Raw genomic sequence first — 455387 nt, forward strand, 5'->3', positions numbered from 1 at the left:
TGGGGGAGCGCCCCTCGAGGCGGGGCACGGCCTCGTCCGGGCCGAGCGCCTCGATCAGCTTGCGGGCCTTCTCGGCCGACTTCGCGTCGACGTACGTGAGGCTGGACTGCCTGCCACCCTGCCGGAACAGCACCCGGTGCACGGTCCGCCCGTCGGCATACTTCCGCCGCTGCACGCTCGCCACGGCCCCAGTCTGCCCCGTCGGCGTTGACCAGATGTTGACCCGGAACGGCGAAACCCCCGGCCAGCGGGGCTGACCAGGGGTTTCGATGGGGTGAGTGACGGGACTTGAACCCGCGACATCCAGGATCACAACCTGGCGCTCTACCAGCTGAGCTACACCCACCATCGGCCCGCCGCGAGGCGGGCCGTCGAGAAGAGTACCGGAGACCTCAGCCCGGCTGCTGCGGGGTCAGCAGAGCGGCGTACGTGTCGGTGGCCGCGGCCGCCGCGGCCTGTGCCTGGTCGGTGGTCGGGCCGGGCGCGGGCACGAAGACCGCGCCCCGGTAGTAGGCCAGCTCGCGGATGGACTCGAGGATGTCGGCCAGCGCGCGGTGGGCCAGGCCCTTGGGCGGCTGGTTGAAGTACACCCGGGGGAACCAGCGCCGGGCCAGCTCCTTCACCGAGGAGACGTCGACCATGCGGTAGTGCAGGTGGTCGTCGAGGGTCGGCATGTCGCGGGCGATGAACCCGCGGTCGGTGCCGATCGAGTTGCCGCACAGCGGCGCGGTGCGGCGCTCGGGGGCGAACCGCTTCACGTAGGCGAGCACCTGCTCCTCGGCCTCGGCGACGGTCACGGCCGAGGCGCGCACCGCCTCGGTCAGCCCCGACTTCGCGTGCATGGCGACGACGACGTCGTCCATGCCGGCCAGCGCGTCGTCGTCGGCGTGGATGATCACGTCGAGACCCGGGTCGAGGACGTTGAGCTCGGAGTCGGTGACCACCACCGCGATCTCGACGAGCTTGTCCTTGGTCAAGTCCAGCCCGGTCATCTCGCAGTCGATCCAGACCAGGTTGTGCGCTCCGTTGCCTGCCACGGCTCGCGACAGTACGCACCACGCCGACGACGACACGCTCCTTACGGGATAAGTGCCCACCGCGCCACTCGAAGGTGCTGACCCTGACCCTCCGCGCCGATACGCTGCAGTCTCGCCTCACGCCAGGAGCCGTTCCATGACTCTGGACACCCGCACCGCCCCCGCCCGGCCGGCCCCGACCTCGGTGCGCGCTGCGCTGCGCCACCCGGTGGCCGCCACCCGGTGGCTCTGGTCCTACGCGATGACGCCGGGTGCCCCCGGGCGCCCGACCACCGAGACCGAGCTGCGCTGGCTCTACGGCGGCTGGCTGCTGGCCTTCGCACTGAAGATGCTCGGCTCGTCCTGGGACGTCTCGTGGCACTTCAAGTGGTTGCGCGACGACCTGGCCCCGCCGCACCTCATGAACTCCGCCGGCACCGTGCTGGTGGTGGCGCTGGTCGTGGTGCACACCTACAGCGGTCGCGGGGTCGACCGGCGGGCGCTGCGCTGGATGCAGTGGGGGACGGCGACCTTCCTGGTCGCGGTGCCGGTCGACATCATCAACCACCGCGTCAACGGCCTGGACATCACGAGCTGGAGCCCCAGCCACATGCTCCTGTACGTCGGCACCGCGATCATGCTGGCCGGGGCGATCCGTGGCTGGTGGCTGTACGCGGCACCGGGCCGGGTGCGCACCGGGGTGCTGCTCGGGCTGTGGCTGTTCTTCGTGGAGAACATGCTGTTCCCCAACCAGCACCAGGAGTACGGGGTGCTGTCGCTGGCCGCCTACCGCGACGGGCACACCACCGCCGAGCCCCAGCTGCTGGACTTCGCCGCGGCCCAGGGGTCCTCGCCGACCAGCTTCATGCTCCCCGTGCCGCCCTGGGTCCACCCGGCGTGGCTGATCTGCGCCGGCCTGCTCTCCCTCGTCGTGGCCCGCAGGGTGGTCGGCAAGCGGTGGACGGCGACCGTGCTGGTGGGCACCTACCTGGCCTACCGGGCCGTCGTCTGGGGGTTCCTCGTGGCCACCGGCTTCCCGCCCTCCGTGCTGCCGGTGATGCTGCTGGTCGGGGCCGTGCTGGTCGACTGCGCCGTCACCTGGCGGGTGCCGGGCTGGCTGGCCGGCGTCCCCGTGGCGGGCGCGGTCTTCCTCGCCGCCTTCGTGCAGGAGTTCCTGGCCGTCATCCCACCGTGGCAGTGGCAGGTCGCCCCGGCCGTGTGCCTGGGCTTCGCCGTGCTGTGGGCGGTCGTCGACCGGGTCGGGTCGTCGGCCCGGTGGGCGCGGTGGTGCGCCCCGCTGGAGGCCGCTCCGCCGGCGGGTCACGGCGCGTCCGCACGGTGAGCCACCGCCGGGTCGCCGTCATGTCGTAACGTCGACGCGATGACCCGGGAGGCGACGCGGTGCTGATCCTCACGCCCTCGGGGCTGGAGACCGGGGCCGAACGCGCCTTCTTCGCCGAGCTCGGCAGCTGGGACACCGGCGGCTCCGTGCGCGGCGCCCTGGTCGCCTCGCTCGCGCTGTCCGACGGCCCCATGGACCGCCGGATCAGCGACGCCGTCGTGCTGGTGCCCGAGGGCGTCGCCGTGGTGCGGGTGGTCGAGGTCGTCCGCCAGTCCGGCGTGGTCACGGTGCTGCCCGAGGGCTCCTGGACGATCGGTCCCGGGGCCGGCCCTGGCGACGTCCTGCGGCTGGCCGGTGGCGGGTCGACCCCCCTCGACGGCCTCATGCGCGCCGGCATGGAGGTCGCCGTCCGGCTGCGCCGGGCCGGCCTCGAGCCCGGACGCATCGCCCGGCTCACCGTCCTGCACGGCGACCTGCGCGGCCTCGTGCCGGCCGACGGCGACCTCGGCGAGGGCGACCAGGTGTCCCTGCTGGAGTCCCGGTCACTGCTGCTGGGCATCGCCCGCGCCAGCCGGTACGCCGGCACCGACAACCCGCGGCTGTGGACGACGGCCGACGTCCGGGCCGCCCTCGAGGCGCTCGGCGTCGGCGGGCGCAGCCCCGCGGTCGAGGAGCTCAACGGCGAGGGCTTCCCGTACTCGCCCTACGTCCTGCGCCGGCGCGAGCTGCTGGCCCCCGCCACGCTGGCCAACCAGCCGGCCGTGCGCTCCGCGGGGCCGACGGCGACCGACCCGGGGCGGCTGGATCCGGTGCCGGGCCACGACCCCGGGTACGGCCACCGCGGTCAGACCGGTGGCCCCCTGGTCGACCCGGCCGCCGCCGCCGCGCTGGCGGCCGCAGCGGCGGCCGAGCAGCAGGCGCACCCCGAGGTGCCCGCGCAGCTGCGCACGGCCGGCGGCGACACCGTCGCCCTCCCCGGGCCGGGCGCCCCGCAGACCGCTGCAGCGCCCGACCAGCCGCCCCAGCAGGCCCCGGGGTGGCAGTCGACCCAGCAGATCCGGCCGGTGTCCCCCGGACCCGCCCCCGCGCCGGAGCCCGCACCCCCCGCCGCCGACGGCCCGGAGGAGACCGGCGGCATCGGCGGCATCTTCGGCGCCCGCGACGAGCCCCCGGCGCACCGGGCCCCGGCGGCCCCGGCGGCACCGGCCTGGTCGGCGCAGAGCTGGGTGGCCGAGCCGCAGTCCGAGCCGCCGTCCGAGCCGGAGGTCGCCCCGCCGGGTCGGCGCAGACGCTCGGTGGTGCTGGTCGCCGCGGCGGTGGCCCTGCTGCTGGTCGTCCTCGGCGGGGTCCTGGTCGCCCAGGGCCTGGGCGGGGACGACGACGGCGGCACCCAGGCCGCACCGACCTCCACCAGTGCCCCCACGACGTCCAGCGGCCCGACCACGCCGTCGGCGCTGCCCGTGGGCACCGTGCAGCAGGGCGGCGACACCGACTACACGCTGCAGGTCGTCTCCTACGACAGCAGCTGCCGCGAGCACTCCTACGGGGCGGTGACCAGCTTCTTCGCCACCACCGACTGCCTGGGGCTCTCGCGCTCGCTGTGGTCGGCCGAGGTCGGCGGCCAGCCGGCCGTGGTGTCGGTGTCCCGGGTGACCATGCCCGACCCCGCCCGCGTGCAGGCCCTGCTCTCGCTCACCGACGTGTCGGGCACCGGCAACGTCAGCGACCTGCTGCGCGAGGGCTCGCGCTACGAGGGCGGCCCCGAGGCGCTGTCGGGCGCGGAGTACGCCAGCGAAGCCGTCGACGACGTCGCCGTCGTCGTGGAGACCTCGTGGGTGGGCGAGCCCGGCGAGGCCGGCGCCCTGCAGCAGCTGGCCGACGACGCCGTGGAGCTCGACCCCACCCGCTGAGCGGTCAGCCGGTGGCCGCCGAGGTGGCCATGGTCACCAGCAGCGCCCGCATGGCCGGGCGGGACAACCGGCCCGCGCTGTGCGGGGTGGAGTTGATCAACCCGAAGAGGGCGTGCGCCCGGGCCCGGCACGCGGCCGTCGTGGCATCGGGGTCCAGTGCGGTCAGGACGGCGACCCACTGCTCGACGTAGCGCCGCTGCAGTCGGCGCACCTGCCGGGCGTCGTCCTCGGACAGCGCGCCCAGGTCACGGTCCTGCACGGTGATGAGGGCGGGGTTGTCCAGGGCGAAGTCGACCTGGAAGGCGACCAGGGCGTCGAGCTGGGCGCGGGGGTCGTCGCCGGCGGCGAGCACCACGCGCTCCGCGCCGGCCTGCAGCCGCTCGCTGATCCGCAGCAGCATCTCGGCGAGCATGGCGTCCTTGCCGGTGAAGTGCCGGTAGATCGCCGGCCCGGTCACGCCGACCGCTGCGCCGATGTCGTCGACGCCAACGCTGCGTGCGCCGCGCTCGGCGAACAGTCGGGCCGCCGCCTGCAGGATCTGCTCGCGCCGCGAGGGGCGTGCCGCGTCGGCGTGCAGCGCGCTGTCGGGCTCGGCGGTCACGCCCACCAGGTTAGGACCGCACCGGAGTACCTGTGTGCACGCGTCGCAGTGGACCCCCGACGTGAACCGTGGTTAACATCCCGGCGTGGACGCACCGGTGCTCAGCAGTGCCCCGCCGGCCGACCCCGACGCCGCGGCCCGGTGGGCCGAGCGGCACCGGGAACTCGCCGCCGACCTCGCCGACCAGCTCCGGCAGGTGGCGCTGGGGGGCGGTGAGCGCGCCCGCACCCGGCACACCGACCGCGGCAAGCTGCTGCCCCGCGAGCGGGTCGACGCCCTGCTCGACCCCGGCGCCCCGTTCCTGGAGCTCTCGCCGTTGGCCGCGCACGGCCTGTACGACGGCGACGCCCCGGCCGCCGGGATCATCACCGGCGTCGGGCGGGTGGCCGGCCGCGAGGTGGTCGTCGTCGCCAACGACGCCACCGTCAAGGGTGGCACCTACTACCCGATGACGGTGAAGAAGCACCTGCGGGCGCAGGAGGTCGCGCTGCAGAACCGGCTGCCGTGCATCTACCTGGTCGACTCCGGCGGTGCCTTCCTGCCGCTGCAGGACGAGGTGTTCCCCGACCGCGAGCACTTCGGCCGCATCTTCTACAACCAGGCCACGATGTCCCGGCAGGGCATCCCGCAGATCGCCGCGGTGATGGGCTCGTGCACCGCCGGCGGCGCCTACGTGCCGGCCATGAGCGACGAGGCCGTCATCGTCCGCGACCAGGGCACGATCTTCCTGGGCGGCCCGCCGCTGGTGAAGGCGGCCACCGGCGAGGTGGTCACCGCCGAGGAGCTGGGCGGGGGAGACCTGCACAGCCGCACCAGCGGGGTCACCGACCACCTGGCCGAGGACGACGCCCACGCGCTGCAGATCGTCCGGCAGATCGTCGGCACGCTGGCCCCGGTCGAGCCCACCCCGTGGGGTGTCGAGCCGACCGAGGAGCCGGTGCACCCGCCCGAGTCGCTCTACGACGTCGTGCCGCCCGACAGCCGCACCCCCTACGACGTCCGCGAGGTCATCGCCCGGCTGGTCGACGGCAGCCGCTTCCACGAGTTCAAGGCCCTGTACGGGCAGACCCTGGTCACCGGCTTCGCCCGCATCCACGGCCACCCGGTGGGCATCGTGGCCAACAACGGCATCCTGTTCGGGGAGTCGGCCGTCAAGGGCGCGCACTTCGTCGAGCTGTGCGACAAGCGCAAGGTGCCGCTGCTGTTCCTGCAGAACATCAGCGGGTTCATGGTCGGGCGCGACTACGAGGCCGGCGGCATCGCCAAGCACGGCGCCAAGATGGTCACCGCGGTCGCGTGCGCCCGGGTGCCCAAGTTGACCGTGGTCATCGGTGGTTCCTTCGGTGCCGGCAACTACTCGATGTGCGGCCGGGCCTACTCGCCCCGCTTCCTGTGGACCTGGCCCAACGCCCGCATCTCGGTCATGGGCGGCGAGCAGGCCGCCGGCGTGCTGGCCACCGTGCGCCGCGACGGCCTGGAGGCCCGCGGGCAGGAGTGGTCGGCCGAGGACGAGGAGGCCTTCAAGGCCCCCGTCCGTGAGCAGTACGAGCGGCAGGGCCACCCGTACTACGCGACCGCCCGGCTCTGGGACGACGGGGTCATCGCCCCCGCCGACACCAGGACCGTGCTGGGCCTCGCGCTGTCCGCCGTCGCGCACGCCCCCCTGGAGGAGGTCGGCTATGGCGTCTTCCGGATGTGACTCAGACGCCCGCGACGCGCGGCGCGGTGGGGTCGACGCCCTCGCCGGCGGCGGCCTCGCGCTGCACGTAGTCCTCGATCTGCTCGACGTCGTGCGCGCTGCGCTTGGCGACGGCCAGCAGGTCGCTCATCTTGCTGACCTCCTCGACCTGCTCCTTGATGAACCACTGCATGAACTGGTCGGAGGCGAAGTCGTTCTCGCGGCGGGCGATGGCGGTGAGCTCGTTGATCTGCTCGGTGACGCGCTTCTCCTGCTCCAGGGCCAGCGCGACCGGGGCCACGACGTCGGAGAAGTCGCAGATCGGGGCCGGCAGAGCCGGGATGCGCACCTCGGCGTCGGCGTCGAGCAGGTAGCGCACCATCATCATCGCGTGGCTGCGCTCCTCGGCGGCCTGGTCGAAGAACAGCTGCGCGGTCTGCTGCATCGTCTGCTGGTCGTAGTAGACCGCGCAGGCGACGTACTGCTGGTGCGCGGCGAACTCGTTGCCGATCTGCACGTTGAGCTGGGCGATGAAGGCTTCGGCGGCCACGGTGTGTCTCCTTCGGGGCTGGACGTCGCAGAGACCGTACCGGCTGTCCCTGGCCACCCCTTCCGCACGGAGACAGGTATGGCTAACCTCACCGCATGGCCAAGCAGCGCATGCCGAAGAAGAAGTGCTGCGTCGACAAACCGCGCTGCGGGCGGTGCCCGCTGCGCGCACTCGCCGAGGGCACGCTCCCGCCGGGCTACACGGTCAAGAAGCGCCGCCTGGTCAAGGTGGGCAAGGCCGACAAGGTCCTGGGGCGCGCAGCCTGAGCTGATCGCGCCGGCCCGGTCGGCGGTGGACGCCTGATGTTCACCACCGTCCTGGTCGCCAACCGCGGCGAGATCGCGGTGCGGGTCATCCGCACCCTGCGCTCGATGGGCATCCGCTCGGTCGCGGTCTTCAGCGAGGCCGACGCCGGCGCGCTGCACACCCGGGTCGCCGACCTCGCCGTCCCCATCGGGCCGGCGCCGGCCGCGCAGAGCTACCTGTCGATCGAGCGCATCGTCGCCGCCTGCCGGGCCACCGGAGCGCAGGCGGTGCACCCCGGCTACGGCTTCCTGTCCGAGAACGTCGAGTTCGCCCGGGCGCTGGAGGCCGCCGGCATCACCTTCATCGGGCCGCCCGTGGCCGCCATCGAGGCAATGGGCGACAAGATCCGGGCCAAGGCCACCGTGCGGGCCGCGGGCGTGCCCGTCGTCCCGGGCTCCTCCGAGCCCGGCATGGACGACGCCGCGGTGGCCGCGGCCGCCGTCGAGGCGGGGTTCCCGGTGCTGCTCAAGCCCTCGGCCGGCGGTGGCGGCAAGGGCATGCGGGTGGTGCGCGAGGAGTCCGAGCTCGCCGAGCAGATCGCCGGCGCCCGGCGCGAGGCCCGGTCCTCCTTCGGCGACGACACGCTGCTCGTCGAGCGGTACGTGGGCAACAGCCGGCACATCGAGGTGCAGGTCATGGCCGACACCCACGGCACCGTGCTGCACCTGGGCGAGCGCGAGTGCTCGCTGCAGCGCCGGCACCAGAAGGTCGTCGAGGAGGCCCCCTCGCCGCTGCTGTCGGCCCGCATGCGCGCCACGATGGGGCAGGCGGCCGTCGACGCCGCGGCCGCGGTCGGCTACACCGGTGCGGGCACGGTCGAGTTCATCGTCGACGCCGACAACCCGCGCGACTTCTTCTTCCTGGAGATGAACACCCGGCTGCAGGTCGAGCACCCGGTGACCGAGGCCGTCACCGGCCTGGACCTGGTCGAGCTGCAGGTGCGGGTGGCGGCGGGGGAGCAGCTGCCCCTGGAGCAGGCCGACGTCTCGCTCGACGGGCACGCGATCGAGGCCCGGGTCTACGCCGAGGACCCCGCCCGCGGGTTCCTGCCCCAGGCCGGCACCGTGGTCTCGCTGACCGAGCCGGTCGGTGAGGGTGTGCGGGTCGACAGCTCGCTGGTCGAGGGCGGCGTGGTCGGCACCGACTACGACCCCATGCTGGCCAAGGTCATCGCCTGGGGCCCGACCCGCGAGACCGCCCGGGGCCGGCTGGTCGCCGCGCTCGGTCGCACCGCCGTCCTCGGGGTGTCGACCAACGTGCCGTTCCTGCGGGCGCTGCTCTCCGACCCCGACGTCGTCGCGGGCGACCTCGACACCGGGTTGATCGAGCGGCGCGGCGAGCAGCTGACCCGGGCCGAGGACCCGCCGCCGTCGGCCTACGCGGCGGTGGCCCTGGCCCTGCTGCTGGAGGACGAGCCCGCTGGAACCCGGGTCGACCCCTGGTCGGTGCCCGGCGGGTGGCGGGTCGGCGAGCACGCCTGGACCCCGCGCACGCTCGTGGTGCCCGGCGGCGAGCCCGTCGTCGTGCGCACCCGCGGCCGGGCGTCCGAGGCGCAGGTGCGCGTGGGCGAGGGCGAGCCGCTGCCGGCCCGGGCGTGGCGGCAGGGCGACCGGCTGGCCGTGACCGTCGGCGACGTGACCACCTGGTACGTGACCGCCCGCGACGGCGGCACGGTCTGGTTGGGCATCGAGGGGTTCGCGCTGCCCTTCCGGCTGGTCGAGCGGTCGGCCGGCGCAGGTGCCGCGGCTGCGGCCGACGGGGTGGTGACCGCGCCGATGCCGGGCACGGTCACCGTCGTCCGGGCCGCGGTCGGCGACGAGGTGGTGGCGGGGACCCCGCTGCTGGTCGTCGAGGCGATGAAGATGGAGCACGTGCTGACCGCGCCGGTCGACGGCGTCGTCACCGAGCTCCCCGTGACCGCCGGCCACCAGGTCCGGCTGGACGAGCAGGTGGCCGTGGTGACCCCACGGGTGCCCGAAGGGGACTGAGCAATGGTGCTGGACTACCGGCTGGACACCGAGACCGAAGCGCTGCGGACGATGGTCCGCGAGTTCGCGAACGAGGTGGTGCGCCCGCAGATCGGGGCGTTCTACGAGGCCGACGAGTTCCCGACGGCCATCGTGCGCCAGATGGGCGAGCTGGGTCTGTTCGGGCTGCCCTTCCCCGAGGAGTACGGCGGCTCGGGCGGTGACTACTTCACCCTCTGCGTCGCGCTCGAGGAGCTCGCCCGGGTCGACTCGTCGATCGCCATCACCCTCGAGGCCGGCGTCTCGCTGGGGGCGATGCCGATCTTCCGCTTCGGCACCGAGGAGCAGAAGAAGGAGTGGCTGCCGCGGCTGTGCGCCGGGGAGGCCCTGGGTGCCTTCGGGCTGACCGAGGCCGGCGGCGGCTCCGACGCCGGTTCGACCCGGACGACGGCGAAGCTCGAGGACGGCCACTGGGTCATCAACGGGTCCAAGGCGTTCATCACCAACTCCGGCACCGATCTCACCGAGCTGGTCACCGTCACCGCGGTCACCGGCACCAAGCCCGACGGCGGCAAGGAGATCTCGGCGATCATCGTGCCGTCGGGCACGCCGGGCTTCGTCGTCGGCCAGCGGTACTCCAAGGTCGGCTGGAACGCCTCCGACACCCGCGAGCTGTCGTTCACCGACGTGCGCGTGCCCGAGGAGAACCTGGTGGGGGAGCGGGGCCGGGGCTACGCCCAGTTCCTGTCGATCCTCGACGAGGGCCGCATCGCGATCGCGGCGCTGGCCGTCGGGCTGTGCCAGGGCTGCGTCGACGAGAGCGTGAAGTACGCCGCCGAGCGCGAGGCGTTCGGCCAGGCGATCGGCCGCAACCAGGCCGTGGCCTTCATGATCGCCGACATGGAGGTGCGCGCCTCGACCGCGCGGCTGGCCTACTACCGGGCGGCGGAGAAGATGCTGCGCGGTGAGCCGTTCAAGCGCGAGGCCGCGATCGCCAAGCTCTACAGCTCGGAGATGGCGATGGAGAACGCCCGCTACGCCACGCAGGTGCACGGCGGCTACGGCTTCATGAACGAGTTCCCGGTGGGCCGGTTCTACCGCGACGCCAAGATCCTGGAGATCGGCGAGGGCACCAGCGAGGTGCAGCGCATGCTCATCGCCCGCTCCCTGGGCGTCGGCGCCTGAGCGTCCCCCGCAGCGTCGACCAGGGGGGTGCACGGAACTCCGTCCTCCTCCACCGGATCCGGTGGAGGACGACGGACCTCCGTGGAGGAGGACGCCGCCCGAGGCGCCCCTGCGGACCCGCCTCGCGCCCGCGTCAGGCGGTCACGTCGACCAGCACCTTCCCGACGACGGCGTCCTGCACGGCCTGGTGCGCCGCGGCGGTCTCGGCCAGCGGGTACCGGTGCAGCGGAAGCCCGGCGTCCTCGCCGACCCGGATCGCCCCCGCCGCCAGGGCGGTCGAGATGTCCGCGACGGCCTGGGTCTTGGCCTCGGCCGGCGCGGTGTAGACCAGCACGAACTGGAACCGGGTGTTCAGCGCCATGAACGCCCGGGTGGGGGCGCTGAACTCGGGCCCGCCGTCGTCGGCGTAGATCGCGAGCGACGCGTGCTGGGCGACCAGCTTCGTGTCGACCTCGGCATTGGCCCGGATGTTGACCTCGACGACGGCCTGGACGCCGTCGGGCGCGATCTCCCGCACCCGGGCGGCGACGTCCTCGCGCCGGTAGTCCACGACGTGGTGGGCGCCGGCGGCCCGGGCGAGCTCGGCCTTCTCCGGTGAGCTGACGGTGGTGATGACCGTGGCGCCGGCCCAGCGGGCCAGCTGGATCGCGGCGTTGCCCACCGCGCCGGCGCCGCCCTGCACGAGCACGGGGACGCCGTCCAGCGACCCGGGCGCCAGGTGGCGGGGGAGGTGCTCGGCGACGGTGAGGCAGCGGTGCGCGGTCATGAACGGGATGCCGAGCGCCGCGCCGAGCTCGAAGGGGTGCTCGCCCAGCGGCACGGCCTGCTCGGCGCGGACGACGGTGTGCTCGGCCGCCGTCCCGGTCGGGCGCTGCCAGGCGGCCTCCCAGACCCACACCCGCTCGCCGACCCGGCCCGGGTCCACGCCTTCGCCGACCGCGTCGACGGTGCCGGCGCCGTCCTGGTTCGGGGTCTTGCCGCCGTCGCCGGGGTCGGCGGTGCTGCGGGACTTCCAGTCGGTCGGGTTGACCCCGGAGAGGGCGAGCCGCACCCGCACCTCGCCGGGCCCCGGCTCGGGGGTCGGGCGGTCGGTGAGCTGCAGGACGTCGGGGCCACCGGTCTCGGTGTAGGTGATCGCACGCACCCCACCTGCCTACCCGGTCGCGGATGCCGGCGCATCCGCGACCGGGTGAGGATCAGACCTGGAAGCCCCGCTGCCGGCGGACGAGCTTCTTGATCATGAACAGCGTCTGCAGGACGGTCAGCAGGTACAGCACCGGCCAGCCGATGGACAGGATCGCCGACTGCAGCTGCACGCTCTGCTGGCTCCAGGCGAAGATCAGGACGGCGAACGTGGCGACCGCGCAGACCAGCGGCATGACGTAGGCCGACCCGCGGCCACGCTCGGCGGCGGCCTGGGCGGCCCAGTTGTCCTTGTCCGAGCGGGCGAAGAACTGCGTCCACGCGGTCAGGAAGTGCCCCATGCGCAACCACATGTACAGCTCGGCCGGGGCGATGAGCAGCGCGTAGAAGATGTCCGAGGCGCTCTTGTCGTGCATCGAGGCCGCGATGCGCAGGTTGAGCATCGTCGCGACCGCCGGCGGGATGAGCCAGACCGGGTTGAAGACGAAGGCGTCGATGCTGAGCGCCGCCGCGAGCAGCAGCAGGAAGGCCATGCGGCTGACGATGTTCAGCACCATCGAGATGTTCTCGTACCAGCGCAGCCGCAGGTTCGGGTGCATGGGCTGGCCCTTGGTGTCCCCGCGCTGACCGGGCCACAGCAGGTCGATGCCGCCGTAGTTCCACTTCACCTGCTGGCCGTGCAGCGAGCGCAGGGTGGTCATCGGGCCCACGTTCGCGCGCGAGCGGGCGCTGATCTTGGTGCTGAAGCCGGCGTCCTTGATCTGCAGCGAGAGCTTGGAGTCCTCGACCTCCGAGTCGCGCACCCACGGCGCGGCCTGGTGGTTGAGGTACATGACCTGCTCCAGCGCACGGACGCTGAACAGCGAGCACTGGCCGCCCAGCACGGCCATGTTCCGGCCACGCACCAGGTTGTCCATGTTGAACCCGGCGAACTGCGCGCGCTGCCCGGCGACCAGGAACTTGGCCATCGGGCCCTTCACCGTCGACTTGTCGAAGGAGTAGATGGCCGACAGGCCACCGATGCGCTGGTCGGTCACCATCTCCTTCTCCATCCACTCGACGCAGAAGCGGTCGAGGGTGGTGTCGCCGTCCACACCGAGGATGTAGTCGTGCCCGCGGCTGACGTAGTAGCCGAAGTTCAGCGCGCCGACCTTCTTGTCCGGGTTGACCCCGATGTCGTGCACGTGCACGACGGTCGAGTACTTCTGGCCCTTGACGACCCGCTCGTGCTCGCCGGCGAAGCCCTGGGCGATCTCGCCGGTGTCGTCGTCGGTGTTGTTGATGACGACGTGGATGGTGTCCGGCGGCCGGGTCTGGGACAGGATCGAGGTGAGGACGGCGGCGATCGTGCCCTCCTCGTTGTAGGCGGGGATGACGCAGGCGATGGTGGCGTGCCGGCGCGTGGTGGAGGTGTTCCAGTCCGCGAACTGCTCGGGGACCAGCGTGCTCACGTCGGGGATCTCGTCCCCGGAGCGGGCGAGCAGGGTGATCCGGTCGGTGGACCGGCGCATGCCGCGCGTGGTGGTCCCGGGGACGGCGATCTCGGTCATTCGGACTCCTGCGCGGCGGTGAAGGGCAGCACGAGGCTGTCCAGGACGGTCTGTCGGAAGTAGCGCTGCGACCCGGGCTCGGTCTCGACCAGCAGGTCGAACTGCAGCGAGACGGTCGCCGAGGTGGCGCCGGGTGCCGAGGCGGGGAGGGTCAACGCCGTCCCGTAGGTGTAGGGGGCCTGCAGGGCGAACTCGCCCCGGTCGTCGGACAGCGAGGTGCGGCTGGTGCCGTCGTCGAGCACCGCGCTGAAGCGGGTGACGAGGACCTCGATGCGCGAATCGTCGCCGCCCTCGAGGTGGGCCGACAACTGGACGGTCTTCTCCTCGGCCGCGGTCCAGGTGGTGGGGGAGCCGGTGGTCCACCAGTCGACGACCAGCTGGCGGTCCCCGGCGGCGACTGCGTGGGTGACCGAGCCCGGGTCCAGCTCGCCGGCCGGGCGCGGCGCGACGGTGGGGGTGGTCGCGGTCGGCGTGCTGACGGCCTGCACCGCCTCGACCTCGGCGGTGGGGGACGGGCTCGCGGCCCGGGTGGTCGTCGCGGCGGTGGTGGCGGTGTCGGCCGCCGACGGGCTCATGCTCACGTCGGGCAGCTGGCAGGCGCTCAGGGCAGCCGTGCCGGTCAGCACCGCCCCGATGAGCAGTGCCCGGGTCCGTCGGGATCGGGGGGCGGGGGCGGGTGGCCTCACGTCGGGGTCTCCTGGGTGGCGACACGGGTCGCGCATCGAGATGGGTGCACCGGGTCGCCGTCGTCCCGGGCTGTCAGTGACGACGATGTGACCGGACGTGAGGGGGGTCAAGGGTTGCCGTGCCACGCCGGACCCGTTGGGGTGGTTTCCGTCGCGGGTCCACCCGATCGGGCTAGCGACCGGGCGGTGCCCGCCGCGGAGTGACCTCGTGGGACGACGACGGGGCCCACGGTCGATGACCGTGGGCCCCGTCGGGGTGGGTGGGCTGCGTCAGACGGTGAAGCCCCGCTGCCGGCGGACGAGCTCCTTGATCATGAACAGCGTCTGCAGCACGGTGATGAGGTAGAGCACCGGCCACCCGACCGACAGGATCGCCGACTGGATGCCGCGGTTTCCGCGGAGTAGTTCAATGCTCACGCACAGTCGATGCAACAACCGGGCGATGACGTTCCGTGGTGGTGCGGCGACCGATCAGGCCGGGGTGATCTGCAGGGTGAGGGCGCGGCGGCCGGCGTCGGAGCGGGCCGTGGCCAGGCGCTCGGCCGTCGGCGTCCCGTAGTCGGTGGTGCGCTGCCGGGCGGGACGACCGATGGCGGCGGCCATGGCCTCGAGCTCGGCGATGGTCTTCAGCGAGCCGTTCTCGCTGCCGGCCATGCGGCTGATGGTCTCCTCCATGAGCGTGCCGCCCAGGTCGTTCGCACCGCCGGTCAGGACGGTCCGGGTGCCGGCGTCGCCGAGCTTGACCCACGAGGTCTGGACGTTGTCGATGCGGCCGTGCAGCAGCAGCCGGGCCACCGCGTGCACCGCGCGGTTCTCCCGGTTGGTCGGCCCGGGGCGGGCCACGCCGGCCAGGTAGATCGGCGAGCTGTGGTGCACGAAGGGCAGCAGCACGAACTCGCTGAAGCCGCCGGTGCGGTCCTGCTGCGCGGCGATGGTGCGCAGGTGGGCGACCCAGTGGTGCGGGGCGTCGACGTGGCCGTACATCATCGTCGAGGTCGAGGGCAGCCCGACCTCGTGCGCGGTGCCGACGACCTCCAGCCAGGTGGCGGTGGGCAGCTTCCCCTTCGTCAGCACCCACCGCACGTCGTCGTCGAGGATCTCCGCGGCCGTGCCGGGGACCGAGTCCAACCCGGCCTCCTTGGCGGCGGTCAGGAACTCGCGGAACGACAGGCCGGTGCGGGCGGCGCCGTTCACGACCTCCATCGGCGAGTAGGCGTGCAGGTGGATGCCCGGCTGCCGGCGCTTCACCTCCCGCGCCAGGTCGAGGTAGGCGGTGCCGGGCAGGTCGGGGTGGATGCCGCCCTGCATGCAGATCTCGGTGGCGCCGCCGGCCCAGGCCTCGTCGACCCGGTCGCCGACCTGCTCGATCGACAGGGTGTAGGCGTCGGCGTCGGTGCGCCGCTGGGCGAACGCGCAGAACCGGCAGCCGGTGTAGCAGACGTTGGTGAAGTTGATGTTCCGGTTGACGACGTAGGTGACGTCGTCGCCCACGGTGTCCCGGCGGACGGCGTCGGCCAGGCCGGTCAGCGCGTCGAGGTCGGGGCCGTCGGCGCCGAGCAGGGCCAGGTACTGCGCGTCGGTGAGGCCGGCCGGGTCGGCCTCGGCCCGGGCCAGCGCGGCGTGCACCTCCGGGTCGCCGGTCGCCAGGGCGGTGCTGCCGGCGTCCCGGGCGGCCGTGGTGCGCTCGCGCAGCTCGGACCAGTCGCCGTAGACGGCGTCGAAGTCGCCGCGCCGGTCCTCGGTGCGGCCCACGGTGTCGATCTCGGTGTGCAGGTCGACCCGGCCGCTCGCGCCCCAGGTCTCGTCGGGTTCCTGCCACGGCAGACCCACCGGACGACGCCCCGGGACCGCCAGGCCGTCGGGACCGGCCAGCGCGGTGACGTGCGGGCGCAGCCGGGGATCCAGCCACGGCTCGGGGGACTGCACGTAGCCGGGCTGGGCGGCCAGCCGCTCGCGGAGGGTGAACCCGGCCCGTGCGCTCAGCTCGGCGAGCGTGTCGACGTTCGGCCAGGGCCGTTCGGGGTTGACGTGGTCGGGCGTCAGCGGTGAGACCCCGCCCCAGTCGTCGACCCCGGCGCGCAGCAGCAGCCCGAGCTCGGCCGGGTCGGTCAGGTTCGGCGGGGCCTGCACCCGGTGCTTGGGCCCCAGCAGCAACCGGGTCACCGCCACCGCGGCCAGGTACTCCTGCAGGGCCAGGTCGTCGGTGGCGGCCATCGCGGTGCGCGGCTTGGCCCGGAAGTTCTGCACGATGGTCTCCTGCACGTGCCCGTGCCGCTGCGCCGACTCCCGGATCCGCAGCACGGCGTCGACCCGCTCGGCGGGGGTCTCACCGATGCCCAGCAGCACGCCGGTGGTGAAGGGGACGGCGGAGCGGCCGGCGTCCTCCAGCACCCGCAGCCGCACGGACGGGTCCTTGTCCGGGGAGCCGAAGTGCGGGCCGCCGCGCTCGGTGAACAGCCGGGTCGCGGTGGTCTCGAGCATCATGCCCATCGACGCCGACACCGGCTTGAGGCGCTGGATCTCCTCCCACGACAGCACCCCGGGGTTGAGGTGGGGCAGCAGCCCGGTCTCCTCGAGCACCCGGATCGCCACCGCCCGGAGGTAGCCCAGGGTGGAGTCGTAGCCCGCGGCCTCCAGCCACTCCGCGGCGACCGGCCACCTGTCCTCCGGGCGGTCGCCCAGGGTGAACAGCGCCTCCTTGCAGCCCAGCGCGGCGCCGTCCCGGGCGATCTGGACGACCTCGTCGGGCGAGAGGAACGGCGCCCGGCCCTCCGCACGCAACTGGCCGGGCGTGGTCACGAACGTGCAGTAGTGGCAGCGGTCCCGGCACAGCCGGGTGAGCGGGATGAACACCTTGCGGCTGTAGGTGACCACACCCGGCCGCCCTGCCGATGCCAGACCGGCGTCGCGCACCCGGCCGGCGGCGGTCAGCAGCCGGTCCAGCGGCTCGCCGTCGCCCAGGCCGCGGGCCGACAGCAGGGTCTCGGCCTCGACGGCGTCCAGCGCGACCCCGCGCTCGGCCCGCACCAGCGCTCGACGGACGGCGGACTCGGAGAACGGTGCGTCGGTCATCGAGGAAGAACGCTAGTCCCGGTGCGCCACCCCGGTCGGGCGGAGCCCCGTGGCCGGTCACCGCACGCGGATCGTCGCCCGGGGCAGCGGTGCGGCCCGGGGCCACCCGGCGCACTCCGGTGCGGGGCCACCCGCGGCGGGGTCAGGAGCGGCGGAAGGTGCGGCCGGAGCCGTCGGTCCAGCGGCCGCGCAGGCGCAGCAGGGGCTCGGCGCGCTCGTCCAGCACCGGGACGGCGAGCACCTCCAGCAGCACGACGGTGTGGTCGCCGGCCTCGACCGTGCTGTGCACCCGGCAGTCCAGCCCGGCCACCCCGCCGCTGAGCACGATGCCGCCGCTGTGCTCACCCCGCTGCCACGGCACGCCCTCCAGCAGGTGCCGGGCGCTGGGCCGGCCCGCCGACGCGAACCGGCTGGCCAGGATCTCGTGCTCGGCGGCGAGCAACGTGAGCGCACCCGAGCCGACGGTCTCCAGCACCTCCAGCGGGTAGCCGCCGGTGGTCAGCGCGAGGCCCACCAGCGGCGGGTCGACCGAGACGCTCATGAGCGAGGTGACCGTCGTCCCGACGTCGTCGATGTCGTCCTGCACAGCCAGCAGCGCGACCCCCGCGGCGTACTGGCGCAGGGCGGAGGCGAGCTCGACCGGCATGCGGTCAGTCGACCACAGCCCGAGACTGGGTGCCGTGAGTGCTGAGCAGACGTTCGACGTCGTCGTGATCGGGGCCGGCTCGACCGGCGAGAACGTGGCCGACACCGTGGTGCGGGGTGGCCTGTCCGCTGCGCTGGTGGAGAGCGAGCTCGTCGGTGGCGAGTGCTCGTACTGGGCGTGCATGCCCAGCAAGGCGCTGCTGCGCGGCACCGAGGTGCTGGAGGAGGCCCGCGCTGTCTCCGGCGCCGCCGCCGCGGTCACCGGCGACCAGGACGTGCGGGCCACCCTCGAGCGGCGCAACTCCTTCACCAGCAACTGGGACGACTCCGGCCAGGCGCAGTGGGTCGACGGGGCCGGCATCACGCTGGTGCGCGGCGAGGGTCGGCTCGACGGCGAGAAGCGCGTCGTCGTCCGGGCGGCCGACGGCACCGAGACCGTGCTGACGGCCAACCATGCCGTCGTCCTGTGCACCGGGTCCGCGGCCGCCGTCCCGCCGCTGGACGGCATCGAGGACGTCGACGTCTGGACCGCCCGGGAGGCGACCAGCGCGCAGGAGGCCCCCGGCCGGCTGGTCATCCTCGGCGGCGGCGTGGTCGGCGTCGAGATGGCCACCGCGTGGTCGGCGCTGGGCTCGCAGGTCACCCTGCTGCAGCGCGGTGACCGGTTGCTGGCCGGCCAGGAGCCCGAGGCCGGCGAGGCGGTGGCCGAGTCGCTGCGTGGGCGCGGGGTCGACGTCCGGCTGGGCACCTCGGTCTCGGCGGTGCGCCGGGACGGCGACGACGTCGTGGTGACCACCAGCGCCGGCGAGGTGCGCGCCGACCGGTTCCTCGTCGCCGCCGGACGGAGGGCGCGCACCGAGGGCATCGGCGTCGAGACCGTTGGGCTGACCGCGGGGGAGTACCTCGACGTCGACGACTCGCTGCGGGTGCGCGGGGTCGACTGGCTCTACGGCATCGGCGACGTCAACGGCCGCGCGCTGCTCACCCACATGGGCAAGTACCAGGCCCGGCAGGGCGGCGCGGCGATCGTCGCGCGGGCCACCGGCGAGCAGGTGTCGATGGCCGACTGGTCGCCGTTCGTGGCCACCGCCGACGCCGCGGCCGTGCCGCAGGTGACCTTCTCGATCCCGCAGGTCGCCTCGGTGGGCATCACCGCCGCGCAGGCCGAGGAGAAGGGTCTGCCGCACACCGTCGTCCGGTACGAGCTGGGGAACGTGGCCGGGTCCGCGCTGTTCGCCGACGACTACAGCGGCAAGGCCGTGGCCGTGGTCGACACCGAGCGGCACGTGCTGCTCGGCGTCACCTTCGTCGGGCCCGGGGTCTCGGAGATGCTGCAGGCGGCCACGATCGCCGTGGTCGGCGAGGTGCCGATCAGCCGGCTCTGGCACGCCGTCCCGGCCTACCCGACGATGAACGAGGTCTGGCTCCGCCTCCTGGAGACCCTTCGGGGCTAGGGCAGGGGGAAGGGCACGGGGGAGGGGGCGGGGAGGTCGCCGTCCACGGTGGCGGTGACCGACATGCGGCCCAGGGTCGCCCGGCCGCCGAACAGCGACAGGAACGCGGTGTCGGCGGCGTCGCGGCCGTGGCAGATGCGCACCAGCGACGACGTCGGCGCCAACCGGGTGGGGTCGACGGTCCGCCAGACGCCGTCGACGTCGGCCTCGACCACGGCGTGGAAGTCCATCGGCGAGAGGCCGGGGGCGTAGACGGCCACCAGGCGGGCCGGCACCTCCAGGGCGCGCAGCAGCATCACGGTCAGGTGGGTGTAGTCGCGGCACACCCCCGAGCCGGCCAGCAGCGTGTCGATGGCGGTGTCGACCGGTCGGCTGGCGCCGGCGACGTAGACCAGCCGGTCGGTGACCCACTGGGCGACCTGCTGCACCAGCGCGCCCCGCTCGACGTCTTGGTCGAACTCCCGCGCGGCGTAGCCCTCGACCTGGTCCGACGGGCAGTAGCGGGAGGGGCGCACGTACTCGGCGCGGTCGGCCGCGGTCACCGCGCGCGGGTCACCGCCGGACTCCACGGACGCCGAGTAGGCGATGGTGGTCTCGCCGGCCGCGAGCTGCAGTTCGTGCACCCGGGCGCCGTGCACCTGGGTCTCGACCGCGGTGCGCGGGGTGCCGGCGGAGACGACGGTCAGCTCCTCCGTGGTGGGCGCGGCGACGGCCACCTGCAGCAGGGCCCGGGTCGAGACCGGGGTGGAGACGGTCAGGGTGCAGGCGACGTCGGTGCGCATGGGCGGACATGATCCGGCAGCGGTGGCCGTGACGTGCACCGCGTCCTGCGTGTCGGAGCAGGGCGGGGAAGATGTCCCGGTGGCATGGCAGCGGTACGTGGCGATCGGCGACTCCTTCACCGAGGGCGTGGGTGACCCTGCCCCCGACGGCTCGCTCGTCGGCTGGGCCGACCGGCTGGCCACCCACCTGTCCGCCGCGCAGGGCGAGGTCGAGTACGCCAACCTCGCGGTCCGGGGGCGGCTGCTGGGCCAGGTCGTCGACGAGCAGGTGCCGGCCGCCCTCGCGCTGGCGCCGGACCTGGTGAGCATCGTGGCCGGCGGCAACGACCTGCTGCGCCCCGGTGCTGACCCCGACGCGCTGGCCGCGGTGATGGAGGACGCGGTGCTGCGGCTGCGGGCGGCCGGGGCCGACGTCCTGCTGGCCACCGGGGTGGACCCGCGGGCGACGCCGATCATCGGCCGCACCCGTGGCCGGTCGGCCACCTACAACGCCCACCTGTGGTCGATCGCGGCCCGGCACGGCGCCTACGTGCTCGACCAGTGGGGCGCCGCGTGGGTGCAGGACGCCCGCATGTGGGACGTCGACCGCCTGCACCTGGCACCCGAGGGGCACCGGCGCACCGCGCTCGCCGCGGCCGCCGTCCTCGGGCTGGACGTCGAGCCGGGCTGGTCGACCCCGCTGGACCCCGCGCCCGAGCTGCCCCGTCGCGAGCGGCTCGCCGGCGAGCTGGCCTGGGTGCGCTCGTTCGTGGTGCCGTGGGTCGGCCGCCGGGTGCGCGGCCGCTCCTCCGGGGACGGCCGGACGGCGAAGCGTCCGGTGCCGACCCCGGCCTGACGTCAGGCGGGGGCCGCCACCGCGGGCTCGGCCGGGAGCGGGGCGGGCCGGCCGAAGGCGTAGCCCTGGGCCATCGTGCAGCCGTGCTCGCGCAGCCAGGTGGCCTGCTCGGCGTCCTCGATGCCCTCGGCGATGACCTCCAGGCCCATGCCCTGGCCCAGCTGCAGCAGCCCCTGCACGAGGGCGGCGGTGGAGGGCTCGGTGACGACGTCGGCCACGAAGCTGCGGTCGATCTTCACCGTGTGGATGGGCAGGCGGTGCAGCGCGGTGATGGCCGAGTAGCCGGTGCCGAAGTCGTCCAGCGCCAGGGTGACGCCGGTGGCCGTGACCTCCGAGACCGAGCGCAGCGTGGCCTCGGCGGCGAACAGCGCGGTCGACTCGGTGATCTCCAGCTCCAGGCGGCCGGACTCCAGCCCCGACTCCTCGAGCGCGGCCGCGACCAGCTCGGAGAAGCCGGGCTCGGCCAGGTGGCGCGCGGAGATGTTCACGTGCACGCGCAGCCCCGGGTCCCAGCCGGCCGCGTCGGAGCAGGCCTGGCGCAGCACCCACGCACCCAGCTTGGAGGTCAGCCGGTTGTTCTCGGCCGCCTCCAGGAAGGCGCCGGGTGGTAGCAGCCCGCGGGTGGGGTGCTGCCAGCGGATGAGCGCCTCGTAGCCCAGCAGCGTCTCGTCCGACAGCGCCACGATCGGTTGGTAGAACAGCCGCAGCTCACCGGCGTCCACCGCGTGCCGCAGGTCGCTCTCCAGCTGCAGCTGGTCGACGTCCCCGTCGCTGAGCGCCTCGTCGTGCACCTCGATGCGGCCGCGTCCGCCGCCTGCCTTGGCGCGGATGAGGGCGCCGTGGGCCTGCTTGAGCAGCGCGTCGGGGGCGGCGTCCAGGCCCAGGGTCAGGCCCATGCTGGCCGAGAGCACGATCTCGCGGTCGTTGACGTGGAACGGGTCGTCGAGCACCCGCATGAGGCGGTCGGCCAGCGTGCGCAGGCCGTCGATGTCGACGACCTCCTCGGCCAGCACGAGGAACTCGTCGGCGCCCAGCCGCACGGCGGTGTCCTCGACCCGGGTCGACCAGCGCAGCCGGTCGGCGACCTGGCACAGCAACTGGTCGCCGGCCTCGTGGCCGAGTGAGTCGTTGACCGCCTTGAACCGGTCGAGGTCCAGGTAGACCAGGCCGACGGGGCTGTCGCGGCGGCGCGAGACGTTGAGCGCGTGCTGCAGCCGGTCGGTGAGCGAGCGGCGGTTGGGCAGCCCGGTCAGCGGGTCGGTCAGCGCCCGGCGCACGAGGTCCTCCTCGGCGCGCCGGCGGTCGGTCACGTCGACCAGGCTGAGGACGACGAAGTGCGGGTCGCCGTTGGTGCGGTGCACCAGCTCACGGGCCTGCTGCACCCACAGCGTGGTGCCGTCGGCGCGCTGCAGCCGGCGCTCGCCCAGCACCTCCAGGTGCGGGTCCAGCGGGGTGGCGCCGGGGACCGCGGTGCCGAGCTGGTCCTCGACGGGGGTGTCGTCGGGGTGGGCGAGCAGGTCGACGTGCCGGCCGATCAGCTCCTCGGCGGTGCGGCCGGTGAGTGTGCACAGGGCCGGGTTGACGACCAGCAGGCGACCGTCGGTGCCCACGACGGCCTTGCCGATCGGGGCCGACAGGAACAGCGCACGGAACAGCTGGCCGCGGTCGGCCAGCAGCGTGTCCACCGCCCGGGGCCCGCTGGGTTCACCGGGGACGCCCGGCGGGGTCGGCGGGACGGAGACGCTCACTCGCACACTGTCGCCCATGAGAGGCGCCGCATCGCGCAATTCCGGTGGGTGCGTCGCGCCCGCGTCGGCAGGTTCCGTCACATCGTGGGGATCCTGTTGTCAGGTGCGCCCATCGAGGTTCGTGGGACGGGTGTGGTCGGAGTCGCACTGCGCCGGCGGAATCGACCGCGGCCCCCGACCGCTGCGCCCTGCATGGATCTGTTCTCGCCCGTGCAGCTCGGTGACCTCGAGCTCGCCAACCGTGTCGTCATGGCCCCGCTGACCCGTACCCGCTCCGGTGACTCCGGTGTCCCCGGGGACCTCGTCGTCGAGCACTACGCGCAGCGTGCCGGACTCGGCCTGATCGTCACCGAGGGCACCTACCCCAGCCACGAGTCCCGCTCCTACCCCGGCCAGCCCGGCATCGTCACCGACGAGCAGGCGTCCGGTTGGGCGCGCGTCGCCGAGGCCGTGCACGCCCGCGGCGGCCGGATCGTCATGCAGGTGATGAACGGCGGCCGGGTCTCCCACCCCGCGATCACCGGCACCGACCGCATCGTGGCGCCGTCGGCGATCGCCGTCCCCGGCGAGGTGCGCACGCCGCAGGGCAAGCTGCCCTACCCGGTGCCGCACGCGCTGACCACCGAGGAGGCCGTCGCGGTCAAGGCCGAGTTCGTGGCCGCCGCCCGCCGCGCGGTCGACGCCGGCCTCGACGGCGTCGAGGTGCACGGGGCCAACGGCTACCTGCTGCACGAGTTCCTCGGCGCGGACTCCAACACCCGCACCGACGTCTACGGCGGCAGCCCCGAGTCCCGCGCCCGGTTCGTGGCCGAGGTCGTCACCGAGGTCGCCGCGGAGATCGGCGCCGGCCGGGTGGGCCTGCGCATCTCGCCGCAGCACGGTGTGCAGGGCGTGGTCGAGCCCGATGCCGACGACGTCGCCGCCACCTACGCCTCGCTCGTCGACGCCATCGCCCCGCTGGGCCTGGCCTACCTGTCGGTGCTGCACAAGGAGCCCGCCGGCGAGCTGGTGCAGGACCTCCGCCGCCGCTTCGGCGGCAAGTTCATGATCAACACAGGGTTCGCGGAGCCCACCGAGCGCGACGAGGCGATCAGCTACGTCGCCGACGAGCTGGCCGACGTCGTGGCCGTGGGCCGTGCGGTCATCGCCAACCCCGACCTCGTCGAGCGATGGGTCGGTGGCCACCCGGAGAACGCGCCGGACCCCTCGACCTTCTACGGCGACGGAGCGAAGGGCTACACCGACTACCCGACGCTCGCCCAGGTCTGACCTGCCGCCCCCGGGGCCCGATCGCACACGGTGCGGTCGGGCCCCGGTGCTGTACGGGAACACGTGCAGATGGTTGAGTGTTCAATTGGTCGATCGAGGAGGTCACACCATGGACAAGAAGATCGGTTTCCTGAGCTTCGGGAACTGGAACCCCGGCCGGGGCTCGCAGGTGCGCACGGGTCGTGACGCGCTGGTGCAGAGCGTCGAGCTGGCCGTTGCCGCCGAGGAGCTGGGCCTGGACGGCGCGTACTTCCGGGTGCACCACTTCGCGCCCCAGCTGGCCGCCCCCTTCCCGCTGCTCGCCGCCGTCGCCGCCCGCACCTCGCGGATCGAGATCGGCACCGGGGTCATCGACATGCGGTACGAGAACCCGCTGTACATGGCCGAGGAGGCCGCGATCACCGACCTGCTCGCCGATGCCCGGCTGCAGCTCGGGATCAGCCGGGGATCACCGGAGACCGCGCTGCGCGGCGCGACCGCCTTCGGGTACGAGTTCGACGACGACGGCGGCGACCTGGCCCGGGCGCACACCGAGCTGTTCCGGGCCGCGATCGCCGGCGCCGGGGTGGCCGAGGCGGACCCGCGGATGACCGGCGGGGTCCGGGGCGCCCTCGGCATCCAGCCGCAGTCGCCGGGCCTGGCCGACCGCATCTGGTGGGGTTCGGGCACCCGCGGCACCGCCGAGTGGACCGGCCGGCAGGGCATGAACCTCATGAGCTCGACCCTGCTCACCGAGGACACCGGCATCCCGTTCGACGAGCTGCAGGCCGAGCAGATCGAGCGCTACCGCGCCGCGTTCGCCGACGCCGGCCACGGGCGCGAGCCGCGGGTGTCGGTCAGCCGCAGCGTCATGCCGGTGACCACCGACGAGGACCGCATGTACTTCGGCGACCGGTCGGGGGAGGACCAGGTCGGCATCCTCGACGGCATGCGGTCGCGGTTCGGCAAGACCTATGCCGGCCCGCCGGACCAGCTGGCCGAGGAGCTGGCCAAGGACGCCGCCGTGCGCGAGGCCGACACCCTGCTGCTGACGGTGCCGAACATGCTGGGCGTCGCCTACAACACCCGGCTGCTGGAGACCGTCGTCCGCGAGGTCGCCCCGGCGATCGGCTGGACCCCGAAGAACTGAGCCCGACGCCGACGGCCCCGCACCCCACCGGGGGTGCGGGGCCGTCGTGCGTTCAGGACTGCTCGCGGATGCCGAACTGCAGGCGGCCCTCGTCGTCGGCGGCGGCGTCGAGGGTCTTGTCGGCGAGCACGGCGGCGGCCTGGTCGTCGAGGAACACCCGGGCGCCGTGGCCCTCGGTGCCGGTCGCCTCGACGACCTGGTCGGTGGCCTCGGGGCCGCCGGTGATGGCCAGCTCCAGCGCGGGGCCGGTGGGGTCGTCGCTGATGCGCAGACCGGCGTCGGCAGGCGCCTGGGCGCCCTCGACCAGGGTGCGGATGGCGGTGGCGGCGTTCTCGGTCAGGGTGAGCACGGAGAAGTCCTCTCGTCGTCCGGTGGTCGTGCGGGAAGCCGTCGACCATGCCAGACGCCGCCCGCGCGGGGGGCCGGCGGGGGAGGGGTGAGCGCGCCCGGCAGGAATCGAACCTGCGACCAAGGGATTAGAAGGCCCCTGCTCTATCCGCTGAGCTACGGGCGCCCGGCGGCGCCGATCATCCCATCCGCCCTACACGCTGCGGGCGTGCCGTGCTGGCCGTCGTCCACATCCGGGGTGCCCGTCCACAGATCGCGGCCGACGCCGCCACCGGGGCCTGCGGGCGACGACGGTGACCGGTGTCCGGCGACGACCGCCGGCCCATCCCCTGGAGGAGCATCGTGAGCAGCAACCAGATCACCGTCGTCGGCAACGTCGTCGACTCGCCCGTCCGTCGCCGCGCCGGCAGCGGCGAGGTGACCAAGTTCCGCATGGCGTCCACCGACCGCTGGTTCGACAGCGGGTCGGGGCAGTGGGTCGACGGCGACACGTTCTACGTCGACGTCGACTGCTGGAACACCCTGGGCGCCCACGTCTCCGGCTGCGTGGTCAAGGGCGACCCCGTGGTCGTCGTCGGCCGCATCGCCACCTCGGAGTACGAGGTCGACGGCGCCAAGCGCAGCAGGCCGGTCATCCGGGCCGCGCAGGTCGGCCACGACCTCAGCCGGGGCTCGGCGGTCTTCAAGCGCACGCCCCGGGCCGTCGTGGCCGGCGCCGAGGGAGCGCCCGCGGAGTCCGCGGACCCCGCCGACGTCCCCGCCGACGCGACCGAGGAGCAGCTGGCGTCCGCGGGCGCCCCGTTCTGATCGACCGCCGGGGCCGGGGGCGTCGTCCCCGGTCCCGGCACCGACGGGGTTGCCGGGGGCTGGGAGACTGGACGACGGCGTGCCGCGTCGACCCCGCCGGGTCGCCCGCGCCGACTCCGACCAGCACGAACCCATCACGACGGAAGGCTCCCGTGGCCCAGTACATCTACTCCATGGTGCGTGCCCGCAAGGCGCACGGCGACAAGGTCATCCTCGACGACGTCACGCTGGCGTTCCTGCCCGGCGCCAAGATCGGCGTCGTCGGCCCCAACGGCGCCGGCAAGTCCACGGTCCTCAAGATCATGGCCGGGCTCGAGCACGCCTCCAACGGCGACACCGTGCTGGCCCCCGACGCCACCGTCGGCATGCTCCAGCAGGAGCCGCCGCTCAACGAGGACCTCGACGTGCGCGGCAACGTCGAGGAGGCCGTGAAGGACCTCCGCGCGGCGCTGACCCGCTTCGAGGAGGTCAGCGCGGCGATGGGCGAGCCCGACGCCGACTTCGACGCGCTGCTGACCGAGCAGGGCGAGCTCATGGAGGTCATCGAGAACGGTGACGGCTGGGAGCTCGACAACCGCATCGAGCAGGCCATGGACGCGCTGCGCTGCCCGCCCGGCGACGCCGACGTGAAGGTGCTCTCCGGTGGTGAGCGCCGCCGCGTGGCGCTGTGCAAGCTGCTGCTCGAGGCGCCGGACCTGCTGCTGCTCGACGAGCCCACCAACCACCTGGACGCCGAGTCGGTGGCCTGGCTCGAGGCGCACCTGGAGAAGTACGCCGGCACCGTCGTCGCCGTGACCCACGACCGGTACTTCCTGGACAACGTGGCGCAGTGGATCCTGGAGCTCGACCGCGGCCGGGCCTACCCCTACGAGGGCAACTACTCCACCTACCTGGAGACCAAGGCCAACCGGCTCAAGGTCGAGGGGGCCAAGGACGCCAAGCGCGCCAAGCGCCTGAAGGACGAGCTGGAGTGGGTGCGCTCGGGCGCCAAGGCCCGCCAGGCCAAGAGCAAGGCCCGGCTGGCCCGCTACGAGGAGATGGCCGCGGAGGCCGACAAGTTCCGCAAGCTCGACTTCGAGGAGATCCAGATCCCGCCGGGCCCGCGGCTGGGCAGCGTGGTCATCGAGACCGACAAGCTGGTCAAGGGCTTCGGCGACCGCATCCTCATCGACGGCCTGAGCTTCTCGCTGCCGCGCAACGGCATCGTCGGCATCGTCGGCCCCAACGGCGTCGGCAAGACCACGCTGTTCAAGATGCTGGTCGACCAGGAGACCCCCGACGCCGGCGACATCAAGGTCGGCGAGACCGTGAAGATCGCCTACGTCGAGCAGAACCGCAGCGGCATCGACCCGAACAAGAGCCTGTGGGAGGTCGTCTCCGACGGCCTGGACCACATCAAGGTCGGCAACGTCGAGATGCCCTCGCGCGCCTACGTGTCGGCGTTCGGGTTCAAGGGCCCCGACCAGCAGAAGAAGGCCGGGGTGCTCTCCGGCGGTGAGCGCAACCGGCTGAACCTGGCGCTGACCCTGAAGCAGGGCGGCAACCTGCTGCTGCTCGACGAGCCCACCAACGACCTCGACACCGAGACGCTCACCAGCCTCGAGAGCGCGCTGCTGGAGTTCCCCGGCTGCGCCGTGGTGGTCAGCCACGACCGCTGGTTCCTCGACCGGGTGGCCACGCACATCCTGGCCTACGAGGGCGACTCGAAGTGGTTCTGGTTCGAGGGCAACTTCGAGGACTACGAGAAGAACAAGATCGAGCGGCTGGGCGCCGACGCGGCCCGCCCGCACCGGGCGACCTACCGCAAGCTCACCCGCGACTGAACCGCGCCGGGTGACACCTGGCTGAGGTTCCCGAGCCCCGAGGACCACAGCCAGGTGTCACCCCGCGGGGAACCGCCGCACGAAGCGCTGCTGCGACCAGGTCTCGACGGCGCGCGGGCGGTAGCGGGCACGCACCCACGCGACGGCCTTGTCGGACGGCACGCCGTCCAGCACCGCCAGGCAGGCCAGTGCCGTCCCCGTGCGGCCGGTGCCGCCCCAGCAGGCGAGCTCGACCCGCTCGTCGGCGCACCGCTCCAGCACCTCGCCCAGCTCCCGGCGCAGCTGCGCCGGGTCGCCCGGCAGCCGGAAGTCCGACCAGCGCACCCAGTGCTCCGCCCACCCGACGGGCTCGGGGCGGCGGCCCAGCAGGTACACCCCGAGCTGGGGGAGCGGCCCGGGCGGCAGCGGCGCACGGCGTCCCCGACCGCGCACCAGCCGGCCCGAGGGCAGCGTCACGATCCCGAGGTCGCCCGTGCTCCAGGTCACCGGACCACCGTAGGGCCGACCCGGTACGGCAAGGTGTGCTCCCGTGAGGTTCTCGGTGCAGGTGCCCATGCGCTGGGCGGACATGGACGCCTACCAGCACATCAACAACGTGGCGTTCCTCGGCTACTTCGAGTCCGCCCGCGTCGCGCTGTTCTTCGACCAGCCCACCCACGACGCGGAGACCGGCATGCGCCGCGGGCTGGTCGTGCACTCCCACGAGATCCAGTACCGGCGGCCGGTGGTCTACGACGCCGAGCCGCTCACCGTGCAGATCTGGGTGTCCACCGTCCGCGCCGCTGCGCTCACCTGCCACTACGAGCTCTTCGACCACGGCGTGCTGGCGGTCACCGGCAGCACCGTGCTCGTGCCCTTCGACTTCGCGCTGCAGCGCCCCCGACGCATCACCCCGGAGGAGAAGACCTGGCTGCAGCAGTGGCTGGACGAACCGGCGCAGGGGTGACCCCACCCGTCGACGTGCTGGCCGCCGGCGACCCGGTGGCGGCCGTGCTCGCCGCGCACCGGGACGGCCGCCGCATCGCCGTCCGGACGTCGGGCACCACCTCGCGGCCCCGGGCGGTCGTGCGCAGCACCGCGTCGTGGTGGGACTCCTTCCCGGCGGTCACCGAGCTCAGCGGCGTCGACGCCGGCGCGCGGCTCTGGCTGCCCGGCCCGCTGCACTCCTCCATGAACCTGTTCGCGGCGGTGCACGCCCACGTCGTCGGTGCCCATCTCGTCGCCGACCCCGCCGCGGCCACCCACGGCTGCCTCACCCCGGCCGCGCTGGCCGCCGTCCTCGCCGACGGCACCCCGGTGCGCGGCCTGCGGCTGGTCGTCGCCGGCGACCGGCTGCCCCGCGCGCTCGCCGACCGGGCGGTCGCCGCCGGGGCGCGGGTCGAGCACTACTACGGCGCCGCCGAGCTCTCCTTCCTCGCCTGGGGCAGTGCGGACGACGACCTGCGCCCGTTCCCCGACGTCCGGCTGCAGGTGCGCGACGGCGTCGTGTGGGCGCGGTCGCCGTACTTGTCCGAGGGCTACGTCGAGGACCCCGGCCACCCCGACGACGGGGCCGCCGTCCCCGGGGGAGCCGGCGCACCGTTCGCCGTCGACCGCGGGGGGTGGGCCACGGTGGGCGACCGGGGTGTGCTGACCGATGAGGGGCACCTGGCCGTCGTCGGCCGGGGGGACCTCGCCGTGCTGACCGGCGGCGCCACGGTGCTCGTGGCCGACGTCGAGGCGGTGCTGCGGGCCGCGGGTGCCGGCGACTCCGTGGTGGTCGGCCTGCCGCACCCGCGGCTGGGTCAGCTCGTCGCCGCGGTCGGCACCGACGCGGCAGCCCTCGCCGCTGCCCGCGCCACCGGACTGCCCGAGCTCTCGACCGCCCAGCGCCCGCGGCGGTGGTTCCACCTCGACCGCTGGCCGGTCACCGCCACGGGCAAGGTCGACCGCTCCGCCGTGGCGACCAGTGCCGCCGAGGGCCGCCTCACCCGCCTGACCGGAGCCGTTCGGTGACGCTCACGGCCCAGGTCGGCGCTGGAGTGGTCGGGGGCCGTCGCACGACGCAGAGGGCCCGGTCCGACGCCGGAGCGGGCGCCAGCCGTCACCGGACGCCCATGGCCCGGTCCCGGGCTGCGGTGGGCACGAGCCGTCACCCGGTGCCCGTGGGCGGGACGGAGTGGCGGCCGTGAGCGACGCGCCGGTCGTCGTCGCGGCGCTGCGCTCGGCCATCGGGACGGCGGGGCACGCGCTCGCCGCCGTCCCCGCCGCCGAGCTGGCCGCACCCGTGCTCGCCGCGGTGGCGGCCGCCGTCCCCGTGGTCCCGGCCGAGGTGCTGCTGGGCAACTGCACCGGGCCCGGCGGCGACCTCGCGCGGGTCGCTGCGCTGACCGCCGGCCTGCCGGTGGAGGTACCGGCCCTGACGGTCGACCGGCAGTGCGCCAGCGGGCTCGCGGCCGTGGCGCTGGCCGCCCGGGCAGTGCGCACCGAGCCCGGTCTCGTGCTGGCCGGTGGGGTGGAGTCGGCGTCCACGTCGACCCGGCCCGGTCGCGCCCCGTTCGCCCCGGCTGCGCTGGGGGACCCCGACATGGGCCCCGCCGCCGACGCCCTGGCGGCCCGGTTCGGCGTCACGCGGGCCCAGCAGGACGCCTACGCCGCCCGCTCGCACGCCCGGGCCGCCGCTGCCCAGCAGGCCGGCCGGTTCGACGCCGAGGTCGTCCCGGTCGCCGGGGTGGCACGCGACGAGCGGCCCCGGCCCGGCCTCACCGAACAGCGGCTGGCCCGGCTGCGCCCGGCATGGGGCGGCACCGGCACGGCCGGGAACGCGTGCGGCGTCAACGACGGCGCGGCAGTCGTGGCCGTCGTCGACGCGGCCACCCACGCCACCCTCGGCGTCCCCGGGCTGCGGGTGCTCGCCACGGCCACCACCGGCTCCGACCCCGCCCTGCCCGGGCTCTCGCTGGTGCCGGCCGCCCGGCTCGCCCTGCAGCGCGCCGGTCTGGGGCTGGCCGACCTCGACGTCGTCGAGCTGAACGAGGCCTTCGCCGGGCAGGTGCTGGCCTGCTGCCGGGCGCTGGAGCTGGACCCCGAGCGGGTGTGCCCGGAGGGCGGGGCGCTGGCGCTGGGCCACCCGTGGGGTGCGTCGGGTGCGGTGCTCGTCGTCCGCCTGTTCAGCCAGCTCGTGCGCGCCGGCCGTGGCCGCTACGGGCTGGCGGCGATCGCCGCGGGCGGCGGCCAGGGCGTGGCCGTCGTGGTGGAGGCCGTGCGCTGAGGCGCGGGGTGGCTCAGGCCGTGTCGGCGCCGCGGGCGTCCAGCGCCTCGCCGACCGTGTGCGCCAGCTGCAGCACCGAGACCAGCAGCGGGACCACGAGCAGCACCAGCGCCCGCGGACCGCGCACCCGGCCGCCCCGCGCGGCCTGCGCCTCGCGGATGCGGTCGGCCCGCTCGGCCACCAGCGGGATGAACCGCAGCGCCATGGCCACCGCCAGACCGATGCGGGCCGGCCGCACCCCGACCAGCCGCAGCGGCGCGCAGACCTTCTCCACCACGGCCACCAGTGCCGTCACCCGGGTGGTCGCGGTGACCACTGCGGCGGCGAGCACGAGCGCCAGCAGCCGGACGCCGGTCGTGACCCCGGTCAGCACGTCGGTGGCCACGGCGTGGAAGGCCACGATGGCCACCACCCACACCGCCACGGCCCGCGCCTGCCGCACCAGCACCGCCGCCGGCAACCGCCCGGCCAGCAGCCCCAGGAGCACGACCCCGGCCAGCGCCCCGGCGGCCACCGGCAAGGTCGGGACGGTGAACACCACGGCGCCCAGGACGACGAGGACCAGCAGCTTCACCCCCGCCGGCGTCCGGTGCAGGAGGCTGGCCCGCGGGACGTACAGCGCGAGCATCACCGGTCGGCCATCAGTGCCCGGTAGGCGGCCACGGCGGGCGCCGGGCGGTCGTCGGCCACCACCCGGCCGCCGTCCACCACGAGCACGCGGTCGAAGCCGGCCAGCAGGTCCAGGTGGTGGGTGACCACCACGACCGACTGGTCGAGCCCGGCGACCAGCTCGGCGATGCGCCGGGTGTTGACCAGGTCGAGCAGCGTGGTGGGTTCGTCGAGCACGATGCGCGCCGGGCGCATCACCAGCACCCCGGCGACGGCCAGCAACTGCTTCTGCCCGCCCGAGAGCAGGTGGGCCGGGTGGTCGGCGTGCTCGGCCAGCCCGTAGCGGGCCAGCACCTCGGCCACGCGCTCGGCACGCTCGTCGGCCGGCACGCCCTGGTTCTCCAGCCCGTAGCCGACGTCCTCGGCGACCGTGGGGTGGACGATCTGCGCGTCGGGGTCCTGGAAGACGAAGCCGACCCGGCGGCGCACCTCGCGGGCGTGCGTGGCGGTGTCCAGGCCGTCGACCAGCACCCGCCCCGAGGTGGGCACGACGAGGCCGTTCAGCAGCCGCGCGAAGGTCGACTTGCCCGAGCCGTTGGCCCCGACCACGCCGACGCGGTGCTCGGTCAGCTGCAGGTCGACGTCGCGCAGCACGGTGCGCTCGCCGTAGACGTGGCCGACGCCGCGCAGCTCGATGCCCTGCGTCGGGTCGGGCTCGGGGGCCGGCGCCGACGCGCGCCGGCGCCTCACGGTCGGGTGGCCTCCTGCCGGGGCCGTTCGATGACCGGGTAGGCCCTGCGCACCGCGACGGCCAGCACCGCCGCGATGACCGCCTTGACCAGGTCCCCGGGCACGAACACCAGCGACCCGGTGGCCGCGGCGGACAGCGGGGCGTCGGAGTACAGGCTGATAAACGGGATGCCGACCGCGTAGACCACGCCGATGCCGCCGACCACCGTGGCGACCAGCGCGGTCACCAGGTTCAGCCGCCGCCAGAGGAGCTCGACCAGCAGACCGGTGACCAGGGCGCCGAGCGGCCAGGAGTACAGGAACCCGGCACTGGGGCCGACGAAGACCGACAGGCCGCCGCGGCCCCCGGCCAGCACCGGCAGACCCACCGCGACCAGCACCAGGAACAGCAGCAGGGCGAGGAAGCCGCGCTTGGCGCCGAGCACGGCGCCGGCCAGCATGACGCCCAGCGTCTGCGCCGTGATCGGCACGGGCAGCGCCGAGACCGGGATGGCGGGCAGCAGCCCCAGCACCGCGGTCAGGGCGGCGAACAGCGCCACGTAGGCGAGGTCGCGGGTCTTCATGGGTCCTCCGGTCAGCGCGGGGGTGTCGACCGCGGAAGGTAGCCGGTGGTCGGTGGTGCGCGATCCACCGGGCTGACCTGGGGGTTACCGAGCCCGATTGCACGGGTGCGCAGCGTGAGGTTGTCTGGGGTCCACGGGGTCCGCGACGAACGGCGAAGAGGGAATGGCGTCCGCATGGTGGTCCTCGTGGTGGCAGCGCGTGGTGTCGGCACCGACCGTCGGCGAACGCCCGGCCCGGGCCCACCCGCCCGCTCCTGAGCCCGCGGTCGCCCCGCCCGCAGAGCGACCCGCTGCGCGACCCCCGGACGTCGCCGTCCCGCGACGTCCTCACCCCGAGACGACAGGAGCCCCACCCATGGCACAGCTCGACACCGTCATCGCCTCCCTCCTCGAGATCGAGGGCGCCAACGGCGCCGCGATCGTCGACGCCGACAGCGGCATGGCCCTCGCCGCCGGCGGGAGCCCCGGCTTCGACCTCAACGTGGCCGCGGCCGGCAACTCCAACGTGGTGCGCGCCAAGCTGCGCACCATCGCCGACCTCGAGCTCGACGACCAGATCGAGGACATCCTCATCACGCTGAAGGGCCAGTACCACCTGATCAACGTGCTCCAGGGCGCCGGCAACGCCGGCCTGTTCATCTACCTGGTGCTCAACCGCTCCACCGCCAACCTGGCCCTGGCCCGGCACAAGCTGCGCAGCGTCGCCGGCACCGTCAGCGTCTGACGGCCCACCCCCGCCTGGGCGCCCGGGGCGCTCAGGCGGGGGTGGCGACGGCGCCGAGGATGCGCGCCCGGACGTCGGGCAGCGTCATCTCGTGGGTGTCCAGCCACTCCTCGACCCGGCCGTCGGCCACCACCCCGATGCGGTCGCACACGTCGGTCAGCTCGTCGGGGTCGACCGAGACCACCACGACCGAGCGGCCGTGCGCGGTGACGTCGTCCAGCAGCCGGCGCACCTCGCGCCGCGAGCGCAGGTCCAGGCCGCGGGTGGGCTCGTGCACCACCACCACGTCGCCCTCGGTCGCGGCCATCCAGCGGGCCAGGGCGAGCTTGTGCTGGTCGCCGCCGGACAGCGCGCCGAACACCGTGCGGATGCTGGTGGTGCGCACGTTCATGCGGTGCACCGTGTCGATGACCCCGCGCAGGGTGGCGATCTCGCTGCGCAGGTCCTCCGGGCGGCCCCACTCCTGGCTGGTGAGGGTGCGGGCGATGGTCTCGCCGGGGTCCATGCCGTAGGCGTCGTCGTCGGGCCGGTAGGCGGCCAGCCGCAGCGGCGCCGAGCCCGGCTGCGCGGGGACCGGCCGCTCCTGGCCCCGCACGGCGACGCCGTCGCACTGGGCCGGCAGCTCGCCGGTGAGCGCGCCGGCGATCTCCTGCAGCCCCGAGCGGCGTCGTCCGGTCAGCCCGAGCACCTCGCCGCGGCGCAACCGCAGGTCGATCCCGGCGCTGCTGCCCGGCACGCGCAGGTTGCGGACCTCCAGGGCGACGTCCGAGGACGGTTCGGGCCGGGTCGTGGTTGCCGGGACGACGACGGCGGGGGAGTCCTCGGGCGCGGGGCGCGCCTGCGGGATGACGACCGGCGCCGCGCTGCTGGTGCCCCAGGGGAGGGACTGCGGGCGGGCGGCCGGCACCGCGCCGTCGAGGGTGGCCACGGCCAGGCCGGCGGGTTCCAGCGAGGCCGCCGGGGCGTCGAGGGCGATGCGGCCCTCGCGCAGCACCAGGACCCGGTCGACCACCGCGAGCATCTCGGGCAGCCGGTGGCTGATGTAGAGCACCCCGCGGCCCTGCGACCGCAGCCGGCGGGCGATGGCGTGCAGGCCCTCCACCTCGCTGGGGGTCAGCGCCGCCGAGACCTCGTCCATGACGACCAGGCGGGTGTCCTCGGCCAGCACCCTCGCGGCCTCGACGAGGCCGTGCACGAACCGGGGGACGTCGGCCACCAGCTGGTCGGGGTCCAGGTCCAGCCCGACGTCGGCGAGCACCGCCCGGGCCCGGGCCCGCACCCGGGAGTCCGGCGCGCCGGCCAGCTCGGTGTCGCGGCAGACGGCGCGGGCGACGGTGAGCTCGGGGTCCAGCCGCACGAGCTGCTCGACCGCGCCCACGCCCAGGTGCCGGGCGTCGGCGGCCGAGAGCGGCGCGTAGGGGTGCCCGAGCACGGTCATGCGGCCGGCGTCGGGGGCGTACCGACCGGCCACCACGTCGCCCAGCGTCGACTTGCCGGCCCCGTTGGCGCCGACGAGCCCGACGACCTCGCCGGCGGCCACCGAGAAGCTGACGTCCTGCAGCACGCGCCGGGAGCCGTAGGCCTTGGCGAGACCGTCCACCTGCAGCAGGTCCATCGGTGCACAGCCTCCTGGCAGGACCCGGCGAGCCGGCTCCGACGTCGTCCCCCGTGACGTTGAGTGTTCGTCCGGATGCTACCCGCGGCGGGCGGGGGCGACCCGGTCAGAGCCGCCCCCGCAGGTCAGGCCTGCACCCAGACCGCGGCGTCGTGGGGGAGGTGCCCGTCGGCCACCCCGGCGCTGGCCAGCAGCACCCGGCCCCCGGGCAGCGGCACCGGTGCCCCGGACAGGTTGAGCAGCACCGAGAGCCCGCTGCCGCGGCCGAACGCCAGGCAGCCCTCGGGGGCGGGCAGCCAGGTCAGGTCACCCGAGGCACCGCGGCGCAGCCGCAGTGCCGTCCGGTACAGCGACAGCATCGAGTCGGGGTCCGCGGCCTGGGCCTGTGCGGTCAGCCCCGCCCAGCCGGTGGGCATGGGCAGCCAGGTCGAGTCGCCGGTGGTGAACCCGTACGGCGGCTCGGTGCCGCTCCACGGCACCGGGATCCGGCACGCGTCGCGCCCGCGCTCGGTGCCGCCCGACCGCGTCCAGACCGGGTCGGTGAGGGCCTCGTCGGGCAGGTCGACGTCGGGCATCCCCAGTTCATCGCCGTTGTAGACGAAGGCCATGCCCGGCAGGGCGAGCTGCAGCAGGGCCGCGGCCCGGGCGCGACGGGTGCCCAGCTCGCCGTCGCCGTAGCGCGTGACGTGCCGCGGGCGGTCGTGGTTGGACAGCACCCAGCAGGCGGGCGCGGGGGTGGCGGCCACGGCGTCGAGGGAGTCGACGACGGCGGCCCGCAGCGACTCGAGCTCCCAGTCGGCGGTGAGCAGCCGGAAGTTGAAGGCCGAGTGCAGCTCGTCGGGGCGCAGGTAGCGGGCCAGCCGCTCCTCGCTGGAGACCCAGACCTCGCCGACGGTCATGGTCGCGGGGTAGGCGTCCATGACCCGCCGCACCAGGCGGTGGATGTCGTGCACGCCGTCCTGGTCCAGCCTCGGGTCGTCGGGGCCGTGGTCGTCGAACAGGCCCGTCTCCTCGTCGAAGTCGACGTCGGGGAGCCCGGGTGCCTTCGCCATGCCGTGCGCGACGTCGATGCGGAACCCGTCGACACCGCGGTCCAGCCAGAAGCGCAGGGTCTCCTCGAGGTCGGCCAGCACCTCGGGGTGGGTGAAGTCCAGGTCGGGCTGCTCGGGGGCGAACAGGTGCAGGTACCACTGGCCGTCGGGCACCCGGGTCCACGCCGGCCCGCCGAAGATCGAGGGCCAGTTGTTCGGCGGCTCGGCGCCGTCGGGCCCCTTCCCGTCGCGGAAGACGTAGCGGGCCCGCTCGGGCGACCCGGGGCCGGCGGCCAGGGCGGCGACGAACCAGTCGCGCTGGTCGGACGTGTGGTTGGGCACCAGGTCGATCGTCACCTTGATCCCCAGCGCGTGCGCCTCGGCCAGCACGGCGTCGAACGCGGCGAGGTCGCCGAAGACCGGCTCGACGTCGCGGGGGTCGGCGACGTCGTAGCCGTGGTCGGCCATCGGGGAGGGGAAGAACGGGTTGATCCAGAGCGCGTCGACGCCGAGCTCGGCCAGCTCCGGCAGCCGTGCCCGCAGGCCGGCCAGGTCGCCCACGCCGTCGTCGCCGCCGTCGGCGAACGAGCGGATGTAGACCTGGTAGAACACCGCGTCCCGCCACCAGTCGGTGGGCGCGGGCGCGGTCGGGGTGCTGGTCACGGGGTGCTCCAGGGGATCGGGGAGGGGCACGCCGACGACGCTGTCAGCGAGGGGTCAGGGGGTGGGGCCGTCGGGCCGGTTCTGCATGCTGTGGGCGGCCATGGTCAGGTAGCCCCAGAGGGTGGCGTCCTGCTCGGGGGTCAGGCCCAGCGAGTCGACGGCGGCGCGCATGTGGTGCAGCCAGGCGTCGCGCTCGGCCGCGCCGATGGCGAAGGGCGCGTGCCGCATGCGCAGGCGGGGGTGGCCGCGGTTCTCCGAGTACGTGGTGGGCCCGCCCCAGTACTGCTCGAGGAACCCGCGCAGCCGCTCCTCGGCGCCGTCCCAGTCGTCCTGCGGGTACAGCGGGGCCAGCACGGGGTCGGTGCGCACCCCGGCGTAGAAGTGCGCGACCAGGGCGTGGAAGGTGGGGGCGCCCCCGACCTCGGCGTAGAACGTGCGTGCCGAGGGCAGGGGGCGGCTCGACTCGCTCATGTCCCCGATGGTCCCGCAAGCGCCGGGACGGCGGGCGGTCGGGTGCGCAGCAGTGCCATGAGCGGGACGACGACCAGCGGCAGCCCGACCAGTCCGGTGAGCGCGACGACGTCGGTCGGCGTCAGCAGCACGGCACCCGCACCGGCGGCGAGGGCCCCCAGGCCCTGGACGGCGGACAGCCCGGCGATCGCCACGCCGAAGGCCCGGCCGCGCACCGCGGGCGGCACCGCCTGCACGAAGGCCACGTTGAGCGGGATCATCCAGGCGCTGCCGACCCCGCAGACGGCCAGCAGCACCACGAACACGGGCGCGGCGGCCGGCTCGGGCAGCAGCCGCACGGCCAGCCCGGCCAGGGCCAGTGCGCCGACCGACAGCACCACGAGCGGACCGACGAGGCGTTCGCGCAGCCGCGGCGGGCAGAACCGCCCGACCACCACACCGCCCAGCACCGCCCCGGCCGGCTGAGCGGCCAGCACCACCCCGACCAGGGTCTGGTCACCGGCGAGCTGGTCGGACAGCGCGGGCGCGATGCCCTCGTGCGCGTTGACCACCAGCATCCCCACCCACAGCAGGCCCACGATGGCCAGCAGGCGGGGGCGGGTCAGCACCAGCCGCACCCCGGCGAGGACGTCGGCCCACGCCGAGCCGGCTCCCTCGTCGTCCCGGTCGGGCACCGGTTCGGGGTCGAGCCCGAGCACCAGCCACAGCCCCGCGAGGGCGAAGGTGGTCGCGTTCAGCAGCAGCCCCAGCGACGGCGAGAGCGCGGTGACCAGCACCCCGCCCAGCAGGAAGCCGACCACCTGGGCCAGCTGCTGGACGATCCCGGCCAGGGAGGTGGCCACGGCGTAGCGGTCGCCGTCGAGCACGTCGGCGGTCAACGCCGAGCGGGCGGCCTCGTACGGCGGCCCGGCGACCGACACCAGCAGGAGCAGCACCAGCAGCGCGGGCAGCGGCATGCCGGGCACCGCCATCGTGGCGACCAGCGCCGCCCGGGCCAGGTCGCCGACGACCATCACGCGTTGGCGGGGGAAGCGGTCGGCCAGCGTGGCCAGCAGCGGGCCGCCGACCACCCAGGGCAGGTAGCTGACGGCGAAGGTGAGCGCGCTCAGCAGCGGCGACCCGGTGCGCTCGTAGACGAGCACGGTGAGGGCGAGCTTGGCCAGCATGTCGCCGACCGAGGTCAGCACGTAGGAGCCGAACAGCGGCCGGAAGCCCGCCACCGCGAACACCGAGCGGTAGGTCGCCGGGCGGTCGGCGCGGACCTCCTCCGGCGCGCGGTGGCTCAGGTCGGACCCGCCGTGGTGGGGGCCAGGGTCACCGGGATCCGGATGCCCTCGGCGGCGAATCGCTCCTGCAGGCGCAGCCGCAGCTCGCGGCCCACCCGCCACTGGTCGGCGTTGGTGGTGCGCACCTGCAGGCGCATGACGATGGCCTGCGGGGTGATCGACTCCACGCCCAGCGACTCGGGCTCGCCCAGGATGACCTCGGCCCACTCCTGCTCGGCGTAGACGGCGTCCCCGACCTCCTGCATGACCTCGCGGCAGCGCTCGAGATCGGTGTCGTGGGTGACCGGCATGTCGATGACCACCTGGGCGTAGCCCTGGCTCTTGTTGCCCACGCGCAGCACCTCGCCGTTGCGGGCGTACCAGACCACGCCGTTGACGTCGCGCAGCCGTGTGATGCGCAGCCCGACGGCCTCCACGGTGCCGCTGGCCTCGCCCAGGTCGACGACGTCGCCGACCCCGTACTGGTCCTCGAGGATGATGCCGATCCCGGCGATGAAGTCCTTGATCAGGTTCTGCGCGCCGAAGCCCAGCGCCACGCCGACCACCCCGGCCGAGGCGACGATCGGGGCCAGGTTGATGCCCAGCTCGCCGAGCACCATCACCACGGCGATGAAGAAGACGACGATCGAGGCGAAGCTGCGCAGCACCGACCCGATGGCCTCGGCCCGCTGGGTGCGCCGGGCGGCCACCTGCTCGACCACCTGCTGGTGGTCCACGCCCTTGGCCCGGCGCGGCTTGAGGATGGTGGGCACCTGGCCGGTGGCCGTGCGCTCGGTCAACCGGCGGATGCCCCGGTTGATCACCGCCCGGGCAAGGACGGCGATGACCACGATCAGCAGGATCCGCAGCGGGGTCGCGATCAGCGCCTGGGCGTTGGCGGCCAGCCAGTCCAGGCCGAACCAGCGGTAGACCTGTGCGCACAGGGACGACGGGTCGTCGGTCACGCAGTCGGGCACCACGGCGTCGGACGCCGCGGCGGTGACGGACAGTGCAGTGCTCATCACGGTGGGAGTCTCCCAGGTGGCTCGAGAGCGGGGGGCAGGGCCGCCGACGGGCGCCGCTCAGCCGGCGGGTGTCTCGACGGACAACCCGGTGGCGGCGGCCAGGAAGGCCAGCTGGTCGGCGGCCAGCTCCACCGTACGGCTCACCGCCCGGGCGCCGTGGCCCACCGCCACCTCCCGCCGCAGCACCACCGGGGCGCCCGAGGACGTCGCGTGCTGCAGGGCCGCGGCCAGCTTGCGGGCGTGCAGCGGGTCGACCCGGGTGTCGGACTCGAAGGTCGTGAACAGCACCGCCGGGTAGGCCGTGCCCTCGACCACGTGGTGGTAGGGCGAGTAGCCCAGCAGCCAGCCCAGCTCCTCGGGGTCGGCGGCCGTGCCGTACTCGTCGTTCCACGTGCGGCCCAGGCCGAACAGCTCGTACCGGACCATGTCCAGCAGCGGCGCGCTGCAGACCACCGCGGCGGCGAGGTCGGGGCGCTGGGTGGTCGTCGTCCCCACCAGCAGGCCGCCGTTGGATCCCCCGAACACCCCGAGCTGGTCGTGCGTCGTCCAGCCCTGGGCCACGAGGTGCTCACCGGCTGCGGCGAAGTCGTCGAACACGTTCTGCTTGCGCTCGCGCATGCCGGCGCGGTGCCACTCCTCGCCGTGCTCGGAACCACCGCGCAGGTTCGCCACGGCCCACACGCCGCCCGCGGCCACCCAGGCCAGCGTCTGCGCGCTGTAGGCGGGCGTCAGGGAGACGTTGAACCCGCCGTAGCCGTAGAGCACGGCCGGCCGCGGCCGGTCGGGCGCACCGGCCTGCGCGACGACGAACAGGTGCACGGGGGTGCCGTCGGCGGAGGTCGCGTGCGTCTCGGTGACCACGACGTCGGGGACGTCGCCGGCCACCGGGGCCCGCTCGGCGTCGACCAGGACGGCGGGGTCGGTGGCGTCCCAGCGCAGCACCGAGGGCGGGGTCGCGTGGTCGGTGAACCCGACCCAGGCGGTCGTGCCGCCCTCGGGCGGGGCGCTGACCCCGGCGATCGACCCCGGTGGGACGGCGACGTCGGTGCGCCGGCCCGTGCCGTCGGCGGCCCACAGCGACAGCCGGTCGGTGGCGTCCACGGCGTGCACGGCGAGCACCTGCAGGGTCCCGTCGGCACCGTCGACCAGCGCGACGTCGGAGAGCACCGCGGCCCCGGCTTCGGGCACCACCTCGGTCCAGGCGGCCGGCTCCCAGGTCGTCGGGTCGGTCGGGTCGGCGACGGCCAGGCGCCCGCGCGGGGCGTCCCGGTCGGTGAACAGCCACAGGCGGCCGTCGCGGGCCACCCACGCCGAGGTCTGCGCGTCGACGCCGGTCTGCAGCGGGCGCAGCACGCCGTCGCCGTGCAGGTCGGCCAGCCACACGTCGTCCCGGGGGGCGGTGCCGGCCGAGGCCGACACGACCAGCCAGCGACCGTCCGACGACGTCCGGACGCCGTAGTAGTTGGTGGGGTCCAGCCCCTCGCCGTGCACCAGGACGTCGGACGACGGGTCGGCGCCCACCCGGTGGCGGTAGACCCGGCGGTGGAACTGCTCCTCGCCGGCCGGCACCTGGTCCGGGGCCAACCGGCGCACGTAGAACAGCTCCTCGCCACCGGGCAGCCAGGCGACGGGGGAGTAGCGGCAACGGTCGACCGGGCCGTCGAGCAGCTCACCGGTGGCGACGTCGAGCACGTGCAGCAGCGACTCCTCGTCACCGCCGACGGACACCTGGTAGGCCAGCCGGGTGCCCTCCCAGGACGGGGACCACGCGTCGAGGGTCGTGGTGCCGGCCGCGTCCAGGGCCATCGGGTCGACCAGCACGCGCTGGGTGCCCACCGCCTCGCGCACCCGCAGCACCGCGTGCTCCTGGCCGGGGTCGCGCCGGGTGGAGAACGCCCGGCCGGCCCGCCACACCGGGATGCCCACCGCGCCCGAGCGGACCAGCCCGCGCAGCCGCGCCGCGAACGCCTCCCGGGCCGGGAGCCCGGACAGCACCTGGGTCGCGTGGGCGTCCTGCGTCGCCACCCACGCCTGCGTGCGCGGGTCGGCGACGTCCTCCAGCCAGCGGTAGGGGTCCGCGACGCGGTGGCCGTGCAGGTCCTCGACGAGGTCGAGGCGCGGGGCGAGGGCGGGATCGGGGCGCAGGGCCGTGTCGCCGGCGGGATCGGGGCGCAGGGCCGTGTGGCCGGCGGGATCGGGGGCGCTGCTGGGGGCGGTGCTCACCACCGGACCGTAACGGGGAGGAAGGAAAGCGTTTGCCCACAGCCCGCCGATCGGGGGCAGTATGGGGGTGCCCGTGGGTCGCAGCACCCCGGCGGTCCGGGGCGCTACGGAGGTGCCCCGTGCCGCTCACCGCACTCGGGTCGACCGCCGCGGGCCCGCCGGGCCGGCCGCGCGACCCCCGCCCCGATCCGCGCCGTGCCCCGGCGATGCCCGCCGCCACCATCGCGGCCACCCTGCTGCTCAATGCGACGTACGAGCCGCTGGGCGTGGTGTCCAGCCGGCGGGCCATCGTGCTGGTGCTCGCCGGCAAGGCCGAACCGGTCGACGTGTCCGACGCGCTGTGCCGGGCCGAGCTGGTGGCGCTGCCGGTCCCGGTGGTCGTGCGGCTGACCCGCTACGTCCGGGTGCCCTACCCGGCGCAGGTCCCGCTCTCGCGGCGGGCGGTGTTCACCCGCGACGGCTCCACGTGCGTGTACTGCGGGGCGCCGGCCACGAGCATCGACCACGTGTGGCCGCGCAGCCGGGGCGGCACCCACACCTGGGACAACGTGGTGGCCGCCTGCCGGCGGTGCAACCACACCAAGGCCGACCGTTCGCTCGCCGAGCTGGGCTGGACGCTTCCCCAGCCGCCGCGGGCGCCGTCCGGGTCGGCCTGGCGGATGCTCGGTCACCGCGCCGTCGACCCCCGCTGGCGCACCTGGCTCGGCCTCCCCGACGCCGCCTGACGTCCGGGAGCGTCCGCGGCCTCACCCGCGCCGGCGCGCACCCAGGTGCCGGTGCGCCGTCGTGCGTCGCGGGACCCTCCGACGGGGCCGTCAGGTCACGCGCGAGCGCGTGGCGGAGTAGGGGAGGTGGGCGTCGCTGGCGAGGACGTCGGCCAGGCGGTCGACGGCGTCCCACACGTCGACGAACCGGGTGTACAGCGGTGCCGGGCCGAAGCGGATCCGGTCCGGGGTGCGGAAGTCGGGCACCACACCGCGGTCGACCAGCGCCTGGGTGAGCTGCCACGCCTGCGGGTGCTCGACGCTGACGTGCGCCCCACGCCGGTCGGACTCCCGCGGCGAGGCCAGCCGCAGCTGGGGCAACCGCTCGTCGACCAGCGTCACCAGCAGATCGGTGAGCGCCCGGCCCTTGGCCGCGATCGCCGGCATCCCGGCCTCGGCGGAGATGCGCGCACCGACCTCGACCGCCGCGGTGGCGAGGACCGGCGGCGTGCCCACGGCGAAGCGCTCCACGCCGTCGGTCGGCTCGTAGGCCGGCCCCATCGCGAACTGGTCGCGCTGGCCGAACCAGCCCTGGATCGGTTGGCGCAGCGAGCCCTGCAGCTCGCGCCGCACGTACAGGAAGGCGGGTGCCCCGGGACCGCCGTTGAGGTGCTTGTAGGTGCAGCCCACCGCGAGGTCGGCCGCGGACAGGTCGACCTCGACCGACCCCACCGCGTGGCTGAGGTCCCACAGCACGAGCGCGCCCGACGCGCGCGCCAGCTCGGTCACCGCGGCCAGGTCGACCATCGCGCCCGAGCGGTAGGCCACCAGCGACAGCACCACGACGGCCACCCGGTCGTCGAGGACCGCCGTGATGTCGTCGAGGGTCAGCCCGGTGTCGACGTCGGCGGCGACCTCGCGCACCGTCATCCCGTGCTGCTCAGCCACGCCCGCCACGACGTACCGGTCGGTGGGGAAGTCGTCGGCGCAGCACACCAGCACGTCGCGCCCCGGCCGGGCACCCACCCCGGCCTGCAGCAGCTTGTAGAGGTTCACCGACGTCGAGTCGGCGACCAGCACCTCACCGGGCCGGGCGCCGAGCACCCCGGCGGCCAGCACGTCGCCCACCCGCGTCGCCTGGCCGACCCAGTGCGCCCAGGACCCGACCAGCCCGCGGCCCCACTCCTCCTCGACCACCCGGGCCACCGCCGCCGGGGTGGCCCGGGGCAGCCGGCCCAGCGAGTTGCCGTCCAGGTAGATGCGGCGGCCGGGACCGTCGTCCCACGCGCCACCGGGCCCGTCGCCGGTGAACCGTTCGCGGAACCCGGCGAGGGGGTCGGCGTCGTCGAGTCCTCGTGCGTCCTCCCGCGTGGTCACGCCGCCATCGTGCCCCGCCGGGCTGCCGAGCCGGGCACGGGGACCCCCGGTAGATTCGCAGGTGTGACCGTCGTCGAGACCTTGCTCGTGTTCGTGGTGGCCCCCCTCGCGGTGGTGCTGCTCGCCTACGGGCTGGTGCTGCTGCCCGGCCTGAAGAACCGTGACCGGTACAAGCCCGGCACCCCCTGGGGCCACGACGCGGTCTGGTACGAGCCGCACCCGGTCGGCGGCGCGCACGCCGGGGGCCACGACGCCCACGACGAGCACGGCACCGGCGACCAGGTCGCCGCGCTGACCATCGGCGAGACCGCCGGTGCCCCGCGCCGCACCGCCGCCGGCGGCGCCCGCGGCACCTGGTGACCGCGACCCGGCGACGGCGATCCGGTGACCGCGACCCGATGACGGCGACCTGGTGACCGCGCACTCCGCACTCCCCGTCGCGCACCCCGCGACGACCCTCGTGATGCAGCGACAGAGAGGCACCCACTGATGGCCACCGAGCTCGAGGACACCCGCGAGCCGATCGTCGACGACCAGGAGGGCCCGAAGGCCTCGCCGTTCAGCCCCGCCGAGCTGCTCCGGCTCGACGAGGCGCTGACGATGTCGTCGCGGGAGACCGGTCTGCGGTTCACCCTCTACATCGGTGAGCTGCCCGCCGACACCCGGGCCGGCGCCGAGGAGCTGCACGCCCGCTCCGTCGGCGACACCAGCCAGTCGGTGCTCATCGCCGTGGCCCCCGACCAGCGGGTGCTGGAGATCGTCACCGGTTCCGCGGCGGCCCGCCGCCTGCCCGACCGGGCCTGCGCCCTGGCGGTGCTCACCATGACCGGCCGGTTCGGCGCCGGCGACCTGGTCGGCGGCATCGTCAACGGGCTGCGCCAGCTGTCCGACCAGGCCGGCCACCCCGCCGCCCACCGCCCCCGCTACTGAGGTCGAACCCCTCGTCCCCGGCGAGGGACGCCTCCTACCGCGCGGACGCAGAAGGGGCCCCCACCGACTCGGTGGGGGCCCCTTCTGCTCGTCTCAGCTGCCGGCGGCCTGGCGGTCGCGCTCCTGCGCACGCAACGAGCGGACGACGCCGTCGCGCCCCTCGCTGACCAGCCGGCGCAGCGGCGCCGGGTGTGCCGGGTCGGCCAGCCAGGCGTCGGCGGCCTGCACGGTCGCCGGCGAGACCTGCTTGGGGAACAGGTACTCGACCGCGTTCTTCGCGATCTCACCGGGCCGGCGCTCCCACAGCGGCGCGACGTCGACGAAGTAGCGCTCGACGTAGGGCGCGGTGAGCTCGCGCTGGGCCGGGTGCCAGAAGCCGGCGACCATCGCCTCGTGGATCGAGTTGGCGATGGACTCGTCGTGGAAGGCCCGCTGCCAGGTGTCGGCCTTGGATGCCTCGGTCGGGCGCAGTGCCCGGGCGGTGGCCACCCGGCGCGCGCCGGTGGCGGTGGCGTCGCGCTCGGCCTCGGCGTCGATCTCGGCGTCGCCTGCCGCGCCCACGGCGACCAGCCCGTGCAGGAACGCCCAGCGGGCCTCGGCGTCGACCTGGAGCCCGGGCACCTCGAGCGAGCCGTCGAGCAGACCGCGCAGGGCGGCCACGTGCTCGTCGGTGCGCACCGCGGCGGCCAGGGTGCGGGACCACTGCAGCTGGGCGTCCGAGCCCGGTTCGGCCGAGTGCAGCGAGGCCAGGGCCTTGTCGCCCAGGGCGGTCCAGCCCGTCCCGGCCCACTCGGGGTCGGCGTAGTTGCCCAGCGCGGCCTGCACCCGGGCCAGCAGCGACTGAACCACCGAGATCTCGCTCTCGGCGTCGACGCCGGCCAGCACGAGGGCCACCCAGTCGCGGGCGGCCAGCTCGCCGTCGCGGGTCATGTCCCAGGCCGCCGACCAGCACAGCGCGCGGGGCAGGGGCTCGGCGAGGTCGCCGATGCGCGCCCGCAGCGTGGCCAGCGACCGCTCGTCGAGGCGGATCTTGGCGTAGGTCAGGTCGTCGTCGTTGACCAGCACGAGGTCGGCGGCGGGGTGGCCGGCCAGCTCGGACACCTCGGTGCGGGCCCCGCTGACGTCGAGCTCGACCCGGTGCGTGCGGGTCAGGCCCCCGGGCCCGGCGCTGTAGAGGCCCACTGCCAACCGGTGGTCGCGCAGCACGGGGTGCTCGGGCACCGCGGTCTGCTCGATGGCGAAGCTGCGGTAGCGGCCGTCGTCGTCGACCTCGAAGACCGGCCGCAGCGTGTTGACCTGGCTGGTCTGCAGCCACTGCTGCGCCCAGGCCGACAGATCGCGACCGGTGGCCTCGGACAGCGGGCCGAGGAGGTCGGCGAGCGTGGTGTTGCCGTACTCGTGGGTGCGGAAGTAGCGGCGCACCCCGGCGAGGAAGGCGTCCTGCCCGACGTAGGCCACCAGCTGCTTGAGCACCGAGGCGCCCTTGGCGTAGGTGATGCCGTCGAAGTTCACCTCGACCGCGGCGACGTCGACCATGTCGGCGGCGATCGGGTGCGTCGAGGGCAGCTGGTCCTGGGCGTAGGCCCAGCTCTTCTCGGTGTTGGCGAACGTCGTCCAGGCCGTCGTGTACTCGGTGGCCTCGGCCTGGCACAGCGTGGAGATGTAGGTGGCGAAGGACTCGTTGAGCCACAGGTCGTCCCACCAGCGCATGGTCACGAGGTCGCCGAACCACATGTGCGCCAGCTCGTGCAGGATCGTCTCGGCCCGGCGCTCGTAGCGCGCCCGGCTGGTGCGCGAGCGGAAGACGTAGTCCTCCAGGAACGTCACGCAGCCGGCGTTCTCCATGGCCCCGGCGTTGAACTCGGGCACGAAGAGCTGGTCGTACTTGTCGAACGGGTAGGGGTAGTCGAACACCCGGTGGTAGAAGTCGAAGCCCTGCTTGGTGACCTCGAAGATCGCGTCGGCGTCGAGGTGCTGGGCCAGCGAGGCGCGGCAGTAGATGCCCAGCGGCAGGCCCTCGTGCGAGTCGGTGACCTTGGCGTAGGGGCCGGCCACCAGGGCCACCAGGTAGGTGGAGATGCGCTTGGTGGGCTCGAAGTGCACCAGCTGCGAGCCGGCCTCGCCGGCCTCGATGGTGCGCCCGCCGGTGTTGGAGACGACCTGCCAGTCGAACGGGGCGGTCACGTGCACCGCGAAGGTGGCCTTGAGGTCGGGCTGGTCGAAGCAGGCGAACATGCGCTTGGCCTCGGCCGGCTCGAAGTGCGAGTACAGGTAGACCGCGCCGTCCTCGGGGTCGAGGAAGCGGTGCAGGCCCTCGCCGGTGCGCGAGTACCGGCAGTCGGCGTCGACGACCAGCTCGTTCTGCGCGGCCAGGCCCGGCAGCGGCAGCCCGTGCTCCTCGGTGTAGCCGGTGACGTCGAGCGGGGTGCCGTTCAGGGTGGCGGAGTGGACCCGCTCGGCGACCAGGTCGATGAACGAGTCGCTGCCCGGCGTGGCGGCGTCGAAGCGGACCGTCGTGGTCGACCGGAACGTCTCGGCGCCGGGGCGACCCGCGCCGTCGGTGACGTCGAGCTGCAGGTCGTACTCGTGGACGGTGAGGAGCTGGGCGCGCGCGGCGGCGGCGTCGCGGGTCAGGTTGGGAACAGCCACGCCGGGCAGCTTCCCACGAGCCACCGACACGGGCACCCGGCCGGGGCGTGTGCGTGGACACCGGGCGGACGGGGAACAACGGGGCCGCCGACCCTCTTGCAGGGCGGCGAGCACCCGCGAACTGAGGAGATGGCATGACCGAGGCCGTGCAGACCGCCCCCACCGCCGCCCGCGTCGACGTGTGGGTCGACCCGCTGTGCCCGTGGGCCTGGCTGACCAGCCGGTGGGTGATCGAGGCGGCGAAGGTGCGCGACCTCGACGTCCACTGGCACGTGATGAGCCTGGCCGTGCTCAACGAGGGCCGGGACCTCCCGGAGCAGTACGTCGAGATGATGAAGCAGGCCTGGGGCCCGGTGCGGGTGCTCGTCGCCGCCCAGCAGCAGCACGGCGACGAGGTCGTGGGTGACCTCTACACCGCGATGGGCACCCTGCGGCACCAGGAGGGCCAGGAGCTCTCCGACGTCATCGCCCCTGCGCTGGAGAAGGTCGGCCTGCCCGCCTCCCTCGCCGACGCCGCGACCTCCACGGAGTACGACGAGGCGCTGAAGAAGAGCCACCACGAGGGCATGGACCCAGTCGGGGAGGACGTCGGCACCCCCGTGCTGCACGTCGACGGCGTCGCCTTCTTCGGCCCCGTGATCAGCCGGGTGCCCACCGGCGAGGAGGCCGGCAAGGCCTTCGACGGCGCCGTTCTCCTGGCCAACCTGCCCGGCTTCTGGGAGCTCAAGCGCACCCGCACGGAGGAGCCGGACTTCTCCACCGTCCCGGCCTCCGCGCTCGAGATCGGCAAGCGGAGCTGACGGCCGGGTGCGGCATGCTCGCGGGCATGCCGCACACCCGCCGCCAGCGCATCGTCATCACCGGGGCCAGCTCCGGCCTCGGCGAGGGCATGGCCCGCCGCTGGGCCGCCGCCGGCCACGACCTCGCCCTGCTGGCCCGCCGCACCGACCGGCTCGAGCGGCTGCGCGACGAGCTGGCCGTCCATGGCCGCACCGTCGTCGTCGCCCCGCTGGACGTCGACGACCCCGACGCGGTCGCCGAGACCGTGCCGCGCGTGGTCGGCGAGCTCGGCGGGGTGGACCGCTTCGTGGCCAACGCCGGGCTGGGCAAGGGCGTGCCGGTGGGCACCGGGGGAGCACGGCCGAACCGGGCGGTGCTGACCACCAACGTGCTGGGCACGCACGCCACCTGCGAGGCCGCCGTCGCGCTGTTCCGGGCGCAGGGCCACGGCCACCTGGTCGTCATCAGCTCGGTGGCCGGGGTGCGCGGCATGGGCGGCACCCGCACGGCCTACGCCACCTCCAAGGCCGCCGACGCGGTCCTGGCCGAGGGCATCCGGGCCGACCTGCTGTCCTCGCGCGACACCCGCCGCATCAAGATCAGCACCATCCACCCCGGCTTCATCGAGACCGACATCAACACCGGCCGTCGGGGCCCCTTCACCGTCGACCTGGACACCGGCGTCGACGCCCTGGTCGCCGCGGTCGACCGCGAGCCGGTGCGCGCCTACGTGCCCGAGTGGCCGTGGCGCGCCGTCGCGGGCCTGCTGCGCGTGCTGCCCCTGCCGGTGGCCGCCCGGCTGTCCTGAGAGACTGCGGGCATGCGCGTCTTCCTGGGTACCGACCACGCCGGGCTCGAGCTCAAGGCCCACCTGATGGGGGCCGTCGCCGAGGCCGGGTACGAGCCGGTCGACTGCGGTGCCTTCGACTTCGACCCCCTCGACGACTACCCGCCCTTCTGCATCGAGGTCGGCGAGCGCGTCGTCGTCGAGCCGGGCTCGCTCGGTGTCGTGATCGGCGGGTCGGGCAACGGAGAGCAGATCGCGGCCAACAAGGTCCCCGGCGTCCGGGCCGCGCTGGTCTGGAACACCTCCACCGCCGAGCTCGCCCGCCAGCACAACGACGCCAACGTCGTCGCGGTCGGCGGTCGCCAGCACACCGTGGAGGAGGCCACCGAGCTGGTGCTCACCTTCCTGCGCACCCCGTTCAGCGGCGACGAGCGGCACGCCCGCCGCATCGGGCTGATCGCCGAGTACGAGCAGGAGCGCCACCACCCCGCCGGAGGCGGGCCGGCCGACCGCGACCGGTGAGCCGGGTGGCCGACGGCGCCGCGGCAGTGGCCCCGGTGCCGGTGGCTGACGTGACCGGGGACGACGTCCGCGCTGCGGTCGACGAGGCCGTGGCGCTGCTGGCGCGCGTCCCCGACCCGACGGCGGCCGTGCCGGTCATGGGCACCGACGTCGCCGGGGTCGTCTGGCACACCGGGGAGTGCCTGCACTGGTACGGCCACGACCTGCTGATGGGCCGGGTCGACCTCACCGCCGGGCGGTACGAGCGCGACCCCGCGGCCGGCTACGGGCGGTTGGTGACCGGGCTGTCCACCTGGGGCGAGGTGCTGGCCCGCGTGCTCGACGCCGCCGACCCGGGTGAGCGCGGCTTCCACCCCTGGGGTGCGCCCGACCCGGCCGGGTTCGCCGCCATGGCCTGCGCCGAGGTGCTGGTGCACACCGGGGACGTCGCCGAGGTGGTGGGCGCCCGGTGGGCCCCGCCGTCCGACGTCGTCGAGGCCGTCCTGGCCCGGCTGTTCCCGCAGGCGCCGACCGACGCCGACCCGGCCACCACCCTGCGCTGGGCGACGGGCCGGGCCGACCTGCCCGGCCGGCCGCGGCCGACGTCGTGGAGCTACGCCGCGGCCGCCTGAGTCAGAACGCGTCCGGGCTCTGCGGGGCGACCGGCCAGGAGAACGACGTCGAGGCCAGGGCCACCGCGCCGGGGCTCACCTCGGTGACGCGGCCGGCCCGGTGCAGGGTGCCCAGCGACACCCCGCCCAGGTAGACCGCGGCCAGCTCCTCGACGCCGAGCACGAGGTCGGGGTCGCGGTCGGTGCGCGCGCAGTGCCCGCCGGCCGGGTGACCGGTCAGCCGCCAGCGGCCGTCGTTCCAGGGGCAGAAGGGGTCGCGCACCTCCAGGACCAGGTCGATCGGCGCGGGGTAGCGCCGGGCGGCGAGGGCGCGGTCGACGTCCACCAGCCGCACCCACATCGCGTCCGAGGGCGACAGGGGCACCGAGCGCGGGTCAGCCACCATCGACCGGATCGGGTCCTCGGCGCCCAGCGCCCACGAGGAGACCTCCCGCACCAGGTCGTGGCCCAGCACGAAGCGCCACAGGGCGACCCGCACCGCCGGGGTGGCCGCGACCAGGTCGACCAGCTGCAGCTTGCCCTGCGGCTCGTCGCGGGGCGACCACTGCTCCTTCTGCCGGTAGCTCACGTACCCGGTGACGGCGCCGTCGGACTCGGTGTGCAGCGCGTACCGGCGTGAGGTCCAGCCGTCGCGGTCGTCCTTGTCGTCGCGCAGCCGGCGGTCCCACCACCGCTCGTCCCGGGCCAGGTGCCCGGGCACGTCACGGCGCAGTCGCTCGTACAGCGGGACGGCGGCCGCACGGTAGGCGTCGAGCTCCACCATCGAGATGCGGCCGTCGGTGGTCGGCAGGTCGGCGCGCAGCCGGGTGCGGGCGGGGTCGAGCGTGATCCCGCCCCGCCACACCGCGGGGGCGTAGCCGAACCGGCCGTAGATGCTGCCCTCGGCCGCCCACAGCGCGGCCAGCGGCTCGCGCCCGGCGGCGTGCACGTCGTCGAGCTGGCGCCGCATGATCGCCGTCAGCACCCCACGACGCCGGTGGGTGGGGGAGACGGTCACCCAGGTGACCCCGGCGGCCGGGACGACGCCGCCGGGCACGGTGAGGTCGTGGCTGTAGATGCCGGCCGTCGCCGCGACGAAGCCGTCGTCGAGCAGGGCGAGCGACCGGTCGAGCTCGGCGGTCGGGCGGGGTTCGTCGAGGTACGGGCCGGTCGCGTCCTCACCGAACACCCGGGTCATGGCGGTGGTGAAGGCGGGCCACTCCTCGACCGTGATCGGACGGAGCTGGTCGACGAGGGCGGGGTCGGCGGCGGGGACGGCGTCGGGTGTCACCATCCCTGCCTACCGGGTGCCGGGCCGGAGTGCGACCGGATTCCCTGCCGGTGTGCTTGGCGAGGGTTAGGGTCGAACGCGGTCGTCGCCCCGCCCGCAGGCGGCCCCGACGAGAGAAGGCCCATGCGTCCTGCCCCCGTGACCGCCGTCCTCCTGGCCGCGCTGCTCGCGCTGTCGGCCTGCTCGGGGTCCGACGGAGCCGACGCCTCCGGGGGCGGCGCGGATCCCGGCCAGCCGGTCACCACGGTGCCCGCGGCCACCACGCTGGTGGCCGACACCGACGCGGTGGCCGCGGCGCTGTCCACCAGCCGGGCCCTCTTCACGTCGTCCCCGGTCGCGGTCGTGGCCGCCGCCGACCAGCCGCCGTCCGGGGACGCCGTCGACGCGGCCGAGCAGCTCGGCGTCCCGCTGCTGCTGGTGGGGGAGGACCCGGCCCCCGTCGTCGACGAGCTGGACCGGTTGGGCGTGGAGCAGGTCCTCCTGGCCGACGAGGCCGAGACCGCCGAGGCCGACCTCGGCGACCGCGTCGTCACCGGCACCGGCGACGACCTGCCCGCGGTCGAGCCGGCCGAGCCGCTGTCCGACGTCGTCGTCCTGGACAGCGGGGCACCGGCCACCGCGGCGGGCGCGGTCACCGCACGGGCGGCGGGCGCCGTCGTCGTCGACACGGCCGGGCAGACCGACCCGCGGGCCTCGGCCGAGGTCGTCGACGCCCTCGCCGGCACCCAGCCGGCGGCCGTCGTGGCGCTGGGCGCCGACTTCACCGGGGTGCAGGGCCTGGACTGGAAGACCGCGACCGCCGCCTCGGGCACCCAGCTGCCCGGTGGTGGCCAGCTGCTGTTCCCCGAGCACTTCCTCGTCGCCATGTACGGGTCGCCGGAGGGTCCGGCGCTGGGCGTGCTGGGGGAGCAAGGGCTCGACGAGTCGATCGGCCGGGCCGACGAGTTCGCTGCGCCGTACGCCGCGCTGCTGCCCGACCGCACCGTCGTCCCGACGTTCGAGGTCATCGTGACGGTGGCCTCGGCGTCGGCCGGACCCGACGGCAACTACTCCTCCGAGGCCGACCCGGCCGCCCTGCGGCCCTACGTGGAGGCCGCGGGGGCCGCGGGCCTGTACGTCGTGCTGGACCTGCAGCCCGGCCGCACCGACTTCCTCACCCAGGCGCAGCAGTACCAGTCGCTGCTGGAGCTGCCCTACGTCGGGTTGGCGCTGGACCCGGAGTGGCGGCTGCAGCCCGACGAGGTGCACCTGCAGCAGATCGGGTCGGTGGGCGTCGACGAGGTGAACCAGGTGGTCACCTGGCTGGCCGACCTCACCCGGGCCAACGCGCTGCCCCAGAAGCTGCTGGTGCTGCACCAGTTCCGGTCGAGCATGATCACCGATCGGGAACGGCTGGACACCTCCCGCGACGAGTTGGCCGTGATGGTGCACGTCGACGGTCAGGGCAGCCAGCCGGCCAAGCAGGGCACGTGGAACGCCCTTCACCAAGGGGCACCTTCTCCGCTGTACTGGGGGTGGAAGAACTTCATCGACGAGGACGAGCCGATGCTCACCCCGGCCGAGACCGTGGCCCAGGCGCAGCCGCTGCCCGAGCTCGTCACCTACCAGTGAGGACGCCATGACCGAGGTGCTGGAGACCCGCGGGGACCTCGAGGCGCGCATCGCCACGCACCGCCGCGAGCTGACCGGTTACTGCTACCGCATGCTCGGGTCCTCCTTCGACGCCGAGGACGCGGTGCAGGAGACGATGGTCCGGGCCTGGCGGTCGCTGGACAAGCTGCAGGGCCCGGGGGCACTGCGCTCGTGGCTGTACCGCATCGCCACCAACGTCTGCCTGGACTCCCTGGACGGGCGCAAGCGCCGAGCGCTTCCGGTGGACATGTCCGACGAGCCCTACGCCCCGGTCGAGGCGTCCCTGGCGCAGACGCTGCCCGACGGCGCATGGGTGGAGCCGGCGCTCACCTCGTCGGTGCTCGGTGGCGACCCGGCCGACCTGGTGGCCCAGCGCGACTCGGTGCGGCTGGCCTTCGTGGCGGCGCTCCAGGTGCTGCCGCCCCGCCAGCGCGCGGTGCTCGTGCTGCGCGAGGTGCTGCGCTGGCGGGCAGAGGAGGTCGCCGGGCTGCTGGACACCACGGTCGCGGCGGTCAACAGCGCCCTGCAGCGGGCCCGCGCCACGCTGGCCGGGTACGACGGCAAGGCCCGGCCGGGGGAGGTGGACGCCGACCAGGCGCAGCTGCTGGCCGCCTACGTCGACGCCTTCCAGCGCTACGACATGGCCGCGTTCGTGAAGCTGCTGCACGACGACGCCGTGCAGGACATGCCGCCGTTCGCCATGTGGCTGCGCTCGGCCCCCGACGTCGTCGCCTGGATGGAGGGGCCGGGGTCGGGGTGCCGCGGCTCGGCGCTGCTGCCGGTCGACCTCAACGGTTCGACGGCGTTCGCGCAGTGGAAGCCCGACGGGGCCGGCGGGTGGACGCGCTTCGCCTTCCAGGCCCTCGAGGTGCACGACGGGCGGATCAGCCGGATCACGTCGTTCCTGGACACCCGGTTGTTCGACCTGTTCGGTCTGCCGGCCAGCCCGCCGCCGGAGGCCCTGCCCCGGTGAGGGCCGGTGTGGCGACCGGTGCGTTGAGCGGGTGACCGGGATCGAACCGGCATGGCCAGCTTGGAAGGCTCACCCCGGATCGTGACGTTCCGGACGTTGGTGCAGGTCAGAGGGGCGTGGCTGCCGTCTCGGACGTGTCGGCGGCCGTACGTGTCACTCGCGTGTCACTAGCTGGCGATGATCTTGGACGGTCGGAGCTGCTGCACGGGGGCGAGACGAGCTCGTTCGGACACCAGCTCGGCCAGCTCTGCCTGTCGGGCGGGGCTGCTCTGCGTGTACCTGATGGCCATCGCGTCCGACCTGTGCCCGAGCAAGCGCTTGATGTCAGCCACCGAGCCACCCACCACGGCCATCGTGGTCGCTGCGTGGTGCCGGAAGTCGTGACCGTGGAGCCCGGTGTCGCCGAGGCCGGCGGTCACCAGGGCTGCTCGCCACGGCCCGTCGGCGGCCGTGAAGTTGTTCGACCGCAGGGGCCCACCTCGGGGGCCGACGAACATCAAGCCCTCGGGGTCGGAGGCGGCGTAGGTCGCGAGGTGGTGCGCCAGGTCGTCGGCGATGTGCGACGGGACGGCGACGACGCGATGGGTGCCGTTCTTCGTCGTCTCCCGGATGACCCGGCCCTGGCCCTTGACCTTGCCGGCCGTGCGGCGGACGTGGATGACGCCGCGCATCAGGTCGACGTCCCGGCGGCGTAGGGCGGCCAGCTCGCCGAACCGGAGCCCGCAGAACCCCGCGACCAAGACCATGGCCCTCCACCGTTCGGCGATGGCGTCGGCGATGGCCTGGACGTGCTCCAGCTCGACGTCCGGGCGGGGGTTGACCGGCTCGGATCCGGCGCCCTTGATCGTGCAGGGGTTGGCCCGGATCTCGCCGTCCTCGACGGCCGTCGTGAGGATGGACTTGAGCAGCTTGTAGCACTTGGGGGCCCCGGTCGGTCCCGCGCCGGTGACCAGGTCGGTCAGCATGCCGTGCCATGCCCGCACCCGGGCAGGGGTGATCTTGCCCAGCTCGACGCGGCCGAAGGTGGGCAGAATCCACCGGTCGAGCTGTCCTCGGTACAGGTCACGCGTGGTCGGTGCCAACGGCCTGCCCTGCACCTTCCGGGCGGCCAGCCACGCGTCCGCGTAGTCGACGAACCGGGTGAGCCCGGCACCGGGAGTCGGGTGGTTGCTGTCCTCGATCGCCACCTGCGCGCGGCGCATGTGTGCCTCGGCCGTCTTGCGGGCTCGGGCGGTCCGTTGGGCGTCGGTGCCGGCACCCTCGCGCGGGAACGTCATGGTCACCGTCTTGCCGTCGACCCGGTAGCGCAGTCGCACACTGCCGCTGGGCAGCTCGGTGACAGAGCCGGAGCCCTGGCGGCGCCGGGTCTCGGTGGGGGCCTTGCTGGTCATGGGACGTCCTCACGGGATCGGCGGAAGCTGGCCATCCCCTCTACCGACTCGGGTAGGTCAGAGACAACCTGCGTGTGGCCGGGGGACTGTCCAACTGCGTGCTGACCAGCGCAAGGGCTTGACCGGCCGTGTCAACCAGTCGGGCTTACGTGGCGATGAGGGCCCGAGATGACGTGGTTGGGCCGGGTCGACGTGACACGAGCGCTACGTGGCGGCTCAGACTCTGCCTGGGGTGTCCTTGGCCGATCCCGTTTCGTGGCTGCTGCCGAGGCAGGCGTCGATCGTCCGACCCACAGCGTTGTAGATGTCGCCCAGCTGGAAGTACGGAACGGTGCGGCCGGCGTGGTCGGTGAAGTGCACGACCAGGGGCCAGTTGATGTACACGACCCACTCGCTGGGCATCGCGCTCACGAACCGGTAGCGGGTCTGCTCGGCCCCGAACACGAGCGGCTCGAACGGCGGGCGGGTCCAGATGATCTCGACCTCGGCCGTCGGCGGCTCGACCCGGAGTACCTCCTGGTCGACCGGCGCCGAGGTCACGGCGGCGGTGTGCAACATCGCGTGCTTGTCGGCGTTGTTGACCCGACTTAAGACGGCCAGCAGGTTGTCGGCGGGGACCCCGCCGGGGACGTCCTGGAAGGGCTGGAGCGACTCGATCGTGTCGTAGGCGGCCTGGCTCACGTGAGCCAGCGGACCGCGTTCCTTCGGGTAGCGCTTGCCGACGCTGTCGGCCCACTTGTCGGGGTCGTCGTAAATGGGAAAGGCGTTGTCTCGGATCGGCTGGCGGCCGTTCTGGAGGACCAGGACCGTGATCAGGTTGTCTAGCGCCGACCGAGCGCAGTGCGCGAAGTCCCCAAGCATGAGGCCCATCTCGGGATAGGGCTCCTCGGCCGGTTGATACAGCGCGGAGAAAGTGCCGTCGCAGTTGTTTCGCGGCGGGGACATGCTGCCGGCCTCCAGCACCCTGCTGATCTCCGCGAGCAGGACATCGAGGACATCCCGGGCGTGAGACAGCTTCAACCAGACGCCGGCGAGAACACTGTCCGGGGTGATGGGGTCCACCGGTCCATCGTGGCCCGGGGCACCGACAGTGCGAGTGGCGGTAGCCCCGGCGCGCCGCCGGGCTTCTGTTCGGGTGCTCAGGCCCCAGATGCTGTCCGGGCCGACCTCGATCGAGTTGTCGCCCAGGTCACAGGTGAGAGCGGACGCATCGTTCTCGCATGAGACGATGCTTCATCATCGACGAGCGGAGCACGGGGGTCTTCGTGGCGAAGGACAAGTTGCCGCCCATCTGGGAGCAGGAGCCGCACACGGCGGCCAAGCACGCCATCCTCAGGGGGTACCTGGGTGCGTGGTTCGCCATCATGGGCCGGTACAACGGCCGGGTGCTGATGCTGGACGGGTTCGCCGGTCCGAACATCTACGAAGGCGGCCAGCTGGGGTCCCCGAGCTTGACCCTGGAGACGCTCACCCAGCACAAGTACGACGTGGCGAAGTACGGCTGCGAGTTCCTTCTGTTCTTCAACGAGGCCGATCCGGAGCGATACCCGCACCTGGAGCGGTCGATCGCTGAGATCGAGGCCGCCGGCCTGCCCGAGCACGTCAAGATTGCGCTGTTCAACCAGAACTTCCAGCACCTGGCTACTGACCTCCTGGAGACGCTGGAGGCATCCGACCGCCGCCTTGCGCCCACGTTCGCCTTCCTCGACCCCTTCGGGTACCAGGACGTCCCGATGAACCTCATTCGGCGACTGCTGGCGTTCGACAAGTGCGAGTTGTTGATCTACTTCGACGCGAACAGTTCCATCAGATTCGCGAACAAGCCGGGCAAGGTCGAGCCCCACTTCGATGCCTGGTTCGGAACCGACGAGTACCTACAGGCACCGCCGGCAGGCACCCCGGGGCGCAAGGAGTGGCTGAGGGATCTGTACGCCCGGCAGCTCCGTGAGGTGTGCGGTTTCGACTACGTCCGATGGTTCGAGATGCGCGACAAGAAGAACAAGACCATCAACTACCTGTTCTTCTGCACTCGCCACGTGACGGGCCTGTCCCGCATGAAGGACGTGATGTGGAAAGTCGCACCCAACGGGGACTTCGTCTTCTCGGACTACCTGAACGACAAGTTGGTCTTGTTCACCCCCGACCCGGACATCGCCCCGCTCCGACAGGCGATTCTCGATCACTTCGGGGGGCTTAGAGGGGTCACCATCGAGCAGGTCATGGAGTTCGTGGTGGTTGAGACGCCGTTCATCGAGGCGCACGTCAAGAAGCCCACGTTGAAGCCAATGCAGCTGGACGGGCTGTTCACGTCCCCAAACCAGGGAAGGTTCGGCACCTACCCAAGCGGCACCATCCTGGACTTCAGCTAGCCGCGAGGGCTGGCATCTCATCCCAGAGGCGGCCGTCCAGCTCGCGGCCGTTTGCCTTCGGGGTGCGGCCACCCCACTGCTTGAAGAAGAAGGGGACGTTGGCGTCGACGCATTGGTCGCGGATCTCCGTCACCCAGTTGGCCTGGACGGGCCGCGCGCCGTGGCCGGACTCGCCACCGACGATGACCCAGCCGATGCCATCCAGCTCCAGGTGTCCGAGCGGTCCGATCAACGGTTCGCAGGACAAAAACCGTACGGCCGCCGGCACCTTGCGCAGCGCGGCGATCCGGTCGCGCACCTTGGCCTCCTCGACCGAGACCCCCAGCCACAGGTTCGCAGGCCAATCGAGCTGGTCGGCCAGCTTGAGCACCCGGCTAGGACGCTTGGTCAGTACCTGGTAAGTGTGCTGTGGGGTGTCTGCGATGACCTTGAAGACGTCGGCGATGAAGTCGATCGGCACGCGGGCATGGAACAGATCGCTCATCGAGTTAACGAAAACAGTGCGGGGCGCTCGCCACGTGTAGGGCTGGCGCAGCGCGCGTGGGTGAGTCGTTACACCGAAGCCCGGCCCGGATGTGACCGGGTTGCCGTCGTTCTGGTACTTTGCTGCACCCATTGCCTTGAGCCGCTTGCTCAGCGTGAGCGCGTAGCAGTTGTCGCAACCCGCCGAAATGCGGTCGCAGCCCGTCACCGGGTTCCAAGTGACCTCGGTCCACTCGATCTTGCTGCCACTGGCCACCGTGGTTCGCCTCCCAGAAATGGGGTCGGCTGTCATCCTCATGAACTATTCGAACACGCGTTCGAACACGCGTCAAGCCGCCCGCTCTCACCCTAGGCCGACGTGCGTCGGTGAGACCTTGCTCGGACGTGTCACTCTTGCCGACGGGCCTGGTGGGGCTGGTGGTGCGCTCAGGCCCTGCGTGCTGCGGCGTAGGCGTCCAGCTCGGCCGTGGTGAGCACCTGCTTGACCGTGGAGGCGTGCCAGACCGGCCGGCCGGTGCTGGTGAGGATGCCGTCGGCCATCAGACCCTCCCCGATGGCGACCAGACCCCGTCCGGCGGCGCGCTCGGCGACGATCCGGTCCACGACCACGGCAGGCACCTTGCTCTTGCGCCCGTACCGGGTACCGGTCTGGATCTTGGCTTGCATCGCGTCTGCGGTGCGCTCGGCGATGACCTCGGCCTCCCACTCGGCCACGTTCGCCATGATGCCGGCGACGAGACGGCCGTTGCTCGTGCTCAAGTCGAGACCGATCTCAGAGACGGCGAGCGTCCAGCCCTCGCGCTTGGCGTCAGCGGCCAGGCGGGAGAAGTCGGCCACCGACCGGGCGAGCCTGTCGATCTTGGTGACAACGATGCCGTCTGCCTGCCCGCTGTGGACCAGCTCCAGGGCCCGGGCGAGCGCATCGCGCCCGTCAGTGCTGGTGCCAGAGACTCCACCGTCCACCTCGATGCCGACCAGCTCGACGCCCCGGGCAGTAGCGAAGGAACGGATCTTGGCCTCCTGGTCGTCCAGCCCCCCACCGCTGGCCACCTGTCGACCGGTAGAGACCCGGCAGTAGCCGACCCACCGCTGAGGGCCGGCGGGCTGGGTGCGCCTGGAGCGACGGAGCGTGGTCACGGACGCAGATTACAGGAAATGTGGAGATTCTGTAATCAGGTGTTGCCGGCGAGCCCTTCCAGGGCGACGGCAGCACCTTCCAGCCTGTCGCGCTCGGTCTGGGTCGACGTGATCTCGCCCCGGTCGACAGCGTCGAGCACCCGGCGCAAGATCGCAGCGGCCTCAGTCGGTTCGGCGGCGTCGTCCTCGTGGTCGGCCATGCTGACGATCTTCCCTCGGTCGGCTTCGTGGGTCCTGGGGGAGTTGGGTGCCCTACGCGCGCGACGACGGGCCATTGGGCCCACCGAGTGCGGGTCGCAGGGGCAGGGCCTCGGCGGCGCTGACGATCCCCATGCGTGCTCCCGGTCGGCGGGCGAGCCCTGGGCCGTCGCTGGTCTGCTCCAGGATCAGCCTGCCGAAGTCGCGCCGTTGGGCGGCGGCGCTGAGGGCGACGGCGGCGACTGCGACGTGGGGGCCATCGACCAGGCTGACAACGTCGCCGGTGCGAACGTAGGTCTCGCCGACGGTGGCGGGCTCGTGGACCAGGTAGTCGCAGGCGACGGCGGGCAACGTGCTCGTGGTCGCGTGTGGCTTGCTGGGGAACGCGGTCACGGCGCGATGCCCTCGATGGGCTCGACGTCGATCTGCACGTAGCCGTGGGTGGCGCGCTGTTCCTCGGGGCGGAGCCAGTGCAACCGCGCGGCCAGCTCTGCGGGCATGGTCAGCGTCTGACCGGCGGGCAGGTAGCCAGAGCCCTGGAAGGGGGCATCCGTGCGTGCCACCATGCGCACCAACGTGGCCCCCGGGCGGGCTCGCTCGATCTCCACCACCCAGAGCATCCGGCGGCCCCAGCGGGCGCACTGAGCGTCGTCGGAGAGGTCGGATACCCATGACCGGCCGAAGTCGTCGCGCTGTGTGGCGGCAACCTCGGGCGTGATCTTGTAGAGCCGGTCTTCGCGCAGCACCAGCCCGACTGCGCTCAGCGCCGTCCCCGGCAGCGGCACCACGTGGATCGTGCTCATCGACCGGTGCCCTGCGTGGTGATCTCCCGGAGCCTGGACGTCCGGCTGATCGTCAGGTGGGAGTAGTGCCCGGCCCGCATCTGGTCGACCATCCGGGTCAGCGCCTCGGGGTCGTACTCGGTCATCGTGGGCCCTTTCGGTGCCTGGTCGGGGTCGGGGCTCACCGGCCGGTGCCCTGCGTATCGCCGGTGGTGGTGAACCACTCCGCGTTGTCGGCGACGACGCGGTCGATCTCGGCCTGCTCGGCCCGGCTGGGGGTTGCGGGCTGACGGCGGGCGGTGTCGCTGCCCAGCGCAGCGGCGAGCCGGACGTTGCGGTCGCGGATCTCCTCCAACCGGGAGACCGAGATCAACTCGGGGTCGTAGCGGCGGCTGCCGGACCTGAGCTGGTGGGCCATCGCGGCGAGCGCTGCGGCGCGGTTGGTGTCGGACATCGTGTCGTCCTCGGGGTCGTGGGGGGTCTTCGGTGGCGTCCGGCGCTCAGCGCGGTGACGGCGGGGCCGAGGGTGCCCACCTCGGAGACCGGCCGTCGTCTGGGCTGGAGAACGGCTGGCCTGTGGTCCTCGTCGTCACCGCGCTCAACGTCGGTGTCGTGCTGGGGGAGGGCTCGTGCTGGACGCCCAACGGGGCGGAGAGGACCCACTCGTCCAGCACGAGCCCTGTGCACCGCTCACCCGTCGCCGAACCAATGAGCGGGCCTGTACGGCGACGTCGGGGTGAAGAGGCCACGCCCTGGAGCCGCCGTGCAGGTAGTGCCCTCGCGGCGCCCGGTCGTGTGACGGAGCGCGTGGCGCCGCGAGGAGTCAGCGGTACTCGCGCAGCGTGGTCGAGTGCATCTGGAGCGGTTCGCGAGCCGTCTTGCCGGTGGCCATGTAGATCGCGTGGGCGACGTAGCGCTCGACTTCGGCGGCAGCCCGGCGGGGGTTGCCGGAGCCGAGCGCCTCTGCGAGCCGCTGTGCGGGGCTGGTGTTCGGTGCGGTCATCGTGGTGCCTCCTGGTTGGGGTCGGGGACGAGCTGGAGGGCCGGGCGTTGGGCGCGCTCGGTCAAGGCGTCAGCCAAGTCGGTGAGGTCGTGGCCGGTGGTCTGCGCGCGCAGGACGCCGGCCACGACGAGCGCGGCATGGGGGTCGGTGTCGGCGACCGTCACGAGCGCGCTGACGAGTGCGTCAAGCTCGCGCACCGTCGTGCGGGTGCCGTCGTCGGCGACACCGAGACGGTCGGCGAGGTAGGCCAGCGCTTCGCGTTCTTCGCGGGAGGCCATGAGAGCTAGGCGCCCGTCGCCGGCCGTCATCGCGTGGTCTCGGACGTCGGCGGCGTCGCTGACCTGCGTGAGCACCCGGTCAACCAGGTCGGCGAGCCGCACGTCCTCGCGCCGACGGGCGATCCCGACGGTGACCTCGGCCAGCGCGGCGGCCAGGTGCTCATCACGGTGTCGGGCCAGGCTGCGGGGGCTCAGGCCGTAGCGCCGGGCCAACGTCTCCAGCGGTACCCGGCGAGATCCACCGGCGCCGATGATGGCGGCGTCGATGTCCTCGTGGTCGTCATGGGCGCAGATCGTGCAGGGGCGAGCCATCAGCGCATCGCCCCCGGCAGCCCGTCGCGTAGCAGCGCGGCGAACGTCGACAGGGACATGACCACGTAGTGCTGAGCGTCGTCGGCCATGCGGCGCTTCTGCACCACGACGGGGTACACGCGGCCCAGGCGCTCGGCGACGGCTCCTGCGTCGTCGGCAGCGTCGGCCAGGTCCAGACGACGGACAGAGCGCGGTCGGATGGCCCACGACGTCGTCATCGTGGCGTTGGCGGGATCGGGCTCGATCGTGCCGGTGGTGGCGTCGAAGGTGGCCCGGGGAAGGCCGGCGTCACGCAGCGCGAGTGCCACGGCGTGGGCGTGCGCCCGGTGCGCGGCGATGGTGGCCAGCTCGCCGGTGGGCGCCGTGGTCGTCGTCATCGCGAGGTCTCCCCGCCGCTGTCGTTGGTCACGACATCTCCTTCGGCTTCCAGTGGCGCTGACCCCGGTACGACGACCAGGTCGGCGAAGCTCTTGCCGGTGGTGAGTCGTCCTGGCGGCGGTGCCGGCGTCGTGGTGGGGGCTCGGTAGTCGGCCAGCTCTGCGAGCGTGAGCCGCTGCGTCGTCGGTGCTTCTTCGTGGTCGGGGGATGAGGTCTGAGCGTCGGAAGCTGCGCTAGGAACAGCACCCGACCCGAGCCCGACCCGACCCGGCGTCACCCCTGGTGACCCTTGATCTGTACTTAGTTCAGATCCAGGTACGTACCTGGGTTCTGCGCGACTCGGGTTCTGAGCTGCGCTTTGCCTCCTGCGCGGCTGTCCACGGCGGGGCTCTGGCAAGAGGGTCATGCCAGCCTGATCGGGGGTGCGCCTGGCCTTCTTGCTGTTGCACGACCTGCACGAGGTCACGCAGTTGTCGACGCTGCTGGGGCCGGTGGGGTCGACGTGGTCGTAGGTCAGCCCGGTCGGGCCTCGGCGATCCGTGTGGTTGCCCTTGATCCCGCAGTACCTGCACCGGTCGCCATCGCGCTTCTTGATCGCGGCCACCAGGCCCGGGATGCGCTTCATCTGCTGGCGCTTGTTGTTGGCCTCACGGTCGGCGAGGACGTCCGCTCTCAGGGGCTGGTCGGGTGCCCACGGGGTGAACTGCCAGCCGGTCTCGTCGTTCTCGGCGTCGGTCGTCTCGATCCAGAGGCCGGCGGTCACCAGTCTGGCCGCCATCTCCGCTGTCGCGCCGAGCGACGCGGGCACCCACTCGGGAACGAAGCCGTCGGTGAGCTGGTCGGATGCCCAAGCGCCGGCCAGGGCCCACAGGCCCATCGCGGCGACACCGGCGCGACGGGCGCGCCGGTCGCCGTGGAGCTTGTCGTCCACCTTGAACCAGACCATCACGTGCTCCCGAGGTGCTGGACGGGCCGACGCGCTCCCGGCTGCCGGACGTCGGCTGCCTCTTCCTCTTCGGCCTCCAGCGCTGCTGACCCCGGAACGAGACGGGATGACACCCTCTGCGGGCCTACGTGGCCGGCGACGTGCGCCCCGGGGCGATTGGTCTCGCAGGTGGCCGTCAGTCGGCTACGTGGCGGCTGGTGAGCTGCGTGGGGCTGGCGGTGGGGTAGTCCGTTCACTGGTCCGTCGAACGCTCGGCCTCGTGGCGCTCGACGTCAGCCAGACGCACGCGGATGGCCCGACGACGGGGGTCGGGGTGCGGGCCGACGCGCACCACAGGGATCTCACCGGTGGCGAGTGTGGCTCGGACCGTGTTCTCGGCGAGCATCCAGCGCTCGGCGAGGTCGGCGACGGTCAGGAACGTGGTCGGGGCAGACTTCTTCGCTCGTGGCATGACTCCTCTACCGGTTGAGAGGTGCTCGACGCCACCCGTTGGTGCCCGATGGTCTCGGCAAGGCCGGGACAGATGAGGGGCCCCGGCCGCCGTCGGCGCCGGCTGGTTCGCCCGTGCCACTCGCGTGTCACTAGCCGTTGGGACCGGGTGGGATCCGATGGGTCCGAACGCAGATCGGGCCTGGCCGCCGCGTGTGCGGTCTGACCAGGCCCGATGCGTGTTCGTGCAGGTGGTGAGCGTGGAGCGGGTGACCGGGATCGAACCGGCATGGCCAGCTTGGAAGGCTGGGGCTCTACCATTGAGCTACACCCGCGAGGTGCTGCCCGACCAGGGTAGCGGTAGGTCCTGTCCAGGTGGTGCGGCCTAGACTCGGCCCTCGCCACGGGGTGTGGCGCAGCTTGGTAGCGCACCTGCTTTGGGAGCAGGGGGCCGCAGGTTCAAATCCTGTCACCCCGACACGACGCCCGCCGGTCTCTGGGAGACTGACGGGCATCCCGGCCTGACCTTGCCCGATCCGGCACGGCCTCGCCGTTCCCCCTGCTGTCTGCACCGAGGAGCACTGCACTGTGAAGAGCACCATCGAGAACCTGGGCCCGACCCGGGTCCGGCTCGCCATCGAGGTGCCGTGGGGCGACCTGGACCACGCCTTCGGTGAGGTCTACAAGGAGCTCGGCCGCCAGGTCCGGGTCCCCGGCTTCCGTCCGGGCAAGGTCCCCAACCGCATCCTCGACCAGCGCATCGGCCGGGCCGCCGTCCTGGAGCAGGTCGTCCAGCACGCCGTCCCCGAGGTGTACTCGGAGGCCATCCGCGAGAACCAGGTGCGGGTGCTCACCCAGCCCGACGTCGAGGTCACCCGGCTCGACGACGGCGACACCCTCGCCTTCACCGCCGAGGTCGACGTCGCCCCCACCCTCGAGCTGCCCGAGCTCGACTCCCTGGCCGTGACCGTCGACGACGTCGAGGTCACCGACGAGGAGATCGACACGCAGGTCTCGACCATGCGTGAGCGCTTCGCCGTCCTGACCGGTGTCGACCGCGCGGCCGCGGACGGCGACTACGTCTCCATCGACCTCGAGGCCACGCTCGACGGCGAGGTGCTGGAGGACGGCACCACCAGCGGCATGTCCTACGAGGTCGGCACCGGCACCCTCATGGAGGGTCTCGACGAGGCCGTGCGCGGCCTGTCGACCGACGAGTCGGCCACCTTCACCACCAAGCTCCTCTCGGGCGACGCCGCCGGCCGCGACGCCGAGGTCACCGTCACCGTCCGCTCGGTCAAGGCCAAGGAGCTCCCCGAGCTCGACGACGACTTCGCCTCCACCGCCAGCGAGTTCGACACCCTCGCCGAGCTGCGCGACGACGTCCGCACCCGGCTGGGCCGCGTCAAGGTCATGCAGCAGGGCAGCCAGGCCCGCGACAAGCTGGTCGAGCACCTGCTCGAGGTCGTCGAGGTCCCGATCCCCGAGACCCTCGTCGAGCGCGAGCTGCAGTGGCGCAGCCAGTCGATGGAGCGCGAGCTCCAGCAGGCCGGCATGGACTGGGACGCCTACTTCGAGATGGCCGGCATCGAGGGCCGCGAGGCCTACGACGCCGACATGCGCGAGAACGTCGAGAACGCCGTGCGCACCCAGTTCGTGCTCGACGCGATCGCCGACGCCCGCGAGGTCACCGTCGACAACGACGACCTCTCGGCCCAGATCATGGCCCAGGCCCAGCGCAACCGCGTGAGCCCTGAGCAGTACGCCCAGCAGCTGCAGCAGGGCAACAACATCGCCGACTTCGTCGCCGACGTCCGCCGCACCAAGGCGCTGGCCCAGCTGCTGGAGTCCACGACCATCACCGACGCCTCCGGCAACGAGGTCGACCTCGAGGCACTGCGCCCGCGCACGACCACCGCCGACGGCGACGAGGCCGCGGAGGCCCCGAAGAAGAAGGCCGCCGCCAAGAAGGCCCCCGCCAAGAAGGCGCCGGCCAAGAAGGCAGCAGCCGCCGAGGCCGACGCCGACGAGGCCACCGACGAGGCCGCGGAGGCCCCGAAGAAGAAGGCCGCCGCCAAGAAGGCCCCCGCCAAGAAGGCGCCGGCGAAGAAGGCAGCGGCCGAGGTCGAGGACGCCGACGAGTCCTGATGCACCGCTGATCAGCACGGCGCCGACGCCCGCCCCACCGCACCGCGGTGGGGCGGGCGTCGTCGTCCGCGGGGCGGGCGCATGTGCGCCCTCGGCGAACACCGGCCGTCGCGGGAGTGGCCTGTCGGACGTGCGCGTTAGGGTCGACGTGACACCGAGAAGGGGCCCGCCCGCACCGGGCGCGACCCGCCCCCGGCGGCCCACCAGCTCCACCGCACCACCATCCAGAGACCGCCTGCTCGACAGTCCAACGGAGGTCACCGCACACGTGAGCACCACACACCCGACCGCGCCGGTGATGCGCGGCGCCGGGAACATGATGAACCTCGGCGACTCGGTCTACGAGCGCCTCCTGCGCGAGCGCATCATCTTCCTGGGCACCCAGGTCGACGACACGATCGCCAACCAGCTCGCCGCCCAGATGCTGCTGCTGTCCGCCGAGGACCCCAAGCGCGACATCCACCTGTACATCAACTCGCCCGGCGGTTCGGTCACGGCCGGCATGGCGATCTACGACACGATGCAGTTCATCGACTGCGACGTCGCCACCTACGGCATGGGACTGGCGGCCTCGATGGGACAGTTCCTGCTGACCGCCGGTGCTCCGGGCAAGCGCTACGCCCTGCCCCACGCCCGGATCATGATGCACCAGCCCTCGGCCGGCGTCGGCGGCACCGCGTCGGACATCGCCATCCAGGCCGCCGTGTTCCGCCGCACCAAGCAGGAGCTCAACGAGCTGCAGTCGCGGCACACCGGCCAGACCATCGAGCAGATCGAGATCGACTCCGACCGCGACCGCTGGTTCACCGCGGCCGAGGCGTTGGAGTACGGCTTCGTCGACCACGTGGTCACGAAGGCCTCCGCGACCACCGAGACCGACAACCCGGTCACCGAGAACTGACGGTCGGAGGACCTGACATGAGCTTCGAGATGCCGCAGAGCCGGTACATCCTGCCCTCCTTCACCGAGCGCACCAGCTACGGGATGAAGGAGTCCAACCCCTACAACAAGCTCTTCGAGGAGCGCATCATCTTCCTCGGGGTGCAGGTCGACGACGCCAGCGCCAACGACGTCATGGCCCAGCTGATCACGCTGGAGTCCACCGACCCCGACCGCGACATCACGATGTACATCAACTCGCCCGGTGGATCGTTCACCGCGCTGATGGCCATCTACGACACGATGCAGTTCGTGCGGCCCGACATCCAGACCGTCTGCATGGGGCAGGCCGCCTCCGCGGCTGCCGTCCTGCTCGCGGCCGGGACCAAGGGCAAGCGGCTCGCGCTGCCCTACTCGCGGGTGCTCATCCACCAGCCCTCGGGCGAGGCCGGCGGCCAGGTCACCGACCTGGAGATCCACGCCGCCGAGATCGAGCGCGTGCGCACGCAGATGGAGCACATCCTGGCCCGGCACACCGGTCGGACCCAGGAGCAGGTCCGCAAGGACATCGACCGCGACAAGATCCTCACGGCCGCCGAGGCCAAGGAGTACGGGATCGTCGACGAGGTCATCCAGAGCCGCAAGCTCAACGCCCTCCCGGCGTGACCCGCACGGCTCCGGGGTCTCTCCTGAGGCTCCGGAGCCGCGCGGTCGCAGGCGGGCGCCGGGGGTCCCCGGGGCTCGTGCGACTCGGGGTGGACGACAGCTGACAACCCGGGTGCGTCACTGCCCGGGAACGTCGGAGAGGGCCGGTACGGTCGGCGGACACCCGATCCCCGGCACCCGCCGGCTCGTGCACGAGGCCCGCCGCCGGCGGGGTGATCAGGGATGACGAACAGGGTCCTGCGCTTCCCCGCAGGCCCGTTGTGACACGGAGGTCAGCCAGGTGGCACGTATCGGTGAGAGCGGCGACCTGCTCAAGTGCTCCTTCTGCGGGAAGAGCCAGAAGCAGGTCAAGAAGCTCATCGCTGGCCCCGGGGTCTACATCTGCGACGAGTGCATCGAGCTGTGCAACGAGATCATCGAGGAGGAGCTCAGCGAGTCCTCGGACCTCAAGTTCGACGAGCTCCCCAAGCCCAAGGAGATCCACGACTTCCTCGAGCAGTACGTGATCGGCCAGGACAAGGCCAAGCGCACGCTCGCCGTCGCGGTCTACAACCACTACAAGCGGGTCCAGGCCGGCGGTGAGCGCGGCTCCCGCGACGAGAACGTCGAGCTGGCCAAGTCCAACATCCTGCTGATGGGCCCCACCGGGTGCGGCAAGACCCACCTGGCGCAGACCCTGGCCCGCATGCTCAACGTGCCCTTCGCGATCGCCGACGCCACGGCGCTCACCGAGGCCGGCTACGTCGGCGAGGACGTCGAGAACATCCTGCTGAAGCTGATCCAGGCCGCCGACTACGACGTCAAGCGCGCCGAGACCGGCATCATCTACATCGACGAGGTCGACAAGATCGCCCGCAAGAGCGAGAACCCGTCGATCACCCGCGACGTGTCCGGCGAGGGCGTGCAGCAGGCGCTGCTGAAGATCCTCGAGGGCACCACCGCCTCGGTGCCGCCGCAGGGCGGGCGCAAGCACCCGCACCAGGAGTTCATCCAGATCGACACCACCAACGTGCTGTTCATCGTGGGTGGCGCCTTCGCCGGTCTCGAGGAGGTCATCGAGGCGCGCACCGGCAAGCAGGGCATCGGCTTCGGGTCGGCCGTGCGCGGCAAGGCCGAGATCGAGGAGGCCAACGCGATCGCACAGGTGCTCCCCGAGGACCTGCTGAAGTTCGGCATGATCCCGGAGTTCATCGGCCGTCTGCCGGTCATCACCACGGTGCAGAAGCTCGACCGCACCGCGCTGATCAACATCCTCACCGAGCCGAAGAACGCGCTGGTGCGCCAGTACCGCAAGCTCTTCGAGCTCGACGGCGTGGAGCTCGAGTTCACCGACGACGCCCTCGAGGCCATCGCCGACCAGGCGCTGCTGCGCGGCACCGGTGCCCGCGGGCTGCGTGCCATCCTGGAGGAGGTGCTGCAGTCGGTGATGTACGACATCCCCAGCCGCGACGACGTCGCCACCGTGGTCATCACCGGCGAGGTCGTCCTCGACCGGGTCAACCCGACCATCGTGCCCCGCAAGCCCGTCCGCGAGCGCCGCGAGAAGTCCGCCTGACCCTCCCGGCGGCCGCCGCGCCGCCCCTGTAGGTGCACGAGCTCTGAACGCCGATGGCCCAGAACCCACCCGGTTCTGGGCCATCGACGTTCGCGGCCCGGGTACTGACCACCCTGGCCGAGTCGTCAGGCAGCCAGTTCGTGGGCGCGACGGCGGAGGACGAGCTCGATCTCCCGGCGGCACCCCTCGGGGTCGGTCGTCAGCCGCGCGTGGCTGAACCGGAGCACCACCCAGCCCGCCGCAGCGAGGGCGGTGTCCCGGCGCATGTCCCGCTCGCGGTCGGCCCGGCTGCTGTGGAAGCGGTGCCCGTCGAGCTCGACGGCCACGCGAAGGTGGGGCCAGGCGGCGTCCAGGCGAGCCCGCACGCCCGGCAGTGCGACCTCGTGCTGATGCACGCACCGGGGCAGATCGGGGATGCGCAGCACGTGCAGGAGGCCGAACACCTCGAGCTCGCTCTGGCACCCCGCCTCGATCAACCCGAGCAGCTGCTCGAGCGTGCGGCGTCCGGCGTGCGTCCGTTGTACGGCGGACTCCGCCCGCACGGCCGCGACCTCGACCTGCCCGTCCCGCACCGCGCCGATCAGCGCATGCCGGACGGTGGTCATGTCGATCGCTGCTCTCGGGTTGAGCCTGGTGCAGCTCGCCCACGCCCACGCATCGACCAGGCTGCGGGCCAGACCGAGCACGGGCAGTGCCTCGGGGCGGCCGGACGTCGGGGGTTCGCGGTCTGCCGCGGGTGATCCCGCGAGGCGCGCGGACACAGACGGCGACCGCCCCTGGCCGGCGGCCGGCCCCCGGTGGTGCAGGACCGCCATGGGGAGCGTCGTGCGGTGGGCGAGGACGTCGTCGGACCCGCGGGGCCAGCGGTCGGCGGGCACGGTGACGTGGATCGGACCGGTGTCGCGGGGGAGCAGCCCGAGGTGGACCAGAGCCGACTGGTGGCTGAGCGGTCCATGGGCCCACAGCGTGGCGGCTCGGGCGCGGACGTCCCACTCGCGGATGCGGCCGGGCAGCGCCAGCACGCCGGGGTGGGGGAGGACGAGGTCGCCGTCGGCTAGCCATCGGGTGACGCTGCTCGAGCTGGCGGCGAGCGTGACCTCGTCGCGGCGGGCGGCACCGTGCGGCAGCAGGGACGAGAGCGCGTGCATGCCGGCACCCTGACCGATCGGGCGCCGTCCCCGCTCGGCCCCTGTGGACAACGCGGACGTCGAACCCCGACGGCCCGGATCGAGGGCCACGGACCCGCACGGGGTGCAGTGGCGCCCTGTCCGCACGTGGAGTGCGCTGCTGGCGCACCCGCACCCGCACCCGCACCCGCACCCGCACCCCCACCCGCAGCGGAGCGAGCGCGGCCGGCGTTCACCGGCCCCGGGCAGGGATCTGTGAACCCCGGGGGCCCAGAACAAGGTGCGTTCTGGGCCGCCGGAGTTCAACGCTTCGCTGAGCGCGCAGCGCTGAGCGCCGGCGCGGGCTACTCCGCGGCGGGGACCTCGGCGAGCACCACGTCGACGCTCAGTGGGCCCTGGGCGGGCTCCACCGTCAGCGTGGTGATGATCCCGGCGGCCACCAGGTCGCGGCGCACGGCCTCGACCAGCGCCACCGACGCCTCCGGGGCGCGCACGACGGCGGACTCGACCGGCGCGCGCATCGACACCTTGGCCTCGCTCTTCGCCTTCCGGATCGCGGCGAGCGCCTCGGCGGCCACCCCGACCAGTGCCGGGTCGCCGCCCGCGGGCAGCTCGTCGGTGGTCGGCCACGCGGCGCGGTGCACCGACCCGCTCTGCCACCACGACCAGACCTCCTCGGCGGCGAAGGGCAGCACCGGGGCCAGCAACCGGTTGAGCACCGACAGCGTGGTCGCCAGGCCCGCCTTGGCCGACGCGGCACCCTCGGCGGGGCCGCCGTCCTCGCCGTAGGCCCGGGTCTTCACCAGCTCGACGTGGTCGTCGCAGAACTGCCAGAAGAAGGTCTCGGTGACCTCCAGCGCCCGGGTGTAGTTGTAGGCCTCCATCGCCGCGGTGGCCTCCTCGACCACCGTGCGCAGCCGGGCCAGCAGTGCGGCGTCCACCGGCTCGGTGACGTCGGCGCCCACCAGGTCGGCGGTGGCGCCGAGGCTGCCGAGCACGAACTTGCCGACGTTGAGCAGCTTGATGGCCAGCCGGCGGCCGACCTTCATCTGCACCTCGTCGAACGGCGAGTCGGCCCCCGGACGGGCCCCGGCGGCGCGCCAGCGCACGGCGTCGGTGCCGTACTTCTCCAGCACGTCGATGGGCGTGGTGGCGTTGCCCTTGGACTTGCTCATCTTCTTGCGGTCGGGGTCGACGACGAAGCCGGAGATGGCCGCGTGCGTCCAGGGCACCTGGCCCTGCTCGTAGTGCGCGCGCACCACCGTGGAGAACAGCCAGGTGCGGATGATGTCGTGCGCCTGCGGGCGCAGGTCCATCGGGAAGACGTGCGCGAACAGCTCGGGGTCGGTGTCCCAGCCCGAGGCGACCTGCGGCGACAGCGACGACGTGGCCCAGGTGTCCATGACGTCGGGGTCGGCCATGAACCCGCCAGGCACCCCGCGCTGGTCCTCGGTGAAGCCCTCGGGCACGTCGGAGGACGGGTCGACCGGCAGGGCCGACTCGGGGGCCAGCAGCGGCTCGTCGAACACGGGCTCGCCGGCCTCGTCGAGGCGGTACCAGATCGGGAAGGGGACGCCGAAGAAGCGCTGCCGGCTGATCAGCCAGTCGCCGTTGAGGCCCTCGACCCAGTTCTCGTAGCGGTGCCGCATGTGCTCGGGCACCCACTGGATCTCGCGGCCCCGGGCCACCAGCGCAGCGCGCAGGTCGGCGTCGCGGCCGCCGTTTCGGATGTACCACTGGCGGGTGGTGACGATCTCGAGGGGCCGCTCGCCCTTCTCGAAGAACTTCACCGGGTGGTTGATCGGCCGCGGGTCGCCCTCGAGGTCGCGGGACTCGCGCAGCAGCTCCACGACCCGCTGCTGGGCGCTGAACACGGTCTTGCCGGCCAGCTCGGCGTACACCTCGGCGGGCACGCCGTCGGGGGCGTCGGGCAGCAGCCGGCCGTCCCACCCGATGATCGCGCGGGTGGGCAGCTGCAGCTCGCGCCACCAGATGACGTCGGTGAGGTCACCGAAGGTGCAGATCATCGCGATGCCCGAGCCCTTGTCCTTCTCGGCCAGGCGGTGGGCGACCACGGGGACCTCCACGCCGAACAGCGGCGTGCGCACGGTCTGCCCGAACAGCGGCTGGTACCGCTCGTCGTCGGGGTGGGCCACCAGCGCGACGCACGCGGGCAGCAGCTCGGGGCGGGTGGTCTCGATGTGCACCGGGCCGTCGGGGCCGGCGAAGGCGACCCGGTGGTAGGCGCCGGGACGCTCGCGGTCCTCGAGCTCGGCCTGCGCCACGGCGGTGCGGAAGGTGACGTCCCAGAGGGTCGGCGCCTCCTGCGCGTAGGCCTCGCCGCGGGCCAGGTTGTGCAGGAACGCCCGCTGCGCGGTGGCCCGCGAGGACTCGGAGATGGTGCGGTAGACGTTGCCCCAGTCGACCGACAGGCCGACCTGGCGCCACAGCTTCTCGAACTCGGCCTCGTCGACGGCGGTGAGCTGCTCGCACAGCTCGACGAAGTTGCGCCGGCTGATCGGCACCTGGTCCTTCCCCGCCTTCTCCGGCGGGGTGAACGAGGCGTCGTAGGGCAGCGAGGGGTCGCAGCGCACGCCGTAGTAGTTCTGCACCCGGCGTTCGGTGGGCAGGCCGTTGTCGTCCCAGCCCATGGGGTAGAAGACGTGCTTGCCGGTCATGCGGTGGTAGCGGGCCACGATGTCGGTGTGCGTGTAGCTGAACACGTGCCCGACGTGCAGCGACCCGCTCGCGGTCGGCGGCGGGGTGTCGATGGCGAAGGTCTGCGAGCGGGGCGCGGCGAGCGCGGCCTCGCGGTCGAAGCCGTAGACGTCGTCGCGCGCCCACGCGGCTACCCACTTGGCCTCGAGGCCGTCGAGGGTGGGCTTGTCGGGCACGGTGCCCGGGGCGGTGACGTCTGTGGACATGCCCTCATCCTAGGAAGGGCCGCGACTGGCATCCTGGGCGGAGTGACCACCTCCCGTGACGAGGCCCGGGTCGAGGCCGAGCTGCTCGCCCGCTGGCCCGAGAGCCGGCTGGAACCCAGCCTCACCCGCATCTCGGCCGTGCTCGACCTCCTCGGCTCCCCGCACAAGGCCTTCCCGGTCATCCAGGTCACCGGCACCAACGGCAAGACCTCGACCGCGCGCATGGTCGACGAGCTGCTGCGCGGGTTCGGCCTGCGCGTGGGCCGGTTCACCAGTCCGCACCTGGAGTCGGTGCGCGAGCGCATCGTCGTCGACGGGCGGCCCATCCACGCCGAGCGCTTCGTCGAGGTGCACGACGACATCGCGCCCTACGTGCAGATGGTCGACGGCTCCTCCGACGTCCCGATGTCCTTCTTCGAGGTCATGGTCGCCATGGCCTACGCCGCCTTCGCCGAGACCCCGGTCGACGTCGCGGTGGTCGAGGTGGGCATGGGCGGCACCTGGGACGCCACCAACGTGGTCGACGCGCGCGTCGCCGTCGTCACCCCGGTCTCCATGGACCACGCCGAGTACCTCGGCCCGGACGTCGCCACGATCGCGGCCGAGAAGGCCGGCATCATCAAGCCCGCGCCGCCGACCGAGGACGGCGTGCCCGGTCCCGACGTCGTCGCGGTGCTGGCGCACCAGCCGGCCGGCGCGCTCGAGGCGCTGGTCCGCCGGGCCGTCGAGGTCGACGCCACCGTGGCCCGCGAGGGCACCGAGTTCGGGTTGCTCGAGCGCCGGGTCGCCGTCGGGGGTCAGCAGATCCGCATCCAGGGGCTGGGCGGGGAGTACCCCGAGGTCTACCTGCCGCTCTTCGGTGCCCACCAGGCGCAGAACGCCACCGTCGCCCTCGCCGCCGTCGAGGCGTTCCTGGGCGCCGGTGCGGCCAGCGGGCCGGTGGACCCCGAGGTGGTGCGCGAGGCGTTCGCCGCCGTCCGGTCGCCGGGGCGGCTCGAGCGGGTGCGCAGCTCGCCGTCGGTCCTCGTCGACGCCGCGCACAACCCGGCGGGCATGCGGGCCACCGTCGAGGCGGTGCGCGAGTCCTTCGACTTCACCCGCCTGGTCGGCGTCGTGGGCTGCGTGCGCGGCAAGGACGTCGCCGGCATGCTCGCCGAGCTCGAACCGCTGTGCGCCGAGCTGGTGGTCACCCAGAACACCTCGCCTCGGGCCATGCCGGCCGACGAGCTGGGCGCCCTGGCCGTCGACGTGTTCGGCGCCGACCGGGTCAGCGTGCACCCCCAGCTGTTCGACGCCCTCGAGGCCGCCATCGAGCTGGCCGAGGCCGGCCGCGACCACGCGCTGGGTGGCTCCGGCGTGCTGGTCACCGGCAGCGTCGTGACCGCGGGGGAGGCCCGCACCCTCATGGGCGGGAAGAAGAAGTGACCGCTCCGCGCGCGGCCGACCCGGCCCGGGCGGCCAAGGCGCTCTCCGGGGCAGCCGCGGCCGTGCTGCTGCTGGAGGGCATCGCGGTGCTGTTCGTGCCGCGCGGGATCGTGCAGTCCGACGGCCTCGGCTGGGTGCGGCTCACCGTGCTGCTCGCGCTCTCGGTGGTGCTCATCCTGTCCAGCGGGCTGCAGCGGCGTCCGCAGGGTTTGCTGATCGGTACGGTGCTTCAGGTCCCCCTGCTGCTCACCGGGCTCTACTCGAACGCGATGTGGTTCGTGGGCGGGATCTTCCTGCTGGTGTGGCTGTACCTGCTGCAGATCCGCAAGGACCTGGTCGGGTCGCCGTTCGGGCCGGTGCCCGACCCGCCCGGGGCACCTGACCCCAGGTAGTCCACCTCAGGCGGCGCGGGCCCCGGTGAGGTCCGCCCGCACCGCCCGGGGGTCCACGCCCTGGTCGGCCAGCACCGCGGCCACGACCGCGTCGCGGACCTCGAGGACGCCCAGGAGCACCGAGCCGTCGTCCAGCCGGCGGCGACCCTGGCCCACCTCGGCCCGCAGGGCCTCCCGCAGCACGCGCTTGGCCGACCCGCCGAACCGCAGGTGCCCGCGGCGCGAGCGGGGGTCCAGGGCGCCGGCGCCGAAGGTCTGCTCCGCCCGTGCGCGGACCAGGTCGAGGTCGACGCCCAGCGCGGACAGGGCCACGTCGTCGGCGGCGGTGGCGGCCGTGCGGGCGCGCACGGCGTCGAGGCCCGCCGCGCGCAGGGCGGCGGCGCCACGACCCTCGCCGACGGCGACGGCGAGCAGCAGGTGCACCGGCTCGATGCGGTCGGCGCCGGTCGAGCGGGCGACGTCCTGGGCCCGGACGACGGTGGCGCGGGCCTCGTCGGTGAAGCGTTCGAACACCTCAGGGCTCCTTCCGGGAGCGGGCGTGCTTCTTGTGGACTGCTTGCCGGCTGACGCCGAGGGCCTCGGCGACCTCCTGCCAGGACCACCCGCGCTCGCGGGCTGCCTGGACCTGGAGCACCTCGAGGCGGTCGGCGAGCTCGCGCAGCGCCCGCACGCCGCGCAACCCGGTGGCGGGGTCGTCGGCAGCCGCCGCGGTGGCCACGGCATCGGTGGGGGAGGCCATGGCGTCAACCTAGGTTGACGAAGTGGACTGTGTCAACCTCGGTTGACGCCGGGTCCGGACCGGGCCGCGGGGCGCCGATGGTGGAGGAGGGACGACCGGGCCCGTGGGAGCGTGTGGCGTGCGAGGAACAGTGCGAGGACGACGTCGGGCCGCGGTCCTGGGTCTGGCGGCGGTGCTGCTGGCGGGGTGCGGGTCGGAGGCGGCCGCCCCGGCGGCGGCCCCGACGAGCACCGAGGCGGCGCCCGCGACGACCGCGGCGCCGGTCGCGACACCCGCGCCCCAGCCGGTCGCTCCGCTCACCGGGCTCCCGGTGGCCGCGGTGGACCCGCGCCCCGCGCTGGCGGTGAAGATCGAGAACCCGCCGATCGCCCGCCCGCAGGCCGGGCTGACCGAGGCCGACATCGTCTGGGAGCAGGTCGTCGAGGGCGGCACCAGCCGCTTCGTCGCGGTCTACCAGTCGCGGCTGCCGGCCTCCATCGGCCCGGTGCGCTCGACCCGGCCGATGGACCCCGCCATCGCCGCCCCGCTGCGCGGGCTGTTCGCGACCTCGGGTGGACAGGGGCAGTACCTGTCGGCCGTCTCGGCGTCCGGGCTGCAGCTGTTCAGCTTCGACGCCGGGGACGACGGCTTCGCGCGCCAGGGGCCACGGCAGGCACCGCACAACGTCTACCTCGACCCGGCTGCGCTCTACGCCGCCGCCGACGCCGAGCACCAGGCCCCGCCGGCCGCCCAGTTCGGCTACGCCCCCACCGCGGGAACCCAGACCACCATCGCCCAGGGCAGCGCAGCCTCCGGTCTGGACCTGCAGCTCTCGCCCGACGCCACGCCGTCCTGGACCTGGGACCCGGTGGCCCGCAGCTGGGCCCGCGCGGAGGCCGGCACGCCGGCGACCGCCGCCGACGGGGTGCGCGTGAGCGCCACCAACGTCGTCGTCCTGCGGGTCGAGGTCGTGGCCACCGACGCCGTCGACCCGGCCGGCAACCCCGTCCCCGAGACGCTGCTCGCCGGGCGCACCGGCGAGGGCCTGGTCGCCACCGCGGGGCGCACCGTGCCGATCACCTGGACCAAGGGTGGCGATGGTGACCCCGTGACGCTCGCCGCCCCCGACGGCAGCCCCGTGCTGCTGGCGCCGGGCACCACCTGGGTCGAGCTCGTGCCCACCGGCAGCGGAGCGGTCACGGTCGTTCCGTAGGCTGCGCAGCCGTGACTGAGCGCACCCTGATCCTGGTCAAGCCCGACGGCGTCGCCCGCGGCCTCGTCGGCGAGGTCGTCGGCCGGCTGGAGGCCAAGGGCCTGCGGCTGGTGGCCGCCGAGCTGCGCACCCTGCCCCGCGAGACCGCCGAGCAGCACTACGCCGAGCACAGCGAGAAGCCGTTCTTCGGCTCGCTGGTCGACTTCATCACCGGTGGGCCGTTGCTGGCCCTGGTCGCCGAGGGCCCCCGGGCCATCGAGGCCTTCCGCGCCCTGGCCGGTGCCACCGACCCCGTGAAGGCCGCCCCGGGCACCATCCGCGGCGACTTCGCCCTCGAGGTGCAGAACAACATCGTCCACGGCTCGGACTCGCCCGAGTCCGCCGCGCGCGAGATCGGCCTGTTCTTCCCCTCGCTGTAGCCCCGACTGTGCAGTTGCGGTCGCCCGCCACGGCGTGTCCGCCCGCGTTGCCGACCGCAACTGCACAGTCGACCCCGTCTGGACCTCGGCGAGCGGCGACTACCCTCGACAGCGCTATGACTGTCGAGAGCCTGTACCCCCGACTCGAGCCGCTGCTGGCGCAGGTGCAGAAGCCGATCCAGTACGTCGGCGGTGAGCTGAACGCCCAGACCAAGCCGTGGGACGCCGTCCGCGTGCACTGGGCGCTCATGTACCCCGACGCCTACGAGGTCGGCCTGCCCAACCAGGGCCTGATGATCCTGTACGAGGTGCTCAACGAGCGCCCCGACGCCCTGGCCGAGCGCACCTACGCGGTCTGGCCCGACCTCGCCGGGCTGATGCGCGCGAACGACGTCGGCCAGTTCACGCTGGAGAACCACCGCCCGGTGCGGGCCTTCGACTTCCTCGGCGTCAGCTTCGCCACCGAGCTGGGCTACACCAACCTGCTCGACGCGCTCGACCTCGCCGGGGTCCCGCTGCACGCGGTCGACCGCGACGAGACCCACCCGGTCGTCGTCGCCGGCGGGCACGCCGCCTTCAACCCCGAGCCGGTCGCCGACTTCGTCGACTGCGCGGTGCTCGGCGACGGCGAGCAGGTCGTCGGCGACATGACCGACGTGCACAGCGCCTGGACGGCGGAGGGCCGGCCCGGTGGCCGCACCGAGCTGCTCGCCCGGCTCGCCCGGGTCGAGGGCGTGTACGTGCCGCAGTTCTACGTGCCCAGCTACGCCGCCGACGGCACCATCGCGGCGTTCACCCGCACCCGCGACGACGTCCCGGTCACGATCGCCAAGCGCACCGTCATGGACCTCGACGAGTGGCCCTACCCCAAGCAGCCGCTGGTGCCGCTCGCCGAGAGCGTGCACGAGCGCATGAGCGTCGAGATCTTCCGTGGCTGCACCCGCGGCTGCCGGTTCTGCCAGGCCGGGATGATCACCCGCCCCGTGCGCGAGCGCACCATCACCGGCATCGGCTCGATGGTCGACGCCGGCCTCAAGGCCACCGGCTACGAGGAGGTGGGCCTGCTCTCGCTGAGCTCGGCCGACCACTCCGAGATCGGGCAGCTGGCCAAGGAGCTCGCCGACCGCTACGAGGGCACCAACACCGGTCTGTCGCTGCCCAGCACCCGGGTCGACGCCTTCAACGTCACCCTGGCCAACGAGCTCTCCCGCAACGGCCGGCGCTCGGGGCTCACGTTCGCCCCGGAGGGCGGCAGCGAGCGCATCCGGCGGGTGATCAACAAGACCGTGTCCAAGGAGGACCTGGTCCGCACCGTCACCACCGCGTACGCCAACGGCTGGCGCCAGGTGAAGCTGTACTTCATGTGCGGTCTGCCGACCGAGACCGACGAGGACGTCCTGGAGATCGCCGAGCTGGCGGTCGAGGTCATCCGCGCCGGCCGCGAGGCCAGCGGCTCCAAGGACATCCGCTGCACCGTGTCGATCGGCGGTTTCGTCCCCAAGCCGCACACGCCGTTCCAGTGGGCGTCGCAGGCCTCGGCCGAGACCATCGACCACCGGCTGCGGGTCCTGCGCGACGCCATCAACGCCGACCGCCGCATCGGGCGCTCGATCGGCCTGCGCTACCACGACGGCAAGCCCGGCGTGATCGAGGGCCTGCTGTCCCGCGGCGACCGCCGCGTGGGCCGGGTCATCGAGCGGGTGTGGCGCGACGGCGGGCACTTCGACGGCTGGAGCGAGCACTTCTCCTACGACCGCTGGGTGAACGCGGCCACCGAGGAGCTCGCGCCCTTCGGCGTCGACCTCGACTGGTACACCACCCGCGAGCGCGGCGAGCACGAGGTGCTGCCCTGGGACCACCTCGAGTCCGGCCTGGACAAGGAGTGGCTCTGGGACGACTGGCAGGAGGCGCTGAACGAGGACGAGGTCGCCGACTGCCGCTGGACCCCCTGCTACGACTGCGGCGTCTGCCCGACCATGGGCACCGAGATCCAGATCGGCCCCACCGGCCGCTCCCTGATCCCGCTCACCCCGGTCGGCGCCGGGCCCCGGCCGCAGGTGCGCGCCGACGTCGACGTCGACGTCGAGGCGTCGGTGCCCGACCCGGTGCACACGCACTGATGGCCCGCCAGCCCAGCGGCCCGCCCCCACCGCCCACCGTGCAGAAGCTGCGGCTGCGCTACACCAAGCGCGGCCCGCTGCGCTTCGCCAGCCACCGCGACCTCGCCCGGGCCCTCGAGCGGGCGCTGCGCCGGGCCCAGGTGCCCATGGCGTTCTCCGCCGGCTTCAGCCCGCACCCCAAGATCAGCTACATGGGCGCGGCGCCGACGGGGGCGGCCTCGGAGGCCGAGTACGTCGAGATCGGGCTGTCCGCGCGGTGCGACCCCGAGGCGGTGCGCGCCGCCGTCGACGCCTCGCTGCCCCCGGGCATAGACGTCCTGGAGTGCGTCGAGGCCGCCGAGGGCACCGGTGGTCTGGCCGAGCGGCTCGACGCCACCCGCTGGCGCATCGACCTGGCCGGCGTCGACCCGGCCGAGCTCGCCGACGCCGTCTCCACGCTGCTGGCAGCCGAGACCGTGACCGTCTCCAAGCGCACCAAGAACGGCCCGCGGGACATCGACGCCCGAGCCGCCGTCGTCTCGGCTGCGGCGTCGGGGGAGGCAGGTCGTGCCATACTGCACGTGGTCGTACGGCAGGTGACGCCGACCGTACGACCGGACGACGTGTTGGCCGCACTGGCTGCCGTCGCCGACCTGCACCCGCCGTTGCCCCCCCGGGCCGTGCGTGAGGCGCAGGGCCGGCTCGACGACACCGGTGAGGTGGCCGACCCGCTCGGACCGGACCGCGAGGCCGGCTCCCGCTGCCAGGGGGAGCCCCAGCCGGTCTGACCCGGAGGGTTGCGCCGCTCGGGCCGACGGCGACGCCGCCCGCACCGCGAACTGCCAGCCGCGGCGCACCCCAGCCTTCTGCACCACCTGCAGTCCCCGCACGACCGCACCACAGCCTTGAGCACCACAGCCTTCGCACCACAGCTCCACCCGCCAGCACTGCGCACAGCACCACCGGGACCCGATCACGTGGCCGGGTCCTGGCACAGACTTCATGCGGGCCGCGGCGCGCCGCACGGCGCACCGCTCCCGCCCGACCCCGCGCCCCTGCGCGGCCGCCAGTCGTCGACGACGATCGGCGCCCGGGGGTGCACCAGGAGGCGAGCCCCTCGTGGCCGACACCGACGACACGACGACCGAACCGACCAGCACGGGGGAGACCGACTCACCCCAGCAGGACCTCACCCCGCCCGACACCGCCGCCGGCGACCCCCGCCCCGAGCACGTCCCGGCCGAGCCGATCGACGCCGAGGACGCCGCCGAGGACGACGCCGCCGACGAGCCGGTCGCCGACGACGTCCACGACGCGGCCCCCGATGCGGCGGGAGCCCCCACGGAGGGCGACACCGGCGAACTGCGGCTGCGGGCCGACGCCGAGACCCTCGAGGCCGCGGCGATCCCGCCCTCGCGGGTGGTCGCCGAGCCCGTCGAGACCCGGTTCGGCGCCCAGTTCAGCTCGCCGGACAGCAGCACCGTCACCGCACGCCCCCGCCGTCGGGCCACCCGACCCGCGCTGGCCGCCGACCCCGCGTCGGTCGAGCCCGCCGCGCCCACGCCGCCCACCGTGCCGGCCTTCGTCGCGTTCCAGGCCCCCTCCGCCGACGCCGAGCCCGCCGCCCCGGCCCCGCGCCGGCGCAGCCGCCGTCCGCAGGCCGAGACGCCCGCCGAGCCGGTCGAGGAGCAGGAGGCCGTCGCGCCCGAGGCCGACGAGGACCAGGAGCAGAAGCCCCGGCGCAGCCGGTCCCGTCGTCGCACCGCCGAGGTCGAGCGCCCCGCCGAGGACGACGAGGCCGTCGTCCTCCCGACCCCCGACACCGAGGACGACACCGAGGACGGCGACGACGCCGACGACGCGCAGGACCGCGACGACAACGGCTCGGGCAGCCGGCGCCGCCGCCGGGGTCGCCGCGGACGTGGCCGGGGTCGCTCCGGCGAGGACGACGACGACCGCGAGGAGGCCGAGAGCGGCACCGAGGACACCGGCGCGGACAGCTCCGGCGACTCCGCCGACGAGGAATCCTCCGACGACGACGCCGAGGACGCAGACGGCGAGGGCTCCGGTTCGAGCACCCGTCGCCGTCGTCGCCGCCGCCGCCGCGGGGGCGAGAGCTCCGGGGACACCAGCGACAGCAGCGACGACGACCGGCCTGAGCGCGCCGGCCGCAACGGCCGCGACTCCAGCGACGACGCCGTGCGCGGTGTCGCCGGCTCCACCCGGCTGGAGGCCAAGCGCCAGCGCCGTCGCGACGGCCGCGACACCGGCCGCCGCCGCGCCCCGATCCTGAGCGAGTCGGAGTTCCTGGCCCGCCGCGAGGCCGTCGACCGCGCGATGGTCATCCGCCAGCAGGGCGAGCGCACCCAGATCGCCGTCCTCGAGGACGACGTGCTGGTCGAGCACTACGTGACCCAGGCGCAGTCGACGTCCTTCGCCGGCAACGTCTACCTCGGCCGCGTGCAGAACGTGCTGCCCTCGATGGAGGCCGCGTTCGTCGACATCGGCAAGGGCCGCAACGCCGTGCTCTACGCCGGTGAGGTCAACTGGGAGACCGCGGGCCTGTCGGGCAAGTCGCGCTCGATCGAGCAGGCGCTCAAGTCCGGCGACAAGGTGCTGGTGCAGGTCACCAAGGACCCGATCGGCCACAAGGGCGCCCGGCTGACCCAGCAGATCAACCTGCCCGGCCGTTTCCTGGTCTACGTGCCCGGCGGCACGATGACCGGCATCAGCCGCAAGCTGCCCGACAACGAGCGGCAGCGGCTCAAGGACATCCTGAAGAAGATCGTCCCCGACGACGCCGGCGTGATCATCCGCACCGCCGCCGAGGGCGCCTCGGAGGAGGAGCTCACCCGCGACGTCGCCCGGCTGCAGGCGCAGTGGGAGGTCATCCAGACCAAGTCCCAGACCGTCACCAACGCGCCCACGCTGCTGTACGGCGAGCCCGACCTCGCGATCCGGGTCATCCGCGACGTGTTCAACGAGGACTTCAAGCGGCTGGTCGTGCAGGGCGACGACGCCTGGGACACCGTCGAGGCCTACGTCGCGCACGTCTCGCCCGAGCTGTCCGAGCGCCTCGAGCGCTACGTCGGCAACGGCGACGTCTTCCGCGACCTGCGGGTCGACGAGCAGCTGCTCAAGGCCCTCGACCGCAAGGTGTGGCTGCCCTCGGGCGGCTCGCTGGTCATCGACCGCACCGAGGCGATGACCGTCGTCGACGTCAACACCGGCAAGTTCGTCGGGTCCGGCGGCAACCTCGAGCAGACGGTCACCCGCAACAACCTCGAGGCGGCCGAGGAGATCGTCCGCCAGCTGCGGCTGCGCGACGTCGGCGGCATGATCGTCATCGACTTCATCGACATGGTGCTCGAGAGCAACCGCGACCTCGTGCTGCGCCGGCTCACCGAGTGCCTGGGTCGCGACCGCACCAAGCACCAGGTCGCCGAGGTCACCTCGCTCGGCCTGGTGCAGATGACCCGCAAGCGGGTCGGCCAGGGCCTGCTCGAGGTGTTCAGCGAGAACTGCGAGCACTGCCGCGGGCGCGGCGTCGTGGTGCACCTCGACCCGGTCGACGAGAAGAAGCGCTCGGGTTCGGGCGGTGCGGGGAACGGCGGCAACGGCGCCTCGGGCAACTCCGGGTCGGGCAACTCCGGGTCGGGCAACTCCGGCTCGGGCGCCGGTGGCTCCGGCAACGGGGGCGGCCGCAACCGCGACGGCGGGCGTGGCCACGACCGCGGTGCCGACCGGGCGCCCGAGGCGCCCGCCGAGGCCGACGCGGTGCCGAGCACCGGCCCCGATGCCGGTGACGACGCCCCGCAGGAGTCGACCGGCCGATCGGGCCGGCGCAACCGGGGGCGCCGCAACCGCGGGCGCAGCGGCGAGGAGCAGGTGGCCGAGGACGCCGCCGCGGTCGCCGCCGGCCACGGTGCCGACGCCGACGCCGACGCCGCAGAGGCCGTGGGCGACCCCGATGTCCCCGACACGGGGGCCGTCGAGCCGACCTCGGACACCGATGTCCCCGACACCGGGGCGGGCCCGTCGGAGAAGGCCGGGGCCGTCGAGCCCGACGAGGTCGTCGCCGCCGTCACGGCCGCCGAGGACGTCGCGCCGGATGCCGACGTCGCCGAGGACGCCGCGCCGGATGCCGACGTCGCCGAGGACGTCGCGCCGGATGCCGACGCCGCCGAGGACGTGGCGCCGGCTGTCGGCGCCGCTCCCGAGCTGCCCGAGGCCGCGGACGCGGTGACCGGGCAGACCCCGGCGACCGCCACGGACGGCGACGCCGCCCCCGAGCCCACCGCCGCCCCCGAGCCCACCGCCCCTGCCGAGCCCGTCGCCGCTCCCGAGCCGACCGCGACCCCCGTGGCTCAGGCCGAGGACGGGGCCCAGGACGAGGCCCGGGACGAGGGGCAGCCCGCTCCCGCACCGGCCGTCGCGGAGGCGCCGGTCGCCCGCCCGCGCCGCCGCCGGGCCGCCAGCCGGCCCGCCGGACCGCCCCAGGAGTGACCCGCTCCGGTGCCGGGGGAGGCCTGACCACCCCCGGCGCCGGAGCGCGGACGCGACGTCGGGCACACGGGTTCGACCTCCGTCGGTCGGCTCGGGTACGCTTGCCGGGTTGCTCCGTCCGGAGTGGCTGCTGCCCCGCGCCTCGTGCGTGGAGGTCGGTGGCCCCGGTTCGAGCAGCCCGTCCCGCACACCGGTCCACACCGGGGTGCGCCCAGGACAACGAAGACCTATCGAGGAGTCAGTGGTGTACGCAGTCGTCAAGGCCGGTGGGAAGCAGCACAAGGTGGCTGTCGGTGACCGGTTCACCGTCAACCGTCTCGAGGGGTCGGCCGGCGACACCGTCACCCTGCCCGTCGTGCTGCTGGTCGACGGCGACACCGTCACCAGCGACGCCGACGCGCTGGCGAAGGTCACCGCGACCGGCGAGATCGTCGAGCACGGCAAGGGCCCGAAGATCAAGATCCACAAGTTCAAGAACAAGACCGGCTACCACAAGCGCCAGGGGCACCGTCAGCCGCTGAGCGAGGTCGTGGTGACCGCCATCGGTTCCGAGAAGAAGGGCTGACGCCGCCATGGCTCACAAGAAGGGCGCATCGTCGTCCCGCAACGGTCGTGACTCGAACGCGCAGCGCCTGGGCGTGAAGCGCTTCGGCGGCCAGATCGTCAAGGCCGGCGAGATCATCGTCCGCCAGCGCGGCACCCACTTCCACCCGGGCCTCGGCGTCGGCCGCGGCAAGGACGACACCCTCTTCGCCCTCACCCCCGGTGCGGTCGAGTTCGGTCGTCGTGGCGGCCGTCGCGTCGTCAACGTGCAGCTCGTCGAGCCGGCTCTCGAGCCGGCCGTCTGACACCGCGACCCCGGTACGGGGTCGCACGACACGGGCCCGGCGGGATCACCCGCCGGGCCCGGTCCTGTTCTGAAGCCGGGTAGACCGGCACCACCCACGACGGCCGACAGCGCAGAGAGGCGGCGACCATGGCCGCTTTCATCGATCGCGTGACCGTGCACGTGTCCGCAGGCAACGGCGGGCACGGGGTCAGCTCCGTGCACCGCGAGAAGTTCAAGCCCCTCGGCGGTCCCGACGGCGGCAACGGCGGGGACGGCGGCGACGTCGTCCTCGAGGTCGACGCCAGCGTGCACACGCTGCTCGACTTCCACCACCACCCGCACCAGAAGGCGCCCAACGGCAAGCCCGGTGCCGGTGGCAACCGCAGCGGCGCCCGCGGCGAGGACGCCGTCCTGCGCGTCCCCGAGGGCACAGTCGTCAGCGTCGGCGGCGAGGTCGTCGCCGACCTCATGGGCGTGGGCACCCGCATGGTGCTGGCCGCCGGCGGCAAGGGCGGGCTGGGCAACGCCGCGCTGGCCAACGCCCGCCGCAAGGCCCCCGGCTTCGCGCTGCTGGGCGAGCCCGGCGAGGACGTCGACGCCGTGCTGGAGCTCAAGAGCGTCGCCGACGTCGGCCTGGTCGGGTTCCCCTCGGCCGGCAAGTCCTCGCTGGTCGCATCCATGAGCGCCGCCAAGCCGAAGATCGCCGACTACCCGTTCACCACCCTGGTGCCCAACCTCGGGGTCATCCGCTCCGGCGACGTCACCTACACGATGGCCGACGTCCCCGGCCTGATCCCGGGCGCCTCCACCGGCAAGGGCCTGGGCCTGCAGTTCCTCCGGCACGTCGAGCGCTGCGCCGTGCTGGTGCACGTGGTCGACATGGCGACGATGGAGCCCGGCCGCGACCCCGAGAACGACATCGTGGCCCTCGAGCACGAGCTGCACGAGTACGACGAGGAGCTCGACCTCGTCGGCCGGCTGCGCATCGCCGTCCTGAACAAGATCGACGTGCCCGACGGGCGCGAGCTGGTCGACCTGGTGCGCACCACCCTCGAGGCCCGCGGCCTCGAGGTCTTCCCGATCAGTGCCGTCACCGGTGAGGGCCTGACCGAGTTCGGCTACGCCCTGGCCCGCGAGGTGCAGGCGCACCGCGCCTCGCTGCCCGCGCCCGAGGCCACCCGGATCACCATCAACCCCCGGGCGGTCGACGACACCGGCTTCACCGTGCAGCCCGACCCGCGCACCGACGGCTGGGTCGTGCTGGGCGTCAAGCCCGAGCGCTGGGTCCGCCAAACCGACTTCTCCAACGACGAGGCCGTGGGCTACCTGGCCGACCGGCTCAACCGGCTGGGTGTCGAGATCGAGCTGGCCAAGGCCGGCGCCCGGCCCGGTGACGCGATCACCGTCGGCGACGTCACCTTCGACTGGGAGCCCACGCTGCCCGCGGGCACCCTCACCGTCGAGGAGACCGCCGGGCTGGGCGGGCGCGGCACCGACGTCCGGCTGGAGACCAACGCGCGGCCCCGGGCCGACGAGCGGCTGGCCGCCAAGCGCCGTCGCCGCACGCCCTACGAGCTGCTGGAGCCGGAGGACGACGACCCGAGCTGGGACGACGAGTGACCCGCGAGGTCGTCGCCCGCGCCCACCGGGTGGTCGTCAAGGTGGGGTCCTCCAGCCTCACGTCGCTCGAGGAGGGCCTGGACGTCGCCCGCCTGCATGCGCTGGTCGACGTGCTGGCCGCGCTCCGGGCGGCGGGCCGCGAGGTCGTGCTGGTGTCGTCGGGGGCCATCGGCACCGGGCTGGCCCCGCTCGGCATCGGCGGTCGCCCGCGTGACCTGGCCACCGCGCAGGCCGCGGCCAGCGTCGGACAGCTGCTGCTGATGCGCGCCTACGCCGACGCCTTCGCCGGGCACGGGGTCACCGTCGGCCAGGTGCTGCTCACCGCCGACGACCTCACCCGGCGCGGGCACTACCGCAACGCCCGGCAGACCGTCGAGCGGCTGCTGGCCCTCGGTGTGCTGCCGATCGTCAACGAGAACGACACGGTGGCCACCGAGGAGATCCGGTTCGGCGACAACGACCGGCTCGCCGCCCTCGTCGCGCACCTCTCGGTGGCCGACGCGCTGGTGCTGCTGTCCGACATCGACGCCGTCTACGACGGCGACCCCCGTGTGGGTGCGGCCTCCCGCATCGACACGGTGCGCTCGGCCGCCGACCTCGAGGCGGTGGTGCTGGGCTCGGCGGCTCGCAACGGTGTGGGCACCGGGGGCATGGCGACCAAGGTCGAGGCCGCGTTCATCGCCTCGCAGGCCGGGGTGCCGGTGCTGGTGACCTCCACCCCGCAGGCGGCGGCGGCGCTGGCCGGGGAGCCGGTGGGCACGCTGTTCGCCGCGCACGGACGCCGTCCCTCGGCCCGGCAGTTCTGGCTGCGGTACGCCTCGCGGCCCCGGGGCCAGGTGCTGCTCGACGCGGGGGCGGTGGCCGCGGTGCGCGAGCGAGGTGCCTCGTTGCTGGCCGCCGGCGTCACCGGGGCGGTGGGGGAGTTCCTGGCCGACGACCCGGTCGAGCTGGTCGGCCCCGACGGCGCCGTCGTCGCCCGGGGCCTGGCCTCCTACGACGCCCGTGAGCTGCCTGCACTGCTCGGGCGGTCCACCGCCGACCTGGAGCCCGACCACCGGCGGCCCGTGGTGCACCGCGACGAGCTCGTGCTCGTGGGCACCTGAGAGGATCCACGACCGTGGCTGTCCGTCCCATCCGTGAACTCGGCGACCCGGTGCTGCGCACCCCCTGCGACCCGGTGCGCGCCTTCGACGACAAGCTGGCTGCGCTGGTGCGCGACCTCGAGGAGACCGTCGACCACCCCGGTCGTGCAGGTCTGGCGGCCAACCAGATCGGCGTCTCGCTGCGCGCGTTCAGCTACAACATCGACGGCGAGATCGGGCACCTGGTGAACCCGGTGATCGTCGAGCGCTCCGAGGAGACCCAGGACGGCGACGAGGGCTGCCTCTCGGTGCCCGGTCTCTACGCGCCGACCGTGCGGGCGATGTGGTGCGCGGCCGAGGGGGTCGACGTCGACGGGAAGCCGCTGCGGCTGGAGGGCGAGGGGCTGATGGCCCGCTGCCTGCAGCACGAGGTCGACCACCTCGACGGCAAGGTCTTCCTCGACCGCCTCACCGGCGATGCCCGCAAGGCCGCCTTCCGCGCCCTCCGCGGCTGAGGCACCGCGGCGCGCGCCACCTCACCCGGCCAGGGTGTCCGTGGTCCCCCGCGGGTGGTCGGCCATCGCGATGACCGGGGACCCCGAGGGATCAGTGGACACCCCGCCACGAGCCCGCCACTCCTCGGCCAGCAAGCTGCCGATCCAGGCGTCGTGCCGCACGCCTCTGGCCACGCTCAGCCCCCGGGCGGTGCCCTCCATGGTGAACCCGCACTTCTCGGCCACCCGGCGCGAGGCCTCGTTGCCGACGAAGGCCTCCCACCGCACCCCGGCCAGCCTGCCCGTGGTGAAGCCCCACTCGAGGGCCAGGGCGTCGGCCGTGGACATCACCCCGCGGCTGCGGGCCCAGGCGGCCAGGCCGTAGCCGACCGACGCCCAGCCCTCGCCGAAGCGCAGGTCGACGGTGCCGGCGAAGCGCTGCTCGACCTCGATGGCCCACGCGGCGCCGGATCCCGTCGCCCACACCCGGGCCACGGCGTCGAGGAAGGCGGTGGCGTCGACGTCTGCGTAGGGGACCGGGACGGTGGTGAACCGCTGCATCTCCGGGTCGCGGGCCTGCTCGGCGACGGCCGGGGCGTCCTCGGCCCGGTGGGCGCGCAGGAGGACGTCACCGTGCTGCAGGAGGGGCACCTGGGTCATGCCGGGACCCTGGGCGGCCCGGGCCGTCGTCCTCACGTGGTTTCCGTCCACGGTCAGGACTGACGGTTGCGTATCGTCTAGCCCGTGCCCGAGGTCGAGCTGCCCCTGATCGGCGACGCCGCGCGTCGCGCCCGTGCCGCCGCCCGGGTGCTGCGCACGCTGCCGACCGCCACCAAGGACGCCGCCCTGCTGGCGATGGCCGATGCGCTGGTCGCGCACACCGACGACGTCCTGGCCGCCAACGCCGCCGACGTGGAGGCCGCCCGCGCCGGGGGCACCCCCGACGCGATGCTCGACCGCCTGCGGCTGGACGCCGACCGGGTGGCCGGCGTGGCCGAGGCGCTGCGCCAGCTCGTGGCGCTGCCCGACCCGGTGGGCGACGTCGTGCGCGGGTCGACGCTGGAGAACGGCCTTCAGCTGCGCCAGGTGCGCGTCCCGCTCGGGGTCATCGGCATCGTCTACGAGGCCCGGCCCAACGTCACCGTCGACGCCGCCGGGCTGTGCCTGAAGAGCGGCAACGCCGCACTGCTGCGCGGGTCGGCGTCGGCGTACCGCACCAACGTCGTCCTCGTGCAGGTGCTCGCCGAGGCCGCGGCCAAGGCCGGGCTGCCCGCCGACAGCGTGCAGCTGCTCCCCGCCGAGCGGGCCAGCGTGGGCGAACTGCTGAACGCCCGTGGCCTCGTGGACGTCGTCATCCCGCGCGGGGGGGCCGAGCTGATCCAGCGGGTGGTGCGGGAGTCCACCGTGCCGGTGATCGAGACCGGGGTGGGCAACTGCCACGTCTACGTCGACGCCTCCGCCGACGCCGAGATGGCCGAGGCGATCGTGCTCAACGCCAAGACCCACCGGGTCAGCGTCTGCAACTCCGCCGAGACCCTGCTGGTGCACCGCGACTCACCCCTGCTGGGCCGGTTGCTCACGGCGCTGGTCGACGCCGGGGTCACCCTCCACGGCGACGACGCGGCCCGGGCCGCGCACGACGCCGTCGTCCCCGCCACCGACGAGGACTGGGCGGCCGAGTACCTGTCGATGGACATGGCCGTGCGGGTCGTCGACGACCTGCCCCACGCCCTGGACCACATCGCCGAGTGGGGGAGCGGGCACAGCGAGGCGATCGTGGCCGACTCCGCGAGCGCGATCGGTGCCTTCGTGGCCGGGGTCGACGCCGCGGCCGTGCTGGTGAACGCCTCGACCCGGTTCACCGACGGCGGCGAGTTCGGGTTCGGCGCCGAGATCGGCATCTCCACCCAGAAGCTGCACGCCCGGGGGCCGCTCGGCCTGCCGGAGCTGACCTCCACCACCTACGTCGTGACCGGCACCGGTCACACCCGTTAGGAGCCCCGTGCCCCCGCAGCAGCCCCACCACTTCGCCGACGTCGCCGACGTCACCGCCCGGCTGTCGGCCGCGGGGTACCTGCCCGACCCGCAGATCGCCACGACGGTGTTCCTGGCCGACCGGCTGGGCAAGCCGCTGCTGGTCGAGGGGCCCGCCGGCACCGGCAAGACCGAGCTGGCCAAGGCGCTGGCCACCGCGACGTCCTCGGAGCTGATCCGGCTGCAGTGCTACGAGGGCCTCGACGAGGCGCGAGCGCTGTACGAGTGGAACTACAAGAAGCAGCTGCTGCGCATCCAGGCCTCGCAGAGCTCCGCGGACGGTGCCGACTGGGGCGACCTGCACGACGACGTGTTCGGCGAGGAGTTCCTGCTCTCCCGCCCGCTGCTGACCGCGATCCGCCGCACCGACCCCACGGTGCTGCTCATCGACGAGACCGACAAGGCCGACGTCGAGGTCGAGGGCCTGCTGCTCGAGGTGCTCAGCGACTTCCAGGTGACGATCCCCGAGATCGGCACGATCGTGGCCACCCGCCGGCCGATGGTGGTGCTCACCTCCAACGCCACCCGCGAGCTCTCCGAGGCGCTCAAGCGGCGCTGCCTGTACCTGGCGCTGGACTACCCCAGCGCCGAGCGCGAGCGAGAGATCGTGCTCTCGCGGGTGCCCGAGCTGGCCCCGGCGCTGGCCGAGCAGCTGGTGCGCACCGTGCGGGCGCTGCGGGCGATGGAGCTGAAGAAGTCGCCGTCGATCTCCGAGACCCTCGACTGGGCGCAGACGCTGCTGGCCCTCGGCCTGGACACCCTGGGCAACGACGAGGTGCGCGAGACCCTCGGCGTGGTGCTCAAGCACGCCAGCGACCAGACCCGCGCCGCCGCCGAGCTGCGGCTGAACTGATGGTCGACGGCGGCCTCCCGGCCCACCTCGACGGCTTCGTGCGCGCGGTGCGCGAGGCCGGCATCCCGGTGGGCATCTCCGCCGCCGTCGACGCGGCGTCCGTGCTCACCGCCGTCGACCTGCTCGACCGCGAGCAGCTTCGGCACGGGCTGGCCGCCGTCCTGCTGCAGCGGGCCGCCCAGCGGCAGACCTACGACGTCCTGTTCGACCTGTGGTGGCCGTTGACGGACCGCCCCGCCGACCCTGCCGAGGTCGACGAGGGCGCGCCGGCCGCCGACGACGGCATCCCGGACGCCGACCGCCAGGCCGCGCTGGCCGCCGAGCTGCGCGCCGAGCTGCTGCGCCGGCTGCTGGACGGCGACGAGGAGGCGCTCCGGCGCTTCGCCCGCATGGCCGTCGACCAGCTCGGGCAGGGGCAGCCGTCGCCGTCGGGTCAGTCGTTCTTCTCCTACCGGGTGCTGCGCGCGCTGTCCCCGGACACCCTGGTCTCCCAGCTGCTCGACGGTCTGCTGGGCGGCGCCGACCGCGGTGGGCTGGCCGAGCAGGTGGCTCGGCAGACCGTCCGGGAACGGCTCGCCGCCTTCCGCGCCGCGGTCGAGGCCGAGGTGCGCCGCCGCTCGGCCGCCGAGCGAGGCCGCGACCGGGTCGCCCGGACGGCGGTCAAGCCGCTGGCCGACCAGGTGGACTTCCTGCGCGCCCAGTCCGCCGACCTGGCCGAGCTGCGCCGCTCGGTGGCCCCGCTGGCCCGGCGACTGGCCGCCCGGCTGTCGGCCAAGCGCCGGCTCGGCCGGGAGGGCCGGCTGGACTTCCGCAAGACGGTGCGGGCCTCGCTGGCCACCGGCGGTGTGCCCGTGGTGACCCACCACAAGCCGCGCGCGGTGCACAAGCCCGAGCTGGTGGTGCTGTGCGACATCAGCGGCTCGGTCGCCGGCTTCAGCCACTTCACGCTGATGCTCACGCAGGCGCTGCGCGAGCACTTCTCCGGGGTGCGGGCCTTCGCGTTCGTCGACTCCACCGACGAGGTGACGCGGTTCTTCGCCCCCGGCGCCGACGTGGCCGACGCGGTGCAGCGGATCGGCCGCGAGGCCGAGGTGGTGACCTTCGACGGTCACAGCGACTACGGCAACGCCTTCGGGGTGTTCGCCGAGAAGTGGGCCACCGCGGTGGGGCCGAAGACGTCGCTGCTCGTGCTGGGCGACGGCCGGACGAACTACCGGCAGCCCGGCCTCCCGGTGCTGGCCGACCTGGTGCGCCGGTCGCGGTCGGCCTACTGGCTCAACCCCGAGCCCGCGCGCCTCTGGGGGAGCGGGGACTCCGCGGCCGACAAGTACGGCCAGGTCATCCCCATGATCGAGGTGCGCAACGCCGCGCAGCTGGCGGAGTTCGTCACCACGCTCTGATCTTGCTGGTGCGCGACCGGATCGGGCCAGAGCATGTTTTCCGGATTCGCCCGTAACCGAGCCGGTTCGGTGCCGTTGAACCGTGTGGAGGCTGCACCACCGCCTCTGCTCGAGGGCCGGGACATCCCGGTCCCGGCCGGCGACACGGGGGCGCCGGCCGCACGGGCCGGCTGTCGCGGCGCTCCACGGGGACGCCGGGGACGGCCGGCCCGTTCGAGCGCCCCGCACCCGTCGGGGCCGTCGATCCCGGCGGTGACCAGCGGGGTCCGGGCTACAGTCGTGCGGTGGCAGGCAGTCGACTGGGCGTGATGGGTGGGACCTTCGACCCGATCCACCACGGCCACCTCGTGGCGGCCAGCGAGGTCGCCAGCCTGTTCGGCCTCGACGAGGTCGTGTTCGTCCCGACCGGCGAGCCGTGGCAGAAGGCCGACCGGCAGGTCAGCCACGCCGAGGACCGCTACCTGATGACGGTCATCGCGACCGCCTCCAACCCCCGGTTCTCGGTCAGCCGGGTCGACGTCGACCGCGGCACCACGACCTACACCATCGACACCCTCACCGACCTGCACCGGCAGCGCCCCGACGCCGAGCTGTTCTTCATCACCGGCGCCGACGCGCTGGCCCAGATCGTCGGCTGGCGCGACACCGAGCGGCTGTTCGACCTCGCGCACTTCGTCGGGGTCACCCGGCCCGGCTACCAGCTGACCGGCGCCGACCTGCCCGCCCACGCGGTGACGCAGGTCGAGATCCCGGCACTGGCCATCAGCTCGACCGACTGCCGCGACCGGGTGCGGCGCGGGATGCCGGTCTGGTACCTCGTGCCCGACGGCGTGGTGCAGTACATCGAGAAGCGTGGCCTCTACCGCGACGGCCAGCCACCGACCCCGCCGGGCCAGCTGCTGCCGGGCACCGCGGTGCGCCACGCGGGGGCGCCGCTGGCCGCCGTCCACGCCACCGTGCCACGGACCGACACCCCCCGCACCGACACCCCCCGCACCGATACCTCCCGCACCGGGACCTCCGGTGCGACCCACGCCTCCCCGCCGGGGCCGACCGACGGCCCCGGCACCCCCGAGCTCCAGGAGATGCCCCGATGACCGCCTCGACAGAGGCCCGCGAGACCGCGTTGCTGGCCGCCCAGGCCGCCGCCGACAAGCTCGCCACCGACGTGTCCATCGTCGACGTGAGCGAGCGGTTGGCCATCACCGACGCCTTCGTCCTGGCCTCGGCCCCCAGCGAGCGCCAGGTGCAGTCGATCGTCGACGAGGTGGAGGACCGGCTGCGCGCCGCCGGGATCAAGGCGGTGCGCCGCGAGGGCGTCGCCGAGTCCCGCTGGGTGCTGCTGGACTTCGTCGACGTCGTGGTGCACGTGCAGCACGCCGAGGAGCGCGCCTACTACTCGCTCGAGCGGCTCTGGAAGGACTGCCCGACCATCCCCTTCACCGACAGCGCGCTCCCGCCCGCCGCGGCCCCGGCGCAGCGGGCCGACGCGTCGGCCGAGGCGCCCGTCGCGACCGGGCAGGACGCCGACGCGGTGTCCGGCGGGGTCTCCGGCGACGGCGACGAGGCTCCCGGGGCACTGGACCCCGCCACCTCCCAGCCGCCGCAGGCGGACCCCTCCCGGTGAGCGACGGCCCCGCACATCTCGAGGGCCCGCCCGTCGAACGGGTGCTGGTGTGGCGGCACGGTCGCACCTCCTGGAACGCCACCGGGCGGTTCCAGGGACAGCTCGACCCGCCGCTGGACGACACCGGGCGGGGGCAGGCCGACCACGCCGCGCAGGCGTTGGCGGCCGAGCTCCCGGCCGGCACGCTCGTGGTGACCAGCGACCTCGTGCGCGCACGGGACACCGCGCAGGCCCTGGCCACCGCACTCGGGGTCGACCTGCGCGTCGACCCCCGGTTGCGCGAGCACAGCCTGGGCAGCTGGGAAGGCCTCACCCGTGAGGACGTCGCCCGCGACCTGCCCGAGCAGTACGCCGACTGGACGGCGGGGCGACCGGTGCGCGGGCGTGGTGGCGAGGACCCGGCCGAGGTGGCCCGCCGGGCGACCGCGGCCCTGACCGACCTGCCGCCCGCTCCGGTGGCGGTGGTCGTCACCCACGGCGGCACGGGCGGCCGGCTCATCGAGGCACTGCTGGGGCTGGGTCCCGAGCACCGGCGGGTCCTCGGTCCGCTGGGCAACTGCCACTGGACCGAGCTCATCCACCAGGGCAGCCGCTGGCGGGTGCTGCGGCACAACGCATCGGCCACCGGCGGATCGCCGGGGGTGCCACGGCGATCGGGCGCCGAGACCGGTCCCGACATCGCCGAGGCGGCCGGGGTGGGCAGCGCCACCCCGGACGACGCCCCGCCCACCCCGACCGACGCCGACGCCGCTCCCTGAGCAGGCCCGCCCGACCCGTGCCGGCCGGACGTCCTGACCAGCCGGTTCCCGGCAGAGCGGTGGCGGGCGCCGGATAACCTCGCGCCCATGTCCGTCGCGGTGGTCACCGACTCCACGGCCTACCTCCCGACGGGGCTCGTGGCCGACCTCGACATCGAGGTGGTGCCGCTCTACGTCGTGCTCACCGGCCGGTCGGGTCGCGAGGGCCTCGACGTGGGGTCGGCCGAGGTGGCCCGCACCCTGGCGGTGCGGGGCCAGCAGGTGACCACCTCGCGGCCCACACCGGGGGACTTCGTCGCGGCCTACCGGCGCAGGCTCGACGCGGGCGCCGACCGCATCGTGTCGATCCACCTGTCCGGTGAGCTGTCGGGCACCTGGGACGCGGCCCGGTCGGCGGCGGCGCAGGTGGGCGACCACGTGGTGACCGTCGTCGACGGGCGCACCGCCGCGATGGGCACGGGCTTCGCCGTCCTCGCCGCGGCCCGGGCTGCTGCCGCCGGCGCCCGGGCCGACGAGGTGGCCGACGTGGCCCGCCGCACGGCCGCGGCCAGCAGCACCCTGTTCGTGGTCGACACGCTCGAGCACCTGAGGCGCGGCGGTCGGATCGGGTCGGCGGCCGCGGTGCTCGGCACTGCCCTGTCGGTGCGGCCCGTGCTGCACGTGCAGGACGGCCGCATCGTGCTGCTGGAGAAGGTGCGCACGACCTCGCGCGCCGTGGCCCGGCTGGTCCAGCGGGTGGTCGACCTCTGCGGGGACGGCCCGGTGTCGCTGGCCGTGCACCACCTGGCCGCCGCACCCCGCGCCGACGCCCTGGCCCAGCAGCTGCGCGAGCGCGTGCCGATGCTGCGCGAGCTGCACGTCAGCGAGCTCGGGGCGGCGATCGGCGCGCACGTCGGTCCGGGCGCCCTGGGCGTGGTGGTCGACCCCACCGCAACCCCGGCGTCGCCCGACGCGCAACCGGAGCCCTCCGTGCCGGCCGACCCCGGACCCGCGGCCCCCGCCACCGCCGGTCCGGTCGCCGATCCCGCCGCCGACCCCGGTGCCGAGTCGAGCGCCGAGCCGGTCACCGCGCCGGGCACGGACCGCCAGTCGGGGCCGACCGGCGAGCCCTGACCCCACGCATGCGGGTGACGCGGGCGGCGATCACCGGCCGCCGCCCGCTCCGCAGCGACCGTGCAGGTGGGGTCAGCAGTGCCCCGACGGCCACCACGAACTGGTCACCGTGACCGCGCCGGCGGCCGAGGCCTCGACGACCACCGTGCCCGGCGTCGGGCCGGGCGACAGGCAGCCCTCACCCACGAGCGTCAGGCGCTCGTCCCAGAACATCGACAGGGTGACCTCGCCGGGGTCGGTGACCACCAGGGTCAACTCCCGCCGTCCGCTGGTGGTCAGCTCGGCCGGGCCGTCCAGCACCACCCCGGGTCCGTCGACCGCGTAGAGGGTCCAGGTGCCGTCGGACCAGATGCGCTGCAGCCCGGGCACCCCGTCGCGCACCAGCGTCGCCTCGTCGCGCCCGGCCCAGTCGGGTCGGGAGTCGGAGAGTGCGACGAACGAGACGCCGCGTGCGCGCAACCAGTCGAGGTAGGAGCCGGCGTCGAGGGAGCCGTCGTAGAAGAGGGGGTTGCGGGCGACGTCCAGCTGGCGGGTCCACCCGCGGGCGAGCGGCACCTGCTGACCCAGCGTCGCGTCGGAGTGGTCGGCCATCGGCACCACCTCCACCCGGCCCACCGGACCGCGCCGGTCCAGCTCCGCCAGCAGGGGCGCCGCCGTCCTCGCCTGCACCGCCGGGTCGCGGACCACGAGGTCGTCGGGCACCAGGGGCGGGAGCAGCCAGGTGACCAGGGCCGTGGCCAGCCCCACCAGGGCCGTCGACCGCCCCGGCGCCGCCATCAGCACCGGTGCGGCGAACAGGAGCACCATCCGGGTGGAGTTCGACCCCATCGGGTCCGGGAGCACCCAGGTCGCCAGGAGCAGCAGAGCCGTCAGGGTCGCCCCGGCCCGCACCACGGGCAGACCCGGCCCGGCCACCGCGAGCACGACCAGGGCTGCCGTGGTCGCAGCCAGCATCTGGTGCGTGCTGCCGGTCATCGGTCCCCCGGCGGCGTGCAGCAGCAGCATCCCCGCCAGCGGCAGACCTGCTCCCACCAGCAGCGCCACCACGTCCCACCCGCGCCGTGACCTCCGTGCGCCGCCCCACCACCACGCCACGGCAGCGAGGCCGAGCAGCACGGCGGCCACCGGGCTGAGCGCTCCGGAGACCGCTGCGAGCATCCCCGCCCCGACCCTGCGGACCCGGCTCCCCGGGCGGGCCCCCACCAGGACCAGCGCCAGCAGGGCCACCGCCGTGCCCATCGCGAACGTCAACCGGCCCGACAGCTGGTTCGCCAGGTTCGCGAGGGCTGCGGCCACCGCGACGAGAGGCAGCCGGACCGCTCCCGCCCGGGCCAGCAGCACGGTCGTCGCCCAGGCGCCGGTCGCCGTGCTGAGGACCCCGGCCACCGCCGTGCCCACCGAGGCCAGCACCCAGGGGGCCACCAGGCTGTAGGAGACGGCGGGCGAGCCGGCGTACCAGGCCAGGTCGACCGGCTGCCCAGCGGCCGAGGCGGCCCACGACATCCACCAGCGCTGCGCGACGAGGTCGCCGCCCACCCGCGGCAGCATCTCGACGACGAGCCCGCCGACCAGGCCGACGACCGCGGCCACGGCGGCGGGCGTGGTCAGGGCGGCGCCGTGGTGTCGAGGCGCGGACGGGGGACACCGCGGCAGGCTCTCCCGGACCGGCACGGTCGTGCATGCTGCCATCCACAGCTGGGGGTGCTGTCCACAGATCCGCTGCACCCGGTCCTGGGCGGTGCGATCGGCCCTACGTTCCGGCCCGTGCTGTTCTCCTCCCGACGGTCCGACGACGCCGACGTGATCCGCGCCCGTCTGCGGGCGCTGCTGGCCGACGGTGCCGACCGTCGTGGCTGGCTGCCCGACGACGAGCCCGACGACGAGTTCGGACACGGGCACGGACACGGGTACGGCCACGGGCTCGGTGACGAGGCCGACGACGAGCCCGGAGAGGCGCCGCGGGGCCGACCCGGCCCCGATCCGTCGGCTCGCCCCGGCCGGGCCCCGAACGGCGGCCGTGGTCTCCAGCACGCCGCCGACCCTGCCGGCGGCGGCCTCGACACCGACGTCGACGGCGACAGCTGGACCGTCGACCTCGCCTACCGCCGTGACCTCGCCGACCGCCGTGACCTCGCCGACCGCCGTGACCCTGCCGACCGCCGTGACCCTGCCGACCGGGCCCGGGACGACGACCCCGACCGTGCGCCGTCCCGACCGAAGCGCGACCGGGCACCGACGGCAGCGGCGGACACGGCGGAGTCGGCGGAGTCGGAGGCCCCTCGGGGGAGCGGGCGGCACCGGGCCGCTGGGCCCTCGACCCGCGTGGACCCGGGGCCGCACGGCGCCCGGACCCTCTGGCTCGTCGCGGTGCTCGCCGCCCTGGCCGTGGCCGGGTGGAGCTGGGTCACCCGCCCCGAGGTGTCCCCGGCGCCGGCAGCCGACACCGTGGAGGCCGTGGACTCCGTCGCCCCGGCGGTGCCCGCGGCCAGCACGGGCCAGCCGACGGGGTCACCCGACGCGGCCCCGGCCGAGATCGTGGTGTCGGTGGTCGGCCAGGTGGTGAGCCCGGGGCTGGTCACCCTGCCGGCCGGGTCGCGGGTGGCCGACGCGCTCGCGGCGGCCGGTGGTCTGCTGCCCGAGGCGGACCCGGCAGGGGTCAACGCCGCCGCGGTGCTCGCCGACGGCCAGCAGGTCGCGGTCGGGGTGCCGGGCGCGTCCTCGGGGGCTGCGGGGACGACGCCGGTGGGTGGCACGGGTGCCGGCGGGCCGGTCGACCTCAACACGGCGGGGCTGGCCGACCTCGACGCCCTGCCCGGCATCGGGCCGGTGCTGGCCCAACGCATCCTCGACCACCGCACCGAGCACGGACCGTTCACCTCGGTCGAGCAGCTCGACGACGTCAGCGGCATCGGGCCCGCCCTGTACGCCGAGGTCGCCCCCCTGGTGACCGTCTGAGCGCAGCTCGTGTGGGATGGCGGGCATGGATGCCGGCCTGTACGAGACGATCCACCGCCGCCGGGACGTACGGCGGGAGTTCACCGGTGCGCCGGTCGACCCGGCGGCCCTGGAACGGGTGCTCCGCGCCGCGCACGCGGCGCCCAGCGTGGGGATGACCCAGCCCTGGGACTTCGTGCTCGTCCGCGACGGTGACCTGCGGGCGCGGTTCCAGGCCCACGTAGCCGCCGAGCGTGCGGTCTTCGATGCCGGCCTGGACGCCGAGCGGGCCGAGGTGTTCGCCCGCATCTCGGTGGAGGGTGTGCTGCAGTCCAGCCTCGGCGTCGTGGTCACGCACGACCAGTCCCGCGGCGGTCCCGTGGTGCTCGGCCGGCACGCGATCGCCGACACGGGCCTGTTCTCCACCTGCCTGGCCGTGCAGAACCTCTGGCTGGCGGCCACCGCCGAGGGCTGGGGCGTCGGCTGGGTGTCCTTCTACCGCGAGCCGTTCCTGCGGGAGCTGCTCGGCATCCCCGAGCACGTGCGGCCGCTGGCGTGGCTCTGCGTCGGACCGGTCGCCGCGCTGCAGGAGGTCCCCGACCTCGAGCGGCACGGGTGGCGTCCTCGGCGGCCGCTGGCCGAGGCGGTGCACGCCGACCGTTGGGGGCGCCGGGCCGACCTGCTCTAGCAGACCGGGCGCCGTCGTGCCGGCCGTCGTCCACATCCGGGGTGCCTGTCCCCAGGGGGCGCCGAGGCCCCTCGGACCGGGTGCGGTGTCCCTAGCGTCGCCGGGGTGCGGGTGCAGCGACGGCGGGTACCGCAGCGGTGGTCCTGGACCGACCTGCGGCTGGTCCCGCCCGCGCTGGGGCTGTGGGCCACCACGCTGCTCGTGCCGTGGCTGCCCCCGCTGGGGGCGGCGGCCCTCGCCGTGCTGTGCGCGGCTGTCGGGTGGGGACTGACGCGCGGCCGACCCGGCACGGTCCTCAGGGTCGTGGTGGCCGTGCTGGCCGGGGTGTCGGTGGCCGCGGCTGCCGGCGCGGTGCGCTCGGCGGAGCGGGGCGGGTCACCGCTGGTCGAGCTCGCCGACCGGGGCAGCACGGTCACCGTCGTGATGACCGTGGACGAGGACCCGCGAGTGCTCCCCGGCGGCCTGGGTCCGGCCCGGGTGCTCGTCGCCGGCACGGTGACGGCCCTCGAGGGCGCCGACGTGCGCGGGGTCCCCGTGCTCCTGTTCGGCCCGGCCGAGGAGTGGGCCGGCTCACTGCCCGGCACGACGGTGACCGTGCGGGCGACCGTGCGGCCGGCCGAACGGGGCGACGACGTCGTCGCGGTGCTCAGCGCCCGCGGGCCGCCGACGACGGTGCAGGGTGCCGGGGCGGCCCAGGAGGTCGCCGGTGACCTGCGGGCAGGTCTCGTGGCCTCGGCGCAGAGGGTGCTGCCGGACGACCCCGCGGGGCTGCTGCCCGGTCTCGTCGTCGGGGACACGTCGGCCATGCAGCCGGGCGTGACCGCCGACTTCCGGCGTGCTGGGCTGGGTCACCTCACCGCGGTGTCGGGCGCCAACGTGGCGATCGTGCTGGCACTGCTGCTGTGGCCGCTCCGCCGCCGGGCGGTCGACCGGCGCTGGCAGGCGCTGGCCGGGCTCGTCGGGCTGGTCGGGTTCGTGCTGCTGGCCCGCCCGAGCCCGAGCGTCGTGCGGGCCGCGGCGATGGGCGCGGTGACGTTGCTGGCCCTGGCGTCCGGGCGGTCGAGGGTCGCCGTCCCCGCCCTGGCCGCCTCGGTGTGCGTCCTGCTGCTGGTCGACCCGGCACTGGCCGCGGACGGCGGCTTCGCGCTCTCGGTGGCGGCGACGGCGGGCATCGTGCTGCTGGCGCCCGGCTGGTCGCGGTCGTGGCGCAGGTCGGGGCTCCCCGGCCCGCTCGCGGATGCCCTCGCGGTCAGCGCGGCGGCCGGGCTCGTGACCGCCCCGTTGGTGGCGGGGCTCTCGGGACTGGTCAGCGTCGTGTCGCTGCCGGCGAACCTGCTGGCCGCACCGGCGGTCGCACCGGCGACCGTGCTGGGGCTGCTGGCCGTGCTCGCCGGTCCGGTCAGCCCCGGCCTGACCGACGCCCTGGTCTGGACGGCGGGCTGGCCCACGCGCTGGCTGGTGCTCGTGGCCGACCGCGCCGCGGCGGTGCCCGACGGGGCCGGGGGCTGGCCCGCCGGGGCCTGGGGAGCCCTCCTGCTGGCCGGTGCCCTGCTGGTCGGCAGCGCCGTGCTGGTGCGCTGGCCGCGGGCCCGTCCGGTGGCGCTGGCGGCGGCGGTCGGGGTCCTGGTGGTGGGGTGGCCGGCCCGGCAGGCGACCGATGGGTGGCCCGCTGCTGACACGGTGGTGGTCGCCTGCGACGTGGGTCAGGGGGACGCGCTGGTGCTGCCGGTCGGCGGGGGCGCCGGCGTGCTCGTCGACGCGGGGCCGGATCCCGAGCTGGTCGACGGGTGCCTCCGCCGGCTCGGCATCGAACGGCTGCCGCTCGTGCTCCTCTCCCACCTGGACGCCGACCACGTCACGGGCCTGTCCGGTGCGCTGGAGGGCCGGCAGGTCGGGCAGGTGGCCACCGGCGTCCTGGCCCCGACCGAGGACCGGCTCCCAGCCGTCGCCGCAGTGGTGTCGGCCGCCGGTGCCGACTTCGTGGTGCTCGCGGCCGGGGCGGTGGCGACCGTGGGGTCGGCGACGGTGGAGGTGCTGGCCCCCGACCCTGCGGCCGCCCGGCCCGGGGTCGACGCCAACGCGCTCTCGATGGTGGCGCGGGTGACGCAGCGGGGCGTCCGGGTGCTGCTCACCGGCGACCTCGGGGCCGACGCCGAAGGCGGCTTGCTGGCCGCCGGCGTCGACCTGACCGCCGAGGTGCTCAAGGTCCCCCACCACGGGAGCGGGGACGCCGACCCCGACTTCCTCGCCGCCACCGGGGCCCGGGTCGCGCTGGTCTCGGTGGGGGCCGACAACACGTACGGGCACCCGGCGGCCCGGCTGCTGGACTGGCTGGCCCACGACGGCGTCCAGGTGCACCGCACCGACCTCGAGGGCGACGTCGCGGTGGTGGGGGAGACCGGTGACTGGGGCGTGCTGGCCCGTGGGGTGGACGACGTCCAGCGCGCCGTGGCCGGACCGCCTTCCCGGCCGGAGGTGGTCGGCCCCGGCCAGCGGAGCCACCGGGGACGTCGGAGGTGCGTGACACGATGGCCGGGTGCCGCAGTCCGCCTCCCCGCCACCCCCGCTGTCCCGCCTGCGGCTGGTCGTCGGCGAGGAGGAGCTGCTGCGCGCGCGGGCCGTGTCGGAGGTGCGGGCCGCGGTCCGCCGGCTCGACCCCGACGCCGAGGAGCACGAGCTGGCCGCGGCCGGGCTGGCCCTGGGTGACCTGGCCGAGGCGCTGTCGCCCTCGCTGTTCGGGGGCCACCGGCTCGTCGTCGTCACCGGCGTCCACGAGGCCGCCGGGGCGCTGGCCGACACCCTGGTGGCCTACGCGAAGGACCCCGACCCCGAGCTGACCCTGGTGCTGGTGCACGCCGGGGGCAAGCGCAACGAGGCTCTGCTGAAGGCGTTCCGGCAGGCCGGCGCCGCCGAGGACGAGTGCCCCAAGCTGACCAACGCCGGAGAGCGCATGACCTTCGTGCGCAACGAGGTGCGCCGGGCCGGCGGGCGGATCACCCCCGACGCGGCCACCGCGCTGCTCGAGGCGGTCGGCAACGACCTGCGCTCGCTGTCGGCCGCGGCCAGTCAGCTGGTGTCGGACTTCGGCGGGTCGATCGACGCCGACGCGGTGGCCCGCTTCCACCGGGGGCAGGCCGAGGTCAGCGGCTTCACCGTCGCCGAGCGGGTGCTGGTCGGCGACCACGCGGGGTCGGTGGAGATGCTCCGTTGGGCGCTGGACCGCGGGGTGCCGCACGTGCTGCTCGCCGATGCCATCGCCGACGGTGTGCGCACCGCGGCCCGGGTCGCCTCGCTGGGCACGTCGAACATCGGCGACCTGGCCCGGCAGCTCAAGCTGCCGCCGTGGAAGGTGAAGAAGGCCCAGGCCCAGGCCCGCGGGTGGAGCATCCCTGCCCTGCAGCAGGCCATCGGGGTGGCCGCCGAGCTGAACGCCGACGTCAAGGGTGTGGCGGCCAGCGCGGACTACGCCCTGGAGCGCGCTGTGCGGCGCATCGTGGAGCTGCGCCAGACCTCGGGCGCCGGCCGCGGCACCCGGCGCTGATCGCCTGCGAGACCCAGGAACGCGACGAGCCCCCGTCCCCGGCGGGGGAGGGGGCTCGTCGGAGCAGCCGGCGGCTCAGAGAGCGGCGGCCTGCTTGGCCAGCGACGACTTGCGGTTCGCGGCCTGGTTCTTGTGGATGACGCCCTTGCTGGCGGCCTTGTCCAGCAGCTTGCTGGCGGCGCGCAGGGTGGTGTCGGCAGCGTCCTTGTCCCCGGCCGCGGCGGCGGCGTGGAAACGCCGGACCGAGGTCTTCAGGGCGGACTTGACGGCGACGTTGCGCTGACGCGCCTTCTCGTTGGTCTTGATCCGCTTGATCTGGGACTTGATGTTCGCCACGCGTGAGCCTCTGGGTCTTCTCGGGGAAAGTCTCTGCTGTCTCGTCCACGGCGCACAGGCGCAGCGCGGACCGGTTCGCCAGGCTACCAGCCCGCCGGACCGCTGCCCAGCGTGGCCGGGGCCACCCCCGCGGAGGGCGGCGCGGGGACCGGTTCCACGGCGGTGCACCGCGTCGGCGTCCCGGCGGTGCACCACGCCGCCGTCCCGGCGTGGGACGATGGGCAGCACTGTGACTGCACCCGCCCGCACCGACCCGACCCGCATCCGGAACTTCTGCATCATCGCCCACATCGACCACGGCAAGTCGACGTTGGCCGATCGGATGCTCGAGGTGACCGGCATCGTCGAGGGGCGCAACATGCGCGCCCAGTACCTCGACCGCATGGACATCGAGCGCGAGCGCGGCATCACCATCAAGAGCCAGAACGTGCGGCTGCCCTGGACCCCGCGCTCGGGCGAGCACGCCGGCACCGAGTACGTGCTGGACATGATCGACACCCCGGGCCACGTCGACTTCACCTACGAGGTGTCCCGGTCGCTGGCCGCCTGCGAGGGTGCGGTGCTGCTGGTCGACGCCGCGCAGGGCATCGAGGCGCAGACGCTGGCCAACCTGTACCTGGCGATCGAGAACGACCTGACGATCATCCCGGTGCTCAACAAGATCGACCTGCCGGCGGCCCAGCCCGAGAAGTTCGCGGCCGAGATCGCGCACATCATCGGCTGCGACCCCGACGACGTGCTGCGGGTCAGCGGCAAGACCGGCGAGGGCGTGCCCGAGCTGCTGGACATGATCGTGGAGAAGATCCCGGCCCCGACCGGCGACGCCGACGGCCCCGCCCGGGCGCTGATCTTCGACTCGGTCTACGACATCTACCGCGGTGTCATCACCTACGTCCGCGTCGTCGACGGCCGCATCTCCGGCCGCGAGCGGATCAAGATGATGAGCAACAACGTCACCCACGAGCTCCTCGAGATCGGCGTCATCTCACCCGAGCCCAAGCCGGTCGAGAGCCTGGGCGTCGGCGAGGTCGGCTACTTCATCACCGGGGTGAAGGACGTCCGGCAGTCCCGGGTCGGCGACACCGTCACGCTGCAGCACCGCCCGGCGGCCGAGTCGCTGGGCGGCTACCGCGACCCCAACCCGATGGTCTACTCCGGGCTGTACCCCATCGACGGCAGCGAGTACCAGCTGCTGCGCGAGGCGCTGGACAAGCTGCTGCTCAACGACGCCGCGCTGGTCTACGAGCCCGAGACCTCGGCCGCCCTGGGCTTCGGGTTCCGGGTCGGCTTCCTGGGCCTGCTGCACCTGGAGATCGTGCGCGAGCGGCTCGAGCGCGAGAGCGGCCTGAGCCTGATCTCCACCGCGCCCAACGTGGTCTACCGGGTGGTGATGGAGGACGGCAGCGAGCACGTCGTCACCAACCCCAGCGACTGGCCGCACGGCAAGATGTCCACGATCTACGAGCCGATCGTCAACGCCACGGTCATCGCCCCCAGCGACTACACCGGCACCATCATGGAGCTCTGCCAGGGCCGCCGCGGATCGCTGACCGGCATGGACTACCTGTCGGAGTCCCGCGTCGAGCTGCGCTACACGCTGCCCCTGGGCGAGATCATCTTCGACTTCTTCGACGCGCTGAAGTCCCGCACCCGCGGGTACGCCAGCCTGGACTACGCCGAGGCCGGCGAGCAGGAGGCCGACCTGGTCAAGGTCGACATCCTGCTGCAGGGCGAGGCCGTCGACGCCTTCTCCTCGATCGTGCACAAGGACAAGGCCTACGGCTACGGCGTGATGATGGCCGGCAAGCTGCGCGAGCTCATCCCGCGCCAGCAGTTCGAGGTGCCGATCCAGGCCGCCGTCGGCGCCCGGGTCATCGCCCGCGAGACCGTGCGCGCGATCCGCAAGGACGTCCTGGCCAAGTGCTACGGCGGTGACATCTCGCGCAAGCGCAAGCTGCTGGAGAAGCAGAAGGAGGGCAAGAAGCGGATGAAAATGGTCGGCCGCGTCGAGGTCCCCCAGGAGGCCTTCGTGGCTGCGCTCTCCAACGCCGAGCCCACCAAGAAGTGACCGGCCGGGTCGAGGCCGTCTGCGTCTCGGGCGACGACCTGCTCCCGCTGCCGGGCAAGCGGCCCTCGACCACCGGCATCCGCAAGCGGCCGGTCGCGGGCCGGGTGGCGGTGCTCGACGAGACGCTCGACGGCGACCGCCAGGTCAACCGCAGGCACCACGGCGGCGAGGGCCAGGCGGTCTACGCCTACGCCGCCGAGGACGCCGCCTGGTGGGCGGCCGAGCTCGGCCGCGACCTGCCGGCCGGGTCGTTCGGGGAGAACCTGCGGACGACGGGGCTCGACCTCACCGGCGCCGTGCTGGGGTCCCGGTGGGCGATCGGCAGCGCCCGGTTCGAGGTCACCGCGCCGCGCATCCCGTGCGCCAACTTCGCCCGCTTCTGGGACGTCCCGGACCTGGTCAAGCGGTTCACCGCGCACGGGGCCAGCGGCGCCTACCTGCGGGTGCTGCAGACCGGCGACGTCGGGGCCGGCGACGCCGTCGAGGTCGTGCACGTCCCCGACCACGGGGTGACCACCGGGCTGCTCTTCCGCGCGCTGACCACGCAGAAGTCCCGGCTGGTCGAGGTCGAGCCGGCACTGGACGTCGTACCGCACAAGGACCGCGACAAGCTCGCCCGGCGCATCGCGGCGCTGGTCGGCTGAACCGTCGCACCCCCGCGCTACTGTCCGCGCGGGCCTCACGGGGAGTCCCGCGAGGAGGCGACATGCGACGGCGTTCGACGGCGGCCGCGCTGCTGACCGTGCTGGCCGCGGCCCTGGCGCTGTCCGGGTGCGGGGGCAGCAGCTCCGACGAGTCGGCCGGCGACCTGCTGGCCCGGGCGAAGTCCGTGCTCGACGACGCGAGCAGCGCCCACTTCGAGCTCACCAGCGACGGTGCCCCGCCGACCGGCAACGCCCTGCTCGGCGGCGAGGGCGACATCGCCCGGCCGGCGTCGTTCGACGGCACGCTGCAGGTGCGGGCCCTGGGCAGCGCGATCGACGCGGAGGTCATCTCGGTCGACGGCACGGTCTACGCCCAGCTCCCGTTCGCCAGCGGGTACAGCGTCGTCGACCCGGCCACCATCGGGGTGGGCGACCCGGGTGCGCTGCTCGACCCCGAGACCGGCATCAGCCAGCTGCTCACCGCCACGCAGTCGCCCGAGCTCGGCGACGAGTCCCGGGTCGACGGCGAGGTGGTCCGCGAGGTCAGCGGCACCCTGCCCGGTCAGCTGGTGGCCGACCTGCTCACCAGCGAGGACCCCGCGCAGGACGTCTCCGCGGTGTTCTCGGTCGCCACCGACAGCGGTGAGCTGCGCCAGGTGCAGCTCACCGGACCGTTCTTCTCCGCCGACGACACGGGCAGCTACACGATCGTGCTGTCGGACTTCGGGGCCGATGTCTCCATCATCGCACCGCCCACCGGCTGAGGTCGCGGCTCCGGGGCGGGCCGCCGTCGTCCTGGCGACGCTGGCGGTGCTGGTCTCGGCGGCCGACACCTACGTCGTCGTGCTGGCCCTGCCCGACATCCTCACCGGGGTCGGCGTGGGGCTCGACCAGCTGCAGGAGGCCACCCCGATCATCGGGGGCTTCCTGCTCGGCTACACCGCCACGTTGCCGCTGCTGGGCAGGTTGGCCGACCTGCGGGGCCGGCTGCCGGTGCTGGTCGGTTGCCTGCTGCTGTTCGCCCTGGGCTCCCTGCTGACTGCCACCGCCGTGGCGCTCGGCCCCGCGGTGCTCGGTCGGGGCCTGCAGGGGATCGGCGCCGGCGGGCTCGTGCCGGCGACGCTGGCCCTCGTGGCCGACCGGTGGCCGCCCGAGCGCCGGGCCGTGCCGCTCGGGGTCGTCGGGGCCGTGCAGGAGGCCGGCGCGGTGCTCGGGCCGCTGGCCGGGGCGGCCGTGCTGGCGGTGTCGGACTGGCGGGCGATCTTCTGGCTGAACCTGGTGCTGGGCGTCGGCCTGGCGGTCGCGCTGCGGCTCACCGGCCCGCGGCGGGCGGGCCGCGACGTCGTCGGGGTCGTGTGCGCGGTGGTGGCCGCGACGGCGCTGGCACTGCAGCTCGCCGAACCCGACGCGCTGGCCACCGACGTGACGCTCGGGTTGGCCTGGGTGCCCCTGGCCGGGCCGGCCTGGAGCACCCCGTTGGTGCTGGTCGCCGTCCTGGGCGCCCTGGGTGTGCTGGTCCGCTCGGCGACCGCCGCGCACCCGGTGCTGCCGCTGCGCGGGCTGCCGGCGCTGGCTCGCGAGGTCGACGTCCTCGGGGCGGTGCTGGTCGTGGTGGCGCTGGGCAGCCTGGTGTGGGCCTTCGCCGCGGCCGACCCGGCCAGGCAGGTGGTCGCGCACGGCCCGGTGCTGCTGCCGCTGGCTGCGGTCGCCGCCGTGGCGTTCGTGCTGCACGAGCGCCGCACCGCCGAGCCGCTGCTGCCGCTGACCGAGCTGCGGCCGGTCGCCGCGTGGGGCGCGCTGCTGGTGAACGTGCTCGTCGGCGTGGCCCTCGTCGCCGCGCTGGTCGACGTCCCGCTGTTCGCCCGGGCCACCACCGAGACCGATCAGCTGGGTGCCGCCCTCGTGCTGGTGGAGTTGCTGGTCGCCGTCCCGGTGGGGGCGGTGGCCGGGGGGTGGCTCTGCCGCCGGGTGCCGCCCCGCTCGATCGCCGGTGCCGGGATGGCGCTGGCCGCGCTCGCGTTCGTCGCCATGACCCGCTGGGACGCCTCGTCGCTGGACAGCTGGACCTCCACCGCCGCGCTGCTGGCCGCCGGGCTGGGGTTCGGGTTGGCGGTCGCCCCGGTCACCGTCGTGCTGCTCGGGGTGACGCCGTCGCGGGTGCACGGCAGCGCGAGCGCACTGGTCGTGGTCGCCCGCACGGTGGGCATGCTGGTGGGGCTCTCGCTGCTCACCGCGATCGCGCTGCGCCGGTTCACCGCGGTGGTGCGCGAGATCCCTAGCCCGCTGGTCAGCTGCCCCACCAGCCCGACCGACTGCCCGGTCTACGACCAGGCGGTCGACGCCGCCGTGCTGACGCAGCTGCACACCGTCTTCACCGGCGCCGCCGTGGCAGCCGCGCTGGCCGCGATCACCGCCGTCGTCCTGCTCCGCGTCCCCGCACCCGCGCGGCACTGATCAGCTGGGTCCACCGGGGTCCGTCCTGGTCCATCGGCGTCGGCTATCCAGGACGGTCCTGGTGGACCCAGCTGCTCCATGCCGGGGGCCGCCGGCTCAGACGGTGAAGACGATCTTGCCGTTGGTGCGGCCCTCGAGCATGCGCTCGAAGCCCTCGCGGGCGTCGGCCAGCGGCAGCTCGACGTCGATCTGCGGGCGCAGGCCGGTGGTCGCGCACAGCTGCACGAGCTGCTCGAGCTCGGCCCGGGTGCCCATGGTCGAGCCCTCGACCCGCAGCTGGGTGAAGAAGACCCGGTTGAGCTCGGCCGAGGGGTCGAAACCGGTGGTCGCGCCCGAGGTGACGATGACCCCGCCGGGCTTGAGCGACTTCACGCTGTGCGACCAGGTGGCCTTGCCGACGGTCTCCATGACGGCGTCGACCCGCTCGGGCAGCCGGGCGCCGGTCTCGAAGGCCTGGTCAGCGCCGAGGGCGAGCGCGGCGGCCCGCTTCTGCTCGCTGCGCCCGGTCACCCACATGCGGTAGCCGGCGACCCGGCCCAGCGCGATCAGCGCGGTGGCGACGCCGCCGGAGGCGCCCTGCACCAGCACGGTCTGCCCCGGCTGCAGCCCGGCCTTGGTGAACAGCATCCGGTAGGCGGTGAGCCACGCGGTGGGCAGGCACGCGGCCTCGGCGAAGGACAGGTCGGCGGGCTTGGGCAGCACGTTGCGCGCCGGCACCAGCACCTGCTCGGCCAGCGTCCCCTGGTGCAGCTCCGACAGCAGCGAGCGCTTGGGGTCCAGCGTCTCGTCGCCCGACCACCCCGGGGTGCCGGTGATGACCGCGTGCACCAGCACCTCGTTGCCGTCGGCGTCCAGACCGGCGGCGTCGCAGCCCAGCGTCATCGGCATGCGCTCCGCGGGCAGGCCCACGCCGCGCAGGCTGAACAGGTCGTGGTGGTTCAGCGACGCCGCCTTCACGTCGACGGTCACCCACCCGTCACGGGCCTCGGGGGCCGGGCGGTCGCCGACCTCCAGCACGGACAGCGGGTCGTCGGCGGACGGTGTCGAGACGAAGGCAGCCAGCATGGTCCTGGAGGTTAACCAGGACTCACGGCGCCGGCACTACCGGACGACGACGGCGAACTCCCCGGCCGCCACGAACTCCCCGATCACCGGGGCGCCGGGCACCTCCCCGGCCAGCAGCAGGCCGCCGGAGGTCTGCGCGTCGGCCAGCAGCAGGCCGTCGTCCTCGCCGACGGCGGTGAGGTCGGTGTGCGGGCGCACCCAGTCGAGGTTGCGGCGGGTGCCGCCGGAGACGAAGCCGTCGGCCACCGACTGCCGGGCCCCGGCGAGGTAGGGGACGTCGGCGGCCGACACCACCGCGGTCACCCCGCTGGCCCGGGCCATCTTGTAGAGGTGGCCGAGCAGGCCGAAGCCGGTGACGTCGGTGCCGGCGCGCACACCGGCGGCCACCGCGGCCACCGAGGCCTCGGCGTTGAGCCGGGTCATGGAGTCGATGGCCTCCGGCGACGGCTCGCCGGTGGCCTTCATGCGGTTGTTCAGCGTGCCGACGCCCAGTGGCTTGGTGAGCGAGATGGCGTCGCCGGCCGCGGCCCGGTCGTTGCGGATCAGCCGGTCGAGGTCGACCAGGCCGGTGACCGCCATGCCGTAGGTGGGCTCGGGGGAGTCGATGGAGTGCCCGCCGCCCACGTGGCAGCCGGCCTCGTGCGCGACCTCGAGGCCGCCGCGCAGCACCTCGGCGGCGAGCTCTGCGGGCAGCACGTCACGGGGCCAGCCGAGCAGGTTGACCGCGACCGTCGGCGTGCCGCCCATGGCGTAGACGTCGGACAGCGCGTTGGCCGCCGCGATGCGCCCGAAGGTGTACGCGTCGTCGACGACCGGGGTGAAGAAGTCCGTGGTGAGCACCAGCCCCTGCCCGCCGGGCAGGCGGACGACGGCGGCGTCGTCCCCGTCGTCCAGGCCCACGACGAGCTCGGAGGAGGGGTCGCGCGGGCCGGTGTGCGTCAGCCCCGCCACGACCGCCTCGAGCTCGCCGGGCGGGATCTTGCAGGCGCACCCGCCGCCGTGCGCGTACTGGGTCAACCGGGTCGTCGTCACCCGGCCCAGTGAACCGGACCGGACCGGAGGGGGCAGGATCGGCAGCGAGGTCCGGGCCGGAGCCGGCGGCCGAGGACCCGCGCCACCGAGGGGACCCCGCATGCCCACGACCGACCGCGCGGTCCCGCCCGCCGAGCCGGGCACCGCCCCCACCGGGCCGGACCGACGCCGGGTGCTGCTGCTCGGCGGGGTCGCGATCGCGCTGCTGGTCGCCGGTCTGTGGTGGGCCAAGTACGGGCCCTACACCGAGAAGGTGCCGGCCGTCCTGGGCAGCCACGACCTCGGCGCCTCGATCCTCACCGGCGAGGGCGAGCAGGCCCCGCCGGTGTCGCTCGCCGCTGGGTGGGACTTCACGGTCGCCTACACCGCCGCGATCTGGAAGGCACTGGTCGTCGGCCTGGTGCTGGCCGCCGCGGTGCAGGTGCTGCTGCCGGTCACCTGGCTGCAGCGGGTGCTCGGTGCCCCGGACGCCGGTGCCGCCCGCGGGGGTCTGCGCGGCGGCTTGGCCTCGGTGCCCACCCTGATGTGCTCGTGCTGCGCCGCCCCGCTCGCCGTGGGTCTGCGGCGCGCGAAGGCGGGCACCAGCGCGGTGCTGGCGTTCTGGCTGGGCAACCCGGCGCTCAACCCGGTGGTGCTCGTCCTCTGCCTCGCCGTGCTGCCCTGGCCCTGGGCCGTGCTGCGCTTCGGGGCGGGCCTGCTCGTCGTGGTCGGCGCGGTGGCGCTCGCCGGGTGGCTGGGCCGCCGGGCGGAGGCGGACGTCGTCCCGGTCGACGTACCCGCGCCCGTGGCCGACCGGCGTCCGGTGCTCGTGCGGTTCGTGGCGACGCTGGCCGGGCTCGCCGTCCGGTTGCTGCCCGAGTACCTGGCCGTGGTGTTCGTGCTGGGCACGTTCCGCGGCGTGCTCTTCCCGGCCGACGGCGGCAGCGGGGTGGCCGCCGTCGCGGTGCTGCTGCTCCTGCTGGTCGCCGGGCTGGCGCTGCCGGTGCCCACCGGCGGCGAGGTGGCGGTCGTGTCGGCGGCGCTGGCGGCGGGGCTGGCCGCACCGTCGGCTGCGGTCCTGCTGGTGGCGCTGCCGGTGCTGAGCCTGCCCTCGCTGCTGATGGTCCGGCACGTCTTCCCGCGCCGGCTGCTCGCGGGGACGACGGCCCTGGTCGCCGTGGTGGCCCTCCTGGGTGCCGGGGTCACCGCCGTGCTGACCGTCTGATCCGCCCGTACCGTGGCCCACGGAGGCGTCAGGGTGTCTGGTGACCCCCGCGGCCTCTAAAGCCGACGTGGCCCGGTAGCCGGGTCAGGCGGGTTCGATTCCCGTCCGCCTCCGCCAACAGACCCTGGAGAGATGACGACCGACCCCCGCCGCCGGGTGCCCCGCACCGACGCGCTGCTCGCCGACCCCCGGGTCGCGGCGGGCGTCGAGCGCCTCGGGCGCGAGCTGGTGAAGTCCGTGGTGGTCGCCGTCCAGCAGCGCGTGCGCGAGGGCGGGCTCGCACCCGGGGCCGCCGCCGACGCCGTGGTCGCGGCGCTGCCCGCCTCGGCGGCCAGCCTGCACCGGGTGCTGAACGCCACCGGCGTGCTCGTGCACACCAACCTGGGCCGGGCGCCGTGGTCGCCTGCGGCGGTCGAGGCGGTCGTCGCAGCCAGCGGGACCACCGACGTCGAGCTCGACCTGGCCACGGGCCGGCGCGGGCCGCGCGGCGAGGGGGCGATCGACGCCCTGCTGGCCGCCGTCCCGGCCGCGCAGGCGGCGATCGTCGTCAACAACTGCGCGGCCGCGCTCGCCCTGGTGGCCACCTGCCTCGGCGGCGAACTGGTGGTGGCCCGTGGCGAGCTGGTCGAGATCGGGGACGGCTTCCGCATCCCCGACCTGCTGGTCTCGACCGGCGCCCGGCTGCGCGAGGTCGGGACGACGAACCGGGTCACCCGTGCCGACTACGCCGCGGCGGTGGGCCCGGACACCGGCGCGGTGCTGAAGATCCACCCCTCGAACTTCGTCGTGCGTGGCTTCACCGCAGCCGTCGAGGTGGCCGAGCTCGCGGGCATCGGCGTCCCGGTCGTGGCCGACGTCGGGTCAGGGCTGCTGCGGCCGCACCCGGCCCTGCCCGACGAGCCCGACCTGCAGACCACGCTGGCTGCCGGCGCGGACCTGGTGCTGTGCAGCGGCGACAAGCTGCTGGGCGGCCCGCAGGCCGGGTTGGTCCTGGGCCGCGCCGACCTGGTGCAGCGGCTGCGCCGGCACCCGCTCTACCGCGCGCTGCGGGTGGACAAGACGATCCTGGCCGCGCTGGAGGCCACGCTGCGCGGCCCGGTGCCCCCGGTGCACCGCATGCTCGCGACGACGACCGGCGAGCTGCGGGCCCGAGCCGAGGCGGTCGTCGCCGCGCTGGGCGGCGACGCGCACGTGGTCGAGGCGAGCGCGCGGGTCGGCGGTGGCGGGGCCCCGGAGTTCGAGCTGCCCAGCGTCGCCGTCGCGCTGCCCGCGTCGTTCGCCGAGCCGCTGCGGCACGGCGCGCCCCCGGTGGTCGGCTACCTGGCCGACGGGCGCACCCTGCTCGACCTGCGCAGCCTCGACCCCGCCGACGACGAGGCGCTGGTGGAGGCGGTCCGGGCGTGCAGGTGATCGCCACCGCCGGGCACGTCGACCACGGCAAGACCTCGCTGGTCACCGCGCTGACCGGCATGCAGCCCGACCGCCTCGAGGAGGAGCGCCGCCGCGGGCTGACCATCGACCTCGGCTTCGCCTGGACCACGCTCACCTCGGGCCGCACCGTCGCCGTCGTCGATGTCCCGGGGCACGAGAAGTTCGTCGGCACCATGCTCGCCGGGGTCGGCTCGGTGCCGGCGGCGCTGGTCGTGGTGGCCGCCGACGACGGCTGGTCCGCCCAGACCGCCGAGCACGTCGCCGTCCTCGACGCCCTCGGCGTGCGGCACGGGTTGCTGGTGGTCACGAAGTCCGACCTCGCCGACCCGGCTCCGGTGCTGGCCGACGTGCGTGAGCGGCTGGCGCAGACCTCGCTGGGCGAGGTGCCGGGGGTGGCGGCCAGCTCGCGCACCGGCGACGGCGTCCCGGCGGTGGCCGCCGCGCTGGAGGAGCTGCTCGCCGGCCTGCCCGCCCCGGACACCGTCGCGCCCGTGCGGCTGTGGGTGGACCGCGCGTTCACCATCCGCGGCGCCGGCACCGTCGTCACCGGCACCCTGGCGGCGGGCACCGTGCGCGCCGGTGACCGGTTCGACCTCGGCGGCCGGGAGGTCGTGGTGCGGGGGCTGCAGTCGCTGGGCGAGCCGGTCGAGCAGGCCGCGGCGACCGCCCGGGTGGCGCTGAACCTGCGCGGCGTCGCGGTCGAGGAGATCTCCCGGGGCGACGCGCTGCTGACGCCCGGGGCGTTCCGGGACACCGCCGAGCTCGACGTCGTCCTCGTGCGTCCGGCCGAGCGGCTGCCCGCCGAGCTCGTGGTGCACATCGGCTCGGCGACCGTCGCGGCCAGGGTGCGGCCGCTGGACGACGCCGCGGTGCGGTTGCGGCTGGCCCACCCGCTGCCGCTGCGGGTGGGGGACCGGCTGCTGCTGCGCGACCCCGGCACCCGCACGGTGCACGGCGCCGACGTCCGGGACGTCGACCCGCCCGAGCTGCACCGGCGGGGCGCCGCCCGGGCCCGGGCCGCCGATCTCGCCGCGGGCGGGGGAGCGCTGGCCGACCTCGCCCGCCGGCGCGTGGTGCTGCGCGCGGAGTTCGTCGCGATGGGTTGGTCGGTGCCTGCCGAGGCCACCGCGGTCGGCCGCTGGTTGCTCGCCCCCGGCCTGGCCGACGAGCTGGCCGCCCGGGTGCCCGCGGTGGTCGCCCGCTACCGGCAGCTGCGCCCGCTGGAGCCCGGCCCACCGGTCGCCGTGCTGCGCAGTGCGCTCGAGCTGCCCGACGTCGAGCTGGTCGCCGGGCTGGTCCGCGCCCCGCTGCAGCTGCGCGACGGGCGGGTGGTCGCCGAGGGCGGCCTGCCCGAACCGGTCCAGCGTGCGGTGTCGGCGGTCCTCGCCCGGCTGGCCGAGCAGCCCTTCGCCGCCCCGGACGCCGAGGAGCTGGCCGCCGCCGGGCTCGGTCCGCGCGAGCTGGCGGCCGCGGTGCGCGACGGCCAGCTGGTGCGCATCGCCGAGGGCGTCGTGCTGGCTCCCGGCGTCGAGGAGCGGGCCCGGCGGGCGCTCGCCGGCATCGCGCAGCCGTTCACGCTGAGCCAGGCGCGGCAGGCCTGGGGGACGTCGCGCCGCGTCGCCGTCCCGCTGGCCGAGTGGCTCGACGCCCGTGGCGTCACCGAGCGCCTCCCCGACGCCACCCGCCGCCTGCGCTGACCGCGGTCGCGACCTCCGTCAGGGCAACGGGCCGCCGAGGTAGGTGGCGCGGGTGGTCTCGCCGAGGGTCTCGCGGCGTTCGCGGTCGGCGTCCACCGGCCACTGCGAGGTGTCGGTGGTCTCCACCCACTCGTCGGGCTGCGGCCCGTCGGGCAGGACGGTGAAGCGGCTGCGGTCGGGCTCGCTCATGCCCGCAGGGTCCCGCCGGGCCGTCGTCGGGGCAAGCCTCAGCCCTGGGGCACCCAGGACGCCGGGCGCTTCTCGCGGAACGCGGCGATGCCCTCCTGGCCCTCGGCGGAGGCGAAGAACCGGGCCGAGGTCTCCAGCAGGGGCGCGAAGTCGAGCTCCGATCGGAGCAGCCGCTTGGTCTCGGCCAGCGCGGCCGGGGCGCCGGCGGCCAGCGCGGTCACCTGGGCCTCGACGGTCGCGGACACGTCGTCGTCGGCGACCGCGAGGTCGACCAGACCCGTGGCCTGCGCGGTCGCGGCGTCGAACACCTCACCGGTCAGCATCAGCCGGTGCACGGCGTTGGCGTGCATGCGCGGCCGGCACACCGCGGAGATGACGGCCGGGACCACGCCGATGCGCACCTCGGCGAACCCGAAGGTGGCCGAGGCGCCCGCGACCACGACGTCGCAGGCGGCCAGCAGGCCCACCCCGCCCGCCCGGGCCGGGCCGCGGACGGCGGCCAGCACCGGCTTGGGCGAGTGCCAGATCGTCGACAGCAGGTCGGGGAACTCGTTCACCCCCTGGTCGGCCGCGGCGCCGCCCGCGGCCTCGGAGAGGTCCATGCCGGAGCAGAAGACCCGGCCGGTGTGGTCGAGGACCACCACGCGGACGGCGTCGTCGGCCAGCGCGGCGGCGAGGGCGTCGCGCAGCTGGGCGCGCATGGCGCGGGAGAGCGCGTTGCGGTTGGCGGGGGAGTCGAGGGTGAGGGTGGCGACACCGCGGGACACCTCGACGTGGAGCACCGAGTCGGTCACGGCACCCATCCTGCACCGGCCGTGGACACTGGGTGCAGCGATGACCACGACCCTCCCCATCCTCGGCCAGACCCCGGTGCTCCCGGCGGGCCCGCAGATGCTCGACGACGCGGCCCGGGCGACGGTGCACGGCACCCCGTTCGGGCTCTACGTGCACGTGCCGTTCTGCGCCACGCGCTGCGGCTACTGCGACTTCAACACCTACACCTCCGACGAGCTCGGCCCCGGCGCCAACCGCAGCGAGTACGCGGCCACCGCGATCGCCGAGCTCGAGCTGGCTGCCCGGGTGCTGGGCCCCGAGCCGCCCGAGATCAGCACCGTGTTCGTCGGCGGCGGCACCCCGACGCTGCTGCCGGCGGCCGACCTGGTCGCCGTCCTCGCCCGGGCCCGCGAGCTGTTCCCGGTGGCGGCCGACGTCGAGGTCACCACCGAGGCCAACCCCGAGTCGGTGACACCCGAGTCGCTGGACGTGCTGCGCGCGGGCGGGTTCACCCGCATCAGCCTGGGCATGCAGTCGGCCGCGCCGCACGTCCTCGCCGTCCTCGACCGCCGGCACACCCCCGGCCGGGCCGCCGAGGCCGCCCGCGAGGCCCGCGGCGCCGGGTTCGAGCACGTCAACCTGGACCTGATCTACGGCGCGCCGGGGGAGACCGACGCCGACTGGGACCTCTCGCTGCAGGCCGTCCTCGACGCCCCGGTCGACCACGTCAGCGCCTACGCCCTCATCGTCGAGCAGGGCACCAAGCTCGCCCGCCGGGTGGCCCGCGGCGAGCTGCCGATGCCCGACGACGACGTCCTGGCCGACCGCTACGAGCAGGCCGACCGGGTGCTGCGCGGCGCCGGGCTCGAGTGGTACGAGGTCTCCAACTGGGCCACCGACCGGGCCGCCCGCTGCCGGCACAACGAGCTGTACTGGGCCAACGCGCACTGGTGGGGCATCGGGCCGGGCGCGCACAGCCACGTCGGCGGCCTGCGCTGGTGGAACGTCAAGCACCCCGCCGCCTACGCCGGTCGCCTCGCCGCCGGTGAGCACCCCGCCGCCGGTGCCGAGCGACTGACGCCCGAGGACGTCGCCCTGGAGACCGTGATGCTCGGCCTGCGGCTGCGCGACGGCCTGCCGCTGTCTGCGCTGTCGGACGTCGGTCGCGCCCGGGCCGAGCACGCCGTCGCCCGCGGGCTGCTCGAGCCCGCCGCCCACGCGGCCGGCCGCGCCGTCCTCACCGACCGGGGGCGCCTGCTGGCCGACGCCCTGGTCCGCGACCTCACGGACTGAGGTTCGAGGAGCGGGGCCCGGAGGGTCTCGGACGAGGACCTCGACCCCGTCCCGACGACGGGAGGCCGCGAGGCACGAGTGCCCTCCCGAGGAGGGAGCAGCGTCGCTCGTCGCCGCGGGGGAACGGCTCCTGGACGCGGTGTGGTCCGGAGGACCACGATGTGCCCGTGCGGCACCGCTACGACATCCTGACCCGGATCACCGCGATGGACCCCGTGCGCGACCACCTCGCGGTCCACCGGCTCACGGCGACGCACGAGTTCCCGTGGGACATGAACCAGGCGCTCAGCTTCGCCCTGTTCCGCACGTACGCCGTGCCGAGCATCGGGGAGCTGCTGGCGCGGACGGGGGAGTTCACCGAGCGGGTGCAGAAGCGCTACGACGACACCGGGTTGATCCTCGACGCCGTCCTCGAGCACGGGCCGGACTCGGCCACCGGCAAGGCCGCGATCCGGCGGATGAACCAGATGCACCGGTCGTACGAGATCAGCGACGACGACATGCGCTACGTGCTGTGCACCTTCGTGATCACCCCGATCCGCTGGATGGACGCCTACGCCTGGCGGCCGATGAGCGGCGTGGAGAAGATCGCCAGCGCCGAGTACTACAAGGCGCTCGGCACGCGCATGGGCATCAAGGGCATCCCGGACACCTGGCAGGAGTTCGCCCGGGTGCACGACGCCTACGAGGCCGACCACTTCGCGTTCAGCGAGGGCGGCCGGGCCGTCGCGGACGCCACGCTCGCGCTGCTGGGCACCTTCCCGCCGCACGACAAGCTACCGGCGGCCGTCGTCCGGCAGACCTCGTTCGCGCTCATGGACGACGCCCTGCTCGCCGCCTTCCGCTACCCGCAGCCGAACCCCGTGCTGGCCGCCACCACCCGGGCCGGGCTGCGGGCGCGCGGGCGGGCCCTGCGCTTCGCCGCGCCGCGCACCGAGCCCTTCTACGCCCGGCAGCTGCCGACCATCCGCAGCTACCCCGACGGCTACGACGTGAGCGCGCTCGGCACGTTCCCCACCGGCTGCCCGGTCCCGCACTGATCAGGCGTGCAGGGCGGCGAGGATGCCCTCGCCGTAGCGCTCGAGCTTGGCCGCGCCCACGCCGCTGATCGAGCCCAGCGCCGCGACGTCCACGGGCTGCTCGGTGGCGATCTGCCGCAGCGTCGCGTCGTGGAAGACCACGTATGCGGGCACGCCCTGCTCCTTCGCCGTCGCCGCCCGCCAGGCGCGCAGCCGCTCGAACGCCGGTGCCGCCTCCGCGGGCAGGTCGACCGCTGCCTTGGCGGCCTTGCCGGTGCGCCCACGGGCCACCCGCTCGGGCTCTCGGCGCATCGGCACCGACTGCTCGCGGCGCAGCACCGGCCCGCTGGCCTCGCTGAGCGCCAGCGTGCCGTACTCGCCCTGCACGGCCAGCAGCCCCAGCGCCAGCAGCTGCCGCACGACCCCGCGCCACTGCTGCTCGGACAGGTCGGCGCCGATGCCGAAGGTGCTGAGCTGGTCGTGGGCGTGCTGCACCACCTTCTCGGTGCGCTTGCCCAGCAGGATGTCGATCGACTGGCCCGCCCCGAACGACTGGCCGCGCTCGCGCTGCAGCCGCAGCACCGTCGACAGCAGCATCTGGGCCGGGATCGTGGCGTCCCACGTCTCCGGCGGCACCAGGCAGGTGTCGCAGTTGCCGCAGGGCTCGCTCTGCTGCCCGAAGTGCGCGAGCAGACGCACCCGCCGGCACTCGACCGTCTCGCAGAGGGCGAGCATCGCGTCGAGCTGCGCGGCGAGCATGCGGCGGTGCGCGAGGTCGCCCTCGGACCCCTCGATCATCTTGCGCTGCTGGACGACGTCGGCCAGGCCGTAGGCCAGCCAGGCCGTGGAGGGCAGGCCGTCGCGGCCGGCCCGGCCGGTCTCCTGGTAGTAGCCCTCGACCGACTTCGGCAGGTCCAGGTGCGCCACGAACCGGACGTCGGGCTTGTCGATGCCCATGCCGAACGCGATGGTCGCCACCATCACCAGGCCGTCCTCGCGCAGGAACCGCGACTGGTTGGTCGCTCGGGTGCGCTGGTCGAGCCCGGCGTGGTACGGCAGCGCCGGGATGCCGTTCTTCACCAGGAACTCGGCGGTGGTCTCGACCGAGGACCGCGACAGGCAGTAGACGATGCCGGCGTCGCCGGGGTGCTCGGTGCGCAGCAGGTCCAGCAGCTGCTTGCGGGGCTCGTTCTTCGGCGCGATGCGGTACTGGATGTTGGGCCGGTCGAAGCCCGCGACCACGTGGAGAGCGTCGTCGAGCTGCAGCCGGGTGCTGATCTCCGCATGCGTGCGCGGGGTCGCCGTCGCCGTCAGCGCCACCCGGGGGACGTCGGGCCACTTCTCGTGCAGCATCGACAGGCCCAGGTAGTCGGGCCGGAAGTCGTGCCCCCACTGGGCCACGCAGTGCGCCTCGTCGATGGCGAACAGCGCGATGCGGCCCCGCTCGAGCAGCCGGGCCGTGCGCGACTCCCCGCCGCCCAGCGACTCGGGCGCGACGTAGAGCAGGTCGAGCTCCTCGGCGAGGAAGGCCTGCTCGACGGCCCGGCGCTCGTCGGGGTCCTGGCTGGAGTTCAGGAACCCGGCCCGCACGCCGAGCGCGGTCAACGCGTCGACCTGGTCCTGCATGAGCGCGATGAGCGGGGACACGACCACGCCGACGCCGTCGCGCAGCAGCGCCGGCACCTGGTAGCAGAGCGACTTGCCGCCGCCGGTGGGCATGAGCACCAGCGCGTCGCCGCCGGCCGCGACGTGCTCGACCACCTGCTGCTGCGGGCCGCGGAAGCTGTCGTAGCCGAACACCCGGCTGAGCACGTCGAGCGCGGGGGCGGTCACGCAGTCGAGGGTAGGGGCGCGGATCTGACATCCGTCAGGGCCTGTGGACGACGTCCGGCACTACAGCCGGGGCGCCGCGCTGACCAGGCTGGACGCATGACACCGGCACTGGAGATCCGCGGGCTGACGGTCCGCTACGGCGGCACCACCGCCGTCCACGACCTGGACCTCAGCATCGCCCGCGGCGAGACGGTGGCCCTGCTGGGCACCAACGGCGCGGGCAAGTCCTCGACCGTCAACGCCGCGCTCGGGCTCTTCCGCCCGAGCGCCGGCACCGTGCAGCTGCTGGGCCGCGAGCCGCTGGCCGCCGTCCGCTCCGGCGGGGTCGGCGCGATGCTGCAGCACGGCGGGCTGCCCAGCGAGTCGCGGGTGGGCGAGGTGCTCCGGCTGGTCGCCGGCCGCTACGCCGACCCGTGGCCCCTGGCCGACCTCGTCACGACCACCGGCATCGACGGCCTGCTCGACCGGCGCACCGAGCAGCTCTCGGGCGGGCAGCGCCAGCGCGTGCTGCTGGCCCTCGCGCTGGCCGGCACGCCGCCGCTGCTCGTGCTCGACGAGCCCACCAGCGCCATGGACGTCGAGGGCCGGCAGGCCTTCTGGACGACGATGCGCGACCTCGCCGACCGCGGGCACACCGTCGTGTTCGCCACCCACCACCTCGCCGAGGCCGACGCCGTCGCCGACCGCGTGGTCGTGGTGGACGCCGGCCGCGTGGTCGCCGACGGCAGCTCGGCGCAGATCAAGTCCCGCATCGCCGGGCGCACCGTCCGGTTCGGCTGCACCGACCGTGCCGGGCTGGCCGAGCTGCCCGGCGTCACCTCCGTCCGCGGCTCCGGCGACCTGGTCGAGCTGGCCACCACCGACGCCGAGGCCACCCTGCGCGCCCTGCTCACCACCCGCGACCGCCTGCCCGACCTCGAGGTGGCCGGCGCCAGCCTCGAGCAGGCCTTCCTCACCCTCACCGGAGGCACGAAGTGACCGCCCTGCTGACCTTCCAGCTCCGCCGCGTGCTCCGCTCCTGGGAGTACCTGTTCTTCACCGTCGTGCTGCCGGCACTGTTCACGGTCTTCTTCACCAAGGTGTTCGGCGGCCAGGCCGGCAGCGGCGCCGAGTACCAGGACTACGCCCGCACCTACATGGTCTCGATGATGGCCTACGGCGGGCTCGGCGCCGCCCTGGGCGCGACCATCCGGCTCTCGTTCGACCGGGCCTCCGGGTGGCTGCGCCAGCTGCGCGTACTGCCCGTGCCCGCACGCGACGTGGTCGTCGTCGACATCGCCGTCGGCATGCTGCTCGTCCTGCCGAGCCTGGTCGTCGTCGCCCTGGTCGGCCGGTTCGTCAACGGCGTCCAGCTGGGGCTGGGCACCTGGGTCGGGCTGGTCGCCGCGCTGTGGCTCGGGTCGGCGGCGTTCGTGGCCCTGGGCATGCTGCTGGGCCTGGCGCTGGAGCAGAAGGCGGCCGGTGCCGCGATGGGCATCGTGTCGGTGGTGCTGGCCGCGCTGGGCGGGTTGTGGATCCCCGTCGAGGTCTTCCCGGCCGGGTTCCGCACGGTGGCGCAGGCGACGCCGTCCTACTGGTACGCCGAGCTCGGCCGCGGGGTGGTCGGGGACGGCGGCACGGTGCTGCCGGTGCTGGCGCTCGCCGGGTTCGCCGCGGTGTTCGCGCTGGCCGCGCTGGCCGTCGGCGCACGGCGCCCGCTGCACGCCGTCGCCGGCTGAGCGGGGAGACTGGCGCCGTGGAGCCCGTCGTCCCCGCCCGCCCGGTGCTCTGGCGGCGCCTGGCCTGGTCCGTGCCGTGGCTGGTGTTCCAGGTCTTCCCGGTGCTCGACCTGGTGCTGACCCCCCGGCCGCCGGCGCTGCAGGTGCTCATCGGGGCGGCGCTCGTGGCGTTCACCGTCGCCTACATGAGCGTGCTGGCCCGGTTCGCCGACGCCCGCGGGGTCCGGCCGGACTTCGTCGTCGTGGTGCTGCTGGCGCTGGCGCTGTCGGCCGGGTTCGGCACCAGCTACGCGGGCCTGTGGATCTACGTCTCCGCCGCCGCGGCGGCGAGCCTGGCCGAGCGCCTGGTCTGGCCGGTCACCGGGGCCGCGACGCTGGCCTCGGCGGTGGTGATCGTGTCCTACCAGGACTGGACGTCGCTCTTCCTGCCCATCCTCTGCCCGCTCACGGCGGCCACGCTCTGGGGCACCCGGCACCTGCTCACCATCAACGCCGAGCTCACCGCGGCCCGCGAGGAGCTGGCCCGCAACGCCGTCGCCGAGGAGCGCATGCGGTTCGCCCGCGACCTGCACGACCTGCTGGGGCACTCGTTGTCGCTCATCGCGCTCAAGAGCGAGCTCGCCCGCCGGCTGGCTCCGGTCGACGGCGACCGTGCCGCCGCCGAGATGGCCGACGTCGAGGACGCCGCCCGCCGTGCGCTGGCCGAGGTGCGCGAGGCGGTCAGCGGCTACCGGCAGGTCAGCTGCGGGCAGGCGCTGGCCGAGGCGCGGTCCGCGCTGTCGGGCGCGGGCATCGCCTTCGGCGGGCCCGAGCGGGTGCCCGCCCTCCCGGGCACCGTCGACGCGGCGCTGGGCTGGGTGGTGCGCGAGGCCACCACGAACGTGCTGCGGCACAGCGGGGCGTCGGCGGTGACCGTCGAGCTCGTCGACGACGGCACGGAGGTGCAGCTGGTGGTCGCCGACGACGGCCGCGGCCCCACCGACGCCACCGCCCCCGGCTCGGGGCTCACGGGTCTGCGCGAGCGGGTCGGCGCCGTCGGCGGGTCGCTGACCGGTGGCGCCGGGCCCCGCGGCGGGTGGCGGCTGACCGCCGTCGTGCCGTTGGTGCCCGCCCCGGCACCGGCCGAGGTGACCGCGTGATCCGGGTGCTGCTGGCCGAGGACCAGCAGCTCGTGCGCGGTGCGCTGCGCGCGTTGCTGGAGCTGGAGGAGGACATCACCGTCGTCGCCGACGTCGGCCGCGGCGACCTGGTGCTGGCCGCCGCCCACGAGCACGCCCCCGACGTCGCCGTGATGGACATCGAGATGCCCGGCTGCGACGGCATCGAGGCCGCCCGCGGCCTGGCCCGTGAGCTGCCCGCGGTCAAGGCCGTCATCCTCACGACCTTCGGCCGGCCCGGGTTCCTGCGCCGGGCGATGGAGGTGGGCGCGCAGGGCTTCCTGGTCAAGGACTCACCCGTCGCCGAGCTCGCCGCCGCGATCCGCTCGGTCGTGGCGGGGGAGCGGGTCATCGACCGCGACCTGGCCGCCGCCGCGCTGGCCCTGGGCTCCTCGCCCTTGTCGGCGCGGGAGGCCGACGTGCTGCGGGCCGCGGCCGACGGCGCGACGGTGGCCGACATCGCCGGCCGGCTGTTCCTGTCCGAGGGCACGGTGCGCAACTACCTGTCCAACGCCATCGGGAAGACCGGCGCCCGCACGAGGGTCGAGGCCGCGCGGGTGGCTGCCGACAAGGGCTGGCTCTAGCCCCGCCCCGGCCGTGAGCCCGGGGTGCACCAGCTCCGACGAGCCGCGTGCACCCTCCTGCGCCGACAACGCCCCAGGGGGGTGCACGTTCGTCGTCCCACCTGGCCCACGCCGAGCCGGAGGCGGCGGGGCTCAGGCGCCGGGCATCAGGGAGTCGAGGTCCAGCACGCGCACGTGGATGACGTTGCGCTGCTGCAGGGCCGCACGCAGGGCGCGGTGCAGGCCGTCCTCGAGGAACATCTCGCGGTGCCACTGCACGGCGTGCGGGAACAGGTCGCCGTAGAAGGTGGAGTCGTCGGCGAGCAGGGCGTCCAGCTCGAGCGTGCGCTTGGTGGTGACCAGCTGGTCGAGCCGGATCTGGCGGGGCGGGATCATCGCCCAGTCCCGCGTCGAGAAGCCGTGGTCGGGGTAGGGACGCCCGTCGCGCACCGCCTTGAAGATCAGTGCCCGGCTCCCCTCAGACCCGACCCCGGGGACCCGGGGCGCTCCGCCGCGACCCACCCTAGTGGGGCCCGGCCGGGGTCGGAGGTGCGGGACGCGGTGCGTGTCCGGTCGTATGCTGATCGTTGGCACTCGGGATCGGTGAGTGCCAGTCGTCGGTCGGTACGGGAGGTGCGGGATGGCCCACGAGGACCGTCGTCTGCAGGTCCTGCGGGCGATCGTGCAGGACTACGTGTCCACCAACGACCCGGTGGGGTCCAAGGCCCTGGCCGCCCGGCACGACCTCGGCGTCTCCCCGGCCACCATCCGCAACGACATGGCGGTGCTGGAGGAGGAGGGCTACATCACCCAGCCGCACACCAGTGCCGGCCGGGTGCCCACAGACAAGGGCTACCGCTTCTTCGTCGACCGGCTCTCGCAGGTCAAGCCGTTGTCGGTGGCCGAGCGGCGGGCCATCGAGCGCTTCCTCGACGGCGCGCTCGACCTCGACGACGTGCTCAGCCGCACGGTGCGCCTGCTGGCCCAGCTCACCCGCAACGTCGCGGTGATCCAGTACCCCACGCTGTCGCGCTCGGCGGTCCGGCACCTCGAGGTCGTGCAGCTGGCGGCCAACCGGCTGCTCGTCGTCCTCATCACCGACACCGGTCGGGTCGAGCAGCGGGTGGTCGAGATCCCGCCGGTCACCGACGCCCCCGCCGGCGTCGACCCCGTGGCCGAGCTGCGCACCCTGCTCAACGCCGCCTTCGTCGGCGCCAAGCTGGCCGAGGCCGGTGTGAAGGTCGCCGACCTCCTCGACACCGCCCCGGCCCACCTGCGCGGGCTGGTGGCCGCGGTCAGCGCGACGCTGGTCGAGACCCTCGCCGAGCCGGGTGAGGACCGCCTGCTCGTCGGCGGCACCGCCAACCTCACCCGCGGCGGGGCACTGGACTTCCCCGGCACCCTGCGCCCGCTCCTCGAGGCCCTCGAGGAGCAGGTCGTGGTGCTGCGGCTGATGGGCGAGGTCGACCCGGGCCACGTGCTGGTCCGGATCGGCGAGGAGAACGCCCACGAGGGGTTCACCGGCGCGTCGCTGGTCTCCGTGGGCTACGGGTCGGCCGGCAGCGCCGACCTCGCACTCGGGGGCCTCGGCGTCGTGGGCCCCACCCGCATGGACTACCCCGGGACCATGGCCGCGGTGCGCGCCGTGGCCCGCTACGTCGGCCAACTGCTGGCCGAGAGCTGAGGACTGAGAACACCAGATGGCTACGGACTACTACGGCGTGCTCGGGCTCTCCCAGGGAGCCACCGACAAGGAGATCAAGAGCGCGTACCGCCGCAAGGCCCGCGACCTGCACCCCGACGTCAACCCCGACCCCGGGGCCAAGGAGGAGTTCCAGCAGGTCAGCCGGGCCTACGAGGCGCTGACCGACCCCGAGAAGCGGCGCATCGTCGACCTCGGCGGCGACCCGTTCGAGTCCGGCGGCGGCGGGGGCGGCAACCCGTTCGGCGGGGGAGCGGGCTTCGGCGGCCTGGGCGACATCATGGACGCCTTCTTCGGCGGCGGCGGGGCCACCCGCGGCCCGCGCAGCCGCACCCGGGCCGGGGGCGACGCCCTCATCCGGGTCGAGCTCGACCTCGACGAGACGGTCTTCGGCACCACCACCGACATCACCGTCGACACCGCCGTCCTGTGCACGCAGTGCACCGGCGCGGGCACCGCACCCGGCACCCACCCGGCGCAGTGCACCACCTGCAACGGCCGCGGCGAGGTGCAGAGCGTGCAGCGCTCGTTCCTGGGCCAGGTCGTCGCCTCCCGGCCGTGCCCCACCTGCGCCGGAACCGGCCAGGTCATCCCGCAGCCCTGCCCGCAGTGCGCCGGCGACGGCCGGGTGCGCGCCCGCCGCACCATTCCGGTCAAGGTGCCCGCCGGTGTCGAGGACGGCATGCGCATCCGGCTCTCGGGCCAGGGCGAGGTCGGCCCCGGCGGCGGCCCGGCCGGTGACCTGTACGTCGAGATCCACGAGCGCCCGCACGACGTCTTCACCCGGGACGGCGAGGACCTGCACTGCCGGGTCACGCTGCCGATGACGGCCGCCGCGCTGGGCACCACCCTCACGCTGCGCACCCTGGACGGCGACGAGCCGCTGGACATCAAGGCCGGCACCCAGTCCGGCTCGGTGCTCACCCTGCGCGCGCACGGCGCCCCCCGGCTGCGCGCCACCGGCCGCGGCAACCTTATGGTGCACGTCGACGTGCAGACCCCGACCAAGCTCGACGGCGAGCAGGAGGAGCTGCTGCGCAAGCTCGCCGCCGTCCGGGGCGAGGACCACCCCGAGGCCAGCCGGGCCCAGCACAACGGACTGTTCGGGCGGGTCCGCGACGCCTTCAACGGCCGATGACCGACCCCGGCACCCTCGCCCACGACGGCGCGCCGCTGTTCCTCGTCGACGAGCTGCCCGCCGGCGGCACGGTGCTGGTCACCGGGCACGAGGCGCGGCACGCCGTCGACGTCCTGCGGATGACGGCGGGGGAGCGGGTCCGGGTCGCCGACGGCGAGGGCACCCTGGTCGAGGGCGTGGTCGCCGCCGCTGGCCCCGAGGGGCTGCAGGTCGAGGTGCTGGCCCGGCACGACGTCCCCGCGCCGGAGCCGGAGCTCGTGCTCGTGCAGGCCCTGCCCAAGGGCGACCGCGGCCCGCTGGCCGTGGAGCTGGCCACCGAGCTGGGCGTCGACCGGATCGTGCCGTGGACCGCGGCGCGCTGCGTCACCCGCTGGCGCGACGACCGGGTCGACAAGGGGCTCGCCAAGTGGCGCGCGGCCGCCCGCGCGGCCAGCAAGCAGGCCCGCCGGCCGCGCATCCCCGAGGTCACCGGGCCGATGAGCACCCGCGAGGTGTGCGGACTGCTCGGGGAGACCGACCTCGCGCTGGTGCTGCACGAGCAGGCCCGCCGTCCCTTCGCCGGCGTCGACGTGCCCTCCGAGGGCGTCGTGGCGGTCGTCGTGGGGCCCGAGGGCGGCATCACCGACGGCGAGGTGGTCGCCTTCCGCGCCGCGGGCGCGGAGGTCGTGCGCCTGGGCGACGAGGTGCTGCGGACGTCGACCGCCGGGCCTGCCGCCCTCGCCGCGCTGTCGGCACGCACCCGCTGGTCCTGACATCTAGGGTCGCGCACGTGACCGACTGCCTGTTCTGCCGCATGGTCGCCGGGGAGATCCCCGCCGACGTCGTGCACGAGACCGAGCGCACGCTGGCCTTCCGGGACATCAACCCGCAGGCCCCCACCCACGTGCTGGTGATCCCCAAGGACCACCACGCCACGGCCGGGCTGCTCGTGGGCGCGGACCCCGAGCTGCTGGCCGAGGTGGTGGCCGCCGCGCACGCGGTCGCCGTCCAGGAGGGGCTGGCCACCGAGTCCGCCCCCGAGCCCGGCTACCGCCTGGTCTTCAACTCCGGCCCGGCTGCCGGGCAGACCGTGCACCACGTGCACGGCCACGTGCTGGGCGGCCGCGACCTGGGCTGGCCGCCCGGCTGAGCTGCTGGATGATCGGGGCGTGACCACCACCGCAGCCCCCGTCCGCATCGAGCGCGACGGGGACGTCGCCGTCCTCGTCCTGGACAACCCACCGCTCAACCTCTTCGACGCGGCCACCTTCGACGCGCTCGAGGCGCGGGTCGCCGAGCTGGTCGCGCTCACCGACCCCGGTCGCCCCGACCGGGCCCGCGCGGTGCTGGTGCGCGCCGAGGGCAAGGTGGTCTCCGGCGGGGTCGACGTCGCGCTGTTCGCCGACGTCGCCGAGGGCCCCGACGCCGCCCGCGTGGGCGGTGACCTGTGGGCCCGGCTGCTGCGCGCGGTGCAGGCGCTCGAGGACCTCCCGGTGCCCACCGTCTTCGCCGCGCACGGCCTCACCCTCACCGCGGCCTTCGAGATCGCGCTGGCCTGCGACCTGCTCGTGGCCGCCGAGCGGGCCTCGTTCGGGCTGGTCGAGATCGTCGTGGGCCTGACGCCGTCGATGGGTGGACCGCAGCGGCTGGCCGAGCGGGCCGGCAGCGCCCGGGCCAAGGAACTGGTCCTCACCGGTGAGCGGTACGACGCCACCACCCTGCACGGGTGGGGCGTGGTGAACCGGGTGCTGCCGACCGAGGGCTTCGCCGAGGCGGCGCTGGCCCTGGCGCGGCAGGTGGCCGCGGGCCCGACCGTCGCCCACGCGGCCACCAAGACGATCGTCGCGACCGCGGTGCGCGAGGGCGTCCGGGCTGCCGACGACGTCGTCCCCGCGGCGTCCGGTGCACTGTTCGCCACCGAGGACCTGCGCGGCGCCGTGGCCTCGTTCCTGGCCGACGGGCCGGGCAAGGCCACCCACAGGGGGCGGTGACCCGGGAAACCCGACGCCGGGCCACCGGCACCGGCGTAGGCTCACCCCGGTCACATCCCCGTCGCAGGAAGGCAGGGTCGAGCGTTCTTGCCCGACACCTCTCCGAGCTCCACCCCGGCCGCGGGCGCTGCCCCGGTGCGGACGTCGATCACCGTGCCCGAGTCGATCCCGATGGTGGCCCTGCTGGGCTCCGGGGACGAACTCCTCCGGCTGGTCGAGACCGAGCTCACCGCCGACGTCCACGTGCGCGGCAACGAGATCACGCTGACCGGCGCCCCGGGTGACACCGCCTTCGCCGTCCGGGTGCTCGACGAGCTGATCGCCCTGGTGCGTCGCGGCCAGACCCTGCGCCCCGACGAGGTGCGCCGCGTCGTCGGCATGCTGCGCGCCGGCGGCAGCGAGCGCCCGGCCGAGGTGCTCAGCCTCGACATCATCAGCCGCCGGGGCCGCACGATCCGGCCCAAGACGCTCAACCAGAAGCACTACGTCGACGCCATCGACCGCAACACCGTCGTCTTCGGCATCGGCCCGGCCGGTACCGGCAAGACCTACCTGGCCATGGCCAAGGCGGTGCAGGCGCTGCAGACCAAGCAGGTCGACCGCATCATCCTCACCCGCCCCGCGGTCGAGGCCGGCGAGCGGCTGGGCTTCCTGCCCGGCACGCTGAGCGAGAAGATCGACCCCTACCTGCGGCCGCTGTACGACGCGCTCCACGACATGGTCGACCCCGAGTCGATCCCGCGGCTCATGCAGTCGGGCACCATCGAGGTCGCCCCGCTGGCCTACATGCGCGGCCGGTCGCTGAACAGCTCGTTCGTCATCCTCGACGAGGCGCAGAACACCACCGCCGAGCAGATGAAGATGTTCCTCACCCGGCTGGGCTTCGGCTCCAAGATGGTCGTCACCGGCGACGTCACGCAGGTCGACCTGCCCGGTGGGGCGCAGTCGGGCCTGCGGGTGGTGCGCACCATCCTCGGCGACGTCGACGACATCCACTTCTCCGAGCTGACCAGCTCCGACGTCGTCCGGCACCGGCTGGTCGGCGACATCGTCGAGGCCTACGAGCGCTACGACGTCGCCACCGCGTCCCGCACCACCGACCCCGTCCGCGGCACCGGCCCGCGGCGGCAGAAGGGCAGCTGACCCGTGGCCGTCGAGGTCGCCAACGAGTCCGAGATCGCCGTCGACGAGACGTCGCTGACCGGCATCTGCCGGTTCGTCCTCGCCGAGATGGGCGTCAGCCCGCTCGCCGAGCTGTCGGTGCTGTGCGTCGACGTCGAGTACATGGCCAGCCTGCACGAGCGGTGGATGGGCGAGAAGGGCCCCACCGACGTGCTCGCCTTCCCCATGGACGAGCTCGACACCAAGCGCCCCGACGACCCCGAGCCCGGCCCCGAGCTGCTCGGTGACGTCGTGCTCTGCCCCGCGGTCGCGATCCGGCAGGCCCGCGCGGCCGGCCACACGATGGACGACGAGCTGCTGCTGCTGGCCACACACGGCGTGCTGCACATCCTGGGCTACGACCACATGGAGCCCGACGAGGAGAAGGAGATGTTCGGTCTGCAGGCCGACCTCCTCAAGAAGTTCGCCGCGGTGCCCCGGGACCAGGTCACGGGTGAGGAGACCGCGCCGCGATGAGCTCCACCGCGATCACCCTCCTGGTGATCGCCGTCCTGCTCGTCCCCGTCGCCGGGGTGTTCGCCGCGGTGGACTCGGCGCTCACCGGGATCTCCCGGGCCCGGGTCGAGACGCTGCGCCGCGACGGCGTGCGTCGCGCCGACGCCCTGCTCGCGGTGCTGGCCGACCGCCCCCGGCACGTCTCGTTGCTGCTCCTGCTGAGGATCGCCTGCGAGATGACCGCGGCGGTGCTGATCGGCGTCATCCTCTTCGTGCAGTTCGACGGCGTGGGCGCCGGGGTGGTCACCGCCGCCGCGGTGATGACGGTGGTCAGCTACGTGCTGGTCGGGGTGGGGCCGCGCACGCTGGGCCGGCAGCACGCCTACTCGATCGCACTGGCCGCCGCCGGTCCCACCAGGCTGCTGGGCCGGCTGCTCGGACCGGTCTCGACGCTGCTGATCCTGGTCGGCAACGCGATCACCCCCGGCCGCGGGTTCCGCGACGGCCCGTTCTCCACCGAGGTGGAGCTGCGCGAACTGGTCGACATGGCCGAGGAGCGCGGGGTCGTCGAGAGCGACGAGCGCGACATGATCCAGTCGGTGTTCTCCCTCGGCGACACCATCGCCCGCGAGGTGATGGTGCCCCGGCCCGACGTCGTGTTCGTCGAGAGCACCAAGAGCCTGCGGCAGACGCTGGCCCTCGCGCTGCGCAGCGGGTTCAGCCGCATCCCGGTGATCGGCGAGAACGTCGACGACATCGTCGGGGTCGTGTACCTCAAGGACCTCGTGCGGCGCACCCAGGGCGACCAGGACGTGAGCCGCATCCGGGTCGAGGAGATCATGCGGCCGGCGTCGTTCGTGCCCGAGTCCAAGCCGGTCGACGTCCTGCTGCGGGACATGCAGGCCCGGCGCATCCACATGGCCGTCGTGGTCGACGAGTACGGCGGCTTCGCCGGGCTGCTGACGATCGAGGACATCCTCGAGGAGATCGTCGGCGAGATCGACGATGAGCACGACGCCGTGCAGCGCCCGCCGGTCGAGGAACTGCCCGACGGCTCCTACCGGGTCACCGCACGGCTGCCGGTCGAGGACCTCGCCGACCTGTTCCGCGTCGAGCTGCCCGACGACGACGACGTGGAGACCGTCGGGGGTCTGCTCGCCCGGGCCATCGGACGCGTGCCCATCGAGGGCTCGGAGACGGTGGTCGGTGAGCTGCACCTGCTCGCCGAGAGCACCGGCGGGCGGCGCAACCAGATCGACACGATGCTGGTGCGGCGGGTCGAGGAGCCGGCCGAGGAGCCCGAGGACGACGGCGACGAGCCGGCGGCCGACCCCGACGAGGAGGAGCGCGCCGAGCGGCGGGCCCGCCGCAAGCGGGAGAAGAAGGAGGCGGCTGCGGCGGCCGCCGCCGCCGAGGTGCCGGTGGACGAGCCCGACGAGGCTGCGAAGCTGTCCGGGTGACCGACCTGCAGCCCGAGGACCAGAAGCTCGTCACGCTCGCCCGTTCGGCCCGCGGCCGCACCGGGGCGCCCGAGGGGGCCGCGGTCCGCGACACCGACGGCCGCACCTACCTCGCCGCCACCGTCTCGCTGCCCTCGCTGCAGCTGTCGGCGCTGCAGGCCGCCGTGGCCGCTGCGGTGTCCTCCGGCGTCGAGGGCCTGGAGGCGGCCGCGGTCGTCTCCGGCGCCGGCGCGGTGGAGGTGGCCGGCCTGGCCGCCGTCCACGACCTGACGGCCGACGCCCCGGTGCACCTGGCCGCCCCCGACGGCACGGTGGTCCTCACCGCCTGACGGCGGCGGTCGCCCGCCGCCGTCGCCGAGTGCGCAGTTGCGGTCGCAACACCCGCAGGACACGCCGACCCGGGCGACCGCACCTGCACACTCAGCCCCAGGACGGCGGCCCCGGTCACCGGTCAGGCCAGCGGGTGGCCGAGGGCGTCGGCGAACGCCTCGGGGTCGCGGACCCACACGGTGAACGCGCGGCCGGCCGCGCCGTCGGCGGACAGGTGCCGGACGACGACCCGGCGGCGGCCGGGCCACCACCCACCCCGGCGCTTCGCCCGCGGCCAGCCGGCGGGAGCACGGGCCGCGACGACGTCCTCGACCAGCACGAGCGGCACGACGCCGAAGGAGGACGTCTGGCGCAGCCCGGCGATGTCGGTGGACACCGCGTGGTCGGAGACGGTGAAGCGGCTCGTGGCCAGCACGAGGACGAGCAGCCCGAGGACGACGGCCAGCGGGGCCTCCTGCCGGGCAGCCGGCCAGCCGCTGATCAGCCCCAGCGCGAGCAGCCAGACGACGACCGCGGCGACGGTGGCCAGCGCCACGCCGGGGCTGACCAGGTTGTACTGCCAGTACCGCAGCGGGGCCGGGGTGACGGTGACCGACCGCTTGGGCCCGCGCCGGGCGAGGAAGCCGTAGCTGGTCACCTGGCTGATGTGCCGCTCCCGGTCGACGGCGGCGCGCACCGCGGGCGGCTCCTCGTCCGGTCTGCGTGGTCTGCGGGCCATGGTGTCCATCCTCGCAAGCGTTGTCGGACCCCGGTGGGAGGATGGTCGGCGTGAGCACCCCCGACGCGCCGTACCGCAGCGGCTTCGTGGCCCTGGTGGGCCGGCCCAACGCGGGCAAGACCACGCTCACCAACCGCCTGGTGGGCGACAAGGTGGGCATCGTCAGCAACCGCCCGCAGACCACCCGGCACGCCATCCGCGGCGTGGTGCACCGCCCCGAGGGCCAGCTGGTGCTCGTCGACACCCCCGGGCTGCACAAGCCCAAGAGCCTGCTGGGCCAGCGGCTCAACGACGTCGTGCGCGACACCCTCACCGAGGTCGACGTCATCGTGTTCTGCATCCCGGCCGACCAGCCGGTGGGCGCCGGTGACGCGTTCATCGCCCGCCAGCTGAAGAACGTGAGCACCCCCGTCGTCCTGGTGGTCACCAAGACCGACGCGGCGTCCAAGAAGCAGATCACCGCGCAGCTGGTCGCCGCCTCGCAGCTGGTCGAGGCGCGCGAGGTGGTGCCGGTCAGCGCGGTGGCCGACGAGCAGGTCGACCTGCTCGCCGACCTGCTCATCGGCATGCTGCCCGAGGGCCCCGCCCTGTACCCCGACGACCAGCTCACCGACGACGACCTCGAGCGGCAGATCGCCGAGCTGGTGCGCGAGGCAGCGCTGGAGAAGGTGCGCCAGGAGGTCCCGCACTCCCTCGCGGTCAGCGTCGAGGAGATCGTGCGCAAGCCCGACCCCCGCGACCCCGAGGCCGTGTTCACCGAGCTGCACGTGCTGCTGCACTGCGAGCGGGCGAGCCAGAAGCCGATGCTGCTGGGCAAGGGCGGGGCCACCATCAAGGCCATCGGCAGCGAGGCCCGGGTGGGGCTGGAGCACCTGCTCGGCGGCCGGGTGCACCTGGCCCTGCACGTCACCGTGCTGGGGGAGTGGCAGGACGACCCCAAGAAGCTGCAACGGCTGGGCTATTGAGCAGCCGAGGCGACGCAGGAGCCGAGCCGTGAGCACGGTCCCCAAGTCGTTGTACCGCGACGAGGGCGTGGTGCTCCGGGTGCAGAAGCTCGGCGAGGCCGACCGCATCGTCACCGTGCTCACCCGCCGCACGGGCAAGGTGCGCGCGGTGGCCAAGGGCGTGCGGCGCACGAAGAGCAAGTTCGGCGCCCGGCTCGAGCCGTTCAGCCACGTCGACCTGCAGCTGTACACCGGCCGCAACCTCGACATCGTGAGCCAGGCCGAGTCGCTGCACTCCTACGGCCCGAAGATCGTGGGTGACTACCGCGCCTACACCGCCGGCACCGCGGTGCTCGAGACCGCCGACCGGCTCACCGCCGAGGAGAAGGAACCGTCGCTGCGCATGTTCCTGCTGGTCATCGGCGCGCTGCGCAGCCTGGCCGGGCAGGCGCACCCGCCTGGCCTGGTGCTCGACGCCTTCTTGCTGCGGGCCATGTCGGTGGCCGGCTGGGAACCGGCGCTCACCGACTGCGCGCGGTGCGCCGAGCCGGGCCCGCACCGGCACTTCTCGGTGCCCGGTGGCGGCATGGTGTGCCCGGCGTGCCGGCCCACCGGTTCGTCGCTGCCCAGTCCGGTGACCGTCGAGCTGCTCGAGGCGCTGCTCACCGGCGACTGGACGACGGCCGAGGCCAGCCAGGGGATCAACCGACGTGAGGGGAGCGGGCTCGTGGCCGCGCTGCTGCAGTGGCACCTCGAGCGCGGGCTGCGCTCGCTGAGCCTGGTGGACCGCACGTGAAGCGGGCCGTCCGTCCGCCGAACCCGCACCCCTCCGGCGCGCAGCCCCCGGCCATCCCGCGCGACAAGGTGCCGCACCACGTCGCCGTCGTCATGGACGGCAACGGCCGGTGGGCCAAGCAGCGCGGGTTGCCGCGCACCAAGGGCCACGAGGCCGGTGAGTCCTCGCTGTTCGACTGCGTCGAGGGCGCCATCGAGCTCGGCGTCGGTGCGATCAGCGCCTACGCGTTCTCCACCGAGAACTGGAAGCGCAGCCCCGAGGAGGTCCGCTTCCTCATGGGCTTCAACCGCGACGTCATCCGACGCCGGCGCGACGAGATGCACGAGCTCGGGGTCCGGGTGCGGTGGGCCGGCCGCCGTCCGAGGCTGTGGGGGTCGGTGATCAAGGAGCTCGAGATCGCCGAGGAGCTCACCCGCGACAACGACGTCCTCACGCTCACGATGTGCGTGAACTACGGCGGGCGGGCCGAGATCGCCGACGCCGCCGCCGCCATCGGCCGCGAGGTGGCGGCGGGCCGGCTCGACCCGGGCAAGATCACCGAGAAGACCGTCGCCCGGTTCCTCGACGAGCCCGACATGCCCGACGTCGACCTGTTCCTGCGCAGCTCGGGGGAGAACCGCACGTCGAACTTCCTGCTCTGGCAGAGCGCCTACGCCGAGCTGGTGTTCCAGGACGTGCTGTGGCCCGACTTCGACCGCCGGCACCTGTGGGCGGCCTGCGAGGAGTACGCCTCGCGACAGCGCCGCTTCGGGTCGGCGTAGTCGGCCTGGTCGGTTCAGCCGCCGAAGCGGGCGCCGTCGCCGGACCACCAGGTGGTGAGGTCGGCCAGGCCCCGGCCGCCGGTGCCCGCGTCGACGGAGGCGACCACGAGCACCTGGTCGTCGTCCTGGGTCCAGAACAGCACGGCGTCGCCGCGCGGGTTGGCGTAGCAGGCCACCCGGCCGGCGACCTGGCGCTGGTCGTCGCGCCAGTAGTAGTAGCCCTGGGATCCGGGGCAGGTCTGCGACGTCGACAGCGGGGCGAGGTCCTGCTCGTCGACCATGCGCAGGAACGCCGAGTCGGCAGCGCCGGAGTCCTCGAAGCGCGACACCTGCACGGCCGAGGGGCCTGGCTGGGTCGGGCTGGGCCCGCAGTCGAGCCGGGCGGTCTCGCCCAGGGTCGACGGGTCGCCCGAGGCGCAGTCGGCGATGGCCGCGGGCAGCAGCCCCCGCAGCTCGGCCTCGGCCGCCGAGGTGGTCGGGGCGGCGGTGCTGGTGGGTGACGGGTCGCCGCCCGACCCGCCCGAGGTCGCGACCACGGCCACCACGGCGGCGACCGCGGCGGCCGCGCCGGCACCTGCGGCCCAGGGCACCCACCGACGGCGGCGCGTGGGCGAGGGGCCGGTGACCGCACCGGTCGGCGACGGGGCCGGAGCCCAGCCCGGTGCCTGGGTGGAGGTGGGGCCCCAGCCCGGACCGGACATGCCCACGGCCTGCGGGGTGGGCGGCGGCGGGCCCGGCGCGGTCGCCGTCTCCAGCTGCGGGGTGACGCCCCCCGAGGACAGCGCGGCGCGGGCCGCGGCAGCCATCGCCCCGGCGGTGGGCCAGCGCTGGGCCGGGTCCTTGGCCAACCCGCGCGCGACGACCTCGTCGAGCCCGCCGGGCAGCCCGCCGCGCAGCGCGGACACCGGCGGCGGCGCGGTGTTGAGGTGGGCGTACATCATCGTGGCGAGGTCGTTGCCGGTGAACGGACGACGGCCGACCAGGCACTCGAACAGCACGCACGCCAGGGAGTAGACGTCGGTGCGGCCGTCGATGGGGCGCTCCATGAAGCGCTCGGGGGCCATGTAGTCGAAGGAGCCCACCGCCGACCCGGTCTGCGTGAGCTGCCGGCTCTGCGCGTCCGATGCCGACCACGCGATGCCGAAGTCGACGAGGTACACGAACTCGTCGCCGGGCTCGCCGGTCACGAGGATGTTCGAGGGCTTCACGTCGCGGTGCACCAGGCCCTCGGCGTGCGCGGCGTCCAGCGCGCGGGCCACCTGCCCGACCACGGCCACGGCCCGCGCCGGGGGCAGCGCGCCCTGGGTGTGCAGCAGGTCGCCCAGGTCGATGCCGCTGACCAGGCGCATGTCCAGGAACAGCCGGCCGTCGATCTCGCCGTAGCGGTGGATGGGGATGACGTGCGGCTCGTTGAGCCGGGCCACGGCGTGGGCCTCGCGGCGGAACCGCTCGCGGAAGTCGTCGTCGCCGGCCGTGGTGGTGGACAGCAGCTTGAGGGCGACGGTGCGGCGGTGCTCGGTGTCGTAGGCCCGGTGGACCTCGCCCATGCCGCCGCGCCCGATCAGGGCCTCGATGCGGTAGGGCCCGAACCGGTCGGACTCCACGGGCCTCCTCCACATCTCGGCGCCGCGGCCGCGGCGTCGTGCAGATGGTAAGCGGCACCACCCGGTCCCGTCGGACGCCGGCGGTGCGCGGCCCGGCGTCAGCCGACCTGGAAGTCGCTCTTGGCCGAGTCCTTCCACCACTCCCACAGGGCGGCGAGGTCCGTCGCGCCGTCGGACACGGCCACGTAGCCCTCGGCCAGGGCGTCCTCCTGCGTCCAGAAGATGATCCCGTAGCCGTCGTCGTCGACATAGCAGGCGACCGAGCCGGCCTCGACCCCCGAGCTGTCGTCGTAGTCCAGCCAGCCCGGGGTGCCCGGGCAGCCGGAGTCGACGTCGACGCGGGACAGCCCGTTGCGGTCGACGTCGCCCTGGAAGGCATCACGCAGGGTGTCGACGTCGGGGTAGCCGTAGAAGCGGGCGGCCTCGGGGCCGGTGCCCGAGATCGCCTCACCGCACTCGACGGCGGCCTCCGCGCCGTCGCCCGGGAGCGTGTACTCCTCGCAGTCCTGCTCCTCGAAGTCGCCGGGCAGCCGCTCGAGGAGGGCCTCGGTCGGGGACGGCTCGTCGGGGGTCGAGGTCGCCGTGCTCGTGGGGCCGGCGCTGGAGGTGGGGACGTCGGCCGTGGTGGTCGGCGCGGCGGTGACCACCGGGTCGGACCCCCCGCCGCCGCGGGTGGCGACGACGGCCACGACCACCAGCACCGCGACGACGACGGTGGCGGCGAGCGCGACCAGCAGCCCCCTGCTCGCCCGCTGCGGGGCCGGCGCACTCCACGCCGGCTGCCCGATGCCCGGCGGGGGGACCGGTGGCGACCCCCACGAACCGGGGCCGGGGCCCTGCCCGGCCGCCGGGGCGAAGCCGCCGCCGGTGCCCGGACCGGTGGACGGCGGACCGAACCCCGTGCGCCCGAAGCCCTGCGCGCCCACGCCGTGGGCGCCGGGCCCCGGGCCGGACCCGCCGCCGGTGCCGCCGAACCCGCCGCCCGTGCCCCCACCCGTGCCCCCACCCGTGCCCCCACCCGTGCCGGGGGACCCGCCCGACGGGTCGGTGAACCCGACGGTGGTGGGACGCCCGTACGGGCCCGCCCCGCCCGGGGGCGCCTGCGGGACGGCGACCGCCCAGCCCGCGTTCCCCGCGCCGGCGAGGGAGGCCCGCGCGGCGGCGGCCAGCTCGCCGGCGCTGGACCAGCGGGCGGCCGGGTCCTTGGCGAGCCCGCGCGCCACCACGGCGTCGAGCTGGGCGGGCAGGCCCGGCGCCACCGCCGATGGCGCCTCGGGCCGGGTGTTGACGTGGGCGAACATCTGCGCGGCCAGGCCGGTCGTCTGGAAGGGCCGGCGGCCGGTGAGGCACTCGAAGAGCACGCAGGCCAGAGCGTAGACGTCGACCCGGTGGTCGATCTCGCGCTCGAGGAAGCGTTCGGGGGCCATGTAGTCGAAGGAGCCCAGCGCCGCCCCGGTCTGGGTCAGCGCGGGACCCTGCGAGTCGGTCGTGGAGCGGGCGATGCCGAAGTCGACGAGGTAGGCGAACTCGCCGTCGCCGCTGCCGGTGAGCAGCACGTTGGACGGCTTGACGTCGCGGTGCACCAGGCCGTCGGCGTGCGCGGCGTCCAGCGCCTGGGCCACCTGGCTGGTGATGGACACGGCGCGGGCGGGGGAGAACCGGCCTTCCCGCGCGACGACGGCGGCGACGTCCTCGCCCCGGACCAGGCGCATGTCCAGGAAGAGCCGGCCGTCGATCTCGCCGTAGCGGTGGATGGGCACCACGTGCGGCTCGTTGAGCCGGGCGGCCAGGTGGGCCTCGCGGCGGAAGCGCTCGCGGTAGCCCCGGTCGGCGGCCAGGTGCTCGGACAGCACCTTGAGCGCGACGGTGCGCTCGTGCTCGGTGTCGTGGGCGCGGTAGACCTCGCCCATGCCGCCCCGGCCGATGAGCGCCTCGATGCGGTACGGGCCGAACTGCTCGGTCTGCACCGCGCCCCCTCCGGCCTCCGTGGGTCGGTGCCCACCGGCTGCGGAGTCTAGGGAACGATGCCGTCCGGTCCAACGGTCGCGCCTGCGGCGCGGCACTCGGCGCAGGTGCCGAAGATCTCCAGCGTGTGGCTGACGTCGGCGAAGCCGTGCTCCTCGGCGGTGCGGTCGGCCCAGCGCTCGACGGCGGGGCCGGCCACCTCGACCGTGCGGCCGCAGCTGCGGCACACGAGGTGGTGGTGGTGCCGGGTGCTGCAGCGGCGGTACAGCGCCTCGCCGGCGTCGGTGCGGATGGAGTCCAGCTCGCCGTCCTCGGCCAGGGCCTGCACCGCCCGGTAGACCGTCGACAGACCGACCGAGTCACCGGCGGCGCGCAGGCGGGCGTGCACCTCCTGGGCGCTGTGGAAGCCCTCGAGGTCGTCGAAGATCGCGGCGACCGCCGTGCGCTGCCGGGTGGTGCGGACCATCAGGCGATCGTCGCAGACGGCCGGACGTCGGCGGCGGCACCGGCGTGGGCGGCGTGCTCGATCGCGTCGCGGACGATGTGCCCGACGTGGTTGTCGACCAGCCGGTAGTGCACCTCGCGGTGCTTGCGGTCGCCGACTACGAGCCGGGCACCACGCAGCACCCGCAGGTGCTGGGAGACCAGCGGCTGGGGGACGCCGAGGGCGTCGACGAGCTGGTGGACGCACAGCGTGCCGTGCTCGTCGAGCAGGGCGACGATCGACAGGCGCAGCGGCGCGGCCAGTGCCGAGAGCAGTTCGCTGGCCGCGGCGACGTCGTCGGGGAGCCGGCGGGGGAGCGGGAGCGGGGCGACCGACATGCCACCATCGTCCCGCATATGAGAACCGTTGTCGAACGAGGAGGTCGTCGTGTTCGTGGTGACCAGGTTCCGCCCGCCCGACCGTGCGGCGCTGCTGGCCGACGGGGCGGTCCTGCTCGACGCCCTGCGTGCCCGGCCCGGCTTCCTCGGCGGTGAGTTCGGCACGGCCGCCGACGACGACGGCCTGTGCGCCCTGCTCACCACCTGGGAGGGCGTGGGCGCCTACCGCCGTGCGCTGTCGGCCGCCGAGGTGAAGATCGCCGGTGCACCGGTCTGGGTGCACGCCGTCGACGAACCCGGGGTCTACCTGGATTCATGAGCTGGCGGGGGCCGTCTAGCGTTGCAGGGCAACCGCCGACCGCCAGCCGGATGGAGATCCTCCGTGAGCACCGCCCCGCACGACCCCGCCCGCCTCGACAAGGTGGTCAACCTCTGCAAGCGCCGGGGGTTCGTCTTCCCCTCGGGGGAGATCTACGGCGGCACCCGCTCCGCCTGGGACTACGGCCCGCTGGGCGTCGAGCTCAAGGAGAACATCAAGAAGCAGTGGTGGCGCACCGTCGTGCAGAGCCGTGACGACATCGTCGGGCTCGACTCCTCGGTCATCCTGCCGCGCCAGACCTGGGTCGCCTCGGGCCACGTCGGGGTCTTCACCGACCCGCTGACCGAGTGCCTGAACTGCCACAAGCGGTTCCGCGCCGACCACCTCGAGGAGGCCTTCGAGGCCAAGAAGGGCCGCCTGCCCGAGGGCCTGACCGAGATCACCTGCCCCAACTGCGGGGTGACCGGGTCCTGGACCGAGCCGCGCGACTTCAACATGATGCTCAAGACCCACCTCGGGCCGGTCGAGGACGAGTCCGGGCTGCACTACCTGCGCCCGGAGACCGCGCAGGGCATCTTCGTGAACTTCGCCAACGTCATGGGTGCCGCGCGCAAGAAGCCGCCGTTCGGCATCGGCCAGATCGGCAAGAGCTTCCGCAACGAGATCACCCCGGGCAACTTCATCTTCCGCACCCGCGAGTTCGAGCAGATGGAGATGGAGTTCTTCGTCAAGCCCGGCGACGACGAGACCTGGCACCAGTACTGGATCGACGAGCGCACCCGCTGGTACACCGACCTCGGCATCGACGCGGACAACCTGCGGCACTTCGAGCACCCGGCCGAGAAGCTGTCGCACTACTCCAAGCGCACCGTCGACATCGAGTACCGCTTCGGCTTCCAGGGCTCGGAGTGGGGCGAGCTCGAGGGCATCGCCAACCGCACCGACTTCGACCTGAGCACGCACTCGGAGCACTCGGGCACCGACCTCTCGTACTTCGACCAGACCACCAACGAGCGCTGGACGCCCTACGTCATCGAGCCCGCAGCCGGGCTCACCCGCTCGCTCATGGCCTTCCTGGTCGAGGCCTACCGCGAGGACGAGGCCCCCAACGCCAAGGGCGGCGTCGACACCCGCACCGTGCTGGCGCTGGACCCGCGGCTGGCGCCGGTCAAGGCCGCGGTCCTGCCGCTGTCGCGCAACGCCGACCTCTCGCCCAAGGCCCGTGACCTGGCCGCCGAGCTGCGCAAGAACTGGAACGTCGAGTTCGACGACGCCGGCGCCATCGGCCGCCGGTACCGCCGCCAGGACGAGATCGGCACCCCGTTCTGCCTCACGGTCGACTTCGACACCCTCACCGACGACGCGGTGACCATCCGCGAGCGCGACACCATGACCCAGGAGCGCGTCGCCCTCTCGCAGGTGACGTCCTACCTGGGCGCCCGCCTCGTCGGCTGCTGATCCGCTCGGCTCCCGGGGTCCGGTGCTGCGCTCCCACGCGCGTCACCGGCCCCCGGGGAGCAGCACCAGCGGGCAGCGACCGCGCGGGTGCGCTCCTACGCCGGGGCGGTGCGCATCGCCGAGCAGAACGGGTGGCTAGGGCCCCGCCTACCCTGGAGCGGTGACCGCCGTCCTCGACTCCCGACTCGCGCCCCTGCAGCTGGGCGCGCTGACCGTCGACCCGGCCGTCGTCCTCGCTCCCATGGCCGGCATCACCAACCCGGCGTTCCGCACGCTGTGCCGCGAGTTCGGCGCCGGTCTGTACGTCTGCGAGATGATCACCACGAGGGCGCTCGTCGAGCGCAACGAGAAGACCCTGCGCATGGTGCGGGCCACCGCCGAGGAGCGCGACGCGTTCAGCGTGCAGCTCTACGGCGTCGACCCGGCCACCGTGGGCCGCGCCGTCACGATGCTGGTCGACGAGGGCGTCGCCGGCACCCGCCCGGCGCACGTCGACCTGAACTTCGGCTGCCCGGTGCCCAAGGTGACCCGCAAGGGCGGGGGCTCGGCGCTGCCGTGGCGCCGCCGGTTGTTCGGCGACATCGTCACCGCCGCCGTGCGGGCCGCCGGCGACGTGCCGGTGACGGTCAAGACCCGGGTGGGCATCGACCCCGAGCACCACACCTACCTCGACGCCGGGCGCATCGCGCAGGACGCCGGGGCCGCGGCGATCACGCTGCACGGCCGCACCGCCGACCAGCTCTACAGCGGCACCGCCGACTGGTCCTACATCTCGCGGCTGGTCGAGGCCGTCGACATCCCGGTGCTGGGCAACGGCGACGTCTGGGAGGCCGACGACGCCCTGCGCATGGTCGCCGAGACCGGCTGCGCGGGCGTGGTCGTGGGCCGCGGGTGCCTGGGCCGGCCGTGGCTGTTCGGCGACCTCGCGGCGGCGTTCGCCGGTTCGTCCGAGCGGGCCCTCCCGACGCTGCGCGAGGTGGCGGCCGTCATGCACCGGCACGCCACCCTGCTGACCGCCGAGCACGGCGAGCAGCACGGCTGCGCCGACTTCCGCAAGCACGTCGCCTGGTACCTGAAGGGCTTCTCGGTCGGCTCCACCACCCGCCGGGCGCTGGCCATGGTCAGCTCGCTCGACGAGCTGGCCGAGCTGCTGGCCGGCATCGACGACCAGCCCTACCCGGCCGCCGTGCTCGGTGAGCCGCGCGGGCGCACCACCCCGCCCCGGCCCGTGGCGTTGCCCGAGGGGTGGCTGGACGACCGCGACGACCCCCGCCCGCCCCGGGGTGCCGAGCTGGAGGTCAGCGGCGGATGAGCGCCCCCGACTACCTGTACGACGACGACCCCCAGCCACTGCACGCCGGGCGTGGGCGCTCCCGCAAGGGTCTGCTGGTCGCCCTGGGCGTGGGCACCGTCGCGGTCGCCATGGGCGCGGCCGTGGTGCTGCCGCTGTTCCAGGGCAGCGGCGCCGACCAGGCCGCCGAGGTGGCCACCGTGTTCACCCGCGCCATGGCCGCCGGCGACACCGAGACCTCGTGGGGTCTGCTGTGCGAGGACGAGCAGGCCCGGCTGGCCCCCGACGAGGTGGCCGACGCCTACCAGCTGCCCGGCACCGCCACGGTCGGCGACCCGGTCGAGGGCGAGCTCGACGGCCAGCTGGCCGAGGTCGTCCCCGTGACCTGGGACGACGGCGGCACGAGCACCACCGTGCAGCTCACCGTCATCGCCCAGGACGGCGCGAAGGTGTGCGGATCCAGCACCTGAGCAGCCGGCACGTGGTACCCATGTCCGCATGGTCGGAGGCTTCGTGGGGCGCGCCGTGGGTGCCGTCGTCCTCGCCGTCGGGCTGGTCGTCGTCTCCACCGCGACCGCCATCTGGTGGACGGCGCGGCAGGACGCCGAACCGCGGTCGGACGCCATCGTCGTCCTGGGCTCCGCGCAGTACAACGGCGTGCCCAGCTCGATCTTCGAGGCCCGCCTCGAGCACGCCCTGGCGCTGTGGCGCGACGGGGTCGCACCCGTCGTGGTGACCGTGGGCGGCAAGCGCAGCGGCGACGAGTTCACCGAGGCCGAGGCCGGCCGCGACTACCTGCGCGCCGCGGGCGTCCCCGCCGACGAGCTCGTCGCGGTCACCGACGGCGTCGACACCCTGGAGAGCATGCGGCTGGTCGCCGCCGAGTTCGCCGAGCGCGGCTGGTCGACCGCGGTGCTGGTGACCGACCCCTGGCACGCGATGCGCGCCGAGCGCATGGCCGACGACTCCGGCATCGACGCGGCCAGCTCGCCCACGCGGCAGGGCCCGGCGGTGCAGACCCGCGGCACGCAGTTCCGCTACATCCTGCGCGAGACGGCCGCCTACCTGCTCTACCGCGCGACCGGCGAGAGCGTCGCCGGCGCTCCGGGCATCGGATGATCACCTACACGCTGGTGGCCGCCGGGCACCGGGGTGCCGAGGCAGGGGTGCAACCGGTCGTCGTGGGCGGCGAGGGCGACAAGGACGCCACGGGCGGGCAGCAGGTCGCCACCCTGGCGCCGCGCTTCTGGCGCGAGCGGGCCCTGGCCGTCGTGGACGGCACCGAGTGGGTCTACGGCCGGGAGACCGGCGACCTGGGTGGCCGGCTCCGCGCGGACCCCGAGCACACCGCGCGGTTGCGCGCCGTGCGCACCTCGTTCTGGACCGGTCGGCACGAGGTGGACCTCGAGGGCGCGGTGCTGCAGGTCAAGGCCGGCTCGCGTGCCCACGTCTGGACGGCGGGGGACGAGGTGGTGGGCCGCGGCGGACGGATCGGCTTCTGGAGCCCGGTGCTCACCCTGGAGCTGCGCGAGGACGTCCCGCTGCGGCACGCGGTCTTCCTGCTCTGGCTCGAGCACGTGTTCACCCGCCGCAACCAGGCAGCAGCCGCCGCGGCATGACGACGTGGCCCGGCGCCGGGCAGCAGGTCGTGCGAGGACGGGCGTCGGTGCACCGGGTGGCCCGGCGCTGGGATGATGGTGCGACGGGCGGCCGCTGGGCCGGCCCGGGGAGGGGACCAGTGCAGGGGACAGGCCGTCATGGCGGGTGAGCGGCGCGGCCGCATCCGGGCCGCCGACATCGCGACCGTGCGCGAGCGGGCCAAGATCGACGAGGTGGTCGGCGAGCACCTGCAGCTCAAGCGCGCCGGCGGCGGGTCGCTGAAGGGCCTGTGCCCGTTCCACGACGAGAAGTCGCCGTCGTTCCACGTCACCCCCTCGCGCGCCCTGTACTACTGCTTCGGGTGCGGCGCCGGCGGCGACGTCATCAAGTTCGTGCAGGAGATCGACCACCTCTCGTTCTCCGAGGCCGTCGAGCTGCTGGCCGGCCGGGCCGGCATCCAGCTGCAGTACGAGGACGACGGCGGGCGGCCCACCGGGGCTCCCGACCGCGCCGCGGCCGGCCAGCGCGCCCGGCTGGTCGCCGCCAACACCGCCGCCGCGGAGTTCTACCGGCAGCAGTTGGCCACCCCCGACGCCGCGATCGCCCGCACCTTCCTGGCCCAGCGGGGGTTCACCCGCGAGATGGCGGCCGACTTCGACTGCGGCTTCGCCCCTGCGGGCTGGGACACCCTCACCAAGCACCTGCGGCAGGCCGGATTCAGCCAGCAGGAGCTGGAGACGGCTGGGTTGTCGAAGCAGTCCTCGCGGGGCACCTCCATCGACCGCTTCCACCGGCGCCTGCTGTGGCCCATCCGCGACATCACCGGCGACGTCATCGGGTTCGGCGCCCGCAAGCTCGCCGACGACGACCCGGGGCCGAAGTACCTCAACACCCCCGAGACCCCGCTCTACAAGAAGTCCACCGTGCTCTACGGCGTCGAGCGGGCCAAGCGCGACATCGCCCGCCAGCACCGGGCCGTCGTCGTCGAGGGCTACACCGACGTGATGGCCTGCCACATCGCCGGCGTCACCACCGCGGTCGCCTCCTGCGGCACCGCCTTCGGCGCCGAGCACATCAACGTGCTGCGGCGGCTGCTCATGGACCAGGACGAGTTCCGCGGCGAGGTCGTCTACTGCTTCGACGGCGACAAGGCCGGCCAGGCCGCGGCGATGAAGACCTTCGCCGAGGACCAGCGGTTCGTCGGCCAGACCTTCGTCGCCGTCGAGCCCGACGGCCGCGACCCGTGCGAGCTGCGCCAGGCGCACGGCGACGCCGCGGTGCGCGACCTGGTGGCGCGTCGGGTGCCGCTGATCGCCTTCGTGCTGAAGACGACGCTGGCCGACTACGACCTGGACACCGTCGAGGGCCGGGTGCACGCGCTGGACAAGGCCGTGCCGATGGTCGCCCAGATCAAGGACCACGCCCTGCGGCCTGCCTACGCCCGCCAGCTGGCCGGCATGCTCGGCAACACCGACGAGGCCGAGGTGCTCGAGCGCGTGCGGGCGGTGACCGGCGAGGGGGCATCCAACGGGCGCCCCCGCCCGCGGCAGAAGGCGCCGGCGCGCTCCGCCGACGACACCGCGGCGTTCATCGAGCGCGAGGCGGTGAAGACCGCGTTGCAGTGCCCCGAGCTCGCCGGTCCGGTCTTCGACGCCATCGCCCCCGAGTCGTGGACCCACCCCGAGTACGGCGCGGTCGCCGCGGCGGTGGCCGCGGCCGGCGGTGCGGCGGGGGCGACCGTCGGTGGAGCGGCGTGGATCGACCAGGTGGGTGCCGTCGCCGCGTCCGACGACGTCCGCCGGTTGCTGCCGGCGCTCGCCGTCGAGGCGCTGAAGTCCCCGGCCGAGGAACCTGACAGCGGGTACGTGCACGCCGTGCTCACCCGGTTGCAGGAGATGGCCACCGTGCGCCGGGTGACCGAGACCAAGGGCCGGCTGCAGCGGATGAACCCGGTCGAGGACCCCGAGGGCTACACCAAGGTGTTCGGTCAGCTGCTGGCGCTGGAGCAGGAGGCGCGCTCGCTGCGCGAACGGGCGATCGGTGGGCTGGCGTGAGCCTGCTGCGCCGGCTCGCCCAACGCTTCGGCCGCCCGCCGACCGAGGTCACCGAGGCGGCCGGCGGCACCGACGTCCTGGCCTGGGGGGCGCGCCGGGACGGCGGCTGGTTGGTGGCCACGTCGGCCGGCCTGCAGGCCGTGCCCGAGGGCGACCTGCTGCCCTGGCACCTGGTCGGGCACGCCCGGTGGACCGCCGCCGAGACCGGTGGCACGTTCGCCGTCACGCCGCTGGTCGAGGTCGAACCCGGCGTGCAGGCCCGCGGGCCGGTGACCCGGCACGTGCTCACCGACGCCGGCGAGCTGCCGGCCGTGGTGCGCCGACGGGTGGACCAGAGCGTGGTAGCCAGCAAGCGGCACCCGCTGCCGGCCGGTGGGGGAGTGCTGCTGGTGGCCCGCCGGGTACCCGGTCAGGCCGCCCGCGAGTGGAGCGTGGTGTTCGACCACGACGCCGACCGCGACGACCCCGCCGCCCGCGAGGTCGCCCGGGCGCGGCTGGCCGAGGCGGTCGACTCCGAGGACGCCAGCCGCTGAGTCAGCGGCCGCGCAGCTCGCGGACGACGCTGGCGACGGCGGTGTCGGCCTGGGCGCGCAGGGTGCCGGCGAGGGACTGCATGCGCGGGTCGTCCTTGGCGTGGTCGTAGGCGCGGCGGATCTGCTCGTAGCGTTCGCGGCCGGCGCGGGCACCCAGGACGTAGCCGGCACCGACGCCGGCGATGAAGGACAGCTTGGCCACGGGAGGACCTCCTGGGTAGGGACTGGGAGTGATCGACGCTACCGGCCCGACACGCGCGGGGGTGGCCCCAGGGGCCGGGTCGGCGTGAGGTAATCTTCTGCACCGCAGCACCCGTTCCCCCGTAGCTCAATTGGCAGAGCATTCGACTGTTAATCGAACGGTTTCTGGTTCGAGTCCAGACGGGGGAGCCACACGACAGGCCCTCGACCGCCACGGTCGGGGGCCTGTCGCCGTCCACGGGTCCGTTCGTGGGCCCCGGGCCGCCCGAGAGACCACTGAGGGTCCCCTAAGTACGGGTAGGCTAACCTCTCGCCCGTGATGATCAGCTCCCTGCGCCGCAGTGCGGCCGTCCCCCTCGGCCTCGCCGCCGTCCTCGCCCTGACCTCCTGCGGCTCCGACGCCACCGCCGACTCCGCCGGCGGCTCGGCCGAGGCCTGGACCTTCACCGACGACGTCGGCGAGACGATCACCCTCGACCAGGCCCCGGAGCGGGTGGCCAGCTACGCCGACTACGCCCTGGGTCTGCACAGCCTGGACGTCGACCCGGTCGCGGTCTTCGGCCGGGTGCCCGTGGCCGAGGACGAGCGGTTCGCCGACTACGACCTCTCCGACGTCGCCGTGGTCGGCAACGGCTACGGCGAGATCGACATCGAGGCGATGGCCGCGGCCCAGCCCGACGTCATCGTCGTCGGCATCTACCCCGAGGACCGCGAGGGCACCCTCGACCTCGAGGGCCCCCGCTACGGCCTGCAGGACACCGCGCAGCAGCAGCAGCTCGAGGCCATCGCCCCGCTCATCACCATCGAGGTCGGCGGCGAGGGCCAGGACGTCATCGACAGCCTCAACCGGCTGGCCCTCGCCCTCGGCGCCGAGCAGTCGGAGGTCGACGCCGCGCAGGCCGAGTTCGACGCGGCCGCGGCCGACCTGCAGGAGGCCGCCGAGACCTCCGGTGTCGAGGTCACCCAGATGTACGCCGACGCGAGCTCGGGCATCTACGTCGCCAAGCCCGACGACGAGCCCGAGATGGAGCTGTACCGCGAGTACGGCGTGGACTTCACCGACCTCAACCCCGACGACGGCAACTTCTACTGGGACATCTACAGCTGGGAGAACGCCTCGCAGATGTCCACCGGCGACGTCCTGCTGCTCAACGTCGAGGGCTACCAGGCCGAGGACCTCGCGGCCCAGCCGACCTTCGCCGCGCACCCGGCCCTGGTCGCCGGCCAGGCCTACGAGTGGAACGGCGCCGCGATGGACTACCGGTCGCAGGCTGCGCACATGGCGCAGCTGGCCGAGGTCCTGCGCGGCGCGCAGGACGTCAACCCCGCCTGACGCCGCCGAGCGCGGTGGTCAACCTGGTCAGGTTGGCCACCGCGCCCGGGGTGTGCTCCCGGAACCGCGCCAGGACCGCCTGCTGGGCGGGGTCCTCGCGGTCGGCGCCGGCGATGACCGCGCCGAACCCGTCGAGCCGGCTGGCGCGGATCCACCGGCGCAGCTCGGGGTGCTGGCTCCACCGGTGCTGGTTGCGCATCGTGGCCAGCATCGTCGCGGGGTAGTCGTCGAGGGCGTGCGGGAACGGCACGGGCGCGCAGAGCTCGTTCTGCAGCTCCTGGTCGTCGCCGTGGTGGGCCTCGACCCAGCCGGTGAGCGCGGCGCTGAAGGCCGGCTGCGGCAGCCGCAGCAGCTGCGGCACGACCCGGTCGCCCTGGAACACCGGTTGCCCGGGCCGCGGCTCCACGGCCGAGGCGGTGCAGTCGACGACCACCGCGCCCGGGGGGAGGGGCACCTCGCCGCCGTCGAGCACCATGCGGTCGGGGTGCAGCTCGCGCACCCGCCCGAGCCGGACGACGTCGTGCACCTGCCGCAGCAGCTCGACCTCCCCGGGGGCGACCGTGGCCAGGTGGAACATGCTCGGGGTGCGGTCGCGGTCGATGCGGGTGAGCACGCCGCAGCGCTCGAGACGGGCGAAGAGGTCCGGGACGTCGTCGGCGCTGGCCAGGGCCTCGAGCTGGTCGGCCTGCGCCCCGATCGACTCGGCGAAGAACCCGGGCCCGGGCTGGGTGGTGATCCGGTTGATCAGCCAGGAGTCGCGCGGCACGACCCAGGTGATGGCCTCGGGCGCCGCGCCGTGCTGCAGCAGCCAGGTGCAGGTGTCCATCGCGGTCTTGCCGCCGCCGAGCACCACGAACCGGTGCGGGCCGGGCGGCAGGCGGGGCAGGTCGTTCGGCGGTACGAGGTGCACCCCGTCGGCCACGGCGAAGCGCGGTCGGTGGGTGGCGGGCACCGAGGGGCTGCTGTGCGTGGTGTCCACGAGCTTGCGGCGCACCCGCACCTCGGTGGCCGCGCCGGAGAGGAGGGAGGTGACGCGGTGGGCGCCGTCCGGGCCGGGCTCGTACGCGCTCAGCGGGTGGTACCCGACGCGGCCGGTGGGCAGCAGCACCGTGCGCACGACCCGGTCGTAGTAGTCGACGATCGCCGGCCCCGACGCCAGCTCCTGCATGCCCCGGTTCAGCCCGGTGGTGTCGATGCGCCCGGTGCCCAGCTCGAGGGAGCCGACGCCGTAGAACGCCGAGGGCTGGTGCAGCGTGACGAAGGAGTAGGCGTCGACCCAGTGCCCGCCCGGCGCCGAACGCCGGTCGACGAGGGTGACGTGCACGTCGTCGGTCTCGGCCAGCAGGGTGTCGACGAAGGCCAGCCCGGTGGCCCCGGCGCCCACGACGAGGTAGTCGGTCTCCAACATGCCCGCACGCTAGCGGGCCCCCACGATGGATCGGGTGGACGATCGAGGACGCCGCCCGGGCCGGCTCGGTTCGGCGGCACGGGCGTGGGCGCGGCACCCGCGCTGGGGCCTGACGGTGAAGGCGGCGCTCGCCGCGTCGCTGGCGTGGGGTGTCGCGCAGCTCGTGCCCGGGCCTGCGGGGGAGTACCCGTACTACGCCCCGCTCGGGGCGGTCATCGCGACCTCCACCACGCTGGCGGGGTCGGCGCGGGAGGGGCTGCAGACCGTCGCCGCCATCTCGCTGGGCGCCGTCGTCGCCCTGGGGGTCGACGCGGTCGGCTACCCCAACGCGGTGACCGTGGCCGTGGTGGTGGGCCTCGGGGTGCTGCTGGCCGGCTGGCGACGGCTGGGGACGGCGGCCACCTGGGTCCCGACCGCGGCGCTGTTCACGCTGATCATCGGCAACGCCGACCCGTTCGGCTACGTCGCCGGGTACGCGGGGCTGACCCTGCTCGGTGCCTGCATCGGGCTGGCCGTCACCGCGGTGTTCCCGCCGCTCCCGCTGGCCCCGGCGCAGGCCGAGCTCGACCGGCTGCGCACCACGCTGGCCGACCAGCTCGACGACCTCGTCGACGGGCTGCGCCAGGAGTCGCTGCCCGACGAGGGCGGGTGGCGCGCCCGCATGCGGGCCATCGAGCCCGAGCTGGGGCGCATGCGGGACGCCGTCGACGTGGCCGAGCAGGCCCGTCGCGGCAACCGCCGTGCCCGGCGGTACGCCGCCGACGTGGACCACCAGTACCGCGAGGCCCGCGCCCTGGAGAGCGTGTCGTTCCTCGTGCAGGACGTCACCGAGCTGCTGCGCGAGCACGAGCGCGCCGACGCCGGGTGGGCCGACATCGCGCTGGGCCCGCGGCTGCGACCGGCCACCACCGACGCGATCGGCGCCGTCGCCGACGTCGTGCGCACGGGTGCCGACGACGACCGGGTGCGTGCCGCCGTCGACCGGATCGAGGCCCTCGCGGACCGGATCCGCGACGAGCGCGCCCGCAGCGGCCACGACCTGTTCGTCGCCGGCAGTGTGCTCACCACGCTGCGCCGGTCCCTGCGGGCGCTCACCGGCCGCGAGGTGCCCGCAGCGGAGGGGTGAGCCCCCGCTGCGGGCAGCGACCGCGGCGGATCAGCGGGCCGCGTCGACCAGCTCCCGCTCGTCGTCGCGCGGAGCGTCCTTCTCCAGCGCGGCGCCCTCGACGTCGAGCACCGGCAGCCAGCCCAGCCAGCGGGGCAGCCACCAGGCGCGCTCGCCGAGCAGGGTCAGCGCCGCGGGCACCAGCACCATGCGGACGACGAAGGCGTCGAAGAGCACCCCGATCGCCAGCGCGAACCCGATGGACTTGATGGTCGCGTCACCGGCGGGCACGAAGCCGGCGAAGACGCTGAACATGATGAGCGCGGCGGCGAACACCACGGGCGCCGCCGACCGGAACCCGCTGCGGATCGCGGCCACCGGTGCCTTGCCGTGGGCGTGCGCCTCGTGCATCCGCGAGACCAGGAAGACCTGGTAGTCCATCGCCAGCCCGAAGAGGATCCCGATGACCAGGATCGGCGTCAGGCTGATCAGCGGACCGGTGCTCTCGAGGTTGACCAGGTCGCCGAGCCAACCCCACTGGAACACCGCGACGGTGGCGCCGAGCGAGGCGCCGATGGTGAGCAGGAAGCCCAGCACGCCGACCAGCGGCACCAGCAGCGACCGGAACACCAGCACCAGCAGCACGAGCGCGAGCCCGACGACCAGCGCCAGGTAGACCGGCAGCGCGCTGTTCAGCGAGGCGGCGACGTCGACGCTGACCGCGGTTTGCCCGGTCACCGACGCGGTCACGCCGCCCGAGTCGGCGAGCTGGCCGCGCAGGTCCTCGACCAGCTGCTCGGTGGCCGCGCTGGTCGGGCCGGAGTCCGGGACGACGGTGAGCAGCGCGGCGTCGCCGTCGGCGTTCGGGATGGGCGGGGTGACGGTGACGACGTCGTCCAGACCCTGGATGCCCGGGGTGGCCGCCGCGGCGGCGGACGCGGCGTCGGTGCCCTCGAACAGCACGGTGATGGGTCCGTTGATGCCGGCGCCGAAGCCGTCGGCCAGCAGCTGCTGGGCCCGCTCCTGGGTGCTGTCGGCCGGCGGGGCCTGGATCAGCGTCGTGCGCATCGAGGCCACCGGCACGGCGATGACGCCGAGCGCGACGACGGCGGCGAGCAGTGCGACGACGCGGTGCCGGGTGACCCCGGCGGCCCAGCGGCCGAACAACCCGGTGGAGGGCGCGGCGTCGTCGAGCTCGGCGACCGGCGGCAGGTCGCGCTGCTTCTTCGGCAGCGCCCGGCGACCCAGGTAGGACAGCACCGCGGGCACCAGGGTCAGCGCGACGAGCACGGCGACGACGATGGTCGCGCCGGCGGCGACACCCATCTGGGTCAGGAACGGGATGCCGGCGACGAAGAGGCCGACCAGGGCGATCACCACGGTGAGACCGGCGGTGACGACCGCGGAGCCCGCCGTCCCGACCGCGGTGGCGATGGCCGTCGGGACGTCGGTGCCGCGCCGCAGCTCCTGCCGGTACCGGTTGATGATGAACAGCGCGTAGTCGATGCCGACGGCGAGGCCGAGCATCGCGGCGAGGATCGACGTGGTCGAGGACAGCTCGAGGAACCCGGTCGCGATGGTGATGCCCAGGACGCCGATGCCGACGCCGACGGCGGCGGTCAGCAGGTTCATGCCGGCGACGACGAGCGACCCGTAGGTCAGGGCGAGCACCAGGACGGCGACCACGACACCGGCGATCTCGCCGATGCCGCCGACCTCGGGGGCGCTCTCCAGCGCCTGGCCGGCGACCTCGACGGTGAGCCCGGAGTCGCGGGCGTCGGCGACGGCGTCGCGCAGCGCGTCCTGCTCGGCCGGGGTCACCTCGCCGGGTGCGACGTCGTAGGTGACGGTGCTGTAGCCGGTGGTGAGCTCCGGGTTGACGGTCGGGGAGGCCTGGTCCAGCGGGTTGCTGGCCGAGGCGACGCCGGGCAGCCCGCCCAGCTCGGTGACCAGCTGCTGCAGCGCGGCGGCCTGGGCCGGGTCGGTCAGCGTGGTGCCCTCGGGGGTGCCGACGACGACCTGCGCGCTGGCCCCGGAGTCGGCGGCGCCGAACTCCTCGGAGATGCGGTCGAGGGCGACGGTCGACTCCTGACCCGGGATGGAGAACGACGTGGTCGTCTCCCCGGACAGGGTGGCGGCGCCGACCCCGCCGGCGACCAGGACGGCCAGCCAGACGAGGACGACGGTGAGCCGGCGGCGGTGCGCGAGGGCGCCCAGCCGGGCGAGCAGTGCAGCCATGGGGGTCAGGCCTCCGGGTCGGTGGAAGGGGTGGCGGGCGCGCCCGGACGGCCGTGGCCGAGCGCGTCGAGGCAGGTGGCGACCACGAGGGGTCGCCAGGTCGTGGTGGTGCCGAGCTCGGTCGCGGAGATCGAGAGGACGGCGAGCGCGCCGAGGGCCCCGAGCACCCGGACGACGCGCGTCGGGTCGGCGGGCACCTCGCCCGGGGCGATGCCGAAGGCGCGCAGGGCGGCGTCGCCGGCGGTGGAGGTGCACTCGGGCGCCGGCTCCTCGGCGGCGGGGGAGAGCAGCAGCGCGACCAGGCCGGGGTGGGCGAAGGCGATGTCGACCAGGACGTCGACCGTCGCCCGGTCGCGCTCGGGGCCCTCGGCGGCGCGGTCGGCGACGGCCAGCACCTGCTCGGCGAGCCCGTCGGCCTGCACGGTGACGGCGGTGTGCAGCGCGTCCTTGCTCGGGAAGTGGTGCAGCAGGCCGGCCTTGGACAGCCCCACGGCGTCGGCGATCTCCTGCACGGAGGTCTTCGCGAACCCCCGGCGGGCGAAGAGGGCGGCGGCGCGGTCGAGGATGTCGTCGTCCGCGTGCTGGCGCGGTGGTCGGCTCACGGCGATGACCGTAATCGGCCACCGACCAATCTGGTCGGGAAACCGACCAGATTGGTCGGTGAGGTCCACCACACGACGATCCGGTGGCGGAGCGTGCCGATGACCACCGTGTCGCAGGCCGGACGGCGTCGCGGGCTCCGGAGCGGTGGCGGGCTGCTGTGACCGGGGGCACAATCGGGTCGTGGACAGCTACGCCGTCGGGTACGCCCGACCAGACCGGTGGTCGCGGTCGCGACCCGAGGACACCGTCTCCTCGTCCTGGCACGCCGTGGAGGCCCACCGGCCCCCGGCCGAGCTCGACGGGGAGGTGGAGCTGGCCGCGTGCGGCGCGATCGTGCAGGTGTGGGGCGCCCACCGCTGGGACCGCGTCGGCGCCCGCGAGACCGCGTGCGCCGAGTGCAAGCAGCTCACCCGCCCGCAGCTCTCGCACGCCTCCTGAGCCCACGGTCGGTCGACGCTCACCGACCGTTCCCCGCCCGGGATGGTCGATGAGCGCCGATCGACGGGTCAGGCCTCGCGGCGGGGGCGACGGCCGGTGATGGCGGACAGGCCCGTCACCTCGCGGCCGACGATCAACGCCTGCACGTGGTCGGTGCCCTCGAAGGTGTAGATCGCCTCGATGTCGGCGTGGTGGCGGGCGATGTGGTGCTCGAGCAGGATCCCGTCGCCGCCGAACAGGTCACGGGCGTCGGCGATGATCGTGCGCGCCTTCTTGCAGCAGTTCATCTTCGCCAGCGACGCCATCGCCGCGGTCATGCGGCCCTGGTCGGCCAGCGTCGACAGGCGCCAGCACATGAGCTGCATGGTGGTGATCTCGGCCAGCATGCGGGCGAGCTTCTCCTGCACCAGCTGGTAGCCGGCGATGGGCTGGCCGAACTGCTCGCGCTGCAGCGTGTGCGCCAGGGCCAGCTCGTAGGCCGACTGCGCGACGCCCAATGCCCGCCACGCGACGGTGTACCGGGTGCGGTCGAGCACCTGGGAGACGTCCTTGAAGCTGTGGCAGTTCGCGAGCTTGTTCTCCTCGCCCACCCGGCAGTTCTCCAGGGTGATCTCGGCCTGCCAGACCGCGCGCAGCGCCGTCTTGCCGGTCATCACGGTGGCGGTGAAGCCGGGGGTGCCCTTCTCGACGACGTAGCCGCCGACGTTCCCCTCCTCGTCGCGGGCCCAGATGAGCACCAGGTCGGCGATGGAGCCGTTGCCGATCCACTTCTTCGCCCCGTTGAGCACGAAGCCGTCGCCGTCGCGGGTGGCCGTCGTCCCCAGGGCGACGGCGTCGGAGCCGTGGTCGGGCTCGGTCAGCCCGAAGGCGCCGATCTTCTCCATGCGCGCCATGGCCGGCAGCCAGCGCTCCTTCTGCTCCTCGCTGCCCAGCAGGTCGATCGACTGCATGGCCAGGAACGAGTGCACCCCGTGGAAGGTGCCCATCGAGCCGTCGGCGCGGGCCCACTCGGCGGCGACCAGCCCGGCGGCGACCGCGCTCATGCCGGCCGCGCCGTGCCCCTTCACCGTGCCGCCGGCGATGCCGAGGTCGGCCAGCTTGGGCACCAGGTGGGCCGGGAACTCGGCCCGCTCCCAGTAGTCGTTGATGACCGGGGTGACCTCGCGGGCGCAGAAGTCGCGCACCCGGTCACGGATCTCGAGGTCGGCGGGGTCGATGAGGTCGTCGACGGCGTAGAAGTCCGTCGCGGGGGCCAGCTGGTCAGCGTCGGTGCTCACGTCGTCGGACGGTAGGCCGGTGTCGGCCGTGCTGCTCGCCGAGCTCAGCCGACGGGTTGGCGCAGGATCGTGCGCTGCTTCGCGGGGTCCGTGCGACGGGGATCGGACAGGTAGACCTCGTGGTGCCGGCCGGTGGGGGAGAACCCGGCGCCGGGGAGCACCTCGTGGTGCAGTTCCCGCAGCACCGGGCCCTCGTCGTCGAACGGTCCGACGTGCAGGGTCTGCACGCACAGCCCCTCGGTGAGTGCCTCCAGCCGGACGTCGTCCAGCCGTTCGGGGGCCTTGGGTCGGGTGTGCTCGACGGCCGCCGCGACGTCGTCGGCGCCCAGCCAGTCGGGGACGAGCAGCAGGAGCGTCCAGTCCCACACGGCCTTGTCGCGGCGGCGGGTGAACGCGTCCATGTCCTGCGCCCACCACAACCCCTCCAGCGGCGGGACGACGTAGTCGCGCCCGGCGGCCTTCGAGGCGAACTTCAGCGCGTAGGCCACCGGGTAGAGCGCCTGGACGGCGACCGCGAACGCGTCGGTGTTCGGGTCGCCGTGGCCGTCGACCGCCAGGTAGCTGCGCTCGGGGACGGTCAGGGTGCGGAACTCGCCGCGGTGGGCGCGGTAGGCGTCGTCGTCCTTCAGGTCGACCTTGGCTGCGGTCACCCGGCGAGCAGACCACGGACGTAGGCGGCCTGGCCGGCGTGCTGGAGGTCGTCGGTGACGACGCTGACCAGCCGGACGCCGAGGGTGACCGGCGGGTCCCAGTCCGTGTCGACGACGCGGTCGAGGTCGGCGTCCGAGAACGTGGCCAGGTACTCCTTCGTGCGTGCGTGGACGGCGTGGTGGTAGCCGGTCAGCAGCTCGGCGTCGGCCCGCACCTTCGCCGCGTCCTCGGCGGCCATGCCGTAGCCGTGCTCGGCGTCGTCGAAGGGCAGGTCGAACCGGCGCGCCCAGCCGTCCGCCGTCCAGACCTGCTCGGAGCCTGCGACGTCGGCGACGTGGTCGTCCTGGATGCGGGTGAGGTGCCAGACCAGCCAGGCGATGGTGTTGGCGCCGGGTGCCGGGGCCTGGGCGAGCTGGTCGGCGGTGAGGCCGTCGACGGCCGAGTCGACCACCCCGGCGATGTTGTCGAACGCGGCTGCGAGGAGTTCGTCGGTACGCATGCACCGGGCCCTACCCGAGCCGCGCCGCCGACTACTCCTGCTCGGGGTCGCTCTGCTCCTCGAGGTCGGCGACCTGCTCGTCGGTGGGCTGCTCGAGGGCGATGTCGCGGGGCTGGGGCTCGTCGGACTGCGGTGTCGTCATGTCGACACGGTGCCCTGCGCGAGCGGGATGCGCCGTGCGAGGGTGCGCCATGCCCTTGTTCTCCTTCGAAGGCCGGTCGCCGCGGGTGCACCCCGACGCCTGGATCGCACCCACCGCCACCCTCGTCGGCGACGTGTCCGTGGAGGCGCACGCCTCGGTCTGGTACGGCGCGGTGCTGCGGGCCGACTTCGGCGCGATCGTGGTGCGCGAGGGCGCCAACGTGCAGGACGGCTCGGTGCTGCACGGCGGCGACGACCCGGTCACCGAGGTCGGCCCGGGTGCCACGATCGGGCACCTGTGCGTGGTGCACGGGTGCGTGGTCGGGGCCGAGGCGCTGATCGGCAACGGCTCGACCGTGCAGGACGGTGCCCGCATCGGTGCCCGGACCCTGATCGGTGCCGGGTCGCTCGTGCCGCCCGGCATGGTCGTGCCCGACGAGGTGCTGGCGCTGGGTTCACCGGCCCGGGTGCGCGGGCCGCTGTCGGAGGGCGCGGCGCGGTGGGTCGACGGCAACCCGTCGATCTACCAGGAGCTCGCGCGCCGCCACGCCGCCGGCGTCGAGCGCCTCGACTGATCAGCCGAGGCGGGCAGCCAGTGTACCGGCCTCCTTCTTCAGCACCACGACCGCCAGCTCGTCGACGGCGCCCTCGGCCTTGCGGCCCACGAACGGGGCGTCGACGTGCGAGCGGCCGGTGCTGGTGATGGTGGTGCTCCCGGTGATGCGGCGCTGGCCCTCGAGCTTCACGTCGCGGCCGAACAGGGTGGTGGTGACCAGCACGGTGCCGGTCGCGCCGTCGCCCTCGACGGTCCAGGTGCGGACGTCGGTCACCTCCACCCGGTCGCCGACGAACTTCGCGAACGCCTGCGGGATGCCCTGGGTGGCAACGCTGTAGCGGGCGCGGGTCGTCGTCCCCTCGACCGACACCTCGCGCACCTCGGCACCGAGATCGGCCAGGGCGGCGCGGACGAACGCCTCGTCGGTCAGCGTCGCGACGACGGCCTGGGGCGTGGCGGGGACGGTGGTCTCGTGGGTGAACGACACCCACCCATGGTGCGGGCAGCGGCGCCGTCGGGCTGGGTGGGGCGGGTGGGGCTCGAACCCACGACCCAGGGATTATGAGTCCCATGCTCTGACCGGCTGAGCTACCGCCCCGTGCGTGCGCATAGCGTGCCATGCGGGTTCACTGCCCCCATGGACGCCGCCGCCCTGCGCGAGATGCAGGCCCCCATCAAGCAGAAGTACAAGGACGACCCGTCGGCCGCCCGCGCCGAGCTGCACGCCACGGGTGACTTCCGGGACGACGGGATCACCGCGACGATCGAGACCTGGTCGGGTCCGCAGCGCGCCGGGTTCCACGAGACCACCGGCGGCGACGGCTCCGACGCCTGCTCGGGCGACATGCTGCTGCAGGCCCTGCTCGGCTGCTCCGGCGTGACCCTGCGCAGCGTCGCCACCGCGATGTCCATCGACATCCGCAGCGCGAAGCTCACTGCCCGGGGGGACATGGACGCCCGCGGCACGCTCGGCGTCTCCCGCGACGTCCCGGTGGGCATGACCGGCATCGAGGTCGTCGCCGAGCTCGACACCGACGCCGACGACGAGAAGCTGGCCACCCTGGCCAAGCTGACCGAGCGGTACTGCGTCGTGGCGCAGACGCTCAAGGAGCCCCCGACCTTCACCGTCCGCCGCGCCTGACCCCGCACGCACGAACGCCCCGCACCTCGTCGAGAGGGCGGGGCGTTCTGCGTCCGGGGGCGGTTCAGTCGAGCGCGAGCTCCTCGCACACCACGCAGGCGGGGGTGCGGCGCGGGTCGGGCCAGATGGCCGCGCCCTCGATGCGGGTGACCTCGCGGCCGCACAGGGAGTAGACGACCTCGGTGGGGCCGGGCTCGCAGGCGTGCCACGGACCGCTGGAGTCGGCGATGGGCGTGCCGCTCACCCCGTTCCACAGCACCTGCAGCGCGGCCTGGCCGCACACGAAGGTCTCCTCGGTCAGGACCGAGTGCCGTCCGCGGCGCTGTGTCGAAGTCACGCTCGGACCATGTCAGGCGACGCAGCGTGACAAGACGCGACAGACCGCACGCCGAGTAACGACACCATCACGTTGAGCTGTTCTGACCCAGCGTGCACAGCAACCCCACCGAGTGGACGGCGAGGCCCGGATCGTCCAGCGACATCTGCCTACGAGGCCGACGCCTGCCGATGGGGACATGGCGAGAGGTGTGCTCATCCTTCGTCCCCGTGGGGAACACGCCGCTCGTCCCACGAACCACACGCGTCACTTCTGGCACAGCTGGCCCAGCGATTCGGACCCGCAGTAGCGCTGGGGCGTGGTAGTCGGGCAGACTGTCCCGAGCAACCCCGCACCACCCGTTCGAGCTACACGCACTGCCATCGCGAGTCAGGTCCGTTGGGGAAGACGAGACCCGTCTTGATCCGATGGAGGTGCACTGTGCAACGACGGTCTACGCAGGGTGTTGTCTTCGTGCACGCGTGCCCGAAGGCGCTCTGCCAGCACGTCGACTGGGCCCTCGAGCGGGTCATCGGCGCGCCGGTGAGCTTGTCCTGGGCTGAACAGCCCGCGCAGCACGGTGCTTACCGTGCCGAGGTCGCCTGGACCGGTGCCACCGGGACCGGCGCGAAGCTCGTCGCTGCCCTGAAGGCGTGGCCGATGCTGCGCTTCGAGGTGACCGAGGAGCCCAGCCAGGGCAACGACGGCGAGCGCATGGCCTACGTGCCCGGCCAGGGTGTCTTCCGTGCGCCCATGTCGGCCAACGGCGACCTGATGGTCACCGAGCAGCAGCTGCGGCACCTGGCCGCCACCGCCGGTTCGGGCGAGGCCTTCCGCCACGGGCTCGACGCGCTGCTCGGCGCCGCCTGGGACGACGACCTCGAGGCCTACCGCCACGCCGGCGACGGCGCGCCCATCAGCTGGCTGCACCAGGTCGTCTGACCTGCTCTGCAGCGCGTCCGCGACCGCGCCGGCCCCCTGACCCCGGACCGACCCCGTCGCGACGCACCGCGGCCCGGCACCCACGGATGGGTGCCGGGCCGCTGTGCTGTCCGGGTCCGCTGCCGTCGATGATCGACGGCGGATGTGTGCTAGAGCGGGATGTTGCCGTGGGCGCCGCGGCCGGCGGGGGCCGCCGACAGCGCCGCCACCAAGCGCTTGCGCGTCTGGCTGGGCTCGACCACCTCGTCGACGACGCCGATCTCGATGGCCCGGCCGACGCCGCCGGCGATCTTCTCGTGCTCCTCGGCCAGCTGGGCGTGCAGGGCCTCGCGCTCACCCGGCTGTGCGGCGGCCAGCTTCTTGCGGTGCAGGATGCCGACGGCGGCCTTGGCGCCCATGACGGCGACCTCGGCACCGGGCCACGCGTAGACCGCGGTGGCGCCCAGCGAGCGGGCGTTCATCGCGATGTAGGCGCCGCCGTAGCTCTTGCGGGTCACCAGCGTCACCCGCGGCACGACGGCCTCGGCGAAGGCGTGCAGCAGCTTGGCGCCGCGGCGCACGACGCCGTCCCACTCCTGGCCGACGCCGGGCAGGTAGCCCGGGACGTCGACCAGCACCACCAGCGGGACGCCGAACGCGTCGCACATGCGCACGAACCGGGCCGCCTTCTCCGCCGAGGGCGAATCCAGGCAGCCGCCCAGGCGCAGCGGGTTGTTCGCCACCACGCCGACGGTGCGCCCGGCGAGCCGGCCCAGCGCGGTGATGACGTTGGGCGCGTACCGGCTCTGCAGCTCCAGCGGCGGCCCGTCGAGCAGCCCGGCGATCATGGGCTTGACGTCGTAGGCGCGCTGCTTGGCCTCGGGGAGCATCGCGGCGAGGTCGGTGTCGGGCTCGCCGTCAGTGCTGGCGAAGCTGCCCTGCGCGGCCAGCAGGTCGACCGCCTGGCGGGCGGTGTCCAGGGCGTCCTGCTCGGTCTCGGTGACGATGTGCACCACGCCCGAGCGGCGGCCGTGGGTGTCGGGCCCGCCGAGGGCCTCCATGTCGACCTGCTCGCCGGTGACCGAGCGGACGACGTCCGGGCCGGTGACGAACACACGACCCAGCGGGCCCATGACGACCAGGTCGGTCAGCGCCGGCCCGTAGGCGGCCCCGCCGGCGGCCGGGCCGAGGACGACGGAGATCTGCGGGACCCGGCCCGAGGCACGGATCATGCCGGCGAACACCTCGCCGACCGCGTGCAGGGCGGTGACGCCCTCGGCGAGCCGGGCGCCGCCGGAGTGCCAGATGCCGATGACCGGCACGTGCTCGCGCAGTGCGACGTCGATGGCGTCGACGATGTGCCGGCAGCCGTCCACGCCCATGGCGCCGCCCATGATCGTGGCGTCGGTGCAGTAGGCGATGGCCGGCGAGCCGTTGACCAGGCCGCGGGCCGCCATCGCGCCGGAGGTGTCCCGGGCGGCGAGGGTCTGCATGGTGCCGGGGTCGAAGAACCGGGCGAGGCGGTCCTCGGGGTCGCGGGGGTCGGGCTCGGCGAGGGTGGCGGCGGGGCTCACGGTGGTCACGGGGGAGGCCTCCATCAGGAGTCGAGCGGGATGTCGGCCCCGCTGCGGGGTCCCGGGTCGCGCGGAGCGTGGCCCGGGGGGCAGCGGGGTCCTTCAGTCAGGCTGTGGTGAAGACCAGGGCCATGTTGTGCCCACCGAAGCCGAACGAATCGTTCAGCGCGGCGGTGAAGGTGGCCGTGCGCGGGGCGCCGCGCACGATGTCGAGCTTCTGCACGGCCGGGGACTCGTCGAGGGTCTCGATGTTCTGTGTGCCCGGGATGACCTGGTCGCGTAGCGCGAGCAGGCAGAACACCGACTCCAGCGCGCCGGCCGCGCCGAGCAGGTGCCCGGTCTGGCTCTTGGTGGCGGTGACGGCCGCGTGGTCGCCGACCGCGTCGAGCAGCGCGGCGGCCTCGGCGATGTCGCCCACCGGGGTGGAGGTGGCGTGCGCGTTCACGTGACCGATGTCGGCGGGGGACAGGTCGGCGTCGCGCAGGGCGGCACCGATGGCGCGCTGGGCGCCCTCGCCCTCGGGGTGCGGGGCGACGAGGTCGTAGCCGTCGGAGGTGCCGCCGGCGCCGGCGAGACGGCCGTAGACCTTCGCGCCGCGGGCCTTGGCGGCGTCGGCGCGCTCGAGCACGAGGCAGGCCGCGCCCTCGGCGAGCACGAAGCCGTCGCGGCCGGCGTCGAAGGGCCGCGAGGCGTGCGCGGGGTCGTCGTTGCGGGTGCTCATGGCGCGCATGGCGGCGAAGCCGGCCATGGGCAGCGGGTGCACGCAGGCCTCGGCGCCGCCGACGAGCACGACGTCGGCGCGGTCCAGCCGCAGCATGTCCAGGCCCCAGCGGATCGCCTCGGCGCCCGAGGCGCAGGCGCTGACGGGGGCGTGGACGCCGCCGCGGGCGCCGATGGCCAGGCCGACCGCGGCGGCGGGGCCGTTGGGCATGAGCATGGGGATGGTGAAGGGGGAGACGCGCTTGGGGCCCTTGGCCTCCAGGACGTCGTCCTGCCCGAGCAGGGTCATCGCACCGCCGATGCCGGTGCCGACGACCACCGCGATGCGCAGCGAGTCGTAGCCGGCGTCGCCCGCGCCGGAGTCGCGCCAGGCCTCCTCGGCGGCGACGACCGCGACCTGCTGGCTGCGGTCGAGGCGGCGGGCCCGCACGCGGTCGATCTGCTCGGCCGGGTCAGCGGCCAGCCGGGCGACCAGCTGGGCCGGGAAGGGCTCGATCCACTCGTCGGTGATCCGGGTGACCCCGGACGTCCCGGCGAGCAGGGCGTCCCAGGTGGACGCGACATCGGGCCCCAGGGGGGTGGTGGCCCCGAGACCGGTGACGACGACGTCGCCGTTGTTGAAGTTCACGTCTTCCTCCTGGAACTGGTGACCTGGTGGGACGGCCGCCCCGCGGGGCCCCGGGAGACGTGCGGAGCGCGTCTCCCGGGGGGCGAGGTGGTCCTTCTCTTACTGGTTCTTCTCGATGAAGGAGATGGCGTCGCCGACGGTCTTGATGCCGCCCAGCTCGTCGTCGGGGATCGCGACGCCGAACTTGTCCTCGACGGCGGTGGCGATCTCGACCATGGAGAGCGAGTCGACGTCGAGGTCCTCGGTGAAGGACTTCTCGGGGGTGGCGTCGGCGGGGGCGACCCCGGCGACCTCCTCCAGGATCTCGGCGAGGCCGGACTGGATCTCGGCGGTGCTGGCCACGTGGGCCTCCTCTTCGTCGTGCGGGTCAGGGGGTCGTGCAGGCCGGGCGGCGGGGCCGCCCGGGGATCAGGGGAGCCGGACGACCTGTCCGGCGAAGGTGAGCCCGGCGCCGTACCCGAGGAGCAGGGCGAGGTCGCCGCTCTTGGCCTCACCGCTCTCGAGCAGGGCCGACAGGGCCAGCGGGACCGAGGCCGACGAGGTGTTGCCGGCCTGGGCCACGTCGCGGGCGATGACGGTCGAGTCGGGCAGGCCGAGCTTCTTGGCCATCAGCTCGATGATGCGGAGGTTGGCCTGGTGCGGGGCGAAGACGTCGATGTCGGCGGCGGTGACCCCGGCGCGGTCGATGGCCTCCTGCAGGGTGGCGGTGAGCTTGGTGGTGGCCCACCGGTACACCGCCTGACCGGCCATCGTCAGGTTGCCGGCGTCGGGCTGCCCCTCGACGGGGATGGCGATGGCGTCGCGCTGGTCGCCGTCCGAACCCCAGACGACCGGGCCGATGCCCGGCTCGTCGCTGGCGCCGATGACCATCGCGCCGGCGCCGTCGGCGAAGATCACCGCGGTCGAGCGGTCGTCCATGTCGACGACGTCGGTGAGCTTCTCGACGCCGACGACCAGGGCGTTGCGGGCCGACCCGGCGCGGATGGCGTCCGAGGCGGCGGACAGGGCGTAGCAGAACCCGGCGCAGCCGGCGTTGACGTCGAAGCCGCCGGGGCGGGGGATGCCGAGGCGGTACGCCACCTCGGGCCCGGCACCGGGGATCTGGGTGGGCAGGCTGCAGCTGGCGACGACGACGAGGTCGATGTCCTCGGCGGTGAGACCACTGGCGGCCAGGGCCTTGCCGCCGGCCGCGACCGACATCTCCACCACGGTCTCGTCGGCGTCGGCCCAGCGGCGCTCCTGGATGCCGACGCGGGTGCGGATCCACTCGTCGTTGGTGTCCATCGTCTGCGACAGCTCGTCGTTGGTGACCCGGCGGCGCGGCCGGTACTCACCGACCCCGAGGATCCGCGCGCCGGGCGAGCCGGCCGGGAGCTGGATGGTGCTCATGGGTCAGACCTCCGGGTAGAGACGGGCGATGGGGTCGCCGGCGTCGACGAGGTCGCCCTCGGCGACCAGCCACTCGGCGAGGAGTCCGGCGTAGCCCGCGGCGACCTCGACGGTCTCGCGACGGCCGGCGATGGTGGCCAGGGTGGCGCCGGCGGGCAGCGCGGTGCCCTCGGCGACCGCGGCGGGGGAGATGGTGCCGCGGGCGGGGGCGACGACGACCCGCCAGTCGGGGGAGTGCTCGGCCTCGGCCCGGCCCCGCTCGGCGGCGATGAGCTCGGCGGCGCGGTCGAGGTCCGCCGGACTGGTGATCGCGAGGACCTCGACGTCGTGGCGGCCCTTCCAGTCGCGCTTGGCCAGACCCGCCAACGCGCCGGCCGGCGGCAGCTCGATGACGGCGGTGACGCCGAGCTCGCGCAGGGTGTCCAGGCAGGCGTCGAAGCGCACCGGGTTGGTGATCTGGCTGACCAAGCGGTCGAGCACCCCGGCGCCGGTCTCGACCGCGGAGCCGTCCTTGTTGGACACGAGCAGACGGGAAGGCTGCGCGGGGCGGATGCCGCCGACGAGGCCCTCGAGCTCGGCGCGGGCCGGAGCCATGTACTCGGTGTGGAACGCGCCGGCCACCGACAGCGGCATGACCCGTGCCTTCGCCGGCGGGGCCGCCTTCAGCGCGGCGAGGCCGTCGAGGGAGCCGGCGGCCACGACCTGCCCGGCGCCGTTGACGTTCGCAGGCGACAGGCCGTTCGCCTCGATCGCGGCCAGCACCTCGGCCGGGTCGCCGCCCAGGACGGCGGACATGCCGGTCGGGGTCTGCGCGCAGGCCCAGGCCATGGCGCGGCCGCGGACGGCGGTCAGCGCGATGGCGGCCTCGACCGACAGCACCCCGGCCAGCGCCGCGGCGGTGAGCTCGCCGACGCTGTGGCCGGCGATGACGACGTCGCGGCCGGCCTGCGGGGTGTGCGCGACCGGGCCGGGCAGGCCGCCGAGCTCACGGGCCACGAACAGCGACATGGCCACCACCAGCGGCTGGGTGACCGCGGTGTCCTTGATGGCCTCGGCGTCACCGGTGGTGCCCAGGGTCAGCAGGTCGGCGTCGGCGATCGCGCCGGCCCAGCGGAAGAAGGGCTCGGCGCCGGGCAGCTCCAGCCAGTCGGTGAGCATCCCGGGCTTCTGGGCCCCTTGACCGGGGGCGAGGACGGCGAGCACAGGTCAACCGTGCCAGTGATCGGCCCGCCGCGGGCGGTCGGCGCCCGACGAAGAACACCGGTGATCTTCTGGAGGGTTCCTACAAATTTGTGACGGGTGGTGCGGTGGGCCACAGCTCAGGCCCAGAGCGAGCGCCCGCCGTCCAGGGCCGACAACGCCAGGGCCACCTGCAGGGTCCAGGCGCCCCGTGGGTCGGTGGCCGACAGGCCGGTGAGCTCGGTGGCCCGTTTCAGCCGGTACCGCACGGTGTTGGGGTGGACGAACAACGCCCGTGCGCTGGCCTCCAGGTTCCCGCCGCTGCCCAGCACGGCCCGGACGGTGTCGAGCACGTCGCCGCCGGTGGCCTGCAGCGGTCCGGCCACGCGCTCGGCCAGGGCGGTCCGGGCCAGCGGGTCGCCGTCCAGGGCCCGCTCGGCCATGAGGTCGTCGGCCGGGACCGGTCGCGGGGCACCCGGCCAGGCGACGGCTGCTCGCAGCCCGGCCAGCGCGGCGGCGGCGGAGTCGGCCGCCTGGGCCAGGGAGTCGACGGCGGGGCCGCTGACCACCGGGCCGGGACCGAACTCCCGGCTGACCCGCTCGGCGACGGGCACCAGGTCGGGCACGCCGCCGAGCACCACCACGAGCTGCTCGGCGTGCACCCCCACCAGCACCTCGGCGCGCAGGGTCCGTGCGGCCCGGCGCACGGCGGTGTGCAGGTCGTCGACGTCGGGGGCGGTGTGCCCGACGAGCACCAGGACCGGGGCGGTGGTCGCCCAGCCCAGCGCGGCCGCCCGGCCCGGCAGCTCCTCGGTGCGTTCGCCGCGCACGAGGGCGTCGACCACGAGCGCTTCCAGCCGGGCGTCCCAGGCGCCGCGGCTCTCGGCGTAGCTGGCGTAGACGTGGGCGGTGGCGAACGCGACCTCGCGGCTGTACTGCAGCACCGCCAGCCGCAGGGCCTCGGCCTCGCCCGGTTCGGCGACGTGGGCGACCCGGTCCTCCACGACCTCGACGGTGACCTTGATGAGGTCGACGGTCTGCTTCAGCGGCACGGTGCGCACCAGGTCGCGCGGGGCCGCCCCGAAGACCTCGCCGGTGAGCCGGGGCGGGCGACCGGGGTGCCGGCACCAGTCGACGAGCGAGGCGATGCCGGCCTGCGCGACCAGCGTCACCCACGAGCGCTGGTCGGCCGGCATCGAGCGGAACCAGGGCAGTGTGTCGTCCATGCGCGCCACCGCCTGGGTGGCCAGCGCACCCGACGCGCGCTCGAGCCGGCGCAGCGTGGCCTCCGACGGTCGGGCTGCGCTCACCGCTGCAGGGTGTCATGGGGCAGGCTGTGCCGGTGACGACGGCGCAGCGGGTCCACCCGATGGGGTCCCGCCTGGCCGCCGCGGGGACCTGCGCGCTGGTCGTCGTCCTCCTCGGGGCCGGGGTGGCTGGCGGGTGGGGCCCGCAGCTGCGCCTGGACGACGCGGTCAGCGTGGCGCTGTACGCCGGCGACGACCGGTCGCGGGCGGTGTCGGTGCTGCTCGAGGTGCTCACCGCGCCGGGGTACACGGTGGCCCGGCTGCTGGTGTTCGCACCGGTGGTGGTGTGGCTCGTGCGCGTCGGACGCCGCCGCGACGCGGTGTGGGTGACCGTCGCCGTGGTCGGGGTGGGCCCGCTCAACTCGGGCCTGAAGGAGCTGGTGGGCCGCGTGCGGCCGGACTTCCCGGGTGGGGGTGCCGGGTACGACTCCCTGTCGTTCCCCAGCGGGCACTCCTCGGGCATCGCGTGCCTGGTGGTCACCGCGCTGCTGCTCGCCTGGCCGGTGCTGTCGGGGGCGGGCCGGCGGTGGGCGGCGGTGGCCGGCCTGGCCCTGGTCGTGGTGGTCGGCCTCAGCCGCATCTGGCTGGGGGTGCACTACCTGTCCGACGTCGTGGCCGGGTGGGCCTTCGGCGCCGGGTGGACCCTGCTGGTGGCGACGATCGGTCAGCGTGGTGGGGAGCGGGTGCGGTGGACGAGGGCCTGATCTCCCGGCACCTGGTCGAGCCCTACGACGGGTCGGCCGGTCCGCTGCTGCGCATCGCCGAGGACCGGCTGCTGCCCGGCGCAGGCTACGGCGCCCACCGCCACGCCGACGTCGACGTGGTGGTCGTCGTCCTGTCCGGGTCCCTGGTGCACGGCTGGGGTGGTCGGCCGACGCTGCGCGCCGGGGACGTCGGGGTGCTGCGGGCCGGCACCGGGCTGGTGCACGACGAGGTCGCCGGCGCCGACGGTGCCCACCTGCTGCAGACCTACCTGCGGACGACGACGCCGGGCCAGGAACCGGGCCACCGCGTGGTGCGCTGGACGGCCGGTGCCCGCCGCGGCTGGGTCGACCTCGGTCGCGCCGACGCCCGGCTGTGGATCGCCCGGGTGCCCGACGATGAGACCGTGCCGGTGCCCCCGGGGCTGCGCGTGGTGGCCACCCGCGACCGGGTCTGGGCCGGCCCGGTGCCCTCGACCGGCGAGGGACGGGTGACCGGCCCCGCGACGGTGTGCGTGTGGCAGCTCGACCGCGCCCGGCCGCTGTGGGCGGTGGAGTAGTCCGCCTCGGGCGCGGCGTGGATCAGCTGAGTTCACCGGTGGCCGTCCTGGCTCACCGACGCCGCTGAGCCAGGACGGACTCTGCTGGCGCCGATCGTGAGCCTTGCTGAAGACTGCGCGCATGGACCTGCTCGCCGCTGCCCGTGCCGACGCCGACTGGGTGGTGGACCTCCGCCGCCGCCTGCACCGCCGTCCCGAGGTGGGCCTGCACCTGCCGCAGACCCAGGCGATGGTGCTCGAGGCCCTCGCCGACCTGCCGATCGAGGTGACGACGGGGCGGTCGACGTCCTCGGTGGTGGGCGTGCTGCGCGGTGCGCGGCCGGGCCCGACCTACCTGCTGCGCGGGGACATGGACGCCCTGCCGCTGCAGGAGGACACCGGGTTGCCGTTCGCCTCGGAGATCCCCGGGGCCATGCACGCCTGCGGGCACGACACGCACGTCGCGATGCTGCTGGGCGCGGCGCGGTTGCTGGCCGAGCGGCGCGACCAGCTGGCCGGGCAGGTCGTGTTCATGGTGCAGCCGGGGGAGGAGGGCTTCCACGGCGCGCGGTACATGCTCGAGGAGGGCCTGCTCGCCGCCGTGCCCGAGGCCCCGGTGAGCGGGGCGTTCGCACTGCACATCAGCGCGTCGTTCCCGACCGGGACGATCAACGTGCGCCCCGGGCCGCTGATGGCCGCCGCCGACCACTTCCGGGTCACCCTGCGCGGGGCCGGGGGGCACGCCTCGACCCCGCACGTCACCGCGGACCCCGTGCCGGTGGCGGCCGAGATCGTGCTGGCCCTGCAGGCGATGGTCACCCGCCGCGTCGACGTCTTCGACCCCGCCGTGGTCACCGTGGGCCACATCAGCGCCGGGACGACGAACAACATCATCCCGGCCACCGCGTTCCTCGAGGGGACGATCCGCACCCTGTCGGCCGAGCGGCGGGCCGACGTCGTGGCCCGGGTGCAGCGGGTGGCGGAGAAGGTGGCCGAGGCCCACGAGCTGGTCGCCGAGTTCGAGCGCGTCGAGGGCTACCCGGTGACCGTCAACGACGCGGTGGTGGCCGGCCAGGTCGAGGCGGCGGCCGCGACGCTGCTGGGGTCGGGGTCCGCCGTCCCGATGCCCGACCCGCTCATGGGCGCCGAGGACTTCTCCTACGTGCTGGAGCAGGTGCCCGGCGCGATGGCCTTCCTGGGCGCCTGCCCGCCCGACCTGGTGCCGGACGAGGCCCCCAGCAACCACTCGAACCTGGTGGTCTTCGACGAGGACGCCCTCCCGGCGGGTGTGGCGATGTACGCCCACATGGCCCTGTCCGCCCTCGCCGGCTAGCCCCTCGACGGCCGCCCCGGCGCGGCGCGGATCAGCTGGGTTCACCAGAGTCCGTCCTGGCTCACCGGCGCCGGTGAGCCAGGACGGACTCCGATGATCCGGGCTGGGGTCCCCGCACCCGCGGCACCCGGCGCAGGCCCCCATTCCGCTGCTCCACCCGGTAGGTGCGGTCCTCCCGCGGTGGCCGGGTCAGCAGCCGACGCAGTCGGTCCAGCTTGTCCGCGAACGGGGCGTGCAGGTCACCGGGCTTGACCCGTACCCCCACGAGGTCGAGGTCGACGAGCTCGTCGTGCCGGCACTTCTCCGCCCAGACAGCGTCGGCGGGGCTCCGCCCGAACCACGGGTCGTCGACCTTCGTGCGCCCATCGCACTCACCGAAGACGGCGCTGTCCTCCCACAGCATGTCGAGCACGCCGACCAGTCGGTGATCCCGGAACACGGCCGCTTGGAGAACCGGCTCGGGCAGACCGGCGGACACGAACGCCAGCCGGGTCCTCGTCTCGTGAGGCGAGTGGGCCCCGATGCGCGCGAGCCCGAACGCGCGGGCCATCCGGCCGGCTCCCGGCCAGTGCCGGTGCCGGAGCGACGTCGTGGTCAGCTCGTCGCGGGTCAGTCGACCGTCGGCCAGGACGTCGTCCACCGCCACCACCGCATCGACCACCTCCCACTCCCTGGCGACGTCGGCGAGGGTGCGTGCCAGCGAGGTGACCGGCAGCCCGTCCACCACCGTGACGTCATCGGGAGGCAGAGCCGCCCTGCGCACCTGGTAACCCTTGCCGCGCCGGAACTGCACCGGGTCGGTGAGCACGACGTCCTCACCAACCCCGGCGGGCAGGACGAGTCCGTGCACGCGTGCGGCGGTGCCGTGGCTGAGCACCGAGTCGGGGCGCCCCAGCCTCAGCACCACGGCAGCCGCCTCGAGGTGGTGCTGACGGCCGTGGTCCCGGTGAGCGGACCAGATCTCGCGACTGGTGTGGACGCCGTACCGGACGGTGTGCCACGCGCCGGAGCGCACCTGCGCCGCGATGGCGTGCCGGTCGTGGCCCGCTGCCTCGGCGTGCGCGGTGGAGAACACCCCGCCATGACGGGTGATGGCGAAGGCGAGCTGGGGGTCCATGCCGCGAACCATGGCGCGACCACGACCGTGGTGGGCCGCCGACGACGGATCTGTGGATCGGGGGCCAGGTTGTGGATGGCTGGTGACCCGGAACGCAGAATCCGTCCTGGCTCACCGGTGTCGGTGAGCCAGGACGGACTCTGGTGAACCCAGCTGATCCATGCCGCGCCGGGGGCGGGCGGGGGTCAGGTGGCGGGGGTGTCCTGGGTCAGGTCGGTCGGGGCCTTGGACGGGTCGGTGGTCTGGTACTTCTCCACCGCCGCGGCCACGACCGAGCGCTCGACCTGGCCCTTCTTGGCCAGCTCGCCCAGCACCCGCACCACGATCGACTCGGCGTCCACCCGGAAGTGGCGGCGCAGGGCCGGGCGGGTGTCGGAGAGGCCGAACCCGTCGGTGCCCAGCGAGACCAGACCCGGGACGTAGGGCGCGAGCAGGTCGGGCACGGCCTTCATCCAGTCCGACACCGCGACCAACGGACCCTCGGCGTCGGCCAGGGCGCGGGTCACGTAGGGCACCCGCGGCTCCTCGGCCGGGTGGTCGAGGTTCCACTCGTCGGCCTCGACGGCCTCGCGGCGCAGCTCGGTCCACGACGTCACCGACCAGATGTCGGCCGAGACGCCCCAGTCCTCCGCCAGCAGCTGCTGGGCCCGCATCGCCCACGGCACAGCGACGCCCGACGCCAGGATCTGCGCCTTCTTCGCGTCGTCGATCCACGGGCCCTGGTTGAGCCGGTAGATGCCGGCCAGCAGACCCGCGGTGTCGAGGTCCTCGGGCTCGGCCGGCTGCTGGTAGGCCTCGTTGTAGATCGTCAGGTAGTAGAAGACGTCGGCGCTGCGCGAGCCCCCGAGCGGGGCACCCGGGTCCTCGCCGTACATGCGGGCCAGGGCGTCCTTGACGATGTGCCCCAGCTCGTAGCTGAACGCCGGGTCGTAGCTCACGACGGCCGGGTTCGTGGCGGCGAGGAGCAGCGAGTGGCCGTCCTCGTGCTGCAGGCCCTCGCCGTTGAGGGTGGTGCGGCCGGCGGTGGCACCCAGGGCGAACCCGCGGGTCATCTGGTCGGCGGCGGCCCAGAAGGCGTCGCCGGTCCGCTGGAACCCGAACATCGAGTAGAAGATGTAGATCGGGATCATCGGCTCGCCGTGCGTGGAGTACGAGGACCCCACGGCGGTGAACGACGCGGTGGACCCGGCTTCGTTGATGCCCTCGTGCAGGATCGTGCCGGTGGTCGACTCCTTGTAGGCCAGCATCAGCTCGCGGTCGACCGCGGTGTAGGTCTGGCCGTGCGGGGAGTAGATCTTCGACGTCGGGAACAGCGAGTCCATGCCGAAGGTGCGGGCCTCGTCGGGGATGACCGGCACGAAGCGCGGGCCGAGCTCCTTGTCCTTGAGGAACTCCTTGAGCAGCCGGACGAACGCCATGGTGGTGGCGACCTCCTGCTTGCCCGAGCCGCGCTTGAGCACCTCGAACGCCTTCTCCTCGGGCGCCTTGAGCGGCTTGGCCGCCACGTGCCGCCGGGGTACCGCGCCGCCGAGCTGCTGACGCCGCTCGAGCATGTACTTCATCTCGTCGGAGTCCGGGTCGGGCTTGTAGTACGGCGGGAGGTACTTGTCCTCGAGCGCGGAGTCGGGGATGTCGAGGTAGAGCCGGTCGCGGAAGGTCGCGAGGTCCTCGGCGGTGAGCTTCTTCATCTGGTGCGTGGAGTTGCGGCCCTCGAAGTGGCTGCCCAGCGTCCAGCCCTTGATGGTCTTGGCGAGGATGACCGTGGGCTGGCCCTTGTGCTCCATCGCGGCCTTGTAGGCGGCGTAGACCTTGCGGTAGTCGTGGCCACCGCGCTGCAGCGCCCAGACCTCGTCGTCGGTCATGCCCTCGACCAGCTTGCGGGTGCGCGGGTCGCGCCCGAAGAAGTGCTCGCGGACGAAGGCGCCGTCCTCGGCCTTGTAGGTCTGGTAGTCGCCGTCGGGCGTGCTGTTCATGAGGTTGACCAGCGCGCCGTCGCGGTCGGCGGCCAGCAGCTTGTCCCAGCCGCGGCCCCAGACCACCTTGATGACGTTCCAGCCGGCGCCGCGGAAGAAGCTCTCGAGCTCCTGGATGACCTTGCCGTTGCCGCGCACCGGGCCGTCGAGGCGCTGCAGGTTGCAGTTCACGACGAACGTGAGGTTGTCCAGCTCCTCGCGGGCGGCCAGGCCGATCGCGCCGAGCGACTCGGGCTCGTCCATCTCGCCGTCGCCGAGGAAGGCCCAGACGTGCTGGTCGGAGGTGTCCTTGATGCCGCGGTGGTGCAGGTAGCGGTTGAAGCGGGCCTGGTAGATGGCGTTGATCGGGCCCAGGCCCATCGACACCGTCGGGAACTCCCAGAAGTCCGACATCAGGCGCGGGTGCGGGTAGGAGGACAGCCCGCCGCCGGGGTGGCTGACCTCCTGCCGGAAGCCGTCGAGCTGGTGCTCGGTCAGCCGGCCCTCGAGGAAGGCGCGGGCGTAGATGCCGGGGGAGGCGTGGCCCTGGAACCAGATCTGGTCACCGCCGCCGGGGTGGTCCTTGCCGCGGAAGAAGTGGTTGAAGCCCACCTCGTACAGCGACGCCGAGGACGCGTAGGACGAGATGTGCCCGCCGACGCCGACGCCGGGCCGCTGGGCGCGGTGCACCATGATCGCGGCGTTCCACCGGATGTAGGCGCGGATGCGCCGCTCGACGTGCTCGTCGCCGGGGAACCACGGCTCGCGCTCGGGCGGGATGGTGTTGATGTAGTCCGTGCTGCGCAGGGCGGGGACGCCGACCTGCTGCTCGCGGCTGCGCTCCAGCATGCGGAGCATCAGGTACCGGGCACGGCCCTTGCCGGCGTGGTCGACGACGGCGTCGAAGGACTCCAGCCACTCACCGGTCTCGTCGGGGTCGTTGTCGATCAACTGGCTCGGCAGGCCGTCGGTGATGACCGCGCGGGGGGTGCCGGACTCGCGGGCGGGGTCTCCGTCCGACTGCTGCGTGGCGCTCATGCGCACATCGTCTCCTGCCGCCCCCGCGCACGTCACGCCGCCTCTCGTTGCGGTCGCAGAGTTCACCGCCGACGGACACGTTCCGGGCACGGATCGGACCGGTCGGCTACCGGATCGGACGCGCGTCGGACACACTGACGCACCGACGCCGGGCGAGCCGCGGATCTGCGGCCGCCCGGGACCACCGAGCACACTGAGCAGATGGAGGACGAGCAGGGATGAGCGTCGACTCGGGCAGCGCCAGCATGGCGGCCCGGCTGGGGATCAAGCCGGGCATGGTCGTGCAGGAGCTCGGCTGGGACGAGGACGCCGACGAGGACCTGCGCGACTCCGTCGTCGAGGTGTCCGGCGGCGAGATGGTCGACGAGGACTCCGACGAGGTGGCCGACGTCGTCCTGCTGTGGTGGCGCGAGGAGGACGGCGACCTGATCGACGCCCTCGTCGACGCGATCGCCGCCCTGGCCGACGACGGCGTCGTCTGGCTGCTGACCCCCAAGTCCGGGCGCCCCGGCCACGTCGAGCCCGGCGAGGTCACCGAGGCCGCGCCGACCGCCGGCCTGCAGCAGACCAGCAGCATCTCCGCCGCCAAGGAGTGGGCCGGCATCCGGCTCGTCACCCCCAAGGCGGCCCGTTCCAAGCGGTAGCGGGAGGATCGCGGCATGACTCTCTCCGTGGGTGACACCGCGCCCGACTTCACGCTCAACGACTCCGACCGGCAGCCCTTCACGCTGTCCGAGCACCGTGGGTCGCCCGTGCTGGTCGTCTTCTACCCGTTCGCCTTCTCCGGCATCTGCACCGGTGAGCTGTGCCAGCTGCGCGACGAGCTGGGCACCTACACCGACGCCGGCGTCCGCGTCGTGGCGGTCTCGTGCGACCCGGCGCCGGCGCTGAAGGCGTGGAAGACCGAGCAGGGCTTCGACTTCCCGCTCCTGAGCGACTTCTGGCCCCACGGCGAGGTCGCCAAGGCCTACGGCGCGTTCTTCGAGACCGCCGGCATGGCCAACCGCGGCACGTTCCTGGTCGACGCCGAGGGCAAGGTCGCCTTCGCCGAGGTCAACGGCCCCGGCGACGCCCGGGCGCAGAGCGGCTGGAAGGACGCCGTCGCCGCGCTCGCCTCGTGATCCCCGGGCCGCCCCACTACGGTGGGGCGGCTCCCGGGCGCGTAGCTCAGCGGTAGAGCTCTCGCCTTACAAGCGAGCGGTCGCAGGTTCGAACCCTGCCGCGCCCACCCCGTGCTCCCGGCCGGCTCAGTGCTTGCCCGGTGCCTGCGCACGCACCAGGCGGCGGGCGGCGTCGACCTCCCGGGCGACCGGGCCCAGCACGCCCTCGGCGTGGATCTCGGTGTCGTCGGGGAACCGGTGCAGCCGCAGGTCGTCGTCCAGCTCGCGGATCGAGCGGCGCAGCACGTTCACCTGGCCCCGCGGCGGGATCTCGGCCCCGGCGCGCATCGCGATCACCGCCTCTGTGACGGCGTCCGACGTCCGCTCGAGCTGGATGATGACCGGGTACCAGGCCGCCGCCCGCGTGCTGATCGGCGGTGGTTCGGCCAGCCGGCGCTGCAGCTGGGTCTGCAGCTCGGTGAGTGCCCGGTAGCTGGCTCGGCGCGCCCGACGGGTCTCCTCCGGGGTGCCGTGGAAGGCGGCGTCGACGAACCGGTCGAGGGCGACGGCGGCGGCCCGCAGGGCGTCGTCCAGCGGGGCGCGCCAGGTCTGCGGCCAGAGCAGGTAGCCGAACACGAGCACGATCGCGCAGCCGATCACCGTGTCGACCAGGCGCGGGCCCACCAGCTCCGACGGGCTCGGCGCGGCGAGGTCGAGCAGCATGATCACCAGCGGGGTCTGGAAGACCGAGAACAGCCCGAAGTTCGCGTTGCGCGCCCACGGCAGGACGGCGGCGAACAGTGCCAGTGCCAGCACCACCCAGCCCCCGCGCGGCAGCACCGCCAGCAGCGCCGACCCCAGCAGGACCCCGAGCAGCGTGCCGGCCCCGCGCTGCACCGCGCGGGTGAACACCGACCCGAAGTCGGGCTTGAGCACCACGGCGACGGTGAGCAGCACCCAGTAGGGGCGCTCGATGGGCAGCCGTTGCCGGGCCACCTCGGCGACCACCATGCACAGGGTCAGGCGGACGGCGAACGCGCGGGAATCGGCGTTGCCGGTCGTGCGGTCCAGCAGGTCGCGGGCACGCAGCCGCCAGGGCAACGGTGCCCGGACGACGGCGGCCGAGGCGCGCTCGTCCGGGTCGCCGACGAGGTCCCAGACCAGCCGGACGCCGTGCCGCACCGCGCGCAGCGTGGACGGCCCGTCTTCCAGGGCCGCGGGCCGGTCGCCGACCAGGGGACGGCGGGCAGCGACCGCGGCACCCAGGGCATGGGTGGCGGCGACGTCGGCGGGGTCGGCCGGGACGCCGGCCCGCACCGTGGCCACCGCGCCCTCGACCAGCGGTGCGGCAGCGTTGAGCAGCCCGGCGAGCTCGGCCAGCTCACGGCTGCGGCCCGAGGACGTGCTGCGGCTGTGGATCACCCGGTCGTAGCCGGTGTTGAGCGCGGCGGTGAGGGTGCGCCGGGCGTCGTCGGTGCCGGGCGTGCCGACCGCGGCCAGCAGGTCACCGATCGCGGTGAACACCGCCCCCACGGCCTCGCGGTCGGGGTCGGCGTCCTCGGTGCTGGCCTGCACCAGCACCAGCGCTGTGGCCCACAAACCGCCGGTGAGGAAGAACCCGATCTCGGTGTGCAGCGGCAGCGTGGTCTGCAGTCCGGAGGACAGGGCGGCGTAGATCAGCAGCTGCAGCGCACCCAGCGACAGCGCGGCGTCGATGGAGCTGACGAGGGCGGCCACCACCGACAGCAGCCCGATGACCAGCAGCGGCTGCCACCCCTCGCCGGTCGCGGCCTGTCCGGCCAGCAACCCCACCGTGCCCATCCCGCCGGCGGCCGCGACCCGGCGCATGCGGGTGCGCAGCGGCCCGCCCTGCGGGGCCAGCGTGGCCGCCAGCGCGCCGGTCGTGCCGAACACCCCGGCCCCGAGCGCCGCGGGGTCGTCGAGCCGGCCGAGCAGCCCGACGAGCGCCAGCGGCCCGGCCAGGGACAGCGCGAACCGGACGACGTCGCGCCACGGCACCGGCGACCGACCGGTGCGCACCAGCTCCTCGAGCCAGGCCGGTGCCCGCAGCCCCCTGTCCGCCACCGCGAGAGCTTCCCACCAGGAACTGTCAGGGGCCCGGCGCAGACTGGACGGCGTGCCGCACCCGACCCCCACCGCCACCACGCAGGGCGGCTGGTTGCGCCGGCTGGTCGGCTACTGCCTGCGTCACCGCGGCGACCTCGTCGGCGCCTTCGCCGCCGCCCTGGTGGGCTCGCTCATCGCCGCCGGGGTGCCGCTGGTGGTCAAGGAGGTCGTGGACGACGTCGTCGCCGGGGGCACCCGCTCGGTCGCGCCCTACGTCTGGCTGCTGGCGGTGGCGGGGCTGGTGCGCTTCGCCGCCGGGTTCACCCGCCGCTACCTGGCCGGGCGGCTGAGCCTCGACGTGCAGTACGACCTGCGCAACGACGTCGCCGAGGCGCTGTCCCGCCTCGACGGGCCGGGGCAGGACCGGTTGCAGACCGGTCAGGTGGTCAGCCGCTCCATCTCCGACATCACCCTCGTGCAGGGGCTGCTGGCGTTCCTGCCGAACCTGGCCGGCAACGCCCTGCTGTTCGTCGGGTCGATCGTGGTGATGGCCTGGTTGTCGCCGCTGCTCACGGTGGTCGCCCTCGCGGTGGGGCCGGCGCTGTGGTGGCTGGCCCTGCGGTCCCGGCGCGACCTGTTCCCGGCCAACTGGGCCGCGCAGCAGCAGGCCGGGGCCGTCGTCGGCGACGTCGAGGCCGCGGTCACCGGGGTGCGCGTGGTCAAGGGCTTCGGCCAGGAGGGCCGCGAGCTCGACCGGGTCGACGCGGGCGCGCGGCGGCTGTTCGGTGCCCGCATGCGGGTCGTGCGGTTCACCGCCCGCTACAACCCGGCGCTGCAGGCCGTCCCGGCCCTGGGGCAGGTGGGCGTGCTGGCCTTCGGCGGGTGGCTGGCCCTGCAGGGCAGCATCACGCTGGGCACCTTCCTGGCCTTCGCCACCTACCTGGCCTCGTTGGTGGCCCCCGTGCGCATGCTGGCCGCGGTGCTGGTCATCGGGCAGCAGGCGCGGGCCGGGGTCGAGCGGGTGCTCGAGATCGTCGACACCGAGCCGGTCCTGCGCTCCGGTTCCCGCCCGGTGCCCGCGGGCCCGCTCGCCGTCGAGCTCGACGACGTGGTGTTCGCCTACGGGGAGGGCCCGGCCACGCTCTCGGGGGTCTCGTTGCGGGTGCGGCCCGGGGAGACGTTGGCGCTGGTCGGCCCGGCCGGCTCGGGCAAGTCCGCGGTCGTGGGGCTGCTGCCGCGCTTCTACGACGTCGGCGCCGGTGCGGTGCGCATCGGCGGGGTGGACGTGCGCGAGCTCGACACCGACCAGCTGCGCGGTGCGCTGGGCATCGTGCCCGAGGACAGCTTCCTGTTCTCCGACACCGTGCGGGCCAACATCGCCTTCGCCCGGCCGGACGCCTCCGACGCCGAGGTGCGGGCCGCCGCGCGCACCGCGCAGGCCGAGGGGTTCATCGACGAGCTGCCCGACGGCTTCGACACCGTGGTCGGCGAGCAGGGGCTCACCCTGTCCGGCGGCCAGCGGCAGCGGGTCGCCCTGGCCCGCGCCCTGCTCACCGACCCCCGCGTGCTGGTGCTCGACGACGCCACCTCGGCCGTCGACGCCACGGTCGAGGCCCGCATCCAGGAGGGCCTGCGTGCGGGTGCCCGGGCCGACCGCACCACCCTGGTCGTGGCCCACCGGGCCTCCACCCTCGCCCTCGCCGACCGCGTGGCCGTGCTCGACCGCGGCCGGGTGGTCGACGTCGGCACCACCGACGAGCTGGCCGAGCGCAGCCCGCTCTACCGCCTGCTCGTCTCCGGCGTCGACGACGACCCGCCCGCGGGCACGAGCCCGCCCACCCCCGTCCCCGAGGTCCCGTCGCCGACCACGGTCGACCCGGCGGCCTGGCCCGAGGTCGACCACGGCCCGGACGGCGACCGCGCGCTGCGGGGTGCGGCGAACTCGATCGGCGGGCCCGGGTCGGCGATGGTGAACGCGGCGTCCACCCCCGCACTGCGCGAGCTGGTGGCCGCCCTCCCGCCCGCCGACGACGACCCCCGGGTGCCGCCCGGGCGGGCGCGCTCGGCCGACCCGGGGTTCACCCTCGCCGGCCTGCTGCGGCCCTTCCGGTGGGTGCTCGGCGCCGCGTTCCTGCTGACCGCGGCCGACGCCGCCGCGCAGATCGCCGTCCCGGCCCTGGTGCGCGCCGGCATCGACCGCGGGGTGTCGGCCGACTCGCTGGGGGTGCTGCTGGCCATCAGCGCGCTGGCGCTGGCCGTGGTGGTGGCCGACTGGCTGGTCACCATCGGGTCGACCCGGCTCACCGGCAGCACCGGCGAGCGGCTGCTCTACACGCTGCGGGTGAAGACCTTCGCGCAGCTGCAGCGCCTGGGGCTCGACTACTACGAGCGCGAGCTCGGCGGCCGGATCATGACCCGGATGACCACCGACGTCGACGCGTTGTCGGCGTTCCTGCAGACCGGTCTGACCACCGCGGTGGTCAGCCTGCTCACCCTGGTGGGCGTCCTGGTCGCCCTGGTGCTGCTCGACGTCGACCTGGCGCTCGTGCTCGTCGCGTTCCTGCCGGTCCTGGCCGTGGCCACCTGGTGGTTCCGCCGGCGATCGGTGCCGGCCTACACCGAGGCGCGCGAGCGGGTGAGCGCCGTCAACGCCCGGCTCCAGGAGGACGTCGCCGGGGTGCGGGTCACCCAGGCCGCCGTGCGCACTGAGCGCTCCCTCGCCGTGTTCCGCGAGCGGGCGGGGGCCTACCGCGACGTGCGGCTGCGCGCCCAGCGCTACATCGCGACCTACTTCCCCTTCGTCGAGTTCCTGTCCGAGCTGGCCGTCGCCGCCGTGCTGGTCGTCGGCGCGGTGCGGCTCACCGAGGGCACGATCACCGCCGGGGTGCTGGTCGCCTTCCTGCTCTACGTCGGCACCTTCTTCTCCCCGGTGCAGTCGCTGTCCCAGGTCTTCGACAGCTACCAGCAGGCCGCCGTGGGCCTGCGCCGGCTGCGCGACCTGCTGCAGACCCCGACCTCCACGCCGCCCGCCCCCGATCCGGCGCCCGTCGGTCGGCTGCGCGGCGAGGTGGTGCTCGACGACGTCACGTTCGCCTACCGCGGCGCGCCGGCACCGGCACTGCGCGGTGTCACGCTGCGCATCGCACCGGGGGAGACCGTCGCGCTGGTGGGCGAGACCGGGGCGGGCAAGTCCACCGTGGTCAAGCTCGTCGCCCGCTTCTACGACCCCACCGACGGCGCCGTCCTGGTCGACGGGCGCGACCTGCGCACGCTCGACCTCGCCGGCTACCGGTCGCGGTTGGGGGTCGTCCCGCAGGAGGCCCACCTCTTCGACGGCACCGTGCGCGACGCCATCGCCTACGGCCGGCCCGATGCCGACGACGTCGCGGTCGAGGCCGCGGCCCGGGCGGTGGGCGCGCACGAGATGGTCGCCGCACTGCCCGAGGGGTACCGCACCCGCGTCGGTGAGCGGGGGCGGTCGCTGTCGGCCGGCCAGCGCCAGCTGCTGGCCCTGGCACGGGCCGAGCTGGTCGACCCCGACGTCCTGCTGCTCGACGAGGCCACCGCGTCGCTGGACCTCGCGTCCGAGGCCGCGGTCAACCGGGCCGCCGACGCCGTGGCCGGTCGGCGCACCACCATCGTGGTCGCGCACCGGCTCACGACGGCGGCCCGCGCCGACCGGGTCGTCGTCCTCGACCACGGCCGCGTCGTGCAGTCCGGTCCGCACGAGCAGCTGCTGCGGGTGGAGGGGCCCTACGCCCTGCTGTGGGCCGCGTACTCCTCCGACGCCCTGGTCGACTGACCGTGCCGGGCCGTGAGGTCGCCCACGCCGGCCGGTCCGCCGGGCACCCGTCCGGATGGCGTCCCGGCCACGAACACGGGGTGATGCCGACCGCCGACCACCCCACCACCGACGAGGCCCGTCACCCCCACCGGGCCAGCTCACACGCGTCCGGCGGGCGGACCGGCGGGACCGCACCTACAGTCCGAAAAATGGCACTTCCGGTGAACGAGGACATGTACCCCGACCCCCAGGGGAACGTCCGCGCACTCCCGCGTCCCGGTGCCCCGCTGGCCGAGGTCGTGGCCGCCCTGGAGGCCCGCTACGACCCGGCGCTCGCCGAGGACTGGGACGCCATCGGGCTGGTGTGCGGTGACCCCGCCGAGGCCGTGCACTCGGTGCTGTTCGCGGTGGACCCCACCGACGCCGTCGTCGACGAGGCGATCGAGCGCGGCGTCGACCTGGTGGTCACCCACCACCCCCTGCTGCTCACCCCCGTGCACGGCGTCCCCGCCGACGACCCCAAGGGCCGCATCGTGCACCGGCTCATCCGGGCCGGCATCGGGCTCTTCGTCGCGCACACCAACGCCGACCGGGCCGCCGACCACGGCGTCAACGACGCACTCGCCGCAGCCCTCGGGGTGGGCAACACGGTGCCGCTGGAGTCCGTGGGCGCCCCGCACACCAACACGCTGGTCGTCTTCACCCCGGTCGAGGACAGCGACCGGCTGGTCGACGCCCTGAGCGCCGCCGGCGCCGGGGTGATCGGTGACTACACCCGCTGCGCCTGGCAGACCGTCGGCACCGGCACCTTCATCCCCGGCGACGAGACCAACCCGGCCATCGGCGCGCACGGCCGGCTCGAGCACGTCCCCGAGACCCGGCTGGAGATGGTCGTGCCCCGGGCCGCCCAGGCCGACGTCCTGCGGGCCCTGCACGAGTGGCACCCCTACGAGGACCCGGGCTACGCGGTCTTCGAGAACTCCCAGACCCCCAGCCGGGCCGGCCTCGGCCGGCTGGGCGAGCTGGCCCACCCGATCACCCTGCGCGAGTTCGCCGAGCGCGCGGCCGCGGTGCTGCCGGTGACCGCGGCGGGGGTGCGGGTGGCCGGTGACCCCGACCGGCTGGTGCGCACCGTCGCGGTGTGCGGCGGCAGCGGCAGCTCGCTCTACGACCGGGCCGCGTCGGCCCGCGCCGACGTCCTGCTCACCAGCGACGTCAAGCACCACCCGGCCGTGGAGGCGATGGAGGTGCCCGGCCCGGCCATCTGCGACGTCGCGCACTTCGCCAGCGAGTGGCCGTGGCTGCCGGTGGCCGCCGACGTGCTGCGCCGCGACCTCGGCGGCCGGGTCGACGTCGCCGTCTCCAAGCGGCGCACCGACCCGTGGTCGCTGCACGTCGCGCAGGACGGCCGCGACGTGGGCGTCGGGGAGGGCGCCGCGCGCGGGTAGGTTGGCCGCGTGCAGGCAGACCACTTCGACCAGCAGAAGCTGCTGGCCCTGGCCGCGGAGGACGTCGCGCTCGCGCAGCTCGCCCACCGCCGGCGGACCCTTCCCGAGAACGCCGCGGTCACCGCCGCCGAGGAGGCGCAGCGGGAGTTCTCGGCCGACGTCGTGCGCGCCGAGACGGCCGTGCGCGACCTCGACCGCGAGCAGAAGCGCATCGAGGCCGACGTCGAGTCGGTCCGCGCCCGCTCGACCCGCGACCAGCAGCGGCTGGACTCCGGGGCGGCCACGCCGAAGGAGATGACCAGCCTGCAGCAGGAGATGGCCTCCCTCGCCCGCCGCCAGGGCGACCTGGAGGACCAGGTGCTGGAGATCATGGAGCGCCGCGAGGCCGCCGACGCGACGCTCGCCGCCGCGCAGACCGGGCTCGCCGGCGCGCAGGCCGACCAGGCAGCCGCCGAGCAGGCCCGCGACGCCGCGCTGGCCGAGATCACCGCGGGCGAGCAGGAGCACGGCGCGAAGCGCGCCGAGGTCGCCGGCACGGTCTCCGCGCCGCTGCTGGCGGTCTACGAGCGGGTGGCCAAGCAGACCGGCGGCACCGGCGCGGCCGCGTTGCACGCCCGGCGCTGCGAGGGTTGCCGCATCGAGCTGTACGGCACCGAGCTGGCCGCGGCCCGCAACGCCGACCCGCACACCGTCCTGCGCTGCGAGAACTGCAACCGCATCCTCGTGCGCACCGCCGAGTCGGGGTTGTGACCCGGCGCCTCGTCGTCGAGGCCGACGGCGGGTCCCGGGGCAACCCCGGGCCGGCCGGGTACGGCGCCCTGGTCCGCGACGCCGACACCGGCGCGCTGCTGGCCGAGCGTGCAGCATCGGTGGGCCGGGCGACCAACAACGTGGCCGAGTACGGCGGCCTGGTGGCCGGTCTCGAGGCGGCGCTGTCGATCGACCCCGAGGCGTCGGTCGAGGTCCGCATGGACTCCAAGCTCGTGGTCGAGCAGATGTCGGGTCGCTGGCAGATCAAGCACCCGGACATGCGCGCGCTCGCCGTCCGGGCGCGGGCGATCGCCCAGCAGCTGGGGCAGGTGCGCTACACCTGGATCCCGCGGGCACAGAACTCGGCGGCCGACGCACTGGCCAACTCGGCGATGGACGGCAAGCCGGTGCACCGCGACGCCGGGCCCGCCCCGGTGGAGATCGAGGAGGCAGCCCCCGAGCCGGCCACTGAGCCGGCCCCCGTCGTCAGCACCCGCACGCTGCTGCTGCGGCACGGGCGCACCGCGCACACCCCCGAGCGCCGGTTCAGCGGCAGCAGCGACCTGGACCTGTCCGACCTGGGCCGGGCCGACGCGGCCGCCGCCGCCCGGGCGCTGGTGGGCCGGGGCATCGAGGTGATCGTCTCCTCACCGCTCAAGCGCTGCCGGCAGACCGCCGGGGAGGTCGCCGAGGCGCTCGACCTGTCGATCGAGGTCGACCGTGACCTGCGCGAGCTCGACTTCGGGGCCTGGGAGGGCATGAGCGCGGCCGAGGCGGTGGCGGCCAACCCGCTGGCCTTCCGCCGCTGGCGCAGCGCTCTCGACGTCCGACCTCCCGGGGGCGAGTCGATCGCCGACGTCTCGCAGCGGGTGGCCGCGGCCCGCGCCCGCATCCTCGAGCGCCACGCGGGCAGGACGGTCCTCGTGGTCACCCACGTGACGCCGATCAAGCTGATGCTCGCCGCTGGCCTGGGCGTCGGCGACGAGATCGTGCACCGCGTCTTCCTCGAGGCCGCCAGCCTGAGCGAGGTCGTGTGGTCCACGGACGGCACGAGCAGCGTGAGACTGGTCAACGACACCAGTCACCTGGGCTGACCCCCGGCACCGATCGGCTGGGTTCAGCGCGATCCGTCCTGGCTCACCGGCGTCGGTGAGCCAGGACGGCCGTGGATCGACTGGGCTGATCCACGCCGACGTCCTACAACCGGCCGGCGTCGATGATGCGGGACAGGAACTGGCGGGTGCGGGGCTCCACCGGGTCGCCCAGGACCTGCGCGGGCGGGCCGGACTCGAGAACCACGCCCTGGTCGAGGAAGCAGACGGTGTCGGCGACCTGCTTGGCGAAGCCCATCTCGTGGGTGGCCATCACGATGGTCATGCCCTGGGTGGCCACCTCGCGCACCAGCCGCAGCACCTCGCCGACCAGTTCGGGGTCCAGCGCGGAGGTGATCTCGTCGAGCAGCAGCACCCGCGGCCGCACCGCCAGCGCCCGCACGATGGCCACGCGCTGCTGCTGGCCACCCGACAGGCGGTCGGGGTACTCGCCGGCCTTGTCGGCCAACCCGATGCGATCGAGCAGCTCCCGGGCCTCGTCCGTCGCCTCGGAGCGGGACCGGCCGTGCACCCGCACGGGCGCCAGGGTCACGTTGTCCAGCACGGTGAGGTGCGGGAACAGGTTGTAGGCCTGGAAGACCACACCCAGGCGACGGCGCACGGCGTCGGCGTCCACCTGCGGATCGGTGATGTCCTCTCCGTCGAGCAGCACCTGGCCGTCGTCGACCTGCTCGAGCAGCGAGGCGCAGCGCAGCAGCGTCGACTTGCCCGACCCCGAGCCGCCGATCAGCGCCACGACGCGGTGCTCGTCGACCGACAGGTCGACCCCGCGGAGCACGACGTTCTCCCCGAAGGTCTTGACGACACCGCGGACGTCCAGGACCGGACCACCGGCAACCGGGCTCACAGCACGCTTCCGCTCTGCTGGCGCCGGCGGGCCCGGGCGCTGACGGTGTCGGCGATGCGGGCCGACGGGACCGCGAGCAGCACGAACAGCAGCCCGGCGACGACGTAGGGGGTGAAGTTGAAGGTCTGCCCGACCTCGATCTGCGCGGCCCGCACGGCGTCGATGGCGCCCAGCACCGAGATCAGCCCGACGTCCTTCTGCAGGGCGACGAAGTCGTTGAGCAGCGCCGGGGTCACGTTGCGCACCGCCTGCGGCAGCACCACGATGCGCATCATCTGCCGGTGGGTGAGGCCCAGCGAGCGGGCCGCGGCCCGCTGCGAGGGGTGCACCGACTCGATGCCGGCGCGGAAGACCTCGGCCACGTAGGCCGAGTAGGTGAGCACGATGGCCGCCGTCCCCAGGATGAACGGCGAGGTCGGGACACCCTGCAGGCGCAGCGCCGGCAGCCCGAACCCGACCAGGTACAGCGTGATGATCAGCGGCATCCCGCGGAACACGTCGACGTAGCCGGTGGCCAGCAGCCGCAGCGGGGCGAACGCCGGGCCGCGCAGCGTGCGCAGCACGGCCAGCCCCAGCCCGAGGACGACGACGCACAGCCCGCCGATGACCAGCACCTGCACGTTCAGCCACAGCCCGCGCAGGATGTCGGGGAAGGCCGCGCGGGCGTTGTCCAGCGAGAAGAACGTCGACTGCACGCGGGGCCAGCCCGGCGACCGGGTGATCACCAGGTAGGCGACGACCGCGAAGACGAGGGTCGAGCCCAGCGCGACGAGGGTGGACCGGCGCGACCGGCGGGCGCGGAAGGCCCGCCGGTCGAGCTCGAGTGCGCTGGGGGCGGGCAGGCTCAGTTCAGCACCGGGGCGTCGGCGGCCTCGGACAGCCACTGCTGCTGCAGGTCGGCCAGGGTGCCGTCGGCGTCGAGGGCGTCGACGGCCTCGGTGACGCAGTCGGTGAGCGGGGAGTCCTTGGCCAGCAGCAGGCCGAACTGGTCGCCGGAGTCGCCCGAGTCCTCGATCTGGCCCACGATGACGCCGTTGTCCAGCTCGGCGGCGGTGATGTAGAAGGCCGTCGGCAGGTCGACGACGATGGCGTCGACCTGGCCGTTCTGCAGCGCGAGCTTGGCGTCGTCGTTGGTGTTGAACACGACCGGGTCGCTGCTGGGGGCGATGACGTCGGTGAGCACGTCGAGGCTGGTGGTGGCCACCTGCGCGCCGATCCGCAGGTCCTTCAGGTCCTCGATGGAGGTGGCGCCGTCGGCCGGGGAGCCGGCCGTGGTGATCACGGCCTGCGTGGCGGTGTAGTACGGCGAGGAGAAGTCGACGGCCTGGCGGCGCTCGTCGTTGATCGTGAACTGGTTGATGTCGAAGTCGAAGGACTTGTCGCCGGGGGAGATGGCGGTGTTGAACTGGGCCGTCGTCCACTCGACCTGGTCGGCGGAGTAACCCAGCTGCTCGGCGACCGCGTAGGCCACGGCGGACTCGTAGCCCTCGCCGTTGGTCGGGTCGTCGTCGACGAACCAGGGCTGGTAGGCCGGGGTGTCGGTGGCGATCGTCAGCGTGTCGGCGGTGACCGTGGGCAGGTCCTCGGGGGTGCACGACCCGCCGGAGGAGCCCGAGGCGCCGGCGGAGGAGGACTCCTGCGGGGCGCAGGCGGTGACCGCGAGGGCGGCCGTGGCGAGCACGGCGAGGGCGAGGGGACGACGGCGCACGAGGAGTCCTTGAGGTCTTGACCAACGGAACCGGGGAATCGTAAGGGCAGGCTGGTCACGGCGGCGTCACGGCGAAGAGGGATGATGGTCACCGTGACCGCCGCAGCCCCCGCCCCGACCGGCGACGAGCGCACCCTGACCCCCGCGCAGTACGAGGAGTGGGCCGCCGAGGTGCGCCGGCTGGCCGACGAGCGCGGGGCCGTCGTGCTGGCGCACAACTACCAGGTCCCCGAGATCCAGGACGTCGCCCACCACACCGGCGACTCCCTGTACCTCTCGCGCGTCGCCGCGCAGACCGACGCCCGCGAGATCGTGTTCTGCGGCGTCCACTTCATGGCCGAGACGGCCAAGATCCTGTCCCCGGACAAGACCGTGCTGCTGCCCGACCTCGACGCCGGCTGCTCGCTGGCCGACTCGATCACCGCCGAGCAGCTGCGCGAGTGGAAGGCCGAGCACCCCGGCGCCGTCGTGGTCAGCTACGTCAACACCACCGCCGCGGTGAAGGCCGAGACCGACATCTGCTGCACGTCGTCCAACGCCGCCGACGTGATCCGGTCGATCCCCGCCGACCGCGAGATCCTCTTCTGCCCCGACCAGTTCCTCGGCGCGCACGTCAAGCGGGTCACCGGCCGGGAGAACATCCGCATCTGGGCCGGGGAGTGCCACGTGCACGCCGGCATCTCGCCGTCAGACGTCCGGTCGCAGATCGCCGCGCACCCCGGCGCCGAGATCCTGGTGCACCCCGAGTGCGGCTGCACCACCTCGGTGCTCGACCTGGTCAGCAACGGCGACCTGCCGGCCGACCGCACCCGGGTGCTCTCCACCGGCGGCATGGCCGAGGCCGCCGCGGCGACCCGGGCACCGCAGGTGCTCGTGGCCACCGAGGTCGGCATCCTGCACCAGCTGCGGGCGCTGAACTCGGGCACGCAGTTCATCCCGATGAACGACCGGGCCGCCTGCCGCTACATGAAGATGATCACGCCGGCCAAGCTGCTGCGCACCCTGCAGACCGGCTACGGCGCCATCGAGGTGGCCCCCGACGTCGCCGCCCGCGCCCGCAAGGCCGTCGAGGCGATGATCGCCATCGGCGAACCCGGCCGCGGCGGCGAGTGACCTGGGTATCGGAAGCTCCACCCTGCTGATCGGGCCCGATGAGGGGGGTAGAGCTTCCGATACCCGGTGCGCTCAGACCTGGAGGGCGGCCCACAGCGCGACCGTGGCCAGCACCAGGGTCAGCGGGACCGTCGCCAGGCCGACCAGGCTGAACCGGGCTGCGCTCGGTGAGGGCTCACCGGTGGCGGCGAACACCCGCCGCCACAGCAGGTTGGCCAGCGACCCGACGTAGGTCAGGTTGGGGCCGACGTTGACGCCGATGAGCACCGCGAGCAGCGTCGGTGTGCCGCCCACGGCGGCCGCGGCGGGCAGCAGAGCCAGGGTGGCGGGCAGGTTGTTGAGCAGGTTGGCCACGACGGCGGCGACGGCGGCCACCCCGAGCAGTGCGAGCAGGCCGTCGCCCCCGGGCAGCACCACCCCGAGCAGGCGTTCGAGGCCGTTCACCTGCAGCCCCAGCACGATGACCGACAGCCCGAACACGAACAGGGCGAACGGCAGGTTGGCGGCGGTGAGCAGGTCGACCGGCCGGGTGCGTCGGGTGACCAGCTGCTTGCCGGCCAGCACCAGGACGCCGACCAGTGCGGGCCACACCGGCGCGATGTCGGTCAGCGAGGCGAACCCGAAGCCGACGACGGTGAGGCCGACGACGACGAGTGCCAGCACCGGGGCCGGCGGCACCTCGCGCACCGGCTCGCCCACGGGCACCCGCAGGTCGGCGCGGAACAGCCGGCGCAGCACCAGGTACTCGACCAGCACCGCGACCACCCACGGCCCGGCCATCAGCGCGGTGAAGTGCAGGAAGGTCAACCCGGTGGCGGCGAAGGCCAGCAGGTTGGTCAGGTTCGACACCGGCATGAGCAGCGAGGCCGAGTTCGACAGGTGCCCGGCGGCGTAGGCGTGCGGGCGGGCCGGCACCTTCATCCGCGCAGCGGTGGCCAGCACGACGGGCGTCAGCAGGACGACGGTGGCGTCCAGCGACAGCACGGCGGTGACCACGGCCGACAGTGCGACCACCCGCAGCAGCAACCCCTGCGGTGAGCGTCCGGCCCGGCGGGCGGTGACCGCGGCCGACCAGCTGAACAGGCCCTCGCGGTCGGCGAGGTCGCTGAGCAGCAGGATGACGACGAGGAAGCCGGCGGTGGGCGCGATCTCGGCGACCGTGTCCCGCGCCTCGCCCCACCCGACGACGCCGACCGCGGCCAGCACCAGGGCCCCCGGGACGGCGACCGCGGCGGCCGGCACCCGGGGGGAGTCGACCACCGCGGCGACCAGCGAGGCGACCAGGAAGGCCCCGGCGAGCAGCAGGGCGAGAACGTCGACGGTCACGGCCGCACGAACAGGTAGACCGCGACGGCGACGCCGAAGACGACGATGAACACCCGCAGCGGGGTGCTGGGGATGCGCCCGGCGACCTTCGCGCCGAGGTAGCCGCCCAGCAGGGCCGCCGGGGCGCAGACGGCGACCAGCAGCCAGTCGACCGGCCCGAAGATGCCGAACACGACGACGGTGGTGCTCGCGGTCACCAGCGACAGCACGGCCTTGAGCGCGTTGGCCAGCTTGAGCCGGCCCAGGCCGACGGCGAGGACGGCGGTGAGGATGACCCCCAGCGCGCCGCCGAAGTAGCCGCCGTAGACGCAGGCCAGCAGCACGACGACGTAGAGCCACAGGGGGTCGCGGCGCTCGCCGTCGGTCTCGTTGGCCCGCAACCGCTTGGTGATGAGCGGTTGCACGCCGATGAGCAGGCTGGCCAGCAGCACCAGCACGGGCACGACGGTGTCGAAGGCCGAGGAGGGCGTGGTCAGCAGCAGGATGCTGCCCGCCGTGCCGCCCACGACGGCCACCGCGGACAGGGCGACGAGCCGCGTGCGCTGACCGCGGTAGTGCTCGCGGAAGCCGACGACGGCGCCGAGGTAGCCGGGCCACTGGGCCACGGAGTTGGTCACGTTGGCCGCCACGGTGGGCAGCCCGAGCGCGACGAGCGTCGGGAACAGGATCAACGATCCGCCCCCGGCGACGGAGTTGATGCCCCCGGCCAGCAGGGCGACCCCTGCTGCCACGAGCAGGTCGACGACGGACACGAGCGGCGAGCCTACGGTCCGTCCCTGCCGATCCCCGGCCCGACGGCGGTGCACGTGTCGCGCACCGGGCTGTGAGCAGTGGCACTTCCGCAGGTCGAGGCAGGCGCGGCCGATGCGGTTGGGCGGCGCAACGGCCGGGCATGGTGGGCGCCATGCGCAAGTGGTGGCCGCTGGTGGCGGTCTGTGCCGGCACGTTCATGCTCCTGATCGACGTCACGATCGTGAACGTCGCCCTGCCCGACATCGCCACCTCCCTGGGGACGTCGTTCGACCAGCTGCAGTGGGTGGTCGACGTGTACGCCCTCGGCCTGGCCGCCCTGGTGCTGGGCGCCGGGTCGCTGGCCGACCTGTACGGCCGCCGGCGTCTCTACCTGGGCGGGCTGACGCTGTTCGCGCTCAGCTCGCTGGCCTGCGGGCTGGCGCCGAACGCCGAGCTGCTCATCGTGGCGCGGGCGGTCCAGGGCATCGGCGCGGCCGCCATGTTCAGCACCACCATCGCGCTGCTCAACGCGATCTACCAGGGGCGGGACCGTGGCACCGCGTTCGGCATCTGGGGCGCCGTGGTGGGGGCCGCCGCCGCGGCCGGCCCGATCCTGGGCGGCCTGCTCACCGAGCTGTCGTGGCGCTGGATCTTCCTGGTCAACCTGCCGGTGTCGCTGTTCGCCGTCCTGCTGACCCTGAAGGTGGTCGAGGAGTCCAAGCAGTCGGGCGCCCCGCACCCCGACGTTTCCGGCATCGCCGCCTTCACCCTCGGCGCCGGGGCCGTGGTCTACGGACTCGTCGAGGCCGCCGCGAACGGCTGGGCGCCGGTCGGCTCGTGGGGCCCGATCGTGGCCGGACTCGTCGTGCTGGTGGGCTGGGTGCTGCTCGAGCTGCGCCGCGAGGCCCCGATGCTCGACCTGCGGCTGTTCCGCACCTCGCGGTTCACCGGCATCATGCTCGGCTCGCTGCTGCTGAACCTGGCCGCGTTCGCCAACTCGCTCTACATCTCCCTGTGGCTCCAGTCGATCCTGGGCCTGAGCCCGCTGCAGGCCGGCCTGGTGTTCATCCCGCTGTCGGCGGTCAGCTTCGTGACCGCGGCGATCGCCGGGCGCCGCTTCACCGACCGGTCACCCCGGGTCGTGCTCGCCGTCGGCCTGGCCCTCGTCGGCGCCGGTGTGCTGCTCATGGCCCGGGTCGACGCCGGCACGAGCTGGGGCGTGCTGGTGCCCGGGCTGGCCGTGCTGGGTCTGGGCGTCGGCATCTGCAACCCGGTGGTCACCTCGGCCGCGCTGGCGTCGGTGCCGCGCGAGCGCAGCGGCATGGCCTCCGGCGCGGTGAACACCGCCCGGCAGCTGGGCTTCGCGGTGGGCGTCGCCGTCCTGGGGTCGGTGTTCGCCGCCGGCGCGAGCCGGGTGCTCACCGACGGCGGCGCGCCCGACCCGGCCGGGACGGCGTCCGCGCTGTCCGGCGGGCAGGCGCAGCAGATCGTCGGGTCGGCACCGGAGGAGGCCCGCGCCGGGCTCACGGAGCTGCTGGGCGCCGCCTACGCCGACGGCCTGCGCGACGTGCTGCTGGTCGCCGGCGCCGCCGGGCTGGTCGGTGCGCTGCTGGTCGCGCTGCTCGTCCGCGGCCCGGTTCCCCAGCACGACGAGAAGGGGGAGCAGCCCGCGGACGGGGGTGACGCGCACGGTCGGCACGAGGCACCGCACACCCCGGCGCACGAGTCCGACTCCGAACCCGTGCGCTGAGCGGCGGCGCGGGCCAGACTCGGGCCGTGCCCGCACCGTTCCCCACCGACTGGTCCCGCGCCCTCGTGGTGGCCGCGCACCCCGACGACGTCGAGTACGGGGTGGCCGCCGCGGTCGCCGTCTGGACCGCCGCCGGCAAGGAGGTGCACTACCTGCTCGCCACCCGCGGCGAGGCCGGGATCGCCGGGATGCCCCCGGCGCAGGCCGGCCCGCTGCGCGAGGAGGAGGAACGCCGCTCGGCCGCCGTCGTCGGCGTGACCGAGGTGGAGTTCCTCGACCACCGCGACGGCACCTTGGTCGAGGGCCCGGAGCTGCGCCGTGACCTGGCCGCGGCGATTCGCCGGCACCGGCCCGAGCTGGTGGTGACCCTGCACGGCGGCGACACCTGGACGACACCCGACGTCACCCCCGCCGCCTGGAACTCCGCCGACCACCGGGCGCTGTCCCGCTCGGTGCTCGACGCGGTGGCCGACGCCGGCAACGAGTGGATCTTCCCCGACCTGACCGAGGCACCCTGGTCGGGCACGCAGTACGTGGCGGTGCAGACCATCGGCGAGCCGCCGCACACGGTCGACGTCACCGACGGGGTTGAGGCCGCGGTGGCGTCGCTGAGCGAGCACCGGCGCTACCTCGAGGTGCTCGCCCCCGACGTCCCGGTCGCCGAGCAGGCCCGGCAGCAGATCGACCAGGCGACGCTCACCGAGGACGGCGGACGGCGGGTCGGGTTCCGGCTGTTCTGGGGCTGACGCTCACGGCGTCGGCGCGACCGTCCGCGTCGTCCGGGCCCGGCGGCGGGCGCGGCGCACCAGCGGGACGGCGACCGCGGCGGCGACGGCGACCACCAGCAGCCAGGGCAGCAGCACGCCGAGCACCACGAGCGCACCCCCGAAGGCGGCGGTCAACGACCCCCACCCGGTGCTGAGCCCGCCCAGGAAGCCGGGGTCGTCGTCCTCGGCGGCCGCCTCGGTCTCGACCAGCTGCACCGAGAGGGTGGTGAGCTCGACCTGGTCGGCCAGCGCGGTGCGCTCGGCCTGCAACGCCTCGAGGTCCTGCTGGCGGATCGACAGCTCCTGCTCGGCCGCGAGCAGGTCGGCGGTGGTGGCCGCGCCGGCCATGAGGGCCTCGAGCCGGGTGACCGACGTCTGCAGCGCGGAGATGCGGGCGTCGAGGTCGACGGCGGTGCTGGTGACGTCGTCGCGGACGACGGACACGCTGCTCAGGTCACCCATGCGGTCGAGCTCGTCGAGCACCCCGGTGAGCTCGTCGGCGGGCACGCGCAGCACCAGGTCGGCGACGGTGGTGTCGCCCGAGGTCCGCGGGACCGTCCGCTCCGATCGCTGGTCGACCCGCCCGCCGCGGTCCTCGACCAGCTCGCTGACCTGCTGGGCGCCGGCGGCGGGGTCGTCCACGGCGACCGTGGTGTCGGCGGTGGTGACCACCTGGCGCTCGGTGTCCTCGACGGACGGCGCACCGGCCGCGTCCGCGGGGGCGGCGTAGGACCCCTGGGAGTCCGCGCCGCCGACCCCGCCGCCCGAGCAGCCACCCAGCAGGAGCGCGCTGAGGACCGCGGCCAGTGCCCACCGGTTGCGTCGCATGCGTCGGGACCGTAGGCCGCTCCGCCGCCGACCGGCCAGATGCGAGACCCGATCGTGACGCTCGAGTGGTCCACGGGGGGTCGACGTCGCCCCCCGTTGGGCGTCAGCCGGTCAGCTGGTCGCGCACCGTGCGGGGCTCCCGGCCGAGCAGCTCGCCGAGCAGAGGATCGGTGCCGGCGAACAGGCCCTGGGCCGCGGCCTCGTACATGCCGAGGGTGAACCTCGCGACGTGGGCGGGGCGGCCGGCGTCGGTCTGCGCGGCCAGCCACGCGTCGGGCCCGACGACGGCGGTGCCCACGGGCCGGCCGGTCACCTCGCCGGCCAGGGTCGCCACCTCGGCGAACGTGGGGGCCCGGGCGGCGGTGAGGGTCAGGGGGCCGTCGTACCCACCGGCGGCCAGCACGACGGCGGCCGCCTTGGCCGCGTCCTCCCGGGCGGTCCAGGAGACCGGTCCGTCGACCGGGACGACGACCTCGCCGGTCTCCCGCCATGGGCCGGCCAGCCAGTCCAGGCTGTGCATGTAGAAGCCGTTGCGCAGCGATGTCCAGGCCAGGCCGGAGGCGGCGAGCACCTGCTCGGTGCGGGCGTGCACCACGGCCGGGGCGAACGGCGAGGGGTCGGCGGCGCCCTGGTGGCTGGTGTAGAGCACCCGGCCGACCCCGGCGTCGACGGCGGCCTCGACCGCCGCGGTGTGCAGCGCGACGCCGTCGGCACCCGGGTCGTTGGAGGAGACCAGCAGCAGCTGGTCGGCGCCGGCGAAGGCGGCGCGCATGGCGGCGGGGTCGTCGTAGCCGGCTCGGCGGACGGCGACCCCGCGGTCGGCGAACCGCTGGGCGCGGGCCGGGTCGCGCACGACGACGGTGACCTCGGCGGCCGGGACGCGTTCGAGCAGGTGGTCGACGGTGGCGCCGTTGAGGGCGCCGGTGGCTCCGGTGACGGTGATCATGGCTGGGCTCCTGAGATCGCTGCTACCTCGATGGTGGTATCGACGCTAACAGAAGGCCCGGATCGGCGCTATCGTCCTGGCATGACCGCGAGCACCCGGCCCCGCGCCGACACCCGGCAGGCGATCGTCGAGGCCGCCGTCGGGCTGCTGCGGTCCGGTGGCGCCGAGGCGGTGACCACTCGCGCGGTCGCCGAGGCCGCCGGGGTGCAGGCGCCGGCCATCTACCGGGCGTTCGGCGACAAGGACGGCCTGCTCGAGGCCGTCGTGGAGCACGAGCTGGCCGAGCACGTCGCCGCCAAGGCCGCCGTCGTCCGGGCGGCGGGGGAGTCCGGTGCCGACCCGGTGGAGGACCTGCGGGAGGGATGGCGGAGCCAGGTCGAGTTCGGGCTGTCCCACCCGGCGGTGTTCGGCCTGCTGAGTGATCCTGCGCGAGCCGGTCGGTCGGCCGCGGCGCAGGCGGGGCGGGAGGTGCTGGCGGCGCGGGTGCACCGGGTCGCCCAGGCGGGGCGGTTGGCGGTGGGCGAGCAGCACGCCGCCGAGCTGGTGCACGCCGCCGGCACGGGTCTGGTGCTCACGCTGCTGGCGCTGCCGGCCGACCGGCGGGACCCCGCGCTGGCCGACGCCATGCTCGACGCCGTCCTGGCCCGGGTCCTGGTCGACGCCCCGACCGCCGGGGACCCGGGGGTGGTGCCCGCGGCGGCGGCGCTGCGGGCGCACGCCGACGACCTCGACGTCCTCAGCCCGGGCGAGCGGTCGCTGCTGGCCGAGTGGCTGGACCGGGTCGTCGCCGCCGGGCGGTAAGGTCGGCCGCACGACGGACGAGTCGGCTGGGCGGTCGCGTCGGTGGGGGAGACCCCGCCGCCGAGGAACGTCCGGGCTCCACAGGGCAGGGTGGTCGCCAACAGCGACCCGGGGTGACCCGCGGGACAGTGCCACAGAGAACAGACCGCCAGCGGTGCCGTTCCGACGGTGCAGGCTGGTAAGGGTGAAACGGTGGTGCAAGAGACCACCAGCGCTCCGGGTGACCGGAGCGGCTCGGTAAACCCCACCCGGAGCAAGGTCAGGAAGGTCCGGCGGTTCGCCGCTGGTCCGCGGAGGCGTTCGAGGGCTGCCCGCCCGAGCCTCCGGGTAGACCGCTCGAGCCTGCGAGCAATCGCAGGCCTAGATGGATGACCGCCCATCGGGACCGCCGCGAGGCACCCGGGGACAGAACCCGGCGTACAGGCCGACTCGTCCGTCGTCCTCGCCTGTCTGCTTCACTGGTCATGACCGGTCGGACCAGGGAGGCCCCGTGCAGACCGTGCTCCGCGGCAGGCTCGTCACCGGCGGCACCGTGGTCGAGGACGCCGTCCTCACCCTGGACGGCGGCCGCGTCGCCGCGGTGACCGCCGCCGCCGACCACCCCGACCCGCCGGGGCCCACCGATCACGTGCTCATCCCCGGCCTGGTCGACGTGCACTGCCACGGCGGCGCCGGCGGCTCCTTCCCCAACAGCGACCTCGACGGCGTCCGGCGTGCGGCGGCCTTCCACCGCTCCCGCGGGACCACGACCCTCGTCGGGTCACTGGTCTCGGCCACCCCCGACACGGTCAGGCGCAGGCTCGACCTGCTCGCCCCGCTCATCGGCACCGACCTGGCTGGCGTCCACCTCGAGGGCCCCTACCTGTCGAAGGCCCGCTGCGGCGCGCAGGACCCGGCAGCGCTGCGCCCCGGCGACCCCGCCGAACTGGCGCGGCTGCTGGCCACCGGCCTCGTCGTCTCGGTGACCCTCGCCCCCGAGACCGCCCATGCCGCCGAGCTGGTCGCCCTCTGCCGCGCCCACGGCGTGCTGCCCAGCATCGGCCACACCGACGCCGACGCCGCCACCACCCGCGCCCTGCTCGACGGCTCCGGCCCCATGAGCGCCACCCACTTGTTCAACGGCATGCCGCCGCTGCTCTCCCGCGCCCCCGGCCCGGTCGCCGCCTGCCTGGCCGCCGCGGCCCGGGGCGAGCTGGTGGTCGAGCTGGTCGCCGACGGCGTGCACCTGGATCCCGCCACGGTGGCGATGGTGTTCGACCTGGTGGGTCCGGGCCAGGTCGCGCTCGTCTCCGACGCCATGGCCGCCGCCGGGCAGCCCGACGGCGCCTACCGGCTCGGCTCGCTCGACGTCACCGTGCGCGACGGTGTCGCCCGGCTCACCCACGACGCGGGCGCCATCGCCGGGGGCACCGCGACGCTGTCGGACGTCCTGCGCCGCACCGTGCGCGACGCCGGCGTCGACCTGGTCGCCGCGGTCACCGCGGCCACCGCCACCCCCGCACGGCTGCTCGGCCTCGACGCCGAGGTCGGCGAGCTCACCCCGGGCCGGCGCGCCGACGTGCTGGTCACCGACCCCGACCTGGTGCCGAGAGCCGTCTACGCGGCCGGCGTCCGGGTGCACCGAGAGGAGTACTGACCGTGGAGGTCGTCGTCCTGCCCACCCCCGAGGACTGCGGACGGGTGGTCGCCGACGTCGTCACCGCCGCCGTCGAGGCCGCGCCCGGCGGCGTCACCATCGGCCTGGCCACCGGGTCCTCCCCGCTGCTGGCCTACCGCGGGCTCGTCGCCCGGCACGAGGCCGGCCTGCGGTTCGACCACGTCACCGCCGTCCTGCTCGACGAGTACGTGGGCCTGCCGGCCGGGCACCCCGAGAGCTACCGCGAGGTCATCCGGCGCGAGCTCACCGACGCCGTCGGCATCGACCCCGCCCGCGTGCACGGCCCCGACGGCTCGGCGCCCGACCCGCTGCAGGCCGCCCGCCACTACGAGGCCCTGGTCACCAGCCTGCGGCCGGTCGCCGTCCAGGTGCTGGGCATCGGGGCCAACGGCCACGTCGGGTTCAACGAGCCCGGCTCGTCGCTGGCCAGCCGCACCCGCGTCAAGACCCTCACCGAGCAGACCCGCGCCGACAACGCCCGCTTCTTCGACGGCGACGTCGCCGCCGTCCCGCGGCACGTGCTGACCCAGGGGCTGGGCACCATCGGCGAGGCCGAGCACCTGGTGCTGGTCGCCACCGGCGCGGCCAAGGCCGCCGCGGTCGCCGGTGCCGCCGAGGGCCCGGTCACCACCTCCTGCCCGGGGTCGGTGCTGCAGCTGCACCCGCACGTCACCCTCGTCGTGGACGAGGCCGCGGCGGGCCAGCTCGAGCGCGCTGACTACGCCCGCTACGTGCTCGCCCACAAGCTGGCCGAGCAGGGCTGGTGAGCGCGCCCATCACCCGTGGGCAGGGCGCCCTGCACGCCCAGCTCCGCGCCCGCCTCGCCGAGCAGGCCGCGCGGCTGCCCGCCGGTGCGGCGCTGCCGGGGGAGCGGCAGCTGTGCGAGCTGCACGGGGTCAGCCGGGTGACCGTCCGCGAGGCCGTCGGCCAGCTGGTCGCCGACGGCGTGCTGGTGCGCGTGCCCGGGGCGGGCACGTTCGTCGCCGAGCGGCCGGCCCGCTCCCGCCTGCACCTGGCCTCCTTCGCCGAGGACATGCGCCGGCTCGGGTTGCGACCCTCGACCGTCGTCCTGGAGGTCGCGCTCACCGACCCGCCGGACAACACCCGCGAGGCGCTCGTCCTGGCCCCGGACGCGCAGGCCTGGCACGTGCGCCGGCTGCGGCTGGCCGACAGCGAACCCATGTCGGTCGACGACGGCTGGTACGCCGCCGACGTCGCTCCCGACCTCGGCGACCACGACCTCACCGGCTCGGTCTACACCCTGCTCGGCGACGTCTACGGAGCCGTGGTCGACCGGGCCGAGCAGTCCGTGCGGGCCTCGGAGGCCGACCCGCCCACCGCGCAGCTGCTGGGCCTGGCCCCCGGCCGGGCCGTGCTGGCCTTCGACCGGGTGGCCCGCAGCGGCGGCCGCCCGGTCGAGCACACCCGCTCGGTCTACCGGGGCGACCGCTACGAGGTGGCGATGAGCCTGGAGCTCGGCCGCGGCTGACTCACCGGGCCGGCACCGCCGTCCACCCGGCCAGCTCGACGTCGCGACCGGCCGAGGCCATCGCCATCGCGGCGGCCCCCAGGCACCCGGCCAGCGAACCCAGCCGGGTCAGCGCCACCGGCGGCGGCTCGCGCCAGGTCAGCCCCGCGGACAGCCCGGCCTGCACGGGCTCGAGCAGGTCGGCTGCAGCCGCGGCCAGGCCACCCCCGAGGACGACGACCGACGGGTCCAGCAGCAGCGTGGCGGTCACCAGCGCGTCGGCCAGCGCGGACGTCGCGTCGGCCCACACCTCGCGTGCGACCGGGTCGGTGTCCAGCCCGCCCACCACGCCGGCGGCCGACCGCGCCCGGCCGGTGCGGGTCTCGTAGCGCCGCGCCACCCCGGCGCCCGAGGCGTAGACCTCCAGGCAGCCGCGCTGCCCGCACGGGCACACCTCGCCGCCGGGGCGCACCGGGGCGTGCCCGATCTCCCCGGCCGCGCCGGTGCCCCCGGTCAGCGCCCGCCCACCGCCGACCAGCGCGGCGGCGATGCCGGTGCCGATGGTCACCAGCAGGACGTCGTCGACCCCGCGCGCCGCGCCGAGCAGCTGCTCGGCCAGCCCGGCGGCCCGGACGTCGTGGCCGGTGGTCACCGGGACGGCCGACCGGTCCTGCAGCGCTGCGCGGAGCGGCACGTCGCGCCACCCCAGGTTGGAGGCGTAGCGCACCGTCCCGGTGGCCTCGTCGATCAGCCCCGGCGTGACCACCCCGGCCCCGACCACGGCCAGCCCCTGCGCGGCGGCCACCGCGGTGAGCCGGTCGAGCTCGGCCGCGAGCCCGGGCACCGGGTCGGCCGCGTGGGCGGTGGCCCGGTTCTCCTGGTGCACGACGGTGCCGTCGGCGGCGACCACGAGGGCCTTGGTGGTCGTGCCGCCGACGTCCAGGCCGACGACCGCGGGGGCGCTCACCCGGCCCGCCGCTCGCGCAGCGCCGCCACCACGGCCGCCACCTGTGCGGTGTCGGTGATGGTGCGGGTGCCGCTGTCGTAGACCACCTCGGTGGCGCTGCGGTGCCCCACCGAGCGCACCGTGCGCGCGGCCCGCAGGTGCACCGCGGGGACGCCGGTCGCGGCGACCAGGTCGGCCACGTGGTCGGCGCGCACGCCGCCGCCGGCCATCACCTCGATGCGCCCGGCGGCCTGCTCGACCAGCGCGCGCAGGCGGTCGGCCCCGGCCAGGGCCGTGGCGGCCCCGCCCGAGGTGAGCACGCGGGCGACGCCGGCGTCGACCAGCTCCTCCAGCGCGGCTGGCTGGTCGGCGAGGGTGTCGAAGGCGCGGTGGAAGGTCACCGGGGCGGTGCCGGCAGCGGCCACCACCGCGTCGAGGGCCTTCCGGTCCACGCGGCCGCCCGGGTTCAGCGGACCCACGGTCACGCCGAGCACCGGCAGGATGCTGCGCGCGGCCGACACGTCGGCGCACACCACGGCCAGCTCGATCGGCGAGTGCACGAAGTCCCCGCCGCGCGGGCGCACCAGCACGGTCACCGGCAGCGCGGGGGCGCGGGCACCGAGTGCGGCGAGGGTGCCGGCGCTGGGGGTCACCCCGCCCTCGGAGAGCGCGGCGCACAGCTCGACCCGGTCGGCGCCGGCGGCCCCGGCAGCCAGCGCGCCCTCGACGTCGTCGACGCAGATCTCGACGTCGGTCACGAGGTGGCCAGCGCCGCGCCGGGGCGGACCTCGCCGACCGGCACGCCGCCGCCGAGCACCGGCACGGTCTCGAGGTCGGCGACCGGCGCGGTGTCCAGGCCCAGGCCGCGCAGCACGGCCAGCGCCACGACGGTGGTCGCCCGGGGGCTGCCGTCGACGACCTTCATCGCCACCGCGCGGCCGTCGGCGGTGGCCACCCCGATGACGCCCTCGGCGCCGCCCTTGGCCACGACGCCGGGCAGGTCGGCCATCAGCCGGGTGTTGACGTGGCCCTGCCCGCCGACGAACTCCGGGTGCTCGCGCATGGCCGCGGCGACCTGGGCGGCGGGGCCGGCGGTGGCCGTCGCCAGACCGCGGAAGGCGTTCGCCAGGCCGCGCACCGTCGTCCCGAAGAGGGCGGCGCCGCAGCCGTCGACGGCGGTGTGGCCCACGGGGGCACCGGTCTCGCGGGCGACGACGTCGTGCACGAGGCGCTGCAGCGGGTGGTCGGCGTCCAGGTAGGTCCCCGTCGGCCAGCCGTTCACCACGCAGGCCAGCAGCATCGCCGCGTGCTTGCCCGAGCAGTTCATCCGCACCAGGGACGCCCCCTGGCCGGCGCGCAGCAGGCGCAGCCGGGTGGGCTCGTCCTCGGGCAGGTCCGGCGGGCAGCGCAGCGCCGACTCGTCGAGCCCGGCCTGCGCGAGCACGGCGCGCACCACGTCGACGTGCCGGTCCTCGCCGGTGTGGGAGCCGGCGGCGATCGCCAGGGCCGGCCCGGTCAGCGGGGCGCCGGCCTCCAGGCAGGCCAGGGCCTGCAGCGGCTTGGTGGTCGAGCGGGGCAGCACGACGGCGTCGGGGTCGCCGAGCTCGAGGGCCACCGACCCGTCGGGGCGCAGCGCGACCAGGCTGCCCAGGTGCCGGCTCTCGACCAGCCCGGAGCGGACGACGACGGCCAGCTCGGCCAGGGCGGGTGACTCAGGCACGGGGGGCCTCCACGGCGGGTGCGCCCGGCTGGGCCGGGACGGCGGCGGCGACGGGTGCGGCGGTCTTCGTCGTCCGGCGCTTCAGCCGGGACGCGAGCGCGGACAGCGACCCGTTGACCACCAGGTAGACGAGGGTGACGACGAGGAAGGTCTGGACGAGGAGCCGGTTGTAGGCGCTGAGCACCTGGGCCCGGTAGAGCAGCTCGGTGAAGGCGACGACGTAGCCCAGCGAGGTGTCCTTGAGCAGGCTCACCAGCTGCACCACCAGCGACGGGGTGACCGCGCGCAGCGCCTGGGGCAGCACCACGGCGCGCATCACCTGCAGCCGGCGCATGCCGAGGGAGTAGCCGGCCTCGGTCTGGCCGCGGGGCAGGCTGAGCACACCGGCGCGCACGATCTCGGCGATGGCCGCGGAGTTGGCCACCGTCAGCGGCACGACCAGCTTCCACAGCACCGGCAGGTTGATCCCGTAGGCCGGCAGGCCGAAGAGCATGAGGTAGATCAGCAGCAGCACCGGCAGCGTGCGGAACACCTCGATGAACGCGGTGCACAGCCAGCGCAGCGGCCGCAGCGGGCTGAGCCGGCCCAGCGCCAGCAGCACGCCGAGCGCACCACCGAGGACGGCGACGACGGCGGCAGCCAGCAGCGTGCCGCGCAGACCGACGAGCAGGTACTCCCAGATCGGCCAGGACAGGAATGGCGACCAGCGGTCGGCGTCCAGCTGCCCGCGCGAGGCGAACTGGCGCAGCATGAGCGCCAGCGCCCCGGCCAGCACGACCAGGCTGACCACCGAGGCGATGCGGATGCGCCGGCGGGTGCGCGGGCCCGGCTCGTCGTAGAGGTAGGCGGTCTCGGGCGGCCTCATCGACGGATCGCCACCTTCTTCTCGATGCGCCCGGCGCCCAGTCCGATGACCAGCGCGAGTGCCATGTAGACCAGCCCGGCCGCGCCGAAGATCGTGATCGGCTCGGCCTGGACGAGGTTGACCTTGTTGGTGGCCGAGGTGAGCTCTACGACCCCGACGGTGGCGGTCAGCGCGGTGTTCATGAGCAGGGCGATGAGCACGTTGCCCAGTGGCTGCACGACCGCGCGGGCGGCCTGCGGGACGACGACCATCCGCAGCGTCTGCGACAGCGTGAAGCCCAGTGCGCGGGCGGCCTCGACCTGGCCCTTGGGCACGGTGTTGATGCCGCTGCGCAGGGCCTCGGCCACGTAGGCGGCCTCGTAGACGGTGAGCACGACGATCGCCGTGGTCACCAGCGGGGCGATGAGCCCGGCGTCGGGCAGGGCGAAGACGGCGAGCAGCAGCAGCGCCAGCAGGGGGACGTTGACCAGCACCTGCACGTACCCGAAGGCCGCCGCCCGCAGGACGGGGACCGGGCTGACCCGCGCCACCACCACGAGGGTGCCCAGCACGAGGGCGCCCACCGCGGAGGTGACGAGGACGAACAGGGTGGTGCCCAGACCCGCCAGGAGGGCGGGCAGGTTGTCGACGAGGGCGCTCAACGGGTCCTCCTGCCGGCGCTGCTGCGGTTCAGGTCAGGACCCCGGGACGGAGCCGATGGTGGGCGGCTCGGGGGTGCTGCCGTCGCCGACGGTGCCCAGGGTGGCGTCGAAGATCTCGGCCCACGAGCCGTCGGCGTAGATCTGCTCCAGCCAGTCGTTCACGAACTGCTTGAAGTCCGGGTCGTTCGGGGGCAGGCCGATGCCGTAGGCCTCCTCGGTGAAGGGCTGGCCCACGACCTTGATGCCGGAGTTGGCCTGCGCGTCGGCGGCCAGCAGGGTGTAGTCCTGCACGTAGGCGTCGCCGCGGCCCTGGGTGAGGGCCTGCACGCACTGCGGGTCGGTGGCGAAGCTGACCACCTCGGCGGTGGGCTGCTGCTCGGGCACCGCGGTCACGGCCGGGGTGTTGGCGCCGACGATGACGGTCTTGCCGCCGAGGTCGTCGATGCCGGAGATGCTGTCCTCGTCGGCCGGGACGGCGACGGCGAGGCCGGAGACGAAGTACGGGCCGGCGAACGAGATCTGCTGCGCCCGCTCCTCGGTGATCGTGTAGGTGTTGAAGACGACGTCGACGGTGCCGTTCTGCAGCAGCGCCTCGCGGGTCTCCGACGCCGGCGGCACGACCTCGATGTTGGGCTCGCCGATGATGTAGATCGCCAGCATCTTCGCCAGGTCGATGTCGAAGCCCTGGATGTCGTCGGGGTTCGCGGGGTCCTGCTGGCTCAGCAGCGGGGCGTCGAGGGCGGCGCCGACGCGCAGCACGCCGCGCTCCTTGATGGCGGCCATCGTCGAGTCCGACAGCAGGGCCGCGGCGTCGGCCACGGGGGCGGCGTCGTACACCGACTGCAGCGAGTCCTCCCCGCCGCCACCGCCCGAGGGCGGGACGGCCGACGAGCCCGAGTCCGAGCTGCCGCAGGCGCCCAACCCGAGGGAGGCGACCAGTGCGAGGGAGGCGGCGAGCGTGGTGCGTCGCCGGAGGGTGCGGCTCATTCCTTGCCTTTCGACGGACCCGCCGGAGCGGGGGAGGGCCGGGCCGCGTGCCGCGGGCCGGAGCTGGGGAGCGGTCCTCAGTGCTGCAGGACGGCGGACAGGAAGCTGCGGGTGCGGTCGCTGCCGCCGCCGGCGAAGAACTGCTCGGGCGGGGCCACCTCGACGATCGCCCCGGCGTCCATGAACACGACGCGGTCGGCGGCCCGGCGGGCGAAGCCCATCTCGTGGGTGACCACGACCATCGTCATGCCGTCCTCCGCGAGCGAGGTCATGACGGCGAGCACCTCGGCCACCATCTCGGGGTCCAGCGCCGAGGTGGGCTCGTCGAAGAGCATCACCTTGGGCTTCATGGCCAGGGCGCGGGCGATGGCGGCACGCTGCTGCTGCCCGCCGGAGAGCTGGGCGGGGAAGTGGCCGGCCTTGTCGGCGATGCCGACCCGCTCGAGCAGGGCCATCGCCTCGGTGCGCGCCTGCGCCTTGGGGATGCCGCGGACCATGACCGGGGCCATGCAGAGGTTGTCCAGCACGGTGCGGTGCGCGAAGAGGTCGAAGGACTGGAAGACCATGCCGACGTCGGCGCGCAGCCGGGCCAGCGCGGCACCCTCGGCGGGCACCGGGACGCCGTCGACGAGCACCTCGCCGGAGGCGACCGGCTCGAGCCGGTTGATCGTGCGGCACAGCGTCGACTTGCCCGAGCCGGACGGCCCGACGACGACGACGACCTCCCCGGCGGCCACGTCGAGGTCGACGTCGCGCAGCACGTGCAGGGCGCCGAAGTGCTTCTGGACGCCGCGGAGCCGCACCATCGGGGGTGCGTCGGTGGCGGGCACGGGGTCTCCTCACGGCCGGTCGGGTGTGACGCCGCGAACAGTAAGCACCCCAGGGTTGCAGGCAGAAGGGATATGAGTTAATCCAAAAAGGTTTTAACCGGGCCGTGACCGTGCTCTACTGCCGGGGTGCCCGCCACCGCCCCCACCCGCCCCGGAGCACCCACCGCCCTGGTAGCCCTCGTGCGCTCCGGGCGGGCCTCCTCGCGCGCCGAGCTCGCCCGGCTGACCGGCGCGTCGCCGACCACGGTCGCCGGCCGGGTCGACGAGCTGCTGGGTTCGGGTGTGCTCACCGAGGTCGAGGGTCCGGTGGTCGGCAACGGCCGCCCCCCGCGCCGGCTGGCGATGAGCCCCGGTCTCGGGGTCGTCGGCGCCGTCGGCCTGGGGGAGCAGCACGCCGACTGCGCGGTCCTCGACGCGACCGGCGCCGTGCTGGCCGAGCGGCCGGTGCCGGTGCGGGTCGCCGACGGCCCGGACGCCGTGCTGGCCACCGTCGTCGGGGTGCTGACCGAGCTCCGGTCCGGGTCGGCCGACGCCGGACCGCTGCTCGGGCTCGGGCTCGGCGTGCCCGGCCCGGTCGCCTTCCCCGGCGGGGTGGTCACCTCCCCGGCCCGGATGCCCGGCTGGAACGGCGCCGACGTCGCCGCACTCGCCCGGCCGCACCTGCCCGCCGGCGCCGTCGTGGTGGTCGACAACGACGCGAACCTGATGGCGCTGGGCGAGCACGCGACCGACCCGACGGCCCGCCACCTGGTGATGGTCAAGGCCGGATCGGGCATCGGCTGCGGCATCGTCGTCGACGGCGTGCTGCAGCGCGGCGCGCGCGGCTTCGCCGGGGACATCAGCCACGTCACGGTGCCCGACGCCGAGCCGGTGCCCTGCTCGTGCGGGCGGGTCGGGTGCCTGGACGCCGTGGCCAGCGGCTCGGCGCTGGCCGCCCGGCTGCGCGCCGACGGTGTCGAGGTCACCGGGGTCGACGCCGTGCTCGACCTGGCCCGCGACGCCCACCCGCAGACCACCGGCCTGCTGCGCGAGGCCGGCAGCCGCACCGGCACGGTGCTGGCCACCATCGTCAACCTGGTCAACCCCGACCGGCTGGTGCTCGGCGGGTGGCTCAGCCAGGCCGAGGCGTTCGTCGCCGGGGTGCGGTCGGCGGTGTACGCGCAGAGCCCGCCGCTGGTCACCGACGGCCTCGAGGTGCTGGTCAGCCGGGCCGGGCCGCGCGCCGGCCTGCTGGGCGCCGGGCACTCGGCGCTGGACGCGGTGCTGGCCGACCTGCCGCGGCTCGCCGCCGTCCGCGCCGAGGCATGACCGCCGGGGGTGCGGGGCAGACAGGGCCGGTGACCACCACCCACGGCCGCGGCCGGGCGACGACCCCCGTGGTCGTCCCCGGGCCCGACGGCGACCTCGCCGGCGAGCAGCTCACCGGCCCCGTGCACGCCGTCCCGGACGGTGCGGCCGACCTCGAGCTGACGACGTCGCTGTGCAACCACTCCGTGCGCGCCGAGGCGGGCGAGCCCTTCGACCCGGCCGGCCCGGACGTCTGCCCGGACTGCGCGGAGCGCGCCCGCTCCTGACCTGCCGCCTACCGGGGCTCGCCCCGGTAGGTGCCAAACGACCACCGGTTGCCCTCCGGGTCGCGCAGCGTGCACTCGCGGCCGTGGCAGGCGTCGGCGGGCCCGCGCACGACCGTCGCCCCGGCCGCGACGGCTCGCGCGAAGACGGCGTCGGGGTCGGCGCACACCACGTAGCTGCCGCAGCTGCCCGGCTGCAACGGCCAGGCGTCGTCGGCCTCCCGTACGGAGCCGAGCATGATGCCGCCGCACTCAGGCCAGGCCAGTCGGGCGTGCTGGACGACGTCGCCGTCGGCGAAGACGGCGACCTCCTCGAAGCCGCACGCCTCGACGAGGAAGCGGATGAGGGCGGGGGTGTCGGCGGCCCGCAGCGTAGGCCAGACCTGGGGTGCCGGAGCTGTCGTGGCGGTGATCTTGGCTCCGCGAGGTGCGCGGTGTCTTGGACGGATGGGCGCCTTGCGGCTGATCAGCGGCGCGGGGCAAGCCCGGCGGACCGGCCGATCACTAGCACGCCAGGTGCGCCCTATCGGCGTAGCCCTGCTCGGCGGCGGGGGCGGCACCGGCGGCCACCGACCGGTTGGCGTGACGGCACTTCGGCCACCCCGGGCGCGGGGTTTGCGATCCGGCCCAACTGACCGGCTTCGATCCAGGCACTGCTGAGTGAAAAGTGAGAGAGTGGCTCAATGAATGCGGTGTTCGAGTCTGATCAGACCTGTTACCTCTTGGCTCACATCGGCCCGGGAGGCAATGTGGCACTGGGATCTTGCTTCGCCTTGGGGGGTGACTTACTGGCGACGGCCTTTCACGTGGTCAGTGGACACCCGGCTGGGCTGCACATGGTAGTGCCGCGGGTACGAACAGACGACTATCAGGATGTTGACGACAAGAGTTTCCATGTCAGACCGGTTGACGTCGTCGCCTCGGACCCAATCCACGACTTAGCAGTCCTGCGGGTGCATGAAGTTGAAACTTCTGTCAACTGGTCTATCGGGAGCACGGACGATGTCAAGCCAGGGGAGCCGGTGGTTACGCTGGGTTTTCCGCACGCAAACGATGGCCGAACTGTCTTGACTCAGCAGACAACGACAGTAGGCGCACGCATCTTGATGCAAAATCAAGGGATTAAATCCAAATATGCTGTTTTGAACACGCTGCTCCGCCCAGGTCAGTCCGGAGGGCCCGTGGTCAACGTTCGATCGAATAAGGTCGTTGCGGTTCTAGTCGGGGCCTACACGCCCTCGGGCTCCGGAACGGTGATGATTGGCGGCGTGGATCCTGCCGTGCTGCATCAAACGACTCACGCAATTTCTGCGGAGTACTTGAAGCCGATGATGGACGCATGAGCGGCGGACTCGAGGCCGTGCTCTCATCCAACACTGATTGGCTGTTGGACCTGCCAAACTATCAGAAGGATCTGATCGATCAACTGTCGCGAACGCGCGGATGGGCCGAGACTGCGGAGGCTTGGCTACAGGCCGCATCGCCCAACACGGCCCCTTTTGGCGTGATGGCGGGTGCGAGAATCTTCTACCAAAAGGTTTTGGACGAGGTTCATGATCTGCTTTGCTCGCGAGACAAATATGATGAAGAACGGCGCACCTTGGCGAAGGAATACGGTGCAGGCAAGATTACCTTCACGGCTGGGGTGACTTCTTACATTGCCCCGGCCCTGGGCGCGGACCCTACGATGCTAGCCCCGGTTGTGGCCATTGTGTTGACAATCGTCGGTCAGGCTAGTTTGCGCGCTTGGTGTGAGCTGCATTCGGAAAACCGGGCACAGCGTGAGGGTGGATATTCCGCCTGATGCGTCGCCTGTCCTCGCCCAACTCCCGACCGGGTCGAAGTGACTAAAGGAGTCGGGATGATCGAGCGTCGGTGATGCGCTTCTGAATTTCCGGACGGGCACGTGAGAATTCATTGTGTGGTGGTCGCCCAGGCTTGTTGACCTTGAACGACGCCGACTGCCAGCTCCGTGCTCGTGCCTGGGCCGGACAGAGACCAGCACCTGAGGCGGAAGCATGCGGCTCAGCTTCACGCCGCCGCCCATTGGTTGCGTGCCTCGCTTTGTAAACGCCCCGCTCACCAAGGGCGCTAAGTCCTTCGACTCGAACGCACGCGTCGACCCGCGTGGACCGCACTCCGCCGCGAGCGTTGCGTGGCACCGCACGCGGTGCCACGCAACGGCTCAATGTGCGTTCCGACTACATGTCACGACAGTGCTTGCACTTCGGGTAGCCGTTCGTCCCCGAGCGCCGGTTGTGCGCCGGGATCTGCTGACCAGACGGGCAATCACTCTGGTCGTGGTGGACGTCGGGATCGGTCGGGTTGATCGAGTAGTACGCGCTGACCTTGCTCACTGGAACCTCCTGAGCGACACCACTCTGGCGTCTGCGTCGGAGTTTGTGCGTTGCCTCTGACATTTCTGGACGGGCATATGAGTCCAGCACCGGCCTGCGCGGCGCGATCGGCCGCAAGTACGTTGTCAGCGGCGGGGGAGCCCGGCCGAGCAGTCGGTGACGATGGCGGCGAAGGTGTGGGTGTCGACCTCGTCGTCCACGGTCACGCGCACGATGTCGGCCACCTGCTGCGGCGTGCTCGCGCGGGCGGCGGCCACGCGGGCGGCGGCGACGAGGTGGAGCTGGCGGACGCGGGCGGCCGGGTCGAGCACGGCCGTGGCAGATCGGTTGTACGGCATGGATCCACGGTAGGCAGGGTGGCGTGCGCCACGGGAGAGCCCGAGCCGGTGGATCCGCCGTCACATGTGACGAAACGGGACCGGCCCGGTCGGCACACCACGACGTGCCGCAGCCGCCGCGCCGGGCGCAGCCTGCGGTCCTAGGGTCGGCGGCATGACCTCCAGCCAGGACCCGTCGCCCGAGGCCCGCGCGAACGTCACCGCGCACAACGTGGAGACCCGCGCCGAGCTGCTCCCCGAGGAGGAGACCGCCGGCGGCAGCGCCGACCCCGAGGCCCAGGCCGAGGCCATCCTGGCGGAGTCCGAGGAGCGCACGCTGCACCCCGACGCCGACGAGGGCGGTCACCGCACCTCCGACGAGACCGTCTGAGCGTGCGGCACCGGCACGCCGTCCAGCTGCGCTGGTCCGACCCCGACCTCTACGGCCACGTCAACCACGCCCGGGCGCTGTCGTTGCTGGAGGACGCCCGGCTGGTGATGGCCGCCGACGGCAGCACCGGCAATGCACCGCCGGTGATCCTGGCCCGGCTCGAGGTGGACTACCGCCGGCAGCTGCTCTACCGGCCCGGCGAGCACGTCGACGTCCAGAGCTGGGTGACCCGGCTGGGCACCAGCTCGGTCACGGTGCGCCAGCAGCTGCGCCAGGACGACGAGGTCGCCATCGACCTGCTCGCCGTCCTGGTGCACGTCGCCGACGACGCCTCGCGGCCCCTCACCGATGCCGAGCGCGCACGGTGGACGACGTTCTGCGAGCCCGTCGACGGGTAGCACCCCAGCCATGCCGAAGACGACGAAGAGCGGGAAGCCGATCGAGGACGAGCTGCCCAGCACCCTGCAGCGCTCCGACGACAAGGCCAAGGACACCTACGCGCAGGCGCACGACAGCGCGGTCGACACCTACGACGGCGACGAGCAGGCGGCGAACCGGGTGGCCTGGTCGGCGGTCAAGCACACCCACGAGAAGGTGGGCGACCACTGGGAGCCCAAGGAGGAGAACGGGCCCTCCGACGAGCAGTCCGCGAAGGGCAACCGCGACACCGACCTGGGCACCGCCGGCGGCGTCGACGAGAACGCCACCAAGGAGCACCTCTACGAGCGCGCCCAGGAGCTCGACGTCGAGGGCCGCTCGACCATGACGAAGGACGAGCTCGTCGACGCGTTGGAGAAGGCGAACGACAAGGCCACCCGCGACGCTAGAGGGTCATGAGCACGGTCTGCCGGCCGTCGAGGTAGGAGACCCCCTCGGCGGTCAGCGCGATGCCCTGCTCGAGGGCCATGCGCACCACGTGGCCGCCCCACTCGGGCACCGGCACGCGCACGCACAGCTCGAGCGCCCACGTGGTGTCGGTGTGCAGCCGCGCCGACCCGGCGCCGGGCACGCCGTCCTGGGCGTCCCACATGCCGATCGCCGGGCCGGCCCCGTGGCCGTGCACGCCGACGGGGTGGGAGTAGACGTCGCCGTCGATGCCCTCGGCCCCGGCCACGGCCCGGGCTGCGGCCAGCACCTCGTCGCCGGTGCGGCCGGGCAGCATCGCGGCGGTCACGAGGTCCTGCATGCGGTTGCCGACCACGTGCGCGGCGGCCAGCCCGGCCGGCGGGGCGGTCTCACCCGCGCGCAGCACGTAGGCGTTGCGCTGGGTGTCGGTGGTCAACCCGAGGGTGCGCAGCCCGACGTCGCAGTGCAGCAGGTCGCCGGCCTCCACGACGGCGTGCTCGGTCGGCCCGGGCAGGCCGGGCCGCTGCACGTCGACCGTGGGCTGGAACCACGGGTCGACGCCGAGGTCGTGGAAGCGCTGCCGGATCCACCACGCGACGTCGAGCGCGGTGGTGCTGCCGGGCGTGATCACCGCAGGGGAGAACGCCTCGTCGATCGTGGCGTGCACGAGTGCGTTCATGGTGTGCTGGGCGGCGATCTCCTCGGGCAGCCGGGTCTCCAGCCAGCGCACGGCCAGCTGCTCGGCGGGCACCACCCGTTCGGCCCAGGGCCCCAGCTCGGCCAGGAGCAGCTCGTGGTCGGTGTGCGCCAGGCCGTCGGCGTGCGCGAACGTGGGGGAGACGTCGATGCCCACCACCCGGGGCGCGATGCGGTCCACGGCCCGGCGGACGGCGGCCCACTGGGCGCGCTCGTGGCTGTCGCCCGGTCGGTCCTGGGCCGGGTCCCACACCGAGGCGAAGGACCCGACCGGGTAGCGGGACACCGCGAGCGGGGCGACGCCGTCGGCGGTGCGGTGCAGCAGCAGGACGGTGCGCCGCCGGGCCGAGAGCCAGGTGGCCGGCAGCATGGTCATGAGCACGGGGTCCTCGTGGTACTCCCGTCCCACCACGAGCCAGAGGTCGATGCCGGCCTCGTCCATGAACCCGGGGAGCAGGTCGGTGATGCGCCGGTCCAGCCAGCCGTCGCGGAGGGCGGCCTGCTCGCGCAGGGGCAGGGGCAGCTGCAGGGCGGTCGCCGTCATGCCGCGATCACACCAGACGCGTCGGTCAGCCGGCGTCGGCCGGGGTGCTGCTGCCTCCGCGCCGGGGGCGGGGCAGCGTGGGCGCGGCGAGCTCCACCCGGTCACGCCCGGCCTGCTTGGCGCTGTACATCGCCACGTCGGCCCGGTCGATGAGGCGCCACACGGCGTCCCGCGGGTCCTCACCGGCGACCGGGGTGGCCAACGCGAGCCCCACCGACGCGGTCACCCGGTGCACCCCGACCTCGGTGGAGTGGACGGCGGCGCGCAACCGCTCGCCGAGGTGGCGGGCGTCGTGGTGGTCGCGGACCACGCCGAGCACCACCATCTCCTCCCCGCCCGTGCGGGCCAGCACGTCGGTCGGCCGCACGGTCTGCGCCAGGGACCGGGCGACGGCCAGCAGCACGGCGTCGCCGGCGGCGTGGCCGTGCTCGTCGTTGAGCTGCTTGAAGCGGTCGAGGTCGAGCAGGAAGGCGGCGACGACGGCCCCCTCGCGCTGCGCCTGGTGCCACAGCCGCCCGGCCGCGGCGGTCATCGACCGGCGGTTGGCCAGACCGGTCAGGGGGTCGGTGGAGGACAACCGCTCGGTGGCGGTGAGCAGCCGCTGCACCCGCCGGCGCAGCACGTAGACACCGGCGGCCGCGACGTCGAGCACCATCGACTGCACCAGCACCTGGACGGCGAGAGCGGCCGGGTCGTCGAAGCTGCCCTGCAGGGCGATCCAGCAGGCCACGGGCACCGCCAGCATGTGCGCGCCCAGCAGCCAGCCGTCGAGGAACCAGGCCGCCGCGAACGCCGCGAACAGCATCATCAGCGGTGGTGAGTACAGCAGCGGGTCGGTGATCGACAGCGCCACCACCACGTAGACGAGGTCGCCGAGCAGCACCAGCGCCGCCACCGCCGCCCGTCCGACCCGCTGGGCGACCAGCAGCACCACGGCCAGCGAGGCCAGCATCGCCATGCACCCGCCGTACACGATCGTGGGCGCCCCGGGTCGCAGGACGCCGTCGACCAGCAGGTTCAGTGCGCCCAGCCCCGACCCCACGAGCAGCAGGACGGCGATGACCTGCGCGGCCACCCGGCCACCGGCCAGCCCCGCGCCGCCGGGCGCGGTGGGCTCGGGGTGGCTGCGGTCCGCGGGCACCCGAGCAGTGTGCCCCACCCGTGCCCCCCACCGGCATGCTCCTCGGCGCCCTCCACCTGCGGCGGAGCCTGCCTGGTGACACGCTGGCACGGCTCGCGTGCGCGGGCGTGCACCCCACCGTCCGAGGAGGACACCGAGATGACCCAGGGGCCGTGGTTCTTCTGCCTCAAGCACCAGACCGTGGAGGGGCCCGACGGCTGCGCCGAGCGGCACCGCCTCGGCCCGTTCGCGACGCAGGAGGAGGCCGCTGCGGCGCTGCAGAAGGTCGCCGAGCGCAACGAGCAGGCCGACGCCGAGGACCGCGCCTGGGACCGCGGCGAGACCCCGTGACCGCGGTGGGTGAGCTCGTCGTCGGCATCCTCGGCGGCACCGGGCCGCAGGGCCGCGGTCTCGCGGTGCGCTGGGCGGCCGCCGGTCAGCGCGTGCTGCTGGGTTCCCGCGACACCGAGCGGGCCGCCGAGGTGGCCGCCGAGGTGGGCGCCCGGGCCGTGCAGGCCTCCGCCGGCGCCGAGGTGTCGGTGCGGGGCGGCTCGAACGCCGACGTGGCCGGGGCCGCCGACGTCGTGGTGGTCGCCGTCCCGTTCGCCGGGCACGCCGAGCTGCTGGTCGAGCTGGCGCCCGTGCTGGCCGGCAAGGTCGTCGTGGACTGCGTGGTGCCCATGGGCTGGGACGAGCTGGGTGCCTACGTGCTCGACGTCCCCGAGGGCAGCGTCACCCAGCAGGCCGCGGCCCTGCTGCCCGACAGCCACGTGGTGGGCGCATTCCACCACCTGTCCGCGGTGTCGCTCGAGGACCTCTCCCTGCCCACCCTCGAGGGCGACGTCATGGTCGTCGGCGACGACCGGGCGTCGATGGACCTGGTGCAGGCCCTGGCCGGGCAGCTGCCCGGCCTGCGCGGTGTCTACGCGGGCCGGTTGCGCAACGCCCGCCAGGTCGAGGCGCTGACGATCAACCTGGTGTCGGTCAACCGCCGGTACAAGACGCACGCCGGTGTGCGGGTGACCGGCGTCTGAGGAACGGTGGCCCCGCGGGGGCGGGGCCACCGGCCGTCAGAGGCTGACGCAGAGGCCCAGGCTGAGCAGGGTGCCGGCCGGGCATCCGCCGCCCGCGGTGGGGGCGACCGGCGCCGTCGCGGCCGTGGGGGCCGCCGTGCCGGTCGGCGCGGTGCCGGCGGTCGTGCCGGGGGTGCCGGCGGTGCCCACCGGCGCGGTGGCGGCGGTCGTGCCGGCGGTGCCGACCGGTGCGGTGCCGGCGGTGGTGCCGGCGGTGCCGACGGGTGCGGTCCCGGCGACCGGGGCGGTGCCGGCGGCGGTGCCGGGGGTGCCGGCGGTCCCGACGGGTGCGGTCCCGGCGACCGGGGCGGTGCCCGCGGTCGGCGCCTGGGCCGCCACCGCGGCGGTGTCGGCCGTGGGCGCGGCAGCGGCGGTCGAGGCCACCGGTGCCGCTTCGGCGGTGGCCGCGGTCGGGGCGGCCTCGGCGGTGGGTGCGGCCTCCGCGGTGGCGGCGGCCGGCGCGGTGCCCGGGTCGCCGGGGGCGGCGTTGGCGGCCACCCCGCCGACGACCGCGGCCAGGAAGACGACGCCCGAGGCGACGCCGATGACGGCAGTGCGGTCGAACTTCACGGTCGGGTTCCTCTCGGGAGCGGGTTCCCGACCAGGATCGGCATTGCGGACGATCCTGTTCAGCTGAACCGCCCGAAAGAGTCAGAAGCTGTGCTCGGGCCCCGGGAAAACCCCGTTGCGCACCTCGGCGGCGTACTCCTGGGCGGCGCGCAGCAGCTCCCCGCGCAGGTCGGCGTACTTCTTCACGAACTTCGGCACCCGGCCGCCGTTGAGCCCGGCCATGTCCGGCCAGACCAGCACCTGCGCGTCGCACTCGGGCCCGGCCCCGATGCCCACGGTCGGGACGGCGAGCTCGGCGGTCACCCGGGCGGCGACCTCGGCCGGCACCATCTCCAGCACCACGGCGAAGGCCCCCGCGTCGGCCACCGCGCGGGCGTCGGCGAGCACCTGGTCGGCCGCGTCCCCGCGGCCCTGCACCCGGAACCCGCCCAGCGCGTGCTCGGACTGCGGGGTGAACCCGACGTGGCCCATCACCGGGATGCCGTTCTCGGCCAGCAGCTTCACCTGCGGCGCCACCCGGGCACCGCCCTCGAGCTTGACCGCCTGCGCCCCGCCCTCCTTCATCATGCGCACCGCGGTGGCGAACGCCTGCTCCGGCGAGGCCTCGTAGGAGCCGAAGGGCAGGTCGGCCACGATCAGCGACCGCGAGGTCGAGCGGGTGACCGCCTTGGTGAACACCAAGAGGTCCTCCACCGTCACCGGCACGGTCGACGAGTGCCCCAGGACCACGTTGCCCGCGGAGTCGCCGACCAGCAGCACCGGCACGCCGGCCTCCTCGAACACCCGGGCGGCGTAGGTGTCGTAGGCGGTGAGCATCGACCACTTGTCGCCGGCGGCCTTGGCCTGCTGGAGGTGGTGGATGCGCACCCGGGCGGTGGGGGAGCCCCCGCCGTAGAGCACGGACTCGGACGCGTCCGGCGAGGGGACGGGGGACGGGGACGACGAGGGCGTGGTCACGCGCCCATCCTGCACCCGGCGGCGGGACCCTGGCCCCCGGCCGACGAGACCTGCCAGCATCGACACCGGAACGCTGTCGTTCCTCCACGGCAGGGACCTGCCCCGCGGGCACCTCCGGCTGCTTGGATCCGTCCACCACCGCACCGCACCGCGCTCGCCTGCCCGACGTCCCGAGGTCGCCATGTCCGTCACCCGCGCCCGTCGCCTCCCGCTCGCCGTGCTGCCCCTCGTGCTGGCCGTCGTCGTGGTCACCGGACTGGCCGGTTGCCGTTCCGGGCTCGACGCCGACGCGGACACCCCGGCCCCGTCGACGACCGCCGCGGCACCCACCACCGCGGCGGTGCCGGCGGCGGTGATCAGCGTCGACCCGCCGCTGGGCTCGGTGGACGTCGACCCGGTCACCCCGCTGCGGGTGCTGGCCGGCCACGGCACCCTCACCTCGGTCGCGGTCACCGACGCCGACGGCGTGCCGCTGGCCGGCGCGCTCGACGCCGCGGCCGGCACCTGGACCGCCAGCGAGGACCTCGGCTACGGCGACACCTACGCCGTGGCGGTGACCGCCACCGGCGCCGACGGCCGCGCCACCAGCGCCCAGGGCACGGTGGGCACCGTCAGCCCCCGCACGCTCACCATGCCCACCGTCTTCCCGAACGCCGACGCCCCGGTCGTCGGCGTCGGCCAGCCGATCTCGGTGACCTTCGACGAGGACGTCGCCGACCGGGCCGCCGTCGAGCGCCGCCTGTCGGTGGTCACCAGCCCGCACGTCGACGGCTCGTGGTCGTGGCTGTCCGACCGCACCGTGCACTACCGGCCGGCCGACTTCTGGCCCGCGCACACCCACGTGGCCGTCGACGTCGACACCTACGGCGTCGACGTGGGCGCCGGCATCCACGGCCAGGCGAGCAAGCACGTCGAGTTCGACATCGGACCCAAGAAGGTCGGGGTCGTGGACGCCGGCGAGCTGACCCTGCGGCTCTACGTCGACGACCAGCTGGTCCAGACGATGCCCACCTCGCTGGGCAAGCCGGGCAGCCCCACCCCGTCGGGCACCTACGTGGTCATGCAGCAGTCGCGCCGCTACACGATGGACTCCTCGACCTACGGCGTCCCGATCGACGACCCGGCCGGGTACCGCACCGAGGTCGAGTACGCGTCCCGGCTGAGCAACTCGGGCATCTTCGTGCACGCCGCACCCTGGTCGGTGGGCCAGCAGGGCCGCCGCAACGTCTCGCACGGCTGCCTCAACGTGTCGACGGCGAACGCCGGGTGGTTCTACTCGAACTTCGGCCGGGGCGACGTCGTCCAGGTGACCGGTGCCGGTCCGCTGCTGTCGGAGACCGACGGCTACGGCGACTGGAACGTCGGCTGGGAGCAGTGGGTGGCCGGCTCGGCGCTGGCCCCCGCCGTCGGCTGACCGACCCCGAGGGGGCAGGCTCCGGGGTGTCGTAACGAGCCGTTCACGCGCGGAGGACAGGATGCCGACCATGGACCGCCAGCAGGAGTTCGTCCTGCGCACCCTGGAAGAGCGCGACATCCGGTTCGTCCGGCTCTGGTTCACCGACGTCTCGGGCTACCTCAAGGCCGTGGCCGTGGCGCCCGCCGAGATCGAGGCGGCGTTCGCCGAGGGCATCGGCTTCGACGGCTCGGCCATCGAGGGCTTCGCGCGGGTCTACGAGTCCGACATGCTCGCCAAGCCCGACCCGGGCACCTTCCAGGTGATGCCCTCGGCCAAGGGCGGGGTCAGCGAGACGGCCCGCATGTTCTGCGACATCACGCTGCCCGACGGCAGCCCCGCGTGGGCCGACCCCCGGCACGTGCTGCGCCGGGCGCTGGGCAAGGCCGCCGACATGGGGTTCACCTTCTACACCCACCCCGAGATCGAGTTCTTCCTGCTCAAGGACCTCCCCGACGACGGCACCCCGCCCACGCCGGCCGACACCGGCGGCTACTTCGACCTCTCCACGCACAACGTGGCGCACGACTTCCGCCGCGAGGCGGTCTTCGCGCTCGAGGCCATGGGCATCTCGGTGGAGTTCAGCCACCACGAGGTCGCGCCGGGCCAGCAGGAGATCGACCTGCGCTACGCCGACGCCCTGTCGATGGCCGACAACATCATGACGCTGCGGCACGTCGTGCGGGAGGTCGCGCTGGCCCAGGGGGTGCACGCCACCTTCATGCCCAAGCCGTTCACCGACCTGGCCGGCTCGGCGATGCACACCCACCTGTCGCTGTTCGAGGGCGACCGCAACGCCTTCCACGACCCGGGCGACCCCATGCGGCTGTCGACCACCGGCAAGCAGTTCATCGCCGGGCTGCTCACCCACGCCCGCGAGGTCACCGCCGTCACCAACCAGACGGTCAACTCCTACCGCCGCCTGCTCGCCGGCACCGAGGCGCCCACCGCGGCCACCTGGGGCAAGGCGAACCGCTCGGCGCTGGTGCGGCTGCCCTCCTACAAGCCGTCCAAGGCCAACTCCGCGCGCATCGAGGTGCGCTCGCCCGACAGCGCGTGCAACCCCTACCTCACCTTCGCGGTGCTGCTGGCCGCCGGGCTCAAGGGCATCGAGGAGGGCTACGAGCTCCCGCCCGAGGCCGAGGACGACGTCTGGTCGCTCACCGACACCGAGCGCCGCGCCGCCGGCTACGTCGACCTGCCGGTGAGCCTGGGCGAGGCGCTGACGGCCATGGAGGGCAGCGAGCTGGTCGCCGAGACCCTGGGCGAGCACGTCTTCGAGTTCTTCCTGCGCAACAAGTGGGAGGAGTTCAACTCCTACCGGCGCAACGTCACCCCCTTCGAGCTCCAGCGCTACCTCCCCGGCCTCTAACCTTGCCGGCGTGACCCGTCTGCTCGTCGTCGTCCCGTCCGACACCGACCCGCCGGCCCGGCTGGGGCGCTGGCTGACCGACGCCGGGCTGGAGCTGGACGAACGGCACCTCGACGCCGGCGACGAGGTGCCCGCCGACCTGTCCGGGCACGACGGGCTGCTGGTGCTGGGCGGGCCGCAGTCCTCCCTCGACGAGGGCGCCACCGAGCTGGCCCCGGTGCGCGAGCTGCTGGCCCGCGCGGCGGCCGACGACGTCCCCACCCTGGCGATCTGCCTGGGCGCCCAGCTGCTCGCCCAGGCCACAGGGGGCCGCACCCGGGTGCGGCCCGACGGGCCCGAGGTCGGCGCCACGCTGGTGGCCCGCCGCGACGCCGCCGAGACCGACCCGGTGTTCACCGGCCTGCCGCTGTCGCCCGACGTCGTCGCCTGGCACCACGACGAGGTCGAGCAGCTGCCCGAGGGCGCGGTCGTGCTGGCCGCCAACCCGGTCTGCGACGTGCAGGCCTACCGGCTGGGCCGGCGGGTCTACGGCCTGCAGTTCCACATCGAGACCACCCCCGAGATCGCCGCCTCCTGGGCTGCGCACGACCCCGTCGGGGTCGCCGCCAGCGGTCTCGACGTCGCCGAGATCAGCGCACGGGCGGCCGCGGCCCACCCCGACATCGAGGAGACCTGGGCGCCGTTCGCCGGCCGGTTCGCCGAGCTGGTCCGCTCGACCGCGCGGGCGTGACCGCCCCCGGCCCGGTCGAGGTCCCGCGCCCGGCCGTCGTCCGGCTGGTCCGCTTCGGCTTCGAGGACGGCGAGAAGGCCGCCCGGCTGCTCGCCTCGCCCGAGCTGGGCCTGTGGGACCTCGCCCGCAACGAGCCCGCCGACCCCGAGGCCGCCCCGGTGGTCTCGGCGCTGGCCCGGGCCGGCGACCCCGACCTCGCGCTGCTCACCCTCGACCGGCTGGTCGAGGCGCTGGACCGCGAGGACCCCGGCGGTGAGCTGGCCGCCCACCTGCTGGCCCGGCTGCGCGGCTCGGCCACCCTGCGGTCTCGGCTGCTGTCGGTGCTGGGCGCCAGTGCGGGGCTCGGGAACCACCTGGTCGCCCACCCCGTGGACTGGACGGTGCTCGACACCGACGACGGTCTCGCGCGCCCGACCCCGCTGGCCCTGGAGCAGGAGATGCTCCGCGCGGTGGGGGCCGACCCGGACGACCCGCCGTGGGGCGTGGGGCTGGGCACCCCGGCCCCGGACTCCGAGCCGTCCCGGGTGCGCGACCTGCGCCGGTCCTACCTGCGGGCCCTGGTGGCCGTCGCCGGCCGGGACCTGGGCGACGCCGTGACCGCCGACGAGGTGGCCGGCGAGCTGGCCGACCTCGCCGGGGCCGTGCTGGTCGCCGGGCTCGCGATCGCGGTGGCCGACCAGCCCGCGGGTGCCACCCCCTGCCGCATCGCCGTGATCGGCCTGGGCAAGTGCGGGGGCCGCGAGCTCAACTACGTCAGCGACGTCGACGTCGTGTTCGTCGCCGAGCCGCTCGACGGGGCCGACGAGTCGGACGCCACGGCCACCGCGGCGAAGGTCTGCGCCACGCTCATGCGGGTCTGCCACGAGGCGGCCTGGGAGGTCGACGCCGCCCTGCGCCCCGAGGGCAAGGCCGGGCAGCTGGTGCGCACCCTGGCCGGCCACGTGTCCTACTACGAGCAGTGGGCCAGCACCTGGGAGTTCCAGGCGCTGCTGAAGATGCGCGGCGTCGCCGGCGACCCGGCCCTGTGCCACGAGTACGTCGACGCCCTGTGGCCGCTGGTCTGGAAGGCCGGCGACCGGCCCGGCTTCGTCGGCGAGGTGCAGGCCATGCGGCGCCGGGTCGAGTCGCTGATCCCGCCGGCGCAGGCCGGGCGCGAGCTCAAGCTGGGCCGCGGCGGGCTGCGCGACGTCGAGTTCAGCGTGCAGCTTCTGCAGCTGGTGCACGGGCGGGTCGACGCCACGCTGCGCACCGGCGGCACCCTGCCCGGGCTGCTGGCGCTGTCCTCGGGCGGCTACGTCGGCCGCGAGGACGCCGCCACCCTCACCGCCTCCTACCGGTTCCTGCGCACGGTCGAGCACCGGTTGCAGCTCATGCGGCTGCGCCGCACCCACCTGCTGCCCACCGACGAGGCGCAGCTGCGCTGGCTGGCCCGGTCGCTGGGCTACAAGCCCGACCACCGCGGGGACGCCGTCGCCGTGCTGCGGGCCGAGCTCGCGCTGCACACCCGCGAGGTGCGCCGCATCCACGAGAAGCTGTTCTACCGCCCGCTGCTGTCGGCCGTGGCCCGGGTGCCCGGCGAGCAGCTGGCGCTGGGGTCCGAGGCGGCCGGGGTGTGGCTGCGGGCGCTGGGGTTCGCCGACCCCGAGGGTGCGTTGCGGCACCTGGCCGGTCTGACCGGCGGGGTCTCGCGCTCGGCGTCCATGCAGCGCTACCTGCTGCCGGTGGTGCTGCAGACCCTGGCCGCCTGCGCCGACCCCGACGCCGGGCTGCTGGCCTACCGGCAGGTGTCCGAGGCCCTGGGCGGCAACCAGTGGTACCTGCGGCTGCTGCGCGACGAGGGGCAGGTCGCCGAACGGTTGGCCCGGCTGCTGGGCTCCTCCCAGTACGTGGCCGGGCTGCTGACCCGCACCCCCGAGGCGCTGCGCCTGCTGGCCAAGGACGACGAGCTCGTGCCCCGCCCGGTCGCCTCGCTCACCTCGGCCTGGACGCAGTCGGTGGGCCGGGCCGCCGATGCGGCGGAGGGCGTGCGGGTGCTGCGCGGGCTGCGCCGCACCGAGCTGCTGCGCATCGCCTGCGCCGACCTGCTCGGCCTGCTCGACGTCGTCGCCGTGGGCATCGCGCTGCGCGACGTCGCGGTCGCCACGCTGGAGGCCGGGTTGTCGGCCGCGCGCCGCAGCTGGGCGGCCGAGGCCGGGGTGCCGCTGGGCGAGGTGCCGGTGGACGTCGCCGTCATCGGCATGGGCCGCCTCGGTGGGCGGGAGATGAGCTACGGGTCGGACGCCGACGTCCTGTTCGTGCACCGGGTCCGCCCGGGGGCCGACGAGTCGCGGGCGGCCGGGGCGGCCAACCAGATCGCGCACACGCTGCGCCGGTTGCTGGCCGAGCCGGCCCCCGACCCGGCGTTCGAGGTCGACGCCAACCTGCGCCCCGAGGGCCGGCAGGGGTCGATGTCGCGCAGCCTCTCGGCGTTCCGGGAGTACTACGAGCGCTGGGTGTCGGTCTGGGAGGTGCAGGCCCTGCTGCGGGCCGAGCCCGTCGCCGGGGACGCCGACCTGGGCCGCGAGTTCTGCGCCCTGGTCGACCCGCTGCGCTGGCCCGCCGCGGGCCTCACCGATGTCCAGGTCGCCGAGATCCGGCGGATCAAGGCGCGGGTGGAGAGCGAGCGGCTGCCCCGCGGGGCGGACCCGGCCACCCACACCAAGCTGGGCCGGGGCGGGCTGGCCGACGTCGAGTGGACCGTGCAGCTGCTGCAGCTGCAGCACGCCTCCGAGCACCCGGCGCTGCGGGTGACCCCCACCATCGACGCCCTCGCCGGTCTGGTGGACGCCGGGGTGCTCGCCGCCGACGACGCGGCGGCCCTGCGCGAGGCCTGGGAGCGGGCCAGCCGGGCGCGCAACGCGGTGTTCCTGGTGCGCGGCCGAGCCGGGGACCAGCTGCCCAGGCCCGGCCTGGAGCTCTCCGGGGTGGCCCGGGCGAGCGGTTACCCGGCGGAGGTCGACCCGGGGGAGTTCGTCGACGACTACCGCCGGGCAACCCGGCACGCCCGTTCCGTGGTCGACCGCGTCTTCTACGGCCGCGACCCCGACTGATCCCCGACCGGGGAACACCGGCGGGCGGCGGCGGGGTTGCCCAGCACGGACGCACCGACCACGTGAGGGGTACCGCCGTGCCGATCGAGTTCCTCGGGATCGCCGCCACCAACGACGGCTCGGAGACCACGCCGCGCTCGGGGGGCAGCTTCGACAAGGAGTACACGGTCCGGCTGGGGCGCGCGCACGAGGACTTCGGCTGGGACCGGGTGCTGTTCGCCTACGGCTCCGGTGCGCCCGAGCCCTCGGCGGCGGCGGCCTGGCTGCTCGCGCACACCGACACCCTGCAGGTGCTGCTGGCCCACCGGCCCAACGTCAGCTACCCGACCTTCGCGGCCAAGACGGTCGCGACGCTGGACCAGATCGGCGACGGCCGGCTCACGGTGCACGTCATCACCGGGGGCACCGACCACGAGCAGCAGCGCGAGGGCGACCACCTCACCAAGGACGAGCGCTACGCCCGCACCCGGGAGTACATCCAGATCCTCAAGAAGGCGTGGACGTCGCACGAGCCCTTCGACTGGGACGGCGAGCACTACCGGTTCGCCGACTTCGTCTCCGACACCTTCCCGGTGCAGCAGCCGCGCCCCGACATCTCCTTCGGCGGCTCGTCGGAGGCCGCCTACGCCGTGGGCGGCGCCGAGGCCGACGTCTTCGCGCTGTGGGGCGAGCCGCTGGAGGAGACGGCGAAGCAGATCGAGCGGGTGCACGCCGCCGCCCGGGCAGCGGGCCGCACGCAGATGCCGCGCATCCAGGTGGCGTTCCGGCCGATCATCGCGCCCACCGAGGAGCTGGCCTGGGAGAAGGCGCACCGCACCGTCGCCCGCATCGAGGCCATGCGCAACGGCAACGGGCGCTCGCCCCTGTCGATCGCCCGCCCGCCGGCGTCCGGGCCGGAGAACACCGGGTCGCAACGGCTGCTGGAGATCGCCGAGCGCGGCGAGCGGTTCGACCGCGCACTGTGGACGCCGACGGCCAAGGCCAGCGGGGGAGCAGGGAACTCCAACGCGCTGGTCGGCACCCCGGAGACGGTGGCCGCGGCGCTGCTGGACTACGTCGACCTCGGCGTCGACATCATCTCGATGCGCGGCTACGACCTGCTCGGCGACGCCATCGACGTCGGCCGGTACGTCATCCCGCTGGTCCGCGAGGAGGTGGCGCTGCGTGATCGCCGGTCCCCGGCCGGGGGCCGCGGGGCGGCGGGGGACTCCCGTGGTTGAGGCCGGTCGGGGCCGGGCAGGGGTGGTCGGTGCCCGACGAGCGTGAACCCGCGACCATCACCCCCCACCGCGACGGCCCGCTCGTGGTGCGGGGGGACTTCCGGCTCGTCGACGCCGACGGCGTCGAGTTCGACCCGGGCCGCGACGTGGTCGCGCTGTGCCGGTGCGGGAAGTCGGGCCTGAAGCCCTTCTGCGACGGCAGCCACAAGCGGGCCGGCTTCTCCGCACCCAGCGCCCCGCGGTCGCAGCGGCCCAGCCAGCGGCTGGCCGCCCTGGAGGAGGACCAGCGGGGCGACTGAGGCCCTCAGGCCGGGACGCCCACCCGCGGACGCAGGGCCGACCGCCCGGCGGTCCACTCCTGCAGGATGCGGGCGCCGGCCCGGCACTCGAGCTCCAGCGCCACGGCGGCCCCGAAGAGGACGTCGGGGTGGAGAGCAGGCTCGGCCGCGACGAGCGAGCCGCACATGTCCACCAGCGCGACCTGCTCGTGCACGGCGTCGGCCTCGACGTGCTCGTCGTAGAACAGGGTGGCGTCGTCGCCCTTGCCCAGCCGGCGCAGACCCGAGGCGTACCGGCGGCTCGGTGCCGTCGAGGTCATCTCGATGAGCGCGAGGTGGCCGACGACCGCCCCCCGCAGCCGCCGGTGCAACCCGAGCAGGCTCATCGCGTTGAGCGTGGCCAGCACCTCGGCGGGGGCGGCGTCGACGTGCGCCCCGTGGGTGTCGTCGAGGTCGAAGGTGCGCATCAGCCGGCCGAACAGCGCCGAGTGCATGCGCACCGGGGACCCGCCGCCGTACTCGTCGGCCTGGATCTCGACCAGCGCGGCCTTGGCCCGGCCGGTGATGCGCGGGATGGCCCAGGTGTGCGGGTCGGCCTCCTTGAGGTGGTAGACCGACCGCAGGGTGAGGAACTCGGCCCACTGGGTCTCGTCGGCGCGCTTGGCCATGTGCTCGGACAGCGAGGGGCCGTCGTCGGCGGCGACCATCGCGGTCAGCTGACGGTCGACGCCCTCGTCGTCCGCGGCGTAGGAGCGCACCCAGGGGTCCGCGGCGTCGTGCAGCGCGGCCTCGAACGCCTCCTCGAGGACGGCGCGCAGACCCAGCAGCTGCGGGTCCCACTCCCAGCGGTCGTCCACCTCGGGGAAGCCGCGGTAGTGCAGCTCGTAGCAGGTGTAGAGCGCGACCTGCAGGTCGTCGTCGGCCAGCGGCACGGGGCTGGCGGCGGCCTGGTCGGCCAGGGCCAGCGTGCTCGGGCGGAGCGCACCGGTGGTCAGGTCGGTGACGAGGGCGTCGGACAGCGGACCGCGCGGGGTGGGGAGAGGCACCGTCCCCCCATGCCCGTTCCCCGGGGGTCCGGAACCTCCCCGGCCGTCAGGAGGCCAGCTGCAGCACCGGCCGGCGGACGGAGCGGGCCACCAGGCCGAAGCGCTCGTCGGTCAGCGCCGCGTCCAGGCAGGGTCCGGTGAGCGCGCAGCGCGGCCCGCAGGCGCAGCTCTCGTCGCCGACGAGCTCGGGACGGCTGGTGCGGACGGCGGTGCGGGTCATCGGTAGCTCCTCGTGGTCGGATCGGTACTTGAAGTTACAACGAGGGGATTTGTCGATTCGTCGGCAAAGCGTGACCAACGCGGGCGCCGATCAGGTCAGATCCGGACGCCGGCGTGGACGGGTCGCCGCCGCGCCGTCCACACCCGTGCCCTCAGGCGTCGAAGGCCGCCGCCATCCGGGCCTGCTCCTCCAGCACGTCGTTCATCCGGGCCTGGACGTCGCCGAGCCGGGCGATCTCGTCGCTGGTGGACAGGATGCCGGCCGAGACCGAGCGGGTGGTCTCCTGCATCCCGGTGATCTGCTCGGACACCCGCTGGGTCGCCCCGGCGGTCTCCCGGGCCAGCTCCTTGACCTCGTTGGCGACGACGGCGAAGCCGCGGCCCAGCTCGCCGGCGCGCGCGGCCTCGATGGTGGCGTTCAGCGCGAGCAGGTTGGTCTGGTCGGCGATGCGGCTGATGATCCGGATGACGTCGCCGACCGAGGTGGACGCCTCGTCGAGGGCGTCGACCTCGCTGGCCATCGCCCGGGCCTGCGCCACGGCGGCGTCGGCCACCCGCCCGGCGTCGTCGGCGGCCTGGCGCAGCCGCCCGATGGTCTCCGACAGGGCACGGGCGTTGGCCGCGTCGCGCTCGGCCCGGTGCAGCCCGTCCAGCCGCTGGGAGACCAGCTGGGCCACGTTGCGCAGCGCCGACGAGCGCGACTCCGACAGCTCGATGGTGGCGGTGGTGAAGAAGTCCATCGTGCCGATGACCTCGCCACCGACCACGACGGGGAAGCAGACGCCCGACCGGACGCCGGCCCGCTGCGCCGCCGGGGCGCGCACGCAGTCGGTGAGCTCGGCCAGGTCGCGGACGAAGACCAGGTCACGGGCCCGCCAGGCGCGCCCGGACAGGCCCACGCCCTCGGCGAAGCTGGCGGCCAGGGTGACCTCGCGGAACTCCGTGCCCGCGGAGCCGGACTCGGTGTCGAAGCGCAGCGTGCGGGTCTGCGGGTCCAGGGCCCAGTACGAGCCGTAGGCCCACCCGAAGGCCGTGCGCACCGACTCCAGCGCCGCGCGCAGGGCCGAGCGCGCGTCGGTGGCCTCGCCGACCGAGCGGACGACGGTGGTGACCGCGCTGCGGTCGTCGACGGTCTCCTGCAGCGCGGCGCTGGCCAGTGCCGCGCGGCGGGCGTGCGCGATCAGCCGACCCAGCGCCTGCCACTTCGTGCCCCGGCCGCCGAAGAAGGGCAAGGGGGTGCTCGAGTAGTACTCCAGCAGGGCGACGACCGCGCCGCCCTCGACGACGGGCAGCACGCAGCCCTGGGTGGCGCCACCGCGCACGGCGGCCTGCCAGCGCAGGCAGGCGTCCCCGTCGCTGGAGTCGTCCAGCACCACCGGCTTGCCGGTGCGGACCGCGACCCCGCCGAAGCCGACCGTCCGGGCCACCTGCTCCCCCCGGGAGCCCGGCGCCTGCGCCATGGCCGGCACGAGGGGCCCGTACTGCCCGGCCACCACGAGGTGCTCCCCGTCGGGCAGCCAGATGGCGCCGTAGCAGAGGCCCAGCTCGGCGACGAGGGTCTCGGTGGTGCGTCGGTAGGCGTCGCGCTCGTCGACCACGCCGGCGTCGAGCACCTCGATCACCCGCTCCAGCGCCTCGACGTCTCGCGGTGTCTCGACGGCCGGGCTCGGGGTCGACTGACGGAACACGGTGTCCTCCTGGATCGGGTGCGACCTGCCCCATCCGTATCGGCAGAAGCCGTTCCGGATGCAGTCGACCCCGGGACCACGACGGCCCCCGACCTCGGTGAGGTCGGGGGCCGTCGGGGCGACAGGGATCAGATGTCGTAGTACATCGCGAACTCGTGCGGGTGCGGGCGGAGACGGATCGGGGTGATCTCGTTCTCCCGCTTGTACTCGATCCAGGTCTCGATCAGGTCGGGGGTGAACACGCCACCGTCGAGCAGGTAGTCGTGGTCGACCTCGAGCCGGTCGAGGACGGCGTCCAGCGACGCGGGCACCTTCTCGATGCCCAGGGCCTCCTCGGGCGGCAGCTCGTAGAGGTCCTTGTCCACCGGCGCCGGGGGCTCGATCTTGTTCTTCACGCCGTCGAGGCCGGCCATCAGCATCGCCGAGAAGGCGAGGTAGGGGTTGGCCGACGGGTCGGGCACGCGGAACTCGATGCGCTTGGCCTTCGGGTTGTCGCCCGAGATCGGGATGCGGGTGCAGGCCGAGCGGTTGCGCGCGGAGTAGACCAGGTTGATCGGGGCCTCGAAGCCGGGCACCAGGCGGTGGTAGCTGTTCACCGTGGGGTTGGTGAAGGCCAGCAGCGACGGGGCGTGCTTGAGCAGACCACCGATGTAGTGGCGGGCCATGTCCGACAGGCCCGCGTAGCCGGTCTCGGCGGCGAACAGCGGCTGGCCGTCCTTCCACAGCGACTGGTGGCAGTGCATGCCCGAGCCGTTGTCGCCGAAGAGGGGCTTAGGCATGAAGGTGGCGGTCTTGCCGTGCGCCCAGGCGGTGTTCTTGATGATGTACTTGAACAGCATCAGGCTGTCGGCCGAGCGCAGCAGCGTGTCGAACTTGTAGTTGATCTCAGCCTGACCGCCGGTGCCCACCTCGTGGTGGCCGCGCTCGAGCTCGAGGCCGGCGTTGGCCAGGTTCATCATCATGGCCGCGCGCAGGTCGCTCTGGTGGTCGGTCGGCTCGACGGGGAAGTAGCCGCCCTTCATCCGGGTCTTGTAGCCCAGGTTGGGGCCGACGCCGTTCTCGCCGGTCAGCGAGCCGGAGTTCCAGGAACCCTCGACCGCGTCGATGTGGTAGTAGCCCTCGTTGACCGAGGTGTTGTGGCGCACCGAGTCGAAGACGTAGAACTCGGCCTCGGGGCCGAAGTACGCGGTGTCGGCGATGCCCGAGCTGGCCAGGTAGGCCTCGGCCTTCTTCGCCACGTTGCGCGGGTCGCGGGAGTAGGCCTCGCGCGTGATCGGGTCGTGGATGAAGAAGTTGACGTTCAGCGTCTTGTACGTGCGGAACGGGTCCACGAAGGCGCTGTTCGCGTCGGGCAGCAGCAGCATGTCGGACTCGTTGATGGCCTGGAAGCCACGGATCGAGGAGCCGTCGAACCCGAGCCCGTCGGCGAAGGTGTCCTCGCCGAAGGTCTCCGCGGGGATGGTGAAGTGCTGCATGACGCCGGGGAGGTCGCAGAACCGGACGTCGACGAACTTGACGTCGTTGTCCTTGATGTACTTGCTGACCTCGTCGGGAGAGTTGAACATCGATCCTCCGGGAGTGGGCGGGCGGCCGACAGCGAAGCTACGAGCGGGCGGTTGCCCTCCGGTGTCCCGCATGTTTCCGCGCGGTAACACCGGCCCCGCGTGTCGTCACTACCCTGACGGCATGGTCAGGGACGGGTCCTCACCCTCTCAGGGGCGCGCACGCGGAGCGGCACTGGGGCTGCCGGCCGAGGGGCCGGGGTCGATCGCGCCGTTCGGCACCCGCGCGGTCGCCTTCGTGGTCGACGCCCTGCTGGCCGCCGTGGTCGCGGCGGCCGTCGTGCAGGGCATCCCGCAGAACTGGAGCCTGCTCTCCTTCGGCCTGATCACCGCGGTCTCGCTGGTGCTGGTGGGCCGCACCCCGGGTCAGGCGCTGCTCAAGCTGCAGCTGGCCCACCCCCGGCAGGGCGAGCGGGTGGCGGTGTGGCGCGCGGTCGTGCGCACCGCGCTGCTCATGCTCCTGGTGCCGGCCCTGGTGGTCGACAGCGACGGCCGCGGCCTGCACGACCGGCTCACCTCGACTGCGGTCATCCGTTCGACCTGAGCCGCCCGTCGGCGTCGGCGGGCGGCTCGGGTCGTCGGCGGCTCAGCCGCGCGCGGCCGCCACGGCCTCGGCCAACCGGCGCACGCCGGAGTCGACGTCGCCGACCTGGACGGCGGAGTAGGCCAGCCGGAACGAATTCTCCCCGCCCTCGAGCAGGAAGTCCGTGCCCGGCACGATGGCCACCCCGCGGGCGGCCGCCTCGGCGACGATGCGGGCGACGTCGTGGCCCTCGTACGCGGGCAGCGACACCCACAGGAAGTAGCCGCCCTCGGGACGCCGGAACGAGGCCTGCGGCAGGTGCTCGCGCAGCGCCCGGTCGAGTTCGCCGACCCGCTCGCCGAGGGCCTGCTTCACGCGCTCCAGGGCGGCCGGGAACCGCTCGCCGGTGAGGTAGGCGTGCACGATGCCCTGGGCGACCATGTTCGGCGCGATGTAGGTGCCGGTGGCCCGCACCCGCACGCGGTCGATGATCGCCGGGGGCCCGACCAGGTAGCCCACCCGGATGCCCGGGCAGATGGTCTTGGAGAACGAGCAGGCGTAGACCACGTGCTCGCTGGCCGCCCCGCCGTCGAGCTCGAGCATCCGGGGCAGCGGTTCGCCGCTGAACCGGACGTCGACGTAGGGGTCGTCCTCGAACACGACGAAGTCGTGCTGCCGGGCCAGCTCGACCAGCCGCTCGCGCTTGGCCAGCGACAGCGTGTACCCGGCCGGGTTCTGGAAGGTCGGGATGACGTGCAGCAGCGCCGGGCGCACGCCCTGCGCCAGCAGCTCGGCGACCTCCTCGACGGCGATGCCGTCCTCCTCCAGCGTCACCAGCCGGACGTCGGCCCCGCGCTCGCGCAGCCCCAGCAGGGTGCGGTCGTACGTGGGCCGCTCGGCCAGCACGGTGGTGCCGGGGGTGACCAGCTCGTCGAAGAGGAACGCGTCGGCCTGCATGGACCCGTTGGTCACCAGCACGTGCTCGACGGGGACGCCGTGCTTGGCCGCGATCCAGGCACGCAGCGGCAGGTAGCCCACCGCGGTGCCGTAGCCGGTCATGCCGGCGGGGTCGGCGGTGAAGGCGTCCTGGGCGGCCTGCTGCAGGCCCTCGACGTCGACGATGTCGACCGAGGGCGCCCCACGGGCGAAGGAGACCGGACGGGCCTCGCTGCCCCGGACGGTGGTGTCCTGCACGGCGCCGGTCACCGACGACGCATCTGACGCTGGCTGACGGTCATCTGCTTGCCGCCGGGCATGGGGCCACCGGGGATCGGCATGCGGGCCCCGCCGAGGGCGTTCATGCGCTTGCCGAGGCTGTTGACCTCGGCGCCGTCGAGGTTGCGGGGCAGCTTCATCACGTGCGAGGACAGCTTCTTCAGCGGCACCTGGCCCTCGTCGTCGCCGACGGTGATGTCGTAGATCGGGGTGTCGCCGACCACCTTGGCGATGCGGCGCTTCTCCTGCGCGATGAGCGGGCGCACCCGCTGCGGGACGCCCTCGGCGACCAGGATGATGCCCGGGCGCCCCAGCACGCGGTGGACGGCGTCCAGCTGCGGGGTGCCGGCCACGCCGGAGGTGACCCGCCAGTCACCGCGCATGCCCTCGAGCACCCACGCGGCGGCCCCCGGCTGACCCTCGACCTGGCGGTAGGCCGAGCCCTGCGCCCGCCGGCTGAACACCACCAGGGCGGCCAGCGCGCCGAGCAGCACCGCGATGGGCAGGAACAGCAGCGGTGCGCCGAACAGGATCGCGATCAGCTCGATGACCGCGGCCACGACCACGAAGGCGATGAGCATGACCCACGGCAGCTTGGGGTCGTTCTTGTACGTGAGCTTGTAGGCCTGCTTGATCTGGCCCAGCGAGGTCGTGAACTTCTTCCAGCGCCCGACCTTGGGCTTGCCGTCCTTGCCCAGCTTGACCGCCTTGTCGCCCTTGCCGGACGCGGTGGCGCCCTTGCCGGTCTTCGCCGCGGTGGGTGGCGGGGTGTCTGTGGACTTGCTGCGGGCCATGCGCCCGAGGATACGGCCCCGCCCCGCGGGACCCGCGGCTCAGATGGACGGCGTGAGCCCGCGCGCCGCGACGGCCTGCTGGTAGAGCCGGCCGGCGCGGTAGGAGCTGCGCACCAGCGGGCCGGCGAGCACCCCGGGGAAGCCGATCTCCTCGGCCTGCGCGGCGAAGTCGACGAACTCCTGCGGCTTGACCCAGCGGACCACGGGGTGGTGCCGGGGGCTGGGGCGCAGGTACTGGGTGATGGTCAGCAGGTCGCAGCCGGCGTCGTGCAGAGCCTGCATGGTGTCGGTGACTTCGTGCGGCTCCTCGCCCATGCCCAGGATCAGGTTGGACTTGGTGACCAGGCCGGCCTCGCGCGCAGCGGTGATGACGGCCAGCGAGCGCTCGAACCGGAAGCCGGGCCGGATGCGCTTGAAGATGCGCGGCACGGTCTCGACGTTGTGCGCCAGCACCTCGGGGCGAGAGGAGAAGACCTCGGCCAGCTGGTCGGGGTCGGCGTTGAAGTCCGGGATCAGCAGCTCGACGCCGCAGCCGGGCACCTGGGCCTTGATCTGGCGCACGGTCTCGGCGTACAGCCAGGCGCCGCCGTCGGGCAGGTCGTCGCGGGCGACGCCGGTGATCGTGGCGTACTTCAGCTGCATCGACGCGACGCTCTCGCCGACCCGGCGCGGCTCGTCGCGGTCGAAGTCCGCGGGCTTGCCGGTGTCGATCTGGCAGAAGTCGCAGCGCCGGGTGCACTGGTCGCCGCCGATGAGGAAGGTGGCCTCGCGGTCCTCCCAGCACTCGTAGATGTTGGGGCAACCGGCCGATTCGCAGACCGTGTGCAGGCCTTCGCGCTTCACCAGCGACTTCAGCTCGGTGTACTCCGGGCCGGTCTTGAGCCGGGTCTTGATCCACTCGGGCTTGCGCTCGATCGGGGTCTGGGAGTTGCGGACCTCCAGGCGCAGCAGCTTGCGGCCGGCCGGCTCGATCGTGGCGCTCATGCCGATCAAGGTACGCCTGTGCGGCCGCACCGCAGACGCGCCGAGGGGCGCCCCGGGCGAACCCGGGACGCCCCTCGGCGTCGGCGCTGCGGGCCTGGCTACTCGCGACCCAGCGGGGGCTTGTTCAGGGTCTCCTCGGTCGGGACCGGGTTGACCTGGGGCGCGGCGTCGGGCGACTCGGACTGCGCGTCGTGGTGCTTGCCGTCGCGCCAGCCCAGGTCGGTGCTCTCGGGGGTGGCGTCGCCGGGGGCGTCCTCGGCGGTGGAGACGGCCTTGCCGCCCTCGGTGTCCTCGACGGAGGTGTCGGCGGGGTTGCTGGAGTCGGTGGGCACGGGGTCCTCCCGGTAGGCGGGCACCGGACCGTCACCGGTGGGGGCGGGGGTCCACGGGTCCTCCGACGCGGTGGCCCGGCGGACGACGGCGAAGGCGGCGCCGCCGACGCCCAGGGCGAGCAGCAGCCAGGGCCAGCGGCGGGGCTTCTTCTCCACGCCGATGCGCTGGGCGAGCTCGTGGGTCTGCTTGCGGGTGTCCTTGGTCGCCTGGGCGGCGGCCTTGGCGAGGGACTTGCGGCGCTTCTCGGCCTTCTTGGACAGCTTGTCGGCCTTCTTCGTGACGGCCTTGCGGTTGGCCTCGGCCGCCGACCGCAGCTCGGCCACACGGGCGGCAGCCAGGTCGCGGGCGGCCTCGGCGGCGGCGACGGCGTCGGAGCGACCGGACGTCGCCTGCTTCTTCACGGCCTGGGCCCGCTTCGCAGCCTGCTTGCGCGCCTTGCGGGTGCGCTTGCCGCCCTCCTCGGCGGCCGCGGCCACGGTGCCACCGGCGGTGGCCGCAGCAGCAGCCAGCTCGGCGCGACGGTGCTCGAGCTCGCCGCGGGCGGTCTCGAGGCTGGCGACCACGCTGCCGCGGGCGCTGTGCAGGGCGGGGCCGGCGGCGTCGCGGACGGCCTCCAGGCGCGGAGCCACGGCGGCCTGCACGCGGGGGGCGACGTCCTTCTCCAAGGTCTTCTGCGCGCTCTTGGCGGCCTCGGCGAGCCTGGGCCCGGCGGTGTCGCGGGCCTCGGCGAGCTTGGGCCCGGCGGTGGCCACCCCGGCGGCGGCGGCCTCGCGGGCGGCCTCGAGGCGGGGGACGACGTCCTTCTCGTAGACCTTCTGCGCGTTCTCCAGCCGCGGGGCCAGGGACTTCTGGGCTGCCTCGAGCTTGGGCGACACCGCGGCGACGGCGGCCTCGAGGCGGGGGGCGACGTCCTTCTCCAGGGTCTTCTGCGCGCTCTTGGCGGCGGCCTCGTAGCGCGGGCCGAGGTGCTCGGCCGTGGCCCGGCCCGCCTCGCTGACCGCCGAACCGATGTGCGCGAGGCCCTCCTGCAGCTCTTCGCCGATGACCTGGGCATGGCTCTTCTTGCGGAACACGAACGCACCTCCGAGTTGATCGTCTCGGGCCATCCTGCCCGCAACGGGGCCCGCCCACACCCTGAAGCACCTGGGTGTGACCTGCGGCGCGACCGGGGGACTGCCAACCTGGGCCCATGCAGCTGCGCGTGTTCACCGAGCCCCAGCAGGGCGCGACCTACGACGACCTGCTCGCCGTGGCCCGGCGGGCGGAGGAGACCGGCTTCGACGCCTTCTTCCGCTCCGACCACTACCTGGCGATGGGCGGGGACGGCCTGCCCGGGCCGACCGACGCATGGCTCACGCTGGCGGGGTTGGCGCGCGAGACCAGCACCATCCGGCTGGGCACCCTGATGACGGCCGGCACCTTCCGGCTGCCCGGCCCCCTGGCGATCTCGGTGGCCCAGGTCGACCAGATGAGCGGGGGCCGGGTCGAGCTGGGGCTGGGTTCGGGGTGGTTCGAGGCCGAGCACACCGCCTACGGCATCCCGTTCCCGTCGCTGGGCGAGCGCTTCGACCGGTACGCCGAGCAGCTGGCCGTCGTGACCGGGCTGTGGTCGACACGTGAGGGGGAGAACTTCTCGTTCGCCGGCGAGCACTACGTGCTGACGAACTCACCGGCTCTGCCCAAGCCGGTCCAGCCCGGGGGCATCCCGGTGCTGGTGGGCGGCCGCGGCGCCAAGCGCACGCCGGCCCTGGCCGCGCGGTACGCCGCCGAGTTCAACACCCCCTTCACCTCCGCGGCCGACGCCGCCGGGCTCTTCGACCGGGTGCGGGCCGCCTGCGCCGACGTCGGGCGGGACCCGGCCACGATGACCCTCAGCTCGGCCCTGGTGCTGTGCGTGGGGGCGACCGACGCCGAGCTTGCCCGGCGGGCGGCGGCCATCGGGCGCGACGTCGACGAACTGCGGGCGAACGGCGTCGCGGGGTCGCCGGCACAGGCGGTGGACACGCTCGGGCGGTTCGCCGAGGCCGGGGCCACCCGGGTCTACCTGCAGGTGCTCGACCTGGCCGACCTCGACCACCTCGACCTGGTCGCGGCGCAGGTGGCCCCGCAGCTGGGGTGACCTCAGCCGAGCGGGGCCCACCGCCACCACGGGTAGTGGCCCTCGCCGTGCTCGACCTGGTAGCGCCGGCCGCAGTTCGTGCACTCGCAGATGCTGTCGTCGACCCACTGGCGCTCGTCGGGCACCGTGCCCACCACGCGGACGTACCCCTTCGCCTGCTCGCGGTCGGGCTCGTAGAAGCTGTGGCCGGGGTAGCAGGTGCACAGGCACTCGCCCCGGCCCAGGGTGCGTGCCCGCTCGAGGCCCGAGGCGAGGTGGCCGGCGTTCGACGCGAGTGCCCCGCCGAGGCGGAGCCCGGCGGTGGCGTCCTCGATGGCGTCGACCGCGGTCAGCACCGGGGTGAGGACGGCGGGGTCGCGGGTGCCCAGCAGCGTCCACGCCGCGCTGATCACCCGGCCCGGGTCGCGGGACAGCAGGTCCTGCACCACGGGGGACCGCAGCGCCAGCTCCTCGGCACCGGGCGGCCCCATCCACTGGTCGGGGAGCACCACCACGAGCAGCCGGTCGTCGTGCGGGGCCGACGCGGTGGAGTCCAGCAGCAGGACGGCGTTCCCGTCGTGCCGCCACCAGTCGGCCACGTTCGTCTCGATCGACCGCACCAGCCGCGCGACCGTGCGGTGCCGGTCGTTCTCGCGGCCCCCGGCGGGGCGGTCGACGTGGAAGTGGAGGCGGAGGCCGAAGCGCTCGTCCAGCAGCGGCCGCAGCTGCCGGCCGAGGACCTTCGCCGCCTTCCCGGCCCGGTGCGCCAGCGGCAGGGCGTGGAACAGCCAGGTGGTCTCGCCCTCCAGGCCCTGGAGGTCCCACGACAGCTCCTCGTCGCCCTCGGGCCAGGGCAGGTCGACCATCTGCTCGACGGCGCGCACGATCTTCCTCGGCGGGGCGTCGACGATGGTGTCGTCGTCGGCCATCAGGGAACGACGTTCGAGACGAGGCGACTGCGCAGGTCCCCGGCCGTGCCGGGGTCGGCGGTGACGCCGACGTAGCCGCTCTGCTCGACCACGACGAGGTCGGAGGCCCCGGACTCCACCAGCAGCGGGAAGCCCCCGGCTTGGTGGGCGTACACCGTGACCTGCACGCCGCGGCGCACGAGGTCGGCGAGGACGGCCCCGGTGTCGGGGGCGGGGGAGTCGTCGGCGACCAGCACCCGCTCGAGGTGAGGCATCGCGAGCAGGACGTCGGCGTCGGCGCCGTCGAGGTCGATCCGCAGCCGGCGCACGCCGCTGCGCGCCAGGGGGGCCAGGTCGGCGTGGCGGGTGGTGCGGGTCAGCTGCAGCTCGACCAGGTCGGGCAGGTCGACGACGGGCTCGACCCCCCGCAGCCCCGGTTCGCCCTCGGCGCCGACCGCGAGGGTGCGCAGCGCGGTGCACTCGGCCAGCGGTGCCAGGTCCGCGCCGCCCTCGAGCACCACGGTGAGCCCGGTGAGGCCGGGCACCGCGCCGATGCCCTCGATGCTGCGTGCGACTCCGAGGTCCACGCGCCCCGGCCGGAACATCGTGGCCGCGAAGACCCGTCGGTCGAAGCGGTCCCACGCCCGGTGCAGCTCGGCCAGCAGGGCGTCGGGGTACCGGTCGGCGGCGTAGTCGCTCAGCACCGCCAGGGCCGCCGGGGTGCCGATTGCCCCGAGCGCCCGGACGGCGGCCACCCGGGCCGCGGCCCGCTGGCCCGGGCGCGGGCCGAGCACGGCCGGGTCGACGTCGGGGTGCGCGGCGACCCATCGGTTCACCTCGGACAGCTTCTGCGGCACGTCGGGCTGAGTCGTCTCCGGGGCCGTCCCCGGGGCCGTGGGGCCGGGCGCCGTGCCCGCCGCTCGCCGGATGGCCCGGAACAACCGGTCGGCGTAGGCCTGGCCGACGAACAGCGGCGCCACCCGGTCCACCACCCCGACGTCGGCGCGTGCGGCCAGCGTGAGCAGCGGCCACAGCTCCGGGGCCGGCCACATCAGCGGCTCGGCCGCCAGGCCCAGCGGCGAGGCGAGCGCGGGGTTCTCGACGACCGCCAGCGCGGCGGCCGCGACGTCGGGGCCGGCGTCCAGCTTCGCGGCCCCCTTCACCGCGTTGGGGTGGTTGGAGAAGCCGCGCAGGCGACGCAGCAGGCCGGCGGCCGCGTCGTCGCCGAGCCGCTCGGCGAGGGCGGCGTGGACCGGGTCGTCGTCGCTCACCCGGACAGGGTGCCCGACGGGTCCGCCCGGTGCGGAACTGGCCCGGTGCGGAACGACCTCAGGGGTCCAGCGGGTGTCCCGGCCCAGCCAGGCGACCATGGCCTCCAACGGGGTGGCGTCGGCGGGCGCCGGCACCTCGTCGCCGAACGGGAACTCCGCCGGACGGTGCGCCGGCGGCAGGATGCGTCCGAGCAGCACCGCCACGTCGAGCGCACCCGCCTGCTGGCCGAGCCGGTGGCGCTCCCGCGGCTGCGCCGGCTGCTGGCCCACCGGCTGGTCGATGTCGGCGAGCCCGGGGACGACGGCCGCGTGCCCGCCGTGGTCCTCGGTCCGGTGGCCGAGGTGGTGGCCCTGGAGCTGGCCGGGTTCGGCTCGGCCGTCGAGTTCACCGACCCCGCCGCCCGCGCGCAGCTGGCCCGGTTGGCCGCCGACCTGCGTTCCCGCTACGGCCAGGGCACCGGTGCGGGGTAACCTCGCCCCGTGACCGGTGGCCTGCTCCTTCCGAGGCCGTGCTGACCCGCTCCCCGCACGTCAGCACGGCGACCCCTCCTGCGTGAGGGGTTTTTTCATGCCCACCCACCGGCAGCGACACCCAGGAGCCACGACGATGAGCGAGACCGTCCCCCCGCACCGGTACACCCCGGAGCTGGCCCAGCAGATCGAGCTGGCCTGGCAGGACCGCTGGGAGGCCGAGGGCACGTTCCACACGCCCAACCCCACCGGTTCGCTGGCCGAGGGCTTCGATCGCGTCGCCGACCGGCCCAAGGCGTTCCTGATGGACATGTTCCCCTACCCCTCGGGGGCCGGGCTGCACGTGGGCCACCCGCTGGGCTACCTGGGCACCGACGTGACCAGCCGGTTCCTGCGCATGGACGGCCACAACGTGCTGCACCCGATGGGCTACGACGCCTTCGGCCTGCCCGCCGAGCAGTACGCGGTGCAGACCGGGCAGCACCCGCGGGTCACCACCGAGGCGAACATCGCCGCCATCTCCGCGCAGCTGCGCCGGCTGGGTGTCGACCACGACCGCCGCCGCACCTTCGCCACCATCGACCCGGGCTACTACAAGTGGACCCAGTGGATCTTCACGCAGATCTTCGGGGCCTGGTTCGACGACGTCGCCGGCAAGGCCCGCCCGATCGACGAGCTGGTCACCGAGCTGGACGCCGGGCGTGAGCCCGCTCCCGGGACGCTGCCGGAGGGCCGCACGTGGTCCGACCTGGACGACGTCGAGCGTCGCCGCGTGGTCGACGCGCACCGGCTGGCCTACCTGAACCAGGCGCCGGTGAACTGGTGCCCCGGGCTGGGCACGGTGCTGAGCAACGAGGAGGTCACCGCCGACGGCCGCTCCGAGCGCGGCAACTTCCCCGTCTTCCGGCGTCCGCTGACCCAGTGGATGATGCGGATCACCGCCTACTCCGAGCGGCTGCTGGCCGACCTGGACCGGCTGGACTGGTCGGACTCGCTGAAGCAGATGCAGCGCAACTGGATCGGGCGCTCGCAGGGCGCGAAGGTCCGGTTCGGCGAGGTCGAGGTCTTCACCACCCGCCCCGACACCCTGTTCGGCGCCACCTACCTGGTGCTGGCCCCCGAGCACCCGTTGGTCGAGTCGCTGACGGCTGCCGCCTGGCCGGCCGACGTCGACCCCCGCTGGACCGGCGGCGCGGCCACCCCGGCCGAGGCGATCGCTGCCTACCAGCTGCAGGCCTCCCGCCGCTCCGAGCTGGACCGGCAGGCCGAGGGCCGCGAGAAGACCGGCGTCTTCACCGGCTCGTACGCCACCAACCCGCTGACCGGCCGCGAGCTGCCCGTGTTCGTCGCCGACTACGTGCTGACCGGGTACGGCACGGGCGCGATCATGGCGGTGCCCGGCGAGGACACCCGCGACTTCGAGTTCGCCGAGGCGTTCGGGCTGCCCGTCGTCCGCACCGTGCAGCCCCCCGAGGGCTTCGGGGGCGGGGCGTACACCGGCACCGGCCCGATGATCAACAGCTCGAACGAGCACGTGCAGCTGGACGGTCTGGACAAGGCCGCCGCCATCGCCGCGGTGACCGACTGGCTGGTTGAGCACGGCCACGGCGAGTCGACCACCACCTACAAGCTGCGCGACTGGCTGTTCAGCCGGCAGCGCTACTGGGGCGAGCCGTTCCCGGTCGTGTACGCCGTCGACGGCCCGGACGCCGACCTGCCCGTCGCCGTCCCCGCCGAGCAGCTGCCCGTGCTGCTGCCCGACGTCGACGACTACTCGCCGAAGACCTTCGCCGACGACGACGCCACCTCCGCACCCGAGCCGCCGCTGTCCCGGGCCACCGAGTGGACGACGGTCACCCTCGACCTGGGCGACGGACCGCGGGAGTACCGCCGGGAGACCAACACGATGCCCAACTGGGCCGGGTCGTGCTGGTACTACCTGCGCTACCTGGACCCCTCCGACGACAGCCACTTCGTCGACCCCGAGCTGGAGGCCTACTGGATGGGCCCGCGCGGCGGGGGCGACGTCGGCGGCGTCGACCTGTACGTGGGCGGCGTCGAGCACGCGGTGCTGCACCTGCTGTACGCCCGGTTCTGGCACAAGGTGCTGTTCGACCTGGGGCACGTGTCCTCGGAGGAGCCGTTCCGCCGGCTGGTCAACCAGGGCTACATCTCGGCCTACGCCTACACCGATGCGCGGGGCTTCTACGTGCCCGCCGCCGAGGTGGTCGAGAAGGATGGCCAGTTCTTCTTCGAGGGGCAGCCGGTCAACCGTGAGTACGGGAAGATCGGCAAGAGCCTGAAGAACATGGTCACCCCCGACGAGATGATCGGTGCCTACGGCGCCGACACCTTCCGGGTGTACGAGATGTCCACCGGTCCGCTGGAGCAGTCGCGGCCGTGGGAGACCAAGGCCGTCGTCGGGTCGCAGCGGCTGCTGCAGCGCATCTGGCGGGTCGTGGTCGAGGAGTCGACCGGTGAGGTGCGGGCCGCCGATGCCGAGATCGCGACCGACACGCTGAAGGCGCTGCACCGGGCGGTCGACGGCGTGCGCGACGGCATGACCACGCTGCGGTTCAACATCGCGATCGCCCGCGCCACCGAGCTGACCAACCACCTGACCCAGGTGTACGGCCAGTCCGGCCCGGTGCCGCGCCAGGTGTGCGAGTGGCTGACCCTGCTGGTCGCGCCGCTGGCCCCGCACCTGGCCGAGGAGCTGTGGTCGCGGTTGGGCCACGACGGCTCATCGGCGTGGGCGCCGTTCCCGGTGGCCGACCCGGCCTACCTGGTCGACGACACCGTGCAGATCGCGGTGCAGGTCAACGGCAAGGTCAAGGCCCAGCTCGACGTCCCGGCCGACGCCGACGCCGCCGCGCTGGAGGCCACGGCGCTGGCCGATCCGCGCATCGCGGAGCTGCTGGCCGGCAAGACTGTGCGCAAGGTCGTCGCCGTCCCCGGGCGCCTGGTCAACGTCGTCGCCAACTGACGCCCGCGCCCCCGCAGCGTCGATCAGGGGGGTGCACCGAAGTCCATCCCCCTCCACGAGATCTGGTGGAGGAGGACGGACTTCCGTGCACCCCCCTGATCGACGTCGGGCAGCCGGGTCAGGCGGGGGAGATGCGGATCATGGCCCGGCGCTCGCGGCGGCGGACCAGACCGACCAGCCGGCCGGCGCCGTAGGTGATCCACCACTGCCAGCCGTAGCGACGGGCCAGCGGACGCAGCGCTGCCGCCCACTCCTCGGGTGGCAGCAGCCGGGCCTGCGCCTCGACCGGCTCGCCGTGGGTGCTGCCGCGGACGTCGCACGGCGCCACGGTGACCCGGCTGGTGTGCCGCAGCCGCTTGACCTTGCCGGAGTCGGCCCGGGTCCAGACGACCAGGTCGGCACCGTCGGGTGCGGCCCAGACCGGCGTCGGGACGGCGACCCCCGTGCGCCGGAACGTGGTGAGGCTGACGTACCGGCTGTGCGGCAGTTCGGTCACTGCGCGCAGGCGGACAGCGCGTCGGCGGCGGACCCGGGCGCGGCGGCGACGGGCGTGAGCACCGCCCGCATCTCCTCCTCGACCACGTCGACCACCTCGGCGACGCCGACGTCGCGGCCGAGCTCGGCCGACAGCGAGGTGACCCCGGCGTCGACGATCCCGCACGGGATGATGCCGCCGAACCCGGCGCTCAGGTCGGGGTCGCAGTTGAGCGCGAAGCCGTGCATGGTCACCCCGCGGGCCACCCGGACGCCGATCGCGGCGATCTTGCGGTCGGGGCCCCGCGAGTCGGCGCGCACCCAGGCGCCGCTGCGGCCCTCGACCTGCTCGGTGGCCACCCCGAACCGTGCGCACGCGGCGATGAGCGCGGTCTCCAGGCGCCGCACGTGGGCGACGACGTCGAGCTGGCCGGGCAGCCGCACGATGGGGTAGCCCACCAGCTGGCCGGGGCCGTGCCAGGTGATCTTGCCGCCGCGGTCGACGTCGACCACGGGGGTGCCGTCCTGCGGGCGCTCGTGCGGCTCGGTGCGCTTGCCGGCCGTGTACACAGGGGGGTGCTCCAGCAGCAGCATCGTCTCGGGGCCGGTGCCCTCGACCACGGCGGCGTGGACCGCGCGCTGGCGGTCCCACGCCTCCTGGTAGTCGACCAGACCCGCCCGCACCACCTGCAGCTCGCTCATGCCCCGAGCGTAGGCCCTGCCCGGGGATGCCTACCGGGGCTGCTGGAGCCGGGCGAGCACCGCCCGCGCGGTGCGGGCGCCGCTGGCCATCGCGCCCTGGATCGAGGGGGTGTCGCGGTGGTCGCCGCAGACGAAGAGGCCGTCACCGAGGTCGACCGGTCGCCGCAGCTGCAGCGGCGGCAGCACGGCCGGTTGCGCGCCCGGCACGGTGATCGTGGTGAGGTGCTCGAGGTCGGTGGTGGCCACGCCCTGCAGCCGGGCCACCTCGTCGCGCACCTCGGCCTCGGTGGTCGGTGCCAGCGTGGAACTGGCCACCAGCGCACGCCGGTCGGGGCTGTAGGTGGGCTGGGCGTCGCTGACGACCACGCTGTTGACCAGCCGGCCGCCCGGCTGGCCGAGCACGATGAGCGGCTCGGCGCGGGGTGAGCCGGGCAGCACGTGCAGGTGGGTGGTCACCTGCCGGGGGGCCGACGCGGTCAGCGACGGGAGCAACCGCGACGCGGTGCCGGGGTCGGTGGCGACCACGACGGCCTCGGCCAGCGTCTCGCCGGCGGCGGTGCGCACGCCCGTGCCGGTGACGGCGGTGACCTCGGTGCCCAGGTGCCGGGCGTGGGTGGGCAGCCGATCGGCCAGCTGCTCGCCCACGGCCTGCATGCCGCGGGCGGGCAGGCCGATGCGGCCCCGGACGAAGCTGCGCCAGAGCAGGTCGAGGTACCGGCTCGAGGTGGCCAGCTCGTCCTCCAGCAGCACCCCGGACAGGAATGGGCGGAAGAACCGCTCGATGGCCCGGTCGCCGACCCGTGCCCGGCGCAGTGCCTGCTCGGCGGACCGCTCGGGCGCAGCCAGCAGCCGGTCGACGGGCAGGTACCCGGCTCGCGCGGAGAACGCCCCGACGGCGGCCTCCTGCAGCAGGGTGCCCAGGGGTGCGCGCACGGTGTCGAGCACGGCGGACGGGTGCTTGCGGGGGTCGACCACCCGGTGGGCCCGGCCCTCGACCCGCAGCACGGCGCCGGTCCAGAACCACCCGAGGTCGAGGGCCGGCAGGTCGAGGTCGGCCGCTGCGCGCGGGTAGCCCGTGTTGAGCACCTGGAACCCGCGGTCGACGACGAAGCCGTCGACCCGGTCGGTGCGCAGCCGCCCGCCGACGTGGTCGGACGCCTCGACGACGTGCACGTCGCGCCCGGCGGCGGCCAGCCGGGTGGCCACCGACAACCCGGCGAGCCCGGCACCGACCACGACGACCTCGACCCGCGACGGCAACGACATGGGGCGAACCTATGCCGGGTCACCGACACCGACGCGTCGAGCGCGTGGACAGCGGTGCGGGCCTGTGGACAACCGGGGGTCGGGTCGTCCGCAGCCCCTACGGTCGGCGCCATGCCGTCCCCGGACCCCACCCCGCGCCGTTGCCCGGTCGTGCCCGGCTACGTGCTCGAGGAGCTGCTCGGCCGCGGCGGCACCGGGGAGGTCTGGCGTGCCAGGCCGCGGGGCAGCGGCCCGCCGGTCGCGATCAAGGTGCTGGTGCACGGCGACCCCGACCGGCAGGTGCGCGAGGCCGCGATGCTCGCCGAGCTCGACCACCCCCACCTGGTGCGGTTGCACGAGGTGGTGCGCCGCAGGACGCCCGACGGCGTGCAGGTGGCGCTGGTCCTCGACCTGCTGGCCGGCGGCAGCCTCGCCGCACTGCTGGCCGCACGGGGGAGGCTGCGGCCGGGCGAGGTCGTCACGGCCATCGCCCCGGTGGCGGCCGCCCTGGCGCACGTGCACGAGCGGGGCATCGTGCACGGCGACCTGTCCCCGGGCAACGTGGTGCTCACCGCCGAGGGCCGCCCGGTGCTCACCGACCTCGGCGTGGCCCGCCCCGTCGGCGCCCCCGGCAGCGGCGAGGTCACCCCGCCCTACGTCGACCCGGTCGTCGCGCGCGGGGGTGCGGCCGGCCCGGCCTCCGACGTCTTCGGGGTCGCCGCTGCGGCCTTCCACGCCCTCACCGGCATCCCGCCGTGGAACGCGGCCGGGCCCGGCGGCACCCTCGCGGTAGCCGCCTCGGGGCAGGTGCCCGACCTGGCACTGCTGGCACCCGAGGCCCCGGAGGACCTGGTGGCCGTCGTGTCCCGCGGGCTCTCGCCGCAACCGCACCTGCGGGGCTCGGCGGCGGAGTTCGCCCTCGATCTGCGGCACGCCTGCCGGCCCGAGCGCATCACCCTGCCGGCCCCCGGGCTGGACCCGGCAGCGCTGCACCGCAGCGACCACGTGCCGCGCACCGAGCTGACCCACCAGGTCCGGCGGCCCGCCCGGGCGCACGCCGCACCCGAGCCGGCGGGCCGGCGGGCTGCACTGCGGCGGCGGATCGCCGCCCCGGTGCGTGAGGGGAGAGGTGTGCTGCGCCGGGCGGGCGCCCTGCTGGCGGTGACCGCGGCCGTGCTCACCGCGGTCTGGGTCGGGGTGCAGTGGGGCAGCCCCGACGCCGGCACCGTCCCGGCCGCCCGGGTGGGGGCAGCCACGCCGGGCCCCGGCACTGCCCCGGCCGGCGCACCGACGTCCGCGGCCACAGCGCCCGCGGGTGGCGCGTCCGGGGGCACGCCGTCCGCGGGTGGCGCGTCCGGGGTGACGACGTCCGGGGACGCGGCGTCCGATCCGCCCGCGTCCGGCGCGCCGGTGTCCGGGGCACCCGGGGACGGACACGGAGACGGCGGCCAGGGCGGGAGCGGGGTCCCTGCGGACTCCACCGCGGCGCCCGGGGACAGGGCGGGCTGGGCAGAGCTGGTCGCCGAGCTCTACGACCGGCGGGCCGCAGCGTTCACCGCCGGCCGTCCCGGCGACCTGGCCGGGGTCTACGCCGCCGGGAGCCCGCTGTTGACCCTGGACGCCGGCCGGCTGACCCAGCTCGCCGGCGCCGGGCAGCGATTGGTCGGCTTCGCCCCCGAGGTGGTGGCGGTCGACGAGGCGACGGCCGTGCCGGGCGGGGTGCGCCTGCTGCTGACCGATCGAGTGCCTGGTTACACCGTGGTGACCGGGGGAGCCGGGGAGCCCGTCGCGGCCCGGGGCGATGCGTCGGTGGTGATGACCGTGCTGGCCACCGGATCGGGGTGGCGCATCGACACGGCAGCCTTCGCCCCGTGAGCCGGGCCCCGTGAGCCGCGCCCCGCGAGCGGGGCGCCGTGAGCGGGGCGCCGTGAGCCGGGCGCCGTGAGCCGGGCCCCGTGAGCCGGGCCCCGTGAGCCGGGCCCCGTGAGCCGGGCCCCGTGAGCCGGGCGCCCTGACCGGGTCAGCCCTTGCCGACCGCCCAGCGCAGCGCCGACTCGACGTCGCCGTGGCTGAACGTGAAGCCTGACTCGAGCAGGACGCGCGGCAGCGCACGCTGCCCGGCCAGCACCCCGAGCTGGGCGAACTCGCCGAGCACCGCGGACAGGGCGAACCCGGGCACCGGCAGCACGGTCGGCCGGTGCAGCACCCGCCCGAGCGCGTCGGTGAACGCGGCGTTGGTGACCGGCTCGGGCCCGGTCAGGTCGACCGGCCCCGAGACGTCGGCGCCGAGGAGGAAGCGGATCGCGTCGACCTCGTCGCGCAGGCTGATCCAGGGCCACCACTGCCGCCCCGACCCGAGCTTGCCGCCCAGGCCCAGCGCGAAGAGCGGGCGCAGCTTGGCCATCATCCCGCCGCGCCCGAGCACCAGGCCGGTGCGCAGGTGGGCCACGCGCACCCCGGCGGCCTCGGCGGGGGCGGTGGCCTGCTCCCACTGCACGCAGACGTCGGCCAGGAAGTCGGTGCCGGCCGGGCTGGTCTCGTCGAGCACCCGGTCACCGCCGTCGCCGTAGTAGCCCACCGCCGAGGCCGACAGCAGCACCCGCGGCCGGTCGGGGTCGGCGGCGACCGCCTGGGCCAGCGCGGAGCTGACGGTGGTGGTGCTGTCGCCGCGGCTGGCCACCACCTCCCGCTTGTACTGCTCGGTCCACCGCCTGTCGCCGATGCCCACCCCGGCCAGGTTCACCACGGCGTCGACGTCGGCGAGCACGCCGGGGTCGAGCTGGTGGTGAGCGGGGTCCCAGCGGTGCTCGTCGGCCGTGCGGGGGGTGCGGCGGACCAGCCGGCGCACGTCGTGGCCGTCGGCGCGCAGGGCCGCGACCAGTTCGGTGCCTACCAGACCGGATGAACCGGTGACCGCGATCTGCATGGTCGGACTCGACCTCCGGGAGCGGGGACGGGGACGGGAGCGCGGCGGGGATGCCCGCAACCGGGCCCTCCGACACCTCGGGCCCCGGCGGTGGTCGCCGGGGCCCGAGGTGTCAGGGGTGGTGCGGGGCTCAGCTGAGGCCGAGCTCCCCGTGGAACTGACCGGCCTCCAGCCGCTCCTTCATGGTGACGAGGAAGCGGGCGGCGTCGGCGCCGTCGACGATGCGGTGGTCGTAGGACAGGGCCAGGTACACCATCGACCGCACCGCCACGACCTCGCCCAGGTCGGCGTCCTGCACCACGACCGGCCGCTTGACGACCGAACCGGTGCCCAGGATGGCGACCTGGGGCTGGTTGATGATCGGGGTGTCGAACAGGGCGCCGCGGCTGCCGGTGTTGGTCAGCGTGAAGGTGCCGCCGCCCAGCTCGTCGGGGGTGACCTTGTTGGTGCGGGTGCGCTCGGCCAGGTCGGCGATCTTGCGGGCGATGCCGGCCAGGCTGAGGTCACCGCCGTCCTTGATGACCGGGACGAGCAGCCCGCGCTCGGTGTCCACCGCGACGCCGAGGTTCTCGGAGTCGTGGTAGGTGACCGTGCCGGCCTCCATGTCGATCGAGGAGTTCACGGTCGGGTGCACCTTGAGCGCCTCGATCGCGGCCTTGGCGAAGAACGGCAGGAACGACAGCTTGACGCCCTCACGGGCGACGAAGTCGTTCTTCACCTGGTTGCGCAGGTTGGCGATGCGGGTGACGTCGACCTCGACGACCGTGGTCAGCTGAGCGCTGACCTGCAGGGACTCGACCATGCGCTCGGCGATGACCCGACGCAGCCGGGACAGCTTCTCGGTGCGACCGCGCAGCGGGCTGGGGGCGGCGGTGGGGGCCGCACCCTTCGACGCGGGAGCCGGGGCAGACGCAGCGGCCGGCGCGGCAGCCTCCGGGGCCGCCTGCTCGGCAGCGGCGAGGACGTCCTGCTTGCGGATGCGTCCGCCGACGCCGGTGCCCGACACCGACGACAGGTCGACCCCGTGCTCGGCGGCCAGGCGACGCACCAGCGGCGTCACGTAGGCGCCGCCGCCGTCACCGGTCGGCGCCGCCGCGGGCTTGGCCGCGGGGGCGGCCGGGGCCTGCGGGGCCACCTGGGGAGCCGGCTGCGACGTGGGCGACCCGGCGGGCAGCGACCCGCTGGAACCGTAGTCACCACCCGGGGTCGAGTTGTCGGTCTCGGCCTCGACCGGGGTCGGCTGGGCCTGCTCCTGCTTCGGGGCCTCCTGCTTCGGGGCCTCCTGCTTCGGGGCCTCCGGCTCGGCCGGGGCCTGCTCGGCAGGGGCCGAACCGCCACCGGGTCCGCCGCCGATGACGGCCAGCTGTGCGCCGACCTCGACGGTCTCGTCCTCGCCGACGATGATCTTGGTCAGCGTGCCCGCGGCGGGGGAGGGGATCTCGGTGTCCACCTTGTCGGTGGACACCTCGAGCAGCGGCTCGTCGACCTCGACGGTGTCGCCCTCGGCCTTCAGCCAGCGGGTGACGGTGCCCTCGGTGACGCTCTCGCCCAGCGCCGGCATGGTGACGGCGGTGCCCTCACCGGACCCGGAGTCCTGACCGCCGGACGGGGCCGGGGCATCGGCCTGCGCAGGCTCGGGCTCGGCGGCGGGCTCGGGCTCGGTGGCCTGCTCCTGCGCCGGGGCCTCGGCCTGGGCCGGCTCCTCCGCGGGGGCGGCCGAGCCGCCGTCCTCACCCTCGCCCCCGATGATCGCGAGCTCGGCGCCGACCTCGACGGTCTCGTCCTCGGCGACGACGATCTTGGTCAGCACGCCGGAGGCGGGCGAGGGGATCTCCGTGTCGACCTTGTCGGTGGAGACCTCCAGCAAGGGCTCGTCGGCCTCGACGGTGTCGCCCTCGGCCTTGAGCCAGCGGGTGACGGTGCCCTCGGTGACGCTCTCGCCCAGGGCGGGCATGGTGACGGACGTCGGCATCGAGTGCAGTGCTCCTCAGGTCAGGGGTGGTGGGGGATCAGCTGTGGGAGTGGAGCGGCTTGCCGGCCAGGGCCATGTGCGCCTCGCCCATGGCCTCGCTCTGCGTGGGGTGCGGGTGGATCAGGGAGGCGACCTCGTCGGGCAGGGCCTCCCAGTTGTAGATGAGCTGGGCCTCGGCCACGAGCTCGCCGACCCGGCTGCCGACCATGTGCACGCCGACGACGGCGCCGTCCTTGGCGCGCACCAGCTTGATCGCACCGGAGGTCTTGAGGATCTGGCTCTTGCCGTTGCCGCCCAGGTCGTAGGTGACGGTCTCGACCTCGCCGAACCGCTCCTTGGCCTGGGCCTCGGTGAGGCCGACCGAGGCGACCTCGGGCTCGGAGTAGGTGACCCGCGGGACACCGGCGTAGTCGATCGGCACGACGGGCAGCCCGGCCAGCCGCTCGGCCACGAGGATGCCCTCGCCGAAGCCCACGTGGGCCAGCTGCAGGGTGGGCACCAGGTCGCCGACCGCGGAGATGGTGGGCACGTTGGTCTGCATGTACTCGTCGACGAGGACGAAGCCGCGCTCCATGGCGACGCCGGCCTCCTCGTAGCCCAGGCCGGCGCTGACCGGGCCGCGGCCGACGGCCACCAGCACGATCTCGGCGGAGTAGGACTTGCCGTTCTCCAGGTCGACGGTCACGCCGTCGTCCCCGGGGGTCACCTTGGCGACCCGGCTGCCGAGCGAGAAGTCGATCTTGCGACGGCGGTAGGCGCGCTCGAGCAGCTTGGAGGACGCCTCGTCCTCCAGCGGCACGAGGTGCGGCAGGCCCTCGATGATGGTGACGTCGGCGCCGAAGGACTTCCAGACGCTGGCGAACTCGCAGCCGATGACGCCGCCGCCGAGGATGATCACCGAGCTGGGCACGCGCTCGAGCTCGAGGGCCTGGTCGCTGGTGATGACCGTGCTGCCGTTGATGTCGATGCCGGGCAGGCTGCGGGCGTAGGAGCCGGTGGCCAGCAGCACGTGCTTGCCCTCGTAGGTGGTGTCGCCGACGGCCACGGCGGTGGGGGAGACGAGCTTGCCCTCGCCCTCGACGTAGGTGATCTTGCGGCTCTTGATCAGGCCCTGCAGGCCCTTGTAGAGCTTGGCGGTGACGCCGCCCTTGTAGTCGTTGACCCCGGCCATGTCGATGCCGGCCAGCGAGGTCTTGACGCCGAACTGCTCGCCCTCGCGGGCGGAGTCGGCGACCTCGGCGGCGTGCAGCAGGGCCTTGGTGGGGATGCAGCCGCGGTGCAGGCAGGTGCCCCCGACCTTGTCCTTCTCGATCAGCACGACCGACAGCCCGAGCTCCGCGCCGCGGAGGGCGGCGGCGTAACCGCCCGAGCCACCCCCCAGGATGACGAGGTCGGCGGTCTGGGCGGGTGCGCTCACAGGTTCTCCTCGGTGCGGGACGGCTCGGTCGGCGGCGGGCAGATCGTGCTCGCCGGACCTGGTGCACTGCTGTGCGTTGCTGTGCGTGGGCACCATCCTGCCACCTGCGGGGAACGGACACCCGACCTGCTCCGTTGGCCCGGCGGGTGCCGTGCCCGGCACCCCCGCGACGGGCCGTCCGCCCGCCCGCGGTGCCCGGGAGGAGGACGTCGGTGGGTCTGTTCGACAAGCTGCGCGGACGGCGTCCGGCCGGTGGCCAGGGCGCCCGAGGTGATCGCCGGGGCACCCTGGACCGCCCGTCGGCCCGGGCCGACCTCGGCCACCTCGAGCAGTTCGTGGCCACCCGCCGCGGTGTCGAGGGCTACGTCGAGCCGCGCACCGCGATGACCGAGTCGACCATCGTGCTGGTGGCGGCCGACGGCGAGTGGACCCGCCGGCGCATCGACGGCCCGGACACCGCCCGCAAGCTCTCGCGCGACCTCGCCATCCCGGTCTACGACGCGCAGGTCACCGGGTACCCGCAGCGCATGCGGGACTGGACGCACCGGGCCAAGCAGCAGGGCCGGGGCTGAACGCCCCGACCCGGCCGCCTCAGCTGCGGGCCAGCTCCTCGATCGTCGCCAGCAGGGTGCGCACCGGTGTGCCGGTGCCGCCCTTGGGCGTGCAGCCCCAGGCGCTGCCGGTGTTGTAGGCCGGGCCGGCGACGTCGATGTGCGCCCAGGGCAGGCCGTCGGGCACGAACTCGGCCAGGAAGTGGGCGCCGACGAGCATGCCGCCGAGCCGGTCGGGGTTGGCGTTGACGAAGTCGGCCGTGGCGGAGTCCAGCCCGCGGCGCAGCTCGGCGGGCAGCGGCATCGCCCACATGGGCTCGCCGGCCCGGGTGCCGGCGGCCACGACGGCGTCGCGCAGCTCGTCGGTGCCCATGACCCCGGCCGTGCGCCCGCCCAGGGCGACGGTCTGCGCCCCGGTGAGGGTGGAGGTCTCGAGCAGGTAGTCGGGGGAGTCCTCGGCCGCGCGGGCGATGGCGTCGGCCAGCACGATGCGGCCCTCGGCGTCGGTGTTGGTGATCTCGGCGGTCTTGCCGTTGCGGAAGGTGACGACGTCGGCCGGCCGGTAGGCGCTGCCCGAGGGCAGGTTCTCGGCCATCGGGACGGTGGCGGTGACGTCGACGGGCAGGCCGAGCTCGGCGACCAGGCACACGGTGGCGATGACGGCGGCGGCGCCGGCCATGTCGCTCTTCATGTCCTCCATGTGCAGCGCCGGCTTGATCGACAGGCCACCGCTGTCGAAGGTGATGCCCTTGCCCACCAGGGCCACCGAGCGGCGGGCCCGGCGGCCGCGGTAGGTCAGCCGCAGCAGCCGCGGGCCACGGGTCGAGCCGCCGCCGACGGCGAGGATGCCGCCGTACCCACCGGCGGCCAGCTGCTCCTCGTCGAGGACCTCGACCGACAGCCCGGCCTTCTTGCCCGCCGCGGCACCGCGCGCGGCCAGCTCGGCCGGGGGGAGGTCGTTGGGCGGGGTGTTCACGAGGTCGCGGGTGAGGGCCACGGCGTCGGCGACGGCCCGCACGCGGGCCAGTGCCCCCTTGGCGCCGGCGGCGTCGGGGACGACCAGCTCGAACGACCGCGGCGGGGTGGGCCGGTCGGCGGGCAGCGCTGACTTGTAGGCGGTGAACTCGTAGCTGCCCAGCAGTGCGCCCTCGCCGACGGCGTGCAACCGCTCGTCGTCCGGGGCGCCACCGACGGCCGCGAGCAGGGAGACGACCGACGCCCGGCCAGTGAGCGCACGGGCAGCGGCTCCGCTGGCCCGGCGGACGGCGTCGGTGGGGTACCCGCCGTCGGCCTGCGGTGCGCCCAGCCCGGCGACGGCGACGACCGGGAACGGACCCTGGCCGAAGGTGGCCAACCGGGTCACCTCGTCCTCGCCGCCGCGCGCGCCGAGGTCGGCCAGCGCCGCCATGAGCCGGCCGCCCAGCAACCGGTCGACGGCGTCGGAGCCGGGCGTGGGGAGCAGACCGTCGGGCCCCTTCCCGATCCCGACGACCACGGCGTCGGCGGTGAGCTTCTCGAGCGGGCGGTCGGTGGCGGAGATCGTCGGCGGCACCCGCCCACCCTAGAAGAGGGAGCCCGACGGCGCCGTCCCCGCGGTGGGCACCCGGCGCTACGGTCCGGGGTGTGACGACGCAGACCTCGCCCCTGCACGAGCGGCACCTCGCCGCCGGCGCCAAGCTCGCCGACTTCGGCGGCTGGTCGATGCCGCTGGAGTACGCCGGGGGAGGGGTGATCGCCGAGCACACGGCCGTGCGCGAGGGCGTGGGCCTGTTCGACGTGTCGCACCTGGGCACCGGCACGGTGCGCGGTGCCGGCGCGGCCGAGCTGGTGAACCGCTGCCTGACCAACGACCTGGGCCGCATCGCCCCGGGCCAGGCGCAGTACACGCTGTGCTGCCGGCCCGACGGCGAGGACGGGGCCGGCGGGGTGGTCGACGACCTCATCGTCTACCTGCACGCCGACGACGACGTCCTGCTGGTGCCGAACGCGGCCAACGCCGCCGAGGTCTTCGCCCGGCTGGCCGCAGCCGCCCCCGCCGGGGTGACCGTCACCGACGTGCACGCCGACGTCGCCGTCCTCGCGCTGCAGGGCCCGCGGTCGGCGGAGGTGCTCGCCGCGGTGGGTCTGCCCGGCGCGCTGGACTACATGGAGTTCGCCGCGACGCAGGGCGGCGGCGACGTGACGGTGTGCCGCACCGGGTACACCGGCGAGCACGGGTACGAGCTGTTGGTGGCCGCCGACCGCGCCGGTGAGCTGTGGGACGCGCTGCTGGCCGCGGGCGAGGTCGAGCAGATCCGGCCCTGCGGCCTCGGCGCCCGCGACACGCTGCGCACCGAGATGGGCTACCCGCTGCACGGGCACGAGCTCTCGGTCGACATCAGCCCGGTGCAGGCGCGTGCGGGGTGGGCGGTCGGCTGGGCCAAGGCCGAGTTCTGGGGTCGCGAGGCGCTGCTGGCCGAGCGGGCCGCCGGCCCCGTCCGTCAGCTGTGGGGCCTGCGGGCGCCGGGGCGCGGCATCCCGCGCCCCGGCATGCAGGTGCTCGACGCCGAGGGGGCACGCGTCGGCGAGGTCACCAGCGGCACGTTCTCACCGACCCTACGGGCCGGCATCGCCCTCGCCCTGCTCGACACCGCCGCGCAGCCGGCCCCGGGGCTGGAGCTGGCCGTCGACGTCCGGGGGCGCACCTCACCGGTCGAGGTGGTCAAGCCCCCGTTCGTGCCCTCCCACACGAAGGACCCCGTGCCCCCCACCGCTCGCTAGCTCGCGGCGGGCCCCTGCACGGGGCCGAACTGCAGCTCAGGCAGTCGTCTTCTCCTTCGTGCCCGGCTCGGGCGGGTCGGGCAGCTCGTCGGCGACCGTCGCGTCGCGGTCGCCCATCGGCACCTCGGCACCACGGGTGGTGTCGTGCGCGGTCTGGTGCTCGGCCTCGGCGTTGATCTCCGCCCCGAGCAGCACCAGGAAGACCGTGAGCTGCAGCCAGAGCATGAGGACGACGACGCCGGCCACCGCGCCGTACGTGGCGCCGTAGGAGCTGAAGTTGCTGACGTAGAAGCTGAAGGCGATCGAGACGACCACCCACGCCACGGTCACCACGACCGATCCGAGGCTCACCCAGCGGAACTTCGGGGCGTCGCGGTCGGGGGCCACGCGGTAGAGGACCGACAACGCCCCGGCCATGAGCCCGAGCAGCAGCACCCACCGCACCACCTGGGCCAGGATCGTCCCCACGATCCCCAACGGGAGCGCGTCGAGCACGATCGGGACGACCGCGACCAGGGTGAGGGTCAGCAGCACGAAGACGATGGCGCCGAAGGTCAGCAGCAGGGCCAGGGCCCGCAGCTTGATCGCGTTGCGGGTCTCGACCTCGTCGTAGGCGATGTTCACCGCGGTGATGAGGTTGTTGACCCCGCCCGACGCGGAGAACAGCGCCGCGAGGATCGAGATGACCAGGCTGACCGAGAGTGCCCCGGTGCCGGACTCGGCGACGGAGGTCAGCTGGTCCTGGATGATCGTCAGGACCTCGTTCGGCACCGTGCCCTGCAGCCCGTCGACCTGCTCCTGCACGGTCTCCGGCGATGCCACCAGGCCGTAGAGCGAGATCGCGGCGATGAGCGTCGGGAAGATGGCCAGGAAGCCGAAGAACGCCACGCCGCCGCCGATGATCGGCATGTTGTCGGCCTTGTTCTCCGCCCACGCCCGCTTGAGGATCTGCTTCCAGCCGCGGGCCGGGATCTCGGTGGGCTTCTCGGCGTCGACACCCGGCAGGCGTTCACCCTGACCCTTCACCTGAGGTGGAGAGGTCGCCGTCCGGCGGGGGCCGTGCTCCTCGGCCCGCTCGGCGGCCTCGCGCGCCGCCGCCCGCCGGGCGGCCTTCTCCTGCACCCGCTCCCGGATGCGGTCGACCGCGCTGTCCGGCCGCTGGACGCCGTCCACGTCGTGCCCCCGGTCAGTCACCGGGCCACGACCCGGTCAGCTTGGTGAAGGCCTGGGCGCCGAAGCGGTCCACCCCGGCCTTGACGACGGCGAAGATCGCGCCCTGGATCGCCGCCGCCAGCAGGACGTGCCCGGTCGTGTACTCGCTCTGCATGGCGCCGGGGGCGTCGTCCTCGTCGGCGATGCGCTTCCAGACCACCTTGAACAGCCGGCCGGAGATCGCACCGGCGGCGATGCCGGCCGCCAGCCCGATCGGTCGGTAGGCGGCCTTGGCCCCGGCGCTCACCGGCGCGACCGCCAGACGACGACGGCGACGACGGCGGCCACGACCGCGACGACGGCGCCGATGGCCACCGGCGGGTTCTCCCGGTAGGTCTCGACGACGGTGTCCTTGGCCTGCGCGGCGCCCTCCTTCGCGCGGGACCCGACGTCCAGCCGGTGGCTGAGCTCGTCGACGGTCGCGGCGAGCTGGTCGCGGGTGGCCTCGATGTCGGCCTTGATCTCGTCGGGCTCGGTGGGCCCGGAGACGTCGGGCGCCCCCGGACCGTGCGCACCCTCGGGTCGGCTGGTCATCGCGTGGCACTCCCCTTCACGGCGGCGAGGTCGGTCTTCACGCTCTCGAGCGTGTCGGTGGGCAGCGGCGGCTTCGCGTCCTGCACGTCCTTCTTGCCCAGCAGTGCGAGCACGCCGGCCACGAGGAACAGCACGACGGCGATGATGATCGCGGCGAGGTAGCCCGGCAGCACGTTGGCCAGGCCGAGGATCGCGGCGGTGATCAGGGCGTTGAGGCCCAGCAGCGCCACCAGGCCGGCGCCGCCGAAGAGCCCGGCGCCGACGCCGAGCTTCTTGGCCTTGCCCTTGACCTCGGCCTGGGCGAGGCGCACCTCGTCGCGGACGAGGCGGGTGACCAGCTCGGGGAGCTCGCCGATCAGCTGGCCGGTGGACTGTCGCGCTGGGTCGGGGTGGGCGTCGGCGCGGTGCGCGCCGTCGGCCCCGGGGGACTGGCTCATCGGAACTCCTGTGCGCGGGGGATGGTCGCAGAACCCCATGCCCCCCGTCACCGACCGCCAACCCTGGGTGCTCGGCGGGCACGGGAGGTCGGCCGCCTGGCTAGGGTGGCCGGCATGACCACGCCCGCGACCGGTTGGACCTGGCGGCTGCACGGCCCCGACGGCGGTGTGGTGGACCCCGCCGACCTCGGCGTCGAGGTGCCCGTCGAGGAGGCGCAGGCCGACGCCGAGTCGTGGCTGGGGGAGCACTGGCGCACGCTGCTCGAGCGCGGCGCCGCCAGCGCCACCCTGCTGCGCGGGGACACCGTCGTCTACGGCCCGATGGGGCTCGCGGCGACCTGACGGCGCCCCCGCGCCGGTTCAGCCCCGGCTGGTCTTGGCCGGGTCGCGCTCGACGACGTCGCCGAGCACCTCGTCGATGCGGGCCAGGACGTCGTCCTCGAGGGTGACGCCGGCGGCGGCGACGTTGTCGTGCACCTGCTCGGGCCGGGTCGCGCCGATGATGGCGGCGGCCACGTTGCCGTTCTGCAGCACCCACGCCAGCGACAGCTGCGCCATCGACAGGCCGAGGTCGTCGGCGATCGGCCGCAGCTGCTGCACCCGGGTCAGGATGTCCTCGGTCAGGTAGCCCTTCATCGACCCGCCCGCGCTGGGGTGCCCGCCCCGGCTGTCGGCCGGCGGCGCCTGCCCGGGCAGGTACTTGCCCGTGAGCACGCCCTGGGCCAGGGGGGACCACACGATCTGGGAGACGCCCTCGGCCTCGGACGTCGGGACGACCTCGGCCTCGATGACCCGCCACAGCATCGAGTACTGCGGCTGGTTGCTGATCAGCTGGATGCCCAGCTCGCGGGCGAGCGCAGCACCCGCGGCGATCTCCTCGGCCCGCCACTCGGAGACGCCGATGTACAGCACCTTCCCGGCGCGCACGAGGTCGGCGAAGGCGGTCATCGTCTCCTCCAGCGGCACCGTGGAGTCGTACCGGTGCGCCTGGTAGAGGTCGACGTAGTCGGTCTGCAGTCGCTGCAACGAGGCGTGGCAGCTCTCGATGACGTGCTTGCGGCCCAGCCCGCGGTCGTTCGCGCCGGGTCCGGTGGGCCAGTAGACCTTGGTGGCGATCTCGAGGGACTCCCGGCGCTGGCCGGCGAGCGCTCGGCCGAGCACGGACTCGGCCTTCGTGCCGGCGTAGACGTCGGCGGTGTCGAACGTGGTGATGCCGGCGTCGAGGGCGGCGCGCACGCAGGCGTGCGCGGCGTCCTCCTCGACCTGGCTGCCGTGGGTGAGCCAGTTGCCGTAGGCGAGTTCGGTGATGTTCAGGCCGGAGCGGCCCAGTCGACGTGTCTGCACGCCCTCGAACGTAGGCCGGAGGACGGCGGGCTACACCTCGGCGCCGACGGCCACCTGGGGCTTCGGGAAGCGCCAGCGGCGCACCATCGTGGCCCGGCTGATGCCGTACCAGACCAGCCCCTTGGTGCGGGTGGCGTTCGGGAAGCGCTCGGCCACGACCTTCTTGATGCGGCGGCCCAGCACGATCGAGTCGCCGATGATGATCAGGAAGAAGGCGAACCACAGGTAGACGGTGTAGCTCTGCACCGCCTGGTTGGGGATGAAGTAGCCGACCAGCACGAGCGCGGCGACGACGAGGAAGAGGCTGCCGGCGTTGCGTCGGGCGTCGACCACATCGCGGACCAGGCGCTTCTCGGGGCCCCGGTCGCGGGCGGGCAGCGCGCTGTCGTCGCCGCGGGCGGCGGCCTCGCGGGCGCTCCCGCGGTTGGCGGCCTGCTGCTCGCGCATGCGCTTGTAGGCCTCCTTGCGCGTGCGTGGCGGCGGCGGGGGCGGGCCCTGGCGCCGGCCCTGGGCCTCGTTGCGCTTGGGCGTGGGCCGGCCCTTGCCGACCGCGGTCGCCTGCTGGGTGGTGAGGTCGACCGTCGGGTCCGGGGTGGTCTCGGCGGGACGGCGGCCGGGCAGGCGGAGCTTCACGGTCGATGAGTCTACGTGGGGGCGGTCGCGCCCCGAGACCTGCGCAACACCCGGCGGACCACGATCGCGCCGTACAGTGGGAAGCAGCTCCGCCACGGCGGTGTTGGTCCGCAGCAGAGCACTCTGTGCCCAGGACCCTCGATGTGGGAGGACAGAACATGACCGTGCAGGACACGCAGGCCACCCCCGACGCCGCCACCGGCGTCATCCTCAGCGACCCGGCCGCGGCCAAGGTGAAGGCGCTGCTGGACCAGGAGGGGCGCGACGACCTGCGCCTGCGCATCGCCGTGCAGCCCGGTGGCTGCTCCGGCCTGCGCTACCAGCTCTTCTTCGACGAGCGCTTCCTCGACGGCGACCAGACCCACGAGTTCGGTGGGGTCGAGGTCATCGTCGACCGCATGAGCTCGCCGTACCTGGGCGGCGCGACGATCGACTTCGTCGACACGATCGAGAAGCAGGGGTTCACCATCGACAACCCCAACGCGGGCAGCTCCTGCGCCTGCGGCGACAGCTTCAGCTGACGCACCGACGACGAAGGCCCGGCACCCCCAGGGTGCCGGGCCTTCGTCGTCCCTAGAGCTTCACGGGGTAGACGGTCTCGGGGACGTCGACGGTGATGCGCTCCTCGACGAAGATGCCGTGCCAGACCATGAACACCAGCACCTCCCACAGCTGCCGGGCGGTGCGCTTGCTCGGCGGCGCACCCTGCGCTGCGGCGGCCCGCAACCGCTCGAGCAGGCCCAGCACCACGGTCCGGTCCAACCACTGCTCGGTCTGGCTGGACGTGATGACCTCGCGGGCCCAGTCGTGCAGCGGTCCGGCCAGGAAGTCGGCCGTCGGCACCGGGAAGCCCAGCTTGCGACGGTCCATGATCCGCGGCGGCACGATCTGGCGCATGGCCTGGCGCAGGGCGTACTTCGTCGTCCCGGCCCGGGCATGGCCCCGGCCGCGCGGGGTGCGCATCTCCAGCGGCAACGTGGCGGCCAGCGCGAAGACCTCGGGGTCGAGGAAGGGCACGCGCAGCTCGAGCGAGTTGGCCATGGTCATCTTGTCGGCCTTGACCAGGATGTCCCCGCGCAGCCAGGTGAACAGGTCGACGTACTGCATCGCGGTCACGTCGTCGTAGCCGGCGGCCCGGGCCTGCGCGTAGTGGGCCTCGGTCACCTGCACGTGCGACAGGGCGCCGTCGCGGCCGGGCATGAGCGCGGCGAGCTCGTCGTCGCGCAGGTTGCGCGCATTGCCGTAGTACCGGTGCTCGAGCGGGGTGGCCGCACGCCGGAGGAGGTCCTGACCGCGCACGCCCTCGGGCAGCAGGCCGGCCAACCGGGTGAGCGCTGCGCGCCCGGGCGCGGGCAGGCTCTTGGCCCACGCCAGGCTCAGCGGCTCGCGGTAGATCGTGTACCCGCCGAAGAGCTCGTCGGCGCCCTCGCCGGACAGCACCACCTTGACGTGCTTGCGGGCCTCGCGGGCCACGAAGTACAGCGGCACGAGCGCCGGGTCGGCGACCGGGTCGTCGAGGTACCAGACGACCTCGGGGATGGCGGCCGCGAACTGCTCGGCGGTGATCTCCACCGGGATGTGCCGCACGCCCAGGATCGCCGCGGACTCCGCCGCGATCTCGACCTCGGACGTCGACTCGCGGGCGAACCCGACCGTGAACGTGAGCAGGTCCGGGTTGTACCGGTGGGCCAGCGCCGCGATGGCGGTGGAGTCGATGCCGCTGGACAGGAACGACCCGACCGTGACGTCGGCGCGCATGTGCTTGGCGACCGACTCGTCGAGCACCTCGGCGATGCGGTCGTACAGCTGCTGTTCGCCGCCGCTGGGCACCGCCCGCGGGGTGAACCGGGGGTGGAAATACCGCTCGCTGGTGAGCTCGCCGTCGGCGACGGTGAACCGGGTGCCGCTCTCGACCTTGCGGATCCCCTGGTGCAGGGTCGCGGGCTCGGGCACGTACTGCAGGGTCAGGTAGTTCTGCAGGGCCACCGGGTCGACGCCGCCGGCTGCCGCGGACCCGCCGAGCAGCTCGAGCACGGCCTTCTTCTCGCTGCTGAACACCAGCCCGCCGTCGGCCAGGCGGGCGGTGAACAGCGGCTTGATGCCGAACGGGTCGCGGGCCCCGAACGCCGTCCCGGTCTCGGTGTCCCAGATGACGAAGGCGAACATGCCGCGCAGCCGGTGCACGACGTCGGGGCCCCAGTGGTGGAAGCCGGCCACGATGGCCTCGGTGTCGCCCTCGGTGGCGAACTCGGCACCCAGCTCCCGCAGCTCGGCGCGCAGCTCGACGTAGTTGTAGATCTCGCCGTTGAACAGGATGCGGTAGCGGTCACCGGCGTAGGGGAGGGGTTGCGGGCTGCCCTCGACGTCGATGATCGACAGCCGGTTGAAGCCCAGGACCGTGTGGCCGTCGGACCAGACCGCGGTGTCGTCGGGGCCCCGGTGGTGCAGGCAGTGCAGGGCGTGCCGGACGCCGTCGACCCGCTCCTGGTCGACCCGCTCGGCATCGGTGGACAGGTAGGCGAGCAGGCCGCACATCGGGCAGGTGTCTCCGGGAGGTCTCGGGGGAGGGGCGGGGTCAGAGCGGCTGGCCGGCCAGCACCCGCCGGCTCACCCGCCGCTCGGCCCAGAAGGACACGAAGGGGACGACGCCGGCCAGCAGCACCAGCGCGGTGCCCTTGGCGGTGAAGCGGGCCTTGAGCGCGAGGTCGAACGCGGCCAGCAGGTAGACGATGTAGAGGAAGCCGTGGACCGGCGACACGATCCTGGACACCTCGGGGACGTCGAAGCCGTACTTCAGCGGGATGGCCACGAAGACCAGCACCAGCAGCATCACGCCGACGGTGTAGGCCATGACCGTGTAGCGCTTGAGCGCGGTCGCCGTGCGCGAGGGCACGGTGGTGTCAGTTGCCATCTCGACCTCGCAGTGCCTTCTCGTTCAGCTCGGCCAGGTAGCGGTTGTAGGCCGCCAGCTCGGGGTCGCCGGTGGTGTCGATGCGCGGGCGCTGGTAGAGCACGACCTCGTTGCCCGGTTCGTCCTCGTCGGGGTCGCGGTTGAGCTCGACGCGGACCATCTTCGCGTAGAACCACAGGCCCATGAACCCGTACAGCGGCCACTGCAGGGCGTAGCTCCAGTTCACCGCGCCGCCGCCGTCCTCGGCCTTGGACAGCTGCCAGTAGCCGAGGAAGAAGGTGGCCACGAACAACGCCGCCACCAGCAGGTGCAGCAGCACCCAGCGCAGGGTCAACAACCGGGGGAGCACGTCCTCGACTGTAGCCGCCGGGGCCGACGCCCCCGGCGCTCCGGGAGGCAGGTCACAGCGCTCCCCGGGCTGCGACGGGTGGCCCGGGACGGCGCGCCCCAGTGCCCGCGACACCCGGGCGGGCCGCCGTCCGGCCAGGGGTCGCCGTCCGGGTGCGGTCGGCTACGCTCGCCGTGACTGTGGTCGTGGTGGGCAGGACCTGTCGGGTCACCGAGAGACCCCCACCCGTCCGACACCGATCCGCACCGCGCAGCGCCCGCCGCGCGGAGGAACAAGGAGGCACCGAGCAGTGGCTCGACGGAGCAAGCTCGCGCGGGTCGCCGCGCTCGGCGTCCTGGCTGTGCTCAGCCTCTCCGGATGCGACCTGAACAACGAGTTCTGGCGCTTCGGCTGGCCCGAGGGCGTCACCGACCAGGCCGAGCAGATGCGTCACCTGTGGACCGGGTCGGTCATCGCCGCCCTGGTCGTGGGCATCGCGGTGTGGGGGCTGATCTTCTGGTCGATGGTGCGGCACCGCAAGCGTGGTGACGAGCTGCCGAAGCAGACCGCCTACAACCTGCCCCTGGAGATCGTCTACACGATCATCCCGTTCGTCATGATCGCGGTGCTGTTCTTCTACACCGTGGTCGTGCAGAACCGCGTGCAGGAGCGCAGCGACAACCCCGACGTGACCATCGCCGTCAACGCGTTCAAGTGGAACTGGCAGTTCGTCTACCCGGAGACCACCGAGTCCAACGGTGGCACCCCGGTCAGCACGACCGGGTCGAGCACCGAGATCCCGATCCTGGTGGTCCCGGTCGACCAGACCATCCGCTTCGAGGTCGCCTCGGCCGACGTCATCCACTCCTTCTGGGTGCCTGAGTTCCTCTTCAAGCTCGACGTGATCCCCGGCAACGAGAACGGCCGCGACAACGTGTTCGAGGTGACCGTCCGCGAGGAGGGCGCCTTCGTGGGCCGCTGCGCCGAGCTCTGCGGCACCTACCACGCGAACATGAACTTCGAGGTCCGCGCGGTCTCCGGTGAGCAGTACGAGCAGTACCTGCAGGAGCGTGAGAACGGCCTGTCCACGCACGACGCGCTCGAGAGCATCGGGCAGGACGGCACGGCGACCACCACCCAGCCGTTCGACCAGCTCACCGAGTCCCAGCGGCTCGACGCCGCCGGCAACTGACGTGACCCACCCCCAGAACCTGCAGCAGGAGGCCAGGCCGTGAAGGTCGAAGCGCTCGTCTTCAACGTGATCGCGCTGTTCTCGATCATCCTCGCGGTCGTCTACGGCGTGTGGTCGCGAGAGCCCATCGGCACGACGGCGCTCGCGCTGTCCGCAGGCCTGCTGGGCCTCATCGGCGGGTTCTTCTGGTTCGTCTCGCGCCGCATCGACTCGCGACCCGAGGACCTGAAGGACGCCGAGATCGCCGACGGTGCCGGCGAGCTGGGGTTCTTCCCGCCGGCCAGCTACTGGCCCTTCGGGCTGGCCCTGTCGGCCGCCCTCATGGGTCTGGCGCTCGCCTTCTTCTACCCCTGGTTGATCATCATGGCCGGCGCGGCCCTGCTGATCACGGTCGGCGGCCTGCTCTTCGAGTTCTACACGGGGCAGAACGCCCGCAGCTGATCCCGTTCCGCCCGCAGGGCCCCGTCCGCATCGTCGGCCGGGGCCCTGCGGCGTTCTCCGGCCCCGTGCGTCCGCGTCGTGCAGGCAGGCGTCGCGAGGGGGCCGCACGCAGCGCCGTGGGGGTTCGGGAGGCCCGCCTCTCGAACCCCCACGGCCCAGGGTGCAGCCCGTTCTGGGCCACGGAGCTACGCGCCCGCGGGCCTGCGCATGCACCCGACGCCGGGACGCCCACGACGGCCGCGGAGCTCAGCCGGCTCAGGAGAGGCCCCCGGCACGCTGCACTGGAGCGGTGCAGCGGCTGTCCTGGTCCGCCGGCGATCACCGGGTCGCTGTCGTGCGCTCCGCGCACGCGTCGCCCCGGAGATCACCGGGGCGATGTCATCTGCGAGCTGATCGCGGTGGCGCTGTGCGCGCCGCTGACGGGGCAGGACCGCGTGGTGCTCGGTGACGGTGAGGACCGCGTGGTGTTCGGTGACGGGGAGGACTGCAAGGTGTCCGGGCCCGTCCGGTCTCGGCCTCGCGGCGGCAGGTGACGCCTCCGACGGGCATGGACTGCACGACGGTGCCCGGGGGCGCCCGCTGAGCCCGCGGCGGGCGGCTGCACTCCGTCGCTGGACCCGTGAAGGTCAGCGCGAGCAGCCTCGTTGCGGACCGTCGGGCTCGCACAGGCGTCCGAGGTTCTCGACGGCTCAGCTGCAGTCGCCGGCGGGCCGCAGCTGAGGGATGTCTGCCGGCGTCCAGCCATGCAGGCGGGCCGGCGCAGCCTCGTGGGAGGTGGGGACCGTCGGTGCGGGCCAGCACCGGCTCAGCATCCGTGGCGCAGGGACGAGCGGTGGTCCGGTGAGGCCGGCACCGACCCGGTCGAGGGGCACCAGCCCGCACCGCCGTGGACGACTTGACGGGAGCCGCTACGCCACCGGACGGGTGAGGACGAGCTGAAGTGTCGGCCCCCCGTCCCGGTTGCGTGGGCGCTGCAGCACGCCGACCGCAGGGGGACACGGGCGAACGACAGCGGGCCCCCTCCCGGTGGGGGAGGGGGCCCGCTGTGCGGTGGTGCTGGTGTCAGTCGCGGGGGTCCTGCGGGCGACCGCCGTCGGACGGGCGACCGGAACCCACGTGCTCGTCGGACTCCGCAGCGGCGAGGCCACGAGGCTCGCGCCGGGACTCCAGCTCGACGTCGGCGGGCGACTCGATGGGCTTGAAGAAGCCCTTGACCGCCCGTCGGGCACCGCCGACCTGGTTCATCCGCTTGGGCACCGGAGCGCCGCCGTAGGTCAGCTGACCGTGGCCGTGCTCGTCGACCGGGCCGAGGGGCTGGTGCACCTCGATGAACTCACCGCTCGGGAGGCGGCGGATGACACCGGTCTCGATGCCGTGCTCGAGCACCTCGCGGTCGTGGCGCTGGAGACCCAGGCAGATGCGGTAGGTCAGCATGTAGGCGATGGGCGGCAGGACCACCATGCCGATGCGTCCGACCCAGGTCATCGCGTTCAGGCTGATGTCGAACTTGTCGGCGATGAGGTCGTTGCCACCGGACATCCACAGCACGCCGTAGAAGGTCAGCGCCATGGCACCCACCGAGGTGCGCACCGGGACGTCGCGCGGACGCTGGAGCAGGTGGTGGGAGGCCGTGTCGCCGGTGAGCTTGCGCTCGATCTGCGGGTACAGGGCGAGGACGGTGAACATCGCACCGGCCACGACCACGGTCGGCCAGAACAGCGCCGGGATCGTGTAGTCGCCGGGGAGGTTGATGTCCCAGCCCGGCATGAGCCGGGTCGACCCGTCGAGGAAGCCGATGTACCAGTCGGGCTGGGAGCCGGCCGACACCTGCGCGGGGTTGTAGGGCCCCCACAGCCAGATCGGGTTGATCTGCACGAGACCGCCGAGGGCGGCGCACAGGCCGAACACGATGAAGAACAGTGCGGTGGCCTTGCCGGCGAAGGCCGGGAACAGGCGGTTGCCGACCACGTTGTGCTCGGTGCGGCCCGGCCCGGGGAACTGGGTGTGCTTCTGCTTGATCAGCAGCAGCAGGTGCACCGCGATGAGGGCCAGGATGATCGCCGGCAGGATCAGCACGTGGACGATGTAGAAGCGTCCGATGATCGCGTCGCCGACGTAGTCGCCGTCGAACACCGCCCAGTGCGCCCAGGTGCCGATGACCGGGATGGACAGCAGGATCGCCGAGATGATCCGCAGGCCGGTGCCCGAGAGCAGGTCGTCGGGCATCGAGTAGCCGGTGACGCCCATGAGCAGCGCCAGCACCAGCAGGACGACGCCGATGCCCCAGTTCGTCTCACGCGGCTTGCGGAACGCGCCGGTGAAGAAGATGCGCAGCAGGTGCACGACGATTGAGGCCACGAACAGCAGCGCGGCCCAGTGGTGGATCTGCCGGATGAGCAGACCACCGCGGACGTCGAAGCTCAGCGCCAGCGTGGACTCGTACGCCTGGGACATCTCGACGCCGCGCAGCGGTGCGTAGAGCCCGTCGTACTCGACCTCGGCCATCGAGGCGTCGAAGAAGAACGTCAAGTAGGTGCCCGAGAGCAGCAGGATGACGAACGAGTAGAGCGCGATCTCCCCGAGCAGGAACGACCAGTGGTCGGGGAAGACCTTGTTGAGGGTCCGGCGCAGCGGGCCGGCCACGATCAGGCGCTCGTCGATCTCCGACGCAGCCTTGCTGACCTTGGCCGCCGGCTGGTTGGGCGCGACGGTAGTTGCCATCAGATCCGCTCTCGGTTCCAGTAGGTGGGGCCGACTGCCTCAATGTAGTCGCTCCGGGCGACGAAGTACCCCTCGTCATCCAGCGTAATCGGCAGTTCCGGCAGCGAGCGGCTGGCCGGACCGAAGACCGGCTTGGCGCCCTGGGTCACGTCGAACTGCGACTGGTGGCACGGGCACAGGATGCGGCTGGTCTCCTGCTCGTACAGGGAGACCGGGCAGCCGGCGTGCGTGCAGATCTTCGAGTACGCGACGTAGTCGCCGTAGCCGAAGTCGGCCTGGCCCTCGCGGGGCTCGAGGACGGCCATCTGCTCGGGACGCAGCCGGATGAGCATCGTGGCGGCGTCCGCGGCACGGTTGCCGCCCGGGACGGCCGGGAAGACGGTCTCGAGCGAGCCGGGCTCCTGGTCGCCGGGGCGGATCGGCGAGCCGTCGTCGCGGACCAGGCGCACGCCCTCGGCCCACTCGGTGGTGCCCAGCGGGTTGCCCTTGTTCGGGTTCTTGATGAGACCACCCAAAGGGGCGATCAGCATCAGGCCCATGGCGCCACCGGCGAAGCCGAGCGAGCGGCCGATCATCTTGCGCCGCGGGAAGCCCGTCTTGTCCAGCCCGCCCATCAGGGTGGCGGCGGTGGTGGTGCGGTCGAAGTGGGAGCCGTCGTGCTTGTCCTGCACCGCGGTCTCGTGGGGGAGCAGCTTCTTGACGAAGAGCACGAGGCCCACGCCGATGAAGATGAGCGCGCCACCCATGGTCAGGCCGAGGGCCGGGGTGTACAGGGCGCTCCACCCGTTGTCCTCCGACGCCCACTGCCAGCTGGGCAGGAACCAGCCCGAGCCGGCGTAGACGACGAAGAAGGCGATGCCGAACAAGCCGGCGATGCCGAACGCGCCGGCGACCTGGCGGGAGGCCTGCTTCTCGAGCGCCGAGCCGGGAGCCGGCGGCGGGTCGACGTGCAGGACCTCGACGCCGTCGTAGCGCGCACCGAGGCGGTTGAGCTCCTCGCGGTCCATGCCGGCGAGCTGCTCGGGGGTGTAGTCGTCGTCCGGACCGCCGTGCAGCGGGCCCGGCTCGTCCGCGGGGCCGGAACCGGCCCGGTCGTGCGTGCTCACGCCTTCGTCCCCATCCAGAAGATCCCGAACAGCAGGGCGCCGATGCCGACGACCCAGATCACCAGACCCTCGGAGACGGGGCCGGCGCGGCCGATGCCGGCACCGCCCGGGTCGGCCTGCTCCTTGAGGGTCTGCACGTAGTCGATGATCGACCGCTTCTCCTCGGGGGTCAGCTGGTTGTCACCGAAGACCGGCATGTTCTCCGGTCCGGTCAGCATCGCCGCGTAGATCTCGAGGTCGTTCGCGTCGGCCAGGCTCGGGGCGGCCTTGCCCGAGGACAGCGCACCGCCCTCGCCGACGAAGTTGTGGCAGGAGGCGCAGTTGAGCCGGAACAGCTCGCCACCCTCGGCCAGGTCACCGTCGCGCAGGTCGCCCGACGGGAGCGTCGGGCCGCCGCCGTTGGCCTGGATGTAGGCCATCAGCTGCTCGATCTCGGCGTCGCTGAACACCGGGGGCTTGCGGGCCGCGTCGGCCTCCTGGCGCACCAGCGGCATGCGGCCGGTGTGCACCTGGAAGTAGACCGACGCCTCGCCGACGCCGATCAGGGACGGGCCGCGGTCGGCCACGCCCTGCAGGTTGCTGCCGTGGCAGCTGATGCAGCTGCGCTCGTAGAGAGCCTGGCCGGCGGCCTCGGCCGAGGACTGCCCGGAGGCGGCGTCGTCGGCGGCGTTGGCAGGCGCGATGGCCGAGTAGCCGACACCGGTGAGGACCAGGGCGGCCATGAGGCCGGCGACGTTGGCCATGCGGCGCTGCTGCTTCGAGCGGCGACGGGCACGGGCGGCGCTGGCCGGCGTACCGGCCCGGCGGGAGCCGAAGCGGGCGCGCATGCCCGCCCAGCGACCGTCGGTGGCCGGGGCGTCGGAGGAGGGGTTCGTGGTGGACACCGGTTCCCTAGCGGATCAGGTAGATCGTGGCGAAGAGCCCGACCCACACGACGTCGACGAAGTGCCAGTAGTAGGAGACCACGATCGCCGAGGTCGCCTGCGCCGGCGTGAAACGGCCCATGGTGGACCGCATGAGCACGAACACGAAGGCCACGAGGCCACCGATGACGTGCAGGCCGTGGAAGCCGGTGGTCAGGTAGAAGACCGACCCGTAGGTGGAGGACGAGATCGTGGTCGCGTGCTCGGTGACCAGGACCCGGTACTCGTTGGCCTGACCCAGCACGAAGACCAGGCCCATCACGAAGGTGATCGTGAACCAGCGGCGCAGGCCGTAGACGTTGCCCTGCTCGGCGGCGAACACGCCGAGCTGACAGGTGACCGACGACGCCACCAGCACCGTGGTGAAGAAGACGGCGTACGGCAGGTCGAGCTCGGTGGGCGGCGGGGGCCAGGGCTCCCCGGCGCGCGCACGAGCGGTGAAGTACATGGCGAACAGGCCGGCGAAGAACATCAGCTCGCTGGCGAGCCAGATGATCGTGCCGACGCTGACCATGTTCGGTCGGGTCAGGGAGTGCACCCGCGAGGTGTCGAAGGTGCTGCTCGCCACGGGGGCCGTTGTCACAGCGTCATCATGGCATCGCGCCAGCGGGGGGACGAGTGCGGGTGCGACGGCGTGGCGAACCCGTGCGGGAGCCGGGAACCCCGGACCTCCGGATACCCCCGGGTGGCGCGGCAACCACGGCGCGTGACGGCGCCGGGTACCCCGGACGCAGGGTCCACCACCCGGACGGGGGGACGTCCCGGTGACCCGTGCCGTGACCTCCCCGTGACCTCCCCGTGGCGTCGTGACGACGGCTGGGGGCGTCCCGACCCGGGAGCCCCTTCGTCCTGCCGGGCTCGGTGCGACGCGCCGACCGCCGGTGCGCCCGGGGCACTAGGGTCGCCCCCGTGAGCAGCGCAGCCGCACCCTCCGGGACCGGTCCGCAGACGGTGGTCGTCTTCAGCCACCGCGCCGAGGTCCGCGACGCCGTCCGCACCGCCGTCGGGTCCTCCCCGGCCGGGGACGTCGGGCCGGTGCGCTGGGTCGAGTGCTCGAGCGGTGCGGAGGTGGTCGCCGCGGTCGACGCCGGCGGGGTGGACCTCTGCGTCCTCGACGGCGAGGCCCAGCCCACCGGCGGCATGGGCATCGCCCGCCAGCTCAAGCACGAGGTGGCCGACTGCCCGCCGGTGCTCGTCCTCATCGCGCGGCAGGCCGACCGGTGGCTGGCCCACTGGTCGATGGCCGAGGCCACCCTCACCCACCCGGTCGACCCGCTGGTCGCCCCCGGGGTGGTCGCGGAGCTGCTGCGCGCCCGCGCCGCACGCCCGGTCGTGCCCGGCCGCGTCGGATGACGGCCTCCACCCCCACCTGGTCGGGTCTGCTGTCCCGGCTGGTCGCCCGGCACGACCTCGACGAGGCCGAGACCGCCTGGGCGATGCGCGAGATCATGGCCGGGGCCGCGACGCCCGCCCAGGTCGCCGGGTTCGCCGTCGCGCTGCGCGCCAAGGGCGAAGCGCCCGCCGAGGTGGCCGGCATGGCCGCCACCATGGTCGAGCGGGCTACGCCGGTGAGCCTGCCGATCGAGTGCGTGGACATCGTCGGCACCGGCGGGGACGGCGCGCACACGGTGAACATCTCCACCATGGCCGCGGTCGTGACCGCCGCCGCCGGGGTGCCCGTGGCCAAGCACGGCAGCCGGGCGGCGTCGTCGTCGTCGGGGTCGGCGGACGTGCTCGAGGCGCTGGGCGTGGTCATCGACCTGACGGCGGACGGGGTGGTGCGCTGCGTCACCGAGGCCGGCATCGGCTTCTTCTTCGCCCCGGCGTTCCACCCGGGCATGCGGCACGTCGCCGGGCCGCGCCGGGAGATGGGCATCGGCACGGTCTTCAACTTCCTGGGTCCGCTGAGCAACCCCGCCCGGCCGGCGGCCTCGGCGATCGGCTGCGCCGACGCCCGGATGGCGCCGGTGCTGGCCGCCGTGCTGGCCCGCCGGGGTCACCGTGCCCTGGTGTTCCGCGGCGACGACGGTCTCGACGAGCTCACGACCGCCACCACCTCGGCGGTGTGGGTGGTGCGCGACGGCGAGGTCGTGCCCGACCGGGTGGACCCGTCGGTGCTGGGCCTGCCGGTGCCCCCGGACGGTGCGCTGCGCGGCGGCGACGCCCGGGCGAACGCCGAGGTGGTGCGACGTCTGGTCGGCGGCGAGACCGGGCCGGTCCGCGACGCCGTGCTGCTCAACGCCGCGGCTGCGCTGACCGCCTTCGACCAGCACGGTGGCCGCCTGCACGACCAGCTCGCGGCCGGGCTGGAGCGGGCCGCCGCCGCCGTCGACGACGGGCGTGCGGCAGCGCTGCTCGAGCGGTGGGCGGCGGTCAGCCAGCAGGTGACGTGATGGAACGGCCCCCTCGCAGGGACCCGGCGGGCGCGGAGCGCGCGACGGGGAGCGAGGGGGCCGTTCCTCAGTCGAGGCCGAGGGAGAAGGCCGACTCGAGGTCGTGCTGGGAGTAGGCGCGGAAGGCGATGTGGGTCTGGGTGTCGAGCACGCCGGGCACCTTGTTGATGCGGCCGGCGATGACCTCGGCGACGTCGTCGAACTCGCGGACGCGCACCAGCGCCACGAGGTCGGTGCCGCCGCCGGCCACGGAGTAGACCTCGCTGACCCCGTCGAGGCCGGCGAGGGCGGTGGCCACCTCGCCGATGGAGTCGGTGGAGGCGTCGATGAGCACGATGGCGGTGATCACACCCGGGAGGCTAGCGCCGACCGGCGGGCCCGACCGGGCGCGCCCCCGGTGACCCGCTCGGGGCGGGCCCGGGTCGAGCCACCCGCGTCGTCGCCGAACGGGTCGCGTGCCGCCCGCCCGGCGTCGACGAGGGCCAGGAACCCGCGCAGCGGGCCGGTGCCGGGCGTGCGGCAGGCCAGTGTGCCGGTCACCTCGACCAACCGCGTGCCCGGTTTCTCCATCCAGCGGAGCACGAGCTCGGCCTCCTCGACCGAGGCCGCGAGCTCGTGCTCGGGGCCGGTGACCGTCTCGGCGGTGGTCTTCAGCTGCTGCAGGTAGCCGCGCACCGGTGTGCCGCGGGTGGCCACCCCGGCCGCGACCAGCCGGCCACGCCGGACCACCGACAGCGCCCAGCCGCCCGCGCCGTCCGGTCGGGCGATGGTGAGCTCGGGGACCTCGGTGAGCAGGGCCAGTCGCTGCCGGCGGCGCAGGGCCCGCACCAGGACGGCGAGGCGGTCGCGGAGCACGGCGGCGTCCTCGTACCGGCCCTCGTGGGCCAACCGGTCGACGCGGCCCAGCAGCGGAGCGCACAGCCGGCCCGGGTCGGCCTCGACCGCGCCCACCAGGACGGCGGCGGTGGCGGCGTAGTCGGCGGGGGACTGCGCCCCGGTGCACGGGGCGCCGCACCGCCCCATGCCGGCCAGCGCGCACCCGGGGTGGGTCGGGGAGGGGGTCAGCCGGCCACCGCACTGGCGCAGCGGGAGGGCGTCGTGGACCGCGGCGACCGCGGCGTCGGCGGCCCGGCGGTCGGCGAAGGGGCCCAGGAAGACGCCGGCCCCCGGGCGGACCCGGCGCACCACCGACAGCCGGGGGAACGCGTCCTCGGTGAGCCGGACCCAGAGCAACCGCTCGGGGAAGCGCGACCGCCGGTTGTAGCGCGGTTTGTGCTGGGCGATGAGGCGCAGCTCGCGCACGGCCGCCTCGAGGTCGTGCGCGCAGGGCAGGGACTCGACGCGCTGGGCGAGGCCGACCATCTCGGTCATGCGGCTGCGCTGCTCGCCGGCGGTGAAGTAGCTGCGCACCCGGGCCCGCAGGTCGTTGGAGGTGCCCACGTAGAGGGGCTCGTCGCCCGGGCCGCGGAAGACGTAGACGCCGGGCCCGTGGGGGACGTCGTCGGCCAGGTGCCGCTTGCGGCGGCGCTGCGGGTCGACCTGGCGGGTGAGCCCGGTGAGCTCCTCGAGCGTGGTGACCCCCAGCGGGCCCAACCGCTCCAGCAGGCCGTGCAGCACGTCGACGGTGGCCTTGGCGTCGTCGAGGGCGCGGTGCGTGGGCAGCGTGGTGGCCGAGAAGAACGGTGCCAGGGTGCCCAGCTTGTTGTTCGGCACCTCGTCGCGGGTGAGCAGGCGCCGGGCGAGGACGGCGGTGTCGACCACGGTGGCCGCGGGCCAGGCGGTGCCGGCCTCGGCGCAGGCGGCCTTGAGGAACCCGATGTCGAAGGGGGCGTTGTGCGCGACCAGCACCGCACCGCGGGCGAACTCGAGGAACGCGGGCAGCACCGAGGCCATGCGCGGGGCGGTGGCCACCATGGTGGAGGTGATGCCGGTGAGCACGCTGACGTAGGGCGGGATGGCGCGGCCCGGGTCGACCAGCGTGCCGAACTCACCGAGCACCGTGCCGCCGCGCACCCGTACGGCGCCGATCTCGGTGATCGCGTCGGTGTGCGCGGAGCCCCCGGTGGTCTCGAGGTCGACCACCACGAACGTGACCTCGGGCAGCGGCGTGCCGAGGTCGTCGATGGCCACCTGCTGGAAGGCGGGGCGGCGGCCGGGCGCGCTGGGGGAGGAGCCGGTCACGGGGGCGACGGTAGGTACGGGGTCCGACATTCCGGCCCGGGGCGCACGGGGTGCCCCGACGTGCCGACGCGGCGGTGGCCCCACTCCGGGGGCCCGGACGTGCGGCCCCCGTCCCGACCAGGGAAGATCGCCCCGACGTGATCCGCGGCACGTCGACGACGACGCGCCGCAGGACGTGGAGGGGGGTCGGGGTGCGGTCGTGGTCGCGGACGGCGTCGCCGTCCCCTGGACGGTCCGTCGGGACGTCCAGGGTCGGGTCGGTGCTGGTGACCGTGGCAGCGGTCGCGGCGGTGGGCACGGCGGGCGCCGGGCCGGCGTCGGCAGCGCCGAGCGAGCAGCCCGGCGGGACCACGGCCGTGCTCGACAGCGCCGAGCTGACCGCGCTGCAGGACCAGGCGGCCGACGTCCAGGGTGATCTGCAGGAGCGGCTGACCGAGGTCGCCGCGGCCCAGGAGCAGCTGGCCGCCGCCCAGCAGGCCGCGGACGGGGCGGCCACCGCGGTGGCCGATGCGGAGTCGACCCTCGCGCAGGAGCGGGTGGCCGTGTCCCGGTACGCCTCGGCGGTCTACCGCGACGGCGGGGCGCCCACGGCGCTGTCGCTCCTGCTGGCCGGTGGTGACCCGGGCGAGGTCGTGTCGGCCATGGGCTACCTCGACGTGGTGCAGGCCGACACCGACCAGGTGCTCGTGGCGGCCGAGCAGCGCCGCCAGCAGACGCTGGCCGACCAGGCCGCCGCGGACGCCGCGGTGGCCGACAGCCAGGCGCGGGCCGACGAGGTCACCGCCCGGATGGGTGAGCTCGAGGCCGCGGCGTCGGCGGTCACCGACCGGCTCGACGCGGCCCTGGGGGCGGTGGACCGGCAGCTGGCGCAGCTGCAGGCCGAGCAGGTCCAGGTCAACCAGCAGACCGCCGCTGCCTGGCAGGGCTACGTGGCCCAGCTCGCCGCGGCCGGCGTGGTACCGCCCCCGGCCGCGCAGCTGCGGGACCCGGCGGCCGGGTTGCCCGGCGGGCTGGTCCCGGTGGGCGGGTCGACCGGCGCCGCGCAGCCCGGGGCGGCCCAGCTGCCGCGCCAGCCCTCGTCCCTGCTGGTGCTGCCCGCGGAGACCGTCGCCGCGGTGTCCGCCGCGATGGGCGACCTCGGACTGCCCTTCGCCCCGGGCACCGCCGGGCCCGACTCCTACGACTGCGGCTCGCTGGTGCAGGCGGTGTACGGCGCAGCGGGCATCGCCCTGCCGGCCGGACAGGCCGACCTCTTCGCCACCACGAGCCCCGTGGCACCGGCCGATGTCCTCCCCGGCGACCTCGTGTTCCTCGGCACGGCGGAGTCGGGGTTGTCGCACGTGGGCCTCGCCCTCGACCCGCAGACCATGCTGGCCGCAGACGGCCGGGCGGGCGCGGTCGTGGTGCGCAGCCTGCCGGCCGACCAGGTGCTCGGCATCGGCCGACCCAGCTTGCTGCCCCGGGCCGCCGTGCCGGCTCCGGGTCCGACCGGCGGCGCGCTGCCGGTGGAGTGCGGCAACACGGTCTACCCGGCCAGCTACGGCGGCACCCGGGCCTGGGGCGGCTACCCCAACGGGCTGATCCCGCCCTCGGCCCTGTGCCCGCTGGGGCTGGCCGGCCACGCGCTGCGCTGCGACGCGGCGGCCGCCTACCGGGCCATGTCGACCGCCTACGCCGGGGCCTTCGGGTCCCCGCTGTGCATCACCGACTCCTACCGCAGCTACGCCAGCCAGGTGACGCTCTACGGGCAGAAGCCCGCGCTGGCGGCCGTGCCCGGGACCAGCAACCACGGGTGGGGATTGGCGGTCGACCTCTGCGGGGGCATCGAGTCCTACTCGACGGCGCAGTACGCCTGGATGGTGGCCAACGCCGGCCGGTTCGGGTTCATCCACCCGACCTGGGCCGACCAGGGCAACGGCCGCGAGGAGCCCTGGCACTGGGAGTACGCGGGCAGCTGAGCCGGAAATGTCGGTGGGCGGCCCTAGCGTCCGCGGCGACGGACCGAGGGGGTCCGACGACGTGCTCCGACCACCTGCCAGGAGGCCCGACGTGCTCATCGACTGCGACACCTGCACCGTCCGCGGAGAGGGCTGCGGCGACTGCGTCGTCAGCGTGCTGCTGGGCGCTCCGCCCGGCGTGCGGGGCGCGCCCGCCACGGTGGTCCCGCTGGGGCGACGGCCCGCCCGCCCGGCGCAGCCCATGCTGCCGGGGTGGGGGGAGGCCCTGGGCGACGCGCTGGTGTCCGGTCCCACGCGGCGGGGGCGGGTGCTGGAGTTCGACGACGTCGAGCGCCGCGCGCTGCACGTGTTGGCAGAGATGGGTTTGGTTCCGCCGCTGCGGCACCAAGCTCCGCCCAGGCGGGACGCGGGCTGATCCGCGACACGCCGGGCCGCCCGGGAGGGGGTCCGATCCTGACGAAACGACACCCGTGGGATTAGCAGATGGAGCGCCGATCACAGCGTCCGTGACACTTCGTTTCGGCCCGGTCACGCCCGTAGCGTCGGGTGGGTCCGGTCGAGCAGGTGCCGTCTGACCCCAGATGGTCTCGACCGACGGATGCAGGAGCCCGTGCGCACCGTGGTCGCCCACCGCCCCCAGCTGTCGTCCCCGTCGGCCCCCGCCGGCCGCCTCGCGAGGTCCGGCCGTGCGCTGCTGGTCGCCGGTGCTGCGGGCCTCGCGCTCACGCTGGTCCCCGGCACGGCGACCGCCGCCCCCGCCCCCGCCGCCCCCGCGCAGGCGGGCTCACCGGAGGAGGCCACGCAGCTGGTCGCCGACGCGACCCACCAGCTCGAGGTGGTCACCGAGCAGGTCAACGACGCCCAGGTGCAGCTCGCTGAGCAGCAGGCCTCGGCCGCTGCCGCGGCGGGGCAGCTGGCCGACGCCGAGGCCCAGCTGCAGGTCCTGGGCGCCCGCATGGACGAGGTCGCGGTCAGCGCCTACACCGGCAACCAGTCCGGCATCTCGGCCCTGCTCACGAGCACCTCGCCGGAGGACTTCCTGGCCCAGGTCAGCACCCTCGACCTGATCGCCGGGCACACCGACGACCTGCTCACCCAGGTCTCGGCCGCCGCCCAGGTCGCCACCGACGCCCAGGCAGCCGCCGACGCCGCTGCCGCGCAGGCCCAGCAGACCCTCGACCAGGTCTCCGCGCAGCAGGCGGACCTGCAGCAGCAGATCGTCACCTACCAGGCCCAGTACGCCGCCCTCAGCGCCCCGCAGCAGGCCGCGGTGGTCGCGGCCACCAGCGGGCCCGAGGTGGTCGCGCCCGCCGCCGTCGTCGCCGACGGCGCGGCGGCGCAGACGGTGGTCGACACCGCCATGGCGCAGCGGGGTGACCCCTACGTCTGGGCCGCCGGGGGTCCCGACAGCTTCGACTGCTCCGGGCTGACCGCCTACGCCTACGCCGCGGCGGGGGTGTCGCTGCCGCACTCCAGCGCCGCCCAGGCGCGGATGGGCACCGCCGTGGCCCGCGCCGACCTGCAGCCCGGCGACCTCGTCTACTTCTACTCGCCGGTCAGCCACATCGGCATCTACATCGGCAACGGGATGATGGTGCACGCGCCGACCTCGGGCGACGTGGTCAAGGTGTCCAGCATCGACATGTCCGGCTACGCCGGGGCCCGCCGCCTGCTCTGAGCCCCGGCCGGCACACCCGCGCCCGAACCGGGGCTCGGTGCCGGGTGCCGGGGTCGAGCGCCGGGACCACGTGCCGCGGCCGAAGGTCGGGGCGAGCGTCGGGACCACGTGCCGCGGCCGAGCGTCGAGGCCGAGCGCCGGGGCCACGTGCCGCGACTAGGCTCCGGGGCGTGCGTCCTCGTCGGCCCGCGCTGCTGGCGGCGCTCGTCCTGGGCCTCGCGCTCGTCGCCGTCCTGTGGTGGCGGATCCCGTGGGCGGCGACGCCCACGGTGGGCGACCCCACGGCGGGGCTCGGTGCCGACCAGCTCGACCGCGCCGACGCCTTCGCCGCAGCCCTGCGACCCGCCTCGCTGGCCAACCTCGCCCTCGGGCTCCTGGTCAGCGGCCTGCTGGGGCTCACCCGCAGCGGCGCCCGGGTGGTCACCGCGGTGGCGCGCCCGCTGGGCGGGGGATGGGTGTGGCGGGTGCTGCTGGGCACCCTGGCGATCACGGTCCTGGGCCGGCTGGCCACCCTGCCGCTGGCCGCGTACGGCGAGGTCGTCCGGCGTCGCTACGGGCTGTCCACCCGCAGCTGGTCGCTGTGGACCCGGGACGTCGTGGTCGACACCGCCATCACCGCCGGGCTGACCGCGCTGGGCCTGCTGCTCCTGGTGGGGCTCGCCCGCCGTGCGCCGCGCACCTGGTGGGCGTGGGCCGGTGCGGGCGCCGCCGGGCTCGTGGTGGCCGGGTCGTTCCTGTACCCGGTGATCGTCGAACCGGCGTTCAACGACTTCACCTCGATGCCGGCCGGTCCGCTGCGCACCGAGCTGTTGGCCCTGGCCGAGGAGAACGGCACCCCGGTCGAGGACGTCCTGGTCGCCGACGCCAGCCGCCGCACCACCGCGCTCAACGCCTACGTCTCCGGGTTCGGGTCCACCCGGCGCATCGTCGTCTACGACACGCTGCTGCAGGAGCTGCCCGACGACCAGGTCGAGTCGATCGCCGCCCACGAGCTCGGCCACGTCGCGACCGACGACGTGCTGACCGGGACGCTGGTCGGCGCCCTGGGCGCTGCGGCCGGGGTGGCCCTGCTGGGCTGGTTGCTCGGCTCGGGCCCGCTGCTGCGCCGGGCCGGCGCCGACGGGGCGGGGGATGCCCGGGTGGTGCCGTTGGTGCTGCTGCTGGTCGCTCTCGGCACCCTGCTGTCGACGCCCGTGCAGAACGGGGTGTCCCGGCAGCTCGAGGCGCGGGCCGACCAGCACGCGCTGGACCTCACCGAGGACCCCGACGCCTTCACCGCGGTCATGCGCCGGCTGGCCGTGGCCAACCTCAACCAGCCCGACCCGCCGGCGGTCTGGCAGTGGTTCTTCGGCTCGCACCCCACCACGGCCCAGCGGGTCGCGGCCGCGCAGGAGTGGTCACGGTGACCCGCACCCTGGTGGTCACCAACGACTTCCCGCCCCGCCAGGGCGGCATCCAGACCTTCGTCGCCGCCCTGCTGGACCGGCTGCCGCCCGAGGACCTCGTCGTGCTGGCGTCGTCCTCGCCCGGCGCGGCCGACCACGACGCCGGCCTGCCCTACCGGGTGGTCCGGCTCCCCACGCCGATGATGCTGCCCACCCCGCGGACGGCGCGGGTGGCGGCCGGTCTGGTGCGCGAGCACCGGGCCGAGACCGTCGTGTTCGGCGCTGCCGCTCCACTGGGTCTCCTGGCCCCGGGCCTGCGCCGGGCCGGTGCGCGACGCACGGTGGGCATCACCCACGGCCACGAGACCGGATGGGTCGCCCTGCCCGTCGGCCGGCAGCTGCTGCAGCGCATCGCCGCCGACGTCGACGTGCTGACCTACATCTCCGAGTACACCCGCGGCCGGCTGGCCCCGGCGCTCGGCGGGCGGACCGACCTGCGGCAGCTGCCCCCCGGCGTCGACGTGGACCGGTTCCGTCCCACGGTCGACGGCGCGGCGGTCCGGGCCCGGTACGGGCTGCACGGGGGACCGGTCGTGGTCTGCGTGTCCCGGCTGGTGCGCCGCAAGGGCCAGGACGTGCTCGTCGACGCCTGGCCGCGGGTGCTCGCCGCACACCCCACGGCCCGGCTGCTGCTGGTCGGCGGCGGACCCGACGAGCAGCGGCTGCGCCGGCGGGTGGCCGCCCGGGGCCTGGCCGGGTCGGTGGTGCTGACCGGGCCGGTGGCCCCGGGGTCGTTGCCCGAGCACTACGCAGCCGGGGACGTCTTCGCCATGCCGTGCCGCACCCGCCGCGGCGGGCTCGACGTGGAGGGGCTGGGCATGGTCTACCTGGAGGCGGCCGCGTGCGGCCGACCGGTCGTCGCCGGGACGTCGGGCGGGGCTCCCGAGGCGGTGCGCGACGGCATCACCGGGCACGTGGTCGACCCGCGCTCACCGGACGCCGTGGCCACCGCCCTCACCGGGCTGCTGGCCGATCCCGCGCGTGCGGCGGCGATGGGGGCGGCCGGGCGGGCCTGGGTCGAGGAACGGTGGTCGTGGACCTCGATCGGGACGGTGTTCGCCGGGCTCCTCCGCCCCTGAGGTTCGCCGGGCTCCTCCGCCCCCGAGGACGGCGGAGCCCGGCGGGCGTCAGGAGCCGGCCGGTGCCTTGGCGTAGAGCGCCTCGACCTCGTCGGAGTACTCCTTGAGCACCACGTTGCGCTTGAGCTTCATGCTCGGCGTCAGCGTGCCGTTGGCCTCGGTGAAGTCGGTGCCCAGCACCCGGTACTTCCGGATGCTCTCGGCGTGCGACACCGTCTTGTTCGCCGCGGCCACCGCACCGTCGAGCTCGGCGCGCAGGTCGGGGTCCTCGGCGAGGTCGGCCGCGGTGAGCGAGGCGTCCTTGCCCTGGAGCTTCAACCAGCCGGGCAGGGCCTCCTCGTCGAGGGTGATGAGGGCGCCGATGAACGGCTTCTGGTCACCGACCACGATGCACTGGCTGACCAGCGCGTGGGCCCGGATGCGGTCCTCCATGCCGGCCGGGGCGACGTTCTTGCCGCCGGCGGTCACCAGGATCTCCTTCTTGCGCCCGGTGATCTTCAGGAAGCCCTCGCTGTCGAGCTCGCCGATGTCGCCGGTGTGGAACCAGCCGTCGGCGTCGATGGCCTCGGCGGTGGCCTTCTCGTTCTTCCAGTAGCCGCGCATGACGATGCCGCCGCGCAGCAGCACCTCGCCGTCGTCGGCGATGGCCGCGTCGGTGCCCGGGAGTGGCCGGCCGACGGTGCCGATCTTGTAGGCGGTGTCGTGGTTGACCGCGGCCGCCGCGGTGGTCTCGGTGAGGCCGTAGCCCTCGTAGACGGTGACGCCGGCCCCGCGGAAGAAGTGCCCGAGCCGCTCGCCCAGCGGTGCGCCACCGGAGACCGCGCCGATGCACCGGCCACCCAGGGCCGCCCGCAGCTTGCGGTAGACCAGCAGGTCGAACACCTTGTGCGCGGCGGTGAGCCCGAGCCCGGCGCGGCCGCCGTCCTGCGCCTTCGACCAGTCGATGGCGACCTGGGCGGCCTTGTCGTAGACCTTGCCCTTGCCGCCGGCGTCGGCGGTGGCCTTGCCCTGGTTGTAGACCTTCTCGAACACCCGCGGGACGGCGAGCACGAACGTGGGCTGGAAGGTGCCCAGGTCGGCCACGAGGTCCTTGATGTCGGACGTGTGGCCGATGACCGTGCGGGTCTTGAATGCCCCGACCTGCAGGACCCGGGCCAGCACGTGCGCCAGCGGGATGAACAGCAGCAGGGAGCCGTCGACGCTGAGGAACCGGCCCAGCAGCGTCATGCCGTTGTTGATCTCGAACAGGAAGTTGCCGTGGGTGAGCTCGCAGCCCTTGGGCCGGCCGGTGGTGCCGCTGGTGTAGATCAGGGTGGCCAGGCTGTCGGCGCCCAGGGTGGCCCGCCGCGCCTCGAGCTCGCTGTCGGGCACGTCGGCACCGGCCGCGGCGAGGGTGGACAGGACGTCGTCCTCGATGACCCAGACCGGGCCCAGGTCGGGGGCCTCGCCGCGCACGGAGTCGACGACGTCGGCGTGCTCCTTCCCCTCCACGAAGGCGGCGGTGGCGCCGCTGTCGGAGAGGATCCAGGCGACCTGGTCGGCGCTGGAGGTCTCGTACACCGGGACGACGACGCACCCGGCGGCCCAGATGCCGAAGTCGAGCACGGTCCACTCGTAGCGGGTGCGGGCCTGCAGGGCGACCCGGTCACCTGCCTGGATGCCGCTGGCGATCAGCCCCTTGGCCACACCGGCGACCTGCTCGCCGAACTCGCGGTAGGTGACGTCGACCCACTGCCCGGGCGAGCGCTGCACGCGCAACCCCACCCGGTCGGGGTCCTCGCGCAGGTTGGCCGCCAGCAGGTCGGGGATCGCCTCGTCGGGGCCCACCGTGTAGGTGGGGGGAACGCTCAGCTCGCGCACGCCGGTCCTCTCCTCCCCGCGCGGAAGGGCCAGCCTCGTCGCCGGCCTGCGGACGCGGGATCGTGGAGGGCCAGGCTACCGGTGGCTCCCTACTCGTGAGTAGGTGACCTGCACCGGAGCGCGGAGGGCACCGCCCGGCGACTACCCTGCGCGCATGGCCGACCAGTCCACCCAGTCCATCGTGATCGACGCGCCGGCGTCCGCCGTGATGGCCGTGATCGCCGACTTCCCGGCGTACCCGGAGTGGGTCTCGGCCGCCCAGACCGTCGAGGTCCTCGGCACGGGCCCCGACGGCCGCGCCGAGCAGGTGCACTTCGTGCTCGACGCCGGCGCGGTGAAGGACGACTACGTGCTCGCCTACACCTGGGACGGCGACCGGCAGGTGAGCTGGACCCTCGTGCGGGGCCAGATGCAGAAGCGGCAGGACGGCAGCTACACGCTCGTCGAGTCCGCCGGGCGCACCGAGGTCACGTACACGATCAGCATCGACCTCTCGATCCCGATGCTGGGCATGATCAAGCGCAAGGCCGAGAAGGTCATCCTCGACACCGCGCTCAAGGAGCTCAAGAAGCGCGTCGAGGCCTGACCCGGCGGTGCGCACCCTCGTCGTCACCGGCCCGGGCGGGGCCGGGGCCAGCACCGTCGCCGCCGCCACGGCCCTGGCGCTGGCCGACGCCGGGCGCCCGGTCACGCTGCTGACCACGTCGACCCCGGCCGTGCCCGACCTCGCCGGTGCGGTCACCGTGCGCACCGTGGCGCCAGCACCGGCACTGGAGTCCGCCTGGGCCGGTCACGCCGAGCAGCTGGCTGCGCTGGTCCCGGTGCTGACCCTCCCGCCGTCGTCCTCGGTGCTGCCGCTGCCCGGGGTGGCCGAGGTGGCGCTGCTGGCCGAGCTCAGCCGGCTGGCCGCGACGGGCACCGACGTGGTCCTCGACGCCGGGCCGCTGGACCAGGCCACCGCCCTGCTCGCCCTCCCGCACGCGGCCCGCTGGTGGCTGGCGCAGCTGGCCCCGCCCCGCCTGCGGGTGCTGGCCTCGGTGCGCGCGCTGACCCGGACCAAGCCGGGTGCGGTGGAGGCGGCCGTGGCCGCGGTCGGCGCGGTGGAGGCCGCACTGGGAGCCCTCCCCGCCGACCCCGAGGTGCACCTGGTCCTGCCGCCGGACCCGCGGGCGCTGCCCGCACTGCGCCGCGCCGGCACCGGTCTCGGGCTGCTCGGCCACGCCCTCGCATCCGTCGTGCTCGCCCGGGTGCTGCCGCCGGCCGCGGGGGAGTGGGCCCGGGGGCGCGCCGACCAGCAGGACGTCGTCCGTGCGGCGCTGCGCGGCGCCGGGGCGACCCCCACCGAGGTCGCCGACGCCCCCCGGTCGCCCGCGGACCTCGACGAGCTGCGGGCGCTGCGCGCTGCCGTGGCCGCCCGGCCCGCCCCCGCCCTGCCGCTGCCCGCACCCCGGCGCTCGGACGGCGGCTGGGAGCTCTCCGTGCCGCTGCCGCACGCCGGGCGCGGTGAGGTCGAGCTGACCCGCTGGGGCGACGAGCTCGTGGTCGGCGCCGCCGGTCTGCGGCGCGCGCTCCCGCTGGACCCGCTGCTGCGCCGCTGCACCGTCACCGGTGCCTCGGTCACCGAGCCCGGCACCCCGCAGGCCGCGCTCACGGTGCGCTTCACCGCCGACCCGGACCAGTGGCCGGCCGACCTGCTGGCCGCCGAGGCCGCCCGGTGACCGGCCCCGTGCCGCCCCTGGGGGACCAGCTGCGCGGCCTGGCCGAGGGCCTCGCCGAGGGACTGGGCGGGCTGCTGTCCGGGGCGGGGCCGGTCGCCGGTGCCGACCACTCGGCGGAGTGCCGCACCTGCCCGGTCTGCACCGCCCTCGCCGTCCTGCGCGGGCAGCGGCCCGACCTCTCCGAGGCCCTGGCCGACGTCCTGGCCACCGCGGCGACCGCGCTGCGCGGGCTGACGCGGCCCGCCGACGCACCGGACCGCGAACCGGCGCCGGCCGCCGACGTCCCCGACCCCGAGCCGGCGCCCCCGCCGGCTCCCGTGCAACGCATCGAGGTGGCATGAGCTCCGCGCACGACCTGCCGGCGATCGGCATCGACATCGGCGGCACCAAGGTGGCCGGCGGCGTCGTCCTGCCCGACGGCACGATCTCGGCGACCGCCCGCCGGGCCACCCCGGGCAAGTCCGTGCGCGCCACCGAGGACGCCATCGCCGCCGTCGTCGACGAGCTGGCCGAGACCCACGGCGGACCGCTGGTCGGCGTCGGCGTGGGGGCCGCCGGGTGGTTCGACCGCACCGGCGACACCGTGCTGTTCAGCCCGCACCTGGCCTGGCGCAACCAGCCGCTGCGGCACGACCTCACCCAGCGGCTGCAGCGCCCGCTGTGGGTGGGCAACGACGCCGACGCCGCCGCATGGGCCGAGTACCGCTACGGCGCCGCCCAGGGCTCGGACCTCGCGGTCATGATCACCCTGGGCACCGGCATCGGCGGCGGCATGGTCATCGACGGCCGTCTGCAGCGCGGCGCGCACGGCGTGGCCGGGGAGTGGGGCCACATGCGGGTCGTGCCCGACGGCCGGCTGTGCGCCTGCGGCAACCGCGGTTGCTGGGAGCAGTACGCCTCGGGCAATGCGCTGGGGTTCACCGCTCGCGAGGTCGCCACGAGCTCACCGGCCGCTGCGGCGCTGCTGCTGGAGCGGGTGGGCGGCCGGGCCGAACGACTCACCGGCGAGGACGTCGCCACCGCCGCCAAGGCCGGCGACCCGCTGGCCCTCGAGCTGCTCGCCGAGGTCGGCACCTGGCTGGGCCAGGGCATCGCCGACATGGCCGCGATCCTCGACCCCGACGTCGTCGTCATCGGCGGCGGCGTCAGCGTGCTGGGGGAGATGGTGCTGGGCCCGGCCCGCGAGCGCCTGGAGCGGGCCCTGCCCGGCCGCGGGTTCCGCCCCGGCCCCACGGTCGTCGTCGCCCAGCTGGGCGCGCAGGCCGGCCTGGTCGGTGCCGCCGACCTCGTCCGCCTCGCCGTCCACGAGGGCACCGCCTAGTCCTTCGGCGCGCGACGGTCACGGACCTGCGGACCCGACACGCCGTGCCGGGGCGTCCGGCGGTCCGTGATCGTCGGGGAGCCCGTAGGGGCGAGGACGAGGGTGGGCCCCCGAGGTACGAGCGGGGCCTGCCTGAGGACGAGCAGAGGGTGCTCGACGCAGCGGGCCCACAGCCCTGGCCGCGGTGGGAGCCCGAAGGGCGACAGTGTGCTCAGACGACGGCGCCGTCGCCGTCGTCGTCGGTGCGGTCGCGCATGCGCGACACCAGGACGGCGACCCCGCCGACCACGGCCAGGACGCCGATGACGATGCCCAGGTCGAGGCTGAGCCCGATCGCACCCGGGGCGATGATGCAGACCGCGCCGGCGGCGATCAGCAGCAGCGCGTACAGCGCGGCGGGGGCCAGCACCGGGATCGGGGGCGGTGCCGGGGGCTCGAAGTGCTCGTCGGGCCGGTCGAGGACGGGCACCTCGGCCGGGGGCGGCGGCGGGTCGTCGCGCAGCTCCGGCTCGTCGACCGGCCCGGGGCGCACGGGTGCGGGGTCGGCCTGGGCCGTCGCGGCCTCCTCGGCCTGCCAGGCGGCGACGATGCGGGCGAACTCGGCGTCGGTGGCGGCGTCGTCCTCGGCCCGGTCGGTGCGCCGGCGGCGGGGGGTGGGCTGCGGCGTGGGCTCGACCGGCTGGTGCTCGTCGGCGTGCGCGTCGACGACCGTGCGGGCGTCGGCCCGGCGGGCGCGGTCGACGAAGAGCCGGTCGGTCGGCGGCGAGGGCAGGAACTGGGTGCGCGTGTACGGGCCGTCGTCGGTGGAGGGTGCGAGGTAGGCCGCGATGCCCTCGTCGCGCAGCACGTCGAGCAGGTGCTCGCCGACCCGGGGGTCCACGTCGCGCAGCGGGTGCCACAGGGGTGCGTCGAGGCCGTTGTCCCGGCGGCCGCGCCGTGCGCTCATGCTGGCCTCCCGTGCACGGACCGAAGCGTGGTCGGCCACCCGCTCGTTGTCCAGGGGGCGGTGGTCGGACCGGACCCGCGATTGCCCCGCGGGGTCGGTCCTCCTTAGTCTGACAGCTGCCGAGGGAGGCGCGTTGTTCTACTGGTTCCTCAAGCACGTGGCGATCGGACCGATCGTCCGTGTCGTGTTCCGTCCACAGGCGACGGGCACCGAGCACGTGCCCCGGCGCGGTGGCGCGATCCTGGCGAGCAACCACCTCGCCGCCTCCGACTGGATCTTCATGCCGCTGGTGCTGCGCCGGCGGGTGACCTTCCTGGCCAAGGCCGAGTACTTCACCGCGCCGGGGGTCAAGGGCTTCCTGCAGCGCATCTTCTTCGGCGGCAGCGGCCAGGTGCCCATCGACCGCACCAGCGCCGACGCCGCGGAGAACGCGCTGACCACCGGCGTCCGCATCCTGGGCGAGGGCAAGCTGCTGGGCATCTACCCCGAGGGCACCCGATCGCCGGACGGCCGGCTCTTCCGCGGCAAGACCGGGGTGGCCCGCATGACGCTGGAGACCGGCTGCCCGGTCATCCCGGTGGCGATGGTCCCCGGCCGCAGCTTCACCCTGCTGGGCAGGAAGCTCACCCGGGTCGACGTCGTGGTCGGCGAGCCGTTGGACTTCTCCCGCTACGAGGGCATGAGCGGTGACCGGTTCGTCGAGCGCTCGATCACCGACGAGATCATGTACGAGATCATGCTGCTGTCGGGCCAGGAGTACGTCGACCTGTACGGAGCCAAGGTGAAGAAGTCGATGGACACCACCGGTGCCAGTGCCGTCGAGGTCGTCGGCCGGCTGCAGCCCCCGCCGCACGAGGCCGCCGACCGCCTCCCGTCCTCCCTGGCCGGCTGACGTGATCCGGGTCCGGCTCACCAGCGTCTACGTCGACGACCAGGCGCAGGCCCTGGCTTTCTACACCGAGAAGATGGGCTTCCAGGTGGGCACCGACGTCCCGACGGGTGACGCCCGGTGGCTGACGGTCGTGTCACCGGCCGACCCCGACGGCGTCGAGCTGCTGCTCGAGCCGGCCGGGCACCCGGCGGCCCGGGCGTTCCGCGAGGCGCTGCGGGCCGACGGCATCCCGTTCACGCAGTTCGCCAGCGACGACGTCGCGGCCGAGGTCGCGCGGCTGGAGGCACTGGGGGTCGAGTTCACCCAGGGCGCGGTCGACCACGGCCCGGTGGTCACCGCCGTGCTCGACGACACCTGCGGCAACCTGATCCAGCTGGCCCAGCTGAAGCCCTAGCGGCTGGTGATCCGGGCCAGCACGTCGGTGGCCAGCCCGAGCACCTCGTCGCGGGACATCGTCGGGTCGGCGGTCCAGCCGATCACCAGGTCCTCGGTGAAGGCGAACCACGAGCGCACCAGCTGCCGGTGCCGGGGGTCGTCGGGCAGGCCGACCGCCGACAGGGTGCCGTCCACGAGCCGTTCGCGGGCCCGGGTGTAGACGTCGGCGACGGCGGGGTCGCCGCCCACCGCGCCGCGGACGAAGGCGACGTAGCTGTCCCGGTAGGTCTCCACCCAGCCCACGAAGCGGTCGAGCATGCCGCTCTCGCCGCCCGGGCCCCCGAGCACGTGGGTGCACAGCAGGTCGGCCGCCGCGGTGGTGACCGCGTCGATGTAGTCGGTCTTGGTGGCGAAGTAGTGGAACAGCAGGCTGCGGCTGATGCCGGCCCGCCGGGCCACCTCGTCGATGGTCAGCTCCGGCACCGGGGTGGTGGGCAGCAGCTCCAGACCGATCTCGACCAGCTGGGCGCGACGGTCGGCGGCCGAGCGGCGGGCCGCCGTCACGAGCCGGGCAGCAGGCGACGGATCGCGTCGGTCACCAGGTCGGGCCGCTCCTGCGGCAGCATGTGGCCGCACCCGGGCACGATCTGCAGGTGCGCGGTGGGGATCGCCGCGGCCAGCCGGCCGGAGTGCTTGACCGGGGTCAGCTTGTCGGTGTCGCCGACCATGATCTCCACGGGCACGGTGCCGAGCTCGGCCAGCGCCTGCGCCTTGTCGTGCGCGCCGAGCGCGGGGTAGAACGCGACGAACGCGCGGATGGACGACCCGGCCATGATCTCGGCGCCGCGGGCGACCATGGCGTCGGTGGCGTCGCGCCCGTAGAGGATGCCGCGCACGACGCGGCGGTGCCGGGGGTGCGACGGCGGCACCAGCCGCCGCCACCCCTCGACCCGCCGGGCGTGCGCCACCGCCCAGGCGCCGACGGCCGGCAGCAGCCGTTCCTGCAGCCGCTCGGCCGCGGTGCGCGGCGGGTGGGACAGCTGACCGGCCGACGTGTCGACCAGCGCCGCGCCCACCACCCGCTCGCCGATCAGCTCGGGGTGCGCGGCGGCCAGGGCCATGATCGTCATGCCGCCCATCGAGTGCCCGCCCAGCACCACCGGTCCGGTGGGCGCGAGCTCGGCCAGCACGGTCGCCAGGTCCTCGCCGAGCAGGTCGATCGACACCGGATCGGTGTCGCCCCAGGTCGAGCGGCCGTGGCCGCGCTGGTCGTAGCGGACCAGCCGCAGCCTGCCTGCGGCGACGTCGGGGGCCAGCAGCGCGGCGACGTCGTCCCAGGAGGCCTGCGCCAGGGTCCAGCCGTGGGCGAGCACGACGGTCACCGGCGCGTCGGCCGGGCCGTCGACGCTGGCGTGCAGCAGGGCGCCGTCGGCGGTGCGGACGGCGTGGACCGTGTGCCGCACGGTGCCGGCGTCGGTGCCGATCGCCGCCGCGGTCACGCCGCCACCCCGGCGGTCGTGCGCTCCGCCGTCCCCACGTAGTTCTCCCGGTCCAAGGTCTTCGTCAGTCGGCGGAACAGGAAGGTGAAGTCGGGCCACAGGGTGGTGTTGTGGCCGTGCCGGTCGAGGTACCAGGAGCCGCAGCCGCCCCCGAGCCAGACCGTGCCCTGCGACCGCTCGGCGATCAGCTCGCGGTAGGCGTCCTGGGCGGCGGGGGTGGTCTCCAGCGTCGCCAGGCCCTCGACGGCCATCGCCCGCAGGGCCTCGCCGACGTAGGCCACCTGCGACTCGATCATGTAGACCATCGACGTGTGCCCGACGCCCACGTTGGGGCCGACCAGCAGGAACAGGTTGGGGAAGCCGGCCACGGTGGAGCCGCGGTTGGTGACCATGCCCTCGTCCCAGACCTCGGCGAGGCTGCGGCCGTCGCGCCCGCGGATGCGGTGCGCGATCGGCAGGTCGGTGACGTGGAACCCGGTGGCCAGCACCAGGGTGTCGGTCGGGCGCTCGACGCCGTCGCGGGTGACCACCGAGTGCGGGCGGACCTCGGCGATGCCGGCGGTGACCACCTCGGCGTTGGGCGCGGAGATCGCCGGGTACCAGTCGTTGCTGATCAGGATGCGCTTGCAGCCGATGGTGTAGTCCGGGGTCACGGCGGCGCGCAGCTGGGGGTCGCGCACCTGGCGCTCGAGGTGGGTGCGGGCCAGCTTCTGCACCGGCGCCAGCAGCCTGCGGTTCTTCGCCATGCCGAACACCAGGAACTCGCGGCCGGCGTAGAGGGCCCCGCGCACCGCCTTCTGGACGGCGGGGAACCGGCGGTACAGCGACCGCTCGAACGGCGTGGTGGGCCGGTCGCCACGCGGGATGATCCACGGAGGAGTGCGCTGGTAGACCGCGACGGACCCCACGCGGGGCTGGATCGCCGGCACCACCTGGATGGCGGAGGCGCCGGTGCCGATGACGGCCACCCGGTCGCCGGCGAGGTCGTGCTCGTGGTCCCACCGGGCGGTGTGCATGACGGTCCCGGCGAAGCTCTCGATGCCGGGGATGTCGGGGTAGGAGGGGTCGGCCAGCGCGCCGGCACCGGAGACCAGGACCTTCGCGCGGAAGTCGCCGGCGGTGGTCTCGACGTCCCAGCGCTGTGCGGCGTCGTCCCAGGTGGCCGCGGTGACCTCGGCGCCGAACACGTGCTTGTCGCGGATGCCGTAGCGGTCGGCGATGCCGCGCAGGTAGGCGAAGATCTCGGGCTGCTCGGAGTAGGTGCGCGGCCAGTCGGGGTTGGGCGCGAAGGAGAACGAGTAGAGGTTGGACTGCACGTCGCAGGCCGCGCCGGGGTAGCTGTTGTCGCGCCAGGTGCCCCCGACGTCGTCCCCGCGCTCGAGGACGACGAAGTCCTCGATGCCCTGCTTGCGCAGCTGGATGGCCATGCCGAGGCCGGCGAACCCGGACCCGACGACGGCGACGTGCACCTCGCGGGTGGCGGTCGGGGTGGTCTTCTCGATCGTGCTGGTCACCGGTCGGCTCCCTTGCTGACGGCTTGCTGAGCAACGCTCAACAAGGTACACATCCGTTGAGCAGTGCTCAACAGCAACTCGACGACGAGGAGCCCCACGATGGCCCGCACCACCCCGAACACCCGCTCGCTGGCCGGTCAGGCCGTGCTGATCACCGGCGCCGCCCGCGGCATCGGCGCCGAGCTGGCCCGCAAGGCCGCTGCCCGCGGCGCCCGCGTGGCCCTCGTGGGTCTCGAGCCCGAGCTGCTGGCCGCGGTCGCCACCGAGCTCGGCCCCGAGCACCTCTGGGTGGAGGCCGACGTCACCGACGCCGACGCCATGGCCGCGGCGGTGGCCCGGGCGGTGGACGTGTTCGGCGGGCTGGACGTCGTCGTCGCCAACGCCGGCATCGCCCCGATGAACACCGTGGCCACCGCCTCGGCGCGCGCGCTGGCGCGCACCATCGAGGTCAACCTGACCGGGGCGATGCTCACCGCGCACGCCGCGCTGCCGGAGATCTCGAAGCGGCGCGGGCACGTGCTGCTCATCTCCTCGGCCGCCGCGTTCTCGGTGCTGCCGGGCCTGTCCGCCTACTGCGCGGCCAAGGCCGGGCTCGAGCGCTTCGGCGACGTGCTGCGCCTGGAGGTCGCCCACCGCGGCGTCACCGTCGCCAGCGCCCACCCGGTGTGGATCGACACCGACATGGTCCGCGACACCAAGGCCGCGCTGCCCACCTTCAAGGCCACCCTCGACCGGCTCCCCGGGCCGCTGGGCTCCTACACCTCGGTCTCCGACTGCGCCGACGCCCTGCTGCGCAACCTGGAGACCCGTGGCCGCCGGGTGTTCGTGCCCCGCTCGGTGGGGTTCGTCGCCGCCTGGCGCCAGGCGATCATCGGCGCGGTGGGGGAGAAGCTCGTGCTGGCTCAGGCCAAGACCGCCGTCCCGCAGCTCGAGCAGGAGATCGCCGCGCTGGGCGGCGAGGAGTTCGGCGCCAACTCCGTCGAGCGCGGCCGCACCCGCAAGGCCTGACCGCTCGACTGTGCAGTTGCGGTCGTCGACACCGTGCGGCGCGCCGGCGTGGGCGACCGCAACTGCGCAGTGGTGGCCTCAGGTGCGCGCGTTCACCAGATCCACCGGATGACGGTCACCGCCCCGACGACGAGGAGCGCGACCACCACTGCGACGGCCAGGAAGCAGCCGGTGGCGGTGAGTGCGCCGCCGACCCGCGACCCCGCTGTCGCAGGACCGGGGGACGAGCGGGGACGGGCGGTGGACCAGGTGACCGGACCCCCGGTCGCTTCCTCGGCCGCCGTCCGCAGCTCGACCAGCCGGCCGTGCGCTGCGGGGCCGGCGGCGTCCTCGGGCCCTGCCCACCGCATGGCCCGGACCCGCTGGTGCGCGCCGGGGTAGCTGGCCAGGAACGCGGTGACCTCGTCGGGACGCCGGTCCGTGCACAGGTAGGACCACCTCCCGGCCTGGGCGCGGTCGCCGTCGGCGCGGTGCGCCTCGGCGAGGGCAGCTCGCACGTCGAGCCGGTGCGGGTAGGTGGAGACCAGACCGTGCAGGCGTGAACGGGCCCGGTCGGACCGTCCGGCGGCGAGCTCGGCCCGGGCTCGGGCGAGGGTCTGGTCGGCGGGCACGTCGAGAGGGTGCCCGACTCGCCGCCGGGGGGCACCCGGTTTCCGGTCCCCTACGGTCTGCGGTGTGCGGCGCTTCTTCTACGACACCGAGTTCATCGAGGACGGGACGACGATCGACCTGGTGTCGATCGGCGTGGTCGACGAGACCGGCCGTGAGTTCTACGCCGTCTCCACCGAGTTCGACCCCGCGAAGGCCATCCCGTGGGTGCGCCGCAACGTGCTCGACAAGCTGCCCCCGCCCTCGGACAAGGCCTGGCGCACCCGCGCCCAGATCCGGGACTCCCTGCTGGACTTCCTCACCGGCCCCGGTGAGGAGGTCCAGCTGTGGGCGTGGGTCGCCGCCTACGACCACGTCGCGCTGTGCCAGTTGTGGGGCGCGATGCCCGCGCTGCCGCGCAAGGTGCCGCGGTTCACCCACGAGCTCAAGCAGGCGTGGGAGGACGCCGGCTCGCCCCCGGTGCCGCCCAAGCCGGCCGACGCCCACGACGCGCTCGTGGACGCCCGCCACGGCCTGGCGATCTGGCAGGTGATCAGCGGCGGCTGAGGGCGGCCCAGTCCTCGGGGTGGCGCTGCAGGTGCTCGCGCACCGACGTCGCCGGGTGCCCGGTGAACGCCCGGACGACATCGCTGACCACGGCCATCTCCCCGGCCGCGATCGCGGTGTAGCTGGTCACCCAGCCCTCGACCTCCCAGTCCGGCGCCCCGCTGGGACGGCGGGTGGCCCAGGCCTCCTCGACGGTCTGCGGCTCGTAGCGCACCGGTCGGCCGGTGACCTCGGCCAGCACCGCGGCCGCCTCGGTCATCGTCAGCGCCTCGGGCCCGGTGACGTCCAGCACGCGGCCGTCGGTGCTGGGGTGGTCGCGCAGCAGGACGGCGGCGGCCACCTCGGCGATGTCGTCGCGGGAGACGAAGGACGCCGCACCGTCGCCGGCCGGGGCGGCGATGACCGCGCCGCCGTCGTCGGTGGGGGTGGCGAAGAACGGCACGAAGTCGGCGTACATGGAGTTGCGCAGCACGGTGGTGCGCAGCCCGGTGTCGCCGAGCGCGGCCTCGGTGGCCGCGTGGGTGCGGGTGAGGGTGAAGGTCGCGCCCTCCTCGGAGCCCAGGAACGAGGTGTAGACGATCTTCTCGACCCCGGCCGCCACGGCCGCCCGGACGGCGGAGAGGTGCTGCTCGGTGCGGTCGGCGGCCTCGGCCGCGCTCACCAGGAACAGCGTGTGGGTGCCGGTGAGCGCCGCGGTCAGCCCGGCCCCGTCGGTGTACCCGCCGGGGTTGGCCACCACCTCGGTGCCGGGCAGCTGCGGGGCGCGGGCGGGGTCGCGCACGACCAGCCGGACGACGGCCCCGTGGTCGGCCGCGTGGGCGGCGACGAGCCGGGCGACCCGGCCGCCCAGGGCTCCGGTGGCGCCGGTCACGGTGATCAGGCGGGTCATGGGTTCCTCCGAGCGGGCTGTGGACCGGGTGGTCCCCGGCCCGCCGTACCCTTCCACCGTGAGTCTGACCGAACCCGCCGAGCTGGTCCCGGGCCTGGACACGTGGCGCGGGCTGCCCGCCGCGCAGCAGCCGGAGTGGCCCGACCGGGCCGCGCTGGACGCCGTCCTCGCCACCCTCTCCTCCGTGCCGCCGATCGTGGCGCCCAGCGAGGTCGACGCCCTGCGCGCCCAGCTGGCCGACGTGGCGCAGGGCAAGGCCTTCCTGCTGCAGGGCGGCGACTGCGCCGAGACCTTCGACCTGAACACCGAGCCGCACCTGCAGGCCACCACGCGCACGCTGCTGCAGATGGCGGTCGTGCTCACCTACGGCGCGAGCGTGCCGGTCGTCAAGGTCGGCCGGGTGGCCGGGCAGTACGCCAAGCCGCGCAGCTCGAACATCGACGCCCTCGGTCTGCCCTCCTACCGGGGCGACATGGTCAACTCCTTCGACCCCGACCCGGTGCAGCGCATCCCCGACCCCAACCGGCTGGTGCGCGCCTACGCCAACTCGGCCGCGGCGATGAACATGATCCGGGCCTACGCGCGCGGTGGTCTGGCCGACCTGCACGCGGTGCACAACTGGAACCAGGACTTCGTCGCCTCCTCCCCGGCCGGGGTGCGCTACGAGGTCATCGCGCGCGAGATCGACCGCGCGCTGGGCTTCATGCGCGCCTGCGGCGTCGACGACTCAGCACTGCGCAGCGTCGAGCTGTTCAACAGCCACGAGGCGCTGATCCTGGACTACGAGCGGGCGCTCCTGCGCCTGCACGAGGGCCGCCCCTACGCGCTGAGCGCCCACTTCGTGTGGGTCGGTGAGCGCACCCGTCAGATGGACGGCGCGCACATCGAGTTCGCCTCGAAGCTGGCCAACCCGGTCGGGGTCAAGATCGGCCCGACCACCACCCCCGAGCAGGCCGTCGAGCTGGTCGAGCGGTTGGACCCCGAAGGACTGCCGGGCAAGCTCACGCTCATCAGCCGCATGGGCAACGGCAAGATCCGCGACGTGCTGCCGGCGATCGTCGAGAAGGTCACCGCCAGCGGCCACCAGGTCGTGTGGCAGTGCGACCCGATGCACGGCAACACCCACGAGTCCACCTCGGGCTACAAGACCCGGCACTTCGACCGCGTGGTCGACGAGGTGCTCGGCTTCTTCGACGTCCACCGCGGGCTGGGCACCTGGCCCGGCGGCATCCACGTCGAGCTCACCGGCGAGGACGTCACCGAGTGCCTGGGCGGGGCCATGGAGATCAGCGACGAGGACCTCGGCAGCCGGTACGAGACCGCCTGCGACCCCCGGCTGAACACCGGCCAGTCGCTCGAGCTCGCCTTCCTCGTCGCCGAGATGCTCCGTGGCTGAAGGACCCCACTGCCCCCCACCACTCGCACGCCCGCGGCGGGCCCCTGCAGCGGGGCCGAGAGGCATGACGGAATGACCCACCTTGTTGACCTCCGCTCCGACACCGTCACGAAGCCGACCCCGGCCATGCGTAGGGCCATGGCCGAGGCCGAGGTCGGCGACGACGTCTACGGCGAGGACCCGCTGGTCAACTCGCTCGAGGAGCGCGTGGCCGACCTGTTCGGCCACGAGGCGGCCCTCTTCGTGCCCTCGGGGACGATGGGCAACCAGATCGGCATGCGGTTGGTCTGCCAGCCCGGCCAGGAGGTGCTCGGGGACGCCGAGGCGCACGTGGTCACCTACGAGATGGGGGCCGCGGCCGCGGTCTTCGGCCTCTCGACCCGCACCGTGGTCAGCGAGGGCGGGGTGCTCTCGGCCGACCAGCTCATCGCCCAGGTGCGGCCCTTCGGCAACTGGCACCTGACGCCCACCGCGGCGATCGCGGTGGAGAACACGCACAACCGCGCCGGCGGACTGGTGCAGCCGCTGGAGGAGCTGGAGAAGCTCTGGGCCTGGTCGCGCGACGCCGGGGTGGCGGTGCACCTCGACGGCGCACGCATCTGGAACGCCGCAGTGGCCTCCGGGGTGCCGCTGGCCACCTACGGCCGCCTCGCCGACACCGCGTCGGTGTGCCTGTCCAAGGGCCTGGGTGCACCGGTCGGGTCGGTGCTGGTCGCCTCGGCCGACCGCATCGCCGAGGCCCGCCTGTGGCGCAAGCGCCTCGGCGGCGGCATGCGCCAGGTCGGCGTCCTGGCCGCCGCGGGGCTGCACGCGCTCGACCACCACGTCGACCGGCTGGCCGACGACCACGCCCGTGCGAAGCAGCTGGCCGAGCGGCTGGGCGTCGACCCGGCCGCCGTGCACACCAACATGGTGGTGCTCGACGGCGTCGCCGCCCCGATGCTGGCCGCGGCCGCGAAGGCCCAGGGCGTGCTGGTCAGCGAGGTCTCGGCCACGAAGGTGCGGCTGCTGACCCACCTCGACGTCGACGACGCCGCGATCGACCGCGCCGCCGAGGTCGTCTCCGCCCTGGTGTGACGTCGACGAGGCGACCGCCGTCCACCAGGACGGCGGCCGCCAGGTCGACACCGGATGACCCGGCGTGGCCCGGTCGCGGGGGCCGGAGGCCTCCCGACCGGTCCACGAGCAACGGCTCAGCGCCCGCCGGGGACGGGCGCTGGCCGCGGTGCGAACCGGAGGATCGCGATGAGCTCAGCTCAGTGGTCGCTGAACAGGAGGTCGCCGCCGGCGGTGCTGCTGTTCACCGCGCCCTGGGTGGCGTTCGAGGTGATCTGCGCGGCCACGACGGCCGGGCTGGCCCCGGGGTTGCCCTGCAGGTACAGGGCGGCGACGCCGGCGACGTGCGGCGTGGCCATCGAGGTGCCGCTGATGGTGTTCGTGGCGGTCGAGGAGCCGATCCAGGCGCTGGTGATGGACACCCCCGGGGCGAACAGGTCGACGCAGGAGCCGTAGTTGCTGAACGAGCCCGGCTGGTCGTTGCGGTCCGAGGCCCCGACGGTGATGCCGGCGGCCACGCGCGCCGGGGACTCCCCGCAGGCGTCGAGGGGCACGCCGCGGTCGTCGCCGTTGCCGGCCGCGATGGCGTAGGTGACACCGTCGGCGACGGAGCGCTGCACGGCCTGGTCGAGGGCGGTGGAGGTGCCGCCCCCCAGGCTCATGTTGGCGACGGCGGCCTCGCCGGCCTGGTGGTCGGCGGTGACCCAGTCGACGCCGGCGATGACCCCCGACGTGGTGCCGCGGCCGTCGCACCCCAGCACGCGCACGGCGACCAGGCTGGTCTGCTTGGCCACGCCGTAGGTGCTGCCACCCACGGTGCCTGCGACGTGGGTGCCGTGGCCCTGGCAGTCGTCGGCCGACCCGCCGTCGACGGCGTCGTACCCGCTGACGGCTCGCCCGCCGAAGTCGCGGTGCCCGAGGTTGATGCCGGTGTCGATGATGTAGCTGGTCACCCCGGCGCCGGTGGCCCCGTAGCTGTAGCTGCCCGACAGCGGCAGGGAACGCTGGTCGGTGCGGTCCAGGCCCCAGGTGGGGCCGCTCTGGGTGGTCGTGGCCTGGATCTCCTGGTCGGGCTCGACGGCCAGGACGCCGGGCAGGTCGGCGAGCTGGTCGGCCAGGGCGGTGGGCAGGGTGACCGCGAAGCCGTTGAGGGCGTGCTCGTACACGTGGGTGATGTCGCCGCCGAGGCCCGCGGTGAGGCCCACGGCCTGGGTGGTGATGCTGTCGGGGTCGAGCGTGACGATGTAGCTGCCGAGGGCCGAGGACCCGACGCCCTCGTCGGCCGCTGCGGTGCCGGCGGTGGCTGCGAAGCCGGCGGTGGCCAGTGCGGCGATCGCGGCGACGGCGACCGGACGGGCCGGAGAGTGGATCTGCACGGGCGTCACTCCTGGGTGAGGCGGGTGCCCGGCGGCTCGCACAGCCGGGGCTCAGGTGTGCACACCTGAACACGGCTACTGACCTCGGCGAAAGACTGCGGAGGTCTGGGATCGATCCCGCAACACGCAGTTCACGCAGGTCAGAGGCGTGTCGGAACGGCTCGGTCGGGCCCGGGTGGGCCGGGCCGGGTGCGAGCGGGCCGGACGGTCAGGCGTGGACGGCGGCGGTCGCGCGCAGCTCGCGCAGCAGCGCGATGTCGCGGGCGTGCCCGTCCCACGGCCCCGTGTCCGATGCCATCGGCGTCTCGACGACCACGGGCACCCCGGCGGTCAGCGGGTGGGACAGCAGCTCGGCGAAGGGCGCCGTCCCGATCCGGCCGGCCCCGATCGTGGCGTGCCGGTCGCGCAGCGACCCTCGTTCGTCGAGGGAGTCGTTGGCGTGCACGAGCCCGAGTCGGCCCGGTCCGACGGCGGTCTCGAGCTCCTCCAGGACGGCGGCGGCCCCGCCGGGGGAGGCCAGGTCGTGACCGGCGGCCCAGGCATGGCAGGTGTCCAGGCAGACGCCCAGGGCGGGGTGGTGCTCGAGCGCGGCGAAGTACGGCGCGAGGTCCCCGACGGTGGCCGCCAGTGCTCGGCCGCCGCCGGCGGTGGGCTCGACGAGCAACCGGGGCCCGCCGTCGGGCTGGGCCTCCAGCACCGGCAGCAGCCGCTCGTGCAGCTGGCGCAGGGCCGCGTCGTACCGGTCCTCGCCGACGGAGGACCCGGCGTGGACGACGACCCCGGCGCAGCCCAGCTCCACGCCCCGGGCGAGGTCGGCGGCGACGACGGCCACCGAGGCCGCGACCGTGGCCTCGGTGGGCGAGCCGACGTTCACCAGGAACGGCGTGTGGATGAACGTGGGCACGCCCCGCTCGGCGAACTCGGCGGTGAACACGGCGTCCTGCCGGGGGTCCCCGGCGCTGCGCCTCCAGCCGCGCGGGTTGCCGACGAAGACCTGCACGGCGTGGGCGTCGACGGCCTCGGCGTAGGCCAGCCCGCCCGTGGCCAGGCCGCCCTTCACCGAGATGTGCGCCCCGATGGGCGCCGGGGGCGTCACAGGAAGCTGAGCAGCAGCGAGACGGTGGTGCCCTGGTCGACGACCTCGCCGGCACCAGGGCTCTGCCGGACCACCTTGTCGCCGGTGATGAAGGTGCTGGAGGTGACCTGCAGCCCGGCGGCGGCGAGCACCGCGGTGGCGTCGGTCAGGCTCTTGCCGCTGACGTCGGGCACGGTGACCTGCACCTTGCCCTGCGACACGGTGATCGTGACCGTCTGCCCGTAGGGCTGGGTGCCGGTGGGGGAGACACCCATGACCCGGCCGGCGGCGACGTCGTTGCTGCGGTCCTCGGCCCGGGCCACGACGAAGCCGAGGTCGACCAGCTGAGCCTCGGCGGCTTCGGGGTCGCTGCCCACGAGGCCGTCGGGGACCACGGCCGTGGCCGGGCCGGTGGCCACCGTCAGGGTGACCGTGGCGCCGCGGCGCAGCTCGGTGCCGGGGGCGGGGTCGACCGACATGACCGACCCGACCTCGACGTCGTCGCTGCGGCTGTCGGCCTGCACCACCTGCAGGTCACCGCCCAGCGCCTCGACCGCCGCCGCGGCGTCGGCGTAGGGCTGCCCGACCAGCGCGCCGTCGACGGTGAACCGTTCGGGGCCCTTGGACACCACGAGCGCGACGTCGCTGCCGATGATGATCCGCGCCCCGTCGGTCGGGTCGGCGGCGATGACGGTGCCGGCGGGGACGTCCTCGCTGAACTCCTCGGTGACCACCGGGTCGAGGTCGGCCTCCTGCAGGAACCCGATGGCCTGCTGCTGGCCCTGCCCCGAGACCGCGGGCACCTCGGTCCAGCGGCCCGAGCCCAGCCACCACCCGATCGCACCGATCGTGACCGCCAGCAGCAGCACGATCGTGACCGCGAAGCGCACCCGACGGCGACGGATGTGCTCGGGTACCCCGACCTTCGGCAGCGGCCGGGGCGAGGTGGCGTGCGGGGGCGGGCGGCGACCCCCGACCGCGCCGGTGGGGGGCAGCGGGACCATCGCGGTGCGACCGCCCCCGCCGCGGTGCGGGGGGATGACCTCGGTGCGCGGGTCGTCGGCGGCGCGGGCGGCGCTGGCCCGGGTCACCGGACGGAGGGTGCCGGTGGCCGTGCTGGCCCGGCCCGTGGGCACGGGGGTGCGGCCCAGGCCCAGGTCGCGGCGCAGCTGCTCGATCTCGGCCAGGAACGCCCCGGCGTCGACCGGGCGGGCACCGGGGTCGCGGCGGGTGGTGCGGCCCACGAGCTCGTCGACCTGCCAGGGCACCGAGGGCGTCTCCTCCGACGGCGGGGGGACGTCGTGGTGCACGTGCTGGTAGGCAACCGCGAGCGGGGTGTCGCCGGCGTAGGGCGGGTGCCCGGTGAGCAGCTCGTACAGGACGACGCCGGCGGCGTAGACGTCGGAGCGGGCGTCGGACCGGCCGCGCTCGAGCTGCTCGGGGGACAGGTAGGCCACCGTGCCGATGAGCACCCCGCCGGTGTGGCTGGTGTGCCCGGTGCCGGCCACGGCGCGGGCGAGGCCGAAGTCGGCCACCTTGACCGCGCCGGAGGTCGAGATGAGCACGTTCTCGGGCTTGATGTCGCGGTGCACGATGCCGGCGCGGTGCGCCGCGCTGAGCCCGGCGAGCACCGGCTCCATGACCGCGAACGCCTCGCCGACGGTCAGCCGGCCCCGGGCCTGCAGCAGGTCGCGCAGCGTGCGGCCGCGCACGAGCTCCATGACCAGGTAGACCAGGCCCTGGTCGCGGCCCTGGTCGCTGACGCCGACGACGTTGGGGTGGCTGAGCATCGCCGCGGCGCGGGCCTCGCGGATGAAGCGGTCGACGAAGGCCGGGTCGTGCGCCAGGTGCTCGACCATGACCTTGACCGCGACCTCGCGGTGCAGCCGCAGGTCGGTGGCGGCGTACACGGTGGACATGCCGCCGCGGGCCACGCGCTGCTCGAGGCGGTACCGCCCCTCCAGGACCAGCCCCAGCACGGGGTCGGTCACGGCGGTCTCCACGTCCCCGAGCATACGAGCGCAGGCCAGCACCCCGGCCCAACGACGCGGGGACCCGCACCACCCGTCCCGCTCAGCGCGGCAGCCACCCCGACCGCACCAGCAGGTCCGGTCCGGCGTCCGCGGGCGAGGCCACGCCGCACAGCAGCATGGCGTGCGCGAGCTCCGCGGACAGCCCGTCGAGCACCGCGCGGACCCCGGCGGCGCCCCCGGTGGCCAGCCCCCACACGGTCGGCCGGCCCACGAAGACCGCCCGCGCGCCGAGGGCGAGGGCCACCAGGGCGTCGGTGCCGCTGCGCACGCCGCCGTCGACGTAGACCTCGACGTCGGCACCGTCCGGGCCGGGCTCGCCCAGCACGGCGTCGACCACCTCGGGCAGGGCGTGCGCACTGGGGACGACGAGGTCGACCTGCCGCCCGCCGTGGGTGGACACCCACACCGCCGAGGCCCCGGCCCGCACGCAGGCCAGGGCGTCGTCACCGCGCAGCACGCCCTTGACCACCACCGGCAGCCCGCTGAGGTCGGCGAACCGGCCGATGTCCGCCGCCGTCCAGGGCGGCCCGGGCTCGGCGGGTGCACCGCCCGGGGCGGGCTGGTTGGCCATGCGCAGCCCCGCGGGCAGGGCGAAGTCGTTGCGCAGGTCGCGGCGACGGCGACCCAGCACCGGGAGGTCGACGGTGAGCACCAGGGCCCGGTAGCCCGCCGCGCCGGCGCGGCGGGCGAGGTCGTCGGTGTGGACGGGGGAGTGCTGCCGGTACAGCTGGAACCACGCCGGAGCGCCGGCCGAGGCGCTGGCGACCTCCTCCACGGTGTGCGTGGCGCTCGTCGACACGGTCAGCAGCGCGCCCGCCCCGGCCGCGGCGCGGGCGGTGGCCAGCTCGCCGTCGGGGTGGGCCATGCCCTGGTAGGCCCACGGGGCGACGCCGACCGGGGTGGCCGCCGGGGTGCCCAGCAGCGTCGTGGTGAGGTCGGCGTGGTCCACGCCGCGCAGCACACGGGGGCGCAGCCGCCAGGACCGCCAGGCCTGCGGTGCCTCCCCGAGGGTGACCTCGGCGTCGGCGCCGCCGGCGTAGTAGTCGAACACCTCCGCCGGCAGGGCCGACCGCGCCCGCGTCTCCAGGTCGTCGAGGTCGAGGTGCGCGGGCCCGCCGTCGGTGCTCCGGGGCTGCTCGCCGGGCTCGCGGCGACGCTGGGTCAGTCCGGTCATGCACCGGACCTAAACTCATCGGGTGGAGTTCTACACCCCCCAAGAGGTCGCGAAGCTGATCGGCGTCTCGCCCAACCGCGTGCGGCAGCTGGTCAACGACGGCAAGCTCCTCGCCCTCCCGGGCAGCGGACGCAGCAAGATCCCGGTCGAGGTCATCCAGGACGGCGAGGTCCTGCGGCACCTGCCCGGCCTGCTGACCCTGCTCGGCGACAGCGGGTTCTCCGAGCAGGAGGCCTTCGACTGGCTGTTCCGCGAGGACGACAGCCTGCCGGGCACCCCGATCCAAGCACTGCGCGACGACCGGCACACCGAGGTCACCCGCCGGGCGCAGGCCCTGGCCTTCTGACCCCGGCCGCGCGCCTCAGCGGGTCAGGGCCACCCGGACGCGGGCGATCTGCGCCCCGGTGAGCCGCCGGGCGAACACCGCCAGGCGGCGTGGCTTGCCCACCGACACCCGGCCGTCGAGCACCCGGTGGTCGGCCTTCTCGATCTCGCGCAGGATCCCGCCGTACAGGTCGGTGGCCGCGCGCACGCAGTCGCGCGACTCCGGGGCCAGCATCGGTGTCCCGGGGGCGGCGTCGTCGTAGCGGCGCCGGACGACGGCGACCATCTCGCGCATCAGCGCGGTGAACCCGGGGGTGTGCTGCCGGGCGGCCAGCTGCTCGCGGGTCACCCCGTGCGCGGCCATCATGTCCGCGGGCAGGTAGACCCGGCCGCGGTCGACGTCCTCGGCGACGTCGCGCAGGAAGTTCGTGAGCTGGAAGGCCTCGCCCAGCGCGATCGCGTGCGGGGCGGCCTCCTCGCGGGTCACGCCCCTCGCCGTCCCCAGGACCGGCAGGACCTGCAGCCCGATCACCGACGCCGAGCCCCACATGTACCGGTCGAGGGCGTCGAGGTCGGCGTACCCGGTGACGTCGAGGTCGCTGGTCATGGCGGCGAGGAAGTCGACCAGGTGCTCGCGGGGGATGTCGTAGCGGCGCACCGTGTCGGCCAGCGCCAGGCGCACCGGGTCGTCGGAGTGCCCGGTCTCCACGGCGGTCAACGCGTCCTGCGACCAGGCCAGCAGCTCGGCCTCCGGATCGCGACCGGGCTCGTCGGCGCCGACGTCGACGATGTCGTCGGCCACCCGCGCCGCGGCGTACAGCGCGTGGATGGCCTGCCGGCGGTCGGGGGTGAGCAAGCGGGTGGCCAGGAAGTAGGACTTGCCGTGCTCGGCGGCGATCGCCCGGCACCGCGCGTAGGCGGCGGTCAGCTCCGTGGTCGTGCGGCCGCTCATCCGGTGATCCGTTGCGCCGCGAGCCGGCCGCTGACCAGCACCATCGGGACGCCGACGCCCGGCTGCACGCTCGACCCGGCCAGCACCACGTTCTCCGGACCGCCGCGGGGGTAGGTCGAGGGCCGGAACGGGCCGGTCTGCGCGAAGGTGTGCGCCAGCGCGAACGGCGTGCCGGCGGCCATGCCCTGGGCGGCCCAGTCGGTGGGGGTCAGCATCTCCTCGACCTCGATCGACCCGGTGAGGTCGGTCCACCCGCGCGCCTCCATGGTCTGCAGCACCTCGTCGCGGTAGCGCGGACCCAGCGCCGGCCAGTCGATGCCGGGCGCCAGGTCGAGGTTCGGCGTCGGGGCCACGATGCTGATCACCTGCCCGCCCTCGGGGGCCAGGCTGCGGTCGGTCTTGCTGGGCATGGAGATGAGCAGGCTGGGGTCGCTCATGGGCCGGCCGGTGCGGGTCAGCTCGTCGAAGACCCCGCGCCACGAGTCGCCGAAGCTGATCGTGTGGTGCGCCCGGTCGGCGAACTCCTGCCGCACGCCGACGTGGATGGCCACGCAGCTGGGGGAGTAGGTGGGCTTCACCCGCCGCGATCGGGAGGGCACCAGCGACTCGGGCCGGTCGACGGTGACGACGACGGCGTCGGCGGGCAGCAGCTCGCCGTCCTCGAGCCGGACGCCGACCGCGCGGCCGCCGCGCAGGTCCAGCGAGGCCACGCCCGTGCCGTAGCGGAAGGTGACCCCGGCATCGGCGGCTGCGGCGGCCAGGGCGGCGGGCACGGCGTGGATGCCGCCGACCGGGTGCCAGACGCCCTTGCCGATGTCGAGCTCGGCGATGATCGCGTAGGCGGCGATGGCCCGGAACGGCGAGACCCCGGCGTAGAGGGCCTGGAAGCTGAACAGCCGGCGCAGCCGGTCGTCGGTCAGCCGGCGGTCGACGTGCGGGGCCAGCCGGCCGAAGCCGCCGCGGCGGGCCAGCTCGAGCACCGGGCGCCCCACCAGGTCCAGCGGGGAGTCGAGGTTGCGGTCGATGAAGACGTCCCACTGCAGCCGGTCGAGCTCGCGGATGTGCTGCAGGTAGGCCAGCACCTCCTCGCCGGCGCCCGGGCCGCAGACCCGCTCGGCCTCGGCGGCGAAGGCCGCCGGGTCGGCGTGCACGTCGAGGGTCGACCCGTCGGCGTACTGGGCGCGGTAGGTGGTCTCCAGCGGCAGCAGCTCGAGGCGGTCCTCCAGCGACTCGCCGACGCAGGCCAGCGCGTCGCGGATCAGCCCCGGGGCGGTGAGCACCGAGGGGCCGGTGTCCAGGGCGTAGCCGTCGCGCTCGACCCGGCCGGCGCGGCCGCCGGGGCCGGGGCCGCGCTCGACGACGGTGACCTCGCGGCCGGCGCCGCGCAGCCGCAGGGCCGCCGAGAGACCGGCGAGACCGGCCCCGACGACGACGACGCGGTCGGTGCGCCCGGGGACGGTCCTCACGTCGTGCGGGTGGTCGCCGCGACGGCCAGCGCGTCGAGGGCCGAGCGGGCGTCGTCGAGCACCGGGGCCTCGGCGATGGCCTCGCGGGCGGCCGCGGTCTGGGTGGTGATGCGGTCCTCGACCTGCTGCAGGGCGCCGCAGCTGCGCATCAGGTCGCGGACGGCGTCGAGGTCGTCGGCGGTGGACCGCGGGTCGCCGAGCACGCGGCGCAGCAGTGCCCGCCCCTCGGCGTCCGCGGAGGTCTCCGTCAGGGCGACGAGCAGGGTCTGCTTGCCCTCGCGGAGGTCCTCGTCGGCCGACTTGCCGGTGACGTCCGGGTCACCGAAGACGCCGAGCACGTCGTCGCGCAGCTGGAACGCCTCGCCCAGCGGAAGCGCGATGGCGGTGTAGGCCTCGACGACGTCGGGGCCGGCGTCGGCGATGGCCGCCCCGAGGTGCAGCGGCCGCTGCACGGTGTAGCCGGCGCTCTTGTAGCGGGCCACCTTGAGCGCGCCCTCCGGGCCGGGGAGGCCGCCGGCGGCCCGCAGCAGGTCCAGGTACTGCCCGGCCGTGACCTCGGTGCGCATGGTGTCCCACACCGGGCGGGCGCGGACGAGCGCCTCGGCGCTGATGCCCGAGCGGCGCAGCAGCTCGTCGGACCAGACCAGGGCGAGGTCGCCGACCAGGATGGCCGCCCCGGTGCCGAAGAGCGCGGGGTCGCCGTCGAGGCCGTGGTCGGCGTGCCGGCCGGCGAAGCCGATGTGGGTCGACCGGCGGCCGCGCCGGGTGGTGGCCTCGTCCATGACGTCGTCGTGCACCAGCGCGCTGCCGTGCACGAACTCCAGCGCGGCGACCGCGCGCAGCACGGCGGCGTCGTCCTCGGGGTGGGCGGTGGACACCGCACGCCAGCCCCAGTAGGCGAACGCGGGGCGCAGGCGCTTGCCGCCCTCGGCGACCGCGCGCACCTCCTCGAGCACGGGCACCAGCTCGTCGTCCATGCCGGCGAGCACGGCGCGCTTCTCGGCGAGGAAGGCCTCGAGGGTGTCGCTGACCGTGGTGCGCAGGCGGTCGAGATCGGCCGCGCGGAGGGATACCGCCTGGTCAGCGCTGTTTGCGCTGGTTGATGGAGTCGCTCTGGTCCCTGCGGTCACCCTGCGAGTATGCCCGGACCCGATCTCGCGCACCCGTCGTGATCACGACCACCACCGCCGCCTCACCCCGATCGGCCCTCGCGCGCCGTAGTCTTGCTGCCCGTGACCGGCACCGTGCGCGACCTGCTCGACCAGGCCCGACCCACCTGGTCCTTCGAGTTCTTCCCGCCCAAGAACGAGGCCGGGCAGGAGCAGCTGTGGACGGCGCTGCGCGAGCTCGAGCGGTTGGCACCGTCGTTCGTCTCGGTCACCTACGGCGCCGGCGGCTCGACCCGCGAGGGCACCCTCGCGGTCACCGAGCGCATCGCCACCGACACCACGATGCTGCCGCTGGCCCACCTCACGGCCGTCGACCACTCGGTCACCGAGCTGCGCAACGTCATCAGCCGGCTGGCCGCGGCGGGGGTGCGCAACATCATGGCGCTGCGCGGCGACCCGCCGGGGGCGGACCCGCAGGCCGACTGGACGGCGCACCCGCAGGGCCTGCGCTACGCCGCGGAGCTGGTCGAGCTGGTGAAGTCGATCGGTGACTTCGGGGTCGGGGTCGCGGCCTTCCCCGAGTCGCACCCCCGGTCATCGGACGCCGAGACCGACGCGGACATGTTCGTGGCCAAGTGCCGAGCCGGTGCCGACTTCGCGATCACCCAGATGTTCTTCCGGGTCGAGGACTACCTGGGCCTGCGCGACCGGGTCGCCGCGCGCGGGTGCGACGTCCCGGTGCTGGCCGGGGTCATGCCGGTGACCAGCACCAAGCAGATCGCCCGCATCGTGCAGCTGTCGGGCCAGGCGTTCCCGGCCGAGCTGGCCGAGCGGTTCGCCGCCGTCGACGGCGAGACGCCGGAGGCCAAGCGGGCCCAGCGCGAGCTCGGCGTCGACGTGGCCACCGAGATGTGCGCGACGCTGCTGGCCGAGGGCGTGCCCGGCATCCACTTCATCACCATGAACCGCTCGACCGCGACCCGTGAGGTCTACTCCCGGCTGGTGCCGGCGAGCGCGTCCGCCGCCTCCTGAGCCGCGCGGCGCAGCGCCACCCGCTCGGCCCGGTAGCCGCCGACCACCCCGACCACGGGCAGGTTGGACAGCGCACGGGCGCCCAGGTTGCCCTTGGGGCGGGCGTCGAGCGCGTCGTCGATGCGCGACAGCAGCCGGGCGACCCGCCACAGCGTGCGGGCGGCACCCGCGGCCCCGCGACGCCGCTCGCGCTCGCCCAGGACGTCGTCGGCGTAGACGCCCTTCTGCCGGGTGAGCAGCGGAGCCACCTGATCGGGGGTCAGCTGCCGGTCCAGCAGCACGGCCGAGAGCAGGGCGACCCGCCGCTCGGGCTCGTCGACGTCGTGCTCGGCGGCGACCCCGAGCACGACCAGCGACTGCATGGCTGCGCCGACCCCGTTCTGCAGCGGCAGCAGGTCGGCGAGCTTGCCGGCGAACCGCGGGGCGGCCGACCCGACCGCGACCACCCGGCTGACCGTCTCGGCCCACCAGGACGCCCGGTCGGCCGCCGGCACGGTGTCGGGACGGTCGAGGCGGGCGACGACCGGGGCCCAGAGCCGGTCGACCCGGCGGAGGACGTCGACCACGACGGCGTCGGAGACGGGGGCTGCCACGACGGCGACGCTAGTGGCCATCCTGTGCGCCCGCTCTGCGACGATCGGCCGATGAGCGAGGACATCACGGCCCTGGTCGCGCAGGTCGAGGAGCAGGAGCGCCGGCTGGTGCTCACCCGCTTCACCCACGACGACGCCTGGCGGCTGGGCACGCTCCTGGTCGAGCTCGCCCGCGCCCGGGCGCTGCCCGTGACCGTGGACATCACCCGCGGCCAGCAGCAGCTGTTCCACGCAGCGCTGCCGGGCACCGCGGCGCACAACGACGTCTGGATCGCCCGCAAGGTGGCCACCGTGCGCGAGCTGGGCACGTCGTCCTTCCTGGCCGGCCTGCAGGCCCGGGCCCGCGGCGAGGTGTTCGAGGAGGCGCCCTGGATCGACGCGTCGCGGCTGGCCGGGCACGGCGGGGCCTTCCCGATCACCGTCGCGGGGGTCGGCGTCGTGGGCACGCTGACCGTGTCGGGGCTGCCGCAGGCCGACGACCACGCCCTGGCCGTCGAGGCGCTGGAGCTGTTCCTGGCCGGCTGACCTGTGGGGACCGTGTGAAGGTGCTTGAACGTCGCAGCACCCGCGGATCCCGACGTACGGTGGGTCATGGTCCGACGGGGGTGGCGCTGGGCCGTGGTGGCCCTGGGCCTGGCCGTCCTGGTCGCGCTGCCGGCGCTGGTCGCGGCCCTGCCCGCCGACGACCGCGACCTGTCGGCCGCCGAGCTACGGGCGCAGGTGGTGGCCAGCGAGGACGTCGCGTTCTCCGGGTACGCCATCTCCACCGGCGGCCTCGTGCTGCCGGTGTCCGACGCGCTCACCGGCGTCGCCGACCTGCTGTCGGACCAGACCGCGCTGCGCGCCTGGTACCGCGACGCCGACGACTGGCGGGTCGACGTCGTCACCGCCACCGGGGAGACCGGCACCCACCGCGACGCCTCGGGCACCTGGACGTGGGACTACGCCGACCAGCGGGCCAGCCGCGGCGACGACCCCCCGCTGGCACTGCCGAGCGCGCCCGACCTGCTGCCCAGCGCGCTCGGTCGACGGCTGCTCAGCGAGGCCACCGACGCCGAGCTCACCCGGATCGCCCCCGCCCGGGTGGCCGGGGTGGACGCCGTGGGGCTGCGGTACACCCCGGCCGACGCCGCGGCGTCGGTCTCGGCCGTCGACGTCTGGGTCGACCCGGGCACCGGCCTGCCGCTGCGGGTGGTGGTGCGCAGCGCCGACACCGACGTGCCGGCGCTGGACACCCGATTCCTCGACCTCGACCTGTCGGCGCCGGCTGCCTCGACCACCGACTTCTCCCCGCCGGCGGACAGCGACATCACCCGTGACCAGGACCTCCGGGACCTCGACCTCGGTCGGCAGGAGCGGGCCGACCTGCCGAGCGCCCTCGCCGGGCTGGCGCGGCGCACGTTCGACGGGGTGCCCGACCAGGTGGGCGCCTACGGCTCGGGCATCACCGTGCTGGCCGTCAGCGCCCTGCCCGGGCGGGCGGCCGGGTCGTTGCGGGACCAGCTCAGCCGCACACCCGGCGCCGTCGTCGACGACCTGGGCGTGCGCATCGCGGCCGGCCCCCTGTCGCTGATGGTCGCCGGCACCAGCACCCGGGACGGCGGCAGCGGCACCTACCTGCTGGCCGGCACGGTCACCCTCGACGCGCTGGCCGCCGCCGCGCGCCAGATCCAGGAGGCAGGCCGTTGACCGGCTCGGACACCGTCATCGCGACCCACGGGTTGCGCAAGGCCTACGGCAGCCTGCGCGCCGTCGACGGCATCGACCTCGACGTGCGGGCCGGCGACGTCTACGGCTTCCTCGGCGCGAACGGGTCGGGCAAGACCACCACCGTGCGCATGCTGCTGGGGCTGGTGCTGCCCACCGCCGGCACCGTCGAGGTGCTGGGCCGGCCGATCCCGAAGGCCGCGCGCGAGGTGCTGCCGCAGGTCGGTGCGCTCATCGAGCACCCCGCCGCCTACGGCCACCTGTCGGCGGCGGCCAACCTGTCGCTGTTCGACGCGGCCGGCCCGGGTGGGGTGCGGCGCACCCGCCGCTCGCGCATCGCCGAGGTGCTCGAGCAGGTCGGGCTCGGCGGGGTGGGCAAGCGCCCGGTGCGCGGGTTCTCCCTGGGCATGCGCCAGCGGCTGGGCCTGGCCGGTGCGCTGCTGCGCCGTCCGGCCCTGCTCGTGCTCGACGAGCCCACCAACGGGCTGGACCCCCAGGGCATCCACGAGATCCGCACCCTGCTGCTGGACCTCAACCGCACCGGGACGACGGTCTTCCTCTCCTCCCACCTGCTGGCCGAGATCGAGCAGCTGGCCACCCGGGTCGGTGTGCTCGACCGGGGCCGCATGGTGCTGCAGGACGACCTCGCCACCCTCACCGCGCCCACCGGCGCCACCGTGGTGGACACCCCGCAGGCCGAGCGCGCCCGCGCGGTGCTCGGCGACCGGGTGCTGTCGGCCGACGGCGACCGGCTCGTGGTGCGGGGTGCCGAGCCGGCGGAGGTCAACGCCGTGCTGGTCGGGGCGGGGGTACCGGTGTCGGGGCTGACCCTGCAACGCCCCACGCTGGAGGAGGTCGTGCTGGCTGCGGCCACGGGATCCGGGGACCGGGTGGCCGCATGATCGCCGTCGAGCTGCGCAAGCTGTTCCGCCGCCCGCGCACCTGGATCACCATCGCGCTGCTGAACAGCCTGCCCGTGCTGGTGGCGGTGCTGCTGAAGCTCACCGACCTGGCGCCGCGGCCGGGGGAGGGGCCGGCGTTCCTGTCCGCCGTCCTCACCAACGGCACGCTGTTCCCGCTGGCGGCACTGGCCATCGTGCTGCCGCTGTTCCTGCCCATCGCCGTCGCGGTGGTGGCCGGCGACGCGGTCGCCGGCGAGGCGCAGGGCGGCACGCTGCGCTACCTGCTGGCCCGCCCGGCCGGGCGCACCCGGCTGCTGGTGGCCAAGCTGGTCGCGGTCATCGCCTTCGTGCTGGTCACCGTGGTGATCGTCGCGGCGGTCGGCTACCTGGTGGGCACGACGCTGTTCGAGGTGCAGTCGGTCGGCGCGACCACGGCGTTGTCGGGCAGCACGCTGACCCCCGAGCAGGTGGCCTGGCGCACGGTGCTGTCGATCGGCTACGTGACCATCTCGATGCTCGGCGTGGCGGCGTTCGCGCTGTTCTTCTCCACGCTGACCGACTCGCCGCAGCTGGCCACCCTCGGTGCGCTGGCGGTGCTCATCGGTTCGTCGCTGCTGTTCACCCTCGACGCGGCCTCGGACATCGCGCCCTACCTGCCCACCCGCTACTGGCTCAGCTTCGTCGACTTCTTCCGCGACCCGATCCTGTGGCGCGACGTGGTGCGCGGGCTGGGCCTGCAGGCGGTGTACGTGGTCGTGCTGCTGGGCGCCGCCTGGGCGAACTTCACCACCAAGGACATCGCCTCCTGAGGAACGGCTAGCTTCCCGGCATGCGGATCAGCCCGACCGAGCTCGACGCCGTCGTCGCGGGGACGCTGGACCTGGCGTTCCGGCGGTGGGACCGGCCACGGGTGCTGGTGGGCACCCGCATGCGCACCCGGGTCGGGCTGGTGGAGGTCACCTCGGTCGACGAGGTCGACCCCGCGACGCTGACCGAGGACGACGCCCGCCGCGCCGGTGCCCGCGACCTGGCCGCCCTGCTGCGCGGGCTGGCGGCCGACCCGGACCGGCCGGTCTTCCGCGTCGGCATCCGGTTCGCCGGCGAGGACCCGCGGGCCGTGCTGCGTCGCACCCCGCCCACCGCCGACGAGGTGGCTGCGCTGCAGGCGCGCCTGGACCGGCTGGACCGTGCGTCGTCGTCCGGGGCCTGGACCGCGGCCACCCTGGCGGTCATCGACGCCCACTCGGAACGCCGTGCCCCGGAGCTGGCCGACGAGCTCGGTCGCCCGACGCCGGAGTTCAAGCGCGACGTGCGCAAGCTCAAGGAGCTGGGCCTCACCGAGTCCCTCGACATCGGCTACCGGCTGTCGCTGCGGGGCGCCGCGGTGGTCGACGCGGCGCTGCGGGCGGCGGGGCAGCCGGTGCCCGAGCGGGCTCCTGCTCCGGAGGGCACCCCGCTGCCCAGCCTGGGCGCGCCGGCCACCCGGGCGCTGCGGGCCGCTGGGCTCACCACGCTGGAGGCCGTCGCCGACCTCCCCGAGGCCGACCTGCTCGCCCTGCACGGGGTCGGCCCGATCGCCGTCGCCCGCATCCGCGCCGCAGTGGGACGCTGACCAGCGGGCCCGAGTGCGCAGTCGCGGTCGCCGGCACGCCGCGGCGCGCCGGCCCCGGGAACCGCGGCTGCACGGTCGAGGTCCGAGGTGCCACCGCTCCGCGGGATCGGTTGCATGTGACCTGAGGTTGCAGGTAGGCGCCACCCGGCGTAGCAAGTAGTTGGATTGAGCAACTACATCGGTAGGGTGCGACATGTGCGGAATCGCGGGCTGGGTCTCCTTCGACGACGACCTGCGCCGGCAACGGGCCACGGCGCAGGCGATGACCGACACCATGGCGTGCCGGGGCCCGGACGACGCGGGCCTGTACCTGCGGGAGCACGTGGCGCTGGGCCACCGCCGGCTCGCGGTCATCGACGTCGCGCACGGCCGTCAGCCCATGGCGCTCTCGGCCACCGGCGCGCTGGGTGCCGGTCCCGACGCCGACCGGGTCGCCGACGACGAGCTGGCCATCGTCTACTCCGGCGAGGTGTACGACTTCCGGGAGCACCGGGCGGCCCTGGGCGGCCGGTTCGACACCGGCAGCGACACCGAGGTCGTGCTGCGGGCCCACCGCGCGGGCCTGGGCCGCGACCCGCGCGAGGTGGTGGCCGGGTTCAACGGCATGTTCGCCTACGCCCTCTGGGACACCCGCCGCGAGGAGCTGCTGCTGGTCCGCGACCGGCTCGGCGTGAAGCCGCTCTACTACTACCCGACCCCGGACGGCGTGCTCTTCGGGTCGGAGCCCAAGGCGGTGCTGGCCCACCCCGACGTGCCGCGCGTGGTCGACGCGGCCGGGCTGCGGCAGGTGTTCGGCATGGTCGCCGACCCCGCGCACACCCCGTTCGCCGGGCTGCGCGAGGTGCCGCCCGGGCACGTCGTCCGGGTCAGCCGCTCGGGGGTGCAGGAGCTGCGGTACTGGCAGCTGGAGTGCACCCCGCACACCGACGACGTCGACGCCACGGTGGCCCGGGTGCGCGAGATCCTCGACGACACCGCCCGCCGGCAGCTGGTCGCCGACGTCCCGCTCTGCACGCTGCTCTCCGGGGGCCTGGACTCCTCCGCCCTCACCGCGCTGGCCGCCCGGCAGCTCGCCGAGGCCGGGCAGGGTCCGGTGCGGTCGTTCTCGGTCGACTTCGCCGGCAACGACACCGACTTCGTCGCCGACGAGGTGCGCGGCACCCCGGACGCGCCCTACGTCCGCGACGTCGCCGCCCACGTGCGCAGCGACCACACCGACGTCGTGCTCGACGACGCCGGGCTGCTCGACGACGCCGCGCGGCAGGCCGTGCTGCGGGCGCGGGACACGCCGGGCATGGGCGAGATCGACACCTCCCTGTACCTGCTCTTCGGTGCGGTGCGGCGCAGCTCCACGGTCGCGCTGAGCGGCGAGAGCGCCGACGAGGTGTTCGGCGGCTACGTCGACTTCCACGACCCGGCCGCGGTCGGGGCGGACACGTTCCCGTGGCTGGCCGGCCGCATGATGGCCACCATGGCCGGTGGCGGCCCCGGCGACCTGCTGCACGAGCGGGTGGCCAAGGAGCTCGACCTGCGCGGGCACGTCGAGGACGCCTACCGGACGACGATGGCCGAGGTGCCCCGGCTGGACGGCGAGACCAGCCACGACGCCCGCATGCGCGAGGTCTCCTACGCCTACCTCACCCGGTTCCTGCCGGTGCTGCTCGACCGCAAGGACCGGATGAGCATGGCCGTCGGTCTCGAGGTGCGGGTGCCCTTCTGCGACCACCGGCTCGTCCAGTACGTGTTCAACGCCCCCTGGCACCTGAAGACCTTCGACGGCCGGGAGAAGAGCCTGCTCCGCGCGGCCACCGCGGACCTGCTGCCGCAGTCGGTCGTCGAGCGGGTGAAGAGCCCCTACCCCTCGACCCAGGACCCGCGCTACGGCGAGGGGATCGCCACCCGGTTCGCCGCGCTGGCCGCCGACCACGACTCGCCGCTGGCCGACCTGGTCGACCTCGACGCCGGGCTCGGCGCCCCGCGGATGGTGCAGGACCGGCTGCTGTTCGTCGACCGCTGGCTGCGCGAGTACGACGTCGACGTCCAGGTGTAGTCAGCTCGACAGGCGGGTGCAGTCGGCCGGGCCCAGCTCGACCGGCTGCCCCGCCGCCAGCTCGGCCAGCACCATGCCCTGCACCAGCGGGTCGGTGGGCAGCTGGCCGTGGGACACGCTGCTGGTGGCGCACACCGACTGCACGCTGATGTTCAGCGCCCCCTCGAGCTCGGCCGTCGTGGGCGGGGTGACCGTCTGGTCGTCCTCGGTCCAGATCGACACCCAGGTCGGGCCGGCCGGGGTCTCGTCGTCGGCGTTGAGCCGGCGCAGCAGGTCGCTGCTGGTGGTCAGCTGCCGGCAGGCCTCGGGGCACTGGTCGGGCGCCAGCGACGCGCCGAGGTCGGCGACCGTCGTCCCGTGGTGCGGTGAGCCCAGGGTGACGACACGGCGGGCCTGGGCGGCGCCGCCGTCCTCGGCGGCCCACAGTCGGGCGACCACGCCACCGGCCGAGTACCCCACGACGTCGACCCCGTCGGCGCCCGTGCGGTCCAGGGCGGCGTCCACGGCGTCACCGAGCACGTCCGCGGCGGCCTGCAGGTCGCCGGTGCCGTCCCCGGGCAGGGCGACGACGGTGGCGTCCCGCCCCGCGGCGGTGAGGACGTCGGCCAGCTGCTGGAGCCCGGTGGTCGACCCGCCGTAGCCGGGCACCAGGAGCACCGGCCCGGGCTCGGTCTGGCTCACCGTGGCCGGTGCCGGGGTGGTGAGCCGGGGGACCAGGACGGCGGCGGTGACGGCGAGGGCCCCGACGACCAGCGCGGCGAGCAGCCCGAGCACCAGGCGGCGGCGGGCGGGGGAGAGGCCGGCGAGCATTCCTCCACTGTCCCTGGTGGACTGGTGGTGTGCCGCCGTACCTGAGCCGCGAGGAGTACTTCACAGCGTGGTCACAGTGGCACGGCGGCACCGACCCGCGGTCGTCGCCGGTGGTGCGCGGGTGGTTGACCCTCGCCCACACCCTGGCCCGCCCGCTGGCCGGGCTGTCCCCGCTGGTGGTCACGCTGGTCGGTCTGCTGGTGGCCGCCGCAGCGGTCGGGCCCGCGGCGGCCGGTGGTGCGTGGCTCCTGCTGGCCGGGGCCCTCGTGGGCGCCTCGGGGCTGCTGGACTCCCTCGACGGCGCGCTCGCCATCGCCGGCGGGCGGGCCTCGCGGCGGGGCTTCGTGCTCGACTCCGCCGTCGACCGGCTCACCGAGGTCGCCTACGCGGCTGCGTTCTGGGTCGCGGGTGCACCGGGATGGCTGGCGGTGGTGTTCGGGGCGCTGTGCTGGTTCCCCGACTACCTGCGGGCCCGGGCCGGGCAGGCCGGGGTCGAGGAGACCGGGGCGATCTCGGTGTGGGAGCGGCCGGCCCGGGTGGCGGTGGCCGGGATGTCCCTGGTCGGCGCGGGGGTGGCGTCCGTGGTCGGGCTGCACGGGCTGGTCGTCGTGCTCGGTGCGGCAGCGGGCGCCGTGCTCGGCGCGGTCGGCAGCATCCAGCTCGCCGTGCAGCTCCGTCGGGCGCTGGGGTGAGCCGGGCCGTTACGCTCGGGTGAACCCTGGGCGACCTCCTGCCCCGCAGACCGGGTTCGCACCCCTGCTGCCGAACCCCCCTGGAGTCCCACCGTGCCCGTCGTCGTGACCGGTTCGATCGCCACCGACCACCTGATGACCTTCCCGGGGAAGTTCGCCGAGCAGTTCATCGAGGGCCAGATGGAGAACGTCTCGCTGTCGTTCCTGGTCGACGACCTGGTGCAGCACCGCGGCGGCGCCGGGGCGAACATGGCCTACGGCATGGGCCTGCTGGGTCTGGCGCCGGTGCTGGTCGGGTCGGTCGGCTCGGACTTCGACGACTACGACGCCTGGCTGCAGCGGCACGGGGTCGACACCCGCTCGATCCGGTGGTCGGAGGTCAAGCACACCGCCCGCTTCACCTGCACCACCGACGTCACGAACAACCAGATCGCGTCGTTCTACAGCGGCGCCATGGCCGAGGCCTCGTTCATCGAGCTGGCCCCCGTCGCTGCCCGGGTGGGCACCCCCGACCTCGTCGTCGTCGGCCCCAACGACCCGACGGCGATGGTGCGGCACACCGAGGAGTGCCGCGAGCGCGGCTACCCGTTCCTGGCCGACCCCTCCCAGCAGCTGGCCTGGGCCGACGGCGAGATGATCCGCAGCCTGGTCGAGGGCGCCGACCTGCTGTTCACCAACGAGTACGAGGCCGCGCTGCTCAAGCAGAAGACCGGCTGGAGCCACGACGAGGTGCTCGACCGCGTCGGCTGCTGGGTGGTCACCCGGGCGGCCAAGGGTGTGCGCGTCGAGAGCCGCACGGCCGACCCGATCGAGGTCATCGCCGTCCCCGAGACCAAGCCGGTCGAGCCCACCGGCGGCGGCGACGCGCTGCGCGCCGGGTTCGTCGCCGCCCGCCAGTGGGGTCTGGGCATCGAGCGGGCCACCCAGGTGGGCTCGGCGGTGGCCACCGCGGCGGTCGAGGTCATCGGCACCCAGGAGTACGACCTGCCCCGCGGGTCGTTCCTCGAGCGATTCGCCCAGGCCTTCGGTGCCGACGCCGCCGACGAGGTGGCCCCGCACCTGCCTCAGTCGCCGCGCAGCGCCTGACCGATCGAGGGGTCGGCCTGCCAGTCGCTGAAGGGGATCCGGCGGATCTCCTTCAGCTCGCCGATCGTCGACCACTCGTTGCCGCCCAGGCGGGCCAGCGGGCGCAGCGCCTCGATGCGGGGCCGGCCGTCGCGCACGGCGTCGGTGTGCGCGCTGACGTGCACCACCCGGCCGAACACGATCGTCGAGTCGCCCAGCGACAGGGTCGAGTGCAGGGTGCACTCGAGGGTGACCGGGCTGGCCGCGACCCGCTTGACCCCCACGACGTCGCTGTCCTCGAGGACGACGCCGGTGTGCTCGGCCTCGTCCTGGTCCGGCGGGAAGTCGGTGCTCGTGGCGTTGACCTGCTCGAACAGCTCCTCGGGGGTCACGCCGATGGTGAACTCACCGGTGGCCTCGACGTTGGTCAGGCTGTCCTTGCGGCCCACGCTGGTGAACTGCACGACCGGCGGGTCGACGCAGGCCACGGTGTAGAAGGAGTGCGGGGCCAGGTTGTGCACGCCCTCGGCCGACCGGGTGCCCACCCAGGCGATCGGCCGGGGGACGACGACGGAGTTCAGCACCCGGTAGAAGGCCTTCGGGTCCATCTCGGCGGGGTCGAAGCTGGTGCGCTCGTGTGCGGTCACCCGGTCAGTGTGCGGCCCCGCCAGTGCAGGGTCCCGCGGTGGTGCCCGAGCACCGAGCGCACCACCAGCCCGTCGAGCACGAGCACACCGAGCGGGTGCGCGAGACTGTCGGGCCACACCCGCCCTCCGGTGCGGGCCGCGGCCACCGCGCGCCCTGCCACCCCCGCCGCGTAGCCCACCAGGCCGGCCCGGCCGCCGGCCAGCGGCGGCAGCACCCAGACGGCGGCCAGCGCGGCCCCGGCGGCCAGGCTGCCCGCGGGGGAGCCACCCAGCGCCGACCACAACGACTTCTCGTAGCCCGCGGACAGCTCGGCCCAGCCGTCGTACATGCGGGTGGTGGCCAGCGCCGACCCGTCGGCCACGACGCCCCGGCCGCCGGCCCGCTTGACCGCCCGCAGCAGAGCGATGTCCTCGAGCACCTCACCGCGCACCGACCCGTGGCCGCCGGCGCGCTCGTAGCCCGCCCGTCGCACGGCGAGGAACTGCCCGTTGGCCGCCGCCATCGAGGGACGGCCAGGCCGCTCGGCCAGCCGCAGCGGCAACGTGGTCGCCCACAGCCACTGCTGCAGCGGCTGCACCAACCGCTCGGCGGGGGTCACCGCCAGCTGTCGGGGCCACGGGGAGACGAGGTCGAGGTCGTGCGCCTGGAGCAGGGCGACGGCGGCGGCCACCGCGTGCGGGGCGAGCCGGACGTCGGCGTCGACGAAGACCAGGACGTCGACGTCCTCCGCACCGGCCGCGCCCTGCGCGCAGGCGTTCGGCTTGCCCAGCCACCCGGGTCGCGGCGGGGCCGCGGTGAGCACCCGGGCGCCGTGCGCCGCGGCCACCTCGGCGGTGCCGTCGGCGGAGCCGTCGTCGACGACCACGACGTCCAGGTGGGCCACCCCGGTCTGGGCCGCCAGCGCGTCGAGGCAGCCGGGGAGCTGGTGCGCCTCGTCACGCGCCGGGACGACGACCCGCACCCGCGCCGCGGTGGCCGGCGGGTCGGCCGGCGGCGTGCGCAGCAACTGGGCGTTCAGGACGGCGTGGGCGGCGCCCGCGACCGAGACGCCGGCGAGCACCCGCACCACCCGCCGTCCGTGGGCGCGCCGCCCCGGCCGCACCCGCCGACCCGTCGGAGGACGCTCAGGACCCAGGACGTGGCTCGAACGGGTCCTGGGCGTCATGAGACTCCTCCGCCTCCGACGCGGGGGCGGGCGCGGGCGCGGGCGGCGAGGGCGGCCAGGACCGGCAGGCTCAGGACCACCCCCCAGGCCGCGGAGCCGGGCAGCCCCAGCCAGCCGACGTGGGCCAGGGCGCCGCCGAGCACCATCCACGCCAGAGCCACCAGCGGCGCGTGGTCGGGCAGCGTGGCCGGGCGCCCGGCCACCAGCAGGTCGAGCGCCGTCATGAGCACCAGCCCGGCCAGCAGCCAACCGGCGAGGTTGGTCAACGGCACCGTGTCGATGCCCGGGAGCCCCGGGGTGGGGTGCGCCCACGTCCAGTAGCCGGCCTGCACGAGCTGGGGGTCCAGGACGACGTCCCACGCGGCGAAGACGTAGGCGGCCACCGCGATGCGCCCGGGGCGGGAGCCGGGCACGAGGCGGGTGGCCAGCAGCCAGCTCGGCCAGACCATCATCAGCCAGGCCAGGGGCACCAGGAACGGGACGCCGAGCAGCGTGGGCCCCAGGGCGTCGCTGTAGGTGTAGCTGCCGTAGGGGAAGCCCGTGGCCAGGCCGACCGACTCGAACAGCACCGACGCCAGCACGGTGAGGCCGGCGACGGCCAGCCCGGTGCGCCAGCCGCGCGAGAGCCCGGCGTGCACGACGGTCAGGGCCGAGCCCAGCAGCACGATCGTCCAGCTGACCGCGTCGCGGGCGCCGCCCCCGGTCAGCGGGTAGGCGATCGCGGTGGCCAGCAGCGCCCCGGTGAGGGCCCAGGGGGCGGACCTCATCGACGCAGCAGGCGGCGCAGCACGCGGGCCCGGCCGCCGCGGTCGGCGAGCACCACACGGGCGGCCGTGCGGCCGCTGTTGCCGCTCACGCCGCCGCCGGGGTGGGTCGAGGCCCCGGTCAGGTAGAGCCCGGGCAACCCCGGTACGCGGTGGCCCGACAGCTCCGGCGTGGGCCGGAACGCGAACATCGAGGCCAGCGACATCTCGACGTGCATGACGTTGCCGCGCGGCAGCCGCAGCTCCTGCTCCAGCCTCAGCGGTGTCTGGATGTACAGCCGCTGCACCGAGTCGGCGAACCCGGGGGCGAAGAGGTCGACCGCGTCGACGAGGCGGGCTGCCTCGGCCTCGGCGATGGTGTCCCAGTCGCGGCCGTCGCCCAGCTCGTAGGGGTACCACTGGCCCCAGATCGTCACCACGTGCTGGCCGGCCGGGGCCAGGGTGTCGTCGCTGGCCGAGAAGCTCATCGCCAGCGGCACGGGCTCGCGGGGCAGGTCGCCGGCCTGCCAGTCGCCGTGCGCCCGGGCCAGCACGGCGCGGTCGGTGCAGAGCAGTTGCAGTCCCTGCAACGAGTCGGCCGGGTCGACGCCGGGGTAGGCGGGCAGCGCGTCGGTGAGGCACCGGACGACGAGGCCGAACCCGTTGCCCAGCGGCGGCGCCGCGTCGCGCAGCGCGGGCGGGGCGTGCTCTCCGGCGATGGCCCGGGTGGCCCCGACGTGGCAGGCGGCGACGACGGTGTCGGCCTCGATGCGTCGTCCCGACGTCGTGACGACGCCCGCGACCCGGCCGTCGGTGACCAGCAGCGAGGCCGCGCCGTCGCCGAGGGTGACCCGGCCGCCGTGCGCCTCGAGCTTGCGGCGCAGCGCCGCGGTCAGCCCACCCGAGCCGCCGACCGGGTGCCCGGGCGGGGTGGTGTGCAGCAGCGCCGCCCAGCCGACCATCGCCGCCGTCCCGGGTTCGGACATGGGCGGGCCCGACTGGGCGCCGAACCAGGCCAGGGCCGCCTTGAGCCGCTCGCTGGCGAACCACTTGTCGAGCAGGGCGTCGCCCGAGCCGAGGAAGTCGGTGGCCAGCTCGCCGCCGGAGGTGCGGGCACGGCCCTTCGCCGGCGCGCCCAGCGGCCAGAGGTGCCGGGCCAGCCGGCCGGGGCTCGGGCGGTCGCCGAAGGCCCGCACGATGCGCTCGCTGCGCGGGCCCCACACCTCGACGAAGCGCCGGTAGGCAGCGGCGTCGTCCGGGCCGCAAGCCGCCTCGATCGAGGCGCAGGTGGCGTCGAGGTCCACGCTGAACACCAACGGGCGGCCGTCGGGGCCGTCGCTGCCCGGCGCGGGCGCCGGCGCGAACCCCCACGGGTCGCAGTCGACGTAGCGCAGACCGTGCTCGGCCAGCCCGAGCTCCTCGACGATGCCCGAGTGGCGCACGATCACGTGGGCGCTGGAGCCGCGGTCCACCCGGACCCCGGGCCAGCGCTCCACGGTGGAGACGGCGCCACCCAGGACGTCGTCGGCCTCGACGACCTCGACGGACAGCCCGGCGACGGCCAGGTGACAGGCGGCGACCAGCCCGTTGTGGCCCGAGCCGACGACGACGGCGTCCGTGCCGACGTCGCTCACTCGGACGGGGTCCCGAGCGGGAGGCGGGCGCCCAGGATCGCGAAGGGGCGGGCGTCGCCCGGGAAGTGGTGGTTGCGGGCGAGGTCGACGAAGCCGTCGGCGCGGTAGAGCCGGAAGGCCTTGGTGTCGGCGTCGGGGGTCGACAGCAGCGCGGCCGGGTGCGGCAGGTCGCGCACGAGCGCGTGCAGCAGCTGGCGCCCCAGGCCCTGGCTCTGGTGGTCGGGGTCGACGTGCAGCTCGCACACCTCGAACCCCCCGGGCAGCCAGCGCTTGGCGGTGCGCCGGTCGAGGGCGTGCTTGACCTGGTCGTGCCACCACTGGCCCGGCGCCACGAGGTAGCCGTAGCCGAACCCGACGAGGTGCTCGCCGTCGGGGCCCTCCGCGAAGGCACCCACGGCGCGGAACCCGGGCCGGTCGGTGTGCTGCACGGCGTAGCCGTAGCGGCCGGCCACCACCTGCTCGCCGTAGCCCATGGCCCGCCCGTAGATGGCCAGCGCCTCGTGCAGGTGCTCACGCATCCATGCGGTGGGCAGCTCGGTGACCCGGGTCGTGGGTGCACTCATGCGGCGGGCTCCATGGGGTGATCCTCCCACCGCTGCGGGCATCCGGTGCGGCGGCGTCAGTCGGCGTCGACCTCGGCCGCGGTGCCCGCGGTGATCCGGAGCAGCTCGTCGTAGGTGGTCGGGAAGACGGTGTGCGGGTGGCCGGCCGCGGCCCACACCTGGTCGTGGCGGGCCAGGGTGATGTCGACCAGGGTGCCGATCGGCTCCGGGTGGCCGACCGGGGCGACACCGCCGATGGCCTGCCCGGTGTGCTCGCGGACGAAGGCGGCGCCGGCCTCGGTGAGCTCCGGGACGCCGAGCAGGGCGGCGACCTTGGCGGTGTCGACCCGGTGCGTGCCGCTGGTGAGCACCAGCACCGGGTTGCCCAGGACCTCGAACACCAGGCTGTTGGCGATGGCGCCGACCTCGACGCCGAGTGCGTCGGCGGCCTGCTGCGCGGTGCGGGCGCTCTCGGCCAGGTGCCGCACCTCGCCGCTCACCCCGTGGTCGCGGAGCACCTGCTGCACGTGGACCACCATCGGGTGCTCGGACGACGTCACCCCGTGATCGTCGCACCACCCGGATGTGCGAGGTCGAACGGTCGTCGTTCGCACTTCGCGCACAAGTGCGAATAAGATGCAGGCGTGCTCGTGGATCCGGGACGGTGGCCGGCCCTCGGCAGCCGCGAGGTGGCGTGGCGACCTGGTCTGCCCGACGACGTGGTGCCCCGGGCCGTCCGGCTCCGGCACTCCGGGCCCTACCGGGCCGCCGTCGTGCCGGCCATCGACGGGCGGACGCCGCAGGTCACCCGCGAGGTGCTGCGCGCGGCGGAGGACGCCGCTGCCGAGGTGGCCCGCTTCGACACCCGCATGGGGGCCGAGGTCGCCCCGTTCGGCGCCGTCCTGCTGCGCACGGAGTCGGCGTCCTCCTCCCGCATCGAGCAGCTCACCTCGGGGGCCCGCGCGATCGCGGTCGCCGAGATCGGCTCGCCCTCCACGCGGAACGCCGAGGCCGTGGTGGGCAACGTCGCCGCGATGCAGGCCGCCCTCGACCTCGCCGACGCACCCACCCCGGCGGCCGTCCTGGCCATGCACCACGCACTGCTCGTCGACACCGAGCCGGCGATCGCCGGGCGCTGGCGCAGCGAGCAGGTGTGGGTCGGCGGCACCTCCTACGGCCCGCACGAGGCCGAGTACGTGGCCCCGGTGGCGGACGACGTGCCGGCCCTGGTCGCCGACCTCACGCGCTTCGCGGTGCGCACGGACCTCGCCCCCCTGGTGCTGACCGCCGTGGCGCACGCCCAGTTCGAGACCATCCACCCGTTCCCCGACGGCAACGGCCGCACCGGCCGCGCGCTGGTGCACTGCCTCCTCCGCCACCACGGGGTGACCCGGGCGGTGACGGTGCCGGTCTCCGCTGGTCTGCTGATCGACGTCGAGGGCTACTTCGACGCCCTGACCGCCTACCGGCAGGGTGAGCTCGACCCCGTGGTCCAGGCGTTCACCCGGGGCACCCTGGCGGCCATCACGAACGCCACCCAGCTCGTGGAGCAGCTGCGTGCCGTGCGCGCCGGGTGGGACGACGTCGTCCGTGCGCGCTCCGACGCCGCTGCGTGGCGGCTGGCCGACCTGCTGGTGCGCCAGCCCGTGGTCGATGCGGGGGTGGTGGTGCGGGAGCTCGGCGTGCCGCCGCAGAACGTGCTGCGGGCCATCGCGCCCCTGGAGCACGCCGGGGTGGTCACCGAGTTCACCGGCCGCCGCCGCAACCGCATGTGGCAGGCCGGCGAGGTGCTCGACGCGCTCGACGCGTTCGCGGCCCGGGCCGGCCGACGTCGCTGACCGGACAGGTCAGCGCACGCCGGGCATCAGCCGCCGGATGAAGGGGCTGGCGAGCGCCAGCACGACACCCAGGACGACGGCGACCCCGCCGATCGTCCCGAAGTAGGGCGCCTGGTCCGCCGGGTCGTACCTCCCCGCGAACACCCCGGCGAGCGAGGTGCCGATCGCCGTCGACAGGAACCACAGCGCGACCATCTGGGTGCGGTAGGCGGCCGGGGCCAGCTTGGTCGACAGCGACAGCCCGACCGGCGACAGCAGCAGCTCGGCCACGGTGAAGACCAGCAGGATGCCGGCCAGCCCCAGCAGCGGGGAGGTGCCCGGTGCGTCCCCGGCCATCGGCAGGAAGAGCAGGAAGGCGACGCCCATCGCCGCCGTCCCGGCTGCGAACTTGACCGGGCTGGAGGGCTGCCGCGGCCCCAGCCGCGTCCACAGGGCAGCGAACGCGCCGGACATCAGGATGATGAAGACCGGGTTGATCGACTGCACCCACGACGCCGGCACGGTCCAGCCGAGGAGGTCCCGGTCGAGCTGGGAGTCGGCGTAGAGCGCGACGACGGTCGACTGCTGCTGGAACATCGACCAGAACGCCACGCTGGCGATGAACATCGGCACGAAGGCCAGCACACGCCGCCGCTCGGTGCGGTCGACCCGCGCGCTGCGCAGCAGCACGGTGAAGTAGCCGACCGAGGCCGCCACGCAGACCCAGACGACGACCGTCGCGAGCCGTTCGGCCCGCAGCACGCCGGTGAGCGCGAGCCCGACCAGCGCCAGGACGCCGACCACGGCACCGGCGGCCCACCGGCCGCGCTGGGCCCGCGGCAGCGGAGAGGGCACCTCGCGGCCCACCCCGTGCAGGCCGCGCCGGCCCCAGGCGTACTGGGCCAGGCCCGCGGCCATGCCGACCGCGGCCAGGCCGAAGCCGAGGTGGAACCCGACCGTCGACTGGGCCAGACCGGTGAGCAGCGGCCCGGCCAGCGCGCCGAGGTTGATGCCCAGGTAGAACACCGAGAACCCGGCGTCGCGGCGCTCGTCGTCGGCGGCGTAGAGCAGGCCGACCAGCGTGGTGGCGGTGGCCTTGACGCCGCCGCTGCCCAGCGCGACGAGCACCAGACCGGCGCCGACGCCGGCCAGGCCGGGCAGGACGGCGAGGGCGACGTGCCCGGCCATGACCACGACGGCCGACCAGAACAACACCCGTTCGGGGCCCAGCACGCGGTCGGCGACCCAGCCGCCCACGATGGTGGAGAGGTACACCGTGCCGCCGTAGGCGCCGACGATGCTGGCCGCCGTCGAGGTCGTGATGCCCAGGCCGCCGTCGGCCGCCGAGTAGGAGAGGTAGTACAGCAGGATCGCCTGCATGCCGTAGAAGCTGAACCGCTCCCACATCTCCACGCCGAACAGGTGCGCGAGGCCGCGGGGCTGACCGAGGAAGGTCTTCTCCTCGGCGGACGTCGTCGGGGTCGTGGTTGCCACGGGCAACGACTGTCCCCCCGCGGGCCCGCTCGTGCACGTCGGGGGAGCGGCCCGGCGATCAGGGGGTGAGCGGCCGGTCCAGGACGGCGAGCACCTCCTGCACCGGGCCGGTCACCGCCAGACGCGGGTCGTCGAGGCCCACCCGACGCCAGAGGAGCAGCAGGAGGGCCTCGGCGGGACCGTGCACGGCGCCGGCCGCGGGGCCCGCCGGTGGTCCGTCGGCCACCGGGAGCGGCGCGCCGGTCTCCACCGGGACCACCTCGACCCAGGCGGTGCCCGCGGCGAGCCGTCCCAGCCGCACCTGGCGCGGCAGGAACATGCCGAGCACCTCGTCGAGGCCGTCCAGCGCGGTGCCGGCCGCGAGCGCGGCCGGGCGGCCGAGTGCGGTCTCGACGTCCCAGCGGTGCAGAGCGGCCTCGTGCGCCTGCCGGCGCCGCCAGAACGCCGCCGTGCGGTCGGTGCGGTCGAAGGTCCAGCACGCCCGGTCGGCCGGGGTGTCGGCCAGGGCCGACCGGAGATCGGCGGCCGCGGCGGCGTACCACTCCGGGACGTCGGCGTCGGGCGGGCCCACCGGCGAGCCGCCCGGCGGCTGCGTGGAGCCCAGGGCCGCGCGTGCCCACCGGTGCACGTCGCCGGTGTGCCGGCCGAGCTCGGCCACCGACCAGCCGGGGCATCCGGGGACGGGTGCGTCGAGCGCGTCGTCGGCGCGGGCGGCCCGCAGGGCGGCCTCCAGCGCCCGGGTCTCCCGGTCGAGCACGGCGAGGGGGTCGAAGGGCACGCCGGCACGGTAGGTCCGGCCCGGTCCGGACGGAAGTGTCGGTGGGGCGTGCTCTGCTGGTCGGCATGCAGGGGGAACAGGTGTTCGAGTGCCGGGTTGACGCGGCGGGCAGGGCATGGTGTTCTCGACGTGTTCGAACGCACGTTCGAACGACCCAGGGGAGTGGGGATGTGGCGATGAACCGGGTGCTGGTCGGTGCGGGGGGTCGCACGGTGGAGCAGGTGCTGGTCGAGCGGGCAGCGGGCGGTCCGGTGCGCTTCTGGCGCGGGCAGGGGAGGTACGAGGTGGGTCAGCTGGTCGAGCACCGTGTCGAGGTCGACCGCCAAGTCTGGCGGGTCGAGGCGGTGCGCGCCGGCCGGTCGCGCACCTCCTTCGCCGGGGTGTTCGACCTGACCTGGGAGCCGTCGGCCGACCGCTGGCTGCTCGTGCGGGTGCACGACTGATGGGCGCCGTCCGGGTGCTGTCGCCCAGCCAGCTCGAGCTCACCCCGCCGCTGCCGCCCGCGGCGTCGCAGCTGCTCGGCCAGGCCCACCGGGGGCTCGCCGAGGCTGCGGCCACCCGGGACGCCGGCTGGCGCTACGCGACCGCGCACCTGGCCGCGCTGCGCGGGGCGGCCGCGGTCCTCGCCGCACGCACCCGCCCCGAGGCCGGGCGTCGGCGCCCCCGCAGCGCCTGGGTGCTCATCGGCCAGGTGGCCCCCGAGCTGGGGGAGTGGGCGGCGTTCTTCGCAGCCGGGGCGGCCAAGCGTGCGGCGGCCGAGGCCGGCCTCTCCTCGGCGGTGACCGAGCGCGAGGCCGACGACCTCGTCCGCGACGCCGGCGCGTTCCTGGCCGTCGTCGAGACCACGCTGGGTCGGCCGGTCTCCGCCGCGGCGGCGGACCCAGCGCCGCCCGTGCAGTCCGGCACCGGCCGGTCGCCGGCGCCGGTGACCCCGCTGCGCCCGGCATGAGCAGGCCCCGGTCGTCCGGGGGCGCCCCGCCCCCGGGCCGGTGCGTCCGACGTGGCTGCGTTCGACCCGGCCGCGTTCGACCCGGCCGCGTTCGACGCGGCCGCGTTCGACCCGGATGCGTTCGACGCGGGGTGGACGTTGCCGATCCGGCACAGAACCTTGCCCCCGGTCCCGTGCAGCACGCAGGGTCGTCGCATGGCCACCCCGCACGCCCACGCGCAGCCCCACGACCACGGCTCAGACCACGGCTCAGACCACGGCTCAGACCACGGCTCCGAACACCAGCACCAGCACCAGCACGCACACCAGCACGGCGCCGAGCAGCCCAACGCCTGGCAGGAGACCGACCCCGCCCTCTGGTTCACCGAGGGGTTCTGGGACGACCGCTACCGCGAACGCCCGATCTGGTCCGGTGAGGTCAACCAGCGGCTGGCCGAGACCGCGGTCGAGCTGACCCCGGGCCGGGCGCTCGACGTCGGCTGCGGCGAGGGCGGCGACGCGATCTGGTTGGCCCGCCGGGGCTGGCAGGTCACCGCCTCCGACGTGTCGGCGGTGGCCCTCGAGCGGGCGCGCGCCGCGGCCGAGGCCGCCGGGGTGGCCGCAGCCATCACGTGGGAGCAGGCCGACGGCCGCAGCGACTGGGCACCCCCGGCCGGGGCCTTCGACCTGGTGGCCGCCTCCTTCCTGCAGTTCCCGCGGCGCGAGCTCGTCGCCTTCCACCGCAAGCTGGCCGCCGCCGTCGCGCCGGGCGGCACCCTGCTCGTCACCGCCCACCACGCCGACAGCCACGGCGGCGAGAGCACCCCGTTCACCGCCGACCTGTTCGCCACGGCCGCCGAGATGGCCGCCGGGCTCGACCTCGACGACACCTGGACGGTCAGCGCCACCGACCCCACCCGCGAGGCCGTCTTCCCGCCCGGCCCCGACGGCCAGCGCATGACGGTCCGCGACGCGGTGCTGCGGGCGGTGCGCGGGCGCTGACGGGCCGGCGCCGGCCTGCGGGGCGGTCCGGGTCGGCGGTGCACCGGTCGCCGTCTAGGGTCGCCAGGGTGCCGCTGTCCGAGATCCCGCCCGCCGGCCCGGCCGGTGCCGCCGAGCCACCGGTCCGCTCCGCCGCCGTGTGGGCCGCCCTCGACCCGCTGGTCGGCGACGGCCCGCTGCAGGTGCTCGACGTCGGCGGCGGCGCCGGGGTGTTCGCCGTCCCGCTGGCGCAGCTCGGGCACACCGTCACCGTCGTCGACACCTCCGCCGACGCGCTGGCCACCCTCCGCCGCCGGGCCGACCTCGCCGGGGTCGGCGACCTCGTGCGCGGGGTGCAGGGCGACGCCGACCAGCTCGGCGCCGTGCCCGCCCCGGGCGGGGGGTTCGACCTGGTCCTCGTGCACTCCGTCCTCGAGGTGGTCGACGAGCCGGCCGTGACCCTCGCCGGCATCGCCGCCGTCCTGCGCCCCGGCGGGCACCTGAGCGTCACCGTCGCCAACCGGGCCGGTGCCGTGCTCGCCCGCGCCCTGGGTGGCCACCCCGTCGAGGCCCACGCCCTGCTCGGCGACCGCGACCCGGCGCCGGCCCGTTCGCGCACCCGCCCCGGCCGCCGCCGCTTCGGCCCCGACGAGCTGCTCGCCCTCGTCGCCGGGGCCGGCCTGACCGCCGGCGACTGGCGCGGGGTGTCGGTGGTCGCCGACCTGCTCGACACCGGCTCCGGCGCCGACCCGGCCGCACTGCGCCGGCTCGAGCTCGACCTGGCCGGGGTCTCGCCCTACCGCGACGTGGCCGGCGGTCTGCACGTCATCGCCGTCCGCGGAGCAGCAGCCACAGGCACCGGGCAACCGTGACCCTGCCGGCCGACCTGCACCGCCCGGAGTACGGGACCCGCACCCTCGCCGACGTCCTGCCCTCGGTGGCCGCGGGGCTCGGTGCCGGCGGTGCCGACCGGCTCGGGCTGGCCGAGGTGCTGCGCGGGGCCCGCCGGGTCGCCGTCCTGCTCGTCGACGGCCTCGGCGCCGACCTGCTGCGCGCACATGCCGGCACCGCCCCCACCCTCGCCGCCCTGGCCACCCCGCTGGGTGACCTGCAGGCGCCGTGCCCGAGCACCACGCCGGTCAGCCTCACCAGCCTGGGCACCGGCCTGCCGCCGGGCAGCCACGGCGTGCTCGGCTTCGTGACCGACGTGCCCGGCCGCGACCGCCCGGTCACCCACACCCAGTGGACCGACGACCCCGACCCCGCCACCTGGCAGGCGCAGGGCACGGTGTTCGAGCAGCTGGCCGCCGCCGACGTCGCCAGCACCGTCGTCGGGCCCTACGCCTACGCCACCTCCGGGCTCACCCGGGCCGCCTACCGCGGCGCCCGGTACGCCCCGGCCGTCAGCCCCGGAGACCTCGCGGCCGGTCTCACCCGGTCCCTCGCCGTCGGCGACCGCGCCCTGGTCTACGGCTACCACGCCGAGCTCGACCTCACCGGGCACGTGCGCGGCGTCGACTCCCCGAGCTGGCGCCAGCAGCTGGCCCACGTCGACCTCGTGGTGGCCCAGGTCCTCGACGACCTGCCCGACGACGCCGCCCTGCTCGTGACCGCCGACCACGGCATGCTCGACGTCCCGGCCGGGAACCGGCTCGACGTCGACGCCACCCCTGCGCTCGGTGCCGGCGTGCGGCTGCTGGCCGGCGAACCCCGCGCCCGCTACGTGCACGCCCACGCCGGTGCGGCCGACGACGTCCTCGCCGCCTGGCGCGCCGAGCTGGACGACCGCGCGTGGGTGGTCGGCCGGGACGAGGCGATCGCCAGCGGCGTCTTCGGTCCCGTCGACCACGCCCTGGCCGCCCGCATCGGCGACGTCGTCGCCCTCGCCCGGGGCACCTGGGCGCTCACCGCCACCCGACAGGAGAAGGTGCCCTCGATGCTGGCCGCCTACCACGGCTCGCTCACCGCCACCGAGCTGGCGATCCCGCTGCTGGTCGCCCGGGGGGCCGCGCTGTGAGCGCCGGTCCGGTCCTCACCGTCTGCCGCGGCTGCTGCTGCGGGCGAGCCGAGAAGCACCCCGAGCTCGACCACCGGGCCCAGCTCGAGGCGTTCCGGCGCGGGGGCGCGAAGGTCCGCGTGGTCGACTGCCTGGACGCCTGCGAACGGTCCAACGTCGTGGTGGTCAGCCCCACCCCCGAGGGGCGGAAGGCCGGGGCGCGCCCGCAGTGGCTGGGCGGCATCCTCGACGCCGAGCGCACCGCCGACGTCCTGCAGTGGGTGGCCGACGGCGGCCCCGGGGTCGCCGACCCGCCTGACTTCCTGGACCTGCAGTTCTTCAACCCGTCGCGCCGCGTGCGCAACGAGGCCGAGCTCTAGGAGCGCACCGAGACCGGGTGCCAGGTGCGGAAGCGCCCCGGACGCAGCGCGGCGCAGGTGAGCAGGCGGGGTTCGGCGGACAGCCGGCTGTCCAGCAGCACCTCGACCTCGCCGGCGGGTCCGGCCAGGGTCACCGCCCAGTGCTCGGTGCCGTCCTCGGCGCTGCCGCGCGACGCGACGCCGGTCACCGGCAGGTCGGCCACGCCCAGCAGGCCGGTCTCGGCCCGGGCGAACTGCTGCGCCGCCTGCGCCGGCGGGGTCAGCCCGGCCCGGCCGCGCAGGCCCTCGAGCAGCACCTCGCCGCGGCGGTGCGCGTCGACCAGCCCGCCGCCGTCCTCGGGCACCTGCCCGTAGAGGTGGCCGGTGGGCAGCACCAGCACGTTCGCGGCGAAGCGGTCACCACCGAGGTGGCTGGTCTCCCAGACGTCGCCGACCAGCGACCGGGCCAGCGGCCGGCCCCGGACCGCGCAGCACGCGTCGTGCCCGCCGTGGGTGCACACCAGGAAGGTCGGGGCGTCGGACTGCACGCCGACCGACCCGTCGAGCGGGACGTCGAGCAGCTCGGCGTCGACCGTCCGCGTCGACCACCGCACCCACGCCTCGCGGACGTCGGCCACGGCCCACCGTCCGCCGGCGTCGGCCAACCGCTCACCGGGCCGGCGCACCATCTGGATCCGCAGCCCGGCCTCGCGGGCGCGCTGGGCCAGCAGCGGCGCGACGACCGCGTCGAAGCGGGACTGCAGCAGCGCATCGCGCCCCCAGGGCCCGGGCTGCTCCACCAGGAGCCAGCGCCGGGCCGGCGGGGCGGTCGCGACGGGTGAGTCGCCGGCGGCCAGTGCCCGCACCGAGCACCGCCCCTCGTCCAACCGGCCGACCGGACGGCTGCGGGACGAGGGGGGCGGGGCGGTGTCGGGGTGCTGGCAGTACGGGTCCTCGGGCGCCGGGTCAGGCACCGTGCCCGGGGACCTGCCCGCTGGCCCGTCGATGCTCATCGGCCCCATGGTGCGCGGCGTCCGGGACCACCGCCACCGACTCCACCAGGAGCCGGCGGGCGAGGGACTGCTGGTCCTCGGCGGACAGCCCCGGCAGGTCGGCCACCTTCAGCTCACCGACCGACAGCAGCTCGGCCAGGGCCGGGCGCTGGGCAGCCGGGAACCGGCGGTGCTGCCGGCCCGTGATCAGTACGACCTCGGCGTCCGGGGACTCGCCCTGGGCGTCGCGCAGCTGCACGCGCAGACGGGGACGCAGCCGCAGCACGGTGTCGGCGGTGAGCGCGGCGGCCGCGGTGGACTGGGCCAGCGGCGCGACGGGCTCGGGGCGCACCTGCGCCCACGTGCGCGAGCGCAGCCGGTCGGCCACCTCGGCCGGGTCGACCCGGTCCAGCGCGGCGTGCAGTCCGGCGAGCACCGCGGCGACGTCGTCGGCCGTGGTGCCGGGGGCCGACAGGTCGGCGCCCAGCGGGAGCGAGGCACGCAGCGCGGGGTCGTCGGTGGCCAGCGTGCGCACGAGGTCGAGCGCGGACTCGACCGCACCCCACCGGGTCACGCTGTGCACACCGATGGTCAGGTGCGCGCTGATCTCACCGAGTGCCACGGCCGAGTGCAGGTAACCGCGCGGCAGGTAGAGCGCGTCACCGGGCCGGAGCACGGCGTCGATGACCGGTTCCTCCTGCGCCCGCGCGGCCACGGCGTCGGCGCGCTCGCCCCAGGGCTGGGTGCGCAGCGGGTCGGTGAGCACCGGCTCGTGGATGGTCCAGTGCTTCTCGCCGGCGACCTGGAGCACGAACACGTCGTGCACGTCGTAGTGCGGGGAGAAGCCCTGCGAGGAGGGCGGGGTGACGTAGGCGTTGACCTGGGTGGGGTGGCCGAGGTCGGCGGCGAGCTGGTCGGCGAAGGCGATCAGCGGCGGCCAGAGCCGGTGCAGGCCCTGCAGCACGACGGTGGAGCCCTCGCTGAACAGCCGCAGCACCGAGTCCGAGGAGACCTGGTCGGCCACCTCGGCGCCGGCCCCGCCGGAGCCGGTGAAGCGCTTGGGGTCGACCACCTCGCCGTTGCGGGCGATGCGGAGGAAGGGGGTGCGCAGGCCGCGGACGCTCAGCAGCTCGTCGACGTCGGCCAGCGTCAGCAGGTCGGAGAAGTCACGACCCAGCTCCGCAGCGCTGGTCAGGAGGGGGCGGCGCGACCAGTGCTGCTCGGCGAAGACCTGCGGGTCGACGCCCACGCAGCGCCGCAGGGCCGGGCGGAGAGTGCTCTCCGCCCGGCCCTGCGAGGTCGGGTTCGCGCTCAGGCGGAACCGTCCGCGCCGCCGTCGTGCTGGCCCGGGGTGCCGCCGCCGGCGCCGCTGTCCGCGGGGCCCTCGGCGCCGCCGTCGGCACCGCCGTCGTGCTGGCCGGGGGTACCGGCACCGGCGCCGCTGTCCGCGGGGCCCTCGGCGCCGCCGTCGGCACCGCCGTCGTGCTGGCCCGGGGTGCCCTCGCCGGCACCGCTGTCGGCGGGACCCTCGGTGCTGGTCATGTCGTCGTCGTCGAACGCCACGGTTCCTCCATCGGACTCGTCCTGCGACCGCCGGTCGGCGGTCCCGGGGGAGCTGTACCGCGATGATCGTCGGACTACACATGCCGTCCGCGACCATCGGCGCCCGCCGGATTCGAACCCCTCCGGCCCGGGGTAGCGGGCGTCGCGTGGAACAGTCCGCACGGTGGTCCGACGAGGTCGCCCGCACCGCCGCCGCCTTCTCCGTCCTGCTCGACGGCGGCTGGTCCCCGCCGCTCCCCGGCGGCGGGTCGACCGCCGCCCGCTGGTCCGCGCTGGCCGAGCTCGGCGCCCGCGACCTGCCGCTGGCCCGGCTCGCCGAGGGCCACGCCGACGCCGTGGCGGTGCTCGCCGAGCTCGACGGGCCCGAGCCCGGGCCGGGCGCGCGGCTCGGGGTCTGGGCCGCCGAGCCCCCGACCGGGCGGGTCGCGGCCCGCCGGGTCGACGGGGGCTGGGTGCTGACCGGCACCAAGCAGTGGTGCTCGGGTGCCCGGGCCTGCACCGGCGCCCTGGTGACCGCGCACGCCGACGACGGCCGCCGGATCTTCCTGGTCGACCTCGCCGCGCCCGGGGTGTCCCCGCGCCCCGGCAGCTGGGCCGCCCCCGGCATGGCCGGCAGCGACACCGTGGACGTCGAGCTGCGCGACGTGCCGGCGCAGGCCGTGGGCGGGCCGCGGGCCTACCTGGACCGCCCGGGCTTCTGGCACGGCGGCATCGGGGTGGCCGCGGTCTGGGCCGGTGGCGCCCGGGGGGTCGCCGCGGCGCTCGCCGGCGTGGTGGCCGCGGGACCCGACCCGCACCGGGACGCCGCCTGGGGCTCGGTCGACGTGGCGCTGCACGCGCTGGACGCCGCGCTCGCGGTCGCCGCCGCCGAGGTCGACGCCGACCCGCACGACGACGCGGGGACGGCGGCCGGGCGCGCCCACCGGGTGCGCGGGCTGGCCGCCCGCACCGGCCTCGAGGTGCTGGCGACCGTCGGCCGGGCGCTGGGGGCCGGCCCGGCCGCGCACGACGGCGCCCACGCGGCCCGCTGCGCCGACCTGGAGGTGTACCTGCGCCAGCACCACGGCGACCGCGACCTCGCCGCGCTGGCCGACGACCTGCGGGCCCGCCGGTGACCGCGCCCGCGGCCGGTCACCGGCCCGACGCCACCCCCGAGGCGGTCTGGGCGGCCTGGGAACCCGACTGGCCCGCCTGGGTGCCCGACCCGGCCTGGCGGCGCGTCGTGGTCTGCGCCGCGCACCCCGACGACGAGGTGCTGGGCGTCGGCGGCACGATGGCCCAGCTCGCCGGGGCGGGGGTCGAGCTGCACCTGGTGGCGGTGACCGACGGCGAGGCCAGCCACCCGGGCAACCCGGTGCTGGGCCCGCGCGAGCTGGCCGCCGCCCGGGTCGAGGAGAGCGCACACGCGCTCACCGCGCTGGGGGCCGGCCGGGTGCGCACCACCCGGCTGGGACTGCCGGACTCCGGCGTGGCCGGCCACGAGGCCGAGCTCGCCGTGTCGCTGCTCCCGCTGCTGGCCGGGGCGGACGCGGTCCTCACGACCTGGACCGGGGACGGCCACCCCGACCACGAGGCGGTGGGCCGGGCGACGCTGGCGGCCGCGGGCGACGTCCCGGTGTGGCAGTACCCCGTCTGGACCTGGCACTGGGCGGTGCCCGACGACCCCCGGGTGCCGTGGCGGCGGGCGCGGCGGGTGCCGCTGCCGCCGTCGGTGCGGGCGGCCAAGCAGGCCGCGGTCGCCTGCTTCACCACCCAGGTGCACCCGCTGGGCCCCGACCCCGCCGTCCTGCCGCCCGAGTTCCTGGCCCACGCCGACCGCGACCACGAGGTGCTCTGGTGACCCTCCCGCCCACGTACTTCGACGACCTGTACGCCGCGGCCGAGGACCCGTGGTCGCTGCGCACCCGCTGGTACGAGCGGCGCAAGTACGCGCTCACCGCGGGGGTGCTGCCCCGCGAGCGCTACGCCGAGGGCCTCGAGGTGGGCTGCTCGGTCGGCGAGCTGACCGCCCACCTCGCCCCCCGCTGCGACCGCTTCACCGCCTGGGACGCCAGCACCGCGGCCGTCGCGACGGCCGCCACCCGCAACCCCGGGGTCGCCGTCGAGCGGCGGGTCGTCCCCGTCGACCGGTTGCCGGAGGTCGACCTGCTCGTGCTGTCGGAGGTCCTCTACTACCTGTCCCCGGCCGACCTCGCGGCCCTGCTCGACCAGGTGCGGACGGCGGTGCGCCCCGGCGGGACCCTGCTCGCCGTGCACTGGCGGCACCCGGTGGCCGACTACCCGCAGACCGGCGACGCCGTCCACGCCGCGCTGCGGGCCGCCCTGGACTGGCCGCGGGTGGCCGGTCACGAGGAACCGGACTTCCTGCTGGAGTGCTGGGTGCGGGGCGACAACGCCCGGGCCGCCTCGGTCGCCGCGGCCGAGGACCTGTGGTGACCCCCGACCTGCTGGGCGTGGTGGTGCCCGCCCGTGACGAGGCCACCGCGCTCCCGGGCTGCCTGGCCTCGCTGGCCCGTGCCACCGCCCACCCCGAGCTGGCCGGGACGCCGGTGCTGGTCGTGGTGGTCGCCGACCGGTGCACCGACGACACCGCCGACCTCGCCGCCGCGGCGGGTGCCCTGGTGGTCACCGCCACGGGCGAGACCGTCGGGGATGCCCGGCACGCCGGCGCGCTGGCCGTGCTGGCGCGGGCGCCGCGCCCCGAGCGGGTGTGGCTGGCCAGCACCGACGCCGACAGCCTGGTGCCCGAGGGCTGGCTGGCGATGCAGCGGGCGGCCGCCGAGTCCGGCGTGCACGCCCTGGTGGGCCTGGTCGAGGTCGCCGACTGGAGCGGTCACCCGCCGCACGTGGCGGCCGCCTTCACCGACGCGTACGACGACTGGCGCCGGGGCGGTCCGGGCGCGGTGCACCCGCACGTCCACGGGGCCAACCTCGGCGTCCGCGGGGACGCCTACCTGCGCGCCGGCGGGTTCCCGCCGCTCGCGGTCTCCGAGGACGCCGCGCTGGTGGGCGCGCTCACGCTGTCGGGCGCGACGGTGCTGCGGACGCCGGGCTGCCCCGTGGCCACCTCGGCGCGCCGGGACCCGCGGGCCCCCGGCGGGTTCGGCACCGACCTGGACCGGCTGGCCGGCGACTGACCCGGTAGGGTCGAACACGTGTTCGACGACGCCCGCGCCGAGGGGTGCCGTGTGCTGCACGTCGACATGGATGCGTTCTTCGCCAGCGTCGCGGTGCGCGAGAACCCCTCGCTGGCCGGGCGGCCGGTCGTCGTCGGGGGCGTGGGCGGCCGGGGCGTGGTCACCTCGGCCACCTACGAGGCGCGGGCCTTCGGCGTGCGCAGCGCGATGCCCACCGCCCGGGCCCTGCGCCTGTGCCCGCAGGCGGTGGTCGTGCCCATCGACGGGGCGCTGGTCAGCGAGGTCTCCCGCGGCGTCATGGCCCTCTTCCGCACCATCACCCCGCTGGTCGAGCCGGTCAGCGTCGACGAGGCGTTCCTCGACGTCTCCGGCGCCGGCCGCGGGCTGGGCGACCCGGTCGCCGTGGCCGAGCTGGTGCGGGCCCGGGTCTTCGACGAGCAGGGCATCACCTGCTCGGTCGGGGTGGCCGCCACCAAGTTCGTGGCGAAGGTGGCCTCGGCCCACTGCAAGCCCGACGGCCTGCTCGTCGTCCGCCCGGCCGAGGTCGTGGGCTTCCTGCACCCGCTGCCGGTGCGCGCGCTGTGGGGCGTTGGCCCGAAGACCGAGGAGTCGTTGCGCACCCTGGGGCTGCGCACCGTGGCCGACCTCGCGCACGTGCCCCTCGACGTCCTCGGGCGCACCGTCGGCCAGGGGGCGGCCCGGCACCTGCACGAGCTGGCCTGGGGTCGTGACCCCCGCCGCGTCGTCCCCGACGACCCCGAGAAGTCCACCGGCGCCGAGGAGACCTTCGGCACCGACGTGTCCGACCGCCGGGTGGTGCACCGCGAGCTGCTGCACCTGGCCGAGCGCACGGCGGGCCGGCTGAGGTCGGCGGGGTACCTGGCCCGCACCGTCAGCCTCAAGGTGCGGTTCGCCGACTTCCGCACCATCACGCGGTCGCGCACCCTCGCCGTGCCCAGCGACGTCGGCCAGGAGGTCTACGACACCGCCCGCGAGCTCTTCGACGCCCTGGGCGACACCGGCCCGGTCCGGCTCGTCGGTGTCCGGGCCGAGCGGCTCACGCCCGTCGACGAGACCCCCACCCAGCTCGAGCTGGGCGCCCCCGAGCACGGGCGCCGCGACGCGGAGCTCGCCGCCGACCGGGCGGCCCGCCGCTTCGGCGCCGGCGCGGTCCGGCCGGCCACGCTGCTGCGCCGGGACGGCCTCACCGGCCGTTCCCAGCCGGCCCCGAGGCCCGACCGGGCCCGCCGCCGACCCACCGGCGACCAGGGGTGAGCACGCGTGGGGGAGCGGGAACGGCACCGGCCGCCGAGGCGTTCCCCGGGTACGCGCATCGCCCGCCCGGGTGGTTCGCGACCGACATGCCGTGTCGGGGGGTGGCTCGCCTTTCGCACCCCGCCGCGGACTCGTATCCTCGATCGTGCTGCCGGCGACTCGCCACCGGCAGTACCGAAGGTGGACCTCAGGAGGTCGTCGTGCCGCTCTCCGAGCACGAGCAGAAGTTGCTGGAGCAGATCGAGCGCGCGCTCGTCGACGACGACCCGAAGTTCGCCTCGCAGGTGCGCAGCGGCGATCGCCGCAAGGGCGCCCGCCGCAAGCTCCAGCTCGGTGCGCTGCTCGTCGTCGTCGGGCTCGCCCTGCTCGTCGGCGGGGCCGCGCTCCCGTCGGTCCCGCTGGGTGTCGCCGGCTTCGTCGTCATGCTGGCCGGTGCCGGGCTCGGGGTGCTGAACTACAAGCACGCCACCGGCGCCGCCCCCGCGGGCCAGGCCCAGGGGGCGGCCGGCAAGCCCGGCGCCCGGGGTGCGGCCAAGGCGCGCAAGCAGCCGCTGAAGGACCGCCTCGAGGAGCGCTTCCGCCGCCGCTACGACCAGTAGCAGCGCCGCCCCGCGGCCCCGGGCAGACCGCACACCACCGCCGCCCCACCCGCTACGGGTGGGGCGGCGGTGCTGTCGGGTGCGGGCGCCCCGTCAGGCCGGGTTCGTCGCCCGCGCCGGGCGGTGGTCGCGCAGCCGACCGGCCGCGTCGGCCAGCAGCGAGGCGGGCAGCAGCCGGGCCCGCACCCGGGCCCGGCGTGGGCGCGACCGCCGCAGCGCCGTCTCCACCACCCGCACCGCGGCCGGCAGCCCCGGGGTCGGGTCGGACGATGGCGGGGCGTAGACGTCGGCCTGCAGTGCGTCGGCCAGGGTGCGCACCGCGGACCCCACCCCGGCCACCCCGGCACGGCCGGTGTGCGCCACCAGGTCGTCGGCCAGTTGCCGCGGCGTGCCGGTCGAGCGCAGCGGGACGTCGAGGTCGACCGCCAGGGCCAGCAGCTCGTCCCAGGCCGAGGCCGGCCCGCCGGTGGCCAGCCGCCGGCGCCGCTGGGCGGCCCGGAGGACGGCGGGGACGGCGAGCAGCGCCAGCAATCCCACCGAGCCCCCACCCCAGGCGGCGATGACCGCCCACGGCAGCCCCCGGTCGGTGACCGGCGTGGCGACCGGGACGAACTCGTCGTCCCGGTCGAGCTGGGCCGACGGGACCGCCGGGGCCGACGTCGGCACGGCCGGCGCCTGGGTCTGCTGGGGCGGGGCGTCGGCCCGCGGTGCCCAGGGGAGCTCGACCGCGCGGACCCCCGCGATCGGGGTGGGGTCGAACGGCACCCAGCCCAGGCCGTCGTAGAAGACCTCGACCCAGGCGTGCGCGTCGGCGGTGGTCACCAGGCGGGCGCCGTCGGCCTGCTCCCGGCCCGGGGTGTAGCCGAGCACGACCCGCGCCGGGACCCCGGCGGCCCGCACGAGCACCGCCATGGCCCCGGCGTACTGCTCGCAGTAGCCCCGCCGCAGCTCGAGGAAGTCGGCGAGGTCGTCGCCGGTGCTGCCCGGTTCGGTGCGCAGGCTGTAGACGAAGCCGTTGGCCCGGTCGGTGAGGAAGTCGTAGATCGCACGCACCCGCTGGTCGGGGCTCTGCGCGGGGGAGGTCAGCTCGTCGACCAGGTCGGTCACCCGCGGGTCGAGCGCCGGCAGGGCGGTGAACGCCTGCTGCACCGGGTCGTCGGCGGGCAGGGCCGGGCTGGCTGCCAGCTGGTCGACGGTGGGGAGCGCCTCGCGGGCGGTCTCGGTCCACGTGCGCCCGGCGGTGCGGGTGCCGTCGCGGCCGAAGACCGTGCCGCTCGCCACGTCGACCTGCCAGTCCTCGCCGTCGACGTCGTCCACCGCGGCGGTGCCCACCGAGGCGAACAGAGGCAGGAAGCGGTCGTCGTGGGCGAGGGCGCTGATCGTCGCCTGCACCTCGCGCTGGGGCACGGTGCCGGGCACCGGCACCAGCTCGCCCGTGGACGCCAGCGACCGGTCGCCGTCCAGGGCGCCGATCTCCCAGCCCTCGTCGGTGTAGCGGTCGAGCGCCACCGCGCGCAGGTAGGCGGGGTCGCGCACGTCGGCCTCCACCCGCAGCAGGTCCACCGGGGCGGGCTGGGTGAGCTGGCCGCGCAGCGCCGCCTGCGGGTCCAGGGAGGTGCCGGTGCTGGACACGCCGGATCCGCTGCCGGTGCCCAGGCCCGCGGCGAGGGAGCCCTCCGCGAGGGTGGGCACCACCAGGGGCGCCAGCAGACCGGCCAGGACGGCGACGGCACCCAGCCGCAGCGCGGGCAGCGCACCGGTGCCGGCCAGCGCCCCGGGCCCCGAGCGCTGCCGGCCGGCCAGCCGCAGCCGCTGGTCGGCCCACAGCAGCAGCGCCAGCCCCAGCGCGGGCCCGAGGAACACCAGCAGCGAGACGTCGCCGGTCGTGGTCGCCACCGGCACGCAGCACAGCACCAGCAGGGCGAGCCCACCGGCGGCCGGTTGGCGGCCGCCCACGGCGACCAGGTCGACGACGAGGGTGAGCGTGCCGACCAGCAGCGCGGCGAGCGACAGCAGCCCGGCCAGGGGCAGCACGGGGGTGGACTGCTCCCGGATCTGGCCGAACCCGGTCGCGAGCACCTCCAGCAGGTCCGCGGTGCTCGACGGGGTCGGCAGGACGCCGAGCAGGGCGCGCGCGGGGGCGAACACCCAGGTGAGCAGGGTGAGCAGAGCGGCGATCTGGACGAGGGGGACGACGAGCTCGCCGACGACGGAGTCGGCCCGGCCCATCCGCTCGGTCGCCGCCCGCAAGAGCGCCCCCGACGCGGTGACGGTCAGGACGGCGAGGACCGCCGTCGGCAGCCACGCCCCGGTCGCGTAGACCGGGGTGAGTGCCAGGGACCCCAGGCAGAGCGCCGCGGCGACGGCGAGGACGGTGCCCCACCGGGCGCGGTTCACGCCGGCACCGCCCGGCTCGCCACGGGCCCGGACAGCCGCGCCCACACCGTCTCGACCGCGTCGTGCGGGCCGGCCAGGGCCACCCGCCAGCCGGCTGCGGTCAGGGCGGACGCCGCCCGGTCCTGCCGGTCGGCCAGCTGCGCCCGCACCGAGGGCGCGAGGGCGTGCTTGCGGGGACCACCGCTGCCGACCATCGCCTCGTGCCAGGCGGGGACGTCGACCAGCACCGCGACGTCGGTGCCCGGCCCCGACCGCGCCCGCACCAGCGCGGCGACCTCGTCGGGCCCGACGGCACCGAGCAGGCACACCAGCGGTCCCTGGTCGGCGCCGCGGCGCAGGGCCTGCACCGCGCCGTCGAGGTCGGTGGCCCGGGAGGCCGACACCCCGGCCAGCTGCTCACCCAGCCCGGCACGGTCGACCCCGGCACCCCCGGTCGGCTCGCCGAGGTCGGTGAGCAGCCGCAGGGCGGCCCCCCGGCCGAGCAGGTGGTCGCCGATGCTCGCCGCGGCCTCCACCACCCACTCCAGGGAGTCCGGTGGGGGAGCGGGGTCGCCGTGCGGGCCGTCGAGCACCGCCCCGCCCAGGGCGTGCGCCCGCTGCCGGGTGTCCACCAGCAGGGTCGCCGAGGAACGCCACGGCCTCTCCTCCAGGCGCACCATCAGCTCGCCGGTGCGCGCGGTCGCCCGCCAGTGCACCTTGCGCAGGTCGTCGCCCCGCCGGTACTCGCGCGTGCTGACGTCGTCCTCGCCGTGGACGGCCAGCGACCGGCGCGCCCCCGCGGCGCCGCCCCCGGGGGCGCCGGAGAGGGTGATCGCCTCCAGCGGGCGCACCCGGGGGACGACGGTCATCGTGGCGGTGTCCACCCCCGAGGTGGTGCGCAGCACCAGGCCGAAGGGGTCCACGAGCCGCAGCCGCAGCGGGCCCAGCGGGAGCCGCCCGCGGCGGGTGCCGTGCACCCGGTAGCGCAGCGCGGTGGTCGCGCCGGCGGGCAGCCGCTCGACGAGGAAGCGTGGTCGGTCGCCGAGGTCGGGCGGCAGCTGCTCGCTCAGCGCCCACAGGCCGCCGGCCCGGCGGTCGGTGTTGGTGATCTCGAGGAGCACGACGGCGTCCTGGCCCCGGGTCAGCCGGGCGGGGGTCACCGTGCGCCGGGTGGACAGCCGGAACCGCGCCCGCACCACGCCCACCGCGGCCAGCAGGGGGAGGGCGAGCACGAAGACGGCCACCTGCAGCAGCGACCGCTCGCCCAGCAGCACGCCCAGCAGCGCCAGGGTGGCCCCGGCGGCGACCAGGCAGCCACCGCGCAGCGTCAGGCTCGAGGTGAGGTCGGCCAGCCGGCCGGGGCGCCCGGGCACGCCGGTCAGCGCCGGCGGGGGACCGGCACGGCTGCGAGCAGGTCGCCGACGACCCGCTCGGGCGTGCGTCGGGCGAGGGCGGCATCCGGGGTGAGCAGCAGGCGGTGGGCCAGCACCGGGGTGGCCATCTCCTGCACGTCGTCGGGCAGCACGTGGTCGCGCCCGGCCAGCGCCGCGGCGGCACGGGCGGCGCGCAGCAGTTGCAGGCCCGCGCGGGGCGAGGCGCCCAGGCGCAGGTCGGGGCTGCGCCGGCTGGCCTCGACCAGGGACACGACGTAGCGGCGCAGCGGGTCGGCCACGTGCAGGCGGGCGACCGCGTCGACCATCGCCCGCACGGTGGCGGCGTCGGCGACCGGGTGCAGCCGGATCAGCGGGTCGACCACGGCCCGGTCGTCGAGCATGGCGAGCTCGGCGTCGCGGTCGGGGTAGCCCATCGAGATGCGGGCGGTGAACCGGTCGCGCTGGGCCTCGGGCAGCGGGTAGGTGCCCTCCATCTCCAGCGGGTTCTGGGTGGCCAGCACCATGAACGGGCGCGCCAGCTCGTAGGTGGTGCCGTCGACGGTGACCTGCCGCTCCTCCATGCACTCGAGCAGGGCCGACTGGGTCTTGGGCGAGGCGCGGTTGATCTCGTCGGCCACCACGAGGTTGGCGAACACCGCGCCGGGCCGGAACTCGAAGGTGCGCGACTCCTGGTCGAAGACCGCCACGCCGGTGACGTCGCTGGGCAGCAGGTCGGGCGTGAACTGGATGCGCCGCACCTCGGAGTCGACGGCCCGGGCCAGGGCCTTGGCCAGGGTGGTCTTGCCGACGCCGGGCACGTCCTCGATGAGCAGGTGCCCCTCGGCGAGCAGCACGACCAACGCCAGCCGGACGACGTCGGGCTTGCCGACCACCACCGAGCCCATGGCCGCCGCGATGCGCGCGCCCTCGGCCTGCACGTCCACCTCGGCACCGGAGCCCCCGGTCAGGCCCACCGCTGTCGCCTCCGTCACGTCCGCCACGGTACGTGCCCCGTCGCCGCCGGCACCCCTCCTCGACCACCGGTGGGCGCTCGTCACTCCTGTCACAGACCCCCATCTGTGGGGGTCGGAGGAGCGGGAGGGGACACGGGGTGGGAAGTGGTGCCCAGTGGGGGCCGGTGGGTTAGTGTGGCGCTCGATGGGGAGGCAGGGCCTGCAGGAGGACCTGCCGGGCCCACGGGAAGAGCGGGTGGGGGTGGTGGACCGGTGTTCCTCGGCAGCCACTCCCTGCGGCTCGACGAGAAGGGCCGCCTGGCCCTCCCCGTGCGCTTCCGCGAGCTCGCCTCGGGCGGCGTCGTGCTGACCAAGGGCCAGGAGCGCTGCGTCTACGGGCTCACCCACGAGCGCGTCGCCGAGGTCCAGCGGGCCCGCGCGGCCGCCATGGCCGCCGACACCTCCCGCGCCCGCGCCGTCAACCGGCTGGGCTTCGGCTCGATGGTCGAGCTCGAGCCCGACAAGGCCGGCCGCATCACGCTCCCCGCACAGCTGCGCGAGTACGCCGGCCTCGACCGCGACGTCGTCGTGGTCGGTGTCGACACCCGCTTCGAGATCTGGGACTCCGCCGCCTGGGACGCCTACGTCGCCGAGCAGGAGGCCGCCTACGCGGAGAGCGAGAGCGAGGGGATGCCAACCCTGTCCTGAGGCCCGGGTGCGACCCCGGGGCCCCACCGGGCCCCACCCCGCCCACCACGCCCCACTCCGACCCCCCACCCGAGCACCACCGACGCACCACCGCCCCAGCCCGAGCCCACTTCCCCGGGGCTCGGACCCGGACCCCCAGCCGACTTCCCCGCGGCTGGACCCCGGTCGGGGTGACCGCACCGCCCAGCACCGCCCAGCACCGCCCAGCACCGCCCAGCACGACCTGCTCCCTGACCCGAGCAGCAGCCGCACCCGTGCGGGGCCCAGGCCGGCGAACTTCCCCGTCGCCGGACGGGCCCCGCGGTGGGTGCCGGAGCACCGCCCCCCCGATCACCAGGACCCGGGCCGGACCCGGCTCGACGTCGTCCCACCAGCACCACTCGTCACACCCGCACCGCGACCGGACCCCACGGTTCCGATCCAGCACCACCGAGTGGAGAACGGCCGGCAGCGGCCGAGAACACCACCGCACGACGTCCCACGGCCGGGACGACGCCCCGCAGCACGGACCGCACGAGGAGGCAGCGATGAGCGAGGACGCCGCACAGGCGCCGCCGGCGCTGCACGTCCCCGTCCTGCTGGACCGGGTGACCGAGTTGCTCGGCCCCGCCTGCGCCGTCGACGGCGCGGTGCTGGTCGACTGCACCCTCGGCCTGGCCGGCCACTCGCTGGCCCTGCTCGACGCCCACCCCGGCCTGCGGCTCGTGGGCCTGGACCGCGACCCCGACGCCCGCGCCGAGGCCACCCGCCGCATCGCCGCCGCGGGCCACGCCGACCGCGCCACCGTCGTCCCCGCCGTGTTCGACGAGCTGCCCGAGGTGCTCGACGACCTCGGTCTCGACGAGGTGCACGCGGTGCTCGCCGACCTCGGCGTCTCCTCCCTGCAGCTGGACCGCCCCGACCGCGGCTTCAGCTACGCCCACGACGCCCCGCTGGACATGCGCATGGACCCCAGCGGCCCGCGCACCGCCGCCGACGTGGTCAACACCTACTCCCGCGGCGAGCTCACCCGCGTGCTCAAGGTCTACGGCGAGGAGCGCTTCGCCGGTCGCATCGCCGCCGCCATCGAGCGCGAACGTGCCCGCGAGCCCTTCACGACCACCGCGCGGCTGGCCGAGCTCGTCCGCGACGCCATCCCCGCCGCCACCCGCCGCACCGGTGGGCACCCCGCCAAGCGCTCGTTCCAGGCACTGCGCATCGAGGTCAACGACGAGCTCGGCGTGCTCACCCGGCTGATCCCCGCCGCGCTCGACGCCCTCGCGGTGGGTGGGCGCATCGCCGTCATCACCTTCCACTCCTTGGAGGACCGGATCGTGAAGCAGGCCCTGGCGCTCGGCGCCACCGACACCACCCCGCCCGGCATGCCGCAGCCGCTGCCCGAGCACGCCCCCGTGCTTCGGCTGCTGACCCGCGGCGGCGAGGGCCCCGCCGACACCGAGACCGAGGCCAACCCGCGGGCCGCGTCGGCCCGGGTGCGGGCCGCGGAGCGCATCCGGAGGGCCCGCTCGTGAGCGCGACCGCCCGGGTGCACACCGGGTCGCTGCGCGCCCGCGGCTCCGCCACCGCCCGCACGTCGACCGCCCGCACGTCGAGCGCCCGCACGTCGAGCGCCCGCACCTCGAGCGCACGGACGTCGGGTGCCCGCACCTCGAGCCCGCGCACCTCGCCCACCCGCCGCACCGGCCCGGTCCACGTCCGTCCCCAGCTGCGCCTGGTCACCGCGCCGGTCGGCACCCCCGCCCGCCAGCGCAGGGTCGCCGCCGCGCGTCCCCGTCGCGCGCCGTTCGTCGTCCTGCTCGTCACGCTCATCGCGGCCACGGCCCTCGGGCTGCTGGCGCTGAACACGGCCATCGCGGTCGACTCGCTGCGGGCCAGCCAGCAGCGCACGGCGAACCAGGAGCTCGCCCGCGACGTCGAGCGCCTGCAGCAGCAGGTGACGCAGGGCCGCACCCCGGCCGAGCTGGCCGCTGCCGCCGCCGCCGCGGGCCTGGTCCCGGCCGGCACCGCCGGTCACCTCGTGCTCGGCCCCGACGGCACCTCCGTGGTCCGGGGCGCACCGGTGCCCGCGGCCGTCCCGGAGGCCGCGCAGCCCGCCCTCCCGGCGGCGCCCCCCGCCGAGCAGCCGACCACGCAGCAGCCGACCACCGAGCAGCCCACCACCGAGCAGCCGGCCACCACCGATCCGACCACCCCGACGGCAGGAGGCTGACATGCCGCAGCGACCGGCCGACCCGAGCCGCCGCCCGGGCCGCGGCAGCACCACCCGGGGCAGCTCCACCCGGGGCAGCACGGCCCGGGGCGGCGCACCCCGGCGCACGTCGTCCCACGACGTGCTGCGGCCCCGCCGCGAGCCCGGTACCCGCCGCACCCGCGGCCTGCCCACCGCCGTGCGGGCGCGCCGCAACAAGTGGGGCTTCACGGTGCTCGTGGTGCTGCTGGTCGCCGTGGTCACCAAGCTCGTCGTGCTGCAGGGCTTCGACGGCGCCGCCTACGCCCAGGCCGCCGAGACCGACCGCATGCGCGTGTACGACATCTCCGCCATCCGCGGCGCCGTGCTCGACCGCGACGGCAACCCGCTGGCCTACACCGTCGAGGCCTCGATGGTCACCGCGGACCCGAGCGTCGTCGAGGACCCCCAGCGCACCGCGCTGGCGCTGACCACGCTGCTGGACGTGCCGGTGGACGAGCTGGTGGAGAAGCTGTCCGGCGACGGCAAGTACGCGCTGCTCGCCCGGCAGGTGGACACCGCCACCAGCGACCAGATCACCGACCTCGCGCTGCCGGGCATCGTGCTGCAGGACGACCCTGTGCGGCTGTACCCGGCCGGCGTCGTCGGCGGGCAGGTCGTGGGCTTCACCGGCCGCGACGGCGACGGCCTGGCCGGGATCGAGCAGCGCTACGACGACGTGCTGTCGGGCACCGACGGCGAGCGGCGGGTCGAGGTGGGCGCCGGGGGCATCCCGATCCCCTCGGGCATCGACGCCTCGACGCCGGCCGTGGACGGCTCCGACGTCACGCTGACCATCGACGAGGACCTGCAGTACACGGTGCAGCAGCGGCTGGCGGAGGAGTGCAGCAACGGCCAGACCACGCGCGGCTCGGCCGTCGTCCAGGAGGTCGCCACCGGGCGGATCGTGGCCATGGCCACCTGCCCCGGCTACGACCCGTCGCAGGCCGGCAGCACCGATCCGGACCTGCTGGGCAACCCGGCGATCTCCGACGTGTTCGAGCCCGGCTCGGTCATGAAGGCGGTCACCCTGTCCGCGGCCATCGAGGACGGCTACGCCACCCCCGACACCGTGCTGAGCGTCAACGGCCACATCCAGGCCGGGGACAAGGTGGTCACCGACGCCCACGACCACGCCCCGATCGACTGGACGGTCACCGGCATCCTGGCCAAGTCCAGCAACGTCGGCACGATCATGCTGGCCCGTCAGGTCGGCGACGCCCGGCTCGAGGAGTACATGCGGGCCTTCGGCCTGGGCTCGACCACCGGCATCGAGCTGCCCGGCGAGAGCGCCGGCATCCTGCAGGACTCCGCCGACTGGACGGCGTCGCGGGCGGCCAACGTGCCGATCGGGCAGGGCGTCTCGGTGACCGCGCTGCAGATGGCGTCGGTGTACCAGACCATCGCCAACGGCGGGGTGCGCATCCCGCCGCGCATCGTCGAGTCCACGACCGCCCCCGACGGCACCGTCACCCCCGAGGCGCAGCCCGGCGGCACCCGGGTGATCAGCGAGTCCACCGCGGAGCAGATGGCCTACATGCTCGAGGCGGTCGTGGGGCCCGGCGGCACCGCGCCCAAGGGCGAGGTCGACGGCTTCCGGGTGGCCGGCAAGACCGGCACCGCGCAGCGGGCCAACCCCGAGTGCGGCTGCTACGACGGCGGTGGCTACTTCACCACCTTCGTCGGGTTCGCCCCGGCCGATGCACCGCAGTACGTGATCGCCGTCGACCTCGAGCGCCCCAACTCCGACGCCGAGGGCGGCCAGGTGGCCGCGCCGGTCTTCGCCGACCTCATGCAGTACGTGCTGACCGCCAACGACGTGGTGCCCTCGGGCACGCCGCGCCCGGACTTCCAGCTCACCGGCACCGAACCGACCAACTGATCGCCGGCCCGGGTCGATGGCCGGCCCGGGCTCGGCCCGCCGGTAGATTGGACCGACGTGAGCACCGCCCTGTCCGAGCTGGCCGACCTGGTCGATGCCGCTGTCCAGGGAGACCCGTCGGTGTCGGTGTCCGGCGTGGGCCTGGCGTCCGACCGGGTGGTCCCGGGCCACCTGTTCGCCGCCCTGCCCGGCGCGAAGGCGCACGGCATCCGGTTCCTGGCCCAGGCCCGCGAGCGCGGTGCGGTCGCCGTCCTCACCGACCCGGCCGGGGCCGCGCAGGTCGACGACCCCGCCCTCCCCGTGCTGGTGCACGACGACCCCCGGGCCGTGCTCGGCGAGGTCGCCGCCCACGTGCACGGCCGCCCGGCCGATGCCCTGGCCGTCATCGGCATCACCGGCACCAACGGCAAGACCACCACCGCCTACCTCGTCGAGGCCGGCCTCGCCGCGGCCGGCTGGTCCAGCGGGCTCATCGGCACCGTGCAGATCCGCACCCGCGGCACCGGCCCCGACGGCGAGCCCGTCGTCACCGAGCTGTCCAGCGTGCGCACCACGCCCGAGGCCCCCGACCTGCACGCCATGCTCGCCGGCATGCGCGACGCGGGGGTACGCGCGGTGGTCATGGAGGTCTCCAGCCACGCCTTGGTGCTCGGCCGGGTCGGCGGCGTGCGCTTCGCCGCGGCGGGCTTCACCAACTTCTCCCGCGACCACCTCGACTTCCACGGCGACGAGGAGGGCTACTTCGCCGCCAAGGCCCTGCTCTTCGACGGGCGCGCGGCGGTCGAGGTCGTCGACGTCGACGACGCCCACGCCCGGCGGCTGCTGCACGAGGGCACGGTGACCGTGTCGGGGCGGGGGAGCGAGGCGGCCTGGCGGGCCACCGACGTCACCACGAGCCAGGACGGCGGCTCCGCCTTCACGCTGCACACCCCCGACGGCGCCCAGCACCCGGCCACGCTGCGGCTACCCGGTGCCTTCAACGTCGCCAACGCGGTCATGGCCCTCGCCCTGCTCGACGCGGTCGGCGTGCCGGTCGACACCGCGCTGGCCGGGATCGCGCAGACCGTCGTCCCCGGACGCATGGAGCCCGTCGACGCCGGTCAGCCGTTCGTCGCCGTCGTCGACTACGCGCACACCCCCGACGCCGTCGCCACCGCCCTGGCGGCGCTGCGCACCAGCACCACCGGCCGGCTGATCACCGTGCTCGGCTGCGGCGGTGACCGCGACCCCGGCAAGCGGTCCGGCATGGGCGCCGCGGCCGCGGAGGGCAGCGATCTGCTCGTGGTCACCGACGACAACCCACGCTCGGAGGACCCGGCCACCGTCCGGGCCGCGATGCTGGCCGGGGTCCCCGCCGACACGACCTGCGAGGTGCGCGAGATCGGCGACCGGCGCGCCGCGATCGAGGCGGCGGTGCAGGCGGCCCGCCCGGGTGACACGCTGCTCCTGGCCGGCAAGGGCCACGAGAGCGGCCAGGAGGTCGCCGGCATGGTGACCCCCTTCGACGACCGGGTGGAACTCCGACGAGCACTGGAGGCACGGGCGTGATCGCACTGGGCCTCACCGAGGTCGCCGAGGCCGTCGGCGGGCAGCTCACCGGCCCCGACGCCACGGTCACCGGGAAGGTGACCGTCGACTCCCGCACGGTCGACGCCGGCGACCTCTACGTCGCCCTGCCCGGCGAGCGCGTCGACGGGCACGACTTCATCGCCGCCGCGACCGCCGCCGGCGCGATCGGGGCGATCAGCACCCGCCCGCACGTGGGCGCGTCCGTCGTGGTCGTCGCCGACCCCGTCGAGGCGCTGGGTCGGTTGGCCCACGCCGTGCACGAGCGGCTGCCCGACCTGGTCACCGTCGGCATCACCGGCTCGTCGGGCAAGACCTCCACGAAGGACCTCCTCGGCCAGGTGCTGGGCACCGCCGGTGCCACGGTCAGCCCGCCCGGGTCGTTCAACAACGACATCGGCCTCCCGCTGACCGTGCTCTCCGCCGGCGAGAGCACCCGCTTCCTCGTGCTCGAGATGGGCGCCCGCGGCATCGGGCACATCGCCCGGCTGTGCGGGGTGGCCCGGCCCGAGGTCGGCGTCGTGCTCAACGTCGGCTCGGCGCACCTGGGCGAGTTCGGCAGCGCCGACGCCATCGCCACCGCCAAGGGCGAGCTCGCCGAGGCAGCCGTGCGCACCGCCGTCCTCAACGCCGACGACCCCCGGGTGCGCGGCATGGCCGACCGGGCCACCGCCGCCGTCCTGCTCACCGGCACCGCCCCCGACTCCGACGTCCGGGCCACCGACGTCGCCCTCGACGACGCCGCCCGGGCCTCGTTCACCCTGCACGCGCAGGGCGAGCAGCACCCGGTGCGGCTGCAGGTGGTCGGCGCCCACCAGGTCGCCAACGCCCTGTCGGCCGCCGGCGCCGCGCTCGCCGCCGGGCTCACCCCCGCGCAGGCGGCCGCCGGGCTGTCGGCCGCGGTGACCCAGAGCCGCTGGCGCATGGAGGTCACCCGCCGCCCCGACGGCGTCGTGGTGGTCAACGACGCCTACAACGCCAACCCCGAGTCCATGCGCGCCGCGCTGGCCGCCGTCCAGGGCATGACCGGGACACTCGGCACGGCCGGCACCCGCCGGATCGCCGTCCTGGGCGCGATGGGGGAGCTCGGCACCGACGCCGAGTCCGAGCACGCCCGGCTGGGGGTCGACGCCGCCGCGGCGGTCGACCTGGTCGTGGCCGTGGGACCCGATGCCGCAGCCATCGCCGCGGCACGAGAGGAGTCGGTGCACGTGCCGGACCGGGCCGCCGCCCGCCAGCTGCTCGCGGAGGTGCTGCGCCCGGGCGACGTCGTCCTGGTCAAGGCCTCCCGCTCCTACGGGCTCGAGCTGCTGGCCGCCGACCTCCTCGCCGACGGCGGTGCCGCCGCGTGAAGTCGGTCCTCATCGCCGCCGCCGTCGGCCTGATCATCTCGATCCTGATGACCCCGGTGGCCATCAAGACCTTCCGCCGGCAGGGCTTCGGGCAGGAGATCCGCGACGATGGCCCCGAGAGCCACCTGTCCAAGAAGGGCACGCCCACCATGGGCGGCACGGTCATCGTGCTGGCCACCGTCGTCGGCTACTTCGTGGCCCACCTCTTCCTCGTCGGCCAGAACGGCCGCGGCGTCACCAGCACCGGCCTGCTGCTGCTGTTCCTGCTGGTCGGGCTGGGCGTCGTCGGCTTCCTCGACGACTACCTCAAGATCCGGCACCGCCGCAGCCTCGGGCTGAACAAGACCGCCAAGCTGGTCGGCCAGACCGTGGTGGGCCTCGGGTTCGCGGTCATGGCCCTCATCGAGTTCGGCGGGCGCGCACCCGTTGCCTCCACCGCCATCTCCTTCGTCCGCGACATCGCCCCACTGACGCTGCCCGTCGTCCTGTTCCTGGTCTTCGCGCTGCTGTTCATCTCCGGGTTCTCCAACGCCGTCAACCTCACCGACGGCCTCGACGGCCTGGCCGCCGGCTGCTCGGCGATGGTGTTCGGCGCCTACGTGGTCATCTCGTTCTGGCAGTTCGGCCACGACTGCGGCACCGCCCTGGTCGAGGGCTGCTACACCGTGCGCGACCCGCTCGACGTCACCCTGGTCGCCGCCGCCGCGATGGGTGCCTGCCTGGGCTTCCTGTGGTGGAACACCTCGCCGGCCCGCATCTTCATGGGCGACACCGGCTCGCTGGCCCTCGGTGGTCTCATGGCCGGCATCGCCGTGGTCACCCGCACCGAGCTGCTGCTGGTCGTGCTCGGCGGCCTCTTCGTCGCCGTCACCCTCTCGGTCGCCATCCAGATCGCCTTCTTCAAGGCCACCCGGCGCCGGGTGTTCCGCATGGCGCCCCTGCACCACCACTTCGAGCTCGCCGGCTGGGCCGAGAACACCGTCATCGTCCGGTTCTGGCTGGTCACCGGCATGGCGGTCGCCTTCGGCATCGGCGCGTTCTACGCCGACTGGCTCAGCCTCACCGGCCTGTGACCGGCCCGCTCGGTCGCGTCCTGGTCTGCGGCCTCGGCGTCTCCGGGGCCGCCGCGGCCCGGGTGCTGCTCGCCCGCGGCGACACCGTGCTGCTCGCCGACGCCGGCAACCCGGCCGCGCGGACCGAGCTGGAGGCCGCGGGCGCGGTCTGGCTCGGCGCGGTCACCGACTGCCCGGACGACGTCGACCTGGTGGTCACCTCGCCCGGCTGGCGCCCGGACTCCCCGCTGCTGGTGTCCGCGGCCCGGGCCGGCGTCGAGGTCGTCGGGGAGCCCGAGTTGGCCTGGCGGCTGCGGCTGCCCCTGGCCGACGGCGAGCCCGCGCCCTGGTACGCCGTCACCGGCACCAACGGCAAGACCACCACCGTCACCATGCTCGAGGCGCTGCTGCTCGCCGGCGGCCGGCGGGCCGTCGCCGCCGGCAACGTGGGCCGCCCGCTGGTCGAGGTGGTCACGGCGGTGGACGTCGACGGCGCCCCCGCGTTCGACGCCGTCGCGGTCGAGCTCAGCTCGTTCCAGCTGCACTGGTCCAGCTCGGTCACCCCCGCCGCGGCCGCCGTGCTGAACATCGCCGACGACCACGTCGACTGGCACGGCAGCGCCGCCGCCTACCGCGACGCCAAGGCGAAGATCCTGCACGGCGCCCCGGTGGCGGTGGCCGACGCCGCCGACCCCGTCGCCTCGGCACTCGTGGCCGGGCACCCGCACCCGGTGACCGTCACCCTCGGCGAGCCGGGGCCCGGGCAGCTCGGCGTGGTCGACGGGGTGCTGGTCGACCGGGCCCTCGGCGGCGGCGAGCTGCTGCCCGTCGACGCGCTGCAGGTCACCGGCCCGCACAACGTCATCAACGCACTGGCCGCGGCTGCGCTGGCCCGGGCGGCCGGGGTGTCCGCCGGGGACATCGCCACCGGGCTGGCCGGCTTCCGCGGCGGGGCCCACCGCACCGTGCAGGTCGCCGTGCGGGACGGCGTCGCGTGGGTCGACGACTCGAAGGCCACCAACCCGCACGCCGCCGCCGCTTCCCTGACCGCCTACCCCCGGGTGGTCTGGATCGCCGGCGGTCTGCTCAAGGGCGCCGACGTCGAGCCGCTGGTCGCGGCGGTGGCGTCCCGGCTGGCCGGTGTGGTGCTGCTGGGCCGGGACCGCCAGGTCCTGGCCGACTCGTTGGCGCGACACGCGCCCGCGGTCCCACGGATCGTCGTCCCCAGCGGCGACGATGTCGGTGTGGCTGGTGTGACGAACGGGACGGCGGAGGCGGTGATGGTCCAGGTGGTGCGTGCTGCTGCCGAGCTGGCCCGTCCCGGCGACACCGTGCTGCTCGCGCCGGCTGCCGCGTCCATGGACGTGTTCACCGACTACGCGCACCGGGGCCGGGCCTTCGCCGACGCGGTCCGCGCCCTGCCCTGAGACGGGGGTCCCGGCATGGCCGCCACCACGAGCACGGACCGCCCGACCCGCACCGACCGCACGCCGCGCACGGCGACCTCCGCCCGCGCAGCCGGCCGGGGCCGGGCCGCGGCGAAGGCTCCGGTGTTCCGGGCCCCCGCGTGGCTCGACGGCCCGCTGACCAGCGCGCACCTGGTGCTCGGCTCGGCCGGGCTGCTGCTGGCCATCGGGCTGGTGATGGTCTTCTCCGCCTCCAGCGTGCAGGCCGCCCTCGACGGCGTGCCCGCGTGGCTGCCCGGGGTCCGGCAGCTCATGTTCGCCGTCATCGGGCTCGGCGCGCTGCTGGTCGGGCTGCGGTTGCCGATCGGCCACCTGCGCCGCTACTCCGGCATCGGGCTGCTGGTCGCCACCGTGCTGCTGCTGGCCGTGCTCGTACCCGGCATCGGCAAGGAGCTCAACGGCGCCCGGCAGTGGATCAGCCTCGGCGTCGCGGACTTCCAGCCCTCCGAACTGGCCAAGCTGGTGCTGGCGCTGTGGGGCGCGCACGTCATCGCCCTGCGCGAGCGCTGGCTGACCACGAAGTCGCTGCTCGTGCCCGTCGTCCCGGCCTTCCTCGTGCTGGCCGTGCTGCTGCTGGCCGAGCCCGACATGGGTGCCACCGTCGGGCTCGGGCTGGTGGTGGCCGGCCTGCTCTGGGCCGGTGGCCTGCCCGGTCGGTGGATCGCCGGGCTGGGGCTCGTCGCCGTGGTCGGCATCGCGATCACCGCGCTGAGCGCGAGCTACCGGGCCGCGCGGCTCTTCTCCTTCCTCGACCCCTTCGCCGACCCCGAGAACGGCGGCTTCCAGGCCATCAAGGGGTTCTACGCCCTGGCCACCGGCGGGTTCTGGGGCGTGGGGCTGGGCAACAGCCGCATGAAGTGGAACCTGCTGCCGCACGCCGAGAGCGACTACATCTTCGCGATCATCGGTGAGGAGCTGGGCTTCCTCGGGTGCCTGGTCGTGATCGGGCTCTACGGCGTGCTGGCCTACGCCGGCTTCCGCATCGCCCGCCGGGCCACCGACCGGTTCGTGCAGCTGGCCAGCACCGCGATCACCGTCTGGCTGATCGGCCAGGCCTTCATCAACATGGGCTACGTCGTCGGTCTCCTCCCGGTCACCGGCGTCACGCTGCCGCTGATCTCGGCCGGCGGCACGTCGCTGGTGCTCACCCTGTTCATCGTCGGGCTGCTGGTGCGCTTCGCCCGCACCGAGCCCGCCGCCGTCGAGCACCTGCGGGCGCACCGCCAGGCCCACCCGGTGGGCCGGCTGGGCCGGATCGGCCGCTGGCTGGTCCCGGTCCCGCCGCAGGCGATCGCGCCGCTGCCCACCCTGGGCCGCCGCGCCGCACCCGAGGACGCCGCTCCGCCCCGGCGACCGGCCGGTCGCACCGTGGCCCGGGTCCGGCGGCACGACCCGCCGCCGCGGCGCCCCGCCCGGGAGGCCGCCGACGCCGCCCGGCCGCCCCGCCGCGAGGCCGGCCCGGTCCGCCAGCCGGTGGGCGCCGGCGCCGAACGCCGACGTGCGCCCCGCCCCGACACCGCCGCCGACCTCGGCCGCGACGCCCCGCGCCCGCCCCGGGACCGGCCGCGCCGCCCCCGCTGAGCACCGAGCCTGTGAGACTGACCCCGTGACCTCCGCTCCACCGCCCCCCGCACGACCGAGCCCCCCCGCCCGCAGCCGTCCGGTCAGCGTCGTGCTGGCCGGTGGGGGCACCGGTGGGCACATCGAGCCCATGCTGGCCCTCGCCGACGCGCTCGTGCGCCGCACCGACGCCCCCGGCGGCACGCCGCGGGTCACCTGCCTGGGCACCTCCCGCGGCCTGGAGACCCGGCTGGTGCCCGCCCGCGGCCACGAGCTGCGGCTGATCCCGCCGGTGCCCCTGCCCCGCAAGCCCACGCCGGACCTGCTGCGGGTACCCGGCCGGGTGCGCCGGGCCGTCGCCGAGACCCGTGCCCTGCTGGCCGAGCTCGAGGCCGACGTCGTCGTCGGGTTCGGCGGCTACGTGGCGCTGCCGGCCTACCTCGCTGCGCGGCGGGCCGGCGTCCCCGTCGTCGTGCACGAGCAGAACCCGCTGCCCGGGCTGGCCAACCGGGTCGGCGCCCGGCTGGCCGCCGCGGTCGCCGTCACCGCACCCGGGACCCCGCTGCGCGGCGCGGTGCACACCGGCATGCCGTTGCGCCCGGCGATCACCGGGCTCGACCGCGCCGCCCTGCGCGCCGAGGCCCGGGCCCACTTCGGCCTGGACGCCGAGCGGCCCACCCTGCTGGTCTTCGGCGGCTCCCAGGGTGCGCGGTCGCTGAACACCGCCGCCACCGGCGCCGCCGACGCCCTGCGCGCCGCCGGCATCCAGGTGCTGCACGCCCGCGGGCCCAAGAACACCGAGGTCGCCGTGCCCGCCGGGCAGCCGCCCTACGTGGTGGTCGACTACCTCGAGCGCATGGACCTCGCCTACGCAGCCGCCGACCTCGCCCTGTGCCGGTCGGGGGCGGTGAGCGTCGCCGAGCTGTCCGCGGTCGGCCTGCCCGGCGCCTTCGTACCGCTGCCGATCGGCAACGGTGAGCAGCGGCGCAACGCCCTCCCCGTCGTCGAGGCCGGGGGAGGGCTCCTGGTCGACGACGCCGACCTGTCGCCGTCCTGGATCGAGGCCACCCTGGTGCCCGTGCTCACCGACCCCGCCCGGCTCACCGAGCTGACCCGGCACGCGGCCGCGGCCGGCGTCCCCGACGCCGACGAGCAGCTGGCCGACCTCACCCTCTCGGTGGTGCGGGCATGAGCGCCGCCGACGTCGCCGCCTGGCGCGACCCGGTGCCCGCCCTCGCCGACCTCGGCGCCGTGCACTTCATCGGCATCGGGGGAGCGGGCATGAGCGGCATCGCCCGCATCCTGCTCGCCCGCGGGGTCACCGTCTCCGGCAGCGACCGGCGCAGCACGCCCACCCTGCTGGCACTGCAGGCGCTGGGCGCCCGCACCGAGGTCGGCCACGACGCCGCCCACCTCGGCGACGCGGCCACCGTGGTGGTCTCCACCGCCATCCGACCCGACAACCCCGAGCTGGTCGCCGCCCGCGAGCGGGGCCTGCGGGTGCTGCCCCGGGCCGTCGCGCTCGCCGCGGTCATGGCCGGCCGGCGCAGCGTCGCCGTCGCCGGCACGCACGGCAAGACGTCGACCACGTCGATGCTCACCGTCGCCGTGCAGGCGTGCGGCGCCGACCCCTCCTTCGCCATCGGCGGCGACCTCAACGAGAGCGGGTCCAACGCCCACGCGGGCAGCGGCGACGTCTTCGTGGCCGAGGCCGACGAGAGCGACCGCTCGTTCCTGCTGCTGGCCCCCTTCGCCGGCATCGTGACCAACGTCGAGGCCGACCACCTCGACAACTACGGCGACCTGGCGGCGGTCGAGGCCGCCTTCGACCGCTTCCTCACCACCGTGGACCCGGCCGGGTTCGTCGTGCTGTGCGCCGACGACCCGGGTTCGGCCCGGCTGCGCGACGTGCCGACCGGGGGCGCCCGGGTGCTGACCTACGGCACCTCCGACGGCGTCGACCTGCAGCTGCGCGACGTCGTCGTCGGGGCCGACGCCACCAGCTGGACGGCGGTGCACCGCGGGGCCGAGATCGGCCGCGTGACCCTGCAGCTGCCCGGTGAGCACATGGCCCGCAACAGCGCCGCGGCACTGCTGGCCGGGCTCGAGCTCGGGTTCCCGGCGGCCGGGCTGGTCGCCGGGCTGGCCCGGTTCGGTGGTGTGCACCGCCGGTTCGAGCTCAAGGGCACCGCGGCGGGCGTCCGGGTCTACGACGACTACGCCCACCACCCCACCGAGGTCGCCGCCCAGCTGCGCGCCGCCCGGGCGGTGGCGGGCGGGGGCCGGCTCGTCGTGCTCTTCCAGCCGCACCTGTACAGCCGCACGCAGGAGTTCGCGGCGGGCTTCGGCGAGGCCCTCGGCCTGGCCGACGAGGTCGTGGTCATGGACGTCTACGGCGCCCGCGAGGACCCGGTGCCGGGGGTGACGGGTGCGCTGGTCGCCGATGCCGTGCCGCTGCCGGCCGGCGCGGTGCACTTCGAGCCGTCGTGGTCGGCGGCGGCCCGTGCGATGGCCGACCGGGCCCGGCCCGGCGACCTGCTCATGACGATGGGGGCCGGTGACGTCGTCATGGTCGGTCCCGAGATCCTCACCGCGTTGTCCGGCGAGCCCACCGACGGGGTGGGCTGAGCCGTGCCGCGCACCGGGAGCACCACGCGGGACCGCACCCGCGGCCCCCGCCGTGGCGGCCCCGGGAGCGGGTCGGCGAGTGCGCCGCCCGCGGTCACGAGGCTCCGGCCGCCGCGCCGGCGGCTGGACCCCCGGCGCCGCCGGCTGGTGGTCCTCGGGTCGGTGCTGGTGCTCGCCGCGGTGGTCGCGTGGGTGGTGCTGGCCAGCCCGCTGCTGGCCGTGCGCACGGTGCAGGTCGACGGCGCGGTCACCCTGACCGCCGACCAGGTGCGCGAGGCCGCCGGGGTGGCCGAGGGCACCCCGCTGGCCCGGGTGGACACCGCGGCCGCTGCGGCCCGGGTGGCCGCGCTGCCCCAGGTCGCCGACGCCGAGGTCAGCCGGGGCTGGCCCGACCGGGTGGTGGTCACGCTGCGCGAGCGGGTCGCGGTCGCCGTCGTCGACACCGCGGGCACCCGCACGCTGCTCGACGCCTCGGGCACGCCGTTCGGCACCGTCACCGGTGACGCCCCGGCCGGGGTGGTGCCCCTCCAGGTCGCCGACCCCGGCCCCGACGACCGGGCCACCCGGGCCGGGCTGGCCGCGGTCGTGTCGCTGCCGGCCGTGGTGCGCGACCAGGTCACCCAGGTGGCGGCCACCGGCTCCGACGACGTCACCCTCACCCTGGCCGACGGCACCAGCGTGCTGTGGGGCAGCGCCGCCGACGCCGACCGCAAGGCGCAGGTGCTGGCCGCCGTCCTCGACCAGCTGGCCGCCGGCACGCTGGACCCGGCGATCCAGATCGACGTCAGCTCGCCCGAGGAGGTCGTGCTGCGCTGAGGGGTGCAGGGTGGGGGACATGACCGCACCCGTCTCCCGGTTCCCCGTGCCCGACCGCGCCGACCTGCCCGAGGACCTCCGCGAGCGCTACGACGCCGTCGAGGAGAAGTCGGGCTTCCTGCCGAACGTCTTCGCCGCCCTGGCCCACCGGCCGGCCGAGGCCCGGGCGTTCTTCGCCTTCCACGACGCCCTGATGGACAAGGACACCCCGGGGCTGTCCACCGCCGACCGCGAGCTGGTCGTGGTGGCCACCAGCGCGGCCAACGACTGCCTGTACTGCGTCGTCGCGCACGGGGCCATCGCCCGCATCCGGTCGCGCGACCGGTTCCTCGCCGACCAGGTGGCGGTCGACTGGCGCAAGGCACCCCTCGACGACCGGATGCGCACGGTGCTCGACGTCGCCGTGCGGCTGGCCACCACGCCGGCCGAGGTGACCCCCGACGACCTGGACGCGCTGCGTGCGCAGGGCCTCGACGAGGAGGACGTCTGGGACGTGGGCGCGATCGTGAGCTTCTTCGCCCTGAGCAACCGGCTGGCGCACTGGTTGGCGATCCCGCCGAACGAGGAGTTCTACCTCCTGGGCCGGGTGCCGCGCAGCTGATCGCGACACGCCCGGGGCGATTCGCGTCGGCAGAATCTGCGCCACACCCCGCGGGGGCGGTCTCGACCCAGGGGTGAGACGCTGGGCGGGCGGGTCGTCACGAGACGTGAGGCCCGTGTGACGCACGGGTCAGCAGGGCTCGATGGGGCACCCGGGACCGACACGCCGCACCCGCCGAGGGTGCTGGCATCGGGCAACCGGCGCACCTAGCGTCGCCTCCATCGCCCTAGTTGACATAACTATAAGGCTTAACCTGAGGATGAGGGTCCAGTTGGGGAGCGCAGCATGACACCTCCGCACAACTACCTCGCGGTCATCAAGGTCGTCGGCATCGGCGGCGGCGGGGTGAACGCGGTCAACCGCATGATCGAGGTCGGCCTCAAGGGGGTCGAGTTCATCGCCATCAACACCGACGCGCAGGCGTTGTTGATGAGCGACGCCGACGTCAAGCTCGACGTCGGTCGCGAGCTCACCCGCGGCCTGGGCGCTGGCGCCCAGCCCGATGTCGGCCGGCAGGCCGCCGAGGACCACCGCGAGGAGATCGAAGAGGTGCTCAAGGGCGCCGACATGGTCTTCGTCACCGCCGGCGAGGGAGGTGGCACCGGCACCGGTGGCGCGCCCGTCGTGGCGTCCATCGCCCGCAAGCTGGGCGCGCTGACCATCGGCGTGGTCACCCGTCCGTTCTCCTTCGAGGGCAAGCGGCGGGCCGTGCAGGCCGAGTCGGGCATCGACGAGCTGCGCAACGAGTGCGACACGCTCATCGTCATCCCGAACGACCGCCTGCTCCAGCTCGGCGACCGCAACGTGTCGGTCATGGACGCCTTCCGCACCGCCGACCAGGTGCTGCTCTCCGGCGTCCAGGGCATCACCGACCTGATCACCACGCCCGGCCTGATCAACCTCGACTTCGCCGACGTCAAGTCGGTCATGTCGGGTGCGGGCTCGGCGCTGATGGGCATCGGCAGTGCGCGCGGTGACAACCGCGCGCTGCTGGCCGCCGAGCAGGCCATCGCGTCGCCGCTGCTGGAGGCCTCCATGGAGGGCGCCCACGGCGTCCTGCTGTCGATCTCCGGCGGCTCCGACCTCGGCCTGTTCGAGATCAACGAGGCCGCCTCGCTGGTGTCCGACGCCGCCCACGCCGACGCCAACATCATCTTCGGTGCCGTCATCGACGACGCCCTGGGCGACGAGGTGCGGGTCACGGTGATCGCGGCCGGCTTCGACGGCGGCAAGCCCAGCGGCACCGCCCGCAAGGACGCCGCCCCCGCCAGCTCGTCGGCGTCCGGGTCGATGCCTGCGCAGGCCCAGCCGCGTCCGGTCCAGCAGGCCCAGCCCGCACCGTCGGCCCCGCGGCAGACCGGTGAGCGGCTGGTCTCGGGCACCGGTGCGCAGCAGCACTCCGTGCCGCGCACCCCGACCCAGGGTGGGGGCATCTCGGTGCCGCCGCCGCTGCCGCCCATCCCGGGTCCGGTGCAGGGCGGCCGTCGTCCGCTCTCCTCGGACGACTTCGAGGAGGAGCTCGACATCCCCGAGTTCCTCCGCTCCCAGTAGACCTGCGAACCTGGGTGCGATGACGCACGAACCACCGGCCGCCCCGTCGACCCGGTCCCTCCGCCCCCGGCGGGTGGTGACCGATCGGCGGGGCGGCCGTTCGTCGTCGCCCTACGACGCGTTCAACCTGGGCGACCACGTGGGCGACGCCCCGGCCGACGTCGCCGCCAACCGCGAGCGCCTGGCGCGCGAGCTCCGGGTCGACCCGGGGGCGCTGGTCTGGATGCAGCAGGTGCACGGCACCGGCGTCGCCGTCGTCGACGGCCCGCAGGCGGGCTCGCCGCCGCAGGTCGACGCGCTGGTGACCGCCACCCCCGGCCTGGTGCTGTGCGTGCTGGTCGCCGACTGCGTGCCCGTGCTGCTGGCCGACCCGGTGGCCGGGGTCGTCGCCGCGGTGCACGCCGGGCGCGAGGGCGTGCGGCAGGGCGTGGTCACCGCCGCGCTGGCGGCGATGGCAGACCTCGGTGCCCGGCCGCGCGACGTCCAGGCGCTGCTCGGGCCGGCCGTGTGCGGTGCCGACTACGAGGTGCCCCGGGCCATGCAGGTGCAGGTGGCCCGGGTCGCCCGCGACGCCGCCGTGCGCTCGCGCACCGGGACCCCGGCGCTGGACCTGCGAGCCGGCCTCACCCAGGTGCTGCGGGCCGCCGGTGTCGGCCAGGTGGTGCAGGACCCGCGGTGCACCGTGGAGGACCGCCGGCTGTTCTCCCACCGTCGCGACGGCGTCACCGGTCGGCAGGCCGGCGTGGTCTGGCTGGAGCCGGCGTGAGCTCGCTGGAGGAGAACCTCCGGGTGGTGCGCGAGCGCATCCGGCGGGCCGCCGAGGCTGCCGGTCGCGACCCGGGCGACGTGACCCTGCTCGCGGTCAGCAAGACCTGGCCGGCCGCCGACGTCGCCGAGCTGGCGGCTCTCGGTCAGCGGGAGTTCGCCGAGAACAAGGTGCAGGAGCTCGTGGCCAAGGCCGAGGAGCTCGAGCACCTCGACCTCCGCTGGCACCTCGTGGGCCAGCTGCAGCGCAACAAGGCCACCGCGGTGGTGGGGGTGGGCGCCGTCGTCCAGTCCGTCGACCGGGTCTCGCTGGTCGAGCGGCTGGCCGGGGTCGCCGAGCGGGCCGGTGCGGTGACCGAGGTCTTCGTCCAGGTGGACCTCGGCGGGCCCGAGGGCGAGGCGGCCGCGCGCGGGGGAGTGGCGCTCGAGCACGCCGTGGAGCTGGCCGACACCGTCGCCGGGTACCCGTCGCTGCGGCTGCGCGGGCTCATGGCGGTCGCCCCGCGCGGGGGCGCGCCGCGGCCGGCCTTCGACCGGTTGGCCTCGTTGGCCGCCCGGGTGCGGTCGGACCACCCGGGCGCCGGTGACCTGTCGGCGGGCATGAGCGCCGACCTCGAGGACGCCGTCGCCGCGGGCGCCACGCTGGTGCGTGTCGGAACCGCGCTGTTCGGGTCCCGGCCCCTAGCCTCCGGTTCAGGACCGTAGGACTCACCAGGCACGTCCGTCCCGCGCGTCCCACCAGTCACGGATGACGACCAGCAGAGAGGGGCCCTTCGATGGCCGGCGCCATGCGCAAGATGGGCATCTACCTCGGACTCGTGGAGGACGACGACGTGCGGGCCTACGGCCGCTACGACGCACGCCAGTCCGACTACGACGACCGTGCCGACCGGGCCGACCAGCGGCCCGGCCGCGAGCGGGACCGGTACGGCTACGACAGCGCCTACGACGACGGCTACGCCGACTCGGCCTACCCGTCGGTGGAGTACACCTCCGCCGAGGTGCCCGTGGAGGAGCTCGCCGCCCCGGAGCCGGCCCCGCCGCGTCGCAGCGGCCCGCGTCGGCTCGACCTCGCGGCCCCGGCCACCGTCGGGCCCCGCTCGGGCGGCTCGACGCGCGCCGGCTCCTCGGTCCTGGCCGGCGGCACGGCCACCTCCGGCCCGGTCGGCGCGACCGCGGCCGCCCTGGCGACCCCCGAGCCCGCCCCGGCGCCGGCGCCCGCCCCCGTGGCGGCGACCCCTAAGCCCTACCGCATCTCGAACCTGGTGCCCAAGACCTACAACGAGGCACGCACGATCGGCGAGCGCTTCCGCGACGGCGACGCCGTGCTCATGAACCTGGCCGAGATGGACGACGCCGACGCCAAGCGCCTGGTGGACTTCGCCGCGGGGCTCTCGTTCGGCCTGCACGGTAGTATCGAGCGGGTCACGGCCAAGGTGTTCCTGCTCTCCCCGGCGGGCACCGACGTGACCGCCGAGGACAAGGCCCGCATCCGCGAGGGCGGGTTCCCCGGCCACTCCTGACCGACCGGCTGATGCCGGGCTCCGCGCCCGCCCAGCCCCGAACGAGCGAGGACCGTGTCCCTTCTCCTGCAGATCGTGTCATCGCTCCTGCTCGTGTTCCTGATCCTGCTGTTCGCCCGCTTCGTGGTGGACTGGGTGATGGTCCTGGCCCGCAGCTGGCGCCCCTCGGGCGCCGTCGCCGCGGGTCTGGAGGTCGTGTACGCAGCCACCGACCCACCGCTGAAGGCGGTGCGCAAGGTCATCCCGCCGTTGAACCTGGGCAGCATCAGGTTGGACCTCGGGTTTATGGTGCTCCTGATAGCCGTGTTCATCCTGCGCAGCATCATCGCTTCGTACGTGTGACCAGCTCCTGTCCTTGGGGGCCGGTCGGGCGGGCGGTCCACACCGCTGGTCAGACCGTGTCCTTGTTCCTCCCGTCCGACCCGAGGTGACCCGATGCCACTCACGCCCGCCGACGTGCACAACGTCGTCTTCAAGAAGCCGCCGATCGGCAAGCGTGGCTACGACGAGGACGAGGTCGACGCCTTCCTCGACGTGGTCGAAGCCGAGCTCGCCCGGCTGATCGAGGAGAACAACGAGCTCCGCAGCAACGGTGGCGGCTCCCGCTCCGAGGAGCGCCCGGCCGAGCCGGTCGCCGCCACGCCGCCCCCGGCTCCGGTGCAGCAGCCCCGCGAGGACGACGCCGTCCGCGCCTCCCGCATGCTCACCCTGGCCACCGAGACGGCCGACCGGTACGTCAACGAGGCCAAGCAGCAGGCCGACCAGCTGGTCGGCAGCGCCAAGGCCAACAGCGACCGCATGCTGACCGAGGCCCGCACCAAGAGCGAGCAGCAGCTGGCCGAGGCCAAGCAGCGCGCCGACGCGATGGTGGGCGACGCCCGCACCCGCGCCGACACGATGGAGCGCGAGGCCCGCGCCAAGGCCACCGCCCTCGACCAGGAGGCCGAGCGCAAGCACGTCGAGGTCATGGGTTCGCTGGAGGAGAAGCGCAGCAGCCTGGAGCGCAAGATCGAGGAGCTGCGCACCTTCGAGCGCGAGTACCGCACCCGGCTCCGCTCCTACCTCGAGTCCCACCTGCGCGACCTCGACAGCCGCGGCTCGGCCGAGCCGGCCTCGAACGCCCGGCAGAACCAGCACGCCGGCGCCTGAGCCACCCGCTCGGCGCTCGACGGAGCCCCCGCAGACCACCTGGTCTGCGGGGGCTCCGTCGTGTGTCGTTGGTTACGCTCCGGGGCGTGATCGTGTTGGCGGGCCTCCTGATCCTCGTGGCCGGGGCGCTGCTCGTCGGCGGCCTCGGCAACGGTCAGACCACCATGCTCTGGGGCTCGGTGGGGGTGAGCGCCCTGGCCGCCGTCGTCCTGGTGCTCGACCGGGTGCGCCGCGCCCGGGCAGCACGGGCGGACGCCGCCGACGACGACGAGCCCCTGGTGCCCCCCGAGCCGGTGAACGCCGGCGCCCGGGCGGCCTCGGCTGCCCCCGCACGATCCGGGACGACCTCTGGGGCGGCGGCGAGGTCGGGGACTGCAGCTGGGCCGGGTTCGGCGGCGGGTTCGACCACGGTCGGGTCCGCGGCGGCTGAGGCGGCCACGGCTGGGGGAGAAGCCGTGCCGTCGGCCCCGGTGACCGAGGCGCCGACGACCGTGCTGCCCACCGCCACCGAGCCTGCCGGCATCGAGCCCGCGGCCGTCGAGCCCGCGGCTACCGAGCCCGCTGCCGTCGAGCCCGCGGCTACCGAGCCCGCGGCCACCGAGCCTGCGGCCGTCGAGCCCGCGGTCACCAAGCCTGCTGCCACCGCAGGCGCGACGGCATCCGCAGGGGAGACGGCGCCCGTCGCCGCAAACGCCGACCGGGACGCCGGGGCAGCGGTGGTCCGGTCCGGGCCCGGGTCGGAGGACGCACCGGCCGTTGCGGCACCGGCACCGGCACCTGAGGTGCCCAGCACGTCGGTGCCCCAGCAGGAGGTCGATCCGGTGGCTGCGGTCTCCGCGCCGGCGGGGGCGGCTCCGCCGGCCGTGCCGGGGCCGACGACCGGTTCGCACGCCCCGCGCAGCTCCGCGGCCCTGGGGGAGGACGGCGAGCCCGTGGAGGAGGACGTCGTCGTCACCGACCTGCTGCTCGTCCTGGACCTGACCGACGAGGTCGAGGTCGTCGACGAGCACCCGCGCTACCACCTCGCCGGGTGCTCGGTGACCGCCGGCGAGGAGGTCTTCGGGCTGCCGCTGAACGAGGCCAAGCAGGACGGCTTCACCGCGTGCGGCATCTGCCGGCCCGACCGCACCCTGGCCGACGCCGAGCGCAAGCGCCGGGCCGCCGCCAAGGCCTGAGCCGGGCCCCACACGCCCGCGCGGCGTCCGCCTCCACGCGGGTTCGTCCTCCTCCACGAGATCTGCTGGAGGAGGACGAACCCCCGTGCACCCCCCTGGTCGGAGGCGGGGGGACGGTCAGGCCTTGGCGACCCAGATGCGGCCGCCGGCGGGGGCCTCGACGCCCTCGCCCTCGCCCGCGATCGCCGGGTGCACGGCGGTGGCCAGCACCTCGCCGGCCAGCTGCTCCTGCGCCTCGGCGAGGGCCTGGGCCAGTTGCCCGTCGGCGGTCCACCACAGCTGGATGCGGTCGCTGACCTCGAAGCCGGCGGCCTTGCGGGCGTCCTGCACCAGGCGCACCACCTCGCGGACCAGCCCGGCCCGCTCCAGCTCAGGGGTGAGGGTCAGGTCCAGGGCCACGGTGAGCCCGCCCGCGGAGGACACGGTCCAGCCCTCGCGCGGGGTCTCGGTGACCACGAGGTCACCGTCCTCGAGCGGCACGTCGGCGCCGTCGACGGTGACCGAGGCGGTGCCGGCCCGGTAGGCGGCCACGAGCGCGGTGGGGTCCTCGTTGGCGACGGCCTTGGCCACGGCCTGCACCTGCTTGCCCATCCGCCGACCCACGGCTCGGAAGTCGATCTTGACGCTGACGTCGACCAGGTCGCCACCGGCCTCGGCCACCGGGGCCAGCTCGGCGACGTTGAGCTCCTCGGCCACCTCGGCCACCAGGTCGCGGGGCAGGTCCGCCCACCCGGGTGCGGCGACCAGGGCTCGGGCCAGCGGCTGGCGGGTGCGCACCTTGGACGCCGTCCGCGCCGACCGGCCCAGCTCGACCAGCCGGCGGACGACGTCCATCTGGCCCACCAGGACGTCGTCGCGGGCCGCGGCGTCGACCTCGGGCCACGAGGACAGGTGCACCGAGTCGGGCGCATCCACGAGCCCCGGGGCGACGACCTCGCGCCACACCCGCTCGGTGACGAACGGGGTGAACGGCGCCATGAGCCGGGTGAGGGCGTGGAGGACCTCGTGCAGCGTGCCCAGCGCGGCCGGGTCGCCGTCCCAGAAGCGGCGGCGCGAGCGACGGACGTACCAGTTGGAGAGGTCGTCGACGAACTCGGCGAGCAGCCGACCGGCCGTCTGGGTGTCGAAGGCCTCGAGCGCGTCGGTGACCTGCGCGGTGACCGCGGCGGTCTTCGCCAGGGCCCAGCGGTCGAGCAGCGGCCGCCCGGCGGGGGCCGGTGCCGGGGAGGCGGTCGGGTCCCAGCCGTTCGTCGAGGCGTACAGGGTGAAGAACGAGGCGGTGTTCCAATAGGTCAGCAGCACCTTGCGCACGACCTCGGACAGCGTCTCGTGGCCCACCCGGCGGGCCTGCCACGGCGACCCGCCGGCCAGCATGAACCAGCGGACGGCGTCGGCGCCGTGCCGGTCCATGAGCGGGATGGGCTCGAGGATGTTGCCCAGGTGCTTGCTCATCTTGCGGCCGTCCTCGGCCAGGATGTGGCCCAGGCACAGCACGTCCTCGTAGGAGGACTTCCCGAACACCAGGGTGCCCACCGCCATGAGCGTGTAGAACCAGCCGCGGGTCTGGTCGATCGCCTCGGCGATGAACTGGGCCGGGTAGGCCGCCTCGAAGGCCTCCTTGTTGCGGTGCGGGGCGCCCCACTGCGCGAAGGGCATCGAGCCGGAGTCGTACCAGGCGTCGATGACCTGGCGCACCCGGCGGAACTCGCCCTCGACCCCGGGCAGGGTGAACGTGACGTCGTCGATGAAGGGCCGGTGCGGGTCGAGGTCGGCCAGGTCGCGGCCGGTCAGCTCGGACAGCTCGGCCAGCGAGCCGACGGCGACCAGGTGGGCCGGGTCGAGCTCGTTGCGCCAGATCGGCAGCGGGGTGCCCCAGTAGCGGTCACGGGACAGGGCCCAGTCGACGTTGTTGTGCAGCCAGTCGCCGTAGCGGCCCCACTGCACGTTCTCGGGGTGCCAGCGGGTGGCCTCGTTCTCGGCCAGCAGCTGGTCCTTGATCGCGCTGGTGCGGATGTACCAGGACGGCTGGGCGTAGTACATCAGCGGCGTGTGGCAGCGCCAGCAGTGCGGGTAGGGGTGCTCGTAGCGCTGCTCGCGCCACAGCACTCCGCGGTCGGCCATGTCCTGCACCAGCGTCGGGTCGGCGGCCTTGAAGAAGTGCCCGCCCACGAGCGGGACGTCGGCGACGAAGTGGCCGGTCGAGTCGACCGGGTTCACCACGGGCAGCCCGTAGGCCTTGCAGACGGCGAGGTCCTCGGCGCCGAACGCGGGGGACTGGTGCACCAGCCCGGTGCCGGAGTCGGTGGTGACGTAGTCGGCCAGCAGCACGAAGTGCGCCGGGGCGGGGAACTCGACCAGGTCGAAGGGGCGCTGGTAGGTGACCCGCTCCCAGTCCCGACCGGTGGTGGTGGCCAGCACCTCGTAGGGCACGTCGGCCCCGAGGACGGCGGACACCAGCGGCTCGGCCACGACGACCGTGCGCTCCCGGCCCCCGTGCTCGGCCCGCACCACGAGGTAGGTGACGTCGGGGTTCACGGCCACCGCGGTGTTGCTCGGCAGCGTCCAGGGGGTCGTCGTCCAGACCAGCAGGTCGGCCCGGCCGGCCCACTCGCCGCTGGTGACCGGCAGCGAGACGTAGACCGAGGGGTCGGTGACCGTCTCGTAGCCCTGGGCGACCTCGTGGTCGCTCAGGCCCGTGCCGCAGCGCGGGCAGTAGGGGGCGACGCGGTGGTCCTCGGTGAGCAGGCCCTTGTCGAAGATGGTCTTCAGCGACCACCACACGCTCTCGACGTACTCGGGGTTCATCGTCCAGTAGGCGGTGGACATGTCGACCCAGTAGCCCATGCGGTCGGTGAGCTCGGTGAAGTCGGCGACGTGCCGCTCGACCGACGCACGGCAGCGGGCGTTGAACTCGGCGATGCCGAAGGCCTCGATGTCGGGCTTGCCGTTGAAGCCCAGCTCCTTCTCCACCGCGATCTCGACCGGCAGGCCGTGGCAGTCCCAGCCGGCGCGGCGGGGCACCGAGAAGCCCTGCATCGTCTTGAACCGGGGGAACACGTCCTTGAACGCCCGGGCCTCGATGTGGTGCGTGCCGGGCCGCCCGTTGGCGGTCGGCGGGCCCTCGTAGAAGGTCCACTGCGGGCGACCCGCGGAGGCCTCCAGCGACCGCGCGAAGACCTTCTCGGCGGCCCACTGGTCGAGGACCTCGTGCTCGAGGGCCGGCAGGTCCACCTGGGCGGGGAGGGGGCGGAACGGGGAGGTGGGGCTGCTCACGCGCTCCATCATCCCAGCACGGTGCAGGAGCTCCGCCGGGCCGATCCGCCGGTGCGGGAGACTGGTCCCGTGGCGGGGGGCAGATGTCGACGACGGTGACCGTCGCGCTGGCCGTCGGGGCCGTCGTCGTCCTCACCTCTGCACTGGCCCTGCGGCTGTCGGACAAGCTCGGCCTGCCGGCCCTGCTCATCTACCTGGCCCTCGGGGTCGCGCTCGGCGAGAGCGGCGCCGGCGTGCAGTTCGAGGACGTCGACCTCACCCAGACCCTCGGCGTCGCGGCCCTCGTCGTCATCCTCGCCGAGGGTGGGCTGACCACCCGGTGGTCCGACGTCCGCCGGGCCGTCGGGCCCGGGCTCACGCTGGCCACCGTCGGGGTGGTGGTGTCCGTCGGCGTCACCGCGGCCGCCGCGGTCTGGCTGCTCGGCGTCGACTGGACGACGGCGCTGCTGCTGGGCGCGGTGGTCAGCTCCACCGACGCCGCCGCGGTCTTCGCCACGCTGCGCCGCCTGCCGTTGCCGCGGCGCATGGCCGCCTCGCTGGAGATGGAGTCCGGGCTCAACGACGCCCCGGTCATCCTGCTGGTCCTCGTCCTCAGCGAGCGGCTGGTGGGCGGGGAGTCCGCACCCTGGTGGATCACGCTGGTCGAGGTGGTGGGCGAGCTCGCCGGTGGATCGGTGATCGGGGTGGCGACCGGGTTCGGCGGTGCATGGCTGCTGCGCCGGGCCGCGCTGCCGCTGGCCGGCTTCTACCCCCTGGCCACGCTGGCGCTGTGCGTGCTGGCCTTCGCCTCGGCCGACCTGGTGCACACCTCGGGCTTCGTGGCGGTCTACCTGTGCGGTCTCGTGCTCGGCAACGCGCCGCTGCCGCACCGTGCCGGCACCATCGGGTTCGCCGAGGGCATGGCCAGCCTCGCCCAGATCGGCCTGTTCGTGCTGCTGGGCCTGCTGGCCAGCCCGGGGCGGCTGCTCGAGGTGCTGCCCGACGCGCTGCTGATCGGGGCGGCCCTGCTGCTGGTCGCCCGCCCGCTGTCGGTGGTGGCCAGCCTGGCCTGGTTCCGCATGCCCTGGGCGCAGCAGGCGTTCATCTCGTGGGCCGGGCTGCGCGGGGCGGTGCCCATCGTGCTGGCCACGTTCCCGATCGCGGCGGCGGTGCCCGGGGCCACCCGGATCTTCGACATCGTCTTCGTGCTCGTCGTCGTCTTCACGGTCGTGCAGGGCGGCTCGTTGCCGGCGGTGGCCCGGTGGCTGCGCATCGCCACGCCGGTCACCCCGCGCGACATCGACGTCGAGTCCGCGCCGCTCGACGAGCTGGGCGCCGAGCTGATGCAGCTCACGGTGCCGCCGGGCTCGCGGCTGCACGGCGTCTACCTGCCCGAGCTGCGGCTGCCCGACGACGCCGCCGTGGTCCTCGTGGTCCGCGACGGCAAGCCCTTCGTGCCGGGCCCGGACACCCGGCTCGAGCGGGGCGACCAGGCGCTGCTGGTGTCCGCGCGCGGCTCCCGCGCCGAGGCCGAGCGCCGGCTGCGGGCGGTCAGCCGCGCCGGTCGACTGGCCGGCTGGCGCGGGGAGGACGGCGCTCCCACCGAGGTCGACTGAGGACCGGACCTGCCGCCCGCCCGACGAGCTCCGCGGCGGCGGGGCCGGGGGACGTCATCACCCGTGGCGGGGCACCAGGGCCTCGGCGGCGGCCCGGCCGCGGGCGACGGCGTGCTCGGCGCCCGGGCGCAGCCGCATCGCCAGCGCCCCGCTGACCACGACGAGCAGGTGCTCGGCGAGCTCGGCGGCGCCCGCTCCGGCGACCGGCCGCGCCAGCTCGGTCAGCCGCGTGCGGAGCAGGTCGGTGTCGGCGGCCACCGCGGCCGCCCCGATGGGGTCCTCGGGCGGTGCGCCGGCCGCGGCCTCGAGGAACGCGCACCAGCGCGACGGCGCCCCGGTGCCGGCGAACGCCTCGAGCGCGTCGAACACGGCGAGCAGGCGGCCCCGGTCGTCGGCGGCGGCCTCGACCGCCGCACGCCACACGGCGTCCCAGCGGGCCAGCCGGGACTCCAGGACGGCGGCCTGCAGGCCGGTCTTGCTGCCGAAGTGGGCGTACAGCGTGGCCGGCGCGACGCCGGCGCGGCCGAGCACCTGGTCGACGGGGGTCGCCGAGGCCCCCTGCGCGGCGAAGAGCTCCTCGGCGGCCTCGAGCAGGCGCTGCCGTACGTCGGGTCGCGGACTCACGGGATCACTGTAACGTCCGTTTCGATGAAACGATCGTTACGTTCCGCCGCCCTGGTCCTGGCAGGCACCGCGCTGATCGCCTGCACCTACGGTCTGGTCCGCTACGCCTTCGGCCTGGCGGTGCCCGATGCCCAGCGCGACCTCGGGCTGTCCACCGCTGCTGCGGGCGTGGTCTCCGGCGCCACCTCGGTGGCCTACTGCGTGGCCGCGGGCCTGGCTTTCGTGACCTGCCAGCGATGGCCCCGCGCCGTGGTGGCCGGCGCCGGTGGCATCGCGGTCATCGGTGCGGTGGGGGTGGCGACGGCGGCGTCGGTGGGTGTCTTCTCGGTCTCGGTCGTGCTCGGCAGCGCCGGCGCGGGGGCCGCCTCCCCGGGCCTGGTCGTGCTCGTGCGGCGGGCGGTGCCCGGCCCGGCCGAGGACCGGGCCCAAGCCGTGGTGAACGCGGGCACCGGGCCGGGGCTGGTCGCGGCGGCGCTGCTCGCCCTGCTGCTGGGCGGGGCGTGGCAGACCGCGTGGTGGGTCGCCGCCGCCCTCACCGCCGCCGTCGCCCTCGCCGTCGTGCTGCTCGCCCCGCGCGGCCCCGCCGACCCCGCCTCCGTCGACGCAGCCCCCACCGGGCCCGTGGACGTCGGCCGCGGGTGGGTCGCCCCGCTGGCGGGCGCGGTGCTGCTGGGGGCCGGCAGCGCGGCCGTGTGGACCCACGGACGGTCGGTGCTGCAGGCGGGCGGGGCGTCCCCGTCGACCGCGGTGTGGGTCTGGGCGGCCCTGGGCGTCGGGGCCACGGGCGCGGCGGTCCTCGCCCCGCGCTGGCTGCGGGCCGGGGTGCGGCGGGCCTGGCGCTCGGCCCTGCTGCTCACCGCCGTCGGGGTCGTCGGGATGGTCGCCCCGCCCGCGGGCCCGGTGCCCTTCCTCGCGGCGGCCGCGTTCGGCCTGGGGTTCACGGTCGGGACGACGGTGCTCATCGCCTGGGCAGGTGCGGTCTCCGGCACGCCCGGCCCCGCCGTCTCCGCGTTCTTCGTCGCGCTGCTGCTCGGCCAGGCCGCGGGTGCACCCCTGGCGTCGGCGCTGCTGGGGGCCGGGCCCCCGGTGGCGTTCGGGGTCGCCGCGGCGGTGACGGTGGTCGGCGCCGCGGTGCCGGGGCCACGTGGACGGTGAGCGGCGTCGGTCGAGCGGGGTCAGTCGAGCGGGGTGGGTCGAGCGGGGTCAGGTGGGCGGGGTCAGGCGCGGGTCGCGACCACGGCGTCGACCGGGTGCGGCACCGTGCGGCGACCGTCGTGCTCGGTGCTGATCGCCGCCAGCGCGTCCAGCAGCGCCCGGCGGGCGTCGTCGTGCAGGGCGGTGCAGTCCGCGCCGACCAGGAAGTCGAGCACCTCGCGGCCGGTCGCGGACGTGGGGTCGGTGCAGGGCGTGACGTCCAGCCGGCCGGCCAGCCGGGCCGTCGTCCCGCGCAGGCCCGCCGCGCCCAGCGCCGCGGGCAGGTCGCCGCTCCACCACCGGTGGCTGGCCGAGGCGACGGCCTCGGTGAGCTGGCAGAGCTCCTCCAGCGGGGCCAGCAGCACCACGACCGCGCCGCCCGGCGCCAGGCGCGCGGCGGCGTCGGCCACCGCCTCGTGCAGGTCGGGGACGTAGTAGAGCGAGTGCACCGCTAGGACGACGTCGACCGGGTCGGCGCCGACGGTGCGGCCGACCGTCCCGAAGGGGCCGGTGTGCAGGACGGCGGACCCGCCGGGACCGACCGCCTCGGCCAGCCGGGCACGGCAGCGATCCCCGACGACCGCGTCCGGCTCGGCGGCCACCCAGGTCAGCGGCCCGCCGTGCCGGGCCAGCGACCGGGCCAGCGGGGCGTCGACGCTGCCGTCGCCGGGCCCGACGCTGAGCACCGTGCGCGGGCCCGGGCCGACCAGCCGCGCCGTGAGCACCTCGTCCAGCCAGCCGGCCAGCAGGGCGCGCTGGTCGCTGTGCGCCTCGTAGGTGGCGTGCGCCCGGGCGTAGGCCGCGGGGGTGAGCGGGGGCAGGGCCGGCCGCCCGGCGAGCGCACCCCTGAGCAGCTGCAGCGGAGCCGTGGTGGTGGTCACCGGGGTGACTGAACCACACGGCCCGCACGTGCCAACTGCGGAAACGTCGATGAGCACCCCGGGGTGGACACCGCCGGGGCCGGGGCGCAGGCTGCCCACGTGCACCCCGTCCCCAGCAGCACCCCGCCCCCGTCCCCGTCCCCGTCGGCCACGTCGCAGGCGAGCCTCGCGCACTGGTCGGAGGCCGGCCGCCGCGGCATGGAGGCCTTCTACGCCCTGGCCACCGAGGACTACCGCCAGCTCGCTGCCGCCCGCGACTGGGCCGGCACGTTCCGGTCCCTGGCCGCCGGTCGTGACCGGATCGGCCTGCTCGACGTCGCCTGCGGCAGCGGCAAGTTCCCCACCGCCCTGCTCGCCACCCCCGACGTCGCGGCACTGGCCGGCGAGCTGGTGGTGCAGACCGACCTGCTCGACCCCTCCCGCTTCAGCCTCGACGAGGCCCGCGGCACCCTCGCCCCGCCCTTCGAGGGCGCTGCCGACCACGAGTGCACGCTGCAGGACCTCGCGGTGCGGCCCGGTGGCTGGGACCTGGTGTGGAGCACGCACGGCCTCTACGCGCTGGCCCCCGACGAGGTCGCAGCCGGCATGGCCCGCTTCGTCGACGCGATCGCCCCCGGCGGGCTCGGCGTCGTCGCCCAGGCCACCACGGCCTCGCACTACCTCGTCGTCGACGACGCCTTCCGGCGTTCGTTCGACCCCGACGGCGCCCGGGTGCCCTACACGTCGGCCGAGCAGGTGCTGGCCGCCCTCGACGACCTCCCGGTGGTCGTGGAGCGTCAGCCGCTGACCTACCGCACCTCGGTGGCCCGGGACGACCGGGCGACCGCCGAGGGCTTCCTGCAGCGCTGCGTGTTCGACGACTCGGTGCCGCTGGGGGCGATGGAGGCCGACCCCGTGCTCGGGGCCTACCTCGACTCGTGCGTCGACGGCGACCGCTGGGTGTTCGACCACCGGGTCGAGCTCATCACGGTGCGCCACGCGGAGGTGGCGGCGTGAGCGGCAACGTCAGCCAGTCGCACGCCGCCCGCGACGGCCTGGACACCGCCTGGACCGGGGACAACAACGAGTGGTGGGACTGGTACCTGACGCTCGCCGACGGCGGAGCGGACGACGGCCCGCTGCTCGACCTCGCCGAGCCCGATGCGCTGCCCGAGCCCCCGGCCGACGAGCTGTCCGCCCTGCTGGCCGAGACCTACCCGGTCAGCGCCGAGCAGCGGGCCGCCTTCGCCCGGGACGGCTTCGTCAAGCTGCCCGGCGTGCTGCCCCCGGCCGCGGTGTCCCGGCTGCGCCGGCTGCTGGTCGAGCACCTGGCCGCCGAGCAGCGCGACCGCCCCGCTGGCCGGTTCACCAGCGACGAGCTCATGTGGACCCGGTCCGGCGAGATCGCCCAGTTCGTGCTGGCCCGCCGGCTGGGCCGGCTGGTCGCCGACCTGCTCGACGTGGCCGACGTCCGGATCTACCACGACAACGTGCTGGCCAAGGAGCCCGCGTGCGGGCGCACGCCGTGGCACTTCGACGACCACCACTTCCCGATCGACAGCCAGCAGGTGGCCACCGTCTGGGTGCCGCTGCAGCAGACCCCACGGGAGATGGGGCCGCTGTCGTTCGCCCGGGGCGTCGACCTGCACCGCCTGGTGGACGACGTGCCGTTCTCCACCACCGACGCCAGCTACGACCGGGCCGTGTCGCGGGCGTTCGCCGGCGCCGAGGTCTCGGTGGAGGACGGCCCGTTCGAGCTCGGCGAGGTGTCGGTGCACTCCAGCCTGTGCTTCCACACGGCGGGGCCGAACCGGACGACGGCGCCGCGCATGGTGCTGGCGACGACCTACTTCGCCGACGGCGCCGCCGTCGTCCCGCGGCCGACCCTGGTGTCGGGGGAGTGGCAGCAGTTCCTCCCCGGGGCGCAGCCGGGAGAGGTGATCGACACGCCGGTGAACCCGGTCGTGAGCTAGGTGGTCGGCCCCGGCGCAGGGGCCCGCGGCGAGCTCGCGAGTCGCGGGGTGCGCCGGGGCCCTTCCGTCAGCGGGCGCCGGCCAGCTCGACCGGGCCGGTGAGCTCCAGCGTGCGGGTGGTCTCCTCGCGCACCTCGGCGAACAGGGCCGGGTCGCCCGACAGCGGTCGCCCGTAGGAGGGGATGGCCTCGCGCAGCAGCGGCTCCCACTCGGCGTGCCGGTCGGGGAAGCAACGGCGGAGCAGGTCGAGCATCGCGGCCACGGCCGTGGAGGCACCGGGGGAGGCGCCCAGCAGGCCGGCGATGCTGCCCTCGCCGCCGACGACCAGCTCGGTGCCGAACTGCAGCACGCCGCGGCCCTTCTCGTCCTGCTTGATGACCTGCACGCGCTGGCCGGCGTGGATCATCTCCCAGTCGTCGCCGTCGGCGGTGGGCACGAACTCCTCGAGGGCCTCGAGGCGGTCGGACGGGCGCTGGAGCACCTGGCCGACGAGGTAGCGGGTGAGCGCGGTCTGGGTGCGGGCGACACCGAGCATCGAGCCGATGTTGCCCAGGCGTACCGAGCGCGGGAGGTCCAGCCACGAGCCGGACTTCAGGAACTTGGGGGAGAACCCGGCGTAGGGCCCGAACAGCAGCGACTGCTGGCCGTCGATGAGCCGCAGGTCCAGGTGCGGGACCGACATCGGGGGCGCACCGACGGCCGCCTGGCCGTAGACCTTGGCCTGGTGGCGGGCGGCGAGCTGTTCGTTCTTCGAGCGCAGGAACAGCCCCGACACCGGGAACCCGCCGAAGCCCTTGATCTCGGGGATCTCGGCCCGCTGCAGCAGCGGCAGCGCACCGCCGCCGGCGCCGACGAACACGAACCCGGCGTTGACCGTGAACTCCTCGCCCGAGGCGTGGTGCCGGGCGGTGACCTTCCAGCGGCCGTCGGTGGTGCGCTCGAGGTCCTGCACGCTCGTGCCGGTGTGCACCGCCACGCCGCGGCTGGTGGCCTGGTCGAGCAGGAGCCGGGTCAACGACCCGAAGTCGACGTCGGTGCCGGCGGTGGACCGGGTGGCCGCGACCGGCTGCGCCGGGTCGCGGCCCTCCATCATCAGCGGCACCCACTGCGCCAGCTCGTCCTGCGAGGTGGTGAGCTCGAGCTCGGCGAACAGCGGGGACGACGTGAGTGCGGCGTGCCGGGCCCGCATGTACTCCTGGCCCTCGGTGCCGTGCACGAAGCTGATGTGCGGCACGGGGGTGATGAAGTTCTTCGGGGAGCCGGTCAGCCCGCTGCGCACCAGGTGCGACCAGAACTGGCGCGACAGCTGGAACTGCTCGTTGATCGAGATGGCCTTGGCCGGGTCGACCGAGCCGTCCTTGCCCGCCGGGGTGTAGTTCAGCTCGCACAGGGCCGAGTGGCCGGTGCCGGCGTTGTTCCAGCCGTCGGAGCTCTCGGCGGCGACCTTGTCGCCGGCCTCGAAGAGGGTGATCGACCAGTGCGGCGCCACGATGCCCAGCAGGGCGGCCAGCGTCGCGCTCATCACCCCGCCCCCGACCAGGACGACGTCGGGCCGCGACGTGTCCGGGATGACGGGGTGGGCGTACTCGCCCGGGGCGGTGTGCCCGCTGGTGGTGTGCTCGGTGCTGGTGGGGCTCGTCACGGGGCTCGTCACGGTGCCTTTCCTGAGGTCCCGCGCCGCGGTCGTTGCGGCGCGCTGCGTGGCAGGGCAGCGGGATCACCGCTGCTCCTGGCCATGGTCGTCCTCCCGCGCCCCGGGCACCTCACCCGGGCGGTGTGACCCTCGCCATGCTGCCCCCTGCGGGGTGGTCGGCACCGACCGGCCCGGGCGCGGCGGGGCGGCTCGGTACCGTCGTCGCCGTGCCCGAGGAGACCGCCCGCCCGTCCGAGCCCGAGGCGCCGGCCCGCCGGCCGCGCACCGCGCTGCTGCTGGGCCTGGCCGGGGGCATCCTCGCGCTCGACCTGGTGACCAAGCTCGTCGTCGTCGCCACCCTGTCCGACCGCGAGCCGCTGCGGCTGCTGGGCGGGGTGCTCTACCTCACCGAGGCGCGCAACACCGGCGCGGCGTTCTCCTTCGCCGAGGGCGCCACCGTGGTCTTCACCCTGATCGCCCTCGTCGTGGTGGTGGTCATCGTGCGGGTGGCCCGCCGGCTGTTCAGCACCGGCTGGGCGGTCGCGCTGGGCCTGGTGCTCGGCGGCGCGGTCGGCAACCTGGTCGACCGGGTGTTCCGCGACCCCGGTTTCCTCCGCGGCGGGGTGGTCGACTTCCTGTCGCTGTTCGACCCGTACGGCCGGGTGTGGCCCATCTTCAACGTCGCCGACTCCGCCATCGTGTGCGGCGGCGTCCTGGGCGCGGTGCTCGCCGTGCGCGGCATCGAGTTCGACGGCAGCCGGGGCCGGTCCGAGGACGGCACCGACGGGACCGTCGACGAGGAGGCGCCCGCGGCGCCGACCGAGCGCGACTGAGCGTCGGTCACAATGGCGGGATGACCGCCAGCCTGCGCCGTGAGCTCCCGGTGCCCGACGGCCTCGAGGGCCAGCGGGTCGACCAGGCGCTGAGCCGGCTGTTCGGGCTCAGCCGCGGCGCGGCCGCCGACCTCGCCGACCAGGGCCGGGTGGTCGTCGACGGCCGGGCCCGCGGCAAGGGGGACCGGCTGACCGCCGGGAGCTGGCTGGAGGTGGAGCTGCCCCCGCCGCCGGGTGAGCCCGCCCCGCCGCGCGAGGTCGTGGGGATGGGCATCGTGCACGACGACGACGACCTGGTGGTGATCGACAAGCCGGTCGGCGTCGCCGCGCACGGCAGCCCGGGTTGGGACGGCCCGACCGTCGTCGGTGGCCTGGCCGCCGCGGGGTACCGGATCTCCACCAGCGGCGCCGAGGAGCGCCGCGGCATCGTGCACCGGCTCGACGCCGCGACCACGGGCCTGATGGTGGTGGCCAAGAGCGAGCGGGCATACACGGTGCTCAAGCAGGCGTTCAAGGAGCGCACCGTCGACAAGGGCTACCACGCGCTGGTGCAGGGGCACCCCGATCCCTCCCGCGGCACGATCGACGCCCCCATCGACCGGCACCCCAAGCACGACTGGCGCTTCGCCGTCGTCAGCTCCGGGCGGCCCTCGGTCACCCACTACGACACCCTCGAGGCCTTCCGCGCCGCCTCGCTGGTCGACGTCAAGCTCGAGACCGGGCGCACGCACCAGATCCGGGTGCACTTCTCCGCCCTGCGCCACCCGCTGGTCGGCGACATGGCCTACGGCGCCGACCCCAGCCTGGCCGCCCGGCTGGGCGTCGGCCGGCAGTGGCTGCACGCGATGCGCCTGGGCTTCGCCCACCCCGCCGACGGCCGCTGGGTCGAGTTCGCCAGCAGCTACCCCGACGACCTCGCCGGGGCGCTGGACCGGTTGCGCGCCGAGGCCTGAGCGGCCCACCCCACCCCGTGACCGGCCTGCCCGACTCCCTCGCCGACTTCGGTCCGGCCGCGCTGGCCGCGGTCGTGGTCGCGGTCTACCTCGTGGTGGGCGAGCCGTTCGTCGGGCACGTGCTGCACCGCCGCTTCGAGGACCGCATGCGCACCGACGCCGCGGCCCGCCGGTCGTTCTACGTGCGGCTGCTGATCCTCGAGTGGGGCCTGTCCGGGCTCGTGCTGGTGGTCTTCCTGGCCGCGCCCGACGTCGAGGCCGCCCAGCTGGGCCTGCGCTGGCCGACGGCGCTGCCGGGGTGGCCGACCTCGTTGGCCTGCCTGCTCCTGGTCGCCTTCGTCGTGGTGTCCACCCGGGCGCTGCGGTCGGGCGCGCTGGCCGCCGCCCCGCCGCGGGCCCCGCGCCCCGGGGAGGGCCGGCACAGCGAGCCGGCGGTCGCCCCGACCGTCGCGCTGCTGCCGCGCTCGGGCCCCGAACGCCGCCTGTTCGCAGTCGTGGGGGTCACCGCCGGCGTGTGCGAGGAGTGGCTCTACCGCGGGTTCCTGCTGGCCGTGGTCGCCGCACTGGCCCCAGGCCTGCCCACCGGCTGGCTGGTGGGCGTGGCCGCGCTGGCGTTCGGCCTGGCGCACGCCTACCAGGGGGTGGGGGGAGTGCTGCTCACCGGCGTGCTGGGCGGGGTGTTCGCCGCGCTGTACCTGCAGACCGGGTCGCTGCTGCTGCCCGTGCTGCTGCACGCCGCCGTCGACCTGCGGTTCCTGCTCGTGCCCAGCTCGGCGCTGCCCGCGGCCGGACCGGCGCGACGCGCCCGGTGGGACACGCGGGGAGACCAGCGCGACTCTGTCGGACCCCCCGAGTAGACAACCTGCAGTGCGAAGATCGGTGGTCAGCACCCCCGGTCTGCACCCTCGGCCTTCCCCGCCGGTCAGCACCACCTGCACCTGCACCACCGACCTGTGAGGAGCGCACCCCGTGCCCAGTGGTTCGAGCGAGAACTTCGTGCACCTGCACGTGCACACCGAGTACTCGATGCTCGACGGCGCGGCCAAGCTGCCCGAGCTGACGAAGGCCGCCGCGGCCGAGGGCATGCCGGCGCTGGCCATGACCGACCACGGCAACGTGTTCGGCGCGTACGACTTCTACAAGCAGTCGCAGGCCGCCGGGGTCAAGCCGATCATCGGCATGGAGGGCTACTACACGCCCGGCTCGCGGTTCGACCGTGCCCCGTTCGAGTTCGGTGCGATCGCCGACGAGGACGGCGAGGGCGCGTCGTCCAAGGGCAAGGCCGCCTACACCCACATGACGCTGCTGGCCCGCACCACCGAGGGCATGCACAACCTGTTCCGGTTGTCGTCGCTGGCCAGCCTCGAGGGGCAGTACCGCAAGCCCCGCTTCGACCGCGACCTGCTCGAGCAGTACGGCACGGGCCTCATCGCCACCACGGGCTGCCCGTCGGGCGAGGTCAACATGTGGCTGCGCGCGGGCAAGGTCGACCGGGCCCGGCAGGCGGCCGCCGACTTCCAGGACATCTTCGGGCGTGAGAACTTCTACGCCGAGGTGATGGACCACGGCTTGTCGATCGAGAAGCAGACCAAGCCCGCGCTGCTGGAGATCGCCGAGGACCTCGGCATCCCGCTGCTGGCCACCAACGACCTGCACTACACCCACCGCGAGGACGCCGACGCCCACGACGCCCTGCTGTGCATCCAGACCGGCTCGCGGCTGAACGAGACCAACCGCTTCCGGTTCAACGGCGACGGCTACTACCTGAAGACCGCCGCCGAGATGCGCTCGCTGTTCCGCGAGATGCCCGAGGCCTGCGACAACACGCTGCTGGTGGCCGAGCAGTGCGAGGTGACCTTCACCGAGGGTGCCGACCTCATGCCGCGGTTCCCGCTGCCCGAGGGCGAGGACGAGACCTCCTGGTTCATCAAGGAGGTCGAGCGCGGGCTGCACAAGCGGTGGCCCGGCGGCATCCCCGACCACGTGCGCAAGCAAGCCGACTACGAGACCGGGATCATCGTCCAGATGGGCTTCCCGGGGTACTTCCTCGTGGTCGCCGACTTCATCAACTGGGCCAAGGACAACGGCATCCGGGTCGGCCCGGGTCGTGGTTCGGCCGCCGGGTCGCTGGCCGCGTACGCGATGGGCATCACCGACCTCGACCCGCTGGCCCACGGCCTGATCTTCGAGCGGTTCCTCAACCCTGAGCGCGTCTCCATGCCCGACGTCGACATCGACTTCGACGAGCGCCGGCGCGGCGAGGTCATCAGGTACGTGTCGGAGAAGTACGGCGAGGAGCGGGTCAGCCAGATCGTCACCTACGGCACGATCAAGGCCAAGGCCGCGATCAAGGACGCCGGCCGGGTGCTCGACCGGCCCTTCTCCGTCGGCGACGAGCTGACCAAGCTCCTGCCGCCCGACGTCATGGGCAAGGGCATCCCGCTGACCGGTGTCTTCGACCCCGCCCACCCGCGCTACAAGGAGGCCGCCGAGTTCCGGGCCCGCTACGAATCCGACCCCGGCGCCGCCGAGGTGGTCGACCAGGCCCGCAAGCTCGAGGGCCTGAAGCGGCAGTGGGGCGTGCACGCCGCCGGCGTCATCATCGGGCGGTACCCGCTCATCGACAGCGTGCCGATCATGCGGCGCGAGGCCGACGGCGCGATCATCACGCAGTTCGACTACCCGACCTGCGAGACGCTCGGCCTGCTCAAGATGGACTTCCTGGGCCTGCGCAACCTCACCGTCATCGACGACGCGCTGCGCAACATCGAGATCAACGGCAAGCCCGCGATCGACCTCGACGAGCTCAGCAAGGAGCTCACCGACCCCAAGACCTACGAGCTGCTGTCCAAGGGCGAGACCCTGGGCGTCTTCCAGTTCGACGGCGGGCCCATGCGGTCGCTGCTGCGCCTGATGCGCCCGGACAACTTCGAGGACATCTCCGCCGTCGGTGCGCTCTACCGGCCCGGCCCGATGGGCGCGAACTCGCACACCAACTACGCGCTGCGCAAGAACGGCCAGCAGGAGATCACCCCGATCCACCCCGAGCTGGCCGAGCCGCTCGAGGAGATCCTGGGCCAGACCTACGGCCTGATCGTGTACCAGGAGCAGGTCATGGCGATCGCGCAGAAGGTCGCCGGGTACTCCCTCGGCAAGGCCGACCTGCTGCGCCGGGCCATGGGCAAGAAGAAGAAGTCGGTGCTGGACGCCGAGTTCGTCGGCTTCGAGGCCGGCATGAAGGCCAACGGCTTCTCCGGGGCTGCGGTCAAGACGCTCTGGGACATCCTGGTCCCCTTCGCCGACTACGCCTTCAACAAGGCGCACTCGGCCGCCTACGGCCTGGTCTCGTACTGGACGGCCTACCTCAAGGCCAACTACCCGGCCGAGTACATGGCCGGCCTGCTCACCAGCGTGGGCGACGACAAGGACCGCCGCCCGGTCTACCTGGCCGAGTGCCGCCGCATGGGCATCAAGGTGCTCCCGCCCGACGTCAACCAGTCCTCCTGGGACTTCACCGCCGTCGGCGACGACATCCGCTTCGGTCTGGCGTCGGTGCGCAACGTCGGCCACAACGTGGTCGCCTCGATCGTGAAGGCCCGCGAGGAGAAGGGCGCGTTCCGCGACTTCGCCGACTTCATGCGCAAGATCGACACGGTGGCCTGCAACAAGAAGGTCATCGAGTCCCTGGCCAAGGCCGGCGCCTTCGACTCCCTGGGTCACTCCCGGCAGGGCATCGCGGCCATCCACGCCCAGGCGGTCGACTCGGCCATGGGCCTGAAGCGTCGTGAGGCCGAGGGCCAGTTCGACCTGTTCGGCGGCGGTGACGACCTGGGGGCCGACGACCCGCTGTCCGCGGCGCTGAACATCCCGATCCCGACCGCCGACTGGTCCAAGGCCGAGCGGCTGGTCTTCGAGCGCGACATGCTCGGGCTGTACGTCTCCGACCACCCGCTGCACGGGGTCGAGCACGTGCTCACCAGCCACGCCGACACGGCGCTGGCCGAGATCCTGGCCGGCGGGGTCGAGGACGGCGCGAACGTCACCGTCGCCGGCATCCTCACCGCGGTGTCCCCGCGCACCAACAAGCAGGGCGCGCCCTGGGCCATCGCCACCATCGAGGACCTCGAGGCCGGCATCGAGGTGCTGTTCTTCCCCAAGACCTGGCTCGAGGTGCAGGACAAGGTGGCCCGCGACCAGATCGTGGTGGTCAAGGGACGCATCTCGCGCCGTGACGACACCCCGTCGATCTTCGGCTCCGAGGTGACCATCCCCGAGCTCACCGAGGGCCCGCGGGGTCCGGTGCTGGTCTCCATGCCGGCCGCCCGGTGCACCCCGCCGGTGGTCGAGCGGCTGCGCGAGGTGCTCGGCAGCCACCCCGGCACCACCGAGGTCCAGCTCAAGCTGATCAACGGCCAGCGCGAGACGGTGCTGCGGCTGGACCAGCGGCTGTCGGTGCGGCCCAGCACTGCGCTGATGGGCGACATCAAGGCGTTGCTGGGGCCCACCAGCGTCGCGATCCTCTGAGGTCGGTGTGGTTGCATCGCCGCCGTGAGCGCCCCTGACCCCCTGTCGACCGGTCCGGCTCACCCAGCCGGTCCGGTCCGTCCGCCCGCGGTCCCGGTCGGGTCGGGCCTGCGCGGCGGCCGCGGCGACGTGCGCTTCGCCTCGCTGACCGTCGTGGCGCTCGGCGTCCTCGGGTTCGGGGCCGGCCTGCTCTGGGTGTGGCTGGCCCCCCGGGCGCAGTTCACCGTCACCTCCGCCGACGGTGGTCTGGAGGTCGTCGGCGGCGGCCTGGTCGACCCCGAGCTGTTCATGGCCGACGACGGGGTCTACGTGCTGCTCATGGCGGGTCTGGGCCTCATCGCCGGGCTGGCGGTCTGGTCGAGGTCTGCTCGCCGCGGGGTCGTGGCGCTGGTCGGGCTGGCGCTGGGCATGGTGGTCGCGTCGGTGAGCGCGATGCAGCTCGGTTCGCTGCTGGGTCGACCGCCCTCCGACGAGCAGCTGTCCACCGTCGGTGCCGTGGTCACCACCGCGCTCGACCTGAACATGCTGGCGGCGCTGGCCGTGGGGCCGTTCGTCGCCGTGCTCGTCCAGGTCGTGGCCGCGGTCGTGGCCGGTCGCGACGACCTCGGTCGGCCCGGGACCGACCTCGTGCCGGTTGCCGAGCCGGCCGTCGCGCAGGCCCCGGCGCCGTCCGGGGTCGTGGCGCAGGCGAGGCCCGCGGGACCGACGATCCAGGAGTGACGGAACGGGGCCGCTGCGCTCCGCGTCGCTCCGTCACCGCCCGCATTCGAGCTGTCACCCTCGGTCCGTGCTGCTGCGTCCTGCCTCCACGCCCTCGTCGGTCGGCCCCCACCGGGTGACCCCGTGAGCCGCCCGGGGACCCCCGACGGCGGCGCGGACCGCGAGGTGCTCCCGGCCCGGCTGGACCCGCGACTGGGCCGACCGTCGGGACGGAGCGCCGGTGGCCGCGGTGGCCGGCGCGTGGCCCTGGCCGTCCGGCTGCTCGGTGGCGTGCTCAGCGTGCTGCTGGTCACCGGCAGCGGCTGGGGCTGGTACCTGGTGCGGGTGGCCGAGGCCAGCGTGAACCGCACCGACGCCATCCCGACCACCGGCAACACCGACGTCAACGGCGAGGTGCACGCCGGTCAGGCGATGAACATGCTGCTGGTCGGCGTCGACTCCCGTGCGGGGCTGACCCCCGAGCAGGTCGAGGAGTACGCCACCGGCGATCCCGAGGGCCTGCACAACACCGACACGATGATGCTGGTGCACGTCCCCGCCGACGGGTCGGCTGCCTCCTTCGTGTCCTTCCCCCGCGACATGTACGTGTCCATCCCGGGGCAGGGTCGCGCCAAGCTCAACTCGGCCTACAGCTTCGGGTACGACGGCACGGACGGCGACGAGGACGCGAAGCGGGCCGGTGGCGCCCGGCTGCTGATCCAGACCATCAGCGGCATCACCGGTCTGCAGATCGACCACTACGCCGAGATCAACCTGCTCGGCTTCATCAACCTCACCGAGATCGTCGGCGGGGTCGACGTCGACCTGTGCCAGGCCAGCGACGACAGCGTGACCGGCGCGCACTTCGACGCCGGCCCGCAGACCCTCACCGGGAGCCAGGCGCTGCTGTTCGTCCGGCAGCGGCACGGCGTGGGGGAGCGGTCCTCGGACTTCGACCGCGTCGCACGCCAGCAGGTGTTCATCGGCGGCATGCTGCGCAACCTGCTCTCCTCGAACCTGCTGCTGGACCCGACCAGGCAGCGCCAGGTCGTGGAGCAGGTGGGCTCCAGCGTCACCCTCGACCAGGGCCTGGACATCTTCCAGCTGGCCGGCCAGATGCAGGGCGTGCGGCCCGACGCGATCACCTTCCAGACCATCCCCGGTCTCACCGACGCCGAGGTCGACGGCGTCGCCGTCCTGAAGCTGCCCCCGGCGCAGGTGCTCACCGACTTCTTCTCCGACCTGACGGCCGACCCCGAGCCCGCCGCGGCCGCGCCCACGAGCGGGGCCCCGGCGGCCCCGGCGGCCCCGGCGACGGTGGCGCCCTCGGCGGTCACCGTGTCGGTGCTCAACGGGTCCGGGGTCTCCGGCGCGGCCGCGGGCACCGCCACCGAGCTGACCGGGCTGGGGTTCCGGGCGAGCACCGGCGGCAACGCCGACGCGACCCCCACCACGACGATCACCCACCGCACCGGCGACGACGCCGTCGCGGCCACGCTGGCCGCCCAGGTCCCCGGAGCGGCACTGGCGGTGGACGACACCCTCGGTCGGGGGCAGCTGACGCTGACCCTGGGCACCGACTTCGACGGCGTGGGGGTCGCCGTGGCCACGGCCTCGCCCACCCCGACCGAGGAGCCCGCGGTCCCCGGCGCCTACGTCAACCCCGAGCGCACCGCCGCCGACACCAGCTGCATCAACTGAACGAGTACCCCGTTCGGGTATGCCCGGCCGGGTCCTTCTGGGGTCCTTCTGGGGTCCTTCTGTCAGTTGGGGGTCATGGGGGTGGCGAAGCGCTGCAGGGGGACCGGGACGGCGCCCAGTTCGCGCAGCAGGGTGAGCTCGCGCCGCAGCAGCCGTGACTCGGCCGCCAGCCGCCGCCGCGTCGCCGACTCGGCCAGCAGCGCCTGCCGGTCGTCGGTGGTCAGCAGCGCCGCCGAGGCCACCAGGTAGGACAGCCCGCGGGCGTCGTCGCCGACCTGGCGCAGCAGGGCGGCGGCGGCGGAGTCGGCCGTCTCGGCGGCTGCGTCGTCCCCCTCGCCGTCGAGGCCGTCGAGGCCGAGGTCGGCCAGCAGCTCGGCCTCCTCCTCGTCGTCGACCTCGATCGGGCCGCCTCCGCTGCGCAGCACGGCCACCTCGGTGACGTACCGGGAGAACAGGTCCGAGACGTTGCCCACGAGCAGGTCGAGCGAGCCCTGGGCCACCGATGCGGCGAGGGCGTCGTCGACCGGGGTCAGGCCCCCGGGCGGCGGGGTCAGCCCGTCGGCGTCGCCGGCGGCCTCCTCCGCTGCCTCCTCCTCGCCCAGCCACTCGACCTCGGCCTGCAGGTAGGGCGGGTCGTCGGCGACCACGACGTCGAGCAGCCGGAAGCGGTCACCGCCCACGGTGACCAGCCGGTACCCGCCGTCGGCCTGCGGCGTCACCGCCCGGACGACGGCCGTGCACCCGACGTCGAACAGTGCCTCGGCCGGCGCGACCCGCTCGACCTCCCAGCCCTGGCGGATGGCGACCACGCCGAACGAGCGGGGCCCGCTGCCCTCGGGGCGGGCCACGAGGTCGGCCACCAGCCGGCGGTACCGCGGCTCGAAGATCTGCAGCGGCAGCACGACGCCGGGGAACAGGGGGCTGCCCAGCGGGAACAACGGGATCAGGTCGCCCACGGCCCGAACCCTACGGGGGAGGGCGGGCGGCGGCCCAGCGCCGCGCAACTACCCTGGACCCGTCTGTTGCCCGTCTTCCGGAGGTACCCGTGCTCACCCGCATCGACCTGCGCGGATCCCAGCTGCCAGGGGTGCGTGAGCTGTCCGGGCTGCTGCCCCGGGCCAGCACCGACGTCGAGAGCGTCGAGGCGGTGGTCCGCCCGGTCCTCGAGGACGTCCGGCTGCGCGGCGCGGCAGCCGTGCGCGAGATCACCGCCCGCTTCGACGGGGTCGACGCCGAGGACTTCGCCGTCCCGCAGGCCGCCCTCGACGAGGCGCTGGCCACCGTCGACCCCACCCTGCGCGAGGCGCTCGAGGAGGCCGTGGCGCGGGTGCGGAAGGTGCACGCCGACCAGCGTCGCACCGACACCACCACCCAGGTCGTCCCCGGCGGCACCGTCACCGAGCGCTGGGTCCCCGTCCGCCGGGTCGGCCTGTACGTGCCCGGTGGTCTGGCCCCGCTGCTGTCCAGCGTCGTCATGAACGTCGTGCCGGCCCAGATCGCCGGGGTCGAGTCGATCGCAGTGGCCACCCCGCCGCAGCGCGACAACGGCGGGCTGCCCGACGCCGGCGTGCTGGCCGCGTGCGCCCTGCTCGGCGTGACCGAGGTCTACGCCGTCGGCGGTGCACAGGCCATCGCCGTCTTCGGCTACGGCGCGGGGGCCTGCGAGCCGGTCGACCTGGTCACCGGACCGGGCAACGTCTACGTCACCGCGGCCAAGCGGCTGCTGCGCGGGCTGATCGGCATCGACAGCGAGGCCGGCCCCACCGAGGTCGCCGTCCTGGCCGACGACACCGCCGACCCCGTGCACGTCGCCGCCGACCTCATCAGCCAGGCCGAGCACGACCCGCTGGCCGGGGCGGTGCTGGTGACCACCAGCGAGGCCCTGGCCGACGCGGTGCTCGAGCTGGTGCCCGGCCAGGTCGCGGCCACCAAGCACAGCGACCGCATCGACACCGCGCTGGCCGGCACCCAGTCGGGCATCGTGCTGGTCGACGACCTCGACGCGGGGCTGGCCGTGGTCGACGCCTACGCCGCCGAGCACCTCGAGATCCAGACCCGCGACGCCCGCGCCGTGGCCGAGCGGGTGCGCAACGCCGGCGCGGTCTTCGTCGGGCCGTGGTCCCCGGTCTCCCTCGGCGACTACGCGGCCGGCTCCAACCACGTGCTGCCCACCGGCGGCTGCGCCCGGCACTCCAGCGGCCTCTCGGTGCAGACCTTCCTGCGCGGCATCCACCTGGTCGAGTACGACGAGGCCGCGCTGGCCGACGTCGCCCGGCACGTCGACGTCCTGGCCCACGCCGAGGACCTCCCGGCGCACGCCGCCGCCGTCGCCGTCCGGCAGAAGTGAGCGCGCTGCCGGTCCGGCCGGAGCTCGTGGGCAAGTCGCCCTACGGGGCGCCGCAGGTGCCCGCGCAGCACCGGCTGAACACCAACGAGAACCCGCACCCGCTGCCCGACGAACTGCTCGCCGACCTCGGTGCGGCGCTCGGGGCGGCGGCGCTGGGGCTGAACCGGTACCCCGACCGCGACGCCGTCGCGCTGCGCACCGACCTCGCGACCTACCTGACCCGCTCGGGCACGCCCGTGACCGCGGAGCAGGTCTGGGCCGCCAACGGCTCGAACGAGATCCTGCAGCAGCTGTCGCAGGCCTTCGTCGGGGCCGGGCGCACCGCGCTGGGCTTCACGCCGTCGTACTCGATGCACCCGCTGATCACCGAGGCCACCGGGGGCACCTTCGTCGACGGCCACCGCAGGGCCGACTTCACCATCGACACCGGGGCCGCGGTGGCCCAGGTGCGGGAGCTGCGGCCCGACGTCGTGTTCGTGACCAGCCCGAACAACCCCACGGGGACGGCGGTGGCGCTGGAGACCATCACCGCGCTGCACGACGCCACCGACGGCATGGTCGTGGTCGACGAGGCCTACGCCGAGTTCGCCCGCGCGGCCACGCCGTCGGCCCTGACGCTGCTGGCCGGTCGCCCCCGGCTGGTCGTGAGCCGCACGATGAGCAAGGCGTTCGGCATGGCCGGTCTGCGGCTGGGCTACCTGGCCGCCGACCCCGCCGTCGTCGACGCCCTGCAGCTCGTGCGGCTGCCCTACCACCTCTCGAGCCTCACCCAGGCCGCCGCCCGCACCGCGCTGGCGCACACCGACGCCCTGCTGGCCACCGTCGACGCCGTCAAGCACGAGCGCGACCGCATCGTCGACGCCCTGCCCGGCCTCGGGCTCACCAGCGTGCCCAGCGACGCCAACTTCGTGCTGTTCGGCGGGTTCGCCGACGCCCCGGCCGTGTGGCGCGCGCTGCTGGACCGCGGGGTGCTCGTGCGCGACGTCGGCCTGCCCGGCTGGCTGCGGGTCACCGCCGGCACGGCGGAGGAGACCGACGCCTTCCTCACCGCCCTGGGTGAGGTCGTCGCCTCGGCCCACCTGGGTGACGCCGTCGCCTCCGGCGACCTGGGAGGATGACCGCCATGAGCCGCACCGCCCGCGTCGAGCGCACCACCAACGAGACGAAGCTGGTCGTCGAGGTCGACCTCGACGGCACCGGCACCAGCTCGGTCTCCACCGGGGTCGGGTTCTACGACCACATGCTCACCGCGTTGAGCAAGCACAGCGGCATCGACCTGCGGGTGCAGGCCGACGGCGACCTGCACATCGACGCCCACCACACCGTCGAGGACGTCGCCATCGCGCTGGGGGTGGCCTTCGCCGAGGCGCTGGGCGACAAGCGCGGCATCACCCGCTACGGCGACGCGACCATCCCGATGGACGAGGTGCTGGTGCAGGCCGCCGTCGACCTCTCGGGCCGGCCGTACTTCGTGCACGCCGAGCCCGAGGGCATGACCCCGATGATCGGCCCGGACTACCCGACGTCGCTGACCAAGCACGTGCTCGAGAGCTTCGCGTTCAACGCCCGCATCTCGCTGCACGTGCGGGTGCTCTACGCCGGCCGGGACGCCCACCACATCGTCGAGGGCCAGTTCAAGGCGCTCGCCCGTGCGCTGCGCACCGCGGTCGCCCTCGACCCCCGGGTCACCGACGTGCCCTCCACCAAGGGCGCCCTGTAGGTGGGCTTCGCCTCCGCGCTGATCGCCATCGGGCTCTTCCTGCTGGGCGGGGCGTGGTCGATCTTCCGGGCCGACGACCCCGTGCGGGGGCGCACCTCGGGCCAGTGGGTGTTCGCCGGCGTCCTGCTGGTCGCCGCCGCGCTGTCGATCGCCTCCGGCGTCCTCAGGTTCTGAGCCGCCCCGCGAACGCCTCGGCTGTGGCCAGCTGGGCGCGCAGGGCCTCGACCCGGTCGGCGGCCGCGGCGCGGTAGTGCGCGAGCCGGTCGGCCGGGCCGCCGTCGGCAAGGGCCTGCAGCAGCTCGCGCATCTCCTCGAGCGAGAAGCCCAGCGGCTTCATCTGCATGATCACCCGCAGCCGCTCGACGTCGTCCTCGGTGTAGAGCCGGAACCCGCCCTCCGACCGGGCCGACGGCACCGCCAGGCCGACCTCCTCGTAGTACCGGATCGTGCGCAGCGAGAGCCCGATCCGGTCGGCGACCTCGCCGATCTGCAGCATGCCGTGCCCCATCAGTGGCCGCCGCCCAGCTGACCGGCCAGCCGCCGGTGGTAGTGCCCGGTCTCGTCGGTGAGCCCGACGACGTCGACCACCGTGCCCCGGGCCGCGTACTTGTGCTCGACGGCGTCCAGCACGGCGACGCTGGAGGCGTCCCACACGTGCGCGCCGCTCAGGTCGACGACGACGTGCGCGGGGTCGGTGCCGTAGTCGAACTGGCCGACCAGGTCGTTGGTGGAGGCGAAGAAGAGGGCGCCGCGCACCACGTAGGTGCGGGTGCCGTCGACGACCTCGCCACCGGTGACGGTGACCAGGTGGGCCACCCGCCGGGCGAACAGCACGCAGGCGGTCAGCACCCCGACGCCCACGCCGATGGCCAGGTTGTCGGTGGCCAGCACCACCGCCACGGTCACCAGCATCACCGCGGTCTCGCTGCGCGGCATGCGGCGCAGGGTGCGCAGGCTGTGCCAGTCGAAGGTCGCGATCGACACGAACATCATGACCGCGACCAGGGCGGCCATCGGGATGACCGCCACGAGGTCACCGAGGGCGACCACGAGCACCAGCAGGAAGACGCCGGCCAGGAACGTCGACACGCGGGTCCGGGCGCCGGATCGGACGTTGATCATGGTCTGCCCGATCATGGCGCAGCCGCCCATGCCGCCGAAGAACCCGGTGACGACGTTGGCGACGCCCTGCCCGACCGACTCGCGGGTCTTGGAGGACCCCGTGTCGGTGAGGTCGTCGACCAGCTTGGCGGTCATGAGCGACTCCATCAGCCCGACGAGTGCGAGCCCGAGGGCGTAGGGCAGCACGATCTGCAGCGTCTCGAGGGTGAACGGGACGTCGGGCCACAGCAGCGCGGGCAGGCTGTCGGGCAGGGCACCCTGGTCACCGACCGTGGGCACGTCGATGCCGGCGGCCACGGCGGTCGCGGTGAGGACGACGATCGCGACCAGCGGCGCCGGGACGGCGGTGGTCAACCGCGGCAACCCGAAGATGATCAGCAGGCCGACCGCGGCCATCGGGTAGACCAGCCACGGGACGTCCACCAGCTGCGGCACCTGGGCGGCGAAGATGAGGATCGCCAGCGCGTTGACGAAGCCGACCATCACGCTGCGCGGCACGAACCGCATCAGCCGGGCCACGCCGAGCAGCCCGAGGGCGATCTGCAGCAAACCGCCCAGCAGGACGGCGGCGATCAGGTAGGGCAGTCCGTGGTCGGCCACCAGGGGGGCGATGACCAACGCGACCGCACCGGTGGCCGCGGAGATCATCGCCGGGCGGCCGCCGACGACGGCGATGGTCACGGCCATCGTGAAGCTGGCGAACAGGCCGACCCGGGGGTCGACGCCGGCGATGATGGAGAAGCTGATCGCCTCGGGGATGAGGGCGAGGGCGACCACCAGGCCGGCGAGCACCTCGGTGCGCAGCCGGCGGGGGTCGCGCAGGGCGGCGACCCAGTCGGGGGTCGAGCGGGGGAGCAGGGCAGACGTCATGGCACCGTTCTCGTCGATCAGGGGGAGGGTCGGCCGCGCGCCGCGGTGCGGGGGCCGGACCGGGCAGACCCTACCCTCACGTGAGGGTAGGGTTGATGGACGAGGCCGCGTTCCTCGCGCTGGTGCGCGCCGACCCGGTGGCCACCGGCGTCCTGGACCGTGCGCCCGAGCTGGGGCTCCCCGACTGCTGGCTCACCGCCGGGGTGCTGTTCCAGGCGGTCTGGAACGGGCTGACCGGCCGGGCGCCGGGCACCGGGGTGCGTGATGCCGACGTCTTCTACTTCTCGGCCGACACGTCCTGGGAGGCCGAGGACGCCGTCATCGGCGCCGCCGCCGAGCTGTTCGCCGACCTGCCGGTGCCGGTCGAGGTGCGCAACGAGGCCCGGGTGCACCTCTGGTACGCCGAGCACTTCGACTCCCCGATGCCGCGCCCGTTCCGCGACTGCCGCGACGCGATCGACCACTTCGCCGCGGCGTGCTGCTGCGTGGGGATCGAGGTGGTCACGGGCGAGGTGTACGCCCCGCACGGGTTCGCCGACCTGGCCGACCTCGTGGTGCGGCCGAACCGGGTGCTGGCGCCGCAGCACGTCTACGAGGCCAAGGCCGCCCGCTGGCAGCAGCAGTGGCCCGAGCTGACCGTGCTGCCCTGGACGTGATCACCCCGGGTCCAGCGCTGCCTCGGGACGTCGGGGGCAGCGACTGGTCCGTGCTGATCACCGGTCGGCTGACGGTGCGGACGCCCGGCAAACCGGCAGACCGGGTGGCTGCCGGTCGGTGGCCTGCGCGCCGTGCCCACCACCGCGACGCTCGTCGCCTTCCCGCTCGCCAGCCGGGCGCTGACCGTCGTCCCCGGCCCGCTCGGGCGCGCACCCGGGCCCGGACGGCGTTCCTGCGGGCGCTGCCGGTCGGGGCGCTCAACCCCGGGACGGCCGTCTTCCACCTCGCGTTCCTCCCGCAGTTCGTCGACCCGGCGGCCGGGGCGGTGCCCCTGCAGCTGACCGTGCTGGGTCTGCTGTTCATGGTGCTGGCCACCGCGGTCGACGTGCGGTGGGCGCTGCTGGGCGGGTCGTCGCGGCGGTTGCTGCCGGGCCTGCGCATGCGGGTGCTGGACCGGATCACCGGCACGGTGCTGGGGGCGCTGGCCGTGCTGACCCTCCGGTCCTCCCGCGCCGCCGGGTAGCGCTGCTGGGTAGCGTGGTGCGGGTGAAGAAGGTCGTCGTCCTGGACTACGGATCGGGCAACCTGCGCTCGGTCGAGCGTGCGGTCGCCCGGGTGGGTGCCGACGTGGAGGTCACGGCCGACCCGCACGCCGCGGTCGAGGCCGACGGGCTCGTCGTCCCCGGCGTGGGTGCCTTCGCCGCCTGCATGGACGGCCTGCGCGCCGTCGAGGGGCCCAGGATCATCGGCAAGCGGTTGGCCGGTGGACGGCCGGTGCTGGGCATCTGCGTCGGCATGCAGATCCTCTTCGACCGCGGCGTCGAGCACGGCCAGGACAGCGCCGGCTGCGCCGAGTGGCCCGGCACCGTCGAGCAGCTGCAGGCGCCGGTGCTGCCGCACATGGGCTGGAACACCGTCGAGACCCCCACCGACACCGTGCTGTTCGACGGCATCGCCGACCAGCGGTTCTACTTCGTGCACTCCTACGGCGTGCGCGACTTCCCGCTGGGCCGCGACGGCACCGGCCCGCTCAGGCCACCCGCGGTCACCTGGGCCGAGCACGGCGACCGCTTCGTCGCCGCGGTCGAGAACGGCGCGCTGTCGGCGACCCAGTTCCACCCCGAGAAGAGCGGGGACGCCGGCGCCGCCCTGCTCACCAACTGGCTGGGCACGCTGGGCTGAGCGCTACTGCAGCGGGAACGGCGGCTGCAGCCACCACGGCGAGTCGAGCACCTCGACCCGGTCCACCCACTTCACCCACCACACACCGCGCCGGCCCGGGGCCACCAGACGCACCGGCGCGCCGTGGCCGGGCGACAGAGGTCGTCCGGCGGCGTGGGTGGCCAACAGGGTGCGGCCGGCGTCGCGCAGCGGGATCCGCCGGCTGAAGCCGGTCACCGAGGTGACCCGGATGCACTGCGCGGCGGCACCCGCCCCACCCAGCTGCTCGGCGACGAGCCGCTGCAGGGTGGTGCCCCGCCACTGCTGGTCGGCGTACCAGCCGCCGGTGCAGTCCAGCCGGGCCCGCACCTCGTCCCCGCGGTCGAGGTCGCGTGCCCGCAGCACGACCTCGCAGCCCCCGGCGACGAGCCGCACCTCGCCGGACGCACCGTCGGGCGGGTCCTCGGGCACGGTGTCCGAGGCCCACTGGGTGACCGGCATGGCCGCGGGGTCGTCGGTGCCGCGCTCGTAGGAGCCGGTGCCGCTGCGCCGCGCTCCAGGTGCGCCGGTCAGCCGCCAGACGCCCTCGGTGACGCCCCACAGCGCCAGCGACCCTCCGGCCAGCGCTCCGGCGCCGAGCAGGGTGCGGCGTCGCAGGTCGACCGTCCGCGGGCGCTGGTGCCGGCCCCAGGTGTGCGCGACCAGGGCGACGGTGAGCACGATCGCCGCGCCGACGTGCACCTGCAGCGCCGCGACCGGGGTGCCGCTGGTGGCCCAGGTGCCCGCGGCGCCGGCCGAGTGCAGCACCCCGCTGACGATGCAGACCGCGACCAGCCCGGTGAGCCAGTACGCCGCCGACGGCGCCCGCAGCGCGGCGGGCCGGGCCCGCGCCCGCCGGACGACGACGGTCTTCCAGGGCACGAGCAGCAGCAGCCCGAGCCCGGCCGCGCCGTGCGCGACGGCGACCACCCGCCCGGCCGTCGGGGTGCCGAGCGCGAACCCGAGGACCCCGGTGCCCCCGGCGAGCAGCAGCAGCCCGAGCAGCGCGAGGTTCGACCGCCGCCCCGCGCGCTGCAGTCCCCGTGCCACCCGTTCAGTGTGCGTCCGTGCCGCTCCAGCGGCCGCGGTGGACGACCTCGTCGACACCTCGACGGCCGCGCCTGAGCGACGGCGAGCGGCGGTCGGCGTCCCCGGGGTAGCCCACCGACACGCACCCGACGGGGGAGAACCGCTCCGGGACGCCGAACGCCGCGCGCAGTGCTCCGACCCGGTCACCGGGCACGCCGAAGAAGCAGGCGCCCAGTCCTTCGTCGACGGCGGTGAGCAGCATGAGCAGCGACGCCATGCCGGTGTCGACGTCCCAGTAGGGCACCGGCCAGCGTGCGGCGACGGCGGCGGGGTCGCGGTCGGTCCAGCCCTTGTCGGGCTCGGCGTACCGCTCGAGGTAGGCCGACCTGTCGCTGAAGGGCACCACCAGCAGCGGAGCGCGGCGCATGCGGGTGAGCCAGGCGTCCGGGGCGCCTGCGGTGGTGGTCGCCGACCAGAAGGCGTCGCGCTCGGCGGCGGACTCGAGCACCAAGAACGCCCAGCCCTGGCTGAACCCGGCACTCGGGGCGCGCAGGGCGTGGGCGAGCAGCCGCTCCCGCACCTCGGGCGGCACCGGCTGGTCGGGGTCGTAGTCGCGCACCATCCGGCGCCGGCGCAGCACCTCCGCGAACTCCACCCCGCCAGCCTGCCCGATGGCCCTGGCACGCACCTGCTCCCGGGTGCGCCCACCGCCGGGCGCAGGCGGCACGGGGATGCGTCGGGGGCAGGCGCGGGCAGGGCGCTCCCGCCCGCTCCCTACGCTGTGCGTCGTGCCGAAGCTGCAGCTGCTCCCCGCCGTCGACGTCGCCGAGGGCCAGGCCGTGCGCCTGGTGCAGGGGGAGGCCGGCAGCGAGACCTCCTACGGCGACCCGCTCGAGGCGGCCATGACCTGGCAGCGCGATGGCGCCGAGTGGGTCCACCTGGTCGACCTCGACGCCGCCTTCGGGCGTGGCTCGAACCGTGAGCTGCTGGCCCGCGTGGTCGGCGAGCTCGACGTCGACGTCGAGCTCTCCGGCGGCATCCGCGACGACGCCTCCCTGGCCGCCGCGCTGGCCACCGGCTGCCGGCGGGTCAACCTGGGCACCGCGGCGCTGGAGTCGCCCGAGTGGTGCGCCCGGGCCATCGCCGAGCACGGCGACCGCATCGCCGTCGGCCTCGACGTGCGCGGCACGCGACTGGCCGCCCGCGGCTGGACCCGCGAGGGCGGTGAGCTCTACGAGACGCTGGCCCGCCTGGACGCCGAGGGCTGCGCGCGCTACGTGGTCACCGACATCACCAAGGACGGCACGCTGAAGGGCCCCAACCTCGAGCTGCTGCGCGAGGTCTGCGCGGCCACCGACCGGCCGGTCATCGCCTCCGGCGGCGTGAGCAGCCTCGACGACATCCGTGCGCTGGCCGGGCTGGCCGACATCGGCGTCGAGGGCGCGATCGTCGGCAAGGCGCTCTACGCCGGCCAGTTCACGCTGCCCCAGGCGCTCGCGCTGACCGTCGAGGTCGCCTCGTGACCACCCAGCGGCTCGGCTCGGGCTCGCCCTGGGAGGACGTCGTCGGCTACAGCCGGGTCGTGCGCACCGGCGACCTGGTGTTCGTCAGCGGCACCACCGGCACCCGCGACGGCGTCCTGGTCGAGGGCGGCGTCGCCGAGCAGACCCGCCAGGCGCTGGAGAACGTCGTCGCTGCGCTGGCCAGGGTCGGGGCCACGGCCGCCGACGTCGTCCGCACCCGCCTCTACGTCACCGACATCGCGCAGTGGGAGACGGCGGGCCGCGTGCACGGCGAGTTCTTCGGCGCGCACCGGCCGGCCACGGCCATGGTGGAGGTCGCGAAGCTCATCGACCCCGCCATGGTCGTCGAGGTGGAGGTCGACGCGGTGGTGGGGGCCGGGTCGTGAGCCTGGCCGTGCGGGTGATCCCGTGCCTGGACGTCGACGCCGGCCGCGTGGTCAAGGGCGTGAACTTCGTCGGGCTGCGCGACGCCGGTGACCCGGTCGAGATGGCCCGGGTCTACGACGCCGAGGGCGCCGACGAGCTCACCTTCCTCGACATCACCGCCTCCTCCGGCGACCGGGCCACCACCTACGACGTCGTCTCCCGCACCGCCGAGAGCGTGTTCATCCCGCTCACCGTCGGCGGGGGCGTGCGCAGCGCCGGCGACGTCGACAAGCTGCTGCGCGCCGGCGCCGACAAGGTCGCGGTCAACACCGCTGCGGTGGCGCGGCCCGAGCTCATCGCCGAGATCGCCGACCGGTACGGCAACCAGGTGCTGGTGCTCTCGCTGGACGCCCGCCGCTGTTCCGACGGCGCGGTCACCGACTCCGGCTTCGAGATCACCACCCACGGCGGGCGCCGGGGCACCGGCCGCGACGCCGTCGAGTGGGTCGTGCAGGCCGCGCAGCTGGGCGTCGGCGAGGTGCTCATCAACTCGATGGACGCCGACGGCACCAAGGCCGGCTTCGACCTCGAGCTCATCGAGAAGGTGCGCCGCGAGGTCGCCGTCCCGGTCATCGCCAGCGGGGGAGCGGGCGCCGTCGGGCACTTCGCCCCGGCGGTGGCCGCGGGCGCCGACGCGGTGCTGGCCGCCAGCGTCTTCCACTTCGGCGACCTGCGCATCGGTGACGTCAAGCAGGCGCTGCACGACGCCGGCGTGCCGGTGCGGCGCGAGGCCGACCACCCCGCCCAGGCCTCCTGATCAGGAGACCTCGACCCGGGCGGCGTCCTCGCGGCCGCTGACCCACAGCAGCACCTCCAGCGGCTCACCGGCGACCGTGGTCACCGGGGACCCCTCGCGGAGCACCTGGGTCGCGCCGGTGTCGGTGCGCCGCACCTGCAGCCCGCGGTCCGAGCGCGGCCGGGTGCGCGCGAGGAAGTCGACCTGGTCCCAGAGGAAGTCCTGCGCGGCACGGGGCAGTTCCCGCGGCGCCCAGTCGGCCTGTGCCCGGCGCACGTCCTCGTGGTGGATGGTCATCTCGGCGCCGTTGACCAGGCGGTCCACCGGCCCCCACGCGGTGGGCACGAACACCGGCGGTCCGGCACGCAGCTGGTCGACCAGGTGGGGCCACGGCGTGCGGTCGCGGGTGCGGGCGAGCACGCGGTCGGTCCACCGGCCCAGCGGCCCGCCCAGCACGGCCCCGGGGGCGGTGTCCGGGCGCCGGTCGCGGATGACCAGGTGGGCGGCCAGGTCGGCCGTCGTCCAGCCCGCGCAGCAGGTCGGGGCGTCGGGCCCGAGCTCGACCAGCAGGTCGGCGAGCGCCGCGCGCTCGGTCACGGACAACGGTGCGGGGGAGTCGCTCACGCACACCGTTGTACCGCGCCCCCGGAATCGTGTAGCCGAGGTAACGACCGCGGGTAGTCTCGGGCGACACCCAGCAGCACCACCCGTAGGGAGACGCGTGTCCGCGCGCAGCACCGGCAACACCGTGGTCCGCAGCGAGCGCGAGCAGAAGAAGGTCATGCGTCGGGGGTTCCGGCACATCGGCCTGGCCGTCCGCGAGCAGCCGGCCATGTTCACCTGGGCCGTGCTCGGCAGCAGCCTGTACGGCGGCATGACCGTGGCCAGCGCGTACGTCATCGGCGGCGTCGCCGACCGGGTCATCCTGCCCAGCATCGAGCGCGGCTCGGTGGGCACGAGCGCCCTGGTGCTGGCCGCCACCGCCATCCTCGTCGTCGCCGTCCTGAAGATCGTCGGCATCATCGGCCGCCGGTTGTTCGCCGGGATCATGAGCTACCGGCTGCAGGCCGAGTACCGCCGCCGGGTCACCGGCGCGTACCTGCGGCTGCCGCTGTCCTGGCACCAGCGCCACCCCGCCGGCCAGCTGCTGAGCAACGCCAACTCCGACGTCGAGGCCAGCTTCTTCTTCGTCGCCCCGCTGCCGTTCGCCTGCGGGGCGCTGGTCATGGTCGCGATCACCGTCGTCGCGCTGTTCCTCACCGACCCGCTGCTGGCCCTGGTCGGGCTGGTGGTCTTCCCGCTGGTGTTCCTCGCCAACGGCCTCTACTCGCAGGTGATGAGCCCCCGCATGGCACGCGCCCAGCAGCTGCGCGCCGAGGTCTCGGAGATCGCCCACGAGTCCTTCGACGCCGCGCTGGTGGTCAAGACCCTGGGCCGCGAGGCCGACGAGGCCGAGCGCTTCGGCGAGCGCGCCGACGAGCTGCGCGACGGCCTGGTCGCCGTGGGCAGGGTGCGCGGGCTCTTCGACCCGCTGATGGAGGCGTTGCCCAACCTCGGCACCCTCGCCGTCCTGCTGGTCGGCGCCGAGCGGGTGGTGGCCGGTGCCACGAACGCCGGTGACCTGGTGTCCATCGCCTACCTGTTCACCCTGCTCGCGCTGCCCATCCGGGCCATCGGCTGGGTGCTGGCCGACCTGCCGCGCGCGCTGGCCGGGTTCGACCGGGTCACCCCCGTGCTGGCCGCCGACGAGGAGACCCCCCACGGCCCGGGCGCCGCACCGGGTGGCAGCGGGGGCGCCGAGCTCGGCGTGCGGGACGTCGACTTCGCCCACACCGACGCCGTCGGCCGCCCCGCCCCGGTGCTGCACGGGGTCACCTTCGACGTCGCCGCCGGGCGCACCGTCGCCGTCGTCGGCCCCACCGGGTCCGGGAAGTCCACCCTCGCGGGGCTGCTGGTGCGCCTGGTCGACCCGCGCAGCGGCGAGGTGCTGCTCGACGGGGTCGACCTGCGCAGCCTGCGCGAGGGCGAGGTGCCCGGGCAGGCCGCCTTCGTGGCGCAGAGCACGTTCCTGTTCGACGACACGGTGCGCGGCAACATCACCCTGGGGGCCGACCTCCCCGACGCCAAGGTCCACGAGGCGCTGCGGGTCGCCGCGGCCCAGGACTTCGTCGACCGGTTGCCCGAGGGCCTGGACACCAGGGTCGGCGAGCGCGGTGCCAGCCTGTCGGGCGGCCAGCGCCAGCGACTGGCCCTGGCCCGCGCCGTCGTCCGCCGTCCCCGGCTGCTGGTGATGGACGACGCGACCAGCGCCGTCGACCCCAGCGTCGAGGCCCGCATCCTCGACGCCCTGCGCGATGCCGACCGGCCGGCCACCGTGGTGGTCGTCGCCTACCGGCAGGCCACCATCGCGCTGGCCGACGAGGTCGTCTGGCTCGAGGGTGGCCGGCTGGTGGCCCGTGGCAGCCACGCCGAGCTGCTGGCCCAGGTGCCCGGCTACGCCCGGCTGGTGCAGGCCTACGCGCCACCGGACGAGATCACGCCCGCCGAGCCCGAGACCGCCGGGGCGCAGGCATGACCGCCACCGTCCCGGCCGCCCTGGAGGACCGGCCCACCGAGTCCGCCACCGCGACCCTGCGGCGCGGCCTGCGGATGATGCCCGAGTTCCGGCGCGGCCTGCCCGCCACCTTCGCCCTCGCCCTGGTGGCGACCGCCGGCCGCGTGGTCGTGCCGATCGCGGTGCAGCAGACCCTCGACCGCGGGCTCGGTGCCGCCGGGGGGCCCGACATCCCGCTGGTGCGCGAACTGGTCGCGGTGTGCGCGCTGGTCGTGCTGGTCACCGCCGTGGCGGTGTACCGGATGAACGTCCGGCTGTTCCGCACCACCGAGACCGCGCTGGCCAACCTGCGCACCCGGGCCTTCCGGCACGTGCACGACCTGTCGGTGCTGCACCAGCAGGGCCAGCGCCGCGGCACCCTGGTCTCCCGGGTCACCAGCGACGTCGACCAGCTGTCGGTCTTCATGCAGTGGGGCGGCGTGCTCGGACTGGTCAGCCTCGGCCAGCTCGTGGTCGCCACCGTCGTGATGGCGGTCTACTCCTGGCAGCTCACCCTGCTCGTGCTGGTCTGCTTCGTGCCGCTGGGCTACGCGGTGAAGTGGTTCGCGAAGCGGCTGGCCGAGGTCTACGGCGTGGTGCGCGAGCGGGTCGGCGACGTCCTGGCCGCGGTGGGGGAGTCCGTCGTCGGGGCCCCGACGGTGCGTGCGTACGGCATCCGCGGGCGCACCGCCGCCCGCATCGACACCGCCATCGACCAGCACTACCGCGCCTCGGTGCACGCCCAGCGGGTCACCGCCGGCGTCTACGTCAGCGGTGAGTTCGTCGCCGCCGTGGCCAACGCGGCGGTGGTCGTGGTCGGCGTGCTCCTCGGCGTGGCCGGGGAGATCTCCGCCGGCACGCTCGTGGCCTTCCTGTTCCTGGTCACCCTGTTCGTCGCGCCGGTGCAGACCGCCAGCGAGGTGCTCAACGAGGCGCAGAACGCCGTGGCCGGCTTCCGGCGGGTGCTCGACGTCCTGGACACCGAGCCCGACGTCCGCGACCCCGAGGACGGCGTGCAGCTGCCGCCGGGCCCGCTCGGGGTGCGCTTCGACCACGTCACCTTCCGGTACGCCCCCGGGGCCCGCGCCGCGCTCGAGGACGTCGACCTGGAGATCGCCCCGCGCACCCGGGTGGCCGTGGTCGGCGAGACCGGCTCGGGCAAGACCACGTTCGCCAAGCTGCTCACCCGGCTCATGGACCCGGCCGAGGGCCGGGTGCTGGTCGGCGGCGTGCCGCTGCACCGGGTGGCGTTCTCCTCCCTGCGCGAGCGGGTGGTGATGGTGCCCCAGGACGGCTTCCTGTTCGACGCCTCGGTGGCCGACAACGTGCGCTACGGCAAGCCGGGCATGACCGACGCCCACGTCACCGCGGCCTTCGACGAGCTCGGCCTGGGCGCATGGGTCGAGGGCCTGCCCGACGGCGTGGCCACCCCGGTGGGCCAGCGCGGCGAGTCGTTGTCGGCGGGGGAGCGCCAGCTGGTCGCCGTGGCCCGCGCCTACGTGGCCGACCCCGACCTGCTCGTGCTCGACGAGGCCACCAGCGCCGTCGACCCGGCCACCGAGGCCCGGCTCACCCGGGCGCTGGACACGCTCACCGACGGCCGGACGACGATCACCATCGCGCACCGGCTCTCCACCGCGGAGCGGGCCGACGAGGTGCTGGTGGTCGAGGCTGGGCGGGTCGTGCAGCGGGGCAGCCACCGCGAGCTGGTCGACGTCCCCGGGGTGTACGCCGGCCTGCACGCCTCGTGGCGGCGGGCCTCCGGCGCGGCCGCGACCGTCTGAGGCCGCGGACCCCTACGGTCTGCGGCATGACGCAGCCCGTTCCCGTCCGCCGGCTCCCGCCGATCCCCGCGGGCATCGCCGCGCTGTGCGGCCTGCTCGGGGCCCTGCCGGTGGCGGTGTTCTCGTTCATCGCCGGGGTCTTCGCGCTGGCCGGGCAGGTGTGGGTGGGCGTGCTGCTGAGCGCGGTCCCCGCGGCGGTCGCCGTGGTCATCGCGGTGGGGGCCGTGCTGCTGCTGATGGGCCGGTCGTGGGTGGTGCTCGTGGTCGGCGCGGTGCTCACGCTCGGCCTGGTGGTGTGGGCGGTGGCCTACGGGGCCGCCGACGACGACCCGGTCTCGCTGGCCGTCCTGGTCGGCGGCCCGCTGCTGGCCGCGGTGCTGGGCTCCCTGCCGTCGGTGCGGGCGTGGGTCGCCGCCCGCCGTGCCGAGCGGGGCGCCCGGGTCTGACCCCGGGCGCCCCGGCAGTCCTCAGGCCGGGGGCTCGTCCTGGCCGGACTCCTCGAGCTCGTCGGCCTCCTCCTTGGTGTGGTGCACCGCGCCGTCGGCGTGGTCGGCCGGGCCGTAGACGGTGTAGAGCACCCACGGGTTGGGGCCGTCGTTGACGAAGTTGTGCTTCGTCCCGGCGGGGACGACGACGATGTCGCCCGGCTTGACCGTCTTGGTCGAGCCCTCGATCACGGCCTTCCCGATGCCGCTGACGAAGCTGAGGATCTGGTCGTTCTCGTCGTGGACCTCCTCGCCGATCTCCCCGCCCGGCGGGATCGTCATGATCACCAGCTGAGTGTGCTCGCCGGTCCAGAGCACCCGACGGAAGTCGGCGCTCTTCTCGGCCACGGTCGCGATGTCGAAGTGCACGATGTCCTTGCTAGCCATGGCACCTCCTTGCCCCGCGGGGATGTGGATCATTCACGGACCCCGTCCAGCCCGGGCCCCTACGCTGCGGGCCCATGGCGAAGCAGTCCCGCACCGCACCCGTGCGGCGCTCCCCGAAGGCCGCCCGTCCGCAGCGCCCGGTGACCCCGGTCGCCGAACGGCCCGTCGCCGCGGTGTGCGCGGCGGTCTTCGGCGTGCTGGTCGCCGCCGAGGTGCTCTACCTGACCTGGCTGCTGGCCGAGCCCGACGCCGACCTCGTGGGCGTGCCCGGGTGGCTGGTCGGCGTCCTGGTGGCGGTCGCGCTGTGGCCGCTGGCCGGCGCGGTGCTCGTGGTGCTCGGCCGGCGGTGGGGCTGGGCCGTGCTGGTCACCGGCAGCCTGCTGCCGCTGCTCGGGTTGCTGGCCGTGGCCGTGCTGTTCGGCTCCCTGGGTGCCGGCACGGCCACGTGGTGGGCGGTGCTGCTGGCGGTCGGTCCGCTGGGCGGGCTGGTGCTGGGCGCGCAGCGCTCGGTGCGGGAGTGGACGGGTCGCTAGCCTCGGTGCCGTGACCACCGACACAGCCGACGTCGTCGTCGTCGGGGCCGGGCTCGCCGGTCTCGTCGCCACCGCCGAGCTCGCCGACGCCGGCAAGCGGGTGCTGCTGCTGGACGCCGAGCCCGAGCAGAACCTGGGGGGTCAGGCGTTCTGGAGCTTCGGCGGCCTGTTCCTCGTCGACTCGCCCGAGCAGCGCCGCCTCCGGGTGCACGACTCCCTCGAGCTCGCCCGGCAGGACTGGCTGGGCACCGCCGGCTTCGACCGGCCCGAGGACCACTGGCCGAGGGCCTGGGCCGAGGCCTACCTGCAGTTCGCCGCGGGGGAGAAGCGCTCGTGGCTGCACCAGCAGGGCGTGCGGTTCTTCCCGGTCGTCGGCTGGGCCGAGCGCGGTGGGTACACCGCCACCGGCCACGGCAACTCCGTGCCCCGGTTCCACATCACCTGGGGCACCGGCCCCGGCGTCCTCGCGCCCTTCGAGCGACGGGTCCGCGAGGCGGCCGCCCGCGGGCTCGTCGAGTTCCGGTTCCGGCACCGGGTCACCGGGCTCGTGACCTCCGGCGGCGCCGTCACCGGGGTGCGCGGCGAGGTGCTCGAGCCCGACGACGCCCCCCGCGGCGAGGCCACCTCGCGCACCGCCGCGGGGGAGTTCGAGATCGCCGCGCAGGCCGTCGTCCTCACCTCCGGCGGCATCGGGGCCAACCACGACATGGTGCGTCGCAACTGGCCCGCCCGGCTGGGGCCGGCGCCGCAGCGGCTGCTCTCCGGCGTGCCGGCGCACGTCGACGGGTCGGGGCTGGCACTGGCCGAGCGGGCCGGGGCCAGCGTGGTCAACCCCGACCGCATGTGGCACTACACCGAGGGCATCGAGAACCACTCGCCGATCTGGGCCCGGCACGGCATCCGCATCCTGCCCGGCCCCAGCTCGCTGTGGCTGGACGCCACCGGTCGGCGGTTGCCCGTCCCGCTCTACCCGGGCTTCGACACCCTCGGCACGCTCGCCCACATCGGCACCACCGGGTACGAGCACACCTGGTTCGTGCTCGACCAGAAGATCGTGGAGAAGGAGTTCACGCTCTCGGGCTCCGAGCAGAACCCCGACCTCACCGGCAAGGACCTCAAGCTGCTGCTCACCCGGGTCCGCAAGGGTGCGGCGGCCCCGGTCCAGGCGTTCCTGGACTCCGGCGTCGACTTCGTGACGGCGACGACGGTCGGCGAGCTGGTGGAGGGCATGAACCGGGTCACCGGTGGCACCCCGCGGTTGGACCCCGCCGTCGTCGAGGCCGAGGTCGTGGCCCGCGACCGCGAGATGGCCAACACCTTCTCCAAGGACGGCCAGGTCACCGCCATCCGGGCGGCGCGCAGGTTCCTGGGCGACAAGCTCATCCGGGTGGTGCCGCCGCACCGCATGCTCGACCCGGCGAACGGCCCGCTCATCGCCGTCCGGCTCAACCTGCTGACCCGCAAGACCCTCGGCGGGCTGGAGACCGACCTGTCCGGTCGGGTGCTGCAGCCCGGCGGCGAGGTGTTCGAGGGCCTGTACGCCGCGGGCGAGGTGTCCGGCTTCGGCGGCGGCGGGATGCACGGCTACCGCTCGCTGGAGGGCACCTTCCTCGGCGGCTGCATCTTCTCGGGCCGGGTGGCCGGCCGGGCCGTCGCCGCCGCTCTGTAGCAGCCGCAGCCGCAACCGGGCCGCAACCGGGTCGCAGCCGGGCCGTGGCGGGCCGCCGCCGGTCAGCCGGCGTCGGCCACCCGGTCGCGGCCGTCGGCCTTGGCCCGGAACAGGGCGGCGTCGGCGACGGCCACCGCGTCGGCGACGGCCTGCGCGGCGGCGACGTCGCTCCCCGGCTCGGGGTGAGCGCCGTGCACGCCCAGGCTGAGCGTCAGCCCCGAAGCCGGGTCGTCGGCGTCGGCGCCGGCCCGCAGCTCGCGGGCCGCGGTCAGCAGCCCGGTGGCCAGCTCGCCGGCGCCCGCGTCGTCCGTGCCCGGCAGCAGGAGGCCGAACTCGTCGCCACCCAGCCGGGCGGCCAGGTCGCCCGGACGGCGCAGCGTGCCCCGGAGCAGGCCGGCGACGTGCTCGAGCGCGCGGTCCCCGCCCGGGTGCCCGAAGGCCTCGTTGAGCTGCTTGAAGTGGTCGACGTCGACCAGCACGAGGCCCAGCGGCGTGCCGGTGCGGGCCGCGCGGGCCCACTCCCGGGTCAGCGCCGACTCCCAGGCCCGCCGGTTGGGCAGGCCCGTCACCGGGTCGTGGGAGGAGAGGCGTGCCAGCTCCTCGGTCTGCGCGAACAGCAACCGGGCCTGGGCCGCGACCCGGTGGGCCGCGGCCAGCCCCACCAGGTTCACCGAGGCGACCATCGCGACCGCCGTGGTGAGGTCCCGGCCGTCGACGGCGGAGGTGCTGGCCGCCAGCAGGCTCGCCACCGACCACGCCGGCACCAGGGTGGCCGTCACGGGGAACGGCAGCCGGGCGTGCAGGCACAGCACGGCCGCGGTCTGCAGGCTCAGCAGGACCCACCCCGTGGGGGTCCGGTCACCGCCGAGCGCGAGGGCGACCACGGCGTAGACGACGAACCCGCCCACGAGCGCGCGTGCGGTCGTGCGGTAGCTGGCGGTGCGGCGCACCAGCACCGCCAGGACCACGCTGGCCGTGCCGACGACGACGTGGTCGCTGAGCGCCACGAGCCCCCAGGCCGGCCCGCGCACGAGGTTGACCACGAAGAAGACCGCGTTGTAGGCGAGCACCAGCCCGGCGACCAGCTGCACGTCGCGCCGGAGCCCGGGCAGCTGGGTGGCCAGGAAGCGGTCCTCCTGCGCCGGGTCGACCAGCCGCGCCGAGCGGGGGTTCAGCGCGGCGGGCACAGCTCATGATGGGCACGGGTGCGTTGTGCGCAACCGGGGGGCCCTGCGGGCCGTCGCCGCGGGGCCGGGCCACCCGGTCGGGGACCCACCGCCGGGCTGCCAGACTGGAGGGCGTGCCCCCAGCCCTCGCCCCCGCGGTCGCCGACCTGCTGCGCCGCAGCCCCGACGGCCTGGTGGCCGCGGTCGCCCAGCAGCACGACACCGGTGAGGTGCTGATGCTGGCCTGGATGGACGACGAGGCGCTGCGCCGCACGCTGAGCACCGGGCAGGCCACCTACTGGTCGCGCAGCCGCGGCGAGTACTGGGTCAAGGGCGCCACCTCCGGCCACCACCAGGCCGTGCGCGAGGTGCGGCTGGACTGCGACGGCGACGCCCTGCTGCTGCTGGTCGACCAGACCGGCCCGGCCTGCCACACCGGCGAGCGCTCGTGCTTCCACCGCCCGCTGGAGGTGTCCCGTGCGGCTGGGTGAGACCACCCCGTTCGACCAGCTGGGGGCCGGCCCGGTCGTCCCGGTGACCCGCCGGCTGCTGGCCGACTCCGAGACCGCCGTCGGCATCTACCGCAAGCTGGCCGGCAACCGGCCGGGCACCGTGCTGCTCGAGTCCGCCGAGCAGGGGAAGCAGTGGGCCCGGTACAGCTTCGTGGGCGTGCGCAGCGCCGGGGTGCTGACCGAGGTCGGGGGCCGAGCCCGGTGGCTCGGGGACACCCTGCCGGGGACCACCGACGACCTGCCCGCCGACCCCCTCGACGCCGTCCGCACCCTGGCCCGGCGGCTGCGCACCCCGCGCGCCCCGGGGCTGCCCCCGTTGACCGGGGGCCTGGTCGGCTACCTGGGCTACGACGTCGTCCGCCGGCTCGAGCGGCTGCCCGCCACCGCCACCGACGACCTCGGCATGCCCGAGCTGGCGCTGAGCCTGGTCACCGACCTGGCGGTGCTCGACCACCACGACGCCACCGTGCTGCTCATCGCCAACGCGTTCAGCACCACCCGCGAGGCCTACGACGACGCCGTGGCCCGCCTCGACGCGATGGCCGCCGACCTCACCCAGGCCGCGCCGCCCGGGGTCGCCGCCCTGGTCACCGCCGACCCGGCGACGGTCTACGACGGCGTCACCAGCAACATGGCCCCCGGGGAGTTCGAGGCCGGGGTCGAGGCCGTGCGCGAGCACGTGCGCGCCGGCGACGTGTTCCAGACCGTGCTCGCCCAGCGCTTCAGCCGGCCCACCGACGTCGACGCCCTCGACCTGTACCGGGTGCTGCGGGCCAGCAACCCCTCGCCGTACATGTACCTGCTCCGGTTCGCCGGCCGCGAGTCGCCCTTCGACGTCGTCGGTTCCTCCCCGGAGGCGCTGGTGACCGTCACCGGGGACCACGCCGTGGTGCACCCGCCCGCCGGCACCCGGCCCCGCGGCTCGGGCCCCGAGGACGACGCCCGGCTCACCGCCGAGCTGCTCGCCGACCCCAAGGAGCGCGCCGAGCACGTCATGCTGGTCGACCTGGCCCGCAACGACCTCGGCCGCGTGTGCGTGCCGGGCACCGTCGAGGTGGCCGACTTCATGCGGGTCGAGCGGTACAGCCACGTGATGCACCTGGTGTCCACCGTCGCGGGGCAGGTCGAGCCCGGCCGCGACGCCCTCGACGTCTTCGACGCCACCTTCCCGGCCGGCACGGTGTCCGGCGCGCCCAAGCCCCGGGCGATGGAGGTGATCGAGTCCCTCGAGCCCACCCGCCGGGCGCTCTACGCCGGCACGGTCGGGTACGTCGACGCCAGCGGCGACATGGACATGGCCATCGCCATCCGCACCGCGGTGCTGCACCAGGGCACCGCGTACGTGCAGGCCGGCGCCGGCGTGGTGGCCGACAGCGACGCGGCCGCCGAGGAGGCCGAGACCCGGCACAAGGCCCGGGCCGTGCTGTCGGCCATCGCCACCGCCGAGGGGCTGCGCGAGCTGTGAGCGCGCCGTCCGCCCGCCGCGAGCTCACCGTCGCGGTCGTGCTCTGCGCGGCGGCCGGCGGGCTGGCCCTGTCCGCCGGGGGCCAGCCCTGGGCCGACGTCGCGGTCACCCGTGAGGCACCGCTGCCCCCGGTCGAGCTCGCGCTGACCGGCGGCCAGCTCGCCCCGCTCGTACCGGCGACCGGTCTGCTCCTGCTGGCCGCCGCGGTGGCGCTGTTCGCCGTCCGGGGGCGGGGCCGCACGGCGGTCGGGGTGGCCCTCGTCGCGGCCGGGCTGACCACGGCCGTCTCGGCGGTGCGGGTGCTGGTCGGGGCGGTGCAGGTCGGGCCCGCGGACCTCGGTGACCAGGTCGGCCTGCGGGGCGCCGACGTCGCCGTCGCCGTCGCCGCCGGCTGGCCGGTGCTGGGCCTGGTCGCCGGCGTGCTGGGCGTGCTGGGCGGTCTGCTCGTGGTCGCCCGGGGGCACCGCTGGCCGGGCATGGGTCAGCGCTACCAGCGCGCCGGGGCCGCCCCCCGCCGCCCGGTCACCGACGAGGACCGGCACCAGGCGGCCTGGAAGGCACTGGACGGCGGGACCGATCCCACCGACGACGACGACGCCCTGCGGTGACCCGCCCCCGGCTGCCGCGCCCGCCCGCCGACCTCTCTATGGTGTCCACACCGATCCGACCGGGTGAGGGAGCGACCCTGATGAACGCCACCGCAGAGCAGACCCGGGGTACCCGGTCGTGAACGTCCTGATGGACATCGTCGCCGGCGTCCGCGAGGACGTCGCCGCCCGCCAGGCCGCCCTCCCGCTGGCCGAGGTGCAGGCCGCCGCCCGCGACGCCCGCCCCGCGCGCGACGCCCTCGCCGCGCTGCGGGCCCCCGGGGTCGGCGTCATCGCCGAGGTCAAGCGCACCAGCCCCTCCAAGGGCGCCCTGGCCGCCATCGACGACCCCGCCGCGCTCGCCGCCCGGTACGCCGACGGCGGCGCCCGGGTGATCAGCGTGCTCACCGAGCGGCGCCGCTTCCACGGCAGCCAGGCCGACCTCGCCGCCGTGCGCGCCGCCGTCGACGTCCCGGTGCTGTGCAAGGACTTCGTCGTCTCCAGCTACCAGGTGCACGAGGCCCGGGCGATCGGCGCCGACGTCGTCCTGCTCATCGTCGGCGCGCTCGAGCAGAACGCGCTGGTCGGGCTGCGCGAGCGCATCGAGAGCCTGGGCATGACCGCGCTGGTCGAGGTGCACACCGAGGCCGAGGCGTCCCGGGCGCTCGAGGCCGGTGCGTCGGTGATCGGGGTCAACGCCCGCGACCTCACCACGCTCGAGATGCACCACGAGACCTTCGAGCGCATCGCCCCCGGCCTGCCCACCGACGTGGTCAAGGTCGCCGCCTCCGGGGTGCGCGGCCCGCGCGACCTCATCAAGTACGCCGGCGCCGGGGCCGACGCCGTCCTGGTCGGCGAGGGTCTGGTCACCGCCCCCGATGCCCGGCAGGCCGTCGCCGACCTGGTCACCGCCGGGTCGCACCCCGCCACCCCCCGCGCCGCACGCTGACGCACCGGCGGACAATGGGGCGGTGACCACCACCGCACCCGTGCCCCCGCCCGACGCGAGCCTGCTGCGGCCGCGCCCGGAGTGGCCGGACGCGACCGGCCACTTCGGCCGGTTCGGCGGCCGGTTCGTGCCCGAGGCGCTCATCGCCGCCCTCGACGACCTCACCGAGGCCTACGAGGCCATGCGGGTCGACCCGGTCTTCCTGGCCGAGTTCGAGCGGCTGCACCGTGACTACACCGGTCGGCCGTCGCCGATCACCGAGGTGCCGCGGTTCGCCGAGCACTGCGGCGGCGCCCGGGTGCTGCTCAAGCGCGAGGACCTCAACCACACCGGCTCGCACAAGATCAACAACGTGCTGGGCCAGGCGCTGCTGACCCAGCGGATCGGCAAGAAGCGGGTCATCGCCGAGACCGGAGCCGGTCAGCACGGCGTCGCCACGGCCACCGCCGCGGCCCTGCTGGGCCTGGAGTGCGTGGTCTACATGGGCGAGGAGGACACCCGCCGGCAGGCGCTCAACGTCGCCCGCATGCGGCTGCTGGGCGCCGAGGTCATCCCGGTGACCACCGGCTCGCGCACCCTCAAGGACGCCATCAACGAGGCCTTCCGCGACTGGGTCACCAACGTCGACACCACCAACTACGTGTTCGGCACCGTCGCCGGTCCGCACCCCTTCCCGGCCATGGTGCGCGACTTCCAGCGGGTCATCGGCGACGAGGCGCGCGCCCAGGTGCTCGACCGCGAGGGCCGGCTGCCCGACGCGGTGCTGGCCTGCGTGGGCGGCGGCTCGAACGCCATCGGCATCTTCACCGCCTTCGTGCCCGACGCCGACGTCCGGCTGGTCGGCCTGGAGGCCGGTGGCGACGGCGTGGAGACCGGCCGGCACGCCTCCTCCATCACCGGCGGCGAGCCGGGCGTGCTGCACGGGGCGAGGTCCTACCTGCTGCAGGACGAGCACGGCCAGACCGTCGAGTCGCACTCGATCTCCGCCGGCCTGGACTACCCCGGCGTGGGCCCCGAGCACAGCCACCTGCACGACCTCGGCCGGGCCGAGTACCGGCCGATCACCGACAGCCAGGCCATGGAGGCCTTCGCGCTGCTGTGCCGCACCGAGGGCATCATCCCGGCCATCGAGAGCGCGCACGCCCTCGCCGGCGCCGTCCAGCTCGGTCGCGAGCTGGGCCCGGACGCGCTGCTGCTGGTGAACCTGTCCGGCCGGGGGGACAAGGACGTCGAGACCGCAAGCGCCTGGTTCGGCCTGGGGGCGAGCACGGCGCCCACCGACGGCGACGACCGCGCCGTCGAGGCCGGCCGTGGCGGTGACCCGGGCGCCCCGCTGGGCGACGCCGACACCACCACCGTGCAGGACGGGGACGCGCTGTGACCGCCTCGCCCAGCCGGCTCGCCGACCGCATCGGCGCCGCCCGCGCCGAGGGCCGCTCGGCGCTCATCGCCTACCTGCCGGCCGGCTACCCCGATGTCCCCTCCTCGATCGAGGCGATGGTGGCCGCGGTCGAGGGCGGGGCCGACGTCGTCGAGATCGGCGTCCCGTACTCCGACCCCGGCATGGACGGCCCGACCATCCAGGAGGCCGTCGAGGTCGCCGTCCGGGCGGGCACCGGCATGGCCGACGTCCTGGCCGCCGTGTCGGCGGTCGCGCAGGCCGGCGCCGTCCCGGTCGTGATGAGCTACTGGAACCCCGTGGAGCGCTACGGCGTCGACCGGTTCGCCACCGACCTCGCCGCCGCCGGGGGAGCGGGCGCCATCACGCCCGACCTCATCCCCGACGAGGCCGCCGAGTGGATCGCCGCCAGCGACGCCGCCGGGCTGGACCGGGTGTTCCTGGTGGCCCCCTCGTCCACCGACGCCCGGCTGGCCGCCACGGTCGGTGCCTGCCGCGGCTTCGTCTACGCGGCATCGACCATGGGCGTCACCGGCACCCGCACCACCGTGGGCGACACCGCCCAGGTGCTCGTCGACCGCACCCGGGAGGTCGGTTCCGACGTCCCGGTCTGCGTCGGTCTCGGCGTGAGCAACGGCGACCAGGCCGCCGAGGTGGCCGCCTTCGCCGACGGCGTGATCGTGGGGTCGGCCTACGTGCGCCAGCTGCTCGACGGCCACGGCGCCGACGGCGTCCGCCGGTTGTCGCAGGACCTCGCGGCCGGGGTGCGTCGGCGATGACCGCCGAGCTGCTCGCCTCGATCCCCAGCCCGGCCCAGGGCGTCTGGCACCTCGGGCCCTTCCCGCTGCGCGCCTACGCCCTGTGCATCATCGCCGGCATCGTGCTGGCCGCCTGGATCGCCGAGAAGCGGTTCGTGGCCCGCGGGGGTGCCCCGGGCGACGTGCTCGACATCGCCGTGTGGGCGGTGCCCTTCGGCATCGTCGGCGGCCGGCTCTACCACGTCGTCACGACCCCCGAGCCCTACTGGGGCGAGAACGGCGACCCGGTCAGGGCGCTGTTCATCTGGGAGGGCGGCCTTGGCATCTGGGGCGCCATCGCCCTGGGCGGTGTCGGCGCCTGGATCGCGTGCCGCCGCCGCGGCATCCCGCTGCCGGTCTTCGCCGACGCCCTGGCCCCCGGGCTGCTGGTCGCCCAGGCGGTGGGCCGGCTGGGCAACTGGTTCAACCAGGAGCTCTTCGGCGGTCCGACCACGCTGCCCTGGGGCCTGGAGATCGCGCCGCGGTTCCGCCCGGCCGGCTACGAGCAGTTCGCGACGTTCCACCCCACGTTCCTCTACGAGCTGGTGTGGAACCTGGCCGCCGCGGCCGTCGTGGTGTGGGCCGACCGTCACTTCCGGCTCTCGCACGGGCGGGCCTTCGCCCTCTACGTGGCGCTCTACTGCCTGGGTCGCGGCTGGATCGAGATGCTGCGCATCGACACCGCCGAGCAGTTCCTGGGTCTGCGGCTCAACGTCTTCACCTCGGTCGTGGTCGGGCTCGGGGCGGTCGCCTACCTGGTCTGGCAGCGCGGTCGCCCGCGCGAGGAGCTGACCCGGGGCGCCGAGGCCGCGGCCGCGGCGTCCGGCACCCCGGCCGCCACGGCCGGCGAGGCCCCGGTGACCCCGGCGGACGAGGCCCCGGCGACGGCGGGGTCCGATCCGGGTGCGTCCGGGAGCACCCGGGCGAGCACGGAGGACAGACCCTCCGACGAGGTCTGAAGGAGACGTTCGCCTCACTGCTCGGGCGTGTCGGAGCCGTGTCGGTTCTGTGTACTCTCGGCGCGCAGCCACCCGGAGATCCCGGGCCGGCAGCCGACCGTCGGAACCGGGCCAGCGACGCCCCGCGCCACGACAACCCGCGGGGGAGCACCCCTGCGGTGCGCGAGAGCTCCGGCGAGCCGGCCACCCAGCCGACGCCGTCCGAACCACCGAACCACCCGGTGCGCCAGCCCCCTGCCTACCCCTGACCACCACCCGGCCGGGCCCCTCGGGCCCCCGCCCTCGCTCCGGTCCGCCGGCGCGACGGGACAGCCGTTCGACGGGAGTGACATGTCCACCTCCAGCACGCCGAACCAGGATCTCGCTCCCACCGTGGCTCGTCCCGGGACCGCGGTGCCCTTCTCGGCCGTCCCGCAGGCCACGGGTCTCTACGACCCGGCGAACGAGCACGACGCCTGCGGCGTGGCCTTCGTGGCCGACGCCCAGGGCCGCCGCTCGCGCTCGATCGTCGCCATGGGGCTCACCGCCCTGCACAACCTGGACCACCGCGGTGCGGCCGGTTCCGAGCCCAACTCCGGCGACGGCGCCGGCATCCTCACCCAGGTCCCCGATGCGCTGCTGCGCGCCGAGGCGGACTTCGACCTCCCGCCGATGGGCGAGTACGCCGTCGGCGTCGCCTTCCTGCCCCAGGACGACGCCGAGCGCGCCGCCCGCCTGGCCGACGTCGACCGCCTCGCCGCCGAGGAGGGCCTGGTCGTCCTCGGCTGGCGCGAGCTCCCCGTCGACCCCGAGGGCGCCGACATCGGCCCCACCGCGCTCGCGGTGATGCCGCACTTCGCCCAGCTGTTCGTCGCCGAGGCCACCCGCGCCCGCGCCGACGAGACCGCCTTCGGCGGCACCGCGGTCAACCACGGCGTCACCCGGCTCGAGCGGCGCGCCTTCGTGCTGCGCAAGCGCGCCGAGCGCGCGGCCACCGAGGCCGGCAGCTCGCTGTACTTCACCTCGCTGAGCTCCCGCACCATCACCTACAAGGGCATGCTGACCACCGACCAGCTGCCCGCGTTCTTCCCCGACCTCACCGACGAGCGCTACGCCTCGGCGATCGCGCTGGTGCACAGCCGGTTCTCCACCAACACCTTCCCGAGCTGGCCGCTGGCGCACCCGTTCCGGGCCATCGCGCACAACGGCGAGATCAACACCATCAAGGGCAACCGCAACCGCATGCGGGCCCGCGAGGCCAAGCTGCACACCGACCTCTTCGACGGCCCCGCAGGCCCGGCCTCGGAGCTGGGTCTCGAGCGCATCTTCCCGCTGACCGCCGGCGACTTCAGCGACTCGGCCACCTTCGACGAGGTGCTCGAGCTGCTGCACCTGTCGGGCCGCTCCATGCCGCACGCCGTGCTGATGATGATCCCCGAGGCGTGGGAGAACCACGCCGAGATGGACGCCGCCCGCCGCGCGTTCTACCGCTTCCACTCCGCGGTGATGGAGCCCTGGGACGGCCCGGCCTGCGTGTGCTTCACCGACGGCACGCTCATCGGTGCGGTGCTCGACCGCAACGGGCTGCGCCCGGGTCGCTGGTGGCGCACCAAGGACGACGTCGTCGTGCTGGCCTCCGAGGTCGGCGTGCTGGACATCCCCGCCGCCGACGTCGTCGCCAAGGGCCGGCTCAAGCCCGGTCGCATGTTCCTGCTGGACACCGCGCAGGGCCGCATGATCAGCGACGACGAGGTCAAGGGCGCCCTGGCCGCCGAGCACCCCTACGACGACTGGCTGCACGCCGGGCTGATCCACCTGCCCTCGCTGCCCGAGCGCCGCCGCTCGCGGCCCAGCCACGAGTCCGTCGTGCGGCGTCAGCTGCTGTTCGGCTACACCGAGGAGCAGCTGCGTGTGCTGCTGCAGCCCATGGCCGCCAGCGGCGCCGAGTCGATCGGCTCGATGGGCACCGACACCCCCATCGCGGCGCTCAGCGACCGCTCGCGGTTGCTCTACGACTACTTCAACCAGCTCTTCGCCCAGGTCACCAACCCGCCGCTGGACGCCATCCGCGAGGAGCTGGTGACCAGCCTGGGCCGCACCTTCGGGCCCGAGGGCAACCTGCTGGAGGCCAACCCGGCCTCGTGCCGCCAGGTCGTGCTGCCCTTCCCGGTCATCGACAACGACGAGCTCGCCAAGATCCTGCACATCGACGACGACGGCGACCTGCCCGGCTTCGCCGCCGTGCGGATCACCGGGCACTTCGACGTCGACGGCGGCGGTGCGGCGCTGGAGCAGGCCGTGCGCGACCTGCAGACCAAGGTCAGCAAGGCCATCGCGGCCGGCGCCCGGGTCATCGTGCTCTCCGACCGCGACTGCGACGAGAAGCGCGCGCCCATCCCGTCGCTGCTCATGACCGCCGCGGTGCACCACCACCTGGTGCGCGAGCGCACCCGCATGGAGGTCGGCCTCGTCGTCGAGTCCGGCGACTGCCGCGAGGTGCACCACGTCGCGCTGCTGCTGGGCTACGGCGCCGCCGCGGTCAACCCCTACCTGGCCTTCGAGAGCGTCGAGGACCTCATCCGCGACGGCCTGCTCACCGGCGTGCAGCCGGCCCAGGCCGTGCGCAACGTGGTCAAGGCCATGGGCAAGGGCGTCCTGAAGGTCATGAGCAAGATGGGCATCAGCACCGTCGGCTCGTACACGATGGCCCAGATCTTCGAGGCCGTCGGCCTCTCCCACGACGTCGTCGAGAAGTACTTCACCGGCACGTCGTCGACCCTGGGCGGCGTGGGCCTCGACGTCCTCGCCGAGGAGGTGGCCATGCGCCACCGCCGGGCCTACCCCTCCAACCCGACCGAGGTCGCGCACCGCAAGCTCACCGTGGGCGGTGAGTACCAGTGGCGCCGCGAGGGCGAGATCCACCTGTTCAACCCCGAGACCGTCTTCCTGCTGCAGCACGCCACCCGGTCGCGGCAGTACGACGTCTTCCAGAAGTACACCGACGCCGTCGACCAGCTCTCCCGCGACGCCTCGACCCTGCGCGGCCTGTTCGGCTTCAAGGAGGGCGTGCGCCCGCCGGTGCCGCTGTCGGAGGTCGAGCCGGTCAGCGAGATCGTCAAGCGGTTCTCCACCGGCGCGATGAGCTACGGCTCGATCTCGCAGGAGGCGCACCAGACCCTCGCCATCGCGATGAACCGCCTCGGCGGCAAGTCCAACACCGGCGAGGGCGGCGAGGACCCCGACCGCTTCACCCCCGACGAGAACGGCGACCTGCGCCGCTCGGCGATCAAGCAGGTGGCCAGCGGCCGCTTCGGCGTCACCAGCGAGTACCTGGTCAACGCCGACGACATCCAGATCAAGATGGCCCAGGGAGCCAAGCCGGGCGAGGGCGGGCAGCTGCCGGGTTCGAAGGTCTACCCGTGGGTGGCCCGCACCCGGCACTCGACGCCGGGCGTCGGCCTGATCTCGCCGCCGCCGCACCACGACATCTACTCCATCGAGGACCTCAAGCAGCTCATCCACGACCTCAAGAACGCCAACGACGAGGCGCGGGTGCACGTCAAGCTGGTCTCCGAGGTCGGCGTGGGCACGGTTGCGGCGGGTGTCTCCAAGGCGCACGCCGACGTCGTCCTGATCTCCGGGCACGACGGCGGCACCGGTGCCGCGCCGCTCACCTCGCTCAAGCACGCCGGTTCGCCCTGGGAGCTCGGCCTGGCCGAGACCCAGCAGACGCTGCTGGTCAACGGGCTGCGCGACCGCATCACCGTGCAGGTCGACGGCCAGATGAAGACCGGCCGCGACGTCGTCGTCGCCGCCCTGCTCGGCGGGGAGGAGTTCGGCTTCGCCACCGCACCGCTGGTGGTCAGCGGCTGCGTGATGATGCGCGTCTGCCACCTGGACACCTGCCCGGTCGGCGTCGCCACCCAGAACCCCGAGCTGCGCAAGCGCTTCACCGGCCAGCCCGAGTTCGTGGTCACCTTCTTCGAGTTCCTGGCCGAGCAGGTGCGCGAGATCCTCGCGCAGCTGGGCTTCCGCTCGATCGAGGAGGCCGTCGGCCAGGTCGAGGTGCTCGAGACCCGCGCCGCCGTCGAGCACTGGAAGGCCGCCGGCCTCGACCTCGCGCCGGTGCTCGCCCTGCCCGAGCTGCCCGAGGGCGCCCCGCGCCGCCGGGTGCGCGGTCAGGACCACGGCCTCGACGTCGCGCTGGACCAGACGCTCATCCAGCTGTGCGAGGGTGCGCTGCTCGACGCCCGCCCGGTCAGCCTGCAGCTGCCGGTGCGCAACGTGAACCGCACCGTCGGCACGATGCTGGGCGCCGAGGTCACCCGCCGCTTCGGAGGCGAGGGCCTGCCCGAGGGCACCATCGACCTCACCTTCGAGGGGTCGGCCGGCCAGTCCTTCGGCGCCTTCGTGCCCGCCGGCATCACCATGCGGCTGCTCGGCGACGCCAACGACTACGTCGGCAAGGGCCTGTCCGGTGGGCGCATCGTCGTCCGCCCGGCGCCGGAGGCCAGCTTCGCCGCCGAGGACGCCGTCATCGCCGGCAACGTCATCGGCTACGGCGCCACCGGTGGCGAGATCTTCCTGCGCGGGCGGGTCGGCGAGCGCTTCTGCGTCCGCAACTCCGGGGCGCTGGCGATCGTCGAGGGTGTGGGCGACCACGCCTGCGAGTACATGACCGGCGGCCGGGCGATCATCCTGGGTGAGACCGGCCGCAACGTGGCGGCGGGCATGAGCGGCGGCATCGCCTACGTGCTCGACCTGGCCGTGCACCGGGTCAACCGCGAGATGGTCGACGTCGAGACGCTCTCGACCGAGGACTCGCTGTGGCTGCGGGAGACCCTGACCCGCTACCGCGAGGAGACCGGCTCGACCGTGGCCGCCTCGTTGCTGGCCGACTGGGGCCGCTGGTCGGAACGATTCAGCGTGATCATGCCGCGGGACTACCGCCGTGCCCTGGAGGCCCGCCAGGCCGCCGAGGCCGCCGGGTACGACGTGGACCGAGCAGTGATGGAGGCGGCACGTGGCTGACAGCACCGGGTTCCTGAAGTACGACCGTTCGACGCCGCCGCGGCGGCCCGTCGACGTCCGCATCCGGGACTGGAAGGAGGTCTACCTCGAGCGCCAGGCCGGCGGCGAGGACCTCTTCCCCTCGGCGACGCTGCGCACCCAGGCGGCGCGCTGCATGGACTGCGGCATCCCGTTCTGCCACCACGGCTGCCCGCTGGGGAACCTCATCCCCGAGTGGAACGACCTGGTGCGCCGCGACGACTGGCGCGAGGCGATCGAGCGGCTGCACGCGACGAACAACTTCCCGGAGTTCACCGGGCGGCTGTGCCCGGCGCCCTGCGAGGGCTCGTGCGTGCTCAACCTGACCGAGGCGCCGGTGACGATCAAGCAGATCGAGGTCGAGATCATCGACCGCGCCTTCGCCGAGGGCTGGGTGACCCCGCAGCCGCCGGCGGAGCTGTCGGGCAAGAAGGTGGCCGTGGTCGGGTCCGGCCCGGCCGGGTTGGCCGCTGCCCAGCAGCTCACCCGGGCCGGCCACGAGGTCACCGTCTTCGAGCGGGCCGACGCCGTCGGCGGGCTGATGCGCTACGGCATCCCCGAGTTCAAGATGGAGAAGCGCCACCTGGACCGCCGGCTGGACCAGATGCGCGCCGAGGGCACCCGCTTCGTCACCGGCGTGGAGGTCGGCGCGGCCGGCTCCGACGTCACCGTCGAGCAGCTGCGTGCCGAGTTCGACGCCGTCGTCCTGTCCGGCGGTGCCACCATCGGTCGCGACCTGCCCGCGCCGGGTCGTGAGCTGCGGGGCATCCACCTGGCCATGGAGTTCCTGCCCTACGGCAACAAGCAGGCCCTGGGCGAGCTGGACACCCCGCCGATCGACGCCGCCGGCAAGCACGTCGTGATCATCGGCGGTGGCGACACCGGCGCCGACTGCCTGGGCACCTCGCACCGGCAGGGTGCGGCCTCGGTCGCGCAGCTGGAGATCATGCCCGAGCCGCCGTCGTCCCGGGGTCCGAAGAACCCCTGGCCGACGTACCCGATGATCATGCGGGTGTCCTCCGCGCACGAGGAGGGCGGCGACCGGGTCTACGCGGTCAACACCGAGCGCTTCGTCGACGACGGCGCCGGCAACGTCAAGGCCGTGCTGGTGCACGACGTGGAGATGGTCGACGGGAAGTTCCAGAAGGTCGAGGGCACCGAGCGCGAGCTGCCGGCCGACCTGGTGTTCCTGGCCATGGGCTTCACCGGCGCGCAGAAGGAGGGCCTCGTGGAGGGCCTCGGCGTCGAGGTCGACGGGCGCGGCAACGTCGTGCGCGACGCCGAGTTCATGTCCACCGTGCCCGGTGTGTTCGTGGCCGGGGACATGGGCCGTGGCCAGTCGCTGATCGTGTGGGCCATCGCCGAGGGGCGTGCCGCCGCCGGTGCCGTGGACACCTGGCTGACCGGGTCCTCGATGCTCCCGCGGCCGATCACGCCGACCGCGGTGGCGCTCCGCTAACCGCATTCCTGCAGGTAGGACGTCCAAGACGTCTGTCCCGACACCCTCTCGACTCCGCCTCCCGGAGTCGGGAGGGTGTCGTGCTCTGCACTAGCGTGGGCACCATGAGCCGTCGCGCCAAGATCGTCTGCACCCTCGGGCCCGCCGTGGGGTCGGCCGAGCAGATCACCGCCCTCGTCGAGTCCGGCATGGACGTCGCCCGGCTGAACTTCAGCCACGGCGAGCACGCCGACCACGAGCGCAACTACCACCTGGTCCGCCAGGCCTCGGACTCCGTGGGCCGTGCGGTCGCCGTCCTCGCCGACCTGCAGGGCCCCAAGATCCGCCTCGGGCGGTTCAAGGACGGCCCGGTCGTGTGGGAGACCGGCTCCCGCGTGTGCATCACCGTCGAGGACGTCGAGGGCACCGCCGAGCGGGTCGGCACCACCTACAAGAACCTGGCCAACGACGCCCGCGTGGGCGACCGCCTGCTGGTCGACGACGGCAACCTGGCCCTCACCGTGGTCGAGGTCGACGGCCCCGACGTGTGGTGCCTGGTGCTCGAGGGCGGCAAGGTCTCCAACAACAAGGGCCTGTCGCTGCCCGGCGTGGCCGTCAGCGTCCCGGCCATGAGCGAGAAGGACGAGGAGGACCTCCGGTTCGCCCTCACCCTCGGGGTCGACTTCATCGCGCTGTCCTTCGTTCGCCGCGCCGAGGACGTCGAGCTGGTCCGCGAGGTCATGCGCCAGATGGACGTCGACCTGCCGGTCATCGCCAAGCTGGAGAAGCCCGAGGCGGTCGAGAACCTCGAGGCCATCGTCGAGGCGTTCGACGGCGTCATGGTCGCCCGCGGTGACCTGGGCGTCGAGCTGCCGCTGGAGCAGGTGCCGCTGGTGCAGAAGCGCGCGGTGCAGGTCGCCCGCGAGCGCAACAAGCCGGTCATCGTGGCCACCCAGATGCTCGAGTCGATGATCACCTCGTCGCGGCCCACCCGGGCCGAGGCCTCCGACGTCGCCAACGCCGTGCTCGACGGCGCCGACGCCGTGATGCTGTCGGGGGAGACCTCGGTGGGCAAGTTCCCGATCGCCGCGGTGCGCACGATGGAGCGGATCATCGACGCCGTCGAGACCGACGCGGTGCGCGTGCCCGAGCTCGCGCGGCCCTCCCGCTCCCGGTCCGGCGCGATCGTGCGGGCCGCCCGCGAGGTGGGCGAGGCCCTCGACGTCGACGCGCTCGCCGCGTTCACCATGACCGGCGACACCGTGCGCCGGCTGGCCGCGCTGCACACCCGCCTGCCCATCCTGGCCTTCACCACCGACCCCCGCGTGCGCAGCCGCATGGCGCTGTCGTGGGGTGTCGAGACCTTCCTGGTGCCGCAGGTCGGGCACACCGACGACATGGTCGGCCAGGTCGACTTCTCGTTGATGTCGATCGGGCGGCTCAGGGAGGGTGACCGGGTGGTCGTCGTGGCCGGCTCCCCGCCCAACATCCAGGGCTCGACCAACCTCATCCGGGTGCACGAGATCGGCACGCACGCCTGACCCACGACGCCCCGCCCCGCCGCCGGCACGCTGGTGGCGGGGCCCCGCAGGGGGTCCGGTAAGAAGGACGGCATGACGAACGAGCAGCCCGCGGCTGCGCTGATGCAGGTGCTCGCGCTGACCGAGCGCGAGCCCGACCTGTTCGTCGGCTGGACGCCGGAGACCCCGCTGCAGCGGATCTTCGGCGGCCAGGTCGCCGCCCAGTCGCTCATGGCGGCCATCCGCACCGTCCCGGCCGGGCGGGGGGTGCACTCGCTGCACTCGTACTTCCTGCGCCCGGGTGACCCGCACGCCGAGATCCGCTTCGAGGTCGACCGCATCCGCGAGGGCCGCACCTTCAGCACCCGGCGGGTGCTGGCCCGGCAGACCCGCAAGGGCGAGGACGTCGCCATCTTCGCGCTGACCGCCGACTTCACGGCGGGGGAGCGGCCGGTGGTCGAGCACTCGCTGCCCATGCCCCGGGTGCCGGGCCCCGAGGGGCTGCCCGGTGTCGACGAGATCGCCGCCGCCCACCCGGGCCGGGCCGAGGGTGCTCGGGCGCTGGCGGTGGCCGTCGAGCAGCGCTACCTCGAGGACCCGTTCGACCCCGAGCCCAAGGTGCACCCGCACACCCAGAGCCGCGGCTGGTTCCGGGTGTCCGGCCGGCTGCCCGACGACGAGGGCGTGCACGCCGCCGCGCTGACCTTCGTCTCCGACCTCACCCTGCTCTCGGCCGGGCTGGCCCGGGTGGGCGGGGGCTGGGGTGGGGGGCACGTGGGTGCGAGCCTCGACCACGCCGTCTGGTTCCACCGTCCGGTGCGCGCCGACCAGTGGTTCCTCTACGAGACCGACAGCCCGGCCGCCTCGAGCGGCCGGGCCATGTGCCTGGGGCAGATCTGGGCCGAGGACGGCACCCACGTGGCGACCGTGGCCCAGGAGGGCCTCATCCGCTCACTCGAGGGCTGAGTCCTCCGGCTGAGCCGGTGCCCCGGGCGCGGCCTCGTGGTCGCCCACGGTCTGGAACTCCACCGGCGCGGGCTCCTCGGCGAGGGTCTCGGTGGCGGCGGTGTCGGCGGCGGTGTCGGTGGCGGCGGTCCCGGTGGCGGCTGCCGCGGCGTCGGCGGCGGCTGCCTCGGCCGCGGCGACCGCGGCGGCCTCGCGCTCGGCGCGGGCGGACGCGGCGGCCTGCTCGGCCGCGGCGGCGGCCTCGGCGAAGTCCCGGGCCAGCCAGTCGTGGTTCTCGGCCAGCAGCACCCACAGCCGCTCGACGTGCCGGCGCTCGGTGGCCGGCGACCCGATGGCCACCCGCAGCACGACCTCGCCGGAGACCGTGGTGTGGGTCAGGAAGACCTCGCCGCCGTCGGCGAGCCGCTCGAGCAGCGTCATCGTCGCGACGTCGGCGTCCACCCCGCGGGCCCACCGCGGCTTGAGGCACACCAGCGACAGCGGGTGCGGGGCGACGACGTCGAACCGGTCGTCGGCCCGGGCCCACGCGGCCAGCTCCTGCGCCAGGGCCACGTGGGCGCGCACGTGCTCGCGCAGGCCCTCGGCGCCGTACCAGCGCAGCACGAACCACAGCTTCAGCGCCCGGAACCGGCGACCCAGCTCGATCTGCCAGTCGCGGTAGTCGACGACCGCGCCGCTGTCGGTGGCCGCGTTGCGCAGGTACTCGGGCAGGATCGCCAGGGCCCCGGTGAGGGCGGCCCGATCGGCGGTCCAGAACAGGGTGGCGTCGAACCCGGTGAGCAACCACTTGTGGGCGTCGGTCGTGTAGCTGTCGGCCCACTCGACCCCCTGCTGCAGGTGGCGCAGCTCGGGGGCGACGGCCGAGACCCCGGCCCACGCGGCGTCGACGTGCAGCCAGACCCCGCGGTCGCGGCAGACCGGCCCGATCGCGGCCAGTGGGTCGAACGCGCCCGTGGACGTCGTCCCCACCGTGGCGCAGACCAGCACCGGGGTGAAGCCGCGGGCGACGTCGGCGTCGATGCGGCGGGCCAGCTCCTCGGGACGCATCGCGAGGTCGCCGTCCACCGGGACCACCCGGACGGCGTCGGTGCCCAGCCCGGCGACGCGGGCGGCCTTCTCCATGCTCGAGTGGGTCTGCGCACTGACGTAGACGGTCATGGCCCCGGGCTCGACCCCGCTGCGCACGGTGGCCCCGCCGGTGGCCCGGTGCAGGGCGGCCAGCAGCGCCACCAGGTTGGCCCCGGAGCTCGAGTCCTGCACCACACCGCCGCCGGTGCTGCCGTGGGTGAAGGCCTCGGGCAGGCCGAGCAGGTCGACGAACCAGTCCATCAGGTGCTGCTCGAGCTCGGTGCAGGCCGGGCTGGTCACCCAGGACATGCCCTGCACGCCGAGGGCCGAGCTGACCAGGTCGCCGAGCACCGAGGGCCCGGAGGTGTTGGCCGGGAAGTACCCGTAGAAGCCGGGGTGCTGCCAGTGCGTCAGCCCGGGGACCACGACCCGCTCCAGGTCGGCCAGGACGTCGGCCACCGACCCGCCCTGCTCGGGGGCCGACGCCGGCAGCGCCGCCCGGACGTCGCCCGGGGCCACCTGCGAGCGCACGGGGAGCGACTCGACCCGTGCCATGTGGTCGGCCACCCAGTCGACCACCTCGTGCCCGTGGCGGCGGAACTCGTCGGGTGTCATGTGGCCTGTCACGTGCCCCCGGTCCGACTCGAACGGACACTGTGCGGGTTTTGAATCCGCTCCCTCTGCCATTGGGGTACGGGGGCTCTCCGGGGAGAGTACGGGCACCGACGACGGCGTCTCGATAGGGTGAGCGGGTGAGCAACGAGCCGACCCGGGTCCTCATCGCCGAGGACGAGGCACTGATCCGTCTGGACCTCAAGGAGATGCTCGAGGAGGAGGGCTACGCCGTCGTGGGCGAGGTGGGCGACGGCCAGGCGGCGGTCGACACGGCCCGCGAGCTGCGCCCCGACCTCGTGATCCTCGACGTCCAGATGCCGGTGCTCGACGGTCTGTCGGCTGCCGAGCAGATCGCCTCGGCCCGCATCGCGCCGGTCATCGTGCTCACCGCGTTCTCCCAGCGCGAGCTGGTCGAGCGGGCCCGCGACGCCGGCGCCATGGCCTACCTGGTCAAGCCGTTCTCCAAGGCCGACCTGGTCCCCGCGATCGAGGTCGCCCGCGCCCGGTTCGTCGAGATGACCGCCCTGGACGCCGAGGTCGGCGACCTCAAGGAGCGCCTGGAGGCGCGCAAGGTCGTCGAGCAGGCCAAGGGCAAGCTCATGGCCGACCACGGGATCACCGAGGCCGAGGCCTTCCGCTGGATCCAGCGCACCGCGATGAACGAGCGCACCTCCATGAAGGCCCTCGCCGCCCTGGTGCTCACCGGCGACGCCGGGCCCGCGGAGACCGCCGGCTCCTGACCTCCGGCTGCACCCGAGCGCCTCCGGGTCCCCCCGGGTGGGGATCGTGTGTCGGTTGTGCGTCGTGGGGGTTGCTCAGGTCACAACCGCATCACGGTGCGGTCCGAGGGGCCGATCCGGTCTCAGTTCGCGGTTAGGTTCTCGCCACTGACCGGACAGGTCGGGGTGCTCCGGCGCCCGGATCCGCCCGGCCGAGCGATGAACCACCACACTGGGAGTCACTTGATGCGCACTGGCACCTCCGCCCGCGTCGTCGCCCTGACCGGTGCCGTCCTGCTCGCTGCGACCGCCTGCGGCGGCGGCAGCGACAGCGACAACTCCGGCTCCGGGTCCACCGACGGCGACAGCGGCAGCAAGCAGGTCAACGTCTACGGCGTCGACGGCAACATGGGCAACGCCCTCGGTGCCGACTTCACCGAGGAGGGCGCCCTGGCCGGCATGAAGGGCACCACGCCCCTCACCGAGCTCGCCGGCGACTTCAAGGACCGGCTGCTCGAGATCGACCCCGAGCTGCAGGACTACAACTACGCCGGCGAGTCCTACGACGCCGTGATCATCACCGCTCTCGCCGCCCAGGCCGCCGGCACCAACCAGGCCACGGCCTTCGGCCCGTACGTCAACGGCATCACCTTCGGTGGTGACCAGTGCGAGGACTTCGCCGCCTGCCTGGCCATCATCAACAACGGTGGCAACGTCGACTACGACGGCATCACCGGCCCCCTGAGCTTCGCCGACGCCGGTGAGCCGGCCGAGGCGTCCTTCGGCCTGCTGCAGTTCGGCGACGACAACCAGCTCGACGACAGCCTCACCGAGTACGTCATCGCCGGCGACGAGGCCAACGCGGCCTCCGACGAGGGCCCGGCCTACGCCGCCCCCGGCACCACCGGCCCGGCGCTGACCATCGGCACCCTGCTGCCGCTGACCGGCAACCTGGCCTTCCTCGGCCCGCCGGAGGTCGCCGGCGTGCAGCTGGCGATCAACGACATCAACGCCGCCGGCGGCGTCCTGGGCCAGCCGGTCGCCCTCGTCGAGGGTGACTCGGGCGACGCCTCGACCGACACCGCCACCCAGACCGTCGACCGCCTCCTGCAGTCCGGCGTCAACGCGATCATCGGTGCCGCCTCCTCGGGCGTGAGCCTCACCGTCATCGACGCCATCACCGGCGCCGGTGTGCTGGAGTTCTCGCCGGCCAACACCTCCGACCAGTTCACGACCTACGACGACAAGGGTCTGTACTTCCGCACCGCGCCCGCGGACACGCTGCAGGCCCGTGCGCTGGCCGACCTGATCGGTGCCGACGGCAACAACACCATCGGCATCCTGGCCATCAACGACCCGTACGGCACCGGGCTGGCCGAGAACACCAAGAACAACCTGATCAGCGACGGTCTGTCCGAGGACAGCATCAACCTGATCACCTACGACCCGCAGGCTGCGAACTTCGACTCCGAGGTGCAGCAGATGGTCGACTTCAACCCCGACGCCATCGTGGTCATCGGCTTCGAGGAGTCGTCGCGGATCATCCAGGGTCTCAACGCCCAGGGCATCGGCCCGCAGCGCTGACCCCAGCTCCACAGCACCACGGCTCAGCACGGCCCGACGGCCCGGTCCCCGCGAGGGGGCCGGGCCGTCGGCTCGTTCAGGCCAGCACCAGCCAGCCCGCCGCGACCAGGTGCGCCGTCGCCGCGGCCGTGCGCACCGAGTCCACCCGCAGCAGGCGGCGGTGCGCACCGGCGTCCCACCCGCGGTCGAGCACGCGGTGCTGCGGCACCGCGCCCAGCGCCGTCGTGCCCAGCACGAGCGCCAGGCAGGCGGCCCCGGCCAGCACGGGCAGGGCCGGCGCCGTGCCGCGGACGGCGAGCACCAGCAGCCAGACCGTCGTGAGGCCCTGGCCGACGAACAGCGGGCCGACGACGTGGGTGACCCGGCGCTGGTGGGCCCGCTCGTACCCGGCGAAGCCCTCGGTCACCTCGGCGAACTGCGGGTAGACCAGGGCCCGCACCGTCCACTGGAACCCCGCGTAGGCCGCCACCACCACCAGGTGGACGACGGCGAGCGTCGACGTCACCGGGTGCGCTTCGCGGGCTTGCCGCGCCAGGCGAGGCTCTGCGCGTCCAGGGCGCGCAGCAGGACGTCGCCGTCGGCGTCGATGCGCTCGGCGAGCTGCACGGCCGCGGTCAGCCGGATGTCGTCCAGCTCGGCGAACGCGGGGGAGCGGCGCCGGTCGAGGACGTCGTACCAGCAGCCGCCCACGGCGTGGTCGAGCACGATGCGGCCGAAGCAGTGGTCGGCGGTGACCACCCAGCCCTCGGCCCGGGCCCGGTCCGGCAGGCGGTGCAGCACCAGCTCGCGGTAGCGGGCCAGCAGCTGCTCCCGGTTCACCGACCCATGACAGCACGCTGCCGGCCGCCCCGCGTGGGGACGACCGGCAGAGGACGTGCTGCCACGGCCCCCTCCCAGGGGCCCGTGGCGTGCGGAGCGCGTCGTGGGCTGGGAGGGGGTCCTCCTGCTACTGGGCCTTGGCGAGGGTGCCCAGGTAGAGCTCGACGACCTTGGGGTCGTTCATCAGCGCCTTGCCCTTGTCGGTGTAGGCGTTGCGGCCCTGGTCGAGCACGTAGCCGCGGTCGCAGATCTGCAGGCACCGGCGGGCGTTCTGCTCGACCATGATGATCGAGACGCCGGTGGCGTTGATCCGCCGGCAGCGGATGAACACCTCGTCCTGGTAGGCCGGCGACAGGCCCGCCGAGGGCTCGTCGAGCAGCAGCACCGACGGGTCCATCATGAGCGCGCGGCCCATGGCCACCATCTGCCGCTCACCACCCGACAGCGCCCCGGCCTTGCCGTTGCGCCGCTCGCCGAGCAGCGGGAACAGGTCGACGACGTAGTCGAACCGCTCCTTGAACGTCTTGGGCCGCAGGTAGACGCCCATCTGCATGTTCTCGGCGATCGTCAACGACGGGAACACGTTGTTGTTCTGCGGCACGTACCCGACACCGAGCTGCACCAGCTTGTGGGCCGGTGCCGAGGTGATGTTCTCCCCGCGCAGCGTCACGGCTCCCGAGCGCACCGGGATCAGCCCGAAGAGGGTCTTGAGCAGCGTCGACTTGCCGGCACCGTTGGGGCCGATGATGCCGACCAGCTCGCCGTCCTGCAGGTAGAAGTCGCACCCCCGCAGGATGTTGACGCCGGGCACGTAACCGGCGACCAGGTCGTCGGCCCGCACCAGGGCGCCCTCGGCGAGCTTGAGGTGCTCCTCGCGGGTGGCGGCCTTCTCGGCGGGGGAGAGCTCCGCGGAGACCGCCTGGTCGGCGCGGGTGAGGTCCTCGCCCGACTCGTCGACCTCGAACAGTGGCTCGCTCATGGCTTGTGCTCCTCGCTGGAGATGGTCCCCGCCGTGGTGCCGCCCGGGGCGGCACCCTCCTCGCGGGCGATCGCGGCCTCGGCCTCGGCCAGGACGCGGTCCTCCTCCTCGTTGGTCAGCGGTGCGTCGTGGTGGGCGCCGAGGTAGGCGTCGACCACGGCCTTGTTCTGCGAGATCGACTCCGGCGGGCCCTCGGCGATGACCTTGCCGGCGGCCATGACGACCACCCAGTCGCTGATGTCGCGGACGACGTCCATGTCGTGCTCGACGAAGACCACGGTCATGCCCTCCTCGCGGAGGTCCTTCACGTGGCCGAGCAGCGACTGGGTCAGCGCCGGGTTCACCCCGGCCATCGGCTCGTCGAGCATGACGACCTTGGGGTCGCTCATGAGCGCGCGGGCCATCTCGAGGAGCTTGCGCTGCCCGCCGGACAGGATGCCGGCGAAGTCGTCCTTCTTGGCGTCGAGCTTGAACCGGCGGAGCAGGTCCATGGCCTTCTCGGTGTTGGCCTTCTCCTGCGCGCGCCAGGTGCCGGGCACCAGCGCCTTGAGGAAGGACTCACCGGCCTGGTCCTGCGCGCCGAGCAGCATGTTCTGCAGCACGGTGAGCCGGGACAGGGCCTTGGTCAGCTGGAAGGTGCGCACCACGCCGAGCCGGGCGACCTGGTGGGGGGACATGCGGCCCAGCGACCTGCCGTCGAAGGTCCAGGTGCCGGTGTTGGGCTGGTCGAACCCGGTGAGCAGGTTGAACAGCGTCGTCTTGCCGGCACCGTTGGGCCCGATGAGGCCGGTGATGCCGCCCCGCTGGATCTCCAGGTGGTCCACCGACACGGCGGTGAGGCCGCCGAAGGTGCGGGTGACCTTGTCCACGACCATGGCCGGGTCGGGCTTGGCGACCCCGACCTCCCAGGGGAGGTCGGCCAGGGCCTTCTGCGCCAGCCGGGCCGGGGCCGCGGCGTGGGAGCCGGTGTTCGGGTCAGCGGGCATCGAGCATCACCTCTCGGCGGTCACCGAAGATGCCCTGCGGTCGGAAGACCAGCAGCAGCATGAGTCCGATGCCGACCAGCACGAATCGGATCTGGGCCACGTCGGTGGAGGACAGCAGCGCCTCGGGGATGACCCCGTTGCTGATGAACGCGCGCAGCAGCGTGTCGGCGAACTGCAGGATGAACAGCAGGATGATCGACCCGACGACCGGGCCGAGCACGCGTGCCGCGCCACCGAGGATCAGGGCGGCGTAGGCCAGGAACGTGTTGGCGTTCTGGTACTGGTCGGGGATGGCCGACCCGGTGCCCACGGCGTAGACCATGCCGCCCAGGGCGCCGAAGACCGCACCCAGCACGAGCGCCTGCATCTTGTAGCTGTAGACGTTCTTGCCCAGCGCGCGGACGGCGTCCTCGTCCTCGCGGATGGCCTTGAGCACGCGGCCCCACGGGCTGCGCATGAGCAGCCACACCAGCAGGCAGGACAGCGCGACCAGGGTCCAGCCGACCAGCGCCACCCAGAGCTCACCGCCGCTCCACGAGGTGCCCAGCAGGTCGTAGCGACGCTGGGTGTCCCAGGGGGCGAGGGCGATGAAGGAGCCGTTGAACGCCGAGAGCCCGCGGGTGCCGTTGGTGACCGGCGTGGCCGACACCGAGCGGAACAGCAGCCGGAGCCCCTCGGCGGTGGCGATCGTGACGATGGCCAGGTAGTCCGCGCGCAGGCGCAGGGTGGGCAGGCCGAGCAGCAGCGCCAGGACGACCGCGGCGACGATGCCGACGATCACCCCCACCCAGAACGGCAGGCCCCACTGGCTGACCGAGATGGCGATGCCGAAGCCGCCGAGCATGGCGAACGCGATCTGGCCGAAGTTCAGCAGACCGGTGTAGCCGAAGTGCACGTTGATGCCGATGGCCAGCAGGGCGAAGAAGATGGCCTGGAACCCCAGGCCCGACTTCACCCCGATGGCGAGGGCGTCGAGGACGTCGCTCATGGCCTCAGCCGATCCGGGCCCGGCTGCCCAGGATGCCCTGGGGCCGGATGACGAGGATGACGATCAAGAGGAGCAGACCTCCGACGTACTTGGTGTCGTCCGGGATGACCAGGGTGGACATCTGGACGAACACACCGATGATGACGCTGCCGACCAGGGCGCCGTAGGCGGTGCCGAGACCGCCCAGGGTGACGCCGGCGAACATGAGCAGCAGCAGGCGGAAACCCATGTCCCACTGCACCTGGTCCGACAGACCCAGGAGGACGCCGCCGAGCGCGGCGAGCGCGCCGCCCATCATCCAGACGACCAGGATGACCCGGTTGACGTCGATGCCCGACGAGGCGGCGAGGTCGCGGTTGTCGGCGACGGCCCGCATGGCCTTGCCGATCTTGGTGCGCTGCAGCATGAGCGCGACCAGGACGAGGACGACGACGGCGATGACGATCGAGGCCAACGCGCGGTTGGTCATCGTGAAGACGCCGTAGTTGACGGCCTGCTGCGACTGGTACTCGCCGTAGGGGTTGGAGAACCCGCCGTAGACGATCTGGATGGCGTAGCGCAGCAGCAGCGACAGACCGATCGAGACCACGAGCGCGGCGACGAGGCCGGTGCCCCGCTTGCGCAGCGGCCGCCACAGCGCCAGTTCGTGCAGTGCACCCACACCGGCACCCACGACCATCGCGATGAGCGTGGCCGCGATGAGCGGCACCCCGCCCTGCACGTTGATGTACCAGGCGACGATGGCGCCGATGGTGACCAGCTCGCCGTGCGCGAAGTTGGTCAACCCGGTGGTGCCGAAGATCAGCGAGAGGCCCACCGCGCAGACGGCGATGATGAGGCCGAACCGCAGGCCGTCGACCAGCAGCTGGACGGCGCGGATGCCGCCGCCCCCGCTGTTGGTGGAGCCGTCCTCGAGGCCGAAGAGGACGTTCTGCTGGGCGTTGGGCTGCACGGTGACCGTGCGCTCGGCGCCGGCGTCCCCGAGCTCGACGCCGTCGGGCAGGGCGTCGGCGTCGATGCTGACGGTGTACTCACCCGGCCCGTCGGGGAGCTCGACGCGGAACCGGCCCTCGTCGTCGGTCTCCACCGAGCCGACCTCGTCGCCGGAGGAGTCGGTCACGGTGACCTCGACGCCCTCGATGGGGCCGGACTTGCTGGTCTGCAGGGTGCCGCGCACCGCCTCGCCCTCGGCGTTGGCGATGCCGGCCGGCAGCAGGGTGGCCAGTGCCATGGCGAACGCGGCGACCAGCAGGGCGAGCACCAGCGGGCGGCGACCGCGGGCGGCCCGTCCGGACGGGGCGCCCGGCGGGCCCGTGCGTTCACCGTGCACGAGGGCACGGTGCGGTGCGTGCGTCACTCGACCTCCTGGGCCGTGGGTGGTGTGCGGGTGTCCGACCGGGGGTGACCCGGTGGACAACGGGTATCGATCGGACCGGGACACTAACCCACCTGTGTTGCGGTTCTGGGTCGGGAACGTGGTCCGTGACACAAATGCGACCCACGACCCCGGGCGCAGCCGGGATGAACCGGGCCCTCCCGGGGCCTGCGCGCCTGGTCAGGCGTCCTTGAGGAACGTGGTGAGCCGTGCGCTGGCCGTGGGGCGCCCCTGGTCGTCGCTCATCTCGATGCGGAACGTGGCCAGGGTGCGGCCGCGCTTCACCGGCGTGCAGACGGCGGTCACCGTGCCGTCGGTCGCACCGCGCAGGTAGCTCACGTTGAGCTCGACGCCGACCACCTGCCGGCCGGGCCCGGCGTGCAGCGCGCCGGCCCACGAGCCCACCGTCTCGGCGAGCGCGCACGTGGCGCCGCCGTGCAGCAGGCCGAAGGGCTGCTCGTTGCCGGCCACCGGGATCGTGGCCACCAGCCGGCCGGGGTCGAAGTCGGTGATCTCGATGCCCAGCTTGCGGTCCAGCGGGCTCAGGTCGGCGGGGGCCCAGTCGGGGCGCGGCGTGCTCACGGGCGCACGCTAGCCATCGCGCCCGGTCCTGTCGTACCCCCGCCATACGATGGCCCCGATGTCTGCACCGGTGTCCGAGACGGCCCCCCCATCCACCACCGTGCCGGCGGGTCAGCGCCCCCGCCTGCTGCTGCTCGACGGCCACTCGCTGGCCTACCGGGCGTTCTTCGCGCTGCCGGTGGAGAACTTCTCCACGACCACCGGGCAGCCCACCAACGCCGTCTACGGCTTCACCTCGATGCTCATCAACGTGCTGCGCGACGAGGCGCCCTCGCACCTGGCCGTGGCCTTCGACGTCGGCCGCAAGACCTTCCGCAGCGAGATCTACGCCGACTACAAGGCCAACCGCGCCGAGAGCCCCACCGACTTCCGCGGCCAGGTCAGCCTCATCCAGGAGGTCCTGGCTGCCCTGCGGGTCCCGGTGCTCACCGCCGAGGGCTACGAGGCCGACGACGTCATCGCGACGCTCACCGTGCAGGCCGTCGAGGCCGGCATGGACGTGCTGATCTGCACCGGTGACCGCGACGCCCTGCAGCTGGTGAACGACCACGTCACGGTGCTCTACCCGCGCAAGGGCGTCTCCGACCTCACCCGGTTCACCCCCGAGGCGGTCGAGGAGAAGTACGGGCTGAGCCCGGTGCAGTACCCCGACTTCGCGGCGCTGCGCGGCGACCCCTCGGACAACCTGCCCGGCATCCCGAGCGTGGGGGAGAAGACCGCCGCCAAGTGGGTGCGCGAGTACGGCTCGCTCGACGCCCTGGTGGACCAGGTCGACACCGTCAAGGGCAAGGTCGGGGAGAAGCTGCGCGAGCACCTGTCCTCGGTGCTGCAGAACCGCCGGCTCACCGAGCTCGACCGCACCGTCGCCCTCGAGCTGCACCCCACCGACCTGGCAGTGCAGGCCTGGGACCGCACCGAGGTGCACACGCTGTTCGACAACCTGCAGTTCCGCGTGCTGCGCGACCGGTTGTTCGCCACCCTGACCAGCGCCGAGCCCGAGGTCGACGGCGGCATCGACGTCACCGTCGACGAGGTCCCCGCCGGCGGGCTGGGCGACTGGCTGACCGCGCACGGCCGCAAGGGGCACACCGGCATCGTGTTCCGCGGCCGCTGGGGCCGTGGCACCGGTGAGCTGACCGGCATCGCGCTGGCCGCCGCCGACGACCACACCGTCTTCGTCGACCTCGGTCCCGACCTCGACACCGCCGACGAGCAGGCGCTGGCCGCCTGGCTGGCCGACCCGGCCGCGAAGAAGGTCGTGCACGAGGAGAAGGGCCCGCTGCTGGCGGTCTGGGCGCGCGGCTGGGAGCTGGAGGGCGAGGTCAGCGACACCGCCCTGGCGGCCTACCTCGCGCTGCCCGGGCAGCGCTCGTTCGACCTCGGCGACCTCGCGGTCCGCTACCTGCGCCGCGAGCTGACCGAGGCCACCCCGACCGAGACCCAGCTGACCCTCGACGGCTTGGGCCCCACCGAGGCCGACCTGGCCCAGGAGGCCGCCGTCGCCGACGCCCGCAAGGCCGTCGCGGTCAACGACCTCTCCGACGCCCTCGAGCAGCTGCTGGGCCAGAAGGGCGGCGACCAGCTGCTCACCGGCCTCGAGCTGCCGCTGACCAAGGTGCTGGCCCGCATGGAGGCCCGCGGCATCGCCGCCGACCTCGAGCTGCTGCACGACCTGCAGTCCGAGTTCGCCGGCAAGGTCGCCGAGGCCGCAGCCGACGCCTACGAGGCCATCGGCACCGAGATCAACCTCGGCTCGCCCAAGCAGCTGCAGGCCGTGCTGTTCGACCAGCTCGGGCTGCCCAAGACCAAGAAGAACAAGACCGGGTACACCACCGACGCCGACGCCCTGGCCTGGCTGCAGGAGACCAGCCCGCACCCCTTCCTCGAGGCGCTGCTGCGCCACCGCGACGTCACCCGGCTGCGCACGGTCATCGACGGCCTCATCCCGATGGTCGACGACGCCGGGCGCATCCACACCACGTTCCAGCAGACCATCGCGGCCACCGGCCGGCTGTCCTCCACCGACCCCAACCTGCAGAACATCCCGATCCGGTCGGCCGAGGGCCGGCGCATCCGGCAGGCCTTCGTCGTCGGAGCGGGCTACGAGTCGCTCATGACCGCCGACTACAGCCAGATCGAGATGCGCATCATGGCCCACCTCTCCGAGGACGCCGGGCTCATCGAGGCGTTCACGTCGGGGGAGGACCTGCACACCTTCGTCGCCGCCCGCGCCTTCGACATCCCCATCGAGCAGGTCGACCCCGAGATGCGCCGGCGCATCAAGGCGATGAGCTACGGCCTGGCCTACGGGTTGAGCGCCTACGGCCTCTCCCAGCAGCTCAAGATCACCCCCGAGGAGGCCCGTGTGCAGATGCAGGCCTACTTCGAGCGCTTCGGCGGCATCCGCGACTACCTCGACACCGTTGTCGAGGACGCCCGGCAGACCGGCTACACCCAGACCACCATGGGCCGCCGCCGTTACCTGCCCGACCTCACCAGCGACAACAAGCAGCGCCGCGACATGGCCGAGCGCATGGCCCTCAACGCCCCCATCCAGGGGTCGGCCGCCGACGTCATCAAGGTCGCCATGCTGCGGGTCGAGCAGGGCATCGCCGAGCGGCGGCTGAGGAGCCGCATGCTGCTGCAGGTCCACGACGAACTGGTGCTCGAGGTCGCCCCCGGCGAGCGCGAGCAGCTCGAGGATCTCGTGCGCACCGAGATGGCCGGCGCCGCCGACCTCTCGGTCAGCCTCGACGTCTCCGTCGGCGTCGGCCAGAGCTGGGACGCCGCCGCGCACTGAGCGCACTGTCGTCCTCCGGACTCCCACCGCGGCCAGCAGCCGTGCCCCGGCGGCGACGAGCGTCGCTGCTCCCGCCTCGGCGAGGGGCACTCGTTCCTCGGCCCCTCCCCTCGGCGGGCGGGGGCGAGCCCCTCCTCGGGGACCCTCCGGGCCCCGCTCGTCGCGGCTCCGGGCTTCCGGCCGGCCTCGGTGCTCACGCTGCACCGTGAGTTCGGGGTTCGAGGGGTCCTGGGCTGCGCCGAGGGGCCGCGAACCCTGATCCCGGCGTGCGGGGACGGCCTCGAGGGCTCGTGCACACCGATCCTGGGGTTGTCGCCCCCTCGCCCACCGGCGAGAGGGCGAGAACCCCGGAATCCGGGTGCGCCGACCCAGCGGGCGGGGTCCTCGCCGCCGACCGGGCGGGGTCATCGCCTCCGCGCCGGAGGGGTGCGCGCCGGCGCGGGCTCAGGGGCAGGATGCGGGGATGAGGATCGTGGACCGCATCGCGTCGCGGGTGCTGGGGCTGCCGCCGGCCACCACCCGGTACACCGTCGAGCGAGGGTTGAGGGTTCCCGTGCGCGACGGCGTCGAGCTCGTCGCCGACCGCTACGTCCCGACCGGTCGGGTGCTGGGGACGCTGCTGGTGCGCGGGCCCTACGGGCGGGCGTTCCCCTTCTCGTTCTTCTTCGCCACGGCCTTCGCCGCCCGCGGCTACCAGGTCGTGCTGCAGAGCGTCCGCGGCACCTACGGGTCCGGCGACGAGTTCCAGCCCATGTTCCGCGAGGTCGACGACGGCGCCGACACCGTCGCCTGGCTCCGGGACCAGCCCTGGTTCACCGGCACCTTCGGGACCGTCGGGCTCTCCTACCTCGGCTTCACCCAGTGGGCGATGCTGGCCGACCCGCCCCCGGAGCTGGTCGCCTCCGTCGTCCTGGTCGGGCCGCACGACTTCTCCCGCGCCACCTGGGGCACCGGGGCCTTCACCGTCAACGACTTCCTGGGCTGGAGCGACATGGTGGCCCACCAGGAGGACCCCGGCCGCCTGCGCGGCATGCTCCGCCAGCTCACCGCGGCCCGACGCCTCGGACCGGCCCTCGACGCCCTCCCGCTGGGTGACGCCGGCGAGCGGTTGCTGGCCGGCCGTGGGCGCTGGTACCGCGACTGGGTCGCCCACCCCGACCGCACCGACCCCTGGTGGGCGCCGGTCCAGCTCGACCGCGCCCTCACCCGGGCCCAGGTGCCCGTGCTGCTGATCGGTGGCTGGCAGGACCTGTTCCTCGAGCAGACCCTCGACCAGTACCGGAGGTTGAGGGATGCTGGTGCCGACGTCGCGCTCACGGTGGGTCCCTGGACCCACGTGGAGACGCTGTCCAAGGGCGGTGGGCAGATCACCAGGGAGTCCCTGGACTGGCTCGGCGAGCACCTCGCCGGCACCGCAGCCGGCAGCGCACCCGGCAGCGCAGACGGCACCGGCCCCCGGCGCCGTCGCGCACCGGTGCACGTGCACGTCACCGGCGCCGGGCAGTGGCGCGACCTGCCCGACTGGCCGCCGGCCACCGCCGACCGCACCCTGTTCCTCGCCGACGACGGCCGGCTGGCCGACACCCCGGCCGGGCCCGGGACCCCGGCGGTGACCTTCCGCGCCGACCCGGCCGTGCCCACCCCGAGCATCGGCGGCCGACTGCTGGACAACCGCAGCGGCGGCTACCGCGACGACACCGCGCTGGCCGCCCGCGACGACGTCGCCGGCTGGCTGTCCGATCCGCTGCCCGCCGACCTCGAGGTGCTCGGCTCCCCGGTCGTCGAGCTGACCCACGGCACCGACGTGCCGCACGTGGACGTCGCCGTCCGGCTGTCCCAGGTCGACGCACGGGGCCGGTCCCGCAACGTGAGCGACGGCTACGTGCGGCTCGCGCCGGGCGAGGAGGGCACCACCCCGGACGGCGGCGTCGTGCGGCTGGAGCTGGACCCGGTGGCCCACCTCTTCCCGGCCGGCTCGCGGCTGCGGCTGGTGGTCGCGGGCTCGTCGCACCCGCACTGGGCGCGCAACACCGGCACGGGGGAGCCGCCCGAGACCGCCGTGCGCACGGTGGTGAGCAGCCGCACCGTCACCGTGGCCGACGGGGCGTCCCGGCTGGTGCTGCCGGTGGGGTGAGCCGGGTCAGCCGGGCAGGTCGCACACGAGCACGAGCGTCCCGGGGACCAGCGCCCCGCGGGCCGCGGACCACTGCCCCCAGGTCTCGGTGCGCCCGGGGGTCCACTCGGGCTCGACCAGGTCGGTGAGCACGAACCCAGCACCCACGACGTCGCGCACCCAGTCGCCGACCGTGCGGTGGTGCTCGACGTACACGACCGTGCCGGCTCCGTCGGTCTCCACGTAGGGAGTGCGGTCGAAGTAGGAGCCCACCACCGTCAGGTCGGCGGGGTCGGGGGAGTCGGGGAACGGCCAGCGCAGGGGGTGGTTCACCGACGCCACGAACCGACCGCCGGGGCGCAGCACCCGGGCCACCTCGCGCAAGGCGCCCCGGGCGTCGGCGACGAAGGGCAGACCGCCGAACGCCGAGCACGCCAGGTCCACGCTGCCGCTGGCCAGCGGCAGGGCCCCGACGTCGGCCTGCAGCAGCGTCGGGGCCAGCCCGGTCGTGCCGTTCAGCTCGGCCGCGCGGGCGAGCATGCCGGCGGAGAGGTCCAGCGCCACGACCTGCGCCCCGGCCGAGACCAGCCACCGCGCGCAGGGGGCCGACCCGCAGCCGACCTCCAGCACCCGGCGTCCGGCGACGTCGCCGAGCAGCCCGGCCTCGGACTCGCGCAACCCCTCGGGACCCCACAGGAAGTCGGCGTCGCCGAGGTCGGCTCCGTGCTCGGCGAGGTAGGCCGGGGCCGCGGCGTCCCACCAGCCCCGGTTGGCCCGCACCGACTCCTGCTCGGCCACCGCCCGGCGCTCGACGCCGCCGGCGAGCGGGTAGCCGTCCGAGGCCAGGGGCAGGGGAGCGGGCATCCCGGCATCGTGGCACGGCCTCCGGGCCGGTGGTGGACCCACCCGGTGGGGGTACGTACGATGGGCCTCGCGCCCGAGGTCTGCGGTGCGACCCGGCACGGGTCCCCGGACCACCTCTCTCGCACAACCTTCCCCGGCCCTCCCCGGTCGGGGTGCGTCCCTGTCCCTCCACACCCCCCGTCCGGAGCTACCGACCACATGACCTCCACCCAGGTCCGTCCCGACAGCACCTCCACGCCGCAGGTCGCCATCAACGACATCGGCACCGAAGAGGACTTCCTCGCGGCCATCGACCAGACGATCAAGTACTTCAACGACGGCGACATCGTCGAAGGAGTCATCGTCAAGGTCGACCGCGACGAGGTGCTGCTGGACATCGGCTACAAGACCGAGGGCGTCATCCCCTCGCGCGAGCTGTCCATCAAGCACGACGTCGACCCCAACGAGGTCGTCACCGTCGGCGACGAGGTGGAAGCCCTCGTCCTCCAGAAGGAGGACAAGGAAGGCCGTCTGATCCTGTCCAAGAAGCGTGCGCAGTACGAGCGCGCCTGGGGCACCATCGAGGCGAAGAAGGAAGCCGACGAGGTCGTCACCGGCACCGTCATCGAGGTCGTCAAGGGCGGCCTCATCCTCGACATCGGCCTGCGCGGGTTCCTCCCCGCCTCGCTGGTCGAGATGCGTCGCGTCCGCGACCTGCAGCCCTATGTGGGCCGCGAGCTCGAGGCCAAGATCATCGAGCTGGACAAGAACCGCAACAACGTGGTCCTGTCCCGTCGCCAGTGGCTGGAGCAGACCCAGTCCGAGGTGCGCAGCGAGTTCCTCAACAAGCTCGCCAAGGGCCAGGTCCGCACCGGTCAGGTCTCCTCGATCGTCAACTTCGGTGCCTTCGTGGACCTGGGCGGCGTCGACGGCCTGGTGCACGTCTCCGAGCTGTCCTGGAAGCACATCGACCACCCGTCCGAGGTCGTCGAGGTCGGCCAGGAGGTCACCGTCGAGGTCCTCGACGTCGACCTGGACCGTGAGCGCGTCTCCCTGTCGCTGAAGGCGACCCAGGAGGACCCGTGGCGTCAGTTCGCCCGCACGCACCAGATCGGGCAGGTCGTGCCCGGCAAGGTCACCAAGCTGGTGCCCTTCGGTGCGTTCGTGCGCGTGGACGAGGGCATCGAGGGCCTGGTGCACATCTCGGAGCTGGCCGAGCGCCACGTCGAGATCCCCGAGCAGGTCGCGCAGGTCGGCGACGAGCTGCTGGTCAAGGTCATCGACATCGACCTCGACCGTCGCCGCATCTCGCTGTCGCTCAAGCAGGCCAACGAGGGCGTCATCGCCGAGGACGACCAGTTCGACCCGGCCGCCTACGGCATGGCCGCCTCGTACGACGAGCAGGGGAACTACGTGTACCCCGAGGGCTTCGACTCCGAGACCGGCGAGTGGCTCGAGGGCTTCGAGGCCGCCCGCGAGGCGTGGGAGAAGCAGTACGCCGACGCCCAGGCCCGCTTCGAGGCGCACCAGAAGCAGATCGTCGCGGCCCGCGAGGCCGACGCCGAGGCTGCGGCCGGTGGCAGCTACTCCAGCGACGCGGCGACCTCGGACTCCGGTCCGGCCGCCAGCACCGGTTCCTCGAGCGGCGGCGGCACCCTCGCCTCCGACGAGGCGCTGGCCGCGCTGCGGGCCAAGCTCGCCGGCGGCGAGTGACCTGCTGATCGCATGACCGTGCGCCGTCCACCCACCCGGGTGGGCGGCGCACTGTCGTCCCTGGGGCTGGTGGGCCTGGTGAGCCTGACCGGGTGCGCCGGCTTCGCCGGGTCGGCCCCGGCCGCAGCCCCCACGACGACCGGGACGACGAGCAGCGCACCGACGACCGCGCCGGCCACCACCACCGCCGTCCCCACCTACGAGCTCCCGGAGACCTGTGCCGGGCTGCTCACCTCCCGGCAGCTCGACGACGCCCTCGGGGCGCGCCTGCCGGGCACCAGCACCTACGTCGTCGGCACCCCGGAGCCGGGCATCGGCCGCACCGGACGGGTGACCTGTGGGTTCGGGGTCACCCCCGCGACGGCCACTGCCGGGGCCAGTGATCCGCTGCTCGAGGTGTCGGTGTTCACCTACACCGACGCCGCAGCCGCCGACGAACGGCTCGAGGCGCTGACCGCGGTGCAGGAGGGCCACGGCGTGCCCGCGGGGACGGCGGCCGTCCCCGGGGCGCAGAGCGTGCTCTTCGCCGGCCCGGCCGACACCACGCTGGTGGCCACCGTCGAGGCGCGCACGGTCTCGGTCACGCTCGTGCCCGGTCTGCTGGACGCCGCGGGCACCCGCACCGCGCTGGAGCGGTTGGCCGCAGCCGTGCTGGGCACCGCGCCTGCAGCGACGACGTCCCCGCAAGCCGAGCGGCCTGCGGGGACGTCGGGGCCCACCTCCACCGGCTGATCGGCCGGCGGGGGGCTCAGAGGCTGAGGATGATGGCGAACGCCGTGCGCGGGCGACCGCCGGCGTTGCTCAGGAAGTCCCAGGTGTGCCGACCGGCGGGGACCGTCGGCCACAGCGCGCGCAGCAGGGCCACCAGGCCCGTGCGAGGGGTGCTGGTCCGCTCCAGGCGGGCCGCGACGGCGGGCAGGTCCGAGCAGCGGACCCCACCGGCGACGTCGAGCCGGTGCCGGCCGGGGGCACGGTGGCCGGCGGTGGCCGGCAGGGTCTCCGGCGACGTGGAACGGGACATGGTCGTGCCTACCTCTCTCGGTGGCGCCCCCCGGTGGGGCAGGCGTCGAGGCAGAACCTAGGTCGTGTGACTCGTGGGGCTGGTGCGACGCGCCGGGCGCACGGTGCTCCTGACGCGTCGTCACCGAATCGTTACCGCTCGATGGTCATGATCGCCGCGGATCGAGGGATGTGCGATGGTCGAGGCATGCTGAGGATCGGGCTGACCGGGGGCATCGGATCGGGCAAGAGCACCGTGGCCGAGTTGCTGGTCGCGCACGGGGCGCACCTGGTCGACGCCGACCGCATCGCCCGCGAGGTGCTCGAACCCGGGACCCCGGGCCTGGCGGCGGTGGCCGAGGCGTTCGGCCCCGGCGTGCTCGGCCCCGACGGTGCGCTCGACCGGCCGGCCCTGGCTGCCGTGGTCTTCGGTGACCCGCAGCAGCGGGCCAGGTTGGACGCGATCGTCCACCCACTGGTGCGCGCCCGGGCCGCCGAGCTCGTCGCCGCCGTCCCGCCGGACGCCGTGGTGGTCCAGGACGTGCCGCTGCTGGTCGAGACCGGCCAGGCGGACTCGTACGACCTGGTGGTGGTGGTGCAGGCCCCGCTCGACGTCCGTCTCGAACGCCTGGCCGGGCGCGGCACGGCCGAGGACGACGCCCGTGCGCGCATCGCGTCGCAGGCCACCGACGAGCAGCGGGCGGCGGTCGCCGACGTGGTGCTCACCAACGGCGGGAGCCGGGCCGAGCTGGCCGCCCAGGTGGACGCGCTGTGGGCCGAGAGGGTGGAGCCGGCTCGCTGAGCACGCCCCCCGTGAACGGCGCAGGCCCCGGAGCCGGAGCTGCGGGGCCTGCTGCGCTGGTGGGCGATACTGGGATCGAACCAGTGACCTCTTCCGTGTCAGGGAAGCGCGCTACCGCTGCGCCAAAAAGACACACCTGACGACTCGACGTCGTCCAGGCGGTGGTGCTGGTGGGCGATACTGGGATCGAACCAGTGACCTCTTCCGTGTCAGGGAAGCGCGCTACCGCTGCGCCAATCGCCCGTGCACCGGTCGGCGAGACCGATGATCGTTCCCGAGCGGACGACGGGATTCGAACCCGCGACCCTCACCTTGGCAAGGTGATGCTCTACCACTGAGCCACGTCCGCAGTGTTGACCGGCCCCGCCTCGATCGAACCGGGAGGCCGTCGAGGTGGAGACGGGATTTGAACCCGTGTAGACGGCTTTGCAGGCCGTTGCCTCGCCTCTCGGCCACTCCACCGCACGTGGGTGCTGACCCGAGGGCCAGTACCCACTTCCGAGCGGACGACGGGATTCGAACCCGCGACCCTCACCTTGGCAAGGTGATGCTCTACCACTGAGCCACGTCCGCAGTGCGTCGCCAACTCTAGACGACCCGGATCCAGCCCTCGCACGGGGGGTGCCCGGCGCGCATCGGCCCAGCTCGGTGGGTCATTCGTCCTGCAGCAGGGCGAGCAGCTCGGGGTCCATGTCGGCGGCGTCGGACTCCCCGCCCAGGGGCACGAGCTGCTCGGTGGTGGCGAGGAAACCGGCCAGCACGGCGCGCGAGAGCTCGAAGAGGGCGTGGCCCGAGGGCGCCCGGAGCTCGAGGAAGAGGACGTCGGCCGCGGTGCGGGCCGGCCACAGCCGCACGTCCCCCTCACCGCTGGGGCGGGTCAACCCCGCGTGCAGCAGGTCGCGGGCCACCAACCACTCCACGCCGTCGTCGTCGGTGCCGTCGGAGGACCGGCCGCCGAAGCGGACGCGGACCGCGAAGGGGTCGCGGGGGTCGTAGGTCAACGTCGCCGTCACCCGGGTCCACGCCGTGGGACCGACCAGCTGGAGCACGGCCCGGGTCGAGCAACCCGGCGCAGCAGGACTCGCCATGCCCGCTCAACGACCGGCCGGGACGGAGGTGACGCCCGCAGGCCACCCGCCCGGGGGACGCGCACCCGGCCGTGAACCGATCGGCGGTCCCGCGCCGAACATCGCGTGTGACCATGGGACTCGTGACCCGCCCTCCGCGGCGCGCCGACGACGCGGCCGCCGACACCGAGCTGATGCGCCGCGTGCGGGCCGGCGACCGGGGTGCGGTCGACGACCTCTACGAGCGCTTCCGGCGTCCGGCGTTCGCGCTGGCCCGGCGGGTGCTCAGCGACGACACGTTGGCCGAGGACGTGCTCCAGGACGTTTTCCTGGCGGTCTGGAAGGACCCGGCAGCCTTCGACGGCGCCCGGGGCAACGTCGCGTCCTGGCTGCTGGCGATGGTCCACCACAAGGCGGTCGACGCCGTCCGGCGGGAGGAGAGCCACCGCCGGCGCCAGACCCGCGCCGAGGACGACCTGCGGCTGTCCGAGCCCACGGCGCAGGGCGACGTCGAGGACGAGGCCGCCGACCGGGTGGTGTCCCAGCGGGTGCGCGCGGCCCTGCAGGCCCTGCCGGCCGCCCAGCGCGAGGCCCTCACGCTCGCCTACTACGGCGGGTACACCCAGCGCGAGGTCGCCGCGCTCACCGGCACCCCCCTGGGCACCGTCAAGACGCGCATGCTCGCGGGCATGCGGCGGCTCAAGGAGAGCCTGGGCGGCGTCGCTGCCCAGGCCCTGGGCACCCCGGCCATCGAGGGGGGACGGCGATGAGCCCGCGCCAGCGCCCGTCGAGGGACCACGAGCGGGACCACGAGGAGTACGACGAGCTCGCCGTCGGGTGGGCGCTGCACGTCCTGGAGCCCGAGGACGAGGCCGGGTTCGCCGGCCACCTCGCCGGCTGCGAGCGGTGCGCCCGCATCGTCGCCGACACCCACGAGGTGATGGCGTCGATGGCCGACGACCTCCCGGCGGCCGAGCCGTCCGAGGGGCTGCGCGAGCGGTTGCGGGCCGCGGTCGAGGAGACCGAGCAGGTGGTCGAGCCCACCCGGGCGCCCGAGGTCGCCGCCCGCGAGGTCACCGGGCACGAGCTGGGCAACGACGAGGTCACCGGCCGCCGGGTCACCGCCGCCGAGGTCGGCGACGTCGTCGCCTTCCGCCCGGCCGGCACGACCGGGCGGCGGGCGGCTCGGCGCCGCGCGGGCACCTCGGGGTGGCGCCGGGTCGCTCCGCGTGCGGTCCTGGCCGCCGGGGTCGCGGCGGTGCTGGGCCTCGGCGTCTGGAACGTCACGCTGGTGCGCGACCGGGACGCCGCCCAGGCCACCGCGGCCAGCCAGTCGTCGATGATGTCGGCGCTGCTGTCCCCGGGGCGCATCACCGTCGCACCCATGGAGCACGACGGCCGCACGGTGGCCACCGTGGTCGCCCGCGACGGCCAGGCGCAGGTGCTGGTCGACGGCATGACGCCCAACGACGTGGCCGACAGCACCTACGTGCTGTGGGGGGTCACCGCCGACGGCCCCGTCGCGCTCGGGACGTTCGACGTGGTGGCCGACGGCACCGACCTGCGGACCGTAGGCTCCGACGCGACCGGGCTGGACGAGTTCTCCGCCTACGGCATCAGCATCGAGCCCGGTCGCAACGCGCCGTCGACCCCGACGGACATCGTCGCGAACGGACAGGTGACCAGTTGAGCAGCAGCGGGTCCGGCACGTCGACCGTCCCGGGCGGCGGCCGCCCCCGGGAGACCGGCGGCGGCCGCCGCCCCCGGGAGACCGGCCAGGAACGTCGTACCCGCTACGACAGCGACGAGGTCGACAGCCTGCGCGAGCGCATCGGCCGCCGTCCGTGGCGCAGGCGCCTGGCGGCCAACAAGACCTTCGACACGGCCTACCGGGCCGGGGTCGGCGTGGTCGGCACCCTGCTGCTGGTCTTCGGGCTGATCACCATCCCGCTGCCGGGCCCGGGCTGGCTCACGGTCATCGCGGCCTTGTTCGTGCTGGCCACCGAGTTCACCTGGGCCGAGCGCCTGCTCGAGTTCACCAAGCGCAACGTGAAGCGCTGGACCGACTGGCTGGGTCGTCAGCCGGTCTGGGTCCGGGTGCTCGTCGCCCTGCTCACGGCCGCGTTCGTCTACGGCGTCATCGTCGTCGTGATGCACGTCCTCGGCGTCCCGTCCTGGGTGCCGGGGTGGGTGCCGATGTGGCGATGAGCGTCTGGCACACTGTTCCAGGCACCGCAGCCGGGCGATTGGCTCAGCGGTAGAGCGCTTCGTTCACACCGAAGAGGTCACTGGTTCGATCCCAGTATCGCCCACCACGAACGGCCCCCGTCTCCGCGGACGGGGGCCGTCGTCGTCCTCAGGCGGGGCCGTGGACCAGGTGCACGACGCCGTTGCTGAGCTGGCTGACCCCCAGCAGCGTCAGCGGGGTGCGCGGCGCGCCCTCGGGGAACAGCCGGATCCCGCTGCCGACGGCGACCGGGTAGACGAACTGGTGCAGCTCGTCGACCAGGCCGTCGGCTAGCATCGCCCGCACCAGCGTCGCGCTGCCGCTGACGTAGAGGTCGTGCTCGGCCTTCAGGGCCCGCAGCGCGTCGACGTCGTAGGGGAGCACGCTGGCCGGGCCCCACTGCGGGTCGGTGAGGGTGGCCGACACGACGTGCTTGGGGGTGTCGTTGAAGAACGGGGCGCCCGGGTCGTCCTCGACCGTGCGCGTGGACCACGCCGGGCCGAACATCTCGTAGGTGGTGCGGCCGAGCAGGATGCCGTCGGCGCCGGCGGTCAGCGTGCCGATGGCGGCGGCGAGGTCGTCGGGGAAGCCGTAGTCCATCGTCCACATCGGGGCGTCCACGACGCCGTCGACGGTGGTGAACTCGTGCACCTTGATGCTGCCCATGGGGTGTCGCTCCTCGATCTGCGTGGTCGTCGCGGGGGAGCACCACCCCGCTCGCCAGGAATCATCGGTGCCGCGGGCGGACGATGGGGCGGTGACCTCCCAGCCCGACCGCGCCGCCCGGTTGGCGGCTGCGCTCGAGCGCGACGGGCCCACGTGCGTCTGGTGCGGGCGCGCCTTCGACCGCCACGTGCGACCGACCACCGAGCACGTGGTGCCGCGGGTGCGGGGCGGGCCGTCGTGGGCGGAGAACGAGGTCGCCGCGTGCGGTCGCTGCAACGGTGAACGCGGCCACCGCGGTGCCGTCGAGTGGTTGGCCGAGTGCCGGGCGCGGGGCTGGTCCCCGGACGCGCCCCGGGTGGCCCGGGCCCTGGAGTCGCTGGCCGCGGCGGTGGCCGAACGCGGCGGTCAGCGGCGGGCCCGGCCGCACCTGGACGCCCAGCTGCGACGACTGCGGGCCGGGTGACCGCGCCGCGCGGCCGCACGGTGCCGAACTCGACCAGGTCGTGCAGCCGCGGCCCGTACCCTCACGGTGTCCGTCCCCGCGCCGTCCCCCCAGGAGCAACCCCGTGCCAGCCGCGCCGCCCGCCCCCGCCCCCGCCGCCGTCCAGGTGCCGGGTGGGACCACGGCGACCCAGGCGCTCAAGGACGCCGGGGTGCCGCTGAAGGGCCCCGACGCCGCGGTCGTCGTCCGGGTCGACGGGGAGCTCAAGGACCTCGCCTGGACCCCAGAGGTCGACACCGAGGTCGAGCCGGTCGTCGCCTCGAGCCCCGACGGCCGAGCAGTGATCCGGCACTCGACCGCCCACGTGCTGGCCCAGGCCGTCCAGGACCTCTTCCCGGGCACCCGGTTGGGCATCGGCCCGCCGGTGGAGAACGGCTTCTACTACGACGTCGACCCCGAGAAGCCGTTCACGCCCGAGGACCTGCAGGCCATCGAGAAGCGCATGCAGGCGATCGTCAAGGCGGGCCAGTTCTTCGCCCGCCGCGAGATCAGCGACGACGACGCCCGCGCCGAGCTCGCCCACGAGCCCTACAAGCTCGAGCTGATCGGGCTCAAGGGCGGTGCTGCCGACGCCGCCGAGGGTGCCGACGTCGAGGTCGGCGGCGCGCAGCTGACCATGTACGACAACCTCGACCCGCGCACCAAGGAGCGGGTCTGGACCGATCTGTGCCGCGGCCCGCACCTGCCGCGCACCTCGAGCATCCCGGCCTTCGCGCTCACCCGTGCCGCGGCCGCCTACTGGCGTGGCAGCGAGAAGAACCCGCAGCTGCAGCGGGTGTACGGCACCGCGTGGGAGTCCAAGGACGCCCTGAAGGCGCACCAGGAGCAGCTGGCCGAGGCCGAGCGACGCGACCACCGCCGGCTGGGCACCGAGCTCGACCTCTTCAGCTTCCCCGACCAGGTGGGCTCGGGCCTGGCCGTGTTCCACCCCAAGGGCGGGATCGTCCGGCGCGAGATGGAGAAGTACAGCCAGCACCGGCACGAGCAGGAGGGCTACTCCTTCGTCAACACCCCGCACATCACCAAGGGGCAGCTCTTCGAGACCTCGGGGCACCTCGACTGGTACGCCGAGGGGATGTACCCGGCGATGCAGCTGGACGAGGAGCGCGACAGCGAGGGCCACGTCCGGCGGCAGGGGCAGGACTACTACCTGAAGCCGATGAACTGCCCGATGCACAACCTGGTGTTCGACTCGCGCGGGCGCTCCTACCGCGAGCTGCCGCTGCGGCTGTTCGAGTTCGGCACCGTGTACCGGTACGAGAAGTCCGGTGTCGTGCACGGCCTCACCCGCGCCCGGGGTTTCACCCAGGACGACGCCCACATCTACTGCACCCCGGAGCAGATGGCCGGCGAGCTCGGCACGCTGCTGGACTTCGTGCTGGGCCTGCTGGCCGACTACGGCCTCACCGACTTCTACCTCGAGCTGTCGACCCGCAACCCGGAGAAGTCGGTGGGCACCGACGAGAGCTGGGAGCGGGCCACCGAGGCGCTGCGCAGGGCCGCCCTCGACTCCGGGCTCGAGCTGGTCCCCGACCCGGGTGGCGCGGCGTTCTACGGCCCCAAGATCTCGGTGCAGGTCAAGGACGCCATCGGCCGCACCTGGCAGATGTCGACCATCCAGGTCGACTTCAACCTGCCCGAGCGGTTCGGCCTCGAGTACACCGCGGCCGACGGCACCCGCCAGCGTCCGGTCATGCTGCACCGTGCGCTCTTCGGCTCGATGGAGCGGTTCTTCGGCGTCCTCACCGAGCACTACGCCGGCGCCTTCCCGGCGTGGCTGGCCCCCGTGCAGGTGGTCGGCATCCCGATCACCGACGAGCAGGTGCCCTACCTGACCGACGTCGCAGCACGGCTGCGCGCCCGCGGCATCCGGGTCGAGGTCGACGACTCCGACGACCGGATGCAGAAGAAGATCCGCACCGCCTCCAAGCAGAAGGTGCCCTTCGTGCTCATCGCCGGGGCCACCGACGCCGAGGCGGGTGCGGTGTCCTTCCGCTACCGCGACGGCAGCCAGCGCAACGGCGTCCCCGTGGAGGACGCCGTCGAGGCGGTCGTCGCGTGGGTGACCGAGCGGCGCAACGACGACCCCACCGGGGCGCCGTGAACCCCGACGAGGACGGCCCCGGCTCGGTCTTCGAGCAGCTGTGGACCCCCTACCGGATGGCCTACATCCGGGGTGAGAACAAGCCGACCGGCGACCACGACTGCCCGTTCTGCCTCATCCCCGCGATGAGCGACGAGGACGGCCTGGTCGTGGCCCGCGGGGAGACCGTGTTCGCCGTCCTGAACCTGTACCCGTACAACGCCGGCCACCTGATGGTGGTGCCCTACCGGCACGTACCCGACTACACCGACCTCACCGTCGCCGAGGTGGCCGAGCTGGGCGCGTTCACCCAGACCGCCATGCGCACCGTGCGGGCGGTCAGCGGGGCGCACGGGTTCAACATCGGGATGAACCAGGGGTCGGTGGCCGGCGCCGGCATCGCCGACCACCTGCACCAGCACGCGGTGCCGCGCTGGGGCGGGGACACCAACTTCATGCCGGTGCTCGGCCTCACCCGGGTGCTGCCGCAGGTGCTGCGCGAGACCCGCGGGCTGCTCGCGGACGCCTGGCCAGCGACGGGGCCGGCCGCCTGATGCTGGGGGTCAACCTCCGGCCCGCCGTGGCGCGGGTGTGGGCGCCGGTGGTGCGCACCCTGCTGCGGCTGGGGGTCACCGCCGACGCGATCACCGTGCTGGGCACCGTCGGGGCGGTCGCCTCCGCCGTGTTCGTCATCGGCAACGGCGTGCTGTTCTGGGGTGCCGCGGCCGTCACCGTCTTCGTGCTGCTGGACATGCTCGACGGCGCGCTGGCCCGGGCCCGCGGGGGCGGCTCGGTGTTCGGTGCCGTGCTGGACTCCACCGGTGACCGCGCCGCAGACGCGGCGATCTTCGCGGCGCTGGCGTGGTGGTTCTCCGGGCAGGGCGACAACCGCATGGTGGTCTGGCTGGCCCTGACCTGCCTCGTGCTGGGCGTGCTCACCTCCTACGTCAAGGCCCGGGCCGAGGGCATGGGGCTGACCTGCGACGTCGGCCTGGTCGAGCGCACCGAACGGCTGATCCTGGTGCTGGTGGGCACCGGGTTCACCGGCCTGGGCATCCCGTACGCCCTGCAGGTCTGCCTCTGGCTGCTGCTCATCGGCAGCACCATCACGGTCGGCCAGCGGTTCGCGGCGGTCTACGGGCAGGCGAAGGGGCGCACCCTCCGGTGACCGGGCTGCGCGACCGGCTGGTCGACGCCGGCTACGCGGCCGGCTGGGGAGCGGTCAAGGCGCTGCCCGAGCCGCTGGCCCGCACGGCCTTCGACCGCGCCGGCGCCCGGGCCGCGGGCCGCGACGGAACGGGCGTGCGCCAGCTGCGCGCCAACCTGCGGGTGGCCACCGGGCTCGAGGGCACCGAGCTCGACGCACTCACCCGCGATGCCCTCCGCTCGTACGCGCGGTACTGGCTGGAGGCCTTCCGCCTCCCCACCCTCGGCACCGGGCGCGTGCTGCGGGACACCACCGTGCCCGGTCGCGAGCACATCGAGGCCGCCCGGGTGGCCGGTCGGCCGATCGTGCTGGCCCTGCCGCACAGCGGGAACTGGGACGCCGCCGGGGTGTGGTTCGTCGACTGGCTGGGCGAACCGTTCATGACCGTCGCCGAGCGGCTGCGGCCCGAGCAGCTGTACCGGCGCTTCCTGGCCTACCGCGAGTCGCTGGGCTTCCGGGTGGTGCCGCTGACCGGTGGCGAGCGCCCCAGCTCGGCGCTGCTCACGGAGTGGTTGCAGGCCGGCCGGTCGGTCTGCCTGCTGGTCGACCGCGACCTGTCCGCGGCCGGCATCCCGGTCGACCTCTTCGGCCGCCGGAGCACCATGCCCGGGGGGCCGGCCCTGCTGGCCGCCCGCACCGGGGCGGTGCTGCTGCCCGTCGTCTGCACCTTCGACGGGCCCGGGTGGCGCCTGACGGTCCACCCCGAGGTCGACGTCCACGGCCCCGGCCGGCTGCGCGACCGGGTGCGCGCCGGCACGCAGGGCATCGCCGACGCCTTCACCCGCGGCCTCGCCGAGCGACCGGTCGACTGGCACCAGCTGGGCCGCGTCTGGGCCGACGTCCCACCCGACCCGCCCCGGGCGGGCCGGTGAGGATCGGCCTGGTCTGCCCGTACCAGTGGGACGTCCCCGGTGGCGTGCAGTACCACGTGCGCGACCTCGCCGAGACCCTGCGCGGGCTCGGGCACGAGGTCGAGGTGCTCACCCCGGCCGAGCACGAGGACAACCTGCCCGCCGAGCACGTCACCTGGGCCGGGCGGGCCAACCCGGTGCCCTACAACGGGTCGATGGCCAGCTGGCAGTTCGGCCCCGTGTCGGCCAACCGGGTGCGCCGCTGGCTGCGCGAGGGCCGCTTCGACGTCGTCCACGTGCACGAACCGGCGCCGCCGTCGGTGTCCCTGCTGGTGTGCATGCTCGCCGACGGGCCCATCGTGGCGACCTACCACGCCGCCGCGGTCCGCTCGCTGTTCCTCTCCGCCTGGGGTCCGGTCGTGCGGCCCTGGCTGGAGAAGATCTCCGGGCGCATCGCCGTCTCGGACTTCGCCCGCCGGTTGCAGGTCGAGCACCTCGGCGGGGACGCGGTGGTCATCCCCAACGGCGTGCACGTCGGCGCCTTCGCCGAGGGACCCGAGCTGGCGGGGTACCGACGGGGGAGCGCGACCCCGACCGTCGGCTTCCTGGGCCGCTACGACGAACCGCGCAAGGGCTTGCCGGTGCTGCTGGAGGCGATGCGCACCGTCGTCCGCGAGGTACCCGGTGCCCGGTTGCTGGTGGCCGGCCGCGGCGACCCCGACGAGCTGCACGCGCTGCTGGGGCCCGACCTCGAGCCGTCGGTCACGCTGCTCGGGGAGCTCACCGAGGCGGACAAGGCGGCGTTCCTGCGGGCGGTCGACGTCTACTGCGCCCCCAACCTCATGGGCGAGAGCTTCGGCATCGTGCTGGTGGAGGCGATGGCCGCCGGCGCCCCGGTGGTGGCCGCCGACCTCGACGCCTTCGCCCGCGTGCTCGAGGACGGCGCCGCCGGGGTGCTCGTGCGCCGCGGCGACGCCTCGGCGCTGGCCCGGGTGCTGGTCGACCTCCTCGGGTCCGCCGACCGCCGGGCCGAGCTGGCCGCGGCGGGCAGCCGACGTGCGGCGGACTACGACTGGGCGACGGTGGCCCAGCAGATCCTCGCGGTCTACGAGACGGTGGCGCCGGCGGGCGCCGGTCAGGTGACGGCGGGGGAGGACGACCCCGACGACGACCCCGCCGGTCCCGCCCGGGGCGAGTCCTTCCTCCCGCGGTGGCTGCGTCGAGGCCCCGCCGGCTGAGGCAGCGGTAGCGTCCTGCGGCGTGTCCCCTCCCGGCTCCACCCTCGTCGTGGTCGGGGTCGCCCTCCTCCTCCTGCTGGCCTGGGTCGCCTTCACGCTGACCCGGTTGCGCCGGCTCGACGGCCGGGTGACCCGGGCCTGGGACGTCCTCGACGGCGCCCTCGTCCGGCGCGCCGACCTCGCGGCGGCGGCCGTGCGCGAGCGCCCGGCCGACCTCGGGCCCGCCGGTGCCGCCCTCGCCGCCGCCGTGGAGCAGACCCGGCGCCCGCCCGGCGGGGACCGGGAGGGCGCGGAGAACGCGCTCGGCCGCGCCCTGCGCGACGTCCCCGTCGCCGACCCCGACCTCGAGGACGCCGGCTGGCGGGTCGGGCTGGCCCGGCGGTTCTACAACGACGCCGTGCGCGACACCCGTGCCCTGCGCCGCCGGCCGGCCGTGCGCGTGCTGCGGCTGCACGGGCGGCGGCCGGTGCCCCGCTTCTTCGACATCGACGACGGCCTGGACGCCGTGGTCGGGGCGGGGCCGACGACCGCGGGATGACACGCATCTAGCATTGGAGTGCCCACAACCGAACCACCGCTGCGAGGCCGAGCCATGTCCGAGAACGTCACCGCCGACGCCGACACCCCGAGCACCGGCACCGACCGCGTCAAGCGCGGCATGGCCGAGCAGCTCAAGGGCGGCGTCATCATGGACGTCGTCGACGCCGCGCAGGCCCGCATCGCCGAGGACGCCGGCGCCGTCGCGGTCATGGCGCTGGAGCGGGTGCCCGCCGACATCCGCGCCCAGGGCGGCATTGCCCGCATGAGCGACCCGGACATGATCCAGGGGATCATCGACGCGGTCTCCATCCCGGTCATGGCCAAGGCCCGCATCGGGCACTTCGTCGAGGCGCAGGTGCTGCAGTCCCTCGGCGTGGACTACATCGACGAGTCCGAGGTGCTCACCCCGGCCGACGAGGCGCACCACATCGTCAAGACCGGGTTCACCGTGCCCTTCGTCTGCGGCGCGACCAACCTGGGAGAGGCGCTGCGCCGCATCTCCGAGGGCGCGGCCATGATCCGCTCCAAGGGCGAGGCCGGCACCGGCAACGTCGTCGAGGCCACCCGGCACATGCGCGCGCTGCGCGCCGGCATCCGGGCCCTGGGCACCCTCGACGAGACCGAGCTCTACGTGGCGGCCAAGGAGCTGCAGGCGCCCTACGACCTGGTCGCCGAGGTCGCCCGCACCGGCAAGCTCCCCGTCGTCCTGTTCACCGCCGGCGGCATCGCCACCCCGGCCGACGCGGCGATGATGATGCAGCTGGGCGCCGAGGGCGTGTTCGTGGGCTCGGGCATCTTCAAGTCCGGCGACCCGGCCCAGCGCGCCGCGGCCATCGTGCAGGCCACCACCTTCCACGACGACCCGGCGGTCATCGCCAAGGTCAGCCGCGGGCTGGGCGAGGCCATGGTCGGGATCAACGTCGACACGCTGCCGGCCGACCAGAAGTACAGCTCCCGCGGGTGGTGAGCGCCCCGACCATCGGGGTGCTCGCGCTGCAGGGCGACGTCCGGGAGCACCGGGCCGTGCTCGAGCAGCAGGGCGCACGCACCGTCGCCGTCCGGCGGCCCGAGGAGCTCGAGCAGGTCGACGGCCTCGTGCTGCCGGGCGGGGAGTCCACGACCATCGCCAAGCTCGCCGACCGGTGGGGGCTGCTCGAGCCGCTGCGCGCCGCCCTCGGCGGCGGCCTGCCGGCGTACGGGTCGTGCGCGGGGATGATCCTGCTCGCCGACCGGCTCCTGGACGCCCCCGCCGACCAGCAGACCATCGGCGGTCTGGACGTCACCGTGCGCCGCAACGCCTTCGGCCGGCAGGTCGACAGCTTCGAGTCCGAGGTCGCGGTCCAGGGACTGGGCGGCCCACCCGTGCACGCGGTGTTCATCCGTGCGCCCTGGGTCGAGGAGGCGGCCGACACCGTGCAGGTGCTCGGCCGGGTCTCCGGCGGACCGGCCGACGGTAGGATCGTCGCCGTCCGCCAGGGCGACGTCGTCGCCACCAGCTTCCACCCGGAGCTCACCGGCGACACCCGCATGCACCGGTTCTTCGTCGAGCTGGTGCGCGAGCGGTCCTGACGGACTCCCGATCTGCGAGCGAGGAGACAGCATGAGCGGCCACTCCAAATGGGCGACGACCAAGCACAAGAAGGCCGGCCTCGACGCCAAGCGCGGCAAGCTCTTCGCCAAGCTGATCAAGAACATCGAGGTCGCGGCCCGCACCGGTGGCGGCGACGTCAACGGCAACCCGACGCTCTACGACGCCGTCCAGCGGGCGAAGAAGTCCTCGGTGCCGATCGACAACATCAACCGGGCGGTCAAGCGCGGCGCGGGCCTGGAGGCCGGCGGGGTCGACTACTCGACGATCACCTACGAGGGCTACGCCGCCGCCGGGGTCGCGGTGCTCATCGAGTGCCTCACCGACAACAAGAACCGCTCGGCCATGGAGGTCCGCACCGCCATGACCCGCAACGGCGGGTCCATGGCCGACCCGGGGTCGGTGTCCTACCTGTTCAGCCGCAAGGGCGTCATCGTCGTGCCGGCGGCCGGCACCACCGAGGACGACGTCATGCTCGCCGTCCTCGACGCCGGCGCCGAGGAGGTGCGCGACCTCGGCGACACCTTCGAGGTGGTCTGCGAGCCCACCGATCTGGTCGCCGTGCGCACCGCGCTGCAGGACGCCGGCATCGACTACGACTCCGCCGAGGCCGGCTTCGTGCCCAGCGTGCAGGTCGAGCTCGACGCCGACGGCGCGGCCAAGGTGTTCAAGCTGATCGACGCGCTCGAGGACTGCGACGACGTGCAGAACGTCTACGCCAACTACGACGTGTCCGACGAGGTCATGGAGACCATCGACGCCTAGCGGGAGGGCCCGGCGTGCCGCCGGGGGATCGACCCCTGCGGGGTCTACCCTCTCGAACACACGTTCGTCCGAGGGGGAGCCATGCGCGTGCTGGGCATCGACCCGGGGTTGACCCGGTGCGGGTGGGGCGTGGTCGACGGACGCCCCGGTGCCCGGCCGACCGCGGTGGGGGTGGGCGTGGTCCGCAGCGACCACACCCTGGCCCTGGAGCTCCGGCTGCTCGAGCTGCACACCGCGATCACCGCGCTGCTGCGCGAGCACCGGCCCGACGTCGTCGCCGTCGAGCGGGTCTTCCAGCAGAACAACAAGGGGACGGCGACGGGTACCGCCCAGGCCGCCGGTGTCGCCGCCCTCGCCGGGGCGCAGGCCGGGCTCGCCGTGCACTGGCACACCCCGAGCGAGGTCAAGGCCGCCATCTCCGGCAGCGGCCGGGCCGACAAGGAGCAGGTCACGCTGATGGTCACCCGGGTCCTCGGGCTCGACACCCCGCCCAAGCCGGCCGACGCCGCCGACGCGCTGGCCCTCGCGGTCTGCCACGTCTGGCGCGGGCCGACCCAGCAGCGGCTGCGGGTCGCCGCGCTCGCCACCGGGGCCGGGGCCGCTCCCGCCCCGCTGTCGGTGGCCACCCGGTCGGCCGTGCGTCCCAGCCGCTGGCAGGGCATCGGGAGCGGTCGGTGATCGCCAGCGTCGCCGGCCGGGTCGCCGCGGTGAGCCCCGACGGCGCGGTGGTCGAGGTCGGGGGGATCGGTCTGGCGGTGCAGTGCACGCCCGGCACGATCGCCCGGCTGCAGGTGGGGGAGTCGGCCCGGTTGGCGACCAGCCTGGTCGTCCGCGAGGACTCGCTCACCCTGTATGGCTTCGCCGACGACGACGAGCGGCAGCTGTTCGAGCTGCTGCAGACCGCCAACGGCGTGGGTCCCCGGCTGGCCCAGGCCGTGCTGGCCATCCACGCCCCCCGCGAGGTCCGTCGTGCGGTGAGCACCGGTGACCTCAAGGCCCTCATGCAGGTGCCCGGCATCGGCAAGAAGGGCGCCGAGCGGCTGGTGCTCGAGCTGCGCGACCGGCTGGGCGTGTCCGCAGGCGACGTCAGCCTCGACGCCGTCGCGGCGGCCGCCGGTGCCACCGGCTCGACCGTCGCCCCCGTGGCCCCGTGGCGGGACCAGCTCACCACCGCGCTGGTCGGCCTGGGCTGGTCGGTGCGCGAGGCCGAGGGCGCGCTGGACAAGCTCGCCCCCGTGGTCGACGAGCAGATCAGCGCCACCGGCTCGGTCGACGTCGCCATCCTGCTGCGGCAGGCCCTCCGTCTCCTGGGTCGATCGTGAGGGGTCGGTCGTGAGCGAGTCCGACGCCTCGCCCTGGGCCGGCGACGAGGAGCGGGTCGTCGAGTCGGCACTGCGCCCGCACTCGCTGGCCGAGTTCGTCGGCCAGCCCAAGGTCGCCCGGCAGCTGGACCTCGTGCTCGAGGGCGCCAAGCGCCGGGGGCGGCCCCCGGACCACGTGCTCCTGTCCGGTCCGCCGGGGCTGGGCAAGACCTCGCTCGCGCTGATCATCGGCTCCGAGCTGGGCACCTCGGTGAAGATCACGTCGGGCCCGGCCATCGAGCGCTCCGGTGACCTCGCAGCGATGCTGTCCAACCTCGCCGAGGGCGACGTCCTGTTCATCGACGAGATCCACCGCATCGCCCGGCCCGCCGAGGAACTGCTGTACATGGCGATGGAGGACTTCCGGGTCGACGTCGTCGTCGGCAAGGGGCCCGGCGCCACCGCCATCCCGCTGGAGATCTCGCCGTTCACCCTGGTCGGCGCGACCACCCGCGCCGGGCTGCTCACCGGCCCGCTGCGCGACCGCTTCGGGTTCGTCGGGCAGATGGAGTTCTACTCGACCGAGGACCTGCAGTCGGTGCTGCGCCGCAGCGCGGACCTGCTCGGCGTCGCCATCGACACCGCGGGCTCGGCCGAGATCGCCTCGCGCTCGCGCGGCACCCCCCGCATCGCCAACCGGCTGCTGCGCCGGGTGCGCGACTACGCCGAGGTGCGCGCCGACGGCCGCATCACCGAGCCGGTGGCCCGTGCGGCGCTGGCGCTCTACGACGTCGACGAGCTGGGCCTGGACCGCCTCGACCGCGAGGTGCTGCACGCGCTGGTCGTGAAGTTCAACGGCGGCCCGGTCGGTGTGGCGACGCTGGCCGTGGCGGTGGGCGAGGAGCCGCACACCGTCGAGGAGGTGTGCGAGCCCTTCCTCGTGCGCGCCGGCCTGCTGGCCCGCACCCCCCGCGGGCGGGTCGCGACCGAGGCCGCCTGGGCCCACCTGGGGCTCCCGGTGCCCGAGGGCCTGTGGTTGCGCGGGGGCATGCCGCAGGGCGCGTCCGGCGACCAGGCTGCACCCCCCACCCTGTTCGACGCCTAGACTCCTCCGCGCTGGTGCGCCCACCTCTGGGTGGCGCGTGCCCTGCGCCGGTCGCGCCCACGGGTGCGCCGCAGCCGACGTCCCCGACGCGGTCGCCAGGCGGCGACCGCACAACCGCGCCGACCGGGTGCGGTGGAGAGGCACGACAACCGTGGAGCAGTTCTTCCCGCTCATCCTGCTGGTGCTCGCGTTCGCCCTGCTCATCGTGCTGCCGGCCCGGCAGCGCAAGAAGATGGCGGCCAACGCGCAGGCCCTCCAGGAGCAGCTGGCCGTGGGTGTCCCGGTCATGCTGACCAGCGGCCTGCACGGCACGGTCGCCGCGCTGGGCGAGGGCACCGTCGACATCGAGATCGCCCCCGGTGTGGTCGCCACCTTCGCCCGCCCGGCCGTCATGGAGGTCCGCACGCCGAACGGCGCGGTGCTCGACGCCCAGGCCGGCGAGGTCGTGCCGCCCGCCGACGAGCGCACGGGCACCGACGGCGACGACACCACCGACCGCAGGAACTGACATGGCATCGCGCCAGCTCCCGGCGTCCCGCTACTTCGGGGCGTTCGTCCTGATCGTGGCCGTCATGTACGGCCTCATCTTCTTCACCGGCTCGCAGCGCACCCCGCAGCTGGGCCTGGACCTGCAGGGCGGCACCACGGTGACGCTCACCGCGCAGGTTCCCGGTGGCGGCACGCCCAGCCGCGAGGACCTCGAGCTGGCCCGGCAGATCATCGAGCAGCGGGTCAACGGCCTCGGCGTCGCCGAGGCCGAGGTGGTCACCGAGGGCGACTCGAACATCGTCATCTCGGTGCCCGGTGAGGACGGCGACCAGGCCCGCGAGCTGGGGCAGACCGCGCAGCTGCGCTTCCGACCGGTGGTCCAGGGCCCGGAGGCGGCCGGCGCGGCCGCCCCCACCGACCCCGCCGCCACCGACCCTGCATCGACCGACCCGGCATCGACCGACCCGGCATCGACCGACCCTGCCGCGACCGACCCGGCGGCCACCCCCACGGCCGACCCGTCGGCGGCGCCGACCAGCGCCGCGCCGGCCAGCAGCGCGCCGGCGCCGGACTCGCTCGCCGCCGACGACTCCACGTCCGCCGCCCCGACCTCCCAGGCGCCGACCTCGGCGGCCCCGACCTCCGGTTCGGGCGGGGACGGCGGCGCGGCACCCGCACCCGTCAGCCAGGAGCAGGCCGCGGCCGAGTACGCCACGCTGACCTGCTCGACCGACGAGAACGCGGCCGCCGACGTCGACCTGCCCGAGTCCTACCTGGCCGCCTGCTCCGAGGACGGCACCGCCAAGTACCTGCTCGGCCCGGCGGTCATCGAGGGCACCGACGTGACGTCGGCCAGCGCCGGCACGATGCAGCAGACCGGCGAGTGGATCGTCACGGTCGACTTCAACTCCTCGGCGTCGTCGACCTGGGCCGCCTACACCGCGCAGGCGGCCGCCGCCCGCAGCGCGGTGGCCATCGTGCTCGACGGCCGGGTGGTCTCCGCCCCGACGGTGCAGAGCGCCATCACCGGCGGCAGCACGCAGATCACCGGCAGCTTCACCCAGACCGACGCCGAGACGCTGGCCAACCAGCTCGAGTACGGCGCCCTGCCGCTGACCTTCACCCAGGCCACCGCGCAGACCATCACCACCGAGGTCGGCGCCGAGCAGTTGCGGGCCGGCCTCATCGCCGGCGCGATCGGCGTCGCCCTGGTGTTCCTCTACGCCCTGCTCTACTACCGCGCGCTGGGTCTGGTGATGATCGCCAGCCTCGTGCTGTCCGCGGTGGTCGTCTACGCCAGCCTCGTGCTGCTCGGCCGGGAGATCGGGTTCACCCTGAGCCTGGCCGGCATTGCCGGGTTCATCGTCAGCATCGGCATCACGGCCGACTCGTTCGTCGTCTACTTCGAACGGCTCAAGGACGAGATCCGCGAGGGCCGCACGCTGCGCAGCGCCGTCCCGCGGGCCTGGGTACGCGCCCGGCGCACCATCCTGTCGGCCGACGCGGTCAGCTTCCTGGCCGCCGCGATCCTCTACGTGCTCGCCATCGGCGACGTGAAGGGCTTCGCGTTCACCCTGGGTCTGTCCACGGTGCTCGACCTCATCGTGGTCTTCCTCTTCACCCACCCGCTCATGGCGGTGCTGAGCAGGTTCAGGAGCTTCGGCTCCAGCCGGTTCTCCGGCCTCGGCCGGGTCGACGTCACGCGCCGGGCAGCGTCCACGCCGCTGCCCGGGGCGCGTCCGGACAAGCGCGCGAAGGCCACCTCGGGCAGCTCGGCGTCGACATCGGCGGCCGGCAGCGACACCAGCGACAGGAGCGACCGATGACCGGGACCCCCCGCGACGGCGAGCCGACCCCCGAGGTCGACCTCGGCGCCGGCGCCGTGGACGCCTCGACCGAGGACGCCGACGTCCGTCGCGACGCCGCGGCGGACGCCGACGACGACGCGCTGGCCGACGCCGGGCTGCCCGCGGAGGGCGAGGCCCCCACCCCGGCGGCGGGCCCGAAGAAGGCGTCGCTGGCGCACCGGCTCTACAACGGCGAGGCCGGGCTCGACGTCGTCGGCCGCAGCCGGTTCTGGTACAAGGTCACCGCGGTCGTGGTGCTGGTCTGCATCGCGTCGATGGTCTTCCGCGGGTTCAACTTCGGCATCGACTTCGAGGGCGGCAACAGCTTCCGGGTGCCGGCCACGTCGGCCGAGCTGACCCAGGTCCGCGAGGCGGCCGAGGAGGCAGGCGCGCAGGTCAGCACCGCGCAGATCGTGGGCGGCAACACCGTCCTGCTGCGCACCGGGGCGCTGGACAACGCCGGTGAGGCCACCGTGGCCGCGGCGGTCGCCGACGCCGCCGGGATCCAGCCGTCGGAGGTGACGGTGGAGTCCGTCAGCGCCGACTGGGGCAGCGACATCACCGACCAGGCGCTCATCGCCCTGGTGGTGTTCCTCGTCGCGGTCGTGCTGTTCCTGGCCGTCCGGTTCCAGCCCAAGATGGCGGTGGGCGCCATCGCCGCCCTCGTCCACGACATCGTGCTCACCGCCGGCGTCTACTCGCTGGTGGGGTTCGAGGTCACGCCGTCAACGGTGATCGGGTTCCTCACGATCCTCGGGTTCAGCCTCTACGACACCGTGGTGGTGTTCGACAAGGTCGACGAGAACGTCAAGGACCTGGAGAAGGGCGCCCGCATGACCTGGGGCGAGGCGGCCAACCTCGCGGTCAACCAGACGCTCATGCGCTCGATCAACACCTCGGTCATCGCGCTGCTGCCCGTGCTCGGCCTGCTCGTCGTCGGCGTCGGCCTGCTGGGCGTCGGCACGCTCCAGGACCTCGCGCTGGTGCTGACCGTCGGCCTGGCCGCCGGCACCTACAGCTCGATCTTCCTGGCCACCCCGATCCTCGCCGATCTGAAGGCGCGCGAGCCCGGCGTCCAGGCGCTGCGCAAGCGGGTGCTCGCCCGCCGCGCAGCGGACGCCCGCTCGGCCGGCGCCGTGGCGGCCGGACCGGTGGCGAGCGCCCGGCGGGCCCGCCCGGCCCGCGCGGCCGTGGCCGTCGCCGACCGCGAGGAGCTGCCCGAGCGACCCGAGGCCGTGGAGCAGGTCGAGTCGCCGGCGTCGGTGACCCGCACGGTCGCCGCGCCGAGGCCCGGCGCCCGGCCCCGGCGACCCGGGGGTGGCAAGCGCCGATGACCGAGCCCCCGATCGACGAGGTCATCGCCGCGATCGCGGTCGACATCCCGGACTTCCCCGAGCCCGGGGTGGTCTTCCGCGACCTCACGCCGGTCTTCGCCGACGCCGGTGCCTTCCGGCGGGTCGTCGAGGCCATCGCCGGCTCGGTGCTGGAGGACCCGCGGGTCGGCGCCCTCGGCGCCGGTCCCGGCGACCGCGGCTTCGACGTGGTCGCCGGGGTGGAGGCCCGCGGGTTCCTGCTGGCCTCGGCGGTCGCGCTGGCGGCCGGCACCGGCGTCGTGCCGGTGCGCAAGGCCGGCAAGCTGCCCCGTGCGCGGGTGTCGGCCGACTACGCGCTGGAGTACGGCACCGCCACCCTCGAGCTGCACACCGACTCCGTGGCCCCGGGCCAGCGGGTGCTGCTGGTCGACGACGTGCTCGCCACCGGCGGCACGCTGGAGGCCGCCGCGGGGCTCGTCGAGCAGGTGGGCGGCATCGTCACCGCCATCTCCGTCGTGGTCGAGCTGCCCGCGCTCGGAGGACGCGAGCGGCTGCGGCCGCACACCGTGCACACCCTCTGGACGACGTGAAGCCCTTCACCCTCCCGGGCGGTCCGCAGGCCGGGGGGCGTGGCTAGCATGGTGGGGGTCCCGTCCCGCTAGGACCAGGAGCAGCCGTGGCATCCGAGGTGGCATCCGAGGTGGTGGCCCCCGAGCAGGCGGCGGCCGAGCCCCCACGGGCCGCCCTGCCCGAGCGCCCGGCCCTGCAGCTGCCCGCCCAGAAGGCCGTCCCGGCGCCCGAGCCGGCCGACAGCGGCACCGTGCTGGACACCGTGCCGCGCCGCCGCGTGCGCGACCGCCTGGCCCGCCGCATCGTGGCCGGCCAGCGGTCCACCGTGGTCCGGCCCGTCCTCGAGCCGCTCGCCGCGCTGCACCGGCAGAGCCACCCCAAGGCCGACCTCGCCCTGCTCCAGCGGGCCTACGACGTCGCCGAGGAAGCCCACTCCAGCCAGAAGCGCAAGTCCGGCGACCCCTACATCACCCACCCGCTGGCGGTGGCCACGGTGCTCGCCGGTCTGGGCATGGACACCACCACGCTGGTTGCGGCCCTGCTGCACGACACCGTCGAGGACACCGGCGTCGGGCTGGAGACCATCACCGCCGACTTCGGCCCCGAGGTCGCCCACCTGGTCGACGGAGTGACCAAGATCGACAAGGTGTCGTTCGGGGACGGCGCCCAGGCCGAGACCATCCGCAAGATGATCGTCGCGATGGCCCGCGACCCCCGCGTGCTGGTGATCAAGCTCGCCGACCGGCTGCACAACATGCGCACCCTGCGCTTCCTCCCGCCCGAGAAGCAGGAGAAGAAAGCCCGCGAGACGCTGGAGATCCTGGCTCCGCTGGCCCACCGGCTGGGCATGAACACCATCAAGTGGGAGCTCGAGGACCTCGCGTTCGCCACCCTCTACCCCAAGCGCTACGACGAGATCGTGCGCCTGGTCGCCGAGCGGGCCCCGTCGCGCGACACCTACCTCGCCGAGGTCACCAGCGCGGTCACCGAGCAGCTCAAGGGCGCCAAGGTCGAGGCGACGGTGACCGGCCGGCCCAAGCACTACTACTCGATCTACCAGAAGATGATCGTCCGCGGCCGCGACTTCACCGACATCTGGGACCTCGTCGGCATCCGCATCCTGGTCGACTCCGTGCGCGACGTGTACGCCGCGCTGGGCATCATGCACGCGCACTGGCAGCCCGTCCCCGGCCGCTTCAAGGACTTCGTGGCCATGCCGAAGTTCAACATGTACCAGTCGCTGCACACCACGGTCATCGGCCCGCAGGGCAAGCCGGTCGAGCTGCAGATCCGCACCCACGACATGCACCGCACCGCCGAGTACGGCATCGCGGCGCACTGGAAGTACAAGGAGAAGGCGCGCGGCGGCGGCCCCGTCACGCCCATGAAGCCCGGGTCCTCCGGGGACGACATGCTGTGGCTGCGACAGCTGCTGGACTGGCAGCGCGAGGCCCAGGAGCCCGGCGAGTTCCTCGAGACCCTGCGCTACGACCTGGGTCCGCAGGAGGTCTTCGTCTTCACGCCCAAGGGCGACGTCATCAGCCTCCCGGACAAGTCCACCCCGGTGGACTTCGCGTTCGCCGTGCACACCGAGGTCGGCTACCGCTGCATCGGCGCCCGGGTCAACGGGTCGCTGGTCTCCCTGGACAGCACGCTGTCCAACGGCGACGTCGTCGAGGTCTTCACCTCCAAGTCGCCGACCGCGGGGCCCAGCCGGGACTGGCTGGACTTCGTCGGCTCCTCCCGGGCGCGCACCAAGATCCGGCAGTGGTTCACCAAGGAGCGCCGCGAGGACGCCGTCGAGGCGGGCAAGGACGCCCTGACCAAGGCCATGCGCAAGGCCGGCCTGCCCCTGCAGCGGCTCATGGGCGGCGACGCCCTGGCCACCCTGGCCGCCGACCTGCACCACCCCGACGTCAGCTCGCTGTACGCCGCCGTGGGGGAGAACCAGGTGTCGGCCGCCTCGGTGGTCGAGAAGCTGCTGGTCGCGCTCGGCGGCTCCGAGGGCGCCACCGAGGACATCGCCGAGACCGCGATCCCCACCCGTCGCTCGGTGGCCCGCAGCGCCAGCGGCGACCCCGGCATCGTCGTCACGGACATGACCGACGTGTGGGCCAAGCTCGCCAAGTGCTGCACCCCGGTGCCCGGCGACGACATCCTCGGCTTCGTCACCCGGGGCGGCGGCGTCAGCGTCCACCGCACCGACTGCACCAACGCCGCCGACCTGCAGAGCAAGCCCGAGCGCCTGGTCGAGGTGTCCTGGGCCGCCCAGCCCGGGGCGGTCTTCCTGGTCGCCATCCAGGTCGAGGCCCTCGACCGGCACCGGCTGCTCTCCGACGTCACCAAGGCCCTCGCCGACGAGCGGGTCAACATCCTCTCGGCCTCGGTGCAGACCAGCCGTGATCGGGTGGCCGTCAGCCGGTTCACCTTCGAGCTCGCCGACCCCGCCCACCTGGGCGCCGTCCTGCAGACCGTCCGCAACGTCGAGGGCGTCTTCGACGTGGAGCGCGTCACCGCGTGAGGAGCGGGGGCCCGAAGGGTCCCCCGACGAAGGCGGGCTCCCTTCTCGACGACGGGAGGGGTGAGGGACGAACCCCTCCCCGAGGAGAGAGCAGCCGCGCTCGCCGCAGCCGGGGTATGGCACGTGGCCGCGGTGCGATCCGGAGGATCGCGATGTGCTCAGCTGGGGGTGACCCCGGTGATGGTCACCGGGGTGGAGGGGGCGCCGTCCTGGCTGCCGTCGGCGGTGCCGGCGGCGGCGATCTGGTCGAGGACGCCGAGACCGGCCTCGTCGACCGTGCCGAAGACCGTGTAGTTCGGGTTGCCCTGCAGGCTGTCGCCGTAGACCAGGAAGAACTGGCTGCCGTCGGTGCCCTGCCCGCTGTTGGCCATCGCCAGGGTGCCCCGAGGATAGGTCTCCGTTCCCGACACCGCCGTCGGGAACGAGTAGCCGGGGCCGCCGGCGCCGGTGCCCGACGGGTCACCGCACTGCAGGACCTCGAGCCCGGGGCTGGTGGTCAGGCGGTGGCAGACGGTGCCGTCGAAGTAGCCCTGCGAGGCCAGCGTGGAGAAGCTGTCCGCGGCGCAGGCACCCAGACCCGAGTAGTCGAGCGTGATGCCGATGGCCCCGGCGCTGGTCGCGATGGTCTCGGCCTGGGTGCCGGTCGGCAGGTCGCCGGAGGGTGCGTCCACGGCGAACGTGCCGGAGCTGCCCTGCGCGTCGTAGGTGTAGGTGCACGACCCGGCCGCAGTGGTCTGGCCCGCACGCTCGGCGCCGGGACCCGGGGTGGGGGCGGCCGGGGCGCTGGTGGCGGCCGGCGACGAGCTGCTGGCCGTCGACGAGCTGTCGTCGTCACCACCGAGGTTGGTGATCAGGAGCGCGGCACCGACGACCACCACGACCGCCGCGACCGTGCTGCCGATCAGCAGGTTGCGGCGCCGGGCCCGCTGCTGGGCGGCCCGCCGCTCGAGCTGGCGCTGCAGGTGACGCTGGGCGGCTTGACGACGCTGCTTGTTGCTGACCACGGGTGCGGAGTCTAGGCAAGCCTCCCTGGCTGCCTGCTGGGACCACGGTCGGGACGCAGCCCGTGTCGGACCCGGGACGTACCCTGCTCGGGTGCTCATCCGCTCGTTCCCCGCCGGCGCGTTCGGCACCAACTGCTACGCCGTGGCCACCGGGCCGCGGGCCGAGTGCGTCGTCGTGGACCCCGGCATGGACGCCGTCGAGCCGCTGGCCGAGATGCTGGCCGCCGACGGGCTCAAGCCCGTCGCCGTCGTGCTCACCCACGGCCACCTCGACCACACGTTCTCGGTCCTGCCGGTGTGCGACGGCTACGACATCCCCGCCTACCTGCACCCGGCCGACTCCGGCATGCTCTCCGACCCGGCCCGCTGGCACGGCCCGCAGCTGGCCCCGCTGATCTCCGGCGTGCGGCTGCCCGACCCCGCCGACGTGCTGAGCCTCGACGACGGCGCCGTGCTGTCGCTGGCCGGCGTCGACCTCACCGTGCGGCACGCC

443 protein-coding genes, 14 tRNA genes and 1 other RNA gene (1 of these 458 running past the window's edge) are annotated in these 455387 nt (G+C 74.4%); 265 read left to right on the forward strand and 193 right to left on the reverse strand.

Features of this window, described 5'->3' with window-relative positions:
• From BLP29_RS09610 to orn, 3 genes are all read right to left on the reverse strand, one after another.
• On the reverse strand, window positions 1–184 hold a 184-nt coding region (locus BLP29_RS09610), incomplete at its 3' end, for a hypothetical protein (RefSeq protein WP_133379108.1).
• Window positions 185–270: 86 nt separating this feature from the next.
• A tRNA-His gene (locus tag BLP29_RS09615) sits at window positions 271–346 on the reverse strand.
• 46 nt (window positions 347–392) lie between these two features.
• Complete coding sequence (gene orn / locus BLP29_RS09620; protein WP_092803308.1) at window positions 393–1037, reverse strand: oligoribonuclease; 645 nt, start codon at window positions 1035–1037, stop codon at window positions 393–395.
• A 136-nt stretch (window positions 1038–1173) separates the two neighbouring features.
• On the opposite strand from orn, the gene BLP29_RS09625 reads away from it, so the two are divergent.
• Together BLP29_RS09625 and BLP29_RS09630 are read left to right on the forward strand one after the other, a co-directional pair.
• Complete coding sequence (locus BLP29_RS09625) at window positions 1174–2358, forward strand: hypothetical protein (RefSeq protein WP_092803374.1); 1185 nt, start codon at window positions 1174–1176, stop codon at window positions 2356–2358.
• A gap of 59 nt (window positions 2359–2417) precedes the next feature.
• Window positions 2418–4268 (forward strand): hypothetical protein, encoded by a 1851-nt coding sequence (locus tag BLP29_RS09630; RefSeq protein ID WP_092803377.1) that lies wholly within the window; start codon window positions 2418–2420, stop codon window positions 4266–4268.
• Between the two features lie 4 nt (window positions 4269–4272).
• Here the strand turns inward: BLP29_RS09630 and BLP29_RS09635 are convergent, their stop codons facing one another.
• Window positions 4273–4869, reverse strand: a complete 597-nt coding sequence (locus BLP29_RS09635; protein ID WP_092804732.1) for an SACE_7040 family transcriptional regulator — start codon at window positions 4867–4869, stop codon at window positions 4273–4275.
• Window positions 4870–4954: 85 nt separating this feature from the next.
• Here BLP29_RS09635 and BLP29_RS09640 point away from each other — a divergent pair, with 85 nt between their 5' ends.
• Window positions 4955–6568 carry a carboxyl transferase domain-containing protein gene (locus tag BLP29_RS09640; protein WP_092803380.1) on the forward strand — a complete coding sequence of 538 codons (1614 nt, stop codon included), beginning with the start codon at window positions 4955–4957 and terminating at the stop codon, window positions 6566–6568.
• A gap of 1 nt (window position 6569) precedes the next feature.
• Here BLP29_RS09640 and BLP29_RS09645 read toward each other — a convergent pair whose 3' ends face one another.
• Window positions 6570–7097, reverse strand: coding sequence for a ferritin (locus BLP29_RS09645; protein WP_092803383.1), 528 nt, complete (start codon window positions 7095–7097; stop codon window positions 6570–6572).
• Window positions 7098–7192: 95 nt separating this feature from the next.
• Between BLP29_RS09645 and BLP29_RS20980 the strand changes: the two genes are divergently transcribed.
• From BLP29_RS20980 to BLP29_RS09655, 3 genes are read left to right on the forward strand one after another with little or no spacing between them, the layout of a single operon-like run.
• Window positions 7193–7363 carry a hypothetical protein gene (locus tag BLP29_RS20980; protein WP_165839343.1) on the forward strand — a complete coding sequence of 57 codons (171 nt, stop codon included), beginning with the start codon at window positions 7193–7195 and terminating at the stop codon, window positions 7361–7363.
• Between the two features lie 36 nt (window positions 7364–7399).
• Window positions 7400–9391, forward strand: a complete 1992-nt coding sequence (locus BLP29_RS09650) for an acetyl/propionyl/methylcrotonyl-CoA carboxylase subunit alpha (RefSeq protein ID WP_092803386.1) — start codon at window positions 7400–7402, stop codon at window positions 9389–9391.
• A 3-nt stretch (window positions 9392–9394) separates the two neighbouring features.
• Entirely contained in the window at window positions 9395–10555 is a 1161-nt protein-coding gene (locus tag BLP29_RS09655) for an acyl-CoA dehydrogenase family protein (RefSeq protein WP_243469834.1), read from the forward strand.
• A 133-nt stretch (window positions 10556–10688) separates the two neighbouring features.
• Here the strand turns inward: BLP29_RS09655 and BLP29_RS09660 are convergent, their stop codons facing one another.
• From BLP29_RS09660 to BLP29_RS09680, 6 genes are all read right to left on the reverse strand, one after another.
• Window positions 10689–11699 carry an NADPH:quinone reductase gene (locus tag BLP29_RS09660; RefSeq protein WP_092803389.1) on the reverse strand — a complete coding sequence of 337 codons (1011 nt, stop codon included), beginning with the start codon at window positions 11697–11699 and terminating at the stop codon, window positions 10689–10691.
• Between the two features lie 52 nt (window positions 11700–11751).
• A complete protein-coding gene (locus tag BLP29_RS09665) occupies window positions 11752–13248 on the reverse strand; it encodes a glycosyltransferase family 2 protein (protein WP_092803392.1) in 1497 nt (498 codons plus the stop codon).
• Complete coding sequence (locus tag BLP29_RS09670; RefSeq protein ID WP_133379110.1) at window positions 13245–13934, reverse strand: hypothetical protein; 690 nt, start codon at window positions 13932–13934, stop codon at window positions 13245–13247. The genes BLP29_RS09665 and BLP29_RS09670 overlap by 4 nt, the downstream gene beginning before the upstream one ends.
• Window positions 13935–14204: 270 nt before the next feature.
• A complete protein-coding gene (locus BLP29_RS20985; RefSeq protein ID WP_165839344.1) occupies window positions 14205–14351 on the reverse strand; it encodes a hypothetical protein in 147 nt (48 codons plus the stop codon).
• A 54-nt stretch (window positions 14352–14405) separates the two neighbouring features.
• On the reverse strand, window positions 14406–17006 hold the full coding sequence (locus BLP29_RS09675) for a bifunctional FO biosynthesis protein CofGH (protein ID WP_092803398.1): 2601 nt from the start codon (window positions 17004–17006) through the stop codon (window positions 14406–14408).
• Window positions 17007–17148: 142 nt separating this feature from the next.
• Window positions 17149–17652, reverse strand: coding sequence for a flavin reductase family protein (locus BLP29_RS09680; RefSeq protein WP_092804741.1), 504 nt, complete (start codon window positions 17650–17652; stop codon window positions 17149–17151).
• 34 nt (window positions 17653–17686) lie between these two features.
• Here BLP29_RS09680 and BLP29_RS09685 point away from each other — a divergent pair, with 34 nt between their 5' ends.
• Entirely contained in the window at window positions 17687–19105 is a 1419-nt protein-coding gene (locus tag BLP29_RS09685; RefSeq protein ID WP_243469835.1) for a dihydrolipoyl dehydrogenase family protein, read from the forward strand.
• Here BLP29_RS09685 and BLP29_RS09690 read toward each other — a convergent pair.
• Window positions 19102–19887 (reverse strand): transglutaminase-like domain-containing protein, encoded by a 786-nt coding sequence (locus BLP29_RS09690; RefSeq protein ID WP_092803401.1) that lies wholly within the window; start codon window positions 19885–19887, stop codon window positions 19102–19104. The two genes, BLP29_RS09685 and BLP29_RS09690, sit on opposite strands and share 4 nt — an antisense overlap.
• A gap of 79 nt (window positions 19888–19966) precedes the next feature.
• On the opposite strand from BLP29_RS09690, the gene BLP29_RS09695 reads away from it, so the two are divergent.
• Window positions 19967–20722, forward strand: a complete 756-nt coding sequence (locus tag BLP29_RS09695) for an SGNH/GDSL hydrolase family protein (protein WP_243469836.1) — start codon at window positions 19967–19969, stop codon at window positions 20720–20722.
• Between the two features lie 2 nt (window positions 20723–20724).
• Here the strand turns inward: BLP29_RS09695 and BLP29_RS09700 are convergent, their stop codons facing one another.
• Window positions 20725–22470 (reverse strand): putative bifunctional diguanylate cyclase/phosphodiesterase, encoded by a 1746-nt coding sequence (locus BLP29_RS09700; RefSeq protein ID WP_243469837.1) that lies wholly within the window; start codon window positions 22468–22470, stop codon window positions 20725–20727.
• Window positions 22471–22662: 192 nt separating this feature from the next.
• Here BLP29_RS09700 and BLP29_RS09705 point away from each other — a divergent pair, with 192 nt between their 5' ends.
• Together BLP29_RS09705 and BLP29_RS09710 are read left to right on the forward strand one after the other, a co-directional pair.
• On the forward strand, window positions 22663–23739 hold the full coding sequence (locus tag BLP29_RS09705) for an alkene reductase (protein ID WP_092803410.1): 1077 nt from the start codon (window positions 22663–22665) through the stop codon (window positions 23737–23739).
• 109 nt (window positions 23740–23848) lie between these two features.
• Window positions 23849–24868 carry an LLM class flavin-dependent oxidoreductase gene (locus tag BLP29_RS09710; protein ID WP_092803413.1) on the forward strand — a complete coding sequence of 340 codons (1020 nt, stop codon included), beginning with the start codon at window positions 23849–23851 and terminating at the stop codon, window positions 24866–24868.
• Between the two features lie 52 nt (window positions 24869–24920).
• Here BLP29_RS09710 and BLP29_RS09715 read toward each other — a convergent pair whose 3' ends face one another.
• Window positions 24921–25217 (reverse strand): Fe-S cluster assembly protein HesB, encoded by a 297-nt coding sequence (locus BLP29_RS09715; protein ID WP_092803416.1) that lies wholly within the window; start codon window positions 25215–25217, stop codon window positions 24921–24923.
• A 92-nt stretch (window positions 25218–25309) separates the two neighbouring features.
• A tRNA-Arg gene (locus BLP29_RS09720) sits at window positions 25310–25382 on the reverse strand.
• Window positions 25383–25558: 176 nt separating this feature from the next.
• On the opposite strand from BLP29_RS09720, the gene BLP29_RS09725 reads away from it, so the two are divergent.
• Together BLP29_RS09725 and ettA are read left to right on the forward strand one after the other, a co-directional pair.
• Window positions 25559–26023, forward strand: coding sequence for a single-stranded DNA-binding protein (locus tag BLP29_RS09725; RefSeq protein WP_165839345.1), 465 nt, complete (start codon window positions 25559–25561; stop codon window positions 26021–26023).
• A gap of 152 nt (window positions 26024–26175) precedes the next feature.
• Entirely contained in the window at window positions 26176–27846 is a 1671-nt protein-coding gene (gene ettA, locus BLP29_RS09730) for an energy-dependent translational throttle protein EttA (RefSeq protein WP_092803422.1), read from the forward strand.
• A 57-nt stretch (window positions 27847–27903) separates the two neighbouring features.
• Here the strand turns inward: ettA and BLP29_RS09735 are convergent, their stop codons facing one another.
• The gene (locus tag BLP29_RS09735; protein WP_092803425.1) at window positions 27904–28332 is read right to left on the reverse strand and encodes a protein-tyrosine phosphatase family protein; all 429 of its coding nucleotides are present in this window, start codon (window positions 28330–28332) and stop codon (window positions 27904–27906) included.
• A 43-nt stretch (window positions 28333–28375) separates the two neighbouring features.
• On the opposite strand from BLP29_RS09735, the gene BLP29_RS09740 reads away from it, so the two are divergent.
• The 3 genes from BLP29_RS09740 (at window position 28376) to BLP29_RS09750 (ending at window position 31096) form a co-directional block, all read left to right on the forward strand.
• Entirely contained in the window at window positions 28376–28792 is a 417-nt protein-coding gene (locus BLP29_RS09740) for an acyl-CoA thioesterase (RefSeq protein WP_092803428.1), read from the forward strand.
• A complete protein-coding gene (locus BLP29_RS09745; RefSeq protein ID WP_165839346.1) occupies window positions 28789–29841 on the forward strand; it encodes an AMP-binding protein in 1053 nt (350 codons plus the stop codon). The genes BLP29_RS09740 and BLP29_RS09745 overlap by 4 nt, the downstream gene beginning before the upstream one ends.
• A gap of 172 nt (window positions 29842–30013) precedes the next feature.
• On the forward strand, window positions 30014–31096 hold the full coding sequence (locus tag BLP29_RS09750) for a thiolase family protein (RefSeq protein ID WP_092804747.1): 1083 nt from the start codon (window positions 30014–30016) through the stop codon (window positions 31094–31096).
• Window positions 31097–31109: 13 nt separating this feature from the next.
• Here the strand turns inward: BLP29_RS09750 and BLP29_RS09755 are convergent, their stop codons facing one another.
• The 3 genes from BLP29_RS09755 to BLP29_RS09765 are packed head-to-tail and all read right to left on the reverse strand — an operon-like array spanning window position 31110 to window position 33018.
• Window positions 31110–31724 carry an energy-coupling factor transporter transmembrane component T gene (locus tag BLP29_RS09755; RefSeq protein WP_243469911.1) on the reverse strand — a complete coding sequence of 205 codons (615 nt, stop codon included), beginning with the start codon at window positions 31722–31724 and terminating at the stop codon, window positions 31110–31112.
• Window positions 31724–32455, reverse strand: a complete 732-nt coding sequence (locus BLP29_RS09760; RefSeq protein WP_207798415.1) for an energy-coupling factor ABC transporter ATP-binding protein — start codon at window positions 32453–32455, stop codon at window positions 31724–31726. The genes BLP29_RS09755 and BLP29_RS09760 overlap by 1 nt, the downstream gene beginning before the upstream one ends.
• Window positions 32452–33018 (reverse strand): biotin transporter BioY, encoded by a 567-nt coding sequence (locus tag BLP29_RS09765; RefSeq protein ID WP_092803434.1) that lies wholly within the window; start codon window positions 33016–33018, stop codon window positions 32452–32454. Before BLP29_RS09765 ends, BLP29_RS09760 begins: the two co-directional genes overlap by 4 nt.
• Before the next feature lie 355 nt (window positions 33019–33373).
• Between BLP29_RS09765 and BLP29_RS09770 the strand changes: the two genes are divergently transcribed.
• Complete coding sequence (locus tag BLP29_RS09770) at window positions 33374–33742, forward strand: hypothetical protein (RefSeq protein WP_092803437.1); 369 nt, start codon at window positions 33374–33376, stop codon at window positions 33740–33742.
• 31 nt (window positions 33743–33773) lie between these two features.
• On the opposite strand, the gene BLP29_RS09775 is transcribed toward BLP29_RS09770, so the two are convergent.
• The 6 genes from BLP29_RS09775 to BLP29_RS09800 all read right to left on the reverse strand — a co-directional run bounded on the left by BLP29_RS09775 (window position 33774) and on the right by BLP29_RS09800 (window position 42035).
• Window positions 33774–35357 carry an ATP-binding cassette domain-containing protein gene (locus BLP29_RS09775; protein WP_092803440.1) on the reverse strand — a complete coding sequence of 528 codons (1584 nt, stop codon included), beginning with the start codon at window positions 35355–35357 and terminating at the stop codon, window positions 33774–33776.
• A 125-nt stretch (window positions 35358–35482) separates the two neighbouring features.
• A complete protein-coding gene (locus BLP29_RS09780) occupies window positions 35483–37051 on the reverse strand; it encodes a glycoside hydrolase family 13 protein (protein WP_207798416.1) in 1569 nt (522 codons plus the stop codon).
• A gap of 54 nt (window positions 37052–37105) precedes the next feature.
• Complete coding sequence (locus BLP29_RS09785; protein ID WP_092803443.1) at window positions 37106–37522, reverse strand: globin; 417 nt, start codon at window positions 37520–37522, stop codon at window positions 37106–37108.
• The gene (locus BLP29_RS09790) at window positions 37519–38742 is read right to left on the reverse strand and encodes an MFS transporter (RefSeq protein ID WP_092804756.1); all 1224 of its coding nucleotides are present in this window, start codon (window positions 38740–38742) and stop codon (window positions 37519–37521) included. The genes BLP29_RS09785 and BLP29_RS09790 overlap by 4 nt, the downstream gene beginning before the upstream one ends.
• A gap of 62 nt (window positions 38743–38804) precedes the next feature.
• Window positions 38805–39809 (reverse strand): mechanosensitive ion channel family protein, encoded by a 1005-nt coding sequence (locus BLP29_RS09795; protein ID WP_092803447.1) that lies wholly within the window; start codon window positions 39807–39809, stop codon window positions 38805–38807.
• Between the two features lie 60 nt (window positions 39810–39869).
• The gene (locus BLP29_RS09800; RefSeq protein ID WP_243469838.1) at window positions 39870–42035 is read right to left on the reverse strand and encodes a prolyl oligopeptidase family serine peptidase; all 2166 of its coding nucleotides are present in this window, start codon (window positions 42033–42035) and stop codon (window positions 39870–39872) included.
• A 119-nt stretch (window positions 42036–42154) separates the two neighbouring features.
• Between BLP29_RS09800 and BLP29_RS09805 the strand changes: the two genes are divergently transcribed.
• A complete protein-coding gene (locus tag BLP29_RS09805) occupies window positions 42155–42760 on the forward strand; it encodes an HNH endonuclease (RefSeq protein ID WP_243469839.1) in 606 nt (201 codons plus the stop codon).
• 90 nt (window positions 42761–42850) lie between these two features.
• On the opposite strand, the gene kynU is transcribed toward BLP29_RS09805, so the two are convergent.
• On the reverse strand, window positions 42851–44116 hold the full coding sequence (kynU, locus tag BLP29_RS09810; RefSeq protein ID WP_092803450.1) for a kynureninase: 1266 nt from the start codon (window positions 44114–44116) through the stop codon (window positions 42851–42853).
• 63 nt (window positions 44117–44179) lie between these two features.
• Here kynU and ctaJ point away from each other — a divergent pair, with 63 nt between their 5' ends.
• The gene (ctaJ, locus tag BLP29_RS09815) at window positions 44180–44476 is read left to right on the forward strand and encodes an aa3-type cytochrome oxidase subunit CtaJ (protein ID WP_092803453.1); all 297 of its coding nucleotides are present in this window, start codon (window positions 44180–44182) and stop codon (window positions 44474–44476) included.
• A gap of 129 nt (window positions 44477–44605) precedes the next feature.
• Window positions 44606–45046: a DUF5130 family protein gene (locus BLP29_RS09820; protein WP_207798417.1), complete on the forward strand. Its 441-nt coding sequence runs from the start codon at window positions 44606–44608 to the stop codon at window positions 45044–45046.
• A 93-nt stretch (window positions 45047–45139) separates the two neighbouring features.
• On the opposite strand, the gene pepN is transcribed toward BLP29_RS09820, so the two are convergent.
• Window positions 45140–47695, reverse strand: a complete 2556-nt coding sequence (gene pepN, locus BLP29_RS09825) for an aminopeptidase N (protein ID WP_092803459.1) — start codon at window positions 47693–47695, stop codon at window positions 45140–45142.
• Window positions 47696–47829: 134 nt separating this feature from the next.
• Here pepN and BLP29_RS09830 point away from each other — a divergent pair, with 134 nt between their 5' ends.
• Genes BLP29_RS09830 through BLP29_RS09845 form a run of 4 tightly spaced genes read left to right on the forward strand, consistent with a single transcriptional unit; the run spans window position 47830 to window position 50395 of the window.
• Window positions 47830–48495, forward strand: coding sequence for a mycothiol-dependent nitroreductase Rv2466c family protein (locus tag BLP29_RS09830; RefSeq protein ID WP_092803462.1), 666 nt, complete (start codon window positions 47830–47832; stop codon window positions 48493–48495).
• A 26-nt stretch (window positions 48496–48521) separates the two neighbouring features.
• Complete coding sequence (locus tag BLP29_RS09835) at window positions 48522–49283, forward strand: SDR family oxidoreductase (RefSeq protein WP_092804764.1); 762 nt, start codon at window positions 48522–48524, stop codon at window positions 49281–49283.
• A gap of 12 nt (window positions 49284–49295) precedes the next feature.
• The gene (locus tag BLP29_RS09840; RefSeq protein WP_092803465.1) at window positions 49296–49784 is read left to right on the forward strand and encodes a ribose-5-phosphate isomerase; all 489 of its coding nucleotides are present in this window, start codon (window positions 49296–49298) and stop codon (window positions 49782–49784) included.
• Window positions 49785–49834: 50 nt separating this feature from the next.
• Window positions 49835–50395 carry a hypothetical protein gene (locus BLP29_RS09845; protein ID WP_092804766.1) on the forward strand — a complete coding sequence of 187 codons (561 nt, stop codon included), beginning with the start codon at window positions 49835–49837 and terminating at the stop codon, window positions 50393–50395.
• Window position 50396: 1 nt separating this feature from the next.
• Here BLP29_RS09845 and BLP29_RS09850 read toward each other — a convergent pair whose 3' ends face one another.
• Entirely contained in the window at window positions 50397–51665 is a 1269-nt protein-coding gene (locus BLP29_RS09850) for a GNAT family N-acetyltransferase (protein WP_243469840.1), read from the reverse strand.
• Window positions 51666–51803: 138 nt separating this feature from the next.
• Here BLP29_RS09850 and BLP29_RS09855 point away from each other — a divergent pair, with 138 nt between their 5' ends.
• Both BLP29_RS09855 and BLP29_RS09860 read left to right on the forward strand, forming a co-directional pair.
• Entirely contained in the window at window positions 51804–53276 is a 1473-nt protein-coding gene (locus tag BLP29_RS09855; RefSeq protein ID WP_243469841.1) for a hypothetical protein, read from the forward strand.
• A 7-nt stretch (window positions 53277–53283) separates the two neighbouring features.
• Entirely contained in the window at window positions 53284–54270 is a 987-nt protein-coding gene (locus tag BLP29_RS09860) for a sigma-70 family RNA polymerase sigma factor (protein ID WP_092803472.1), read from the forward strand.
• A gap of 167 nt (window positions 54271–54437) precedes the next feature.
• On the opposite strand, the gene BLP29_RS09865 is transcribed toward BLP29_RS09860, so the two are convergent.
• Complete coding sequence (locus tag BLP29_RS09865; RefSeq protein WP_092803475.1) at window positions 54438–55661, reverse strand: site-specific integrase; 1224 nt, start codon at window positions 55659–55661, stop codon at window positions 54438–54440.
• 216 nt (window positions 55662–55877) lie between these two features.
• Window positions 55878–56723 (reverse strand): hypothetical protein, encoded by an 846-nt coding sequence (locus BLP29_RS09870; protein ID WP_092803478.1) that lies wholly within the window; start codon window positions 56721–56723, stop codon window positions 55878–55880.
• A gap of 158 nt (window positions 56724–56881) precedes the next feature.
• On the opposite strand from BLP29_RS09870, the gene BLP29_RS09875 reads away from it, so the two are divergent.
• On the forward strand, window positions 56882–58030 hold the full coding sequence (locus tag BLP29_RS09875; protein WP_092803481.1) for a three-Cys-motif partner protein TcmP: 1149 nt from the start codon (window positions 56882–56884) through the stop codon (window positions 58028–58030).
• On the opposite strand, the gene BLP29_RS09880 is transcribed toward BLP29_RS09875, so the two are convergent.
• The 13 genes from BLP29_RS09880 to BLP29_RS09930 form a co-directional block, all read right to left on the reverse strand.
• A complete protein-coding gene (locus BLP29_RS09880) occupies window positions 58023–58769 on the reverse strand; it encodes a DUF5131 family protein (RefSeq protein ID WP_092803484.1) in 747 nt (248 codons plus the stop codon). The two genes, BLP29_RS09875 and BLP29_RS09880, sit on opposite strands and share 8 nt — an antisense overlap.
• 170 nt (window positions 58770–58939) lie before the next feature.
• Window positions 58940–59650: a recombinase family protein gene (locus BLP29_RS09885; protein WP_092803487.1), complete on the reverse strand. Its 711-nt coding sequence runs from the start codon at window positions 59648–59650 to the stop codon at window positions 58940–58942.
• A gap of 35 nt (window positions 59651–59685) precedes the next feature.
• The gene (locus BLP29_RS20990) at window positions 59686–59850 is read right to left on the reverse strand and encodes a hypothetical protein (RefSeq protein ID WP_165839348.1); all 165 of its coding nucleotides are present in this window, start codon (window positions 59848–59850) and stop codon (window positions 59686–59688) included.
• A 52-nt stretch (window positions 59851–59902) separates the two neighbouring features.
• On the reverse strand, window positions 59903–60241 hold the full coding sequence (locus tag BLP29_RS09890) for a hypothetical protein (protein ID WP_092803490.1): 339 nt from the start codon (window positions 60239–60241) through the stop codon (window positions 59903–59905).
• The gene (locus BLP29_RS09895) at window positions 60238–60651 is read right to left on the reverse strand and encodes a hypothetical protein (protein WP_092803493.1); all 414 of its coding nucleotides are present in this window, start codon (window positions 60649–60651) and stop codon (window positions 60238–60240) included. The genes BLP29_RS09890 and BLP29_RS09895 overlap by 4 nt, the downstream gene beginning before the upstream one ends.
• Window positions 60648–60776 (reverse strand): hypothetical protein, encoded by a 129-nt coding sequence (locus BLP29_RS21770; RefSeq protein ID WP_279385444.1) that lies wholly within the window; start codon window positions 60774–60776, stop codon window positions 60648–60650. Before BLP29_RS21770 ends, BLP29_RS09895 begins: the two co-directional genes overlap by 4 nt.
• A 35-nt stretch (window positions 60777–60811) precedes the next feature.
• Window positions 60812–61084 carry a hypothetical protein gene (locus BLP29_RS09900; protein ID WP_092803496.1) on the reverse strand — a complete coding sequence of 91 codons (273 nt, stop codon included), beginning with the start codon at window positions 61082–61084 and terminating at the stop codon, window positions 60812–60814.
• Window positions 61085–61453: 369 nt separating this feature from the next.
• The gene (locus BLP29_RS09905) at window positions 61454–61633 is read right to left on the reverse strand and encodes a hypothetical protein (RefSeq protein ID WP_092803499.1); all 180 of its coding nucleotides are present in this window, start codon (window positions 61631–61633) and stop codon (window positions 61454–61456) included.
• Window positions 61630–62223, reverse strand: a complete 594-nt coding sequence (locus BLP29_RS09910; RefSeq protein ID WP_092803502.1) for a hypothetical protein — start codon at window positions 62221–62223, stop codon at window positions 61630–61632. Before BLP29_RS09910 ends, BLP29_RS09905 begins: the two co-directional genes overlap by 4 nt.
• Window positions 62223–62600, reverse strand: a complete 378-nt coding sequence (locus BLP29_RS09915; protein ID WP_092803505.1) for a hypothetical protein — start codon at window positions 62598–62600, stop codon at window positions 62223–62225. The genes BLP29_RS09910 and BLP29_RS09915 overlap by 1 nt, the downstream gene beginning before the upstream one ends.
• Window positions 62597–63547 carry an HNH endonuclease gene (locus BLP29_RS09920; protein ID WP_133379112.1) on the reverse strand — a complete coding sequence of 317 codons (951 nt, stop codon included), beginning with the start codon at window positions 63545–63547 and terminating at the stop codon, window positions 62597–62599. The genes BLP29_RS09915 and BLP29_RS09920 overlap by 4 nt, the downstream gene beginning before the upstream one ends.
• A 232-nt stretch (window positions 63548–63779) precedes the next feature.
• Window positions 63780–63998, reverse strand: a complete 219-nt coding sequence (locus BLP29_RS09925; RefSeq protein ID WP_092803508.1) for a helix-turn-helix domain-containing protein — start codon at window positions 63996–63998, stop codon at window positions 63780–63782.
• Between the two features lie 239 nt (window positions 63999–64237).
• Window positions 64238–64311: transfer RNA gene (locus BLP29_RS09930), tRNA-Gly, on the reverse strand.
• A gap of 69 nt (window positions 64312–64380) precedes the next feature.
• On the opposite strand from BLP29_RS09930, the gene BLP29_RS09935 reads away from it, so the two are divergent.
• The 5 genes from BLP29_RS09935 (at window position 64381) to clpX (ending at window position 69224) form a co-directional block, all read left to right on the forward strand.
• Window positions 64381–64454: transfer RNA gene (locus tag BLP29_RS09935), tRNA-Pro, on the forward strand.
• A gap of 110 nt (window positions 64455–64564) precedes the next feature.
• Window positions 64565–66124 carry a trigger factor gene (tig, locus tag BLP29_RS09940; RefSeq protein WP_092803511.1) on the forward strand — a complete coding sequence of 520 codons (1560 nt, stop codon included), beginning with the start codon at window positions 64565–64567 and terminating at the stop codon, window positions 66122–66124.
• Between the two features lie 268 nt (window positions 66125–66392).
• Entirely contained in the window at window positions 66393–67025 is a 633-nt protein-coding gene (locus BLP29_RS09945) for an ATP-dependent Clp protease proteolytic subunit (protein WP_481268993.1), read from the forward strand.
• A gap of 17 nt (window positions 67026–67042) precedes the next feature.
• Window positions 67043–67669: an ATP-dependent Clp protease proteolytic subunit gene (locus tag BLP29_RS09950; RefSeq protein WP_092803514.1), complete on the forward strand. Its 627-nt coding sequence runs from the start codon at window positions 67043–67045 to the stop codon at window positions 67667–67669.
• 280 nt (window positions 67670–67949) lie between these two features.
• Window positions 67950–69224 (forward strand): ATP-dependent Clp protease ATP-binding subunit ClpX, encoded by a 1275-nt coding sequence (gene clpX, locus BLP29_RS09955; protein ID WP_092803517.1) that lies wholly within the window; start codon window positions 67950–67952, stop codon window positions 69222–69224.
• Window positions 69225–69349: 125 nt separating this feature from the next.
• Here the strand turns inward: clpX and BLP29_RS09960 are convergent, their stop codons facing one another.
• Window positions 69350–70372, reverse strand: coding sequence for a DUF559 domain-containing protein (locus BLP29_RS09960; RefSeq protein ID WP_092803520.1), 1023 nt, complete (start codon window positions 70370–70372; stop codon window positions 69350–69352).
• 323 nt (window positions 70373–70695) lie between these two features.
• A complete protein-coding gene (gene valS / locus BLP29_RS09965; protein ID WP_092803523.1) occupies window positions 70696–73275 on the reverse strand; it encodes a valine--tRNA ligase in 2580 nt (859 codons plus the stop codon).
• Window positions 73276–73317: 42 nt separating this feature from the next.
• On the opposite strand from valS, the gene BLP29_RS09970 reads away from it, so the two are divergent.
• Window positions 73318–74700: a bifunctional folylpolyglutamate synthase/dihydrofolate synthase gene (locus BLP29_RS09970; protein WP_207798418.1), complete on the forward strand. Its 1383-nt coding sequence runs from the start codon at window positions 73318–73320 to the stop codon at window positions 74698–74700.
• Complete coding sequence (locus BLP29_RS09975) at window positions 74697–75092, forward strand: DUF4233 domain-containing protein (protein WP_092803526.1); 396 nt, start codon at window positions 74697–74699, stop codon at window positions 75090–75092. The genes BLP29_RS09970 and BLP29_RS09975 overlap by 4 nt, the downstream gene beginning before the upstream one ends.
• Window positions 75093–75098: 6 nt before the next feature.
• Here the strand turns inward: BLP29_RS09975 and BLP29_RS09980 are convergent, their stop codons facing one another.
• Both BLP29_RS09980 and BLP29_RS09985 read right to left on the reverse strand, forming a co-directional pair.
• Window positions 75099–75605 carry a Clp protease N-terminal domain-containing protein gene (locus BLP29_RS09980; RefSeq protein ID WP_092803529.1) on the reverse strand — a complete coding sequence of 169 codons (507 nt, stop codon included), beginning with the start codon at window positions 75603–75605 and terminating at the stop codon, window positions 75099–75101.
• Between the two features lies 1 nt (window position 75606).
• The gene (locus tag BLP29_RS09985; protein WP_092803532.1) at window positions 75607–75831 is read right to left on the reverse strand and encodes a helix-turn-helix domain-containing protein; all 225 of its coding nucleotides are present in this window, start codon (window positions 75829–75831) and stop codon (window positions 75607–75609) included.
• Between the two features lie 118 nt (window positions 75832–75949).
• Here BLP29_RS09985 and BLP29_RS09990 point away from each other — a divergent pair, with 118 nt between their 5' ends.
• The 10 genes from BLP29_RS09990 to def all read left to right on the forward strand — a co-directional run bounded on the left by BLP29_RS09990 (window position 75950) and on the right by def (window position 88093).
• Complete coding sequence (locus BLP29_RS09990; protein WP_243469842.1) at window positions 75950–77023, forward strand: DUF3048 domain-containing protein; 1074 nt, start codon at window positions 75950–75952, stop codon at window positions 77021–77023.
• A gap of 11 nt (window positions 77024–77034) precedes the next feature.
• Entirely contained in the window at window positions 77035–77442 is a 408-nt protein-coding gene (ndk, locus tag BLP29_RS09995) for a nucleoside-diphosphate kinase (RefSeq protein ID WP_092803535.1), read from the forward strand.
• Window positions 77443–77558: 116 nt separating this feature from the next.
• On the forward strand, window positions 77559–79562 hold the full coding sequence (locus tag BLP29_RS10000) for a TIGR03960 family B12-binding radical SAM protein (RefSeq protein WP_243469843.1): 2004 nt from the start codon (window positions 77559–77561) through the stop codon (window positions 79560–79562).
• Complete coding sequence (locus BLP29_RS10005) at window positions 79562–80329, forward strand: TIGR03936 family radical SAM-associated protein (RefSeq protein WP_092803538.1); 768 nt, start codon at window positions 79562–79564, stop codon at window positions 80327–80329. Before BLP29_RS10000 ends, BLP29_RS10005 begins: the two co-directional genes overlap by 1 nt.
• A gap of 331 nt (window positions 80330–80660) precedes the next feature.
• Window positions 80661–84047: an Rne/Rng family ribonuclease gene (locus BLP29_RS10010; RefSeq protein WP_243469844.1), complete on the forward strand. Its 3387-nt coding sequence runs from the start codon at window positions 80661–80663 to the stop codon at window positions 84045–84047.
• Window positions 84048–84291: 244 nt separating this feature from the next.
• A complete protein-coding gene (gene rplU / locus BLP29_RS10015) occupies window positions 84292–84612 on the forward strand; it encodes a 50S ribosomal protein L21 (RefSeq protein ID WP_092803544.1) in 321 nt (106 codons plus the stop codon).
• A gap of 7 nt (window positions 84613–84619) precedes the next feature.
• A complete protein-coding gene (gene rpmA, locus BLP29_RS10020; protein WP_092803547.1) occupies window positions 84620–84895 on the forward strand; it encodes a 50S ribosomal protein L27 in 276 nt (91 codons plus the stop codon).
• A 128-nt stretch (window positions 84896–85023) separates the two neighbouring features.
• Window positions 85024–86496, forward strand: coding sequence for a GTPase ObgE (gene obgE / locus BLP29_RS10025; RefSeq protein WP_092803550.1), 1473 nt, complete (start codon window positions 85024–85026; stop codon window positions 86494–86496).
• Entirely contained in the window at window positions 86493–87599 is a 1107-nt protein-coding gene (gene proB, locus BLP29_RS10030; RefSeq protein ID WP_092803553.1) for a glutamate 5-kinase, read from the forward strand. Before obgE ends, proB begins: the two co-directional genes overlap by 4 nt.
• 14 nt (window positions 87600–87613) lie before the next feature.
• On the forward strand, window positions 87614–88093 hold the full coding sequence (def, locus tag BLP29_RS10035; protein WP_092803556.1) for a peptide deformylase: 480 nt from the start codon (window positions 87614–87616) through the stop codon (window positions 88091–88093).
• 21 nt (window positions 88094–88114) lie between these two features.
• Here def and BLP29_RS10040 read toward each other — a convergent pair whose 3' ends face one another.
• A complete protein-coding gene (locus BLP29_RS10040; protein ID WP_092803559.1) occupies window positions 88115–88732 on the reverse strand; it encodes a GNAT family N-acetyltransferase in 618 nt (205 codons plus the stop codon).
• An 84-nt stretch (window positions 88733–88816) separates the two neighbouring features.
• Between BLP29_RS10040 and BLP29_RS10045 the strand changes: the two genes are divergently transcribed.
• The 7 genes from BLP29_RS10045 to BLP29_RS10075 all read left to right on the forward strand — a co-directional run bounded on the left by BLP29_RS10045 (window position 88817) and on the right by BLP29_RS10075 (window position 95857).
• Window positions 88817–90067 carry a glutamate-5-semialdehyde dehydrogenase gene (locus tag BLP29_RS10045; protein ID WP_092803562.1) on the forward strand — a complete coding sequence of 417 codons (1251 nt, stop codon included), beginning with the start codon at window positions 88817–88819 and terminating at the stop codon, window positions 90065–90067.
• Between the two features lie 7 nt (window positions 90068–90074).
• Window positions 90075–90959 carry an AAA family ATPase gene (locus BLP29_RS10050; protein WP_092803565.1) on the forward strand — a complete coding sequence of 295 codons (885 nt, stop codon included), beginning with the start codon at window positions 90075–90077 and terminating at the stop codon, window positions 90957–90959.
• The gene (locus BLP29_RS10055) at window positions 90959–92359 is read left to right on the forward strand and encodes a vWA domain-containing protein (protein ID WP_092803568.1); all 1401 of its coding nucleotides are present in this window, start codon (window positions 90959–90961) and stop codon (window positions 92357–92359) included. Before BLP29_RS10050 ends, BLP29_RS10055 begins: the two co-directional genes overlap by 1 nt.
• 284 nt (window positions 92360–92643) lie before the next feature.
• Complete coding sequence (gene nadD, locus BLP29_RS10060; protein WP_243469846.1) at window positions 92644–93456, forward strand: nicotinate-nucleotide adenylyltransferase; 813 nt, start codon at window positions 92644–92646, stop codon at window positions 93454–93456.
• Complete coding sequence (rsfS, locus tag BLP29_RS10065; RefSeq protein WP_092803574.1) at window positions 93453–93986, forward strand: ribosome silencing factor; 534 nt, start codon at window positions 93453–93455, stop codon at window positions 93984–93986. The genes nadD and rsfS overlap by 4 nt, the downstream gene beginning before the upstream one ends.
• On the forward strand, window positions 93983–94744 hold the full coding sequence (locus BLP29_RS10070; RefSeq protein ID WP_092803577.1) for a histidine phosphatase family protein: 762 nt from the start codon (window positions 93983–93985) through the stop codon (window positions 94742–94744). The genes rsfS and BLP29_RS10070 overlap by 4 nt, the downstream gene beginning before the upstream one ends.
• An 87-nt stretch (window positions 94745–94831) precedes the next feature.
• The gene (locus tag BLP29_RS10075; protein ID WP_092803580.1) at window positions 94832–95857 is read left to right on the forward strand and encodes a DegV family protein; all 1026 of its coding nucleotides are present in this window, start codon (window positions 94832–94834) and stop codon (window positions 95855–95857) included.
• A 72-nt stretch (window positions 95858–95929) separates the two neighbouring features.
• Here the strand turns inward: BLP29_RS10075 and BLP29_RS10080 are convergent, their stop codons facing one another.
• On the reverse strand, window positions 95930–97447 hold the full coding sequence (locus BLP29_RS10080) for a hypothetical protein (RefSeq protein ID WP_092803583.1): 1518 nt from the start codon (window positions 97445–97447) through the stop codon (window positions 95930–95932).
• 174 nt (window positions 97448–97621) lie between these two features.
• Between BLP29_RS10080 and BLP29_RS21535 the strand changes: the two genes are divergently transcribed.
• The 4 genes from BLP29_RS21535 to holA all read left to right on the forward strand — a co-directional run bounded on the left by BLP29_RS21535 (window position 97622) and on the right by holA (window position 103020).
• Window positions 97622–98812 (forward strand): helix-hairpin-helix domain-containing protein, encoded by a 1191-nt coding sequence (locus tag BLP29_RS21535; RefSeq protein ID WP_243469847.1) that lies wholly within the window; start codon window positions 97622–97624, stop codon window positions 98810–98812.
• A gap of 25 nt (window positions 98813–98837) precedes the next feature.
• On the forward strand, window positions 98838–99479 hold the full coding sequence (gene bluB / locus BLP29_RS10090; protein ID WP_092804778.1) for a 5,6-dimethylbenzimidazole synthase: 642 nt from the start codon (window positions 98838–98840) through the stop codon (window positions 99477–99479).
• Between the two features lie 105 nt (window positions 99480–99584).
• A complete protein-coding gene (locus BLP29_RS10095; RefSeq protein ID WP_092803586.1) occupies window positions 99585–102185 on the forward strand; it encodes a ComEC/Rec2 family competence protein in 2601 nt (866 codons plus the stop codon).
• Entirely contained in the window at window positions 102109–103020 is a 912-nt protein-coding gene (gene holA / locus BLP29_RS21540; RefSeq protein ID WP_243469912.1) for a DNA polymerase III subunit delta, read from the forward strand. The genes BLP29_RS10095 and holA overlap by 77 nt, the downstream gene beginning before the upstream one ends.
• A 75-nt stretch (window positions 103021–103095) precedes the next feature.
• On the opposite strand, the gene rpsT is transcribed toward holA, so the two are convergent.
• Window positions 103096–103356 (reverse strand): 30S ribosomal protein S20, encoded by a 261-nt coding sequence (rpsT, locus tag BLP29_RS10105; protein ID WP_092803589.1) that lies wholly within the window; start codon window positions 103354–103356, stop codon window positions 103096–103098.
• A 229-nt stretch (window positions 103357–103585) separates the two neighbouring features.
• Here rpsT and lepA point away from each other — a divergent pair, with 229 nt between their 5' ends.
• The 4 genes from lepA (at window position 103586) to BLP29_RS10125 (ending at window position 108522) form a co-directional block, all read left to right on the forward strand.
• Window positions 103586–105424 carry a translation elongation factor 4 gene (gene lepA / locus BLP29_RS10110; RefSeq protein WP_243469848.1) on the forward strand — a complete coding sequence of 613 codons (1839 nt, stop codon included), beginning with the start codon at window positions 103586–103588 and terminating at the stop codon, window positions 105422–105424.
• Window positions 105421–106068, forward strand: coding sequence for an MOSC domain-containing protein (locus tag BLP29_RS10115; RefSeq protein WP_092803596.1), 648 nt, complete (start codon window positions 105421–105423; stop codon window positions 106066–106068). Before lepA ends, BLP29_RS10115 begins: the two co-directional genes overlap by 4 nt.
• Before the next feature lie 62 nt (window positions 106069–106130).
• Window positions 106131–106832 carry an LppX_LprAFG lipoprotein gene (locus tag BLP29_RS10120; RefSeq protein WP_092803599.1) on the forward strand — a complete coding sequence of 234 codons (702 nt, stop codon included), beginning with the start codon at window positions 106131–106133 and terminating at the stop codon, window positions 106830–106832.
• Entirely contained in the window at window positions 106801–108522 is a 1722-nt protein-coding gene (locus BLP29_RS10125) for an MFS transporter (protein WP_092803602.1), read from the forward strand. The genes BLP29_RS10120 and BLP29_RS10125 overlap by 32 nt, the downstream gene beginning before the upstream one ends.
• 96 nt (window positions 108523–108618) lie before the next feature.
• On the opposite strand, the gene BLP29_RS10130 is transcribed toward BLP29_RS10125, so the two are convergent.
• Both BLP29_RS10130 and selD read right to left on the reverse strand, forming a co-directional pair.
• Entirely contained in the window at window positions 108619–109587 is a 969-nt protein-coding gene (locus BLP29_RS10130; protein WP_092803605.1) for a zinc-binding dehydrogenase, read from the reverse strand.
• A 36-nt stretch (window positions 109588–109623) separates the two neighbouring features.
• The gene (gene selD / locus BLP29_RS10135; protein WP_243469849.1) at window positions 109624–110619 is read right to left on the reverse strand and encodes a selenide, water dikinase SelD; all 996 of its coding nucleotides are present in this window, start codon (window positions 110617–110619) and stop codon (window positions 109624–109626) included.
• Between the two features lie 100 nt (window positions 110620–110719).
• On the opposite strand from selD, the gene BLP29_RS10140 reads away from it, so the two are divergent.
• The 4 genes from BLP29_RS10140 (at window position 110720) to selB (ending at window position 114951) form a co-directional block, all read left to right on the forward strand.
• Complete coding sequence (locus BLP29_RS10140; protein WP_092803611.1) at window positions 110720–111823, forward strand: permease; 1104 nt, start codon at window positions 110720–110722, stop codon at window positions 111821–111823.
• Between the two features lie 21 nt (window positions 111824–111844).
• Window positions 111845–111940: transfer RNA gene (locus BLP29_RS20995), tRNA-OTHER, on the forward strand.
• Window positions 111941–111955: 15 nt separating this feature from the next.
• Window positions 111956–113233, forward strand: a complete 1278-nt coding sequence (gene selA, locus BLP29_RS10145) for an L-seryl-tRNA(Sec) selenium transferase (RefSeq protein ID WP_092803614.1) — start codon at window positions 111956–111958, stop codon at window positions 113231–113233.
• On the forward strand, window positions 113224–114951 hold the full coding sequence (selB, locus tag BLP29_RS10150; protein ID WP_092803617.1) for a selenocysteine-specific translation elongation factor: 1728 nt from the start codon (window positions 113224–113226) through the stop codon (window positions 114949–114951). The genes selA and selB overlap by 10 nt, the downstream gene beginning before the upstream one ends.
• An 18-nt stretch (window positions 114952–114969) precedes the next feature.
• On the opposite strand, the gene BLP29_RS21000 is transcribed toward selB, so the two are convergent.
• Window positions 114970–115140: a hypothetical protein gene (locus BLP29_RS21000; protein WP_165839349.1), complete on the reverse strand. Its 171-nt coding sequence runs from the start codon at window positions 115138–115140 to the stop codon at window positions 114970–114972.
• A 38-nt stretch (window positions 115141–115178) separates the two neighbouring features.
• Complete coding sequence (locus tag BLP29_RS10155) at window positions 115179–115934, reverse strand: enoyl-CoA hydratase-related protein (protein WP_092804782.1); 756 nt, start codon at window positions 115932–115934, stop codon at window positions 115179–115181.
• 40 nt (window positions 115935–115974) lie between these two features.
• Between BLP29_RS10155 and hemW the strand changes: the two genes are divergently transcribed.
• A complete protein-coding gene (gene hemW, locus BLP29_RS10160; RefSeq protein WP_207798420.1) occupies window positions 115975–117207 on the forward strand; it encodes a radical SAM family heme chaperone HemW in 1233 nt (410 codons plus the stop codon).
• Window positions 117208–117374: 167 nt separating this feature from the next.
• Entirely contained in the window at window positions 117375–118247 is an 873-nt protein-coding gene (locus BLP29_RS10165; protein WP_165839350.1) for an oxygenase MpaB family protein, read from the forward strand.
• On the opposite strand, the gene recQ is transcribed toward BLP29_RS10165, so the two are convergent.
• Complete coding sequence (gene recQ / locus BLP29_RS10170) at window positions 118248–120059, reverse strand: DNA helicase RecQ (RefSeq protein ID WP_207798421.1); 1812 nt, start codon at window positions 120057–120059, stop codon at window positions 118248–118250.
• Between the two features lie 96 nt (window positions 120060–120155).
• Here recQ and BLP29_RS10175 point away from each other — a divergent pair, with 96 nt between their 5' ends.
• Genes BLP29_RS10175 through BLP29_RS10190 form a run of 4 tightly spaced genes read left to right on the forward strand, consistent with a single transcriptional unit; the run spans window position 120156 to window position 123518 of the window.
• A complete protein-coding gene (locus BLP29_RS10175; protein WP_092803623.1) occupies window positions 120156–121037 on the forward strand; it encodes an ABC transporter ATP-binding protein in 882 nt (293 codons plus the stop codon).
• Window positions 121034–121777, forward strand: a complete 744-nt coding sequence (locus tag BLP29_RS10180) for an ABC transporter permease (protein ID WP_092803626.1) — start codon at window positions 121034–121036, stop codon at window positions 121775–121777. Before BLP29_RS10175 ends, BLP29_RS10180 begins: the two co-directional genes overlap by 4 nt.
• A 17-nt stretch (window positions 121778–121794) precedes the next feature.
• Window positions 121795–122916 (forward strand): sensor histidine kinase, encoded by a 1122-nt coding sequence (locus tag BLP29_RS10185; RefSeq protein ID WP_092803629.1) that lies wholly within the window; start codon window positions 121795–121797, stop codon window positions 122914–122916.
• Entirely contained in the window at window positions 122913–123518 is a 606-nt protein-coding gene (locus BLP29_RS10190; RefSeq protein WP_092803632.1) for a response regulator transcription factor, read from the forward strand. Before BLP29_RS10185 ends, BLP29_RS10190 begins: the two co-directional genes overlap by 4 nt.
• A gap of 132 nt (window positions 123519–123650) precedes the next feature.
• Here the strand turns inward: BLP29_RS10190 and BLP29_RS10195 are convergent, their stop codons facing one another.
• Window positions 123651–124091 (reverse strand): type II toxin-antitoxin system VapB family antitoxin, encoded by a 441-nt coding sequence (locus BLP29_RS10195; RefSeq protein WP_481268994.1) that lies wholly within the window; start codon window positions 124089–124091, stop codon window positions 123651–123653.
• 46 nt (window positions 124092–124137) lie between these two features.
• Between BLP29_RS10195 and hrcA the strand changes: the two genes are divergently transcribed.
• The 9 genes from hrcA (at window position 124138) to BLP29_RS10240 (ending at window position 131713) form a co-directional block, all read left to right on the forward strand.
• Window positions 124138–125181, forward strand: coding sequence for a heat-inducible transcriptional repressor HrcA (hrcA, locus tag BLP29_RS10200; RefSeq protein ID WP_092803635.1), 1044 nt, complete (start codon window positions 124138–124140; stop codon window positions 125179–125181).
• 16 nt (window positions 125182–125197) lie between these two features.
• A complete protein-coding gene (gene dnaJ / locus BLP29_RS10205) occupies window positions 125198–126337 on the forward strand; it encodes a molecular chaperone DnaJ (protein ID WP_092803638.1) in 1140 nt (379 codons plus the stop codon).
• A complete protein-coding gene (locus BLP29_RS10210; RefSeq protein WP_092803641.1) occupies window positions 126334–127089 on the forward strand; it encodes a 16S rRNA (uracil(1498)-N(3))-methyltransferase in 756 nt (251 codons plus the stop codon). Before dnaJ ends, BLP29_RS10210 begins: the two co-directional genes overlap by 4 nt.
• 17 nt (window positions 127090–127106) lie before the next feature.
• Window positions 127107–127466 carry a histidine triad nucleotide-binding protein gene (locus tag BLP29_RS10215; protein ID WP_243469850.1) on the forward strand — a complete coding sequence of 120 codons (360 nt, stop codon included), beginning with the start codon at window positions 127107–127109 and terminating at the stop codon, window positions 127464–127466.
• Between the two features lie 19 nt (window positions 127467–127485).
• Window positions 127486–128307, forward strand: a complete 822-nt coding sequence (locus tag BLP29_RS10220) for an enoyl-CoA hydratase/isomerase family protein (protein ID WP_092803644.1) — start codon at window positions 127486–127488, stop codon at window positions 128305–128307.
• Between the two features lie 87 nt (window positions 128308–128394).
• Window positions 128395–129450, forward strand: a complete 1056-nt coding sequence (locus tag BLP29_RS10225) for a PhoH family protein (protein WP_243469851.1) — start codon at window positions 128395–128397, stop codon at window positions 129448–129450.
• A gap of 3 nt (window positions 129451–129453) precedes the next feature.
• Window positions 129454–129945, forward strand: a complete 492-nt coding sequence (gene ybeY, locus BLP29_RS10230; RefSeq protein WP_092803647.1) for an rRNA maturation RNase YbeY — start codon at window positions 129454–129456, stop codon at window positions 129943–129945.
• Window positions 129942–131384 (forward strand): hemolysin family protein, encoded by a 1443-nt coding sequence (locus BLP29_RS10235; RefSeq protein ID WP_092803650.1) that lies wholly within the window; start codon window positions 129942–129944, stop codon window positions 131382–131384. The genes ybeY and BLP29_RS10235 overlap by 4 nt, the downstream gene beginning before the upstream one ends.
• Window positions 131381–131713 carry a cytidine deaminase gene (locus tag BLP29_RS10240; RefSeq protein WP_092803653.1) on the forward strand — a complete coding sequence of 111 codons (333 nt, stop codon included), beginning with the start codon at window positions 131381–131383 and terminating at the stop codon, window positions 131711–131713. The genes BLP29_RS10235 and BLP29_RS10240 overlap by 4 nt, the downstream gene beginning before the upstream one ends.
• 122 nt (window positions 131714–131835) lie before the next feature.
• Here the strand turns inward: BLP29_RS10240 and BLP29_RS10245 are convergent, their stop codons facing one another.
• Window positions 131836–132432: a hypothetical protein gene (locus BLP29_RS10245; RefSeq protein WP_133379116.1), complete on the reverse strand. Its 597-nt coding sequence runs from the start codon at window positions 132430–132432 to the stop codon at window positions 131836–131838.
• A 41-nt stretch (window positions 132433–132473) separates the two neighbouring features.
• Here BLP29_RS10245 and era point away from each other — a divergent pair, with 41 nt between their 5' ends.
• From era to BLP29_RS10260, 3 genes are read left to right on the forward strand one after another with little or no spacing between them, the layout of a single operon-like run.
• The gene (gene era / locus BLP29_RS10250; protein ID WP_207798422.1) at window positions 132474–133397 is read left to right on the forward strand and encodes a GTPase Era; all 924 of its coding nucleotides are present in this window, start codon (window positions 132474–132476) and stop codon (window positions 133395–133397) included.
• A 28-nt stretch (window positions 133398–133425) separates the two neighbouring features.
• Window positions 133426–134172 carry a DNA repair protein RecO gene (recO, locus tag BLP29_RS10255; RefSeq protein WP_092803663.1) on the forward strand — a complete coding sequence of 249 codons (747 nt, stop codon included), beginning with the start codon at window positions 133426–133428 and terminating at the stop codon, window positions 134170–134172.
• The gene (locus BLP29_RS10260; protein ID WP_207798423.1) at window positions 134169–134933 is read left to right on the forward strand and encodes an isoprenyl transferase; all 765 of its coding nucleotides are present in this window, start codon (window positions 134169–134171) and stop codon (window positions 134931–134933) included. The genes recO and BLP29_RS10260 overlap by 4 nt, the downstream gene beginning before the upstream one ends.
• Before the next feature lie 14 nt (window positions 134934–134947).
• On the opposite strand, the gene BLP29_RS21245 is transcribed toward BLP29_RS10260, so the two are convergent.
• From BLP29_RS21245 to BLP29_RS10280, 4 genes are all read right to left on the reverse strand, one after another.
• Entirely contained in the window at window positions 134948–136537 is a 1590-nt protein-coding gene (locus BLP29_RS21245; protein ID WP_207798424.1) for a serine/threonine-protein kinase, read from the reverse strand.
• 98 nt (window positions 136538–136635) lie between these two features.
• A complete protein-coding gene (locus tag BLP29_RS21250) occupies window positions 136636–138504 on the reverse strand; it encodes a serine/threonine-protein kinase (protein ID WP_207798425.1) in 1869 nt (622 codons plus the stop codon).
• Window positions 138505–138551: 47 nt separating this feature from the next.
• Window positions 138552–138968: a Fur family transcriptional regulator gene (locus BLP29_RS10275; protein ID WP_092803673.1), complete on the reverse strand. Its 417-nt coding sequence runs from the start codon at window positions 138966–138968 to the stop codon at window positions 138552–138554.
• Window positions 138968–139324, reverse strand: a complete 357-nt coding sequence (locus tag BLP29_RS10280) for an ArsR/SmtB family transcription factor (RefSeq protein WP_243469852.1) — start codon at window positions 139322–139324, stop codon at window positions 138968–138970. Before BLP29_RS10280 ends, BLP29_RS10275 begins: the two co-directional genes overlap by 1 nt.
• Window positions 139325–139373: 49 nt before the next feature.
• Between BLP29_RS10280 and BLP29_RS10285 the strand changes: the two genes are divergently transcribed.
• From BLP29_RS10285 to BLP29_RS10320, 8 genes are all read left to right on the forward strand, one after another.
• Window positions 139374–139643 carry an antibiotic biosynthesis monooxygenase gene (locus tag BLP29_RS10285; protein WP_092803679.1) on the forward strand — a complete coding sequence of 90 codons (270 nt, stop codon included), beginning with the start codon at window positions 139374–139376 and terminating at the stop codon, window positions 139641–139643.
• A 63-nt stretch (window positions 139644–139706) separates the two neighbouring features.
• The gene (locus BLP29_RS10290; RefSeq protein WP_092803682.1) at window positions 139707–141101 is read left to right on the forward strand and encodes a glycine--tRNA ligase; all 1395 of its coding nucleotides are present in this window, start codon (window positions 139707–139709) and stop codon (window positions 141099–141101) included.
• Window positions 141102–141261: 160 nt separating this feature from the next.
• Window positions 141262–142413 (forward strand): tRNA dihydrouridine synthase DusB, encoded by a 1152-nt coding sequence (gene dusB / locus BLP29_RS10295; protein WP_092803685.1) that lies wholly within the window; start codon window positions 141262–141264, stop codon window positions 142411–142413.
• Window positions 142410–142862: an Rv0361 family membrane protein gene (locus BLP29_RS10300; protein ID WP_092803688.1), complete on the forward strand. Its 453-nt coding sequence runs from the start codon at window positions 142410–142412 to the stop codon at window positions 142860–142862. The genes dusB and BLP29_RS10300 overlap by 4 nt, the downstream gene beginning before the upstream one ends.
• 28 nt (window positions 142863–142890) lie before the next feature.
• On the forward strand, window positions 142891–143511 hold the full coding sequence (locus tag BLP29_RS10305; RefSeq protein ID WP_092803691.1) for a YdcF family protein: 621 nt from the start codon (window positions 142891–142893) through the stop codon (window positions 143509–143511).
• Window positions 143508–144011 carry a hypothetical protein gene (locus tag BLP29_RS10310; protein ID WP_092803694.1) on the forward strand — a complete coding sequence of 168 codons (504 nt, stop codon included), beginning with the start codon at window positions 143508–143510 and terminating at the stop codon, window positions 144009–144011. Before BLP29_RS10305 ends, BLP29_RS10310 begins: the two co-directional genes overlap by 4 nt.
• A gap of 138 nt (window positions 144012–144149) precedes the next feature.
• Window positions 144150–146045 (forward strand): DNA primase, encoded by a 1896-nt coding sequence (gene dnaG, locus BLP29_RS10315; RefSeq protein ID WP_092803698.1) that lies wholly within the window; start codon window positions 144150–144152, stop codon window positions 146043–146045.
• Window positions 146042–146578 (forward strand): hypothetical protein, encoded by a 537-nt coding sequence (locus tag BLP29_RS10320; RefSeq protein WP_092803701.1) that lies wholly within the window; start codon window positions 146042–146044, stop codon window positions 146576–146578. The genes dnaG and BLP29_RS10320 overlap by 4 nt, the downstream gene beginning before the upstream one ends.
• Before the next feature lies 1 nt (window position 146579).
• Here BLP29_RS10320 and BLP29_RS10325 read toward each other — a convergent pair whose 3' ends face one another.
• Complete coding sequence (locus BLP29_RS10325) at window positions 146580–146780, reverse strand: hypothetical protein (protein WP_092803704.1); 201 nt, start codon at window positions 146778–146780, stop codon at window positions 146580–146582.
• Window positions 146781–146895: 115 nt separating this feature from the next.
• On the opposite strand from BLP29_RS10325, the gene BLP29_RS10330 reads away from it, so the two are divergent.
• A tRNA-Asn gene (locus BLP29_RS10330) sits at window positions 146896–146971 on the forward strand.
• A 127-nt stretch (window positions 146972–147098) separates the two neighbouring features.
• The gene (locus tag BLP29_RS10335; RefSeq protein WP_243469913.1) at window positions 147099–148112 is read left to right on the forward strand and encodes an ABC transporter substrate-binding protein; all 1014 of its coding nucleotides are present in this window, start codon (window positions 147099–147101) and stop codon (window positions 148110–148112) included.
• Here BLP29_RS10335 and BLP29_RS10340 read toward each other — a convergent pair.
• Complete coding sequence (locus BLP29_RS10340) at window positions 148099–149520, reverse strand: NAD(P)-binding protein (protein WP_092803710.1); 1422 nt, start codon at window positions 149518–149520, stop codon at window positions 148099–148101. The two genes, BLP29_RS10335 and BLP29_RS10340, sit on opposite strands and share 14 nt — an antisense overlap.
• Window positions 149521–149554: 34 nt before the next feature.
• On the opposite strand from BLP29_RS10340, the gene BLP29_RS21005 reads away from it, so the two are divergent.
• On the forward strand, window positions 149555–150646 hold the full coding sequence (locus BLP29_RS21005) for an FUSC family protein (protein WP_165839351.1): 1092 nt from the start codon (window positions 149555–149557) through the stop codon (window positions 150644–150646).
• Window positions 150647–150676: 30 nt separating this feature from the next.
• Here the strand turns inward: BLP29_RS21005 and BLP29_RS10350 are convergent, their stop codons facing one another.
• Window positions 150677–152863 (reverse strand): MMPL family transporter, encoded by a 2187-nt coding sequence (locus BLP29_RS10350; RefSeq protein ID WP_092803716.1) that lies wholly within the window; start codon window positions 152861–152863, stop codon window positions 150677–150679.
• 5 nt (window positions 152864–152868) lie between these two features.
• Window positions 152869–153465: a TetR/AcrR family transcriptional regulator gene (locus BLP29_RS10355; RefSeq protein WP_092803719.1), complete on the reverse strand. Its 597-nt coding sequence runs from the start codon at window positions 153463–153465 to the stop codon at window positions 152869–152871.
• 181 nt (window positions 153466–153646) lie between these two features.
• Between BLP29_RS10355 and BLP29_RS10360 the strand changes: the two genes are divergently transcribed.
• On the forward strand, window positions 153647–153904 hold the full coding sequence (locus BLP29_RS10360; RefSeq protein ID WP_092803722.1) for a hypothetical protein: 258 nt from the start codon (window positions 153647–153649) through the stop codon (window positions 153902–153904).
• Window positions 153905–153972: 68 nt separating this feature from the next.
• On the opposite strand, the gene BLP29_RS10365 is transcribed toward BLP29_RS10360, so the two are convergent.
• The 3 genes from BLP29_RS10365 to BLP29_RS10375 are packed head-to-tail and all read right to left on the reverse strand — an operon-like array spanning window position 153973 to window position 156331.
• Window positions 153973–155181: an acyl-CoA dehydrogenase family protein gene (locus BLP29_RS10365; RefSeq protein WP_243469853.1), complete on the reverse strand. Its 1209-nt coding sequence runs from the start codon at window positions 155179–155181 to the stop codon at window positions 153973–153975.
• Window positions 155182–155225: 44 nt separating this feature from the next.
• Window positions 155226–155831 carry a GyrI-like domain-containing protein gene (locus BLP29_RS10370; RefSeq protein ID WP_092803725.1) on the reverse strand — a complete coding sequence of 202 codons (606 nt, stop codon included), beginning with the start codon at window positions 155829–155831 and terminating at the stop codon, window positions 155226–155228.
• Window positions 155828–156331 carry a mycothiol transferase gene (locus BLP29_RS10375; protein ID WP_092803728.1) on the reverse strand — a complete coding sequence of 168 codons (504 nt, stop codon included), beginning with the start codon at window positions 156329–156331 and terminating at the stop codon, window positions 155828–155830. The genes BLP29_RS10370 and BLP29_RS10375 overlap by 4 nt, the downstream gene beginning before the upstream one ends.
• Window positions 156332–156522: 191 nt before the next feature.
• Here BLP29_RS10375 and BLP29_RS10380 point away from each other — a divergent pair, with 191 nt between their 5' ends.
• On the forward strand, window positions 156523–157047 hold the full coding sequence (locus BLP29_RS10380; RefSeq protein ID WP_092803731.1) for a gamma carbonic anhydrase family protein: 525 nt from the start codon (window positions 156523–156525) through the stop codon (window positions 157045–157047).
• Here BLP29_RS10380 and BLP29_RS10385 read toward each other — a convergent pair whose 3' ends face one another.
• Entirely contained in the window at window positions 157048–157515 is a 468-nt protein-coding gene (locus tag BLP29_RS10385) for a DUF2505 family protein (protein ID WP_165839352.1), read from the reverse strand.
• 37 nt (window positions 157516–157552) lie between these two features.
• Window positions 157553–157626, reverse strand: a tRNA-Ile gene (locus BLP29_RS10390).
• Between the two features lie 39 nt (window positions 157627–157665).
• Between BLP29_RS10390 and BLP29_RS10395 the strand changes: the two genes are divergently transcribed.
• Window positions 157666–158169 carry an OsmC family protein gene (locus BLP29_RS10395; RefSeq protein WP_092803737.1) on the forward strand — a complete coding sequence of 168 codons (504 nt, stop codon included), beginning with the start codon at window positions 157666–157668 and terminating at the stop codon, window positions 158167–158169.
• A 64-nt stretch (window positions 158170–158233) separates the two neighbouring features.
• Here BLP29_RS10395 and BLP29_RS10400 read toward each other — a convergent pair whose 3' ends face one another.
• Entirely contained in the window at window positions 158234–158506 is a 273-nt protein-coding gene (locus BLP29_RS10400) for a hypothetical protein (RefSeq protein ID WP_133379118.1), read from the reverse strand.
• Window positions 158507–158959: 453 nt separating this feature from the next.
• On the opposite strand from BLP29_RS10400, the gene BLP29_RS10405 reads away from it, so the two are divergent.
• Window positions 158960–159427 carry a DUF3145 domain-containing protein gene (locus BLP29_RS10405; protein WP_243469854.1) on the forward strand — a complete coding sequence of 156 codons (468 nt, stop codon included), beginning with the start codon at window positions 158960–158962 and terminating at the stop codon, window positions 159425–159427.
• Between the two features lie 149 nt (window positions 159428–159576).
• Here the strand turns inward: BLP29_RS10405 and BLP29_RS10410 are convergent, their stop codons facing one another.
• The 6 genes from BLP29_RS10410 to BLP29_RS10435 form a co-directional block, all read right to left on the reverse strand.
• The gene (locus tag BLP29_RS10410) at window positions 159577–160989 is read right to left on the reverse strand and encodes an acyl-CoA carboxylase subunit beta (RefSeq protein ID WP_243469855.1); all 1413 of its coding nucleotides are present in this window, start codon (window positions 160987–160989) and stop codon (window positions 159577–159579) included.
• Between the two features lie 97 nt (window positions 160990–161086).
• Window positions 161087–162328 carry a beta-ketoacyl-[acyl-carrier-protein] synthase family protein gene (locus tag BLP29_RS10415; protein ID WP_092803749.1) on the reverse strand — a complete coding sequence of 414 codons (1242 nt, stop codon included), beginning with the start codon at window positions 162326–162328 and terminating at the stop codon, window positions 161087–161089.
• A gap of 99 nt (window positions 162329–162427) precedes the next feature.
• Window positions 162428–162670 carry an acyl carrier protein gene (locus BLP29_RS10420; protein WP_091063849.1) on the reverse strand — a complete coding sequence of 81 codons (243 nt, stop codon included), beginning with the start codon at window positions 162668–162670 and terminating at the stop codon, window positions 162428–162430.
• A 66-nt stretch (window positions 162671–162736) separates the two neighbouring features.
• Complete coding sequence (locus BLP29_RS10425) at window positions 162737–163717, reverse strand: beta-ketoacyl-ACP synthase III (RefSeq protein ID WP_092803752.1); 981 nt, start codon at window positions 163715–163717, stop codon at window positions 162737–162739.
• Between the two features lie 3 nt (window positions 163718–163720).
• Entirely contained in the window at window positions 163721–164920 is a 1200-nt protein-coding gene (locus BLP29_RS10430; protein ID WP_092803755.1) for an acyltransferase domain-containing protein, read from the reverse strand.
• A 116-nt stretch (window positions 164921–165036) separates the two neighbouring features.
• The gene (locus tag BLP29_RS10435; RefSeq protein ID WP_092803758.1) at window positions 165037–166206 is read right to left on the reverse strand and encodes a PucR family transcriptional regulator; all 1170 of its coding nucleotides are present in this window, start codon (window positions 166204–166206) and stop codon (window positions 165037–165039) included.
• Between the two features lie 32 nt (window positions 166207–166238).
• Between BLP29_RS10435 and BLP29_RS10440 the strand changes: the two genes are divergently transcribed.
• From BLP29_RS10440 to BLP29_RS10450, 3 genes are all read left to right on the forward strand, one after another.
• On the forward strand, window positions 166239–166907 hold the full coding sequence (locus BLP29_RS10440; protein ID WP_243469856.1) for a phosphatase PAP2 family protein: 669 nt from the start codon (window positions 166239–166241) through the stop codon (window positions 166905–166907).
• A complete protein-coding gene (locus BLP29_RS10445; protein ID WP_243469857.1) occupies window positions 166892–167464 on the forward strand; it encodes a pirin family protein in 573 nt (190 codons plus the stop codon). Before BLP29_RS10440 ends, BLP29_RS10445 begins: the two co-directional genes overlap by 16 nt.
• 121 nt (window positions 167465–167585) lie before the next feature.
• On the forward strand, window positions 167586–168776 hold the full coding sequence (locus BLP29_RS10450; RefSeq protein ID WP_092803764.1) for a M20 metallopeptidase family protein: 1191 nt from the start codon (window positions 167586–167588) through the stop codon (window positions 168774–168776).
• A gap of 61 nt (window positions 168777–168837) precedes the next feature.
• On the opposite strand, the gene BLP29_RS10455 is transcribed toward BLP29_RS10450, so the two are convergent.
• Together BLP29_RS10455 and aceE are read right to left on the reverse strand one after the other, a co-directional pair.
• Entirely contained in the window at window positions 168838–169893 is a 1056-nt protein-coding gene (locus BLP29_RS10455) for a hypothetical protein (RefSeq protein ID WP_092803766.1), read from the reverse strand.
• A gap of 185 nt (window positions 169894–170078) precedes the next feature.
• Entirely contained in the window at window positions 170079–172883 is a 2805-nt protein-coding gene (gene aceE / locus BLP29_RS10460; RefSeq protein ID WP_092803769.1) for a pyruvate dehydrogenase (acetyl-transferring), homodimeric type, read from the reverse strand.
• Window positions 172884–173101: 218 nt separating this feature from the next.
• On the opposite strand from aceE, the gene BLP29_RS10465 reads away from it, so the two are divergent.
• The 3 genes from BLP29_RS10465 (at window position 173102) to BLP29_RS10475 (ending at window position 174111) form a co-directional block, all read left to right on the forward strand.
• The gene (locus tag BLP29_RS10465; RefSeq protein ID WP_092803772.1) at window positions 173102–173527 is read left to right on the forward strand and encodes a DUF3052 domain-containing protein; all 426 of its coding nucleotides are present in this window, start codon (window positions 173102–173104) and stop codon (window positions 173525–173527) included.
• 15 nt (window positions 173528–173542) lie between these two features.
• Window positions 173543–174004 (forward strand): peroxiredoxin, encoded by a 462-nt coding sequence (locus tag BLP29_RS10470; protein WP_092803775.1) that lies wholly within the window; start codon window positions 173543–173545, stop codon window positions 174002–174004.
• 35 nt (window positions 174005–174039) lie between these two features.
• A tRNA-Val gene (locus tag BLP29_RS10475) sits at window positions 174040–174111 on the forward strand.
• Between the two features lie 19 nt (window positions 174112–174130).
• Here the strand turns inward: BLP29_RS10475 and BLP29_RS10480 are convergent.
• Entirely contained in the window at window positions 174131–176068 is a 1938-nt protein-coding gene (locus BLP29_RS10480; RefSeq protein WP_092803778.1) for an FUSC family protein, read from the reverse strand.
• 52 nt (window positions 176069–176120) lie between these two features.
• Here BLP29_RS10480 and BLP29_RS10485 point away from each other — a divergent pair, with 52 nt between their 5' ends.
• The 4 genes from BLP29_RS10485 to BLP29_RS10500 all read left to right on the forward strand — a co-directional run bounded on the left by BLP29_RS10485 (window position 176121) and on the right by BLP29_RS10500 (window position 183126).
• On the forward strand, window positions 176121–179852 hold the full coding sequence (locus BLP29_RS10485; RefSeq protein WP_243469858.1) for an ABC transporter ATP-binding protein: 3732 nt from the start codon (window positions 176121–176123) through the stop codon (window positions 179850–179852).
• A 191-nt stretch (window positions 179853–180043) separates the two neighbouring features.
• Window positions 180044–181282, forward strand: coding sequence for a Nif3-like dinuclear metal center hexameric protein (locus BLP29_RS10490; RefSeq protein ID WP_207798426.1), 1239 nt, complete (start codon window positions 180044–180046; stop codon window positions 181280–181282).
• Window positions 181283–181291: 9 nt separating this feature from the next.
• Window positions 181292–182032, forward strand: a complete 741-nt coding sequence (locus tag BLP29_RS10495) for a zinc ribbon domain-containing protein (protein WP_092803784.1) — start codon at window positions 181292–181294, stop codon at window positions 182030–182032.
• Window positions 182029–183126, forward strand: coding sequence for a bifunctional RNase H/acid phosphatase (locus BLP29_RS10500; RefSeq protein ID WP_092803787.1), 1098 nt, complete (start codon window positions 182029–182031; stop codon window positions 183124–183126). The genes BLP29_RS10495 and BLP29_RS10500 overlap by 4 nt, the downstream gene beginning before the upstream one ends.
• A 103-nt stretch (window positions 183127–183229) precedes the next feature.
• Here BLP29_RS10500 and BLP29_RS10505 read toward each other — a convergent pair whose 3' ends face one another.
• From BLP29_RS10505 to BLP29_RS10515, 3 genes are read right to left on the reverse strand one after another with little or no spacing between them, the layout of a single operon-like run.
• Window positions 183230–183991: an amino acid ABC transporter ATP-binding protein gene (locus tag BLP29_RS10505; RefSeq protein ID WP_092803790.1), complete on the reverse strand. Its 762-nt coding sequence runs from the start codon at window positions 183989–183991 to the stop codon at window positions 183230–183232.
• Window positions 183988–184875: an amino acid ABC transporter permease gene (locus BLP29_RS10510; RefSeq protein ID WP_207798427.1), complete on the reverse strand. Its 888-nt coding sequence runs from the start codon at window positions 184873–184875 to the stop codon at window positions 183988–183990. Before BLP29_RS10510 ends, BLP29_RS10505 begins: the two co-directional genes overlap by 4 nt.
• Window positions 184836–185699 (reverse strand): ABC transporter substrate-binding protein, encoded by an 864-nt coding sequence (locus tag BLP29_RS10515; protein WP_092803793.1) that lies wholly within the window; start codon window positions 185697–185699, stop codon window positions 184836–184838. Before BLP29_RS10515 ends, BLP29_RS10510 begins: the two co-directional genes overlap by 40 nt.
• Window positions 185700–185783: 84 nt before the next feature.
• Here BLP29_RS10515 and nadA point away from each other — a divergent pair, with 84 nt between their 5' ends.
• Window positions 185784–186812 carry a quinolinate synthase NadA gene (gene nadA, locus BLP29_RS10520; RefSeq protein WP_092804802.1) on the forward strand — a complete coding sequence of 343 codons (1029 nt, stop codon included), beginning with the start codon at window positions 185784–185786 and terminating at the stop codon, window positions 186810–186812.
• 72 nt (window positions 186813–186884) lie between these two features.
• Here the strand turns inward: nadA and BLP29_RS21255 are convergent, their stop codons facing one another.
• Both BLP29_RS21255 and BLP29_RS21260 read right to left on the reverse strand, forming a co-directional pair.
• Window positions 186885–188138 (reverse strand): SLC13 family permease, encoded by a 1254-nt coding sequence (locus BLP29_RS21255; RefSeq protein ID WP_207798428.1) that lies wholly within the window; start codon window positions 188136–188138, stop codon window positions 186885–186887.
• Complete coding sequence (locus BLP29_RS21260; RefSeq protein ID WP_092803796.1) at window positions 188135–188890, reverse strand: sulfite exporter TauE/SafE family protein; 756 nt, start codon at window positions 188888–188890, stop codon at window positions 188135–188137. The genes BLP29_RS21255 and BLP29_RS21260 overlap by 4 nt, the downstream gene beginning before the upstream one ends.
• A 152-nt stretch (window positions 188891–189042) precedes the next feature.
• Here BLP29_RS21260 and BLP29_RS10535 point away from each other — a divergent pair, with 152 nt between their 5' ends.
• Together BLP29_RS10535 and BLP29_RS10540 are read left to right on the forward strand one after the other, a co-directional pair.
• Window positions 189043–190620 carry an MFS transporter gene (locus BLP29_RS10535; protein WP_092804806.1) on the forward strand — a complete coding sequence of 526 codons (1578 nt, stop codon included), beginning with the start codon at window positions 189043–189045 and terminating at the stop codon, window positions 190618–190620.
• Between the two features lie 26 nt (window positions 190621–190646).
• Window positions 190647–191366, forward strand: a complete 720-nt coding sequence (locus tag BLP29_RS10540; protein WP_092803799.1) for a PIG-L deacetylase family protein — start codon at window positions 190647–190649, stop codon at window positions 191364–191366.
• A gap of 3 nt (window positions 191367–191369) precedes the next feature.
• Here BLP29_RS10540 and BLP29_RS10545 read toward each other — a convergent pair whose 3' ends face one another.
• Window positions 191370–192215, reverse strand: coding sequence for a DUF4349 domain-containing protein (locus tag BLP29_RS10545; RefSeq protein WP_092803802.1), 846 nt, complete (start codon window positions 192213–192215; stop codon window positions 191370–191372).
• Window positions 192216–192318: 103 nt separating this feature from the next.
• Window positions 192319–193161: an NmrA family NAD(P)-binding protein gene (locus BLP29_RS10550; protein WP_092803805.1), complete on the reverse strand. Its 843-nt coding sequence runs from the start codon at window positions 193159–193161 to the stop codon at window positions 192319–192321.
• A gap of 81 nt (window positions 193162–193242) precedes the next feature.
• On the opposite strand from BLP29_RS10550, the gene BLP29_RS10555 reads away from it, so the two are divergent.
• The 5 genes from BLP29_RS10555 to BLP29_RS10575 all read left to right on the forward strand — a co-directional run bounded on the left by BLP29_RS10555 (window position 193243) and on the right by BLP29_RS10575 (window position 197108).
• A complete protein-coding gene (locus tag BLP29_RS10555; RefSeq protein ID WP_092803808.1) occupies window positions 193243–193962 on the forward strand; it encodes a TetR/AcrR family transcriptional regulator in 720 nt (239 codons plus the stop codon).
• Window positions 193963–193980: 18 nt separating this feature from the next.
• Window positions 193981–194398: RNase P RNA component class A (gene rnpB / locus BLP29_RS10560), an RNA gene on the forward strand.
• Window positions 194399–194452: 54 nt separating this feature from the next.
• Window positions 194453–195598 carry an N-acetylglucosamine-6-phosphate deacetylase gene (locus tag BLP29_RS10565; protein ID WP_165839353.1) on the forward strand — a complete coding sequence of 382 codons (1146 nt, stop codon included), beginning with the start codon at window positions 194453–194455 and terminating at the stop codon, window positions 195596–195598.
• Window positions 195599–195600: 2 nt separating this feature from the next.
• Window positions 195601–196386 carry a glucosamine-6-phosphate deaminase gene (nagB, locus tag BLP29_RS10570; RefSeq protein ID WP_092803811.1) on the forward strand — a complete coding sequence of 262 codons (786 nt, stop codon included), beginning with the start codon at window positions 195601–195603 and terminating at the stop codon, window positions 196384–196386.
• Window positions 196383–197108, forward strand: a complete 726-nt coding sequence (locus BLP29_RS10575) for a GntR family transcriptional regulator (RefSeq protein ID WP_207798429.1) — start codon at window positions 196383–196385, stop codon at window positions 197106–197108. The genes nagB and BLP29_RS10575 overlap by 4 nt, the downstream gene beginning before the upstream one ends.
• A 1-nt stretch (window position 197109) precedes the next feature.
• On the opposite strand, the gene BLP29_RS10580 is transcribed toward BLP29_RS10575, so the two are convergent.
• From BLP29_RS10580 to BLP29_RS10610, 7 genes are all read right to left on the reverse strand, one after another.
• The gene (locus BLP29_RS10580; protein ID WP_092803814.1) at window positions 197110–198054 is read right to left on the reverse strand and encodes an ROK family protein; all 945 of its coding nucleotides are present in this window, start codon (window positions 198052–198054) and stop codon (window positions 197110–197112) included.
• Window positions 198051–198791: a copper homeostasis protein CutC gene (locus BLP29_RS10585; protein ID WP_092803817.1), complete on the reverse strand. Its 741-nt coding sequence runs from the start codon at window positions 198789–198791 to the stop codon at window positions 198051–198053. Before BLP29_RS10585 ends, BLP29_RS10580 begins: the two co-directional genes overlap by 4 nt.
• Window positions 198788–199753 (reverse strand): asparaginase, encoded by a 966-nt coding sequence (locus BLP29_RS10590; protein WP_092803820.1) that lies wholly within the window; start codon window positions 199751–199753, stop codon window positions 198788–198790. The genes BLP29_RS10585 and BLP29_RS10590 overlap by 4 nt, the downstream gene beginning before the upstream one ends.
• On the reverse strand, window positions 199746–200618 hold the full coding sequence (locus tag BLP29_RS10595; RefSeq protein WP_092803823.1) for an amino acid ABC transporter permease: 873 nt from the start codon (window positions 200616–200618) through the stop codon (window positions 199746–199748). Before BLP29_RS10595 ends, BLP29_RS10590 begins: the two co-directional genes overlap by 8 nt.
• Window positions 200615–201259 (reverse strand): amino acid ABC transporter permease, encoded by a 645-nt coding sequence (locus BLP29_RS10600; RefSeq protein ID WP_092803826.1) that lies wholly within the window; start codon window positions 201257–201259, stop codon window positions 200615–200617. The genes BLP29_RS10595 and BLP29_RS10600 overlap by 4 nt, the downstream gene beginning before the upstream one ends.
• Window positions 201260–201292: 33 nt before the next feature.
• Window positions 201293–202246 carry a glutamate ABC transporter substrate-binding protein gene (locus BLP29_RS10605; protein ID WP_092803829.1) on the reverse strand — a complete coding sequence of 318 codons (954 nt, stop codon included), beginning with the start codon at window positions 202244–202246 and terminating at the stop codon, window positions 201293–201295.
• Window positions 202247–202323: 77 nt separating this feature from the next.
• On the reverse strand, window positions 202324–203076 hold the full coding sequence (locus BLP29_RS10610; protein WP_481268996.1) for an amino acid ABC transporter ATP-binding protein: 753 nt from the start codon (window positions 203074–203076) through the stop codon (window positions 202324–202326).
• 126 nt (window positions 203077–203202) lie between these two features.
• Between BLP29_RS10610 and BLP29_RS10615 the strand changes: the two genes are divergently transcribed.
• Together BLP29_RS10615 and BLP29_RS10620 are read left to right on the forward strand one after the other, a co-directional pair.
• Window positions 203203–204384: an ROK family transcriptional regulator gene (locus BLP29_RS10615; RefSeq protein ID WP_092803832.1), complete on the forward strand. Its 1182-nt coding sequence runs from the start codon at window positions 203203–203205 to the stop codon at window positions 204382–204384.
• Window positions 204385–204413: 29 nt separating this feature from the next.
• On the forward strand, window positions 204414–204650 hold the full coding sequence (locus tag BLP29_RS10620) for a hypothetical protein (protein WP_092803835.1): 237 nt from the start codon (window positions 204414–204416) through the stop codon (window positions 204648–204650).
• Between the two features lie 8 nt (window positions 204651–204658).
• Here BLP29_RS10620 and BLP29_RS10625 read toward each other — a convergent pair whose 3' ends face one another.
• Entirely contained in the window at window positions 204659–205207 is a 549-nt protein-coding gene (locus BLP29_RS10625) for a VOC family protein (RefSeq protein ID WP_243469860.1), read from the reverse strand.
• 123 nt (window positions 205208–205330) lie between these two features.
• Between BLP29_RS10625 and BLP29_RS10630 the strand changes: the two genes are divergently transcribed.
• Window positions 205331–205990, forward strand: coding sequence for a S1 family peptidase (locus BLP29_RS10630; RefSeq protein WP_092803838.1), 660 nt, complete (start codon window positions 205331–205333; stop codon window positions 205988–205990).
• The gene (locus BLP29_RS20650) at window positions 205987–206451 is read left to right on the forward strand and encodes a hypothetical protein (RefSeq protein WP_133379120.1); all 465 of its coding nucleotides are present in this window, start codon (window positions 205987–205989) and stop codon (window positions 206449–206451) included. The genes BLP29_RS10630 and BLP29_RS20650 overlap by 4 nt, the downstream gene beginning before the upstream one ends.
• Before the next feature lie 397 nt (window positions 206452–206848).
• Here BLP29_RS20650 and BLP29_RS21015 read toward each other — a convergent pair whose 3' ends face one another.
• Window positions 206849–207004: a hypothetical protein gene (locus BLP29_RS21015; RefSeq protein WP_165839354.1), complete on the reverse strand. Its 156-nt coding sequence runs from the start codon at window positions 207002–207004 to the stop codon at window positions 206849–206851.
• Between the two features lie 125 nt (window positions 207005–207129).
• Complete coding sequence (locus BLP29_RS10635) at window positions 207130–207342, reverse strand: hypothetical protein (protein ID WP_092803841.1); 213 nt, start codon at window positions 207340–207342, stop codon at window positions 207130–207132.
• A 154-nt stretch (window positions 207343–207496) separates the two neighbouring features.
• Between BLP29_RS10635 and BLP29_RS10640 the strand changes: the two genes are divergently transcribed.
• From BLP29_RS10640 to BLP29_RS10650, 3 genes are read left to right on the forward strand one after another with little or no spacing between them, the layout of a single operon-like run.
• Window positions 207497–207712 (forward strand): hypothetical protein, encoded by a 216-nt coding sequence (locus BLP29_RS10640; RefSeq protein WP_092803844.1) that lies wholly within the window; start codon window positions 207497–207499, stop codon window positions 207710–207712.
• Between the two features lie 2 nt (window positions 207713–207714).
• Window positions 207715–208110 carry an acyl-CoA thioesterase gene (locus tag BLP29_RS10645; RefSeq protein WP_243469861.1) on the forward strand — a complete coding sequence of 132 codons (396 nt, stop codon included), beginning with the start codon at window positions 207715–207717 and terminating at the stop codon, window positions 208108–208110.
• Window positions 208111–208120: 10 nt separating this feature from the next.
• Window positions 208121–208549: a ChaB family protein gene (locus tag BLP29_RS10650; protein ID WP_092803850.1), complete on the forward strand. Its 429-nt coding sequence runs from the start codon at window positions 208121–208123 to the stop codon at window positions 208547–208549.
• On the opposite strand, the gene BLP29_RS10655 is transcribed toward BLP29_RS10650, so the two are convergent.
• Together BLP29_RS10655 and BLP29_RS10660 are read right to left on the reverse strand one after the other, a co-directional pair.
• Entirely contained in the window at window positions 208536–209798 is a 1263-nt protein-coding gene (locus BLP29_RS10655; protein WP_092803853.1) for a M24 family metallopeptidase, read from the reverse strand. The genes BLP29_RS10650 and BLP29_RS10655 overlap by 14 nt on opposite strands.
• 25 nt (window positions 209799–209823) lie before the next feature.
• The gene (locus tag BLP29_RS10660; RefSeq protein WP_092803857.1) at window positions 209824–210939 is read right to left on the reverse strand and encodes a GGDEF domain-containing protein; all 1116 of its coding nucleotides are present in this window, start codon (window positions 210937–210939) and stop codon (window positions 209824–209826) included.
• 138 nt (window positions 210940–211077) lie between these two features.
• Here BLP29_RS10660 and BLP29_RS10665 point away from each other — a divergent pair, with 138 nt between their 5' ends.
• Both BLP29_RS10665 and npdG read left to right on the forward strand, forming a co-directional pair.
• Window positions 211078–211269 (forward strand): hypothetical protein, encoded by a 192-nt coding sequence (locus BLP29_RS10665; RefSeq protein WP_092803860.1) that lies wholly within the window; start codon window positions 211078–211080, stop codon window positions 211267–211269.
• The gene (gene npdG / locus BLP29_RS10670) at window positions 211266–211952 is read left to right on the forward strand and encodes an NADPH-dependent F420 reductase (protein ID WP_092803863.1); all 687 of its coding nucleotides are present in this window, start codon (window positions 211266–211268) and stop codon (window positions 211950–211952) included. Before BLP29_RS10665 ends, npdG begins: the two co-directional genes overlap by 4 nt.
• A 36-nt stretch (window positions 211953–211988) precedes the next feature.
• Here the strand turns inward: npdG and BLP29_RS10675 are convergent, their stop codons facing one another.
• Both BLP29_RS10675 and panB read right to left on the reverse strand, forming a co-directional pair.
• Window positions 211989–212561, reverse strand: a complete 573-nt coding sequence (locus tag BLP29_RS10675; RefSeq protein WP_092803867.1) for a hypothetical protein — start codon at window positions 212559–212561, stop codon at window positions 211989–211991.
• Between the two features lie 81 nt (window positions 212562–212642).
• Window positions 212643–213518: a 3-methyl-2-oxobutanoate hydroxymethyltransferase gene (panB, locus tag BLP29_RS10680; RefSeq protein ID WP_243469862.1), complete on the reverse strand. Its 876-nt coding sequence runs from the start codon at window positions 213516–213518 to the stop codon at window positions 212643–212645.
• A gap of 181 nt (window positions 213519–213699) precedes the next feature.
• On the opposite strand from panB, the gene BLP29_RS10685 reads away from it, so the two are divergent.
• The 6 genes from BLP29_RS10685 to BLP29_RS10710 all read left to right on the forward strand — a co-directional run bounded on the left by BLP29_RS10685 (window position 213700) and on the right by BLP29_RS10710 (window position 221681).
• A complete protein-coding gene (locus tag BLP29_RS10685) occupies window positions 213700–214932 on the forward strand; it encodes a L,D-transpeptidase (RefSeq protein WP_092803870.1) in 1233 nt (410 codons plus the stop codon).
• A gap of 70 nt (window positions 214933–215002) precedes the next feature.
• Entirely contained in the window at window positions 215003–216343 is a 1341-nt protein-coding gene (locus tag BLP29_RS10690; protein WP_092804818.1) for a glutamine synthetase family protein, read from the forward strand.
• Window positions 216344–216353: 10 nt separating this feature from the next.
• Entirely contained in the window at window positions 216354–217073 is a 720-nt protein-coding gene (locus BLP29_RS10695; protein ID WP_092803873.1) for a type 1 glutamine amidotransferase, read from the forward strand.
• A complete protein-coding gene (locus BLP29_RS10700) occupies window positions 217070–220162 on the forward strand; it encodes a bifunctional [glutamine synthetase] adenylyltransferase/[glutamine synthetase]-adenylyl-L-tyrosine phosphorylase (protein ID WP_092803876.1) in 3093 nt (1030 codons plus the stop codon). The genes BLP29_RS10695 and BLP29_RS10700 overlap by 4 nt, the downstream gene beginning before the upstream one ends.
• A 77-nt stretch (window positions 220163–220239) precedes the next feature.
• On the forward strand, window positions 220240–221382 hold the full coding sequence (locus BLP29_RS10705) for an LLM class flavin-dependent oxidoreductase (protein ID WP_092803879.1): 1143 nt from the start codon (window positions 220240–220242) through the stop codon (window positions 221380–221382).
• A gap of 29 nt (window positions 221383–221411) precedes the next feature.
• Window positions 221412–221681 (forward strand): CDGSH iron-sulfur domain-containing protein, encoded by a 270-nt coding sequence (locus BLP29_RS10710; protein ID WP_092803882.1) that lies wholly within the window; start codon window positions 221412–221414, stop codon window positions 221679–221681.
• A gap of 5 nt (window positions 221682–221686) precedes the next feature.
• Here BLP29_RS10710 and BLP29_RS10715 read toward each other — a convergent pair whose 3' ends face one another.
• From BLP29_RS10715 to glnA, 4 genes are all read right to left on the reverse strand, one after another.
• Complete coding sequence (locus BLP29_RS10715) at window positions 221687–222706, reverse strand: iron-containing redox enzyme family protein (protein WP_092803885.1); 1020 nt, start codon at window positions 222704–222706, stop codon at window positions 221687–221689.
• 46 nt (window positions 222707–222752) lie between these two features.
• Window positions 222753–222926 carry a hypothetical protein gene (locus BLP29_RS21020; protein ID WP_165839355.1) on the reverse strand — a complete coding sequence of 58 codons (174 nt, stop codon included), beginning with the start codon at window positions 222924–222926 and terminating at the stop codon, window positions 222753–222755.
• A 151-nt stretch (window positions 222927–223077) separates the two neighbouring features.
• On the reverse strand, window positions 223078–224613 hold the full coding sequence (locus BLP29_RS21775; RefSeq protein ID WP_165839356.1) for a GAF domain-containing protein: 1536 nt from the start codon (window positions 224611–224613) through the stop codon (window positions 223078–223080).
• A gap of 128 nt (window positions 224614–224741) precedes the next feature.
• On the reverse strand, window positions 224742–226178 hold the full coding sequence (gene glnA, locus BLP29_RS10725) for a type I glutamate--ammonia ligase (RefSeq protein WP_092803888.1): 1437 nt from the start codon (window positions 226176–226178) through the stop codon (window positions 224742–224744).
• Window positions 226179–226299: 121 nt separating this feature from the next.
• Between glnA and BLP29_RS10730 the strand changes: the two genes are divergently transcribed.
• Window positions 226300–226719: an RDD family protein gene (locus BLP29_RS10730; RefSeq protein WP_092803891.1), complete on the forward strand. Its 420-nt coding sequence runs from the start codon at window positions 226300–226302 to the stop codon at window positions 226717–226719.
• A 42-nt stretch (window positions 226720–226761) separates the two neighbouring features.
• Here BLP29_RS10730 and BLP29_RS10735 read toward each other — a convergent pair whose 3' ends face one another.
• From BLP29_RS10735 to BLP29_RS10750, 4 genes are all read right to left on the reverse strand, one after another.
• On the reverse strand, window positions 226762–227904 hold the full coding sequence (locus BLP29_RS10735) for an aminotransferase-like domain-containing protein (protein ID WP_243469863.1): 1143 nt from the start codon (window positions 227902–227904) through the stop codon (window positions 226762–226764).
• Complete coding sequence (locus tag BLP29_RS10740) at window positions 227901–228707, reverse strand: DUF4191 domain-containing protein (RefSeq protein ID WP_092803894.1); 807 nt, start codon at window positions 228705–228707, stop codon at window positions 227901–227903. The genes BLP29_RS10735 and BLP29_RS10740 overlap by 4 nt, the downstream gene beginning before the upstream one ends.
• 39 nt (window positions 228708–228746) lie before the next feature.
• Window positions 228747–229691: a lipoyl synthase gene (gene lipA / locus BLP29_RS10745; RefSeq protein WP_092803898.1), complete on the reverse strand. Its 945-nt coding sequence runs from the start codon at window positions 229689–229691 to the stop codon at window positions 228747–228749.
• Between the two features lie 98 nt (window positions 229692–229789).
• Entirely contained in the window at window positions 229790–231097 is a 1308-nt protein-coding gene (locus BLP29_RS10750) for a hypothetical protein (protein ID WP_092803901.1), read from the reverse strand.
• A 116-nt stretch (window positions 231098–231213) separates the two neighbouring features.
• Between BLP29_RS10750 and BLP29_RS10755 the strand changes: the two genes are divergently transcribed.
• The gene (locus BLP29_RS10755) at window positions 231214–232143 is read left to right on the forward strand and encodes an LLM class F420-dependent oxidoreductase (RefSeq protein WP_092803904.1); all 930 of its coding nucleotides are present in this window, start codon (window positions 231214–231216) and stop codon (window positions 232141–232143) included.
• Window positions 232144–232145: 2 nt separating this feature from the next.
• Here BLP29_RS10755 and BLP29_RS10760 read toward each other — a convergent pair whose 3' ends face one another.
• Window positions 232146–233051 (reverse strand): hypothetical protein, encoded by a 906-nt coding sequence (locus BLP29_RS10760; RefSeq protein ID WP_092803907.1) that lies wholly within the window; start codon window positions 233049–233051, stop codon window positions 232146–232148.
• Window positions 233051–234301: a hypothetical protein gene (locus BLP29_RS10765; RefSeq protein WP_133379122.1), complete on the reverse strand. Its 1251-nt coding sequence runs from the start codon at window positions 234299–234301 to the stop codon at window positions 233051–233053. Before BLP29_RS10765 ends, BLP29_RS10760 begins: the two co-directional genes overlap by 1 nt.
• A gap of 165 nt (window positions 234302–234466) precedes the next feature.
• Between BLP29_RS10765 and BLP29_RS10770 the strand changes: the two genes are divergently transcribed.
• Both BLP29_RS10770 and leuS read left to right on the forward strand, forming a co-directional pair.
• Entirely contained in the window at window positions 234467–234772 is a 306-nt protein-coding gene (locus tag BLP29_RS10770; RefSeq protein WP_133379124.1) for a hypothetical protein, read from the forward strand.
• Window positions 234773–234908: 136 nt separating this feature from the next.
• Entirely contained in the window at window positions 234909–237758 is a 2850-nt protein-coding gene (gene leuS, locus BLP29_RS10775; RefSeq protein WP_092803916.1) for a leucine--tRNA ligase, read from the forward strand.
• A 118-nt stretch (window positions 237759–237876) separates the two neighbouring features.
• On the opposite strand, the gene BLP29_RS10780 is transcribed toward leuS, so the two are convergent.
• From BLP29_RS10780 to BLP29_RS10790, 3 genes are read right to left on the reverse strand one after another with little or no spacing between them, the layout of a single operon-like run.
• Window positions 237877–238254 carry a PPOX class F420-dependent oxidoreductase gene (locus BLP29_RS10780; protein WP_165839357.1) on the reverse strand — a complete coding sequence of 126 codons (378 nt, stop codon included), beginning with the start codon at window positions 238252–238254 and terminating at the stop codon, window positions 237877–237879.
• The gene (lipB, locus tag BLP29_RS10785) at window positions 238251–238934 is read right to left on the reverse strand and encodes a lipoyl(octanoyl) transferase LipB (protein WP_092803919.1); all 684 of its coding nucleotides are present in this window, start codon (window positions 238932–238934) and stop codon (window positions 238251–238253) included. The genes BLP29_RS10780 and lipB overlap by 4 nt, the downstream gene beginning before the upstream one ends.
• 30 nt (window positions 238935–238964) lie before the next feature.
• Entirely contained in the window at window positions 238965–240200 is a 1236-nt protein-coding gene (locus BLP29_RS10790; protein ID WP_092803923.1) for an NAD(P)/FAD-dependent oxidoreductase, read from the reverse strand.
• A gap of 111 nt (window positions 240201–240311) precedes the next feature.
• Here BLP29_RS10790 and BLP29_RS10795 point away from each other — a divergent pair, with 111 nt between their 5' ends.
• Window positions 240312–242054 carry a serine/threonine-protein kinase gene (locus BLP29_RS10795; RefSeq protein ID WP_092803926.1) on the forward strand — a complete coding sequence of 581 codons (1743 nt, stop codon included), beginning with the start codon at window positions 240312–240314 and terminating at the stop codon, window positions 242052–242054.
• Between the two features lie 145 nt (window positions 242055–242199).
• On the opposite strand, the gene BLP29_RS10800 is transcribed toward BLP29_RS10795, so the two are convergent.
• From BLP29_RS10800 to lpdA, 3 genes are all read right to left on the reverse strand, one after another.
• Window positions 242200–243105: a TIGR01777 family oxidoreductase gene (locus BLP29_RS10800; RefSeq protein WP_092803929.1), complete on the reverse strand. Its 906-nt coding sequence runs from the start codon at window positions 243103–243105 to the stop codon at window positions 242200–242202.
• Between the two features lie 130 nt (window positions 243106–243235).
• Window positions 243236–245077: a 2-oxoglutarate dehydrogenase, E2 component, dihydrolipoamide succinyltransferase gene (gene sucB / locus BLP29_RS10805; protein ID WP_092803932.1), complete on the reverse strand. Its 1842-nt coding sequence runs from the start codon at window positions 245075–245077 to the stop codon at window positions 243236–243238.
• 37 nt (window positions 245078–245114) lie between these two features.
• Window positions 245115–246494 (reverse strand): dihydrolipoyl dehydrogenase, encoded by a 1380-nt coding sequence (gene lpdA / locus BLP29_RS10810; RefSeq protein WP_243469864.1) that lies wholly within the window; start codon window positions 246492–246494, stop codon window positions 245115–245117.
• A 212-nt stretch (window positions 246495–246706) separates the two neighbouring features.
• Here lpdA and BLP29_RS10815 point away from each other — a divergent pair, with 212 nt between their 5' ends.
• Complete coding sequence (locus tag BLP29_RS10815) at window positions 246707–247066, forward strand: oxidoreductase (protein WP_207798431.1); 360 nt, start codon at window positions 246707–246709, stop codon at window positions 247064–247066.
• Between the two features lie 19 nt (window positions 247067–247085).
• Here the strand turns inward: BLP29_RS10815 and BLP29_RS10820 are convergent, their stop codons facing one another.
• On the reverse strand, window positions 247086–248597 hold the full coding sequence (locus BLP29_RS10820) for a leucyl aminopeptidase (protein ID WP_092803938.1): 1512 nt from the start codon (window positions 248595–248597) through the stop codon (window positions 247086–247088).
• Between the two features lie 71 nt (window positions 248598–248668).
• On the opposite strand from BLP29_RS10820, the gene gcvT reads away from it, so the two are divergent.
• Window positions 248669–249805, forward strand: coding sequence for a glycine cleavage system aminomethyltransferase GcvT (gene gcvT, locus BLP29_RS10825; RefSeq protein WP_092803940.1), 1137 nt, complete (start codon window positions 248669–248671; stop codon window positions 249803–249805).
• 36 nt (window positions 249806–249841) lie between these two features.
• On the opposite strand, the gene BLP29_RS10830 is transcribed toward gcvT, so the two are convergent.
• The 4 genes from BLP29_RS10830 to BLP29_RS10845 are packed head-to-tail and all read right to left on the reverse strand — an operon-like array spanning window position 249842 to window position 251988.
• On the reverse strand, window positions 249842–250999 hold the full coding sequence (locus BLP29_RS10830) for a YihY/virulence factor BrkB family protein (protein WP_243469865.1): 1158 nt from the start codon (window positions 250997–250999) through the stop codon (window positions 249842–249844).
• A complete protein-coding gene (locus BLP29_RS10835) occupies window positions 250992–251264 on the reverse strand; it encodes a DUF4235 domain-containing protein (protein WP_092803946.1) in 273 nt (90 codons plus the stop codon). Before BLP29_RS10835 ends, BLP29_RS10830 begins: the two co-directional genes overlap by 8 nt.
• On the reverse strand, window positions 251261–251551 hold the full coding sequence (locus BLP29_RS10840; RefSeq protein WP_092803949.1) for a DUF3618 domain-containing protein: 291 nt from the start codon (window positions 251549–251551) through the stop codon (window positions 251261–251263). The genes BLP29_RS10835 and BLP29_RS10840 overlap by 4 nt, the downstream gene beginning before the upstream one ends.
• The gene (locus BLP29_RS10845; protein WP_092803952.1) at window positions 251548–251988 is read right to left on the reverse strand and encodes a phage holin family protein; all 441 of its coding nucleotides are present in this window, start codon (window positions 251986–251988) and stop codon (window positions 251548–251550) included. Before BLP29_RS10845 ends, BLP29_RS10840 begins: the two co-directional genes overlap by 4 nt.
• A gap of 114 nt (window positions 251989–252102) precedes the next feature.
• Here BLP29_RS10845 and BLP29_RS10850 point away from each other — a divergent pair, with 114 nt between their 5' ends.
• A complete protein-coding gene (locus BLP29_RS10850) occupies window positions 252103–252330 on the forward strand; it encodes a hypothetical protein (RefSeq protein WP_092804828.1) in 228 nt (75 codons plus the stop codon).
• Between the two features lie 18 nt (window positions 252331–252348).
• On the opposite strand, the gene BLP29_RS10855 is transcribed toward BLP29_RS10850, so the two are convergent.
• Both BLP29_RS10855 and BLP29_RS10860 read right to left on the reverse strand, forming a co-directional pair.
• Complete coding sequence (locus BLP29_RS10855) at window positions 252349–253332, reverse strand: aldo/keto reductase family protein (protein ID WP_092803955.1); 984 nt, start codon at window positions 253330–253332, stop codon at window positions 252349–252351.
• A 30-nt stretch (window positions 253333–253362) separates the two neighbouring features.
• Window positions 253363–253965, reverse strand: a complete 603-nt coding sequence (locus tag BLP29_RS10860; RefSeq protein WP_092803958.1) for a DUF3043 domain-containing protein — start codon at window positions 253963–253965, stop codon at window positions 253363–253365.
• Window positions 253966–254123: 158 nt separating this feature from the next.
• Here BLP29_RS10860 and BLP29_RS10865 point away from each other — a divergent pair, with 158 nt between their 5' ends.
• Window positions 254124–254486 carry a HesB/IscA family protein gene (locus tag BLP29_RS10865; protein WP_092803961.1) on the forward strand — a complete coding sequence of 121 codons (363 nt, stop codon included), beginning with the start codon at window positions 254124–254126 and terminating at the stop codon, window positions 254484–254486.
• A 52-nt stretch (window positions 254487–254538) separates the two neighbouring features.
• Here BLP29_RS10865 and asnB (BLP29_RS10870) read toward each other — a convergent pair whose 3' ends face one another.
• Genes asnB (BLP29_RS10870) through BLP29_RS10880 form a run of 3 tightly spaced genes read right to left on the reverse strand, consistent with a single transcriptional unit; the run spans window position 254539 to window position 257225 of the window.
• Window positions 254539–256500 (reverse strand): asparagine synthase (glutamine-hydrolyzing), encoded by a 1962-nt coding sequence (gene asnB / locus BLP29_RS10870; RefSeq protein ID WP_092803964.1) that lies wholly within the window; start codon window positions 256498–256500, stop codon window positions 254539–254541.
• A gap of 40 nt (window positions 256501–256540) precedes the next feature.
• Window positions 256541–256876, reverse strand: coding sequence for a DUF3817 domain-containing protein (locus BLP29_RS10875; protein WP_092803967.1), 336 nt, complete (start codon window positions 256874–256876; stop codon window positions 256541–256543).
• Entirely contained in the window at window positions 256866–257225 is a 360-nt protein-coding gene (locus BLP29_RS10880) for a metalloprotease (protein ID WP_092803970.1), read from the reverse strand. Before BLP29_RS10880 ends, BLP29_RS10875 begins: the two co-directional genes overlap by 11 nt.
• A 289-nt stretch (window positions 257226–257514) precedes the next feature.
• Here BLP29_RS10880 and ctaC point away from each other — a divergent pair, with 289 nt between their 5' ends.
• Window positions 257515–258396 (forward strand): aa3-type cytochrome oxidase subunit II, encoded by an 882-nt coding sequence (ctaC, locus tag BLP29_RS10885; protein WP_092803973.1) that lies wholly within the window; start codon window positions 257515–257517, stop codon window positions 258394–258396.
• A 39-nt stretch (window positions 258397–258435) separates the two neighbouring features.
• Entirely contained in the window at window positions 258436–258837 is a 402-nt protein-coding gene (locus tag BLP29_RS10890; protein WP_092803976.1) for a cytochrome c oxidase subunit 4, read from the forward strand.
• 1062 nt (window positions 258838–259899) lie between these two features.
• Here BLP29_RS10890 and qcrB read toward each other — a convergent pair.
• From qcrB to ctaE, 4 genes are read right to left on the reverse strand one after another with little or no spacing between them, the layout of a single operon-like run.
• The gene (gene qcrB, locus BLP29_RS10895) at window positions 259900–261558 is read right to left on the reverse strand and encodes a cytochrome bc1 complex cytochrome b subunit (RefSeq protein ID WP_092803979.1); all 1659 of its coding nucleotides are present in this window, start codon (window positions 261556–261558) and stop codon (window positions 259900–259902) included.
• Window positions 261558–262664: a cytochrome bc1 complex Rieske iron-sulfur subunit gene (gene qcrA / locus BLP29_RS10900; protein ID WP_092803982.1), complete on the reverse strand. Its 1107-nt coding sequence runs from the start codon at window positions 262662–262664 to the stop codon at window positions 261558–261560. The genes qcrB and qcrA overlap by 1 nt, the downstream gene beginning before the upstream one ends.
• Window positions 262661–263548 carry a cytochrome bc1 complex diheme cytochrome c subunit gene (qcrC, locus tag BLP29_RS10905; RefSeq protein WP_279385445.1) on the reverse strand — a complete coding sequence of 296 codons (888 nt, stop codon included), beginning with the start codon at window positions 263546–263548 and terminating at the stop codon, window positions 262661–262663. Before qcrC ends, qcrA begins: the two co-directional genes overlap by 4 nt.
• A 7-nt stretch (window positions 263549–263555) precedes the next feature.
• The gene (ctaE, locus tag BLP29_RS10910; RefSeq protein WP_092803985.1) at window positions 263556–264170 is read right to left on the reverse strand and encodes an aa3-type cytochrome oxidase subunit III; all 615 of its coding nucleotides are present in this window, start codon (window positions 264168–264170) and stop codon (window positions 263556–263558) included.
• A gap of 326 nt (window positions 264171–264496) precedes the next feature.
• On the opposite strand from ctaE, the gene BLP29_RS10915 reads away from it, so the two are divergent.
• Window positions 264497–264940, forward strand: coding sequence for a response regulator (locus tag BLP29_RS10915; RefSeq protein WP_092803988.1), 444 nt, complete (start codon window positions 264497–264499; stop codon window positions 264938–264940).
• Window positions 264937–265980 (forward strand): anthranilate phosphoribosyltransferase, encoded by a 1044-nt coding sequence (gene trpD / locus BLP29_RS10920; protein ID WP_092803991.1) that lies wholly within the window; start codon window positions 264937–264939, stop codon window positions 265978–265980. The genes BLP29_RS10915 and trpD overlap by 4 nt, the downstream gene beginning before the upstream one ends.
• 67 nt (window positions 265981–266047) lie before the next feature.
• On the opposite strand, the gene BLP29_RS10925 is transcribed toward trpD, so the two are convergent.
• The gene (locus BLP29_RS10925; protein ID WP_092803994.1) at window positions 266048–266329 is read right to left on the reverse strand and encodes an Lrp/AsnC family transcriptional regulator; all 282 of its coding nucleotides are present in this window, start codon (window positions 266327–266329) and stop codon (window positions 266048–266050) included.
• Window positions 266326–268161: a DEDD exonuclease domain-containing protein gene (locus tag BLP29_RS10930; protein ID WP_243469866.1), complete on the reverse strand. Its 1836-nt coding sequence runs from the start codon at window positions 268159–268161 to the stop codon at window positions 266326–266328. The genes BLP29_RS10925 and BLP29_RS10930 overlap by 4 nt, the downstream gene beginning before the upstream one ends.
• A 260-nt stretch (window positions 268162–268421) precedes the next feature.
• On the opposite strand from BLP29_RS10930, the gene BLP29_RS10935 reads away from it, so the two are divergent.
• The 5 genes from BLP29_RS10935 (at window position 268422) to BLP29_RS10955 (ending at window position 274321) form a co-directional block, all read left to right on the forward strand.
• The gene (locus BLP29_RS10935) at window positions 268422–270119 is read left to right on the forward strand and encodes a D-alanyl-D-alanine carboxypeptidase family protein (RefSeq protein ID WP_092804000.1); all 1698 of its coding nucleotides are present in this window, start codon (window positions 268422–268424) and stop codon (window positions 270117–270119) included.
• A gap of 91 nt (window positions 270120–270210) precedes the next feature.
• A complete protein-coding gene (locus tag BLP29_RS10940) occupies window positions 270211–270534 on the forward strand; it encodes a hypothetical protein (RefSeq protein WP_092804022.1) in 324 nt (107 codons plus the stop codon).
• A 183-nt stretch (window positions 270535–270717) separates the two neighbouring features.
• Complete coding sequence (locus BLP29_RS10945) at window positions 270718–271797, forward strand: C40 family peptidase (protein ID WP_092804025.1); 1080 nt, start codon at window positions 270718–270720, stop codon at window positions 271795–271797.
• A 170-nt stretch (window positions 271798–271967) separates the two neighbouring features.
• A complete protein-coding gene (locus tag BLP29_RS10950) occupies window positions 271968–273203 on the forward strand; it encodes a M48 family metalloprotease (RefSeq protein WP_092804028.1) in 1236 nt (411 codons plus the stop codon).
• On the forward strand, window positions 273200–274321 hold the full coding sequence (locus BLP29_RS10955; RefSeq protein ID WP_092804031.1) for a glycosyltransferase family 4 protein: 1122 nt from the start codon (window positions 273200–273202) through the stop codon (window positions 274319–274321). The genes BLP29_RS10950 and BLP29_RS10955 overlap by 4 nt, the downstream gene beginning before the upstream one ends.
• A gap of 48 nt (window positions 274322–274369) precedes the next feature.
• On the opposite strand, the gene BLP29_RS10960 is transcribed toward BLP29_RS10955, so the two are convergent.
• Window positions 274370–276181 carry an AMP-dependent synthetase/ligase gene (locus tag BLP29_RS10960; RefSeq protein WP_092804034.1) on the reverse strand — a complete coding sequence of 604 codons (1812 nt, stop codon included), beginning with the start codon at window positions 276179–276181 and terminating at the stop codon, window positions 274370–274372.
• A gap of 154 nt (window positions 276182–276335) precedes the next feature.
• Here BLP29_RS10960 and BLP29_RS10965 point away from each other — a divergent pair, with 154 nt between their 5' ends.
• From BLP29_RS10965 to BLP29_RS10980, 4 genes are read left to right on the forward strand one after another with little or no spacing between them, the layout of a single operon-like run.
• Window positions 276336–276767: an SRPBCC family protein gene (locus tag BLP29_RS10965; protein ID WP_092804037.1), complete on the forward strand. Its 432-nt coding sequence runs from the start codon at window positions 276336–276338 to the stop codon at window positions 276765–276767.
• Between the two features lie 7 nt (window positions 276768–276774).
• Entirely contained in the window at window positions 276775–277899 is a 1125-nt protein-coding gene (locus tag BLP29_RS10970) for an ArsA family ATPase (RefSeq protein ID WP_092804040.1), read from the forward strand.
• Window positions 277896–278240 carry a hypothetical protein gene (locus BLP29_RS10975; protein WP_092804043.1) on the forward strand — a complete coding sequence of 115 codons (345 nt, stop codon included), beginning with the start codon at window positions 277896–277898 and terminating at the stop codon, window positions 278238–278240. The genes BLP29_RS10970 and BLP29_RS10975 overlap by 4 nt, the downstream gene beginning before the upstream one ends.
• Window positions 278237–279220 carry an ROK family glucokinase gene (locus BLP29_RS10980; RefSeq protein WP_092804046.1) on the forward strand — a complete coding sequence of 328 codons (984 nt, stop codon included), beginning with the start codon at window positions 278237–278239 and terminating at the stop codon, window positions 279218–279220. Before BLP29_RS10975 ends, BLP29_RS10980 begins: the two co-directional genes overlap by 4 nt.
• A gap of 211 nt (window positions 279221–279431) precedes the next feature.
• On the opposite strand, the gene BLP29_RS10985 is transcribed toward BLP29_RS10980, so the two are convergent.
• The gene (locus BLP29_RS10985) at window positions 279432–280166 is read right to left on the reverse strand and encodes a hypothetical protein (RefSeq protein WP_092804832.1); all 735 of its coding nucleotides are present in this window, start codon (window positions 280164–280166) and stop codon (window positions 279432–279434) included.
• Between the two features lie 184 nt (window positions 280167–280350).
• On the opposite strand from BLP29_RS10985, the gene BLP29_RS10990 reads away from it, so the two are divergent.
• Both BLP29_RS10990 and BLP29_RS10995 read left to right on the forward strand, forming a co-directional pair.
• Window positions 280351–281058 carry a lysophospholipid acyltransferase family protein gene (locus tag BLP29_RS10990; protein WP_243469867.1) on the forward strand — a complete coding sequence of 236 codons (708 nt, stop codon included), beginning with the start codon at window positions 280351–280353 and terminating at the stop codon, window positions 281056–281058.
• Window position 281059: 1 nt separating this feature from the next.
• A complete protein-coding gene (locus BLP29_RS10995; RefSeq protein WP_092804052.1) occupies window positions 281060–281452 on the forward strand; it encodes a VOC family protein in 393 nt (130 codons plus the stop codon).
• On the opposite strand, the gene BLP29_RS11000 is transcribed toward BLP29_RS10995, so the two are convergent.
• Genes BLP29_RS11000 through BLP29_RS11010 form a run of 3 tightly spaced genes read right to left on the reverse strand, consistent with a single transcriptional unit; the run spans window position 281449 to window position 284446 of the window.
• Window positions 281449–281997, reverse strand: a complete 549-nt coding sequence (locus BLP29_RS11000) for a TetR/AcrR family transcriptional regulator (RefSeq protein ID WP_165839358.1) — start codon at window positions 281995–281997, stop codon at window positions 281449–281451. The genes BLP29_RS10995 and BLP29_RS11000 overlap by 4 nt on opposite strands.
• Complete coding sequence (locus tag BLP29_RS11005; protein ID WP_165839359.1) at window positions 281994–282932, reverse strand: alpha/beta fold hydrolase; 939 nt, start codon at window positions 282930–282932, stop codon at window positions 281994–281996. The genes BLP29_RS11000 and BLP29_RS11005 overlap by 4 nt, the downstream gene beginning before the upstream one ends.
• On the reverse strand, window positions 282929–284446 hold the full coding sequence (locus tag BLP29_RS11010; RefSeq protein WP_243469868.1) for a flavin-containing monooxygenase: 1518 nt from the start codon (window positions 284444–284446) through the stop codon (window positions 282929–282931). The genes BLP29_RS11005 and BLP29_RS11010 overlap by 4 nt, the downstream gene beginning before the upstream one ends.
• A 99-nt stretch (window positions 284447–284545) precedes the next feature.
• Here BLP29_RS11010 and BLP29_RS11015 point away from each other — a divergent pair, with 99 nt between their 5' ends.
• On the forward strand, window positions 284546–285454 hold the full coding sequence (locus tag BLP29_RS11015) for a short-chain dehydrogenase/reductase (RefSeq protein WP_092804058.1): 909 nt from the start codon (window positions 284546–284548) through the stop codon (window positions 285452–285454).
• Window positions 285455–285546: 92 nt separating this feature from the next.
• Here the strand turns inward: BLP29_RS11015 and BLP29_RS11020 are convergent, their stop codons facing one another.
• On the reverse strand, window positions 285547–286065 hold the full coding sequence (locus tag BLP29_RS11020; RefSeq protein ID WP_092804061.1) for a DUF6584 family protein: 519 nt from the start codon (window positions 286063–286065) through the stop codon (window positions 285547–285549).
• Window positions 286066–286129: 64 nt separating this feature from the next.
• On the opposite strand from BLP29_RS11020, the gene BLP29_RS11025 reads away from it, so the two are divergent.
• Window positions 286130–286609 (forward strand): polyadenylate-specific 3'-exoribonuclease AS, encoded by a 480-nt coding sequence (locus BLP29_RS11025; RefSeq protein ID WP_092804064.1) that lies wholly within the window; start codon window positions 286130–286132, stop codon window positions 286607–286609.
• Here the strand turns inward: BLP29_RS11025 and BLP29_RS11030 are convergent.
• On the reverse strand, window positions 286596–287498 hold the full coding sequence (locus tag BLP29_RS11030) for an NmrA family NAD(P)-binding protein (protein ID WP_092804067.1): 903 nt from the start codon (window positions 287496–287498) through the stop codon (window positions 286596–286598). The genes BLP29_RS11025 and BLP29_RS11030 overlap by 14 nt on opposite strands.
• 58 nt (window positions 287499–287556) lie before the next feature.
• Here BLP29_RS11030 and BLP29_RS11035 point away from each other — a divergent pair, with 58 nt between their 5' ends.
• Together BLP29_RS11035 and BLP29_RS11040 are read left to right on the forward strand one after the other, a co-directional pair.
• Window positions 287557–288894, forward strand: a complete 1338-nt coding sequence (locus BLP29_RS11035; RefSeq protein WP_092804838.1) for a class II 3-deoxy-7-phosphoheptulonate synthase — start codon at window positions 287557–287559, stop codon at window positions 288892–288894.
• A 72-nt stretch (window positions 288895–288966) separates the two neighbouring features.
• On the forward strand, window positions 288967–289971 hold the full coding sequence (locus BLP29_RS11040) for a threonine aldolase family protein (protein ID WP_092804070.1): 1005 nt from the start codon (window positions 288967–288969) through the stop codon (window positions 289969–289971).
• A gap of 179 nt (window positions 289972–290150) precedes the next feature.
• Here the strand turns inward: BLP29_RS11040 and BLP29_RS11045 are convergent, their stop codons facing one another.
• From BLP29_RS11045 to BLP29_RS11060, 4 genes are all read right to left on the reverse strand, one after another.
• Entirely contained in the window at window positions 290151–291326 is a 1176-nt protein-coding gene (locus tag BLP29_RS11045) for a S8 family peptidase (RefSeq protein WP_207798433.1), read from the reverse strand.
• Window positions 291327–291534: 208 nt separating this feature from the next.
• Window positions 291535–292422: a deoxyribonuclease IV gene (locus BLP29_RS11050; protein WP_092804073.1), complete on the reverse strand. Its 888-nt coding sequence runs from the start codon at window positions 292420–292422 to the stop codon at window positions 291535–291537.
• A complete protein-coding gene (gene pknB, locus BLP29_RS11055) occupies window positions 292419–294404 on the reverse strand; it encodes a Stk1 family PASTA domain-containing Ser/Thr kinase (protein ID WP_092804842.1) in 1986 nt (661 codons plus the stop codon). Before pknB ends, BLP29_RS11050 begins: the two co-directional genes overlap by 4 nt.
• Before the next feature lie 70 nt (window positions 294405–294474).
• Window positions 294475–295608, reverse strand: a complete 1134-nt coding sequence (locus BLP29_RS11060) for an alpha-hydroxy acid oxidase (RefSeq protein ID WP_092804076.1) — start codon at window positions 295606–295608, stop codon at window positions 294475–294477.
• 22 nt (window positions 295609–295630) lie between these two features.
• Between BLP29_RS11060 and BLP29_RS11065 the strand changes: the two genes are divergently transcribed.
• Window positions 295631–295954 (forward strand): Rv2175c family DNA-binding protein, encoded by a 324-nt coding sequence (locus BLP29_RS11065; RefSeq protein WP_092804079.1) that lies wholly within the window; start codon window positions 295631–295633, stop codon window positions 295952–295954.
• A gap of 15 nt (window positions 295955–295969) precedes the next feature.
• On the opposite strand, the gene BLP29_RS11070 is transcribed toward BLP29_RS11065, so the two are convergent.
• Genes BLP29_RS11070 through BLP29_RS11080 form a run of 3 tightly spaced genes read right to left on the reverse strand, consistent with a single transcriptional unit; the run spans window position 295970 to window position 299480 of the window.
• Window positions 295970–296884 carry a phytoene/squalene synthase family protein gene (locus BLP29_RS11070; protein WP_092804082.1) on the reverse strand — a complete coding sequence of 305 codons (915 nt, stop codon included), beginning with the start codon at window positions 296882–296884 and terminating at the stop codon, window positions 295970–295972.
• The gene (gene crtI / locus BLP29_RS11075; protein ID WP_092804085.1) at window positions 296881–298350 is read right to left on the reverse strand and encodes a phytoene desaturase family protein; all 1470 of its coding nucleotides are present in this window, start codon (window positions 298348–298350) and stop codon (window positions 296881–296883) included. The genes BLP29_RS11070 and crtI overlap by 4 nt, the downstream gene beginning before the upstream one ends.
• Window positions 298347–299480, reverse strand: coding sequence for a polyprenyl synthetase family protein (locus BLP29_RS11080; RefSeq protein WP_243469870.1), 1134 nt, complete (start codon window positions 299478–299480; stop codon window positions 298347–298349). The genes crtI and BLP29_RS11080 overlap by 4 nt, the downstream gene beginning before the upstream one ends.
• 102 nt (window positions 299481–299582) lie before the next feature.
• Between BLP29_RS11080 and metF the strand changes: the two genes are divergently transcribed.
• Window positions 299583–300491: a methylenetetrahydrofolate reductase [NAD(P)H] gene (gene metF, locus BLP29_RS11085; protein WP_092804088.1), complete on the forward strand. Its 909-nt coding sequence runs from the start codon at window positions 299583–299585 to the stop codon at window positions 300489–300491.
• Here metF and BLP29_RS11090 read toward each other — a convergent pair.
• Window positions 300449–301084, reverse strand: a complete 636-nt coding sequence (locus BLP29_RS11090) for a hypothetical protein (protein WP_092804091.1) — start codon at window positions 301082–301084, stop codon at window positions 300449–300451. The two genes, metF and BLP29_RS11090, sit on opposite strands and share 43 nt — an antisense overlap.
• Before the next feature lie 51 nt (window positions 301085–301135).
• On the opposite strand from BLP29_RS11090, the gene BLP29_RS11095 reads away from it, so the two are divergent.
• From BLP29_RS11095 to asnB (BLP29_RS11120), 6 genes are all read left to right on the forward strand, one after another.
• Window positions 301136–301609, forward strand: coding sequence for a heme-degrading domain-containing protein (locus BLP29_RS11095; protein ID WP_092804094.1), 474 nt, complete (start codon window positions 301136–301138; stop codon window positions 301607–301609).
• Between the two features lie 66 nt (window positions 301610–301675).
• A complete protein-coding gene (locus tag BLP29_RS11100) occupies window positions 301676–302773 on the forward strand; it encodes a transcriptional regulator (RefSeq protein ID WP_133379127.1) in 1098 nt (365 codons plus the stop codon).
• Window positions 302770–303693: an ABC transporter ATP-binding protein gene (locus BLP29_RS11105; RefSeq protein ID WP_092804097.1), complete on the forward strand. Its 924-nt coding sequence runs from the start codon at window positions 302770–302772 to the stop codon at window positions 303691–303693. The genes BLP29_RS11100 and BLP29_RS11105 overlap by 4 nt, the downstream gene beginning before the upstream one ends.
• A complete protein-coding gene (locus BLP29_RS11110) occupies window positions 303690–304502 on the forward strand; it encodes an ABC transporter permease (protein ID WP_092804100.1) in 813 nt (270 codons plus the stop codon). Before BLP29_RS11105 ends, BLP29_RS11110 begins: the two co-directional genes overlap by 4 nt.
• A gap of 20 nt (window positions 304503–304522) precedes the next feature.
• A complete protein-coding gene (locus BLP29_RS21555; protein ID WP_092804103.1) occupies window positions 304523–305305 on the forward strand; it encodes a helix-hairpin-helix domain-containing protein in 783 nt (260 codons plus the stop codon).
• Window positions 305306–305498: 193 nt separating this feature from the next.
• Window positions 305499–307355 (forward strand): asparagine synthase (glutamine-hydrolyzing), encoded by a 1857-nt coding sequence (asnB, locus tag BLP29_RS11120; protein WP_092804106.1) that lies wholly within the window; start codon window positions 305499–305501, stop codon window positions 307353–307355.
• Here asnB (BLP29_RS11120) and BLP29_RS11125 read toward each other — a convergent pair whose 3' ends face one another.
• Window positions 307356–308165, reverse strand: a complete 810-nt coding sequence (locus BLP29_RS11125; RefSeq protein WP_092804109.1) for an esterase/lipase family protein — start codon at window positions 308163–308165, stop codon at window positions 307356–307358.
• Between the two features lie 29 nt (window positions 308166–308194).
• Here BLP29_RS11125 and BLP29_RS11130 point away from each other — a divergent pair, with 29 nt between their 5' ends.
• Together BLP29_RS11130 and BLP29_RS11135 are read left to right on the forward strand one after the other, a co-directional pair.
• Complete coding sequence (locus BLP29_RS11130) at window positions 308195–308857, forward strand: CDP-alcohol phosphatidyltransferase family protein (protein ID WP_243469871.1); 663 nt, start codon at window positions 308195–308197, stop codon at window positions 308855–308857.
• A 93-nt stretch (window positions 308858–308950) separates the two neighbouring features.
• Window positions 308951–309943 (forward strand): carbohydrate kinase family protein, encoded by a 993-nt coding sequence (locus BLP29_RS11135; RefSeq protein WP_092804112.1) that lies wholly within the window; start codon window positions 308951–308953, stop codon window positions 309941–309943.
• On the opposite strand, the gene BLP29_RS11140 is transcribed toward BLP29_RS11135, so the two are convergent.
• The 6 genes from BLP29_RS11140 to BLP29_RS11165 all read right to left on the reverse strand — a co-directional run bounded on the left by BLP29_RS11140 (window position 309922) and on the right by BLP29_RS11165 (window position 315214).
• Complete coding sequence (locus tag BLP29_RS11140) at window positions 309922–310569, reverse strand: flavin reductase family protein (protein WP_243469872.1); 648 nt, start codon at window positions 310567–310569, stop codon at window positions 309922–309924. The two genes, BLP29_RS11135 and BLP29_RS11140, sit on opposite strands and share 22 nt — an antisense overlap.
• The gene (locus tag BLP29_RS11145; RefSeq protein ID WP_243469873.1) at window positions 310566–311639 is read right to left on the reverse strand and encodes a glycosyltransferase family 2 protein; all 1074 of its coding nucleotides are present in this window, start codon (window positions 311637–311639) and stop codon (window positions 310566–310568) included. Before BLP29_RS11145 ends, BLP29_RS11140 begins: the two co-directional genes overlap by 4 nt.
• 92 nt (window positions 311640–311731) lie before the next feature.
• Entirely contained in the window at window positions 311732–312502 is a 771-nt protein-coding gene (locus tag BLP29_RS11150) for a carotenoid biosynthesis protein (RefSeq protein ID WP_092804118.1), read from the reverse strand.
• Window positions 312499–314112, reverse strand: a complete 1614-nt coding sequence (locus BLP29_RS11155; RefSeq protein ID WP_092804121.1) for a phytoene desaturase family protein — start codon at window positions 314110–314112, stop codon at window positions 312499–312501. The genes BLP29_RS11150 and BLP29_RS11155 overlap by 4 nt, the downstream gene beginning before the upstream one ends.
• A complete protein-coding gene (locus BLP29_RS11160) occupies window positions 314109–314675 on the reverse strand; it encodes a GNAT family N-acetyltransferase (RefSeq protein ID WP_092804124.1) in 567 nt (188 codons plus the stop codon). Before BLP29_RS11160 ends, BLP29_RS11155 begins: the two co-directional genes overlap by 4 nt.
• A gap of 56 nt (window positions 314676–314731) precedes the next feature.
• Window positions 314732–315214 carry a YbaK/EbsC family protein gene (locus BLP29_RS11165; RefSeq protein ID WP_207798434.1) on the reverse strand — a complete coding sequence of 161 codons (483 nt, stop codon included), beginning with the start codon at window positions 315212–315214 and terminating at the stop codon, window positions 314732–314734.
• A gap of 84 nt (window positions 315215–315298) precedes the next feature.
• Between BLP29_RS11165 and BLP29_RS21780 the strand changes: the two genes are divergently transcribed.
• Window positions 315299–316492 (forward strand): Fic family protein, encoded by a 1194-nt coding sequence (locus BLP29_RS21780; RefSeq protein WP_207798435.1) that lies wholly within the window; start codon window positions 315299–315301, stop codon window positions 316490–316492.
• 9 nt (window positions 316493–316501) lie between these two features.
• On the opposite strand, the gene BLP29_RS11175 is transcribed toward BLP29_RS21780, so the two are convergent.
• Complete coding sequence (locus BLP29_RS11175) at window positions 316502–317965, reverse strand: peptide MFS transporter (protein WP_092804127.1); 1464 nt, start codon at window positions 317963–317965, stop codon at window positions 316502–316504.
• Window positions 317966–318023: 58 nt separating this feature from the next.
• On the reverse strand, window positions 318024–318743 hold the full coding sequence (locus BLP29_RS11180; RefSeq protein WP_165839360.1) for a maleylpyruvate isomerase family mycothiol-dependent enzyme: 720 nt from the start codon (window positions 318741–318743) through the stop codon (window positions 318024–318026).
• 176 nt (window positions 318744–318919) lie between these two features.
• Here BLP29_RS11180 and BLP29_RS11185 point away from each other — a divergent pair, with 176 nt between their 5' ends.
• The 6 genes from BLP29_RS11185 to BLP29_RS11210 all read left to right on the forward strand — a co-directional run bounded on the left by BLP29_RS11185 (window position 318920) and on the right by BLP29_RS11210 (window position 323028).
• Complete coding sequence (locus BLP29_RS11185; RefSeq protein WP_092804133.1) at window positions 318920–319186, forward strand: hypothetical protein; 267 nt, start codon at window positions 318920–318922, stop codon at window positions 319184–319186.
• Complete coding sequence (locus BLP29_RS11190; protein WP_165839361.1) at window positions 319186–319692, forward strand: SAV_6107 family HEPN domain-containing protein; 507 nt, start codon at window positions 319186–319188, stop codon at window positions 319690–319692. Before BLP29_RS11185 ends, BLP29_RS11190 begins: the two co-directional genes overlap by 1 nt.
• 195 nt (window positions 319693–319887) lie before the next feature.
• Window positions 319888–320673, forward strand: a complete 786-nt coding sequence (locus BLP29_RS11195) for a class I SAM-dependent methyltransferase (RefSeq protein ID WP_092804857.1) — start codon at window positions 319888–319890, stop codon at window positions 320671–320673.
• A gap of 68 nt (window positions 320674–320741) precedes the next feature.
• On the forward strand, window positions 320742–321524 hold the full coding sequence (locus BLP29_RS11200) for a class I SAM-dependent methyltransferase (RefSeq protein ID WP_243469874.1): 783 nt from the start codon (window positions 320742–320744) through the stop codon (window positions 321522–321524).
• Window positions 321521–322669, forward strand: coding sequence for an alkaline phosphatase family protein (locus tag BLP29_RS11205; protein WP_092804136.1), 1149 nt, complete (start codon window positions 321521–321523; stop codon window positions 322667–322669). Before BLP29_RS11200 ends, BLP29_RS11205 begins: the two co-directional genes overlap by 4 nt.
• On the forward strand, window positions 322666–323028 hold the full coding sequence (locus BLP29_RS11210) for a hypothetical protein (protein ID WP_092804139.1): 363 nt from the start codon (window positions 322666–322668) through the stop codon (window positions 323026–323028). Before BLP29_RS11205 ends, BLP29_RS11210 begins: the two co-directional genes overlap by 4 nt.
• Here the strand turns inward: BLP29_RS11210 and BLP29_RS11215 are convergent.
• The 3 genes from BLP29_RS11215 to BLP29_RS21270 all read right to left on the reverse strand — a co-directional run bounded on the left by BLP29_RS11215 (window position 323025) and on the right by BLP29_RS21270 (window position 325562).
• Window positions 323025–324020, reverse strand: a complete 996-nt coding sequence (locus tag BLP29_RS11215; protein WP_092804861.1) for a sucrase ferredoxin — start codon at window positions 324018–324020, stop codon at window positions 323025–323027. The genes BLP29_RS11210 and BLP29_RS11215 overlap by 4 nt on opposite strands.
• The gene (locus tag BLP29_RS21785; RefSeq protein WP_279385446.1) at window positions 323974–325248 is read right to left on the reverse strand and encodes a cupin domain-containing protein; all 1275 of its coding nucleotides are present in this window, start codon (window positions 325246–325248) and stop codon (window positions 323974–323976) included. Before BLP29_RS21785 ends, BLP29_RS11215 begins: the two co-directional genes overlap by 47 nt.
• A 62-nt stretch (window positions 325249–325310) precedes the next feature.
• The gene (locus tag BLP29_RS21270) at window positions 325311–325562 is read right to left on the reverse strand and encodes a hypothetical protein (RefSeq protein ID WP_092804865.1); all 252 of its coding nucleotides are present in this window, start codon (window positions 325560–325562) and stop codon (window positions 325311–325313) included.
• Window positions 325563–325708: 146 nt separating this feature from the next.
• Here BLP29_RS21270 and BLP29_RS11230 point away from each other — a divergent pair, with 146 nt between their 5' ends.
• The 6 genes from BLP29_RS11230 to BLP29_RS11255 all read left to right on the forward strand — a co-directional run bounded on the left by BLP29_RS11230 (window position 325709) and on the right by BLP29_RS11255 (window position 330573).
• A complete protein-coding gene (locus BLP29_RS11230; protein WP_092804142.1) occupies window positions 325709–326677 on the forward strand; it encodes an acyl-CoA dehydrogenase family protein in 969 nt (322 codons plus the stop codon).
• Window positions 326674–327402, forward strand: a complete 729-nt coding sequence (locus tag BLP29_RS11235; RefSeq protein WP_092804145.1) for a PIG-L deacetylase family protein — start codon at window positions 326674–326676, stop codon at window positions 327400–327402. Before BLP29_RS11230 ends, BLP29_RS11235 begins: the two co-directional genes overlap by 4 nt.
• On the forward strand, window positions 327399–327998 hold the full coding sequence (locus BLP29_RS11240; RefSeq protein WP_092804148.1) for an SAM-dependent methyltransferase: 600 nt from the start codon (window positions 327399–327401) through the stop codon (window positions 327996–327998). Before BLP29_RS11235 ends, BLP29_RS11240 begins: the two co-directional genes overlap by 4 nt.
• Window positions 327995–328699: a glycosyltransferase family 2 protein gene (locus tag BLP29_RS11245; RefSeq protein WP_092804151.1), complete on the forward strand. Its 705-nt coding sequence runs from the start codon at window positions 327995–327997 to the stop codon at window positions 328697–328699. Before BLP29_RS11240 ends, BLP29_RS11245 begins: the two co-directional genes overlap by 4 nt.
• Window positions 328700–328717: 18 nt before the next feature.
• On the forward strand, window positions 328718–329974 hold the full coding sequence (gene dinB / locus BLP29_RS11250) for a DNA polymerase IV (protein ID WP_243469875.1): 1257 nt from the start codon (window positions 328718–328720) through the stop codon (window positions 329972–329974).
• Between the two features lie 200 nt (window positions 329975–330174).
• Complete coding sequence (locus tag BLP29_RS11255) at window positions 330175–330573, forward strand: DUF3040 domain-containing protein (protein WP_092804154.1); 399 nt, start codon at window positions 330175–330177, stop codon at window positions 330571–330573.
• Between the two features lie 93 nt (window positions 330574–330666).
• Here BLP29_RS11255 and BLP29_RS21790 read toward each other — a convergent pair whose 3' ends face one another.
• The 3 genes from BLP29_RS21790 to BLP29_RS11270 are packed head-to-tail and all read right to left on the reverse strand — an operon-like array spanning window position 330667 to window position 335314.
• Window positions 330667–332970, reverse strand: a complete 2304-nt coding sequence (locus BLP29_RS21790; RefSeq protein ID WP_092804867.1) for a transglutaminase TgpA family protein — start codon at window positions 332968–332970, stop codon at window positions 330667–330669.
• Window positions 332967–334322, reverse strand: a complete 1356-nt coding sequence (locus tag BLP29_RS11265) for a DUF58 domain-containing protein (RefSeq protein ID WP_092804157.1) — start codon at window positions 334320–334322, stop codon at window positions 332967–332969. Before BLP29_RS11265 ends, BLP29_RS21790 begins: the two co-directional genes overlap by 4 nt.
• Window positions 334323–334327: 5 nt before the next feature.
• Window positions 334328–335314: an AAA family ATPase gene (locus BLP29_RS11270; protein ID WP_243469877.1), complete on the reverse strand. Its 987-nt coding sequence runs from the start codon at window positions 335312–335314 to the stop codon at window positions 334328–334330.
• Window positions 335315–335548: 234 nt separating this feature from the next.
• Here BLP29_RS11270 and mraZ point away from each other — a divergent pair, with 234 nt between their 5' ends.
• From mraZ to BLP29_RS11370, 20 genes are all read left to right on the forward strand, one after another.
• Window positions 335549–335983 carry a division/cell wall cluster transcriptional repressor MraZ gene (mraZ, locus tag BLP29_RS11275; RefSeq protein WP_092804160.1) on the forward strand — a complete coding sequence of 145 codons (435 nt, stop codon included), beginning with the start codon at window positions 335549–335551 and terminating at the stop codon, window positions 335981–335983.
• Window positions 335984–336510: 527 nt separating this feature from the next.
• On the forward strand, window positions 336511–337494 hold the full coding sequence (gene rsmH / locus BLP29_RS11280) for a 16S rRNA (cytosine(1402)-N(4))-methyltransferase RsmH (RefSeq protein ID WP_092804163.1): 984 nt from the start codon (window positions 336511–336513) through the stop codon (window positions 337492–337494).
• Window positions 337491–338192 (forward strand): cell division protein FtsL, encoded by a 702-nt coding sequence (gene ftsL, locus BLP29_RS11285; protein WP_092804166.1) that lies wholly within the window; start codon window positions 337491–337493, stop codon window positions 338190–338192. The genes rsmH and ftsL overlap by 4 nt, the downstream gene beginning before the upstream one ends.
• 1 nt (window position 338193) lies before the next feature.
• Window positions 338194–340092, forward strand: a complete 1899-nt coding sequence (locus BLP29_RS11290; RefSeq protein ID WP_092804170.1) for a peptidoglycan D,D-transpeptidase FtsI family protein — start codon at window positions 338194–338196, stop codon at window positions 340090–340092.
• 57 nt (window positions 340093–340149) lie between these two features.
• Window positions 340150–341640: a UDP-N-acetylmuramoyl-L-alanyl-D-glutamate--2,6-diaminopimelate ligase gene (locus BLP29_RS11295; RefSeq protein ID WP_092804173.1), complete on the forward strand. Its 1491-nt coding sequence runs from the start codon at window positions 340150–340152 to the stop codon at window positions 341638–341640.
• On the forward strand, window positions 341637–343010 hold the full coding sequence (locus BLP29_RS11300) for a UDP-N-acetylmuramoyl-tripeptide--D-alanyl-D-alanine ligase (RefSeq protein ID WP_092804176.1): 1374 nt from the start codon (window positions 341637–341639) through the stop codon (window positions 343008–343010). The genes BLP29_RS11295 and BLP29_RS11300 overlap by 4 nt, the downstream gene beginning before the upstream one ends.
• Entirely contained in the window at window positions 343007–344083 is a 1077-nt protein-coding gene (gene mraY / locus BLP29_RS11305) for a phospho-N-acetylmuramoyl-pentapeptide-transferase (RefSeq protein WP_092804179.1), read from the forward strand. Before BLP29_RS11300 ends, mraY begins: the two co-directional genes overlap by 4 nt.
• A complete protein-coding gene (gene murD, locus BLP29_RS11310) occupies window positions 344080–345489 on the forward strand; it encodes a UDP-N-acetylmuramoyl-L-alanine--D-glutamate ligase (RefSeq protein WP_092804183.1) in 1410 nt (469 codons plus the stop codon). Before mraY ends, murD begins: the two co-directional genes overlap by 4 nt.
• 15 nt (window positions 345490–345504) lie before the next feature.
• The gene (ftsW, locus tag BLP29_RS11315; protein WP_092804186.1) at window positions 345505–347109 is read left to right on the forward strand and encodes a putative lipid II flippase FtsW; all 1605 of its coding nucleotides are present in this window, start codon (window positions 345505–345507) and stop codon (window positions 347107–347109) included.
• 25 nt (window positions 347110–347134) lie between these two features.
• Window positions 347135–348280, forward strand: a complete 1146-nt coding sequence (gene murG / locus BLP29_RS11320; RefSeq protein WP_092804871.1) for an undecaprenyldiphospho-muramoylpentapeptide beta-N-acetylglucosaminyltransferase — start codon at window positions 347135–347137, stop codon at window positions 348278–348280.
• On the forward strand, window positions 348277–349716 hold the full coding sequence (murC, locus tag BLP29_RS11325) for a UDP-N-acetylmuramate--L-alanine ligase (protein ID WP_092804189.1): 1440 nt from the start codon (window positions 348277–348279) through the stop codon (window positions 349714–349716). The genes murG and murC overlap by 4 nt, the downstream gene beginning before the upstream one ends.
• 3 nt (window positions 349717–349719) lie before the next feature.
• Window positions 349720–350532 (forward strand): cell division protein FtsQ/DivIB, encoded by an 813-nt coding sequence (locus BLP29_RS11330; protein ID WP_092804192.1) that lies wholly within the window; start codon window positions 349720–349722, stop codon window positions 350530–350532.
• 19 nt (window positions 350533–350551) lie between these two features.
• Complete coding sequence (locus BLP29_RS11335; RefSeq protein ID WP_092804195.1) at window positions 350552–351133, forward strand: peroxidase-related enzyme; 582 nt, start codon at window positions 350552–350554, stop codon at window positions 351131–351133.
• Window positions 351134–351418: 285 nt separating this feature from the next.
• Window positions 351419–352684: a cell division protein FtsZ gene (gene ftsZ / locus BLP29_RS11340; protein WP_092804198.1), complete on the forward strand. Its 1266-nt coding sequence runs from the start codon at window positions 351419–351421 to the stop codon at window positions 352682–352684.
• A 19-nt stretch (window positions 352685–352703) separates the two neighbouring features.
• Entirely contained in the window at window positions 352704–353450 is a 747-nt protein-coding gene (gene pgeF, locus BLP29_RS11345; RefSeq protein WP_092804201.1) for a peptidoglycan editing factor PgeF, read from the forward strand.
• Entirely contained in the window at window positions 353447–354154 is a 708-nt protein-coding gene (locus BLP29_RS11350) for a YggS family pyridoxal phosphate-dependent enzyme (RefSeq protein WP_092804204.1), read from the forward strand. The genes pgeF and BLP29_RS11350 overlap by 4 nt, the downstream gene beginning before the upstream one ends.
• 71 nt (window positions 354155–354225) lie before the next feature.
• Window positions 354226–354972, forward strand: a complete 747-nt coding sequence (locus BLP29_RS21795) for a cell division protein SepF (RefSeq protein ID WP_092804207.1) — start codon at window positions 354226–354228, stop codon at window positions 354970–354972.
• Window positions 354973–355047: 75 nt separating this feature from the next.
• Complete coding sequence (locus BLP29_RS11360) at window positions 355048–355314, forward strand: YggT family protein (protein ID WP_243469878.1); 267 nt, start codon at window positions 355048–355050, stop codon at window positions 355312–355314.
• Between the two features lie 93 nt (window positions 355315–355407).
• Window positions 355408–356121, forward strand: a complete 714-nt coding sequence (gene wag31, locus BLP29_RS11365; protein ID WP_092804213.1) for a DivIVA-like cell division protein Wag31 — start codon at window positions 355408–355410, stop codon at window positions 356119–356121.
• An 86-nt stretch (window positions 356122–356207) separates the two neighbouring features.
• The gene (locus BLP29_RS11370) at window positions 356208–357296 is read left to right on the forward strand and encodes a hypothetical protein (protein WP_092804216.1); all 1089 of its coding nucleotides are present in this window, start codon (window positions 356208–356210) and stop codon (window positions 357294–357296) included.
• A 117-nt stretch (window positions 357297–357413) separates the two neighbouring features.
• On the opposite strand, the gene ileS is transcribed toward BLP29_RS11370, so the two are convergent.
• Entirely contained in the window at window positions 357414–360578 is a 3165-nt protein-coding gene (gene ileS, locus BLP29_RS11375) for an isoleucine--tRNA ligase (RefSeq protein WP_092804220.1), read from the reverse strand.
• A 74-nt stretch (window positions 360579–360652) separates the two neighbouring features.
• Between ileS and BLP29_RS11380 the strand changes: the two genes are divergently transcribed.
• Window positions 360653–362164: a potassium/proton antiporter gene (locus tag BLP29_RS11380; protein ID WP_092804223.1), complete on the forward strand. Its 1512-nt coding sequence runs from the start codon at window positions 360653–360655 to the stop codon at window positions 362162–362164.
• A gap of 57 nt (window positions 362165–362221) precedes the next feature.
• On the opposite strand, the gene BLP29_RS11385 is transcribed toward BLP29_RS11380, so the two are convergent.
• The gene (locus BLP29_RS11385) at window positions 362222–362788 is read right to left on the reverse strand and encodes a TetR/AcrR family transcriptional regulator (RefSeq protein ID WP_092804226.1); all 567 of its coding nucleotides are present in this window, start codon (window positions 362786–362788) and stop codon (window positions 362222–362224) included.
• A gap of 24 nt (window positions 362789–362812) precedes the next feature.
• Between BLP29_RS11385 and BLP29_RS11390 the strand changes: the two genes are divergently transcribed.
• A complete protein-coding gene (locus tag BLP29_RS11390) occupies window positions 362813–363943 on the forward strand; it encodes an MFS transporter (protein WP_092804229.1) in 1131 nt (376 codons plus the stop codon).
• Between the two features lie 62 nt (window positions 363944–364005).
• On the opposite strand, the gene BLP29_RS21025 is transcribed toward BLP29_RS11390, so the two are convergent.
• Window positions 364006–364863, reverse strand: coding sequence for a methyltransferase domain-containing protein (locus BLP29_RS21025; protein ID WP_165839363.1), 858 nt, complete (start codon window positions 364861–364863; stop codon window positions 364006–364008).
• A 63-nt stretch (window positions 364864–364926) separates the two neighbouring features.
• On the opposite strand from BLP29_RS21025, the gene BLP29_RS20655 reads away from it, so the two are divergent.
• Window positions 364927–365859 (forward strand): class I SAM-dependent methyltransferase, encoded by a 933-nt coding sequence (locus BLP29_RS20655; protein WP_165839364.1) that lies wholly within the window; start codon window positions 364927–364929, stop codon window positions 365857–365859.
• A complete protein-coding gene (locus tag BLP29_RS11400) occupies window positions 365856–366815 on the forward strand; it encodes a phytanoyl-CoA dioxygenase family protein (protein ID WP_092804235.1) in 960 nt (319 codons plus the stop codon). The genes BLP29_RS20655 and BLP29_RS11400 overlap by 4 nt, the downstream gene beginning before the upstream one ends.
• Before the next feature lie 67 nt (window positions 366816–366882).
• Here the strand turns inward: BLP29_RS11400 and BLP29_RS11405 are convergent, their stop codons facing one another.
• Window positions 366883–368457: a malate:quinone oxidoreductase gene (locus BLP29_RS11405; protein ID WP_243469879.1), complete on the reverse strand. Its 1575-nt coding sequence runs from the start codon at window positions 368455–368457 to the stop codon at window positions 366883–366885.
• A 218-nt stretch (window positions 368458–368675) separates the two neighbouring features.
• Here BLP29_RS11405 and lspA point away from each other — a divergent pair, with 218 nt between their 5' ends.
• The 6 genes from lspA to BLP29_RS11435 all read left to right on the forward strand — a co-directional run bounded on the left by lspA (window position 368676) and on the right by BLP29_RS11435 (window position 377158).
• A complete protein-coding gene (lspA, locus tag BLP29_RS11410; protein ID WP_243469880.1) occupies window positions 368676–369281 on the forward strand; it encodes a signal peptidase II in 606 nt (201 codons plus the stop codon).
• A 20-nt stretch (window positions 369282–369301) separates the two neighbouring features.
• Window positions 369302–370234 (forward strand): RluA family pseudouridine synthase, encoded by a 933-nt coding sequence (locus BLP29_RS11415; RefSeq protein ID WP_092804238.1) that lies wholly within the window; start codon window positions 369302–369304, stop codon window positions 370232–370234.
• A gap of 17 nt (window positions 370235–370251) precedes the next feature.
• Window positions 370252–371091 (forward strand): CPBP family intramembrane glutamic endopeptidase, encoded by an 840-nt coding sequence (locus BLP29_RS11420; RefSeq protein ID WP_092804241.1) that lies wholly within the window; start codon window positions 370252–370254, stop codon window positions 371089–371091.
• Window positions 371092–371203: 112 nt separating this feature from the next.
• Window positions 371204–374758 (forward strand): DNA polymerase III subunit alpha, encoded by a 3555-nt coding sequence (gene dnaE, locus BLP29_RS11425; RefSeq protein WP_207798437.1) that lies wholly within the window; start codon window positions 371204–371206, stop codon window positions 374756–374758.
• Between the two features lie 24 nt (window positions 374759–374782).
• The gene (locus tag BLP29_RS11430; protein WP_092804244.1) at window positions 374783–375478 is read left to right on the forward strand and encodes a DUF2567 domain-containing protein; all 696 of its coding nucleotides are present in this window, start codon (window positions 374783–374785) and stop codon (window positions 375476–375478) included.
• A 123-nt stretch (window positions 375479–375601) separates the two neighbouring features.
• Window positions 375602–377158 carry an LCP family protein gene (locus BLP29_RS11435; RefSeq protein ID WP_092804247.1) on the forward strand — a complete coding sequence of 519 codons (1557 nt, stop codon included), beginning with the start codon at window positions 375602–375604 and terminating at the stop codon, window positions 377156–377158.
• 62 nt (window positions 377159–377220) lie between these two features.
• Here BLP29_RS11435 and BLP29_RS11440 read toward each other — a convergent pair whose 3' ends face one another.
• Window positions 377221–378114 carry an LON peptidase substrate-binding domain-containing protein gene (locus BLP29_RS11440; protein WP_092804250.1) on the reverse strand — a complete coding sequence of 298 codons (894 nt, stop codon included), beginning with the start codon at window positions 378112–378114 and terminating at the stop codon, window positions 377221–377223.
• A gap of 89 nt (window positions 378115–378203) precedes the next feature.
• Here BLP29_RS11440 and hisD point away from each other — a divergent pair, with 89 nt between their 5' ends.
• The 4 genes from hisD to BLP29_RS21030 are packed head-to-tail and all read left to right on the forward strand — an operon-like array spanning window position 378204 to window position 381399.
• Window positions 378204–379505 (forward strand): histidinol dehydrogenase, encoded by a 1302-nt coding sequence (gene hisD / locus BLP29_RS11445; RefSeq protein WP_092804253.1) that lies wholly within the window; start codon window positions 378204–378206, stop codon window positions 379503–379505.
• Window positions 379502–380623: a histidinol-phosphate transaminase gene (locus BLP29_RS11450; protein ID WP_092804256.1), complete on the forward strand. Its 1122-nt coding sequence runs from the start codon at window positions 379502–379504 to the stop codon at window positions 380621–380623. Before hisD ends, BLP29_RS11450 begins: the two co-directional genes overlap by 4 nt.
• A gap of 5 nt (window positions 380624–380628) precedes the next feature.
• On the forward strand, window positions 380629–381225 hold the full coding sequence (gene hisB, locus BLP29_RS11455) for an imidazoleglycerol-phosphate dehydratase HisB (RefSeq protein ID WP_092804259.1): 597 nt from the start codon (window positions 380629–380631) through the stop codon (window positions 381223–381225).
• Entirely contained in the window at window positions 381226–381399 is a 174-nt protein-coding gene (locus BLP29_RS21030) for a hypothetical protein (RefSeq protein WP_165839365.1), read from the forward strand.
• On the opposite strand, the gene BLP29_RS11460 is transcribed toward BLP29_RS21030, so the two are convergent.
• Together BLP29_RS11460 and BLP29_RS11465 are read right to left on the reverse strand one after the other, a co-directional pair.
• Window positions 381389–381721, reverse strand: coding sequence for a MerR family transcriptional regulator (locus BLP29_RS11460; protein WP_243469881.1), 333 nt, complete (start codon window positions 381719–381721; stop codon window positions 381389–381391). The genes BLP29_RS21030 and BLP29_RS11460 overlap by 11 nt on opposite strands.
• 11 nt (window positions 381722–381732) lie before the next feature.
• Complete coding sequence (locus BLP29_RS11465; protein WP_092804265.1) at window positions 381733–383217, reverse strand: SulP family inorganic anion transporter; 1485 nt, start codon at window positions 383215–383217, stop codon at window positions 381733–381735.
• Between the two features lie 95 nt (window positions 383218–383312).
• Between BLP29_RS11465 and BLP29_RS11470 the strand changes: the two genes are divergently transcribed.
• The 3 genes from BLP29_RS11470 (at window position 383313) to hisH (ending at window position 385056) form a co-directional block, all read left to right on the forward strand.
• Entirely contained in the window at window positions 383313–383873 is a 561-nt protein-coding gene (locus BLP29_RS11470) for a nucleotidyltransferase family protein (RefSeq protein ID WP_092804268.1), read from the forward strand.
• A gap of 104 nt (window positions 383874–383977) precedes the next feature.
• Window positions 383978–384397 carry a LysE family translocator gene (locus BLP29_RS20660; protein WP_207798438.1) on the forward strand — a complete coding sequence of 140 codons (420 nt, stop codon included), beginning with the start codon at window positions 383978–383980 and terminating at the stop codon, window positions 384395–384397.
• Between the two features lie 23 nt (window positions 384398–384420).
• Window positions 384421–385056, forward strand: coding sequence for an imidazole glycerol phosphate synthase subunit HisH (hisH, locus tag BLP29_RS11480; RefSeq protein ID WP_092804271.1), 636 nt, complete (start codon window positions 384421–384423; stop codon window positions 385054–385056).
• Between the two features lie 3 nt (window positions 385057–385059).
• On the opposite strand, the gene BLP29_RS11485 is transcribed toward hisH, so the two are convergent.
• Window positions 385060–386124 carry a molybdopterin-dependent oxidoreductase gene (locus tag BLP29_RS11485; protein WP_092804274.1) on the reverse strand — a complete coding sequence of 355 codons (1065 nt, stop codon included), beginning with the start codon at window positions 386122–386124 and terminating at the stop codon, window positions 385060–385062.
• 4 nt (window positions 386125–386128) lie between these two features.
• Window positions 386129–386758 carry a nitroreductase family protein gene (locus BLP29_RS11490; protein ID WP_092804277.1) on the reverse strand — a complete coding sequence of 210 codons (630 nt, stop codon included), beginning with the start codon at window positions 386756–386758 and terminating at the stop codon, window positions 386129–386131.
• Window positions 386759–386891: 133 nt separating this feature from the next.
• On the opposite strand from BLP29_RS11490, the gene priA reads away from it, so the two are divergent.
• Genes priA through hisF form a run of 3 tightly spaced genes read left to right on the forward strand, consistent with a single transcriptional unit; the run spans window position 386892 to window position 388809 of the window.
• On the forward strand, window positions 386892–387626 hold the full coding sequence (gene priA / locus BLP29_RS11495) for a bifunctional 1-(5-phosphoribosyl)-5-((5-phosphoribosylamino)methylideneamino)imidazole-4-carboxamide isomerase/phosphoribosylanthranilate isomerase PriA (protein ID WP_092804280.1): 735 nt from the start codon (window positions 386892–386894) through the stop codon (window positions 387624–387626).
• A complete protein-coding gene (locus tag BLP29_RS11500; RefSeq protein WP_092804283.1) occupies window positions 387623–388012 on the forward strand; it encodes a RidA family protein in 390 nt (129 codons plus the stop codon). Before priA ends, BLP29_RS11500 begins: the two co-directional genes overlap by 4 nt.
• Window positions 388009–388809 (forward strand): imidazole glycerol phosphate synthase subunit HisF, encoded by an 801-nt coding sequence (hisF, locus tag BLP29_RS11505; RefSeq protein WP_092804286.1) that lies wholly within the window; start codon window positions 388009–388011, stop codon window positions 388807–388809. Before BLP29_RS11500 ends, hisF begins: the two co-directional genes overlap by 4 nt.
• Here the strand turns inward: hisF and BLP29_RS11510 are convergent, their stop codons facing one another.
• Window positions 388810–389412 carry a TIGR03085 family metal-binding protein gene (locus BLP29_RS11510; protein WP_243469882.1) on the reverse strand — a complete coding sequence of 201 codons (603 nt, stop codon included), beginning with the start codon at window positions 389410–389412 and terminating at the stop codon, window positions 388810–388812. It lies immediately after the preceding gene.
• A gap of 97 nt (window positions 389413–389509) precedes the next feature.
• On the opposite strand from BLP29_RS11510, the gene BLP29_RS11515 reads away from it, so the two are divergent.
• Genes BLP29_RS11515 through BLP29_RS11525 form a run of 3 tightly spaced genes read left to right on the forward strand, consistent with a single transcriptional unit; the run spans window position 389510 to window position 393611 of the window.
• Entirely contained in the window at window positions 389510–391363 is a 1854-nt protein-coding gene (locus BLP29_RS11515) for an ABC transporter ATP-binding protein (RefSeq protein ID WP_243469883.1), read from the forward strand.
• On the forward strand, window positions 391360–393165 hold the full coding sequence (locus tag BLP29_RS11520) for an ABC transporter ATP-binding protein (protein WP_092804293.1): 1806 nt from the start codon (window positions 391360–391362) through the stop codon (window positions 393163–393165). Before BLP29_RS11515 ends, BLP29_RS11520 begins: the two co-directional genes overlap by 4 nt.
• Before the next feature lie 26 nt (window positions 393166–393191).
• Window positions 393192–393611, forward strand: a complete 420-nt coding sequence (locus tag BLP29_RS11525) for a hypothetical protein (RefSeq protein WP_092804296.1) — start codon at window positions 393192–393194, stop codon at window positions 393609–393611.
• Window positions 393612–393632: 21 nt separating this feature from the next.
• On the opposite strand, the gene BLP29_RS11530 is transcribed toward BLP29_RS11525, so the two are convergent.
• Window positions 393633–394037 carry a cupin domain-containing protein gene (locus tag BLP29_RS11530; protein WP_207798439.1) on the reverse strand — a complete coding sequence of 135 codons (405 nt, stop codon included), beginning with the start codon at window positions 394035–394037 and terminating at the stop codon, window positions 393633–393635.
• Window positions 394038–394111: 74 nt separating this feature from the next.
• Between BLP29_RS11530 and BLP29_RS11535 the strand changes: the two genes are divergently transcribed.
• The gene (locus tag BLP29_RS11535) at window positions 394112–394570 is read left to right on the forward strand and encodes a hypothetical protein (RefSeq protein WP_092804299.1); all 459 of its coding nucleotides are present in this window, start codon (window positions 394112–394114) and stop codon (window positions 394568–394570) included.
• Between the two features lie 10 nt (window positions 394571–394580).
• Window positions 394581–396239 carry an FAD-binding dehydrogenase gene (locus BLP29_RS11540; protein ID WP_092804302.1) on the forward strand — a complete coding sequence of 553 codons (1659 nt, stop codon included), beginning with the start codon at window positions 394581–394583 and terminating at the stop codon, window positions 396237–396239.
• A gap of 62 nt (window positions 396240–396301) precedes the next feature.
• On the opposite strand, the gene BLP29_RS11545 is transcribed toward BLP29_RS11540, so the two are convergent.
• Window positions 396302–397426, reverse strand: coding sequence for a GGDEF domain-containing protein (locus BLP29_RS11545; protein ID WP_092804305.1), 1125 nt, complete (start codon window positions 397424–397426; stop codon window positions 396302–396304).
• 113 nt (window positions 397427–397539) lie between these two features.
• Here BLP29_RS11545 and hisI point away from each other — a divergent pair, with 113 nt between their 5' ends.
• The 11 genes from hisI (at window position 397540) to BLP29_RS11600 (ending at window position 413025) form a co-directional block, all read left to right on the forward strand.
• A complete protein-coding gene (gene hisI / locus BLP29_RS11550; protein WP_243469884.1) occupies window positions 397540–397896 on the forward strand; it encodes a phosphoribosyl-AMP cyclohydrolase in 357 nt (118 codons plus the stop codon).
• Complete coding sequence (locus tag BLP29_RS11555) at window positions 397883–399382, forward strand: anthranilate synthase component I (RefSeq protein WP_092804308.1); 1500 nt, start codon at window positions 397883–397885, stop codon at window positions 399380–399382. The genes hisI and BLP29_RS11555 overlap by 14 nt, the downstream gene beginning before the upstream one ends.
• The gene (locus BLP29_RS11560; RefSeq protein ID WP_092804311.1) at window positions 399379–399990 is read left to right on the forward strand and encodes a Trp biosynthesis-associated membrane protein; all 612 of its coding nucleotides are present in this window, start codon (window positions 399379–399381) and stop codon (window positions 399988–399990) included. Before BLP29_RS11555 ends, BLP29_RS11560 begins: the two co-directional genes overlap by 4 nt.
• Before the next feature lie 130 nt (window positions 399991–400120).
• On the forward strand, window positions 400121–400918 hold the full coding sequence (gene trpC, locus BLP29_RS11565) for an indole-3-glycerol phosphate synthase TrpC (RefSeq protein ID WP_092804885.1): 798 nt from the start codon (window positions 400121–400123) through the stop codon (window positions 400916–400918).
• Between the two features lie 22 nt (window positions 400919–400940).
• Window positions 400941–402299 carry a tryptophan synthase subunit beta gene (gene trpB / locus BLP29_RS11570; protein WP_243469885.1) on the forward strand — a complete coding sequence of 453 codons (1359 nt, stop codon included), beginning with the start codon at window positions 400941–400943 and terminating at the stop codon, window positions 402297–402299.
• Complete coding sequence (gene trpA / locus BLP29_RS11575; RefSeq protein ID WP_092804317.1) at window positions 402296–403096, forward strand: tryptophan synthase subunit alpha; 801 nt, start codon at window positions 402296–402298, stop codon at window positions 403094–403096. Before trpB ends, trpA begins: the two co-directional genes overlap by 4 nt.
• Entirely contained in the window at window positions 403093–404073 is a 981-nt protein-coding gene (gene lgt, locus BLP29_RS11580; protein ID WP_092804320.1) for a prolipoprotein diacylglyceryl transferase, read from the forward strand. The genes trpA and lgt overlap by 4 nt, the downstream gene beginning before the upstream one ends.
• A gap of 372 nt (window positions 404074–404445) precedes the next feature.
• Window positions 404446–409083, forward strand: coding sequence for a glutamate synthase large subunit (gene gltB / locus BLP29_RS11585; RefSeq protein ID WP_243469886.1), 4638 nt, complete (start codon window positions 404446–404448; stop codon window positions 409081–409083).
• Window positions 409076–410560 carry a glutamate synthase subunit beta gene (locus tag BLP29_RS11590; RefSeq protein ID WP_092804326.1) on the forward strand — a complete coding sequence of 495 codons (1485 nt, stop codon included), beginning with the start codon at window positions 409076–409078 and terminating at the stop codon, window positions 410558–410560. The genes gltB and BLP29_RS11590 overlap by 8 nt, the downstream gene beginning before the upstream one ends.
• 104 nt (window positions 410561–410664) lie before the next feature.
• The gene (pyk, locus tag BLP29_RS11595) at window positions 410665–412080 is read left to right on the forward strand and encodes a pyruvate kinase (RefSeq protein ID WP_092804887.1); all 1416 of its coding nucleotides are present in this window, start codon (window positions 410665–410667) and stop codon (window positions 412078–412080) included.
• Window positions 412081–412152: 72 nt separating this feature from the next.
• Window positions 412153–413025 carry an acyl-CoA thioesterase gene (locus tag BLP29_RS11600; protein WP_092804329.1) on the forward strand — a complete coding sequence of 291 codons (873 nt, stop codon included), beginning with the start codon at window positions 412153–412155 and terminating at the stop codon, window positions 413023–413025.
• Here the strand turns inward: BLP29_RS11600 and BLP29_RS11605 are convergent.
• Window positions 413011–414708, reverse strand: coding sequence for a pyridoxal phosphate-dependent decarboxylase family protein (locus tag BLP29_RS11605; RefSeq protein WP_092804332.1), 1698 nt, complete (start codon window positions 414706–414708; stop codon window positions 413011–413013). The genes BLP29_RS11600 and BLP29_RS11605 overlap by 15 nt on opposite strands.
• Window positions 414709–414721: 13 nt before the next feature.
• A tRNA-Leu gene (locus tag BLP29_RS11610) sits at window positions 414722–414794 on the reverse strand.
• A gap of 51 nt (window positions 414795–414845) precedes the next feature.
• On the opposite strand from BLP29_RS11610, the gene BLP29_RS11615 reads away from it, so the two are divergent.
• The gene (locus BLP29_RS11615) at window positions 414846–415448 is read left to right on the forward strand and encodes an ANTAR domain-containing response regulator (RefSeq protein WP_092804335.1); all 603 of its coding nucleotides are present in this window, start codon (window positions 414846–414848) and stop codon (window positions 415446–415448) included.
• Between the two features lie 225 nt (window positions 415449–415673).
• Window positions 415674–417011, forward strand: coding sequence for an ABC transporter substrate-binding protein (locus BLP29_RS11620; protein WP_092804338.1), 1338 nt, complete (start codon window positions 415674–415676; stop codon window positions 417009–417011).
• Window positions 417012–417087: 76 nt separating this feature from the next.
• Here the strand turns inward: BLP29_RS11620 and BLP29_RS11625 are convergent, their stop codons facing one another.
• The 7 genes from BLP29_RS11625 to BLP29_RS11655 form a co-directional block, all read right to left on the reverse strand.
• Complete coding sequence (locus BLP29_RS11625; RefSeq protein WP_092804341.1) at window positions 417088–417516, reverse strand: DUF1772 domain-containing protein; 429 nt, start codon at window positions 417514–417516, stop codon at window positions 417088–417090.
• The gene (locus BLP29_RS11630; protein ID WP_092804344.1) at window positions 417513–417830 is read right to left on the reverse strand and encodes a hypothetical protein; all 318 of its coding nucleotides are present in this window, start codon (window positions 417828–417830) and stop codon (window positions 417513–417515) included. The genes BLP29_RS11625 and BLP29_RS11630 overlap by 4 nt, the downstream gene beginning before the upstream one ends.
• A gap of 127 nt (window positions 417831–417957) precedes the next feature.
• Entirely contained in the window at window positions 417958–418809 is an 852-nt protein-coding gene (locus tag BLP29_RS11635; RefSeq protein ID WP_207798441.1) for an ABC transporter ATP-binding protein, read from the reverse strand.
• Entirely contained in the window at window positions 418806–419795 is a 990-nt protein-coding gene (locus BLP29_RS11640) for an ABC transporter ATP-binding protein (protein WP_092804347.1), read from the reverse strand. Before BLP29_RS11640 ends, BLP29_RS11635 begins: the two co-directional genes overlap by 4 nt.
• On the reverse strand, window positions 419785–420783 hold the full coding sequence (locus BLP29_RS11645) for a branched-chain amino acid ABC transporter permease (protein ID WP_092804350.1): 999 nt from the start codon (window positions 420781–420783) through the stop codon (window positions 419785–419787). Before BLP29_RS11645 ends, BLP29_RS11640 begins: the two co-directional genes overlap by 11 nt.
• A gap of 4 nt (window positions 420784–420787) precedes the next feature.
• Window positions 420788–422113 carry a branched-chain amino acid ABC transporter permease gene (locus BLP29_RS11650; RefSeq protein WP_243469887.1) on the reverse strand — a complete coding sequence of 442 codons (1326 nt, stop codon included), beginning with the start codon at window positions 422111–422113 and terminating at the stop codon, window positions 420788–420790.
• A gap of 225 nt (window positions 422114–422338) precedes the next feature.
• Complete coding sequence (locus BLP29_RS11655; RefSeq protein ID WP_092804353.1) at window positions 422339–422740, reverse strand: PaaI family thioesterase; 402 nt, start codon at window positions 422738–422740, stop codon at window positions 422339–422341.
• A gap of 58 nt (window positions 422741–422798) precedes the next feature.
• Here BLP29_RS11655 and polA point away from each other — a divergent pair, with 58 nt between their 5' ends.
• Both polA and BLP29_RS11665 read left to right on the forward strand, forming a co-directional pair.
• Window positions 422799–425540, forward strand: coding sequence for a DNA polymerase I (gene polA / locus BLP29_RS11660; protein WP_092804356.1), 2742 nt, complete (start codon window positions 422799–422801; stop codon window positions 425538–425540).
• A 463-nt stretch (window positions 425541–426003) separates the two neighbouring features.
• The gene (locus BLP29_RS11665) at window positions 426004–427674 is read left to right on the forward strand and encodes a CocE/NonD family hydrolase (RefSeq protein WP_092804360.1); all 1671 of its coding nucleotides are present in this window, start codon (window positions 426004–426006) and stop codon (window positions 427672–427674) included.
• Between the two features lie 6 nt (window positions 427675–427680).
• Here BLP29_RS11665 and BLP29_RS11670 read toward each other — a convergent pair whose 3' ends face one another.
• Complete coding sequence (locus BLP29_RS11670; protein ID WP_092804363.1) at window positions 427681–428517, reverse strand: class I SAM-dependent methyltransferase; 837 nt, start codon at window positions 428515–428517, stop codon at window positions 427681–427683.
• Between the two features lie 198 nt (window positions 428518–428715).
• On the opposite strand from BLP29_RS11670, the gene rpsA reads away from it, so the two are divergent.
• Window positions 428716–430209, forward strand: coding sequence for a 30S ribosomal protein S1 (gene rpsA / locus BLP29_RS11675; protein ID WP_092804366.1), 1494 nt, complete (start codon window positions 428716–428718; stop codon window positions 430207–430209).
• Window positions 430210–430221: 12 nt separating this feature from the next.
• The gene (locus BLP29_RS11680) at window positions 430222–430941 is read left to right on the forward strand and encodes a hypothetical protein (protein ID WP_133379137.1); all 720 of its coding nucleotides are present in this window, start codon (window positions 430222–430224) and stop codon (window positions 430939–430941) included.
• 16 nt (window positions 430942–430957) lie between these two features.
• On the opposite strand, the gene BLP29_RS11685 is transcribed toward BLP29_RS11680, so the two are convergent.
• Window positions 430958–431230 carry a hypothetical protein gene (locus BLP29_RS11685; RefSeq protein WP_092804373.1) on the reverse strand — a complete coding sequence of 91 codons (273 nt, stop codon included), beginning with the start codon at window positions 431228–431230 and terminating at the stop codon, window positions 430958–430960.
• A gap of 186 nt (window positions 431231–431416) precedes the next feature.
• Here BLP29_RS11685 and coaE point away from each other — a divergent pair, with 186 nt between their 5' ends.
• Window positions 431417–432010, forward strand: coding sequence for a dephospho-CoA kinase (coaE, locus tag BLP29_RS11690; RefSeq protein WP_092804376.1), 594 nt, complete (start codon window positions 431417–431419; stop codon window positions 432008–432010).
• Between the two features lie 168 nt (window positions 432011–432178).
• Here coaE and BLP29_RS11700 read toward each other — a convergent pair.
• The 5 genes from BLP29_RS11700 to BLP29_RS11720 all read right to left on the reverse strand — a co-directional run bounded on the left by BLP29_RS11700 (window position 432179) and on the right by BLP29_RS11720 (window position 433098).
• Window positions 432179–432253: transfer RNA gene (locus BLP29_RS11700), tRNA-Val, on the reverse strand.
• 34 nt (window positions 432254–432287) lie between these two features.
• Window positions 432288–432359 (reverse strand) — tRNA-Gly (locus BLP29_RS11705).
• Window positions 432360–432401: 42 nt separating this feature from the next.
• Window positions 432402–432472 (reverse strand) — tRNA-Cys (locus BLP29_RS11710).
• Window positions 432473–432511: 39 nt separating this feature from the next.
• Window positions 432512–432583: transfer RNA gene (locus BLP29_RS11715), tRNA-Gly, on the reverse strand.
• Between the two features lie 80 nt (window positions 432584–432663).
• Complete coding sequence (locus tag BLP29_RS11720; RefSeq protein WP_092804379.1) at window positions 432664–433098, reverse strand: SsgA family sporulation/cell division regulator; 435 nt, start codon at window positions 433096–433098, stop codon at window positions 432664–432666.
• 113 nt (window positions 433099–433211) lie between these two features.
• Here BLP29_RS11720 and BLP29_RS11725 point away from each other — a divergent pair, with 113 nt between their 5' ends.
• From BLP29_RS11725 to BLP29_RS11740, 4 genes are all read left to right on the forward strand, one after another.
• Window positions 433212–433847 carry a sigma-70 family RNA polymerase sigma factor gene (locus BLP29_RS11725; RefSeq protein ID WP_243469888.1) on the forward strand — a complete coding sequence of 212 codons (636 nt, stop codon included), beginning with the start codon at window positions 433212–433214 and terminating at the stop codon, window positions 433845–433847.
• Entirely contained in the window at window positions 433844–434767 is a 924-nt protein-coding gene (locus BLP29_RS11730) for an anti-sigma factor domain-containing protein (RefSeq protein WP_092804385.1), read from the forward strand. Before BLP29_RS11725 ends, BLP29_RS11730 begins: the two co-directional genes overlap by 4 nt.
• Entirely contained in the window at window positions 434764–435285 is a 522-nt protein-coding gene (locus tag BLP29_RS11735) for a TIGR02611 family protein (RefSeq protein WP_243469889.1), read from the forward strand. The genes BLP29_RS11730 and BLP29_RS11735 overlap by 4 nt, the downstream gene beginning before the upstream one ends.
• Window positions 435286–435317: 32 nt before the next feature.
• Window positions 435318–435392 (forward strand) — tRNA-Val (locus BLP29_RS11740).
• Between the two features lie 41 nt (window positions 435393–435433).
• Here BLP29_RS11740 and BLP29_RS11745 read toward each other — a convergent pair.
• Complete coding sequence (locus tag BLP29_RS11745; RefSeq protein WP_092804388.1) at window positions 435434–435970, reverse strand: dihydrofolate reductase family protein; 537 nt, start codon at window positions 435968–435970, stop codon at window positions 435434–435436.
• Between the two features lie 91 nt (window positions 435971–436061).
• Here BLP29_RS11745 and BLP29_RS11750 point away from each other — a divergent pair, with 91 nt between their 5' ends.
• The 18 genes from BLP29_RS11750 (at window position 436062) to BLP29_RS11835 (ending at window position 453890) form a co-directional block, all read left to right on the forward strand.
• Window positions 436062–436433, forward strand: coding sequence for an HNH endonuclease (locus BLP29_RS11750; protein ID WP_243469890.1), 372 nt, complete (start codon window positions 436062–436064; stop codon window positions 436431–436433).
• Between the two features lie 103 nt (window positions 436434–436536).
• Window positions 436537–438576 carry a threonine--tRNA ligase gene (gene thrS / locus BLP29_RS11755; protein WP_092804391.1) on the forward strand — a complete coding sequence of 680 codons (2040 nt, stop codon included), beginning with the start codon at window positions 436537–436539 and terminating at the stop codon, window positions 438574–438576.
• Entirely contained in the window at window positions 438573–439109 is a 537-nt protein-coding gene (locus BLP29_RS11760; protein ID WP_243469891.1) for an HIT family protein, read from the forward strand. Before thrS ends, BLP29_RS11760 begins: the two co-directional genes overlap by 4 nt.
• A complete protein-coding gene (gene pgsA / locus BLP29_RS11765; protein ID WP_092804394.1) occupies window positions 439109–439723 on the forward strand; it encodes a phosphatidylinositol phosphate synthase in 615 nt (204 codons plus the stop codon). Before BLP29_RS11760 ends, pgsA begins: the two co-directional genes overlap by 1 nt.
• Window positions 439720–440634: a phosphatidylinositol mannoside acyltransferase gene (locus BLP29_RS11770; RefSeq protein ID WP_207798442.1), complete on the forward strand. Its 915-nt coding sequence runs from the start codon at window positions 439720–439722 to the stop codon at window positions 440632–440634. The genes pgsA and BLP29_RS11770 overlap by 4 nt, the downstream gene beginning before the upstream one ends.
• The gene (locus tag BLP29_RS11775; protein WP_092804397.1) at window positions 440631–441851 is read left to right on the forward strand and encodes a glycosyltransferase family 4 protein; all 1221 of its coding nucleotides are present in this window, start codon (window positions 440631–440633) and stop codon (window positions 441849–441851) included. The genes BLP29_RS11770 and BLP29_RS11775 overlap by 4 nt, the downstream gene beginning before the upstream one ends.
• A gap of 22 nt (window positions 441852–441873) precedes the next feature.
• A complete protein-coding gene (locus tag BLP29_RS11780; RefSeq protein ID WP_092804400.1) occupies window positions 441874–442389 on the forward strand; it encodes a LemA family protein in 516 nt (171 codons plus the stop codon).
• Window positions 442390–442443: 54 nt separating this feature from the next.
• Window positions 442444–443358: a pyridoxal 5'-phosphate synthase lyase subunit PdxS gene (gene pdxS, locus BLP29_RS11785; protein WP_092804403.1), complete on the forward strand. Its 915-nt coding sequence runs from the start codon at window positions 442444–442446 to the stop codon at window positions 443356–443358.
• Complete coding sequence (gene pdxT, locus BLP29_RS11790) at window positions 443355–443960, forward strand: pyridoxal 5'-phosphate synthase glutaminase subunit PdxT (RefSeq protein WP_092804901.1); 606 nt, start codon at window positions 443355–443357, stop codon at window positions 443958–443960. Before pdxS ends, pdxT begins: the two co-directional genes overlap by 4 nt.
• A 31-nt stretch (window positions 443961–443991) precedes the next feature.
• Window positions 443992–444744, forward strand: a complete 753-nt coding sequence (locus tag BLP29_RS11795; RefSeq protein WP_092804406.1) for a YebC/PmpR family DNA-binding transcriptional regulator — start codon at window positions 443992–443994, stop codon at window positions 444742–444744.
• Between the two features lie 81 nt (window positions 444745–444825).
• Window positions 444826–445422: a crossover junction endodeoxyribonuclease RuvC gene (gene ruvC / locus BLP29_RS11800; RefSeq protein ID WP_092804409.1), complete on the forward strand. Its 597-nt coding sequence runs from the start codon at window positions 444826–444828 to the stop codon at window positions 445420–445422.
• Window positions 445419–446066 carry a Holliday junction branch migration protein RuvA gene (ruvA, locus tag BLP29_RS11805; RefSeq protein WP_092804412.1) on the forward strand — a complete coding sequence of 216 codons (648 nt, stop codon included), beginning with the start codon at window positions 445419–445421 and terminating at the stop codon, window positions 446064–446066. Before ruvC ends, ruvA begins: the two co-directional genes overlap by 4 nt.
• 10 nt (window positions 446067–446076) lie before the next feature.
• Window positions 446077–447150 carry a Holliday junction branch migration DNA helicase RuvB gene (ruvB, locus tag BLP29_RS11810; protein ID WP_092804415.1) on the forward strand — a complete coding sequence of 358 codons (1074 nt, stop codon included), beginning with the start codon at window positions 446077–446079 and terminating at the stop codon, window positions 447148–447150.
• A 151-nt stretch (window positions 447151–447301) separates the two neighbouring features.
• The gene (gene yajC, locus BLP29_RS11815) at window positions 447302–447658 is read left to right on the forward strand and encodes a preprotein translocase subunit YajC (RefSeq protein WP_092804418.1); all 357 of its coding nucleotides are present in this window, start codon (window positions 447302–447304) and stop codon (window positions 447656–447658) included.
• Window position 447659: 1 nt separating this feature from the next.
• Complete coding sequence (gene secD, locus BLP29_RS11820; RefSeq protein ID WP_092804421.1) at window positions 447660–449465, forward strand: protein translocase subunit SecD; 1806 nt, start codon at window positions 447660–447662, stop codon at window positions 449463–449465.
• Complete coding sequence (gene secF / locus BLP29_RS11825) at window positions 449462–450820, forward strand: protein translocase subunit SecF (protein ID WP_092804425.1); 1359 nt, start codon at window positions 449462–449464, stop codon at window positions 450818–450820. The genes secD and secF overlap by 4 nt, the downstream gene beginning before the upstream one ends.
• Window positions 450817–451389, forward strand: a complete 573-nt coding sequence (locus BLP29_RS11830; RefSeq protein ID WP_092804428.1) for an adenine phosphoribosyltransferase — start codon at window positions 450817–450819, stop codon at window positions 451387–451389. The genes secF and BLP29_RS11830 overlap by 4 nt, the downstream gene beginning before the upstream one ends.
• A gap of 86 nt (window positions 451390–451475) precedes the next feature.
• Window positions 451476–453890, forward strand: coding sequence for a RelA/SpoT family protein (locus BLP29_RS11835; protein ID WP_279385447.1), 2415 nt, complete (start codon window positions 451476–451478; stop codon window positions 453888–453890).
• Between the two features lie 158 nt (window positions 453891–454048).
• On the opposite strand, the gene BLP29_RS11840 is transcribed toward BLP29_RS11835, so the two are convergent.
• Window positions 454049–454894, reverse strand: a complete 846-nt coding sequence (locus BLP29_RS11840; protein WP_092804431.1) for a peptidylprolyl isomerase — start codon at window positions 454892–454894, stop codon at window positions 454049–454051.
• Window positions 454895–454985: 91 nt separating this feature from the next.
• Between BLP29_RS11840 and BLP29_RS11845 the strand changes: the two genes are divergently transcribed.
• Window positions 454986–455387: the 5' portion of an MBL fold metallo-hydrolase gene (locus BLP29_RS11845; RefSeq protein WP_092804434.1), read on the forward strand. Its footprint extends 300 nt past the window's final position; 402 of the gene's 702 nt are visible here — the first part of the coding sequence; the start codon lies at window positions 454986–454988; its stop codon lies off the right edge, out of view.

Source organism: Klenkia marina, from assembly GCF_900101025.1.
GTDB lineage: Bacteria > Actinomycetota > Actinomycetes > Mycobacteriales > Geodermatophilaceae > Klenkia > Klenkia marina.

Coding starts and splice junctions, on each gene's coding strand:
- BLP29_RS09985 (WP_092803532.1), bottom strand. CDS start 75,831: ATGGCCTCCCCCACCGATGCCGTGGCCACCGCGGCGGCTGCCGACGAC.
- BLP29_RS11380 (WP_092804223.1), top strand. CDS start 360,653: ATGTCGACGACGGTGACCGTCGCGCTGGCCGTCGGGGCCGTCGTCGTC.
- BLP29_RS09705 (WP_092803410.1), top strand. CDS start 22,663: ATGGATCTGTTCTCGCCCGTGCAGCTCGGTGACCTCGAGCTCGCCAAC.
- rsmH (WP_092804163.1), top strand. CDS start 336,511: ATGAGCGAGGACGCCGCACAGGCGCCGCCGGCGCTGCACGTCCCCGTC.
- BLP29_RS10210 (WP_092803641.1), top strand. CDS start 126,334: ATGACCGACCCCGGCACCCTCGCCCACGACGGCGCGCCGCTGTTCCTC.
- BLP29_RS11390 (WP_092804229.1), top strand. CDS start 362,813: ATGAAACGATCGTTACGTTCCGCCGCCCTGGTCCTGGCAGGCACCGCG.
- rsfS (WP_092803574.1), top strand. CDS start 93,453: ATGACCGCCTCGACAGAGGCCCGCGAGACCGCGTTGCTGGCCGCCCAG.
- BLP29_RS10965 (WP_092804037.1), top strand. CDS start 276,336: ATGGCCGACCAGTCCACCCAGTCCATCGTGATCGACGCGCCGGCGTCC.
- pgsA (WP_092804394.1), top strand. CDS start 439,109: ATGCTGGGGGTCAACCTCCGGCCCGCCGTGGCGCGGGTGTGGGCGCCG.
- BLP29_RS09900 (WP_092803496.1), bottom strand. CDS start 61,084: ATGTCCGACACCAACCGCGCCGCAGCGCTCGCCGCGATGGCCCACCAG.
- BLP29_RS09840 (WP_092803465.1), top strand. CDS start 49,296: ATGCGCGTCTTCCTGGGTACCGACCACGCCGGGCTCGAGCTCAAGGCC.
- BLP29_RS10450 (WP_092803764.1), top strand. CDS start 167,586: ATGGACCTGCTCGCCGCTGCCCGTGCCGACGCCGACTGGGTGGTGGAC.
- BLP29_RS10980 (WP_092804046.1), top strand. CDS start 278,237: ATGAGCTCCGCGCACGACCTGCCGGCGATCGGCATCGACATCGGCGGC.
- BLP29_RS10795 (WP_092803926.1), top strand. CDS start 240,312: ATGCCGTCCCCGGACCCCACCCCGCGCCGTTGCCCGGTCGTGCCCGGC.
- ftsZ (WP_092804198.1), top strand. CDS start 351,419: ATGACACCTCCGCACAACTACCTCGCGGTCATCAAGGTCGTCGGCATC.
- BLP29_RS10375 (WP_092803728.1), bottom strand. CDS start 156,331: ATGCGTACCGACGAACTCCTCGCAGCCGCGTTCGACAACATCGCCGGG.
- BLP29_RS11030 (WP_092804067.1), bottom strand. CDS start 287,498: ATGACCCGCCTGATCACCGTGACCGGCGCCACCGGAGCCCTGGGCGGC.
- BLP29_RS20990 (WP_165839348.1), bottom strand. CDS start 59,850: ATGGCCGACCACGAGGACGACGCCGCCGAACCGACTGAGGCCGCTGCG.
- BLP29_RS11100 (WP_133379127.1), top strand. CDS start 301,676: ATGGTCCGACGGGGGTGGCGCTGGGCCGTGGTGGCCCTGGGCCTGGCC.
- lgt (WP_092804320.1), top strand. CDS start 403,093: ATGACCGCCGAGCTGCTCGCCTCGATCCCCAGCCCGGCCCAGGGCGTC.
- BLP29_RS10550 (WP_092803805.1), bottom strand. CDS start 193,161: ATGATCACCGTCACCGGAGCCACCGGCGCCCTCAACGGCGCCACCGTC.
- BLP29_RS09830 (WP_092803462.1), top strand. CDS start 47,830: ATGACCGAGGCCGTGCAGACCGCCCCCACCGCCGCCCGCGTCGACGTG.
- BLP29_RS11125 (WP_092804109.1), bottom strand. CDS start 308,165: ATGCTCGCCGGCCTCTCCCCCGCCCGCCGCCGCCTGGTGCTCGGGCTG.
- BLP29_RS10075 (WP_092803580.1), top strand. CDS start 94,832: ATGTCCGTCGCGGTGGTCACCGACTCCACGGCCTACCTCCCGACGGGG.
- trpC (WP_092804885.1), top strand. CDS start 400,121: ATGGACATCGTCGCCGGCGTCCGCGAGGACGTCGCCGCCCGCCAGGCC.
- BLP29_RS10535 (WP_092804806.1), top strand. CDS start 189,043: ATGCGCAAGTGGTGGCCGCTGGTGGCGGTCTGTGCCGGCACGTTCATG.
- BLP29_RS11745 (WP_092804388.1), bottom strand. CDS start 435,970: ATGGGCAGCATCAAGGTGCACGAGTTCACCACCGTCGACGGCGTCGTG.
- BLP29_RS09690 (WP_092803401.1), bottom strand. CDS start 19,887: ATGCGCACCGACGTCGCCTGCACCCTGACCGTCTCCACCCCGGTCTCG.
- BLP29_RS11830 (WP_092804428.1), top strand. CDS start 450,817: ATGACCGAGCCCCCGATCGACGAGGTCATCGCCGCGATCGCGGTCGAC.
- BLP29_RS09915 (WP_092803505.1), bottom strand. CDS start 62,600: ATGACGACGACCACGGCGCCCACCGGCGAGCTGGCCACCATCGCCGCG.
- BLP29_RS10425 (WP_092803752.1), bottom strand. CDS start 163,717: ATGAGCACCATCCAGCTCCCGGCCGGCTCGCCCGGCGCGCGGATCCTC.
- BLP29_RS11215 (WP_092804861.1), bottom strand. CDS start 324,020: ATGAGCATCGACGGGCCAGCGGGCAGGTCCCCGGGCACGGTGCCTGAC.
- BLP29_RS10335 (WP_243469913.1), top strand. CDS start 147,099: ATGATCAGCTCCCTGCGCCGCAGTGCGGCCGTCCCCCTCGGCCTCGCC.
- BLP29_RS09910 (WP_092803502.1), bottom strand. CDS start 62,223: ATGGCTCGCCCCTGCACGATCTGCGCCCATGACGACCACGAGGACATC.
- BLP29_RS10380 (WP_092803731.1), top strand. CDS start 156,523: ATGCCCTTGTTCTCCTTCGAAGGCCGGTCGCCGCGGGTGCACCCCGAC.
- BLP29_RS11190 (WP_165839361.1), top strand. CDS start 319,186: ATGGGCGCCGTCCGGGTGCTGTCGCCCAGCCAGCTCGAGCTCACCCCG.
- rpsA (WP_092804366.1), top strand. CDS start 428,716: ATGACCTCCACCCAGGTCCGTCCCGACAGCACCTCCACGCCGCAGGTC.
- BLP29_RS11645 (WP_092804350.1), bottom strand. CDS start 420,783: ATGAGCGACGTCCTCGACGCCCTCGCCATCGGGGTGAAGTCGGGCCTG.
- hisB (WP_092804259.1), top strand. CDS start 380,629: ATGAGCCGCACCGCCCGCGTCGAGCGCACCACCAACGAGACGAAGCTG.
- BLP29_RS09795 (WP_092803447.1), bottom strand. CDS start 39,809: ATGAGCACTGCACTGTCCGTCACCGCCGCGGCGTCCGACGCCGTGGTG.
- pyk (WP_092804887.1), top strand. CDS start 410,665: ATGAGCCGTCGCGCCAAGATCGTCTGCACCCTCGGGCCCGCCGTGGGG.
- BLP29_RS10605 (WP_092803829.1), bottom strand. CDS start 202,246: ATGAGCCGCACCCTCCGGCGACGCACCACGCTCGCCGCCTCCCTCGCA.
- BLP29_RS09755 (WP_243469911.1), bottom strand. CDS start 31,724: ATGCTCGCGCTGTACGTCCCGCGGGCCAGCCTCCTGCACCGGACGCCG.
- BLP29_RS10175 (WP_092803623.1), top strand. CDS start 120,156: ATGACACCGGCACTGGAGATCCGCGGGCTGACGGTCCGCTACGGCGGC.
- BLP29_RS10490 (WP_207798426.1), top strand. CDS start 180,044: ATGGCACTTCCGGTGAACGAGGACATGTACCCCGACCCCCAGGGGAAC.
- glnA (WP_092803888.1), bottom strand. CDS start 226,178: ATGTTCAACTCTCCCGACGAGGTCAGCAAGTACATCAAGGACAACGAC.
- BLP29_RS11110 (WP_092804100.1), top strand. CDS start 303,690: ATGATCGCCGTCGAGCTGCGCAAGCTGTTCCGCCGCCCGCGCACCTGG.
- BLP29_RS11665 (WP_092804360.1), top strand. CDS start 426,004: ATGAGGATCGTGGACCGCATCGCGTCGCGGGTGCTGGGGCTGCCGCCG.
- BLP29_RS10850 (WP_092804828.1), top strand. CDS start 252,103: ATGACCACGCCCGCGACCGGTTGGACCTGGCGGCTGCACGGCCCCGAC.
- asnB (WP_092804106.1), top strand. CDS start 305,499: ATGTGCGGAATCGCGGGCTGGGTCTCCTTCGACGACGACCTGCGCCGG.
- BLP29_RS10340 (WP_092803710.1), bottom strand. CDS start 149,520: ATGTTGGAGACCGACTACCTCGTCGTGGGCGCCGGGGCCACCGGGCTG.
- BLP29_RS09920 (WP_133379112.1), bottom strand. CDS start 63,547: ATGGTCTGGTTCAAGGTGGACGACAAGCTCCACGGCGACCGGCGCGCC.
- BLP29_RS10300 (WP_092803688.1), top strand. CDS start 142,410: ATGAGCGCCCCCGACTACCTGTACGACGACGACCCCCAGCCACTGCAC.
- BLP29_RS21000 (WP_165839349.1), bottom strand. CDS start 115,140: ATGAGCGAGCCCGACCGCAGCCGCTTCACCGTCCTGCCCGACGGGCCG.
- ruvC (WP_092804409.1), top strand. CDS start 444,826: ATGCGCGTGCTGGGCATCGACCCGGGGTTGACCCGGTGCGGGTGGGGC.
- BLP29_RS09835 (WP_092804764.1), top strand. CDS start 48,522: ATGCCGCACACCCGCCGCCAGCGCATCGTCATCACCGGGGCCAGCTCC.
- BLP29_RS10665 (WP_092803860.1), top strand. CDS start 211,078: ATGACCCAGGGGCCGTGGTTCTTCTGCCTCAAGCACCAGACCGTGGAG.
- BLP29_RS10395 (WP_092803737.1), top strand. CDS start 157,666: ATGGACGCCGCCGCCCTGCGCGAGATGCAGGCCCCCATCAAGCAGAAG.
- BLP29_RS11685 (WP_092804373.1), bottom strand. CDS start 431,230: ATGTCCCGTTCCACGTCGCCGGAGACCCTGCCGGCCACCGCCGGCCAC.
- BLP29_RS09655 (WP_243469834.1), top strand. CDS start 9,395: ATGGTGCTGGACTACCGGCTGGACACCGAGACCGAAGCGCTGCGGACG.
- BLP29_RS09860 (WP_092803472.1), top strand. CDS start 53,284: ATGACCGAGGTGCTGGAGACCCGCGGGGACCTCGAGGCGCGCATCGCC.
- BLP29_RS10740 (WP_092803894.1), bottom strand. CDS start 228,707: ATGGCCCGCAGCAAGTCCACAGACACCCCGCCACCCACCGCGGCGAAG.
- sucB (WP_092803932.1), bottom strand. CDS start 245,077: ATGCCGACGTCCGTCACCATGCCCGCCCTGGGCGAGAGCGTCACCGAG.
- BLP29_RS10125 (WP_092803602.1), top strand. CDS start 106,801: ATGTCTCCATCATCGCACCGCCCACCGGCTGAGGTCGCGGCTCCGGGG.
- BLP29_RS10280 (WP_243469852.1), bottom strand. CDS start 139,324: ATGTCGGTCGCCCCGCTCCCGCTCCCCCGCCGGCTCCCCGACGACGTC.
- BLP29_RS11185 (WP_092804133.1), top strand. CDS start 318,920: ATGAACCGGGTGCTGGTCGGTGCGGGGGGTCGCACGGTGGAGCAGGTG.
- BLP29_RS09650 (WP_092803386.1), top strand. CDS start 7,400: ATGTTCACCACCGTCCTGGTCGCCAACCGCGGCGAGATCGCGGTGCGG.
- BLP29_RS21020 (WP_165839355.1), bottom strand. CDS start 222,926: ATGACCCGCACCGCCGTCCGCACCAGCCGTCCCGAGCTCGTCGGCGAC.
- BLP29_RS10130 (WP_092803605.1), bottom strand. CDS start 109,587: ATGCTGGCTGCCTTCGTCTCGACACCGTCCGCCGACGACCCGCTGTCC.
- ileS (WP_092804220.1), bottom strand. CDS start 360,578: ATGGAGCGCGTGAGCAGCCCCACCTCCCCGTTCCGCCCCCTCCCCGCC.
- BLP29_RS10845 (WP_092803952.1), bottom strand. CDS start 251,988: ATGAGCCAGTCCCCCGGGGCCGACGGCGCGCACCGCGCCGACGCCCAC.
- BLP29_RS10005 (WP_092803538.1), top strand. CDS start 79,562: ATGGCCCGCCAGCCCAGCGGCCCGCCCCCACCGCCCACCGTGCAGAAG.
- BLP29_RS10730 (WP_092803891.1), top strand. CDS start 226,300: ATGGTCAGGGACGGGTCCTCACCCTCTCAGGGGCGCGCACGCGGAGCG.
- trpD (WP_092803991.1), top strand. CDS start 264,937: ATGACGGCCTCCACCCCCACCTGGTCGGGTCTGCTGTCCCGGCTGGTC.
- BLP29_RS11680 (WP_133379137.1), top strand. CDS start 430,222: ATGACCGTGCGCCGTCCACCCACCCGGGTGGGCGGCGCACTGTCGTCC.
- BLP29_RS10455 (WP_092803766.1), bottom strand. CDS start 169,893: ATGGACCCCCAGCTCGCCTTCGCCATCACCCGTCATGGCGGGGTGTTC.
- BLP29_RS11725 (WP_243469888.1), top strand. CDS start 433,212: ATGGGACTCGTGACCCGCCCTCCGCGGCGCGCCGACGACGCGGCCGCC.
- BLP29_RS10690 (WP_092804818.1), top strand. CDS start 215,003: ATGGACCGCCAGCAGGAGTTCGTCCTGCGCACCCTGGAAGAGCGCGAC.
- BLP29_RS11620 (WP_092804338.1), top strand. CDS start 415,674: ATGCGCACTGGCACCTCCGCCCGCGTCGTCGCCCTGACCGGTGCCGTC.
- BLP29_RS11460 (WP_243469881.1), bottom strand. CDS start 381,721: ATGCTGCAGATCGGCGAGGTCGCCGACCGGATCGGGCTCTCGCTGCGC.
- BLP29_RS11795 (WP_092804406.1), top strand. CDS start 443,992: ATGAGCGGCCACTCCAAATGGGCGACGACCAAGCACAAGAAGGCCGGC.
- murC (WP_092804189.1), top strand. CDS start 348,277: ATGAGCGCCGCCGACGTCGCCGCCTGGCGCGACCCGGTGCCCGCCCTC.
- dnaJ (WP_092803638.1), top strand. CDS start 125,198: ATGGCTACGGACTACTACGGCGTGCTCGGGCTCTCCCAGGGAGCCACC.
- BLP29_RS10640 (WP_092803844.1), top strand. CDS start 207,497: ATGACCTCCAGCCAGGACCCGTCGCCCGAGGCCCGCGCGAACGTCACC.
- BLP29_RS09675 (WP_092803398.1), bottom strand. CDS start 17,006: ATGACCGACGCACCGTTCTCCGAGTCCGCCGTCCGTCGAGCGCTGGTG.
- aceE (WP_092803769.1), bottom strand. CDS start 172,883: ATGAGCGCCACGCAGCAGTCGGACGGAGACCCCGCCCGCGAGTCCGGC.
- BLP29_RS11525 (WP_092804296.1), top strand. CDS start 393,192: ATGACGCAGCCCGTTCCCGTCCGCCGGCTCCCGCCGATCCCCGCGGGC.
- BLP29_RS11465 (WP_092804265.1), bottom strand. CDS start 383,217: ATGACGTCTGCCCTGCTCCCCCGCTCGACCCCCGACTGGGTCGCCGCC.
- BLP29_RS09875 (WP_092803481.1), top strand. CDS start 56,882: ATGAGACGATGCTTCATCATCGACGAGCGGAGCACGGGGGTCTTCGTG.
- BLP29_RS10120 (WP_092803599.1), top strand. CDS start 106,131: ATGCGACGGCGTTCGACGGCGGCCGCGCTGCTGACCGTGCTGGCCGCG.
- BLP29_RS11415 (WP_092804238.1), top strand. CDS start 369,302: ATGACCGCCAGCCTGCGCCGTGAGCTCCCGGTGCCCGACGGCCTCGAG.
- BLP29_RS10545 (WP_092803802.1), bottom strand. CDS start 192,215: ATGCGACGCAACCGGTGGGCACTGGCCGCGGTCCTCAGCGCGCTCCTG.
- lipA (WP_092803898.1), bottom strand. CDS start 229,691: ATGAGCGCCACGATCGAGCCGGCCGGCCGCAAGCTGCTGCGCCTGGAG.
- BLP29_RS10635 (WP_092803841.1), bottom strand. CDS start 207,342: ATGCCGTACAACCGATCTGCCACGGCCGTGCTCGACCCGGCCGCCCGC.
- pdxS (WP_092804403.1), top strand. CDS start 442,444: ATGTCCGAGAACGTCACCGCCGACGCCGACACCCCGAGCACCGGCACC.
- BLP29_RS09895 (WP_092803493.1), bottom strand. CDS start 60,651: ATGAGCACGATCCACGTGGTGCCGCTGCCGGGGACGGCGCTGAGCGCA.
- BLP29_RS10040 (WP_092803559.1), bottom strand. CDS start 88,732: ATGACCCAGGTGCCCCTCCTGCAGCACGGTGACGTCCTCCTGCGCGCC.
- ftsW (WP_092804186.1), top strand. CDS start 345,505: ATGGCCGCCACCACGAGCACGGACCGCCCGACCCGCACCGACCGCACG.
- BLP29_RS10555 (WP_092803808.1), top strand. CDS start 193,243: ATGACCGCGAGCACCCGGCCCCGCGCCGACACCCGGCAGGCGATCGTC.
- pgeF (WP_092804201.1), top strand. CDS start 352,704: ATGACGCACGAACCACCGGCCGCCCCGTCGACCCGGTCCCTCCGCCCC.
- selA (WP_092803614.1), top strand. CDS start 111,956: ATGACGACCGACCCCCGCCGCCGGGTGCCCCGCACCGACGCGCTGCTC.
- BLP29_RS10650 (WP_092803850.1), top strand. CDS start 208,121: ATGCCGAAGACGACGAAGAGCGGGAAGCCGATCGAGGACGAGCTGCCC.
- BLP29_RS11720 (WP_092804379.1), bottom strand. CDS start 433,098: ATGGCGAGTCCTGCTGCGCCGGGTTGCTCGACCCGGGCCGTGCTCCAG.
- secD (WP_092804421.1), top strand. CDS start 447,660: ATGGCATCGCGCCAGCTCCCGGCGTCCCGCTACTTCGGGGCGTTCGTC.
- BLP29_RS11470 (WP_092804268.1), top strand. CDS start 383,313: ATGGACGAGGCCGCGTTCCTCGCGCTGGTGCGCGCCGACCCGGTGGCC.
- rpmA (WP_092803547.1), top strand. CDS start 84,620: ATGGCTCACAAGAAGGGCGCATCGTCGTCCCGCAACGGTCGTGACTCG.
- BLP29_RS20650 (WP_133379120.1), top strand. CDS start 205,987: ATGAGCGGCGGACTCGAGGCCGTGCTCTCATCCAACACTGATTGGCTG.
- BLP29_RS10840 (WP_092803949.1), bottom strand. CDS start 251,551: ATGACCAGCCGACCCGAGGGTGCGCACGGTCCGGGGGCGCCCGACGTC.
- BLP29_RS10305 (WP_092803691.1), top strand. CDS start 142,891: ATGGTCGGAGGCTTCGTGGGGCGCGCCGTGGGTGCCGTCGTCCTCGCC.
- BLP29_RS11150 (WP_092804118.1), bottom strand. CDS start 312,502: ATGAGGTCCGCCCCCTGGGCCCTCACCGGGGCGCTGCTGGCCACCGCG.
- BLP29_RS20980 (WP_165839343.1), top strand. CDS start 7,193: ATGGCCAAGCAGCGCATGCCGAAGAAGAAGTGCTGCGTCGACAAACCG.
- BLP29_RS10275 (WP_092803673.1), bottom strand. CDS start 138,968: ATGGTCCGCACCACCCGGCAGCGCACGGCGGTCGCCGCGATCTTCGAC.
- BLP29_RS11635 (WP_207798441.1), bottom strand. CDS start 418,809: ATGAGCGAGCCACTGTTCGAGGTCGACGAGTCGGGCGAGGACCTCACC.
- BLP29_RS11195 (WP_092804857.1), top strand. CDS start 319,888: ATGGCCACCCCGCACGCCCACGCGCAGCCCCACGACCACGGCTCAGAC.
- BLP29_RS21555 (WP_092804103.1), top strand. CDS start 304,523: ATGCGGATCAGCCCGACCGAGCTCGACGCCGTCGTCGCGGGGACGCTG.
- BLP29_RS11640 (WP_092804347.1), bottom strand. CDS start 419,795: ATGCCCGCTGACCCGAACACCGGCTCCCACGCCGCGGCCCCGGCCCGG.
- BLP29_RS10945 (WP_092804025.1), top strand. CDS start 270,718: ATGCAGGAGCCCGTGCGCACCGTGGTCGCCCACCGCCCCCAGCTGTCG.
- BLP29_RS09925 (WP_092803508.1), bottom strand. CDS start 63,998: ATGCCACGAGCGAAGAAGTCTGCCCCGACCACGTTCCTGACCGTCGCC.
- BLP29_RS11530 (WP_207798439.1), bottom strand. CDS start 394,037: ATGGCTAGCAAGGACATCGTGCACTTCGACATCGCGACCGTGGCCGAG.
- BLP29_RS09665 (WP_092803392.1), bottom strand. CDS start 13,248: ATGACCGAGATCGCCGTCCCCGGGACCACCACGCGCGGCATGCGCCGG.
- BLP29_RS10140 (WP_092803611.1), top strand. CDS start 110,720: ATGCCCACGACCGACCGCGCGGTCCCGCCCGCCGAGCCGGGCACCGCC.
- coaE (WP_092804376.1), top strand. CDS start 431,417: ATGCTGAGGATCGGGCTGACCGGGGGCATCGGATCGGGCAAGAGCACC.
- BLP29_RS10755 (WP_092803904.1), top strand. CDS start 231,214: ATGCAGCTGCGCGTGTTCACCGAGCCCCAGCAGGGCGCGACCTACGAC.
- BLP29_RS09820 (WP_207798417.1), top strand. CDS start 44,606: ATGGCCACCGAGCTCGAGGACACCCGCGAGCCGATCGTCGACGACCAG.
- BLP29_RS11730 (WP_092804385.1), top strand. CDS start 433,844: ATGAGCCCGCGCCAGCGCCCGTCGAGGGACCACGAGCGGGACCACGAG.
- BLP29_RS09710 (WP_092803413.1), top strand. CDS start 23,849: ATGGACAAGAAGATCGGTTTCCTGAGCTTCGGGAACTGGAACCCCGGC.
- BLP29_RS09960 (WP_092803520.1), bottom strand. CDS start 70,372: ATGCACGCGCTCTCGTCCCTGCTGCCGCACGGTGCCGCCCGCCGCGAC.
- bluB (WP_092804778.1), top strand. CDS start 98,838: ATGGATGCCGGCCTGTACGAGACGATCCACCGCCGCCGGGACGTACGG.
- BLP29_RS09775 (WP_092803440.1), bottom strand. CDS start 35,357: ATGGACCTGCTGCAGGTGGACGGTCTCGCCAAGGCCTACGGCTCCCGG.
- BLP29_RS10760 (WP_092803907.1), bottom strand. CDS start 233,051: ATGGCCGACGACGACACCATCGTCGACGCCCCGCCGAGGAAGATCGTG.
- BLP29_RS10800 (WP_092803929.1), bottom strand. CDS start 243,105: ATGCAGATCGCGGTCACCGGTTCATCCGGTCTGGTAGGCACCGAACTG.
- BLP29_RS09680 (WP_092804741.1), bottom strand. CDS start 17,652: ATGCCGGTCGAGCTCGCCTCCGCCCTGCGCCAGTACGCCGCGGGGGTC.
- BLP29_RS10235 (WP_092803650.1), top strand. CDS start 129,942: ATGAGCTCCACCGCGATCACCCTCCTGGTGATCGCCGTCCTGCTCGTC.
- lipB (WP_092803919.1), bottom strand. CDS start 238,934: ATGAGCGAGCTGCAGGTGGTGCGGGCGGGTCTGGTCGACTACCAGGAG.
- secF (WP_092804425.1), top strand. CDS start 449,462: ATGACCGGGACCCCCCGCGACGGCGAGCCGACCCCCGAGGTCGACCTC.
- BLP29_RS11070 (WP_092804082.1), bottom strand. CDS start 296,884: ATGAGCGGCCGCACGACCACGGAGCTGACCGCCGCCTACGCGCGGTGC.
- BLP29_RS10055 (WP_092803568.1), top strand. CDS start 90,959: ATGGTCGACGGCGGCCTCCCGGCCCACCTCGACGGCTTCGTGCGCGCG.
- BLP29_RS10685 (WP_092803870.1), top strand. CDS start 213,700: ATGTCCGTCACCCGCGCCCGTCGCCTCCCGCTCGCCGTGCTGCCCCTC.
- BLP29_RS11040 (WP_092804070.1), top strand. CDS start 288,967: ATGACCCACCTTGTTGACCTCCGCTCCGACACCGTCACGAAGCCGACC.
- BLP29_RS09770 (WP_092803437.1), top strand. CDS start 33,374: ATGGCACAGCTCGACACCGTCATCGCCTCCCTCCTCGAGATCGAGGGC.
- BLP29_RS21795 (WP_092804207.1), top strand. CDS start 354,226: ATGGCCGGCGCCATGCGCAAGATGGGCATCTACCTCGGACTCGTGGAG.
- BLP29_RS11520 (WP_092804293.1), top strand. CDS start 391,360: ATGACCGCCACCGTCCCGGCCGCCCTGGAGGACCGGCCCACCGAGTCC.
- BLP29_RS10865 (WP_092803961.1), top strand. CDS start 254,124: ATGACCGTGCAGGACACGCAGGCCACCCCCGACGCCGCCACCGGCGTC.
- BLP29_RS10310 (WP_092803694.1), top strand. CDS start 143,508: ATGATCACCTACACGCTGGTGGCCGCCGGGCACCGGGGTGCCGAGGCA.
- BLP29_RS10875 (WP_092803967.1), bottom strand. CDS start 256,876: ATGGCAACTGACACCACCGTGCCCTCGCGCACGGCGACCGCGCTCAAG.
- BLP29_RS10000 (WP_243469843.1), top strand. CDS start 77,559: ATGACTGTCGAGAGCCTGTACCCCCGACTCGAGCCGCTGCTGGCGCAG.
- BLP29_RS09785 (WP_092803443.1), bottom strand. CDS start 37,522: ATGAGCGAGTCGAGCCGCCCCCTGCCCTCGGCACGCACGTTCTACGCC.
- BLP29_RS10470 (WP_092803775.1), top strand. CDS start 173,543: ATGACTCTCTCCGTGGGTGACACCGCGCCCGACTTCACGCTCAACGAC.
- valS (WP_092803523.1), bottom strand. CDS start 73,275: ATGTCCACAGACGTCACCGCCCCGGGCACCGTGCCCGACAAGCCCACC.
- BLP29_RS11015 (WP_092804058.1), top strand. CDS start 284,546: ATGGCCCGCACCACCCCGAACACCCGCTCGCTGGCCGGTCAGGCCGTG.
- BLP29_RS21770 (WP_279385444.1), bottom strand. CDS start 60,776: ATGACCGAGTACGACCCCGAGGCGCTGACCCGGATGGTCGACCAGATG.
- BLP29_RS11670 (WP_092804363.1), bottom strand. CDS start 428,517: ATGCCCGCTCCCCTGCCCCTGGCCTCGGACGGCTACCCGCTCGCCGGC.
- BLP29_RS11605 (WP_092804332.1), bottom strand. CDS start 414,708: ATGACACCCGACGAGTTCCGCCGCCACGGGCACGAGGTGGTCGACTGG.
- BLP29_RS09950 (WP_092803514.1), top strand. CDS start 67,043: ATGAGCTTCGAGATGCCGCAGAGCCGGTACATCCTGCCCTCCTTCACC.
- obgE (WP_092803550.1), top strand. CDS start 85,024: ATGGCCGCTTTCATCGATCGCGTGACCGTGCACGTGTCCGCAGGCAAC.
- BLP29_RS11060 (WP_092804076.1), bottom strand. CDS start 295,608: ATGACCGGACTGACCCAGCGTCGCCGCGAGCCCGGCGAGCAGCCCCGG.
- BLP29_RS11535 (WP_092804299.1), top strand. CDS start 394,112: ATGGCGAAGCAGTCCCGCACCGCACCCGTGCGGCGCTCCCCGAAGGCC.
- BLP29_RS09865 (WP_092803475.1), bottom strand. CDS start 55,661: ATGACCAGCAAGGCCCCCACCGAGACCCGGCGCCGCCAGGGCTCCGGC.
- era (WP_207798422.1), top strand. CDS start 132,474: ATGGTCGGCGTGAGCACCCCCGACGCGCCGTACCGCAGCGGCTTCGTG.
- BLP29_RS10465 (WP_092803772.1), top strand. CDS start 173,102: ATGAGCGTCGACTCGGGCAGCGCCAGCATGGCGGCCCGGCTGGGGATC.
- BLP29_RS10985 (WP_092804832.1), bottom strand. CDS start 280,166: ATGAGCGCACGGCGCGGCCGCCGGGACAACGGCCTCGACGCACCCCTG.
- BLP29_RS09905 (WP_092803499.1), bottom strand. CDS start 61,633: ATGACCGCACCGAACACCAGCCCCGCACAGCGGCTCGCAGAGGCGCTC.
- BLP29_RS11095 (WP_092804094.1), top strand. CDS start 301,136: ATGAGCGAGGACATCACGGCCCTGGTCGCGCAGGTCGAGGAGCAGGAG.
- BLP29_RS09625 (WP_092803374.1), top strand. CDS start 1,174: ATGACTCTGGACACCCGCACCGCCCCCGCCCGGCCGGCCCCGACCTCG.
- qcrB (WP_092803979.1), bottom strand. CDS start 261,558: ATGGCAACTACCGTCGCGCCCAACCAGCCGGCGGCCAAGGTCAGCAAG.
- BLP29_RS10595 (WP_092803823.1), bottom strand. CDS start 200,618: ATGAGGCCGCCCGAGACCGCCTACCTCTACGACGAGCCGGGCCCGCGC.
- hemW (WP_207798420.1), top strand. CDS start 115,975: ATGACCACGACCCTCCCCATCCTCGGCCAGACCCCGGTGCTCCCGGCG.
- BLP29_RS11290 (WP_092804170.1), top strand. CDS start 338,194: ATGCCGCAGCGACCGGCCGACCCGAGCCGCCGCCCGGGCCGCGGCAGC.
- BLP29_RS10350 (WP_092803716.1), bottom strand. CDS start 152,863: ATGGCTGCACTGCTCGCCCGGCTGGGCGCCCTCGCGCACCGCCGCCGG.
- BLP29_RS09765 (WP_092803434.1), bottom strand. CDS start 33,018: ATGAAGACCCGCGACCTCGCCTACGTGGCGCTGTTCGCCGCCCTGACC.
- BLP29_RS10630 (WP_092803838.1), top strand. CDS start 205,331: ATGAATGCGGTGTTCGAGTCTGATCAGACCTGTTACCTCTTGGCTCAC.
- BLP29_RS10790 (WP_092803923.1), bottom strand. CDS start 240,200: ATGTCGTTGCCGTCGCGGGTCGAGGTCGTCGTGGTCGGTGCCGGGCTC.
- wag31 (WP_092804213.1), top strand. CDS start 355,408: ATGCCACTCACGCCCGCCGACGTGCACAACGTCGTCTTCAAGAAGCCG.
- leuS (WP_092803916.1), top strand. CDS start 234,909: ATGAGCGAGACCGTCCCCCCGCACCGGTACACCCCGGAGCTGGCCCAG.
- polA (WP_092804356.1), top strand. CDS start 422,799: ATGTCTGCACCGGTGTCCGAGACGGCCCCCCCATCCACCACCGTGCCG.
- BLP29_RS10655 (WP_092803853.1), bottom strand. CDS start 209,798: ATGACGGCGACCGCCCTGCAGCTGCCCCTGCCCCTGCGCGAGCAGGCC.
- BLP29_RS10245 (WP_133379116.1), bottom strand. CDS start 132,432: ATGGCCCGCAGACCACGCAGACCGGACGAGGAGCCGCCCGCGGTGCGC.
- BLP29_RS11335 (WP_092804195.1), top strand. CDS start 350,552: ATGACCGCACCCGTCTCCCGGTTCCCCGTGCCCGACCGCGCCGACCTG.
- hrcA (WP_092803635.1), top strand. CDS start 124,138: ATGGCCCACGAGGACCGTCGTCTGCAGGTCCTGCGGGCGATCGTGCAG.
- BLP29_RS11600 (WP_092804329.1), top strand. CDS start 412,153: ATGACGAACGAGCAGCCCGCGGCTGCGCTGATGCAGGTGCTCGCGCTG.
- BLP29_RS11160 (WP_092804124.1), bottom strand. CDS start 314,675: ATGAGTGCACCCACGACCCGGGTCACCGAGCTGCCCACCGCATGGATG.
- asnB (WP_092803964.1), bottom strand. CDS start 256,500: ATGTGCGGCCTGCTCGCCTACCTGTCCACCGATGCCGAGCGGGTCGAC.
- dnaG (WP_092803698.1), top strand. CDS start 144,150: ATGGCGGGTGAGCGGCGCGGCCGCATCCGGGCCGCCGACATCGCGACC.
- nadA (WP_092804802.1), top strand. CDS start 185,784: ATGGTCACCGTGACCGCCGCAGCCCCCGCCCCGACCGGCGACGAGCGC.